This is a genomic window from Serinicoccus marinus DSM 15273, assembly GCF_008386315.1.
Classification (GTDB): Bacteria; Actinomycetota; Actinomycetes; order Actinomycetales; family Dermatophilaceae; genus Ornithinicoccus; species Ornithinicoccus marinus.
Window position 1 is genome coordinate 1,077,063 of record NZ_CP043808.1, and the last position, 461,373, is coordinate 1,538,435.

Below are 461,373 nucleotides of genomic sequence, written 5' to 3' on the forward strand. Positions count from 1 at the left end.
GTCGTCATCGGACGGCACGGCTCCTACCACGGCAACACCCGCGGGGCACTCAGCGTCTCGGGACGGCAGGGGCTGCGGCAGCCCTACCTGCCCTGGTTGACCGGGGTCGCGCACACCAGCACCCCCTACGAGTACCGCTGCCCCTTCCCCGAGGCCCATCCCGACGGCTGCGCGCGGCGGCACGCCGAGGCGCTGGAGGCGGAGATCCAGGGGCTCGGGCCGGCGCGCGTGGCCGCCTTCGTCGCCGAGCCGATCTCCGGGGCCGGGCTCGGGGCCTGCGTGCCGCCGGACGACTACTGGCCGGCGATCGCCGAGGTGTGCGCGCGCCACGGCGTCCTCGTCGTCGCCGACGAGGTGATGACCGGTTTCGGTCGCACCGGCGCCTGGTTCGGCGGCGACCACTTCGGGTTGCGCCCGGACCTGCTCGTCGCGGGCAAGGGCACCGCCTCCGGCTACTGGCCCCTGGGTCTGGCGGTCGCCAGCGGTGCGGTGCACGACACGTTGCGCGAGGGCGGCTTCGTCCACGGCTTCACCTACTCCCACCACGTCGTCGGCGCCGCCACCGGGCTGGCGGTGCTGCGGGTCCTGCAGCGTGAGGGCCTGGTCGAGGCCTCCGCCCGGCAGGGGGAGCGGCTGCACGCGGCGCTGCGCCGGGAGCTCGCCGACGTGCGCGTGGTCGGGGACGTGCGGGGCCGCGGCCTGCTGCAGGCGGTGGAGCTGGTCGCCGACCCGGCGACCCGGGAGCCCTTCGAGCGCAGCGAGCGCGTCACCGAACGCGTGCTGGAGGCCTGCCGGGAGCAGGGGGTGCTCGTCTACCCGGGCACCGGCTGTGCCGACGGACGGCGTGGTGACCTGCTGCTGCTCGGCCCGCCGTTGGTGGTCACCGACGACGAGGTGGACCGGATCGCCGCCGGGGTGGCGCAGGGCCTACGCGACGTGCTCGGCGGTGTCGGTGCCGGCGGCTAGCGTTCGGTCCATGTCCTGCCTGTTCTGCCGCATCATCGCCGGCGAGGAGCCCGCGCACGTGGTCCTGGACCGCGAGCACGTGGTGGGCTTCCTCGACGTCCGTCCGCTCTTCAAGGGCCACGTGCTCCTCGTCCCGCGCGAGCACGTCGACACCCTGACCGAGCTGCCGGACGCCCTGGTCGAGCCGTTCTTCGCCACCGTGCGCGAGGTCGCCGCGGTCGTGCGCGACGAGCTCGGGGCGCAGGGCACCTTCGTCGCGATGAACAACACCGTCAGTCAGTCGGTGCCGCACCTGCACGCGCACGTGGTGCCGCGGACGAAGGGGGATGGTCTCCGGGGCTTCTTCTGGCCTCGGGTGAGGTATGCCGACGGTGAGGCCGCGCGGTATGCCAAGGAGCTGCGGGCGGCTCTGAGCTGAGGCGGCGCGGTCAGGGTCCCTCCTCCCCGCGCAGCGCTGCGACCTCGGCCCGCAGCTCGCGCACCTGCTCGGTGAGCGCCGTGACGTCGGCGGCGGTGGCCGGCTGCCTGGCCGGGTCGGGCTCGGCGATCCGCTCGATCAACCAGGAGGCCAGGCTGGCGGTGACGATGCCGAGCAGGGCGATGCCGCAGAGCATGAGCCCGACGGCGAAGAGCCGACCCTCGACCGTGACCGGCGAGTAGTCGCCGTAGCCGACGGTCGTCACCGTGACGAAGGACCACCACAGGGCGTCCTGCCAGGTCTCGATGCTGGCCCCCGGCTCGCCGCGCTCGACGTTGAGGACGGCGAGGGAGGAGATGGTGACGACGAGGATCGTCGCGACACCGACATACATCGCGACGTGGCCCCGCAGCTTCTCCCCGGCCACCTGGTGCACGAAGGACAGCGCGGCGACGAGACGCAGCGGGCGCAGGGCGGGGAGTGCGACGGCCGCGAGGTCGATCGGGTGCCTGCGGACGAACTCCCACTTCTTCGGTGCCACGACGAGGCGGTAGACGTAGTCCACCAGGAAGATCACCCAGACGACGTCCTGGACCGTCATGAGGGTGCCTCGCAGCCCCGTCGGCAGGCCGGGGTCGACGATCGGCACCGCGAAGGCGACCAGGAAGACGAGGGCGGCGATCATGAGGGGGATCTGGGTGCGGGACTCCCAGCGCTCCAGGCGGTTCATGCGGCCATGATCCCAGGGGCGTGGAGCGTGGCCGGGGCGTCGCCTCCTGCGCCCGGCCCGCGGCCGCGGCAGGCCCGACCCGGCCGCGGGTCCGTCGGTGCCATCGGGGAGGGTAGGGCCATGTTCGCGCTCGACGGTCATCGGCTGGTGTGGAGCCCGTCCGACCTCGGGGCAGCGCTGGACTGCGAGTTCTCCTTCCTCCGCGGTCTCGACGCGCAGCTCGGGTGGGCCGAGCCGCCCGCCACCGCACCCGATCCCATGGGGGAGCACCTGGCCGCGCTCGGGCAGCGGCACGAGGACGAGCTGCTCGCGGCCTACCGGCAACAGGGCGAGGTGCTCGAGCTGGCGCGACCGCAGTGGCCCCCGACGCTCGTCGGGCTGCGGGAGTCGGCACAGGCCACCGTCCGGGCGCTGCAGGGCCCGGCCCGGACGCTGTCCCAGGCCTGCGTCTTCGACGGGGAGATGCTCGGCTTCGCCGACGTCGTGGAGCGGGTCGAGGACGGCTGGCGGGTGTGCGACGCCAAGCTGGCCCGCTCGGCATCGGCCCGGGCGCTGGTCCAGCTGGGTGCCTACGCCGAGCAGCTGCGCGGGCTGGGTGTGCCGACCTCGGCCACGGTCAGCCTGCTGCTGGGTTCGGGGGAGCGGCTCGACGTCGCGACCGCCGACGTCGCCGGGGTCTTCCGGGAGGTGCGCGCCCGCTTCCGCCGCCTGGTGCGCGGGCACGTCGCCGCGGGCGAACCCACGAGCTGGGAGCAGGGGAGGTATGCCGCGTGCGGGCGCTGCGAGGAGTGCCGGCGGGCGGTCGAGGAGCACCAGGACCTCCTCCTCGTCGCCGGGGTGCACGGCGTGCAGCGGGAGCAGCTGCGCGCCACCGGGCTGCGCACCGTCGCCGACCTCGCCCGGGCGACCGAGCGGCCGCCGGACATGCCTGCGGAGACCTTCGAGCGGCTGCGGGCCCAGGCGGCGCTGCAGGCGGGCACCCCACCCGGGGAGGCGGCATACGCCCTGCTCGGGACGGCCGCGACGACCCTGGCCCTGCTGCCGGCACCCAGCGAGGGCGACCTCTTCTTCGACTTCGAGGGCGACCCGCACCACCACGAGGGGGACCGCTCCCGGACCGGGTTGCAGTACCTCTGGGGGACGACCGACACGGCGGGCAGCTACACCGCGGTGTGGGCGCACTCGTTCGCCGAGGAGCGTGCGGCCTTCGTGGCGTTCGTGGACGACCTGGGTGCACGCCGTCTACGGTGGCCGGACCTGCACGTCTACCACTACGCGCCGTACGAGACGTCCGCGCTCAAGGCGATGGCCATGCGCTACCAGGTGCGTGAGGAGGAGCTCGACGTCCTGCTGCGCGCGGAGGTCTTCGTCGACCTGTATGCCGTCGTCCGCGGCTCGGTGATGACCTCGGCGCCGTCCTACAGCATCAAGGCGCTGGAGCCGCTCTACATGGGTGCCGAGCTGCGGTCCGAGGACGGCGTGGTCAGCGGCGACGCGTCCATCCTGGCCTACCACGAGTTCCGGCTCTGGGCGCAGGAGGACCCGGAGCGGGCCATGGAGCGGCTGGACGCGCTCGCCGACTACAACGCCTACGACTGCCGGTCGACCCTGGGGCTGCGCGACTGGCTGCTGGAGCGGGCGCAGGAGGCAGGTGTCCGTCACCTCGTCGTGCCGCGCGCCCTCGACGACGAGCCACGGGAGGCGGCGCAGGAGCAGGACGCCCTCATGGCGGCGCTGACCGCGCGCTCCGGGCCCGACACCCGGTCGCGCCGCTCCACGGCCGAGCAGGCCTACGCCATGCTGGCCACGGCGCTCGGCTACCACGCCCGGGAGGCCAAGCAGTTCTGGTGGGGGCACTACGACCGGTTGGGTCATCCGTTGGGGTCGTGGGCCCGTTCCCGCGACGTCTTCGCGGTCGAGTCCGCCGAGGTGGTGGCGGACTGGGAGCACCCGGGAGGCCGGGCCCGCTCGCTGCAGCGCACCGTCCGGCTGACCGGCGACTGGGGCCGGGGCAGCACGGTCCGTGACCGGGGCCAGCTGGTCTACCCCACGCCCGCACCGACCGGGTCCCGAGGCCCGGAGGGTGCGCCGTTCGCCGCGGCTGATCCGTCTGCGGTCGCGCCCGACCCGCACGACGCGCGCGTGCTGGTCGTGTCCGAGCGGCGCAAGGAGGCCGAGACGTTCGCCGACCTGCCGGTGGCGCTGGTGCCCGCGGCACCACCGGACGCGAGGCAGCTCGCCGAGGCCATCGCCCGGGTGGCGCAGGAGTCGGCACGAGCGCCCGACCTCCCGGCCGCACCCGCCCTCGATCTGCTGGCCCGTCGGCCCCCGCGGCTGCTCGGTCGGGAGGCGCTGCCGCACTCGGGTGACGTGGTCGAGGACGTCGTGTCGGCGCTGCTCGCGCTGGACCGCAGCTACCTCGCCATCCAGGGTCCGCCCGGCACCGGCAAGACCTACACCGGCTCGCTGGTGATCCGACGGCTCGTCGAGGAGCACGGCTGGCGGGTCGGGGTCGTGGCGCAGTCGCACGCGGTGGTGGAGAACGTCCTCGGCGGCGTCGTGGACGCCGGCCTGGACCCCGAGCTGGTCGGCAAGTCGAAGAACGAGACGCCCCACCGTCCCTGGGTCGACGTGACGGACAACGTCGGTGGCCGGGCGGCCTTCCTGGAGGACCACCGCGAGACCGGGTGCGTGCTCGGCGGGACGGCCTGGACGTTCTCCCACCCCGACCTGGTCCAGCCGGGTGGGCTGGACCTGCTCGTCGTGGACGAGGCCGGGCAGTTCGCCCTCGCGCCGACCATCGCGGTGGGCGCTGCGGCAGCCCGTCTGCTGCTGCTCGGCGACCCGCAGCAGCTGCCGCAGGTCAGCCAGGGCACGCACGCGGAGCCGGTGGACGAGTCGGCGCTGGGATGGCTGATGCATGGCGAGCCCACGCTGGACCCGGCGCACGGGTACTTCCTCGAGCAGACCTACCGCATGCACCCGGCGGTCACCGCGACCGTGTCGGAGCTGGCGTATGCCGGTCAGCTCGGGTCGGCGGCGCCGGCCGCTGCCCGGTCGCTCGACGGGGTCGAGCCCGGGCTGGAGGTCGTGCGGGTGGCTCACGCAGGCAACCGCACCGAGTCGCCGGAGGAGGCCGCCGAGGTCGTCCGCCAGGTGCGGGCCTACCTCGGCGCGACCTGGGAGGACCCGGCAGACCCTGCCACGCCCCGGCCGCTCGGTCCCGCTGACGTGCTGGTCGTGGCGCCCTACAACGCCCAGGTGGTGCTCATCCGCGGCGCGCTCGAGGAGGCCGGGCTCGACGGGGTCCGGGTCGGCACGGTCGACAAGTTCCAGGGCCAGGAGGCGGTGGTCGCGATCCTGTCCATGACCGCGTCCTCGGCGGCCGACGTGCCGCGCGGCATGGGCTTCCTCCTCAGCCGCAACCGGCTCAACGTGGCGATCTCCCGCGCGCGGTGGAGGGCGGTGCTCATCCGCTCCGAGGCCCTCACCGCCCACCTGCCCTCGAGCGCCGACGCGCTGCTGCAGCTCGGTGCCTTCGTCGCCCTGTGCGACGCCGGTGCCTCGCGCGCTGACGGCGACGGCGGGCGGGCCGGGTGAGCGTGGGGCGCTACGGACCCCTGACCGCACGCGCCTATGACCTGCTGTCCGGTGAGCCGGTCTATGTCGTGGGCCGACGCCTCGCGATCCCCGCGCTGGGGCTGCGGCCGGGTGAGCGCGTGCTGGACGTCGGCTGCGGGACCGGGCTCAACCTGTCTGCCCTCATGCACGACGTGGGTCCGACCGGGCTCGTGGTGGGGCTGGACCGCAGCGCCGCGATGCTCGGGCGGGCCGGCCGGCGTCGGACCAGGAGCCACGATGGTCGCCTGCGCCTCGTGGAGGGCGATATGACAGACCCGAGGGCGCTGGTGGAGGCGGCCGCAGGGCGCGCGTTCGACGCCGTGCTCTTCACCTACTCGCTGTCGCTCGCCCCCGACCCCGGCCCGGCGTGGCGCGCCGTCCGCGACGTGCTGCGGTCGGGGGCACGCGTCGGCGTGGTCGACATGGCCCGTCCCACCGGGAACGCGGCCTGGGCCTCGCCGCTCGCCCAGGCCGCGTGCTGGCTCGGCGGCGCCGACATCGACGCCCACCCGTGGACCGTCGTCGAGCCCGACTTGAGTGGCACGAGGTCCTGGAGCCGCTGGGGCGGGCACGTCCGGGTCTGCGTCGGGACCTGGGGTGGGTGAGGGGCGACGCCGTCGGCCGTGGGGCGGGCGGGGTGCCGCCGCGTTCCGGCTGAGCCGACCGGACCAGGTGCTGCTCGTCCTCGTGGTCGCGGCGGTCGGCTGGCTGGCCGGATCGAGGGGTGCGTCGACCGAGCAGGGATCGACGCTGGCCGGGGCCGGCGGTGCGCCCTGTGGTGCCGGGTTGGCGCCTCTCGGCGTCCTGACGGCGGCTGCCGGTGTGCTCGCCGTGGCGGTGAGCGTGCATGCCGTCAACGAGTTCGCGGACGCTGCCACCGACGCCCGCACCGTGCGGACACGCTTCTCCGGGGGCAGCGGCGCGCTCGCGGACCACGGGCTGCCCGCGGTCTTCGCCCTGCGGGTCGCTCTGGCTGCGGGCGGTGCCGCGGTGGTCGTGGTCGGGGTGGGGCTGGTGACCGGGTGGGTGAGCGGGCTCGTCGCGGTGCTCCTTCTCGTCGGGCTCGTCGGGGGATGGACCTACTCGGTGGGGCCCTGGCCCTGGTCGCGGCACGGCTGGGGCGAGGTGGTCAACGCGGTGCTCGGCGGCCTGCTGCTTCCGGCGACCGGGGCCGTGGTCGCCGGGGCGCCGCTCGGCTGGTCCGTGCGGGTCTTCGTGCCCTTCGCGCTGCTGACCTTCGTCAACCTGCTCGAGACCCAGTGGCCGGACCGCGAGGCCGACTGGTCCGTCGGCAAGCACACTCTCGCCTCCAGGCCGTCCGCGCCGGTGCTGCGACGCGCCGGCGCAGTGGCGATCCTCGCGGCATACCTGGTGAGCGTGGTCGTGCACCCCTGGCCGGTGGCAGCCGCCGGCCTGCTCGTCGCGCCGCTGTCGGTGTATGCCGTCGCCCGCCTCGGGCACGGCCCGCCCGGCCCGTCGGTCGCGGCCATGGTGCTCTTCCTGCTGCTGCACGGTGCCGCCTGGGTGCTCGCCTGAGCTCCCCCGACGGCTCCGTGATCGCACCCTGACCGCCTGACCCCACAACGAAGGATCACCTCGTACACCACTCTGCAGAACTCGACAGAGCCCGGACAGCTCAATCGGATGACGTGAGGCCCGGGATGTTCGCACCGGGCGGTTGCCTTGCAGTCCGCTCACGCAACCACCTAGTGGTGCCAGCAGCCATGCCCCGCGACTTGGGCGTCTGGTGCACGGGGACCACGATCAGCGAAGCCTCACCCTCCAGGGACCACTTGATGGCGTGATAGACCGCTGACAGCGACTCGGTGCTGTCCACGGCGACCAGCCCGGGCGCCACAAGCCGAGCCTCGTGCCACGGCCCCTCCAGGTCAGGCAGGTCCTCCGAGGTCCACGCGAGATACACAGTCATGCCTTCATCTTTCATGACATGTCAGGATTCTTCTTGGCGTGATGCCTCCGCGCCCGCGTGGCAGCCTGACGGCACACCGGCCGCCCGCACCCGGCTCATGTCCGCTCGAGCCGCCGCGAGAGGTAGGGTGCGGTCGCGCTGCCCTCGGCCCTCGCGATGTCGGCCGGCGCGCCGGTCGCGACAACCCGACCGCCGACGTCTCCTCCGCCCGGACCGAGATCGATGACCCAGTCCGCGGTGGCGATCGCGTCGAGGTCGTGCTCGACGAGGACCACCGTGTTGCCGGCGTCGACGAGCCGGTGCAGCTGGCGCAGCAGCAGAGCGATGTCTGCGGGGTGGAGTCCGGAGGTCGGCTCGTCGAGCAGGTAGAGGGCATGGCCGCGGTGAGCGCGCTGGAGCTCGGTGGCGAGCTTGATGCGCTGTGCCTCCCCGCCGCTGAGCTCGGTCGCCGGCTGTCCAAGTCGCAGATAGCCCAGACCCACCTCGCGAAGCGTCTGGAGGCTGCGTGCGGCGGCCGGTACGTCGGCCAGGAACGTGGCGGCGTCGTCGACGGACAGGTCGAGGACCTCCGCGATGCTCTTGCCGCGGTAGGTGATCTGGAGCGTCTCGGGGTTGTAGCGATCGCCGTGGCACGAAGAGGGCGTGGGCTTCGGTGTAGAGGCGGCCATCGTGCGTGCGGTCTGCCGTGTCGAGCGGCCTCACGTTGCGGTCCTCCAGGCCATGACGCGAGACGAGAAAGGCTTGCTGACGTATGAGCGGCTGTCTGCGGCGCTGCCCACATACTCGCTGGTGGCCCCCTCGCTCTTCGGTGAGCTGTAGGGCTGGGGGTTGGCGCAAGCTCCTGAGACGCTGCTCGTAGAGGATCCTGCCCACAACGGACTTATGGTGAGCGCGCTGGGTCGTGAGGTGCTAGACCGCTTCGTTGACGCGGGAGCGCGCGGGAGGAGTGGGCTTAGATTTGATCGCTCTACCGACGGTCCCGCGGACAGTCTTTCTCCAACGTCATCCGCAACGCGTGACGGCCTCGGTGTCCAGCTCGTCGCGCTTGACTTCGTGCGGCTGGACGGGCAGCCCGCCGACGTCCAGATGCTCGGTCAGGTCGACCAGCACGGGGTAGTCGCGGGTGGTCCAGGTGTCTCGGCTCTCGGTCATGGCCTCGACGGTATGCCCGCTCGTCACGAGTAGTCGTCTCGATCGAGGCTCGCCTCGAAGCAAGCAGGGCCGAGGTTGGTGTTCCATATGCGTCGCGGGCCAGTCGGGCGGAGACTGCCGAAACTACGACCCCCGGGGTTGTGCCAGGCCACCGTCTCGACGCGTGCAGAGCTAGGGTCGTCCGCACGCATGGCACAGAGCTCATCGAGGACTGGGACGAGGTCGGTGTCACGGGAGGCCAGGACCACTACGTCGACGTCTTCGCGCTGTGCCTCTCGGACGCATGCCAGGGCGACCATGACGTCGATGCCCTTCTCTTTGCCGGTGCCGATCGGAACCTTCTTGCCGTGGATGTCAAGAATGGCTTACCGCCCGCGCCTCGCTGGTGCTTGTACTTCAGGTCTCGAAGGGTCACCAGGGCGCCAGCATCGACCCAGCTGTCGCGTTGTGCCTGGCACCGGCGGTGCTGATCCGTGTCGTGGTCTACGTGAGGTAGCCCTCGGAATACAGCACGCGGCTCGCTGCGGCGTGAGGGTGCCCCTCTCGCTGCCGCCGGTTTCGCTCCTGCATGGCTCGCTTGGCGAACAGGACGGGGTGTATGAGGTGCGAGGTGTGGGTCCTGGCCAGGCCGGAAGACGTCACGGGCAGTGAGGTGGACGTTCTGATAGTCCAGCACGACCGAGGCTCGCAGCTGCTCCATTGCGACTCCTGGGGATAGAAAAAGCCCCGCGAATCCCGAAGGACGGCGGGGAGCAATACACATGAGGTTACAGCCGGAGGGTCGGATGTCCAACAGGGGACAGGGTCACGAATGCGTAACGTTCGTCACAGTACATGTGTTCGCTTCCTGCTCGACGATCTGCTTCTCGTGCTTTCGTAGTGCCCACCATCGGGCGACGCGGCGGGCCTCGGCTTCCTGGCGCTACTGGACCAACTCGGCCAGCCTGTCGGCCCCTGGCAGGTCGAGCGCGCCGTGCTCGCGGCTCGCGAGCAGGTGGACGGACTGCCGGAGGGGTTCAGATTCCACGACCTGCGGCACTACTTCGCGTCCATGCTCATCGCGTCCGGGCTCGACGTGAAGGTGGTGCAGACGCGGCTGCGGCACGCTTCGGCCAGGACCACCGCTCGACGTCTACGGCCACCTCATGCCCGACTCGGACGACACCTCACGGGCAGCCGTCTCGGCCGTGCTCGGGCAGCGTGCGGCTTCCGGCTAGCACGGACACTTTCATGGAAACATCGAGGCCCTGACCAGCGTTTGTGCTGGTCAGGGCCTCTCTCCGATCAGATGTCGAAGTACAGCTCGAACTCGTGCGGGTGCGGACGCAGGCGCATCGGCGTGATCTCGTTGGCCCGCTTGTAGTCGACCCAGGCGCCGAGCAGGTCCTCGGTGAAGACCTCGCCCTCGGTGAGGAAGGCGTGGTCGTCCTCGAGCGCGTCGAGCACCTCCGGCAGCGACGTCGGCAGCTGCGCGATGTCGGCCAAGTCCTCCGGCGGCAGCTCGTAGAGGTCCTTGTCGACCGGCTCCGGCGGCTCGATGCGGTTCTTGATCCCGTCCAGGCCGGCCATCAGCTGGGCGGAGAAGGCCAGGTAGGGGTTCGCCGACGGGTCCGGCACGCGGTACTCCACGCGCTTGGCCTTGGCCGAGGACCCGGTGATCGGGATGCGGACGCAGGCCGACCGGTTCCGGGCCGAGTAGACCAGGTTGATCGGCGCCTCGAAGCCGGGCACCAGGCGGTGGTAGGAGTTCAGCGACGGGTTGGTGAAGGCCAGCAGTGCCGGGCCGTGCTGCAGCAGACCACCGATGTACCACCGGGCGATGTCGGACAGGCCGCCGTAGCCGTTCTCGTCGTAGAACAGCGGCTCGCCGTCCTTCCACAGGCTCTGGTGGGTGTGCATCCCCGAGCCGTTGTCACCGAAGAGCGGCTTGGGCATGAAGGTCGCGGTCTTGCCGGCGGCCCAGGCGCTGTTCTTGATGACGTACTTGAACTTCATCATGTCGTCGCCGGAGTGGAGCAGGGTGTTGAACTTGTAGTTGATCTCCTGCTGCCCGGCAGTGCCGACCTCGTGGTGCGCGCGCTCGACGTCGAGCCCCACGGTCGCCAGGTCTAGCACCATCCGGTCGCGGATGTCGGCGAAGTGGTCCACCGGCGGCACCGGGAAGTAGCCCCCCTTGAAGCGGGGCTTGTAACCGCGGTTGCCGCCGTCCTCCGAGCGACCGGTGTTCCACGCCGCCTCGATCGAGTCGATGTGGTAGTAACCTCCGCTCGGCCCGGTCGCGAAGCGCACGTCGTCGAAGACGTAGAACTCCGCCTCGGCGCCGAAGAAGGCGGTGTCCGCGATGCCGGTCGAGGCCAGGTGCTCCTCCGCCTTGCGCGCGATCTGCCGCGGGTCGCGCTCGTAGGGCTCGTCGGTGAAAGGGTCGACGATCGAGAAGTTCATGATGAGCGTCTTCTCGGCGCGGAACTGGTCCACGTATGCCGTCTGCGGGTCCGGGATGAGCTTCATGTCCGACTCGTGGATCGACTTGAAGCCGCGGATCGAGGACCCGTCGAACATCTGGCCGGTGTCGAACGCGTCCTGGTCGAAGCTCCCCGCCGGGACGTTGAAGTGCTGCATCACACCGGGCAGGTCGCAGAACCTGACGTCGATGAACTTGACGTCCTCGTCCTTGATGTAGGCGAGCACCTCATCGGCATTGCTGAACATTCCAGTTCCTCCTGTCGCGGACCAGGCGATGGCTCGGGGTTCGGGTCCGGTAGGAACAACCTACGTGCAGGCGGTTTCCGCGGGGTCACTCGGGTGTTACGCCCGTGTTACACCCCGGTATGCCTGTGCGTGCGCTCGTGCGTCAGCGCCCGTTCCTTTCTGGCCGCTTCCTGCTCGCGCCCGGTGCGGGCGGGCACGACGTGCCGGTGGGACCGTGCGCTCGTGCGTCAGCGCCCCGTTCCTTTCTGGCCGCTTCCTGCTCGCGCCCGGTGCGGGCGGCACTGCGTGCCGGTGGGACCGTGCGCTCGTGCGTCAGCGCCCGCGAAGCGCGCGGCGGCTCGCACGCGGCGGCCGCGTCGGGTCCATGCCCGCCGGGACCGCCGGCTTGTTGCGGTTGCCCAGCGCCTTCATGCGCTGCTGCACGACGAGCGCCTCGTCGTTGGTGAGCGCCTTGTCGAAGCGCTTGATGGTCTTGACCACCGAGCGCAGCGGGGTCTGCCCCTCGCCGTTGCCCACCGTGATGGTGTGCACCGGCACCTCGCCCCCGACCACCCGGGCCACCTTGCGCTCCTCGGCCTTGACCAGCCGCTGTGCGGAGCCCCGTGGCCCCTCGGAGATGAGGACGACGCCGGGGCGGCCGACCGCGCGGAAGACCATCGCCGCGTTGTTGAGGTCGCGCATACCGCGCACCTGGCCGCCCGCCTCGGCGGCCACCGGCTCCTGGTCGTAGTACCACCCGCGGCGCAGCTGCTGCAGCACCGCCGCGGACGCGCCGGGCTGACCCTCGATCTGGGTGAAGGCGGCGCGCTCAGCGCGACGGCCGAGGATGACGACAGCCGCGAGCAGCGCCAGCGGCACACCGATGATCATGAGGTAGACCACCTGGTCCAGCCACAGCCCGACGAGCAGTGCCACGACGAGCACCGCGAGCGCGGCGAGCACCATCCACCACACGGCCGACGGGTCGGCCTTGCGGGTCATCGAGAAGACCTGGCGCACCTGCGCCAAGCGACCGGGCTTGTTCGGGTCCTTCGGCTTGCGGTTGCGGCCGAAGCGGCGCTTCTTCGGCTCGGGCTCGGTGGTGGCGCTCGACATGGGGATCAGGATACGCGGGCGGTGGCCAGCTTCTGCTCCGCCGCGGCGACGAGCGAGGCCGCCTCCTGCCGGGCCGGGACGTCGGCCTCGGCCTGCTGCCGCAGGTGCGACAGGTGCTCGGGCACCTCCCTGCCCCAGCGGCGCATGGCCTGCGCGTAGAGCTTGCCGGCGCGGTAGGAGCTGCGCACCAGCGGCCCGGCCATGACGCCCTTGAAGCCGATTTCCTCGGCGCGCTCGGACCAGTGCACGAACTCCTGCGGCTTGACCCAACGGTCGATGGGGTGGTGCAGCTTGGAGGGGCGGAGATACTGCGTGATCGTGAGGATGTCGCAGCCCGCGTCGTGCAGGTCCTGCATCGCCTGGTCGATCTCCTCCTCGGTCTCGCCCATGCCGAGGATGAGGTTGGACTTGGTCACCAGCTCGTTGTCGCGCGCCATCGACAACACCCGCAGCGACTTGTCGTAGGTGAAGGCCGGGCGGATCTTCCTGAAGATGCGCGGCACCGTCTCCAGGTTGTGCGCGAAGACCTCCGGCCGGGCGTCGAAGACCTGCTGCACCAGCTCGGGCACGGCACCGAAGTCCGGGGGGAGGATCTCCACGCCGGTGGTCGGGTTGAGCTCGTGCACCTTCCGGATGACCTCGGCATACAACCAGGCCGCGCCGTCCTTCTGGTCGTCCCGGGCGACGCCGGTGATGGTGGCGTAGCGCAGCTCCATCGTCCGGATCGACTCGGCGACCTTGCGCGGCTCGTCCAGGTCCAGCGGCAGCGGGCGGCCGGTCGAGATGTCGCAGAAGTCGCACCGCCGGGTGCAGATGTCGCCCCCGATGAGGAAGGTGGCCTCGCGGTCCTCCCAGCACTCGAAGATGTTGGGACAGCCCGCCTCCTGGCAGACCGTGTGCAGCCCACCCTTCTTCACCATGGAGTGCAGCTCCTGGTACTCCGGCCCCATCTTGGCGGTGGTGCGGATCCACTCCGGCTTGCGCTCGATCGGGGTCTCCGCGTTGCGCGCCTCCACGCGCAGCAGGGCGACGGCCCTCCGGTGCGACGGTCACAGGTGCTCCCTCGTTGTCGATGCGTGTGGCCTGGTCTCGGTCCAACGCTGCACCACTCCAGGGTATGCCCGGTCCCACCCGTCGCGGACGCCGCCCCGGGGGAGGCCGGTTCAGGTCGTCAGTCGATGTCGGAGCGCAGGAAGCGCAGCAGACCCAGCCCCAGGACGACCACGAGGACGACCGAGAGAGTGAGGACGCCCTGCCCCAGGCTGAGCTGCTGCGTCACCTCGCGGCATCCCTCGACCTCCCGGCAGTTGGTGTAGGTGATCCACTCGACCCCGTCGCGCACGACCGCCTCGACGTTGCGCCCGACGGAGAAGCGGCTGATGCCGGGCAGCAGGCTGCTCAGCAACCCCTCGACCACCATGAGGTAGCCCACCAGGAGCCCGATGACCAGGGCGCTGTGCCGCAGGACGAAGGCGGCGGCCGCGCCGAGGGCCCCGGCGGCCAGACCGAGACCCAGGATGCGCACCGACATCCAGAACGAGGGCAGGACGCCGTCGGCCAGGATGCTCGGGTCGTTGCCGGTGAGGCGGTAGACCGCCGGGACGCCCAGGACCAGCGCGACCAGGCATACCGCGACGACCGGCACCGACAGCAGGGCACCGGCGAGGACCTTGGCGCCGAAGACCGGGGCCCGGCGGGGGACGAAGGTGAGGAAGGACCCCATGGTGCGGTGACCGAACTCGGCGGCCACGCCGGTCGACCCGACGGCCAGAGCGAGCAGCAGCAGCGGGTAGACGGCGATGGCGAGCAGCTCGGTGTATTGCTCCCCGACGGGCGGGAGCTCGCCGTACCACTGCTCCGCCGAAGGCGCCTCCATCTGGTCGCAGCCCCAGTCCACGCTCGCGTCCCCGGCGGCACGACGCTCGTCCTCCTGCCCCTGCAGGCACTCCTGCAGGTACTGCTCACCGTTCTCCTCCCAGTCCGCGATGGCCTGCTCCAGCGCCACGTCGGCGCCCGCCCGGGCCTGCGCGATCTGCCGCGCCTGGCCGTGCACGCCGATGAGGGCGATCACGGAGATGATCACCGCGGCCAGGACCGCCAGCGCGGGGATACGACGCCACAGCAGGCGCCGCACCTCGACGACCGTGAGCCGCATCACGCCGCTCCTCCCCGCTCGTCCCTGGTGCTGGCGAGCGCATCGTCCCCGGTCAGCTCGAGGAAGATCTGCTCCAACCCGCGACGGCTCGGCACGAGCCGCTCGACCCACAGCCCCTGGCCGGCCAGCAGCCGGGTGATCTCGGCCGGCTGGGCGCCGGTGACGGTGAGCAGACCGGACTCCTGCGAGCCGTCGGCCCGGGCCAGCGCCTCGGCGGCGTCCTCGCCCTGCGGGAGCGCCCGCCAGTCCACGGTGAAGCCGGCGTCACGCAGGAGGCGGGCGGCGGCGCCGGGGTGTCTCACCCCGACCTCGACGCTCTCCCCGCCCCCGCCGATCAGTCCGGCCACCGAGCCCTGCGCCAGCACCCGGCCACGCCCGATGATGGTGACCGTGTCGGCGATCTGCTCGACCTCGGACAGGATGTGGCTGCTCACGAGCACGGTGCGGCCCTCGTCGGCGAGGCGGCGCATGGTCCGGCGGATCTCGTGGATGCCCGCCGGGTCCAGCCCGTTGGTGGGCTCGTCGAAGATGAGCAGGTCCGGCGACTTGAGCAGGGTGGCCGCGATGGCCAGCCGCTGCTTCATGCCCAGCGAGTAGGACGTGAAGGTGTCGCGCCCGCGGGAGCCCAGCCCGACCTCGTCGAGGACCTCACCGACCCGGCTCTGCGGGGTGCCGATGGCCTGGGCGAGCAGCGCCAGGTTGCGCGCCCCGGTGAACGTGGGGAAGAACTTCGGCGACTCGACGATGGCCCCCACCCGGTCGACCACCTGTGGCAGCTGCCGCGGCACCGGTGTGCCGAAGATCTGCACGTCGCCGCGGTCGGGCCGCACCAGCCCCAGCAGCATCCGGATGGTCGTGGTCTTGCCCGAGCCGTTCGGCCCGAGGAAGCCGTGCACCCCGCCCGCGGGCACGTCCATGTCCAGCCCGTGCACCGCCACCCGGCGTCCTCGCACGGTCCGGTAGGTCTTGCGCAGCCCACGGGTGGTCACCGCGGGGCCCTCGTCGGTGAGGGCGACGTGCGGCACGCTCAACAGCTGTCCTCCTGGCGTCGGTGGGCAGCCTCACGGCCGAACCCCTGCAGGCTCAGTCAACCCTGCTTGTGTCCGAAGGGAGGCGTGTGTTGCAGCGTGTCCGGAATCCCGTCCGGATCACGGGTATGCGGTCGTGGCGAGAGTACGCCGGGGCCGTGGTCAGCGGGTCGGCACGGTCGGCTGCCCCGGGGTCACGGGGTCGAGCACGCGGGCGAGGTGGTCCTCGACCAGCGGCAGCACCTCGGCGACGGGGACGTGACGACCGAGCTCCGCGGTCAACGAGGTCACCCCGGCGTCGGCGATCCCGCAGGGGATGATGGCGTCCGCCCAGCCCAGGTCGCAGTCGCAGTTGAGCGCGAAGCCGTGCATGGTGACGTCCTGGCTGACCCGGATCCCGATGGCGCCGATCTTGCGCTCCGGGCGCGTGCCGTCGGCCGGGAGCCAGACCCCTGACCTCCCCTCGACCCGGGTGGTCTCGACGCCCAGCTCACGGCATACCCCGATCATCACGTCCTCCAGCCGGCGCACGTGCGCGACCACGTCGACGGGGGAGGGGAGCCGCACGATCGGGTAGCCCACGAGCTGCCCCGGGCCGTGCCAGGTGATCTTGCCCCCGCGGTCGACGTCGACGACCGGCGTGCCGTCGAGCGGCCGCTCATGGGCCTCGGTGCGCTTCCCGGCGGTGTAGACCGCCGCGTGCTCCAGCAGGAGCACGGTGCCCGGGAGGCTGCCCGCGACGACCGCGGCGTGCACCTCGCGCTGATGCTCCCACGCCTGGTCGTAGTCCACGAGGTTGGGGGCCAGACCGAGGTGCTCGACGCGCATAGGCCCACTGTAGTCCGTACGCGTCCGCACCCTGGGGCTGTGGACAACTCCTGCGGCGCTCGCGCCGCTCACGGCAGGCTGGGCTCATGAACCTGCCGACCGTCCCCGGATACGACGTGCTCGGCCGGCTCGGTCGAGGGGCGAGCGCCGAGGTGTGGCGGGGCCGTCGGCGCGCGGACGGTCTGCCGGTCGCGCTCAAGCTCGTGCGCCCGAAGGGTGGGGCGGCCGACGTGCCGGCCGTGCTCGCCGAGGCGGGCCTCATGGCGGGGCTGCGGCACGAGCACGTCCTGCGGCTCTACGACGTGCTGCCGCTCGGGTCCCCGGAGGACCCCACCGTGGCCCTGGTCACCCAGCTCGCGGCCGGAGGCTCGCTGGCCCAGGTCCTGCAGAGCCGGAGGCTGCTGTCGCCGGGGGAGCTGGTGACCGTCCTGCACCCGGTCTCCTCGGCGCTGGCCGAGCTGCACCGGCTCGGCGTCGTGCACGGTGACGTGTCGCCGGGCAACGTGGTCTTCCGCAGCGACGGTATGCCCCTGCTCGGCGACCTCGGCACTGCCCGTGTGACCGGGGAGGACGGCCTGCGCGGCTGGGGGACCCGTGGGCCCGACGGCATGGTGGCGCCCGAGGTCGTCGAGGGTTTCGCTGCAACCTCTGAGTCCGACGTCTACCAGGTGGGTGCGCTGGCCTGGCTCGCGCTGGTCGGCGACGTGCCCGGCCCGGGCTTCGACCGTCCGCCGCTGGCCGAGGTTGCGCCACTGCTGGCCCCGGACCTGGTGGACCTGGTGCGGCGGTGCATGGCTCCGCAGCCGGAGGACCGTCCCGGTGCCGAGGAGCTGCCGGCGCTGCTGCTCGCGGTGGCCGACCCGGAGCCGGTGGAGGTGGCGCCGGACGTGGACGCCGCCGTCGGGGTCACCGAGCGGCTGCGGCAGGTGGCGCTGACCGACGCCGCGCAGGCGCAGCCGCCGCGGGGCGGGAGGTGGAGGAGACTGCTGGCACGGGGGGTCGGGCGGCCCCGGCCCGAGCCCGCGCGGGTGCCGGACCCGACATCGCCCAGGGTGGCGGCGTCGCGCCGTCGTGGGGCGCACCGGGAGAGCGGCGCCCCCGCCGGTGCGCGGCGGCGCCGCCCGGGCCTCGTCCTCGCTGCTGTCCTGGTGCTGCTGGTGGGGGTGCTCGGCGTCGTGGTCGTCCTCCGCCCCACGGCGTCGGTGTCGCACGGGGATGGGCCCCCGTCCGTCGGTCCTGCTGCGGCGGACGTGCCGGCGGTCACTGCCCCGGCCCCGCCGGTGCGGGCCGTGCCACCCGCGGGAGGGAAACCCGACACGGCCACCCCGTCGGCGGGACCGGATCGACGGGACGGGATCTGGGACGAGGCCCGGGCCTCGGAGGTCGTCCAGGGGCTCCTCGACGGGCGTGCCGCAGCGTGGGAGGAGGTCGACCCCGGACGGCTCGAGGAGGTCGTCGCCCCGGGCTCCCCGGCGGCGAGGGCAGAACTCTCCCAGTTGTCCGAGGCCGACCGGGCCGGGGTGTCGTATCCGCAGGTCGACTTCACCGTCTCCCGGGCCCGCACCGCATCGGTCCAGGACGGGCGCGTGGAGGTCGACCTCACGGTCCGCCGTGCCCAGCTGACGGTGCGGCGCGACGGGGAGGTCGTGCACACCGCCGGTGCGCGGGAGGACGAGGTCCGGGTCGTGCTGAGCCGCCACGGGGGACGGTGGCTGCTGCAGGAGTGGGGGCCGCCGGCGCGCTGAGGTCAGGCGGCCTGGTCCTGCTGCACCACCCAGGCTGCTGCGGCCTGAAGATCGGCGTGGTCGAAGGTGAAGCCCGCGCCGGTCAGCACCTCGGGCAGGACCCGGGTGGAGGAGAGGATCTCCTGCGACATCTCGCCCAGGACCAGGCGCAGCGCGAAGCCGGGCACGGGCAGGACCGCCGGCCGGTGCAGCTGGGAGGCGAGGGCCTGGGTGACCTGCTGCTGGGTGGCCGGCTCCGGGCCGCCGAGGTTGACCGGGCCCGTGATCTCCGGGCGGTCGAGCAGGAAGAGCAGCGCCCGCACGTGGTCGTGCAGGGTGATCCACGGCCACCACGAGTCGCCGCCGGCCAGCGGTCCGCCCAGTCCCAGCCGCACGAGCGGCAACAGCCGCCCCAGCGCGCCGCCTCCCGGGGCGAGGACGATGCCGGTGCGCACGTGCGCGACCGGCACCCCGGCCTGCTCGGCGGGGGCCGTGGCGGCCTCCCAGTCCTGGCAGAGCTGGGAGAGGAAGCCCTCGCCCGGCCGGCTCTCCTCGGTGAGCACCTCGTCACCGCGGTCCCCGTAGTAGCCCACGGCCGAGCCGGACACGAGCCGGGGCGTGCCCGAGGCGCCGCCCTCACGATTGGCGAGCGCAGCGAGCGCGTCGGCGATCGTGCTGGTGCCGTCCAGCCGCGAGGAGACCAGCACCTTCTTGCGCTCGTCCGTCCACCGCTTGTCGGCGATGCCGGCACCCGCCAGGTGGACGACCCCGTGCACGCCGGCCAGGACCTCGGGGTCGAGCCGCGAGCCGGGGTCCCAGGTGGCCTCCCGGACGCCCTCGGGGAGCTGGTCGGAGGGGCGCGTGTCGCGGCGCACGAGGTGCACGACCTCGTCGCCGCGCTCGCGCACCGCCTCGCTGAGCGCCGACCCGATGAGCCCGCTGGCTCCGGTGATCGCGACGACGCGCGTGCTGCTGGATGCGGGATCGGTCATCGCCGGCTCCTCAGACCTCGAACTTCCCGTCCTCCAGGCGCTCCTTCATCGTCGCCAGGAAGCGCGCGGCGTCCGCGCCGTCCACGACCCGGTGGTCGTAGCTGATCGCGAGGTAGACCATGTCGCGGATCGCGATCGTCTCCATGCCGTCCTCGTCGACGATGACCACCGGACGCTTGACCACCGCGCCGGTGCCCAGGATGCCGACGTTGGGCTGGTTGATGATCGGGGTGTCGAAGAGCGCGCCGCGCGACCCGGTGTTGGTCAGCGTGAACGTGCCTCCGGACAGCTCGTCCGGCGTGACCTTGTTGTCGCGGGTGCGCTCGGCCAGGTCGGCGATCTTGCGTGCCAGGCCCGCGATGTTGAGGTCACCGGCGTCCTTGATGACCGGCACGAGCAGGCCGCGCGGGGTGTCGACCGCGACGCCGAGGTGCTCCGCCGCGTGGTAGACGATGGAGTCGTCCTCGACGCTGGCGTTGACGATCGGGTGCTCCTTGAGCGCCTCGATGGCGGCCATCGCGAAGAACGGCATGAACGAGAGCTTGGTGCCCTCCCGCTTGAGGAACTCGTCCTTGGCGCGCTTGCGCAGCCGGGAGATCTTCGTGACGTCGACCTCGATGACCGTGGTCAGCTGGGCGCTCGTCTGCAGCGACTCCACCATGCGGGTCGCGATGACCTTGCGCAGGCGCGACATCTTCTCGGTCGTGCCCCGCTTGGCCTCGCTCTCCGGGCTCGGGGACCCGCCCCCGGACGGGGCGGAGGTCTCCGGCGTGGCGGCCTTCTCCTCCTGTGCCGCCGGTGCCTCGGCAGGCTGCTCCTTCTTGGCCTGGGCGGCGTCGAGCACGTCCTGCTTGCGGATGCGGCCTCCCACACCGGTTCCGGTGAGCGAGCCCAGGTCGACGTCGTGCTGGGCGGCGAGCTTGCGCACCAGCGGCGTGACGTAGGCACTGACGTCCTGCCCCTGCGGCGTCGAGGCCGTGGACTGCTGACGCTGCTCCACGTCCCGCGTGCCGTCGCCGTCGGCGTCCTTGTGCGAGGTGGAACCGGCCTCGGCGGAGGTGGTGCCGACACCGACCGCCTGGCCGCTGTCGTCGGCGTCGGAGGTGCCGCTGGACTCGGAGGCCTCCTGGGCCGCCTTCTCCTGCTTCTCCTGCTCGCCGCCCAGGTCCTCGGAGGAGTCCTCCTCGGCCTTCTCTTCCTTCTTCTCGTCCTCGGCCGGCTTCTCCTCGGACTCGCCCTCGGCCTTCTCCTCCTTGTCGACCTCAGCGGGCTCCTCCGACTTCTCCTCGTCCTGCGAGGAGCCCTCGTCGGAACCTCCGCCGGAGGACTCACCCCCGATGACGGCGAGCTCCCCGCCGACCTCGACGGTCTCGTCCTCCCCGGCGAGGATCGAGGTCAGTACCCCCGCGACGGGGGAGGGGATCTCGGTGTCGACCTTGTCGGTGGAGACCTCGAGCAGCGGCTCGTCGACCTCGACGGAGTCGCCCTCGGACTTGAGCCAGCGGGTGACGGTGCCCTCGGTCACCGACTCGCCCAGCGCGGGCATGGTCACGGTCTCGCCCTCCGAGCCGCCGCCGCCCCCGGAGGAGCCACCCGAGTCCCCGGACCCGGTGTCCTCGCTGCTCTCATCCTTCGAGTCGCTCGCGTCCTGGCTCTCACCGGAGTCCCCGGACTCCTGCTCCTGCTCGTCGGACTCATCAGCGTCACCGGAGTCCTCCTGCTGGGACTCCTCCTCGTCGGCCTGCGCGTCCGAGCCGCCGGAGTCGCTGCTGTCGCCCCCGTCGCCGTCCCCGACGACGCACAGGTCGGCGCCGACCTCGACGGTCTCGTCCTCCTCGGCGAGGATCTCCTGCAGCGTGCCCGCGACGGGGGAGGGGATCTCGGTGTCGACCTTGTCGGTGGACACCTCAAGCAGCGGCTCGTCGACCTCGACGGAGTCGCCGACGCTCTTGAGCCAGCGGGTCACGGTCCCCTCGGTGACGGACTCACCGAGGGCGGGCATCGATACACGTTCCGACATGTCTGTTGACTCTCTCCTCGTCCGGGGTCTGCAGTCTACGGGTGATGCTGCCGTTGGGTCAGGCGTGGTGCCACCCTGGAAGGCCGTCCGCGGACCATCCTGCCACCTGCCCGGAATTCGGTGGCGGACGCACGTGCCGCGTGCCAGGGTGGTCCGGTCATGTCCGGCGAGAGTGAGGAGGTGGCCCGATGAGCGACGATCCGGTCACGGACGACGTCAAGGCCAAGTTCCGCGAGGCACTGGCCAAGAAGCAGGCCCACGGCGGGACGGATGTCTCGGACCACTCCGAGCACGGCAAGGTCGCGCAGGAGCGCGACGCCAAGACCTCGGGTGCCCAGCAGATGTTCCGCCGCAAGAGCGGCTGACGTCGCCCGGCAGACGGACGCGAGGGGCACCACCGCGACGTGCGGTGGTGCCCCTCGTGCGTGCGGTGGCACTCAGCCGGCGAAGGAGCGGGCGAGCGCGACCAGCGAGCGCACGCCGGCCCCGGTGCCTCCCTTGGGGTAGTAGCCCCAGGCCGACTTCTCGTTGTAGGCCGGACCGGCGATGTCGAGGTGGGCCCAGGGGATCGGGGAGGCCTGCGCGCCCTCCCCGCGGGTGCCGACGAACTCCTGGAGGAAGGTCGCGGCGACCATCGCCCCTGCGGACCGCTCACCGGTGTGCTTGAGGTCGGCCACGGGGGTGTCGAGGGTGGGGCGGATCTCCTCCGGCATCGGCAGCGCCCACGCGGTGTCCCCGGCATCCGTGCCGAGGCGCACCAGCGAGTCGCGCAGCTCGTCGTCGTTGCCCATGACCCCGATGGTCCGCTCGCCCAGCGCGACGATGCAGGCACCGGTCAGCGTGGCCACGTCGACGATGGCGTCCGGCTGCTGCTCGGTGGCCAGCGCCAGGCCGTCGGCCATGACCAGGCGCCCCTCGGCGTCGGTGTTGATGATCTCGACCGTGCGTCCGCCGCGCATCGTCACGACGTCGCCCGGGCGCTGAGCCAGGTCGCCGGTCATGTTCTCCGCGAGGCAGAGGTATGCCGTCACCTGGACCGGCAGGCCCAGCTCGGCGATGGCGAGGGTGGCGGCGGCGCAGGCCGCGGCGCCGCCCATGTCCATCTTCATCGTCACCATCGAGGCGCCCGGCTTGAGGCAGAGCCCGCCGGAGTCGAAGGTGATGCCCTTGCCGACGAGGGCCAGGTGCCGGTCGGCGCCCTCGGGCGTGTAGCGCAGGGTCACGAGACGAGGTCCGCGGGCCGAGCCCTGGCCGACACCGATGATGCCGCCGCAGCCCTCCGCGGCGAGCTGCTCGGGGTCCCAGACCTCCACCTCGACGCCGGCCTCCTGCGCCCGGCTCACGACGTCCGCGGCGAAGGTCTCGGGGTAGAGCAGGTTCGGGGGAGTGTTGACCAGGTCACGGGCATACGAGACGGCGTCCACCATCGCGGAGACTTCGGCCTGCGCCGCCTGCGCCTCCTCGCCGTCCAGGCCGCGGACCGACGCGGAGGCCAGCGGTGCCTTCGCCGAGCCGGCCTTGCCGACCCCGTGCTGCTCGACGTAGCTGTAGGCGCCGAGCGCCGCCCCCTCGGCGACGGCGAGGGCCTGGTCGCGGCCCTCCTGGCCCAGTGCGAAGACGGCCGACCCTCGACCGGTGAGCGAGCGCGCCGCGACGCCCGCGGCACGGCGGAGCTGCTCGGTCCGCGGTGCCGGTCCGCTCCCGCCGACGCCCACGACGAGGACCAGGCCTGCCTCGACCCCGTCGACCCCCGCCAGCAGCGAGACCTCGTCGGTCGAGCCCTCGGCGCCGAGCGCGGACAGGGCGTCGGAGACCGACCGCACCACGTCCTCGTCCAGCCCGTGCCCTTCGAGCAGGGCGAGGGCTCCGTCGCGCTTGGTCGCCCCCAGGACGAGGGCGTCGACCTGGGCGGTGGCGAGGTCGTCGGTGGTGAAGGTCACGGGCATGCAGCCGCTCATGGATGGTTCCTTGTCTCCGCGCCGTGGGGACAGCTCTCCTGCGGCGTCGGTCGCTCGGGTGGTCGCCCGACGGTCGCGTCGGGGCGTGGTGACCGACACTAGGCCACGACGCCAGCCACTAGGGTGAGCGTCATGAGCGATTCCGCGACGATGACGTCCCCGCTGCACGACCGGCACCTCGCGCTCGGGGCCAAGATGGCCGACTTTGGCGGCTGGTCCATGCCGATCGAGTACCCCGGTGGCGGCGTCGTCGCCGAGCACACCGCCGTGCGCGAGCGGGTGGGTCTCTTCGACGTCTCCCACCTCGGCAACGCCCTCGTCACGGGGCCGGGCGCCAAGGACTTCCTCAACAGCTGCCTGACGAACGACCTGGACCGCATCGAGCCGGGCAGGGCGCAGTACACGATGTGCTGCTCCTCCGACGGGGGCGTCGTCGACGACATGATCGCCTACCTGCGCTCCGAGGACGAGGTCTTCCTCATCCCCAACGCCGCCAACACCGCCCGGGTGGTCGAGCTGCTCCAGGAGGCGGAGCAGCGCCCCGAGGACGTCAGCGTGGAGAACCAGCACCACGACTACGCCATCCTCGCGCTCCAGGGGCCGCGCGTCGACGAGGTCATGGACGAGCTCGGGCTGCCGACCGGCCACGACTACATGAGCTTCGTGGAGGCGCAGTGGCAGGGCGTGCCGGTCACGGTGTGCCGCACCGGCTACACCGGGGAGCGCGGCTACGAGCTGGTCTGCGCCAGCGCCGACGCGCCCGCGCTCTGGGACGCCCTCACCGCCGCGATGGAGCCGCTGGGCGGCCTGCCCTGCGGGCTGGGCGCGCGCGACACGCTGCGCACCGAGATGGGGTATGCCCTGCACGGCCACGAGCTCTCCGACCAGATCACCCCGGTCATGGGCCGCACCGGCTGGGCGGTCGGGTGGGGCAAGGAGGCCTTCTGGGGCCGGGAGGTCCTCACCGCGCAGCGGGAGGCCAAGGAGTGCCGGCTGGGCGGCGGGCTGGTCGTGACCGGCCGGGGCATCCCGCGAGCCGGGTGCCGGGTGCTCGACTCCTCCGGCCGGGAGGTGGGCGAGGTGACCTCCGGCACCTTCAGCCCGACCCGCAAGCAGGGGATCGCGCTCGCGCTCCTGGACCGGGGCACCGAGCAGGGCACCGAGCTCGTGGTCGAGGTCCGCGGTCGGGAGGTCCCGGTGGAGGTCAGCAAGCCGCCGTTCGTCGAGGGTGGCGCCGCGGGCTGAGTTCTCACCGCCCGTTGCTGGCACCGACCACCGGTTGCTCATGGCCCTGGGGCCGGCGTGCCAGCTCGTTGTCGGCGATGGTGGCGTCGTCCGCAACCCCAGATCAGTGCGGCAACGGCTCCTGCGGGTCGTCCGAGCCGAGCGGTGGCTCGGCCCGACACAGCTCGTCCCAGTCGGCAGTGATCAGGTCTCGGGGGCCATCGACGATCAGGACGGCCCCGGCGTCTCGCAACTCCTGCACCCCGAAGCCACCGGAGCGCACCACGACGCAGGGCGCACCCATCCGTGCTGCGGAGGCCACGTCATACGGTGTGTCACCGACGAGGACGGCGCGCTCACCTCCTGCCCGTCGCAGGGCGACCCCGAGGATGTCCGGCGCCGGCTTGGACTGTTCGGCGTCCTCAGAGGTGGTGACGGTGCTGAGCACCCCCTCGGGCAGGTCCAGCAGCTCGATGATGTGATCGGTGAACCGCTTCTTGCCCGAAGAAGCCAGGGCCACCCTCAGCCCGCGCTCGTGCAGCGACAGCACCAGCTCACTGGCCCCCTCCAGCAGCACGACCTCGCCGAGGATGCGGGAGTACTCCTGTTCCCAGGCGTTCCGCAGGTCGTCACCGATACGGGCTTCCACCTCGTCATCGGTCACCACAGCGACCAGCTTGTCCCCACCCATGCCTATCGCTCGGTGCGCCCGCCAGAGCGCAGGGGTGAGGCCGAAGCGGGCGAACGCCCGGGCCCAGGCCAGGGCGTGGTGGTAGGTGGAGTCGGCAAGGGTGCCGTCGACATCCAGCAGCACGGTGTCGCGTGTCGAAGTCATTCGTCCTGCCCCGGTGTGGTCGTCATGGGCGCGACACTATCTGTCGGACGACCCTCGGCAGGCGTCGGAGGACGCGTGATGACCAGGGCGAGCGAGCGCAGTGACGCGCAGCCGTCGACCCTGGAGCACGAGCTGGAGCCTCAGGTGCGGTCGTTGGTGGCTGCTGGAGAGCCGGTGCGGCTTCGCCTCAGCCGGCCGGGACCGGCCGCGCGCCCGACAGGTCGAGCACCCGGCCGGCGGTGACGACGTGCACCTGGGCGCAGGCCGCCGACAGGCGGGTGTTCGCGACCCCGAGCAGCTCGGCCAGGAGCAGCGTGTCCCGGTCGTCCGACGCGGTCGGCGCAGCGGGCTCGTTGCTCACCAGCACCACGTCGAAGGGCACGGCGCGCAGGGCGACCGCAGCCTCCTCCAGCATGGGCTCCATGTGCCGGGCGGCGGCACGAGGGTCGGCCCACAGGCCCTCGGCCTCGACGACCGACCAGAGCCAGTCAGGGACGCTGCTCAGCAGGACCGGCCGCCGGGAGGCGAGCAGGGCCATGGCCAGGCTGGTCACCGGCACCTCGGTCCAGCCCTCCGGCCGCTCGCCGGGCACCTGGCCCAGCCGCTCACGGAAGTCGGCGATCCCGGCGGGGACCGGCGGGCTGGCAGTGACCAGGCAGGTCACCGCGTCGTGACCGCGCAGGAGGGAGGTGGCATGGCGGGCGACGCCGCTACCGTCGCTGCCGAGGACCAGGGTGGACGTCATCGTGGCCGGCGCTCCTCGGGCTCGGGGCTGGGGAACTGTCGCCGGTCAGCATACAAAGCGTCGCGACGGGTGCCCGCGCCCTCAGCGGCGACCCAGGATGCCGCCCAGCACGTCGCCGAGGATGCCGCCGGAGGACCCCGAGGAGCCGGTGCCGGTCGCGCTGCCCAGTGCGGAGCCGAGGACGTCCTGCAGCACGGAGGTCAGGTCGGTGGACCGCTGCTCCGTCGGGTCCTCGGTGGTGGCGCGTCCCTGCCCGAGCGGGCCGTCCGGCTGCCCGGGCGCCGTCTGCCCCGGGGTCGCCGCGGATCCGCCGCCTCCGCCGGTGACCTGCTTGGCCAGCCAGGAGAGCACGATGGGCGCCAGGATCGGGAGCAGCTTGCGGACGAGGGACGAGGTCTGCGACCCCGACATCCCCCGAGCCGGTTGACGACGTCGTCGGTGTTGCCGCCGAAGACGTGACCGACGATCTTCTCCCCGTCCTGCACGTCGATCTGGTCCAGCGCTGCCCCGTCGGCGAGGCCGTTCTGGTGCTGACCGAGGGCCGACAGCAACGACCGGGCGCCGTCGGTTCGCTCGGCAGAGCCGGTGCGGGTCCGACCCTAGGGCACCGGTGGCCGGTCCGCCCTGGTGAAGCACGGAAGCCACGGCGCCACGGTGCGTCCCAGGTGCGCGGGTCAGCGCCGGCGCAGCTCCTCGCCACGTGCCACGGCGGGGCGCGGGATCCGGCTGCGGCGCATCTGGAAGGCCCGGAGCACGACATACCACGCCGAGCCGCGGCCCGGCTCCTGCCCGAAGGTCGCGGTGAAGCGCTTCTTGGTGCGGCGCCACAGCAGCCACACGTCGATGACGCCGCCCAGCATGAGGGTGTAGGCCACGAGGAAGGTGCCGCCGCGGGCCCACTCGAAGGGCAGCAGCGAGACCGCCAGCACGAGGATCATCGCGGGCAGCAGGATCTCGCCGACGTTCCACCGCACGTCCACGGCGTCGCGCAGGAAGCGGCGCTCGGGTCCCTTGTCCCGGGCGGGGAGGTACTTCTCCTCACCGCTGAGCATGGCCTCGCGCATCCGGGCCCGCTCGGTGCGGACCTTCGCCTTCTGCTCGGCGCTCATGGCCTTCTTGTCCACCACCAGCGGCCGGCGGTTGGCGCGCTCGGCGTCCCGACGCTTCGGGGTGGGCCGGCCCTTGCCCGCGGGACGCGCGCGGTCAACCGGCTCCGGCGCCTGCTGCTGGGCCGCCTGGAGCTTGGTCTCGGTCAGCTCACCCGACCTCTTCCCGAACATCACCCCCCGAGTGTAGGTGAGGGCCGGAGGTGCCGACCCGGTCCCGCGTAGTGGCGGATAACCTCTGCCGGCATGGAGCACCTCGCCGCCGACGCCGACGCCGACCGCACCGCCGATCTCACCGCCCGGGTCCGGGACCTCATGCCGGGGGTGCGCTCGGACCTCGAGGCCCTGACCCGCATACCGTCGGTGTCCCTGGACTCCTTCGACCAGCGGCACGTGGACGACAGCGCCCAGGCCACCGCGGACCTGCTCCGTGCCGAGGGCCTGGACGCCCGGATCGTGCGCGAGGGCGGACGGCCGGCGGTCATCGGTCACCGTGACGGCCCGCCCGGGTCGCCCACGGTCCTGCTCTACGCCCACCACGACGTCCAGCCGCCCGGTGCGCAGGAGGACTGGGACACCCCGGTCTTCGAGCCGACCCAGGTGGGCGAGCGCCTGTATGCCCGTGGCGTCGCGGACGACAAGGCCGGGATCATGGCGCACGTCGCGGCGCTGCGCGCCCACGGCGGTCGGCCGCCGGTGGGGGTGACGGTCTTCGTCGAGGGTGAGGAGGAGGTGGGCTCGGACTCGCTGCCGACGATCCTGCAGCAGCACGGCGAGTCGCTGCGGTGCGACGCCATCGTGCTCGCCGACTCGCACAACTGGAAGATCGGGGTCCCCGCCCTGACGACCACGCTGCGGGGGATGGTCCGTGTCGTCGTGGAGGTGCGGGCGCTGGAGCACGGGCTGCACAGCGGCCTCTACGGCGGCGTCGTGCCCGACGGGCTGACCGCGCTCTGCCGCCTGCTCGCGACGCTGCACGACGAGGCGGGCGACGTGGCCGTCCCCGGTCTGCGCACCTCCGAGGCGGCCGACCTCGACTTCACCGAGGAGGACCTGCGCGCCGACGCCGGCCTGCCCGAGGGCGTCCGGCCGATCGGCACCGGCTCGCTGCTCTCCCGGATGTGGACCCGGCCCTCCCTCACCGTCATCGGGATCGACGCCCCCTCGGTGGACACCGCGGCGAACCTGCTCACCCCGGTCGGCCGGGCCAAGCTGTCCATGCGGCTGCACCCGGAGGAGGACCCGGCGACCGCCGCCGAGGCCCTGCGGACCCACCTGCTGGAGCACGCGCCCTGGGGCTGCCGGGTCGACGTCGAGGTCGTCGACGACGGGGCCGGCTTCGCCGCGGACGCGCGCGGACCGGTCTACGACGTGGCGCGGTCGGCCTTCCGGGACGCCTGGGACGGGGTGGACGCGGTCGACATCGGCGTCGGCGGGTCGATCCCGTTCGTCGCGGCCTTCGCCGAGCGCTTCCCGGACGCGGCGATCCTCGTCACCGGGGTGGAGGACCCGGACACCCGGGCGCACGCCGCCAACGAGAGCCTGCACCTCGGTGAGTTCGAGCGGGTCTGCGTGGCCGAGGCGCTCCTGCTGGAACGTCTGGCCGCGACGGGGCATGATGGGGACCATGATGAGTGACGGTTCAACTAACAGCGGCGCCGAGTCCGGTGGCGGCAGCTACGTCAACCCGGACGGTGGGTTCGAGCGCAAGACCCGCTACATCCCGGACCGGATCACCCGGGACGGGCGCGACGGCTTCCCGGTGGAGCCGGGACGCTACCGGCTGATCACCTCGCGGGCCTGCCCCTGGGCGCACCGGATGATCCTCACCAGGCACCTGCTGGGGCTGCAGGACGTGATCGGTATGGGCGTGGCCGGCCCGGTGCACGACGCCGACTCGTGGACCTTCGACCTGGACCCGGGCGGGGTGGACCCGGTCCTGGGCATACCTCGGCTGAAGGACGCCTACGACGCGCGGCCCGAGGGCTACCCGGAGTCCGGCATCACCGTCCCGGCCTTCGTCGACACGACCTCGGGCAGGGTCGTGACCAACGACTTCCACCAGATGGTCAAGGACCTCGTCACCGAGTGGGGCGACCACCACCGGCCGGGCGCCCCCGACCTGTGGCCCGAGCACCTGCGGGACCAGATCGAGGAGGTCTCCGACCTCGTCTACGCCGACGTCAACAACGGCGTCTACCAGTGTGGTTTCGCCGGCAGCCAGGAGGCCTACGAGGAGGCATACCAGCGGCTCTTCTCCCGCCTCGACTGGCTCTCGGACCGGCTGGAGCACCAGCGCTACCTCGTGGGTGACCAGCTCACCCTGGCCGACGTCCGGCTCTGGCCGACGCTCGTGCGCTTCGACGCGGCGTACCACGGCCACTTCAAGTGCAACCGGCACAAGCTCACCGAGATGCCGGTGCTGTGGGCCTACGCCCGCGACCTCTGGCAGACGTGGGACTTCGGCGCCACGACCGACTTCGAGCAGGTCAAGGCGCACTACTACGCCACGCACCGCGACATCAACCCCACCGGGGTCGTGCCGCTGGGCCCGGACACCAGCGGGTGGACCACGCCGCACGGTCGCGAGGAGCTCGGCTGAACCACCCCGCTACGATCGGCGCTCGTGACTGATCAGACCCAGCAGCCCGACGACCCCTCAGGCAGCACGGGCACCGACCTCGCCGACTCGACCTCCGACGCCTCGCTGCAGCGCAGCGTGGTGCGCTCCGCGCAGATCGCCGAGGACCTCGACGTCCACCCCGGCCGCTACCGGATGCTCACCGGTGACCGTCCGACCGGGCACCTGCACCTAGGGCACTACTTCGGCAGCCTGCGCAACCGGGTGGCGCTGCAGGACAAGGGCGTCGACACCTGGGTCCTCATCGCCGACTACCAGGTCATCACCGACCGCGACACCGTCGACTCGATCCAGGAGCGGGTCTACTCGCTGCTCACCGACTACCTCTCGGTGGGCATCGACCCGGCCCGCACGACGATCTTCGCGCACTCCCAGGTGCCGGCGCTGAACCAGCTGATGCTGCCCTTCCTGTCGCTGGTCACCGATGCCGAGCTGCGACGCAATCCCACGGTCAAGGCGGAGCAGGAGGCCACTGGCGGTCGGCCGATGACCGGGCTCATGCTGACCTACCCGGTCCACCAGGCCGCCGACATCCTCTTCTGCAAGGCCAACGTCGTCCCGGTCGGCAAGGACCAGCTGCCGCACCTGGAGCAGACCCGGGTCGTGGCGCGCCGCTTCGACGAGCGCTACGGCCGGGCGGGCGACGGCAGCGCGCCGGTCTTCCCGGCACCGGACGCCCTGCTCTCGGAGGTGCCGAACCTGCTCGGCACCGACGGGCAGAAGATGAGCAAGTCGCGCGGCAACGTCATCGAGCTGCGGATGACCGCCGACCAGACGGCCCGGGCGATCAAGAAGGCGGTCACCGACGCCGACCGTCGCATCACCTACGACCCCGACGGTCGCCCCGAGGTCTCCAATCTGCTGCTGCTGGCCTCGCTCACCACGGGCCGCGACCCGCGTGCGGTGGCCGAGGAGATCGGCGACGGCGGTTCGGGGACGCTCAAGAAGCTCGTGACCGAGGCGGTCAACGAGCACCTCGCGCCGGTCCGCGCCCGTCGCGCGGAGCTGGAGGCCGACCCGGCCGAGCTGCGGCGCGTCCTCGCGCGGGGCAACGCGCACGCCCACGAGGTCGCCGAGGCGACCCTCGCCGAGGTGCGCGAGGCCATGCAGATGGTCTACGCCTGACGTCGCCCGCCGGTATGCCCGCACCTCGCGTCCTCGTCGTCGCCGACCGGTCCGCCGGCCGGCTGGCCCCGGGCGACGCCGAGCAGGTCGCCCAGGGGTGGGCCCGGTCGGCCCCGCACGCCGACGTCGAGGCGCACGCCTCGCACGACGGCGGCGCCGGCTTCGCCACGCTCGTCGCCGAGCGGTCCGCGGCGCTCGGCCTTGCCGTCACCGGCCACCCCGTGCTCGTCGCCGACCCCACCGGCGCCGAGGTGCCCGCGGACATCGCCGTGGTCGAGCGTCCGGACGGGGCGACGGCATACCTCGACACCGCGCAGGTGGCCGGGCGCCACCTGGTCGCCGCGGACGACCTGGCCGACCCGGCCGGGCTGGGCAGCGAGGGTCTCGGGGCGCTCCTGACCTGCGCGCGCGACCTCGGGGTGTCGCGGGTCGTCGTCGGTGTCGGAGACCTGGCCTGCCACGACGGCGGTGCCGGGCTGCTGCGCCGGCTCGGCGCGGGGGAGCGGCTCGAGGACCTCCCTGCGCTGCGCGACACCTGGTCGCGGACCCGGCTGGTGCTCGCCACGACGACGGAGGCCTCGCTCCTGGGCTTCCACGGCGCCAGCGCCTCCCTCGGGGAGCACGGGGTGCGCCCGGAGGTGACGCAGCGGCTGGAGACCGAGCTCGGCGGGCTGAGCGACCGGGTCAACGCGGTGCTCCCGCCGCAGCGCGACCTGCTCACCGGGCTGCCGCGCCGACCCTAGCGGGCCGCCGGGCCGGGGCCGGTGGGGGCGTGGGCTACGCGCTGCAACTGCTCGGCGCGCGGACCGACACCGGGGCCCGGCTGCTCCTGGACGAGCTGGACGTGCGCGACCGCCTCGCTGGTGCGCTGGTCGTCCTCGTCACCGACGCCTACGACTACACGACGGTCCACGACGGCGTGGTCGCCGACACCGCACGGGCGGCGCTCGAGGTCGCCGCCCCGACGGTCGTCCTGGCGCGGGAGGTCTCCGTCGGGCGCCGTGAGGGGATGTCGCTGGGGGTCAGCGGCTCCTACGCCCCGCGCGGCGACGAGGGCGCAGATCTCGCGGCGCTCGCGACGCGGGTCGCCCGCACCTGGACCCCGCCCGCCCGGGCGTGACGTACGCTGGTCGGGACGGGAACAGGACCGGCAACCACCGGCGTTCCCCCTGCACCACTTCCCCTCACGAGAGGACCCGCGGCCCATGACCGACACCCAGACCACGCAGACGCACGGCGTCACCCTGACCGACCTCGCCGCCGGCAAGGTCAAGAGCCTGCTGGAGCAGGAGGGCCGCGACGACCTGCGGCTACGCATCGGCGTCCAGCCGGGTGGCTGCTCGGGCCTGATCTACCAGCTGTACTTCGACGAGCGCACCCTTGACGGCGACCTCGTCGCCGCGTTCGACGGGGTCGAGGTCGTGGTGGACCGGATGAGCGCCCCCTACCTCGACGGCGCGTCCATCGACTTCGCCGACACCATCGAGAAGCAGGGCTTCACGATCGACAACCCCAACGCGGGCAGCTCCTGCGCGTGCGGGGACAGCTTCAGCTGAGCCCGAGAAACGCGAGCGTAGCGAGCCTGTTTCTCGGAACAGAAGAGTGGGCGAGCGAAGCGAGCACCGCGCAGTTGCCGACGGCGCCGCCGCGGGCGGCGCCGTCGGCAACTGCGGCGGCGGCGCGGACGCCGTAGGCGGTGACGCCGGAGGCGCGAGCGGACCGGTGGAGCCCGAGCCGACCGTCTGGGACCTTTCGACGGCGGGGGCGGTGCCGGGTGAAGACCTCGTCGGCATCGGTGCCGACCTCGAGCCGGGGACCATCCTCGCCGCCTACCGGGCCGGGCTCTTCCCGATGGGCCTGGGGGAGGGGGGCGCCGACCCGGTCGGGTGGTGGTCGCCGGACCCGCGCGGGGTGCTGCTCCCCGGCGACCTCCACCTCAGCCGCTCCGCCCGGCGCTCCCGCCGGTCCTGGGCCGTGACCGTCGACCAGGCCTTCGAGGACGTCGTCGCCGGCTGCGCGGACCCCTCGAGGGACGGGGGCTGGATCACCGGACAGATCGCGCGGGCCTACGGCCGGCTGCACGACCTCGGGTGGGCCCACTCCGTCGAGGTGTGGGACGAGGGACGGCTCGTGGGCGGGGTCTACGGGCTGGCGATCGGGCGGCTGTTCGCGGGGGAGTCGATGTTCCACCGGGCGCCCGACGCCTCCAAGGCAGCGCTGGCCGGCCTGGTCGACGTGCTCGCCGAGGACGGTGAGCCCTGGGTGCTGGACACGCAGTGGCAGACGCCGCACCTGGCTTCCCTGGGGGTCGTCACCGTCCACCGACCCGACTACCTCCGCCTCGTGCGGGATGCCTCAGCCCGGGAGCTGCCGCGGCGGTGGCGCGGCACACCCCCCTGCGGCGAGGACGGCGGGCAGGCGTGAGGGTAGAGTGGGGTCTGTGATGCTCGACGGTCCCAGCAGCAAGAGGTGGCTCAGTGCGACGGCGTGAGGACGGGGGCGGGAGCGCCCGATCCCGGACCCGCAGGCTCGGCCTCGCGCTCGCCGTCACGACGGCGGCGCTGATGCTGTCCGGGTGCGGCGAGGCGGTGACCCGGGGTTACCTGCCCGAGCCCGCCACCGAGGTCGGTGCCGACGTGGTCGGGTTCTGGAACGCCACGTGGATCGCGGCCCTGGCGGTGGGTGTCCTGGTGTGGCTGCTCATCCTGTGGGCGGTCTTCGCCTACCGCCGCCGTTCCGAGGACGAGGTCCCGGTGCAGTTCCGCTATCACGTCCCTTTCGAGATCCTCTACACCGTCGTGCCGATCCTCATGGTCGCGACGATGTTCGGGCAGACCGTCACCCTCCAGAACGCCATGCTCGACACCGAGCCCGAGCCCGACGTGGTCGTCAACGTGGTCGGCAAGAAGTGGAGCTGGGACTTCAACTACGTCGAGGAGCAGGTGTTCGTCACCGGCCAGCAGGCGCGCGAGATCAGCGAGGGCGAGGAGGGCGTGCCGGACACCCTGCCGACCCTCGTGCTCCCGGTCGACAGCCGGGTCGAGTTCGTGCTCACCTCGCGCGACGTCATCCACTCCTTCTGGGTGGTCAACTTCCTCCAGAAGATGGACATGGTCCCCGGCCGGGTCAACATCTTCCAGGTGACCACCACCGAGGAGGGCACCTTCGCCGGCAAGTGCGCCGAGCTGTGCGGCGCCTACCACTCGGAGATGCTGTTCCAGGTCGAGGTCGTGTCACAGGAGGACTACGACGCCTTCATCGCCGACCTGGAGGAGTCCGGCAACACCGGTCAGCTCGGCCCTGACCTCGACATGTACGAGCTGCAGCAGGACCAGCAGGGCAAGCTGCCCGAGGGAGTGGAGAACTGATGGCCATCACGACCGAGCGGCCAGGGACCGCCGCCACTGCTGCCACCGCCGCGAAGCCGCCGGTCGCCGAGCGCAGCTCCTTCGTCCGCAACGCCGTCCGGGTCCTCACGACCACCGATCACAAGGTCATCGGCAACCTCTACTTCGTCGCGACCATGGTGTGGTTCATCCTTGGCGGGCTCATGGCCCTGGTCATCCGCGCCGAGCTCTTCGTTCCCGGGCTGCAGGTCGTGGACAACCCCGAGATCTACAACCAGATGTTCACCATGCACGGCACGGTGATGCTGCTGATGTTCGCCACCCCACTGTTCGCGGGCTTCGCCAACGCGCTGGTGCCGCTGCAGATCGGCTCCCCGGACGTGGCCTTCCCGCGACTCAACATGCTGGCCTTCTGGATGTTCCTCTTCGGCAGCCTCATCGCCGTCGGGGGGTTCCTCACCCCCAGCGGTGCGGCGAGCTTCGGCTGGTTCGCCTACCAGCCGCTGGCCGGGCCCACGCACAGCCCGGGCCTGGGGGGCGATCTGTGGGTCGTGGGCCTGGCGGTCAGCGGCTTCGCCACGATCTTCGGCGCCGTCAACTTCATCACGACGATCGTCTGCATGCGGGCACCCGGCATGACGATGTTCCGGGTGCCGTTCTTCACCTGGACGGTTCTGGTGACCTCGATCCTGGTGCTCGTGGTCTTCCCCGTGCTCGCCGCCGCCTTCTTCGGGATGGCGACGGACCGCATCTTCGGTTGGCACATCTACGACCCCGAGCACGGGGGCGCCATGCTCTGGCAGCACCTCTTCTGGTTCTTCGGTCACCCCGAGGTCTACATCATCGCGCTGCCGTTCTTCGGGATCATCTCCGAGGTCATCCCGGTCTTCTCCCGCAAGCCGCTGTTCGGTTACAAGACGCTCGTCATGGCCACCATGGCGATCGCCGCACTGTCGGTCTCGGTGTGGGCCCACCACATGTATGCGACCGGCGCGGTCCTGCTCGAGTTCTTCGCCATCATGACGATGCTCATCGCCGTCCCGACCGGGGTGAAGTTCTTCAACTGGATCGGCACCATGTGGCGTGGCTCCATCAAGCTGGACACCCCGATGCTGTGGGCGGTCGGCTTCCTCGTGACCTTCCTCTTCGGTGGTCTGACGGGCGTCATCCTGGCCAGCCCCGCGCTGGACTTCCACGTCTCGGACACCTACTTCGTCGTGGCGCACTTCCACTACGTGGTCTTCGGCACCGTCGTCTTCGCGATGTTCGCCGGCTACTACTTCTGGTGGCCTAAGTTCACCGGCCACATGCTGGACGAGCGGCTGGGCAAGATCCACTTCTGGATGCTCTTCCTCGGCTTCCACGGCACCTTCCTCATCCAGCACTGGCTGGGTGTCAAGGTCATGCCTCGCCGGTATGCCGACTACCTCCCCGAGGATGGCATCACCTGGATGAACCAGCTGTCGACGATCTCCTCCTTCCTCCTCGCCGCCTCGATGCTCCCCTTCTTCTACGCGGTGTGGAAGAGCTTCAAGACTCCCAAGGTCACGAGCGACGACCCGTGGGGCTGGGGCATGTCGCTGGAGTGGGCCACCTCGTGCCCGCCGCCCCGCCACAACTTCGACTCGCTGCCGCGGATCCGCTCCGAGCGTGCCGCCTTCGACCTGCACCACCCGCAGATCGGGACGCTGGAGTCGCCGGAGCCCGACAAGGGCGTCGCCGAGAAGTTGCTGGGTGGCCCGGACACCGACCCCGACGGGCAGGTCGGCACTGATTCTGGCGGCTACACCGGGAAGGAACAGCACTGATGCGCGCCGAGGTCAAGATCTTCGCCTACCTCGTCCCGTTCTTCGCCCTCATGACCGGGCTGTACGCCTGGTTCACCGAGCCGAACGAGTGGGTGGGCATCGTCGCCCTGCTGCTGACGACCTTGTTCTCCGCCTTCATCGCGTTCTACCTCTGGGTGACCGGCCGCAAGACCGACCTGCGCCCGGAGGACGACCTCGAGGGCGAGATCGGGGACCTGTCCGGCGACTACGGCCACTTCGCCCCCTACTCCTGGTGGCCGTTGTGGCTGGGCCTGTCGATCTCGGCGGTGGCGCTCGGCCTGGCGGTGGGCTGGTGGCTGCTCATCTGTGCGGTGCCGTTCCTGTTCATCTCGATCCTCGGGTGGACGTTCGAGTTCTTCCGCGGCGAGAAGGCGATCTGACCGGCCGGACGCCGCTCAGGGCACGAGGATGAGCTTGCCGGTCGTGCCGCCGCCCTCCAGGTCCTCGTGCGCGCGACGGGCGTCTGCCAACGGGTAGCGGCCCGAGATCCGCACGTCCAGCTCGCCGTTGGCGATGAGGTGCAGGATGTCGTCGGCGCGAGCGGTGAGCTCGGCGCGGTCGGCGACGTAGTGCGCGAGGCTGGGGCGGGTCAAGAAGAGCGACCCCTTGTGGTTGAGCACCTGCGGGTCGATCGGGGGGACCGGACCGCTGGCTGCGCCGAAGAGCACCATCATGCCGCGCGGCCGGAGCAGCTCCAGCCCGGTCTCGAAGGTGTCCTGGCCCACGCCGTCGTAGACGACGTGGACGCCGTCGTCCCCGGTCACCTGGCGCACCGCGTCCAGCAGGTCGGTCTCGCGGTAGAGGATCACCTCGTCCGCCCCGGCCTGCGTGGCCAGTTCGGCCTTGTCCGGTGAGCCGACCGTGCCGATCACGCGCACCCCCGCACGGTGCAGGAGCTGGGTCAGGAGCAGCCCCACCCCGCCGGCGGCAGCCGTGACCAGCGCGGTATGCCCGGGGCCGGCGGGGAAGGTCGTCCGGGCGAGGTAGTGGGCGGTCAGGCCCTGCAGCATCACGGCCGCGGCGGTCTCCAGCTCCACCTCGACGGGGACGACGACCAACCGGTCGGCGGCGACCACCGTCTGCTCGGTGTAGCCGGTGCCGGGCGCCATCGCCCAGGCGACGCGGTCGCCGACGGACAGCCCCGAGGTGCCCGGGCCCAGGGCGTGGACCGTGCCGGCCCCCTCGCTCCCGAGGACGAAGGGCGTCGGGAGCGGGTAGGCGCCGGACCGCTGGTAGATGTCGATGAAGTTGACGCCCGCCGCGGCGACGTCCACCAGCGCCTGGCCCGGTCCGGGCCCGGGGGTGGGGCAGTCCACCAGGGTCAGGGCCTGCGGCCCACCGGTCTCCTCGACGACGATCGCGCGCATGGGTCGGACGCTACCGGAGCCGGGTCAGCGCGTCGCGCGCACCCAGCGCTCCACGACCCGGGCCGCGCCGCCGTCGTCCAGGGCGGCGACCGCGCGGCTCATGCCGTCGACCACTGCTGACCGCAGCTCCGCCTCGGAGCCGGGGTGGGTGCCGGCCTCACCAGCGGCGACCACGGCCAGGGCGGTGCCGGCGTTGAGCAGGACCGCGTCGCGCACCGGGCCCTGCTCCCCGTCGAAGAGCCGTCGGGCCACCTGCGCGTTGTGCGTGGCGTCGCCGCCGCGCAGGGCCTCCAGCGGGTGCGCCGCGAGCCCGAGCTCCCGGGGGTCGAGCGACCAGCGCCGGACCGATCCGTCGTCGCCGGCCCACCAGAGGGTGCTCGTCGTGGCGGTGGTGATCTCGTCCAGCCCGTCGTCGCCGCGGAAGACGACCGCGCGGGTGCCCCGTCCGGCGAAGACCTCGGCCATGAGCGGCGCCATGCGCGGGTCCGCGCAGCCGACCGCGGCATAGCGTGGCTGGGCCGGGTTCGTCAGCGGGCCGAGGAAGTTGAAGGCGGTGCCGATGCCCAGCTCGCGCCGGACGGCGCCGGCATACCGCATCGCCGGGTGGAAGGTGAGGGCGAAGCAGAAGGTGATGCCGGCCTCCGCGACGACGTCGCGCACCTGGTCGGGGGTGAGGTCCAGGTCGATCCCGAGCGCCTCGAGCATGTCCGCGGAGCCGGAGCGCGGCTGGAGGCGGCCCGGTTGCCGTGCTTGACCACGGTCGTCCCGGCGGCCGCCATGACGACGGCGGACATCGTCGAGATGTTGACCGTCATCGCACGGTCGCCACCGGTCCCGACGATGTCGACGGTGGGGCCGGGGACCTCGAAGCGGTGGGCGTGCCGCAGCATCATGGCCGCCAGTCCGGTCATCTCCTGCGCGGTCTCACCCTTGGCGCGCAGCGCGGTGAGGAAGCCCCCGAGCTGGGCGTCGGTGGCAGACCCGGACATCACCTGGTCCATGGCCCAGGCCGCCACGTCGGCGGACAGGTCCTGCCTCTGGGTGAGCGCGGTGAGGACGTCCGGCCAGCTCGGGTGCGCCGCGCCGTCCGCCCCGGCGCCGGAGGTCACCGGCGGGCCAGGTCGGCGATCGCCGCGGTCAGCCGGGCCTCGTCGAGCGGTCGCGACAGCACGGCGTCCGCCTGCGACCACGTGGCGAGCCAGCCGTCGCCCGGCCGTCCGGTGAGCACCAGGACGGGCGGGCAGTCGAAGAGCTCGTTCTTGAGCTGGCGGCACACGCCCATCCCGCCGTAGGGCTGCGACTCGCCGTCGAGCACCAGCAGGTCGTAGTCCCCGGTCTGCGCCTCCAGGAGGGTGACCTCGGGCGTGGCGCACTCCATCCACCGCTCCACGACCACGTCGTCCGCGGGCCGCTCGCCCACGCCGACGCGGACCGCGTCGCGCACGCTGCGGTCGTTGCTGTAGAGCAGGATCGAGACCGAGGTGGTGCCCGTGGGGTGGAGGGGACCGCAGGAGAACTCATGCGGCTGATCCTACCGAGGCCCGCGGACCGGAGGAAGACTGCCCGACGGGGCGGCGGGGTGGTCGCGCGACGGCGCCCGAAGTCGCCTACCATGGGTATGTGGCGACAACTCCTGCGGCAACCCTGAGCGATGTTGACCGGTTCCATGCGACGGCGCACGGACCGGCCACCCGGCCCAACATGGTCGCGGTCGGCACCATGGTGTGGCTGGGCAGCGAGATCATGTTCTTCGCCGGCCTCTTCGCGATGTACTTCACCATCCGCTCGGTCTCGCCCGACCTGTGGGCCGAGCGCACCGAGTACCTCGACGTGACCTTCGCCTCGATCAACACCATGATCCTGGTCATCTCCTCGGTCTGGTGCCAGTTCGGCGTCTGGAAGGCCGAGCGCGGCATCCCCCACCGCACCGGCAGCATCTTCAAGCTCGGCAACCCGCTGGGGGACACCGGCTGGGGCATGCGCGAGTGGTACGTCCTCACCTACCTCTTCGGCGCCACCTTCATCGCGGGCCAGGTCTGGGAGTACGCCACGCTCACCAGCGAGGGGCTCACCCCGACCGCCGACCCCTACGGCTCGGTCTTCTTCATCACCACCGGCTTCCACGGCCTGCACGTCACCGGCGGTCTCCTCGCCTTCCTGCTCATCATCGGGCGCAGCTTCACCGCCAAGCGCTACACCCACGCCCAGGCCACCGGCGCCGTCGTGACCTCCTACTACTGGCACTTCGTCGACGTCGTCTGGATCGCCCTGTTCGCCGTCATCTACATCCTGCGGTGAGTGGTATGCCTGACCGCCCCCACCCTGCCCCCTCACCCCGGAAGGACCGCCGCGTGAGATCTCTCGCCGCCCGCCGCCGCAGCCCGCTGGCGCTGCTGGTGCTCATCGTCCTGGCGCTGTCCTTCACCGGCACGGCCTACGCGGCGATGCAGGCGAACGTCCCGCCCGGCACGTCCTCCGAGGAGGCCACCGAGGAGCAGCTGGAGGAGGGGCGCCAGCTCTTCCTCGGCAACTGCGCCTCCTGCCACGGTGCCAACGCCCAGGGCAACGGCGAGGCCGGCCCGTCGCTGCACGGCGTGGGTGCGGCCTCCGTCGACTTCCAGGTCGCGACCGGACGCATGCCGCTCCCGGCCCCGGACGTGCAGGCCGAGCGCAACATCTCCCAGGTGCAGTTCAGCGACGAGGAGATCACCGCGCTCGCGGTCTACATCGACTCCCTCGCCCCCGGGCCGGACGTGCCCGAGGAGCAGTGGCTCGACGCCTCCGAGGGTGACCCCTCCAACGGCGGCGCGGTCTATCGCACCAACTGCGCCATGTGCCACAACTCCTCCGGGACCGGTGGCGCGCTGACCCGCGGCAAGTACGCCCCGACCCTCATGGGCGTGGACGAGCAGCACATCTACGAGGCGATGGTCACCGGCCCGCAGTCGATGCCCGTCTTCAACGACCAGAACATCACCCCCGAGGAGAAGCGCGACGTCATCGCCTTCCTCAAGAGCGTCGAGGAGGGCGCCAACGACCAGGGCGGGCACACGCTCGGCAGCCTCGGCCCGGCCGGCGACGCGCTCTTCGCGTGGACGATCGGCATCCTGGCCTTCATCGGCGCCGCCGTGTGGCTCGGACGAAAGGCGGCCTGACCAGTGACCGACTCGACGAACTCCCAGCACGGCCGGCCCGAAGGCAGCACCGCCCCGGCCACCCGCGAGCAGGCCGGCGCCCCGGCGCTGACCGACCGCTTCGAGAACCCCGGGCTGCCGCCGCACGTGCCGCGGCGTGCCGACGAGGACCCGCGCGCCGCGAAGCGCGCGGAGATCCAGGTCGTCGGGCTGTTCACGATCTCCGCGCTCGCCTCGATCGCCTTCGTGGTCGCCTACTACGCGATCGACCCCGAGCTCAAGGGCTACCTGCTCGGCATCGGTGAGGTCAACCTCTTCCACGTCGCCCTCGGCGTCACCATGGGACTGTCCCTGCTGTGCATCGGCCTGGGGGCCATCCACTGGGCCAAGACACTCATGCCGGACCAGGAGGTCGTCGAGGAGCGTCACCCGCAGTCCTCCGACGAGGACGACCGGCTGGCGGTGGGGCGGCAGCTCTCGCACGGCTGGCGCAGCTCGCAGCTCAACCGCCGCGCAGCGATCCTCGGCTCGGCCGGTGGTGCGCTCGGGCTCTTCGCGCTCCCGCTGGTCCTGCCGGTCGCCGCAGGGCTGGGGCCACGTCCCCGGGACGAGCTCTACACCACCCACTGGGACGAGGGCACCCGGCTGATGATCGACCCCTCGGGGGCGGCCATCCGGGCGGCGGACGTCACCCAGGGCTCGGTCTTCCACGTCATGCCGGAGGGCTGGGTCGGTCACGAGGCCATCGAGGAGCACGGTGCCGAGGAGGCGATGATCTCCAAGGCCAAGGACCAGGTCATCCTGGTCCGGCTCGACCCCTCGACGATCAAGAGTCAGAAGCAGCGCGAGTGGGGCTACGAGGGCATCGTCGCCTACTCCAAGGTCTGCACCCACGTGGGCTGCCCCGTCGCGCTCTACGAGCAGCAGACCCACCACCTGCTCTGCCCCTGCCACCAGTCGACCTTCGACATGACCGACGACTGCAAGGTGATCTTCGGCCCGGCCAAGCGCGCGCTGCCGCAGCTGCCGATCACCGTGGACGGGGAGGGCTACATCGTGGCCGCGGGCACGTTCCGCGAGCCGGTCGGACCGAGCTTCTGGGAACGCGAGCGTCCCGGGCTGTTGGGAGTTGACGAGTCATGACGACGCACGTGCCACAGGGAGCAGCCGGCCTGCGCTCCGACGAGACCCGGACGGAGCGGCCGTTCGACCAGACCGACCAGGCCAGCCAGGACGCCAAGTTCCCCGGCGCCCTGGTCTGGGCCGACGAACGCGTCGGCGCGGCCAAGGGCCTGCGCTTCGCGCTCAAGAAGGTCTTCCCGGACCACTGGAGCTTCCTGCTGGGCGAGATCGCGATGTACTCCATGATCATCGCGCTGGTCACCGGGACCTTCCTCACCCTGTGGTTCGTCCCGAGCATGGGCCACGTCACCTACGACGGCGCCTACGTCCCGCTCAAGGGTGTCGGCATGTCCGAGGCGTATGCCTCGACCCTCGACATCAGCTTCGAGGTCAAGGGCGGTCTGCTCATCCGGCAGCTGCACCACTGGTCGGCGCTGTTCTTCATCGTCGGGATCGCGCTGCACGCGGCCCGGGTCTTCTTCACCGGCGCCTTCCGCAAGCCGCGGGAGATCAACTGGCTCATCGGCGTGGTCCTGTCGCTGCTGGCCATCATCGAGGGCTTCGCCGGCTACTCCCTCCCCGACGACCTACTGTCGGGCACCGGCATCCGGGCCATGAACGGCTTCATGATGTCGGCCCCGGTCATCGGCACCTGGCTGACCTTCTTCGTCTTCGGCGGAGAGTTCCCGGGCGAGTCGATCATCCCGCGCCTCTACATCGCGCACGTGCTGCTGCTGCCGGCCATCATCGTCGGCCTCTTCGTCGCGCACCTGGCCCTGGTCGTCATCCACAAGCACACGCAGTACCCCGGCCCCGGCCGCACCAACGACAACGTGGTGGGCTTCCCCATCATGCCGGTCTACGCAGCCAAGGCGGGCGGCTTCTTCTTCGTCGTCTTCGGCATCACCGCGCTCGTGTCGGCCCTGGTGCAGATCAACGGCGTGTGGGTCTACGGGCCCTACGACCCGACCCAGGTGACCGCGGGCAGCCAGCCCGACTTCTACATGTGGTTCTCCGACGGCGCGCTGCGGCTGCTCCCGGGCTGGCTGGAGTTCACGCTCTTCGGCACCGTCTGGAGCTTCAACATCTTCCTCGGGTCGTTGGTCCTGCTGCCCCTGGTGTGGGTCGTGCTCGCCGTCTACCCCTTCCTCGAGGCGTGGGTCACCGGCGACAAGCGCGAGCACCACATCCTGCAGCGGCCGCGCAACGCCCCGACCCGCACCGCCATCGGGGCCGCGGCCATCTCGATGTACCTCGTGCTGGCGCTGGCGTGCGTCAACGACATCCTGGCCATCAAGCTCGGGCTGTCGATCAACGACCTCACGATCCTGTTCCGGACGATGTTCTTCGTGCTCCCGGTGCTGGTCTTCGTCGTCGTCAAGCGGTTGTGCCTGTCGCTGCAGCGCCACGACCGCGAGCGGGTGCTGCACGGCAACGAGACCGGGCGCATCGTCCGCACCCCCGAGGGCCGCTTCTTCGAGGCGCACGAGCCGCTGGACGAGTACGAGCGCTGGGCCCTCGTGGACTACGACACCCCGACCCCCCTCGGGCTCACCCAGGGCCCGGAGGTGGACGAGCGTGGCGTGGCCCGCCGCCGCAGCCCGTTGGCCGGGGCCCGCGACGCGCTGTCGTCCTTCTTCTACAAGGACACCGTCTCGGCGGTCACGCCGGCCGAGCTGGCCGCGGCGCACCACCACGGCGAGCACGACGCGCTGGAGGAGTCCGCCACGCCGCAGCTGGGTGCGCCCGTCAACGACAGCGTCGGCGACGACGACTTCACCGACGCGCACGGCTCGGCCGTGCACGCGCCCCGCCATCACTGAAGTTCCGCCCGACGGTCAGCGCCCCGCCCCCGAGCCGGAGGACGGGGCGCTGACCATGTCGGCGCAGGAGTTCGAGGAGGCGGTCGGTGACTCGCTCGACCTCGTGCCGGTCGCCCTCATGAACCGGCTCGACAACGTCGTCTTCCTCGTCGAGGACGAGCCCCCGCCGGAGGACCCCGACCTGCTCGGTGTCTACGACGGCATACCCCTGACCGAGCGAGACCACGGGGTGCAGCTGCCGGACCGGATCGTCATCTACCGCGGGCCGCTGCTGCGGATGTGCGAGGACCGGGAGGACCTGCTCGACGAGATCGCGGTGACGGTCGTGCACGAGATCGCCCACCACTTCGGGATCGACGACGCCCGGCTGCACGACCTCGGGTGGGGCTGAGACGGGACGCTAGAGTGGTGGCGTGATTTCCGCCATCGTCGTCATCAGGGCCGAGGTCGGCCGCATCCCCGAGGTCGCCCAGGAGATCGCCGAGATCGAGGGCATCCGGGAGGTCTACTCGGTCACCGGTGACGTCGACCTCATCGCTATCGCCCGGGTGAACCGGCACGAGGACTTCGCCGACGTCATCGCCGACCGCCTCAACAAGGTGCAGGGTGTCCTGGAGACGACGACGCACATCTCCTTCCGCACCTACTCCTCCTCCGACCTCGAGGCCGGCTTCTCCCTCGGGCTCGACCACTGACCTGACGCGCCCCGACGCGGCTCAGGCCGGCAACGTGCCGGTGGGCCGGTCCAGGGGCCGCATCCCGGTCTGGGCGACGCGGCCGTCTGCGGGATCGTGCTCGGACCAGGTGCCGGCCTGCGGCTCCAGCTGCGCCCTGCTGGCTCCGGCGCCCCCGACCGGGCAGGTCCACTCCCCGTCGAGGTCGACCAGGCGGACCCCCGGCGACTCCAGCCAGCGCAGGACGAGCTCGGTCTCCTCCGGCAGGACCGCCGGGTGGGCCCGGCCGTCCCGGTGGCCGGCGTCCTCCAGCACGACCTCCGCCGTCTCCCGCAACGCCGCGACGTAGGGCATCGGGTCGGCACCGCGGGGGCTGACGCACGCGCCGGCCAGCCGACCGTGGCGCACGCACACGAGCTCCCACCCGCCGTCCTCGCCGGGGCGGGCCGCGATGAGCTGCGGGGCGGCGGTGAGCGGCCGGAGCCGCTGGCTGCGCGCGGTCGCCCGGACCAGCGCCATCATGCGGTCGCGCAGCGTGCGCGCCTCCTCGAAGCGTTCCTGGGACGCCAGCTCCTCCAGCCGCCGGCGCAGCGCGTCCACCGTGTGGCTCGTGCTGCCGGTGAGCGCCTGCCCCGCCCGCCGCGTGACCTCGGCGTAGTCCTCACGGGTCTGGGCACCGACGCACGGGCCGCCGCACCGCCCGATCTCGAGCAGCACGCACGCCGCGTCCCCCGGGCTCCTCGCCGAGAGCCGACGGGTGCACTGACGCAGCGGGACCACCTCGTGCAGAGCCGTGATCGCCGCCTCGGCACCGCGCCGGGAGCCGAACGGCCCGGCATACTGCGCGCCGTCGCGGTCGGTGACCGATCGCACGACGGACAGGCGAGGGAAGGCCTCGTCGGTCAGGCGGACCCAGACCGCCTTCTCCGGGCGCCGTGAACGGCGGTTGTAGCGCGGCCGGTGCTCGGCGATCAGCCGCAGCTCGCGCACCGAGGCCTCCAGGGCGGTGGCGCAGACGATGGGGGTGAGCGACTCGGCCAGACCCACCATCTCCGACATCCGCCGCCGCGTCTCCGAGGCGGTGAAGTAGGTCAGCGTGCGACGGCGCAGGTCGGTGGCGGTGCCGACGTAGAGCGGGGTGCCGGAGGCGTCGCGGAAGACGTAGACCCCGGGGGCCGACGGCATCGCCTCGGCGAGGAACCGCTTGCGCCGCTGCGCCGTGCTGACCCGGGAGCTGTAGGACTGCAGCTCCTCCAGCGTGTGCACCCCGAGGTTGCCGACCCGCTCGACGAGGCCGTGCAGGACGTCCACGGTCGCGCGGGCGTCGTGCAGCGCCCGGTGGTCGGGGGTCGTGGTCGCCCCGAAGAGCCGCGCCAGGCTCCCGAGCTTGTGGTTGGGTGCCTCGTCCTTGTGCACCAGCTGCCGCGCCAGCCGCACGGTGTCCAGCACGGGGAACCCGGGCCACGGATGACCGGTCTCCTGCGCCGCGGCCTTGAGGAAGGAGACGTCGAAGCCGGCGTTGTGCGCCACGAGCACGCTGCCGCGGGCGAACTCCAGGAACTGCGGGAGCACGGTCGCGATCCGTGGCGCCTCGATCACCATCGCGTTGGTGATGCCGGTCAGGACGGTGATGAAGGCCGGGATCGGGGTCGCCGGTCGGACCAGGGTCTGGAACTCGGCGAGCACCTCGCCCCCGCGCACCTTGACCGCGCCCACCTCGGTGATCTGGGACCCGGAGGGCGAGCCGCCGGTGGTCTCCAGGTCGACCACCACGAAGGTGACGTCGGACAGCGCGGTGCCCAGGTCCTCGAAGGTCTCCTGGGTGAACCCGGGGTGCACCATCTGCATGCCCCCGACGCTAGGTCCCGCCACCGACAGACCGGGGCAGGCGGCTCGGCAGGGCGCCAGGCCCACCGGTCGGACCGAGGGGCGGGAGGGGTATGTCGGTGGGCGCCCCTAGCGTCGTCGGCGAAGGAGGTGGACCGATGAACCCGACCACACCACCCCACCCAGAGGGCGCGTCCACGGCGCTCATCGACTGCGAGACCTGCCCGGTGCGTGGGCGTCACTGCGGTGACTGCTTCGTGCCGGTCCTGGGGCGGATCTGGCTGCAGACCCCCGAGGTGGTGCCCGAGCAGGCACCCGCGCCGCGTCGGTCGTCGCGGCCCTCGCCCGACGTCGCTCCCGGGACGGAGGTGTGGGAGGGCCGTGCCGGTCTCGACAGCGACGAGCTGGCCGCGGTCGGTGCCTTCGTGCGTGCCGGCCTGGTGACGCCGCAGGAGGCGGACGCCGCGCGGGCGGTCGTGGACCGGCCCCGTCGTGCCACCGGGTGAGTCTCAGCGCCGGGAGTAGATCGCCTCGATCTGCTCCGCGAGCGCCTCGGCCACCCGGGCGCGCCGCACCTTCAGCGAGGGCGTGAGCAGCCCGGAGGCGATCGTCAGGTCCTCGGGCAGCACGGTGAAGGCGCGTATCGACTCGGCACGGCTCACGGTGGCGTTGGCCGCGTCGACCGCCTGCTGGATCTCCTCGTGCACGCGGGGGTGAGCAGCCACCTGCGCGGCGTCCAGCCTGGCGAGCCCGTGGGTATCCAGCCACTCGGGCAGCACCTGCTCGTCCAGGGTGACCAGCGCCGCGACGAACGGTCGGCCCTCGCCGACGACGACGCACTGGGAGACCAGCGGCGCAGCCCGCACCCGGTCCTCCAGCGGGCCGGGGGAGACGTTCTTGCCGCCGGCGGTGACGATGAGGTCCTTGAGCCGCCCGGTGATGCGCAGGAAGCCGTCCTCGTCGAGCTCGCCGAGGTCGCCGGTCCGCAGCCACCCGTCCTCCAGGGCGGCCCGCGTCGCCTCGGCGTCCCCGCGGTAGCCGCGGAAGACTCCGACCCCGCGCACCAGGATCTCGCCGGTGTCGTCGACCCGGACCGCGGTGCCGGGCACCGGCCGCCCGACCGTGCCGATGCGGATCATGTCCGGCGTGTTGACCGTGGCCGGAGCCGTGGTCTCGGTCAGCCCGTAGCCCTCGAGCACGACCAGGCCCATCCCGCGGTAGAAGTGCCCGAGACGCTCCCCGAGCGCCGCCCCGCCGGAGATGGCGTAGCGCACCTCACCGCCGAGCGCGGCGCGCAGCCGCCGCAGCACGAGACGGTCCGCGAGCGCGTGCCGCGCCCGCAGCGTCACCCCGACCGTGCCGGAGTCCAGGCCGCGGCTGTAGGCCTCGGCGACCCCGGCCGCCCACCGGAAGAGCCGCAGCCGGGCCGCACCGCCACGGGCGGCGCTCTGCTCGGCGGAGGTGTGGATCTTCTCGAAGACGCGCGGGACGGACAGCAGGAAGGTCGGGCGGAAGCCCGCGAGGTCGTCGAGCACGGTGCTCGGGTCCGGCGTGTGCCCCATCCGGACCCCGGAGTGCAGGCAGACCACCTGGATGAAGCGGGCGAAGACGTGCGCCAGGGGGAGGAAGATCAGGTTGGCCGCACCGGGTGCGTCGACGATCTCGGCCAGCCGTTCGGTGGCGTTCTCGACCAGCGACATGAGGTTGTCGTGCGTGATCTCGCAGCCCTTGGCGCGCCCCGTGGTGCCCGAGGTGTAGATGATCGTGGCCAGGTCGCCGCGGTCCAGGGCGCTGCGCCGCTGCTCCAGGGCCTCGTCGGCGACCTCCGCACCGGCCGCGGCGAGCTCCGCCAACGACCCGGTCTCGATCTGCCAGACGTCCCGGAGCCCGTCGAGGCCGTCGCGGGCGTGGGAGACCGTCGCCATCATGGCGGCGTCCTCGACGACGACGGCCACCGCGCCGGAATCCTGGCAGATCCAGCGCACCTGCTCGGTAGAGCTGGTCTCGTAGATCGGGACCGGCACGGCGCCGACCGTCCACAGCGCCAGGTCCGTCAGGGTCCACTCCAGCCGGGTGCGGCTCATCAGCCCGACACGGTCACCGACGTCGATGCCGGCGGCCACGAAACCCTTGGCGAGCGCGTCTACCCGCCGCTGCAGCTCGCTCGCGGTGAGGTCCTGCCAGGCGCCGTCGTGCCGTACCGAGACCATCACCCGGTCCGGCTGGGTGCGGGCCCAGCGCCGCGGGTAGTCGGCGACGGTGCCCGGTCGGGCGTCGGGGACGAGTGAGGGCACGGTCACCTCGGGCACGCGGGTCTCCAGTTCGGGCGTGGGCAGGTCGTGGCGCAATCAGCCTGGTCACCCTACCCGTGCCCGCTAGGGTGACCGGGTGAGCATCTGCGTGGGCGTGGACATCGGTGGGACCAAGATCGCGGCCAGCGCGGTGGCCGAGGGAGCGATCCTGGAGCAGGCGCTGCGGGAGACCCCGGCCCAGGCGCCCGACGACATCGTCGCGGCCGTCGGTGACGTGGTCCGAGAGCTGCAGGAGCGGCTGGGGGCCGACGCCCCGGTGGAGGCGGTGGGCGTGGCCTGCGCCGGGTTCATCGACCGCGGCGGCGACGTCGTGGTCTTCGCCCCCAACCTCGCCTGGCGCGACGAGCCGCTCCGCTCCCGCCTCGAGGAGGCGACCGGCCTCCCGGTGGTGCTCGAGAACGACGCCAACGCGGCCGCCTGGGGCGAGTTCCGTTTCGGGGCGGCCCGCGACGTCGAGGAGATGGTGCTCATCACCCTCGGCACCGGGGTCGGTGGCGGCATCGTCGTCGACGGCGAGCTGGTGCGCGGCAGCCACGGGATGGGGGCCGAGGTCGGGCACATGCGGATGGTCCCCGACGGGCACCGCTGCGGCTGCGGCAACAAGGGGTGCTGGGAGGTGTATGCCTCCGGCAGCGCCCTGGTGCGCGAGGCCCGCGAGCTGGTGGCCGGGGGCAGCCCGCACGCCGGCGCCCTCGCCGACGCCTGCGCGGGCGACCCCCAGGCCATCAACGGCGTCATGGTCACCACCGTGGCGCAGCAGGGTGACCCCGCGGCCCGGGAGCTGCTCGAGGACGTCGGACGGTGGGCCGGCGAGGGGCTGGCCAGCCTCGCCGCGATCCTGGACCCCGGGCTCCTGGTCATCGGCGGTGGCGTCTCCGCCGCCGGCGACCTCGTGCTGACCCCGGCCCGGGCGGCCTTCGCCCGCAACCTCACCGGGCGGGGACACCGCGACGTCACCCCCGTGGTGCTCGCCGAGCTCGGCAACGACGCCGGGATGATCGGCGCCGCGGACCTGGCCTCGCGACGCGTGTGAGCGAGCCCTCCGGCAGCGACCACCCGGCCCTGGCGGTCGGGATCGACGTCGGTGGGACCCGCATCAAGGGCGGGCTGGTCGACGACGACGGTGCTCTCCTCGACGTGCGGGTGCGGTCCACACCGGGACGGTCCGCACCTGCCGCCGAGGTCGAGGACGTCATCACCGCCCTGGTCGGCGACCTGACCGGGCTCGCGGCGGCGCGTCGCCGGGACGTGGCGGCGGTCGGGGTCGGCGCCGCAGGCTTCGTGGACGCCCGGCGCGGGACGGTCGTCTTCGCACCACAACCTGTCCTGGCGGGACGAGCCGCTGCAGGAGCGCCTCGGGCGGCGGCTCGACCGGCCGGTGCTGGTCGACAACGACGCCCACGCCGCGGCCTGGGCCGAGCACCGGTTCGGGGCGGGCCGGGGCGAGAGCCACCTCGTCATGCTCACCCTCGGCACCGGCATCGGTGGTGCGATCCTCACCGACGGCCGGCTGCAGCGGGGCAGGCACGGCCTGGCCGGCGAGTTCGGGCACCAGCAGCTCGTCCCGGACGGGCGTCGCTGCGAGTGCGGCAACCGGGGCTGCTGGGAGCAGTACGCCTCGGCCGGCGTGCTGGCCCGGACCGCGCGCGAGGTCGTCCAGGCCGGTGGCGAGCACGCGACCGGCTGGCCCGGCCTGCGGGGGCGACGCCGGGCTGCTGCGTGGCGAGCACGTGACGCAGGCGGCGCAGGAGGGCGACCCGGCGGCGCGGGAGATCCTCGCCGACGTCGGCCGGTGGCTCGGGACCGGTCTGGCCGGGGTGGTCGCGGCCCTCGACCCGGGGACCGTCGTGATCGGGGCGGGGCCGGGCTCGCCGGCGAGCTGCTGCTCGGCCCGGCCAGAGAGAGCCTGGCCCGCCGTCTGGTGGGCCGCGGACACCGCCCGCTGCCGGTGGTGGTGGCCGCCTCGCTGGGCGCCTCGGCGGGGCTGGTCGGCGCTGCGGACCTCGCCCGCGCCGAGGTCTCCCGCCGCGGCGGCGACGGTCGCGGGTGAGGCGGCGCCCGGCATACCCGCATCGCGGACCAGCGCGAGGCCTGGGGGAGGATGGACCCATGACCTCGCTGCGCGTCGCCTCCTACAACATCCGAGGACTCAAGGACGACGCCGCGGCCGCCGCGCAGGTGGTCCGCGCCCTGGCCCCGGACGTGCTCCTGCTGCAGGAGGTCCCGCGGTACCCGGCGTCGGAGTACGCCATCAGCGCCTTCGCCCGCTCCTGCGACCTGCTGTGGTCGGGGCGGACGAGGCTGGTGAGCGGCACCGGCCTCATGACCGCGCTCCGGGTGACCGCCGAGGACTCGCAGGACCGCCGGCTCGGCGTCGGGCTGCGGGAGAACCCGCGCAGCTACACCGTCACCCGGGTGCGGCTGCCCGACGGTCCCCGAGCCAGCGTGGTCTCGATCCACCTCTCGCTGCGACCCGACCAGCGCGCGCAGCACGCACGCACGGTGCTGACCGAGCTGGCGGCCGACCCGCCTTCCCCGACGACGAGCCGCTGGTCGTGGGGGGCGATCTCAACGAGGAGCGCGACGGGGCCGCGTGGGGAGCCATCGGCGAGGCGCTGGTCGAGGTGTCCGCGGACCGACCGACCTTCCCCGCCCACCAGCCGCACCGTCTCATCGACGCGATCTTCGCCCGCGGCCACGCGTCCGCGACCCCCGGGGACCCGGCGCTGCTCGACGGGATGCCCGTCACGAGGGCGAGCGACCACCTGCCGGTCTGGGTCGACCTCGAGCTCTGATCAGACCCGGGCCCCGTCGTCCCCGTCGAAGGGTTGTCGGCGTCGGGGCTGACGCAGGACGAGGAGCACGAAGCCCGCGACGGCGAGCAGCATGCCGAGCGCGGCGAACCACCGGTCCAGCAGCGGCACGATCGCCGAGAAGACCACGAGCAACGGACCGACGACCAGACCGACCACGATGCCCCAGAAGTGGAGATCGCCGGCGGGCAGCGGCGGCGGCGGGGAGGGACGAAGTGGTCCTCCTCCTCCGGCGGCTCGTAGGAGCGGTGGTCGGTCGCCATCCCCTCCGGTGTCCGGGTCCCGTGGTGGGAGGCCGGTGGCTCGGCGGGCCACGGCGGGTTCACCGTATGCCCCTGCGCCCCGGCACCGTCCTCGCGCAGCCCGGCGACGATGTCCCGGAACGCGCGGTCGACGTCGGGGTCGCCGGGGCCGTTCTCGGGGCTGGACGAGGTCACACCCCGTCAGTCTCGCACGGCCCTGTGGCGCCAGCATGGTCGATCCGGGTGGTCGGGGGTAGAGTCGGCGCGCACCCCAGCCCGATCCACGGCGACGACGCCACCAGGAGGACCACGTTGATCTACTGGATCCTCAAGCACTTCGTCGTCGGGCCGCCGATCAGGGCGATCTTCCGTCCCTGGATCGAGGGTCGCCAGCACGTCCCGGAGCAGGGCGCGGCCATCCTGGCCAGCAACCACCTGTCCTTCTCCGACTCGATCTTCCTGCCGCTCATGGTCCACCGGCGCATCACCTTCCCCGCCAAGATGGAGTACTTCACCGGCACCGGGGTCAAGGGGTGGCTGACCAAGCTGTTCTTCACGTCCACCGGGCAGATCCCCATCGACCGCTCCGGCGGGTCGGCGTCCATGGCCGCCCTCGAGCAGGGCCTCGAGGTGCTGCGGCGCGGCGAGCTCTTCGGCATCTACCCCGAGGGCACCCGCAGCCCGGACGGCAAGCTCTACCGCGGCAAGACCGGGATGGCGCGGATGGCGCTGGAGGCCGACGTGCCGATCATCCCCTGCGCCATGATCGACACCGACAAGGCGCAGCCCACGGGGCAGCGCATCCCCAACGTCGTGCAGGTCGGGGTGCGCATCGGCCGGCCCATGCACTTCCCGGAGCACGCCGGCCGCAGCGAGGACCACGCCATCCTGCGGCAGATCACCGACGAGGTGATGGCCGAGCTGCAGCGGCTCTCCGGCCAGGAGTACGTCGACGAGTACGCCGCCACCGTCAAGGAGCGGCTGACCGCGCGCGCCCGCGCCGGGGTCGAGCAGGCCCGGGTCGGCATCGAGCACGCCGCGGAGCGGGCCCGCGAGGGACTGGAGCACGCGGGGGAGCGCGCCAAGGAAGGCCTGGGGCAGGCCAAGGGCGACCTCGCCGACGCCACCGGGCGGGCCCGGGAGAACCTCGCCGAGCGGCGGGCACGCCGGCATCCCGACACCGAGCTGGCGCCGCCGCAGGACTGACGCCGCGTCAGACGACCCCAAGCCGTCTCCTACGATGGTGCGGTGAGCATCGACCTCAGCGGACTGGCCACCTCGGGCGGCCATGACATCGACTGGCCCGACCTGCCGGCCCGGCAGCAGCCGACGTGGGACGACACGGCGGCCCTGGCCCAGACCCTGTCGGTGCTCTCCACCTATCCGCCGCTGGTCTTCGCCGGTGAGTGCGACCAGCTGCGCCAGCGGATGGCCGCGGTCGCGGCCGGGGACGCCTTCACGCTCCAGGGCGGCGACTGCGCCGAGACGCTCGCGGACGTCACCGGTCCCAACATCCGGGACCGGATCAAGACGATCCTGCAGATGGCGGTGGTGCTCACCTACGGCGCCGGGCTGCCGATCGTCAAGGTCGGGCGGATGGCGGGCCAGTTCGCCAAGCCGCGCAGCGCCGACACCGAGACCCGCGACGGCGTCACCCTGCCCGCCTACCGCGGCGACATGGTCAACGGCTTCGAGTTCACCCCCGAGGCCCGCCGACCCGACCCCGAGCGGTTGCTGCGCTGCTACCACGCGAGCTCGGCCACCTTGAACCTCGTGCGCGGCTTCACCAGCGGCGGTTTCGCGGACCTGCGCAGCGTGCACGCCTGGAACAAGGGCTTCCTGACCGGGCCTGCGCAGGCGCGCTACGAGCAGATGGCGGGGCACATCGACCGGGCGGTGCGCTTCCTGGAGGCCTCGGGGGTCGCCGACGCCGAGGAGATGCGGCGCGTCGAGTTCTACTCCGCGCACGAGGCGCTGGTGCTGGACTACGAGCGCCCCATGGTCCGTCGCGACCACCGCACCGGGCTGCTCTACGACACCTCCAGCCACCTGGTCTGGGTGGGGGAGCGGACCCGCGACCTGGACGGTGCGCACATCGACTTCGTCTCCCGGATCCAGAACCCCGTCGCGGTGAAGCTCGGCCCGACCGCCGACCGGGAGACCGTCCTCGCACTCATGGACCGGATCGACCCCGACCGCACCCCGGGACGGCTCACCTTCATCACCCGGATGGGTGCCGGGAAGATCCGGGACGTCCTGCCCTCCCTGCTCGGCTCGCTCGGCGAGGACGCGCGCAGGGTCGCGTGGGTGTGCGACCCCATGCACGGCAACACCTTCACCTCGCCCAGCGGCTTCAAGACCCGCCGCTTCGAGGACGTCGTGGATGAGGTGCGCGGCTTCTTCGAGGCGCACGCGGAGGCGGGGACGCACCCCGGCGGCATCCACGTGGAGCTGACCGGCAACGACGTCACCGAGTGCGTCGGCGGCACCACCCCGGTCGACCTGGACGACCTGGGCCTGCGCTACGAGACGCTGTGCGACCCGCGGCTCAACCACCAGCAGAGCCTGGAGCTGGCCTTCGTCGTGGCCGAGATGCTGGAGCGGGGCGGGCGCTGAGGTGGGCGACCGACAGGGGATGGTCGCCGACCTGCGCTCGGACACCCTGACCCGTCCGACGCCCGGCATGCGGGCCGCCATGCTCGAGGCCGAGGTGGGCGACGACGTCTACGGCGAGGACCCCACCGTCGCCGAGCTCGAGGAGCAGGTCGCGCGGCTGCTCGGCCACGAGGCCGCGCTGTTCATGCCCACCGGCTCCATGGCCAACCAGGTCGGGCTGCGGCTGCACGCGGGACCGGGGCAGGAGGTCATCAGCGACCACCTCGCGCACGTGCTGCGCGCCGAGCTGGGCGCGGCGGCGGCATACTCCGGCATCACGACGCGCAGCTGGGTGGCCGAGCGTGGGCGCCTGGACGTCGAGACGGCACTGCGCGTGATGGTGCCCGACGGCGGCGCCTACCAGGTCAGCACGGCCTGCGTCGTGGTCGAGAACACCCACAACTTCGGGGGCGGCACGGTCCAGCCGCTGCCCGAGCTGCGGCGGCTGCGGCAGCGGACGCAGGAGGCCGGGGTCGGGGTCCACCTGGACGGCGCCCGGCTGTGGAACGCGCACGTCGCCACCGGGGTGGCGCTCGCCGACTACGGCGCCTGCGCCGACACCGTCTCGGTCTGCCTCTCCAAGGGTCTCGGTGCCCCGGTCGGGTCGGTGCTGGCCGCCTCGGCGGAGCGGATCGGGCAGGCCCGGATCCTGCGCAAGCGGATGGGCGGCGGGATGCGCCAGGTCGGGATGCTCGCCGCCGCCGGACGGTATGCCCTCGAGCACCAGCTGGAGCGCCTCGCCGAGGACCACCGGCGCGCGGCCGAGGTCGCCGCCGCGGTCGGTGAGCAGCTTCCCGAGGTGGTCGACCCCGCCACGGTGGAGACCAACATCCTCGTGCTCGACGTCGGCGCGGCCGGCTGGTCGGCCGCCGACTTCGTGACGCGGGTCGGCGACCGCGGGGTGCACGGCTACCCGACCGACGCCCGGCACGCCCGCTTCGTGTGGCACCTCGACGTCGACGACGCCATGACCGGGCATACCGCCGACGTCCTGGTCGCGGTGCTCGGGGAGCGGCGGACCGGCGCGGGGTCGTGATGACGCCGGGGGGTCGTTCCGGTCGTGACCCGGTTCGCGGGCTGCCGCCCGGACAGCGCGCGACCCGGACGTGGCGCGCGTCCCACTACGGTCGGGTGCCGACCCTCGAGGCCGAGGGGTGGACGCTGCGCGTGGGTGGGGAGACGCTGGACGGCGGGGTGCGGGTGCTGACCTGGGAGGACCTGGCGGACCTGCCCGACGTGGAGGTCGAGGCCGACCTGCACTGCGTGGACCGGCACAGCGTGACCGGGCTGCGGTGGGGCGGCGTCCGGATGCGCGACGTCCTGGCCTTGGCCCCGCCGGCACCAGGGTCGGAGCACGTGCTCCTGGCCGCGGTGCGCGGCTACGCCGCCGCGGTGCACCTGGAGGAGCTGCGCCACCCCGACGCGCTGCTGGCGCACAGCGTCGACGGCGAGCCGCTCAGCCCGGAGCACGGGTGGCCGGCCCGGGTCGTGCTGCCGCACCTCTACGGCTTCAAGGGACCCAAGTGGGTGGTCGAGGCGACCTACCACCGTGAGCCGCAGCAGGGATGGTGGGAGTCGCACGGCTACCACCCGCGTGGCCGGGTGGCCCGGGAGGAACGCTTCGCGCACCAGGACTGAACGGGGGCTGGGATGTGGCTGACGACCCCGGGCGGCGCCGACCGAGCGGACTACACGACGACGAGCACGATCTCGGTGCCGGTCGGCACCTCCTCGCCGGGCTCGACCGACTGCTCCCGCACGGTGCCGAAGAACCCTCCGCGCACGTCCTCCCGTCGCACGACCAGGCCGAGCTCGGCGAGCTCCTCCTCGGCGGCGGAGAACTGACGCCCGACGACCTGCGGGACGGTGACCAGCTCGGGTCCCTGGGAGAGGGTGATCGTCACCGTGCTCCCGCGCTCCACCTGCCCGGCCGAGGGTGACTGGCTGACCACGGATCCCTCCGGGACCTCGTCGTCGAAGGCCTGCTCCGGTGACACGGTCACGCTGAGGCCCGCCTCGCGCAGGGCGGACACCGCCTCCTCCTCGGTCCGGCCGGTCACCTCGGGCACCTCGACCGGCGCCGGACCGTCGCTGATCACCACGTCCACGGCAGCACCGGGGGGCAGGGGGTCGCCGGCCGCGGGCGAGGTGCGCAGGACCCGACCCTCCGGCTCGGACTCGTGGTGCTCCCGGCTCTGCTCGCCGAGCTCGAGGTTCGCGGCGACGAGCGCCTCCGTGGCGGACTCCAGGGTGAGGCCGGCCAGCGGTGGCACGTCGTAGCGCTCCGGGCCCTGCGAGACCACGAGCGGCACGTCCGTGCCGTGCCGCACCTGGGTGCCGGGCTCCTGCTCGGCGGAGATCACCGTCCCGGACGGCACGTCCTCGGAGTAGGCGTAGCTGATGACCGGGTCCAGCTGCTCGGCGTCGAGCAGCGAGCGTGCCTCGTCCTCCGGGAGGTCGACCACCTGCGGCATGGCCGAGTGGACGCCGGGGCCCTCCAGCAGCCACCAGGCGGCATACCCGCCGCCGCCGAGGAGCAGCAGGAACAGCAGCGCCAGGACGACCCCGCCCCGACGCCGGGGTCGCGCGCGCTCCTCGCGCGGCGTCCTGGCATCCGCCCGCCTCGGCGTCGGCGTGCGGTTGCCGGTCGTGCGGGCGTAGTGCCCCTCGCCCTGGGCGGCGGCCAACGGCAGCTTCGTGGTCGAGCCGGCGCCACCACCGACCACCTGGGTCAGGTCCCCGGCGCCCGACCCGGCGGCCGGTGCCTGCGGCGCTGCGGGGACCCGGTCCAGCTCGGTGTCGGAGAGCTCGCGGACGACGGCCCGCAGCTGCACCAGGAGCGCCGACGCATCCTGGGGGCGGTCCGCCGGGTCGGTGGCGGCGACCCGCAGGATCAGCTCCTCCACCGGCTCGGGCAGGCCGGGCACGACGTCGCCGGCCCGCGGCACCGCGCCGTGCACGTGCTCGTAGGCGACCCGCAGCGGATCGCCGCCGGGGAAGGCCTTGCGCCCGGTGACCAGCTCGAAGAGCAGCAAGCCGACGGCATACACGTCGGCCCGGGCGTCGACGGCCCCGTGCTCCACCTGCTCCGGCGCGAGATAGGCGGCGGTGCCCCACAGCATCTCGGTGGTCGCCCGCTGGCCGGCCGCCGAGACCGCCCGGGCGAGACCGAAGTCCGCGACCTTGACCCCGCTCTCGCGGCCACCGGCCAGCAGGACGTTCTCGGGCTTGATGTCGCGGTGGACGAGCCCGTGCCGGTGGGCCTCCGCGAGCGCCTCGGCCACCGGGAGCAGGAGCGCCATGGCCCGTCGCGTCGACAGCGGTGCGTGGTCGCTGACGACGTCGCGCAGCGTCGGCCCCTCGACGAGCTCCATGGCGAGGAAGACGAGGTCCCCGTCCTCACCCTGGTCGTAGACCCCGACCACGTGCGGGTGGGAGAGCCGGGCGGCGGCGCGTGCCTCGGCGACGAAGCGCCGGACGAAGGAGTCGTCATCGGCCAGGTCCGGGCGCATCACCTTGAGCGCCACCGGCCGGTCCAGCCGCAGGTCCCGGGCCCGGTAGACCGTCGCCATCCCCCCGCGGGCGAGCTCGGCCTCCACCTGGTAACGACCGTCGATGACGCGGTCGTGGAGGGTGGGGGTCGGGGCACTCACGTGCCGAGTCTACGGAGCGGGGCGGCCGGACCGTGGGACGTGACCGGCCCGGGTATGCCGCCCTCGGGGGCGTTCAGAGGGTCGTCTGGAAGTACGTGATGTTGCGGACGTACTGCCGGGTGTCGGCGAACAGACCGTGCTGGCGCACGCTCGCCAGGCCCTGGTAGTAGCCGCCGATCGCCTCGTCGGTGGTGTCGGCGGACCGCAGGAGGGTGCGCATGATGACGACACCGGCGGTCACGTTGTCCTCCGGGTCGAGCAGGTTGAGCTCGCGCCCCACCAGGCCGGAGGCCCACTGCCCGGAGCTGGGGATCACCTGCATCGCACCGATCGCGTTGGCCGGCGAGACGGCCCGGTGGTTCCAGCCCGACTCCTGGTAGGACAGGGCCAGCATGAGGGTCGGGTCGACCCCGTGGCGCTCGCTCGTCCGCACGATGAGCTCGCGCACGGCCGCGCGGCTCGGGACCTCCGTGCCCGCCAGGTAGTCGCGGTTGGCGGCGGCCGACCGGGCGATCCCGTCGCCGTAGCGGTAGTGCAGGAAGGTGTCCGGCACCGCCTCGCCGGCGCGGTGGTCACCGATGGTCGTCTCGTCGTAGGGCCGGTCGAGGGGCTCGGGGCGGCTGCGGTCCGCCTCCGGTGCCGCGCCGCCCAGCCTGAGCTCCTGACCGGGGTAGATGAGGCGGGTGTCCTGCAGGTCGTTGGCGCGGGCGATGTCGGCCACGCTCACCCCGTGCCGGGCGGCGATGTCGGTGAGGGTGTCACCGCCGCGGACCGTGACCGTGCCGCCGGAGGAGGCGCCGCCGGAGGAGGCGCTGCCGCCCTTCTCGCTCCCGGACGAGGGTGCCGGGGCCGACGCGGCGGGTGCGACGTCGGTGTCTCCGCCGACCGGTATGCGCAGCCGGGCGCCGGGCATGATCCAGCGGCCGCCGTCGGGCAGGGAGTTGGCACGGACGAGCGCGCGCGGGCTCACGTCGTAGCGGGCCGCGATGTCGTAGACCGTGTCGCCTGCAGTCACGGTATGGGTGGTCTCCCGCGTCGCCTGGAGGACGGCGAGGGGAGCGGTGGCGTGCACGCCGGTGGGCGCGACGTAGGCGTGGGTGGGCAGGTCTCCGGGCGGCAGTGCGGCGAAGAGAGGGCTCACGTCGTGCTCCTCCGAGAGTGGCGGGTGAGGGGGCAGGGACTCCTGTGGCCGTCGTGGTCGACGGGGACATGGTGACCAGTGGGGCACGAGGGACAGTACCCGGCCGCGGCCGATCACGCCACTGTCCCGGCGTGTCGCTGCATATGGTTGACTGGCCCTGTGCTAAGTGACACCGATGTAGTTCCAGAGTGGCTGACTGTCCCGGACGTGATGGAGCGCACCGGCGCGACGCTGCAGGCGGTGCGGCGGTGGCTGCAGGAGCGGGACGTGGTGGGGGTGCGTCGCGGCCCGGACCGGGTGGTGATGATCCCCGCCACCTTCTTCGTCGACGACGGTCCGCTGCCGACGTTGCGCGGCACCATCACGGTGCTCGGCGACGGCGGGCACAGCGACGAGGAGATCGTCGCCTGGCTCCACGCCCCGGACGACACGCTGCCGGGCGGCAGCGCGATCGCCTCCCTGCACGCCGGGGCGAAGACCGAGGTGCGACGCCGCGCCCAGGAGGAGGCCTTCTAGGTCCGTCGGGGAGAGCCGGTCAGACGGCGCGGTCGGTGCACACGCCGACGAGGTCGCGCAGCGCCTGCGTGCCCTCGTCGGTGAGGCCGGGGGTCTGGTCGAGGGCCTGCAGCGCCCGGTCGGCGCCGTCGCTGATGAGCTCCTCGGTGCGCTGCAGGGCGGTGGACCGGACGAGCACCTCGCGCAGGGACTGCACCGCTTCTTCGTCGAGGTCCGGGTCGCCGAGGGAAGCCTCGACCAGGGCGACCCCGTCGGGATCGGCGTGGGCGAGGGCATACGCGACGAGCACGGTGTGCTTGCCCTCGCGGAGGTCGTCACCGGCGGGCTTGCCGGTCTGCCCGGGGTCGCCGAAGACGCCGAGGACGTCGTCGCGGAGCTGGAAGGCCTCGCCGAGCGCAGCCCCGTAGCGGGCCAGGCCCGCGCGGGTCACCGCGGAGGCGCCGGCGGCGTCCGCGCCGATGAGAAGGGGCTGCGACGGAGTAGCGGGCGCTCTTGTGCCGGATGACGGTGCGGCACCGCTCCAGCCGTGCGGCGAGATCGAGGTCGCGCCACCCGCGTGCCCCCTCGAGGATGTCGAGGAACTGGCCGCCCATGAGCTGGGTGCGCATCCGGTCGAACTCGGGCCGGGCGCGCTGCAGGGCGGCGGCCGGCAGCCCGCTCGTCGCGAAGGCCTCGTCGGTCCAGTTGAGACAGAGGTCGCCGGCCAGGATCGCCGCCGCGTGACCGAAGCGCTGCGCGTCCCCGGACCACTCCTGCTGCTGGTGCCACGTGCCGAAGGTGCGGTGCGCCGCGGGCCGGCCACGGCGCAGGTCGCTGTTGTCCATGACGTCGTCGTGCAGGAGCGCTGCCGCCTGGAAGATCTCCATCGCGCTGGCGGCGCGGACCACCCCGGGGCCGTCCGGCTGCCCCAGGGCGCGCCATCCCCAGTAGAGGAACGCCGCCCGGAGCCGTTTCCCGCCGGAGAGGAGGTCGGCGACGGCGTCCACCAGGGGGGTCATCGGGGGGCCGAGCCCGGCGAGCACCTCGCGCTGCCGCACGAGGTGCTCGTCCAGGGCCTGCTGCACGCGGGGGCGGAGGTCCACGCCGTCCAGGACGTGCATCGCGAGTCCTCCTGTGCCTGACCGGGTGGCCGATGGGTGGGCCGGAAGGGCGGTAGGCCCGGCGGGTCGCCCTGCCCCCGAGCCTAGCCGCTGCGCCGGGCAGGTCCGGGTCGCCCCCTCCTACGACCCGGACCTGCCGACGGATCCATGGTGCTGCGGGTGCCCGGGTGGGCGCAGAAGTTGTCCACAAGCGCCACGGGGAGGGGTTGAGTCTGTCGGGGGCGAGTCGTACATTTGTCTCCGTGGATCGAACACAAGTTCGATCCACGGGTCGTCCCGTGACCGATCGGTCGCCCCGTCGTCCGCGAGGAGGAGCAGCATGAGCAGGAGCTATCAGGAGCTGGTCGAGGTGAGGACCGGCGCCGCGGGCGAGCACGGGATCCGGCTGGAGGGGGCCGTGGCGCCGGACCCCGACGGCGGGTGCCCGCAGGTCCCCACCGTCTTCCTCTGGCGGGGACGGGTGCACCTCGTGCGTGCGGTGCTGAGCCGATGGACCCAGCGGGTGCCGTGGTGGCGTGGCGAGGACGGGCGGGAGGACGCCCGGGCCTCGGCGGACCCGGCGGGTGGGAGCACCGGCGCGACAGAGCTGGAGCGGGTGGTCTGGCGGGTGGAGGCCGGTGCCGGGAAGGCGTCCGGGACGGGGGTCTACGACCTGGTGCAGGGCGGCCGGTGGTGGCTGGAACGGGTCGCCGACTGACGAGGCCGGCGGAGCCAGGAGCGCGCGACGAGGGCACGAGCACGACGAAGCACGAACGACGCAGCCAGACGACGAAGCCAGACGACGAAGGACGACGGAGAGGACGACGAGATGACGGTCATCGAGACGGGGGTCACGGCCGGGGCCGTGCTGGACCTGCTGGAGCGCTCGCGGGGGGTGCTCCTGGAGGCGTGCCACAGCGGCACCGCCGCCGAGCGCTACACCTGTGCCCACCTGGCCGCGCTGCGGGCCGGGGCGGCGTTGCTGGCCGCCCGCACGACACCGGTGCCGCGCAGCCGCCCGCGCAGCGTCTGGGAGGTGCTGCCCTCGGTCGCGCCGGAGCTGACCGAGTGGGCCGCGTTCTTCGCCGCGTCCGGTCGGCGACGGGTCGCCCTGGAGCGTGGTGCCGGCAGCGTCACCGCCCGGGACGCCGACGACCTGGTCCGGGCGGGGGAGCGCTTCCTGGAGCTGGTGCGGGCCTCGCTGCACCTGCCGTGCGAGGCGCCGGTGCACGCCGAGCTGGTCCCGCTGGGTCACGGGTGAGCCCGGTGGCCGGAGCCGGTGACGACTTCGTCCATCTCCACGTCGCCTCCAGCGCCTCGATGCGCTACGGCGCGTCCCACCCGGCCGAGCTGGTGGCCCGGGCCGCCGAGCTGGGGCAGTCGGCGTTGGCGCTGACCGACCGTGACGGCCTCTACGGCGCGGTGCGCTTCGTCCGGGCCTGCGGCGAGGCCGGGATCGCGCCGGTGCTGGGGGTGGACCTCGCCCTGGCGGGTTCGCCACCCGGGCCGGGAGGACAGACCCGCCACCCCGGCGTCGACCGCAGCCCGTTCGTCACCGGGCTCCGGGAGCAGGAGCAGCATGAACGGCGGGTGGCACCCGGCCGCGGCTGGGGCGAGGGACCAGATGCCCGGCCGGAGCGCCGGGGCCCCCGCAGTCCGGTCAAGGGCGGGACGCTGGTCGACGACCAGCAGCCGAGGGTGGTGCTCCTCGCACGCGGCCAGCGCGGTGGCGCCGAGGCAGGGGCGGGGTGGGCCAGGCTGTGCCGTCTGGTCACCCAGACGCATCTGTCGGGCGAACGCTCCGTGCCCCGGGTCACGCCCGAGCTGATCGCCCGGGCGGCGGCCGCCACGGCCGGGGTGGCCCCCGTCGTGCTGCTGCTCGGCCCGGACTCCGACGTGGGCAGGGCGCTGCTGGCGCGCCGCCGGGACCTGGCCAGGCAGCTGCTCACGGGGTGGGCCCGGCTGCTCCCACCGGGGGCGGTGCGGGTCGAGGTGGTCTGCCACGGCGGCCCCGACGGCACGCCGGGCAGCCTGGCGCACGCCACGGCCACCTGGGCGCTGGCCCGCGAGGCGGGCATTCCCGCGGTGCTCACGGCCGCGGTGCGGCACGCCCGTCCCGACCAGGCCAGGGTGGTGGACGTGCTCGACGCCGCCCGGCGGCGGGTGGCGCTCGACGAGCGCCACCTGGACCGGGTCAGCAGCGCCGGTCACCTGGCGACGACCGCCACCATGCACGGGCTGGCCCGCCAGCTCGAGCACGCCGCCGGGCCGGGGGCCCGCGCCGAGGAGCTGCTGCGGGAGACGCTGGAGCTGGCCGCGGCCTGCCACCAGGACGCCCGGTCCGACCTCGGCATCGGAGCGGTCCATCTGCCCGAGCCCGAGGTGCTGGGGGTGCAGGGCGTCGGGCAGGCCCACCAGGTCCTCACCGAGCGCTGCACGCAGGCCGTCACCACGCGCTATCCCGGTGCGGGGGCCTCGTCCCGGCGCAGGATCCACGAGCGGCTCGAGGACGAGCTGGGTGTCATCGCCGGCCTGGGCTACCCGACCTACTTCCTCACGGTCGCCCAGGTGTGCGACCTGATCCGGGACAACGGCGTGCGGGTGGCCGCCCGCGGGTCGGGGGCCGGGAGCCTGGTCACCTACCTGCTGGGCGTCAGCGGTGTCGACCCGCTGGAGCACGACCTGCTCATGGAGCGTTTCTGCTCGCCGCTGCGCGCCCAGCTGCCGGACATCGACATCGACGTCGAGTCCGCCCGCCGCACCGAGCTCTACGAACGCATCCTGGAACGCTTCGGCTCCGAGCGGGTGACCTGCGTGTCGATGACCGAGACCTACCGGGTGCGGCACGCCGTGCGGGACGTCGCCGCCACGCTGGGGATGCCGCCGGGCGAGATCGACGTCATCGCCAAGGCCTTCCCGCACATCCGCGCCCGGGACGCGCGCTCAGCGGTCCGGGACCTGCCCGAGCTGCGCCGTCAGGGGCTGGACGCCCCACGGATGCAGCTGCTCATGGAGCTGGTGGAGTCGCTGGACGGTCTGCCCCGACACCTCGCGATGCACCCGTGCGGTGTGGTCCTGTCCGACACCGGGCTGCTCGACCGGACCCCGGTCGAGTCCAGCTGGCTGGGTTTCCCGATGAGCCAGTTCGACAAGGACGACGTCGAGGAGCTCGGCCTGCTCAAGCTCGACGTGCTGGGCATCCGGATGCAGTCGGCGATGACGCACGCCCTGGACGAGGTCGCGCGGGTCGACGGCGTGCAGATCGACCTGGACGACCGGACCCAGGTGCCGCTCGACGACCCGGACACCTTCGCCCTGATCCAGTCCACCCGGACCCTCGGCTGCTTCCAGATCGAGTCGCCCGGGCAGCGGGAGCTGGTCGGCAAGTTCGCCCCGGAGACCTTCGCCGACATCATCATCGACATCTCGCTCTTCCGTCCCGGGCCGGTGAAGTCCGACATGATCCGACCCTTCCTGCACGCGCGTCAGGGGTGGGGCGAGCCGGAGTACCTCCACCCCAGCCTGGTGCCCTACCTGGAGGAGACGTGCGGGGTGGTGGTCTTCCACGAGCAGGTGCTGCAGATCGTCGCCCGGACCACCGGGGTGTCCCTGGCCCAGGCCGACGAGGTGCGCCGGGCCATGGGCAGCCCGGCGGGGCAGGACGAGGTGGAGGTGTGGTGGCGCGCGGCGGCCGCGGCACGGGGCTACCGCCCGGGGGAGGTGGACCGGATCTGGGAGGTGCTGGCGGCCTTCGCCTCCTTCGGCTTCTGCAAGGCCCACGCGGCGGCCTTCGCGCTCCCGACCTACCAGTCGGCCTGGCTCAAGACGCACCACACGGCGGCCTTCCTCGCCGGCGTCCTCACGCACGACCCGGGGATGTATCCCAAGCGCCTCATCCTGGACGAGGCCAGGACGATGGGGGTCCACGTGCTCGGGCTCGACGTCAACGCCTCGGGCGCGGCCTACCGGGTCGAACGCGTGGACCCCTCCTGCTCGGGCGAGGACGACCCGCCCGACCAGGAGGCGGGTGGCCGGGGCGGCTTCGGTCCTCTCGACGCCACCGTGCAGCCGGCCACGGCGCAGGGCACGCTGCGGCGGGCGCCCGACCGGGTCGACGTGACGATGCGGCTGATCGAGCGCCGGGCGGGTGGCTACGGCATCCGGCTGTCCCTGTCCGACGTCAAGGGGATCAGCGAGGACGAGGTCTCGCGGATCGTCGCCGGCCAGCCCTACGACTCCCTGGCAGACCTGTGGCACCGGGCCCGCCCCAGCCGCCCGACGGCGGAGCGGCTGGTGCTCGCCGGGGGGCTGGACGAGCTGCACCGGGTCGGACGGCGTGCCCCTCGCCCCGCACGTCCCGGTGCCCGGGCGGGGACGGCGACCGGGCGGGTGGGTCTCACCCGGCGCGACCTGATGCTGCACGTGCGTGACCTGGAGCGCTGGTCCCGCCACGCCGCCAGCGGTCGTGGCCGCGCCGGTGCTGCGCGGCACCGTCCGGCTCCCGCCCTCGGCGCCGGGGAGGTGGCGGCGCGGGCGGAGGGCCAGGCGGTCGGGCGCCGGTCCTGGCACCAGACCTCCGCCTCCGCGACCACGCAGCTGACGCTGCAGTTCGGCGACGACCCCGCACCGCTCGTCGGCAGCGGCCTGCCGGAGATGAGCGGGTCCGAGCAGCTGCGGGCCGAGCTGGAGGTGCTCGGCATGGACGTCAGCCAGCACGTGGTGGCCGGCTTCGGTCCGATGCTGGCCGACCTCGGGGTGACCCGGTCCCGGGACCTGCTCTCCTACCGTGGCGGTGCCGAGGTGCTCGTGGCCGGTGCCAAGGTGGCGACCCAGACCCCGCCGGTGCGGTCCGGCAGGCGGGTGGTCTTCCTCACCGTGGACGACGGCAGCGGACCGGCGGACGCCACCTTCTTCGAGGACGTCCAGGGTCCCTACGCCGCGACCGTGTTCCACTCCTGGCTGCTCATGGTGCGTGGTGTGGTGCGCCGCACCGGTCCGCGCGGGGTGTCGATCAGGGCGACCGCGGCCTGGGAGCTGGGGGAGGTCGCCCAGGCCTGGGAGCTCGGTGGTCGCGCCGCGGCGCTCGAGGTGATGGAGCAGGCCGAGCGCACCGCCCGGCTCCTGGCGCAGGAGGCGGAGGACGCCTCGCGGCGGGCCTCGGAGAAGGCCGGTGCCCCGGCGGGCCGCCGGGTGCTGCTGCACGCCTCCGGCTTCGCCCAGTCGCCGTATGCCGACGTCGCGCCCGCGGGCGAGGCGACCCGGCAGCCGGGCACCAAGCTGTGGCACTCCAGCCCGGGGAGCCCGGGGTGGTGAGTCGCGGGTGGGTGATGCACGTCGACATGGACGCCTTCTACGCCGCGGTCTCGCTGCTGGAGAGGCCGGACCTGCGCGGCCTGCCGGTGGTGGTCGGCGGAGGCTGGCGCAGCGTGGTGCTCGCGGCGACCTACGAGGCCCGGGCCTACGGCGTGCGGTCCGGCATCCCCATGGCCACCGCGCGCCGGCTGTGCCCGCCGCTGGTCGTGGTCCGGCCCGACCCGGACAGCTATGCCCGGGTCTCCGAGGCGGTGATGGCGATCTTCGCCGAGGTCACCCCCCAGGTCGAGCCGGTCTCGATGGAGGAGGCCTTCCTCGACCTCTCCGCGACCGGACGACGCTGGGGAGGCCCGGAGCGGATCGGCGGCTGGATCCGCGACACCGTGGCCGACGAGCAGGGGATCACCTGCTCGGTCGGCGCCGCCCCCTCCAAGGCCGTCGCCAAGATGGCCTCCCGGGTCGCCAAGCCGGACGGTATGCGGGTGGTCGCCCGCGAAGAGGTCGTCCCCTTCCTGCATCCGATGCCGGTGGGTGCGCTGTGGGGGGTGGGAGAGTCCACCGAGGCCGAGCTGCACCGGCTGGGCCTGCACACGGTGGCCCAGCTGGCCCACGTGCCCGTGACGACGCTGCGCCGCGCCTTCGGCGAGCAGTCCGCCGCGCGGCTGCACACCCTGGCCTGGGGGATCGACGAGGACCCGGTCGTGCCGCAGCGCCGGGAGCGCAGCGTGGGGTCCTCGGAGACCTTCAGCCACGACGTGGACGACCCGGACCTCGTCCGCCGGCAGCTGCTGCACCTCGCCGAGCGGACGGCCAGCCGCATGCGCCATGCCGGGGTGCTGGGCCGCACCGTGGTGCTCACGGTGCGCTTCTCCGACTTCACCACCATCACCCGCTCCCGCACCGTCGCCGTCCCCACCGACGTCACCCGTGAGGTGCACGGCACCGCCTGCGCGCTGTATGCCGCGCTGGGGCTGCAGCGTGCCCGGATCCGCATGCTCGGGGTGCGGGTCGAGGGCATCACGGAAGCCGGGCAGACGCCGGTCCAGGGCAGGCTCGACGAACCGGAGCGGGGCTGGCGCGAGGCCGAGCGCGCCGCCGACCGGGCGGTTGCCCGGTTCGGGCAGCAGGCGGTGCGCCCGGCCAGCCTGCTGTGCCGGTGAGCGGCCGCCCGGGCCGGCGCCGGACGGGCGACGCGGACCGTGCACCAGACCAGCCTGCTGCGCTGCCGGAGGACCACGCGGAGCGTGCGTCGGACCAGCCTGCTCCGCTGCCGGACGGCCACGCATACCCTCTGCCAGGAGGACCTCCGGCCCCGCCGACCCGGTCCGGGGAACTCCGGGTAGTGCTCGACTCGTTCACGTCTTATCCTGGAGATCAGGACCATGGCGTCGGTCTCCGTGTCACCGACCGAACGACCGATGACTCGCACCACCGGAGGTGAACGTGCCGCTCTCAGACCACGAGCAGCGTGTGCTCGAACAGATGGAGCAGGCCCTCTATGCCGAGGACCCCCGCCTCGCGAGCCAGCTCAAGCGCCCCGCGTCCGGCGGAGCAGCTGGCGGGCTGGACCGGCGGCGGCTCGTCCTGGGAGTCATCGGCGCTCTCGCCGGGCTGGCCCTGGTGGTCATCGGCGTGATGTCCTCCATGATCTGGGTCGGCGCCCTGGGCTTCCTCGCGATGGTGCTGGGTGGTGCCTGGGCCGCCTCCCCGGCCCGCACCGGCTCCACCAAGGGTGCGGGGTCAGGCCGGCTGGGCGTCGTCGGCAAGGACGGGACGGTCCGCAAGCCCGGCACCACGGGTCCCGCCTCCGGATCCGGCCGGAAGAAGAACCCCCGGTCCGGCTCCTTCATGGAGCGGATGGAGCAGCAGTGGGACCGGCGACGGGAGCAGGGTCTCTGACCTCCGGCACCTCAGACCACGACCCGGGCCCTGCCCGGGTCGTCGACGTTTCCGGGGGCGAGCGCCCGGACCTGGCCGTCCTGGTGGGTCGGGTCGCCGACGGTGACCAGACCGCACTGGCGCAGGTCTACGACCTCATCGCGCCGCGCATGTTCGGTCTGGCCCTGCGCGTCCTGCGCGACCGGAACCTGGCCGAGGAGGTCGTCCAGGACGTCTTCCTGCAGCTCTGGCGCCAGGCGGGCGAGGTCGACCCGGCCCGTGGCTCGCCCCTGGGGTGGATCCTGACGCTGACCCACCGTCGGGCGGTGGACCGGGTGCGTTCGGAGCAGGCGCAATCCGATCGGCTGGACCGCTACGAATCCCAGCAGACGACACCGCCCTACGACGCGACCGCCGAGGAGGCGGTCGAGCGGATGGAGGCGACCAGGGTGCGCACGGCACTGGACCGGATCGGTGAGCCGCACCGGACCACCGTGGCCCTGGCCTACTTCTCCGGACTCACGCACCGTGAGGTGGCTGAGCGCATGGACATCCCCCTGGGGACGGCCAAGACGCGGATCCGGGACGGGTTGAGGAAGGTGCGCAGGGAGCTGGGCGGAGGTGAGCAGGGATGACCGAGGGTGAGATGCACGACCTGGCTGCGGCCTACGCCGTCGACGCCGTCGACCCCCAGGAGCGAGCTGCGTTCGAGGCCCATCTGGAGGGGTGCGAGCAGTGCCGTCGTGAGGTCCAGGACCTCCGGGAGGCGACGGTCCTGCTGACCGAGGACCTCGAGGTGGAGCCGCCCTCACAGCTGCGTGCGACCGTGCTCGACATGGTCGCCGCGGAGGCGCAGGGCCGGCCGCAGGACAGCACCCAGCCCGGGACGCAGGGAGATCCTGTCAAGGGCGGCACGGGGCAGGATGCCGGTGCCGAGGTCACGTCGCTGGCCGGCCGTCGTGAGGCCGCCCGGGAGCGTCGCGGCCCCAGACCGGGTCGATGGCTGGCGGCTGCTGCCGCCGCGGTGGTGCTGGCCGGCGGTGTCTGGGGTCTGACGCAGGCGCTGGACCGGGATCCGGCGACGCAGGTCCTGCAGGCGCAGGACGCTGCCGAGCGCACCGCCGACACCGCCGACGGTCCGGTGGCCGTCGTCGTGTCCGCCGCCGAGGGTCAGGCCGTGGTGCGCTTCCCGAGCGGGTTCGCCGCGCCCCAGGCGGGCAGCGTCTACCAGGCCTGGTTCGTGGGCGCCGACGGCACGGCACGTTCCGCGGGGGTGCTCGAGCCCGAGATGCTCGAGGAGGGCCAGGCCCTGCTCGAGGGTTCCCCCGACGGCGCCGTGGCGGTCGGGCTCACCGTCGAGCCCGAGGGCGGTTCGGCGCAGCCCACGACCGATCCCTTCGTCGTCGTCCCGCTCACCTGAGCCGAGCGACGCCGCAGTGCCAATGTCGAGCAGGGCGGCGTCGCGGGCTCCGATGTGATGTGCCTCACATCGGCAATCCGGCTGTCGAGGTGCTCCGAATCCTGTGCGTACCCCTCGTCGCGGCACACGGTCGCGGCGGTACGCGATCGAAGGAGTGACCCTCGATGAAGAAGATCACCACAGCCATGGCCGCCCTGGCCGCCCCCGCCCTCGTCGCGATGAGCGCCGCTCCCGCCCTGGCGGACCACGAGAACCAGACGGTCGAGCTCATGACCACGCTGGGTGAGCTCAACGACTCCGGCGCCTCGGGCGAGGCCTGGGCCAAGGTGACCGGCAACGAGGTGTGGATCAAGGTCGAGGCCCAGGGTCTGCTGGACGGGTCCCCGCACGCCCAGCACATCCACATCGGCGGGGCGGGCGAGTGCCCGGACCCGAACATGGAGGGCAGCGGCTACGAGGGTGCGATCCGCACCACGGATGCCATCGACAGCTACGGCGCCGTCCGGGTGTCGCTGACCGGGAACGACGCCGACACCTCCGAGGCCGCCGCGCTGGACGTGGCCAACTTCCCGGCGGAGGGCAGCTACACCTACGAGCGGACCTTCGAGGTGCCCAACGAGGTCGGCCAGGCGCTGCACCGTGGTGAGGGCGTCGTCGTGATCCACGGCGTCGACCACAACGGCTCCGGCGAGTACGACGGGGAGCAGATGTCCGACCTGGACGACAGCCTTCCCTCGGAGGCCACCGACCCGGCCGCCTGCGGCGCCTTCGAGATGGGCCAGATGAGCGCCCCCGGTGGCGGCGTGGAGACCGGTGGTGGCAGCACGACCGGGATGGAGAACGCCGGCATGATCGCGGGCGGCGCGCTGCTCGCCGCGGCCGGTGCGGGTGCCTTCGCGCTCAACCAGCGCCGCCGGACCGACAGCTGACATGTCGCCCGAGCGCACCGACCAGGGCCGTGGGGGCCTCGCCCTCACGGCCTTGGCCGTGCTCGCCGTCCTCGTCGGCGTGATCGTCGTCGGCGTCGGGTTCGCCACGCAGCGGCCCGACCCGCCCGCGCCCACGCCGGCCACCGCGCAGCAGACCGCTTCGGAGCAGGACGGCGCCGCGGCCACGCAGGACCCCGACAGCGGGTCCGACAGCGACGCCGCGCCGACCACGGCGGAGCCTGAGGCCTCGGACGAGGCCGCGGGTGCGGTGCCGGGTCCCGAGGAGTCGGACGAGCAGGACGGGTCCGACGCCGAGCGGACCGTCGAGGGCCTGGAGCCCTCGGAGCCGGTGGAGGTGCGCATACCCTCCATCTCGGTCACCAGCCCGTTGCACGCCCTCGGTCTCGCCGACGACGGCACCCTGGAGGTGCCCAGTGGCGATCGCTACCACGAGGCCGCGTGGTACGACGGGTCACCCACGCCCGGAGAGGTCGGGCCGACCGTCATCGAGGGGCACGTGACCGGTGCCGGAGGCATCGAGTCAATCTTCTTCGAGCTCGGCGCCCTGGAGCCCGGCGACACCGCCGAGGTGGACCGCGAGGACGGCCAGACGGTGATCTACGAGGTCTACCGCGTCGACCAGTTCCCCAAGGACGAGTTCCCGACGGTCGACGTCTACGGGCCGACGGACGAGCCGGAGCTGCGGCTCATCACCTGTGGCGGTGAGTTCGACGAGTCCACGGGACACCACGAGGACAACACCGTCGCGTATGCCCGGATGGTCGAGGGCTGACCGGCGCAACGACCCGATCACAGGCAGGACCCACGAACCACGTCCTCCGGTGCCGTCCGCAGGGAGACAGGCACCGGAGGACGTTTCTCGTGCTCACGAGGGGGTGAGCACCAACGCGCTCACGACGAACATCGCGATGAGCGCGAAGGCGGTCGCCAGCTCGATGAGGATGTTGAGGCCGACCGCCCGCAGCGCCAGCCGGGTGTGGCGCAGCGCCTCACGGCGGTCCTTCGTCCGGACCAGGGAGACGAGGAAGATCCCGAGGGGGAAGCCCAGGAAGAGGCCCACGACCGGGATGACGAACCCCAGGACGAGGGCGCAGAGCACGCCGATGACGAGGGTCGAGGTGCGGACCCCGGCGCGGCGCATGTGCTGGCCGGGGACGGCCCACTGCAGCGCGACGCCGAGCGCGTAGACCAGCGCTGAGAGCGCGAAGACCACCCACCCCAGTGTGCTCTGCTGCGTCAGGGCCCACATGAGGGACCCCACGAGCACGACGAGCAGCCCGGGCAGGATCGGCAGGACGATCCCCACGACGCCGATCGCCATGAACACCAGGATGAGGATCTCGGCCGGCTCCATGGTGCAGATTGTGCCCGACACAGACCGACGCCCGCCCGGCACGGGTGCCGGGCGGGCGTCGGTGCGGCTCAGGACCGCGTCGGGGGAACCTCAGACCGCAGGGGTCTCCTGCTCCTGGAGCCGGTGGGTCTCGTCGGTGATGTGCACGTCGTCCACCGCGCGCAGCTTGTCGAGGTGCTCCCGCCCGTGGTGGGCGCAGAAGTGCAGCTCGAGGCCGTCTCCCAGACGGGCCCGGACGTAGGCCTGGGCCCCGCAGCGGTCGCAGCGGTCGGCAGCGTTGAGTTCAGGGGTCAGAGTGGCGTTCACGGCGGTCTCCTCTCCAGTGGCCAACCAACGGTTGGTCGTCACAGTCAAACATGCCAACGCCCCCGGACCGCGTCTTTGTGCCCGGGAGGAGCACGTTTCGCTCTGCGCGTAAGCCGGTCCTGACCAGCAGCAGCGCGCCGCGCCTCCCGGGGCCTGTCGGCGCCCCGCGCTAGCCTGCCGGTCGTGACCACTCAGGACTACTCCGCCCGCCACCTGCAGGTCCTCGAAGGCCTGGAGGCGGTGCGCAAGCGCCCGGGGATGTATGTCGGGTCCACCGACGCCAGGGGCCTCATGCACTGCCTCTGGGAGATCATCGACAACGCGGTCGACGAGGCGCTGGGCGGCCACGGGGACCGGATCGAGGTGATCCTGCACTCCGACGGGTCGGTCGAGGTGAAGGACCGGGCGCGGGGCATACCCGTCGACATCGAGCCGCGCACCGGCCTGTCCGGGGTCGAGGTCGTCTTCACCAAGCTGCACGCCGGCGGGAAGTTCGGCGGTGGCTCCTACGCCGCCTCCGGAGGGCTGCACGGCGTGGGGGCCTCGGTGGTCAACGCGCTGTCCGCCCGGCTGGACGTCGAGGTCGACCGCGCCGGCAAGACCTACGGCATGAGCTTCCGGCGCGGCGAGCCCGGGACCTTCGACGACGCCGGGGGCAGCCCGGACCCGAACGCTGCGTTCACACCGTTCGAGCGCAGCAGCGACCTCGCCGTCGTGGGCAAGGCCAGACGCGGGGTCACCGGCACCCGGGTGCGCTACTGGGCCGACCCGCAGATCTTCCTGGCCCAGGCGCAGTTCGCCTACGACGAGCTCGTCGCCCGGGCCCGCCAGACCGCCTTCCTCGTCCCCGGGCTCACCATGGTCATCCGCGACGAGCGCCGCCTCGCGGGGACGCCGGGCGCGGACGGGCCCGCGGAGGAGACGTTCGCCTACTCCGGCGGCATCGCGGAGTATGCCGAGTACCTCGCGGCCGACGCCGCGGTCACCGACGTCTGGCGGCTGCAGGGGTCGGGCAGCTTCACCGAGACCGTGCCGATGCTCGACGAGCTCGGCCACATGGTGTCGAGGGAGATCGAGCGCGAGTGCGAGGTGGACGTCGCGCTGCGCTGGGGGACCGGTTACGACACCACGGTGCGCAGCTTCGTCAACATCATCACCACGCCCAAGGGCGGCACCCACCTGGCCGGCTTCGAGCAGGCGCTGATGAAGGTCTTCCGCAAGCAGCTCGAGACCAACGCCCGCAAGCTCAAGGTCGGCAACGACAAGGTGGAGAAGGACGACATCCTCGCCGGCCTGACCGCCGTCGTGACCGTCCGTCTCCCGGAGCCGCAGTTCGAGGGCCAGACCAAGGAGGTGCTGGGCACCAGCGCGGTGCGCACGATCGTGTCCCGCACCGTGGAGAAGGCCCTGACCGAGCGGCTCACGAGTACGCACCGCGGCGACAAGGCCCAGGCCTCGCTGCTGTTGGAGAAGGTCGTCGCCGAGATGAAGTCGCGCATCTCGGCGCGGCTGCACAAGGAGACGCAGCGCCGCAAGAACGCCCTGGAGTCCAGCTCGCTGCCCGCCAAGCTGGCGGACTGCCGCAGCAACGACACCGAGCGCTCCGAGCTCTTCCTCGTCGAGGGGGACAGCGCCCTGGGCACCGCCAAGCTCGCCCGGAGCAGCGACCACCAGGCGTTGCTGCCGCTGCGCGGCAAGATCCTCAACGTGCAGAAGGCCTCGGTCCAGGACATGCTGTCCAACGCCGAGTGCGCGGCGATCATCCAGGTCATCGGGGCCGGCTCGGGACGGTCCTTCGACCTCGACCTGGTGCGCTACGGCAAGGTCATCATCATGACCGACGCGGACGTCGACGGCGCCCACATCCGGACGCTCCTGCTCACCCTGTTCTTCCGCTACATGCGACCGCTGGTCGAGGCGGGGCGGGTGTATGCCGCGATGCCGCCGCTGCACCGGATCGAGGTCGCCGGTGGCCGGGGGAAGGGCCGGGAGCGGGAGTTCGTCTACACCTACACCGAGGCGGAGATGCGCCGCACGGTCGCGGGGCTGGAGAAGAAGGGCCGCACGGTCAAGCAGCCCATGCAGCGCTACAAGGGCCTGGGGGAGATGGACGCCGACCAGCTGGCCGAGACCACCATGGACCCGAGGCACCGGACGCTGCGGCGGATCACGCTGGCCGACGCCGCTCGGGCGGACGAGGTCTTCGACCTGCTCATGGGGTCCTCGGTCGCGCCCCGCAAGGACTTCATCGTCGACTCGGCTCACGACCTGGACCGGGAGCGGATCGACGCCTGACCCCGACCTTCTCGCCGGACGCCCGCCGTCACCCGCTGCCGCTGGATCCGGGGCGCGGGTTGGTCCGGGATGCCGGCGCCGCACGGTAGACTGATTCTTCCCCGGTTGCCGTGTGCGACGCGGCCGGGTGCACCCCTCAGGACGATCCGATCCTGGGGGAGATCGGGCGCCGCGACGAGCGCCTGGAGGTAGGTCCGGTCACGCCGAGGGCGTCGAGGCGAGCACCCACCTCGACCCACTCGAAGAGGTGAGCTTCACATGGCCAAACCAGCACGCGCCGGTGCGTCCGGCAAGAAGAAGCCCCGCCACACCGCCGCCCAGAAGAAGGCAGCCCGCCAGGCGCGGGAGAAGCAGGCCCGCGCCCAGCTCAAGGGCGGCCGCGGCGACCGGCGCGGTTCGAGCCGGGGCGCCCAGGACGAGCGTCCGGTCGGCAAGCAGCGCTGGCGCGACCGCGACGAGCGGGACCCGCGCGGGCAGGGCGAGCGGGGGCAGCGTCGCCGCGACGACCGTGATGACCGCGGTGGTTACCGTCGCGATGACCGCGGTGACCGGGGTGGCTACCGCCGGGACGACCAGGGAGACCGGGGTGGCTACCGCCGGGACGACCGGGGAGACCGGGGCGGCTACCGCCGAGACGACCGGGGAGACCGGGGCGGCTACCGCCGAGACGACCGGGGAGACCGCGGTGGCTACCGCCGCGAGGACCGGGGAGACCGGGGCGGCTACCGCCGGGACGACCGCGGTGGCTACCGCCGGGACGACCGCGGTGGCTACCGCCGAGACGACCGTGACGACCGGGATGGCTACCGCCGAGACGACCGGGGTGGCTCGCGCGAGGGTCAAGGACGGCAGCAGGGCTCGGGCTACCAGGAGCGGACCTGGCGCTCGCACCGCGAGGAGCGCGAGGGTCGCCCGGGCCGCGGGCGGCACGAGGGACGCAGCTGGGAGGAGGGACGCCGGCGCGAGGACCGTGGACCGCGCGGCGACCGCTGGGAGGACCGGCGCGACAACCGTGGGAGGCCGTCCCGTTCGTGGGAGCGTGGCAGCACCGACGACTCCTTCGCCGAGGCCGAGGCCGAGGCCGAGCGCGACGCGGCGGACGAGGCCTACCAGCAGCGGGTCTCCGCCGACCGTTCCGAGGACGCGTCGGCGTCCGTCGAGCAGGACAACGGCTTCGTGCCGCTCGGGCTCCGCGAGGAGCTGGTCCAGGCGCTGGCGAGGATCGGCATCACCACCCCGTTCCCGATCCAGGCGGCGACCATCCCCGACGCCATGGCAGGCCGCGACCTGCTGGGCCGCGGCCAGACCGGCTCGGGCAAGACCATGGCCTTCGGCCTGCCGCTGCTCGACCGCCTCGCCGGGCGACCGCGTGCGGTGCCGCACCGGCCGCGTGCGGTGATCCTGACCCCGACGCGCGAGCTGGCCATGCAGATCGTCGACGCGCTGGCCCCGCTGATGCGCGCGGTCGACCGCCGTTTCGTGCTCGTGGCCGGGGGGATGTCCTACACCCCGCAGCTGCGCGCGCTGGAGAAGGGCGTGGACGTCCTCGTCGCCACCCCGGGTCGTCTCATCGACCTCGTCGACCGGAGCGCCGCGGACCTCTCCGAGGTCGAGGTGACCGTCCTCGACGAGGCCGACCACATGGCCGAGATGGGATTCGTGGAGGCGATCCGCCAGGTCCTCGACCTCACCCCCTCCGACGGCCAGCGGCTGCTCTTCTCCGCCACGCTGGACCACGGGGTCGACCAGGTCGCGAAGACCTACCTCAAGGACCCGGTCACCCACTCCACCGACGACGCACGCGCCAGCGTGACGACGATGGCGCACCACGTCTTCCTCGTGCACCCGCACCACAAGAAGCCGATCACGGCGGCCATCGCCAACCGCCCGGGCCGCACGGTGGTCTTCTGCCGCACCAAGCTCGGTGCGGACAGGGTGGCGCTCCAGCTGCGCGAGTCCGGTGTCTTCGCCGCCGCCCTGCACGGCGGTCTCAACCAGGCCCAGCGGACCCGCGTCCTGGACGCCTTCAAGTCCGGCACCCTGCCCGTGCTCGTCGCGACCGACGTGGCCGCGCGCGGCATCCACGTCGACGACGTCTCGCTGGTGCTCCAGGTGGACCCCCCGGCCGACCACAAGGACTACCTGCACCGCTCCGGACGCACCGCGCGGGCCGGGGAGGACGGCGTCGTGGTGACGCTGGCCCTGCCGCACCAGAAGCGGCAGGTGGCCCGGATGCTGGACGCCGCGGGGGTCGAGACCGAGCCCCGGCCGGTCGCCCCCGAGGACCACGCGGTGATCGAGACGGCGGGCGGGTCGGTGCCAGAGGGTGAGCCGGTGCCGCAGAGCCGGCTGGACGACGTCATGCGCCCCAAGCGCGGTCCGGGCCGCGGATCGCGGGCACCGCGCGGTCCTCGCGGCCAGCGCCAGGGAGACCGGGGGCAGGACCGGCGCCAGCAGGACCGGGGTCGCGACCGTCAGGGCCGGGGCGGCCCCGGCGGCTCCCGCGGCCAGCGCCAGGGAGACCGGCGGCCGGACCGGCGCTCCCGCGACTGACCTGCAGCGCCTACCATCGGCCCCATGACTTCGAGCCACGACGTCGTGGTGGTCGGCGGCGGGCACAACGGGCTGGCCGCCGCGGCCTACCTCGCCCGCGCCGGTCGCTCGGTCCTGCTGCTGGAGCGGTCGCCGGAGCTGGGAGGTGCGACCGTGTCGGCGGAGGCCTTCCCCGGCACCGGTGCCCGGCTGTCGCGCTACTCCTACCTCGTCAGCCTGCTGCCGCGCCGGGTCGTCGACGACCTGGGTCTCTCGCTGCACCTGCGCCGACGCCGCTACTCCTCATACACGCCGGTGCCCGGCGGCGACACCGGCCTGCTCATCGACCACGGCGACCCGCCGGCCACGGCCGCCTCCTTCGCCGCCGTCGGTGCCGGCGCCGACGCCGCCCGCTGGGACCGCTTCTACGAGCGGGTGAGCGAGCTCGCCCGGGCGGTGTGGCCGACGATGACCGAGCCGCTGCTGCGGCGGCGCGAGATGGCGCACCGCGTCGGGGACCCGGGACTGGTGCGCGACCTGCTGGAGCGTCCCCTCGGAGAGGTGATCGAGTCCACGGTCGCCGACGACCTGGTGCGGGGGGTCATCCTCACCGACGGCCTCATCAGCACCTTCGCCGACGCGCACGCCGCACACCTGCGGCACAACATCTGCTTCCTCTACCACGTCGTCGGCGGCGGCACCGGGGACTGGGACGTGCCGATCGGGGGCATGGGCCAGGTCTCGGGCGAGCTGGAGCGCGCCGCCCGCGACGCCGGCGCGGAGCTGGTCACGCGGGCCACGGTGACCGCGGTCGAGGAGGGCGCCGTCACCTGGCAGGACGCGGAGGGTATGCCCCAGCGCGCCACCGCGGGCCGGATCCTCTGGGCGGCAGCCCCGGCGGTGCTCGACGAGGTCGCGGGAGGCCCGCCGGGGGAGCGGGTGGAGGGAGCCCAGGTGAAGGTGAACCTGCTGCTCTCCCGGCTGCCCCGGCTGCGGGAGACCGGGGTCGCCCCAGAGGCGGCCTTCGGCGGGACGTTCCACATCAACGAGACCTACACCCAGCTGCAGCAGGCCGCCGCCGACGCCGGGCGGGGGCAGGTGCCGAGCCCGATGCCGGCCGAGATCTACTGCCACTCGCTCACCGATCCGACCATCCTGAGCCCGCGGCTGCGCGAGCGGCACCCCGAGGCCCAGACGATGACCGTCTTCACGCTGCAGACACCCGACCGGCTGCTCGACGGGCGCGGCGAGGAGGCCCGGGACGAGCTGCAGCGCGCGGTGCTCGACTCGATGTCCTCGGTGCTGGCCGAGCCGATCGACGACGTCGTGCTCACCGACGGCGACGGTCGCCCGTGCGTCGAGACGCGCACCACGCGGGACCTGCAGGCGAGCCTGGCCATGCCGGGCGGCAACATCTTCCACGCCCCGCTGGAGTGGCCGTTCGTGGAGGACGACGCACCGCTCGACACGCCGGCGCAGCGATGGGGCGTGGCCACGGCCTACCCCGGGGTGCTGCTCGCGGGGGCCGGGTCCCGGCGCGGTGGAGGCGTCAGCGCCCTCGGCGGCTACCACGCCGCCCGGGCGCTGCTCGAGGGCGCCTGACCCGACGGATCAGCCGACCGCGTCGTCGCGGTCCGGGTCCGGGAGCACCTCGTCGTCCACGGCGGGCCGCCGTCGCAGGAAGAGCACGCTGGCGACCAGGCCGCCCCACACGACGAGGACGGCGACGATCATCATGAGCACGGCGGGGGTGGTCATCGGCGCTCCTCCTCGAACTCGGGCCATGGCCGGAAGTCCTCGTCCTCGCCCCGCCGCCAGGGCAGCAGCGTGAGCACCAGCGCCCCGACGACGACGAGGGCGATGGCTCCCCAGCCGAAGACGGTGAGGTACCAGCCCGGGTAGCTCTCGTAGCCCTCGGTCAGGAGCGTGCGCACCCGCTCGTAGAGCATGTAGCCGAGCAGCACCGGCGCGAGGACGCCGATGAGGGCATACCAGTAGCGACCCACCTGGAAGGTCGAGACACGGTTGAGGTGCGCCCGCAGCACCGGCGCGGTGCGGAAGACCCACACCACCAGCACCGTCATGACGATGGCCGAGACGACGATGCCCACGTTGTTGGCCCACTGGTCGACCGTGTCCAGGGCGATCAGACCGGAGGTGGTCGAGAACAGCGCCAGCGAGATCACCGCGCAGACCAGGCCGACCACGATCGCCGATGTCCGCTGCGCCAGGCCGAACTTCTCCTGCACCGAGGCGGCGACCCCCAGCAGGATGGAGATGATCGAGGTGAAGCCCGCCAGGACCAGCGCGCCGAAGAAGACGGCGCCGAAGAGCGCACCCCCGGGCATCTCGCTGATCACCGCCGGGAAGGTGACGAAGGACAGGATGGGCCCGCTCAGGCCCTCGAGCTGGTCGATGCCCGTCGCCTGCTGGTGCGCGAGGAAGCCGAGGGTGGCGAAGACCCCGATCCCGGCGAGGATCTCGAAGCTGGAGTTGGCGAAGGCGACCACCAGCCCCGCGCTGGTCATGTTGGCCTTGCGCCGCTGGTAGGACGCGTACGTCACCATGATGCCGAAGGCGATCGAGAGGCTGAAGAAGATCTGGCTGTAGGCCGCGATCCACACCGCGGGATCGGCCAGTGCGCCCCAGTCGGGGGTGAAGAGGGCGTTCAGCCCGTCGGCCGCCCCCGGCAGCGTCACGGCCCGCGCCACGAGCGCCACGAAGGCGAGCACCAGCAACGGGATGAAGAGCACGTTGACCCGCTGCACGCCCCGGTTCACACCGAGCGCGATGATCGCCATGACGACCACCCAGACCAGCACGAGCGGGATCGCCACGGCAGGCACGATCGTCGTCGACACCTCGGGCGCGCCGACCCGGAGGTACTCCCCGGTGAAGAAGCCTGCCGGGTCATCACCCCAGCGCAGGTCGAAGGCGAAGACGAAGTAGCTGAGCGACCACGCGATGACCGCGGCGTAGTAGACCGCGATGACGAAGCTCAGCACGATCTGGAACCACCCGAGCGCCTCGGCCGGCCGGGCCATGCGCCGGTAAGCCAGGGGCGCGGCGCCGCGGTAGCGGTGCCCGATGGCGTAGTCGAGGAAAAGGATCGGGATACCGGCGGTGAGCAGCGCCACGAGGTAAGGCACGAGGAAGGCGCCGCCGCCGCTCTCGTAGGCCACCCCCGGGAAGCGCCAGATGTTGCCCAGTCCGACCGCGGACCCGACGGCCGCCAGGATGAAGCCGGTCGAGCTCGACCACGTCTCGCGGCGTGCCTGCCTCGGCGGTGCCGCCCCGCTCATGCCCGGGTGCCCCGCGCGTCCGAGGACCGGGGGTCGGGCGCGGTGGCCAGGTGGTCGACCGCCCAGCCGTAGCCCCGCACCCCCGCACCGGCCACGACCATCTCGGCGACGGGGGAGAGGTAGGAGGTGTGCCGGAACGGCTCGCGCGCGTGCGGGTTGGACACGTGCACCTCCACGACGCGCACCGCGGTGCCCTTGATCGCGTCGTGCAGCGCCACGGAGGTATGCGTGCAGGCACCGGCGTTGAGTACGACGCCGACGCAGTCAGGGTCGCGACCCGCCTCCTGCAGCGCGTCGACCAGCTCACCCTCGTGGTTGCTCTGCCGGCACCCCACCTCCAGGCCGTGCTCGGCCGCGCGGTCGGCGCAGAGCTGCTCGACGTCGGCGAGGGTGGCCGTGCCGTAGATCTCCGGCTCGCGGGTGCCGAGCAGGTTGAGGTTCGGCCCGTTGAGGACCACGATGTGCCGCGCCATGGGGCCACGCTCTCACATGTCGGCGCCGCGTCGGGCCCTCGCGTCGGGCGTCGCCCGGAGCCCGGCTCGCGTCGTCGCAGCGCTGCTGTTGACGGCGCGGCCCAGGGGTGCGCAGAGTGGGTGAGTTCTGACCTGCACGGCAACAGCCGGTCCGCCCGAAGGAGTCTGTCCGCCATGACCGCCCCTCTCGCCTTTCCCGACGGTTTCCTCCTCGGGGCCGCCACCGCGGCCTACCAGATCGAAGGGGCGGTCCACGAGGACGGCCGGGCCGACTGCATCTGGGAACCCTTCTCCGCGACCCCGGGCAAGGTGGTGGAGGGGCATACCGGGGCGGTGGCCTGCGACCACTACCACCGGATGCCGCAGGACGTGTCGCTCATGCGTGCGCTCGGTCTCGGGGCCTACCGGTTCTCGGTGTCCTGGGCGCGGGTCTGCCCGGACGGGCGCACGGTCAACCCCCGAGGACTGGACTTCTACTCCCGGTTGGTCGACGAGCTGCTGGGCGCCGACATCCTGCCCTGGGTGACGCTCTACCACTGGGACATACCGCAGGCGCTGGAGGAGGAGGGCGGCTGGGCCGACCGCGGGGTGGTCGACCGGTTCGTCGACTACGCGCTGGCGGTCCACGACCGGATCGGGGACCGGGTGCGGCAGCTCACGACGCTCAACGAACCGTGGTGCTCGGCCTTCCTCGGGTATGCCGCCGGCGTGCACGCCCCCGGGCGCACCGACCCGCAGGACGGGTTGCGGGCCGCCCACCATCTCCTGCTCTCCCACGGCCGCGCCGTGAGTGCACTGCGCGAGCGGGACCCCGGGCTGGAGCTGGGCCTGACCCTCAACTTCACCGAGATGCAGCCGCAGGATCCCGCGTCGGCGGACGACCAGGACGCGGCGCGACGGCTCGACGGACTGGCGAACCGCTTCTTCATCGAGCCGATCACGCGGGGTGCCTACCCGCCGGACGTCCTGGACGACCTGGGCGAGCTGTGGCCGCGCGACCTGGTGCAGGCGGGCGACCTGGAGACGATCTCGACGCCGATCGACGTGCTCGGGGTCAACTTCTACGCCAGCAGCATGGTCACCGGCCCCGCCCCGGAGGCCGCACGAGAGGCCGCCCGCCAGGCCCGCGCTCACGACGGCCCCTCACCCAACGTCGGGTCCGAGCACGTGGTGACGGTCCGCCGTGGCATACCCGTCAGCGACATGGGCTGGGAGATCCGGCCCCCGGCGCTGCACGAACTCCTGGTGCGGTTGCAGCGGGACTACACCGGCCCCGCCGGCACCCGGCTCTACGTGACCGAGAACGGCGCGGCCATGCCGGACGTCCCCGACGAGGAGGGCTTCGTCGACGACCAGGACCGGATCGCCTACCTGGAGGGCCATCTGCGGGCGGTCCACGGCGCGATCACGGAGGGCGCCGACGTCCGCGGCTACTTCGTGTGGTCGCTGCTGGACAACTACGAGTGGGCCTTCGGCTACACCAAGCGCTTCGGCATCGTCCGGGTCGACTACGACACGCAGCGCCGCATCCCCAAGGCGAGCGCCCACTGGTATGCAGACGTCGCTCGCTCTGGCTCGATCGGCTAGCGCGGGCTGGGCGGATCGTCTCGTGGCGCTCCGTGGGTCCCCGTCGCGGGCACCGAGGTGAGCAGGTCGGCGGCCTCCAGCATGGCGGGGCCGTACCACGTGAGCACCCTGCCGCTGACGAGCCGCGTCGGGGTGCGGGAGAAGGCCTCCGGCCCGTCCTGCCCGGTGAAGACGTAGGGCTCGTCCGGAAGCAGCACGACGTCGGCACCGGCGCGGTCGAGGTCGTCCACCTCGACCCTCGGGTAGCGGTCCTCGTCGCCGGCGTAGACGTTGGCCAGCCCCGCGCGGTCGAGCAGGTCGGTGGTGTAGGTCCGGGCACCGACGACCATCCACGGGTCGCGCCAGATCGGCACGGCGACGCGCGCCCGGGGCGGGGTGCCCGGCCCGGGGGCCCAGCGACGCTCCACCTCGGTCAGCCACGCCGGCTCGCCCCACCCCAGGACGTCGACGAGCAGCGTGCGCAGCACGCGCAGCGCGTCGTCGACCGACTCCACCACCCCGACCCAGACCGGTATGCCCGCCTCGCGCAGCCGTCGCACGTCCAGCTCGCGGTTCTCCTCCTGGACGCAGACGACCAGCTCGGGAGCGAGCGCCGCCACCGCGGCCCGGTCCGGGTTCTTGGTGCCCCGGACCCGCGGGACGTCGAGGTCGGCGGGGTGGGTGCACCAGTCGGTGGCGCCCACGAGGGCCTCGCGCCGGGTCGCCGCCAGCGCCTCGGTGAGCGAGGGCACGAGGGACACCACCCTGGTCACCGCGCCCTGGGGCAGCGGCACCGTCGCACCGAGGTCGTCCTGGACCGTCCTCACGACGCGCCCAGCGTGGTCCCGTCCTCGACGGTGCCGCCCTCCGGTCCGAGCACGGCCCCCCCGACGACGCGGACGTCGCGGCCGAAGCGCCAGTCGCCCTGCACCTCGAGCCGCTCGGCCTCGACCAGCGAGGGCACCCCGGCGGGGAAGCGCTCGTCGAAGTCGCCGATCATCCCGTAATGCTCCTTGCTCAGGTCGACCACCGGCGCCGGGTCCACGGTCCTGCGCAGCCGGTAGGAGGTGTCGTCGACGGCATACACGTCCGAGCGCAGCAGCGCCAGCTCGTTGGTGGTCTTGACCGGCACGAAGCGGTCCCGGGTCACGGCGACCGACGCGGCGTCGTCGAAGAGCTCGACGGCGCTGCCCATCGCCGACTCGATCTGGACGACCGGGGTCGAAGCCTTGTCCTTGGGGTCGACCGTCTTGGCGTTGCGGATGAGCGGGAGCTCCATGACCCCGTCCCGCTCGGCGAGCATCGCGCGCAGCCGCTCGAGGTCGAACCACAGGTTGTTGGTGTTGACGTAGGGGTGCTTCTCGCCGTCCATGAAGTGGACCATCTCCTCCTCCGCCGTCTGCGCGGTGTCGCGCAGCACCAGCCGGCCGTCCGCGCGGCGGCGGACGAGGTGGCCGCCCTTCTTGTCCATCTCGGTGCGGCGGCAGACCTCGGCGGCGAAACCGGCGCGCTGGCCGCGAACCACGCCGCCACCCGCCCGTCGGGGACCGCGCCGAGATTGTCGACGTTGGAGACGAAGGCATACCGGAAACCACCCTCGAGCAGCCGGTCGAGGAGCCCGCTCGCCAGCAGCGAGGGGTAGAGGTCGCCGTGGCCGGGCGGGCACCACTCCAGCCCGGGGTCGGCCTCCCAGGTGACGGGGGTGAGGTCGTCGGCGCGCAGCTTGGGCTCCTGGCTCTGCAGGAAGTCCAGCGGTAGGCCCGGCACCTCCAGGTCGGGGTAGCGCGCCAGCACCTCCAGCGTGGCCTCCCGGGTGGAGAAGCTGTCCATGAAGGTCAGCGGCAGCCGCACGCCGTAGCGTTCCCGCAGCGCGAGCACCTGGCGCACCGTGATGTCGAGGAAGGTGAGGTCGCCTCGGACCGGGAGCAGCGACTTCGGGCCGGCCAGCCCCATCGAGGTGCCGAGCCCGCCGTTGAGGGTGATGACGGCGGTCGCGCCGAGCGCCTCGGCGGCCTCCTCCTCGGTGACCTGCACCTGGTCGAGATGGGCGGCGGGCAGGGCCGGCTCCACGTCGGCCTCCGCGATGAGCCCCGTCGCCCCGGCCGCGAGGTTCTCGTAGTGGCGGGCGAAGGTGTCCCGTGCCGGCCGGCTGACGCCGGCCTGCTCCATGCGGTCCAGGGCCTGGGCGAGTCCGGGTGTGCTCGTGCTCGTGCTCATGGGCACCAACCTACTGAACGGGGCGCCAGCGGCGTCAGCGTGACCCGAGGGGGAAGAGCACGGGAGTCCGCGCCGTGTAGGCCTCGTAGTTGTCCTGGCCGCCCCATCGCTCGTCGGCCCGGCGCTCCAGCGCCGGGACCCCGCTGCCGAAGCGCAGCAGCAGGTAGATGAGCACCGGGGAGACCAGCGTGACGTGCTGCCAGCCGGAGAGCGCCGGGAGCGCCACCAGGGCGACGCCGGTCCAGAGCAGGATCTCGCCGACGTAGTTGGGGTGCCGGGAGATCGACCACAGACCGGACCGGATGAAGTCACCCTCGTTCGCCGGGTCGGCCTCGAAGGCCGACTTCTGCGCGTCGGCGACCGCCTCGAACCCGAAGCCGAGGAGCCAGACCACGATCCCGGCATACCCGAGGACGCCCAGCGGCTCCCGGGTGCCGGAGGTGATCGCGGCCAGCGCCGCGCCGGCGGTGAAGGTGACCCACAGGCCCTGCACCGTCCACACGAGCAGGAACCTCCGCCAGTCCTGCTTGAGCTCGTCGAAGCGGCCGTCCTTGCCCGCCTTCGTGACCCGCCGGAAGAGGAAGACCCCGAGCCGCAGCGCCCAGAGGAGCACCATCAGCGCGAGGACCCAGGTGCGGGCGTCGCGGTCCCCGACGAGGACCAGGGCCAGGATCGCCAGGAGCTGGAAGGTGAGGGACCCGGTGAGGTCGAAGAATCGCTCGGTCTGCGCCAGGAACGAGGGGACGTAGACGACCCAGTTCAGGACGAAGGCGAGGGCGACCAGCAGCAGCATGAGCGGCAGGCCGTCGGCGACACGGTGCCCTCCGTCCGAGGCGGCGACCGCGAGGAGCAGCCCGCCGAGGGTGGCAGCGCCAGCGAGGACGAGGCTCGTCACGCAGGTCAGCCTACGGTCGTGGGGGCCTCCCCTGCCCGGCAGTGCGCACATCGACCCCGGGAGGATTCCCCGGGGTCGATGTGCGTGATGGCCGCTCAGCCCTTCACACCGCCGGCCAGCAGACCGCGGACGAAGTAGCGCTGCAGCAACAGGAAGACGGTCACCGGGACGACCATGGCGACGAAGGCGCCGGCCGACAGCAGGTGCCAGGCGGTCCCGCGCGTCCCGGTCAGGTCCGCCAGGCGGACCGTCAGCGGCGCCACCTCCTGCGCCGAGCCGAAGACCAGTCCGACGAGCAGGTCGTTCCAGACCCAGAGGAACTGGAAGATCCCGAAGGCCGCGATCGCCGGCACGAGCAGGGGCAGCAGCACTTGGAAGAAGATCTTCACGTGGCCCGCCCCGTCGACGCGTGCCGCCTCCACGAGGGACCGGGGGATGTCCATCATGAAGTTGTGCAGGAGGAAGATCGCCAGCGGCAGCGCGAAGATGGTGTGTGAGAGCCAGATCGGCCAGAACGACCCGACGATGCCCCAGTTGTTGTACTGCGTCAGGAGCGGGATCATCGTGATCTGGATCGGGACGATCTGCAGCGCGAAGACCGCGACGAACAAGATGTTGCGACCCCGGAACTCCAGCCACGCGAAGGCGTAGGCCGCCAGCAGTGCCAGCGTGATGGGGATGATGACGGCGGGCAACGTGATGACGATGGTGTTGATGAAGACATCGATGAAGTTCGTCGAGCCTCCGTAGAGCACCGCGTCGTAGTTGGCCCAGGTCACCTGCGGGTCGCTGAAGAAGGTCCACCATCCCGAGGTGCGGATGTCGATCTCCGGGCGGAAGGAGGTGACGAACAGCCCGAGCGTCGGGATGCTCCACAGGATAGCGATGACGATCGCGATCACGCTGGCCCACGGCGAGGACAGCTTGGTCTTCGCGTCGACCGCCCGCTGCTCGGCCTTGGTGAGCTTGCGCGGCGGGGTGCTCTTGGCCGGGGTGGTGCCGGCCGTGTCGGCGGTGTCGGTGCTGGTGCTCATCGCTGCTCCTCCGCCAGCTTCATCTGGCGCACGTTGTAGACCACGACCGGGACGACCATGACGAAGAGCAGCACCGCGAGGCTGGCACCGATGCCACCCTCACCGCGCACGAAGCTCCGGGTGTAGAACTCGTTGGCCACGATCGAGGTGTCGAAGTTGCCGCCGGTCATCGTGAAGACGATGTCGAAGACCTTGAGGGTCGCCATCGCGATCGTGGTGATGACGACGACGACGGCGGGACGGATGGACGGGACGGTCACCGAGCGGAACATCTGCCAGTTGCTGACGCCGTCGAGCTTGGCGGCCTCGATGATGTCGTCCGGGATCGCCTTGATCGAGGCCGACAGGATCGTCATCGCGAAGCCGGACTGGATCCAGATCATCACGGCGATCAGGAAGAAGGTGTTCCAGGGCCAGCTGAGCAGGAACTGCTGGCTGTCGAAGCCGAGCCAGACCAGCAGCTGGTTGGCCAGGCCCGTCTGAGGCCGGTCGGTGGGCTTGAAGTCGTAGACGAACTTCCAGATGATGCTCGCCCCGACCATCGAGATCGCCATCGGGAGGAAGACCAGGGTCTTGGCGAGCTTCTCGAAGCGGGTCCGGTCCACGAGCACGGCATACACCAGCCCGATCGCCGCCGACAGCAGTGGCACCAAGATCACCCACAGGAAGGTGTTGAGCAGCACGATCCGCAGCGCCGAGTTGCCGAAGACGTCGGCGTAGTTCTGCACACCGACCCAGTCCTGGCCGTTGTCGCTGCGGAACGAGTTCATGATCGTCACGATGGCGGGGTAGACCAGCCCGAAGACGACCAGCAGGGCTGCCGGGCCCAAGAACGCCAGCACCGTGATCCACAGGGGCATCCGAGGGCGGTCGGCGAGGAAGAGCACGAGTGCCATCACTGCCACGAACAGCAGGATCGCGATCCCCATGACGAGGAACTTCTCCACCGGTGTCCCGGTGTTGAGCAAAAACTCCATGGATGAGTCCTTTCCGGCGGGCTGCGGCGCCACGGACGGCGGGGGGGCGGGCGGTGAGACACCGCCCGCCCCGCGCCGTCAGCGGGTCAGTCCCAGCTGTTCTCGATGGAGTCGAGCACCGACTGGGTGTCCTCGCCGGTGATCCAGTTGGTCATGCCGGTCCAGAAGGACCCGGTGCCGACCGCGGCCGGCATGAGGTCGGAGCCGTCGAACCGGAACTCCGTCGCCTCGTCGGTCAGCAGCTCGTAGGCCAGCTGGTCGATGGGGGACTTCAGGTTGGCCGGGTCGAGGCCGGAGTTGGCCGAGACCCATCCGGGGGAGGAGACCTTCGCCTTGGCGTTGGACCACTCGGGGCTCGCGAGGTAGGCCTGCAGGGCCTGGACCTCAGGACGGTCGGCGAACATCAGCGTGAACTCGCCACCACCCAGCAGTGGCTGCTCGTCGGGGTCGTTGCCCGGCAGGTAGAACGCGAAGACGTCGCCGTCTTCGGCGACGTTGGTACCCTCCGGCCAGTTGGCCTGGTAGAAGGACGCCTGCCGGTGCAGGAAGCACGACCCGTCGAGAATGGGCAGCCCGGCCTCGCCGAAGGGCACGGTGGCGATCGACTCCACGCCACCGAGGCCTCCGTTGACCATCTGCTCGTCCTTGAGCACCTGGCCGGCCTGGTCCAGCGCCTCGACGACCTGGTCGTCGTTGAAGGGGATCTCGTGCTCGACCCACTGGTCGTAGGCCTCCGGCCCGGCGGTCCGCAGCATCATGTCTTCCAACCAGTCTGTGGCCGGCCAGCCGGTGGCGTTGCCGGACTCGATGCCAGCGCACCAGGGCTTGGCGTCCGGGTGGTCCGAGGCGATCTGCTCAGAGAGCGCCATGAGGTCGTCCCAGGTCTCGGGGATCTGGTAGCCGTTCTCCTCGAAGGCTCCCGGGGAGTACCACACGAAGGACTTGGCGTTGGCGCCGAGCGGAGCGGCGTAGTACGTGCCGTCGTCCGTGCCGTAGCCCTTCCAGGACTCGTTGTAGTACTCGTCGACGTTGGCCTCGGCCTGCTCGCCGACCGGGAAGACCGAGTCCGGGAAGTCGGTGACGAGGCGCTCGACGAGACCGGGCTGGGGGATGTAGGCCATGTCGGGGGCGTTGCCGGACTCGAGCCGCACGGGGAGCTGAGTCTCGAACTGGCGGGAGCCCTCGTACTCCACCGTCACGCCGGTGCAGTCCTCGAAGGGGATGAAGGCGTCGATGTGGGACTGGTCCTCGGGGGAGACGATCGAGGTGTAGACGCTCACACTCGTCCCCTCGAGGTCGCCGTACTCCTGGTACGGCTCGCAGGCGACGTCGACCGACGACAGGGCCTCGTCGACGTTGTCGCCGCCGGCCCCCTCGCCGCCGCCGCAGGCGGCCAACGTGACTCCCGCCAGGCCGAGGGTCGCTGTCATCGCCAGCCGGCGAGTAGTGCTTCTGCGCATCGTCGCGCGTCCTTTCTGAAGAACTTCCCCGCATCCCGGATCGTGGGGACGTGGGCACGGGGTCCTATCGCAGCACCCCGACCTGTCGGGCACAAGCATTCGCGGTTACGTAACGGTAACGATCTCTTCCGGCTCCGGGGAGAGGCGTGCGACCAGCGGACCGGAGGCGCCCGGTTGACGAGCACGTCAAGGAGGCCGCGCCGGTCCATTACCATCGAGGGGTCAGCCCGCACTCGAGGAGGAGAGCACCGGTGAAGAACGACCAGAGCGCGACCGGGACGGGATCGCAGGCCGCCGGCGGCAGGCCCGCCCTGCGCACCCCGGAGCACCCGGTCCGGATCGTCACGGCCGCGAGCCTCTTCGACGGGCACGACGCGTCGATCAACATCATGCGGCGCATCATGCAGAGCCAGGGCGCCGAGGTGATCCACCTGGGGCACAACCGCTCGGTGGCCGAGGTCGTCGAGGCGGTGCTCGACGAGGACGCCAACGCCGTCGCGGTGTCCTCCTACCAGGGCGGTCACGTGGAGTACTTCGAGTACCTCGTGGACCAGCTCCGCGAGGCGGGGGCGGGGCACGTCACCGTCGTCGGCGGGGGTGGCGGCGTCATCGTCGCCGAGGAGATCGAGCGGCTGCGCGAGGCCGGCGTCACCATCTTCTCCCCGGAGGACGGGCAGCGCCTGGGTCTGCCGGGGATGATCAACCAGGTCATCACCGAGGCCGACACCGACCTCTGGGAGGTCGGCGCCGCCGACGTCGAGGCCGTGCTGGCGGGGGAGCGGACCGCGGTCGCCCGGGCGATCACCGGCGCCGAGCTCGGCTCGCTGCCGTCCGCCGACCGGGAGCGGTATGCCGCGGCGGCGAAGGAGAGCAGCACCCCCGTGCTCGGGATCACCGGCACCGGCGGGTCCGGCAAGAGCTCGCTCACCGACGAGCTGGTCCGCCGCTTCCGGATCGACCAGGGCGACCGGCTGCGGATCGGGATCATCGCCATCGACCCGACCCGGCGCAAGGGGGGCGGCGCGCTGCTCGGCGACCGGATCCGGATGGGCGCCATCGGCGGGGAGCAGGCGATGTTCCGGTCCATGGCCACCCGCGGCGAGTCGGAGGTGCCCGAGGCGCTGCCGGTCGCCATCGACGTCCTCAAGGCCGCCGGCTTCGACCTCGTCGTCGTCGAGACCCCGGGCATCGGCCAGGGCGACGCGGGCATCGTGCCCTACGTCGACACCTCGCTCTACGTCATGACCCCGGAGTTCGGGGCGGCCAGCCAGCTGGAGAAGATCGACATGCTCGACTTCGCCGACGTCGTCGCGATCAACAAGTTCGAGCGGCGCGGCGCCATGGACGCGCTGCGCGACGTCGGCCGTCAGCTCGTGCGCAACCGGGAGGCCTTCGGCAAGAAGCCCGAGGACATGCCGGTCTTCGGCACCTCCGCCGCGACCTTCAACGACGACGGGGTCACCGCCCTCTACCAGGCGCTGCGCGACCTTCTCGGCGACCAGGGTCTGGACGTCGCCGAGGGCGTGCTGCCCCGGGTCGAGGTGCAGCACTCCTCGATGATCCGGCAGGTCGTGCCGCCCAAGCGGGTGCGCTACCTCGCCGAGATCGCCGACACGGTGCGCAGCTACCACGACGACACCGAGCGGTATGCCCTCGCCGCCCGCCGGGTCGAGCGCCTCGCCGCCGTCGACGACGAGCTCGCTGCGGCAGGAAGGACCGACCACGGCGTCGACGACCTCCTCGCCGACGCCCGCCGCGAGCTGCCGACCGAGGTCGAGGAGATGATCGAGGGCTGGCCCGCGCGCGTGGAGGCATACTCCGGTGACGAGCAGGTGGTGAAGGTGCGCGACCGCGAGATCCGGACCCGGCTGACCAAGGAGTCGCTCTCCGGCAACCGCATCCCGCGCGTCGCGCTGCCGACCTACGACGAGGCCGGCGCGCTGGTGCGCTTCTGGCGCCGGGAGAACCTGCCGGGCTCCTTCCCCTACACGGCCGGCGTCTTCGCCTTCAAGCGGGACAACGAGGACCCGGCGCGGATGTTCGCCGGGGAGGGTGACCCGTTCCGCACCAACCGGCGCTTCAAGCTGCTCTCCGAGGGGCAGCCGGCGACCCGGCTGTCCACCGCCTTCGACTCGGTCACCCTCTACGGCCACGACCCGGCGCAGCGCCCGGACATCTACGGCAAGGTCGGCACCTCCGGGGTCTCCATCGCGACGCTGGACGACATGGTGGCGCTCTACGACGGCTTCGACCTGGTCGACCCGACCACCTCGGTGTCGATGACGATCAACGGCCCGGCGCCGACCGTGCTCGCCTTCTTCCTCAACACCGCGATCGACCAGCAGGTCGAGGCCTTCCGGGAGCGGGAGGGCCGCGAGCCCTCCGGGGCCGAGGCGCAGGAGCTGCGCGAGTATGCCCTGCAGCACGTCCGCGGCACGGTGCAGGCGGACATCCTCAAGGAGGATCAGGGGCAGAACACCTGCCTGTTCACCACCGAGTTCTCGCTGCGGATGATGGGCGACGTCCAGGAGTGGTTCATCGAGCAGGGGGTGCGCAACTTCTACTCGGTGTCGATCTCCGGCTACCACATCGCCGAGGCCGGGGCGAACCCCATCAGCCAGCTCGCCTTCACCCTCGCCAACGGCTTCACCTACGTCGAGTCCTACCTCGCCCGCGGGATGGACATCAACGCCTTCGCGCCCAACCTGTCGTTCTTCTTCTCCAACGGGATGGACGTGGAGTACTCCGTCATCGGGCGGGTGGCGCGGCGCATCTGGGCGGTCGCGATGCGCGAGCGCTACGGCGCCAACGAGCGCAGCCAGAAGCTGAAGTACCACGTCCAGACGTCGGGGCGCTCGCTGCACGCGCAGGAGATGGACTTCAACGACATCCGCACGACGCTGCAGGCGCTCATCGCGATCTACGACAACGCCAACTCGCTGCACACCAATGCCTACGACGAGGCGGTGACCACCCCCAGCGGGGAGTCGGTGCGGCGCGCGCTGGCGATCCAGCTCATCATCAACAAGGAGTGGGGCCTGGCGATGAACGAGAACCCCAACCAGGGGTCGTTCATCATCGAGGCGCTCACCGACCTCGTCGAGGAGGCGGTGCTCGCGGAGTTCGACCGGATCAGCGAGCGCGGCGGCGTCCTCGGCGCCATGGAGACCGGCTACCAGCGCGGCAAGATCCAGGACGAGTCTCTGCTCTACGAGCACCGCAAGCACGACGGCACGCTGCCGATCATCGGGGTCAACACCTTCCGGCGGCCGGAGTCCGAGCGGGAGGAGGTCGAGGTCGAGCTGGCCCGGGCCACCGAGGCGGAGAAGCAGTCGCAGCTGGACCGGGTCCAGGCATACCAGGAGGAGCACCGCGAGGAGGCGCAGGAGGCCCTGGCCCGGCTCAAAGAGGCCGCGATGGCCGGCGACAACGTCTTCGCCGTGCTCATGGACGCCGCCCGGTGTGCACCCTGGGCCAGATCACCGAGGCCTTCTTCGAGGTCGGTGGGCAGTACCGCCGCAACGTCTGAGGCGCGGGGTGGGGCGGCTCAGCGCTCGCCCGGGCTCCAGGCCTCCTCCTCCTGCCGCTGACCGCGGCGTCGCGCAGGCTCTCCGCACCGCCGGTGAGGAGCAGCGAGGTCCAGAAGACCGCACCCAGCCGTGGGGTGCCCGTGGTGTCCTGCGCCGTCGCCCGGCTCATGCCCGACCACCCTAGCGACCCCCGCCACGCAGCCGGTCCCGCTCGCTAAAGTGGGGCGACGGTCCCCGACGAAGGAGAGACGATGCCCACGCTCTACATCGAGGGACGGTGGCGGTCCTCCGCCTCGGGCCGGACCCGCGAGATCACCTGCCCGGCCGACCGACAGGTGGTCGCCACGGTCGACGAGGCAGACGCCACCGACGCCGAGGCGGCGGTCGCGGCTGCCCGGACCGCCTTCGACCGCGGTGGCTGGCCGCAGACCCCGACGCCGGAGCGGGCCGCCGTGGTGCGCCGGGTCGCCGACCTGCTGGAGGCCGAGCTGGAGGACGTGGCCCGGCTGGAGTCGCTCGACACCGGCAAGCGGATGGCTGAGTCGCGCATCGACATGCAGGACATCATCGGGGTCTTCCGGCACTTCGCCGATCTCGCGCAGTACGAGGCGGGCCGGGTCGTGGACACGGGTATGCCGGGGGTCTCCTCCCGGGTCGTGCACGAGCCGGTGGGCGTCTGCTCGCTCATCACCCCGTGGAACTTCCCGCTGCTGCAGACCTCGTGGAAGGTCGCCCCGGCCCTCGCGGCGGGCAACACCTTCGTCCTCAAGCCGAGCGAGCTGACCCCGCAGACGGCGATCTGGCTCCTGGGGGCCCTGGAGCGGGCCGGCCTACCCGCCGGGGTCGGCAACCTGGTCACCGGGGCCGGCGCCGACGTCGGCCCGACGCTGACCTCGCACCCCGACGTCGACCTCGCCTCCTTCACCGGCGGCGTGGTCACGGGGCGGACCATCATGGCGGCCGCCGCGCCCACCGTGAAGCGGGTGGCGCTGGAGCTCGGCGGCAAGAACCCCAACGTCGTCTTCGCCGACGCCGACCTCGAGGCGGCGGTCGACAACGCGCTGACCGCGATCTTCCTGGACTCGGGTCAGGTCTGCTCCGCCGGTGCGCGACTGATCGTCGAGGAGAGCGTGCACGACGAGGTCGTTCACGAGCTCGTCCGGCGCGCCGGTCGCATCCGGATGGGTGGGCCCTTCGACGAGCGCGCCGAGACCGGGCCGCTCATCAGCGACGCCCACCGGGACAAGGTCGCCGCCTACGTCGACGCGGCCCGTGCCGAGGGGGCGGTCGTGCGCTGCGGCGGCGAGATCCCCGGAGGTGAGCTCGAGGGGGGCTGCTACTACCCGCCGACGATCCTCGACGGGTGCCGCACCGAGATGGCCTGCGTGCAGGAGGAGTCCTTCGGCCCGGTGCTCACGGTCGAGACCTTCTCCGGGGCCGACCGGGACGGCGCCGAGGACGCCGCGGTGGCGCTGGCCAACGACACGATCTACGGCCTGGCCGGCGCGGTCTGGACCCAGGACGCGGGCCGCGCCGAGCGGGTCGCCGGCCGGCTGCGGCACGGCACCATCTGGATCAACGACTACCACCCCTACGTCCCGCAGGCCGAGTGGGGCGGATGAAGCAGTCCCATCGGGCGCGAGCTCGGCGTGGCGGGGCTGCACGAATACCTCGAGACCAAGCACATCTGGCACAACACCCGGCCCGCCGTGGCCGACTGGTTCGACCGCGGCGCGCCGCAGGACGCGGCGCCCGCCGCCCACGACACCCCGGAGGAGCAGGTATGAGGACGCGCTACGACTACGTCATCGTCGGCGGGGGCTCGGCCGGGTCGGCCCTGGCCAACCGGCTGTCGGCCGACGCGTCCTCCACGGTGCTCGTGCTGGAGGCGGGACGCGCGGACTTCCTGCTCGACCCGCTCATCCACATGCCCGCCGCGCTGATGTTCCCCTCCGGCAACCCGCTCTACGACTGGGCCTACGAGACCGACCCGGAGCCGCACATGGGCGGGCGCCGGGTGCCGCACGCCCGCGGCAAGGTGCTCGGCGGGTCCTCCTCGATCAACGGCATGATCTTCCAGCGCGGCAACGCCGGCGACTACGACACGTGGGCCACCTTCCCCGGGATGGCGGACTGGGACTACGCCCACTGCCTGCCCTACTTCAAGCGGATGGAGACCTGCCTGGCCGGGGCGGACGCCTGGCGCGGTGGCGCCGGACCGCTGAAGATGGAGCGGGGGCCGGCCTCCAGCCCGCTCTTCCAGGCCTTCTTCGAGGCGACCGGACAGGCGGGCTACTCCCGCACCGACGACGTCAACGGCTACCGCCAGGAGGGCTTCGCGCCCTTCGACCGCAACGTCTACCGGGGCAGCCGGCTCTCGGCCTCCCGGGCCTACCTGCGTCCGGTCCGTGACCGTGCCAACCTCGACGTCGCCACCCTCGCCATGGCGACCGGGCTGCGCTGGTCCGGGACCCGCGTCACCGGGGTGGACTTCGTCCGCCCGGGCCGTCGCCACGGGTCGGTGGAGGCCGGCGAGGTCATCCTGTGCGGGGGCGCCTTCAACTCCCCGCAGCTGCTCCAGCTCTCCGGCGTGGGCGACCCCGAGGTGCTGCGCGCCGCGGGCGTCGAGCCGCGCGTCGACCTGCCCGGGGTGGGGGAGAACCTGCAGGACCACCTCGAGGTCTACCTCCAGCACACCAGCCTGCAGCCGGTGTCCATCGCGCCGTGGCTCAAGAAGTGGAAGGCGCCGTGGATCGGGGCGCAGTGGCTCTTCCTCGACAGCGGGGTCGGGGCCAGCAACCACTTCGAGGGCGGTGGCTTCATCCGCACCAACGACGAGGTGGCCTACCCCAACCTCATGTTCCACTTCCTGCCGATCGCGGTGCGCTACGACGGCACCGCGCCGGAGGGCAAGCACGGCTACCAGGTGCACATCGGGCCGATGAACTCCGACGTCCGGGGCCGGGTGCGGATCACCGACGCCGACCCGACGCACCACCCCTCCATCCTGTTCAACTACCTCTCCACCGAGCGCGACCGGCGGGAGTGGGTCGAGGTCATCCGGGCGGCCCGGCACATCCTGTCCCAGCCGGCCTTCGCCCCCTTCGACGGCGGCGAGATCTCGCCCGGCCCGACGGTCGAGACCGACAAGGAGATCATCGACTGGGTCGCGCAGGACGCGGAGACGGCGCTGCACCCGTCGTGCTCGGCGAGGATGGGCAGCTCGGACGACGAGATGGCGGTCGTGGACCCTGCGTCGATGCGGGTGCACGGCACCGAGGGGCTGCGCGTCGTGGACGCCTCGGTCTTCCCGACGATCACCAACGGCAACATCTACGCCCCCGTGATGATGGTGGCCGAGAAGGCCGCCGACCTCATCGCGGGCAACACCCCGCTGGCGCCGGAGCACCCGCCGGTGTTCCGCGCCGGGCAGGGTAGGCCGCTCTACCCGCCGGGCGATCCCCGCAACGAGGCGTGGGACACCCGGGAGGAGGTGCCGAGCGCGCTACGCGCGATGGCCACCGACAGGGAGGACGACCGATGAGCACGACGCCCGACACCGCCCCGGAGGAGCTCGACCCGCCCACGGCACCGCGGACGAAGTGGACCGTGCTCGCGGTGGCCGGCGCGATCACCGTCGCCGTCGCGCTGTGGGCGCTCGTCGCGCCGACCCAGTCCTCGGAGGTGCTGGGCGTCGTCGTCGGCTGGACCTCGGAGTGGTTCGGCTGGTTCTACATCGCGCTGGCGACCGTCATCCTCGTCTTCGTCCTCTACCTCGGGGTGCGCCACTCCCGCGTCCGGCTGGGCCAGGACGACGACCGCCCGGAGTTCTCCACCTTCGCCTGGGCCTCGATGCTCTTCGCCGCCGGCATCGGCACCGACGTCATGTTCTACGCCGTGGCCGAGCCGGCCTCGCAGTACCTCTACCCGCCGCAGGGGGAGGGCGGGACGCTGGAGGCCGCCCGCGAGTCCACCGTCTGGACGCTGTTCCACTACGGCATCACCGGGTGGGGGATGTATGCCCTCATGGGCATCGCGCTCGGCTACTTCGCCCACCGGGTCGGGCTGCCGCTCGCCGTCCGGTCCACGCTCTACCCGCTCATCGGGCGGCGGGTGAAGGGCCCCATCGGTGACGCGGTCGACATCGCCACCGTCATCGGCACCATCTTCGGCGTCGCGACCTCGCTGGGGATCGGCGTCGTCATGCTCAACGTCGGCCTCGACGTGCTCTTCGGGGTGCCCCAGGGCATACCCGCGCAGATCGGGCTGGTCGTCCTGGCCATCGTCGTCGCCACCATCTCCGCGACCACCGGGGTGGACCGCGGCATCCGCATCCTCAGCCAGCTCAACGTGCTGCTCGCCATCGCCCTCGCCGGCTGGGTGCTCATCACCGGCGAGACCGCCTTCCTGCTGCGCGGCATGATGATGAACGTCGGCGACTTCGTCTCGATGTTCCCCGGGATGACCCTGGACACGATGGCCTTCGACTACCCGGCCGAGTGGATGGGCTTCTGGACCCTCTTCTTCTGGGCCTGGTGGATCGCCTGGGCTTCCTTCGTCGGGATGTTCCTGGCCCGCATCTCCAAGGGACGGACCATCGGCCAGTTCGTCCTCGGCACGATGACCATCCCGTTCAGCTACATCGTCATGTGGGTCACGATCTTCGGCAACAGCGCGGTCCGGCAGATCCGGGAGGGTGACGCGGAGTTCGGCGAGGCCGCCGTGAACACCCCCGAGCTGGGCTTCTTCACCCTGCTCCAGCAGTATCCGTTGGCGCTCGTGGTCGTCGCGCTCGCGACCTTCGTCGGGCTGCTGTTCTACGTCACCTCCGCCGACTCCGGTGCCCTGGTGATGGCGAACCTCTCCTCCGAGCTGCCGCACGGCGACGACGACGCCCGGGCGTGGCTGCGGATCCTGTGGTCGGTCGCCACCGGCGTGCTGACGATCGCCATGCTGCTCGTCGGGGGCATACCGGCGCTGCAGAGCGCCACCATCATCATGGGGCTGCCCTTCGCCTTCGTCATCATCGCGGTGATGGTCGGGCTGCACCGGGCGCTGGAGACGGAGAAGACCCGCGAGGGGGCGTTGCAGAGCTCGCTGACCTCCTCGCTCGTCGGGCGCGAGGCGTCCGCGGTGCCGTGGCGGCTGCGGCTCGCCCGGACCTTCGGGACGGTCTCGGTGCCGCAGGCGCAGGAGCGGATGTCTGGTGTCGTGGTGCCCGCGCTGGAGTCGGTGCGCGGCGCCCTGCTCGAGCAGGGGGTGCAGGCCGAGGTGCTCGTCACCGAGGTTGACCCCGACGCGCGGGTGGTGCAGACCGCGACGTTGCAGGTGTCCGGGGAGAGCGAGGCCTCCGGGTTCAGCTACCCGGTGCAGATCCGGCGCACCCCGGCCCCCACCTTCGGCACGCGCTCGCTGGACGCGCGGGACCGCACCACCCGGCTGCAGGTGGCGCAGCCCATCGCTGGGGGCTACGACCTCATGGGCTACGACGCTGAGGACGTCTGCCACGACGTGCTCGACCAGTACGAGCGCTGGGCGGCCAGCTCGGCGATGGTCGCCGAGGGCCGCGAGCACTAGCCCACCGGCGTCCCGGTGGCGGCGTCGGCGGTGGCAGCGCCTCCGCCGACGGCTGCGGGTCAGCGGCGGCGACCGCTCCCGCTGGAGGTGGAGAAGGCGACGATCGAGCCGCCCGAGGTCTGCTGCCGGCCCTGCCGGCGGCGGGTCTGGCCCTGCCCCTGACCGGTGCGACCGGATCCCTGGCCGCCGCGGCCCGACCCCTGGTCCTGGCCGCCGCGCCGGGGGCCGCCCTGGGTGCGGTCGCCGCGACCTGTGCCCGGACCGCCACGCCGGGACGACCCGTCCTGGGTTCGGCGTGACGCGCGCCCCTGCTGGCTACCGCCCTGGCCGGTGCGTCGGGACCCCTGACCCTTCGGGCCGCCCGCGCGTCCGGAGCCCTGGCGGCCGCCGCCCTGGGCGGGCGCCTGGATCGTGAGACCACCCGGGACCAGCGTGCGCTCACCCGGGGCCAGCTCGGCGAGGATGGGGTGCCCCGCGTCGGCGCGGGTCGTCGTGGGCTTGATGCCCGCCGCCCGGGTCAGCGAGCGGACGTCGCGCACCTGCTCGTCGGTCATCAGGGTCACGACGGTGCCACCGGCACCGGCGCGCGCGGTGCGACCCGAGCGGTGCAGGTAGGCCTTGTGCTCCACCGGCGGGTCGGCGTGCACCACGAGCGAGACGTCGTCGACGTGGATGCCGCGGGCGGCGATGTCGGTCGCGACGAGCGTGGAGGCCTGGCCGGAGTGGAAGGCGTCGAGGTTGCGGGTCCGGGCGTTCTGCGCCAGGTTGCCGTGCAGCTCGACCGTCGGCACGCCCGCGCCGTTGAGCTGCTTGGCCAGCTTCTTGGCGCCGTGCTTGGTCCGGGTGAAGACGACCGTGCGGCCCGGGGCCGAGCCGAGGTCGGTGAGCACGGCGAGCCGCTGCCCGGCGTCGATGTGCAGCACGTGGTGGTCCATCGCCGCCACGGGCGACTGCTCCGAGTCGGCGTGGTGGGTCACCGGGTCGTGCAGGTAGCGCCGGGCGATGACGTCGACCCCCGAGTCGAGGGTCGCGGAGAAGAGCATCTTCTGGCCTCGCCGAGGGGTGCGGTCCAGCAGCCGCTTGACGACCGGCAGGAAGCCGAGGTCGGCCATGTGGTCGGCCTCGTCGAGGACGGTCACCTCGATGCCGGACAGGTCGGCGTGGCCCTGGCCGAGGAGATCCTCGAGGCGGCCCGGGCAGGCGACGACGACGTCCACCCCGGCTTGCAGCGCGCGGACCTGCGGGTTCTGGCCGACCCCGCCGAAGATCGTCACGTGCGCGAGCCCCGCCTGCGCGGCGAGCGGCTCCAGCGAGGAGGCGATCTGTCCGGCCAGCTCACGGGTGGGCGCCAGGATCAGCGCGCGCGGCAGGCGCCCGCGGCGGCGGCTGGCCGAGGGATCGGCCAGCAGCCGGGCCACGACCGGCAGCAGGAAGGCGAAGGTCTTGCCCGACCCGGTGCGGCCGCGGCCGAGAACGTCGCGGCCGGCCAGCGAGTCCGGCAGCGTGGCGGCCTGGATGGGGGTCGGGACGGTGATGCCGCGGGCGGCGAGCACGTCGGTGAGGGAGGAGGGCACGCCGAGGTCGGCGAAGGAAGAGGTCACGGGGATCTTTCGGGACGGATGCGGTGTCCCACCCGGCGCGTCGCGCGTCCGTGGCGGCCGGTGGCCGCGAGATCGGCACCCCGAGGTGAGACGGTGCGGGATGCGACACCAGTCTATCGCAACGCGGGGCTTCCACCGGCCATGATGGGGTCGTGGACAGCGACGGTGACCGGGTCGAGCAGCTCAGCCACGCCGGGCTGCGGCACCAGGCGCTCGTCGGCGGCCCCTGCGGCGGCGAGCCGGTGGTGCTGCTGCACGGCTTCCCCCAGGACGCGACCGCCTGGCGGGCGCTCGCGCCGCTGCTGCACGATGCCGGGCTGCGGACCCTCGCCCCGCACCAGCGTGGCTACGGGCCCGGGTCGGCGCCGACCTGCGTCTCCGCCTACCGGCTGGACTCCCTCGTCGGGACGTCCTGGCCTGGCTGGACGCGCAGGGCTGGGCCCGCGCCCACGTCGTCGGCCACGACTGGGGTGGCGCGGTGGCCTGGGCCCTCGGGGCGTGGCACCCCGCGCGGGTGAGCACGCTCACCGTGCTCTCCACGCCGCACCCGGCCGCGCTGCGCTGGGCGGTGCGGCACGGCGACCAGGCCCGGCGCAGCTGGTACGTCGCGGGCTTCCAGGTCCCTCGCGTGCCCGAGCTCGTCATGGCCCGGGCGCTGCGTCGGGGGGAGCTGCGGCGCACCGGGCTGCCCGCGGACGACGCCGTCCGGTATGCCGCGCGCCTGGGCTCCGCCGCACGCCTGCGCGGACCGGTCAACTGGTACCGCGCCGCGGCCCGCGGCGGGTCCCGGTCCGTCGGCACCGTCGCCGTGCCGACGGCATACCTCTGGGGTGCCCGCGACCCCTTCCTCGGACGCGCGGCGGCGGAGCGCACGGCGCACCACGTGGTCGGCGACTACCGGTTCACCGAGCTGGGTGCCGGGCACTGGCTGCCGGAGACCCGGGCGCGGGAGGTGGCCGCCACGATCCTCGGGCGGGTGGGTACGCCAGGGCACTGACCGCGCCGAGGGTCGGGCTCGGTGCACGATCGGTGGCGCAGCCTGTGGACGATCCGCCCGGTCTGTCACCCCCGAGCCCTAGGCTCGGTGCCATGTCCACGGATCTCGCCGCCGCCGACTGGGTGCTGCGGGTCCAGGACCAGGACCTGCGCTCCGAGGTCGGCGAGCTGACCTTCGCCCGGGCGCAGGGGTATGCCGACTCCGGTCAGGTCCGCACCCTGGTCACGGGGCCGGACGGCGCCGCCCTGGTCGGCACGGTGACCGGCGGTCGCGGACACGTCTACCAGACGGTGGTCCGGATCCACGACCGCGAGGTGCTGGTCTGGAGCGGCCAGTGCAGCTGCCCGGTCGGTCAGGACTGCAAGCACGCCGTGGCCGTTCTCATGACGGCGCGGGCCCGGCTGCGCGCCCGCAGCTCGACCCGGTCCGGCTGGGAGGCCGCGCTGGCGCCGCTGCTGCAGGGTGGGGCCGCCAGGGGCGGCACCGCGGCAGGGCACCGGCTGGGGCTGCAGGTCTCGCTCACCCAGGGCCCCGGGGGTCGGGACGAGCGCACCCGGGTCGGGCTGCAGCCCGTGCGGCCGGGCCGGAGCAAGCCGTGGGTCGGGCAGGGTGTCGGGTGGGACGAGCTGACCAACCGCTGGTCGCGGGTGGAGGTGGACCCGCGGCACCGCGCCCTGCTGGCCCAGCTCGCGGCGCTGGGCAAGAGTTCGGGCTTCGGCTACTTCTACTCCTCGGCCAAGGAGCTGCCGCTCGGGGAGATCGGTGCCGTGGCCTGGCCGGTGCTGCGCCAGGTGGTCGAGGCCGGGGTCCCCCTGGTGGGTGGTCGCGGGGTGGCCGACGTGGTGCTGGGGGCAGGCACGGCACGGGCCGGGCTCGACGTCACGCGACGCGAGGACGGTGGCCTGCTCGTCCGCGCCCGTGTGGAGGACCTCGACGGACCCGGGGACGCCGACACCGGTCCTGACGTCCACGCCGACCCCCACGCCGACAACGACCAGGAACCCCAGGCCGACCGCGACCCTGACTCCGACGTCAGCCCCGGGCACGAGGTCTTCCTCGTCGGCAGGCCGGCCCACGGACTGGGTCGGCTCGACGCGTCCGGGAGGCTCACCCTGCTGCCGCTGACCGAGCCGGTGCCCGACGTCGTCGTCGCGCTGCTCGAGTCCGGCCGCACGATGGAGGTCCCGGCCGACGACGTCCCCCGCTTCCTCACGACCTACTACCCGGCCCTGGCCCGTCAGGTGCGCCTCACCTCGAGCGACGGCAGCGTCGTGACCCCGGCCGACCGCCCGCCACGCCTCCGGCTCGAGATCACGCCGGAGGCCGGGCACGTGCTGCACCTGCGGTGGACCTTCGCCTACGCCGTGCCCGCCGTGACCGGGAGCGAGGAGGTGGCCGTCGTCGGCCTGGGGCCGGGGCAGGACGATCCGGTGCGCGACGACCGCGCCGAGGAGCAGGCCCTCGCCGCGGTCCTGCCGTTGCTCGAGGACACCCCGGGCCTGGTGGACCACGGGCGGGCGGGTGCGCACACCCTGCGTCCCCGCGCGCTGCTCACCGGCATCGGCACGGCCCGCTTCGCGACCGAGGTTCTGCCCAGGCTCGAGGAGTCCGACCAGCTCGACGTCCTGGTGCACGGCGACCTCGCGACCTACGAGGAGGCCGACGAGGCCCCGGTCGTGCACCTGCGCACCACCGAGGCGGAGGAGGGCGACTGGTTCGACCTGCGCGTGCAGGTCCTGGTGGGGGAGACCGAGATCCCCTTCGACCAGCTCTTCGCGGCGCTCTCCCTCGGCCAGGACGAGCTGCTCCTGGAGTCCGGGCTCTGGCTGCGTCTGGACCAGCCCGAGCTGCGCGACCTGCGCCGGCTCATCGAGGAGGCCCGCGAGCTCGCCGACGACGACGGCGAGGAGGACCCTGCGCGCGTGCGGCTCTCGCCCTACCAGGCGGGGCTCTGGGAGGAGCTGGTCGAGCTCGGGGTGGTGCACGACCAGGAGGGACGCTGGCGCGAGCGGGTGGACTCGTTGCTGGCGCTGGGCGACGGGGACCGTGGCCTGGTGCAGGCCCCGGCCGCGCTGGAGGCGACCCTACGGCCCTACCAGCTGGCGGGATACCGCTGGCTGGCCGGCCTCTGGGACGCCGGCCTGGGCGGCATCCTCGCCGACGACATGGGGTTGGGCAAGACGCTGCAGGCGCTCGCGACGGTGGTCCGGGCCGAGGATCGCGGTGACCTCGCCGGCGGCCCGGTCCTCGTCGTGGCCCCGACCAGCGTCGTCGGCGCCTGGGCCGAGCAGGCGGCGCGCTTCGCCCCGCACCTGCGCACGACGACGATCACCGCGACCCGGCGGCGCCGAGGAGCCGACCTGGCGTCCGCCGTCGGGGGCGCCGACCTCGTCATCACCTCCTACACCCTGCTGCGGCTGGAGGCGGAGGCCTACCGCGCGCTGCCGTGGAGCGCGGCGATCCTGGACGAGGCGCAGGTGGTGAAGAACCGCAGGTCGGCCACCTACCAGGCGGTCCGTCGGCTGGGTGCCGACCGGACCGTCGCGATGACGGGCACCCCGATGGAGAACACCCTCATGGACCTGTGGTCCATGACCTCGCTCGCCTCGCCCGGCCTGTTCTCGCGGCCCGAGACGTTCACCGAGCGCTACCGCAAGCCCATCGAGTCCGGCGAGGCGCCGCTGGCGCTGGACCGGCTGCGGCAGCGGATCCGACCGTTCATGCTGCGGCGGACCAAGGCGGAGGTCGCCGCCGACCTGCCGGACAAGATCGAGCAGACGCTGGGCATCGAGCTGCACCCGGCGCACCGCCGGGTCTACGACCAGCACCTCCAGCGGGAGCGGCAACGGGTGCTCGGACTGCTCGCGGACCTCGACAAGAACCGCATCGCGATCTTTCGCTCGCTGACCCTGCTGCGCCAGCTCGCGCTCGACCCGGCGCTGGTGGACGAGGAGCACGCCGGGCTCGCGCGCTCGGCCAAGATCACCGCCCTGCTGGAGCAACTCACCGAGGTCGCTGCGGAAGGTCACCGGGCGCTGGTCTTCTCCAGCTTCACCGGCTACCTCTCGCGGGTGCGGATCGCCCTGGAGGAGGCCGGGATCGGGTATGCCTACCTCGACGGCCGGACCCGTGACCGGGCAGCCCGGATCGCGGCCTTCCGCGAGGGCGACGTGCCGGTCTTCCTCATCAGCCTCAAGGCCGGCGGCGTGGGGCTGACCCTGACCGAGGCCGACTACGTCTACGTCCTCGACCCCTGGTGGAACCCGGCCGCCGAGGCCCAGGCCGTGGACCGCACCCACCGGATCGGGCAGCACCGCACCGTCCACGTCTACCGGATGGTGTCCAGCGGCACCATCGAGGAGAAGGTCGTGGCCCTGCAGGAGCGCAAGCGCCGGCTCTTCAGCACCGTGGTCGACTCCGGCGAGTTCGCCACCGGCACGGTGACCGCGGCGGACATCCGGGGGCTCGTCGAGGGGTGAGAGGCTGAGCGCATGACCATCATCGGGGGCACCGCGACCTGGGATCTCGTGCACGCCGAGCGACGTGCCCTGGTCGAGGACCTCGCCGCGCTCGAGGAGCCGCGGTGGGCGCACGCGTCCCTGTGCCCCGGGTGGACGGTCCACGACGTGGCGGCGCACCTGGTCGACAACGCCCGCACCACGACCCCGCGCCTGCTGCTGGCGATGGCGCGCGCCCGCTTCGACTTCGACGCCCAGAACGCCGCCGGCGTGGCCCGGGAGCGTGGTGCCACCCCGCAGGAGACCCTCGCCCGGCTCCGGGCCGTCGTCACCCGGACCTCCGGGCCGCCCGCCCCCCGGGCCAGCAGGCTGGTCGAGGAGGTGGTCCACGGCGAGGACATCCGGAGACCGCTGGACCTCGAGCACGGCTACGCCCAGCAGGCGGTCGAGCGTGCCCTGACCTACCAGCTCGCCACCGCCGTGGGCCTCGGTGGGGCGCGGGAGCGGGTGGCGGGGCTCACGGTACGCGCCACGGATGCCGGGATCGCCTCCGGCTCGGGACCGGTGGTGGAGGGGCCTGCCCTGGATCTGCTCCTCGTCGTCTCCGGCCGCGCCGCTCCCGGCGCGCTCCGCGGACCGGGGCTCACCGAGCTGGAGGCGCGCTGTGCGCCGGGCTGAGCGGGCGCAGGAGGCGCCCCTGGACCACCTGGTGCTCGCCGTGCCGGACCTGGAGCAGGCGGTCGAGGGGCTGCGCGAGCAGACGGGGGTGAGCGCCGCGGCCGGCGGGTCCCACCCCGGGATGGGCACCCGCAACGCCCTGGTCGCGCTGCGCGGCACGGGCGGGCCCGCCTACCTCGAGCTGCTCGCCCCCGACCCCGCCCAGGAGCCGGTGGCCCCGGAGGCCACGATGCTCGGCCTGGGACACCTGGTGGAGGACGGCACCTTCTCGCCCCGCCTGCACGCCTGGGCGGTCCGCCCCGGCGACCTCGACCGAACCCTTGCCCTGGCCCGGGACGCCGGGCTGGAGGTCGGCACGGCGACCCCTGCCTCGCGCCGGACACGGGGTGGGACCGAGCTGTCCTGGCGGCTGGCGGTCCCGCACCCGCTCGGCCTGGGCGGGGTGCAGCCCTTCCTCATCGACTGGGGCAGCAGCCACCCGACGGACGACGACCTGCCCGAGCTCGACCTCGTCGAGCTCACGCTCGGCCACCCGGACCCCGCCCGAACCCAGCAGGTGCTGGACGTCCTCGGGGCAGGAGGTGCGGTCGTGGGCGCCCCGCGGCCCACGCTCCGGGCCGTGGTGGCCGGGCCGGGCGGCCAGACCGTGCTGTGAGACGCGCCTCAGTCGCTGATGCCGGTCCGCTCGACACCCTGGACGATCCACCGCTGGAGCAGCAGGAACATCAGCAGCAGCGGCAGGATCGCGACGAGCGCGGCCATGAAGAGCGTGCTGATCTGCGAGGTCTGGGCGGTGAGGTAGGTCGACAGCGCGATCTGCACGGTCCACGAGTCGGGGGTGCGGCCGATGACCAGGGGCCAGAGGAAGGCGTTCCAGCTGCCGATGAAGGTGATGGTGCCGATCGCGGCGGCGAAGCCGCCGGAGTTGGGCACGACGACCCGCCAGAAGGTGCCCCACCAGGACAACCCGTCCAGCGCGGCGGCCTCCTCGATCTCTTTCGGGAAGGAGAGGAAGAACTGTCGGAAGAGGAAGGTCGCCAGTGCCTGGAAGAGCCCGGGGATGATGAGGCCGCGCAACGTCGAGATCCAGCCCAGGGAGGAGACGAGCACGAAGCTGGGGACGAAGGTGACGGCCGCCGGGATGAGCAGCGTCACGGTGATGAGCCAGAAGACGACCCCGGACCAGCGGTAGGGGATCCGGGCCAGGCCGTAGCCCGCCATCCCGGAGAGCACGAGGACGCCCACCGTCTGGCTCACGGCGATGACCGTGCTGTTGAGCAGCGCCCTCCCCATGGGCACCGTGCGGTTGTCGAAGACCGCGGCCAGGTTGTCCCACTCCCAGGTCGGCGGCAGCCAGTGCCACTGCGCGGAGGCCAGGTCGGCCTCGGTGCTGAAGGCGCCGCGCAGCAGGAGATAGAAGGGCAGCAGGAACAGCGCTGTCCCCAGGAGCAGCAGCACCCAGCGCAGGAGGGCATACCGGCGTCGTTCGTGCAGCACGTCAGTCCCTCCCGCCGAGCCGGAGCAGCCTGGTCTGCAGCAGCGCCACCACCGCGATCATGAGCGTGAGGATCACCGCACCGGCGCTGCCGTCGCCGAAGTTCTGGCCCGACCCGAGCGCGGTGTAGTAGAGGTAGACCAGCGGCGGCCGGGCGTAGGGCGGGTAGCTGCCGAAGCTGGACAGGATGTTGTAGAACTCGTCGAAGGCCTGGAAGGCGTTGATGAGCAGCAGGAGCAGGACCGCGGTGGACGCGGGGAGCAGCTGCGGCCAGGTGATGTGCCGGAAGACCTGCCAGCCCTCGGCGCCGTCGATGGCCGCCGCCTCGTAGAGCACCGTCGGGATCCGCTGCAGCGCCGCGAGGAAGAGGATCATGTAGAAGCCGACCTGCAGCCAGAGCCGGGCGGAGACGATGACCAGCCAGTACCACGGCGGGTCGGTGAGCGAGAGCCACGGGACGGGGTCCACGCCGATCAGCCCGAGTGCCGCGTTGGCGACGCCCGAGCGCATCCCGGAGAAGATCGACATCTTCCAGATCAGCGCGGCGACGACGTAGGAGCAGGCCACCGGGAGGAAGAAGACCGAGCGGAAGAAGGCCTGCATGACGCGGGTGCGGGCGACCAGGACAGCGGTGAGCAGGGACAGCGCGAAGGTCGTCGGGACGATGAAGGCGGCGAAGACGACGAAGGTCAGCAGCGAGTCCCGGAACGCCCTGTCGCCGAGCATGTCGCGGTAGTTGGCCAGCCCGACGAACTCGGTCGGCGTCACCGTGTTGTAGGCCTCGAAGAAGGAGAGGTAGACGCTCCACCCGATCGGGACGTAGATGAAGAGCACCAGCCCCGCGAAGAACGGGCCGACGAAGACCCAGAACCACAGGTTGACGTCATGGCGACCGCGAAGCCGCGCGAGCATCAGGCGGTGACCCGCTCCAGCTCGTCCTCCACGATCGGGACCAGCGCGTCCAGCTCCTCCTGCGGGTCCGCGCCGTCCCGGACGATGCGGCTCATCATGTCGCTCCAGGCGGTCGCGCTGCGCGGGGTCCACAGCAGCGGGGTCTGGGCGTGGCCGTACTCGGTGACGTAGCCGGCGGCGTCGGCCGCCGGACCGGACGCGAGCACGTCGGCCTCCGGGATCAGGCTGGTGCGCGAGGGCACGTGGAAGCCGTAGGCGGTGGCGAAGTCGAGCTGCTTGTCGGTCTGGTCGATCCACAGCCAGCGGACGAAGGCCCGGGCCGCCTCGACGTCGGTGGCCCGGGTGGACACGCAGGAGCCGTAGGCCCCCACCGGGACCGACGGTGACCCGCCCTCGAGAGCCGGCCAGGGGATGGCGCCGAAGTCGTCACCCAGCGCCTCGCTGATGGCGGGGAAGGTCCACAGCCCGGTCCACTGCATCGCGGCGCGCCCGGAGGTGAAGGCCCCGGCGTCGAACCAGTCCTGGGCCTCGCCCAGCAGCAGCGACTCGTCGGTCCACAGCGTGCGGAGCACCGACAGCGCCTCGGCGGCCCCCGCATCCTGGAAGCCCACCTCCTCGCCGTCGAGGTAGTCCAGCCCGGCGGCCCAGAGCATGGGGCCGCCGAGCAGGCCGGCGCCGCCGTCGTTGCCGAGGAAGAGTCCCTTGACGTCGCCGCGGCTGAGCTCGCGGGCGGCGGCCACGAGGTCGGGGATCTGCTGCGGCGGCTCGATCCCGGCCTCCTCCAGCAGGCTGCGGCGGTAGACGAGGACCTGCATGTCGAGGACCTGGGGGACCGCCCAGATCTTCCCGTCGTAGGTCATCCGCTCGATGAGCGAGGGGGTGAAGTCGTCCAGGGTGTCGCCGAAGAGGTCGGTGAGGTCGGCCACCTGCTCGCCCTTGATCATGTCGATCGTCGGTCCGTTGCCGTACTCGAAGACGTCCGGACCGGCGTCGGTGAGGAGCGAGGCCGCGGTCGACTGGTCGTAGTCGCCCGGCTTCCAGGAGACGGTGACGTCGGCGTCCGGGTAGTCCGCGGCATACCGCTCCACCGCCTCCTGGGTGCCGGCCTCGCCGTACTGGTGGTACCACTGCGCGATCGTGGGGCGGCCGCCCCCGCCGCCGGACTGGGCGGCATCCTCGCCGCTGCCGGTGCCGCGCCCGGTGTTGTCGCCGCAGGCGGCGAGAGAGGCGCCCAGCGCCCCGGCCCCGGTAAGGGCCAGCATCCGGCGGCGGGAGAGGCTCGGGGTCGAGCGTGCGGAACGGGCCATCGTGGTCCTCCTGGGGCGGCGTGTCCGGGGCGGCGTAGATGAGCAGCATATTCTGCCCGTCGCCGGTGTGACGGCAGTGGCGCGTGAGGTCACGATTGCGCAACGGCCGGTGTGTGCTGGCAACGTGGGGGGCGGGCCATCACGTCTACTGGGCGACGGACGACGACGAAGGGGATCTGGTATGCGGACGCGACGACTCGTGCTGCGCCCGCTGCGGCAGCGCCTGCTCACCGAGCCGCTCCCGCGGCGCGCGCTGGTCAAGGGCGGCGCCGGCCTCATGGCGGGGGCCGTGGTGGGCGGGCTGCAGGACGACGGGGGCATCTTCGCGCTGCCGCAGCCCGAACCAGAACCCGAGCCCGAACCGGAGCCGGTCGAGCCCGAGCCCGAGCAGGCGGAAACGGAGCCCGAGCCGGAGCCGGTGGAGCCCGAGCCTCCGGCCGTGCTGGCGCGCGGCAGCGGCGGCGAGGCCGTCTGGGCGCTGCAGGAGCAGCTCAACGCCACGGGGTACTGGTGCGGCGCGCCCGACGGCGGCTTCGGCCACCTCACCCAGCAGGCGGTGTGGGCCGCCCAGAAGGCGCACGGCCTGGTCCGGGACGCCGTGGTGGGACCCGGCACCCGTGCCGCCCTGGAGACCGGCTACCGGCCGGCGCCGGCCTACGGCGGGGACCACGTCGAGGTGCACCTGGCCAGCCAGCTGCTGCTCGTGGTCCGCGGCGGCGCGACCACCATGACCCTCAACACCTCCACCGGCAACGGCGAGCCCTACGAGTTCGAGGACGGCACCTACGACGCCCACACGCCACCGGGGGACTTCGCCGTCTGGCTGACGCACAGCAACGGCTGGCGGGACGGCGAGCTGGGCGAGATGTACCGGCCGATGTTCTACTCCGGCAACTACGCCGTCCACGGGTCGGAGTCGATCCCGCCCTACCCCGCCTCGCACGGCTGCGCGCGGGTCTCCGTCGCCGCCATGGAGATGATCTGGTCGCAGGGCCTCATGAGCATGGGCAGCCGGGTCGTCGTGGTCTGACCCCGCCCACGTGGAGGACTTCCTCGATCCGCACCCGCCGTGGATCGCCATCGGCGGTGCCGAGCACCTGCTCTACGTCCTCGGGCTGGTCGTCGTGGCGGGCACGCTACTCCTGGCCCGGCACCGGGTGCGCGAGCACGAGGCCGCGGTGCGCGCCGTCCTGGCCGTCGTGGTGGTGGTCCAGCAGGTCACGCTCTACGGCTTCTACCTGGTGACCGGCTGGGACCCGGCCGAGACGCTCCCGCTGCACATCTCGCGGGTGTCCGCGCTGCTGGGGCTGGCCTACCTGGTCACCGGCAGCCGGCGGGTGATGGACGTGCTCTTCTTCTTCGGGCTGTGGGCCTGGGCCAGCTTCGCCTATCCGCAGAACATCCAGCCCCCGACCAACATCCTCGGCTGGAGCTTCTTCGTCAACCACGTCGTGACGCTGCTCCTGCCGGTCCTCGCGTGGGTCACCACCGACTGGCGTCCGAGCCTGCGCGGGATGCGCCTGGCCCTCGGCTGGTTCACCGTCTACCTCGTCGTGGCGGTCGCGGCCAACGCCGCCTTCGACGGCAACTACTTCTACCAGCGGGAGCGCCCGCTGCTGCCCTGGCTCGGGCAGCCGTGGTACCTCCTCGCCTCGGTCGCCGCGACGGTCGCGCTGTTCTCGCTGGGGTATGCCGTGAGCCGCCTCGTCGCCCACCGTACCGACCGCCCGGCGCGCGTAGAATCGGTCCAATGAGCAGTCCGGGGGTCGTCATCTGCCCTCCCGATACCGACCCGACATCGAGGGGATGCGGGCGATCGCCGTCCTGCTCGTGCTGCTCTACCACGCGGGCGTGCCCTGGCTGCCCGGCGGCTACACCGGGGTGGACGTCTTCTTCGTCGTCTCCGGCTACGTCATCACCGGTCTGCTCCTGCGCGAGGCGACAGGGACCGGTCGCGTGGACCTGCCGCGGTTCTGGGCCCGCCGAGCGCGCCGGTTGCTGCCGGCCTCGATGCTCGTGCTGCTCACCACGGCCGCGCTGACGCTGCTCTGGGTGCCGCAGGTGCGCTGGCGCGAGATCGGCTGGGACGTCGTGACCTCCGGCCTCTACGTCGTCAACTGGCGGATGGCCGACCGGTCGGTCGACTACCTGGCCGAGGACTCGGTCGCCTCGCCGGTCCAGCACTACTGGTCGCTGGCGGTCGAGGAGCAGTTCTACGTCCTCTGGCCGCTGCTGGTGTTGCTGGCCCTCTGGCTCGCCCGCCGCCGGGGGCTCCCGGTGGTGCCCACGGTGGCGGCGCTCCTGGCGGTGCTCGTCGTGCTGCCCTCCTTCGCCTGGGCGGTGCACCTGAGCTCGGCCAGCCCGCCGGAGGCCTACTTCGTCACGACCACGCGGCTGTGGCAGCTGGGGCTGGGGGCGCTGGTGGCGCTCGGCGCGTCCTGGTGGCGGCGCGTCCCGGTCCCGGTGGCCACGGCGCTGGCCTGGCTGGGACCGGTCGCCGTCCTCGCTGGAGGCCTCCTGCTCGACGCCGGTTCCGCCTGGCCCGGCTGGCCGGCGCTCGTGCCGACCCTGGGGGCCGCGGCGATGCTCGTCGGGGGCGTGCGTGCGTCCGTGACCTTTGGCCCGGCCCGGATCTACGGCTGGTCGGGGTTGCAGTGGACGGGGGCGCTGTCCTACTCGCTCTACCTCTGGCACTGGCCGCTGCTGGTGCTGGCGCAGGCCCGGTTCGGTCCGCTGGACGTCTGGGCCGGGCTGGGGGTGGTCGTGCTCAGCGTCGTGCCCGCCCTGCTCGGTCACCTGTTCCTCGAGCAGCCGATCCGGTATGCCCGTGGCGCCCTGGCGGGTCCTCGCGGGGGCCTCGTCGTGGGACTCGCCTGCACCCTGCTCGCGGCCGGAGCCGGGGGCTACCTGGTCCGCGAGGTCGACCGTCAGGTGCGCGCCAACGAGGTCGCGGGCGCGTCGGCGCAGGGCGCCGGAGCGCTGCGGGAGCCCGGGACGCTGGCCCCCCGACCACCCCGCGCCGCGGGTGCCGCCGGGGGCAGCGAGTCCGGGGCGAGGATCGGCTCGAGCGGCGACGACAGCAGCGACGACGGCGGTGACCCCGCCACGTCGACCGCCGGCGCACCGGAGGCCTCGCCACGGCATACCGTCCCTGCCGGCACCGAGGGTGCCCCGTCACCGTCGTTGGACGACCTCGACCTGGGGGCGCAGGACGGGTCGATCACCCCGGACCCGCTGGAGGCGACGCGGGACGTGCCTGCGCTCTACGACGAGGGGTGCGACGCCGATACCGAGGAGGTCCTGCGCTGCACCTACGGCGACGCCGAGGGGGACCTGCACGTGGCCGTCGTCGGCGACTCGAAGATCGCCCAGTGGATGGGCGCCCTGGACCAGCTCGGTGAGGAGCGGGGGTGGCGCGTCGACGTCTTCTACCGCTCGGCCTGCCCCTGGAGCGCGACCCTCGTGCAGTTCGACGAGGAGGGTCGGGCCCGGGCCTGCCGTGACTGGGGCGACGAGGTCATGCAGGAGCTGCTGGCCCAGCCGCCGGACGTCGTGCTCACCTCCTCGGTGAAGTCGCAGGGCCTCGCTCCGGACGGCGAGCTGTCCGGGGAGGCGCTCGCCGACGGCATGGCGCAGCGGTGGAGCCGGCTCGGCGACGAGGGCGTGCCGGTGGTCGCGCTCGCCGACACCCCCCAGCCGGGTGGTTCCCAGGTCTACGCGTGCGTCGCGGAGCACCGGGAGGACCTCGAGCGGTGCCGGATCGACTACAACCGCGGCAGCGGCACCGGGCCGCTGCTGCGCGCCGTCGCCGAGGTCCCCACCTCCACCTTCGTCACGATGAACGACTGGGTCTGCCCCGGCCAGGACCGGTGCCCGCCGGTCGTCGGCGGGGTGCTGATCTACCGCCAGGGCAGCCACATCACCGACACGTATGCCCGGTCCCTCGCGCCGGTCCTGCAGGACCGGCTGCTCGTGGCCTTCGACCGGGTCGGTGTCGGCCGGTCGCGGGAGGTCGACCCTCAGCGGTAGGCCTGCTGCCCGGTGAGCGCCTGCCCGACGACCAGGGTGTGCATCTCCTCCGTGCCCTCGTAGGTGAGCACCGACTCCAGGTTGTTGGCGTGCCGCATGACCGGGTAGTCGCCGGAGATGCCGTTGGCGCCGAGGACCGTGCGGGCGGTGCGGCAGATCTCGAGGGCGGCCGTCACGTTGTTGAGCTTGCCGACGCTGACCTGCTCGGGCCGGAGGCCGACCGCGTCCTTGCGGCGGCCCAGGTGCAGCGCGAGCAGGGTGCCGGTGGCCCAGGACTGGTGCATCCGGGCGAGCTTGGCCTGGGTGAGCTGGAAGGCGCTGATCGGCCGCCCGAACTGCTCCCGCTCGCCGGCATACGTCAGCGCGGTCTCCAGCGCCGTCCGCGCGGCGCCCATGGCGCCCCAGACGATGCCGTAGCGCGCCTCGGAGAGGCAGGCCAGCGGCCCCTTGAGGCCGCGGACACCTGGCAGCAGCGCGCTGCCCGGGAGACGGACGTCCTCCAGGACGACCTGCCCGGTCACCGAGGCCCGCAGCGACATCTTGTGGCCGATCGTCGGGGTGCTCACCCCGGGGGTGTCGGTGGGCACCACGAAGCCCCGGACCCCCTCGTCCTCGGTCCGCGCCCAGACCACGGCGACGTCGGCGAGGGGGGCGTTGGTGATCCACGACTTCGCGCCGTGGAGCACCCAGTCGTCGCCGTCGCGGGTCGCCCGGGTGGTCATCGACCCCGGGTCCGAGCCGTGGTCGGGCTCGGTGAGGCCGAAGCAGCCGATGGTCTCCCCGCCGGCCATGGACGGCAGCCAGGCCTGCTTCTGCTCCTCGCTGCCGAAGGAGTGGATCGCCTGCATGGCCAGCGAGCCCTGCACCGACACCAGCGACCGGACGCCGGAGTCGGCCGCCTCCAGCTCGGTGCAGGCCAGGCCGTAGTCGACCGCGCTCATGCCGGCGCAGCCGTAGCCCTCGAGGTGCATGCCCAGCAGGCCGAGCCGGCCGAACTCCCGCGCCAGCCCGCGCACCTGGTCGTGCGCCAGGTCGCCGTGCTCGTACCACCCCGCGACGTGCGGGAGCACGTGCTCCTCGCAGGCCCGGCGGACGGAGTCGCGGACGGCGCGCTCGTCGTCGGTGAGCAGCGCGTCCAGGTCGAGCAGGTCGAGGGTGGCGGGAGGCATACCCCCATCATGCCGGTCGCCGACCCCTGGCCGGCGAGGCAGGATGGGCCCATGACGACACCCACGCGCGGGACCTCCATCCTCGGCACCGAGGTGCGCCGGGTCGAGGACCCCGAGCTGCTGCGCGGGCGAGGAACCTTCGTCGGCGACACCGACCTCGACGACCCCGAGGTGCTGCACGCGGTCTTCGTGCGCAGCCCGGTGGCGCACGCGCTGGTCCGCGGCGTCGACACCGCGGCCGCGGCGCAGGCACCGGGTGTGGTCGGGGTGTTCACCGCGGCCGAGCTCGGCGAGGAGCCGGTGCCGCCCTTCGCCCAGATCCACGACCGGGTGCCGCGCACCGCCCTGGCGACCGACCGGGTGCGCTTCGTCGGCGACCCGGTCGCGCTGGTCGTCGCGACCGGGCGCGCTGCCGCGGTCGACGCCGGCGACCTCGTGGACGTGGACTACGAGGACCTGCCCGTGGTGGTCGACATGGAGGCCGCGCTGGAGCCGGACGCACCCACGCAGTTCCCCGAGCTGGGGAGCAATGTCGTCCTCGCGGTCAAGGACCCCGAGGGTGAGCCGGACGTGCTCGCGGGCGCGCACCGGGTCGCGCGGCTGCGCCTGGAGAACAACCGCATGGCGACCAGCCCGATCGAGGGGCACGGCATCCTCGCGCGCCCGACCCTGAGCGACGGTGAGGTCACCGGACTCGACGTCACCCTCGCCACCCAGCACCCGCACCTCGCGAAGAAGCTCCTGGTCCGCTGGACCGGGCTGCCCGCCGACGCGGTGCGAGTGCGGGCCCCGCACGTGGGCGGTGCCTTCGGCGGCAAGGCCGGGATCGCGCCGGAGCACGCGGCCGTGGTGCGGGCGGCGTGCTTGCTCGGCCGCCCGGTCCGGTGGGTGGAGACGCGCAGCGAGACGATGCTGTCGATGACGAGCCGGGGGCAGGTGCAGTACGTCGAGGTCGGGCTCGACGACGAGGGTCGCATCACCGGGATGCGGGCGCGGCTGGTGGGTGACTGCGGGGCGTACGCCGGTTTCGGCGGGTCCTTCGCCAGCGGCTCGACCCGGACCATGTCCGAGGGCTCCTACCAGATCCCGCGGCTGCGCTACGACGCGCTGTCGGTCATGACCAACACCGCACCCACCGGCGCCTTCCGTGGGGCGGGCCGGCCCGAGGCGGCGGCGATGCTGGAGCGGGCGATGGACCACGCGGCCCGGACGGTCGGCCTGCTCCCCGAGGAGTTCCGGCGCCGCAACGTCCTCGCCCCGGAGGACCTCCCGCACCGGACGAAGTTCGGCGCGCACTACGACACCGGCGACTACGCCACGACGCTGCAGGCGGCGCTGGACGCGGCCGGGGTGGACGAGCTGCGCGCCGAGCAGGAGCGGCGGCGGGAGCGGGGCGACGCGTGGCAGCTCGGCATCGGCATCGCGAGCTACGTCGAGATCACCGGCTTCGGCGGCTCGGAGTACGCTGGGATCCGGGTCGGTGCGGACGGCTCGGTCGTCGTCATGGCCGGGACGTCGGCCCACGGGCAGGGGCACGCGACCGCCTTCTCGATGCTCGTCGCCGACGCCCTCGACCTCCCGCTGGAGCGGGTGTCCTACGTGCAGTCCGACACCGCGCAGGTCCGCAGCGGTGGCGGCACCGGCGGGGCGCGGTCGGTGCAGCTCGGCGGCAGCGCGGTGCTGGAGGCCGCGCAGGAGCTGCGTGAGCAGGCGATCGCCACGGCGGCCGACCTGCTGGAGACGACGGCGGCGGACGTCGAGCTGGTGGACGGCCGGTTCGCGGTCCGGGGCGTCCCCGGTGCGGGAGTGACCTGGGAGGAGGTCGCCCGCCGGGCGCACGAGGAGGGGGACGAGCTGCAGGTGGATCACGACTTCTCGCAGGACGGGTCGACCTTCCCGTTCGGCACCCACGTGAGCGTGGTCGAGGTCGATGTCGAGACGGGGGCGGTGCGGCTGCTCCGGCACGTGGCCGTCGACGACTGCGGGACCGTGGTCAACCCGCTGCTCGTGCGCGGGCAGCAGCACGGCGGGTGCGTGCAGGGCATCTCGCAGGCGCTCTGGGAGGAGTTCCGCTACGACGAGCACGGCAACCCGGTGACCGCCACCTTCGCCGACTACACGCTGCCCACCGCGGGCGACCTGGTCCAGCTGGAGACCAGCCTCACGACGACCCCGACGGACCGGAACCCGTTGGGCGCGAAGGGGATCGGGGAGGCGGCGACGGTCGGCTCGACACCGGCGGTGCAGAACGCCGTCGTCGACGCCGTCGCGCACCTCGGGGTGCGGCACGTCGACCTACCCTGCACGCCGGAACGGGTGCTGGGGGCCGTCCGCGAGGCGGGGCGGGGCGAGCACGACCCGTGGCGCGAGCCGGCGGCGATCTTCGAGGACCTGCCCGACCTGGAGTCCGTGGACGACGTCGAGGTGTGAGGGTTCAGACCCCGCTGGGGTCGTGCGTCCGGCCGCCGTCCGCGCCCTCGACCGGTGGCTGCTCGAACCCGCGGGTGGGCGGTTCCGGCGAGACCACCGGTGGCTCGACGGGGCCGACCGAGGGCGGGTCCTCCGGGATGACGCCCACGCGCGGGTCCAGAGCGCCGGTGAGCGGGGTGTCCCACAGCGGTGCGCCGTCGGCCGGGCCGGCCCAGGCGGCGGCGAGGGAGTCGGCGTCCGCGGCGGTGACCTCCAGGGCGCGGCTGCGCTCGGCGATCTCGAGCCGTGCCTGCTCGACGATCTCCTGGGCGCGTCCGTGCTCCCGCTCGATCTGCTCCACGTCGTCCTCGTCGAGCACCTCGAGCTCCACCTGCCCGTCGAGCCGGCGCACCGAGGCGGCCACCGTGCTCACCCGGGAGAAGGACGCGTCGAGGTCGCGCTGGGTCGAGGCGGTGAGGTCGTGCAGGGCGTGCAGCTGCGTCAGGACGGCCTGCGCCATGCCCTGCACGAGCTCCAGGCCCTGGGTGACCCGCGGCGCGTAGGCGAGGTAGGAGTCGGCACGGTTGCCCTCCCAGGCGGACGCCACGCGGGTGGTGACGTCGGAGCTGTCGGCCCCGGCGTTGCCCCCGGCGTCCCGCATCGCGGCCCACGCGTCGATGGCCTCCTGCAGGCAGGACACCTGGGCCCGCAGGTGCCAGACGTCGGCCTTGGTGAGCGTGATCATGCGGAGGCTCCGGGGCTGTCGCCGTCCAGGCTGGGGCCGCGCTGGTGAGGTTCGGCCTGCGGCAGGTCGGGGCTGTCGGTGTCGAGGGCCGGTCCGCGCTCGTGCGGAGCGGCCTGGGGCAGCTCGCCCCGGTCGACGTCCAGGGCCGGGCCCTGCTCGTGCGGAGCGGCCTGGGGCAGCTCGCCCCGGTCGACGTCCAGGGCCGGGCCCTGCTCGTGCGGAGCCGCCTGGGGCAGCTCGCCCCGGTCGACGTCCAGCCGTTGTCCCGGGCCGTGCGGCTCGGCGCGACCCAGCACGGGCCGGCCGTCCTCGCCCACCCCACGCGGGGGGAGCCCACGCGGCGACGGCGAGGTCTCCAGGTCGGTCGCCGCCTGCTCCAGGTGGCCACCGTCGTGCATCACGGTGCGCTGCAGGTGACCGGCTGCGGCGTCGACCGCCTGCATCACCCGGTCGTAGGCAGCGGCGACCTGGGTGTCCTGCGAGGGGAGGCCGAGCCCGGAGGTCGGCAGCCCACCCCCGCGGACCAGGGAGCTGCGTCCCGTCTGCAGCGTCTGCGAGATGGTCACGAGGTCGCGCCCGCACCGCCTCAGCTCGGCTGGCTCTCCGCCGACCATCCTGATCTCCCCTTCGCCGTGTCCCGCCCCGGTCCCCGCCAGCATAACGACCAGCGACAGCGGGGGCCAGGATCCCCGGGACGCCGCGACGACGAGGCAGCGGCGTCCCGCGCCAGCACCCCGATCAGAAGCTCGACGAAGCCTCGTCGAGCTGGCGCACGTCCGCCTCGGTCAGCTGGAGCGAGGTCGCTGCCAGCAGCGGCTCCAGCTGCTCGGGGCGGGAGGCGGAGGCGATCGGGGCGGTGACGCCCTTCGCCAGCACCCACCCGAGGGCGACGGTCGCGGGCTGCACGTCGTGCCGCTGCGCCACCTCGACGAGCACGTCCACCACCGCCAGGCCGCCGGCGTCGGCATACCGCCGGGCGGCGCCGCCACGGGCGTTGCCGTCGAAGTCCTCCTCGGTGCGGTACTTCCCGGTGAGGAAGCCCGAGGCGAGCGCGGGGTAGCTGAAGACGGCCAGCCCGAACTCCGCGACCAGCGGGGCGAGGTCGCGCTCGTAGTCGGCGCGGGAGACCAGGCTGTAGCGCGGCTGGATCGCGGTCGGGACGCTCGCCCCCTGCTCGGCGGCGGTCTCGAGGAAGGCGCGCAGCCGGTCGGGGGCGTAGTTGGACAGGCCGATCGTGCGGGCCCGGCCGCTGCGCACCACCTCGTCGAAGGTGGCGACCTGCTCGGCGATGTCGACCGAGTCGTCGTCGGTGTGCGCGTAGTAGAGGTCCACGTGGTCGGTCTCCAGCCGGTCCAACGACTCGTCCAGGGCGGTCATCACGGTGTCGCGAGCCAGTCCCTGGCGGCCGGGCTTCTTGCCCACCTTGGTCGCGACGAGCACCTCGTCGCGGTTGCCGCGCTCGGCCATCCAGCGGCCGATGATGCGCTCGGACTCGCCGCCCTCGTGGCCCTCGGCCCACGCGGAGTACATGTCGGCGGTGTCGACGAAGGACCCGCCTGCGGCGAGGAAGGCGTCGAGCACGGCGAAGCTGGCCTCGGCGTCGGCGGTCCAGCCGAACGGGTTGCCCCCCAGGTTGACGGGGAGGAACGTGCGGTCGGTGCCGGGAAAGGTGGGGTGAGACATGCGCCGACCGTACCTGCCGCTCCCGGTCGCCGCCGGTCTGGCGTGGCGGCACCGGTCCCCGCGTGCGACAGTAGGGACTGTCGACGCTTTGTCCAGCGTCTGTCCCAGGCATACACGAGGAGCACGATGACTCTCGCTCGGCTGCAGACTGCGCTCGGGAGCGCGCTGCGCGCCCGTGTCGCCGGGGACGACGCGAGCGAGCGCGCCGCGCGCATCTGGGACACGCCGGGGGATCGCTGGTTCACCGAGCAGGACCCGGTCTGGCGGGTGCACGCGGACGCCGCGATGTTTCCCGGCGGCGTGGCGGCGCTGCTCCTGCAGATGCTCCACCCCATGGCCATGGCAGGGGTCGCGGGCCACTCCGGCTACAAGGGTGACCCCTGGGGAAGGCTGCAGCGGACGAGTACCTACCTCGCGGCCACCACCTTCGGCACCGTCGAGCACGCGATGGACACGATCGGTCACGTCCGCGCGATCCACGAGCGGGTGCGGGGCAAGGACGCCTTCGGGCGTCCCTACCGCGCCTCGGACCCGCACCTGCTGCGGTGGGTGCACGTCGCGGAGGCATGGTCCTTCCTGCACGCCTACCAGGCCTTCGCGCGCACCCCGCTCAGCACGTCCGAGGCAGACACCTACGTCGCGCAGGCCGGGGTCTCCGCCGGGCACCTCGGCGTGGTCGACCCGCCGCGGACGGTGCGGGAGCTGGAGGGTGAGTTGACGGCATACCGCGCCGAGCTCGAGGCCACCGAGCAGGCCCGGGAGGCGGCCCGCTTCCTGCTCGTGGAGCCGCCGCTGCCGCTGGCGTCGAGGCCCGGCTACTGGGCGATCGCCGCCGGGGGAGTCGCGTTGCTGCCGAGGTATGCGCGGGCCGAGCTCGGGCTGCCCGCGTCGCCGACGCTCTCGCGCGGGGTGCTGCGTCCGCTCGGCCGGGCCAGCACCTCGACGGTGCGGTGGGCGATGGCCGGGGTGGGCCGCGACCGGGCGCAGGAGCGGGCTGCGTGAGCCGGCAGCACGCCCTGGAGCTGGTGCTCTCACCGGAGGACGACGCGCGGGTCCGCGGACGCTGGCAGGCCCTCGAGGAGGGCGGGATCGCGTCGCTCGCGCGGCACCAAGGACGCACCCACCGCCCGCACCTCACCGTCGCCACGTCGCAGGTCGCGCCGGACGCGGACGTGCTGCGCGTCGCGCAGGACCTCTGGGCGCCGCTGCTGCCGCTGCCGTTGCGGGTCGACGGCCTCGTCCTGCTCGGCGGACGACGGGTGAGCGTCGCCGACCTCGTGGCCGCCCCGTTCGAGGCCCGCGTCGCCCAGGCCCGGGTGACCCACGCGTGGTCGGGTGCGGACGAGCGGCCGTGGATCCCGCACGTCACCCTGGCCACCCGGTTGAGCCTGGCCCGGGCGGGCGAGGCGCTGGAGCTGCTCGCGACGGCGGCCGGCCCGGAATCCCGGACCGAGACGCACGACGGCGCCGTCGCGCGCACGACGCTCACGGTGCAGGGCCTGCGCTGGTGGGACCCGGACCACGAGGTGGTCGCGCCGGTGGCGGGGGTCGCGGCGTGAGCGGCTCGACGCAGGTCCGGCTCGTCTACCCGCACCAGCTGCACGCGGAGCAGCTGCGGGTGCCGGAGGGGACGGTGCTCGTGGTGGTGGAGGACGACCTGCTCTACCGGCAGTACCCCTTCCATGCGCACAAGCTCGTGCTGCACCGCGCGGCCACCCGCCGTTTCGTCGACCGTGCCCGGGAGCAGTGGCTGGATGTCGAGGTCGTGGAGTCCTCCCCGGACCGGACCAGCGGCGAGGCCCTGGTGGAGCTCGTTGAACGGCTCTCGCCCGGGAGGGTGAGCGTGCTGGACGTCGCCGACGACTGGCTCGCGCGGCACTGCCGGGACCAGCTGCGCGAGGGTGGCTACGAGCTGCGCGCCGAGGACGTGCTCGACACCCCCGCCTTCCTCACCACCCGCGAGCAGATCCGTGAGCACTTCTCCACCGGCGGCGCGCGGATGCAGCACTTCTACGCCTGGCAGCGACGCCGGCTGGACGTGCTCATGGATGGTGACCAGCCGGTCGGGGGCCGGTGGTCCTACGACACCGAGAACCGCAAGAAGCTGCCCGCCGGACACCCCGTCCCGGACCCCGCGCTCGGGCCGGCGCGACGGCATACCCGCGTCACCGAGGCGATCGACTGGGTGAGCGAGCACTTCCCGGACGCCCCCGGGGACCCGGGGACCTTCTCCTGGGCGACGTCACCGGGCGAGGGGGACGCGGCGCTGCGCCGGTTCCTCGACGAGCGGTTCATGCAGTTCGGGCCCTACGAGGACGCGATCAGCGCCGAGCACCCGGTGATCTTCCACGCCGCGCTCACGCCAGCGCTGAACTGCGGGCTCATCGACCCCGACCAGGTGCTGGAGCGGGCGCTGGCCGCGGCGGACGAGCACGACGTGGAGCTGCCCAGCCTCGAGGGCTTCGTGCGTCAGATCATCGGCTGGCGGGAGTACATGCGGGCCACGTACCGGCTCTGGGGCCGCCGGATGCGCACGAGCAACGTCCTCGAGCACGGGCGGTCGTTGGACGAGTCGTGGTGGACCGGTGAGACGGGTCTCGAGCCGGTCGACCTCGTCATCCGACGGGTGCTGGAGCGGGGGTATGCCCACCACATCGAGCGGCTCATGGTGCTCGGCAACGCGCTGTGTCTGCTCAGGGTGCACCCGGACGAGGTCTTCCGGTGGTTCATGGCGCTCTTCGTCGACGCCTACGACTGGGTCATGGTCCCGAACGTGTATGCGATGAGCCAGTTCGCCGCGGGTGACGCCATCACCACCAAGCCCTACGTCTCGGGCAGCAACTACCTGCGGAAGATGTCGGACCTGCCGGCGGGGGACTGGCGGGAGGCGTGGGACGGGCTTTACTGGACGTTCGTCGAGGACCACCGCGAGGTCTTCGAGGCCAACAGCCGGGCGAACTTCGCGGTGCGCACCTGGGAGGGCATGGCCGAGGACAAGCAGCAGTCGCACCGCGACGCGGCGGCACCCTGGCTGGGTCGGTAGCTGGAGCCACCCGCACTTTTTGTCGGGCCAGCCGTGCGGCACGGAGGGGACTCGGCGGCGACCGCTCGACTCAGCTGTCGTCGTCGGCCAGGTGCGGTGGGAAGCCACCGGTCGCGATCGGTGACCACCGGGTGGGGGTGACCCTTAGCAGGGACTTGCCCTGGTCGCGCCTCGCCTGGCGGTACTCCTCCCAGCCGGTGTGCTCGCCGGAGATGCTGCGGAAGTAGTCGACCAGCGGCTCGAGGGCCTCCTCGCCGTCCAGCACCTCGCAGGTCGACGCCGGTCGTGGTGGCGATGGTGCGAGGCATGGTCACCACGGTGGCTCCGGGCGGGCTCAGAAGGGTGGTGGGGCGTCGGGCTGCCCATCCCGGGGCTGCCGCGGTCCCTTCTCATCGGTCTCGGTCGCGTGTTCGGGGGTTGGGCTGAAGCCGAGGAGGGAGGGGAGGGTGTCGAGGTCCTCGGGTGGTCCGCCGCGTCGTTGTCCGTCCTGGCCGCGGTGGGTGAGGGTGATCCAGCCGGTGAGCCGGGGGTCGTGGTCGGTGGCGCCGTCGGCGTCGTCGGTGTCGGCGAGCAGGGCGGCGGTGCCGCGGTGGGCCAGGGCGGTGTAGAGCGCGCGGCGGGCCAGGTCGAGGTCGTCCTCGAACGTGGGGATCGAGCCGCCGGTTCGGGTCGGGGCGCCGGTTCGGGTCGGGGTGCGGTTGTCGTCGGGGGGGGGTGGGGGGTTCGTGTCTGGTCGCGGGCTTCGTCGGTGTTGGTGTGGTCGTGGCTGTCGTCGGTCCGGTGGTGGGATTCGTCGGCCGGGGTGCGGTGGGTGGGGAGGTATTGGCGGTAGTCGTGGCCGCGGGTGCGTTCGACCTGGCCCAGGAGTGTCTGCCAGGTGAGGTCTCGTCGGGGGCTCAGGGTGCTGGTCCACCACTGGTCGGTCTTGAACTGGTGGCTGCGGACGTCCTTCAGGGTCAGGTTGGTCTCGCTGGTCGCTCCGCCGGTGCCCCAGGGGGTCTCGTGGTCGAGCTCGCATGACGTCGCGGGGGTGCGGCTTCCCGGTGCCCGGGAGTAGACGTCGGCGGCGATCACCTGGCGCCGCACCGCCGCATCCGGGCGGTAGGCGCTCGATCAGTCGCCCGTCGGCCGGGTCGACCAGCAACCTCGACAGGGTCGTACCCGGGGCGAGAGCGAGCTCGCGGGCGTGCCCGGGGGTGATGAAGGCAGGGTGGCGCCCCAGGGCCTCACCGACAGCATCACCGGAACGCTGATGCACCATGGCCCTGGCCCGGTCTGAGGCCGGCCGGATCGTCATCACCGGGTGGACCGTGCCCGCGGGCGGTAGCGGTATCGGGCACGGCTGGCCGGCAGGTGGAGCAGGCGGGCCGACCGGTCAGGGTGTCCCAGGGGATGACGACCTGCAGGCAGATGTCGGGTTGGGCGGTGATGATCTGCGCGATGGCCTCGAGGCCCCCAGGAGTGATGAGGGGATCATGTGCCTCGTCGTGCCGCAGGAGTGCGTCCGGCGCCCCACTCCCGAGGGCGGACCGGGCCCAGATGATGCGGGAGGGCTTCGCGGACCGGTTCGGGATCCAGGACCCGGACCAGCTGACGGTGCGTGACCTGATCCAGACGGCAGAGTCCAGCGCCGAGGCCCAGGCACGGGCGGCCTCACCGCTGGCTCAGGCGGAGTGGGAGGTCGCCCAGTTCGGTTCCTACGCCGACGAGCTCGGCCGGGAGGCCGAGCGTCTCCAGGGGGTCGTCGAGGACGCTGCCGTCCCTGGCCCTGACGGTGAGCCGAAGAGCGCGCCGGATCACGAGTGGGCCACGTCCCGGCTCGCGGCGGTGCAGGACCTGCAGGGCCGGGCCGTCGACGAGCGGGAGGCGCGAACGACCGGGCCGAGCGGTTGCGCGCCACCGGCGCGAACAGTGCCGACCGCGGCCGGGAGTCCACGTGGGCCAAGCAGTGGGATACCCCCGAACGGCGCGACGCGCTGCGGTCCCGGCTCCAGAACACGAACAGCCTGCCGCCTGACGCCGTGGACGCCCGCCTGCTCACCGACCGCGCCCAGGGGGTGCCCCCGGACGCGGCGACCTGGCACCGCGGCTCTCGCGGCCACCAGGGCGCCCCCGCGCGAGCCAGGCAGGCCCAGCGGCAACCCCAGCGTCGCCGCTAGGAACGTCTCTCTACGGGTTACCGATGAGGGACCGGCAAGGTGGGTTCGAAAGACGCGCGTCCAGCCAATCCGCCATGAGACAACTTCGCTAGTCGTGTTCGTTCTACTAGTAACGGCAATACCCAACGGCTCCCTCACCTACACGCTGACCGCATCCCCACGCCAATGGCCTGGCCCTGCTCATCCTTCGCCGCATAGTCCTCACGCAACGGTTGACGGGCCTCGAAACCGGGAGTAACTTCAGCACTCATGGTGGGATCAAGGGTGACAAAGCGAGTATCGATAACCACTCGTACGACTGCTGTCTGTCTGTTGGTGCTCGGAGCTGCAGTGCCGGCTCACGCTCATCACGGGGTCGACAACGCTTATCAGAATCCGGGACTAGACGACTGTAGGCAAGGAAGCCCTCGTCAGGATGTCTGCCGAGCGGACAATGCGACTCACACATGGTTTTTTCCAATGGGTATAGTTCAAGTTTTCTGAACGCGGCTGTCTCGTCAATGAACGACTGGGGTACAACAGACCTCAATACGGCTAGGGACACTTCACTTTCCTACTTGGAGACTGACGTTCATTTCTGGCCGGATAATACGCTAACGGATACAAATACACTGGCTAATACTGATTGCCTGACGGCGGTGAATTGGCTTAGGTGCGGGGCGTACCAAGTCAGAGTAAGACCAGACGTTTATCAAGGCGGTTATAACTTAGCGAAGGCGGTGGTATGTCATGAGACAGGGCATACTATCGGTCTTCTGCATGGGAATCAGTCAAACCCTCAGGTAGCCAACCAAAACCTCGATCTGGGTTGCATGCGAACGCAGCCACTCGATGGCCAGATGCGTTTCATTGGGGAACACAACCTGTGGGAAGCGGATCGGATGTACTAGACCACAAGGAGATGAGCCAAGTGGAGAGAATGCTGACCCAGGCCAAAACTGGCGCACTTGCCGTGGCCCTATTCGCCTTGGCGGCTTGTGGAGGTGCGTCGGTTTCAGAAACTGGAGGTGAGGCTAGTTCTGACGCTCCAGCGGCTGTCAGTTCAGGTGAGAACGCAGCTGAAACGACAGCGGTCCGGGAAGCCGGAACACCGATTGTGCCGGCGGCGTCGCTGGGGGACATAGCCCGCTGGGGGTCTTCCGTCTTGGCGGTTTCCGTGGTCGGAGAAGAGGCGCGCACACGAGTTCAGCGGGTCCTGGTGAGGTGGAGCTCGGTCGTGACCTTACCGTGCGCGTCGAGCAGGTTGTCTGGCAGCACCCGCAGGCCGTCACACGGGTATCCGCTGGTGACCAGCTGTCTATCTACACTTTTCCTGGGTTCGTTGAGGTTGACGGCCAGAGATCACCGGCAGCGCCAGAGGGTGCGATTCGCATGAACGTCGGTGAGGAGTACGTGGTCGCCATGGCCGACGACGTCACGGACGGTGCGCAAGTCCTCATCCTTCTCAACACTTTCAGTTGGGAGTCGGGCTCGATGAAATTTCCGAACTCCGCGCCTGTTCCTGAAGAGCAGGTGGCTGCTGATCTTGAGCGCCTGTCGACCGAAGAGGCAGGCAGCGGTCCCAGGGTTGGGGAGTCGCTGATCCAGCGTGTAGAACGTGTGGGACAGCGGGAGTAAGCCTTCTTCGGGTGATGCTGATACGTCCGCAAGACGCGGGCGCTCATGCGCCATGTTGTAGGCGTCGATGAATGTCCTGGCGCCCTGGCCGCGCCACTCTTGCTAAAACATCGTGAGAATGCTGGACTAGGTGGAATTGGAACTAGTGTTAAATACACGGATCCAGCACTGGCGTGTCTTTACCGTCGAGAAGGACTGGCCAGGTTCAGGGGTCCTGCCTCCGAATCTCGCCCCGGATCTGGCACTCGCCCCGGGCCCGGGTGTGGTCCTGGGTCTGGCTCTGGTCGTGGTGGGGGAGGGTGAGGGTGCCGTGCAGCAGAGGGTCTGGGCGACGTCGGAGCGTAGCTGGGCCAGGGTGCGTTCGTCGCCGGCCTTGCGCAGGCTCTTGGCGCAGGAGTCCAGGCGTTGGGATATCGCGCACAGGCTGGTCAGTGGGCCGGTGACCGCGAGCGTGGCGGTGGAGTCGTCGTCGACCCGCAGCCAGACCCGCCGCTCGGCCCGGGCCCGGGTGCGGCGTTCGCGCTCGGCCTGCACATCCTGGCCCTCGACGCGGACGGCTTCCCGCTCCAGCGCGGCCCGGAACTGCGCCGCGTGCCAGGGCCGCTCCAACAGCTCCCCGTCCGGGCCGAGACGCTCGGGCACCACGCCCGCAGGGTCGGACCCGAACAGCGACTCGGCGACCAGCGCGGCGGACTCGGCGGGCAGGTTGGCGCACCGGTCCCAGAATCCGCGCACGTGACCCCACGACGCCAGCCCGGAGCGCAGGCGTGGTGCACCGCGGCCCGGACCGGTGCCGGCGCACACGCCGTGCCCACGAGCTGGCGGGCTTCCTTGACCCCGACGCCGAGCGCGACCTGCAGCTCGGGCGCACGCCAGACGCTTGGTCTCGGCCCGCCACCGGCGCCGCTGGCCCGCAGAGTGAGCTCCTCGACGTCGCTGAAACCCTTGTCCGCCAACAGCTCCCGACCCACCTGCGCGGCCAGGTCCCAGGCCGCGTCCAGCAGCTCGGCCTCCATCGCCGCACGACGCGCCGCGACCTCACGCACCCTCGCGACGCACCCGACGCCTCAGCGACGCCGGACGTCTCGCCGACCACCTGCTCGGTGCCGAGACCGGACCCCGGTAGACGGTCTTCTTCCCCCCTGCCGCCCGCGAGGCCGTGTGTCCGAGGTCCTGCCCGCGTCCAGGATCAGACGCAGTGGGGACGGACTGCTCCCCACCTCCCGGGCGCGCGTCGTCCGCGACGCGAGCCACACCGCTGCCAGGGGATGCGTGGCCGTCCGATCGCGAATCCGTCGGGGCACCGGACACACCTGCCACCTCGACCAGCACGCGGCACCCCGGTCGGGGAAAGAACCGCACCGGGGGAACGGACGGGATCAGACGGCGCAGCTGCAGCTCGAGCACGCTCGCGCGCTCCGGCAGCCCACCACCTGCCACGTCACAGCCCCGACGTCGTGTCATCGTCCCTCCCTCCACCTGACGCGAGATTAGCACACATGTTCGAACAAGCGCAACGCAGATCTGGCGGCACTTTCGCCACGTGCCAGGACTTCAGTGACACATCTGCATCACGACTTCGGTGACAGTCCTGCATCAGGACGTGTGTTGCGGGTGAGGGGCCGGGACATCGTCTCCGTATGAGCGAAGAGCCGTGTGTGCCACGACGTCGGTGACAGTCGTGTCGAGGGGCGGGCGCGACGGGCGCCGTCGACAGCCATGTCCCAGGACTCCGGTCGGCTCCCACCGGGGGGCCACAGAGCTCAGGTGAGCATCAGCGGCAGCGCCCTCGCGGCCGAGATCTGACCTCTCACACGACAGCGTCCAGCGCGATTCCAGGCCACGTGACGAGCCGTAGTAACCCTCCGTGCACACGGCCGGGCATACCCTGGCGGGCTCGTCGAGAGCACGCCGCGCGTGGGTCGCGACGCGCCGACCCTCACTACCCGCCAACTGCTCGATGATCCCCGCCAGCAGCGCCGTCTGCCGCGGCACACCGCTCACCAGCACGTGCTCGTGCCGGGCGTGCGGTCCGGCGCCGATCCCGCCGAGCCCGTCGAGGACCGGCAGCCCGAGCGCGGCGATGAAGTTGGCGTCGCTGGCACCGCCGACCGCCACCTCACCGACCTCGACACCCAGGTCAGCACCCGCGACCCGGGCGCGAGACCGACGAGCCGCGCCGTGTGCTCCCCCGGGTTCATCGGCGGCCGGTTGCGGTCGATCGCGACCTCGAGGCGGCACCGCGGGTCGTGCGGGCGCAGCGCCTCCAGGGCCGCCACGACGCGGTCCTCCTCGGCCGGCTCCTGGATCCGCACGTCGACCGCGCAGGTGGCGTGCCCGGCGACGACGTTGCGGCCGGTGCCGCCGGTGAAGGTGCCCACGTTGACGGTGGTCCCGCGCCCCGACTCCGCGAGCGCGACCACCTCGGGCACGAGGGTCGCGAGCTCGTGCACCGCGCTGGCTCCGGTGTCCGGGTCCAGCCCCGCGTGCGCCTCCACGCCGTTGACGACGAGGTCCGCGAAGACCATCCCCTTGCGACGCGTCTTCACCGCCCCGTCGGCGCTGGGCTCGGTCACGAGCGTGACCAGCGCCTCGCGGGCCGCCGCCTCGAGGTGCGGTCGCCCGGCGCGCGAGCCGATCTCCTCGTCCGCCGTGAGCATCAACCGGAGGTCCGGGTGCGGCACGCCCAGCTCGAGCAGCGCCAGCAGCGCCCAGACCGTCTGCACGATCCCGAGCTTCATGTCCAGCACGCCGGGCCCGGTCAGCACGTCGCCGTCGCGGCGCAGCGGCCACCCGGCGAGCGTCCCCTCGGGCCACACCGTGTCGTAGTGCGCGAGCGACAGCACCTCGCCCGCCGCCCCGGACCCCGTCCAGGTGAGGTCGAGCACGTCGCCGAACTCACCGCCGTCGTGCTGCACCCTCCGCGCCGGCTCGCCCAACCGCCCGACGAGGTATGCCTCGATCTGCGGCAGCGCCGCCCGCAGCAGGTCCCGGCGCTGGCTCGGGGTCTCCAGCGAGACCAGCAGGTCGAGGTCCGCCAGCACGTCGTCCAGCCGGGCGGCGACAAGGTTCCGGACAGCGGCCGCGTGGGTGGTCGGCATACCCTCACCGTATGCCTGAGCCGACGACGATCCTGGACGACCACCCCGACCTGCGCGCGTCGCTGCACGACCTCTACCGCCACCTGCACGCCCACCCCGAGCTGTCCATGCAGGAGGAGGCGACCGCGACCCTGGTCGAGGAGCGGATGGGTGAGCTGGGCTACGAGGTCTTCCGGTGCGGCGGCACCGGCGTGGTCGCGACGCTGCGCAACGGCGACGGTCCCGTCGTGGCCTTCCGTGCCGACACCGACGCGCTGCCGGTCGAGGAGGACACCGGGCTGGACTACGCCTCCACCGCTCGCGGCACCCTGCCCGACGGCAGCGCCGTCCCGGTGATGCACGCTTGCGGCCACGACATGCATGTCACCGCGGCGGTGGGGGCCGCGACGCTGCTGGCGCAGGACCGCGACGGGTGGTCGGGCACGGTCGTCTTCCTCTTCCAGCCGGGGGAGGAGACCGCCCAGGGCGCGGCGGCGATGCTGGCCGACGGGCTCTGGGACCGCGCCGACCGGCCCGAGGTGGTCTACGGCCAGCACGTGTGGCCCGGCGTCACCGGCACCGTCGACCTCACCCCCGGACCGGCGATGACCTACTCCGACTCCTGGAAGGTCGTGGTCAAGGGCCGCGGCGGCCACGGCTCGCAGCCGGAGTCGACGATCGACCCGGTCGTCCTCGCCGCGCACATGATCGTGCGCATCCAGAGCCTCACGAGCCGCGAGGTCCCGGCGCAGAAGGCCGCGGTCATCACCATCGCGACCATCCACGCGGGGATGAAGGAGAACATCATCCCCGCCACCGCCGAGTTCACCATCAACATGCGCAACCTCGACGCCGACGTCCGCGACCACCTGCTCGGCGCCCTGCGCCGGGTCATCATGGCCGAGGCCATGGCCTCGGAGGCACCCGAGCCGGAGATCACCGAGATCTGCACCTTCCCGCTCCTGCACAACGACGTGGACGAGGCCGGGCGCGTGCTAGAGGTGCTGCGCGGCACGCTCGGCGAGGGGCACGTCAGCGAGATCCCGGCGGTGATGGGCAGCGAGGACTTCGGGGCGCTGCCGGACGCGATCGACGTGCCCGGCGTCTACTGGTTCTTCGGCGGCCTCACCCGGGAGGCGGTCGAGGGGGAGGAGCCCACCGTGACCAACCACTCGCCCTTCTTCGCGCCGGAGCTGGAGCCGACGCTGAGCACCGGGGTGAGCGCGGCGCACGCGGTGCTCACCGCCCGGCTGGGGGCGCGGGCATGACCGGCGAGGGGGCCTTCGGGGGCGGGGAGGGCGTCGGGCGCGAGGTGTCGCAGGACCGGCGGGTGCTCCGGCTGTCGAACTCCGCCGCGGGCAGCTCCGAGGACGACGTCGTCGTCATGGGCGGGGACGTCACCCTCGTCTCCGGCCGGGAGGTCGTGGTCGAGGCGGACGCGCCCCAGGACGCCTTCCGTGTCACCACCGACGGCGAGATCGAGCAGGACCGGGTGACGCGGCGCTCCTGGCGGCTGCTCGACCAGGGCTGGACGCTGCGGGTGCCGCAGGAGCCCGCCGGAGGCTGACGGCCGCTCAGCCCTGGCCCGCGACCGGCCGGGGCGCGGCATACCCGAAGAGCTCGCCGTCGCCGAGGGCGTTGCGGTCGTTGCCGTAGGTCGGCAGCCCGCCCGCCTGCCGCAGCAGGTGCGCGGTGTGCATGAGGTTCCAGCTCATGATCGTGGCGTTGCGGCGGGTGAAGTCGTTGTCGAAACCGACCGGGTCCGCGTCCTCGCGCGGGTCGGCGTAGGACGGCCCCGGCCCGATCTCGCCCAGCCACCCGCAGTCCGCCTGCGGCGGGATGACCATCCCCAGGTGCTGCAGCGAGAACAGCAGCGACATCGACGTGTGCTTGACGCCGTCCTCGTTGCCGGTGATGACCGCGCCGCCGACCTTGCCGTAGTAGATCGACTGCCCGGCGTCGTTGAGCAGCCCCGACATGGCGTAGAGCCGCTCGATGACGCGCCGGCACACCGACGACTCCTCGCCGAGCCACAGCGGGGTGCCGAGCACGACGATGTCGGCCGCCTCGACCCGCGGCCACAGGGAGGGCCAGTCGTCGGTGGCGATCCCGTGCTCGCGCATGTCCGGCTGCACCCCCGGGGCGATGTCGTGGCTCACCGCGTGGAGGCGGTCCACGCTCACCCCGGCGCCCGACATGAGGTGGTCCACCACGTCGAGCAGCCGGCCGGTGTGTGACTGCTCCTCCTGCGGGCTGAGTGAGCAGTTGACGAGCAGGGCGGTGAGCGAGTCGTAGCGCGGTGCGTCCACGGGGAGCCTCCTGGGCGGGTCGGGGACTCCCAGCGTGGCACGGCGGGCGGTAGCGTGCGGGCGCACCCCTTCCCGACGAGCGAGGTTTGCCCGTGGCCCTGCACCGACCCGAGCTGGTCGTCCTGGACGTCAACGAGACGCTGTCGGACCTGTCGCCGCTGCGCGACCGCTTCGCCGATCTCGGCGTGCCTCCCGAGGAGGCGGCGACCTGGTTCGCCTCGCTGCTGCGGGACGGCTTCGCGCTCACCGTCACCGGCGACAACCCGGACTTCGCCGGGATCGGGCGCGAGCTCCTCGGCAGTCTGCTGGCGGGCTCGGTGGACGACGTGCCGGCCGGGGTGGAGCACGTCATGACCGGCTTCGCCGACCTCGGGCTCCACCCGGACGTCGTTCCCGGCCTGCGGGCGCTGCGCGAGGGCGGGCTCCGGGTGGTCACCCTGAGCAACGGCTCGACCGCCGTGGCCGAGGGTCTGCTCGGGCGGGCCGGCGCGCTCGACCTCGTCGAGCGGCTGCTCAGCGTCGAGGACGCCGGGCGCTGGAAGCCGGCGCCCGAGGCATACCGGCACGCGCTGGACGTCTGCGGCGTGCCCGCCGACCGCGCCGTCCTCGTCGCCGTGCACCCGTGGGACCTCCACGGGGCGCACCGGGCGGGGCTCGGCACGACGTGGGTTTCACGGTCCGGCGGACGCTACCCCGGCCACCTCGCCGCGCCGGACCTCACGGTGGAGGATCTGCCCGCCCTGGCCGAGGCCCTCCAGCAGGCCTGAGCCCGCCGGGTGCCGGGTGCGGTGGTGGCCCGGTGCGTGGCGGTGACAGACTCGTGGCATGGACGAGCCAGAGGACGAGGGTGTGGAGTATGCCGAGGTCGTCCGCCTGCCCGTGGGACGGCGGCCGGAGACCCGCAGGATGCAGCTGGAGGGGGACCAGGTCACGGTGATCTACCTGCCGTGGCCGCACGAGGTGGACGGGCAGACGCGCCCGGCCGGCCTCTACGTCTGCGGCGACGCCGAGGCTGCCGGGGCAGGTGCGGTCGAGGACGCCTTCCTCCCGGACCACGACGAGCGCGGGCTCGAGGAGACGTGGCGCGACGCCGAGCAGGCGTTGCGACGGCACCGGCGCGCCGAGCCGGACGTCAGCGTGGCGGACGACCCCGACGACGACGCCGTGTCCCAGGACGACCGGTGAGCCGCGACCTCGACATCACGGTCTACGGCGCGACGGGCTTCGTCGGCGAGCTGGTGGTCGAGCACCTGGCGCAGGCCGCTCCCGAGGGCACGGCGATCGCCCTGGCGGGCCGGTCCGAGCCCAGGCTGCGGGCGGTGCGCGACCGGCTCGGCGAGCGGGCGGCGGAGTGGCCGCTCGTCGTCGCGGACTCCTCGGACGGCGACAGCCTCCGCGCCATGGCGCAGCGGTCCAGGGTCGTCGTGAGCACGGTCGGGCCCTACCAGCGGCACGGGCTGCCGCTGGTGCTCGCGTGCGCCGAGGCGGGCACCGACTACGCCGATCTCACCGGTGAGGTCCTCTTCGTCCGCGAGGCGATCGAGCAGGCGCACGAGGTCGCCCGGCGCAGCGGTGCCCGGATCGTCGTCTCCTGCGGCTTCGACTCGGTGCCCTCCGACCTCGGCGTCCACCTGCTCCACCGCGCCGCCCAGGAGGCCGGTGCCGGTGGCCTCACCGACACCACCATGTGGGTGCGGGAGGCCAAGGGCGGCTTCAGCGGCGGCACCGTCGACTCGATGCGCGGCCAGCTGCGGCAGATGGCCGACGAGCCCGGCCTGCGCCGCGTCGTGGCCGACCCCTTCGCGCTGAGCGGCGGCCGCAGCGGGGCTCCGGGGCAGCGTGACGTCATGCGGCCGTTCGTCGAGCAGGACAGCGGCAGGTGGACGGCTCCCTTCGTCATGGCGTCCTACAACACCCGCGTGGTGCGCCGCTCGGACGCGCTCCGGGACGGCGCCTACGGGCCCGCCTTCCGCTACCGCGAGGTCATCGGCACCGGCCGCGGCTGGCGTGGCGCGGTGCGTGCCCGGCTGGTCGCCGGCGGCCTCGGCGCGCTCGCCGGCTCGATGATGGTGCCCGGTCTGCGGCCCCTGGTCGACCGCGCGCTGCCCTCGCCGGGCGAGGGACCGAGCCGGGAGACCCGCGAGGCCGGCTCCTTCCGCACCGAGACGATCACCACGACGCAGGACGGTCGCCGGTGGGCGGCCACGGTCGCCGCGCAGGGCGACCCGGGGTATGCCGCGACCTCCGTCGAGCTCGGGCAGGCCGCCCTCGTGCTGCTCGCCACCCGCGGCGAGCAGGGGCGGTCCGGCGGCGTTCTCACCCCGGCGGTCGCGCTCGGGGACGACCTCGTGGCGGCGCTGCGCGCGCAGGGGTTCACGCTCGAGGTCCGCGAGCTGGGGGACGAGGACCTGCGGGCCGCGTGAGCGACGAGACGACGCCCGGCCACGGCGGGACAGATCCTGTCGACGACGAGCGCTGGTTGGTCGTCGACGGCCGCCGCTGGCGGCGGCAGGACCCTCACCTGCCGGAAGAGGTCGCAGCCGAGCTGCTGTCGCACCTGGGGCGGGGCCGCTCGGCGGTGCGCGCATACCGGCGCCGCGGTGAGGACCCCGCGCCGGCCCGTCGCCGCGTCGACCTGGCCAAGCACGGGCTGGGGGAGCGCGGCACACCGTGGTGGGAGCAGGACGACGAAGCGCGGCGCGCGCGGTGGCAGGAGGCGCTGGATGAGCTGTCCGCGCTGGACCGGGACGAGGCCTCCGGCGAGGACGACGACCGGGCCTGACCGTTCGCGGGACGCACGCGACGGCACCCGGCACGCCCGTGGGGACGGGCGCACCGGGTGCCGGCGGTGAGGCGGGTCAGACGGCCTGTCGCAGCTGCTCCATCTCCCAGATCTGCGCCTCCTGGGTGACCAGGAGGTCGGAGGCGAACTGCTGGACGAAGAAGTCCGTGCCCTCGAGGCTCACGTCGACCGCCATGTCCACCGCGCCCTCGTGGTGCGGGATCATCAGGTCGAGGAACATCGCGTCGAACTCGGCCCCGTCGGCGTTGCGCAGCGCGCGCATCTCCTGCCGGGTCGCCATGCCCATCTGCTCGACCATCTCCGGGTCGCCCAGCATCTGGCGGTAGGCCCTCTTCTCGTTGGTGACCGGCAGGTCGTTGCGGGCCTGCCAGCCCTGCATCGCGTCGATCTCCAGACCCTGCTCGACCAGGATCCTCGCCGCCAGCGCCTTGACCTGCGGGTTCTCGGCCCGGCTCGGGGCCATGCGGCTCATGAGGACGGCCTGGTGGTGGTGCGGGGCCATCATGTGCATGAACATCTGGTCCGCGTCGTTGGCCTCGTTGGTCTCGGCGAGGCCGAGCGAGCGGTCCGTGCTGGCGAGGCGCTCGGCACCGGCGGCCGACATCGACGTGGCCGACTCACCCGGCATACCGGGCACGACGACCGGGGCCTCCTCGGTGTCGCCAGCGGCGGCCATCGACGGCAGGCGCCCGCGCTGACGACCCTCGGCGTACTGGTACTGCGTCTGCGCGTTGAGCACGTCGAAGGTGACCCGGCGGTCGCCACGCGTGCCGCGGATCCGCAGCACGTCCAGGCCCTGCTCGATGTCGCTGGAGTAGATGTGGCCGTTGTAGTAGTACGCCGACCAGGAGCCACCGACGGTGAGGAACTCGTCGGACAGCGCGCCCCGGTCGAAGTAGCCGATCTCCTCCGGCCCCGAGGAGTTGGTGAAGTCGAAGACCGAGACACCACCCTGGTACCACGCCTGCACCATCATGTCGCCGCCGTTGATCGGGACGAGCGAGCCGTTGTGGGCCACGCAGTTCTCGTTGTCGGTCTGGTTCCGCGGGATCTTGTAGTAGCTGCGGAAGACCAGCTCGCGCGAGCTGCCGGCCCCGGCGATGTCGAAGATCGCGTTGGCGCCGCGGTTGGGCCCGACCTCCTCGTTGCAGGTGGCCGCGCCACCGCCACCGAGCTCGTCGGTGAAGACGACCTTGGTGCCGTAGTTGTTGAAGGTGGCCGAGTGCCAGAACGCGAAGTTGGCGTCGCGCACCCGCTCGATCACCCGCGGCTGCACCGGGTCGGAGATGTCCATGAGGATGCCGTTGCCCATGCAGGCGCCGGCGGCGAGCCCACGCTCCGGGGCGACCGTGATGTCGTGGCACCCGCTGGTGCCCGGTGCGCCGCCGCCCGGGAAGAGCACGGGCTCGGCGACCACCGAGGCCGAGCCCGGGTCGTCCAGCGGCACGTCGACGATGGAGATGCTGTCGTGCGGCGGCTGGCAGTTGGGGAAGGCGTCGTTGGGGCCGTAGGAGGAGACGTAGAGGTAGGCGCTTTCGCCCTCCGGGTCGGGGACATAGGTATGGGTGTGCGAGCCGCACTCGGTCGCGACCGCGCCGACGTAGTCCGGGTTGCGCAGGTTGCTGATGTCGAAGATGCGCACGCCCTCCCAGCCCTCGGGGTCGCCGCTGTTGGTGGGCTCGCTGGTGCACGAGGTGCTGGTGCGGGCGTAGTCCACCGAGAAGAACAGCAGCGAGCCGTCGTTGGTGACCGAGATGTCGCCCTGGCCACCGGGGCAGAGCACCTGGCTGACGATCTGCGGGTTCCGCGGGCGCGAGATGTCCCAGATCGTGAAGCCGTCGTAGTTGCCCTGGAAGGCGTAGTCGCCCCAGAAGGCGATGTCGGAGTTGAAGGCGTTGTCCAGCGGCGAGCGCTTGGGCGTGTTGTCGAGCAGCGACATGTTGTCGCTGATGTCGACGTCGTCGGGGTCGGCCTGGACCGTCCCCGGCAGCAGCGTGACCGTCATGACCAGCGCGATCAGGGCAGCGGCCCAGCCTCGCAGCAGTCGACGTGTGGAGACCGCGTGACTTCGCATGTGAGAAACCCCCGTTGGTACGACGATGAACGTGGATGCTGTGCTCTCGACGGTAGACCCGGCCTCAGGCGATCACCAGGAACTTGACGGGATCTTGGACAGACCTTGACGGGGCCTTTACCTCCGGGAGTCGAGGGGGAGGGTCGCCCCTAGGCTGGTGCCATGAGTCCGATCGTCGAGGAGTCCGCACAGCAGGTCAGGGTCGCCGTCATCCCCGGCGACGGGATCGGCACGGAGGTGATGGAGCCGACGCTGGAGATCCTGGAGACCGTCGGCGAGCGGCACGGGCTGGCCTTCACCTGGCAGCACCACGACTGGAGCTGCGAGCACTACACCCGGACGGGGCGGATGATGCCCGAGGACGGCCTGGACCAGCTGGCCGAGGTCGACCAGATCCTGCTCGGGGCGGTCGGCTTCCCCGGGGTGCCGGACCACGTGTCGCTCTGGGGCCTGCTCATCCCGATCAGGCGCGCCTTCAAGCAGTACGTCAACCTGCGGCCGGTGCGGCTCATGCCCGGGATCGAGTGCCCGTTGCGGCTGCCGGAGGGCGCCGACATCGACTTCCTCGTCGTCCGAGAGAACAACGAGGGGGAGTACTCCGAGGTCGGCGGGCGCATGTATCGCGGCACCCCTGACGAGGTGGCCGTCCAGGAGTCGGTCTTCACCCGGCGCGGCGTCGAGCGGGCCGCCCGGTATGCCCTGCAGCTCGCCGCGGACCGGTCCGGCTCGCTGGCCTCGGCGACCAAGTCCAACGGGATCGTGCACACGATGCCGTTCTGGGACGAGGTGGTCCACGCCTGCGCCGAGGACTTCCCGGGCGTGCAGGTGCGGGACTACCACATCGACGCGCTCTCGGCGCTCTTCGTGCTCGACCCCGGCCGCTTCGACGTCGTCGTCGCCTCCAACCTCTTCGGCGACATCCTCACCGACCTCGGCGCCGCGATCATCGGCAGCATCGGGATCGCCCCGTCGGCCAACCTCAACCCGGAGCGGGAGCACCCCTCCATGTTCGAGCCGGTGCACGGGTCGGCCCCGGACATCGCCGGTCAGGGGATCGCCAACCCGCTCGGGCAGATCTGGGCCGCGTCGATGATGCTCGACCACCTGGGCCACCCGCAGGCGGCGGCCGAGGTCGTGGCCGCGGTGGAGGCCAGCCTGGCCGTGGGCATACGCACGCCCGACCTCGGAGGTTCGGCGACCACGACCCAGGTGGCGGACGCCGTGCGCGAGCAGCTGCGTGGCGGGACGGGCGCGTGAGGATCCTCGAGGTGCGCGAGCGCACCTTCCCGATCAGCAGCCCGATCCGCAAGCGGTCGTCGACTTCTCGCAGATGACGCTGAGCCTGGCCGGTGGTCACCGACCAGGTGCGCGACGGTCGGCCGGTCGTGGGCTTCGGCTTCAACAGCAACGGCCGCTACGGCCAGGGCTCCCTCATGCGGGAGCGCCTCGTGCCGCTGGCCACCGGGGAGAACCTCGTCTCCCACCTCGACGCGCTGAACCTCGCCCGCTACGGCGGCCTCGACCCGCAGCGGGACTACCTGCAGTTCGACTGCGCGCTCAGCTACGGGCTCGTGGAGTACCTCCGGACCCTGGAGGCCCTGGCGCCGCTGGGCTGGGAGCCGCGGCGCTTCATCCCCCACGGCGGGCACCAGATGTCCCTCAACATCGCGGCGGGCCTCGGGCTCGGGGGCGACGAGTCCTACCCCGACCTGTTCCAGCCCTTCGGTGGCTTCCCCGACGGCGTCACCGTGGACGAGGGCTACATCACCATGCCCGAGCTGCCCGGCATCGGCTGCGAGGGCAAGGCCGACCTGGCGCAGGTGTGCGCGGAGCTGGCCGGCTAACAGGGCGGTTCTTGCTTCGTATCTAAGTACGTGCTGTACTTAGATACATGAACGACGAGCCCAGGTGGCCGGCCCCGTGGGTCCGGGCTGCGCTGGAGCTGGCGATCCTGGGCAGTCTGGCCCCCGGCCCCGTCCATGGATATGCCGTGGCCCAAGCCCTGCAGGAGCGGGGCTTCGGGCGGTTGCGCGGGGGCTCTCTCTACCCGGCGCTCGCCCGGCTCCAGGAGTCCGGGGCGATCGAGGCGACGTGGGTAGAGGGTGCGGCCGGGCCGGGCCGGAAGGACTACCGCCTGACCGTCGAGGGCCGGGTGCGGCTCGACGAGGGGCTCGCCGCCTGGCGTGAGCTCACGGACACCCTGGACACGGACGACGAGAGGTGAGGGTGATGGAGGAGCGAGACGGGTCGGCGACGGCCTCGACCTCGGACGTCCTGCAGGCATACCGGGATGCCCGGGCGCAGGCGGAGGACGAGACGTGGGCCTCGAGGGTCCTGGCGCTGTCGGTCACCCAGGGGGTGCGCCTGGACGTGCTGGAGCGCGAGCTCTGGGGCGCGCTGGAGCTGGTCCGCGAGAGCGGTGAGCCGGCCGAGGACCTCTACGGCCCGGCGCAGGAGTGGGCCCAGGACCGCATCGAGGAACGGGTGGCACGAGGTCAGCGGGTGTTGGACTCCGTCGCGGACACGGAATGGCGGGACGTGCCTGTCGTGGGATCGGTCGTGGCCGGGATCCTCAGCCTGCTCATCCTCGCCGTCTGGTGGGCGCGAGACGGGCTGACCACGGACTACACGGCCGGTCTGCTCCTCCTGCCGGTGGCGAGCGGGTTCGGGATCATCCTGGCCCTCGCCACCTGGGAGCGGGTGCTGCGACGGCACTCCTGGACGATCGCGGTCACGATCGGGCTGGTGCTCGCCACCGTCGGCGTGGGGCTGCTCACCTGGCTCGTCTGGGGCACCAGGGGTGAGGTGGTCGCCACCGGGAGCGTCTTCTGGCTCGCGGCCCTGTCGGCTGCACACTTCGGCGTCGCAGCGCTCCTCGAGCGGGTCTTGCAGAGCCAGGATCGACGCCCCCGCCCCAGGCCCGCCCGCGTGAGGGATGACAAGGAGTGGGAGCGGGACCTTGCCGGGGCACTCCGGTTCCGGCTGGACCTGCGCGAGACCCAGGTCCGCGACATCGTCCGGGAGGCCAGGGCGCACACGGTGGAGTCCGGTCGCTCGCCGGAGGAGGACTTCGGTGCTGCGGACGGCTACGCTGCGAGCTTCCCGAGGGACCGGAGGGCGGCGGCTCGTCGGATCGCCTGGGCGCGATCCGCCATGGTCCTCGTGGCCGCCTTCCTCGCCTTCGGCGGTCTGCTCGACCGGCTCGCCTGGGCCGAGGTGTCCTGGGTAGGGTTCACCGTGCTCGTCCTCGCCGGGGGCCTGGCGACGTCCGCCTGGCGTCGCTACCTCGCCGAGGGTTGAGTGCCCGGCGGCCCGCTGCTGGACTCGCGCACCGTCAGTCGCCACGGGACCTCGGGGTGGCGCCGGCGGTGCGGCGGAGCCGTGGATGCGGTCGATGAGCAGGTCGAGCACGGAGCCGGTCAGGGCCTCCAGGTCGTGGGAGACCGTGGCGAGGGACGGGTTGTGGAAGCGGCCCTCGGCGATGTACTGGGCGACGAAGGGGACCGACCGGACCCGGCCCGTCATCGACGCCTCGGGCTACAGCCACCGGGTGCCGACGACGGACGTCTGGGACAGCCACGACTACACACAGGACCCCGAGCAGTTCGCCACCAACATGGCCGGGCTCGCGGAGGGCAGGCCGCACGACAACACCGGGGCCTGCGCCGAGGGGGCACCCGGTTACTCGCTGCCGTATGCCGGGCAGCCGTACTTCTGCAGCGAGTACGGCGGGATCTGGTGGGTGCCCGAGGCGGCGCGCTCCGACGCGGACGCGACCCAGGACGCGGGCGAGTCGTGGGGCTACGGCGACCGGGTCCGCGACGAGGAGGAGTTCTACGCCCGGGTCGAGGGACTGACCCGGGTGCTGGACCAGGACCCGCTGATGTTCGGCTACTGCTACACCCAGCTCACCGACGTCTTCCAGGAGAAGAACGGCATCTACGGCTTCGACCGGTCGGTGAAGTTCGACCTCACCCGCATCCGCGCGGTCTTCGGAGCCGTGGCGGCCTATGAGCAGGAGGGCTGACTAGGCTGACCGCCGTGGGAGAGCAGCTGGCAGTTGCGGTCACCGGGGCACCCGGCGCAGGGAAGACCTCGACCGGTCAGGAGCTGGCCCGGGTGCTCGGCGCGGCGCTGCTGGACCTCGACACGGTCACGAACCCGCTCGTCGACCTGCTCGTGGCCTCGCTCGGGGGCCAGGGGTATGACGACCCGCAGGTCGCGCCGCAGGTGCGCCGGGCGAGGTACGCCTGCCTGGTGGGCGCGGCCCAGGACTGCCTGCGCGCCGGCACGCCGGTGGTGCTCGTGGCGCCGTTCACGGCCGAGCGGGCGGACCCGCAGGCGTGGGCCGGGCTGGCCCGGACGCTGACCGCGGCCGGGGGTGAGCCGTGGCTGGCCTGGCTGGAGATCTCCGCCGGTCGGCTCGGGGAACGGCTACGGGAGCGGGGGGCACCGCGGGACCACGCCAAGCTGGCGGACCTCGACGGCTACCTCGCCGGGGTGGACCTCGCCCCGCCGAGCGCGCCGCACCTCGCGGTGGACGCCACGCTATCCCCGCGGGAGCAGGCGCGGGCCTTGCACCGTCGGCTGGTGCCGGCGCCGCGCTGAGAGAGCGGGGAAGGCGTCCTCGCACCCCCTGCGGGTCGCGTGCTCACGCGCGTCCGAAATTCGTCGGACCGACCCGTTGACAACGGTGTCATCTGCGAGGCAGACTCCTCCTGTCAGCAGATGACAACGATGGACAACGACGACCGGAGGACTCCATGGTGGAGCGAGCGCACACGCTGCGGCGTGCTGGTGCACCCGGTCCTCGGGGAGGCCGTCGATGACCTCCCTCACCCCCCGTCGGCGGGTCCCCGGCCCCACCCTCCGTGACGTCGCCGCGCTGGCCGGCGTCAGCCTCAAGACCGCCTCGCGGGTGCTCAACGACGGGCCGAACGTGTCCAGCGCCACCCGGCAGGCGGTCCAGGAGGCGATGGAGTCGCTCGCCTACGAGCCGGACCCGGCGGCCCGCTCGCTGCGCGCGGGGCACGACCGCACCGTCGGCGTCGTGGTCGACAGCGTCGGCGACATCTTCTTCTCCGAGCTGGCCGCGACCCTGGAGTCGGTGCTGGACGCCGCCGGCTACAGCTGCCTGCTCGCCTCCAGCAACCGCCAGGAGGGCCGGGAGCGCGACATCGTCCGCAGCCTCGTGCGCCGACGCTGCGCCGGCGTCATCGTCGCGCCGACCACCCCCGTCTCGATCTCGGCCGCGGACCTGGCCGGCACCCCGGTCGTCTTCGTGGACCGCGTCGGCCACGTCGAGGGGGCCGCCTCGGTGGTCTCCGACGACCCCGGCATGGCCTTCGAGGCCACCCGACACCTGCTGGCGCACGGCCACCGCCGGGTGGCCCTGCTCAGCGACTCGCTCGACCTGCCCACCACCCGGGGGCGGCAGGAGGGATACCGCCGGGCGCTGACCGAGGCCGGCGTCGAGGTGGCCCCCGAGCTGATGCGCATGGAGTGCGACGACGAGAGCTCGGCGATGCGTCAGGTGCGCGAGGTGCTGGACCTCGCCGACCCGGCCACGGCGATCTTCTCCTGCAGCTCGCGGCTCTCCCTCGGGGTGGTGCCCGCCCTGCACCAGTTCGGCCGCACCGACGTGGCCCTCGTGTCCTTCGGGGACTTCACCATGGCGGACAGCGTGCAGCCCGCGGTGACCGTGGTCGACCACTCCGCCCGGCGGATCGCGCAGACGGCGGCGGAGGCCCTGCTGGCCCACCTGCCGCCGCACGACCCCACCCACGGCCCGACCGGGGTCATCGAGGTGCCGGCCCGACTCATCCCCCGTGGGACCGGCGAGATCGCCGCACCTCCCACCCCCCAGCAGATGTCCCGAGCCTGAAGGAGGCACATGTTCACCGCGACGACGGGGTGCGACATCCCCGAGGACCACCCCAGGAAGGAGCAGCCCCGATGAGCACCGACGCGATCTACGAGGCGCGCGGCATCGTCCGCCGGTTCGGCGCCGTGCAGGCGCTGGACGGCGCCGACTTCGACGTCCGTCCCGGTGAGGTCTCCGCGCTCATCGGCGACAACGGCGCCGGCAAGTCCACGCTCGTGCGGATCCTGTCCGGTGCGGACGCCCCGGACGGGGGGACCATCTCCTTCCAGGGCCGCGAGCTCACCCTCACCAGCCCGACGGACGCCCGCGACCTGGGGATCGAGACGGTCTTCCAGGACCTCGCGCTGGCCAACCACCTCGACCCCATCCAGAACATGTACCTCGGCCGCGAGCTCATGCGGCCCGGGCTGCTGGGCCGGCTCGGCTTCATGCAGCGCGCCGAGATGCGCCGGCGCGGCGCCGAGGCCTTCGACAGCCTCGGGGCGACCGTCCGTGACTACGAGGGAGCGGTCAGCGGCATGTCCGGCGGCCAGCGCCAGGCCATCGCGGTCGCCCGCGCGGCCACCTGGGCCGACAAGGTCATCTTCCTCGACGAGCCGACCGCCGCGCTCGGCGTCGTGCAGACCAAGGGGGTGCTCGACCTCATCCGCCGGATCCGCGACCAGGGGCTGGGCGTCGTCTACATCAGCCACTCCATGCCCGAGGTCCTCGAGGTCTCGGACCGGGTGCACGTCATGCGCCAGGGCCGTCGCGTCGCGGTCTACGACGCCAAGTCCTCCAGCGTCGAGGAGCTCGTCGGCGCGATGACCGGAGCACTCGAGACCAGGGAGGCCTCATGAGCAACGCCACGCACACCAAGGACGACGTGGCCGCCGCGCCCGAGACCGAGGACGCCGCCCCCCGCACCTCGGTCGGGGAGCACCTGCGCCGCCGGGTGCAGGCGCAGGCCCTGCAGATCGTGCTCGTCTGGCTGGTCATCTGCGCGATCTTCAGCACCCTGGCCCCGACGGCCTTCCTCGACGTCACCAACTTCCGCAACATCGCGGTCAGCGTCGCCATCCTGGCCGTGCTGGGCGTGGGGACGACGTTCATCATCGTCACCGGCGGCATCGACCTCTCCATGGGGTCGATCCTGGTCTTCAGCGGGGTGGTCTCGTCGCTGACGATGGAGCGCCTCGGGGACGGCCAGGGCTGGGGTGTGGCGCTCGTCGGCATCCTGGTGGCGCTGGGCTGCGGGCTGGCCTGGGGCCTGGTCAACGGCTTCTTCGTCGCCAAGGCCAAGGTCCCGCCCATGATCGTCACGCTCGGCACCTTCGGCGCCGCGCTGGGCCTGGCCCAGGTCTTCACCGGCGGCATCGACCGCCGCGCCGTCCCGGACGTCCTGGTCAACACCGTCGGCTTCGGGCAGGTGGCCGGGGTCCCCATCCTCGTGCTCGTGGCCGCGCTCGTCGTCGTGCTCGGCATCGTGCTGCTGCGCCGCACCAAGTTCGGGCTGCACACGAGCGCCGTCGGGTCCAACCCCGAGGCCTGCCGCCGGGTCGGCATCAACGTCGACCGGCAGCTCATCCGGGTGTATGCCTTCGCCGGGCTGCTGGCCGGGCTCGCCGGGATCCTCAACCTCACGTTCTTCCGGTCGACGACCATCGCCGGGCACAGCCTCACCAACCTGGACGTCATCGCCGGCGTCGTCATCGGCGGGACCAGCCTCTTCGGAGGCATCGGGACCGTCTTCGGCACGGTGGTCGGCCTGCTCATCCCGGCCACGCTGCGCAACGGCTTCGTCATCCTCGGGGTGGCGCCGTACTGGCAGCAGGTCGTGGTCGGGGCCTTCCTCATCGGCGCCGTCTACTTCGACCAGGTCCGCCGCGCGTCCGCGACCCGCGGCCGCCCCCGCAGCTCTCTGTTCTCCCGCATCTTCACCCACCACCGAAAGGACTCCTGATGCGACTCCACCGATCCATGACGATCCTCGCCGCCGCTCTCGCCACCACGGGGCTGGCCGCCTGCGGAGGCGGTGACGCCGACAGCGGCGACGGCGCCGACGGCACCCAGGCCGAGGGTGGCTCCTCCGGCACCCCGCAGGTCGCCTTCATCCAGGGCGTCATCGGCGACAACTTCTACATCTCCATGGAGTGCGGCGTGCGCGCCGCGGCCGAGGAGCTGGGCGCCGAGGTGTCCGTCCAGGGCCCGCAGCGCTGGGACCCGGCGCTGCAGCAGCCGATCGTGACCTCGGTCGCGGCCAGCGACCCGGACGCCATCCTCATCGCCCCGAACGACGTGACCGCGCTGCAGCGGCCCCTCGAGGATGCCGCCGAGAACAGCGAGGTCGTCCTGGTGGACACCACGGTGGAGGACCCCTCCTTCGCGGTCTCCGAGATCGCCTCGGACAACGTCGGCGGCGGCGCCGCGGCCTTCGAGGCCATCCAGGAGCTGGCCCCCGACGGCGGCAAGGTGCTCGTCATCGACAACCAGCCGGGCATCTCGACCTCCGACGACCGGGTTCAGGGCTTCGAGGAGGCCGTGGCGCAGGACGACTCCTTCGAGTACGTCGGTGTGGAGTACGCCCAGAACCAGCCGGCCCGGGCGGCCTCCATCGTCACCTCGGCGCTGCAGCGCGACCCCGACCTGGTGGCGATCTTCGCGACCAACATCTTCAGCGCCGAGGGTGCTGCCACCGGCATCGAGCAGGCGGGTGTCTCCGGTGAGGTGCAGGTGGTCGGCTTCGACGCCGGCCCCGCCCAGGTCGAGGCCCTCGAGGACGGCACCGTGCAGGCCATCATCGCCCAGCAGCCCTACGAGATCGGCTACCAGGGCGTCGAGCAGGCCCTCATGGCGCTCGAGGGCGAGGAGACCGAGGCCCAGATCCAGACGGGCTTCACCATCGTCACCGCCGACACCCTGGACAGCGAGGAGGGCCAGGCGGCCCTCTACGCCTCCGAGTGCTGACCCGGCGCTGACCCCCGGTCGTGGTGCCCCGGCCCTGGAACGGGGCACCACGACCCGGCGCCGGCCGCGACCCGGCGCCGGGCACCGACCACACCGACCATCCCGACCCCCGCGGCAGATCCGCGGGAGCACCACGCAGAGAAGGAGCGACGTGCCGACACTGGTAGCCGGGCTCGACCTGGGCAGCACCCGGATTAAGCTGCTCGTCCTGGACGACCGGGGCGAGGAGGTCGCGCTGAGCCGTACCACCACCCCCTGGGAGGAGGACGAGGTCGGCGCCGTCGTCCTCACCGAGGACGCCCTGGTCGCGGCGGTGCACGAGGTGCTCGACGACGCGGCCCGCCAGCTCGCCACCCTCGGCGGCGGCGACGCCGGGGCCGCCGGGGCCTCCGGGCCGCCGTCCCGGGTCGAGGTCCTGTCGGTCACCGGGATGGGGGAGTCCGGCTTCCTCCTGGGCCCCGACGACCGGGTGGTCGCCCCCGCCTTCGCGTGGTTCGACCGCACCGGCCAGGAGGCCGTCGAGGCGCTGCCGGCCGACCTCCGGACGCAGTTCCCGGGGCGCACCGGGCTCCCGTGGGGCGTGCAGGTCTCGGCTGCCAAGATCGCCCACCTGCGCGACCGTGGCGCACCGGTGGCGGACGCGCGCTGGCTGAGCCTGCCGGAGTTCGTCGTGCACGCCCTCGGCGGGCCGGTCGTCGCCGAGCGCTCGCTGGCGGCGCGTACCGGGCTGCTGGAGGTGGAAACGGGGCAGGTGTGGACCGAGCTGCTCGACCACCTCGGCGTCGGGCCGCACGTCGTCCCGCCGCTGGTTGACGCCGGGACCCCGGTGGGCCGTGCCGACGCCTCCCGGGCCCCGGCGGCCTTCGGCGAGGCCGAGCTCAGCGTCGCCGGGCACGACCACCTCGTCTCCAGCCGCGCGAGCGAGCACGGCCATGCGCACGGAGACGACCTCGAGCACGCAGCCTCCGCCGCGGCCCCGGACGCCACCCCCGCGCCGCCGGGCCGCTACCACGTCTCCCTCGGCACCGCCGAGGTGCTCCTGCGGGTCATCGACACGCCCCTGACCTTCGAGGCCCGCAGCCGGCTGGGGGCATACCTCATCAACTGCGTCCCGCACGTCGTCCCCGGCCGCTGGGTGGTCGTGGCCGGCGTCAAGACCGGCCTGCTCATGCGGCGCACCCTGACGATGCTGGGGATGGTCGACGAGCCGTCGCACCGGGCCCTCGACGAGGCGGTGCTGGCCCTGCCGGCGGACGCCCCGTCCACCGGCATCACCGTCGCCGGTGCCCGCAACGACGACGGCGAGCTCGCGCTGCGGATCGGCACCGACGAGGTGTCGCCGGCCCTGCTCATGCGGGCGGTGCTCGAGCACGGCAACGAGGAGATCGCGCGCCTCGTCGAGGTCCTGGACCGCGAGCTGCCGCCGGCCACCTCGGCCCTGCTCACCGGCGGCTGGACGTCCTGGGCCAGCGTCCGGGAGGCCCGGGGCCGGGTCCTGCCCCGCCTGGAGGTCTCCCACCGGTCCCAGGACACGGCCTACGGCGCCGCGGTCTCGGCCCTGTCCCTGCTCCCCGCACACCGCTGAGCCACGGCACCCCCACCCCTGAACCGCACCGTCCCCACCCCCGAACCGCACCACCCCCGCAACCCACGAGGAGCGATCCACATGAACACCCTGTCCACGCTCGAGCGCCGCGCGTTCTCCCGGCTCACCACCCCCGCCGGGCGGATGCTCGTCGTCGCCGCGGACCAGCGCAACGGGATGAAGGCCGTGATGAACGGTGCCGAGGGCCCGGAGGGCATCTCGGTCGAGGAGCTGGCCGAGGCCAAGTCCGACCTCGTCGCCCATCTGGGCAACCACGCCCCGGCCATCCTGCTCGACCCCGAGGTCGCACTGCCCAAGGTCGTCGACGAGGGCACCCTGGCGGCCGGTACCGCCCTCGTGGTCGGCATGGACGCCTCCGGCTTCGAGACCGTGGACGGGCTGCGCTACACCCGCTACGTGCCCGGCGTCACCGCCGCGACGGTGCGCGAGCTCGGCGGGGACGCCGCTAAGATGCTGTGGTACCTGCGCCCCGACCAGCCGGCGTCGGTCGAGCGGGTGGCCGCCGAGATGGAGGCGCTCGTCGCGACTGCGAGGCGGCCGGCCTCCTGCTCATCGTCGAGATCCTCACCTACCGGCTCGAGGACGAGTCGCCGGAGGAGTATGCCGCGCGCATCGGCCAGCTGGTCGTCGACTCCGCGCGGGTCTCGGTGGAGCACGGCGCCAAGGTGCTCAAGCTGGCCTACCCGGGCTCGGCGCAGGCCTGCGCCGAGGTGAGCGCGGCCGCCGGGGGCGTGCCCTGGGCCGTGCTGTCGGCGGGCGTGGACCACGCGACCTTCGTGGAGCAGGTGCGGACCGCCGTCGAGCACGGTGCCGCCGGCGCGATGGCCGGTCGCTCGCTGTGGAAGGACAGCCTCGCCATGACGGCGGGGGAGCGGGAGGAGCTGCTGAGCACCCGTGCCCAGCCGCGGCTGGCCGAGCTGTCCGCCACCATCGACGGAGCCGTCCGGGACGCCGCCAGCGCCCCGGGTGCCGTCGGGGTCCCCGCGTGAGCGGGGGTCTGGACGGTCGGAGGGTCCTCGTCACGGGGGCCTCCGGCGGCATCGGCGCCGAGATCGTGCGCCACCTGGTGGCCGCCGGGGCGGACGTGGTCGCCGCGGCCCGGACGCAGGAGTCGCTCGCCGACCTCGTCGCCGAGACGGGGGTGCGCACCGTGCTCTTCGACCTCGCGTCCGAGGAGCAGATCGCGTCCGCCCTGGACGGCCTGGACCTGTGGGGCGTCGTCAACTGCGGCGGCTTCGGCGGCGAGATCGCGACGCCCACCGAGACCGACATCGAGGTCTTCGACCGGGCGATGGCGGTCAACGCGCGCGGCGCGCTGCTGGTCATCAAGCACGCCGCCCGCACCATGATCCGGCTGGGCGCCGGCGGCTCGATCGTCAACGTGTCCAGCCAGGCCTCGCTCGTGGCGCTGCCCAACCACGTGTCCTACGGCTCGTCCAAGGCCGCGCTGGACAACATCACCCGGGTCAGCGCCCTGGAGCTCGGCCCGCACGGGATCCGGGTCAACAGCGTGCACCCGACGGTCGTCATGACCGAGATGTCCGAGTTCTACTGGGGCCGCGAGGACGTCGGCCCGCCGTTCCTCGCGCAGATGCCGCTCGGGCGCTGGGCCACCCAGGCCGAGGTGGCGGCGCCCGTCGTGTTCCTCCTGGGTGAGGGTGCGTCGATGATCACCGGCGCCCACCTGCCCGTCGACGGGGGGTACACGTGCCGGTGAGCCCCGGAAGCGCCGGTCGTCCCGTCCCGGGCGGACGGGACTACCGGCGCGCCCGGCGCGCCGAGCTGCTGCGGTTCGCGCGGGGCTCCCGGGTGCCCGCGGGCTTCGGCTACCTCGACGACGAGGGAGCGGTGGACCCGGATCGTCCGGTCGAGCTCTACGTCACCTGCCGGATGACCCACGTCTTCGCGCTCGGTCTCCTGGCCGGTGAGCCCCCGGCGCCCGGGGGTCCGGGCCGGGAGGAGCTGGCCGACCTGGCGGCGCACGGCCTGGCGGCGCTGCTGGACGGCCCGCTGCGGGACACCGAGCACGACGGCTGGTTCGCCGCGGTGCGCGACGGGTCGGTCGAGACCGCCACGAAGCAGGCCTACGCCCACGCCTTCGTGGTGCTGGCCGCGAGCACCGCGGGCACGGCCGGCATCCCTCGTGCCGAGGAGCTGCTGGAGACGGCGCTCGCCGTCCAGGAGCGACGCTTCTGGGACGAGGAGCAGGGGATGGTGGTGGAGGAGTGGGACGCGTCCTGGTCCGAGCTGGACGCCTACCGCGGCATCAACTCCGCCATGCACACGGTCGAGGCCTACCTGGCCGCCTGGGCCGCCGGCGCCGGACCCCGGTGGCGGGAGCGGGCGCTGCGCATCGCCGGCCGGGTCGTCGGGTGGGCCAGGCAACGCTCCTGGCGCATCCCCGAGCACTTCGACGCCGACTGGACGCCGCTGCCCGAGCACCACGCCGACCGCCCCGCCGACCCGTTCCGCCCCTACGGCGCGACCGTGGGGCACGGGCTGGAGTGGTCGCGGCTCCTCGTGACGCTGGCCACCACCGGCGAGCGGACCGAGGCCGCCCTGCTGGAGGCCGGGGTGCAGCTGGCCGACCGCGCGGTGGCCGACGGCTGGGCCGCCGACGGTCAGGAGGGCTTCGTCTACACCACCGACTGGGAGGGCCGGCCCGTCGTGCAGGAACGGATGCACTGGGTCCTCACCGAGGCCATCGCCACCTCGACCGTGCTCCACTGGGTCACCGGCGAGGTGCGGCACGCCGTCGACCTGGAGCGCTGGTGGCGGTATGCCGACCGCTACCTCGTCGACGCCGACGGCCGGTCGTGGCGGCACGAGCTGGACCGGCACAACCGGCCCAGCGCGCGCACCTGGCCCGGACGTCCCGACGCCTACCACGCCTACCAGGCGTCGCTGGTCGCCGACGTCCCCGGGGCGGCCTCGTTCGCCGCCGGGGTGGCGGCGTGGGCGCGGTGACGGGCCCTTCCGCGGGCCGGCGGGTGCTGACCGAGGAGCGCTTCGCGGCCGTCCTGCTCGACAGCGACAGCACCCTCGTGGACTCGGCGGCGGCCGTGCGGCGCAGCTGGGTGGCCTGGGCGCGCCGCTTCGGCGTCCCCGCCGAGCGGCTCGGCGAGACGCACGGGATGCCGAGCCGGCAGACCATCGCCCGCCTGGACCGGGAACTCGACCTCGGGCTCGACCTCGAGCTCGCCGGTGCGGTCTTCGACGAGATCGAGCTCAACGACCTGCACGACGTGGTGGCGCTGCCGGGCGCCCTCGACGCGCTGGTCGCGCTCGGGGACCGGGCCGCGGTGGTGACCTCGGCCGACCGGGCCCTGGCGTCGGCGCGGCTGCGGGCCGCCGGGCTGCCCGAGCCCGAGGTGCTGGTCTGCTCCGACGACGTGGAGCGCGGCAAGCCCGACCCGGCCCCCTACCGGGAGGCAGCCGCCAGGATGGGCGCGGACCCGGCCGCCTGCCTCGTGGTGGAGGACTCGCCGGCCGGGCTGCGCTCCGGCCGGTCGGCCGGTGCCGCCACCCTGGCGCTGCTCACCACCACCCCGCGGGACCAGCTCGGGGAGGCGGACCTCGTCGTGCCCGACCTCTCCCGGGTGCGCCTCGGCGTCGACGCCGGGGGTTCCTGGCTCGTCCCCCGCGCCTGAGCGGGCGGGCCCTGACTCCGCCCCCGGACGTGAGCCGATCCGCACGCGCCGCCGGTCGTCACGACGCGTCGACGAGGGCGGTGCCCACCGCCTGGCCCACCGAGAGCGCGAGGAACAACCACGCTGTGGCCTGCCCCGCGTCCAGCGGCGCCAGCACCCGTCCCCACAGGATGAGGGTGCCGGTCAGCGCCATGTAGGCGGCGCCGAAGAGGGTGAGGCCCAGCACCGCCGGCCACGGCCCCGTGGCCGTCGACACGACGGTGGTGGCCAGCAGGATCCCGGCCGAGCAGGATCGGCAGCACCCCGATCCAGACCCTGCTGAGGACCCACCACACGAGCCAGAGCGCCGCTGCGATGATGACGGCCCGCAGGCACCAGGCCGTGACGAACCGGAGGCCGTCGCCGACCACCCGCATCCGGTCGATGCCGACGTTCGTGGTCGGGGCCGGTGGCCCCTCCGGCCGGGGCCCGCTGCCGGGCACGGTGGGCGGCCGGTGACCCGGCTCGTCGGCCGGCTGCTCGGCCCGGACGTCGAGCGAGGCGGCGGCGCGGGCCTCGTGGGGCAGGTCCTGGGTCGGCACGCAGCATAAGCGCCCTGCCCGCCCCGGTCTCAGCGACGGGGCGCCAGCATGTTCGCGTCGAAGTAGGCGCCCAGCTCCTGCGTCGCGGTCAGCGGGAGGATCGCCGAGACGTACTGGTCGGGGCGGACCACGACGACGACCCCGTCACGGGACAGCGAGCGCTCCTCGAAGATGTCGACGTCCGTCCACGCGCTCGGCGGGGCCGCGAAGACCTTCTCCCAGTCCATGAGCCCCAGCGACCCGCTGCGCGGCCGGAAGACCTCGGGGACTCGCGTGATGTCGACGTCCTCGTAGGGCTGCTGGTAGACCACCTTGACGTCGAAGACGGCGTCGGCGTCGTCCCCGGCCGGGGTGTACCGGCTCATCGGTGACGCGGGGGAGCAGGCCCACTCCGCCCACTCGGCGAGCGCCGAGGGCTCACCCGCAGCCGGGGCGTCGGCGAAGGCATACACCCGCCAGCGGCCGTCGGCCCGCGCGTGGTGACCGAGGTGGACGGCGTTGCCGTCGCAGACCCGCACGACCTCGACGGATTTGAAGCGCTTGCCCAGCGGGAAGCCCTCGGCAAGGCCCTGGTGCTCGCCGTCCGCGACCAGGTCGGAGGCGGCGTACTGCGTCATGAAGCCGGAGGGGAACTCGGCGGTGCCGAGGTAGAACGTCGCGAGCTCGGAGGGGTCGGTGATGTCCTCCGGCTTGCGGGCCATGAGCGAGGACCACTCGCGGTCGAAGTCGATGAGCTGCTGGGCGACCGGCTGCCGCTCCGCCGAGTAGGTCGTCAGCAGCGACGCGGGGCTGAGCCCGGTGAGCACGTGGCCGAGCTTCCACCCGAGGTTGAAGCCGTCCTGCATCGAGACGTTCATGCCCTGGCCAGCCTTGGCGCTGTGCGTGTGGCAGGCGTCGCCGGTGAGGAAGACCCGCGGGGTCCGGCTGTCCTCCTCGCCCTCCGGCACGTCGTCGAACTTGTCCGTCACGCGGTGGCCGACCTCGTAGACGCTGTGCCAGGCGACCTCCTGCACGTCGAGGGAGTAGGGGTGCAGGATCTCGTTGGCCCGGGCGATGATCTCCTCGACCGGGGTCCTGCGGATGCTGCGGTCGGCGTCCTCAGGCGACTCGCCGAGGTCGATGTACATCCGCGACAGGTAGCCACCCTCGCGCGGGATGTGCAGGATGTTGCCGGCCTCGGCGTTGATCGCGCACTTGGTCCGCCAGTCCGGGAAGTCGGTGTTGACCAGCACGTCCATGACGCCCCACGCGTGCCGCGCCAACTCCCCGACGTGCCGGCGGCCGATCGCCTCGCGCACCCCGCTGCGCGCGCCGTCGCAGCCCACGACATACCTCGCCCGGACCGTGCGCTCCTCACCCTCCCGGTCGCCGGCGACATGGCGGAGCCGTACCTCGACGGGGTGCTCGCCCTCGTCGTGGACGGTGAGCCCGACGAACTCGACACCGTAGTCCGGCACGATCCGGCCGGGGCCACGGGCGGCGGCCTCGGCGAAGTAGTCGAGCACGCGCGCCTGGTTGACGATGAGGTGCGGGAACTCGCTGATCTTGAAGGCGTAGTCCTCGGTCCGGGCGGTGCGGACGATGTTCTCTGGGTGCTCGGGGTCGGGTCCCCAGAAGTTCATGTAGGCGATGTTGTAGGCCTCGGCGGTGATCCGTTCGGCGAAGCCGAAGGCCTGGAAGGTCTCCACGCTGCGCGGCTGGATGCCGTCCGCCTGGCCCAGCGGCAGGCGGCCCTCCCGCCGCTCGATGATCCGAGTCGATACCTGAGGGAACTGCGAGAGCTGCGCCGCCAGCAGCATGCCCGCCGGTCCGGAGCCCACGAGCAGCACGTCGGTCTCGTCCGGCAGGTCCGCGGGGCGGTCCATCCCGGTGCCAGCGGCCTCCTGCACGCGCGGATCGCCCGAGACGTAGCCGTGGTGGTGGAACTGCATAGGTGGTGACTCCTTCGTCGACCGGAGGGGCTGGCGGGACCAGCGGGTGCGGGTGGTCTCAGCATCGCACGCGGTCGCCCGCCGGCCTGGTGCGACCGCGGACCGTGCACCACCGGGCCGGTGCTGTGCACCCGGCGACCAGTGGTGCTCCTGCGCGCACGACCGGGGAAGCGGGCCTCAGGCCTGAGGCGGGGCGTCCGCGGGCCTGCTGCGGTCAGACGTCGGCCGGGCCGGTGAGCTCGGGCAGCACACTCTCCAGCCACTCGACGGCTGCCTCGGCAGCCGCGTCTGGACCGCTCGCGTCGTGCCGCCCGTACTGGCCGAAGCGGGTCGCGCCCGAGGCGGTCAGCGCCTCGTCGAGCAGCTCGCTGCCGCGCGAGTACGTGCGGGTGTAGCTGCGGTCACCCATCCCGAAGACGGCGTAGCGGAGCCCGTGCAGGTCCGTGCTCCCCGACTGCAACGACGCGTGAAAGGGGCGGGCCGAGGTCGGCACCTCACCGTCGCCGTAGGTCGAGCAGATCAGCAGGTGCGCGCGGCCGGGGTCCAGGTCGTCGGGTGTCGTCATCCCCAGGTCCTGCACCTGGACGTCCGCATCCTCCCCAAGAGCGCGGTGGAGGTCCTCGGCGACCAGCTCGGCGCCGCCCGATTCCGTGGCGAACAGGATGGTCAGGGCGGTGCCAGGGGGGAGGTGCACGCCGGCCTCGTCCGGCTCAGGCAGCTCGACCGAGGCGTCCGCGGCGGCCTCCAGCTGGGCCTCGCGAGACGCGAGCTTGGTCCGTCGGCGCCCCGGTGCCGCCGCGAGCCGCTCCCGTGCGTCGATGCGCCGCCACCCGTCGAAGCTCACCTCGCGCGCACGGGGAGGGAGCCCGGCCGCGGACACCGTGACCGCCCCGTCGGCCACGTCCTCGTGCACCGCCCGGGCAAGACTGCGGGCGTCCAGACGCTGGTCGGGTATGGTCCCGCGCGGTCCGCGACGCAGCCAGCCCGCGGTGTAGAGCCCGGGCTCGACCCGGCCCTCGGGCGAGGAGCCCGGCTCCACCGGGGTGTGGGGGCCGCCCGCGAACCCGACCGCCGTCACCACGTCGTCGGTCTCCAGGCCGACCTCGCCCCCGTCCCCCGAGAAGACGACCGCCCGGACCGCGTCGGTGCCCTCGAGACGGACGGGGGACAGACCGAACCACCACTCGACCCGCACGCGCTCGCGGTCCGGGCGGCTCTCGGCCAGGGAGAGGACGGCCTCGACGCGGGCGTCCCTGCTGTCCTCCTCGTCCGGGTCGACGCCGTGGACGACGTGTCGCACACCCCGGAGCGAGCCCAGCTCGCGCACCATGACGGGGTCGAACTTGGCGGCCGACGGCGTGCTGCGCCCCACGAGGTGGACCGTCCTGACCTCGCTGCACAGCCGCTCCCGGGCCTCGTCGTCGACATCGCTGCCGCCCAGGTCGTCGACGTCGCGGACGAGCATGCGCGTCACGTCCATCGCCACGTTGCCGTGGCCCACGACCACGACGGTCGGCCCGAGTCGCGGAGCCTCGTCCTCGTCGGGGTGGGCGTTGAGCAGGCGGGTGACCCGTCCCGCGCCGTGCACCCGCAGGAGGTCCGCCCCGGGGACGGGCAGGCGGGCGTCGGCCTGCAGGCCGGTCGCCAGGACCACCACGTCGTAGGCGCGGCGCAGCTCCTCCAGGGAGACGTCCGACCCGAGCCGCAGGTTGCCCCGGAACTGCACGCCCTCGGACATGAACAGGCGGTCGAACTGGCGGACCACCGTCTTGGTGCCCTGGTGGTCGGCGGCCACCCCGTGCCGCACCAGCCCGTAGGGCGTCGGGAGCTCGTCGATGACGTCGACCGGTGCCGCGGGAAAGGTGCTCCGCAGGGCCAGGGCGCTGAAGGCGCCGGCCGGACCCGACCCCACGACGGCGATCCGCGGCGCGAGGTCGGACGTCTTCTCCCCGGCCGTGGGTTGCCCGTCCGCCGGCGCTGCGGGCTCCCCGGGCGTCCGTGTCCCGGTCCAGGTCACCGGGAGCCGCGTCATACCCCGGAACACCCATCCCCCGATCTCGGCCTCACGAGCCCGGGAGAGGGCCAGCCCGTCGAGGCGACGGAACAGGAGAGGGAGCGCCACGTCGGCGACCTCGGCCCGGGCGACCCAGGCGCCCAGGCAGACGTGGACCCCCTTGCCGAAGGCCAGGTGGGGCTTGACCTCTCGACGGATGTCGAAGCGCGCGGCATCCGGCCACACCCCTTCGTCCCGGTTGGCGGACAGGATGCAGATGCCCAGCTTGGCCCCTTGGGGCAGCCGGACCCCCTCGAGGACGGTGTCCCGGGTGACCTGCCGGGAGTACAGGCCGATGGGGGCGACCCACCGGATGGCCTCGTCGAACACCGACTGCCAGAGGGAGGGGTCGGCTTCCACGGCGGCACGCTGCTCGGGGTGGGTCAGCACGGCCCAGGCGGCGACCCCCAGGGCGTCCCGGGGCTCGTTGAGTCCGCCCCCGATGGTCATTTTGACGTTCGCCCGGATGCGCTCCAGCGGCATCTCGTAGTCCGGGATGCGGAGCAGCTGGGAGAGCAGCGAGGCGTCGGGGTGGTCCTGGTGCCACCGCAGCATCTCGTCGAGGGCGGTGTCGACCTCCTCGTAGGAGGCAAGGCCGGCGGCCCAGACGTCCGGGTCGTCGGCATAGTTGCCGGTGGCGTCGATCATCGTCTGTGACCAGCGCTGCAGGTCCTGCTGCGACGCGTTGTGCAGGCCGATGATCTCGCGCAGGTTCTCCGCCGCGTAGGGAGCGGCGAAGTCCCACACGAGATCCGCCTCCGGCCCCCGGGACAGGAACTCGTCCAGGTAGCGCTCGGCGTTGCGCCGGAACACCTCGGTCCACGTGCGCTTGACCGCACCTGGCCTGAGCGCCGGCTGCCAGGCGGTCCGCTCGCGGTAGTGCTCCGGGTCGTCCCGGCGCAGCATCGAGTGCCCCATGGCGCGGATCTGCAGCGAGCCCTCCTCGTCGGCCGAGTAGACCTCCTGGTCCAGCTCGGTCTCGTGCACGGCCGCATAGCTCGTGACGAGGTAGCGACCGACCTGCGGGACCCAGTGGACGCCTCCCTCGGACCGGAGTCGCTCGTAGAGGGGGAAGGGGTCGCGGTAGAGGTCGGGGATCGTCACCCAGTCCGCAACCGGAGCATCGATGGTCATGGCACGTCCTTGTGATCCGGGGATGAGGCCGAGTATGAAGGTCTGGAAGGGCGAGCAAAAGCGGGGATATCCTCGGTGGTTCATCGGTAATATCGGGGTATGGAGGCGCCCGACTACACGCTCAGACAGCTGTCCTACTTCTTGACCGCGATCGACGAAGGGACGATCTCGGCCGCGTCCGCCCGGCTGCACGTCACACCCAGCGCGGTCTCCGACGCCATCACCGGTCTGGAGCGGGCGCTGGGGGAGCAGCTGTGCGTCCGTCGCAGGGCGCACGGCATACGCCCGACGAGTGCAGGAGCGGGGGTGGCGGCGCGGGCCCACCGCCTGCTGAGCGACGCCGGGGACCTGGCGCTCTCGTTGCGCAGCACCGAGGGCGAGCTCGTCGGCCCCATCACCCTGGGCTGCCACCCGATCCTCGCCCCGACGATCCTGCCGCGCCTGCTGGACGAGTTCGGCTCCGCCCACCCGCGCGTGCAGCTCGACGTCGTGGAGGCGACCCACGACCAGCTCGAGGGACGGCTCGAGTCGGGTGAGGTGGACGTGGCCTTCGTCTACGACACGCTGGTGCCCGGGACCCCGCGCCGTGAGCAGCTCTTCGGCATACCGGCCCACATCCTGGTGGCAGCCGACGATCCCCTGGCCTCCGCGGACGCGATCGAGCTGGAGGAGGTGGTGGGACGCGACCTCATCCTGCTGGACGCGGCGCCCTCCAGCCAGCACACCCTGTCGCTGTTCGCGCGACGGGGGCTGACCCCGCGCATCCGGCTGCGGACCGCGAGCTACGAGGTGGTGCGGACCCTCGTCGGCAGGGGTCTGGGCTACGGCGTCCTGGTCCAACGACCCGCCAACCCGGCCAGCTACGAGGGCTACCCTGTCGTGATGAAGGAGATCCGGCCCGCGGTCCCCCCGGTGGGGATCGAGGTGATCTGGTCGTCGACGGCCACGCCGACCCTGCGGACCAGGGAGCTCATCTCCTTCGCGAGGTCGATCCGCTGGCCCGGCACCGTGGGATGAGCGTGCTGGTCTGGGGCATCAAGGCCTCCCTCCTCGCCTACGTGAACGGTATGCCGGACGGCAGGGTGGAGCTCGCGGAGGTGGAGGAGCAGGGCGGGAGGTTCCACTTCGCGCAGGACCGGGAGGCCGACCGCGCCGATCCCGCGGTCCGGCACTTCGCCGGGGCGGTGACCCTCGTCGGTCACCACGGCCTGATGCGCGTCGTGCTGGCTGACCCGTGGCTGCGGCCTACCGCGCCCGGTGCCGCCCTCAGCGTCGCCGATCCCGACGTCGTCGGCGCACGCCTCGCCTTCGCCCGCATCGAGAGGTGGGCCGGGGGAGCGGCGTCGGGGACGACGCTCACGTCGGAGGGCGCCGACCTCTTCTTCGGGCCGTACGCGGAGGGCACCGAGCTGGACGACCCCCGGGTGGTGGACTGAGTCGTGCGGCGCGCCGCCGCGGTACGGCGGACGGGAACGTGCGTCCCTGGACGCCCGCCGTGCGCGAATCGGCTACTGGGCCCGAGGTGTGCCTCGCCAGGCTGGCACGACAGCCGACCCAGAGGAGCGCGACCATGCCACAGACCGTGACCGACCTGCTCGACCGCGTGAGCGTCGAGGACGGGCGTCCCATCCACGACCCTGCCACCGGTGAGCTGGTCGGCCACACGGCCGAGCACACGGTCGAGGACCTGGACGCGGCCGTCGCGGCGGTGCGTGCGGCTCAGCCGGCGTGGGCCGGTCTCGGCTACGCGGGGCGGCGGGAGTACCTCATGCGCGCGGCCGACCTCGTGGAGGAGAACGCCGAGGCCCTGGCGAGGCTGCTCTCCCGCGAGCAGGGCAAGCCGCTGAACGGACCCAACGCGCGTTTCGAGGTCGGCGCCTGCGTCGCGTGGATGCGCGCCACCGCATCCCTCGAGCTCACCCCGGAGGTGGTCGTCGACGAGCCGGACAACCACTCCGAGCTGCACTACCGCCCGGCCGGCGTCGTCGGGGCCATCGGACCCTGGAACTGGCCGATGATGATCACCATCTGGCAGGTGGCACCGGCGCTCACCGTCGGAGACACGGTCGTGGTGAAGCCCAGCGAGTACACGCCGTTGTCCGTGCAGGCCCTGGTCTGCGTGCTGAACGACGCACTGCCGGCGGATGTCTGCCGGGTGGTGCCCGGAGGCCGGGACATCGGCGCGCGGATGGCCGAGCACCCGGGGATCGACAAGCTCATGTTCACCGGCTCGACCGCCACCGGGAAGGCGATCGCCCGGTCCTCGGCCGACAACCTGACCCGCCTCACGCTCGAGCTCGGCGGCAACGACGCCGGCATCGTGCTGCCGGGGACCGACGTGGCCGCGCACGCGGAGGACCTGTTCTGGGGAGCCTTCCTCAACACCGGGCAGACCTGCGCCGCGCTCAAGCGGCTCTACGTGCACGAGTCCCAGTACGAGGAGGTCGTCGACGCGCTGGCGGGTCTCGCCGCGTCGATGCCGATGGGCAACGGGCTGGACGAGGCCAACGTCCTGGGACCGCTGCAGAACAAGCAGCAGTTCGACATCGTCGCCCGGCTCGTGCAGGACGCCCGCTCGTCCGGTGCCCGGATCGTCACCGGGGGTGAGCCCGCGGCCGAGCTGGGCGACCTCTTCTACCCCGTCACCATCGTGGCCGACGTGCTCGACGGCACCGCCATCGTCGACGAGGAGCAGTTCGGGCCCGCCCTCCCGGTCATCCGGTACTCCGACGTGGACGAGGCGATCGAGGCGGCCAACGGGCTCGACGCCGCCCTCGGCGCCTCGGTGTGGTCCGACGACCCGGAGGCGGCCCGGGCGACCGCCCTGCGCCTCGAGGCCGGTAGCGTCTGGATCAACAAGCACGGCGGCATCCACCCGATGGTGCCGTTCGGAGGCATCAAGGGGTCCGGCTACGGGCTCGAGTTCGGGGTCGAGGGGCTCAAGTCCGTCTGCGTCCCGGTCGTGCTCACCAGCTAGTCCGGTCGGCGCGGCAGCCCTGTCATGGGCGGCGAGGATCATATAGGGTGCGAGTGCAATCGTATACGGTTTGATCCTGTGACCCGTTGGGACGTGACTTCGATGACGATGTCAGCCTCTGTGCAGACCCCCCGAGCGCTCGAGGAGTGCAGCGCCGACAGCCTGCGCGCGTGGCGACGGCTGATGGGCAGCCGGTTCGTCGCGCTACGGCTGAGCGGTCCGGAGCCGTTCGTCGGGGTGCTGCGCACCACCGTCATCGACGGCACCCACATCTCCGACATCCAGGCCAGCGCGCACCGGGTCGAACGGCGTGCCGACGACATCAGCGTGGACGACCCGGAGCACCTCAAGCTCACCCTGCAGCTCACCGGCCGGGGAGTGGTCCGGCAGGACGGCAGGGAGGCCGTCCTGCACCAGGGGGACGTGGCGGTGTACGACACGGGCCGGCCCTACGTCCTCGACTACCCGGTGGGCATGCGCTCGCTGGTCATGGTCTTCCCGCACCGGATGCTCGGGTTGTCCGCAGAGCTGGTGCCCTCGATGACCGCGACCCGGCTGGCCGGCGACAGCGGCATCGGGAAGGTCATCTCCCCCTTCATGACCCACCTGGCCGAGAACCTCACCCAGCTCTCGGGAGCCCCGGGCGTCCGCATCGTCCGCAGCGCCCTGGACCTCGTGACGGCGATGCTGTCCGACGAGCTCCTGCGCCACCACAGCGGCGGTGAGTCCTGGCGTCAGCTGCTGGGGGCCGCGCAGCGGTACATCGAGGCCAACCTCGACGACCCCGAGCTGTCGGCCAGCCGGGTCGCGGCCGTCCACTACGTCTCGTTGCGGCACCTGCAGTACCTCTTCAGCCATGAGAACCAGACCGTCTCCGGCTACATCCGCCAGCAGCGTCTGGAGCGGAGCCGGATGGACCTGCAGGACCCCTCGCTCGTCGACCTCTCCATCCTGCACATCGCGCACCGGTGGGGCTTCTCGGACGCCAGTCACTTCAGCCGGATCTTCCGCGCGGCCTACGGCGCCAGCCCGAGCGCGTACCGGCGCGGCCTCGTCGCGGGGGAGACCGGCCGCCCGGTGGGTCCGGTCCTGGGACGGTCCGACCGCCGGAGTGCGTGACTCCTGGTCGGGGTCGTCTGCGGCGTGCACCTGGCGCCGGGCGCCGTGCACCTGTGGCCCAGCAGGGCAGGTCGTGACCGCAGCAGACTGACAGGACGGTCACCGCAGATCAGGTGAGATCAGGTGGCCGTGGTGCCGGATCGAGCCGGCACCCCCACCTTGCGGAAGGACACCCCATGATCCGAGACGACCTGCTCTACGCGACGGGGCTCGAGCAGCGCCGGGCGATGTTCGGCTCGGCCGGTGCCGAGGACCAGGTCGAGCACACGGACGATCTGAACGACAAGCTGCAGGAGTTCGTCACCCGGGTCTGCTTCGGGGACATCTGGCAGCGTGAGGGGCTCGACCTCACGGAGCGCAGCAAGATCACCCTCGCCATGCTCATCGCCACGGGCAAGTCGCACGAGATCCGCATCCACCTCCGAGGTGCCCTGGCCAACGGGGTGACCCCGCTGCAGCTGCGCGAGATCGTCGTGCACTCCATCCTCTACTGCGGCATCCCGGCCGCGGTCGAGGGCATGCGTGCGTTGACGGAGGTCCTGGACGAGCAGGGGATCAGCACCGATCTCGACGGCGAATCCGCTCGCTGACCCATCGACCGATGACTCGCGAAGGAGCGGGACCAACCATGACTGATCACACTGCGCACCCGGTGGGCTTCATCGGACTGGGGGTGATGGGCGCCCCGATGGCGGCCAACATCGTCCGGTCGGGCCGACGCGTCCTGGTCCATGACGTCGACGCCGAGGTGACGGCGCGCGTCGCCGCCGACATCGGTGCCGTCCCGGCCGTCGAGCTGTCCGAGCTGACGGAGTGCTCGGTCGTCGTGCTGATGCTGCCGACGAGCGCGGTCGTGCGTTCGGCGCTGCTGGACGAGGGTGGGAGGCCCAGGGTGGCGTTCGAAGGGGGGACCGTCTTCGTCGACATGAGCAGCTCCGACCCGACCGAGACGGTCGAGACGGGTGGGCTGCTCCGCGAGGCCGGTCTGCGCATGGTCGACGCCCCGGTGTCCGGTGCGCGCGAGAGGGCGATCGCCGGGACCTTGTCCATCATGCTGGGCACCGACGACGAGAGCGCGGCGGACCTCGCGGTGCCGGTCATCGAGGCGATGAGCTCGGCGATCTTCCGGACCGGCAAGCTCGGCACCGGACACGCGATGAAGGCCCTCAACAACTTCGTGGCTGCTGCCGCCTTCACCGCCGCCGCCGAGGCCCTGGTCGCGGGCGGCAGGTTCGGGCTGGACCCGGCCGTCATGGTCGACGTCCTCAACGCGTCCACCGGACAGAGCTTCGTCACCCAGCACGTCATGGGTCCGCACATCGTGGAGGGCGCGTACGCCAGCGGCTTCGCCCTTCCCCTGTTCACCAAGGATGTCCGTATCGCGGAGCGGCTGCAGCGGGCCATGGGTCACACGTCTCCGGTCTGCGACGCCGTGGCCGCCACCATGGGTGACGCCCTGGAGGCGCTGGGACCCGTCGACCACACCCGCGCCCACGAGTTCTGGAGCACCCGGTGAGCGTGGCCGGCGTCGGTCGCACCCTCCCCGGGGAGCGTGCAGTACTGACGCTGGCGCGGGTCTGCGCCGTCATCTCCGCCCTGGCCGTGGTCACGATCATGGTGGCGATCGCGCTCCAGGTCGCGGTGCGCGCGCTCTGGGGATTCACCCTCCCCGGCATGCTCGAGGTCGCGCAGTCCTGCCTGGTCATCGCGGTGGCCTTCGGGCTGGCCTGGGCTGCCGTCACGGGTGACCACGTCTCGGTGACCCTGCTCACCGACCGCCTGAGCCCACGGGTCAACCGTGTGCTGGACGTGGTGGTGTGGTCGGTGTCCTCGGTCCTCGTCGCCTGGTTGGCCGTCTCCAGCACCCTCCGGGCCGTCGAGGCGACGGAGCGGGGGGAGCAGGGGTTCGGGATCATCGTCTGGTATGAGTGGCCGTGGCGGTGGTTCATCGCCGTCGGCTTCGTCGTGCTGTTCCTCGTCTGCGTCATGAACGTCGCCCGCTCTCTCACGGGGGCGCGGCCCTACGACCAGCTGGACGGGGCCGAGCAGCACCTCCTCGGCCCGGTCACCCGGCGTCCGCAGGAGTAGGTCTCATGACCGTCTCGATGATCATCGCCGTCACCATCGGCCTGCTCCTGCTGCTCCTCGCGAGCCGGTTCCCCATCGCCCTCGCCCTGGGGCTGTCGGGAGCCTGCGGACTGATCCTGCTCAAGGGAACGGGCTACACCGGGAGCGTCCTGGGGTCCGTGTCCTTCAGCCAGACCTACAGCTTCGGGCTGACCATCATCCCGATGTTCATCCTCATGGGCCTCTTCGCCGTCCGGGCCAACGTCGCCGAGTACGTCTACACCATCGCGGCCCGTGCGGTGCGGCGCGCGCCCGGTGGGCTGGGTGTCGCGACGGTCATGGCCTGTGCCGGGTTCGCCGCGGTCTCCGGGTCGAGCATCGGGACCGCAGCCACGATGTCCAAGCTGTCGATCGCCCAGATGCGCCGCCACGGGTACCCGGCCAGCCTGGCCTCCGCGCTGGTCGCCGTCGCGGGAACCCTCGGGGTGATGATCCCGCCCAGCACGTTCCTGGTCCTCTACGCCATCATGACGAGCACCTCGGTCGCGCAGATGCTCGCCGGGGGCGTGGTGCCGGGGCTGCTGTCGGCTGCCGCCTACATCACCTACATCATGACGCTCGGGGCGCGCCGGATCGGCCGCTCCACGGACCCCGAGGACCTGCAGGGCGCGGTCGGCGACGCCCGGGCCGAGGTGGCGGCCGGGAGCGGCCCCACCCCCTCGGACGACGTCGACAGCCCCCGGCCCTGGCGCAGCCTGCCCTGGCAGGGGCTGGTCTACATCGCCATCCTCTTCAGCATCGTCCTCGGTGGGATGTACTCGGGCATCTTCACGTCGACCGAGTCGGCGGCCATCGGCGCCCTGGCTGCAGTGGTCATCCTGGTCTTCGAGAACCGGCGACGAGGCCTGCGCGGCATCGCCACCGAGGTGCGGCACGCGCTGCAGGACACCGCGGCGACCACCTCGATGGTCTTCTTCATCATCATCGGCTCGGCCATCCTGTCGGCCTTCTTCATCGCTGCCCGGGTGCCCCAGTCCATCACCCAGGCCGTGACCGCCGTCGACCTGCCGCCCACCCTCACCATGGCCCTCCTGCTGGCCTGCCTCATCCCGCTGGGCATGGCCCTGGAGTCCCTGTCCATCCTGGTCATCACCGTGCCGATCCTCTACCCCATCGCCATGGAGTACGGCTTCGACGGCGTGTGGCTGGGCATCCTCATCGTCAAGCTGATCGAGATCGGCATGGTGACCCCGCCCGTCGGCATCAACGCCTTCGTCGTGGCCGGGAGCGCCGGCCTGCGCACCGACACGGTCTTCCGGGGTCTGCTGCCGCTGTTCCTCGTCGAGCTCGTGGTGGTGGTCATCCTCTTCGTCTTCCCCCAGCTGTCCCTGTTCCTGCCCTCCCTCGTCAACCCGGCAGCGGGCTAGACCTGCCCCTGCCAGCGCACCTGCACCCCCACAAAGGAGAACGATGATGTTTGCTCGTCTGACCACCGGCCGCCGCCCGCTCGTGCTGGGGGCCGTGACCGCCGCTGCCCTCGTGTCGGCCGGTTGTTCCGGTGTCGCCACCGACGACACCGCTGCCGATGAGGGGGAGACCTTCACCTTCACCCTGTCCACCGGAGCCCAGGAGGGCACACCCAATGCCGCGGTGCAGGACTGGTACCTCGACGCCGTCGAGGAGGCCACCGAGGGCCGGGTGAGCTTCGAGCGCACCACGAACGAGTCGCTGTGCGCCGCTCCGGAGGTCGTCGAGTGCGTCCGGGACGGCCGCGCCCAGATCGGCGTCACGGTGCCCGACTACACGCCGCAGTACTTCCCGTCCACCAGCATGGTGAGCATCCCGTTCCTCACCACCAACTCGCAGGCGTCGATGGAGACGCTCTACCAGCTGCACCTCGAGGACGGCCCGGCCAAGGCCGTGATGGACCAGAACGGACTGCACCACGTGGGCACGTGGCCGGTGGGGCGCATCCTCATCGGGACCGAGGAGCAGGTGTCCTCCCCCGAGGACCTCGACGGCCTGTCGATGCGGGCCTCCGGTCCGATCGTCCAGCAGCTGCTGACCGACTCCGGCGCCAGCATCCAGGCCGTGACCGCCTCGGAGAGCTACGAGGCGGTGCAGCGCGGGGTGCTGGAGGCGGTCGGGGGCACCATCGACTTCCCGGTCAACTACGGCCTCATGGAGCTGCTGCCCTACTGGAGCGACCCGGGCATCGGTCAGTACTCGACGTTCGGGATGTGGTTCTCCCAGGACGCCTATGACAGCCTGCCCGAAGACCTGCGGGAGACCGTCGACGGCGTCACCGAGGAGCTCAACACCGGAGCGGGCATCGAGGCGTTCAACGACCAGGCTGCGGACCAGTGCCAGCAGATGTTGGACGCCCCGACCGTCGAGGACCTGACCATGTGGGACGAGTCCGTGACCCAGGCCTGGGAGGAGGAGTCCCTGGAGTCCTCGAAGCAGGCCTGGGTGGAGCTCGCGTCCAGCCAGGGTCTGGAGGACGCCCAGGCCGTGCTCGACGAGTACGTGGCGGGCTACACGGACCTGGAGGACGTGGCCTACGACGACGCGATCCTCGCCTGCGTGGACGAGTTCGCCTCCCAGTGACGCGGGACCGGCCCCGCCCGGTCCGGGCGGGGCCGGTCGCGGCGCCGCAGGGGAGTTGTGCAGCCCGACGTGAATCGTATACGATCTGTCCCATGACGACGAGCGAGGAAGCTCCCATGATCTCCGACCAGACCAGGAGTGGTCAGACGACGGGCACCCCGGAGCCCCAGGACCCCCGCTTCGCCGCCCTCCCGTGTCGCCCGGGCAAGGTCATCGCCGTCCACCTGAGCTACGCCTCCCGTGCCGACCAGCGCGGGCGTCGCCCTGCGGCACCGTCGTACTTCCTCAAGCCGTCCAGCTCCGTGGCGCCCTCGCAGGGCACCGTGGAGCGCCCGGCCGGGACCGAGCTGCTGGCCTTCGAGGGGGAGGTGGCCCTCGTCATCGGTCGGCCCGCCCGGCACGTCACCGAGAAGGAGGCGTGGTCGTACGTGGGCTGGGTCACCGCCGCCAACGACCTCGGGCTCTACGACCTGCGCGCCAACGACAAGGGGTCCAACACCCGTTCCAAGGGCCGCGACGGGTATACCCCGGTCGGGCCAGAGCTCGTCGACGCGCGCCTCGTCGACCCCGCTGCGCTCAGGGTGCGTACCTGGGTCAACGACGAGCTGGTGCAGGACGACACCACCGCGGGGTTGATCTTCTCGCTGCCGCAGATCGTCGCCGACCTCGCCCAGCACCTCACCCTGGAGACCGGGGACGTCATCCTCACGGGCACCCCGTCCGGCTCCTCGGTCCTCGCCCCCGGTGACGTCGTCGAGGTCGAGGTGGACGCCCCCGCCGCCGAGGGCGCACCCACCAGCGGGCGGCTCGTCACCACGGTGGTCCAGGGGGAGGGCGGGTTCGACCCCGAGCTGGGCTCCCTGCCCGCGGTCGACGACACCCAGCGCGCAGAGGCGTGGGGCTCCCGGGAGGCGGCCGGCCTGCCGGCCGAGGACACCTCCTCCGCCCGCGAGCACGAGGTCGCGACGCGCCCGGCCCTGGACCCGGACCTGCACGAGCGGCTCCTGCAGGTGCCCGTGGCCGGGCTGTCGCAGCAGCTGCGGCAGCGCGGCCTCGACAACGTCACCATCGACGGCGTCCGGCCGCTGCACCCCGGCGCCAAGCTCGTCGGGCTGGCCCGCACCCTGCGCTTCGTGCCCAACCGCGAGGACCTCTTCCGCAGCCACGGCGGGGGCTACAACGCCCAGAAGCGCGCCTTCGACGCCGTGGGCGAGGGCGAGGTCATCGTCATCGAGGCCCGCGGGGAGACCGGCTCCGGGACCCTCGGGGACATCCTCGCCATCCGGGCCCACGCCAACGGCGCCGCCGGCATCGTCACCGACGGCGGGGTGCGCGATTACGACGCCGTCGCTGCGGTCGGCATCCCCGTCTACAGCGCCGGGGCCCACCCCGCCGTCCTCGGCCGCCGCCACGTGCCGTGGGACCACGACCTCACGATCGCCTGCGGCGGCACCACTGTGCAGCCCGGTGACATCCTCGTCGGCGACGCCGACGGCGTGGTCGTCATCCCGCCCAGCCTCGCCGAGGAGGTCGTCGACGCCGCGCTCGCCAAGGAGGCCGAGGACGCGTGGGTCGCCGACCGGGTCGCCGAGGGGCACCCGGTGGACGGCCTCTTCCCGATGAACGCCGAGTGGAGAGCGAGGTACGACGCGTGGCGCGAGCAGAGCTGAGCAGCACGGACGCCTCGTCCCTCAGCAAGTCCCAGCGGGCCTACCACTGGATCAAGGAGCGCATCGCCAGCCAGGACTTCACCCCCGGCTACCGGCTCGTGCTCGGCTCCCTCGCCGGGGAGCTCGACATGAGCGTGGTGCCGGTCCGCGAGGCGATCCGCCAGCTCGAGGCGGAGGGGCTGGTGACCTTCGAGCGCAACGTCGGGGCCCGGGTGTCGATGGTCGACGACTCGCAGTACCGGCACAGTATGCAGGCGCTGTCGATCCTGGAGGGGACGGCGACCGCGCTCGCCGCACGTCGGCTGACGGACGACGACCTGCGCGCTGCCCGCAGCCTCAACGAGCTGATGATCGAGATGCTGGACCACTTCGAGCCACGCGCGTTCACCCGCCTCAACCAGGAGTTCCACTCCACCCTCTACGGTCGCTGCCCGAACCCGCGGCTGCTGGACCTGGTGGAGGCCGAGTGGGCCCGGCTGGGCCACCTGCGCGACTCGACCTTCAGCTTCGTGCCCGGACGCGCGCAGGAGTCGGTGCACGAGCACGAAGGCATCCTGCGGCTCATCGAGCACGGTGCACCTCTGGGCGAGATCGAGAAGGCGGCCCGGCGCCACCGCTCGGCGACCCTCGACGCCTACCTCATCCACGAGCACCCCGACGAGACGCTGGGTCTCCCGGCGTTCTGACCACCCCAGGAGGAGCATGATGACCGACCCCACCAGCACGGGGCACCGCCCCGCCGACCTGCCCGAGCGCATCCAGCATTACATCGACGGCGAGCTCGTCGACTCCGTGGACGGCGCGACCTTCGAGGTGCTCGACCCGGTCTCCAACGAGACCTACCTGCACGCCGCCGCCGGCACCGCCGCCGACGTCGACCGAGCCGTCGCCGCCGCCCGCCGGGCGTTCACCGACGGCCCCTGGCCGGGGATGCTGCCGCGCGAGCGCAGCCGCATCCTGCACCGGGTCGCCGACATCGTCGAGTCCCGGGACGCCCGGCTCGCGGAGCTGGAGTCCTTCGACTCCGGGCTGCCGATCACCCAGGCGCTCGGCCAGGCCCGCCGGGCCGCGGAGAACTTCCGGTTCTTCGCCGACCTGGTGGTGGCCCAGGCCGACGACACCTACAAGGTGCCCGGGCGCCAGGTGAACTACGTCAACCGCAAGCCCATCGGGGTCGCCGGCCTCATCACCCCCTGGAACACGCCGTTCATGCTGGAGTCCTGGAAGCTGGGCCCGGCGCTGGCGACGGGCAACACGGTGGTGCTCAAGCCGGCCGAGTTCACCCCGCTGTCGGCCTCGCTGTGGGCAGGGATCTTCGAGGAGGCGGGGGTGCCGCCGGGGGTCTTCAACCTGGTCAACGGTCTCGGGGAGGAGGCCGGGGACGCCCTGGTCAAGCACCCGGACGTGCCGCTCATCTCCTTCACCGGCGAGAGCCGCACCGGGCAGCTCATCTTCGCCAACGCCTCTCCCCACCTCAAGGGTCTGTCGATGGAGCTGGGCGGCAAGTCGCCGGCCGTCGTCTTCGCCGACGCCGACCTCGACGCCGCGATCGACGCGACCATCTTCGGCGTCTTCTCCCTCAACGGGGAGCGGTGCACCGCCGGCAGCCGGATCCTCGTGCAGCGCGAGGTCTACGACGAGTTCGTCGAGCGGTATGCCGCGCAGGCCCGGCGCGTCGTCGTGGGGCACCCCCACGACGAGCGCACCGAGGTCGGCGCGCTGGTCCACCCCGAGCACTTCGACAAGGTCATGAGCTACATCGAGATCGGCCGGGGCGAGGGTCGTCTGGTCGCCGGCGGTGGCCGGCCGGAGGGCTTCGAGAGCGGCAACTTCGTCGCCCCGACGGTCTTCGTCGACGTCCCCCGCGACGCCCGGATCTTCCAGGAGGAGATCTTCGGGCCGGTGGTGGCGATCACCCCCTTCGACACCGAGGAGGAGGCGCTCGAGCTGGCCAACGGGGTGAGGTACGGCCTGGCCGCCTACATCTGGACCAACGACCTGCGCCGCGCGCACACCTTCGCCCAGAGCGTGGAGGCGGGGATGGTGTGGCTCAACTCCAACAACGTGCGCGACCTGCGCACCCCCTTCGGCGGCGTCAAGGCCTCCGGCCTGGGGCACGAGGGCGGCTACCGGTCCATCGACTTCTACACCGACCAGCAGGCCGTGCACATCACCCTCGGTGGGGCCCACCACCCGACCTTCGGCAAGCGCGACGCGGCTGACCGCTGACCGCCCACCCCGAGCAGCCCCGACCACCCCGACCTCGCAAGGACGCGACATGAGCGACAGGCACACCGACAAGACCCTCACCTCCTCGGGCTACTACGTCTCCCAGGAGGCACACCCATCCACACCGACGACCCGGTGCCGACCCCGTCGGTTCCGGCTCCGGACATCCTGCGCTGCGCCTACATGGAGATCGTCGTCACCGACCTGGCTGCGTCCCGCGACTTCTACGTGGACGTGCTCGGCCTGACCGTCACCGAGGAGGACGACTCCACCGTCTACCTCCGCTCGATCGAGGAGTTCATCCACCACAACCTCGTCCTGCGCCAGGGGCCGGTGGCCGCGGTGGCGGCGTTCTCCTACCGCGTGCGCTCCCCGGAGGACCTGGACAAGGCGGTGGCGTTCTACACCGAGCTGGGGTGCCGGGTCGAGCGGCGGGCCGAGGGCTTCACCAAGGGGGTCGGCGACTCCGTGCGCGTCACCGACCCGCTCGGCTTCCCCTACGAGTTCTTCTACGACGTCGAGCACGTGGAGCGCCTGGCCTGGCGCTACGACCTCTACACCCCCGGTGCACTGGTGCGCCTGGACCACTTCAACCAGGTGACGCCGGACGTGCCCCGGGCCACGAAGTTCATGCAGGACCTGGGCTTCCGCGTCACCGAGGACATCCAGGACGACGCGGGCACGGTGTATGCCGCGTGGATGCGGCGCAAGCCGACCGTCCACGACACCGCGATGACCGGCGGCGACGGGCCGCGGATGCACCACGTCGCCTTCTCCACGCACGAGAAGCACAACATCCTGGCGATCTGCGACAAGCTCGGGGCGCTGCGCCGCTCGGACGCCATCGAGCGCGGCCCGGGCCGGCACGGGGTGTCCAACGCCTTCTACCTCTACCTGCGCGACCCCGACGGGCACCGGGTCGAGATCTACACCCAGGACTACTACACCGGTGACCCGGACAACCCCGTCATCACCTGGGACGTCCACGACAACCAGCGCCGGGACTGGTGGGGCAACCCGGTGGTGCCGTCGTGGTACACCGAGGCCTCCCTCGTGCTCGACCTCGACGGCAACCCGCAGCCGGTGGTCGAGCGCACCGACGACTCCGAGATGGGCGTCACCATCGGTGCCGACGGCTTCTCCTACACCCGCCGGGACGAGGACGAGGAGATGCCCGAGTGGAAGAAGGGTGAGTACAAGCTGGGGCACCAGCTGTGACGAGGGAGGACCACGGATGCTGACACCCGAGCAGATCGCCACGATCGCCGAGGAGCTGGCCGAGGCGGACCGCACGCACTCGGTCGTCCCGCGCATCACGGCGCGCTACCCCGAGGCGACCATCGAGGACTCCTACGCCATCCAGGGCGTGTGGCGTGACCAGAACCTCGCCGCCGGTCGCCGGCTGGTGGGCCGCAAGATCGGGTTGACCTCCAAGGCGATGCAGCAGGCCACAGGGATCACCGAGCCGGACTACGGCGTGATGTTCGACGACACCGTCCACGCCTCGGGCGCCGAGATCCCGGTCGACCACTTCTCCAATGTCCGCATCGAGGTCGAGCTCGCCTTCGTGCTGGCTCGGCCGCTGTCCGGGCCGGACTGCACCCTCGAGCAGGCCCTGGACGCCATCGACTACGCCGTCCCGGCGCTGGAGGTCCTCAACTCGCACATCGAGCTCGAGGGCCGCACCATCGTCGACACCATCAGCGACAACGCCGCCTACGGCGCGATGGTGCTCGGTGACGAGCGCCGGCGCCCGGACGAGATCGACCTGCGCTGGGTCCCCGGGGTGTTGTCCCGCAACGGGGAGGTCGAGGAGACCGGCGTGGCCGCGGGTGTCCTCGGGCACCCCGCGACCGGGGTGGCCTGGCTGGCCAACAAGTTCCACCAGCACGGCGCCCGGCTGGAAGCCGGCGAGATCATCCTGGCCGGGTCGTTCACCCGGCCGATGTGGGTGTCCCGCGGGGACGACGTGCACTGCGACTACCGCGAGATGGGGACCGTCACGTGCCGCTTCGTCTGACGCCGACCTTCCGCGACGTGCTCGCCTCCCAGGACCGGCCGATGGTCGGCATGTGGGTCAGCTCGGGCTCACCGCTGGTCGCCGAGATCGCCGCCGGCTCCGGTCTGGACTGGCTGCTCATCGACATGGAGCACGCCCCCAACGGCCTGGAATCGGTGCTCGCGCAGCTGCAGGCGGTGGCGGCATACCCCGTCGTGCCGGTCGTCCGCGTCCCCTCCGCCGACCCGGTCCTCCTCAAGCAGGTGCTCGACCTCGGCGCGCAGACCATCCTCGTGCCCATGGTCGACAGCGCGCAGGAGGCCGCCGACGCCGTCGCGGCGGTCCGCTACCCGCCCCGCGGCAGGCGGGGCGTGGGCTCGGCCCTCGGCCGCTCGGCGCGGTGGAACCGCGTCGAGGGCTACCTCCAGCAGGCCGAGGAGCACGTCTCGCTGCTCGTGCAGATCGAGTCCGAGGCCGCCGTCGAGGCGGCGGCCGAGATCGGGGCGGTCGACGGCGTCGACGGGGTCTTCGTCGGGCCCAGCGACCTGGCGGCGTCCATGGGCGTGCTGGGACAGCAGACGCACCCGGACGTGCGGGCCGCCGTGCTCCGGACCTTCGACGCGGTGCGGGCGGCGGGGACCCCCGTGGGCGTCAACGCCTTCGACCCCGCCGTGGCGGACGCCTACCTCGAGCAGGGTGCCTCCTTCGTCCTGGTCGGTGCCGACGTGGCGCTGCTCGCCCGCGGGTCGGAGGCGCTGGCGGCGCGCTTCATCAGCTCCGGCGGGGAGGACACCGACCGGTCCTGACGGCCCGCCCCCCGCCAGCACCTATAGTCGAGGGGTCCGGTGCCGCTGCGCGCCGGTGCTCGAAAAAGGAGCACGGAGCCGCGCCCGGCGCGGGAGACACATACGGCCTCGATCCCGTCATGTCTCCAGCAGAGGAAACTCGTATGCCCAGCGTCTCCGCCCACGTCGCCCACACCCTGGCCCGCCACGTCGACCACGTCTTCGGGGTCATGGGCAACGGCAACGCGCACGTCCTCGACGCCCTCGAGCGCTCGAGCGACGGTGCAGTTCACCGCGGTCCGCCACGAGGCCGGGGGAGTCGTGGCGGCGGACGCCCACCAGCGTGCCAGCGGGCGGATCGCCGCGGCGACCTCGACCTACGGCGCCGGCTTCACCACACGCTCACGGCGCTGGCCGAGGCGGTGCAGGCCAAGGTGCCGCTCGTCCTCGTCGTCGGCGACGGCCCGACCTCCGGCCCCGCCCCTGGGACGTCGACCAGATCGCGCTGGCCTCCGCGGTGGGGGCGCGGACGTATACCGTCGGTCGCACCGACGCGGCGGCGACCACGGTCATCGCGATCGAGCACGCGCTGACCTACCGGGTGCCCACCGTGCTGGCGGTGCCCTACGACGTCGCCCGCCTCGAGGCCGGGCCGGTGCCCGAGGTGCCCGCCCCGCTGACCCCGGCGCCCCGTGAGCCCGTCGGCGACTTCGCCGCCGGCTCCATCACGGAGATCGCCACCGCCCTGGCCGGGGCGCAGCGGCCGCTGCTGCTCGCCGGGCGTGGGGCGTGGCTGGCCGGCGCGGGGGAGGCGTTGGGGGACCTCGCCGACGCCACCGGCGCGGTGACCGCCACCACCTCGCTGGGGCGCAACATCTTCCCCCGGGCGGAGTACGACCTGGGGGTGGCCGGCGGTTGGGGTGCCGAGGGGGCGATGGACCTCGTCCGCGAGGCCGACGTCGCGGTCGTCTTCGGCGCCTCGCTCAACCAGTTCACGATGCGCTTCGGGGCGCTGCTGGCGCCCGGCACCCGCATCTTCCAGGTCGACGTCGCGCCGGCGGCCACCCACCCTCACGTCGGGGGTTACGTTCAGGGTGATGCGGCCATCGTGGCCAGGGCGGTCACCGCGCAGCTCGGCGAGCTCGGCCACGCGCCCGGCGCCTGGCGCGAGTCCGTCCCCGTCGCCGAGCTGCGCGCCTACCACCCCGGGGAGGACCTCGCGCCCGACGGCCGGCTGGACCCGCGGTCGGTCGCCGTCCGGATCGGCGAGCTGCTGCCGCAGGACCGGGTCGTCGTCTCCGACGGTGGGCACTTCATCGGGTGGGCGAACATGTACTGGCCGGTGGCGGCGCCCGACCGGATGATCATGGTGGGCACCGCCTTCCAGTCGATCGGCCTGGGCTGGCCCTCGGTGCTCGGCGCCGCGCTGGCACGCCCGGACGCGACGGTCGTGCTCACCACCGGGGACGGCGGCGGGCTCATGGCCCTGGCCGACCTGGAGTCGGCGGTGCGCGTCGCCGGCGGGTCCGGGATGGCGGTGGTGTGGAACGACGGGGCCTACGGCGCCGAGGTCAACCTCTACGGGCTGCAGGGGCTGGCGCTCGCGCCGATGCTCATCCCAGAGGTCGACTTCGCCGCGCTGGCCTCCGGTGTGGGCGCCCGAGGGGTCGTCGTGCGGAGCCTGGACGACCTCGACCAGCTCGCCGACTGGGCGGCGCAGCCGGCCGACGATCGCTCGTTCCTCGTCCTCGACTGCCGGGTGTCCCGCGACGTCGTCGCGCCCTACCAGGAGGAGATCATCCGGGTGAACAGCTGACCTCGGGTCAGGAGGCGGCGCCCTGGCCATCGCCGGCCACGATCCGCTCGCGCAGGGCCTTCGGGCTCAGGGTTGAGGATGCTGCCGGACGTGCTGGAGCAGGTGTCGTCGGAGCGGGGGGAGTCGACCGACATGAAGAGCAGCGAGCCGTCCTCGGAGACGGACACGTCACCCTGCCCGCCGGGGCACAGCACCTGGGTGACGAGCTCGAGGTCCTTGGGCTTGGAGATGTCCCAGATGCGGAGGCCGTCGTAGTTGCCCTGGAAGGCGTAGTCGCCCCAGAAGGCGATGTCGGTGTTGAAGCCCTCGAGCGACGCCTGCTTCGGGGTGTTGCTGAGCAGCGTCATGTTGTCGCTGGTCTGGATGTCGTCCGGGTCGGCCTGGACCGCTCCCGGTAGGTACGCGACGCAGGTCGTCGCGAAGACCGCCGTCGCCGCGGTGCGCAGCAGACGTCTGGTCCGGTTCGTGTTGTCCCCCATGACAGCCAACCCCCAGTGGTTTCGGGGATCCTCCGACCCTAGGGGGGTGACGTCGGGAATCCGAGGGTGACGGGCCAGACTTGGGACAACTTTAGGGACCTGATGGAAGCGCTGCCGACCGAGGCGGGTCGGGTCTGTCGGCGTTGCCGGGCCGGTGGGCCTCAGACCTGGACGTCGTCACCGCACAGGTGCACGGACAGACCGAGGCGGTCGAAGAACGCGGCCTTGGCGACCAGCGCGCGGTCGGCGCTCTCGGAGTCGTCGGCATACGCGATCTGGACGTGGTTCGCCTTGTGCCGCGCCATGAACTGGTCCCGGCCCACGCCGTGGTGGACGACGTGCGCGATCGGCCACTCCGGGTTCGTCGCCTCCTTGCGTCGCCGCGTCTCCTCCTCAGGCAGCTCGACGACCGAGGCCCGTCCGAGGTCGACGTGCAGCTCGCCGGCGACCAGGTAGACCCGCGACCAGACCAGCTGGCCGGGGGGGGGCTTGCTCACCCCGTTGATGGTCGCACCGCCCGCAGGGAAGAAGACGTTGCCCTGCCGCCAGCCCTCGGCACCGGCATACCCGTCCGCGAAGTGCGAGGGCGGCACCGACCCGGATATCTCGTAGACCCAGACGAACCGGCCGTCGTACTCCTCTCCCCAGCGCACGTCGTGCAGGGTGGTCGCCGGGTCCAGCCCCATCGCGGTCCAGACCCGGTTGGTGACCAGCGCGTCCACCGCGGCGCCCTCGTCGACCTCGTTGAAGTGTGGCAGCGGGGTGCCCTCGTAGAGCACCCGCGACCCGTCCCGGCTGGTGACCGGGGGCCGGGCCACGTTGTTGAGGATGCCCTCGGCGAGGTCGGAGGCGGGGGAGAGGTCCTTGAGCCCCTGCTGGTACTGGATGCCGACGGCGTCCAGCCCGAAGTCGTCACTGATCCGCAGCGCCGCGACGTACATCTTGTACTGCCAGGTCAGCTGCTCCTCGGTGAGCTCGGTGTCCGGGTCGGTGCCGGTGCGGAACGTCATCCCCGCCTCGGTCAACCAGCGCCCCACGGCCTCGGCCTCCTGCTCGGGGACCCGCTGCATCTCCGCCCACAGGGCGCTCTGGCTGAGCCGCTCCTTGTAGATGCCGATCTGGTTGAGCACCTCGTCGTCGATGATGCCGTTGTACATCCCCATGCAGCCCTCGTCGAAGACGCCGATGATGGCCTTCTCCCGCAGGAGCTGCTCGGCCAGCGCGACCCCCAGGTCGCGCTCGTCCGAGGACGGCAGTGCGGGCAGGTCGCGGACGTGGCTGGCGTCGTGCTCCAGGGTGCCGGTCCGCAGCCAGGTCGCCACGCCGTCCCGGAACCAGGCGTCGGTGCCGTCGACCGTCCAGATCGTCGAATAGGCCTTGCCCATCTTCGTGAGCCCGGCGTTCAGCCCGAGCAGACCGACAAGCCCGGGCCACTCCCCGGCGAAGTTGGCGACCGTGAGGATGGGCCCCTGGTGGGTGCGCAGCCCGGCCAGCACGTGGTGGCTGTACTGCCAGATGGCCTCCGCCACGATCAAGGGCGCGGTGGGAGGGATGGAGGCGAACACGTCCAGGCCCATGCGCTGGCTGGAGATGAAGCCGTGGCCGGCGCCGGGGTCGACCGGGTGCGCGCGCTGCACCGTCCACCCCTGCTCGGCGAGTGCGTGCGCGACGTACTGCTCCAGCTGCACCTGGGTCTGCCAGCCCGCGAGGTTGGCCGACTCCCTCAGGTCGCCGCTGGCCACGAGGTATGCCGTGCGCTCCGGTGCGGCGGGCACGGTCGTGGGGGTCGGCATGAGGTAGGTGCTCATCGAGGTCTCCTGTCGGTGGTGCTGGGTGAGGCGGGGGCGGTGCGGTGGTCGGTGCTGCGCTGCAGGTCGGCGAGGGCGTGTGCGATGTCACGGGTCGCCGGGTACAGGTCTCGGTAGGCGGCGTAGAGCCGGTCGTAGGTGTCCCGGGTGGTCGGGTCGGGCCTCACGACGAGCTCAATGGGGTTCCAGGCGTCGATGTCCGGGCCGGCCCCGTCGTCCGTCAGCGCCGTCGCCGCCAGCCAGGCGGCGCCGTAGCTCGCGCCGATGCTGGTGCGCCGTACGACCTGCTCGAGGCCGGTGACGTCGCTGACGACCTGGGTCCAGAGGCCGCCTCGGGTGCCGCCGCCGACCGCGACGACCCGGTCGATCGGCACCCCGGCCTCGCGCAGGCCCTCGACGTTGTGCCGCACCCCGAAGGCGGTGGCCTCCAGCATCGCCCGGTAGAGGTCGCCGCGGGTGTGGGACAGGGTGAGCCCGGCCACCACCCCGCGGGCGTCCGGGTCCTGCACGGGGGTGCGCTCGCCGGCGAAGTAGGGCAGTGCCAGCAGGCCGTCCGCGCCGGCGGGGGAGAGCGGCCTCCTCCAGCAGGGTCTCGTAGGGCACGTCGCCGACGAGGCGGCGGACCCAGGCGGTCAGGGCGCCGGAGGTGGCCATCCCGCCGGCCAGGTTGAAGGTGCCGGGAAGGGCGCCCGTCGTGCCCCACATGACCGGGGACGTCACCGGCTCGGTGCCGGTCGCGACGAGGAAGAGCGTGGTGCCGTACATCAGCATGAGGTCGCCGGGGCCCTGCGCGCCGACGCTGAGCGCTTCGGTCCAGGCGTCGATGGTGCCGGCCACCACGGGGGTCCCCGCGGGAATGCCGCAGACCTCGGACCGGGTGGTGCCGACCGGCTCGGCCGGCCAGCGCAGCCGTGGCAGCTCGAGGTGCTCCGCGACCAGGGGCGCCCACCGCGCGTGCCAGTCCTGGGTGTGCCGGTCCAGCATCGGCGTGCACTGGCTCGCGGAGTGGCGGTCCAGCACGTACTCACCGGTGAGGCGGTAGGCCAGCCAGGACGCCGGCATGAAGAGCCGGCGGGCCCGGGCCCAGGCCTGCTGCTCGTGCTCGGCGACCCAGCGCAGCTTGGGACCCACCGCCTGGCTGGTGAGGACGCTGCCCGACCCCTCCATCACGGCTCCCGGACCGCCCAGCTCCTCGTGCAGGGCGTCGATCTGGGAACCGGCGCGGGTGTCGACGCCGTAGAGCACGGCGGGCCGGACGGGCACGTCGTCCTCGTCGGTGAGCAGCACGCACGGGCCCATGCCGCTGACCCCGATCGCGAGCACGCGGACGTCGGCTGCCGGGCCGGCCTCCGCGCCGACGAGCTCGGCCGCGAGCTGCTGGAACTCCTGCCACCACAGCTCGCCGTCCATCTCCACGTGCCCGGGCGCTGGCCGGGACACCTCGTGCTCGCGCACGGCGCTGCGCAGCACCTCCCCGTCCGGGCTGACGAGGACCCCCTTGCTGCTCGACGTGCCGATGTCCACGCCGAGGTAGCAGGGGACGGTGCCGGGCCCGGGCCTCATCGTGTCTCCGGACCGGTCAGCAGCCTGGTCAGCGGCTCGGGCGTCGTGGGGTCCAGGACGACCCGGCGGGGCGGGCCGGTCTCGCCCTGCAGCCGCTCGACGAACATCTGCGCCGCCCGCGTGCCCATCTCCCGTGGGTGCAGCGGCATCGTCACGGCACCGGCGACGTCGGAGGTGATGAACGGCAGGTCGCCGATGACCGAGACCTGAGGGGCGGCGTGGTGGGTCGTCGTGGACAGTGCCCGCAGCAGGCCGACGCCGACCATGTTGTTCGTGGCCACCACGGCCTCGGGCGGCTCCGGCAGATCGAGCAGCTCGTGCATGGCGCTCTGCCCGCCCTCGACCCGGTAGGTGGCGTGGAGCAGCAGCTGGGGGTCGGGTGTGGCGCCGGCCGCGGTCAGTGCCTGCGCCCACCCCTCGGCGCGCTCGCGGGCGGTGCTGGTCTCCTGCGGCCCGGTGATGCAGGCGATGCGCCGGTGGCCGAGCGCGAGCAGGTGCTCGGTCGCGATCCGGCCCAGGGCCTGGTTGTCGAGGACGACGTGGTCCAGCGGCGCGTCGACCAGCCGGTCGATGACCACGACGGTGCGGCCCTTGCGCAGCAGGGGGTCCAGCCGTGGATCGGGTCCGGCCGGAGCCAGGATCAGCCCGGCCATCTGCTCCTCGGAGGCGACCTCGACGTACCGCGCCTCCTGCTCGGGGTCGTCGTCGCTATTGCACAGCACCAGCGACAGCCCCGCCTCCCGGGCGACGTCCTCGACACCCCGGGCCACGGCGGTGAAGAAGGGGTTCTCCACGTCGGGGACGACGAGGGCGACGACGTCGCTGTAGCGACGCCGCAGTGATCGAGCCGTCCGGTCGATGGAGTAGTCGAGCTCGGCGGCGGCGCGCCGGACCGCCTCGGCCACCTCGTCCGAGACCGGCTTGCCGCTGAGGGCCGGGAGACGGTGGCGGTCGAGACCCCGGCCCGGGCCGCCACCTCGGCCATGGTGGCCATCAGCTGAGCCGTCGGACGGTGTCCACGATGAGCTGGCGGGTCGCGGCGTCCGGTGCCTCGATCGCCATACGGGTGGTGTGCGGTGACCCCGAGCACCCGGTATGCCTCTTCATCCGGGCGATGTCGCCGGCGATGACGTCGCACGCCTCGTCGACGTCGGCCTGGGCGGCGGCGCGGGCGTCGTCGTCCTGGTCCGCCGCGGCGGCCGCCGTCCGGAACGGCCGGGGCAGCACCGAGGAGACACCGGAGACGACGCCCTGGGCACCGACCGCCCCGACCGCGAGGATGTCCCGGTCCGCGCCGGTGTAGAGCTGGAAGCCGTCGGGCACGACGGACCGGTAGGCCTGCAGCTGCTCCAGCGGCTCCTCGCTGACCTTGGCTCCGACCACGTGCGGCAGCTCGGCCAGGCGGGCCATCAGCTCGGTGGACACGCTGTTGCCGGTGCGGCGGGCATAGGCGTAGACGAAGAGGTCGAGACCGTCGCAGGCGGCGTCCGCGGTGGTGAAGAAGTCGAGCATCGCGGCATCGGTGGCCGGCAGGTAGTAGGGGGTGATGAGGGCGATCTCGCGGGCCCCGGCGGCCCGGGCCTGTTCCACCAGCTGCAGGACCTCGTACACGCTGGCGGCGCCCACGTGCACGACCACCCGCATGTGGTGCCCGAGGATGTTCATGGCCGCCTCGACGACCTGGCCGCGTTCGGCCACGGTGAGGGCCGCGAACTCTCCGGTGGTGCCGAGCACGAAGGCGCCCTCGTTGCCCGACCGGCTGATGTGCTCGAGGATGGCGCGCGACCCCTCGAGGTCCAGGGACCCGTCCGGGTGGAAGGCGGTCGGGGTGGCGGTGAAGATCGTGGGGCTGGTCATCTCAGTCCTTCCGGGACGTCGAGTCGGGGGAGTGGGTGTCGTCGGTGTGGGCGGTGCCGGGGGTCGGGTCGTTCGCGGCGGCCGAGGACGGCCGCCCGCGGCGTCGGGCCAGCACCGGGCGTAGGACCGGCCAGAGGAGGGATAGCACCGCCATGAGCAGCAGCGCCAGGGCGATGGGGCTCCACACCTCGAAGAAGGAGCGGTTGCCCGAGAGCACGAGCGTGCGCGCGAGGTTCTCCTCGGCGATCGGGCCTAGGATGAGGCCGAGCACCACGGGCCGGCCGGGATCCCGACGCGCTTGAAGACGAGGCCGAGAGCCCGAACAGCAGCATGGTGCCGACAGTGAAGATGTTGTTGCTGGTCGCGAAGGTGCCGACCACGCAGAAGATGAGGATGGTCGGCCACAGCAAGTGGTTCGGGGTGTCGAGCAGCTTGACCATGCCGCGCAGCCGGGCCAGGCTCGCGGCCAGCGCGACGAGGGTGGCCAGCACCATGATGCCGGCGATGCTCACCAGCAGGTCCGGCTGGTCGGTGAACAGCCGTGGACCGGGTTGCAGGCCCCAGATGAGCATCGAGCCGATCATGACCGCCATGACCGAGTCGCCCGGGATGCCGAGCGCCATGGTGGTGGTGAGCGATCCGCCGAGGGTGGCGCTGGAGGCGGTGTCGGAGGCGACGACGCCCTCCAGGTTGCCCTTGCCGTAGGTGTCGCCGGTCGCGGACGCGCGTCGGGCACGGTCCCAGCCGATGAGGCCGGCGATGTCCCCGCCCGCGGCCGGCACCAGACCCACGGCGGTGCCGATACCGGCGCTGATGCCGAAGGGCTTGGCCGAACGTCGGAGCTCGGCCCGGTTCGGCCACCAGCGGCCGAGCGCCGAGATGGGCCTGACCTTCTGCTCGTGCGAGGTGAGCATCTGGTCGAACAGCTCGGCGACACCGAAGAGGCCGATGATGACCGCGATGAAGCTGAAGCCGTCCTGGGCGAGGTTGATGTTGCCGAAGGTGAAGCGGCTGTCACCGGTGGCGCTGTAGAGACCCACGGTGCCCAGCAGCAGGCCGAAGGCGCCGGCGAGGACGCCCTTGAGCATGGACCGGCTGGACACCCCGATCATCACCGTCAGTCCGAAGACCACCAGGGCGAAGAGCTCGGGGGAGCGGAAGTAGTTGCGGGCCACTGTCGCCACGGGGATGGCGGCGACGACGAAGAGCACCATGCTGACGAGGATCGCCAGCGCGGAGACCAACGCTGACATCGTGAGCGCCAACCCTGCCTCACCCTTCTTGGCCATCGGGTAGCCGTCGAAGGTGGTGGCGATCGAGGCGGGTGTCCCTGGCGTGTTGATGAGGATCGCCGGTATGCGGTCGCCGAAGTGTGCGGCGACGTAGATGGTGAGCAGCACGGCCAGGCCCGGCACCGGGTCCATGGTGAGCGTGAAGCCTGCCGCCAGGGCGACCGCCATGGTGGCGGTCACCCCGGGGAAGGCTCCGACGAGCAGACCCAGGAAGAGCCCGATGAGCATCGACGTGGCGACCTCGAGGCTGAGCAGCGCGGTGAGCCCCTCGGCGACGGCGCTCACAGCGGGATCCTCAGCAGGACACCGAAGAGGGCGTAGGTGAGGGCCGCGGCGAGCACCGGGAAGAGCACCAGCGACCGCCAGGACCGGGCGCCGTAGAGCCAGGCCAGGGCAGCCAGCAACAGGGCGCAGGCATACGGGAAGACGCGCAGCTCGTAGCCGAGCAGCACCACGTCACGCAGCTCCCAGACCGCGACGAAGGCGACCGTCAGCACGAGGGTGAGGGCCAGGCGCAGCGGCCCGCCGGGTCGGACGACCTCGAGGTCGTCCCGCGGGTCGGCGGGGCGGAGCAGGACGACCACGAGACGGCCGAGGGCCGCCGCGAGGCCGGCGCCCGCGAGGAGGGTGGGCCAGAACCGCGCGTCGATCTGCCCTGGCCCCGCCTCTCGCCGCAGCTCGATCTGCTGGGCGAGCACGAGGGCCGTGCCCATGACGAGCGCCCCGGCGACCGCCACGGTGATCTCCATGGCCCGGGAGGGCGGGGGCGGCGCGTCGGCCACCACGCCCTCGTCGTCGGCACCGTCGCTCCATCCTCCGACGGTGTCGACGGCGACGTGCTCGCTGCCCACGCTCACTCGCCCAGGAGTGACTGGAAGGCGTCGAACTGGTCGTTGACGAAGCCGGTGAACTCCTCGGAGTCGCGATAGACGACGAGGTTGCCGGCGTTTCCTGGAAGTCTTGGTAGGACTCCGACTCGACGGCCTCGGCGACCGCCTCCTCCAGGGTCTCGGCGACCTCCTCGTCGACCCCGGCCTGGGTGTAGATGCCACCCCAGCCGCCGAACTCGACCTCGGTGCCGACCGCCTCCTCGACCGTCGGCACGTCGGGCAGGTCGCGATGGCGCTCGTCGTGCATGACCCCGAGCACCCGGACCGCGTCGCCCTGGGCGAGCGCCTCGCCGGCCCCGGAGACCGCGGCCTCCACCTCGCCGGACGCGGCGGCGGACACGGCGGTGGCGCCGCCGTCGTAGGCGACGGGTGAGAACTGGGTGTCGAAGGCGTCGTTGAGGCCGAGGGTGGCCGCCTCCCAGATGGACCCGGCGCCTGAGTTGGCCACGCTCACCTCGCCCTCGGAAGCGGCGTCGACGAGGTCCTGCAGCGACTCATACTCGGAGTCCGCGGCCACGCTGATGACGCCGGGGGCCAGCATGATCTGGCCCAGGAAGGTGTAGTTCTCCGGGAGGACGTCGGCGCCCTGGGTGGTGTTGAGCATGGCGATCTCGACCGGGCCGAAGCCGATGACGGTGCCGTCTGGCTCCTGGTCGGCGACGTACTCCATCGCGATGGCGCCCGAGGCGCCCGGCATGTTCTCCGGGATGACGCTGACTTCGAGGATCTCCTCGAGCTCGGTGGCGAGGGCCCGGCTGGAGAGGTCCGACCCGCCCCCCGGGTCGGCCTGGATGATGAGCCGTATGTCCTCGCTGGGGTAGCCCTCTGCGGACTCCCCACCGTCGTCGGCGGGGCTGCAACCGGCGGCCACGAGGGCGAGGAGGGCGGTGCCGGCGCCGAGGGCGCGGGGCGTGCGGGAAAGCGACATGGTCAGACTCCTTTGTGAGACCGGGCGGGATGTCCGGGTGGGTGCAATCGATTACATTCATGCCCACCAGCATTCGCGGCCCGATGTAATCGATTTCACGATACGCTAAACCGTGCGCACCCGATCTGTCAACGCACGCCGGTCAACGCACCCAGCCACGCCCCCGACCGGGCGTCGTGAATGGTTGGCCTCAGACTGACCGAGCGTCGTGAATGGTTGATTATGATGGATGGCAGCAACCAGTCACGACGCTGGGTGGGCCCTACCGCAACCACAAGCGACGCTCGGTCGGGGTGGCGGGGGAAGGCAGGCCGGCTCAGGGGCTGGTCCCGTCAGGAGAGGGTGGCGTCAGGGCCCGGGTAGGACGGTTGGGCCCGGCGTGCTGCACGGCGTAGGCGCCCACCCGTACCGCGTGGTCCGTGGCAGTCGCGAGGTCATCGCCCCGCAGCAGCCGTGCGGCCAGCGCACCCGTGAAGGCGTCGCCCGCCCCGGTGGTGTCGGCGACCGACACCCGGGGGCTGGGGTGCGACGTCACCGCGTCCGGGTGGGCGACCACGGCACCCGCGCCGCCGAGGGTGATGACCACCGAGCGCATCCCGGCGGTGAGCAGGGCGCGCGCCAAGTCAACGGGCTGGCCGGCGGTCACCTCGGACCCCAGCCTGAGCTCCCGGGCGGCAAGGGCGGCCTCGTGCTCGTTGACCACGAGCGGGTCGGCCAGGGTGAGCACGTCACCGTCCACGCCGGACCAGGGAGCGACGTTGAAGACGGTCCGGATGCGCCTCGCGGCCGCGGCCCGCAGGGCTGCCTCGGTGGTGTCCCGCCGCAGCTCGCCCTGGAGGAGCAGCAGGTCGGCGGCGGTGAGATCGTCGACCGCTGCCTGGACCTGCTCCGGACCCACCTCGGCATTGGCACCGGGGATGACCACGATGGTGTTCTCCCCGTCGGCGCCGACGGTGATGACGGCCAGCCCCGTCCGTGCCGTCGGCAGGGCCACGACCTGCGCCAGGTCGACGCCGGCCAAGCGGAGGCAGGTCAGCGCGACGTCGGCGTCGGCGTCCGCACCGACCGCGCCGACCAGACTGACGGGGGCGCCCTGCAGCGCGGCGGCCACTGCCTGGTTGGCCCCCTTGCCGCCCGGTGAGCGCTCTCCACCGGTCCCGAGCAGCGTCTCGCCCGGTGCGGGGTGGCGCTCGACGTGGGTGAAGAGGTCGACGTTGACGGAGCCGACGACCAGCAGCCGGCCGCTCATGCCCGGCTCGCCTCGGCGAGCAGCTCGAGCACGTGCCGGTACGGGTGGCCGGTGGCCCGGGTCATCCCGATCTCGCAGGTGCGGTTCGAGGAGACGAAGCCGGGCTCGGCGGCCGGGCTCGGGGTCACCCGCGCGACGATACCCGCGACCTCGGCGGCCTCCGCCGCGGTGGCCGAGGCGGTGAGCTCGGGGTGCAGCAGACCGCGGTCCCCGGCGAAGGCACAGCAGCCCCAGGACACCGGCACCACCACGTCGGTCGAGACCGCACGAGCCAGGGCCACCAGGGCCTCGGTGCTGCCGGACCGCTCGGAGGAGCAGGTGGGGTGCACGACGACGGTGCGGTCGGTGCGACGTACGGCGAGCCGGGGGAGCACGGTGTCCCGGACGAAGTCGACGGCGTCCACCACCCTCAGCTCCGGCGCGCGCTCGGCGAGCATCACGACGAGGCCCTCGGCGCAGGAGGACGCCTCGACCACCACCGGCAGCCGGCCACCCTCGGTGGCCTCCCGCAGGGCCGGGACGACCCGGTCGACCATGACGGCATACCCGTCGTCCAGCCCCTTGGACTTCCATGGGGTGCCGCAGCACAGGTCGCGGATACCGGCCGGCGTGCGCAGCGGGACGTCGGCGCGCACGCACAGGTCGACGAGTGCACCGGTCGCCCCGGAGCCCAGGTCGCCGCGGTGGCCGCCCGGCTCGGTCCCGAACATCTCGCCGATGCAGGTGCTGAAGAGCACGGCGGCGGGGGAGGCGGGGTCGAGCTCACGGCGACGCCGGCCGCCGCGCGGCAGGCGCGGGTCGTAGAGCGGTACGGCGTCGGCGCCGGCCACCGCGCGCACCACCCGCGTGGCAGCCACCGGGACGCCGGAGGGCACCAGGCGGGCCGCACTCAGCGCCAGCCCGCCCAGCGGCGCGACCGTGCCCCAGGCCCGCGCCGCCCCTGCCCAGGCCGTCTGCGCCGTGCGGGTGGCGGACTCCCTGCGCAGCCTCCGGGTGAGAGCACCCGTGTCGATGCGGACCGGGCACGCGCTCTGGCACATCCCGTCGACGGCGCAGGTCTGGTTGCCGTCGTAGTCGTAGTCGCGCTCGAGGGAGTCGGCGAGCGCGTGGTCACCGGCGGCGCGCGCGGTCTGGATGTCGCGGCGCACCACGATGCGCTGGCGCGGGGTGAGCGTGAGGTCCTTGGACGGGCAGACCGGCTCGCAGTAGCCGCACTCGACGCACCGGTCGACCTCCTCCTCGACCGGCGGCGCGGTCTTGAGGTCCTGCAGGTATGACGTGGGCTCGTCGGAGAGGACGGCCGCCGGGTTGAGCAGTCCACGTGGGTCGACGAGCCGCTTGAGCTGCCACATGACGTCGTAGAGCTCGTCGCCGTACTGCCGCCGGACGAAGGGGGCCATGATGCGGCCGGTCCCGTGCTCGGCCTTGAGCGAGCCGCCCTGGCCCAGCACCAGGTCGACCATGTCCTCGGTGAAGGCGGCGTAGCGGCGCATCGCATCGGGGTCGTCGAAGCGCTCGTTGAGCAGGAAGTGGACGTTGCCGTCGCGGGCGTGCCCGAAGATGACCGACTGCTCGTAGCGGTGCGTGTCGAACAGCTCGGTCAGCGCGACGCAGGTCTCCCCGAGCACGTCGACGCCGACGACGACATCCTCGAGCAGCGCGTTGGTGCCGGCGGGGCGGGCCTCGGCGACGGCGGAGAACAGCCCCTTGCGGACCCTCCACAGCGCGGCGCGCTCCCGGGCGTTCCGGGTGAGCCGGGCAGGCTCGGTCAGCGCCAGCCCGTCGAGGGTGGCGGCCGCCGACGCCAACGTGGCGTCCAGCTCGGCGGGGGTGTCGCCCTGCCACTCGACCAGCAGCGCGGCGTGCTCCTCGATGGCGAGGGAGGCGATCTGGGGCGGACAGGCCGGGTCCTGCTGGGCCACCCGCAGCGACGCGGCGTCGAGCAGCTCGGCGGTGGCGACGTCGGTCCCGGCCAGCGCGGGGACTGCGCCGGTGGCCTCGGCGATGGTGTCGAGGACGAGGAGACCGGTGGCTACCTCGGGGTGGACGGGCACGGTCGCCAGGACGGCGGAGGCGACGAAGCCGAGCGTGCCCTCGCTGCCCACCATGAGGTGCACGAGCATGTCGAGCGGCCGCTCGTAGTCGAGCAGCGCGTTGATGCCGTAGCCCATGGTGTTCTTCATCGAGAACAGCCGCCGGATCGTCGCGACCGAGTCCGGGTCGGCGAGCACCTGCCGGCGCAGGGCCAGCAGCCCGGCCACCAGCTCGGGCTCCCTGGCCGCCAGCTCCGCCTCGGCGTCCGGGGCGCCCGAGTCGATGACGGTGCCCGAGGGCAGCACGAAGGTCAGCGACTCGAGCGTGGCGTAGGTGTTGAGCTCGGTGCCGCAGTGCATGCCGCTCGAGTTGTTGGCGATGACGCCGCCGAGCGTGCAGGCGCCCTCGCTGGCCGGATCCGGCCCGAGCTTGCGGTGGTAGGGCGCGAGCCGGGCGTTCACCGCACGCACCGTCACCCCCGGCTGGACCCGGACACGGGCCCCGCCGTCGAGCACCTCGACATCGGTGAAGTGCCGGCGGGTGTCGACCAGCACCGCGTCGGTGACGGACTGCCCGGAGAGGCTGGTGCCGCCGGAACGGAAGGTGATGGGCGCGCCCACGCGGTCGCAGGCGGCCATCACCGCGGCCACCTGGCTCGCGGAAGTGGGGCGGACGAGCAGCTCGGGCGTCAACAGGTAGTGCGACGCGTCGTGCGCGAGCGCGTGCAGGTCCATCGGCCGCCGGCTGACCGCGCCGTCTCCCAACTGCTCGCCGAGCGCGCTCTCGAGCCGGCTCCAGGGGATCTCCAGGGTCGTCCGCGGCACGCCCGTCATCCTAGCCCTGCACCGCCCCGGCGCCTCACACGGTGCGCAGTAAGTCCAGGTGCGCCTCGTAGGCGTCGAGACAGTCGTGGATGACCTGCGCGCGGGTGAACCCCATGACGTCGTCGTCCTGCCCGCCGTCGGCGAGGTGCACCTCGAGCCGTGCATACCGGTCGCGGTTGCCGATCATCCGCCCGCCGTTCGTCGGGACGGGGTGCTGGGAGGTCTGGACCCGGTAGACGAAGGGGTGCTCGTCCTCCCCGGTCCGCAGCTCGACGAACCGGCCGCCCTCGTTGTCTCGATGCGCGGCGGCAGGGTGTGTCGGTGGCCACTCGCACTGTTTGTTCGTATGAAGTCAGGGTGGGGTGGCTGGGCCATGGGTGGCCGGGACGGTGGTGCCGGGGGGTGAGGCGGTCGCGGCCGCCGCGGCCTGGCCGTGGTCTGGAACGACGCGGCCTACGGCGCCGAGGTCAACCTCTACGGGCTGCAGGGCTTGGCGCGCGGACCGATGCTGATCCCCGAGGCCGACTTCGCCGCCATGGCCGGCGGCGTCGGGGCCGAGGGAGTCGTCGTGCGGACGCTGGCGGACCTGGACCGGCTCGAGGCCTGGGCCGCCGAGCCGGAGGAGTCGCGCCGGTTCCTCGTGCTCGACTGCCGCATCTCCGGTGACGTCATCGCGCCCTACCAGGAGGAGATCATCCGGGTGAACAGCTGAGACGCCCTGGGTGGACCAGTCGTCTCAGTGGTTTCGCGGTGACCGTCGTTGTCCCGCCCGGGCAGCACTTCCCTGGTCGCGCCTCGTCGACACGGCGGTGGTGACCGTCGAATTCGCGCCGGGGCATGCTTTCGACGGTCGGCGGCGGCCCTTTGACGTCGCGTCTTGATCAACTCTTGACCGACGGCATACCCGGGCTTGACCATCACCGCCCTAGCGTGTGGACCACCCTGACGACCCCCTGGAGGTTCACATGTCCCCTGCCCAGATCTCGCGACGTTCGCTGCTCGGATGGGGGAGCCTGGCCGCGATCGGCGGCTCGGTCGCCGGGCCGGGAGTCGCCTCGGCCGCGCCGAACTTCCCCGACCCCGGCAAGGACACGCCGCTGGCGGCGATCCGCAGCTACGGCGACATGGTGGACCAGCTGCGCAAGCTGGAGCGGAGCAGCCGCTACCCGGTGACGGTGCGGACGCTGTCCGAGATCGGGACCGCCGAGAGCCTCACCGAGCAGGGGCGCGAGCTGTACGTCGCGACCGTCGGCACCGGGGACACGCCGGTGTGGGTGCAGGGCCGGATCCACGGCAACGAGCCCTACGGCCTCGACTCCTCGCTGACCGTGCTCAAGCGCCTGGCCACGAGCGGGGCGAAGGAGTGGCGGGCGATCCGTGAGGAGTTCACCGTCCACGTCATCCCCTGCTACAACCCGGACGGCTCCGAGGGCAACATCCGGCAGACGATCCTGTGGGACCGGGGGGCTGACGCGCCGCGGCTGGACGCCGACGGCAACGAGCAGCTGGTCGACCTCAACCGGGACTGGGCGCCGGACGCCTTCGTCGCGCGCGAGTCGCTGGCGTGGTACGAGTACTGGACGATGGTCAAGCCGGCGTATGCCCTCGACATCCACCACCAGGGCCTGAAGACCGACCGGGAGACGGGCGAGGCCATCACGTTCTCCCTCGGCATCTCGCTGGCCCCCGGTGGGCCGACGCTGCCGGGCATCGAGGGCGGGGAGTACGACGTCGTCACCCGGCAGATGCAGGGCCACGTGTGGCTGGAGACGCTCAACCGCGGCTTCATCAGCACGGACAAGTACGACGTGGGCTACGGCACGGTCATCGACATCCGCGGCGGCGTGGTGTCGGCGATGATGCTCGGGCTCGACTACAACGGCCTCAACCCGACCGGGCACAGCAACCCGGCGGTGTTCTTCGAGACCTCGGGCAACACCCGCGACGGCAACATCGGCCACAAGGCCCGCGGCAAGATGGTCAAGCAGAACGTGCTCGGCCTCACGGCGTGGCTGGACGGGCTGGCGACCGGCGAGGTCTTCGACGTGGACCCGCAGATCTGGGACGACGAGATCCCCGGCACACCGGTGCTGCAGTACTTCACCGACTGGGGCGGGATCATCCCCGTCTGAGGGTGGCTCAGCCGGTCGCGCGTCGCAGCACGCTGATCGAGCCGCCGGACTCGAGCACCGCGAGGTGCACCTCCTCGACCCGGTTGAGGCCGGAGGCGCGCAGGTGCTGGTCGAGGATGGCGCGGGAGACACGCGCACGACGCATCGGGCCCGCCAGGACCTGGCCGTCCTGCACGAGCACCACCGGGTCGTTGTCCGCCACGTCCCGCGCCGCGCGGGAGCGTGCGGCCGCGCTGGACACGGCATACTGCAGCACCACGAGGACGACGAGACCGACGGTCGCCTCGACCATCCGGTCGCTGAGGATCGCGCTGGCGACCAGCGAGCCGGCGGCGACGTTGGTGAGGAAGTCGTAGGTGGTGAAGGAGGCGAAGGTTCGCGTGCCGAACAGGCGCGCCAGCAGCACGATCGCCAGGAACATCACCACGGTCGTCAGCACGGTGCGCAGCAACAGCTCGGCGCTCCAACCGGTCTCGGGGGTCACCATGTCGCGTGCGGCGTCGAGGAGCGTCTCCATCGCACCAGCGTGACAGCCGATCCGCCGCGTCGCCATGCCGGTCGGTCCCCGTCGCAGGACGGGACCGCCGAGGCGGGGTCAGTGCCGGCCGAAGAGCCAGGAGAGCAGGCCCGGACGGGCGGGCTGCGCAGGTGCCGTGTCGTCGCGCGAGCCGGCGCGCTCGGACCGCTCGACCTCGCCGAGGTATTGCGTCCGCGCCCCGGCGACGCGCCCCTCCGGCGTCGCGAAGGCGACGTGCTCGACGTCGATGTCACCGCTGCGCAGGTCGACCTGCTCGCTGAGGTAGCGCAGCAGCACCACGAAGGTGGCGGCGAAGGGGACGGCCAGGAAGGCGCCGATGACTCCGAAGAGGGTGCTGCCGCCGGCGACCGCGAGCAGGATGATGCCGGGGTGCATCTGCATGCTGCGGCCCTGGAGGGCCGGTTGCAGGACGTTGCCCTCGATCTGCTGCACCGCGATGACGATCGCCAGCACGATCAGCGCCTGGGTCGGCCCCTGCGTCACCAGCGCCACCAGCACGGCGATGCCGCCCGCGACGACCGCGCCCACGATGGGGATGAAGCCGCCGAAGAAGGTGAGCACGGCCAGGGTGAGGGCGAGCGGCACCTGAAGGATGAGCAGGCCGATGCCGATGAGCACGGCGTCCACGGCACTGACGATCGCCTGGGTGCGGATGAAGCCGCCGAGGGTCGTCCACATGCGGGTGAGCACCTCGGTGAGGTGGCGGCCGGTGCTGCGGCCGGTGGTGCGTCGCAGCCAGGGCAGGAAGCTCGGCCCGTCCTTGAGGAAGAAGAACAGCAGCACGACCATGAGACCGAGGGTCACCAGGGCGGAGCCGACGACGCCCAGACCGGAGGCGACTGCACCGGCGGCCACGCTGCTGCGCTCCTGCAGCCAGGTGATGGCGGTGCCCAGGTATTCGTCGATCTGCGCGTTGTTGAGGTTGAGCGGCGGCCCGCTGATCCAGGCTCGCACCTCGTCGACCCCGCCTCTGGCCTGCTCGAAGATCTCGCGGGACTGCGAGGTGATCGACGGGGCGAGGGCGGCGAAGACGCCCACCAACAGACCCACGGACAGCAGCAGCGTGAGGACCGTCGCGAGCGTGGGGTGCAGCCCGATCCGTCGGCCGAGGGCGACCACGGGGGAGAGCAGGGTCGCGACGATGAGCGCGAGCAGGATCGGGAGGACGCCGAACCAGACACGGTCCAGGATCCACCAGGCGAGCCAGAGCGCGCCCGCGACGATGATGCCGCGGAGTGCCCACGCGGTGACGAAGGTGAAGCCGTCGCCGATGACCCGCATCCGGTCGGTGCCGACGTTGGTGGTCGGCTCGGGCGTGCCCGAGGGGCGGGTGGAGGCGCCGGGAACGGTCGGAGGTCGGTGCCCGGGCTGGTCCGCGGGCGCTTCGGGGGTGACCCGGAGCGCGGCGACCGCGCGCGCCTCGTCGGGCAGGTCGTGGTTGGGCATGGTGCTCCTGTCGTGTCGAGATGCCGTCGTGGCCGGTCTGTGCTCGCGTCTCCGGCCCCTGGTGCAGCCGCCTCCGCAGCATAGGCGCCGCGGCACCGGGGACGGGCGTGCCGTCCTACCGCCCTGCCTCGAATGCCTCGCGGATCTCGCGTGGGATGCGCCCGGGGTCGGACACGGCATACCCGTGCTCGCGTGCCCACTGGCGCACCTCGCCGGGGCTGGCGGCGCGCGCGGAGGTGAGCGGTGTGGCCTCGGTCTCGACGTGGGTCTCCTCGTCGGCGTGGGCGAGGGCGGCGGAGAGGAAGCGGTAGGTCCACTCCTGGGCGAGGGCCCGGGTCTCGCAGAAGATGATCGGGACGGTGGGGAAGCGGGCCTGGCACTCGCCGAGCGCGTCGGCGAGACGGCGGGGCGGACGCGGTCGAGCTTGAAGACGGCGGAGTATCGGTCCTCGACGACGACGGCCGCGGTGGGCAGGGAGGAGAGGTCGGCGAGCAGGTAGCGCATCTTGCCGGTGGTCAGGGTGGAGACGAGGTCGACCAGGCTCTTGCGCTCGACCGACGCGGCGACCCGGCCGGCGACCTCGATCGCGTAGTCGCCCGCCGGCAGCCCGTCGCGGCGGGTGGTGACCTGCTGGTGGTCGAAGGTCCAGGCATACCGCTCGTGGCTGTCGACGACGATCTCGAGGGTGGGAATCCCCGAGCCGCGCGCCGTGGGGAGACTGACCGCCGGTCGCGCCTGCTTGGCGGTGCGCGCGGTCTGCCAGAAGACCGCCTCGCGGCCGCGGGCTCGGGTGAGGACGAACTGCGAGCGGAACTCCTTTCCCCGGTCGAGGACGAGGTCGATGCTGGCGCCGCGCCGGATGCAGGATCGGGTGGGCACGACCTCGACCAGGTCGGGCTCGGCGGGCCATCCGGTGGCGCGGTGGCAGTAGACGTAGACCGTGCGCGGCCACGTCTCTTTCGCCTTGAGCACGATGCCGTCCGGCCCGAGGGGGATGCGCAGCAGGTAGGGCAGTCGCGAGCCGTCCTCGGGGTTGTGGGCGATGAGGAAGTCGTCCGGCACGGATTCAGGGTATGCCGTCGGCCCGGTGATCGGCGCTCAGCTGAGAGTCTCGACGGGCCTCGTCCCGTGCGGCGAGGGTGTCCTCGCTATGGATGCCGAGGGGTGGGTTGGCCCTGATCTCGGCGAAGAGACGCTCGCGCCGAGCCGTGGTGTCTTTTTTGCGGAGGTCCTTCTCGACGAGTTCCTTGAGGTAGTCCGACAGGCTCAGGTGCCGCCGCGCGGCCTCGGCTTTTGCCGCCGCGGCCAGAGCGTTGTCCACGGAACTGATCTTCAGGTTCGTGCTCACGGTCATCAGCGTACTGCCGGTGCATCCAGGTGCATGCTGATCGCACAATTGTCAGGCAGGCCCTAGGGACTAGGGAAGAGCCGGTACAGAAAATGCGAAGAGTTACTCGATGACCGTTGAGAGCGTCGTTCCTTCGCTGGAGATATCCATCATGTCTTCCACCGTGAGATCGAAGGGCTCGCCGGCAGTGACGCCATATCCGATGGCGTACTCCAATTCACGACCCGGTTGGATCACCGCGCTCGGAGTCTCCAGGCCGCTCTCGTAGTCGTACACCTCCTCGGCAGCTTGACTACCGGTCGTGGCGCGCGTGTAGACGTTGAAGGACTCGAGGGGCTCGTCGCCCGTGTTCTCGACGAGGACATCCATGCGGACGAACGTCTCCCACTCGCCGGACAGGAAGTCCGTACTGGATGGCGTGAACTCCTCCGGGGCGCTGATGGTCACGGTCATGTTGTCGCTGACCTGCACCGGAGAGCCGAACTCGGGCCCTGAAGCATCAGCACTTTCCTCCTCATCGCTCGGGTCCTCTGCCTCGTCGCTGGTCGACTCCTCGGCAGCCGAAGTCTCGTCCTCCGCGTTACTTTCCGTGTCTGACGCCTCGGCCTCCGCGGACGACTCGTCCGCCGCATCCTCGCTCTCCTCGGCCGACGACTCCTCAGCTGCCGAAATCGTGGCGTCATCAGAGGCGTCCTCGCCCTCGCCACACGCGGACAGAAGCGCGGCGGTCGTGAGCATGGAGACGGAAAGGGCAGAGATTCGTCGCATGGGTAAGTCCTCTGGTGTCGTTCAAGGTGTGTGTTCCGCGAAAATACGTGACGACATCCGCCACGTCGTCGGTCATGTGCCAATCGTTATCGAACCGCAATGTGTACTCTGCTTCTCCGTTGCGCCTCTTCGCCGCGCCTGTTTGGATGAAGCCATGACGACGATTCGCTTCGGAATCCCTTCGAGGTGTTGCGCTGCCGCGTCCGTTCAACGCGATCGCGACTCGAGTCCGGCGTCGAGTGAGGCCGTGGCCGCTCTTCCTGGCCTCGTCGTCCTTGAGAGGCACCAGCGATGACCATCCCGGACTACCAGTCGCTGATGCGCCCTGTCCTGGAGCTGCTCGATGAGCAAGACACCTGGCTCTTCCGGGACGTCAGGTCGACCATGGCCGACCGGCTCGAGCTCACGGTCGCCGAGCGTGAGAAGCGGCTACCCAGCGGACGGCAGACAGCGTTCAGCAACAGGGTGGGCTGGGCGCTGACCTACCTGGTGCAGGCTGGTCTGGCCGAGCGACCGCGTCGTGGGAGTGCTCAGATAACCACGACGGGCCGGTCGGCTCTGCAGGAGTTGCCGGACCGCATCGACACCTCCACCCTGGAGCGGTACCCAGCCTTCAGGGCCTTTCGGGAACGATCCAGGACTACGACGACCGGCGATGCGCCAGCTGCCGATCCGGCGAACAGCCGTGAAGCTGCAGAGGCAACGCCGCACGAACTCATCGAGGGCGCGGTGCGGCAAAGTCGGGCCGCGCTGGAGGCCGAGGTTCTGGCTCGAGCGCTCGAGCTGTCACCCACAGGCTTCGAGGATCTCGTCATGGCGCTCTTGGAGAGCATGGGCTATGGGCCCCTCGGCACCGTGCAGCGCACCAGTACCACCGGTGATGCAGGGGTAGACGGCATCATCAGCCAGGACCCACTCGGTCTTGATCGAATCTATGTACAGGCGAAGCGGTACGCCGTCGACCAGCCGGTGGCCAGGCCTCGCATCCATGAGTTTGCGGGCGCGCTGCTCGGCAAGCAGGGTGATCGTGGGGTCTTCATCACGACATCGAGGTTCACCTCGGGTGCAGAGCAGGAAGCCGAGCGGATCAACGCGCGGATCGAGTTGATCGACGGGGTGCGGCTCGCCAGCCTGCTCGTTCACTACGGGGTAGGCGTACAGGTTCAGAGCACCTTCGAGCTGTATCGGCTGGACGAAGACTTCTTGGACTCGATCGGGTGACAGTAGCTCGCGCAGCGCGAGCCGCAGACTCGCGGTCCGCTCGGGTTCACGGCCCTGTGATTCGGGCCCGAGGCGTCGCCGGGTGGCTCGGCGGCGGGGGGGCGACGATGTAGCCGGAGCGGACATCCCCGTAGACCTCCAGCGCACCGGGGGAGCGCCGCCACAACCAGGCGAGGTGGGCGCAGAAGATCGCGTCGATCTCGTCCTCGACGTGCTCCAGGTGCATGGGGCGGGTGGCGTGCTCGACGGCATACCGGATCTCCCGCCAGCGCTCGCTGTCGCTCACGTCGAGACCGGACAGGCCTTCCATCCGGTCGAGCAGCTCGACCATGGCGGCGACGCGGTCCGTGACGGTGCGGCCGCGCTTGCCCTTGTAGGGCAGGATGCGCCCGAGGCCGAACAGTCCCACTATCGCCGGGTGCGGGTAGACCTCCAGGCAGACGCCGCGGCCGATGGTGGAGGGGTCGGTGGTCCATCCATGGCGCTGCGCGAGCCGGGCCGCCCGCGGCGGATCCATGTAGGCCTTGCTCGTGTTGCTCGCGTGGCAGCCTGCGTCGAAGCGCCCGAACGCCGAGGTGATCATGCGCTCGCAGGGTCGCTGCCCGGTCGGGTTGTGCACGATCAGCGGTGCGTCGATCGCGACCACCTCAGGGTTCGGGTATGCCCGCAGCCAGTCGTCGATCTCCTCGTCCGAGCGGCAGGTCGCCGAGCCGACGAGCCGTCCCTCGTCGTCGACCGCGGCGAGGCCGGTGCGAGCCCGGTCGTTCCAGGCGAGATCGATGCCGAGACACGACGCTGTCCTCACCCCGGTCACTTCTCGGTCCCCGGTCCTACGTCTCACGAGCTCGGCGCGCTGCGCGCTTCCCGAGTCGCCACTGGCTCCACCATGCCCACACCACGACCACCCCTGTCACGAACGCGAGGGCCCACCAGGTGTCGGTCAGCAGCACCGGGCCGGTGAATCCTTCCGGCAGGTCGGAGCTGACCCCGACATAGCTATCGCCTTCCCCCGGCGGCGTGAGGTCTGCCCCAGTCGCGACTGCGGCGAGGGTGATGGCCGTCGCCAGCCCGACCACCACGGCGGTGGCGCGGCCCAGGGTCCAGGCGAGCGTCGGCATACCCCGTCCCGTCCGTGCCTGCCGACGCGCGGCGACGGTCGCGACGACGGCCACCACCAGGAACGGTGCGAAGGCGAGCAGCCCCACCACCCACGGGCTGCCCTGCCCCTCGGCCGTGCGCGCGACCAGAGACTCCGGCAGGATCTCCGCCACCCCACGCATCGGCCCCAAACCCATCTGCAGCCAGGTGGAGGTGATCATCACGGCGAGGAACAGGCCTCCGACGATCACCACCAGGACGGCCGCCGCGGCCATGTTGCGCAGGCCGATGGCCCACAGCCGGCCGTCCGTGGCGATGTCCAGCGGGTTGATCTCACCGGACTGCTGCTTGTCGGGGTCCCACTTCACCGTGCCCCGCCCGCCGCAGAGCAGGCACCAGTCCTCATGGGTGGGGCCGACGGGTCTGCCCGTCCCCCCGCAGCGGGGGCAGTACCACTCTCCGATGGACGCTTGCCGGGCCATGATGAGCCTTCCTGGTCCCGGTTTCACGGTCCGGGATCGAGTCACACGGTTCCCAGGAGACTACACCGCGGGTCACATGACGGCCGGGCTTGCAGGCGACGGCGTCAAAGGCGGGAGGCGAGGGAGTCACCTACATTGGGTGCATGACCCACGACACCGACCAGGGCGGCACCGTCTCCGAGGGTGGCTCGGGCGCGCTGAACCGCGAGACCACCGACGGTGGTGCCGACGCCGTGCCCGAGACGCCCGACACCAACGACACGGGCACCGACGACGCCACGGACGAGGACGACCCGGACGGCGACACCGCCCGCTGACGACGATCGCGCCATGAGCCGCATCTTCACCACCAGCGTCGCGTCGGTCTACCCGCACTACGTCACCAAGGCCGAGCGCAAGGGACGCACCGAGGCAGAGGTGCGCGAGGTCATCGAGTGGCTGACCGGCTTCGACGACGCCACCCTGACCCAGCACCTCGAGGACGGGACGACGTTTGAGGACTTCTTCGCCGCCGCGGAGATCAACCCCAACGTCGACCAGATCACCGGGTCGGTCTGCGGGGTGAAGGTGCAGGAGGTCGAGGACCCGCTCATGCAAAAGATCCGCTTCCTGGCAAGCTCGTCGACGAGCTCGCCAAGGGTCGGCCGATGGAGAAGGTCCTCCGCTCCTGATGGGTCGCCCCGAGGGTCACGCGCGGCGAGGGGAGCGAGGGTGAGCGAGCACCTGCCGCTGCCGGGCGAGGGCACGGCATACCGCGACAAGAAGGTCAGCAAGCGCACCCTGCGCGCGGCGCGCCGCTCCCTCGCGCTCGCGCTGCAGCCGGGCGAGCAGGTGCAGGGACTCTTCGTGAGCTGGCGGATCCGCCGCAGCATCAGCCTGCTCGTCGTCACCGACCGGCGGCTGCTGACCCTGGGTGACCCGAGCGCCGGGCTCCCGGTCGTCGACGACGTGCCGCGCAGCGTCGTCACCGAGCTGCAGGTCGAGCGGGTCAAGACCTTCAGCATGGGTCGCGTCACCGCGGTGACGGAGGAGGGGCCGGTCGGTCTCGGCACCCTCGACTATGGCCCGGAGACGTTCAACGGTCTCGACGAGGCGTGGGCGCGGGCATCAGGGCGGCTGCCGGTCATCCCCACGCTGGGTCGGCCAGGGGCTGAGCCGCCGCGCGAGGACGAACCCGTGCCGCCCGAGGGTGGCTGGCACCCGCTGGTCGCCGAGCTCGAGTCGCTGGCGCGCCTGCACCGCAGCGGAGCACTCACGGACGGCGAGTTCGCCGCGGCGAAGGCACGGTTGCTGGGGCGCTGACCTGGGTCGATGCGTGGCGGCAGGGTATGTCGGTGCCGGCTCGTACTGTTGTTCGTATGAAGTCAGGGTGGGGGAGCGAGGCGGCCGGTGGTCGTGCCGGGGGAGTGTCGGCGGTGCTGGCTGGTCTGGCTGATTCGCTCGAGCGGTCGGTGGCGGCGCTCGGGTCGCCGGCTCTGCTGCAGGAGAGTGAGCTGGGGGATGTGTTGGGCGTGCTCGACGGGGTGGCGGTCCGGACCCACGCGTTGCTGGTGGCGGTGGCGCGCGAGGGGTTGGCGCGAGGGTTGCACCAGGAGGCCGGTTTCTCCGAGGTGGACTGGGTCCGGTTGGTATGCCCGGGGCTCGCCTCGCGGACCGCGATCGAGATCGCGATGGTCGCCCGTGCCGCGCAGCAGCGGGTGCATGTCCCGTTGGTGGACGCGGTCCAGGACGGGGGTGTGCCGGTGCACCGCGCCGCCCAGGTCCTGCGGGCACTCACGAGGATCCGGCCCGCGCTCGGGGAGGGCGAGTATGCGGAGGCGACCGAGCTGTTGACCGTGGCCGCGGCGCGTGAGGAGTTCGACGAGCGGGACCTGGGCAGGATCACCGCCAAGCTCGTGGCGACCTGCCTGTCCGAGAAGGAGCAGGTGGCGCGCGCCCAGGCGCGCCACGAGATGCGTGACGTGTACGAGTCGTCCCTCGCGGACGGCTCGTTGCGGCGTTTCGTGCTGACTGTGGGCAGCGATGCCGACTACGAGGCGATCCGGGCGGTGCTGATGTCGCCGCTGGCTGCACCGGCGCCTCGCCCCGATGCGACCACGGACGCGATCACAGAGTCGAGCACGGATGCTGGGGAAGCTGGTCGTCTGATCCCTGACGGTGGGGCTGCCGAGGCCGTCCACGCCACCACTGGCGGCGGACCCACGGTGGCCGGGCTGGACCTGCGCACCGCGGGTCAACGGCGCTACGACGCGTTCATGACGGTCTTCCGCCGTGGCGTGGCGGGCACGCAGGGTCAGCCCACCACCCCGAAGGCGCAGGTCATGGTGACCATCGGGCTGCAGGAGCTGCGCGGTGCCCTGGGTGGGACCGGGCGCACGGTGCACGAGGGCACGGTGCCGGCCCACGAGGTGCGTCAGCTGGCGTGCGAGGCCGACCTCATTCCCGCCGTGCTGGGCGAGGCGGGGCAGATCCTCGACCTCGGTCGCGCCAAGAGGCTGGTCACCCCTGGTCAGCGACGGGCGCTGGCGCACCGGGACGGCGGCTGCACCTTCCCCGGGTGTCACGTGCCCGCGACCTGGTGCGATGCGCACCATGTCGTGCACTGGGCCCGCGGTGGCCGCTCGGACCTGGGCAATTACGCGTTGCTCTGTCCGCGGCACCACACGTGGGTGCACCAGCACGACGCGGGTGCCGACGTCGACGAGACCGGTGTGCGGTGGCGGCTGCGATGATCTCGCCCCGCACCCGGCCCCACCGTCGGCCGGGCTACTGGCCTGCGCGCCGCTCGGGTTGGTGTGCGAGGCAGGGGTTGGGAGAGGCAAGCTGGCTGGGCGAGGAAGCGAGCGGGTTGTCTGCCGGCCGGCGTGACTGGATCATCTCCTCGCGACGGGCCACCACCGCGGGGCTCTCACGAATGAGGGGTTCATGGTGGCGAAGACGCGGTTGCCGGACAGCTGACCCGCGCCGTTCATCTGGGCCCGACCTGCGCCTACCTGGGGCATGACAACGTCACGGACTGTCGTCGCGCACAGCCTGCAGCAGGGTGTCGAGGACGGCTTCCTCGTGTACGCCGCGCCCATGACTCCGCATCGCCGCGCCCAGGTCGGGGTCCCAGCCTGGCTCTACCTCACCTCCGCTCAGAGCCGGACCCGAGATGGACCGCGACACTCCGGCAAGGTAGTCCTGCGCTGACATCAACCATGGGCGTGCGCCATATCTCATCATCGCCCGGTTGGCGATGGCCACGCCCGGCCAGTCGAGGTCGCCGTGATACCGCAGCTCCACCCCGGCCGCCGCCAGGTCCACGAGCAGCCGGTCGACCACGAGATTGGGCTCACCGGAGGTGCACACGACCGCCCACCCGGGTATGCCGTCCTGCGCGACCGCCTCCAGGACGCGCGGGTTCTCGCACACCAGCACGAGGATGCCCGGCTCCGGGACCAGCGTGCCCGTTCTGCGCAGCTCCCACTCGGTCAGGTGCACGGGGTCACCGGCCCTGGCGCTGGCCGCCAACCTGGCGCCCAGCGGGCCACCATCCACCAGCCGCAGTCCCCAGACCAGGCAGGTCCGCGACAGCAGATCGGGCGCGACGCCCGCCCGGCCCACAGCTCCTCCACCTCCCGCGCCGCAGTGGGCACGGCGGTGTCCCTGGCTGCGGCCAGGGCTCGGACCACGACGTGGTGGAGCACGGTGCCCCGGTCCAGCGCGTGCGCGTCCCCCAGCAGCCGGGCGGCGAGCTCGACCCGGGAGAGGGCATACCGATGCTGACCCGGGGGGTCCGTCGTGTCCTGGGCGAGCTCGGCCATGACAGCGGCGGCCGCCCGCACGATGTCCTCGGCGTCGTCCCGGCCGGTCAGCACGCCGGTGCTGCGCAGACCGGCTACCCACCGGTCGGCCCAGGGCTGGGTCACGAGCTCACCTGCCAGCGCCAGCGGCGCCTCGCGGGCCGCGAGCTGCTGCGCCCGCGCGGCCGGCCGGTCCAGGAGGGGCTGACCCGTCACCGCAGGCAGGACCTCAGCCAGCCCGCCGATCCCGGACCGCTCCCGCAACCGGGCGTCCAGGCCCGCCAGGTCCACCCGGACCCGGGCCCGCACCGCCGGCCGGCCCAGCAGCGCCGCCACGGCCTGCCGCTCCCCCCGTGTCGCGGGCGACAGCACGACATACCCCTGCGCTTGGAGACCCGCACGCTCGAAGCGCGCCCGGACCCGCTCCCAGGTGCGGCCCAGCTCGGGATCCGCGACCCATGCGGGGGTCACCCCCATCCTCAGCCGACCGACTCGAGCACGGTGCCGTTCCAGCGGTACTCGTACTGCGCGATGCCGCGCTGCCCGGGATCGCGCAGCGCCTCGTAGATCGCCAGCGACGGCACCGTCGCATGGTCGCCCCAGAGCCGCTCGCTGGTCACCACGAAATCCAGGTCGAGCTGGACCAGCAGCCCGAAGAGCAGCGGGTGGGTGCGCACGTCGATCTTGGGGAAGGCGTCGTCGAGCAGGACCAGGCGCGGTGCGTGCGGGGCCGCCCCGGCCAGGGTGGTGAAGTGGGCGGCCGCGGCGGCGAAGAGAGGCAGGTAGCACAGCACCTTCTGCTCGCCCTGGGAGAGCGGTGAGCGGCGGTGCAGCCGCTCCCACTGCCCTGCCCTCCGGCCGGGCATAGCGGATCGCGAAGACGAACCAGGTCCGGTAGTCCAGCGCCGCGGCGAGATGCTCGGCGTAGGACAGGTCGGGCCGCTGGGCACGGGAGGCCTCGATCAGCCGGTGCAGCGCGTCGCGCAGCGAGGCACGCTCCTCCGGGAGCATCGCGCCCAGGGGCTGGGTCAGCAGGTCGACCGCCGACCTGGCCTCGGGGGCGACGTCGTCGCGCAGCCGCCAGTCGAGCCGCACCCGGATGCCCTGCGAGGTCGAGACCTGGGCCAGCTGCGTGTTCATGGCGTCCACCAGCTCGGTCGCCTCGCTGCGGCACCGGCGCAGCGCCTCACCGAGCTCCCCGAGCACGTGCCGCTCGAACTGCTCCTTCTCCCGCTGGGTGAGCAGCGCACGGTCCCGCTCGACGGCGGCGGTGACCCGCTGCGCCAGCGTGGTGATGACCGCCTCTCCCGCTTCGTCCCGGCCGGAGACGGTATGCAGCTCTCCGTGGGTGAACAGGGCCGGCTGGTGCTCGGCCGCGGGGCCGCTCGTGGCGGCGGCGTGCCGCTCGTAGAGGCGGTTGGTCAGGGGCGCCAGCTCGCGGGAGCTCAGCGCGGCGAGCGAGCGGACCGCCGCCAACGCGGGTCGGCCGACGGGCTGGGTGTCCGGTAGGTCCGCGAGGCCGAGCACCAGGTCACCGGTCGCAGCGTCCACGCGCGCTGCCTCCGGGAGACCGGGCACCTCTAGCGCGGTGATCATGCGGTCGATCGCCGCGGTCCGGGTCTGGCGGTGCGTCTGCACCCGCTCCTGCGCGGTGGTGGCCGCGGTGCGGGCCTCCCCGACGTCGACGAGCAGACCGTCGAGCGTCGCGCGGGTCGACCGGACCGCGCTCTGGTGGCCCTCGAGCGAGGCTCGGGTGCGCCCGATGCGTTCCCGCAGCTCGGTGATGGTGTCGCCGATGCTGGCGTGCAGCTCATCCCTCGCGGTGGCAGACACGGTCGCGTCGTTCCTGATCTGCTGAGCGGTCCTCTCGTCCTCGGCCACGGTCTGGGCCGCTGCGGCCCGGGCCTCGACGGAGCGGGACCACACGGACAGCAGCCGGTGCACCTGGCGTTCGTCCCGCGCGAGTCCTGCCAGGTCGTGGCCGATCGTGCGCAGCGACTCCTCCAGCGCCGTCAGGGCGTGCTGCTCGGTGGGCAGCGTGAGCTCGGTCGCCAGCTGGCGCAGCTCCTGGCTGAGCCGCACCGTCTCGGCCCGCGCCGCCTGGGCGGCCTCCTGCGCGCGGGCGTTGAGACCGGCCTCCCGCTCTTCGGCCGCGACGAGGAGCTCGACCCGCTGCCATGCGGTGCTGAGCGGCTGGACCGAGGGCGCGTCGGCGGCCCACGCCTCGAGCGCCTCCTGCTCTGTGTGGGCCGCGTCCCGTGCTGTGAGCGCCTCGGTCAGGAGCTGTCGCTGTCGGGTCAGGCTGTCGTCGAGGACCGCGATCCGCCTGGCTCGCTCGGCGCCCCGGGCGGTCGCCCCGATGAACTGGGCCCGGTCCTTGGCGGCGCGGCCGTGGGCCGGTCCGAGCTGCCACCGGCCGTCCGGGCATACCCACGACGGGCCGCTGTCCGGGCCGAGCCCGACCGCGGCGAGCACCGCCGCCACCTCGGCCTGCTCGAGGTCTGAGCCGTGCGGGAGGTCGATGGTGAGCGCGTCGGCCAGGGTGCGGTGGGGTGCTGCCGACCCGTCCCCGGCGGCTGGCGCTGTGCTTCTCGCGAGCACGATGTCACGGTCGTCGTGGTCCAGCAGGCGTCCCCCGGGCCGGACCCAGGCATCCAGCAGCCCTGAGGACTGCAGGGCTGCCTCGAGCCCGGACCTCTGGTCCTCGGCGAGCCCGTCGGTGAAGTCGACGACCTGCCACAGGCTGTGACCGTCGGTGCGTGCGGACCGGCCCAGGGCAGGCGCCGGAGGGGCAGGGTCGCGCTCCTGCTCCACCGCCACCCGCTCCTGCTCGAGCTGGGCGATCTCCTGCTGCGCCTGCCCGGCGGCAGCCCCGGCCCGGGCCGACTCCTCGGACAGCGTCCGGAGCCTCGGCCCGGTGCTGTCCGCACCGATCCGGACGAGCGTGCCGAGCTGCTCGGGCGTCAGGTCGCCCGGCAGGGTGACCTGCGGCGCGCCGGGACGATCAGCCCAGGTGGCCAGCGCATCGAGGAGGGCTGCCGCCTCCAGGTCTGCGTCGTGCTCCCCGCCGATCCGGTCCTGACGGGAGGTCTCCCACCGTTGCTCGGCACGCTCGGCGTCCCGCTCGGCCACCGTCTGCCGGACGGTGGCGGCGTCCACCGCGGCCAGGCGTTCGCGCACCATTCCCAGCTCGGCACGGCGGGTGGACACCCCGGCCGTCGCCTCCTGCAGCGAGGCGCGCAGGCGCTCCAGGGCAGCGAGCGTCTCGACCTCGCCCTGATCGGGAGCGGTGTCCAGCAGGGCGCGGGACACGGCGGTGGCGAGGTGTGCCCCCGGGGCAGACCGGCGCAGCGCGTCGGCGGTGCTCCCCACCTCGCGCCCCAGCTCCTCGATGGTCTCGGCGAGCTCGTCCCGGGCGCGGGCCAGCGCGGCCTCGGCCTCGGTCAGCCGCTGTCCGGACCGCTCGAGGCGGAGCGTGGCGCCGTCGGCCAGCGCGGCGTCGCGGCCGGCCTGCTGCGTCAGCTCGTCGAGGCGGCGCTGGTCCCGGAACTCCGGGCTGTCCATGAGGGTGGCCAACCGGGCCTGGTCCTGCTCTGCTCCGGCCCGGGCCTCCTCGAGAGCGGTCTGCGCCTCGTCCCGGCGCCTCTCGACCTCCGCCAGGGTGCTGCGCGCCTGCTCAGCCCCCCGGTGCAGGCGCCGGTCCTCCTGGACGGTCGTATCGACAGCGGTGGCCCGGTGGGCCAGCACCGCAGCGGCATAGTCGTGGTATGCCTCCGCGAGCCCGGTCAGGGCGGTCGCGGCCGCGGCGCGCCGGTCGATCTGCTCCCCGAACGCCGTGAGCTCGTCGAAGGTGTCCGCGGCACCCCGGACCGCCTGCTCGTCCAGCTGGGGAAGGGACTGACCGAGCTGGCCGGTGAGTCGGGCCGGCTCGATGTCCTCCCCGACCTGCGGCTGGCGCAGCCAGTAGAGCAGCCGCAACACCTCGTCGTAGGCGCGCGGGTCCAGCCCGAACAGCTCCCGGCCGACGCACGCCTTGTAGTCCGCCGCCCGGTCGAAGACCTGCTCCGCGCCGAGGACCTCGCGCAGCCGCGGCGCGGACAGCGGGCCACCGGCGTCCTCCAGGGCGAGATCGACGCCCACCCGCCGGGAGGTGACGAAGTGCCACGCGGTCGCCTGCCGGGCGCTGGACGAGGCGCGGATGCCGACTCCGCAGGTGAAGAACTCCTCCGTGCCGTCTGCAGCGGTGCGCGCGAACTCGACCCACACATACCCGATCCGGTTGCCACCGTCGACCCCGTCGGTCATCAGCCACAGCAGGCTGGTGTGGTGCTTGGCCGACGCGGTCATGCGGGCCTTGTCGCCGTCCAGGGCGAAGGGCAGCAGCATCTCCAAGGTCTTGGACTTTCCGGCTCCGTTGGCCCCGCGCAGCAGCATCCTGCCTCCGGCGAAGGAGAAGACCTGCTCGTCGTACTGCCAGACGTTGAGGATCCCGGCCCGGTGCAGCCGGAAGCGGGTCGCCCCCGCTCCTGCGCCCCGCGCCTGCCCGTTCAGCGTCGCGGTCCCCGACTCCTGGCCGACGTCGCTCGGCTCAGCCTCCATCCTCATCCTCCTCGAAAAGGGAACGCTCGCCCTTCGGGCCGCTTGCGGTGACGAGCTCGGCCCGGGGCGCATACCGGGCGGCGGCCGCATGCACGTGGACGACGCCCGGGCCCTCTCGGACCAGACCGAGGGAGACCAGGATCTGCATCGCCTCGGCGAACAGCAGGTCGGGGTCCTCACGGTGCGCCTTGCGCAGACCGCGGCGCCAGGATCGCAGCAAGCGGTCACTGGCCGCGCGGGCGGTGGAGGCCGCCACCGGCCGCCAGGTCCGGGAGCCGTCCTGCGACACCCCGGTCTGGAGGTCGCTCGGTTCTGCCCCTGTGCGGGCCGCCTCGGTCAGCTCGGCGAGCAGGAGCAGCGCGGCGTGCCGGGCCGACCCCGCACCGGGGAAGGTGACATCGCTCAGCTCCTCGTCCGGGTCCAGGGCCAACGCTCCTTCCGCGCGGATCTCCAGGTCCAGACCCAGCCAGCGGCTGAACCACTCCCGCTCCCGCTCCCGGTTGCGGCGCCACCAGCCCGACTGATCCTCGGTGAGGTCCTCGGTGGACACGACCGGGCTCTCGGTCAGCGCTCGCCGGACGGCGATGCGGGCGCCACCGGCAGCCGAGGGCACCTCCTGCACGGCGAGCACGTCCTCCGGGGTCTGGCACGAGGCCAGCGGGGCGGCGACGAGAACGGCGAGCCGGTCGCGGTGCACATCGAGCAGGGACTCGGTGTGGCGCTCGACCCAGTGCTCCAGATCGCCGTCGCGCTCGGTGAGGATCCCCAGGTCGACCAGCGCGGTGAGGGCCGAGTGCAGCGCCCTCCGGTCGTGGATGCTGTCGAGGTCGACATCGACGCCGGCATCGGTGGCTGCCGACCTCACACCGGCGACCACCTCGTCCACCATCACCTGGCGGCGGGTGCGGGTCAGCGCGGCGAGCGTGAGCGCGAGGAAGGCGTAGCGGCGCGGGGTGAAGGGCGAGCCGTTGCGCCGCAGCAGCGGCCGGGTGCCGTCCGGCCCCAACCCGACCTTCATCAGCCGGGCCAGACCGGGCTCGACGACCAGGCGGTAGCCGAGACCTTCGGCGAACATGGCGATGAGCTCGCGCTGATGGCGCCGGACCAGGGCGAGGTCGTCGGCGCCCCGGTCGAGGTGCAGCAGCGGGGTGCGGAGCAGGGCGCGCGCCGCCCGCCGGCGCTCGGCGTCGGCATACGGGTCGACCGTGGAGACCTCGGGGGAGGGCGATGTCACCGGTCCTCGCCCCCGGCGCTGCGCATCGCGAGGGGGTCCGGGCTGCGCTCGTCCGCCTGGTCGAGGACTGATGCCCGGGGCGGGGTGTGCGGGTCGCGGGGGTCCCGGACCTCGCCCGTTGCGACAAGCTTGCAGCGCAGGTCGTGCAGCACCAGCACTCCGGACGGGCTGGTCAGGCGGAGCTGACTGCCGGGCTCGCGGTCCACGAGCAGCGCGACGGCGACGCCTGAGGTGGTGAGCTCGGCCCGGGCCTGGTCAGCAGCGCCGAGAGGGCGGCCGACCCGCGCGAGGGCAGCGGCATACAGATCCAGCAGGGCGCCACGCGCCTCGTCGCTGATCCGCAGGTCGGTGACCGGGCCGGCGTGCGCGGCGAGCTCGGTGGCGGCGCGGCGGAGCCGCTGCTCGGCCTCCCGGCGCTCCCGGAGGCGGGCCTGCTTGGCCGTGGAGTAGTCGACCCGCTGGCTGGCGCGGCCGCCGGCCTGACGCTCACCCCGCACGCGCAGGCCGATCGGGACCTCGGCCGCGGGGGCGTCCCACCAGCTCTTGGTCGACGGGACCGGGTCGCCGTCGGTCTCGGCGGCGAAGGAGACGTGCCGGGCGGGGAAGAGGCCGAAGGCGTTCGCCCACAGCGCGTGGGAGACCTCGTCGTCCGCGTCGTCGAACCACGACGCGAGGCGTACGAGATCGCCGTACCGGCTCTGGTGCCGGTCTGCGCCGGCGGCGAGGCGGCGCAGGTTGGTCAGGAGCGCACGCAGCGCGTCGGTGGCCAGCCTCCGGACGTTGTCGGCGTCCGCGCGCCGGTCGGCGCTGCCGATGAACCAGGTGTGCAGGCTCGACCAGTCCTCGGCTGACAGGCCTGTCGACCGCCGGGCGGAGGAGCCGTCGAGGCCCTTCAACCCGCCGGACTCAGCCGCGCGCTCGCAGAGGGCGGGGATCGTCGGCTCAAGGCGCAGCAGCTGGTCACCGACCTGCGGCATGTGCTGGGAGATCTCATCGACGAAGCGTTGGAGGTAGTCGATGAGCGCGCTCTTGAAGGAGACGAACTCGTCCCGGCCCAGGTCGAAGCGGGTGAGCACCTGCGCGAGATAGGCATAGAACTGGCGGGTCGAGGTCACCAGCACCTCGAACTGCGCGAAGACGGTCGCGATGCGGGTGGCGAGCTGCGCCGGGTCGGCGCCGTCCAGGTCCCGCTCGCACACGGCCACGAGCCCGGTCAGGCCGCTGAGGATGCCGGGGAGCATCTCGCTGGACACCTCCCGGGCACCCTCGGACCGCGTCAGCAGCTCCTCGACCTGGCGTTGCACGAGCTCGCCGCGGGCGGTGAGCTGGTAGCGGGCCCGGTTGGAGAGGTATTCGCGCACGCTGCGCGCCTCGGTCTCCCGAGGGCTGCGCGCCAGGTTGCCGTGCTCGACGAGATAGGAGAGGCGTTGGTCGACCGTGTCCCGGTCCAGGTCGATGCCGTGCTCGTGCAGCCGCTCGGTGACCTCGTCGGCGGACTGGTCGGAGAGGAAGCCGCTGATGCCGTCGGTGAACAAGCGCATGATGGCCAGGTAACTGCCCGCTTCGTCGTTCACGGCATACCGCAGCGCCCCGAGGGTGAGCCGCTCCTGCGGGCTCAGGGTGCCGTCCGACATGGCCCACAGCCTATGAGGGAGCGAGTGGTGCGACGCCGCCGGCGCCGACCGCTCGCCGAAGGGGCCCCGCACCAGGTCGGCAGCGGGAGTTCCGGGCACCTGCGACAGCGCTCGGTCAGCTCCGGGCGCGCATCGCCGCGTGCAGCACGACCGAGCCGGCGACCGCGGCGTTGAGCGAGCTCGCCGAGCCCACCATCGGGATGCCGACCATCCCGTCGCACGCCTCGCGCCAGCCCTGCGCGAGGCCCCGGGTCTCGTTGCCGATGACCAGCACGACCGGTTGGTCCCACGGCACGGCGGCGAGGTCGGTCCGCCCGTCCTCGTCGGTGCCCCAGACCTGCAGCGGCACCCCGCGCTGGCGCTGGTCCGCGACCCAGTCGAGCACCGGCCCCGGGCCTGAGGCCCGGACCGTCGGCACGGTGAAGCACGAGCCGGTCGAGGCACGCACGGCCTTGGGGTCGTAGGGGTCGGCGGCGTGCCCGGTGACGACCAGCCCGGTGCCGCCGAAGGCGTCGATCGAGCGCTGCAGGGTGCCGATGTTGCCGGGCTGCCCGGGCCGGTCGAAGACCGTGACCAGCGGTTCCCGCCCGGTGTCGGCACCGTCGCCGAGCACCCGGTCGAGGTCGTCCGGCGGTATGCCCACCACGGCGACGAGCTCCGGTGCCCCGTCGTCGCGCTGGGCGAGCTCGACGAGCAGCTCCGGCGCCAGCTCGTGCCGCTCGCCGCCGGACTCGGCCCACACTTGCTCGGCCCAGGACGACGGGCGGCCCCCGACGGGACGCAGCAGCGCCCGCACCGACCAGCCGTGGGCGACCGCCTGGCTGATGGGGCGCACGCCGTGCACGAGGAACTCTCCGCTGCGGTGCCGCTTGGTCCGGTTCGTCAGCAGCGCCGACCACTGCTGGAAGGCCGCGTTGCGCGTCGTGACCCGCCGCGCCCTCCGGGGCTCAGGCATCGGGTGACGAAGCAGCGTGCATGCCCGCCGTGCCGGCCGCCGGCACCAGCGCCGGGAGCAGACCGGTCAGCCCACGCCATACCTGCGTCGGCGTCGTGGGGACCAGGCTCAGGGCCTCCCGGCTCGCCTCGACCACCCAGACCCCGCTGGTCCGACCGTCGAGCGCCGCCAGCATGGTCGGGGCCTGCGTGGACCCGACGGCAGCGGCCACCAGCCGCCACGCCCGGTCCGCCCCGAGCTCGGTGGCCGCACGCTCCGCATCCGGCGCCTGGGGGTCGAACCACGCCTCCAGCGCCTCGGCGGTCACCCCGCGCGGCTCTCGGTCCGCGGCGGCGTGCGCCCGGGGCGCGAGGCCGACGACCCTGGCGAGGGCGGCACCGAGGTGGTCCGGGGGCAGCGCGACGACCCGCCGGCGGTCGGTGCCGTCGAGGTCGACGAGCACGGCCACGGCCTCCGGCCCGACCCACGCCTCGTGGGTGTAGACGCCGCCCGGGGTCGCGGTCTGGAGCTGCACGACGACCAGCGGGTCCCGCGCCGCGGCCACGGCATGCTCGGCGCCTGGCACCTGCTGGATGAGCTCACGCTCCTGCTCCGGGATCTCCTGGCCGTCGGCCCAGCCCGCCCACGCGGCGACATCCACGACCAGCGCACCGTCACGCACCTCGACGCTCACCGGGCCACCTCCTCGGGCAGGTGCAGGCTCGCGCAGCAGGCGGCCATGTCGTCGGCGACGAGGGGGTAGCGCAGGCTGTCCACGGTGGCGGTGAGGGTATACCCGGTCCCCTCCGCCTCGGCGAAGCGCTGCTCCATCACCAGGGCGCGGCCACGCTCGTCCAGGTGGTGCGCCAGCCGGGTGCCTCCCGGACGCCCGTCGACCTCCACCGTGTGCAGGTCGAGCACCAGGTAGTCACGCAGCTCCTGGGGGAGCAGTCCCTCGGTGCCGTTCTGCCACTCCCGGAAGGACCGGCCGCCGGTGTCGAGCACGGTGAGCACGAGGCTGGCACGCACGTCGTCCTCTCCGCGCGCAGGCTCGACCACGGTGAGCACCGCGTCGTGCCCGGTCTCCTCGACCTGCCAACCGTCGGGTGCCTCGAAGCTGGTGCCCGAGGGCTCGTGCGTCACCTTCACCGTCGCCACCTTGTCTTGTCGAAGCGTGCGCCGATCGTCTCGCGAGCCCATCCGGGCACCGACCAGCGGGGGTAGGGCAGGGCGAGCGCGCCCCAGCCGAAGACCAGCCACAGGCCCAGGGGCGCCAGCACGAGGGCCGCCAGGCCGAGCAGCGGCGACCCCTCCAGCCACGGTGCCAGCCCCACGAGCAGGCTCAGTATGCCGATCCCGGGCAGCACGAACATCGCGCCGCGGACGCCGCTCTCCCGGGGCGCGCGCAGCCACGCCCGCGCCTGCGGCCCGCGCCCGAGCCGCTCCCAGATGGCGAGCGCGAGCAGCAGGACCCCGAGCACCAGGGCGGAGATCGTGAGCGCCGAGGCGTTCATCGGCTCACCACGGCGTGATGTCGTCGACGAGGTCCCCCGCGGCGTCCAGCGCGTCCCCGACCCCGTCGGCGATGTCGCCGCCGACGTCCTTCAGCCTGTCGCCCACCCAGGCTCCGGCCTGCGATCCGACGAAACCGCCGATCAGCGCCCCGACACCCGCGCCGATGACCGTCCCCACGCCCGGGCAGATGGCCGTGCCGATCGCCCCGCCGGCCCAGGCGCCACCCTTGGCGCCCAGCAGCGCACCTCCGGTCGTGGTGGCGGACACCGTCACAGTGCGGCCGACGCGCTCGTCGGTGGGGTAGTTGGCGCTCTCGTTCCACTCGTCCCACCCCGAGGTCGCCGCGGTGAGCACGGTGCCGCCGCGACCCAACCACTTGCCGGCGGTGCTCCAGTGAGAGGCCTGACCACCGTGCCAGGGACGGGCGCTGAAGTGCCCGCGCGGGTCGAAACCGCGCGCCCGCTGCCAGGGGGACAGTCCGCGAGCCGTGGGGAAGCGCCCGGCGCCGTGCCGCAGTCGTTGCCAGAAGTCCATGTCGGTCGAGATGGTGCGCCCGGCCGCGTCGATCGGTCGGAAGTGGGAGTAGCGGTGGTCCGCCATCCAGCTCGCCACCGTGGACGTGCCGAACTGCACCTGTCCGAGCGCGAAGAGCGTCATCGACACCGGGGCGTCGCCGACGGGTGGGCGGAAGCCCAGCCACGACTCCAGTGCCTGGTCGCCCAGCGAGGCCGCCGGCTCGGAGACACCGGACAGCGCCTCCCAGGCGTCCTCGGTGGAGAGCTTGCCGGCCGCCAGCGGCGTGCTGGTGCCCGAGACGCCGGTCGAGCCGTGGACCCGGCGGGCGACCTGGTCGGGGCTCAGCGTGCCGGCTCCGGGGACGAGGATCTCGGTGCCCGCGTCGAGGGCGCCCGCGGTCGAGGTGGCGTCGCGCTCCACCTCGTCGCGGATCTCCTGCGCCTGCCGGCGCAGCCGCGCCACCTCGGTGTCCACGCTGCTCCGGGTGTAGTCGTAGTCGTCGTCCTCGGAGTCGAGGCCGTCCATCCGGTCCAGCTGGCGCTGCGCCTGCCGCTCGAGCTCGTCGATGTCCTCGCGGGCGGTGCGCAGCCGGCGCGCGAAGCCGCTGACCTGCTCCTGGGCCGCGTCGACCACCCCTGCGGCTCCGGCGAGCGTGCCCGTGATGCCGCGCCCGGCGTCCTCGAAGTCGCCGGAGCGGGTGGCCTGCCAGGTGCGCAGCGTCGTCGCGACGCCGGAGCTGACGTTGCCTTTCTCCGTGGTCAGGTCGCCGGAGAGGGTGCCCAAGCTGCGGGCGACCCCGTCCAGGCCGCCCGGGTCACCGTCGGGATAGCTGAAGCCGGCGACCATCAGCTGCCTGCCACCGCATGGATGTCCTGGGCCGCGGCGTCGGCCAGCGCCGCGGCGATCTTGGTCTGGGTCCCGGTGTCCTCGACCGCGGTCCCGACGGCGGCACCGAGGCGGCGGATCGCCGTGGACAGGACCTCGTGGCCCGCGCTGGAGCCGCTGATGTCGCGCAGCGCGCCACCGGCGTCCTCGATCCGCCCGCCCGTGCGGTGCAGGGCGCGCGAACCCTCCGTCATCTCCTGCGGATCTCCCCCGACGAAGCCAGACATCCCTCTCCTCGTGCTCTCGCTCTCGGTCGGCCTCACAGGATAGGCGGACCGCGGGCGGCTCCCAAGTCGTGCCACGCTGAGGCCATGGACGACGCCGCCTGGACCCGCACGCGCGAGGAGCTGACCGCCGAGATCGGAGCGCTCGGCGACCACGAGAGCCTGCTGCTGGCCGAGCCCGACCCGCCGGGTGCCATCGGGCGCTACGTCCAGGTCTCCCGGCTCGGTGACGACCTGCTCTGCGAGTGCGTCTCCGCCGCGTATGCCGACCTCTCACCGGAGCAGACCGCTGCCCTGCAGCGCGCCGGGTGGTCCGACCCCGACCGGCAGCCGCGCGGCGCGACCAGCGAGAACCACGTCTTCTGGGGTCGTGTGGAGGACGCCGCGGCGAGCGCCCACATGCTGGTCGCGGCGCTGCAGGCCCTGGGCACGGGCATACCGGACGAGCGGTGGACCCGGCAGCGGGTCAGCTGACCGCCGCCCACGCCGGCCTTCGGATCGGCTGCAGGAGGCGGTCGAGGTCCTGGCGCCGGCCACGGTCGCCGTCCAGGACGCGGCTGTGCACCCCCGGGTCGGCTCACCGCGCGAGCGCCTCGGCGCGCTCTTAACGTGGAGGGATGCGAGCACTCACATGGCAAGGACTCCAGGACGTCTCCGTCCGGTCAGTCCCCGACCCCGTCCTGCAGGACCCGACCGACGCGATCGTGCGCGTCACCTCGACCGCGATCTGCGGCTCCGACCTGCACCTCTACAACGTGCTGGCGGCCTACCTCCACCCCGGTGACATCCTCGGGCACGAGTTCATGGGCGTCGTCGAGCAGGTGGGTAGCGCCGTCGACACGCTGGAGGTCGGCGACAAGGTCATCGTCCCGTTCAACGTCAGCTGCGGGAAGTGCTGGATGTGCGAGCGCGGCCTCTTCGCCCAGTGCGAGACCACGCAGAACGTCGACCAGGGCACGGGTGCGAGCCTCTTCGGCTTTTCCGACCTCTACGGCGCGGTGCCCGGCGGGCAGGCCGAGATGGTCCGCGTCCCGCACGCCGACTTCGGCCCGGTCCGGGTCGACCCCCAGCTCGCCGACGAGCGCGTGCTCTACCTCACCGACATCCTCCCGACCGCGTGGCAGGGCATCGAGTATGCCGACGTCGAGGAGGGCGGCACCCTCGCCGTCATGGGTCTGGGCCCGGTCGGGCAGCTGGCCGTCCGCGCGGCCCGGCACCGTGGCCTGCGGGTCATCGGCGTCGACCGGATCCCGGAGCGCAACGCGCTGGCGGCCGAGTGGGGCGCCGAGGTCGTGGACCTGGACTCGACGAAGAACGTCGGCGACGCGATCCGTGACCTGACCGACGGCCGCGGGGCCGACGGGGTGCTCGATGCGGTCGGCATGGAGGCGCACGGCAGCCCGGTGCTCGGTGCCGCGGTGTCGGCGGCCAAGCGCCTGCCCAAGCCGCTCGCCCGGGCCGCCATCGAGACGGCCGGTGTGGACCGGCTGGCGGCGCTGCACAGCTCCATCGATGCGGTGCGCCGCGGCGGCACGGTGTCGATCAGCGGCGTCTACGGCGGCATGGCCGACCCGATGCCGATGATGGAGCTCTTCGACAAGGGCGTGCAGATGCGCATGGGGCAGTGCCACGTGCGCCGGTGGACCGACGAGCTCTACGAGCTGGTCAGCGGCCCCGACGACGTCCTCGGGCTGGAGGACCTGGCCACGCACCGGGTGCCACTGGAGCAGGCGCCGGAGATGTACAAGACGTTCAACGACAAGCAGGACAACTGCCTGAAGGTCGTGCTCACGCCGTAGGGGCCGAGCCCGGGCCGCGCTGGTTGAAACGCTCCGCGGCCCGGCGGCCCAGGGTGGTGAGCCGGCTCACCACGTCGGACCCCAGCTGCTGCGCCGCGGTCCGCCCGGTCACCGGGCGGGCCGCGTCGCGGCCTGCGGGGGCGCTGGGCAGCAGCCGCGAGGTCAGGCCCATGACGCGGACGGTGGTGGCGGGCATGAGGCCGTGCACCCGCATACCGATTGTGGCCAGCGGGGTGAGGACGACCATGGGGCGGCCGGCGAGGACCCCGTCGACCATCCGGTGCGCCGCGCGCTCGGCGTCCATCGACAGCAGGGGGAGCGAGGCGGCCGGGGCGAACCAGGCATACTCCGCCGCGCGGTCGCCGGTGAACTGCGCGTTCTCGTGCGAGCCGGTGCGCATGAGGCCGGGCACGATCGTCGTGGCGGTGACCCCGGTGCCGGCCAACTCGCTGGCCAGGCCCTGGGTGAGGCCGGTGGCGCCGAACTTGGCAGTGGAATAGGGCAGCAGGTGCGGCGGGGCGACGACGCCGCCGATGCTGGAGACCACTCCCAGCCGGCCGTGGCCGCGCTCGCGCATGCCGGGCAGCACCGACCAGAGCGTGTTGAGCGGGCCCATGAGCATGGTGCCGAGGGCCTGGTCGAAGTGGTGGAAGGTCATCGTCTCGGCCGGGCCGACCTGGATGATGCCGGCGACGTGGATGGCGACCTCGACCGGCCCCAGGTCGCTCTCGACCTGCGCCACCCAGGCCTGGACGGCCTCCCGGTCGGCGACGTCGCACTCGAAGGCGACGACCCGGCCAGCGTCGTCCCCGGCCTCCTCTCGGGCGCGCGACTCGGCGATCTCGGCGCCGCGCCGGTCTCCTCGAGGTGGCGGGCGCAGACCGCGACGTCGTAGCCGCGCTGGGCGAGCTCCTGGCGACCAGGAGCCGAGGCCGCGGGAGCCTCCCGCGACGAGGGAGACGGGGCGGGGGTGTGGGGGGTGCCATCTCCTCAGGCTAGGAGGAGGGGAGGTAGCCGCTGGCTGAGACGGCGGGGGCCGGGTCCGACTCGGCGCCCTCCGCCCAGCGTGGTGACGGTTCCCTCAGCTGATGATGCCGTGTCGCGTGTTCCAGGAGCGCGCGGTGGCATAGCCGTCGTAGATGGAGAACGCCCACGCAGCCAGCCATACAGGGAACAGCAGCCATCCGATGAAGGGGATCAACATGGCGATGCCGAAGAAGGCGACCGTGCACAGGATGAGGATCCCCCGGCCGACGCGCCCACCCAGCATGGTGCCGAGGCCCGCGATGAGGGCGGACGCCAAGGCGTACAAGACGGGTTACGCGATTGCACCTGCATGGGGTAGTGCATTCCGGGCGGCGGCCCCGAGGCATGCTGCTGCACGGCGGGCGGCTGTGCTGCCGGTGACTGCGGTTGGTGTGGATTGGCCCACTGGCCCTGCGGTCCGCTTGTTTCGTCCGGTACATGTGGTATGACATTCCCCTGGTCCTCTCCAAGAATGTCCCGTCGGCGTCATGGATTCCGACGTCGGACAAGGGAAGAGTAGCGAGGAATGTCTACGCTGGGAAGGCCTCGGCGCTGCTCTACCGCCGTGCCTCGAATGCCTCGCGGATCTCGCGTGGGATGCGCCCGGGGTCGGACACGGCGTACCCGTGCTTGCGTGCCCACTGGCGCACCTCGCCGGGCTGGCGGCGCGCGCGGAGTGAGCGGTGTGGCCTCGGTCTCGACGTGGGTCTCCTCGTCGGCGTGGGCGAGGGCGGCGGAGAGGAAGCGGTAGGTCCACTCCTGGGCGAGGGCCGGGTCTCGCAGAAGATGATCGGGACGGTGGGGAAGCGGGCCTGGCACTCGCCGAGCGCGTCGGCGAGACGGCGGGGCGGACGCGGTCGAGCTTGAAGACGGCGGAGTATCGGTCCTCGACGACGACGGCCGCGTGGGCAGGGAGGAGAGGTCGGCGAGCAGGTAGCGCATCTTGCCGGTGGTCAGGGTGGAGACGAGGTCGACCAGGCTCTTGCGCTCGACCGACGCGAGCACCCCGGCCGGCGACCTCGATCGCGTAGTCCCCCCCGGCAGCCCGTCGCGGCGGGTGGTGACCTGCTGGTGGTCGAAGGTCCAGGCATACCGCTCGTGGCTGTCGACGACGATCTCCAGGGTGGGTATCCCCGAACCCCGCGCGTGGGGAGGCTCACCGCGGGGCGGGCCTGCTTGGCGGTGCGCGCGGTCTGCCAGAAGACCGCCTCGCGGCCGCGGACGCGGGTCAGGACGAACTGCGAGCGGAACTCCTTTCCCCGGTCGAGGACGAGGTCGATGCTGGCGCCGCGCCGGATGCAGGATCGGGTGGGCACGACCTCGACAGGTCGGGCTCGGCGGGCCATCCGGTGGCGCGGTGGCAGTAGACCTTGCCGGTGCGCGGCCACGTCTCTTTCGCCTTGAGCACGATGCCGTCCGGCCCGAGGGGGATGCGCAGCAGGTAGGGCAGTCGCGAGCCGTCCTCGGGGTTGTGGGCGATGAGGAAGTCGTCCGGCACGAGGTCAGGGTATGCGGTCGCGGACCACAAGGCGCGGCATCTGGACCGGCCCTTCGCCGGTTCACGCCGCGGCTCCGGACCTGAGCCGGGCTCTCACCGCGGCTCACGCCGTGTCCTTGGCCGGGCTCCCACAGCGGCTCACGCCGCCGCTCGTCGGCGTCCCGCGTCATCGACCGGGCGCAGGCCGGTGGCCCGGCCCTTGGGGGGCCGGGTGTGGGGCGGGGTCATCGCAGTCTCCACCGGACACCGGTCGCGTCGACGTCGGCGGTGGTGTCGTGCTGGTGGACCCAGGTGTGGTGGCGGGGGCAGAGCAGCGCGTAGTTGGACGGTCTGATCGGCCACCTTGGGCCCAGTGGACGACGTGGTGGGCGTCGCACCAGGTCGCGGGTACGTGGCACCCGGGAAGGTGCACCCGCCGTCGCGGTGGGCCAGGGCACGCCGCTGGCCCGGGGTGACCAACCGTTTGGCGCGTCCGAGGTCCAGGATCTGTCCCTTCTCGCCGAGCACGGCGGGGATGATGTCGGCCTCGCACGCCAGCTGCCGCACCTCACCGGCCGAAAGGGTGCCGGCGTGCACGGTGTGCCGACCCCGGCCAGGGAGCCCGCAGCTCCGCCAGCCCGATGGTCACCATGACCTGCGCCTTGGGTGTCGTGGGCTGCCCCCGCGTACCGGCCACCCCGCGCCGCAGGACAGTCATGAGAGCGTCGTACCGCCGCTGACCCGCGGTCCGCAGGTCCAGCTCCGCCACCGTGGCACCACCACCCTCGGCCATCCCGCGATGCCAAGCTGAGGCGCGACGGTGCCACCGCCCTGGGCCGCCCCAGGCCCACCACCCTGGCCTGGATCCTTGGCCGGTGCCGGTGCGGCCAGCGGTGACATCAGCACCGCCTTGATGGCCTCGTAGTCGGCGTCGCTGCCCACGGTCACCACGAACCGGCGCAGCGACCCGTCGCCAACGACGACTCGTGCACCTCCCGCAGCTCGTGCTTCGCCTGGGCCCGGGCGATCTGTTCCTTCTCGGACAGGCAGGTCGCGACGAGCTTGGACGTGATCCTGGCCAGGTCCTTCTCGTCGAACTCAGCCCGGCCTGCCGCTGTGGTCAGCAGGTCGGTGGCATCGGCGTACTCGGCCTCTCCCAGGGCCGGGCGGATCCTCATCAACGCGCGCAGGACCTGCGCCGCGCGGTGCACCGGCACCGACCCGTCCTGGACGGCGTCCGCCAACGGCGCGTGCACCCGCTGCTGGGCAGCGCGGGCGACCAGCGCGATCTCGACCGCGGTCCGCGACGCCAGCCCGGGGCATACCAGTCTCACCCAGTCCACGTCGGAGAACCCGGCCTCCTGGTGCAGCCCCCGCCCCAGTCCCTCCCGGGCCACCGCCACCAGCAACGCGTGCGTCCGCGCCGCCACCCGATCGAGGGCTCCCAGCACCTCACCCAGCTCACGCTCCTGCAACAGCGCAGGCGACGCCAACGCCGACGCAGACCGCTCGACCGCGTCCCCCAGACCACCCATGACGGCTACCGCGCCGTCGGCCTGACCGCCGGTCGCCTCACTACCCCAGCTACCCCTCATGCGAACAAGTGTACGAGTCAGGTCTGACAGACCCTTCCCCCGGCGCCAGGGCACTTCGCTGAGAACCGGGAGCGGCCCGACCGCGTCATCCCCGCGCCGTCGAGTCGGTGGCGAGGACGCCGGACCGACCCCCCGAGGCCACGCTCGTCAGCTTCTACGCCGCGTCCCGACCCTGCCACGCGATGCCTTCCGACCCCGCAACGCGCCGGGCCGGCAGCCTGGTCAGGACGTGAGCCCGGCCGGGACGTCCAGCAGCCCACGGATGTCCTCGGCGCTCAGGGGCGCGCCCAGGGCGCCACCGGTGTCGACGACCTTGTCGAAGAGCTCCCGCTTGTGCTCCTGCAGCGCGACGACCTTCTCCTCGATGGTGCCCTCCGCGACCAGCCGGTAGACCATCACCGTCTTGTCCTGACCGATGCGGTGGGTGCGGTCGACGGCCTGCGCCTCGACGGCAGGGTTCCACCACGGGTCGAGCACGAAGACGTAGTCGGCCTCGGTGAGCGTGAGCCCGGAGCCGCCGGCCTTGAGGCTGATGAGGAAGACCGGCGCGTCCCCGTCGGTGAACTGCGCGATGCGGCGCGGCCGGTCCCGGGTGCGTCCGTCGAGGTAGACGTGCTCGATGCCCTCGGCCTGCAGGCGGTCCCGGACCACCCGCAGGAAGCGGGTGAACTGGCTGAAGACTAGGCACCGGTGCCCCTCGGCGGCGAGCTCGACCACCTGCTCCAGCAGGGCGTCGACCTTGCTGGGTCGGGCGGAGGCCGGGGCGTCGGGCACCACGAGGTGGACGTCGAGGCTGAGCTGGCGCAGCTTCGTGAGCGCGGCGAGGATCGCGATCCGGTGCCGGTCGACGTCGTCCAGCAGGCCGAGTATGCGCTGCCGCTCGCGCTGCAGGTGGGTGTCGTAGATGCGCCGGTGGGCGGGTTCAGCGGCACCGAGACGACCTGCTCGATCTTCGGTGGCAGGTCGGCCGCCACCGACTCCTTGGTCCGGCGCAGCACGAGGGGGCGGATGCGGCGGCGCAGCGTGTCCAGCAGCTCGGGAGCGGTCCCCGACTCGATGGGTCGGCGGAAGACGGTGCTGAAGCGCTCCGGGGAGCTGAACAGCCCGGGCGCGACGATGGACAGCAGCGCCCACAGGTCCATGAGCGAGTTCTCGAGCGGCGTCCCGGTGACCGCGATCTTCACCGGCGCCCCCAGCCGCCGGGCGACCTGGTAGGTCCGCGACCGGTGGTTCTTGACCGCCTGAGCCTCGTCGAGGACCACCCCGCCCCAGGCACGCTCCACCAGGTGCTCCTCCTCGATCCGCAGCAGGGTGTACGACGTGACCACCACGTGGGCGCCCGCCACCAGATCGTCCAGGGGTCGGCCCGTGCGGCGCGTGGTCTGGGTAAGCGCGGCCACCTCCAGGCGCGGGGTGAACCTCGCCGCCTCGCGCTGCCACGTGGCGACGACGCTCGCCGGTGCGACGACGAGCAGCGGCTCCCGCGGGCTCAGCCGGCCCTCGGCCCGCAGCCGCTCGGCGGCGGTGAGGACCTGCAGGGTCTTGCCGAGCCCCTGTCGTCGGCGAGGATCCCGCCGAGGTCGTGGTCGAGCAGGAAGGACAACCACCGGTAGCCGTCGAGCTGGTAGTTGCGCAGGGTCGCCTCGACGGTGCCAGGCGGGTCCGGGTGCGGCAGCTCCTCGAGGGCCAGCAGGGCTCCCACGGTGCGCTGCCAGCGCTCGCTCTGCTCGGTGACCACGCCGAGGGCGACGAGCTCCTCCCAGAGCCCGGCCTGGTAGCGGTTGATCCGCAGGTCGTCACCGTCGCCGTCGCCGTCGTCCAGGGCCAGGGCCTCCTGGACCAGCCGGTGCAGGGCGCGCAGCTCGTCGGTGTCCAGCCGGAACCACGACCCGTCCGGGAGCAGCAGCACCTCCTCGTCGCGGGTCAGAGCGGTGAGCAGGTCGCGCAGCGGTACCTCCTGGTCACCTGCCCGGACGCTGAGGCCCAGGCCGAACCAGTCGCGGTCGGCGACGTCGCCGGCCTCTCCCGTCCCGGCGGCATCCGGGCCGTCTTCCGGCCCGAGGTCCCGGGTGGACACCTGCACGACCGGGCCGTCCTCGACCTCGGCGTAGGACAGGTGCTCGCCGACGAGGGTGACGTCGATGTCGTCCCGTTCCTGCAGCGCCGGGAGGACGTCGCGGGCGAACTGCACGGTGGCCCAGCCGGCGAGCTCGGGCTCGAGGACCACCCCGAGGCGCGCCTTGCCGGGCAGGGGGATGCGCAGCCCGGGCGCCCCGTCCAGCACGTCGAGGCTGGAGAGCAGCGCCTCCTCGCGGTCGGGGTCGCGGACCACGGGCTGGGGGAAGCCGGCGTGGTGGTCCTGGGAATTGCGCGGCGGGAGCAGGGGGACGTCGTGGGTGACCTGGCCGACGGCATACCTGAACGTCCAGCGCAGCCGGGTGAGGTGCCCGGGCTCGAAGGTGACCGTCAGCCCGAGGTGCGGCGGGCGGACCTCGGGGATGAGGACGCTGCCGTCGCTGGAGGTGAGGGTGGTGTGGCGGCGCAGGGCGGGGGAGTATGCCGTGAGGAAGCGTTCGGTGTCCGCCTGCGGCACCCGTAGCCGCCCGGCTTGGCCGAGCAGGGTGGTGACCGCCTTGCTGAGCGGCCGGGTCAGCGGGGCGAGCACCATCCCGTGCTCGTCCCCGGCAGCCAGCCCGTGGCCGGGGTCACCGACCAGCTGCGGCGGCGCGGTGGTGCCGGGCAGGTCCACGACCGGGGCCAGGGTGATGGCCGCGTCGGAGTCCCTCGTGAGGTCGAGCGAGAGCTCGACGGGGTCGGCCAGCCGGACGGACCGTCGACCACGCCCGGTCACGAGGGCGACGCCGGCGTGGGCCGCGTCGCGCAGCAGCGGCCAGACGGCCGGCCCCAGAGCGGTGGCCTCGACCCACTCCCCGGGTGGCACCAGTGCGGCGAGCGGGCCGCCTGTGCCTGCACGACGGCGGCCAGCGCGGCCCGGTGCCGGTCGTCGGTGCGGGCAGAGGGGTAGCCCCGGTGCAGGTCGGCCCAGGAGATCCCGGTCTGGATCCAGGCGCCCGAGGCTCCCCGGACCAACGGCTTCAGGCGTAGCCGGGTGGGGTGCGCGGTGGTGGCCTGGGCCAGCTCGACCTGCAGGGCGAGCGGTGTGCCGCTGCGGTCCCCGGAGGCGGAGTGGAGCTCGGCCAGGACGGGCGCGAGCAGGTTCTCCCAGGCCGCGGTGGCTGGGGTATGCGGTGTGCCCGAGGCGGGGGTCGCGACCCCTGCGGTGCGCTGCGCGTGCAGGATCACCGCCGCCGCGTGCTTGCACAGCGTGCCGACGGGGCAGGAGCAGGAGGTGGCCAGACCCGCGGGCCGGCGGGGGGTCCGGCGGGCTCCGGCCTGCGACCAGACGGTGGTGGAGTATCGGCGGTTGCCGTAGACGGTGGCCCTCAGCACCCCGTCCAGGTCCTCCCGCAGGCCGTGGACCGCACCCCGCCGCTGATAGGTGACGGCCCGTCGCAGCGTGGTCGTGCCGAAGACCCTGCCGAGGTCGTCACGGTCCAGCTCCCGGATCCAGTCCGGTGCGACGAAGGCGGGCGGCGGGCCGGCCATGTCTGACTCCTCGATGGCGTGCGGGTGGGGCGCCGGGCACGAGGATACGGGGCCTGCCCAGGGCGCCGAAGCCGCCCGCATTCCGCCAAGTCGTCCGCGGCTGCCGCCGAGCCCGCGCCAGAGCCGTCGTGCTGGCGGCATGTCCGACGCTGTCAGGGGAGTGGGCCACCCCACCAGGTGGGCGCCTCGTAGGCGTCCAGGGTCCGGTCGGCGGTGACGAGCGTGCAGGCCTCGACCAGGGACTGGGCGAGGAGGATCCGGTCGAAGGGGTCCCGGTGGTGCCAGGGGAGGTCTTGCACACCGTGGGCGTGCTCGGCGGAGACGGGAAGATGCTCGAGATCGAGGCCCATCAGTGCGCGGTACCAGTCGCCGTCGATGCGCAGCTTGCCCAGCGAGCGCTTGATGGCGATCTCCCACACGGACGCGGCGCTCACGATCACCGAGGACGAGGGTGAAGCCAGGGTGTCCGCGACGTCCTGGGGCACGGACCGCCGTTCGCCGAGCAAGAGCCAGATGACGACGTTGGTGTCGAGGAGCAGCCTCATGGCGTGTATGGCGCGAGGTCGTCCAGGGGCTCGTCGAACATCGGCGTCAGCTCACCGGGCAGGTCGCCCCAGATCCTCCGCTGCTCCGTCGTCATCGGCGCGGGGCTGAGCACGGCGACGCGAGTGCGGCCACGACGGATCACGACGGTCTCACCGGCCTCCACCTTGCGGAGCAGCCGAGAGAGGTGGGTCTTCGCTTCCTGGACCGTGACCTCCATCCGCCCATGATAGGTCGACCAACCTGACCTGGTCAACATCCCATTCCAAGGTGCAAGGCGGGACTCAGTCAGCGGAACGAGCCCACTCGTCAGCCTGACGTTGCCGCCTGGCCCGGTCTCGCGCCAGCGCCCCGGATGCCTGGGCGAGCAGGAGACTCTCCTCGAGCCAGGCCAGCCGCTGCGCCGGGGTCGTCGTCGCACGCGCCTGGATGGCGGACCTCGCGTCCGAGGTGCCGCGCCAGAGATCCTCAGCCTGGGTCGCGCTCATCACTCACCACCCTAGGTGGGCTCATCAGCTGCGACAACGCCTCGATGTCAGCCAGATCCTGGGCGCGCCCGGAGATGCGTTTCATGGTGACCAGGTGCTCGACCGACGCCACGCGCACGGGGACGCCGTCGACGTCGACGATGTCCGAGGACGTGAGGGCGGCGAACGGCAGAGGGGTGTCCGCCAGCAGGTCCACCTCGCGCAGCGCGTCGGAGGGGTCGTGCAGCGTGAAAGCCACCAGGTTGCGCTCCTCCACCCAGGTGCGTCGGGTCTCCGGGTCGGCGAACTGCTCGGGTGCGACCGGGAGCCTGGGCACGAGCCCCTGCGCCTCGAGGACGCCAAGGGCGGCGGTGAGGTCGGGTCGTAAGGTTCTCGTGCGAGCGCGAGGTCCAGGTGGACCGTCATACGGGCATGACCGCGCAGGACCACCGCGACGCCGCCGTTGACGTAGTCGACGCCCGCGTCGTTGAGAGCGTCCAGAGATAAGGGATCCGGCGCACGTCAGCGCCCTATCGGTGACCGGGCGGGGCTCCAGGTCGTGGATCGGTCGACGGAGATGCTTCAGGCCAAGAGGAAGGCGGAGGCCAGTCGCCAGAGGATGGCCACGATCTGCTGCTCGGTCAGCCGGCCCAGATGCACTTCCGCGGCAGGGTCTCAGCCGGCCCAGGTGGGCAACGTCTCGGCCAGCGGCTGGTCGGTCTCCCAGTAGCGGACGACCGTCCAGCCCTCAGCGGCGGGCCGCAACAGCACCGCGGTGTCCCGGACCGGGTCCACCGGGTCGATCGGGGCATCCGCGACCGGTGCCTGCAGGGCCGTGACGAGCACCTCGCCCCCGAGCTCCACCGGCCCGTCGACGCAGGACTCACCGGGCAGCATCGCTTCGCACGGCGGGTAGCCGGAGACCTGCCAGAGCAGGAAAGCGGCGTCCTCCGGGTCGGCGGCAGGCAGCACGCTGCCGACCAGGGGGTGGTCGGTGCCGTCGCCCGGATCCGCAGCAGCGGAGCCGTCGCTCGGGTCGGTGCCCGGTTCCTCGTCCCCGAGCCAGACGGAGCCGTCGTCGGGGAACGGGCCGGTGCCGTCGCCGTCGAGCCAGACGGAGCCGTCGTCCGGGAACGGACCGGTGCCCTCGCCCTGGAGGCTGTCGTCTTGCAACGTCTCTGGCGCGGCCACGACCCCGCCCTCCGGGCCCGGCTCCACGGCGCCGGCGTCGTCGGGCTGCACCTGCACGTCGGTTTCCTCGGTGAAGGCATCCTGCTCGGGCTCGGACGGCGCGGGCTCGGCGGACTCCGCAGCCTGCGCGTCCCGCCAACCGTCCGGCTCCTCCCCGGCTCGGGTGTGGATGAGCAGGTCTACCACCCAGGCGGCGCGCAGCCCGGTGGTCTCGTGCGAGAGCGAGGGTCGGTAGACGACGCCGTCCTCGTAGATCGTCCAGGTCACCCAGTAGCGCTCGTCGTCCAGCGCGACCTGAGCGCCACGCTCCACGTTGACGAAGTACGGCACACCGTCGACCTCTCGCACCTCGGTGTAGTCTTCGTCGTCCTGCGCGTACTCGGCCAGGGTCGCCTCGTGGTCCTCCCGGGTGGAGAATTCGTCCCATCCCGTGGCGATCGTCACCCGCGCGGAATCGCCCTCCTCTGGTGGGCTCCCGGCGGTGGTGACGGTGTAGACGCAGAGCGCGGGCAGCTCCTCGTCGGGAGTGATGGTCACCACCTGTTCCTCGACGTGCAACGTCGTGAGATAGGCACTCATGGTGTCCTCGCTGAGCGGACAGCCGCCGGCCTCGGCCGAGCCGCCGCAGCCCGTGAGGGTGAGGCCCGCCAGCAGCGTGACAGGGAGCACCGCCTGCGGCCGGCGCCAGTGCGGCGGGGCCGGAGAGGTGTCGGTGCGGGGGTAGTAGACAGCAGTAGCGGCCATCACGGGCTCCTCGCCAGGCGGCGCCCACGGTGACGCCGGTTCACAGGGTTCGCCCAGGCTACACCCGGGAGAGTGAGGCTCGCAGGACCCTGACGGGGTTCTCTCTTGCTGACCCGGCCGTCGTCTCCGCAATGTCGAGCTGGCGACGCGCCTGGGCACGAAGTGGCAGGTGGTGGGCAGCACTGGGGGAGTCTGCCCCTGCGACCGATGCTCCATCCGTTGTCCTAGATGAGCTCGGTCACGAAGGGGGAGGGGTTGTGCTCGGGGCTGATGAGCAGCACCCCGCGGCGTGCCCGGGTGAGCGCCACGTAGAAGAGCCGGCGCTCCTCCGCGTGCGGGTAGGTGTCACCACCGGCCATGGCGAGCGCCAGGACCGGGTCGTCCGCGATCCGGCTCGGGAAGGCGTAGGAGCCCGCCGACAGGTTGGGGACGACGACGTAGTCGGCTTCGAGCCCCTTGGCGGAGTGGATGGTGTGGAACGCCAGCCGAATCTCCGGAGGGGCTGCGTGCGGCATGAGGCCGCGGTCCTGGTGGTAGCGCCCGAGGACGTCCACGCTCACCGAGTCCGCGACGATGGCGCCCTCGTGTATGGCGTCACGCAGCTGGGTGAGGAAGTCGCCGATCGCGCGGAAGACCTCGGTGGCGCTCGCCACCGTGCGCAGCCGCACCCCCTCGTGCGCAGCCTGGTCGGTCGGCCGGTCGTGGACCGACACGACGGTCTTGCGCACCTGGGCGGGGTTCTTCATGACGAAGCGGGCGGCAGTGTCGCTGATGGACTGGTGGCAGCGGAAGGTCGTCGTCAGGTGCACCGTGGGGCCCGGGCCGAACTGGTCGTGAAATCCCGTCACCACGCTCAGGTCGGCCCCGGCGAAGCGGTTGATGGACTGCCAGTCGTCCCCGACGGCGAGCAGGTCGCGGCCGGGCTGCGACACGAGGGCCCGGGTCAGGCGCGCCCGCGCCTGGCTGGCGTCCTGCAGCTCGTCGACCATGACCAGTCGGTAGGGGCTGACGTACCTGCCCGACTCGAGGTGGTCGGCGGCCTGCACGAGCATGTCCTCGAAGTCCACGTAGCCGCCGTCGGCGAGCCGGGCCTGCCAGGCGTCGTGGATCGGCCAGTAGAGGTCCAGGAAGATGCTGGTGCGTCTCCGGTTGCGCACGAGGCCGTCCCCAGGCGTCGTCTCACCTCCTGCCGGTCCAGCGAGTTCGCCTTGACGTGCAGCATGAAGGTCCGCACGAGGCGGAGCAGGTCGGCGTCCGTGACGACCTTGACGCCTCTGACAGGTGCTCGGTCGGGGTCCCAGTGGAGGCGTATGCCGTGCCCGACCAGCTCTTTCTCGAGGCGGGACAGGCCGTCACCGTGCATGACCTCGGCCCACGTGGTCTCCACCAGGGTCGTGCCGTGCTGCCGATGCAGCTGGCGCTTCCGCTCCATACCGTCGAGGTAGTCGGTCCACCCCGGGCGCGGGTTGCCGTCCGCGTCCAGCCCCCAGTGCTCGTGCCAGACGTCGATGTCGGGGTAGTAGAAGTCGGGGTGGTACTGCCGGTGCTCGGCGTCCGCGGTGTCGTAGGTGTAGGGGCGTTCGTACTCGTAGCTGACGCCGTGGAGGTAGAGGAAGTTCGCGACCCAGCGCTCTCCCTCGCTCTTGACCGTGGTGCCGTCCATCGCGCGGTAGCCCGCCGCGCGTGGGGCCGAGTCCCAGGTGTCTGGTGCAGATGGCTCGGTGAAGTCCTCGTCCGGACGCGTGCAGAGCAGCAGCCGGAACCAGTCCCGGGCATACCTGAACCGGGGATCGCTGTCCTTTAGCTTCGCCACGATCTCCGACAGGACGCCGAGCTCGTCGCTTTTGTTGGTCAGCCACGGCGCCACCGTCGGCTTGCGACCGGTGGCATGGCCGATGACCTTGAGCCCGAAGGCGTGGAAGGTGGTGGCCTCGACCCCTCGGCGGGCAAGCCGGCTGCCGCGAACCGGCGTCGTATGCGCGTCTGCAGCTCGGCGGCGGCGTCCCGGTTGCAGGCGAGGAGCACGATCTCCTCTGGCTTCGCCAGGCCGCGGGACACGGCATACGCCGCCCGGGCCACCATGACCGACGTCTTGCCTGACCCGGCTGCGGCGATGACGTTGACCCGGTTGTCGTAGGTGACGACCGCGCGCGCCTGCTCGTCGGTCAGCGGGCTGCTCTCGACCGTGTCGAAGAACTGGCGCTGCTGCTGGGCGATCGCAGTCGCGATCTCGTCGTTGACGGTCCGCAGCCAGCTGCGGGTGCCCTCCTCGGTCAGCCAGAGCGGTCCGGCTCCCCGCGTGTGGCCGGCGACGGCTGGCTCTTGGTCGGCTGTGGCGGGACGGGTGGAGAGCAGCGCTGCGACCTCCTCCTCGGTGATCCACCGGAGGTCTCGCCCAGCCGCCTCGATCGTGGTCGAGAGCCTCGCGGTCCAGGCGGTGAGAGAGCTAGACAGTGACTCCTGCACGGCCTGCTCGAGGCGCCGGCCCTCCTCGCCGGACAGACCGTTGAGGACACGGGCTCGCTCCGGCACCCCGGCCACGGTCACGGTCGTCCGCCACCATCGGCGGGTCACCGAGATGCGGTCGGCCCCGGAGGCGGGGATGTGGATCTCTTCGGTGCCGTGACGGAGAGTGAACCCGTTGTCGCGACGGACGAGGACCCAGTCCTCGCCGTGCGGCGTAGTGCCGCGCCAGATGACGGGAACCGCCATGGTCACACCCCTTCGTCGTTCAGGGTGGTGCCCACGGCCCCTTACCCCCTCGGACCGGGCCAACCCGCCGTTCGCGCATCCCTACGGCTCTTGCTGGCACGGCCCGGAGAGCGGGACATTAGCAGAATTCTTCGCCAGGGATTCCTGGATGTGCAGCCGCTCAAAGACAGAGTGATGACGAGCGCAATTCTGCGCGGAGCAGCTAGTGTCAGGCGACACCGGCAGGGGAGGACAGTGGAATGCCCCACACATCAGCGCTCTTCATCGACTTCGACAACTTCTTCAGCGGGCTGCTCGCTGCAGATCCGGCCGCGGCTCTTGACGTCGTGACCAAACCGTCGATGTGGCTCAACCGCCTGACAAGGGACGACGGCGGAGAGCCTGCACGCCGCTGGCTGGTGCTGCGCTGCTACGTGAACCCGGCCGGCAGCGTCAGCCACCCGGCGAAGGCCAACGAGCGGCTCTACTTCTCGACCTTCCGTCCCTATTTCACGCAGGCCGGCATCGAGGTGGTGGACTGCCCGCCGCTGACCAAGAGGGCCAAGAACGGCGCTGACATCCGCATCGCTGTCGATGTCATGACCGCGCTTCGCGGGGAGACTCGCTACGACGAGTTCGTGATCGCCTCGAGCGACGCGGACTTCACGCCGTTGCTTCAGGTCTTGCGCGCCCACGACCGACGGGTCACCGTCATCTCGACCGGCAACTCCACGGCCGCATACGAAGCGCTGGCCGACCACCTGCTGGACGAGCAGGACGTGATCGAGCTGACGCAGCCCGGCGGCGAGCAATTGAGTTCGGAGCGAGTGATTGAGACCGTCCCAGATCCCTCTCCCGCGGCCGGGGACGAGGTGTGGGAGGAGTCGGAGTACGAGAAGTTCGCATCGATCGTCAGGTCGCACTATGTCGAAGCGGACGCTCCGATCAACCTTGCCACGCTGTCTATGCGGCTCAGAGCAGAGCTCGGGGACGTGACGACACGCACCGGCTGGTTCGGGGCGGGGGGGGGGGGTTCGGGAAGGCTCTCCGCAGCCTCGAGTTGCCAAATGTCGAGTTCTCTCAGCACGTGTTGTTTGATCCCGACCGTCATGAGGCACCACCCTCGTCCACCCCGACACCAGCTGTGGCCCGCCCCGCGATGGATCTGCCGCCGGTCATCGCGAAGTTTCGCCAGATCACGAAACTGCCGGCGCTGGCGACCACCGACTGGGTGCAGGTCCATCAGAGCCTGGCAGCCTATGCCTGCCTGCACGAGTTCAACTTCACCGAGGCGACGCGGTGGGCACGGGATCACGCCGCGGAGGCTGGCCACGAGATCTCCCGGGCCGCCTTCACCTACGTCACCCGGGCGTGCAACGCCGTGGGACCACCGCTGTATGCGGACCCGCCGCCGACCGAGGACCAGATCGCCGCGGCGCTGCTGGAGAACGTGCTGAACCTCGCCCGACAGTCGGGCGTGGACGTCACCGACGCCGATGTTCGAGCTCTGGCTGAATGGGTGGGGGCTGAACCTGGACCGGTCTCGGATCTTCAGCCCTGAAGTCAGGTGAGCGGCTCGTCCCGCTCGGGGTCGAACTCGCGAGCGCCGTCCGGCCACGGCTCGTAGAGGGCCTCGTCGTCCTCGTCGAAGTAGTAGTAGTTGGCGATACCGGAGCTGTCCAGGATCAATCCAACGGGCTGAAAGTCTGCATCGACGGCCAGGAAGATCGGGTACCCGCCGGAGGCGCTCCAGAACCATGCCGAGGCTCCAAAGCGCTCGTCCTCGACGATCGGCAGCCGGCCCGGGGCGGCACCGTGGTAGATGCGGTGCCCCTCCTCGTGAATGAGGTGGCTGGCTCCTGCGGGGCCGATGCCCACCCATCGGTTGGGGCCGCGCACCACACCCGCTTCGACCGCCCCGACGATCGTCGACGGGTCCCCCCATACGAACCGGAGAGTCAGCGCCCCGTTGCCCGGACCCTCAGAGTCAGCATTGACGACATCAATTCGGTAGTCGCCGTGCAACGTCATTCCGAGGTCGATCTCGCCGTGGCCGAGCAGGTAAATGGGGCCATCGAGGTGTAGGTGCTTGGTCACGACGTGCAGCGGCTTATTCGGCAGGCCGGCCGCGTCATGGACCAGGTCCTCCGTGAAAAGTCTCGTGACGGTGGTGTGCAGCCGGACGGACCTTGGGTCTGCAGGCGGGGTGAACTCGCCGCCGTCGACCAGCGCCTGGGGCTCGCGCATTCTTCGTCGCTCACCAGCTTCAGCGTCCAGCGTCGTCAGAATGCCGGCGGGGTCGTAAACGCCGGCCGAGTCCATCTCTGACGCATCCTGCCGCGCTTGTTGGATGCCTTCTACGGCAGAGCAGGGAAAACGGGAGTCGAAATGGTCGAGGTCTGGGTAGGGAGCCGTGTTCAGGTCGCCATCCTCGGCTCCGTGACGAGCAAGGAGTCGCCATTGCTCGCTGAAACCGCTTCTGAAGGTAGACATTTGAGCTGTCCACTTCTCTTCCGGAGGGTAGGACTCGGGATCGTAGGGGTCCTGCAGCCAGTCAATTGCCATACTTGTCGTCTCTTCTCTTCTCGTGCTGGCGCTGGGGATACATGTCCTTGAGGAGCGGCGCGCGCCTAGTACCGTGGCCGATCGTTGAGACCGGTTGTCCTCATCCTCGACGCTTCCCGCCCTTCCACCTCGACCCTTGCCGGAGCCTCCGAGACTTCTAGTAACCGCTGCACCTGTGTCAGCAGCGCCCGGACCTCGCTCGCGTTGGGTGCCAGCTCGAAAGCGTGCTGGTGGCAGGCTCCGGACAGCCGGTTCCAGGCAAACTCTGCGTCGGCGGCGCATTCGTCACCCAGGACGGACAGACATGTCAGACGGCTGCGCATGGACGCCCGCCGGTTGTCGTGTCCGAGCCGCTCGAGGCGCAGGACGACCCCGTCCTCGAGCGCCGATCGCGCCAACCACGCCGCCATCCGGCTCGAGCCCGTGAGCCCGCTTGCCAGCATTCGTTGGGCTCGCTCCAGGTCGGGGTGTGGATGGCTCACGACCGGTTCCCCTGCTCGACGTCGCTGACGAACCTCTTCGCGTCGTACACAGCATCCTCAAGGTTTGCTCGTGCTCCCAGACCGTCGTGCATTCCCGACGTGGAGATCCCCATGGTCTTCTTCCGGTAGGGCGCGCTGAGCCAGGACCCCAGATCGGTGCGGACCTCGTCGAAGACGGCGAGCGAGACCCTCTCGCGGGTGAGCCGGTGGGCTGTCCAGAGCGCCTCGACGTCGTGCAGCGCCCCGCCCTCGCTCAGGCGGGAGGCGAAGAATCGGTCCCGTGCCGCCGCCTCGACGGCGAACCTGAGCACACCAGGAAGCACCTTGCGCAGGGTGTCATCCGGGAGCTCTTTGTCCCGCACGAGCGCTTCTGCGTCCCGGAGGTAGCGGCGGGCCGGGGCCTCGGACTCACGGACGCTGACCTGCGAGCACTCACCGCGCGTGACCTCGAGGATCCGCACCGGCACCTGTGCACGGCGGGCGGCAGCGGGCAGGCGGTCGTCGTGCGAGAGCACGATGACCTGGCGCGTCTCGGCCAGCTCTGACAGCAGCGTCACCAGACCGTCGACCTTGGCCGGGTCCATCGCCTGCACCGGGTCGTCGAGGACGATAAAGCGGAAGGGCGACTCGGGCAGCGCCGCTCGCGGCAGAAAGAGGGAGAGCGCCAGGGCGTGCAGCTCGCCCTGGCTCATCACGGTGAGCGCTCCAGCCTCCTCACCGTCAACGCTCGCCTCGATGCTCACCCGTCGACGGGTGGCGGTTCCCTCGAGGGTGACGCTGCCGAGGTCGACGTTGCTCTCCTGCCGCAGCATGGCCCAGGCGTGGCGGGCATGATGGTCGATGGGGGCGATCCGCTCGTTCTTGAGCGCCACGTCGTTCGTCTTCAGCCACTTAAGGGCAGCTCCGACCTCGTCGACGAGTGGCTTCTGGGTCAGCCACTGGTCGCAGTCGTCGGCAAAGGTGGCGAGCCGTGTCGCCAGTGGTGTCCAAAGGTCCTGTCGGGCCTTGAGCTCCGCGGCAGCTGCGGTATGCAGCGCGACCAGGGCCTCCTCGAGCTCACCTCGACGCTCGCGCAGGTGGGTGACCAGTTCCGCATCGCCTGATGGGGAGGCAGACCAGGCGTCCCAGGCGTCGCGGGCGCGTCGGGTCAGGTCCGCCAGTCCATCAAGAGGAGAGCCGTTCAGAGCGACCGGGCGGGGTGTGACCAGGCTGTGGGCGGATCGGCGCGCGAGGTCCAGGTCCTGCCCCGCTCGGTCTAGCTCAGCGAACTTGATGCGCTCGTGGGCTATGTGCTGCCGGCTGCTCTCCGCCCAGCGATCGTCGAGCTCACCTGCATTGCACACGGGACATGTCATGTCTCCGAGCTGCGCGTGCAGGTGGAGCGCCTGCTCCCGCAGCTCGACTCTCCGACGCTCGCGCTCGAGCCTGTCGACGCCGGCGTCCACCATGCCCTGGATCGCTGCGGCGAGCTTGGTCGCTGCGGTGTCGACCTCCTCCCCCCGCGGACCTGTCAGATCAATGACCGAGCGCAGCCAGGCCAGCGGACCGGAGTCCTGCGGTTGCGAACCGGTAGCGAGGGTGCGCAGGGCGGCGGGGTCTGGAGCCGACGCACGGAGGAGGGAGCCTGCCCTTTTGGCCCTCTCGTCGTCCATCTCCTTGAACTCGGCCTGCAGCGACTTGCGCTTATTCGTGAGCTCCTTCTCCGGTGCCTTGAGCGCCTTGGCCCGGGTGTCGAGCAGCTTGATGGCGGCCGCCAGCTCCTCGACCCCGAGCGCTGCGGACAACGCGTCGTACAGTCCGCTCGGTCCGCCCTCGAGCAGCCCGCCGAGCTCGTCGTAGGACATCATCGGACGGTAGGTCTGCAACGCCTTATCCCATCCGAGCGGCGTGAGGCCGGGCTGACGCTTCTCGGCCGGGCGCTGCACCCAGGTGGCGAAGGAGCTGGCCTCTGTCGCGGTGTCCTCCCACGACAGCCCGATCGTCGTCTGCCCCCGCCCCTCCTCGGCGACGCGGACCTCAACGCTGGCGGGGGCAGGCTCGTGCAGGTTGCGCCACTGCTCCTTCCACTGCACCGATCCCTTGCGACCCCACCGGTATGTCGATCCGGTCAGGGCTACCTCGAGCGCCTCAGCGAGGCTGGACTTTCCTGAGCCGTTGCGGCCCGCGACGATCGTCAGGCCTGGCTGCGGCTGCAGGTCGACCTCGACCTTCGGGCCGATCCCGCGGAATCCCTGCACGCCCAGGCCGGACAGGAAGGCGCCCGCAGGCTCCTCTTCCTGTGCGCCAGCAGGGTCGCCTGCCTGCTTCGCGGCCTTCGCGGGCTCATTTCCACCCGCAAGGTACTCGTCCAGCGACTCGTGGCCCTCAAGTGCCGCCAGCACCAGCAGCCCGGCCTCGTCTGTGATCGACACATCGGCATCGAGGCGCTCCTCGACCCAGCGCGACAGCTCACTCCCCATGCCCATTCGCTCCTTTGCGACGACGATGGGAATACTCTGCACCAGAGCACCGACATTGCTTGGAACCGGGTATGTGGAGCCCACGCGTCATCTTGCGAGGACCAAGCATTGACATTGCAAAGACTCCACGCATCTGCGCAACGAAGAGATGGACGGGCGCCTCCCAACGAAGCAGCATGGGCGGTAGCGCTGCCGGAAGCCACCACTACCACTCGTTGGGACTTCGTCAGGGGTGCCGCCTATGCTCACCGCATTGTCCCAACGTCCTAGGAATCTCCGTTGTCCCACGCTGTTGTCCTGACAGACAAAGCCGTCCGTCTCTTCACGTTCCTGGCCAAGGCGCAGCAGCTGCGACAACGACCCGTGCGGGACGTCGATCAGTACACCCGTGACGGTGTCGTCCGGTGGTTCGCCGACCTTCCTAAGCACGACGCGGTGCGGTGGGGCGCAGACGGCGACTGGGACGAGCACCCCTTCCTGAGCGTGGATCGGCTGGTCGCTCCCGAGACCCCCGAGGTCCCCGACGAGCTCCGCTTCTGGCTGCGTGGCGACGCCGCGGGGCCCGACGGTGACCCGCAGCTGCGGAATGAGCTGGCCTCACCCGATGCCCCCGCGGAGAAGCTCGAGGAGCGCCCCGACGTCCAGGCGGCCTACGACCGTTGGCGTCCACGGTGGGACGCCTGGGCGCACGAGATGCTCCGTGACGAACCGGTGCGCAGTGCCTACGCAGACCTGTTCAAGGTGTACGTGCAGGCGACGCAGAAGACGGAGGAGCTTGAGCTCCTCCTCGGCGTCGGACTGCTCTCCTGGGCCCCCGATGGGCAGGACCGTGTGCGGCGACACCTCTTCACGGTCGCCGTCACACCCCGCCTCGACGACAGCACGGGCCGCCTCGACTTCCACCTCGACGAGGCGGCAACCGGCTTGCACGCGGAGTTCGACATGCTCGACCCGCAGGTCATCCCCGACCAGTCCCTCGTGCACACCGTCGAGCAGCAGGCGCAGGGCTTCGACGGCGACCCGCTCGATCCCGAGGCTCTCGCCACCCTGGCCCGGTCCGTCGCCGTGCGGCTGCACGCCCAGGGGAGATGGGACGACGCGGCTCGTATGCCGCACCCGACGGACCATCCCGTGGTCGCCTGGGCTCCCGCCATCGTGCTCCGGCCACGCAACCGCACCGGTCTCGTGCAGGCATTCCAGGACATCGCTGCCCAGATCGAGGAGCGCGGAGAGGTTCCTGACGGTCTGCTCCCGCTGCTCGACCCGGACCGGCTGCCGCCCGTCACCGACAATGCGGCCCCAGGGGCCCTCCTCACCGTGGACGACGACGTCGTCGCACCGCTGCCTCTTAACGACGTGCAGCGCAACATCCTCGAGCGTGTCGACACCCATGCCCAGACCCTCGTGCAGGGTCCGCCGGGGACAGGCAAGACGCACACGGCTGCTGCCTTGCTGTCACACCTGCTTGCCCAGGGGCAGCGCGTGCTCGTCACCGCACACACCGACCGGGCGCTCCACGAGGTCCGCACCAAGCTGCCCGACCAGATCCGCCCCCTGGCTGTGTCGGTCATCGGCGCCAGTCGCGACGACCTGGCCGACCTGCGCACCGCGGTCGACACCATCGCCCGCCGCTCCACCGAGCACGACCCGCAGCAGGCGGAGCGGAAGGTGCACCAGGAACTGGCTGAGGTCGACCGGCTCAAGCAGGAGCGGCAGCTGCTCAACCGCCAGCTCGTCGACGCCCGCCAGGCGGATGTCTCCACGCACAGTGTGCACGGCTACGAGGGGACTCTCGCCTCGATCGCCAGGCAGTACCAGGACGACGCTCAGGTGCGGGCCTGGGTCGCCGGACTGGTCACCTTCCGCCCGGACTCCCGCGCACCTCTCACCGACGAGGAGGCCCTCGAGTGGCTCAGCCTGCTGCGTGACGGCTCCCTCGAGGAGGACGCAGAGGACAGCCACCGCCCCCGGGTGGCGGTCGCCGACCTCTCGGCACCAGAGCAGTTCGCTGCCCTTGTCGTCGATGAGACGACGGCACGCACCGGCACCGAGGGGTACCACGACCTGGCTGAGGGTGCGGCAGCAGTCGCCCTGCGGGCGCTCACCTCGTCAGCCCGGCGGGAGCTGCAGGAGCGCTGCGGGCGCATCATCGCGGGCTTCCGTGACGCCGAGCGACTTGCGGCCTCGTGGGTCCCTCAGGCACTGGCCGACGTGGCGGCCGGGGAGACTGCCCCGTGGCGCGGCAGGGCCGCTGACCTGCGTCAAGGGGTCGAGCAGGTCGACCAGATCCTGGCGCGAATGCCGATCAACACCCGCGTCGACCTTGACGGGGACCCTGACCACTTGCGTCGGCTCGCGATCTCCCTGCGCGAGCACCTGGGGCCCGACGGCTCGCTCAAGACGGACCCCGGTGGCCAGGTCAAAATTGGCTTCTTCGCCCCGCCAATCGTCAAGCAGTGCCGACCCCTCCTGGAGCAGGCGCGCGTCGACGGGCTACCACCGGCGACGGCTGCCGCGCTGGACACGATCGTCGGCCACCGCGACGCGTGGACGGCGCTGGACCAGATGGACCGGCTCTGGCCCGCTTCGGTCACGATCCCCGAGGAGGACACACCGCGCGAGAGGTTGGAGTGGCACCGCAGCCAGCTCGCCCTTCTCGACCGGGTCCTTGCGCTGGGTGACCTCATCACAGCTGAGGAGCAGGCCCTCCGCGAGGCCCGCGTGCCGGCGCCCGACTGGCGGGAGCTCTCGGACGTCGAGCGGGTCGCCAGGACCGTCGACGCCGTCGAGGCCGAGGTCGGCCTGGCCACCGCCCGCGAACCGCTAAGTGATCTGCACGCCCATGTGGAGCCCACGTCTCGGTGGCAGAGCGCCGCGCCGGCGGTCCGCAGCCTGCGGACCGCGATCGAGCAGCGCGACCACGAGGCCTACGCCACGGCATACGCGCGCCTGCAGCGGCTCGAGCAGGTGACCGCCCACATCCAGCGACGAGACGACCTGACCGCGAGGGTGCGACGGGACGCGCCCGCGCTCGCCGAGTCGGTGGGGGCATCGGCCGACGAGCCTGAGTGGGACAAGCGCCTGGCCGGGTTCGAGGCTGCATACCGCTGGGGCACCGTCGGCGCCTGGGTCCTCGCGCAGGAGCAGGTCGACGTCAACGCGCTGCAGGCCAAGATCACCGTCGTCGACCAGCAGCTGCGGGACAGCGCGGAGCGGATCGCCGCGCAGCGCGCCTGGAGCCACGCGGTCGGACCGGACAGGCTCACTCCCGGACGACGCGCAGACCTGCGCAACTACTCCCAGCAGGTCACTCGGCTGGGCAAGGGGACGGGCAAGTATGCCGCGCAGCAGCGGCTCGCGATCCGCCGGGCGATGGACCGCTGCCGTCCCGCCGTGCCGGTGTGGATTATGCCGATCTACCGGGTCGCGGAGCAGCTGGACATCGACGAGAACATGTTCGACGTCGTCGTCGTGGACGAGGCGTCGCAGGCGGGTCTGGAGGCCACCTTCCTGCAGTACCTGGCGCCCAAGATCGTCGTCATCGGGGACGACAAGCAGGTCTCCCCGGCCGCCGTCGGTGTCGACCAGCAGCAGCTGCGAGACCTGGCGAACCAGTACCTCTACGACGACCGCTACAAGGACACCTGGCAGGACCCGCAGCGCTCCCTCTTCGATGAGGCCCAGATGCGGTATGGCGGTCAGCTCACCTTGGTCGAGCACCGTAGGTGCGTGCCGGAGATCATCGGCTTCTCCAACCGGATCGCATACGAGCCCAACGGCATCCGGCTGGTGCCGGTGCGGCAGTTCGGCGCCCAGCGGCTCGAGCCCTTCGTCGTTCGGCACGTCCCCGAAGGTTTCGAGGAGGGCACCGGCGGCAAGATCAACCGTGCTGAGGCGCGAGCCCTCGTGGATGACCTGAAGCGGTGTCTCGACGACCCGGCCTTCGACGGTCGCTCGATGGCGGTGATCTCATTGGTGGGGGATCGGCAGGCCAAGCACATCGAAGGCGTGCTTCTGGCCGAGGTGCCGGCCGAGGAGTGGGCTCGCAGGGATTTGCGCGTGGGCACCCCACCGGACTTCCAGGGGTCGGAGCGCGACGTCGTCTTCCTCTCGATGGTGTCCGCGCCCGATCCCGGGAGGCGTCTGGGAGCGCTGACGCGGGAGATGTACGTCCAGCGGTTCAACGTCGCGGTCAGCCGCGCTAAGGACCAGGTGCGGCTCTTCCACAGCGTGAGCCTGGCCGAGCTGACCAACACTCAGGACCTGCGCCACCAGCTGCTCGACTACGCCTACGGAGTGGTGAGGCGTGGTCGCGAGTTGGAGCCGGGAGAGTCGCCGGTGGTGCCGGAGGACCAGCGGGTCGCCGGCTTCGACTCACTGTTTGAGCAGCGGGTGCACAACCGGATCGTCGACCGCGGCTTCACGGTGCTCAACCAGGTCGAGTCCCAGGGCTATCTGATCGACCTCGTCGTGGTCGGGGCTCGGGGTCGGCTGGGGGTGGAGTGCGACGGCGACGAGTGGCACGGGCGGGACGCCTACGAGCGCGACCTGGCACGGCAGCGAGAGCTCGAGCGCTGCGGCTGGACCTTCTTCCGGGTGCGTGAGTCGGCGTTCTACGTCGACCAGGCAGCCGCGCTGGCGCCGTTGTGGGACCTGCTCGAGGAGATGGACATCCGCCCCTCGGACTGGATCGACGAGGACGAGGAGGAGGACCTCCTGCCCGAACCGCACGCGGAGCCCGAGCAGAGCGCCGACCTCCTACAGCAGGAGCATGTTGCCGGCTCAACGGACGAGTCTCCGGAGAGCGAGATGCAGTTCGGGAACGGAGCGGTTGATGACGATCTTCGCGCCATAGAGGGCGCCGCTCAGGAGCAGGATGAGCCAGAGGGGTATGACGACCCGCTGTCCCCGCACTGGCGGGGCCCTTCGCCCTACGCGCCGGTGGAGGCACCCTCGGTCGGTGTGTTGCTCCACCAGGAGCAGCCCAGCCATCGCGATATGGGGCGGACCGCTGGGGAGGACCTCGATGCCAGTGACCCGGGGGGGCTGCCTCCTTATCGGGCGTACTCCGGAAGCACGGTGCCTGTGCATGAGGCCACCGACGCCCAGATCATCGACGGCCTGGCCGAGATCGTCACCATGGAGGGCCCCGTGCGAGGCAACAGGCTGAGGACTGCCTACGTGCAGGCCTCGGGAGGCCGCCGGGTGGGAAAGGCCATCGGGCAGCGGTTGAACGCCCTCATTTCTCGCGCCCAGCGCTCGGGCACGCTGATCGGCGACGACCCGCTGGGCCACGGCGGCGTGAAGCTGCGGACATATCGGCTGCCCGACCAGGCTGAGACGATTCCGCGCGCGCTCGGACCGCGGACCTTGGACGAGATGCCGCCGACGGAGCTGAGCGCGGCAATGGCCCGCGTGTTGGAGGAGCAGCCCGACGCCGGGCACGAGCAACTGATGCGGCAGACGCTGCGTCTGCTCGGACGCACCTCCTTGACCCAGACTGCCCGCGAGGCCCTCGAGCCGACGCACGAGCTATTGCTGTCTCAGCATGATCGTCAGCGGTGGGACTCCGAAGGTGAGGATCGGTGACCATCCCGGGGGACAGGGGAGACCGTTGGGTCCGCACCGAGGCGCGACCTCTCGGCGACCGCTTCCCTGTCCTGCGCGAGCTGATCGACCAACCGGTCGAAATCATTGCCGCGGTCATCGGCACGGAGTTCTCCACTCGGGTGAGGACCATGCTGGTCAAGGGCAGGATTCAGACGTGTCAGGACTTGGCTGAGGTCTCGGAGGAAGAGCTCGGCGATCTTCGGCACGTCGGGAAGGTCGCCGTTGACGAGGCCCTCAGTCTGCTGAGGACGTTCGAGGAAGCGCTGCCCTCCCTTGGCCATGCCACAAGGACGGCACAGACCGTACGGGACGATGCCGCAGACGACACCGAACTGCAGACGGCGCTGCAGCGTCTCAGGGATCAAGGCAATCCGGTCAAGCCGATCGAGCCGCACCTCCACTTGCTTGCGCAGTGGTCCCTGTTCAGCGGCCGCGGCGCTACGCTGGGCGACCTGGTTGACGCAGTCTCGACAACTGAGTCTTCGCCGGCCGACGTCCGGGCAGGGTGGGACGCCGTGCGGGCCTTCGATATGGAGGTCGCGCCTGTGCGTCACCACGATGTGCTGACCACCTGGCTTGAGTCGTTGACCCAGCGTGAGCGCGACATCGTGACGCACCGCATCGTGTGGGCGGACCGGACGCTCGATGACGTCGGCCAGCAGCACGGCGTCACGCGGGAGGCGCATCCGGCAGCTTGAGCGGCGGCTGCGAGCCTCTCTCGAAGAGCGTGTCGCGCACGACGACTGGCGCCCCGTGCGATGGGCTGCCCATCGACTCGCGGTGGCGGTCGGTGCGTGGGCTCCACTGGCGGACACCGCTGACCTCGACCCTTGGCTGGAAACTGACCGACTCGTCCTTCTTCTGGCTGGTCTGGAAGCTGACGATGAAGAGGAGTGCGTTCATCAGCGCGGTTTCGTCCTTCCGCTGATGGACGAACTTGTCTACCGTCAGCCAGAAGGCGAGGTGCTCGATGACGACGACGCTCGGCGCCGGCTGGCGAAGCTTGGTGTGCTCGACAATCACGTCGGCCATGCCCTGCGTGCCATCGGCCTGAAGCAGATTGACGATACCTGGGTGCGGTGGTCGCGCAGCTATGTCGACCAGTCGGTGGCCATCCTGGCCGTCGTCGGCGAACCAATGACGGCTGACGAGCTGACCGAGCGCACGGGATCGGGCAGCGTGCGTTCCTTGCGGCAGCGATTGTATGAAGACCGACGGGTCCAACGCGTCAACCGCACGGATATGGGACTGCGCAGCTGGGGTCTCCCTGAGTACACGAGTGTCGCCGAGCTCATGCTCAAGGTCATTGCTGACCGAGGCGGGTCGGTGCCTGTGACTGACCTCGCGGCCCATCTGGAGAAGGTCTACGAGGTCCGGCCGGGAACGCTCAACGCGTATACGGCAGCACCCGCATTCGTTGTGCAGGACGGGAACATCCGCGCACGCGCACGCAGTGAGCAGTACGAGGTGGATGCGCACCCGATCGGTGTTGTGGGGCTTGAGTTGCTCGAAGAGGACAGGTTCTCTTACGACGTCAAAGTCGACCATGATGTGCTCCGAGGCAGCGGGCGATCCGTGCCTGAGGCGATTGCGGGGCTCTTGGGCCTCCAGCCTGGTCGTTCGCTGCACTTCATTGCTCGAGACGTTGGGCGCAGCACGACGGGGTCGGTCGTGGTCGGCTGGTCGCGGACGAGCCACATGGGTCCCTACTTCGGGAGCGTCCGCGCTCAGGCGCTCCACGACGGCGCAGAAGACGGGGACCTGCTGCGGCTGACGTTCGACCCCGTGTCAATGATGGTGCATCACGAGCGGGTTGAAAATGGAATGTGACTCAGGTCAGTCGGAGCGGGGGCCATTGGGAAACCGCACGGCATTCCGGCCGATCTTGGCTGGGACAACTTCTTCTAGACCCATGCCGAGAACGTCCGCGAGACGCAAGAGGTATGTCCTCACGTCGGCCGCCTCATCCCGCACCACGTCGGCATCCTGGCCCCTGCAAGACTCGACGGGACTCCTCAGCTCACGCCCCGTACCACCCACACGCGCTGTTGTGGACCGCAAGAAGCTGTTGAGCAGGCTGGTGGCTCTTCCGCTTGGGTACGTGGCGCAGCGGTTTACCCTCCCACTGCCAATAGTCCGTAGTCCGCAGTGTCGGGCTGACGCGCACGATGAAGCTGTCCCTGGCGCTGACGGTAAGCATGTGCGCGTCGAAGAGTTTGTGCAGGTCGCGCCGCAATAGCATCCCGTTGCGCACGTCGTGAGTCGCCGGACCGCGGTATGGGTGAATGTGGGCGGCCTCCAGTGCCAGTGCCACGCTGGTGCCGCTGATGGCGCAGCCGGGATAGGCCTTTTGCAGACGCTTCCGGAATTCGTCCTGCCCGTCCCGAACGGCGCGCAGCTGCTCCACGACCCGCCTCTCATCCCTCGTGAAAGCGTCGAGATCAACTTCTGGCAGAGGAAAATCCTCCTCCAGCAGCGCGAGCATCGCTCTCTCCACTCCCGTGAGGGGTGCGAAGTATCCGGCTAGCGCTGCTTCTTCGACCGGAGCTGTGAGCCGCGGGGCCCAATCTGGCCGCACGAAGCCGCTGACTTGGGCGGCGAATTCGCCCCACTTCGGAGAGGCGAGGGCTCTCGAGTCGAGGACAGTGAGCTGGAAGCGCGCCTCGTAGGTGCCGGGCCAGTCGTCCCAGGGGCCCGCAGGTTGTACCGAGCCGTCGATGGGGTAGACGTCGCTGGTCGCACGGACACGGCCGACGAATGAGCCCTTGGTCTGCCAGAAGTAGACGAGGTCCCCTGCCTGAATGTTGCGGGAGGTTCGCAGGTCCCAGAAGCCGACGTCACGGGCGTAGTCCCAGTGCTGCGGATGGTCTTCGTCGATGGACAGGACCCAACTCGTCATGATCGTGCCTCGCGGGGCTCATCACGGGGGAGGCGTCTCCATCAGCGGAAGCCTGTCGATCCGTCGGTATGTGGTTGTGGTCAAGGGCGGTCCAGCCGCCCGTTACCCCCGGACGAGTCTCCGGAGGAAGTCCCTCGTCTGCGGGTCAGTCGAGTAGACCCAGGCGCTCTGCATGCCGCGCGTCAGGAGCACCTTGTAGACGTTGCGCACGAGCCGGTCGAAGTCGCGGTTCGACACCTTCGTGCGGTTGCGCAGCGCCGGGTCGCGGTTGCCCTCGCGCACCGAGCGCCACCGGCCGTCGCGCCATACGAGGTCGGGCCCGATGATGATCCCCGCGTGGTCGTACTCGAAGCCCTGCGCGGTGTAGATGCACCCCACCTGCCCGAAGCCCGCAGGGTCCGTCGCCCACAGCGCCGCCGCCGGCGCCCCGCCGACCGAGCGGTCGCCCTTGAGGTTCCACGGCCGCGACCAGTCGCCGATGCGCACGTCCTGCACGAGCGTCCCGTCCGGCTCGGGGTCCGACCACGGCCAGCAGTAGCCCGCCGCCATGCGCGCGGTGTAGCCGTCATCCTGCCGCAGCGCCAGCACGTGCTCTAGCTCGTCGGGCGAGTCCACGACGCCCATCTCGAAGGCAGGGTCACCGCCCCACCTGATCGGCCCCCCGGGCGCCAGCCCGAGCAGCCGTTCGACCCACTCGACATACAGCGCTGACCCGCCGCAGCGGAACTGGTCGTCGAGGTCGATCTCGTGCACGTCCATGCCCAGCGACTCGGCATACTCGGTGATCGCCTGGACCGTCCCCATCTCCCCGGGCCGCACGACCTGGTTCTGGTCCAGCAGGAAGACCGGCACCCGCGCGGCGCTGAGCAGCTCGTCGAGCTGCGGCCGGCCGGTCCGGTGCTCCTTGCGGGTGTAGCGCGACTCCGACGTCTCCCGGATGCGATGCGCCTCGTCGAGGATGAGGCACTCCAGCTCGTTGGGCTCGGCCGCAATGAAGCTGTTGAAGTAGCTGAACATCTTGCGCACCCGCGGCGCCCGAGCCGCGGCAACCTTGCGCAGGGTCTTGGTGAACGACTGGGAGCCGGTCGCGTGCATGACGGCACGCCCCTGCCGGGACAGCTCGCCCATGATCGACAGAGCGATGACGCTCTTGCCGCTCCCCGGCCCGCCGCTGACGACGATCGCCGTCTTCGTGGTGCCCCGCCGCGCCTTCTCGACCGCGTGCAGCACCAGCTCGTAGGCGTCGCGCTGCTCGTCGAGCAGGACGAACTGCTCGCGCCGCTGCACCTCGTCGGCCGCCAGGGCCAACAGCTGCTTAGAGGGGGCGATACGGCTGTTCAGCAGCCGGTCCGCGTACCGCGCGCCCGGCACCCCGGGCGCAAAGCGGCTCCTGAGGAAGTCGAAGAACTCACCCCGGTCCTGCCCGCTGAACATCCTCGCCGGCCTCGCCGGGTCACGGACCGCCATGTCCCTCAGGTCCGCGACGCCCAGGTTGGTCGCGTTGTGAAGGTATGCCGTGCCGGCCAGCACGTGCTCGTCCTCGGCCAGCGTGACGACGAAGCCGGTGAGGTAGTCGCAGTAGCCCCGCACCTGCTCCAGCGGGTGCAGCACCGGGTGGTTGCCGTAGCCGTCGATGCGCACGAGGACGTCGCTGTCCTCGAAGCGCTCCGCCTCGCTCCACTGCTTCAGCTCCACCACGAGGTATGAGGCGCGCCCGGTCTGCGGGTGCTGCCCGGCAAGGACGACGTCGGCGCGCTTGCTGGTGAGCGGCAGCTGATACTCGACAAGCATCTCGACGTCGCCGAGCCCGGCGTCGATGAGGTCAGCGCGCAGCCGGGGAAGGCTGCGCTCCCACGAGCGGCGCTCGGAGGGGGAGGCCGACCGGCCGGTGGTGATCGCCATCTGCTCCGCGATGTGCTGGGCGAGCTGCGCCTCGCCGACGGTCAGTCCCTGCGCGGACGATCGAAGCAGGAACACCGGCAGGACTCCCCAGGCAGCACGAAACTCGTGCGGGTGGGGGCGTGTCCGGAGAGGAAGCCCGTCGGGCCGCGTATGACGTAGTCACTTTAGGACGCCTGCGGCACCCGTCGTGCACATCGACTCGCGCGTCGCCGGATGTCTGTCTCTTGGGCGACCCACAGTGGGGCTCCACCAAACTGACAGCCGGGCCTTCCGCCGGGCGAAGACAGTGCTCTAACGCAGATCCAGCTTGGCACCGATGGCACGAAGCATCTGGAACGTGTTCGCGGTGCGGACGCCCATCGCCTGGCACGCGTCTGGAATGTACACACGCTTCTGGGCGTCCGGATGGGACTGCTCGTGCGTGACGACGACGTGCTGATGCTCCCGGGCGAACGCGATGAGGAGGAAGTCGGCCTGGTCGCTTGCGAACTCAGCCAGCGCCGCCTGGGTGTAGTTGCGGGAGTAGGCCCAGGCCGTGAGAGCCCTGAAGTGCCGCTGGCTGCCTTGGTCGATCGACCTGAAGAATCCAGCGTTCGTCCGGGCCCAATCTGCGAGCGCGTCGTCACCTTCCATCAGTTCCTCGCGGACGGCGTCGATGCTGCACGCCTCGCCGCGGTGGTGTGCCCGATCGAGCCAGTCCCAGAAGCCGGGCGCGATGTCGAAAGCGTAGTACCGGTTCTTGGCCTCGATAAGCACGTTGGCATCGACCAGGTGCATCACGACATACCCAGCTCGGTGGCCAGGCCCTCGAATGTCGCATGCTTCTTGGTCCCGAGCAGTCGGTACGCGTCCCGGTAGGACGTCGAACCTTCGAACGTGCTGGAGACCACGGCCTGCGCAAACCGTCTGCTCAGGCGGAGAGGCTGTGTGTAGTAGTAGTTGCCACCGCCTGCGTCTCGCCGCTTGGCCTCGAGGATGGCCATGACGCGCTCGCGTTCCTGCTCGAATGTGTCTCGGTAGTCCTCCCAGGTTATGAGGCTCGCGTCGTGGATCCGGCTCAGGACCACCAAGGTGCTGACGCGATATCGACTTGCCAGGCGCTCTAGTTCTTCGACCGTAACCGTTCCCTGAAAGTCTGTGCGAAGTGCGGCCAGTGGCACGAGTACCTCGGCGGCCACCTCGTTGCACCAGAGCTCGGCGGTCTCGCCTTCGCGGGCTGTCATGGTCGCGTCCGACAGGGCGCTTCCGCCCAACCAGATGTGGGCGAACTCGTGGACCATCGAGAAGATCTGCGCCGCCTTGGTGTCAGCGCCGTTGACGAAGATGAGCGGCGCCTGGGGGTCGGAAAGCGCGAATCCACGAAACTCGTCCGGGTTGAGCTTGCGATGCGTGTTCCCGCCGACGATGCCGCTGACCATCACCAGCACCCCGAGGTTTTCGATACGGTCGATTAGGCGGCGTAAGGCCTGCTGCCAGCTGGAGAACGTGCTGCGGTCGGGCAGTTCGAATTTGAGCAGGTGGCGCATCTCAGCGGCCACGAGGTTGGCCGAGGTGTCCGTCGTTGCGGATCCGACAAACTCCGGCGCGGGAAGGCCATTGTCCTCCGCATACGCCCGATACCAAGCCTGGCGGTTCTGGCAGAGGTAGATGGTCTCGAGCAGATCGACGGACGGTCGAGGCACAGCAAGGTTGCCAATCGTCCGCATGTCCGGAATGGGCACGTCCTCGACCGGCGGTTCGGGCAGGAACAACGCACCGAACGGAGTGTGCGTGTCGCTGGCGAACTTCTCGATCTGCTTCAAGGTGGGTTTTTGCGTCCCGATGATCCACTCGTCTAACCGGGGCGCCCGTCGCGCGACCGTTTCCTCGTCCCACCCCGCACGCTCGACCGCCCACTGCAGGACGTCGCCGGCGACATCCACCCGGACGACCATCTCGCTCACCTCCCGTCAGTGCGAGTCGTGCCTACCTGTGGCTGACACTCTACGGAGCCGGGGCGACACGCCCATCCTTCCGTCCCCGACTCAGCGGCTCGGGCCGACAACACGGCGACGAGAGCCCGGACACAGACGGGCTCTGGGATGGGCCACCTAGTTAATCTGACGGAGCCGTCCCTGACCCGTGGACTTCGCGTGCTCATGATCGGCCGCCCGCTCCGCCAACGTCGCGACGGCCATCTCCGGAGGCAGCATCTCGGAGAACTTCAGCTGCTTGATGGCCCGCTCGTCAACCAGCGGCAGCGCGCCCACAAGGTCCGGGCCGAGCTCAGTCCGAGCGACCTCCAGCGCCGTGCGCAGCCACTCGACGCTGGCATCGTTCCGCAACCCGATCTGCCAGTTGTCGTAGATGATCGAGTCGCCCAGGATGTCCGGGGCGACCCGGTCGAGCGCGCCCACGAGCACGGCGTTGGCCCGGGCGCCCGCCCAGGTCCACCACCGCATCCGGGCCCCGTCCTCGGTCAGCACGGTGCCGTCGGCCCAGACGAGGTCAGCCATCTCGTCTCGCAGCTGGGCGATCCGGTCGTCGGCGCGTCGGGTTAGACGGACCCCGGCGGGGTCGGCACCGAGCAGCACCCGCCGGATCGCGTCGGCCAGGGCCCATGACTGTGCCTGCGGCATGCTGAACCACCGGGGCGCCTCACCCTTCTTCGTCGGCTCCACGTACGCCTTGCGACGCTTCCAGTCGATGTAGGTGACCTCCCACGGCCGGCCGGCCAGGGTCAGCAGCCGCGGTCCGGTCACTTTGCGCAGCAGAAGCATCGGGTCCACCGAACCCACCTGCTCACGTCCCTGGAAGACCTGCACCTCGGGGTCGGCAGTGAAGACGGCCATGAGGTCCCGGTAGTGCACCACCCCGTACCGCCGCTCCGCCTCCGGCCCCACGAAGAGCATGTCGCCGTCACGATCGAGATGGCCGCTCTCCAGCAGCCAAGCCTCGATGGCCTCCGCGTCCTCTGGGGAGCCCAGGCCGAGCCCGCCCAGTTCACTCGCCCAGGTGCCGGAGCCGACCTGTCGGTGCTGCAGCGTGATCCCGAGCAGTTGCTGGGCCAGGATGTGCCGGGGCGCTGGGGGAGCGGTGACGGGTTCGACATACCCCTCCGACCAGAGCAGGAGCAGACCCGCTGCCCGGAGCAGGTCGCTGTCGTCGGCCTCGAGGAAGAGCATGTTGCGTGACGTCCCGGAGCGACGTCCGGTCCGCCCCAGCCTCTGCAGCAGCGACGCCACGGTCATCGGTGCTCCGACCTGCAGCACGCGGTCGAGGTCGCCGACGTCGATGCCGAGCTCGAGCGTCGAGGTGGAGACGATGACGCAGTCCCGGGCTTCGGCGAAGGCCTGCTCCGCGCGCCGTCGCTCGTCCACCGACAGCGACGAGTGGGAGACGAAGGTCTCGGTATGCCGTTCGCGCAGCCCCTCCGCGAGCGTCTCCACCGTGCGTCGCGAGTCGGCGAAGACCAGCCGTTTCTCGCCGTGGTGCAGGGCGTCGATCACGGTGGCGGCGTTGTCGAGCGTGCCGACGTAGTCCAGCTGGATCTCCGGCGTGACACCCGCGCCTGCGTCCGGTGCCACGACGGTGGCGGGGACCTCGACCGCCCGGCTGCTGCCCTGCAGCCAGGACAGCAACTGCCCGGCGTTGCCGACGGTGGCGGACAACCCGATCCGCTGCAGCGGTCGCCCCGTCAGCGCGGTGAGCCGCTCCAGCACCGCCAGCAGGTGCCAGCCCCGGTCGTCGCCTGCGAAGGCGTGGACCTCGTCGATCACCACCGTCCGGACGTCGGCGAAGACCTGCCTGGGGTCCACGAGCCGCGAGACGAGCATCGACTCCAGCGACTCGGGGGTGGTCAGGAGGATGTCCGGTCGCTCGCGCACCTGACGCTTTCGCACCGACTGCGGAGTGTCACCGTGCCGTACCTGGGCGTGCCTGCCCAGCCACCCGGCATAACTCGAGACCCGCGGCTCCAGGTTGTTCAGCAGCGCCTTGAGGGGGCAGACGTAGAGGACGGACAGCCCCTGCCACTGCTCGGCCCGCATGCGGCTGAGCACCGGGAAGAGAGCGGCCTCGGTCTTGCCGCCGGCGGTGGGCGCCAGCAGCAGGGCGTCGTCACCGGCGAGGACGGGGGAGACCGCCTGCTCCTGCAGCGGTCGCAGGGAGGACCACCCCAGCGTGTTGACCACGTGGTGCTGGACCACGGGGTCCAGCTGTCCGAAACCGTCCTGCGTTGGTGTGCTCACAGATCCAGCTCGACCTCGTCCGCCGATGAGGCGGGAGCCGCCCGTCGGGGACCGGAGCCCCCTGAGGCTGCCTGCCGTTCGACGTCGCTGAGCTCTTCCTGCCGCAGTGTGAGGGCGTAGTCCTGCCGCGGGTCGAAGTCGGGGAACTGGTCCACCCGGTCGAGGACCTCGCCGACGAGCTTCTTGAGGAAGACCCGTGGTGCGATGCCCACCTTGCCGCCGAGGTTGCCGGTGACCGCGCGGGAGAGCTCGGCGACGTAGGCGTCGTCCACCTCGCGCAGGATGCGGTCGGACTGCTCGGTCCCTCCGGCGTAGAGGTCTCGCACCTTCGACCCGACCTCGACGAGAGAGTGCTCGTCGAAGCCGCCGAGGCGCACCTGGACGGCCCGCGGGTTGTCGAAGCGGGCGTCGGTGGCGAAGTCGGTCGTCAACCGTTGGGCGAGCGGGGGAAGCCGGGGAACCCCTGAGGGACCCTCGAAGAACGCGGGCGTGCCGGTGATCACGAGGTAGAGGCCGGGGAAGCGGCCGGAGTCGATCTCGTCGACGAGCTGGCGTATGGCGTTGAGCGCCTTGTCGCGCACGTCGCTGCGCATCCGCTGCAGGGTCTCGACCTCGTCGAGCACCACGAGGAGGCCCGGGTGGCCGGCGTCGCGGAGGACAAGCAGCAGTCCTTGAAGGAAGGCCATCGCGCCGAAGTGGTCCAGGTCACCGCGGACTCCTGCGGCACGCTTGGCCGCCGCAGCAACATGCGGCTGGCCGCCGAGCCAGGCGGCCAGAGCATCAGCCGTCGCTGCGTCGCTGTCGCTGACTGCCTGGCGGTAGGCACGCAGGGCCATCGCGAAGGTGGGTGTCCGCGCCGAGACCGCAGCGAGCCGCTGGTCCAGCAGGGCGTCGACCGCCTCCGCCACCCGGCTGGGGGGAGCGTCGCCGAGCGCCGGGTCGGCGTCCAGGACGTCGCCCTCCAGGGTGAACAGCCACGAGTCCAGCACCGAGCGGAACGCGCTCGGCGGGGTGGAGGCCGTGCGGAGCGACTCGGTCACGCGGCGGTAGACGGTCTCCAGCCGGTGCAGGGGTGTCTCCGTCTCGGAGATCTGCACCTCGGCCGTGGCCAACCCTCGCTTCAGCGCTCGCTCCGCCAGGTGCCGCGTGAAGAACGTCTTGCCGGTACCGTACTCGCCCCGGACCGCCTTGAAGACCGAACCACCTCCGGCGACGGTGGCCAGTTCCTTGTCCAGGGCATCGCTGAAGCGGTCCAGTCCGACGGCGAGCAGGTCGAGCCCTTGCGACGGGACCGTGCCGCGGCGCAGGGCGTCGACCACCTCTGACCGGCGGCGGGGGCTGACGGAGTCGTTCACCGGATCATCCTCCGATCCCGAACTGCTCCTGCAGCAGCGGCAGGTCGAGCACGACCAACGGGCCGTCCGTACGGACGACCGCGTAGCCCTCCACGTTCAGCAACCGCTGCAGCTGGGCCACCGCGCCCTGGGCCCGGGTCGTCGGCAGAGACATCACCGAGGCCAACGTCGCCAGCGGCAGGCGGGTCGATGGCGCCGCGGCCAGGGCCTCGACAGCGGCGACGACCTGGTCGTCCTCCAGCGCGACCCGGCCTGCGACCGCGCGCTGCTGCGTCCACACGTCGGAGCGCACGATGGCGTCCCCGAGCCGGACCTCGTGTGTCGGCCGTGGCGCCGCTGGCTCTTCCACCACACCCGGATCGAAGAGCGCGTCCGGCTGCGGCTGGGGCTTGCTGGGCCGGTTCGTGCGACGTGAACGCACCTCGACCTGGACGGTGGCGGCCTCACCAAGGGCGATGTCCCACCAGCGGGGGGTCTGCGGAGGCGCCAGTCGTAGGTCGGTGCCCTCGGGCACGTCCTGGCCCGGAACCAGGATGACGACCGGCACGACGACCTCGGCCGGTGAGGCGCCGCCGTGGTAGCCCGCCTTGAGCGGGCCGTACCGCAGCCGCTCGTCGAACGGCAGCACCGCCGCACCACCGTGCTTGAGCACTCGTGGACCACGCACCAGCACCTCACCCTCGCCCGGGGGAGTCGCATCGCTCCGGGACCGGCCGCTGGAGGCGTCCTGCGCGGACTTCTGCCGACCCCGCCTCCGTTCCACGACGTGTCCGTGGTCAGCCGTCACCACGACCCTCCGGCCGGCTGCCAGCGCCCGGTCCAGCAGCGGGCGCAGGTGCTTGACCGCGTCGGCGGTCCAGGCGGTCCCCGCCGGGTCGCTGCGGTCGAGCGCGTCGTCGATCGTGTTCAGGACGCACGTGACGAGATCCTGGGAGGTGTCGGCGATCGCCAGCGCGACGTCGTCGGCCACTGCGAAGCCTGGCCTCGAGGTGTCCAACGGCTTCTTGTGGAACACCTGCGGGCTGCGCAGACCGAAGGCCGACACGAGCGCGGCATACCTGGTCTGCTCCTGCCCCTGCTGCCCGGTCGTCAGGCTCCCGGACAGCAGCGACGCCCGGCTGACCTCGGTCAGCGAGGGGAGCACCGCCAGGCCGGTGCCGCGCACGTGAGCCTGGGGCAGCAGGGCCTCCTCCCACCCCTCGCGGCGGCCCAGCACGTCGGCGACGACCTCGGTGGCCACACCCGTGCTCATCCCGTCGAGCACGAGCAGCAGGGTCGGCGTCTGCCGGGCGATCGGCACCACGGTGCCCTTGACCAGGTGCTCCAGGAGCCAGACCCGGTCAGTGCCTCCAGGTGGGGTGAGGTAGCCATCCCTGCTGCCCGTGTCGTGCTCGGTCGCGGTCGCAAGTGCACGGGCGAACTGCTCGTCGTGCTCGTCACGCACCGTCTCGACGGTGGACAGCACGGCGGTGAGGGCCTCGGCCAGCGCGGGGTCGGCCACGCCCTCGTAGGTATCGTTGACCGCCGCGTCCACCCAGCTGTCGGTGGTGCCCTGGCGCAGAGCCAGGGCCGCGAGCCCCTCGGCCCCCGGCTCAGGATCGAGCGCGAGCCACCGGGTCAGGCGGACCGCGCCCAGCACCGGCCCGAGCCGCGGGTCCGTGGATCCGAGACCATCGTTGTCGCCGAGCACGTGCCGACCGACCGCGGCCCACGCGGCTTCCATGTCATTGGTCGCCCCAGACACCCGGTCGGCGATCGCGGCGGCCCCGTCCAGCAGCTCGGTGCCGGTCGTCGCCGTGCGCAGGTGCTCCGCGACGGTGTGCAGGCGTGCGGTGAGACCGCTGGGCAGGACGTCGGAGGCCGCGGCCAGCTCCGGAGTGCCCACCTCCGTGAGGAGCGCGTCGGCCCGGACCAACAGCTCACGGGCCTCGTCCCTGGTCGCGCGGTCGCGCAGCAGGTCCCCGGCGACCTGGGACGCGGCGCTGCCGAGGGCGCGCAACGACTCCCTCGAGGGCGCGGACCCGTGCCACCGGTGGGCCAGCCGGGCCAGCCCGAGCTCACGGGTATTCCGCGTCGCCACCATGTCTCCGTCCGTGAAGTCGGTGGACCCCTCGTGGGAGGGCACGAGCAGGGCGAGTACAAGGCCCAGGGGGAGCGCGTCGCGGATCTCGCCGCGACGCAGCAGGTGCTGCAACGGCTCGCCGGCGGTGCCGGCAGCAGTGCAGATCCACGCCAGCGTGGTGTCAGTGAGCTCGCTGCCGACGCGGGCCCGGAGGTCGGCCACGAGAGAGGTCAGTCCCGGTCGGGCCGTCCAGCGGAGCACCCCCAGGGAGTCCAGGCTGCGGCGGGGCACGTCGAGCCAGGCGCGGGCGACCGAGCCCAGCGCGTGGTCCCTCGTCAGGGCCCCGGCCGGGGCCGGCGGCCACCCGTCGTCCGGGCGGGCCAGCAGCAGCCCGTGGGCAAGCGACCTGCTGGAGGGGTCGGCGTAGAGCGCGGCCTCCAGTCCGGTGGCGGCGAACTGCTGCCGGACCGACTCCCACGGGTCCGGTGTGCGCAGCTTGTGTCCGGCCAGGTGGGCCAGGATGCCCACCCCGAGATCCTCCTCGGGGCGGTCGGTGACGACGACGAGCCACCCATCTGGCGAGTGCTCCAGCAAGGCCTCGCGGACGGCGAGGGCCGAGATGCACGGTTCGACCTGCACCGGCACGCCACCCTGCTCGAATCGGAACTGTTCGGTGCTGGCCGGATCGCCATAGATGCCAAGGACGGTGGGTGCGTCCCGGTGCCCTGGCCCGTAGTCGTGCCGCGCAGCGTCGTCGAGCATCGCCCGCACGACGGCGAGCGAGACCGACCCGGCGTGCTGCCGAGTCTCGCGGTGCGTCGCCGTCACTCGACCACCCGCCAGGTGACCTCAACCTGCTCGTCGGCATGCTGTGTCATGAACTGCTGGAGCCTCCGCGCGACGCCAGCAGCATCTCTGCCTGGGCGCCTGACCGAGTGGATCGTGCCCAGTTGCGGATCCACCCTCGTGGCAACCTCGATCGGCACGTCGTCGGGATCGACGACCGGCTCGGGATCGGGCTTGGGCTTCGGGTCCGGAACTGGACGCATGCGGAGGGCCCACTCAAAGATCTCCTCCTCGGCCACGCGCATCGAGTCCGTCGCACGGGTGACGATTTCGTCGGAGCTCAGCCCGTCCTGTAGGCGGCTGATGATCTTCTTCGCTTGTGCATCTTCGCTGCTGCGTAGCGGCTCCAACCGGCTCCACTGGAATCGCGACAGCGCAGTGGACACCTCGTCGGCCCGGGCCAGGCTGGTGCCCAGAGCTGTCCCGCGCTGACCCTCGACGGACGCACCGAGCCGGCGCACCATCTCCACCCCGTCGAGGTGCTGCAGCGACGACGCGAGGGTGGCTGCCGCACGTGCCGTCGCGAGGCGGTCGCTCGCACGTCCGGTCGCGTCCGGAGAGAGTCCGAGCCTGCCGTAGGCCCGCTCGAGCTCGCCAACGAGCTTCTGCGCCGGGCCGTGGAGCGACTTCGCCCTCTCCCTGGCCTGCTCGGTCAGGGAGGCGACCGCCGGCGGGGTCAGGTAGGGCGAGGCGGTGAGCCCAAACAGCTCCGCCGCCGCCTGCACCGCGGCGGTCCACTCGGGCTGCGAGGGCATCGGCTGCAGCCGCAGCTCCATCTCCGGCAGCAGCTTGCCCGGCTGGGGAGCCTCGACCGGCGTGCCGTGGTGATACCAGGAGCGCTGCCGCAGCAAAGCCCAGGCGATGATGATCAGGTCGGACACCTCGGGCCGCAGACCTCGCGGGGGGGTGATGGCGTCGATCCACCGACGGAGGTCCGCCACCTTCACCGGACCGTCGCCGACGCCCGCGGCGCCGGCGGCCTTGGCCAGCTCGCTGCCCCAGGGGGAGAAGCGGTCGTCGCCGAAGATGAAGTGCGTCTCGGCGGCAAAACCCACGCCCAGCGGGTTGGCGACCCGGCGGACGGCGGACGCGTCCCCCTGGAGCGCGACCCGCTTCTGCGGGTCTCCCATGGCCCGCACGAGGTGGGCGTGCACGGCCTTCAGCTCGGCGGTCCGCACCTCGACGTCGCCGGGCTCGAACTCCGGGTGGGCCGGGAACGTCGCGCTGAACGCACGGTCGACGAGGTCCCGGTATGCCGCACCGAAGCTGGTCCCGCGCGGGTCGCCCGGGTCGAAGGACCGGTCCAGGCTGGTCAGCACGCGCTCGTGGCTGGCCTCGTCGACCAGCACCCCCGGAGCGGGCGCAAGGACGCCGTAGGCCTGCTCCAGTGCTCGCCGCATGCCTTCCCACAGCGACTTGTGCTGGGCCTCGAGGATCGCCTTGGCAGTGGCCCGGTCCACCTCGCTGAGGTGGTCGGCGTGACTGGCCCAGCGCTCGCCGGTGCCCTCCAGCAGCCAGTCGAGGATGACGAGCCGCCGCAGGTCGCGCATCCGGTCGCCGGAGAGGAAGCGGGGCACCCACACGACCGTGCGCTGCGGCTGTCCACCGCTGATGAGCCGGTCGAGCCGTGCGATGTCCTCGGCGCTGCTGTGGCCCTCGTCGTCGAAGGGGTGGTCGACGACCAGGCGCCAGGTCCCGGGGCGACTCGCGAAGTGGTCGTCGGTCAGCCACGAGCTGTCGCGCACGTTGCCGAACACGAGGTCGACGTCCCGACGGGAGCCACGCCAGACGACACGGTCGGTGTGGGCACCCAGGATGTCGGCGTCGCCCAGCTCAACCCCCAGCATCTCGGCGACGAGCCGCTTGACCAGCTCACGGCGTCGGCCGGAGTTGTCCTCGCCCTTGGCCCGGTCGACGACGGACTCGTAGTCGACGTCCTCGAGCTGCACCCGGATGACCGGGTCCCGCTGGTCGGTGTCGACGTGGATCTCCGGGATGCTGCGCGACCATTCGCGCACCTTGCCCAGCACCACGGTGCGCTCGTTGCCGGGCAGGGGGGAGACGATGGACCCGTGGTTGAGCGAGGCCAGCCGCGAGGGGGTCAGACCCTTGAGCGTCGGCACCTTGGGCGCGACCGCCGACAGCAGGAGCGTCTTGGCCAGCCGGTCGTCGGCCAGATATCCGGTCGGCAGGGTGGCCTTCCCGTCCTCGGCCCGCTCGAGGTCGTCACGGGTCAGGGCGTGGTTGGAGAGCAGAAGCGGTTGCAGCTTCTCGGCATACAGGCTCCGCGCGGCCCGGAAGAGGGCGGCGGCCGTGGGATCCAGCGGCGACTGGCCCTCGACGATGTAGCTGAAGGCGTCCCCGACAGGCACGACGTCGTCGACGGTGAGGTCGTCACGACCGTCCACGAGCATCTGCTGCATGACCTTGAGCGCGGTCCGTTCGCGCTGCATGACGCTGGCCAGGCTGCGCAGCGTCGAGACGAGGGCGGGGGAGAAGGGGTAGGTCCGGCGGAACGCGGTGGCGTCCGCGCCCCGGTGGGCCTCGTCGGTGTTGACCCCGTCCAGGAGCACGTCCCACACCTCGGGCCTGCGCTCCAGGTGGTCGAACGCCTCGTTCATCACCTGCTCGGCCCGCTCGTCCTTCCGGCGCAGCAGGCGCTGGCGCGCGACGTGGGGCAGGTTGTCGTCCCCGAGCACGACGGTGGCGAAGCGGCCCTCCTGGTGCCTGAAGGCCCGGTCGAGCGCCTCCTGCTCCGCACCGCTGGCGCCGGAGTCGGCGAACCACCTGCGCAGGTCCATCTGCCGGGCGATGAAGGAGATCAGGGGTATGGCGCGCGGCCCGGTGGCGGATTCGACGAGCTTGGTGATCTTCTGGCTCTCCCGGCGGAAGAAGGACGGGTCCTGCACCGAGAAGGCGAGCCACAGCACGAGCTCGTCGAGGAAGAGCACGACCGCGTCGTAGCCAAGGCTCTGTGCGTGGGCGGAGATGGCGGCCAGCCCGGTGTCCAGGTCGAGGTAGGTCGCCTGCTGGGTGTAGGAGCGGAAGTAGTTCTGCACCAGGGCGGTGACGAGCTGCTGGCGCTCCTTGGTGTCTGGTGTCGCGGCGCGCGCCCGGTCGTAGGAGTCACGGTCCCACGACCCGGATCCCAGCACGGCGCCCCACTCGTCGTCCCCGGTGCCGCCGGCTGCCGCGCCCCCGTTGAGGCCAGAGAAGAAGGCGTCGTCGCCGAGGCGGGCGCGCATCTGCTCGGCGTCGGCCAGGAGTGCGTCCGACTCGTGCACCGCTGGGAGAGGGGCGTCGGGGTGCAGCTCGCGCAGCTGGCGGATGTAACCGTCGAAGAGCGCCTGCTCGAGAGACTCTGCGCCCAGCAGGTGGAAGGCGAGGGGAAGCACCTTGCGGTCCTGCAGGGTGGGGTCGTAGCGGGCCACCACGCCCTGCAGCTCGGTCTTCGAGCGCGCCACCGGGTCCTGGCGCAGCAGCGCGTGCAGCACGGCCATGAAGTGGCTCTTACCCGAGCCGAACGACCCGGTGAGGAACGCTCCACGGCTGACGTGCGAGCCAATGGCCTCCGACACCAGTCCGAGCGCCTGGTCGAAGGCGTCGGCGAGGTCGTCCGTGACGACGTACTGGTCCAGCGCCGAACGCGCCCCTGCCCCGATGCTGTCCGTGAGGCGGAGGACAAAGTCCTCTTCCCCCGCCCGCGTCGGAATCTCGATGACGTCCTTGAGCAAGGTGCTCACACTGTCCACCTCTCCCGGGATGCGTCTTGCCAGCCGAGGCCCGCCGCCAAGAGCGTCCTCATGTCGTCTCCGTGGCTCAGGATGTCATCCACATCCCAGCCGCTCGCCTTCGTGTGGGCAGCCATCAGCTGAAACTTCAGACTCTGCTGCTCGGACCGGTATTGGTTGATCTTCGCCCCAGGGGCCAGGTTCGACCGCCTCGTGTTCTCCGAGCGCGACATGAGGCACAGGTTTCCGAAGCGGTCCACGGTGTCCGAAGGGAGGCGCGTGATGTTGCCAGACGGGTCGGGGTGCTGCGGATAGAAGTGCTCCACCGACGACCGGTAGCGAAACCTGTACTGCTTGTACGTGATGTCGTGTGTCCGAGGAGCATCTGTCAGGGTGCCGTCTTTTAGCCTTCTCCACAGCAGGTAGTCCAGGTAGTTGAAGGCAAAGTGGCTGGTCGATGTGCCTTGGTCCAGGTCGTGCAGGCCCACCGTCTGGAACCGCGACTCGGCCAGCCGCTGCAAGAAAGTCACGAGTCTTGCCGCGTCCGGTGTCTCTTCACTGGCGTACAGGTGCTCGAGCAGGGCGTAAAGGAAGTTCTTGTAGGAGCGGCGGGAGTCGGTCACCTGGAACATCGACTGAAGCAGCACGACGTGCTCGTGTTCCTCGGAGGTCGCCGACTCGTCCTCACCGTCGCTGCCGAACGTCGAGATCGGCGACAGCTTCTTGTTGAGCCTGCGCGCACGGAGCAGCACCCAGTTGGAGTCGTCCTCGCTCTCGCGCGACCGGTCTGTCTTGATGACGTACTGATCGAAGAGAAAACGCGCGCGCAGCAGCGCGTACGCGAAGTCCCTGACCTGCTCCGCGGTCGAGATCGTCTGCTCGAAGAGTGTGACGAGCTGCTTGTCGTCCAGCGGGACGGCGGAAGGGCCAGACCAGCTGAAGGCCGAGCGGGCCGGTTGGGCGAGGGCAAGAACATGGAGGAGGAAGTTCGAGAAATCGATGATGGACCCGTACCGATCGAGTTCTTCGTCGTTCGACCCGTCTCGCCCGTTTCGTGCACCGCTGCCCTCTGCTATCAGACTGATGAGGGTGCGATCATCTTGTGCGATGTCCGGCGCCGTGACTCTGAGCGCGTCTGCGACGTCGTCGAACGACGATACCCTGAGCCGGCCCCATCCCTTGCCGAAAAGCTCGTCGCGCACATCGGGCGCGAACTTTGCCTGCAGGTGGCGGCTCATGTCACTGCAGGCGTCCCAGATCAGGGCCAGGGTCCGGGAGGCGACACCGTCGTCCACATCTGCCAGCTTCGACATGAGAGATGCCTTGACGATCTCATGCTTCTCGAGCTGCTCACCACGGCTGTTCATGACCTCGAAGTAGTGGTTGAGGTCGGTTGTCGCAGGCAAGGTCGTGCGTACGAGTCGGACGCTCTCCAACAGGTACGAAAGGTCGTCCTCGTCGAAGTCTCCAGTCTCATGGGCTGACCGGACCGTCTCGACAGCAACCTTGATCCCGAACTCCTGGAGATCGTCCGGCGAGCAGTCTCTACCGCGTCGGGCCAGGAGGTCGAGATCGGCGGAGGAACGTGCACGTCCCTCAAACACCAGCGTGCGCCGGAGTTCGTTGCCTTGGTCCGTCAGCGTGGTCAGAATGATGTAGAGCGTGGTGAGCCGCTGCTGGCCGTCGACCACCTCGTACAGCACCCCGTCGCCAGAAGGATGAGCGCGTGCGTGCGTGACGAGCGATCCGATGTAGTAGCTGGCGGCGCCGCGCTGGCGGTAGTCACGTACGTCCTGCATCAGGGTGACGATTTGGTCGTATCCCCAGGCATAGGCACGTTGGTAGATCGGGATGACGTACTGGTCGGACCCGAAGAGGCCCGCGATGTTGACGATCTCAGGCTGCCTACGGCTCATCGTCGCGCCCCTTCCTCGGTCGTGAACAAGCAGTGCAGCTCCGGGTATCCGTTGAGCTCAGGGGAGGCGAGAACCCTGCGCAGAATCTCCTGTGGTCGCGTGGCGAGACGAAGTTCCTGGAAGAGGTTGGTGGACGGCGGTCGCGCGGAGCTTCTACCCAGGGCGTAGTTGTTGACCATGGCCCGCCGGACCTGCTTGCTCTGTACTCGGGGCGCCATCGCGTACCGCGCCATCATGAGCGCCGCCCGGTCGAGGCTCTGCTCACCGAACCGATCCACGTAGTAGAGACCAGACAGTCGAAGAGGTTCCGTACCAGCTGGTGCGTGGGCATTCGTCGGTGGGCGTCGAGGAGGTCAAGAACCGGCTTGAGCTCTGGCAGCACGTCGAATATTGCCCCGGCGTCGTCCTGGAAGAGGCCACATCGAAGCCCCAAGTCGTAGTAGTGCCTGACCATCAAGAAGAACGTCTCGCCGTTGAGCACCGGATGGTCGATCTGAAAGGGGTATTCCACGCCGGAGAGAGCGCCGTATCTGATGAGAGTCGAGTTCTCCTGCGTGTAGTCGTCTGTGTAGTTCTTGGCGTAGAGGAACGGCCTGGCCCAGCGGTTCTTCTCGTTGCTGGGGTCTGCCTCCTTGATGCCCTTGAACAGTTCGACATGCTCGCTGGAGAAACCCTGCTGGGGGACGTCCTGCCCGTTGGCCCAGCGCTTGATCTTATAAAGGTAGTCGCTGAAGAGCTGGTGGATCGACTCCGGTGGGATCTCTTCCCATAGTCGGACCATGGCGAGTCGCAGCTGCGGGGACGCGTGCTCCAGGCTCATCTCTCGGATGTGGAACGCTTTTAGTAGGTCGGTGGGATAGAGCGCCCGACCCCGGGTGTTCTGCGAGTCGAACATCTGGAACGCCTCGTCGATGTGGTTCACCGTCAGCACCACAACCTCGCAGCTGTCGAGGAAGAACTCCGCCCAGTGACTCAGGTCACCACGCCGAGAACCGAAGGACTCGGACACATAGGTGTAGTTGTCCTGGACGTTGGCCTTGCTGATCTCCAGACCCACGTCGGGGAGGGCAGCAGCCGACGTGTCGGGCACGTCCGCGCTTGTGTGTTTCGCCAGATAGAGCGCGATCAGGCAGAAGGTGGTGAACCGCTGCTGACCGTCGACGATGTTAAGGTTTCCTCTGGCGTCTCTGTGCAGGATGAGCGTTCCCAGCCGGTACTGGCCGTAGGTGCGGAAGGTGTCGACGTCGTCTATCAGCTGTGCCACGTTGCGGACAGTCCATTTGTAAGGCCGCTGGTAGTCAGGGATATGCAGGTCTCGGCGAAGCAGCTCCCCGACGGTGACGATCTCAGGTGCGACGAATGGGGCCTGCGTTGAGTCCTCGACGCTAGACATAGTCATGTGTAGCTCCTGGGTCGTCGTCCGCGTCGGGTGGGTTGGGGTCGCCAGGCGCGTAGTTCGTCGATTGTCTTGCCGACTTGGAGATTGCGGTCGTGGAGTTGTTGGCGGGTGAACTCGGCCAGGGACATGCCGTAGGTGGGGTCGATGTCGGAGTGCCATTGGTCGACCCAGGGTTGGAGCTCGGCCAGGCCGGCGACCAGGGGGATGAGCTGGTTGTCGTCGAAGCCTTCGGACTCGCGTTGGTCGATGATGATGGCCAGGGCCAGGGATTGTTGGGCGTGGTCCCATCCGGCCCAGCCGAGCAACGGCGTGGGGTCGGTGGCGCGGCCGGCGTCGGGGTAGAGGATGAAGCGCTCCTTGGGTACGTCGAGCTTGCCGCGGGCCTGCCACCACGAGGCCTTGCGGAAGTCGGCGGAGGTGTACTTCGGCGGGACCGGGATTGGCCCGACGTCCTCGCCGGCGTCCTCGCGCCGTTGCAGGTCCCAGGTCTCCTCCCACGCGGCCCGTTTGCGCAGCCCGGTCTCCTTGAGCCGGTAGGCGGCCAGGTAGGGCACCGCCTCGTCAACCAGCAGCCGGGTCAGGGAGGTGGTCAGGGGCACGTCACGTCGGCCTTCCCACAGGGCGATCACGTCGGTGATCTCGGTGTCGCGGGCGACGAGGTCGGCCAGCTGGGCGAGGCTGCGCGGTGCCGGGCGACCCTGGGCGTCGAACCAGTAGTCCCTGTCCTCCAGCCGGTCCAGCAGCCAGTCTCGCAGGGCGTGCTCCTGCTGCCTGTCCCACGGCACCGACGCCCACCGGCGCTTGTGCTCCGGCTTTTCCAACAGGCCGATCGCCCGGTCGGACTCGATCAGGTCGATCCGGCGCTGGACCAGGTCGCGGTACGCCGCCGGCCACCGGTCCGGGATCTCGGTGACCGGTGTTGACCCGTGACGCGCAAACCATTCCGTATCCACCGCGCCCGTGGCGGTTTGGCGAGCCAACACGATCTCGAACGCCCGCTCACCGAGTTCTACTTGCGGCAGGTCCAAGCCATATGTCAGGTCGTGGTGGACGAGCCCATAGGCCTTGTAGACCTCCCAATCGAGTTCTTCCTGCTCAGCGATCATGCGGGCCTGAAGGTGCTTGGTGGCAGATCTTGCGTTCTCCAAGCGGGCCAAGGTGGGTGTGTCCTCCTGGGTGATGGCGCGTGGAAGTTGCGAACTCAATTTACGAGCGGCGCGTTGCAAGTTAGTCGCGCGGTGTGTAGGCAAGCTTTCTGGGAGTGGCAGGTCGCCGATCCCAGCTCCGTTAAACTGGTAAGTCCTTGCCCAAGAAATGCCAGCCGCGCCACCTTTAGCTTTACATCTCTGCTTCAGCCAAAAGCAAGCTGTGGATGAATTCAGAACAGAAAGCAGGCCCAGGTATCCGTCTTCGGTCTGGGGTGTGGGCAATTTTAGGGCCACTACGGTCTCTTTGAAGACCCCGGGTTGTTCGTGAAGTACCGCATGAACATGGGTGGCGACGTTGGCGACTAAAACGGAAAGGGGCGTTTCGTAGGCCGAGCTGGTGTGTTGCTGGTATTCTGTCCAGTGACGTCCCGCGGCTTCCATGTCGCCCTGGAAGGTCGACCGAGCAGACATCACACTCCGTAGTGGCCAGAGGCCACGAACCAATCGGGGGTCTGATGGATCTCCTGTAGCGTACGGGTATACTACGTTCTCGGAGTGGTTCCAAGTCCAATCTCGTATTTCGCCGCCCACGACGAACGGGCGGACGAACGGGTTCAAAAGGACACGATTGAAGGGGCCGGGCGGATCGAATGCGTCATCACTGCCTGCGCGGATGCTCCGGCCGATGGGTGGCTCTGCGTAGTCTGCGACATTCTGATGAGTGGCGCCGTCGATCCTCTCTAGTAGGTCCGACACCCCTCCGCCTGCAAGACTCCAAGGGTGTTTCCGGAGAGCATCTCGAGACAAGTTTGTAACTTCGATCCAATCATTCTTGAAACCGGTCTCATTCAAATGGTCGACAATGGATCGCCAGTAGGGACCCTTGCCTCGGTCGCCGTGTCGCCGGGACTCGCGTTTCCCCTTGCTTAGAATGGCTCTGACGTCGATATTTTCGGGCGGTCCCGGGCGGCCGGTGATGATGACTGTGGGGGTGCCGTCGCTGTTATGCCCAGGGATCCAAGCGCCCTCCGAGTCGATAACAAGGCGTAGGTCCTTGCGGGACAGAAAGTCTTCGATGAGCTTGGAGCCGAACTCGCGTTTCATAAACGAGTTGGAGGTGATCTGCCCGGTCCACCCCGCCGGAAGACCCTCGGAACCGGGGGTGGCGAGCTCGAAGAACCGTTCCATGAAGGGCACGCTCAGTGCATATGTGCCCTTGCAGGTGTCGTACAGGTCGCGGTAGCGCTGGTTGAGGGTCTTGTCCTTGACGGTGATGTACGGGGGGTTGCCCACGACCACGTCGTACCGGCCCGGGGTGAGCGTCTCGCGCAACGCTTCTAGGTCTTCGACGGTGTAGGTGAACCCGCCTGCCTGAGCGTCGGGGTCGAAGGGTCCGAGGTTGATCTCCTGCTGGGTGCGTCCGTGCAGCAGGGAGTCCCCGGTGTGCACGTGCACCGGCCAGGAGGGCGCGTCCTCCAGGGAGGTGCGCCTGGTGCGGTGCAGGGCGGCGACGGTGAGGCGGAACCGGGCGATCGCGACGGCGAAGGGGTTGATGTCCACCCCATACACGGCGTCCAGGGCACGGGTGACGGTCTCGTCGTCGGACAGCGACGGGTCGTGCTGCTGCCAGCGGGTGACGAGCCGGTCGAACGCGCCGAGGAGGAAGTGGCCGGACCCGCAGGTGGGGTCGATCAGCTTGAACCCCTCCAGGGGCCGCTCGGCCAGGGCAGGCTCGAGGGTCTGGTCGAGGATGAACTCCTCGACGAAGACCGGGGTCTGCAGCAGGGCGTAGGTCTTCTTCGCGTGCTCGGACAGGTCTTGGTAGAGGTCGCCTAGGAACCGGGTCGACAGGTCCTGGTCGGTCAGGTCGTGCACGGGGTTGCCGTGGTCGTCCCGGGCCCGCCAGAAGTCCAGCAGCTTGGTGACCGCCTGCCCGGAGGGGGAGACCTGCCACAGCGGGGAGTGGTCGTCCACCAGCGCGGCGGTGGCGGGCAGGTCCTTCAGGTGGTGCACGGCCTGCAGGAACCACTCGCGGTCAGTGTGCTCGGGGTGCTGACGGAAGTACGCCAGCTGCGCATCCAGCGCCTCCTGCCGGCGAGCCCCGGGACCGGAGACCCATACCGGGGCGACCAGGCGGTTGTCCTCGCAGAACCGGACGAACACGCTCGTCAGCACCCACGCGACCGCGGCCTGGGTCACCCGGTCGTCGCGGAACGCCACCCACGAGGCCGACGTCCGCTCCGCCGCCAAGGCCTCCCGGTGCTCCTCCTGCCACCGCACCCGACGCTCCACATCAGCGGCCAACCGCTCCCGCAGATCGTCCTCCAGCACCAGCACCAGGGCCTTCAGATCCGACGTCAGACCATCACTCGCGCTCAATTGCAGCTCCTGGGTCAGGGGTGGGGGTAGCGCCGACGGACGCCGCCCGGTCGCGGGCGTCGATCCACTCGGTGTCCAGGGCCAGGAACTGGCCGGGGGAGTTCAGGGTGACGGGCTTCCCGTCGAGCACCGGTCCGTGCACGTGCCGGAGTTGTGGCACGACGAGCCAGACGGCCTGCCGGCGGGACCGGGTCAGGTCGGTCCACTGCGTCAGCTCACGGAGATGGCCGTAGCGGGCGAGGGGGGCGGCCTCGGTGAGCAGGACCGGCCGGTCGGTGCCATCGTCGGTCATTGCGTCCTCGATTGCCGACGTGACCGCAGGGAGCGCCCGCTCGACCAGGGTTGCTAGGCCCTGTGCGGGGCGGGTGCCGGGCTCGGCGGCGTCGGCGGCCTGGACGGTCGACCACTTCATACCGATCTGCTCCGCCTGAGAGCGAACGGCGGCGAGCAGGGTGGAGGTGAGGTCGATCTTGACTGCGCCGAACTCGTGGGTGAGCACCCGAACCACCCGATCCAGCCGGTGGCCCGGCACGCCGAGGGCGAGGAAGGACCGGCGGGAGCGGCTGTCGCGCAGGCGCTGACCGGCGACCCCAGCGGAAGACACCGGTGCCACGTCGGTGACGATGCGGGTCGGCTGCCGCGTGTCGAGTCCCGTCGTGTCGGAGGAGGCGGTCGCACTGCGGTAGGCGCGCAGCCCGGCGTCGTAGACCAGGGGCAGGCCCGATGCGGCCACGACGGCGTCCAGCTCGGGCCGGTCGGGCAGAGTGGGCACCGCGGGGAACCGGGCGCGCACGCGGTCCTGCACAGAGCGGGGGCTGAGCTGCTGCTGGGCGGGGATGCCCCTAAGCGTGTGGGCCAGTGCGTGGCCGGCCGGCAGGTCGCGGTGGTGCAGCTCCCCGGCGCCGGAGGCCGCCGCCCGGGTCGAGACCGCTGCGGCGAGGCGGGCGCGGCGACCAGGGTCCTGCAGCGGGGACGGCACGTCTTCCCGGGTCGCAACGAGCGGGCTGAGGCGGTCCTCCACCAGGTCGGCCGGCACGAGCCCGTCGTGGTCGGCCCCGCCGTCGGTGTCGACCAGACGGTCGGCCTCGCGGCCCAGGGCCTCGGCCAGCTCCAGCAGGTCTGGCGCCACGGCCAGGAGGACCACGCGCCCGTCGCGCCGGCGGGTGTGCCAGGCCTCGGCCTCGGCCTCGGCGCGCACGAGTGCCCTCTGGCGGTCGACGACCACCCGCAGCATGCCCTGGACGAGGCGACGTTCGTCGCCCTCGGTGCGGCTGTACGGCATACCCCTGGGGGTCATCGTCGTGAGCACGGTGTGGGTGAGCTCGTCCACGGTGGCCACCCCGCCGAGCTCGTCCAGTCGCTCCCGGACGAGGTGGTCCAGTCGCTGGAGCAGGTCACGGGTGCGCGGGTGGTCGGCCCACCCGTCCTGCAGGGCGGTCAGCAGCTGGGTGGCCCGGGCGGGGGTGACCGGGGTCGGCAGGTGGGCGGCCAGCTGCGCCTGGGTGGCGAACGCGTCCAGGTCGCTTCCGGCCCCCAGGAGCAGACGCGCCATGGCCTGCCGTGGGGCCGAACGGCCCTTGCCCGTGTGCGCCATAAGCAGCTCGGCCGCGTCGATGGGCGAGGGCAGGGACGTGGCGCCCGTGATGGGTGCCAGCCCGCGGACGGCGTCGGCGAACCGGGTGCGCCACTCCTTGGCGCGGCTCTTGACCTCACGCCGGGTCGCCTCGGCGGACCCGGAGAAGTTGAGGCGCACCGCGTCCAGCGCGACCAGGTCGCCGACGGTGACCACGCCGAGCGGCTCGATCGCGGACAGTGCGCGGGCGGACAGGCCGGCCTTGGCGAGCGGTGTGTCCAGGGTGGCGGCGGCGGCCAGCTCGTCGGCGTCGTCGGGGATCGTGGTGGCCGAGGGGGAGAACGCAGCCTCCCACTCCCGCAGCATGTCGGCGACGGTGTGGTGGCGACGGTCGGTGTCGCGGGCCAGCGCCATGGTGAAGAAGTCGACCATGGCGGCGGCGATCGTCGGGTCGAAGGCGGACGAGTCGATCCGCGCCTCGTCGGGCACGGTGGCCGGGTGGGCGGTGCCGTCGCCGTAGGCCGGGGTGGAGCCGGTGGCCATCTCAAAGAGGACGACCGCGGCCGCGTAACGCTCGGCGTGGGAGTCGTAGCGAGGACGGTCCTCCCCGGCGAGGAAGGGGTCGAGGTATGGCGGGGTGCCGGCGTCGGTGGCGGAGGCGGCAGCGCGGGTGAGGGAGAAGTCGAAGAGGACCAGGTGTTTGGTGCGGTCACCCTTGCTCACGCGGACCCCGAGGTTGGCGGGTTTGATGTCGCGGTGGTCCACGCCGGCCCGGTCGAGCGCGGCGAGGGCGTCGAGCAGGTCGCTGCCGTAGCGTTGCAGCAGGTCCAGGGAGAGCCTGGTGCGCTCGCGCATGACCTCGGCCAGCGTCTGCGGGCCGGCGGACTCCAGCAGGAGCGACTGACGTCCGCCGATGGCGATTGGTCCGTCGACGAGGCGGACGAGGCGGGGATCGTCGAGACGGGAGAGGACCTCGGCCTCGTCCTGGAGGCGGCGTGCCGCGTCGTCGTCGAGGGCGACCTTCAGCACCCGTTCTGGCTCCCCGTCGGTCAGGGTGTCCCTGACCAGGAGCCCCACGGCGGTCGAGCCCTGGCCCAGCCGACGCACGAGGGAGTAGCGGCCGGCGAGCACGTCGCCGGGACGGGCCTCGAGCGGGTCGACGTCGGGCGCACCGGACTGCTCGAGCCCGGCCTCGGCCTGGGAGAGCTGCTCGAGGAAGACGGCCAGGTCTGGCGTCCGCTCGCTGGGCGAGGGGCGCGTGGCCGACAGCACGACGTGGCGCAGCGCCTCGGACGCCTCCGGAAGCTCGGGGCTGATGTCCAGACCACCCTGCTGGCGCAGGCGGTCGCGCAGGGCGGCAGCCCCGGGCGCCGGGTGCTCGCCGGTGAGCACGTAGTAGGCCAGGGCGCCGAGGCCGAAGACGTCGAGGCGGAAGCGGTCGTTGGCGCTGGCCTGCCAGGTGCCCTCGGGTGCGTGGTAGACGACGTGGCCGTCCTCGTCGGTCGCGACACCCGGTGCCCCGGCGCGGTGAAGCGCGGTAACGCCCTCCTGCGGCAGCCCCGTCGGGGCCGTGGGTGCGGCGACACCGGCGCCGTGCCAGTCGCCCACGAGGACCTTGACCGACCCGTCGCCGTGGGAGCGCACCCAGATGGCGTCCGGGCTCAGGTCGCGGTGGGCGACGGCGTTGCCGTGGGCGTAGTGCACGGCTTCCGCGATCTGGCGGATGACGTCGAGCTGGGTCTCCAGCGGCAGTCCGTGCGGCTGCTCCGCGAGCCAGAGGTCCAACCGCTGCAGCGAGTCGTCGAGGGGGTAGACCAGACCGGTGCCGAGCTCGGACTCGACCATGTCGAGCGGCCGCAGGAGCCCGTCGTGCACAATCGGTTCATCGTGGCGAACTGTGGGTGGCCAGGCGACGCAGCTCGCGGGCGGCGGACTCCGGCGCACCGGGCGGGGGGATGCGGAAGCGGATGCGGGCGTGCTGCGTCTGGTCGACCTGGTGGTAGGCGCGCCAGTCCTGCCACCCGTCGCCCTGCGCGACGAGCGCCTCCTCGATCACCCAGGAGCCGGCCGTGCGCTCGCGACGGGGGACGAGGCCGAGCCGCTCCATGAGCGAGCACAGGATCTGCTCCTGGTTCGTCCCGATCGCGCGGCCCTCGCGCGGCTGCTCCAGGAGACGTTCGCTGATGCCGGGGAGACCGGACGTGTCCTCGAGACCGTCGACGCCGAACAGGCCCTTCGCGGCGACGTCCGGCATGTCGACGTGCAGACGCGGGTGGTGGAGGAAGACCGACTCCTGGACGAAGGGCACGATGGCCCGGGTGTCCGGAACGGGCTCACCCGTCGTGCGGGCGGCGGCGAGCAGCTCGTCGGTCAACCGGGTGGCGAGGTACTGCGCCTTGCGCCGGGCCAGCTTCAAGGGAGAGGGCTCAGCACGCTTGCCGTCGCGCAGCCACCGGTGCTCGTCGCCGCGGAGGATGCCCGAGTAGTACTTGAGCTCGACCAGGTGGAGGCGCCCACGGCCCAGCACGAGCAGGTCGACCTCGTGCCAGCGACCGTGGTTGTCCCGGAACTCGAAGTTGGACCAGGCCCGGTAGGGAGAGAGATCGGGGAGCAGCTGACGGACGATCTGCAGGCCCTCGGCCTCGTGGTCGAACTGCGACGGGGTCACCTCTACCCATCGTTCGTCCGAGAGCGCCACGCTGCCTCTTCCCCGTCCTGCTTTGCCTCGAGATCTTCTGGGCCACCATAACCAGCCCCTCGCGTCTGCGCGCCCCCGGGATGCGCGTTTCCCCTGCTCTCTGGGGGTTACGAAGCGAAGGCTCTTGCCGCGCGTCGACTGGGCTCGACGGTCTCCACTCGGAACGGGCATTCCTTGCCAGCGATCTCGGCGTAGGCATCGCGGGCATTCTCTGCAGCCGCTCGTGTCCGCTCGAGGGGGTCCAGACCCTTACCCTTGCGTTGCAGAAGCCCGCCGTAGAAGTTCGCGGCGAAGAGCGTGCACTCCGGTTCAGTGACCATGCGGCGCGCCCCGATGTAGGTGACTGGAGCCTCGAGACAGTCGCGCATGGTGAACTTCTGAGTCCCGCCGTTGCAGCCGTCCACGTAGAGGCACGCGGCATAGATGCCCCGGCCTTGGGTCTCGAGCCAGCCGGCGACCGTGCTGACCTCGACGTCGCTGTCGCGCCCGACGAGCGACGGAGCGTCGCTCCCTCTGCCATTCATGTGACTGGCGAGGTGCAGGACGAGCGCCTCGGCGTGGAGAGCTGCCGTGAGCACGGCCGTATCCGCCGAGCTCACCTTCTCCACGTGGGCCAGAGGTTCGGCAGGCGCGTAGATCCCGTCCTCGGACTCCTCCCACAGCGCCGCTGTCGACAGGATGAGGTTGCGGGTGGCCTCGAGCGAGTGGTGGAAGTCGGTGCCGCCCGAGAAGTCGACGATGCGGATCGTAGGAGTCCTCATCGTTCCACCCTGGCACGCAACCTGCGGTCACGTCAGGCAGACTCCCAGGCATGGACAACGGTGCCCAGCGATCGTCCCTTCGGCTCCCGCAGCCCTCAGCCCAGCCCCTCTACCGGGCGGCCGAACGATGGCGTGACGAGGCGCTGCTCGCTGACGCGAGCCTCTTCGGTGGCCACCAGCTCGACGGCCTGGCGGCAGGTCGCGAACTCGTCGAGCACTTCGTGGAGAACCTCGACGTCAGCCCAGGCACCTTCGTCGAGAAGCTCAGGAGTCAGCTGTCCACCGTCAGCACCGATGCCGTGCAAGTGGCTGCCGAGCTGCTCTACGTGCACTTCCTCATCGTCTCGACCGACGCCGTCAAGAGCAGGACCAAGCTCCAGACGATCCAGGCCGTGCTCGACTTCCGGGAGGGACAGACGTCCGGCGTGCCAGATGATCTCGCCGAGGCCTTGCGTGGCGGAGCGGCTCACCCGGGCCAGGCGTTCAACAACTATCGATGGAAGATGTTCGCCTTCCTCATCAACTTCTTCGTCAGGATGAAGTCGCTTCCGATCGACCAGCGAAGGGCGGCCCTGACCGACCGGGCCCGGTTGCAGGGGATCTTCGATGAGCTCGACCAGCAGACCGTGTGGTCGCAGATGTGGGCCGTCGAGCACCTGCTCTTCCCGGATCTGACCCCGCCGATGCTCAACCGCGACGACCGTGCGGCGGTGGTGAGCACCTGGCCAGACCTGGGCGGTGACGTCGCCGAGGTGTTGAGCCGCCTTGAGCCCAATGCCGAGTATGGAGAGCGCAGAGCCGTGCTGCCGTACCGGACGCCCTATCGCGAGAAGTGGAAGGGCATCGACCTCACCGTCACCCGCTATGCGGAGTGGGGCGTGAGGCTCCTTCGCGTTGCTGAGGAGCAGTTTCAGGAGGAGATCGACTTCAAGGAGTCCATCGCAGTCAACCTCCGGGCCGTACTTCGCGCCAGGGAGGATCCGGACCTGCTGAACGAAGAGCTTCGCAAGGCGATGACCGGCGGTGACTTCAACCTCGTGCACTTCTACGTCGTGGACGACTTCCGGAAGTGGGTCAAGGCCGAGCCCCAGGCCGCGGCGCAGGCACTAGCGGCCTTTGGCACCTACCGGGGCGCGGAGGCGATGGATCGCTTCCTCGAGTTGGTGCCTCGGACGGGGCAACTGTCCGGTCTAGGTGGTCGGATCAGTCTCGGCGCGGTCTTTCTGATGGCCGTGGATCCACGTACCTGGCCTCCGTACCGCGACCGCCCGGCTAAGACCACCGCCCGCCTGACGAAGGGGTATCGAGCCCAGGAGAGCGCAACCGCGGGAGAGCACTACGGACTCTTTCTGGAGAGGCTCGATCTGATCATGGGAGCGATGAGCGATGCGGGCCGCCCGATCGCCGACAGACTGGAGGCCCAAGCGCTGGCATGGCTCGTGGCCGAGTATGACGACATCCCAGGCTGGGACAACGACACCTATCAGGCATTCGACGCCTGGCGCTCAGGGAAAGACGTCGCGGCGCCTGTCGAAACCTCATCGTCGGAGGGTCAGCGTGATTCGCCTCCTCCAGCGACAAGTACCGCGAGCACTCTCGAGGACCTCGCCGAGGAGCTCTCGTTCGCAGAAGCCGATCATCCCTGGCTCGAGGAGACGGTGGCACTGCTTCGCGAGAAGCGTCAGCTCATCTTCCAAGGGCCGCCGGGGACCGGCAAGACCTACATCGCGCGGGCACTGGCCGAGTTCATCACCGGCGCGACCGAACGGATTGGCGTTGTCCAGTTCCACCCGTCCTACGCCTACGAGGACTTCGTCGCCGGGTTGCGACCCGATCCCCTGCAGGCCGGTCGCTTCTCGCTCGTGGCCGGTCCGTTGCTCCGCATGGCTCAGCAGGCCAGGGGCAACCCTGACGAGATCTTCGTCCTCATCATCGACGAGATCAATCGCGCCAACGTGCCGGCCGTGTTCGGCGAACTCTACTACCTGCTCGAGTACCGCGACGCCGAAATCACGATGACCTACGACACGGCCCCCTTTAGCCTGCCGAAGAACCTGCTGATTATCGGCACGATGAACACAGCTGACCGGTCCATCACGATGCTGGACTCCGCGATGCGCAGGCGCTTCTACGTGCGAGACCTCAGACCCGGCGAGGTCCCGTTAGACGGCATCCTCCGCACTCACCTGCAGCGACTGGCGCCGGAGCTCACCTGGCTGGCGGACCTGCTGGAGCAGGTGAACGGGGCCATCGGTGACCGCGAGCTGGCGATCGGCCCCAACTTCTTCATGGGGGATCCACCGACCGAGGTGCGGGCACGTCGGGCGTGGGAGAACAGCGTGATGCCCACCCTGCGCGAGACCTTCTACAACCGGCCGGAAGTGCTGGAGGGCCTGGACTTCACGACCCTCAAGGACCGGGTCAAGGGGACCGTCACCGACGATGCTGCTGACTGAGTGGGCCTGGTCGCCCTCGTTGCAGGTTGAGCCTTCCGTGCGTCGTGTGCTGGAGGACCGTTTCGACGCGACCATCCGGATGGGGTCGGGCCCCGACGAGTTCATCGTCCGACCTGGCGGGGTCGTGGGGTCGGTCACGGTGGGCCAGACGGGGGTGACCGTCCGACCCAAGATCGATATCGACCGCGTGCTGTTCATGGTGGCCTACGCGCACGACCCGTACGACTGGCAGAACCAGATGTCGACGATCGGGTCGGTCGACTCCCTCGTGGACGGCATGGCGGGCCTGTTCGTGCGGGCCTGCGCGCCCTTGACGGCTCGGGGGCTCCTTCGGGACTACCGAACCGTCAACGTGGACGACAGGGTTGTGCGTGGCAAGGTCGCCTGGCCCACGCAGGCCAGGCGCATCCGTCCCGTCCCCATCGCCCTACGGCACCATGTCCACGACGACGACATCACGGAGAACCGCATACTTAGAGCCGCCTGCCAGGTGCTCCGGCGACATCACGTCTCGTCGAGGGTGGCTAGCGAGCTGGCACGGCTGTGGAACATCCTCCGCGACCTGGGCACGCTGCCCATGCCCGCAGACGCTGCGGACCGGGTCCGTTGGACCCGCCGGAATGCGCACTACAGACCAGCGGTAGAGCTGGCGGGGGTCATCCTCCGCGGCCAGATGGCCGATCTTGTCGCCGGAGACGTCGCGGTCCAGGGCTTCACCCTGGTGATGCACGACGTCTTCGAGCAGTTCGTGCGGACCGCACTCCGGAACGCATGGGGCGCCTCCGAGGTCGACATGCCCGACTCCTGGAAAGGTGGACAGCTAACCCTGGACCAGGCGAACCGAGTCAGGCTCAACCCTGACCTGGGATGGTCTCCGCACGGCGTCTGGAAGTTCGTGGGCGACGCCAAGTACAAGAAGGACGACTCAGGAACTGGACGATCCTCAGACATCTACCAGGCGCTTGCCTATGCAGTCGCGACTCGACTGCCCGAGGCGACTCTCTTCTACGGCGAGGGAGGCGACGACCGTGATCACGTCATCCACCAGGTCGGCAAAGTCGTGCGCGTCAGGCACCTGGACCTGGCGCAGCCCCCTCAACAGTTGCTGGAGCAGCTCCGACGTATCGCGGGGAATCTGTGTTCGCTCCGACGTACCGGCACGCCTCACTGCAACCGACTCAGGGCTGAACGATGCGACGTGCTCGTCCCATCGTGACCGTCGCTGTGCTGCCCACGAGGACGGTGTCGACCTGAGTCCCGGCGGCGGCCTCGACCACGCTGGCATAGGCACGCAGCTGTGGCGCGTAGAACGATGCGCGGGCAGGCCACGCCTCGGCGGGAACGTTGTCCGTCTTGTAGTCGACCACCATGAGCCGCCCGTCGTCCTCGCGGTAGAGCAGGTCGACGAAGCCCTCCAGCACCGTGCCGTCCTCCTGCACCGTGCCGACGTAGGACTCCCGCCAGTGCTCCCGCACCGCTGCCCGTCGGACGACGTCGGACTGGAGCAGCGACCGAGCCAGGTCACGGACCACGTCGGCGTGGTCGGTGACGCCCTCGGCCCAGCACTGCGCGGCCACCGCGCCCTCCAGGCCGGCTCCGGTGGCCAGATCCACGGTCTGCATGACACCGTGCACCGCGCGACCGATGGCCGAGCCGTAGCGGCCCTTCACCCAGGCCGGTCGCTCCACGTCCCGCGCACCCTTGGCCTTCGACCGGGTCAGCTGATCGGCCTCGTCGTGCGGCACGTCCGATGTGCCCTTGACCCCGTCGTCCGGTCCGGCCCCGACGACGGCACCGCTCAGCTCGACCTCAGGGTCCGTCCCCTCCAGGCCGGAGGCGCTCTGCGCGCTGCGGCGGCGCGAGGACGCGACGGCCTCGTCGAGCTCGCTCCGCCACCGGGACCACTCCGGCGGCGGAGGGACGGTCTCGCGGGGACGGGTCGTCGCGCCGGCTGCGGCAGCCGCGATCGGCTGCAGGGACTCGGCGCCCGCGGCGCTTCCCGCTCCTGCACCGGCGAGCAGGTGCGCCAGGGTGTCCTTGCCACTGTGGCCGTTCGCCGACCGGTGCATCGACACCACCAGGTGGTCCTTCGCCCGCGTCGTCGCGACGTAGAGCAGGCGCCGCTTCTCCAGGTCGCTCATCTGCTCGTCCACCGGCTGGGCGTCGGCGAAGTCACCGGTGGTCATGTCCTTACCGAGCGAGATCGCGAAGCCGTCGTCGGTCCACAGCAGCTGGACGCCGCGGCGGTTGTTCGGCTTCGACGACAGGCCGGAGACCACGACCATGGGGAACTGTAGGCCCTTGGCCGCGTGCACGGTCATGATCCGCACGGAGTCGACGTCCGACTCCGGCAGCACCGCCTCGCCGGCGCGGGACGTTTCCGACGCCTGCACCTGCGCCCACGCCAGGTAGGCGCGCAGGCCGCCGTGCTCGGTCTCCGACCACGCCCGGGCCTGGTCCACGACATACCGCAGGCGCCGCCAGGTGTCCCGTGCGCGAGATCCGTCCGCCGCCACCTCCTGCATGCGGCGGTCGACAACGAGCCGGGTCAGCACCTCGCTCGGGGTGAGCCAGCGCGCCTCGTCGTGCAGGCTGCGCAGGTATGCCGTCGCCCGCCCCACGGGGTGGTCGCTCAGGTGCTCGGGCACCGGCGCCAGCAGGTGGAAGGCGCCACCGTCCTGGTGGAAGGTGAACAGGTCGTCGTCGCCGCAGCCGAACAGGCTGGAGCGCAGGGCCGTGACGAGGGAGAAGCCGTCGGAGGTGTCGGCGATGCTGCGCAGCGCGGCGAAGAGGTCGCGCACCTCTTGGGCCTGGTAAACGATCGAGCTCGACTCGGTGCGGTAGTCGACGCCGGCCGCGTCCAGCGCCTCCTCCAGGAACGGCACCGACGTCCGGGCCGGCACGAGGATCGCGATGTCGTCCTCGCGCAGCGGTCGCCAGACGCGGCGGCGCCGGCCGTGCTCGTCCCGCTCGTCCGTCTCGGCCTCGGTGGTCCACCCCTCGTCGAGGGCGCGCCGGATCGCGGCCGCGACGTCGGTCGCCTCGCGGCGGCGCACCTCGTCGGCGGACGGCTTGTCCGTGTGCTCCTGCGAGCCGAGGCCGGCCACCGCCGGGCCCACCGTCGGGGCGGACCGGTGCGGTGCCAGCGCCCCGTAGGCCGGCTGTCTGTCGGGCTGCTCGGTGATCAGCTGGGCGAAGACGGCGTTGACCCACTCCAGCACGGGCGCGCCGCTGCGGAAGTTGGTGGTGAGGGACACCTGGTCGCCCAGCGTGTCGCGCGCCTGCAGGTACATGCGGATGTCGGCCCGGCGGAAACGGTAGATCGACTGCTTGGGGTCGCCCACGACGAAGAGGGAGCCGGCCGGCACCTCCACGTCGCGCCAGTTGGGCTGGTGGGCCGCCTCGCCGCCGGCGATGCGGACCGCGATCTCGACCTGGATCGGGTCGGTGTCCTGGAACTCGTCGAGCAGCAGCCGCCGGTAGCGCTGCTGCAGCGTCTGCCGCACCTCGGCGTTGCGCAGGAGCAGGTCGCGGGCGAGCACGAGGAGGTCGTGGAACTCCAGCCGACCCTCCCGCCGGCGCGCATGGGCGGCCTCGAGCACCCGCTCGCCGCACCAGCGCACGATGACCCGCAGGCAGCGGTCCTTCAGCTCGGCCAGCACCTGGGCGACCTCGCCCTGCCAGGTCTGGCAGTCGGTCTTGAGCTGGTTGTGCCGGCCAGCCCACCCCTTATTGGCCCCGTAGCGGAACTTGAGGTCCTTGACGGCGGTCAGCGAGGCGACCACCTCCGTCGGGTCCGCTCCGATCTGGCGGTGCCGCTGGGCCCACGAGGCCAGCTCGGCGAGGTCGGGGAGCAGCTTGTCGTTCGGGTCGGTGCACGTGTCGGCGTTCGCAGCGAGCTCCACCGCGCGCTCCACGAGGTGGTCGACGTGTGGAAGGGTCGCAGGCTCCGGTGCTGGCGCCCCGACGACGTGCGACTCCACGAGGTCCCAGTCCGCGTTGAGCTTGGCCACGATCGCGCGCACCTGGTCGACCTTCACCCCGGCCGCCAGGGCCAGCTCGAGCGTCGGCGCGAGCTCCTCGTCGTCCAGCAGCAGCCCCCGCAGCTCCGCCCAGCGGGCCTCGAACGCGACGGACGAGCCGACCTCGTCGAGCACCTGGACCAGCGGCGGCACACCGGCCTCGATCGGGTGCTCGGAGAGGATCCGCTGCGCGAAGGAGTGCAGGGTGCCGATCGCGGCCAGGTCGAGCCCCTCGAGCGCCGCCTCGGCCCGGGGGCGCTGCTCGCCGTCGCCCGCGCGTGCGACGTGCTCGAACCAGGCACGCAACCGGTCGCGCAACTCGGCCGCGGCGCGCTCGGTGAAGGTCACCGCCGCCACCGCCTCGATCGGTATGCCGTCGCGCAGCACGAGCGTGGACACCCGCTCCACGAGGGAGCGCGTCTTGCCCGACCCGGCGCCCGCCTCGACGAAGAGGGTCTCGTCGGTCCGCTCCCGGATGCGCCGGCGCGCCGTCTCGTCGGTGAGCTGCGTCATACCCCGTCCTCCTCCTCGCCCTCGGCCGGCGCGGCCAGGGCGTCGGGCTCGACCAGCCCGGTGTAGCCCTGCAGCTCGGGCGTCGCGCGGAGCAGCTCCCAGCGCTCGCGGATGTCGGCGTGCCCGAGACCGTCCGGGTTGCACGCCGAGCACTGCGTGAAGCTGAAGTCGGCCGTCTTCGGCGCCCGTTGGGGGAAGGCGCCCCGGGCGATGCCGTCGACGAGCAGGGCGAGCGTCTCGGCATACCGCTGCATGACCGCCCCGGTGAGCGGCAGCTGGACCCGGCCGGTGTCCTTGCCGGCGAACCAGTAGAGCGCCTCGACCGGGGTCTGCGCGTCCCCGTGCGCCGCCCGGGCGGCGAGCGCGTAGGCCGGGAGCTGCAGCTTGCTGCCCCCGAGCACCGGGTCGTCTTCGCTGATGTCCTTGAACGAGATCTTGCGGCCGGTCTTGATGTCCGTCACGAGCAGACTCCCGTCACGGCGCCGGTCCACCTTGCGGCGGACCCGCGCAGCAGGACCTCCCGGCCGTCCGGCAGCGCGACGTGCACGGGATCCGCGCCGTGCAGGCCGAACCTCAGCTCGCTGGTGACGACCGCGGCGTCGTGCTCCGCGCGCCAGGCGTCGTCCTCGGTCAGCATCCGGTCGAGGACGGTGCGGAGCCACTGGCGCTGCCGGGCCCACAGGCGGTGATGCCCGGTGCGCCCCTCCGCCTCGTAGCGCTCGCCGAGCTCCTCCCCGAGCTCGAGCAGCCGCGCCCGCTGGGCCGGGGTCCACGGCTGCCCGTGACTGGGCAGCTGCCCCTGCGCCGCGGTCTCGGCGACCAGGCCGTCCATGGCCTCGTGGACGAGGGAGCCGAGGTCGGCCGCGCTGATGGTGATGATCTCCTCCGGGGCCTCCACCGGCTCGACCCGCAGCAGCCGCTGCAGGAAGTAGGCGTGCGGGCAGGTGGCGTAGCTCTCCAGGGCGGTGGGGGAGACGGCGGACGTGCCCGCCCCGTGGTCGGGGAGCCCGGCGACGCCCGTGAGGTTGCCGTCGAAGCGGCTGAACGTCTCCCCGCGACGAGCACGGACCAGCTCTTGCGTCGCGGCCACGACCGGGTCGTGCGGGGCGACGCCTGCCAGGTGCGCCCGGACCCGCCACTCCTGCTCGGTGGCGGGGTGGGGAGTCGTGCGCAGGCTGCCGGCGAACGAGGGGGAGCCCTCGATCGTGTCGCGGGCGCTGCTGGCGCCGCGCTCCCACTCGGTGGCGGGGAGGTCGGGGTCGCCGCTGAGTGCGCGCAGCGAGGGAAGCAGCCAGCGCGAGGGGAGCCGGTGGGAGTGCCGGCGCAGGTCCCCGCGGGGGAAGCTGGCGGTCACGTGCGGGGCGGAGTCGAACGCGGCGAGCAGGCTCCGGTGCGTCCGCTCGGCGCGGCGTCGGCTGCTGCGGAGGGCCCAGCCGGTGGCCTCCCGGGCGCGCTCGGGCAGGAGGGAGTCCTCGCGCAGCGTGCCGGGGCACAGGTCCTCGGCCAGGCCGACGACGTAGAGGGCGTCGAGGTCGAGCCCGACCACCTGCTCGACGGGGGCGACGAGGACGCCCTGGCCGAAGGTGCCGACGCGGGGGAGCGCGCCGTCCAGCTCTAGGCCCAGGATCTCCTCCACGCCGGCGAGGGAGGGGCTGGTCGGCGTGCTGTCGAGCGCGCGCAGCTGTCCGAGTGCGCTGCGCACCGTCACGAGGGCGTGCTGCTCGGCGGGCGGCAGGTGCCGGTGGGTGGAGGGCGGCAGGAGGTCATCGAGTATGCCGTGCAGCACCTCGGCGGCCGCGGTCCAGGTGGGTGCCCGGTCCAGGTCGGTAAGGCGCCGGCGCAGGGTGGCCATGAAGTGCTGCATGGACGCGGTGGCGTCGCGGTGCCGGGTGAGCCGGTCGCGGGTGCTGTCGTAGAGGTCCTCGTCCTCGAGCTGCTGCTCGAGGGAGTGACGGTGGAAGTCCAGGCGCTCGTGCCAGTCGTTACCGGAGACGACGCCGGCCTCCCGGGTGATGCGCTCCCATAGCGGGAGGGGAAGCGTCGTGGTCGCACGGTCCGGGTCCTCGAAGGTCGTGACTGGGAGCTCGCCGACGGCCCTGAGCACGTCGGCGCGGCGGTAGCCGGTGCGTGCGGTCTCCAGCAGGCCCAGGACGAGCCGAGCCACCGCTCGCTCAGCGACGGGGCGCACCCCGGGGCCGTTGATGTCGATCCCGGCGGCAGCCAGGTGCTCGTGGAGCAGGCGCGCGTAGGGGTCGCGAGCGGCATACAGGACCGCGACGCGGTGCGCGGGAGTGGTCCGCAGGGTCTGCACGACGTCCCGGACGACGCAGCGGACCTCGTCGTCGGAGTCGGACGCGTGCAGGACGCGCTGCACCGTGGGTGGGGTGCGGGGCGGCGGGGGCGGGACGTCGGGCGCGATGGCTGCGACCGACTCGGTCACGGCGGCGTCGGCGCGGGAGTCGCCGGTGTGCCCGGCGACGACGTGGGTGTCGGTGAGCCCGGCGAGCGCCGCTGCCAGGGCGGTCTCGGCGTGGGTGAGGTCCTGTGGCAGGTAGATCACGATGCTGCCGAGCTCGGCCGCACGATCGGCCGTGAGGGTCGCCGCCGCCGTGTGGAGCAGGTCGGTCTCGTCGTAGTGGCCGTCGGCGATCCGCTCTCGCGCTGCGCGGTGGACGCGCACGACCTCGGCGCACAGGCTGCTGGTCCCGGAGACCAGGTCGCACGCGGAGTCGTCCACGTCGCGCAGGTCGTGGTGGGCGCGGGCGAGGGCGCGCGCCGTCGACGGGTGGTCGGCGACCTCCCCGAAGACGCCCGGGTCGTCCAGCAGCACCCCACGGACCGTGGCGCCGACGAACGCGCGGGTGGCCGGTCGGCGGCCGGTGCCGGTGAGCCGTGGTGCGGCGAGCTGCTCGGCCAGCCGGGGGAGGGTGGTGATCCACAGGCCAGCGATGGCCGGCCGGTCGGGATGGAAGCCGCGGGCGAGGTGACGGCGGGCGACGATGCCGGCGATATTGCTCGGGACGACGAGGGTGACGGGATGGAGAGGGTCGTCCTGCTTGAGGTGGGCCACCACCTGGGCGAGGGCGTCCAGCGCAGGTCGGCCGTAGGACGTCCACGTCACGTCTACCGGCACCGGCCCTCCTTCAGTGTCCTGATGACACCGTACACAGACCGCCGAGGGGCGGGCCGACGGGCTGGCGGGTCACGGTGTCGATGCGCTGAGGGCGACCAGCCGGCCTCCTGTCCCCTCGTCGAGCCGCTCCTGGGCCCACTCCAGCACCCCGGACTCCTGCGAGAACAGGATGACCTGCCGCTCGCGTGCGACGTCGGCCAGCAGGTCCAGCAGCGCCACCGTCCGGTGGCGGTCGCACTGCACGGTGACGTCGTCGAGGACGAGCGGCATCGTCTCGCGCGTGTCCAGGTGCTCAACGAGCGCCAGCCGCAGGAGCATGTAGGTCTGCTCGGTCGTGCCCTGCGAGAGGTAGGTGGCGTTGCGCCACGAACCGCTCCGTTCCTGCAGCTCGACGGTCAGCTCCTCGGGGTCGACGCGGACGTCGCGGTAGCGACCACCGGTGACCGAAGGGATCCGTGGCCGCATGGCGGACTCCAACACCGGGGCCAGGCTGCGGTGCGCCTCGCCCTGCGCGGCGTCGAGGTGCTCGACGGCCAGCTCGAGGGTGGCCTTCAGCTCCTCGACCGAGGCGAGCTCGCGCCGCCGGCGCGCCTCCTCCTCGAGCGCGGACGCCAGGTCCTGCTCCTCGCTGCGGAGCGTCCGCAGCCGGCCCTCGGTGCTGGCCCGGCGGGTCGCGGCGTGCTCCACCCGTCGGCCGGCCTCCGCCAGCGCCTGCTCCAGGTCGGGCGGGGCGGGGCGTACCGGCCGTCGCCCCAGCCGGGCACGCAGTTCGTCGGCCCGGGCGGTCAGCTCGTCCAGGGTCACCCCGTCGAGCAGCTGGTCCCGGAGGGACTGCAGCCGGTCCCGGCGCGCGCGTCCCCGGTCGGCGGTCTGCTGCTGCTCCAGCCAGCCACCCAGGAGGGTGGCGGCCCCGTCGGGGTCGTCCCCGTGGTCCTGCCGGAGGTCCCTTGCCAGCGTCAGGAGGGCGGATCGGGTGGTCTCGCGGCGGGCGACCGCCGCCTGGTGCGCCGCCTCCTCGGACCGTCGCGCGGCGAGGGCACTCTCGAGGTCCTCCCGACGTCCTGCCTCGCGGGCGAGTGCGGCACGCTCCTGGCAGCCCTGCTCGTACCGTCGGTACGCCTGGTCCGCGGCCTCGGGTCCTGCCAGCCCGGAGACCTCCTCACCGCGCCCGCCCAGGGCGGCGAGCAGCCGCCCGGCCGTCTCCTCCACCCGCTGCCGGAGCTTCGCGGCCGCGCGACGGCGCTCCCCGGCGGCCCGTCGTGCCCCTTCTCGCTCGTCGACCGCCCGGGCGAGGCTCTGCAGCTCCTCCGGGTCGACGGGCAGCCCGCGCGTCCGCAGCTCGGCGAGGAGCTCCTCACGAGCGGTGTCGAAGGCCGCGGCCTGCTCGGTCCAGCGCGCCCGCCGGGTCACGATGTCCTCCACCCGCGGCGACAGCAGCGGCTCCCCCGGACGGGGGCCGGGGTGGCTCATCTCCGGCGGGCTCGGCGGGTCGGGCGGGGTCGGCGGGGCCGGCCGCTGCGTCTCGGGCTCCGGCTGCTCGGTCGTGGGGGACCGGCGCCCCTTCCCACGCGCTGCGAGTCCCCAGGCGACCAGGGCCAGGCCCAGCACGAGCAGCACGACACCCGTGACGGGCTCCACGACGAGCATGACGAGGCCGACCAGCGCCAGCAGTGCTCCGACGACCAGCTGCCAGGTGCCCCCGCCGGCGCCGGACCGTTCCTGGGCCCGCCGCTCGGCCCGGGTCCGCTGCGCGCTCTCCCAGGCGGTCGACTCCTCCCGGCGCGTCTCGAGCCGGGCCTGGTAGTCCCTCAGCTGCTCCTCGTAGTCCGCCCGGGCCTGCCGGTAGTCCGCCGCCGCCCGCTCGTAGTCCTCCGAGGCCTGGGTCCAGGTGTCCAGCTCCGCGGCATACCTGCTCCGGGCCTCCTCGTGCTCGCCCCGCAGCCGCGCCTCCTGCTCGTCCTCGGCCGGGTCCCACGCGGGGCGGGGGAGCCGCAGACGGTCGGCATACCGCCGCAGCTCGTCGCTGCCGGCGTCGGGCAGCGCAGCCTCGTCCCCCTCCGTCCCGGCGTCCGCCTGGGAGTCCAGGGCGGACACCCCCTGCCGCAGGCTCTCCCACAGCTGCCGCACCTGCGGGTCCGGCGTGGCGTCGCCCGTGGGGGCCTGCGGCAGCTGGGCCAGCTGCTGCTCGAGCTCGACCGTGCCTGGCCCCTCGGGCGCCGGGGGCAGCTCGCCCAGGGTCAGGTATGCCGTGCGCGCCGCGTGCACCCGCTCGCGCAGCTCCGCGGGCGCGGCCTCGGGCACCGTGCCCAGCTCGGCCAGCTCGTTCTCGAACGCGCCGACGCGCGCCGCCCTGTTCTCCAGGGCCTCCAGCTCGGCCCAGCCCTCGAGGGTCTCCAACGCGGTCAGCTCGGCCCGTTCGCGAGTCTCCTCCTCAAGTTGCCGGGTCACCTCGGCCGCCACCCGCCGCAGCTCGTCGCGGGCGGCCCGCAGCCGGTAGGCCTCCTCCGAGGCGGCCTGAAGCTGGGACGTGGCCGCGCGCAGCGGGCGTTGGCCGATGCTCGGACTGCCGACCCTCGTGGACAGCTCGTCCCGGAGGCGTTCGATCACCTGGTGTGCGGTGACGTCGACCGTCTGGCTGGACGCGGCGCGCTGGAGGAACTGCTGCAGCTCGTCGGCCTGCTCGAGGACGCGCAGGACCTCCGCCTGGGGCACGAACGTCGTGGCGCGCAGCGTGCCCCGGGACAGGCCGAAGAGCTGGCCGACGTCGATGTCGTCGCCCGTGGACGGGGGGATGTCGAAGCGCTCCTGCAGCTCACGGGGCGTGAGCGTCCGGGAGGTCTCCAGGTCGATGACACGGGTGCTGCCCTGCTGCAGGTTCTGGGCCACGGCCAGGCGTGCCCCGTCGTCGGTGGTGATCTTCGCCGTCACCTGCCAGCGCGTGCCGCTCCACGGCTTGTGACGGCGACGAAACTCGGTGTCCTCTTTCGTGCCGCGGCCCCGGGACCGGCGCCGTCCGGCCAGGCTGGCGTAGAGCGCGGCCGCCCAGGAGGACTTGCCGCTCTCGTTGAGCCCGTGCACGACGGTCAGCCCCGGGCCCACCTCGAGCTCCGCCCCCTTGAACGGGCCGAAGGCGTCGGCGGTGATGCTGTCGAACCTCATGCCGTCGCCTCCTCGGAGTCCAGGGAGGCAAGACCCAGCGCCAGCGCCTGGTGACGGCGGGCCAGGTCGGGCCCGGGCCCGGCGAGGCGCCGGATGAGCTCGGCCCGGACGGTGCGCTCGGTCGGTACCTCGGGGAAGACGTGCTCCAGGTCGCGCCAGACGATGGTGACGTCCGTGCGGGACGGCTCCCAGCTCAGGGCCGGGGGGACGAGCACACGGGGGCCCACGCGGCCCGTGACCACGACGCGGTCGAGCGGGGCGCAGGCGGCGACCCGGTCGTCGAGGGCAGAGGTCAGTGACGTGACGTCGGCGTGCTCGCCGAGGTCCAGGGTGCGGACGGTGCCCAGGTCGGGGGAGAGCTCGACCTGCTCCACGTGGGGGTCCGCACCGGCGTCGAGGGTGACGACGCAGGCGACGGGCCGGCCGGTGCCGGAGCCCGCCACGAGGGGCGGCACCTCCACGACCCCTGCGGGACGGTCGGGCTGTTCGCCGGGGTGGGGCTCGTCGGAGCGGCCGGCCGAGGGACGGACCGTGGGGCAGGAGGCCGATGCTCCGTCGGCCCGGGTGGTGAGCAGGGCGAGGACGTCGTCAAGGGGCGGCACGGCATACCCCAGGGGTCCTTGGGTCACGACGCGGCCGGTGCCGACCTCGACCTCCACGGTCGCGCCCCCGCCGACCCAGTGCACGGTCCCGGGCCAGGTGGTGAGGGTGTGCGGACGGAAGCCCGTCTCGGCCTCGCTGGCGTCCGGGAGCACGACGACGGGGACCGGCACCGCCTCGAGCACCGCGCGCACGTCGTCGACGGTGGAGCTCCGCACGGTGCCCGGGTCCCAGAGACCGCCCAGCACGGCGAGCGCGTCGACCTGCAGGTCGAGGGTGCGTTGGACGAGTTCGAGCAGCAGACCGGCGCTCGCGTCGCGGAGGGCCTTCCCCACGTCGGGAGCCTCCTCGGGCCACGCCCGGTCGAGGTTCAGCCCGGAGACGGCGAGCAGGCGCACGGTCATGGAGTCCCCCTGTCCGGATAGGGTCGCCCTGTCGTACCGGACCGTACAGGATGAGACGTGGCTGACCAGCAAGGACTCGTGCCAGGGGCGCTCGTGGCCGGGGTCGTCGACGGCGAGACCGTCCGCGTGGTGGCGGTGCGGCACGCCGGGGAGTCGGCCCTGGTCTCCTACGAGCGTGTGACGGGGGAGCGGGGCAGCGCCTTCCTCACCCGGGAGCAGGCCGCCGCGGTCGCGCCGGCCCGGCGGTCGGCGACCTGGGGCGCGTCGTGGTCGGACGTCCGGCTGGGGCTGCTGGCGCTGGCGCTGACCGCCGCGCCGCACGGAGGGTCGCCTGCTCGCGGTCAGCTCCTCCAACATCGCCCCGCTGCCCCACCAGGTGCAGGCCGTCTACCAGGAGATGCTCCCGCACGAGCAGCTGCGCTTCCTGCTGGCGGACGATCCCGGGGCCGGCAAGACGATCATGACCGGGCTCTACCTGAAGGAGACGCTCGCCCTGCAGCGGGCCGGACGGGTGCTGATCGTCGCGCCGGGGAGCCTGACCGAGCAGTGGGTCGAGGAGATGTGGACCAAGTTCGGCCTCGCCTTCGTCGAGCTGGGGACGGAGCACCTCGACCGGAGCGACCCCGCCCGGCCGACAGTCGCCCCGGCGGGGCCGCTGGTCGTGGCCCGGGTGGACCAGCTGGCGCGCAACGTCGACCTGCGGGACGCGGTGCTGAGGACGGGGTTCGACGTCGTGGTCGTCGACGAGGCGCACAAGATGAGCGCGCGCGACTGGGGGTCCAAGACGTTCTTCAGCAAGCGCTACCAGCTGGGGCAGGACCTGGCCTCGGTGGCCGAGCACCTGCTGCTGCTCACCGCGACGCCGCACAACGGCAAGTCCTCGGACTTCCAGCACTTCATGCGCCTGCTGGAGGTCGAGCTGGACCCCGACCGCCCGGTGCTCGAGCAGGCCCCGGTCCGCCGGCTGGTGAAGGAGCAGCTCGTCCACGCCGATGGGAGCCCGCTGTTCCCGCCCCGGGTGGCCTCCACGCTCACCTACGCCATGGCCGGTCCCGAGCGGGTGCTCTACGACGCGGTGACCGAGTACGTCGCCGACGAGATGAACAAGGTCATGGACGACACGGTCCGCCGGCACGTGGGCTTCGCGATGATGGTGCTGCAGCGGCGGCTGGCCTCCTCGCCCGAGGCGATCCTGCGCTCGCTGGAGCGGCGGCTCGACCTGCTCCGCACCCAGCTGGAGCTGGCACGGGAGGCGGAGCAGGACCTGGGTCGGCTGCTGGCGGCGTCGTTGGCGGGTGGTGCCGCGGGGCAGAGGGACGAGGACGAGGAGGTCGACGACGACGCGCAGTCCGACGCGACGTCGGCCCGGACGCCGGCCGAGCTGCAGGGGGAGATCCTCGTCCTCGAACGGCTCGTGGCCAGGGCACGGCAGGTGCGGCAAGAGGGCGTGGACCGCAAGTGGGACGCCCTCGCGGGTCTGCTGACGAGCCCGGACATGACCGACGAACGGGGCTTCCGGCGCAAGATCATCGTCTTCACCGAGCACCGCGACACGTTGGACTACCTGGAGGAGCGGCTGGCGGAGATCGTCCGGCCGGGGGAGCGGGTGGCGGTCATCAGCGGGCTGACGGCCCGGCACGAGCGCCGGCAGGCGCAGCACGACTTCACCCACGACCCGGCCTGCTCGGTGCTGCTGGCGACCGACGCGGCGGGCGAGGGGGTGAACCTGCAGGTGGCCAACCTGATGGTGAACTACGACATCCCCTGGAACCCCAACCGGCTCGAGCAGCGGTTCGGTCGCATCCACCGGATCGGCCAGGAACGCACCTGCCACCTGTGGAACCTCGTCGCGGCCGACACCCGTGAGGGTGCCGTCTTCGAGACCCTGCTGGGCAAGCTGCAGGTGCAGCGGGACGCCCTGGGGGACCGGGTCTTCGACGTGCTGGGCGACGTGCTGTCCGGTGCGGACCTGAGCCGGATCCTCACCCAGGCGGTGCGGGGCACCTCGGCCGGTGACGGGCTGGACGTGCTGTCGGACCGGCTGGACCGTGGTCTGGCGGAGGAGGTGCAGCGGCGGGCGGCCAGCACGACCGAGTTCACCCAGGAGGACCTCGAGCTGATTCAGCGGCAGCTGGCCTGGGCGCGCAGGCTCGACCCGCAGGTGTCGACGGTGCCGGAGTTCGCCCGGCGGGCGCTGCGCCGCTACGGGGCGGAGGTCCACGAGGTGGGCCGGGGCGTGTGGTCCGTGCCTTACGTGCCGGCGGTGCTGGCCGAGGTCCCGGGGGTGGAGCGGCACTACCGGCGGCTCCACCTGGACCGTGCCGGGCTGGACGACGAGGTGGGGGCCAGCCAGTTCCTGGCGCCGGGCCATCCATTGCTGACGGCGCTCACGCGCCAGGTGCTGGACGACCTCGCCGAGGCGATGGTGGACGGGGTGATGCTGGTGGACCTGACGGCCGCGGCCGACTACCTCCTGGTGACCACGACGGAGGACGGTTACCCCAGGACTTGGCGGGTCGAACGAGACGGTGGCCGAGACGAGGTGGCGGTGGGGGCTGCCCTGGAGCTGACGCCTCATGCGTCGGTGGACCGTGCCTGGGCCATCGAGCTGGCGGAGACGACCGGGGCGGTCGGTCCGGAGACTGTCGCCGTCGTGGCCGTCCGTGGGACGGGCAGCGAGGCGGAGGTGGGGGACCGGGAGAGACGGTTGGCGGAGCTGACTGCAAAGTCGGCGGCGGAGGGGGCCGTCGTCAGGGGTCGACAGGGGGAGGGGTTCGACCTGGCGGTGGAGAGAGGGCCGTGCGTGGAGTTCGTGCGGCTGGGCGGTGATGTGGCCACAACCCGCTGAGGGCGGTCGGACGCCTAGTCGATGGCTCCGCGAACGTCGGTCGCGAGTGCGTCTCATACGCGTCCGCCACCGTGGTGCAGAAGGCCCACAGCGGCTCGATCCTCTCTGGAGTCAGCCATCCAGGCTCGGTACGCGCCTGTCGTTCCGTGCCGCCGAAGCCGAACAGGGCGTCCGCACGGGCGCGGAACTCGTCCGTCGTGAGGGCGGGCACGGACACGCCACTGTTCTGCCCCGCGTAGGAGCTGAACGGCACCATGACACGACCGTCGGTGTAGAGCGCGACGACCGTGCGAGTGCCACTCACCGCCGGTCCGCGGGCCTCCAGGACCACGTGAGTCGGTCCTAGCCGGCGCCGGTGGCCCGCGGCCTCCCACCGGTCGAGGATCGCGCGAACTGTTGTAGCGGTCTCATCCGAGTCGAACTGCTCCCAGAACTGTGTCAGCGAGGCGGGCCGTTCCTCCTGCTTGGCTCGTTCGACGGTGGCGGTGAACTGGTTCGGCTGCACGACAGCCGTGAAGAGCGGTGCCCAGGGGCCGTCGTCCACCCGCACTGCTCGCGCCTCCACCAGCCACACGGCGATCCCTCGCTCAGGGTCCAGTTCCCGTATGTCGTTGAGGTACTGCGCGACGGCACGGAACTCGTCGCGATGTTCCTCGGCCACGAGAACCAGCCCACGGGCGTCTCGTGCGACGGCGTAGGCCAGCCCACGCGTGAGGTGGTCGTGGTCCGCACGGCCGTACTGGTTCTCGATGACGAGCTCGCTGCCGTCCGACCCTTGGGCCACGATGTCGATCCGGCGACCACCCGTCGTCGTCACCTCCGATCGCCCGGCGGCGACGAGCTCGAGGTCCAGCGCCTCACCGAGCTGGTCGAGCCGATCCACGAGGAGAGGCGTGAAGTCGGACGCCTCGCCCGCCCACGCCTGGGTCAGACGGCCGAAGGATAGCCTGCCCATGTACGCCATGGTCTCTGTCTAGCAGCACGGACCCCGCTGTCGCAGTGACGCCCGGTACGGACACTCACCGAGGGGGTGTCGTGGGCGGGGACTACGATCACGGCATGGCAGAGGCAGGGGAGACGGTCGCGGTCTACGAGGCCGAGGACGGTGTGCTCGTCTTCGGTAGCGAGGCGGCGCTGGAAGTATTCGACGACGATGCGGGCCTGGCGTCTAGGCCGCTGTCGGCCAAACACCTGGCGAGGGTGATCGGCTACGCGGGAACAGCTGGCGGGCAACTCGTCGCAGAGAGCGGACGGTGGGTCAAGCTCACGAGTGAGTCGGCCGCAACTGCCAAGGCTGCAGTTGGTGGCGTCGACAAGCTGACGTCTGGCGTGATCCGGGGCAAGGGTGGCGAGATCGCCAAGCACGTCCGGTTCGAGAACGTCTCCAAGGTCGGGGCTCTCACGCCTGCAGCACCCGCGGTCCTTGGCGCCATGGCGACCCAGTACGCCATCGAGTCGGCGCTGGACGACATCACCGCCTACCTCGAGGAGATCGACCGCAAGCTGGACCAGCTGCTCAAGCAGCGCAAGACCGAGACCCTCGGCCAGATCGGTGGTGTCTCGCTCGCGATCGACGAGGCGGCCTCCATCTACGCTTCGACCGGGACCGTCTCGGGCACCACGTGGTCCAAGGTGCAGGGCACGTCCCTTGCCCTGCAGACCATTCAGGCCGAGTCGATAGAACAGCTACACGCCCTCAGCGAGGACGTTAAGGCCGCGGCCGGAGACGCGGACAAGGCCGCGAAGGTGCTCACCCAGGCCAGGGACGACGTCCAGTTTTGGCTGAGTGTGCTGGCCCGGACGATCGCCCTGCAGGACAGGCAGTACGTCCTCGAGCTGGCCCGGGTCGCTGACGAGGACGAGCAGCAGCTGGACGCCCACCGTGAAGGAATCACGGTGGCCAGGTCAGATCGGGTCCGTCGCATCGTGGCCGGCCTGGAAGCCATCGTGGACTCGGTCACCGCGTCGTCCACGCTGTCCAACGCCGCGAAGGTCGCCAACCCGATCTCCGCGCCGAAGGTCGCTCGACAGGCCAACTCCATCGCCGACAGCATCTCCGCCTTCGCGCAGCACGCCGGCCTGGAGCTCGGCGGCTCGGGGTCGGTCGACCTGACCCCGTGGGCCAGGGCGGCCCGCGGTCTTCTGGTCGAAGCCTCCACGGTCGTGACCACCGCCGGCACAGGTGTGGCGGGCCGTGCCCGGTTGTTCGGTCGGGCGGTCGAGGAGCGTCGAGACGAGCGGGTCCTGCGAAGGGCGAAGCGGATCGAGGAGAAGCGCTCGGGCGATGCGTAGCAGCACGTGATGCCCTCCTGGGTGCATCGGATCTCGCTTAACTGAGAGACATCTTCCATCTATGCGAAGTTCCGGAACACCCGGCGAGCCGACCGCTGGCTGGGTTCCTCGACCTGAGCTTCGGTCGCGGCAGACCGGGCCCCACTGGGGCGAAATGTGCGTCCGCCCCGAGGAGAATGGCTGAACCCAGGACAGGTCCGGGTGACACGACGACGGAGGCGCGATGCGGCATACCCCGCACTATCTGATGACCGACCCCGACGAGGTCCGCCGACTGATCCGGAACCATCCGTGGGCCACGATCGTGTCGCCCAGCAGCACCGGGCTGGTCGCGTCGCACTACCCGGTCATCCTCGACGAGAGCGCCGACGGCCCGGACATCACCATCCTCAGCCACGTCGGTCGTCCCGACGACCGGCTGCACGAGCTGGGGCGGCACGAGATCCTGGTCATCGTCCAGGGGCCGCACGACTACATCTCGCCCAGCTGGTACGCCCCCGGCGAGCTCGTGCCGACGTGGAACCACGTGACGGCACATCTCTACGGGACGCCCGAGATCCTCGACGAGGAGGAGAACTACGCGGCGCTCTCTCTCCTGACCGACCACTTCGAGCGGGACCGGCCCGGCGCTCGCTCGCTCGCCGAGGACGAGGCGGCCACCCGCCGGGAGGCCAGGGGCGCGGTGAGCTTCCGGATGCGGGTCGACCGGTTCGACGCCCACGCCAAGCTCAGCCAGAACAAGGCGCCGGAGGTCGTCGACAACGTGATCGACCATGTGGGGGAGCACAACCCCGGGCTCGCGGACGAGATGAAGCGGGTCCGGGAGAGACGCCCGGCCGGCTGAACGGTCGGTGCTCAGGCAGCCCAGGGGTCGACGAGCTGGATGCCGGTCAGCTCGAAGTCCTTGGTGTTGCGCGTCGCGCAGGTCGCGGCGTGCGCTCGGCAGATCGCCGCGATCTGTGCGTCAGCCGTGCTGATGGGCAGGCCCGCCTGCTCACGAGCGACGAGGACGGCGGCGTAGTGATCTGCCGCCGTGTCGTCGAACGCCAGGACGGCGCTGGTCCCACGGTAGGGCCGGAGCGCAGTCTCGAGCTGGTTGCTCAGCACCATCTTGCGCCGCCCGTCCGGCAGGCGGCGTACGCCTGCGAGCAGCTCTGCCAGGGTGATCGACGTGATGGCGACGTCGCCGGTGATCGTCTGCAACCATGCCAGCACGTTCGCGTCAGGCTGCGGTCGGAGCGCCTCGGAGAGGACGTTGGTGTCGAGGACGATCAACCGAGATCTGCCGCCCGTGCGATGTCGGTGCGCCCTGGGACGGGGAGGTCCTCGATGCCGCCGACCTCCTGCGCTGCCCGGAAGAGCGCAAGACCGACGTTGGGGTGTTGCGTGCCCTTCGTGAGGATGTGACGGGCTTCGGCCTCCATGGACCGGCCGTGCTCCCTCGCCTGGGCCGCCAGCCGCTCCTTCACGGACTGGTCGAGGCCCCGGATGACGATCGATGCCACGGTGCTCCTCTCGCAGAGATATCATCAACGATATCACTGGGTCGGGTCGGACGGCAGCACTCCACGGGCACCTGTAGGCTCGCGACCACCGTGACCGCACTCGACGAGGAGTCCGCCATGCCGATCGACAACCCCTTCTACACGCCCGAGGTGCAGGGCGCATACGACCTGCACTCACTCGGCTCCTTCGAGCTCGAGGAGGGAGGTGTCATCCCGGACCTGCAGCTCGCGGTCGCCACCTTCGGCGAGCTCAACGAGGCCAAGGACAACGCGATCCTCATCCCGACCTGGTTCTCCGGCACCCACCAGACCTGGGAGCTGGCCTACATCGGCGAGGGCCGCGCGCTGGACCCGTCGAGGTATTTCATCGTCGTCGTCAACCAGATCGGCAATGGCCTCTCGACCTCCCCGCACACCGCCGACGGCGAGATCGCCATGGCCAACTTCCCGCAGGTGCGCATCGGCGACGACGTCCGTGCCCAGGAGCAGCTGATGCGCGAGGTCTTCGGCATCGACCGGCTCGCCCTCGTCGTGGGCGGGTCGATGGGTGCCCAGCAGACGTGGGAGTGGGCGGTCCGCTACCCGGACAAGGTGCAGCGGGCGGCGATGATCGCCGGCACCGCGCAGAACACCCCGCACGACTTCCTCTTCACCCAGACGCTCATGGACGCGATCACGTCCGACCCGGGCTGGAACGGCGGCGACTACTCCTCACCGGCCGACGTCGCTGACGGGCTGCGCCGGCACGCCGACATCTGGGCGGTGGTGGGTCTGTCCACGGAGTTCTGGCGCTCCGAGTTCTGGCGCAACATCGAGCTGCCGGACGTCACCTGGGACACCTTCGAGGAGTTCCGCGACCGCTTCCTGCGGCCGACCTTCGGGGCCATGGACCCCAATGCGCTGCTGAGCATGGCGTGGAAGTGGCAGCGCGGCGACGTCGCGCGGCATACCGGCGGTGACCTCGCGGCCGCGCTCGGCCGCATCACCGCGAAGACCTTCGTGATGCCGATCGATGAGGACATGTTCTTCCCGCCGCGCGACTGCGCGCGCGAGCAGGAGCTCGTCCCCGGCAGCGAACTGCGCACCCTGCACTCGATCGCCGGCCACTTCGGGCTCTTCGGGTTCGAGGAGTCCTACCTCGCCGAGATCGACCAGCACCTCGGCGAGCTGCTCGCGGCTGACGTCTGAGGTCACGCGCAGAACGGTCACAGGTGAGTTGACACCTCCGCCACGGAGGGGGTGTGTCAGAGCCGACTCGTACACTTGTCCGTATGAAGTCAGGGTGGGGGAGCGAGGCGGGTGGCGGTCGTGCCGGGGGAGTGTCCGTGCTGCTGGCTGGTCTGGCTGACTCCCTCGACCGCTCCACGACGGCGCTCGCGTCGCCGGCTCTGCTCCAGGAGAGCGAGCTGGGCGACGTGCTGGGCGCGCTGGACGGGGTGGCGGCTCGGACGCACGCGTTGCTCGTCGCGGTGGCGCGCGAAGGGCTGGCGCGAGGGTTGCACCAGGAGGCCGGGTTCTCCGACGTCGACTGGGTCCGGCTGGTATGCCCGGGGCTCGCCTCGCGCACCGCGATCGAGATCGCGATGGTCGCCCGTGCCGCGCAGCAGCGGGTCCACGCCCTCTGGGGGACGCCGTCCAGGACTCGACCGTGCCGGTGCACCGCGCCGCCCAGATCCTGCGGGCACTCACGAGGATCCGGCCCGCGCTCGGGAGAGCGAGTATGCCGAGGCGACTGAGCTCCTGACCGCGGCCGCGGCGCGTGAGGAGTTCGACGAGCGGGACCTGGGCAGGATCACGTCCAAGCTCGTGGCGACGTGCCTGTCCGAGAAGGAGCAGGTGGCGCGCGCCCAGGCGCGCCACGAGCTGCGTGACGTGCACGAGTCGTCGCTGGCCGACGGGTCGCTGCGCCGGTTCGTGCTGACTGTGGGCAGCGACGCCGACTACGAGGCCATCAAGGCTGTGCTGATGTCGCCGCTGGCTGCACCGGCGCCTCGCCCCGATGCGACCACGGACGCGATCACCGAGTTGAGCACGGATGCCGGGGGCGAGGCCGGCCCTGCCACCACCGGCGGTGGGGCTGCTGAGGCCGTCCACGCCACCACTGGCGGCGGACCCACGGTGGCCGGGCTGGACCTGCGCACCGCGGGTCAACGGCGCTACGACGCGTTCATGACGGTCTTCCGCCGTGGCGTGGCGGGCACGCAGGGTCAGCCCACCACCCCGAAGGCGCAGGTCATGGTGACCATCGGGCTGCAGGAGCTGCGCGGTGCCCTGGGTGGGACCGGGCGCACGGTGCACGAGGGCACGGTGCCGGCCCACGAGGTGCGTCAGCTGGCGTGCGAGGCCGACGTCATCCCGGCCGTGCTGGGCGAGGCGGGGCAGATCCTCGACCTCGGGCGGGCCAAGAGGCTGGTCACCCCGGGTCAGCGACGGGCGCTGGCGCACCGGGACGGCGGATGCACCTTCCCCGGGTGTCACGTGCCCGCGACCTGGTGCGATGCGCACCACGTCGTGCACTGGGCCCGCGGTGGCCGCTCGGACCTGGGCAACTACGCGTTGCTCTGTCCTCGGCACCACACCTGGCTGCACCAGCACGACGCGACCGCCGACGTCGACGAGACCGGTGTGCGGTGGCGGCTGCGATGACCCCGCCCCCGCACCCGGCCCGGGCGGGCCGGGCTGTCGGGCTGTGCGTCGGGACTCCGGGGCGCACGAGGAAGTGTCGTCGCCGGCCACAGCAAGGATCCCCGGGCTGACGAGGGCTCAGCCGATGGGGTCGGTCGTGGCAGCCGCAGGACCGGTGATCTCTGGAAGGTCCGGCAGGGACTCCCGCGTCGTCCCTCGAAGCATGACTGGTCCATCCCAGATGTCTGGGATGGCGGTGCCCGCCTCAGCACTGCCAGGGTCGTCGTCACGCCCGACGATGCCGGGCGGCAGGCGGCAGGGACCTACCGACACCCAGGAGATCGATCGTGAACCCAGGAACGAGGCGACGAGAGGGCCGAAGCGACCTTCGACCCTGCCGAGGAACCCGCCGGACAGGTCGTTCGTCGGTCGCCTGGGTGGCAATGGTCGCGGGTGTTGCGGTGCTGTCGGCCTGCTCCGGCAGCGGCGCTGACTCGGCGACGGACGACGGAACCAGTCAGGCGACCGAACAAGAGGACGCCGCAGCGCAGGAGGCCGACGAAGCGGGCGCAGGTAGTGAGGAGGAGGGCACCCAGGAGCGGGACAGCCAGGAGGAGGGCACCCAGGAGCAGGACAGCCAGGAGGGGGACGCCCAGGAGTCGTCGGAGGACACCGAGGCAGACCCGTCCGGCGGGATGGAGCCTGCGGGGGCAGACCCGGGTGAGGAGTCCCTCGAGGTGCTGCTGGCCGACGCGCAGGCTCTCTGTGACGCCTTGGACGAGCAGGAGCTACGCCCGGTGGTGGACGACTTCGTCGAGCTGCGCGCCGACGAGGTGACCGAGGTCGACAGCCTGTGCTCTCTGCGCGACGAGCGTTTCGAGGTGGCACGCGTCTGGGTCCAGGCGGACTGGAGCGAGCGGGAGTTCCTTCAGAGCATGGCCGCGGACCCCTACGAGCCCTGCGAGATCTCCGGACGCCCAGCCGTCTGCCAGAGCCACGAGGGGGACCCGGAGCTGGCCAACGGCTGGCCACGCGTCGCCATCCAGGTCGGGAGCATGGGTGTCGAGACCCAGGCGGCCGACCCGGCGGTGGCCCGAGAGCTCGCCGCGACGGTGCTCGACGACGTGCTGGCGCAGCCGGAGTAGCCCCACTAGCCTGGAGCGATGGCGCGCAGACGGCGAGCGACGCTGGAGCGGTCCCGGCGACAGGTGGCTGGCCTCGCCGAAGACGGTCTGCGGTGGGGGGACTTCGCCGCCGCCGCGCAGGAGGTCATCGACGGCATCGTCCCGCACGACGCCGCCGTGCTCGCGTTGGTCGACCCGGTGTCCGGCATCCTCACCGACACCTTTCGCACGGGGCTGGACGACTCGCTGGACGAGCTCTTCATCAGGCTCGAGCTCACCCACCCCGACCCCATCACCATGACGACCCTGACCGGTCGCCCGGACGGCGTGGGCATCCTCGCCGACCACATCCCTGCGGGTCTGCACAGCACCCCCGGTGCGGGAGCTGCTGGCCCCCCACTTCGACCTCGAGCACGAGATGCGTTCGGTGGTGCGGTCCGGCGGCAGCATGGTGGCCGCGTGCGGGCTCTACCGCGCACCTCACCGACCCGGGTTCACCGCCGATGAGGCAGCCACGCTGAGTGCGCTCGAGGACCTGCTGGCGCCGGAGTGCGTGCGTCGGCTGCCGCCGCTGCTGGTGTCGCGGGTGTTGCGCGCGCGGCACCGGGCGTCGAGGAGGCCCAGGCCTCGGTGCTCGTGGTGGAAGCGGAGGGTCGGGCGAGCGGGACCACCGCGACGGCACAGGCATACCTCGACCAGCTGGGAGGGGGACCCGGCGGAACGCTGCCCGCACCCGTGCGGATGGTCGCCGAGGCCTCTCGCCTGCGTCAGGCCGGTCACATGGTCTCGCCCTTCGTCCGCGCCCGCACCCGTACCGGCCGGTGGCTGATGCTCCGAGCGGCGCCGCTGAGCGGTGACCCGGGCTCGGACCGGACGGTGGTCACGGTCGAGCCCGCGAGCGCCGAGCACACCATGGAGCTGGACCTCGACCTGTATGACGTGACTCCCCGGGAGCGGATGGTGGTGCGCGAGGTGGTCGCGGGGGCTGGGACGACGGCCATCGCCCATCGCCTGGCCATCAGCGCCTACACCGTCCAGGATCACCTCAAGTCGGTTTTCAGAAAGGTAGGGGTCCGCAGCCGGCGTGAGCTCGTCCACGTGCTCACCCACCCTGGTGCGCAGGGTCCGGTAATCGGCCTCGGCCTCGGTGCCACTGTCCGGAAGGAGATGCTGCGAGCCAGGACGTAGATTGAGGTTCATGACCCATGATTCCGACCAGGGCGGCACCGTCTCCGAGGGTGGCTCCGGCTCCCTCAACGAGGAGACTATCCGCGGGGGCGCCGACGCCGTCCCCGAGACCCCGGACACCAACGACACCGGCCCCGACGACGCCACGGCTGAGGACAAGCACGGCGACGAGGCGGAGGGCGATGCGACGGCCGCTCACGGTCGACAGAGCACCGTCGAGGACCGCGGGCGCTGACCCGGACCTGACGGCCAGGACGACCCACGCCTCACCACCCGCACCTGAGGACCAGGACCTGGCATGAGCCGCATCTTCAGCGTCAGGGTCGCCTCGGTCTACCCGCACTACGTGACCAAGGCCGAGCGCAAGGGGCGGACCGAGGCCGAGGTGCGCGAGGTATTCGGGTGGTTGACCGGGTTCGATGACGCCGAGCTGAGCCGGCACCTGGCCGATGGGACGACCTTCGAGGACTTCTTCGCCGCCGCGGACCTCAACCCGCGCGTGGACCAGATCACCGGCTCGGTGTGCGGTGTCAAGGTCCACGAGGTCGAGGACCCGGTTGATGGGGCAGATCAGCTACCTGGACAAGTTCGTCGACGAGCTGGCCAAGGGACGCCCGATGATCAAGGTGCTGAGGTCCTGACGTCGACGCCCCGTCCTGCTCCGGGCGAGCCAGGGACGGGATCCGAGCGCCAGGTGGTCCTGAGATGGTCGCCTGGCGCCCGGGACGGCATACCTGTGTCTGTCAGGCGACGGTGAGGGTGACCTCGATGTTGCCGCGGGTGGCGTTGGAGTAGGGGCACACCTGGTGCGCCTGCTCGACGAGCTTCTCGGCATCGGCGCGCTCGACGTGGGGGAGCGTCACCTCCAGACCGACGGCAAGGCCGAAGCCGCCCTCCCCGTTGGGGCCGATCGCGACATCGGCGACCACCTCGGAGTCGGTCACGTCGGCGCCGGAGCGCTTCGCGACGCCGCGCAGCGCGGAGTGGAAGCACGCGGCATACCCGGCGGCGAAGAGCTGCTCGGGGTTGGTCGCGCCGCCCGGGCCGCCCATCTCCTTCGGGCCGCGGACGTCGGCGGCGAGGATGCCGTCGCTGGACTCGATGCGGCCGTTGCGGCCGTCTCCGGTGGCGAGGGCGGTGGCGGTGTAGAGAGTGTCCATGTGCGCAACTCTATTTTGCGCAATCGAATGGCGCAAACGGGTATGCTGGGCGTATGGACGGCTACCCCCAACTCGCGCTCGACCAGCAGCTCTGCCTGCCGCTCTACGCCGCCTCCCGCGCCGTCACCCGGAGATATGCCGAGCTGCTCGCCGAGGTCGGTCTGACCTACCCGCAGTACCTCACGCTCCTGGCCCTCTGGGACGCGCAGGAGCCGCCGAGCGTGCGCGAGCTCGGCAGCCGGCTGCACCTGGACTCCGGCACGCTCACCCCGCTGCTCAAGCGGATGGAGACCGCGGGCCTCGTCCGGCGGGTGCGCGACGAGCGCGACGAGCGGCGGGTCCTGGTCTCGGTGACCGACCGCGGCTGGTCGCTGCGCGACGACGTCGCCGACGTGCCGGAGCGGCTCGCCGGGGGCATGGGCATGAGCGAGGCGCAGCGCCGTGACCTGCGGTCGTTGCTGGACCAGGTGATCGAGTCGCTGGAGGGTGGGCGGCCGGAGGCCAGCTGAGCCGCGAGCGGGGACGGGTGGAGGAGCGGTAGCTGGCAAGACTAACCCGGGTCGGCCGGGTCAGGCGACGATCTCTGTCGTGTCCTCGAGAGCCGTGTCGTCGAAGGCCGGGTGCCGGCTGCCGACGTCCCGGGCCACGGCCAGGTGACCGCCGAGGTATGCCGCCACGCCGGACGCCCCGGCACCACCGAGTGCGAGCAGGGCGCCGAGCCGGTGGTGACCGCTGCGCCGCGCGAGCCAGGACGCGGCATACGCGCTGGCGGCGAGGCCGTTGCCGGTTGCGTGCACCAGGCCGACCCGCTTGTCGCGGGGACCGGTCTCCGACCACTCCGCCCAGCCGGACCACGCCGTCGGTCCGGCGGTGAGGAGCCCCAGGCCCACCAGCCGCTGCGCCGCCGGTGCGGAGCCGGGCCCGCCGACGACGTCCAGGACGGTCGCCGAGGTCCACGACCCCATGGTGATGTCGGTGAGCAGCGGGTGCAGGGCGTGGCGCCGAGCCACTCGCCGCGCAGCACCCAGCCGGTGGTGCCGGACCCGAAGAGGGAGGTGATGGTCGGCTCGACGGCGCTCACCGCGCCGTCCAGCGCCTCGGTCTGTTCCAGGCGCCGGGTCCAGCGGACGACGGCGGGGACGGGCTGGGACTGGGTCTGCTCCATCGCTCCATGGTGCGCCCGCACGTGCGGGCCCGCACCTCGAGGCGGAGGGTGTGCCGCCGCGGGCACCGGCCCGGAAGCGAGGCTCAGGGGACGAGGCGCCCCCGGAGCAGCGCGCGGAAGTAGAGGAGGGGCTCGACGTAGCGGTCGAAGAGCCACAGCGCGCGGCGCGGGACGCTCAGGTCGACCAGACGTGTCGTCGGTGCCTGCGTGCCGGTCCGGTCGAACTCGGCGAGCAGCAGCCGGCGCCGGTCGAGCGTGACGGGGACGATGGTGTAGCCGTCGTAGCGACGCAGCGGCTGTCCCAGCCGGCTGCGGGCGATGTTGTCGGCCAGCACCTCCACCTGTCGGCGCAGCGCGCCCCCGGACGGCCGGGTGTCGAGCGCCGCGGCGTCGCCCAGGCTCCAGACGCGTGGTGCCGAGCGGTGGGCCATGGTCTCGGGGTCGACGTCGATCTGCCCGGACGCTTCCTCTCGGGCAAGCGGCGCGAGCCACCCCTGGCCCCGGTAGGGCGGCACCACGAAGGCGCGGTCGACCTCGTCGAGCACCGTGGGGGTCGGCCCGTCCACCGTCACCGTCCCTTGCCCGTGGTCGACCGAGGTCACCGTGCTCTCGCGGTGCACGCTGACCTCCAGCTCGCCGAGCTGTGCGTCCAACCGGTCGTCCGCGAACGGCAACCCCAGGACCCCGGTGAACGGCGTCACGAGGTGCACGTCGAGGTCGTTCAGCACGCCGCGCCGGCGCCACTCGTCGCACGCCAGGAAGAACGGCTTGAGCGCCGTTCCGCCGCAGGGGGAGGGCTCGGGCGGGAGGGTGAAGACGACCCGGCCCCTCGACATACCCTCGACGGCCTCCCACACGGCCGGCGCCTGCGACTCCAGGTGGGCGGTCAGCGACCAGCCGGCCGTCATCGCCTCCGCCAGCCCGGGTACGGCGTCGAGGTTCTCCTCCATGCCAGGGGCCAGCACCAAGTCGCCGTAACCCACCCGAGCACCGCCGGACAGCTCGACCTCACGCTCGTCGGTGTGCACGGCCACCGCGCTGTCGCGGATCCAGACGCAACCCGCCGGGATGACCGAGGCGGTGCTGCGCGTCAGCTCGCTCATCGTGGCCTGCCCGCCGGCGACGTAGTTGAGCAGCGGGCGAAACAGGTGCGGCCGGTCCGGCGAGACGATGGCGACGTCCTTCGCGCCGACCCGCAGCAGCCGCGCCGCCAGGGAGACGCCGGCGTTGCCGGCTCCGACGACGACGACATCGTGGCGTGCCATGGTGCTCCCCTCGGTCGGTGCTTCGTCTCGTCAGACTATCCGCGGCGCGGGTGGCCCGAGACCGCGACGAGCCTGCGCAGCGCCCACCGCGCGACCGGGCGGTAGAGCAGGACGACCGGCAACGGCCCCTGCAGCACGAGCCCGGCGTGGGTGTCCTCCGGGGATGCGTCGAGGGTGTGGAGCAGCTGCAGGGTGACGCCCAGCGCGCGGACCTCCCAGGACCAACGCCGGGCCGCCTCGTCGACGGCCTTGACCACGAAGTGCGCCCGCACCCCCACGGGTCCGAGCACCACCCCGGTCAGCCCGGGGTGCAGCCGCCTGTCCACACCGCTCGCCTCGATCTCGACGGCGCGCAGGTGCGGCGCCCAGGAGGACCACCGGTCGGGGTCGGCATACCGCTCCCACGCCTCGTCGACCGGCAGCGGCCCGCTGGCGTGGATCCAGCGCTGTGCGTCAGGCACCCGACGACGGGGGCAGGGCGCAGGCGGCGGTGCCACCGGGCAGCCGACCACGGTTCGCGGCGACCAGCCGGTATACCGCTGCCCCCGGGACCTCCATGACGCGCGAGTCGAGCGCGGCGCCGATCAGCCGCCACGGCTGCGGCGAGCGCAGCAGGACCTGCGCCCACGCGTGGTGGCCGTAGGCGATCGTGCCGTCCTCGAGCACCACCGGCATCTCCAGGCCGGCACGGTCCTCGTCGACCCCGAGAGCCGCCAGGTCGTGGGACTGCAACGAGGACACCTCGACCTGCGCCCCGAGCCGCGGGATCCACCCGGCGGCGCGGGTGCAGAAGCCGCAGTCGGCGTCGTAGAGGACGAGGGCGACGGCTCGGGTGGCGCTGGCGGCGGTCATGGATGCAGTCTCTCGCAGGGCACCTGCAGGTGCGAGCGCGAGCGGAGGTGGGCTCTGGTGATCCTGCGTCTCCGGTCGTTGATCGTCATCGCGCTGGTGCTCGCGATCTGGCTCCTGGGCACCGGTCGACGCGGCCAGCGGCAGACGGTCACCTACGGCCCTCCCCCGACCACCACCCGGCACGACGAGGCGACGGCAGCGGCCCGCGAGCAGCTCCCGGACGACACCGACCTGCCCGTGGACCTGCTGACGTCGCTGAGGCGAGCGCGACCGAAGGACGTCGGCGGCGGGGGAGGGTGAGGGACCTGGCGTCGGCCCCCTGCATGAGGAGCCCCAGGAGCAGCACGACGAGACCGGCCGCGCCGGTGAACCCCAGGTGCTCGTCGAGCACCGCGATCCCGAGGGCCGTGGCGACCAGTGGCTCGGCCAGCATGAGGGTCGCGACCGAGGCGGTGGGCAGGGTGGCCAGCCCGCGGGCGAAGAGCACATACCCCGTGGTCGTCGTCACCAGCCCGAGGTAGAGCGCCAGGCCCATCCCCCGGGCGCTGGCCAGCCAGTCGGTCGGCAGGGCCAGCAGGACGGGCACCAGCAGCGCACCCCCGAGCCCGAAGGCTCCCGCCATCACCGTGACGGGGGCGTGCCCCTCGCGAAGCTGCTGCTTGGCGAGCACCGTGTAGCCGGCGTAGGCGGCCGCGGCGGTCAGGGCGGCGGCGACGCCGGTCACGGAGAAGGCGGCGGACGACTCGCCCCCACCCACGAGCAGCACGAGCCCCGACACGCAGACGCCGGTCGCGACCAGCCACGCCCTCGTGGGACGCTCGCCCAGCAGCACCAGCGCCAGCACGCCCGCGAGCACAGGTCCGGTCCCGATCGTCACCAGCGTGCCGACAGCCACGCCGGTCTGCCCCACCGCGACGAAGAAGCACAGCTGGTATGCCGCGGTGCACACCCCGGCGACCAGCCCGGCACGGGTGCGCCACAGCGCCAGCACGTCGCCGAACCTCGCCCCCATGAGGGGTAGCAGGGCGAGCAGGCCGAGGCCGCCCACGACCAGCCGAGCGGCCCCGACCGCGAGCGGCGTCGTGCCCGCGGGTCCGAGGGCCTGTGCCGTCCCCGTGGTGCCGAACAGGGCTGCGGCCAGGAGGACCGCCAGCGGCCCGGCCGTCCTCATGCGCCGACCAGCTGGGCCGCGATCTCCCGGGCCTCGCCCAACGGGCCGAGGTCACCCTCCAGCCCCGCACGGGCCATCGAGCCCTCGAGGAGGAAGCTGAGGTGGACCGCCAGCGCGTGCGCCTGTGCCGGGTCCAGGACCGTGACGAGCTGCTCCTCGACCAGGTCCTGCACCTGACGCTTGTGCTCGCGCACGACGGCGCGCCCGGGGTCGCCGTCGGCGAGCTCGGCCGCCGCGTTGAGCAGACCGCATCCGCGAAAGCCGGTGGTCCGCGACGTCGCGGCGTGGTCGGCATACGCGTCGAAGACCGCCAGCACCCGCTCCTGTGGCGTCCTGGTCGGCGCGAGCCGGACGGCATACAGGTCCAGCCACTCCTCGTGCCGCCGCTGCAGGTATGCCTCGACCAGGTCCGCCTTGGACGCGAAGTTGTTGTAGAGGCTCATCTTGGCCACGCCGGCGTCCGCGGTGATCGCGTCGATGCCGGTCGCGGCGACGCCGGCGCTGTAGAAGCGTGCGGCGGCAGCCTCGAGCAGGCGCTCCCTCGCGCTGGGGCGGGTGGGGGACTGGGGGGACATGGGTAGCCTCCTGGGAGTAGGTAGATCAGTCTACCTAATCACTGACGTGGGAGGTCGGCTACCGCGGCTCCTCCCGCTTCGTCGACGAGATCAGCGACGCGCTGCAGCTCATGGCGTCCGGCGTCGACGTCGGGCCCGCTCGTGACGCACAGCTTCCCCCTTCGCCGACGCCGTCGAGGCCTTCGCCGTCGCCGCCGACCGGGGCACCGCTCGAGGCAAGGTCATGCTCGAGCCGTCGACCCCCGCTCGGACCGACGGGCGTCCTCCACCTGGCCGTCCGCGCTGACCGGGTGCTCGTCGATCGCCTCGGCCGTGGCGGTCGGGTGGGCGCCCCGGTCGGGCGCGGGTCGAGGTGCACGCCGGCGATCATGCAGCGCACCGACCCGCCGGCCAGCTCGATGGTGGGGATGTCGACCGAGACGATCTCGCAGGAGCGCTCGATGACGGTCAGCTGCTCGCCGGTGAGTCGCGCCGGGCGCGGCCCGACATCGCCATGATGTGGCGCTTGCGCCCCTCGGGCGTCCGCCCGCACAGCTCGACGGCGTTGCCCGCGAACTCGCGCACCTGCTCCTCGCTCAGCTCGACGATCTCCCGCCCGGTGACCTCCAGCCGCTCGCGCACCTCGCCCCCGCCACCACCCCCCCCCGCCGCGCTGCTCGTCGGCGATGAGGTCCAGCGCCACGAGCGCGACCTCGGTGCCGATGCAGGCGATGACGTTGGTGTGGTAGACCGGCACCCCGCCGGAGTCGATGGCGTCGAAGGGCATCGGCTCGTAGTTGAAGTCGCTGCAGAAGCGCTCCAGCACGTGCGTGTCCGCACGGTGGCTGACCGCGGTGTAGGCGACCCGCGAGACGTGGTCGAGCACCATCGCCCCGGTGCCCTCGAGGAAGATCCCGTCCGGCTCCAGCCCGGAGTAGTCGACGATCGTCTGCAGCCGGTAGTCCGCCTTGAGCATCTCCAGGATGTCCCCGCGCCGCTCGTGCCGGCGGTTCGAGGCATACATCGGGTAGACCGCGACGTAGCCGCCCGGATGGGTCGAGAGCCAGTTGTTGGGGAAGACGCTGTCGGGGCGGGTGTGGTCGGAGTCGCCGAAGACGTGCACCCGCACGCCGGCGTCGCGCAGCGCCTGCGCCACCGCGTCCATCTCCGCCAGCGCCGCCGCCGAGGTGGCCTCCGTCGACTGCCCGACGGGCACGTCGTGCTGGAAGGCGTTGTCCGCCGCCGTGGCCGGGTTGGGCACGAACTTCTCGGCGCGGATGAGGATGACGGACGACGGGGCCTGGGCACTCACGCCAGGCAATGTAAGGCATCCCGGTGAAGGTCCCGAAAAACTTCGCGGCAGCTGTCGAGCGGCCCGAGATCGAAGGAGACCACGATGAAGTACCTGGTGCTGCTCATGGCCGACGGCGAGCTCCCGTCCTGGTCCGGCATGTCGCAGGAGGAGCAGGGGGTGATGATCGAGCAGTTCGAGGAGTTCGGCCGCGCCTGCGAGGCCCGCGAGGGCGTCGAGATCCTGTGCGTTGAGGCGCTCGGTGCCGGCGACACGGCGACCACGGTCCGCACCCGCGGCGGCGGCCCGGCGCTGGCCGGGGGAGGGCGTGCCCGACAACCCGGCCGGGTGGCTGCAGACCGTCGCCCGACGCCGGGTGGTAGACCGGCTGCGCTCCGAGGCGATGGCGCACCGCCGCCACGCCCTGGTCGCCACCGACCTGGACCGCCGGCCGCCCAGCGCCAGGGCCGACCCGGGCGGCCTCGTCGAGGACGACCTGCTCCGGCTGGTGCTCATGTGCACCCACCCGGCGCTGGCTCCCGAGGCCGCGAGCGCCCTCGCGCTGCGGCTCGTGCTCGGCGTCAGCACCCACGACATCGCGCGTCTCTTCCTCGTCCCCGAGCCCACGATGACAGCCCGCCTCACCCGCGCGAAGAAGACGATCGTCGCCTGGCACCGGGAGGAGATCGACGAGGCCCTGGGGCTGCTCACCTCGCCCGCGCTCGTGGACGCCGAGCTGCCCGACGGGGCGGCGACCTACCTGCTCCGGGCGCTCGTCGGCGCCGAGCACGCGACCGCCCCCTCGGCCGCGGCGACCCGGTGGGACCGCGTGACGCGGCACTACGACCAGCTGGTCCGGCTCGACCCGGGCTCGGCGGCGCGAGCTCGCGCGGTGAGACCCCGGAGCGGGATCAGGAGTCGTGCAGGATCTCCCCGCCGCGGACGACCAACCGGGTCTCGAGGTCGGCGTCGAGCCCGACGAGGTCGGCGCGGCCGCCCACGGTGATCTTCCCGGCGTCGAGCCCGAGGGTGCGTGCCGGGTCGCTGGTGGCGGCCACGAGAGCGTCCTCGGGGGCGAGCCCGGCGCCGACGGCCCGCCGCACGGCCCGGCCCAGGGTGAGCGTGCTCCCGGCGATGCTCCCGGTGTCGACCGAGCGCGCGACGCCGTCCACGACGTCGACCTCCATCGAGCCCAGCGCGTAGCGGCCGTCCTCGGCGGCCGCCGCGGCCATCGCGTCGCTGATGAGCACCATCCGCGCCCGGGAGCTGCGGTGGAGCAGGTCGACGACGTCGTCGTGCAGGTGCACCCCGTCGACGATGAGCTCCAGGGTGAGCCGCGCGTCGGCCAGCGCGGCGATGACCGGCCCGGGGTCGCGATGGTGGATCGGGCGCATGGCGTTGCACAGGTGCGTGACGACCTCCGCGCCGGCGTCGACCGCCGCCCGGAGCTGGTCGGCATCGGCGTCGGTGTGCCCGACCGCGACGACGACGCCGGCGCCCACGAGCCGGCGGATCGCGTCCAGGCTCCCCGGCAGTTCGGGAGCGATCGTCACCATGCAGATGCTCCCGGCGCCGGCCTCCAGCACGGCGTCGATCTCGGCCGGGTCGGGGTGGCGCAGCACCGCCGGGTCGTGCGCGCCGCGACGCGCCTCGTTGAGCCAGGGCCCCTCGAGGTGGATCCCGGCGATCATCCGCCCCCGCACCAGCGGTGCCAGGGCCCGCACCTGGGCGAGCAGCGTGTCCGGCGCCGCGGAGACCAGCGAGGCCATGACGGTGCTCGTCCCGGCGAGGTGGTGGGCCATGGCGGCGCTGCTCACCTCGTCCGGGTCGACGGTGGCGAAGCTGTGGCCGCCGCCGCCGTGGCAGTGGATGTCGACGAAGCCAGGGGAGAGGAGCGCCGTATGCCGGTCCGCCGGCTCGGTCGGGGCGCCTCGCCCCACGCGGGCGATCTGGCCCCCCTCCACGGCGACCCAGCCGCCGGAGAGGCTGCCGTCCGGCCACAGCACCTGCTCGGCCGAGACGAGCCTCACGGCTCACCGCCGAGGCCGCGCAACGCCGTGGCACCGGCCAGCGCGCTCACCCGGCCGCCGCCGTAGGTCCGCACGACGCGGGGCACGGCCAGGTCGGCGGGGAGATCCCGGATACCGGTGTGCACGAGCGCGTCGGCACGGCCCAGCAGCCCGCGGATCGTGGGGTCGTCCCACTCACTGTGGTCGTCGCTCACGAGCACCAGTGGACCACGGTCGGTGCCCGCGGTCACGTCGTCCACCGCCTCGTCCACGGTCTGGTCCGGCGTGCGGACCCGGCCCGAGAGCTCTTGCGCGAGCACCTCGGACACGACCTCCTGACGGGCGCCGCTGGCGATGTTGCCCCGCCTGCTGAGCGCCACCACGTCCGCCCCGGACAGCGACCCGCCCACCCCCGTGACGCGCACCGCTCGCGAAGCGACCCGCTGCCCCAGGTCGTCGGGCGCCTCCCGTGGCTGCGAGGTGGGGTCCCCGCCGTCGGCCGCCGCCCCGCCGTCACCTCTGCCATGACCGGCACGTCGCGCCGCCTGCCGCGCTCCCAGCGCCCGCACCCGGCCGGCGGCCTCGGCCAGCCGGGCCGCGGAGAGCTCGCCGTCGCGCACCGCGGCCACCACAGCCTCCACCAGCCGCACGGTGTCCTCGGCCGCGTCGTAGTCGCCGGGGAAGACCGGGTTGCCGATGCAGAGCAGGTCGGCCCCGGCGGCCAGGGCGAGCACCGCGCTGTGCTCCCGCCCGTAGCGGTCGGCCACCGCCGCCATGTCGAGCGCGTCGGTGCAGATCACCCCGGTGAGGCCGAGCTCCTCGCGGAGCATCCCGAGCAGCGCCGGGTTGAGCGTCGCCGGCAGGTCGCCGTGCCCCGGCACGACCAGGTGACCGGTCATGATCGCGTCCGTCCCCGCGTCGACCGCGGCGCGGAAGGGCACCAGCTCACGACTCGTGAGGGTCTGTGGGTCGACGTCGAGGACGGGCAGGTCGAGGTGGGAGTCGAGGGTGGTCGACCCGTGACCGGGGAAGTGCTTGGCGCAGGACGCCACGCCCGCCTCCGCGAGTCCCGCAACGGCCGCGCTCACGTGCCGCGCGGCCAGCCCGGCGTCCGCCCCGAACGACCGCACGCCGATGACCGGGTTGTCCGGCTCGGTGTTGACGTCGGCGTCGGGCGCCGCGGTGAGGTCGATCCCGGCCGCGGCGAGCTGCTCGCCCAGCCCCCGGTATACCGTCCGCGTCGCCTCCGCGTCGTCGACGACCCCGAGCGCCCACGCACCCGGCCAGGGCGAGCCCTCGGCGTGGTGCAGCCGGGTGACGGTGCCGCCCTCCTCGTCGGCGCAGACCAGCGCCTCCGCGCGCCGCCCGTGCACCGCGTCGGTGAGCGCCCGCACCTGCGCTTCGTCCTCGACGTTGTGCCCGAAGAGCCACACCCCGCCCAGGCCCTCGTCGAGCAGCTGCTCCAGCCAGGGCGGCAGCGTCGTCCCGACGAAGCCGGGCGCGAGCACGCCGAGCGCGTCCCGCCGCAGGTCGTCCCCGGCGGGGAGGTCGGTCTGGTTCATCCCTTGGTCGCTCCTGCCATGAGGCCGCCGGACAGCCGGGACTGCACGGCGACGAAGAAGATCATGACCGGCACGGTGATGATCGAGCTGGCCGCCATGACCGCGCCCCAGTCGGTGCCGCTGCGGGTGAAGAAGGTCCGCAGCCCGACGGCGGCGGTATACATGTCGTCGTCCGCCATGAAGGTGAGCGCGAAGATGAACTCGTTCCACGCCAGGATGAAGCTGAAGACGCTCACCGCCACGAGCCCGGGGGCGACGAGCGGGAAGAGCACCTTCCAGAACATCTGCCACCAGCTCGCACCGTCGAGGTAGGCCGCCTCCTCCAGCTCGACCGGGACCGCCGCCACGAAGCCGCGCAGCGTCCAGATCGCGAAGGACAGGCTGAAGGCGATGTAGACCACCGACAGCCCGAGCAGGCTGTTGAGCAATCCCAGGGTCTTGGCCTGCAGGAACAGCGGGATGACGAGTGCCTCCATCGGCACCATCTGCACGATGAGGATCATCATGAGGATCTTGGTGCGCCCGGAGAAGCGGAACCGCGCCACGGCGACCGCGGCGAAGAGCGCGAGCAGCCCGCTGGCGACGACGGTGACGACCGCGACGATGAGCGAGTTGAGCAGGTAGTCCGGGAACCGCGTCTCGGAGAAGATCCGGGCGAAGTGCTCGAACGAGATGCCGGCGGGTATGACGCCGCGCCCGCCCGCGTTCGCCGCCGGGTCGACGGCGGTGCCGAGCATGACGAAGACCGGGAAGATGCTGAAGACGACGACCACGAGGCTGGCCAGCACCAGCCCGCTGCGTCCGAGCAGGCGCCTCACAGCTCCTCCTCCTTGAACAGGGTGCGCAGGTAGACCGCGGTGATGACGAGCAGCAGCAGGGTCAGCAGCACCGCGATGGCGGCGCCGAGGCCGAACTTGTTCTGCGACATCGCGGTGATGTAGCTCCAGGTGCCGAGGTTGAGCACCTCACGGTTGGAGCCGTCGCCGCCGGGCATGAGGTAGATCTGGGTGAAGACCTTGAAGTCCCAGATCGTCGACAGGATGGTGACGATCGCGAAGACCGGCTTGAGCATCGGCAGCGTGACGTGCCGGAAGCGTTGCCAGGCGTTGGCGCCGTCGATCATCGCCGCCTCGGGCAGCTCGGTCGGGATCGTCATGAGCCCCGCGAGCACGGTGACCGCGACGAAGGGGAAGCCGTGGTGCACGACGTTGAGGGTGGCGATGGCGTAGAACCAGCCGCGCTCGGTGAAGAGGTTCTGGGTGGCGACGTCGACCAGGCCGAGCTGGCCGAGCAGCCCGGTGAGGAAGCCGGCGCGGGCGTCGAAGAGGTAGACCCAGACATACGTCCCGGTCACGGCGGGGACGGCCCAGGCGGCCATGACCGACATCGTCACCAGCGTCCGCCACCCCGGCGGCAGCCGGTGCAGCAGCAGCGCGACCAGCGTGCCGACGAGCACCGTGAGGACGACGCAGACGAGCGCGAAGAGGACGGTGTTGGGCAGCGCGACCTTCCACAGCCGCTCGTCGGTGAGGACGTCGCGGTAGTTCTCGACCGCCACGAACTCCGCGCCGCCGCGGACGAGCTCGCGCAGCCCGAAGTCCTGGAAGGACAGGATGACCACGCGGAGCATCGGCCACAGCAGCAGGATGCCGATGACGGCCAGGGTCGGCGCGAGCAGCAGCCACGGCCGCCGCGCCGACCCCAGGGCGGGCGAGCTCACGAGCCGAAGATCTCGTTCATCTCGTCCGCGGCGGTCGTGGTGGCCTCCTCGACGCTGGCCTTGCCGCCGAGGATCGACTCCATCATCGCCGGGATCGTCTGCGCGCCCTCGACCTGGCCCCACAGCGGGGTGACCGGGAGCGTGGCGCTGCCGTCCTGCATCTGCTGGGCGAAGGGCGCGACCAGCGGGTCGTCCGCCTCCTCCAGCTGGGTCAGCAGGTCGGTGGTGGCCGGGAAGAAGCCGGTCTGCTCGCCCCACTTCTCGGCGAACTCACCGGTGGTCATCATCTCCACGAAGGTCCACGCCAGCTCCTCGTTCTCCGTCGTCTCGAAGACCGACAGGTGCGAGCCACCCGCGAAGGAGGGGGCCATGCCGCCGTCCTGGCCGGGGATCGGCACCACGCCAAGCTTGCCCTCGAGGTCGCCGTTGGCCTCGATGATCGACTTCGGCGTCCACGAGCCGCTGATGATCATGCCGGCCTCGCCGCGGGCGAAGGCGTCGCGGGTGTCCGCCTCGTTCCACGTGCTCGCGGCCGGGGTCGACAGGTCGTGCTCGCTCGCCAGGCTCTCCAGGAAGGTCAGCCCCTCGACCGCCTCGGCCGAGTCCAGGCCGGAGGTCCAGGTGTCGCCGTCCTGGGTGGCGACCTCGCCGCCCGCGCCCCAGATGAACGGGGTCGTGGTGTGCGTGGAGTTCGGCACCGGGAAGGGGATGAGCTCGGGGTCGGACTCCTTGAGCGCCTCGCCGACCGAGACGATCTCGTCCCACGTGGTCGGCGGCTCCACGCCGGCCTCCTCGAGCAGGTCGGTGCGGTAGACGATCGAGCGGACACCGGCATACCAGGGCGCGCCGTAGACGGCGTCGTCGTAGGTGCCGGCGTCGAGGACGCTGTCGACGTAGGCGTCGCCGAGGCCGGCCTCCTCGATGTGGCCGGAGAGGTCCATGAGCGCGCCCGCGTCGCCGAACTCGGGGGTCCAGGTGGTGCCGACCTCCGCGACGTCCGGGCCGGTGCCGCCGGCGATGGAGTTGGTGAACTTGTCGTGCGCCGAGGCCCACGGGACGAACTGGATGTCGAGGGTGGCTCCGGTCTCGTCCTCGAAGGCGGTGCTCACCTCGTCGAAGAAGGCGGTCGGGTCGGGGTTGGTGCCCTCCATGATCCAGACGGTGAGGGTCTCGCCCGAGGCATCACCACCGCCGCTCTCGCCGGAGCCGTCGCCGGAGCCGCCGTCGTCGCCGCCGCAGGCGGACAGGGTCAGGGAGGTGATGGCCGCCAGCGCGAGGAGGCGGGTGGCACGGGATGCGCTCTTCATGGTGTGTCCTTTCGAGGGGTGTCGCATGGTGCGGGATGGGTCACCGGTGCTCGCCGGTGGAGGTGGGGAAGATGTCGACGAGGATGCGGTAGCGGTCACCGCGGTAGACCGACCGGACGAACTCGGTGACGCGCCCGTCGGCGACGCGCGAGGTCCGCTCGAAGAGGAACGCCAGGGAGCCGGGGTCGGTGGCGAGCTGCTCGGACTCCTCGGCGGTGACGAGGTGCGGCTCGATGGTCTGCGTCGCGGCGCTGATCGTCAGGCCGTAGCGCGACTCGAGCAGCTGGTAGAAGGAGGAGTCCTCGAGGTCGGCGCCGGTGAGCCCGGGCACGAGGTCGGCGGGCACGTGCAGGTCCTCCAGCGCCATGGGTTCGCCGTCGGCGGTCCGGACGCGGCGGACGTGCACGAGCGTGGCGGTGGGCTCGATCCCGAGCACCGAGCCGAGCATCATGCCGGCCGGCTGCTCCCGCGCCCACACGGTATGCGCTCCCGGCGTCATCCCCGGGAGCGCATGTCGGTGGAGAAGGACGTGGCGGACAGCTGCTGGTCCACGCGCGCCGGGGCGACGAAGGTGCCGGCGCCGGGGCGCCGGATGAGCCGGTGGTCGGCGACGAGGGCCTCGACGGCGCGGCGCAGCGTCATCCGGGCGACGCCGAGCTCGGCGGCGAGGTCGCGCTCGGCGGGCAGCGGCTCGCCCGGGCTCATCGGGGCGATGAGGTCCTCGAGCCGCTGGCGGACGACCTCGGCCTTGCCCACCCGGGCGCCGGCCGCCAGCCCCGCGGCCGTCTCGGCCGGGGGCGTGTCGCGCTTGGTGGGCTCGGCGCTCACCGGCCGCGCACCGGGCGGGAGGGACGGGAGGGAGCGTGGTCGGTCGAGAGCACGACGCGGTTGCGGCGTCGGGGGTTCGGCTGGGGCATGTGCTCTCACGTCCTTGTCAGAGGGCATCTTTAGACCAACGGTGCTAGACCAACGGTCCAGACATTGGCATACTGCCTCCCGTGGTGTCAACGAGGACGACGAGATCTGACGGCGAGTCGCCCAGCCTGCTGGCGGTGGACCTGGGCAAGACCGGGGCGCGGGTGCGCGCGTGCGGACCGGAGGGGGTGCGCGAGGGCGAGGGGCCGGGTGTCGTCGGGCTCGCGGCGGCCGACGGGGTGCGGCAGGTGCTGGCCGCCCTGCGCGGTGCGCTCGAGGGTCTGGACGTCGGGCGGGTCGACGTGCTGGCGATGGGGCTGGTCGGCTACCACGCGGCGAGCGCGCGGCGGGAGGCGCTGGCGGAGGCGCTGCTCACGGAGCACGCCGACGTCGTGCTGCTCACCGGTGACGTGACGACGACCTACGTGGGGGCGATCGGTGACCGGCCCGGGGTCGTGGTGGCCGCCGGGACCGGGGCGGTGGCGCTCGGGGCGGACGCGACCGGGCGCACGGTGGTGCGGGACGGCTGGGGCTTCCTCCTCGGGGACGACGGCAGCGGGTATGCCGTGGGCCGTGCCGGTCTGCGCGCGGCGCTGGAGCATCGCGACGGGCGGGGCGGGTCGGCGGCGCTGGAGCACGCTGCGAGGCAGCGCTTCGGTGACCTCGCCGGGCTTCCGGCGGCGGTGCACTCCGCGGAGCACCCGTCGCGGCTGGTCGCGTCCTTCGCGACGGACGTAGCGCGGGAGGCGGAGGCCGGCGACGAGGTGGCCGTGGGGATCTGGGCCGACGCCGGGGCGGGTCTCGCGCGGACCGGGCTGGCCTGTCGCGACGCGCTCGACCCCGCGCTGCCGGTGTGCCTGGCCGGAGGGCTGGCCCAGGTGGGCCCGCTGCTCACCGAGCCGTTCGTGGCAGCGGTGGGCGGAGAGGTGCTGCCGGCCGCCGGGACCTCCCTCGACGGGGCGGAGGCGCTGGCCCGGCAGGTGTGGTCGGGCGAGCTGAGCCCGGTGGTGGCCGAGCAGGTGGGTGTCAGCCGTGCTGCGGACGCTGTCGTGGGCGGTGGCGCGGCGGGGAGCCCCTCGGGGGGCGGCAGAGCAGGGCCCTTGTCCGGGGATGACGATCGGGCGGCCAAGGGCGAGGTCATCGGTGCGCTCGAGACCGAGGGCGTGCGGGAGGACCTGCTCGACCTCGACGAGCGCGACTCCGCGGCCGTGCTGACCGAGCTGTGGGAGGCCGAGGCGACGGTGGCGCCGGCGCTGCTGCGGGTCGTGCCGACGGTGGCCGCTGCGGTGGACGACATCGCTGACCGGCTCCGCGCCGGAGGGCGGATGTTCTACCTCGGGGCGGGCACACCGGGACGGCTCGCCTTCGTCGACGCCTCGGAGCTGCCGCCGACCTACGGCACCACGCCCGACCTCGTGCGGGCGCTGCCCGCCGGAGGGGTGGAGGCGATGGTGCAGGCGCGGGAGGGCGCCGAGGACGACGGCCCGGCCGGGTCCGAGATGGTGCGCGGCGCCGACGTGGGTCCCGACGACGTCGTGGTGGGGATCAGCGCGTCCGGCCGCACGCCCTACGTCCTGCACGGGCTGGCGGAGGCCGCGTCGCGGGTGCTGCGCTGACCGTCGCCGTGTCCGGCAACACCGGGGCGCGGGCGTCGGTCGGGGTGGACCACGCGGTGGAGGTGCCGACCGGCCCCGAGGTCATCAGCGGCTCCACCCGGTTAAAGGCCGGCACGGCGCAGAAGATGCTGCTCGGGGCGCTGTCGACCGCGGTCATGGTGCGGCTGGGCAAGACGCACGGGCCCTTCATGGTCGACATGCAGGCCTCCAACGTGAAGCTGCGCGACCGGGCGGTGCGGATGGTGCAGCGAGTGACCGGCTGCGAGTCGGGGCGGGCGACCGAGGCCCTCGAGGCCGCCGGCTGGAGCACGAAGGTCGCCGTGGTCATGGTGCTCGGCGACCACGACGCCGACCGGGCGCGCGAGCTCCTCACCCGGGGAGGCGACTCGGTGCGCGGAGCCCTGCGGCAGGTGCACGCGTGATCGTCGTCGGGGTCGGCTCGGGCACGAGCGTCGACGGCATCGACGTCGCGGCCCTCGACCTGGAGCTGCGCGGCGAGGTCGTGCAGGCACGGATCCTCGGCTCGGGGACCGTGCCCTTCGACGACGCGCTGCGGGAGGAGGTGCTCGCGGCATACCCGCCCGGACAGGTGGGGATGGAGCAGGTGTGCCGGCTCGACACCCGGCTCGGCCAGGCGTTCGCCGATGCGGTGGCGGGGCTCGGCGCCGAGCTGGCCGGGGGAGCGCCCGACCTCCTCGCCTCGCACGGCCAGACCGTCTTCCACGACGTCGTGGACGGACAGGTCACCGGGACCCTGCAGCTCGGGCAGCCGGCGTGGATCGCCGAGCGGACGGGTAGACCGGTGGTCTCCGACCTGCGGGTCGCCGACGTGGCGGCCGGGGGTCAGGGCGCGCCGCTCGCAAGCCTGTGGGACGCGCTGTGGCTCGGCGGACGGGGGAGGACCTGCGCCGCGCTCAACCTCGGGGGCATCGCCAACGTCACCGTGGTCGGCCCGCAGGAGGTGCTGGCCTTCGACACCGGGCCCGCCAACGCGCTCGTTGACGCGGTGGTCGCACGGCGGACCGCAGGACGGGCGCGCTACGACGCGGACGGGGCGGGCGCCGCCGCGGGGAGCGTGGACGAGGGGCTGCTCGCGGTCCTGCTGGCGGACGACTACTACCGGCGGGAACCGCCGAGGACGACCGGCAAGGAGCGCTTCAACCTCGGACACGTCGACGACGCGCTGGCCGCGCACGGTCGCCCGGTCGCGGACGCCGACCTGCTGGCGACGCTCACCACGCTGACCGCCCGCACGGTGGCCGACGCCCTGGCGCCGTTCGCGCCGCAGGAGGTCGTGACCAGCGGCGGAGGTGCGCACAACCCGACGCTGATGAGGATGCTGGCCGAGGCGATGCCGCAGGTGCGGGTGACGACGAGCGGGAGCCACGGCATACCGGTCGACGCGAAGGAGGCCTGCCTCTTCGCGCTGCTCGGCTTCCTCACCTGGCACGGCGTGCCCGGCACCCTGCCCGGGGTCACCGGGGCCCGCGACGCGCGGCTGGCGGGGCGCATCACCCCTGGTCACGGACCGCTGCGCCTCCCCGAGCCCGCGGAGGTCGCCCCGACCCGGCTGGAGGTGGTGGGCTGATGGAGGTCGTCATCTGCCGCGACGAGGAGGAGATCGGGCGGCTCGGCGCCGACGTCGTGAGCCGGCTCGTGCGGACCCGACCGGAGGCGGTGCTCGGCGTCGCGACCGGCTCCAGCCCGCGCCCGGTGTATGCCGAGCTCGTCGCCCGGGTGCGGGCGGGCGAGCTCGACTTGTCCGGGGTGAGCACGGTCTCGCTGGACGAGTACGTCGGGCTGCCCGAGGGGCACCCGGCCAGCTACCGCACCGAGATCCGGCGCGAGCTGACCGACCCGGCGGGCATCCCCCCGGAGCGGGTGCACAACCCGCAGGGGAGCGCGGGGGACCTGCCCGCGGCGGCGCGGGCCTACGAGCAGCGGATCGCGGCGGCGGGCGGCGTCGACGTGCAGCTGCTCGGGATCGGCAGCGACGGGCACATCGCCTTCAACGAGCCGGGCAGCTCGCTCGCGAGCCGGACCCGGATCAAGACCCTGACCCGGCGGACGCGGGAGGACAACGCCCGCTTCTTCGACGGCGACGCCGATGCGGTGCCGACGCACTGCCTGACCCAGGGGCTGGCGACGATCATGCAGGCCCGGCACGTCGTGCTCGTCGCGACGGGGGAGGGCAAGGCGCGGGCGGTCGCCCAGCTCGTCGAGGGTGCGGTCTCTGCGCGCTGGCCCGCGACCGTGCTCCAGTGGCACCCGCACGTCAGCGTGCTGCTCGACGAGGTGGCCGCGGCGGGGTTGGGGCTGGCGGGCTACTACCGGGAGGCGTGGGCGAACAAGCCCGACTGGCAGGGGCTCTGAGCCGCGGTCCCGGGCGTGCGGCGCTCGCGGACCGCTGCCGTCCTCGGGGCGGACTAGGGTCACAAGTATGCGGCTGGAGAACATCGTCATGCAGGCGCGGGACCCGCAGGCCACGGGCCGGTTCTGGTCGGCGGCGCTCGGGCTCGAGGACCTGGCTCCCGGCAGCCCGGAGGACTACGAGGGCCGGCTGCGGATCGACGACGACGTGTGGCTGGACATCTGCATCGAGCCGGTGACCGAGCCACCGCCATCGGGGTGGCGGCTGCACCTGGACCTGCGCGGCGGTGCTCAGCAGGCGGAGGTGGTGGAGCGGCTCCTCGGACTGGGGGCCAGGCATACCGACATCGGGCAGGTGGACGTGCCGTGGGTCGTGCTCGCCGACCCGGACGGCAACCCGTTCTGCGTCATGCAGGAGCGCGCGGCCTATACCGACACGGGGCCGATCGCGGCGCTGCCGCTCGACAGCGCCGACCCGGCGCGCGACGCCGAGCTGTATGCCGCGATCACCGGCTGGGTCCCGACCGAGGGGGTCGGACTCGTCACGCTGCGGCACCCGAGCCTGCGCGGTCCGCTGCTCGAGCTCTGCCCCGAGCCGGAGCCGAAGGTGCGCCAGAACCGCACGCACCTCGACGTCCGGCCGACCCGCGACGGGCCGGACCAGCGCGGTCTGGTCGAGCTCGCGCTCTCGCTGGGCGCCTCGCTGGCGACGGAGGACTGGACGCAGGGGCACCCGTGGACGGTGATGCGCGACGTGTCGGGCAACGAGTTCTGCGTGCTGGGCGACATTGCGGACTGACCTGCACCGGGTGAGGTCAGGACGACTCTCTCGGTGCCGGCCAAGCCAGCGGCACGACAGCGGCGGTGACGACACCGAGCACCCCGGCGACGAGCACGCCGGCGCCCACCAGCGCGGCGAGTGCTGTCACCCCGGCCGCGAGGAAGAGCTGCACCACCTTGCGCCAGCCCGCCTGCTCGGCTGTCACGCGCCCGCTACCTCGGGTGGGAGGGATCAGCGCGGCGACGAGGATGACGACGACCGCGACGGCGAGCGCCACGGGACGATCGTCCGGCTCCACCAGGCGGCGCAGGGCACGCAGCAGTGCCCACAGTGAGATGACGGCCGCGAGCCACCCCACTCGCGATCGCATCCAGGTCATGCTGCCCACGCTAGTGGCCTAGCCGGGGGTGGCGGGGTCGGGTCAGGCAGCCATGAAGCGATGCTCACAGCGGGTTGTCCAGGACGCTGAGGCGGGGCAAGGACTCCGTGCCTGGCCACGCGACGGGCATACCCGGGACGAGCAGCATACCGTCCGCCGACGGGACTAGAGCAGCTCGACGCGGTCGGCCTGCGGTCCCCGCGCGCTCTGGCGCACCTGGTAGCGCACCCGGTCACCCGGGTCTAGCGTCTCGCCGTCGCGCAGGACGGAGACGTGCACGAAGAGGTCCGCGCCTCCGGCGTCCGGGATGATGAAGCCGAAGCCCCGGTCCGCGTCGTAGCGCGCGACCACACCCTGGCCCCCTCGGGCCGGGCCGTCGGACGACCGCCGCGGCCCGGAGCGGGGGCGGGACGTCGACCGCGCGGGTGCGCCCCGACGTGCCGACCCACCGACGAGCCGCACGTCGCGAGCCTGCGGGCCCTCTCGCTGTCGACGACGAGGAAGGCGACGCCCTGGCCCTCGGAGACCAGACCGCCGGGCACGATGGCCGAGCTGTGCAGGAAGATCTCGTCACCGCCGTCGTCCGGGCTCACGAAGCCATACCCCTTGCTCGGCTCGTACCAGTAGACCGTGCCGAGCAGACCCAGGGGGGCGTCCGTGGGCTGCTCGGCCGTGACCCTGACGCGGCGCGCCTGCGGGCCTCGGTCGCCCTCGCCGATCTCGAACTCCACCACCTGGCCCTCTCGCAAGACCCTCGTCGTGTCGTTGCTGACGATCTCGGACGCGTGCACGTAGAGATCCTCCGCGTCCTCGCCGAGGACGATGAACCGAACCTCGGTCCGCGTCGAACCACCGCACGGTTCCTTCGGTCACGACAGACTCCTCGTTGTCGTGGCGATCGGCATCGTCCTACCGTGGCCGGCGGCGGGGCGAGGAGCGATGCGCCCCCGCGTCAGCGCCTCACGAGTCGTGCGGCACGATGACGGCGCGCGCGTCGAGCTCGCCGTCCCGGAGGCGTCGGTATGCCTCGAGCCCGTCGTCCAGCGAGTAGCGCTCGATCGCGGGCGTGATCTGGCCGGCGCGGTACATCGCCACCACCTCGTGCAGGTCCTCGATGGTGCCCCAGTAGGTCGAGGAGAAGTTGACCTCGTAGGGCACGGTGAAGAAGTTCCACGGGAAGGTGCCGCCGCCGATCCCGACGATCGTGACGGAGCCGCGCTGGGCGACCGTCGCGCCGGCGAGCTGCATCGTCGCGTCGACACCGACGATGTCGAAGACGGCGTCCACGCCGCGCCCGCCGGTCAGCTCGCGGATCCGCTCGACCTGATCCTCGCCGGAGGGGACCGTGACGGCGCCAAGCTCCTCGGCCGCCGCCATGGCCGCGGGCTTGGAGTCCGTGGCGATCACGGTGGCGCCGGTGAGCGCGCGCAGGATTTGGACGGCCACGAGGCCCAGGCCACCCAGGCCGATGACCAGGGCGGTGCGGCCGCCGCCGTCCAGGTGGGGGAGCACCCGCTTGATGGCGTGGTAGGGGGTGAGGCCGGCGTCCGCGAGCGGGGCCGCGGCGACCGGGTCGGCGTCGCCGAGCGGCACGAGGTTGCGCGCCGGGACGGCGAGATACTCCGCCATGCCGCCGTCGCGCCCGAGCCCGGCGGCGGCATACCCGACGGTCTGGGGCTGGGCGCAGTAGGTGTCCTGTCCGCGCGAGCACGCGGGGCAGCGGCCGCAGCCGATCGGGCCGTAGACGAGGTAGGCGTCGCCCGTCTGCAGGCCGGTGACGCCAGGTCCGAGCTCCTCGATCGAGCCGGAGGTCTCGTGACCGAGGACGAAGGGCGGGGTGAGCAGCCCGGTCGGGTCGGACTCGAACTCGGCGAAGAGGCCGACGTCGGAGTGGCAGGCGCCGGCGCCGGCCACCTTGAGCAGCACCTCGCCGGGGCCGGGCGTCGGGCGCTCGACCTCCCTCAGCTCGGGGAACGTCTGGTAGTCGGTGAAGACGATCGCGCGCATGCTTCTCCTTCGTCCGGATCGGCCGTTCTGCTGACCACGGCGGCCAGGCGGGGAGCCCGGGTCGATCTACTACTTATGGTAGTGGATTGCGGCGGGGTGGATGAGCCTGGGTCGGACCGCCTCGGACGGGGGAACCCCGAAGTGGGATTCACTGATGGAGCCTGGCCCGCGGTTGTCTGGGACGATCTTGAGTGGGAGAGCGGAGAGCCATGGATGGTGGCGACGGTATGCCCGTCAACGACGTGGATGATGCAGCCGCGGTCGCCGCGCTCCGCCGAGCCGCGAAGAAGCAGCGCGTGCTGATGCTTCCTGTCGTGCTCGTGGCCGGTGTTCTCTGGTCGGCGTTCATGGCCGTCGTCAACTCGTGGTCTTTCGCAGTGGCCGTGCTGGGGACGGCCATCTTCGCCGTCTTCATAGGGCTGGCCTGGTGGTTCCTCCTGATGCCGACCTGGGTGCGACGGCCTCCCAGCGCCCTGGCGCACGGCATCGTGATCTCGGTGAAGCTCGGCGTCCTGCACATTCGCGCCGGGGACGAGGTGCTCGTCATCGGGCGCGGTGGCGTGACGTCTGAGCTGGACGAAGGGGACTCCGTCCTGGTCACGCAACTCCATCGGCGGAACGCCGCAGTCGTCGTCATGCACGAAGACCGAGGCCCGGTCGTGGTGCCGGCCACACCGCGCCAGCTGTGACACATGGCGGTCTTCGGCTCGGGCTGACTAGGGAAGCCGCTCTTCGAGGATCTCGACAGCCAGGTCGACGATGTCGGCTCGTGGGTGCAGGTCGGGGACGTCACTGAGGGGGAACCACTTCGCGAAGTCTGTCGTGCCGCCCGACTCCGTCGTGCCCAGTTCACCGGCGGTGATGGCGGCGTCGAGCAGGAAGCGCTGTGAGCGCAAGGGTCGGCGGGAGGCGGTGCGGGGGACCGTGAAGTGGTGCTCGGCGACGATCTGTCCGACCGTCACCGTGTAGCCGGTCTCCTCGAACACCTCACGCACGACAGCGTCATGGATGGACTCGTCGAACTCGACCCCGCCACCTGGCAGCGACCATGCGGCATTCTGTGCTCGAGCTCCTCCGTTGAACCACGTGAGCAGGACCTGCTGATCGTCCGTGGTCAGGAGTGCATAGGCGGCCAACCGGGTGTCGTACTCGCTGAAGTGCACGTCGGAACGCTACCGCTGGGCCCCGGGCGTCAGTGAGGCCCCGCGCAATGCCGGGGCCCAAGGCACAGGATTCTTGGTCAGAAGAGGGCCCAGAGCGCCACGAACGTCCCCATGATCATCGTCAGGAAGGCGGCTGCAAGTTTGGTCCTGACATCGGCCCGCTTGTCGTACACGGACCAGAGAAGGAACGCGAGGCACGGCAGCAGGAGCAAGGGGACGGACGAATCGGACATGTCTCTTCCTCGCTCCCGATTCTGGCTGCTCCTGGGGCTTCGTCCGGACAGGGTAGCGCCGCACAGCCCCGCGATCGGTGCGGAGAGACCACGAATGATGGGGAGGCGCTGTGCTCTTCATCACTCAGCAGTGGACCGGTGCCGGTCGAATCCATGGGGCAGCGAGTCTTTCAGCCGCACTTTTCCGCGCCGTGGCCCTAGAGTGACAAGCCCAAAGGCGGGGAGGACGACATGGCGGGTCAGATGAGAGCATCGATGGCCAGGTGGACGGCGATGACCGTGACGCTCTTGGTTCTCGCGGTGATGGGTATATCGCCGACGCAGGCGCTCGATGGGGGTCAGGATGCGGTTCGCGCGGGCCACGATTCCGCCAGCGCCAGGCCAGTCGCTGCCACCGACATCGCAGCAGCTGCCGCATCCACCGGTCGGGTCGGGGGCTCAGACCGTTACGCCACCTCGGCTGCAATCTCGCGCCGTGCCTTCCCGAACGGGTCCGACGTGGTCTATCTCGCCCGGGGAGACGAATTCGCCGACGCGGTAGCAGGTGGGATGCTGACTGACGGCCCCATCCTGCTCGTCCGCTCGTGCGGGGCCGTCCCGAGCGCTGTGAGGACCGAGATCTCGCGACTCGGTGCCCAAGAGGTCATCGCCCTGGGTGGGTCCGGGGCCGTGTGCGGGGAGACGCTGCGCAGCGCTGCCGCTGGTCGGGCCGCCGATCGGATCGCGGGCGAGGGTCGCTACGACACTGCTGCCCTGATCAGTGAGCGCGCCTTCCAGGGGCAGACCGATGGGCCCGTCTACCTCGCCAACGGCACTGCATACGCCGACGCGATCGCGGCCGGATCGCTGACGGACGGACCGGTCCTGCTGGTCCGTCCAGACGGCTCCTACCCTCGGTCGGTCCTGGTGGAGCTCGCCCGGCTGATGTCCCCGCTGGCGGTCGGTCTCGGCGGCTCGAGCGTCGTGTCCGACGCCACCCTGGAAGAATTGCCCTACGCAGGCCAGCGTCCTGATCGGATTCACGGGAAGAACCGGTACGACACCGCCGCCACCATCGCGGGGCGCGCCTTCCCCACGGCGCCCTCGACGGTATACCTCGCGCGTGGCGACACCCTTGCCGATGCGGTTGCCGCTGGCGTCCTGACCGACGGCCCCGTCCTGCTGGTCAACCAGCGCTGCGGCACCCTTCCCCAGAGCGTTTCTGCGTATCTGTCTCTGGTCACTCCAGACCGTGTGCTGGCGCTCGGCGGCTCGACGGCCGTCTGCGATGCCACGCTGGAAGCCGCCTCAGCGGCCGCGCGCCCCGGCCAGCTGCCGGTGAACGCTGGTGTGGCGACAGGTGTGGCCACTTCGTGCGCGGTGACCGCTGCCGGGACGGTCCGCTGTTGGGGCGCCAACGGCAAGGGCGCACTCGGGGACGGCACGACGACCAGCAGCCCCACTCCGGTTTCCGTGACAGGGCTCGGAGCGGGAAGCACGCGGTCAGTGTCGGTGGGCGGCAGCTTCGCGTGTGCCCTGTCTACCGATGGCGCCGTGAAGTGCTGGGGCGCCAACGAGGATGGCGTGCTCGCCGGTCCCTACGGCTCGTATTCGACTGAGCCCGTCGACATCCCACGGCTCGGAGCGGGCACGACTGTGCAGCTCACCACGGGGAAGAAGCACGCGTGTGCGGTCTCCATCACGGGCGCCACGCGTTGCTGGGGCTCGAACTCCTCCAGCCAGCTGGGGATCGGTATGGCGAAGGGCGGCTCAGAGGTGATGCCTACCCTGGTCTCGGGACTGGGGCCGGGGACCACTCGGCAGGTCGACGCGAACTATCTCAGCACCTGCGTCGTGCGTGACGACGGAGCTGCCCTGTGCTGGGGCTCCAACGTGATCGGCACGCTTGGAGACGGCACCCAGACAGAGCGAACTCGGCCCAGCCAGGTGAGTGGTCAGGGGGCTGGCACCACTGCCCAGGTCTCGGTCGGCGTGCATGGTGCTTGTTCGTTGACGACAGCAGGAGCCGTCCGGTGCTGGGGCGACAACGCGGAAGGGGAGCTTGGCTTCCCGCACCCCGGCGGCGGCAACTATTGGTCGCTGGTGCCTGTGGCGGTTGCCACCCTCGGCCCGGGCAGCACGGTCATGGTCGATGCCAGCGGCTCAGGCTTCAACTGCGCCCTGTCCGCCACGTCGGCCACCGTGTGCTGGGGCGCGAATTCCTTCGGCACCCTCGGGACTGGTGAATCCAGCGCGCCTCGCCCCACCCCCGGCCCCGTCGACGGGCTGGGCAGCGGCACGACCGCCCAGATCTCCACGGGCTCCCGACACGCCTGCGCTGGCACCTCCGGTGGTCAGGTTCGGTGCTGGGGCGACAACTCATACGGCCAGATCGGTGACGGCACCTACGAGCAGCGTGACGCCCCGGTGCGCATCAGCATCTAAGGCACCGCCATGGGCCGGCCGCTGTCGTGGCGCAGCACCCGCTGCTGGTCTAGCGTTTGTGGCCACCAGCAGAATGGGGCACGGTGGTAAGTACAGACAGATGGTCACTGTGTCGTGCAGGAGCACCAACAAAGTGGCTGGAGGAGGCGTAACCCATGGGCTCGAAGCGTGAAGTGTTTATGCTCGCCCGGATACCCGTGCTGTTGATTCTGCTGCTGGCGACGGGATCGGTGTCAGAGGCCAAGATGTCGGCGCTGGCCAGGGTTTCGATGGAGGACTATTGGGGAGCGTGGGCCATCTCTCTTGTTGTCAGCCTCGTCTTCGTCGTCGTGGTGTTGATCGGTCGGCGTCTGCCGCATCGGTGGCTCGTGCTGGCGGTCGAGGCAGTGGTCGCTGCCGTCATCGCCATCGTGCCGCCCATAGCCTGGGTCTTGTGGCTGGGTATCGGCGGAACATGGGTCACCGCGATGACCTATGGGGTCGCGCAGCCGCTGGCAATCACGTGGCTGACCATCGTCGGATTCTGTGCCTTCCGGCAACTGCGTGATGACTCGACCTCTCGGGACCGTCGCACGAGCCTGAAGACCGTCCCGTCGGATGCGCGCTGACGGTCCTGCTCCGTGGCGAGTCGTGCTGCAGGGCCCGATACAGTCGTCAGGTGCACCTAGAACCACGGGTTGGAGCCCGGCCGGCCACGTCCTCGGAAGGCCCGCATCGGCAGCTTGATCAGCAAGCGCCGCCGGCGATCTGGGGTGAGCTGGTCGCTCAGGTCTTCACGCTCGAGGGCGTCGTTGAGGGCATCAGCCAGGTTTCTCCCGTTTCTTCCAGAGCGGTCTACCTAGTGGATCTCGATGAGGAGGCTGGTCCTGGAAGGTCACTGGCGCCCGGGGGGCGCCTCGAACCGGTGCATCTGCATGGCGTGCAGGACACGAGCGCGCACTTGGTGCTGCCGATGGCTCGTGGTGAGGAGCTGGTGCGCCTGGGCTGGGCTGAACCGCACCAGTACGCGGACTTCGGCACCGAGTTCTTGGTCTTCGGTCCCCGCGATAGCGATGAACTCGGCACGGTGCTTTCAATCATCGAAGAGAGTCTCGCCTTCGCTCGCTCAGCCGCCTGACATCGCCCGAGTAGCCGACGACCCATTCGTGGGCACTGGCTGGTGATCGTCAACAGATCCGCAATTGTCGGCGGGTTAGACTGACCTATGGCAGCTCCGGACGTAGTAGCAGCCCGAAGGCGGGCCCAGTGGGGCATCGAGGAACTACCGCGACCGGCCTGGGTTCGACACCGGTGGGTGCTTCTCGGGATCGCGGCGATACTCGCGGTCGCGCATGTGTCACTGCCTTTGTGGGCGGAGCTGTTTGCCACGGGCTTTCCCGAGGTTGACTATCTCAGGGTCCCCTTCCTCGTGATCCTGGGTGCTTGCGCCGTCGCTGGCGAGCTCGTCCTGCTGATCGTGTGGGCGCTCGCTCCGGCGCTGGGTTCCACGTCACGCCTGACGCCTGGGCAGCACGTGGCGCTGGCTCTCGCCGTCGTCTTGCTGCTGGCAGTCGCGATGGCTTTTATAGGCGTCAACACCTACTTGAGCTCTATCGAGGCGAACCCGCCCTTGGTCTTCCTGGGGTTGCTGGTCGGCTCACTCGTATGCGTGTCTGTGGCAGTGGCCTTCGCGTACGCCCAGTGGCACCGCCGGTAGGGCCGATGGGCGCACGGCAACTCCTGGCCCGGTGGCGGTATCCCAGGATCGCCACCGGCGGTGCTGAGAAGGAGGTGGGCCGTTGAGGCGTACCGATGACGGGGACTCGTCCAGATGGGGAGGCCCGCGCTGGCTGGGCCGGTTGGGATGGATCTTGCTCGCGGCGACCCTGGTGATCTTTCTGATCTCAGTGGTGTCAGAAGGCGCGCTCACGTGGGGCTCGCTGGGGCGCGCTCTGTCGGGCCTGACGGCTGTCGGCGTGATCGTGCTCTCGCGGCTCGGTACTCGTGCCACGACGAGCGAGCTGGAGACGACGGGACGCGGCGTGCGGGCCCGCCGCATCCCGTGGGAGCAGGTGAGCGACCTGCGGGCCGATCAGCCGAACCGGTGGGCCGAGGTCGTGGAGGCGCACCTGGTGGATGGCTCGACCGTGCCCCTGGCGGGCGTCCCGCCGGCAGACCTTCCCCGACTGCAGGAGCTGCGTCAGCGGGCCACGCCTGGATAGGTGGCGGGCAGGCACCGAGCGCAGGAGCTGAGAGATGTGGGCGTCCGCCCATGGCACAGGAGCGATGCGAGTCGGAGCCCAGGACTAGGGCATGGCAGATCTGGCGGTCGCAACCGAGCGCACATGCCTGAGCGCATACCTGAGTCCGGGTCAGGATCGACCCGTCAGGAGGGCGCTGGTTCGGAGGGCTTGGACGATGCGTTCTGGCTGCCAGCTCAAGAGGTCATCGAGTTCGGTTCCGGCCTGCATGATCTCGGTGACAACCTGATCACCGATCCAGTACCCGGCGCGGCCGGGCCACGGTTGGTCCTCAGTGACTCCGACGAACGCGTAGGTGAGGGTGGCGTCGCAGACCTCCAGATTGCGCAGCAGCGTCGGGGCGATCTGAGGTAGGGCCGCCCGGCACTGCTCGGGCCAGTCGTAGCCGGCCACGAAGAAGTAGTGGTGGGCGGGTCGATCGGGCAGCAGCTGGCGAGTAGCGGCGACGACCAGCCCCTCGAGCCAGATGCGCAGACCGAGGTGGTTCTCCAGTTCGGCTCGCCGGGCCAGGGCGGGCAGGAGGGCTTGCAGTTGGACCACGTGGACGAGCTCGTGCACCACCAGGATGTCGTCATGGCCCTCAGGTGGCAGCAACTCCAGGGCGACGAACAGGACGGGAGTGCCGTCGACGGGTCTGACCCAGGCATTGGAGTGACCGGTCCCGACCATCAGCGTCACGTGAAGGTCGGTGCCACCAGGCAGTAGACCCAGGCCCTCGAAGTCACTGGCGGCATGCTCGAGGGCAAGCAGGGCGCGCGCTTCGCGCTCGCTGATCTCGGGGGCCAGGTCTGGCACGAGCGCCACGGCGGCGGGGTGACCGTCCCGGTGTCCGTAGCCGGCGTAGTACATCTCGAACAAATCGGCATACGCCTGCTCGTACCCTCTGACCCAAGCGCGCTCACGATCGCCCGGTGCCACGTCGAGCAGAGCGAGGTACTGAGGCACGGTCGATGTGACGCGCAACATGTCGGCACTGAACCGTCCCGGGTTTGGTGGAGGGTCTTGATCTCTACGGGAGAGTGGAGTCATGCCTGCACCGAGGAAATACAGCGACGAGCTGCGTGAGCGTGCGATCCGCGCGGTGAACGAGACGATCCGGGAGAGTCCGGGGTTGCCGGTGAAGCGTGCTTGCGCCCAGGTGGGTGAGCAGCTGGGCATCCCGGGTGCCACGTTGCGGAACTGGTTCCGCGGGCCCGCACCGGCGGCCGGGTCGACTGCGACCGCGACCGATCCACAGGAGCGGCTGGTGCAGCTGGAGAAGGAGAACCGGGAGTTGCGCCGGGCGAACGCGATCCTGCGGTCGGCCTCAGCTTTTTTCGCGGCGGAGCTCGACCGCCCCACGAGTCGTTGATCGCCTACATCGACGAGCACAAGGAGTCCTTCGGGGTCGAGCCGATCTGCACGGTCCTGTCCGAGGCCGGCGCGAAGATCGCCCCGAGCACCTACTACGCAGCCACGTCGCGTGCCCCCTCGAACCGGGCACTGGCCGACGCGGCCCTCGATGAGCGGATCCAGTCGACCAACGACGCGAACTACGAGGTGTACGGGGTGAAGAAGATGTGGAAGGTGCTCAACCGGCAACAGGTCCTGGACGAGCACGGGAACCCCACCGGGCGCACCTATCCACCGGTGGCGCGGTGCACCGTGGCCAGGCGGATGAAGGCCCTGGGCCTGGTCGGCGCGGTCGCCGGCGACCACAAGGCGCCCCGGACCACGGTGCCGGCCAAGGACGGCCACCCGGCCGACCAGCTCAACCGGGACTTCACCGCCGCGGCACCGGATGACCGGTGGGTGGCCGACATCACCTACGTGCCGACCTGGGCCGGGTTCGTCTACGTCGCGTTCGTGATGGACCTGTTCTCCCGCCGGATCGTCGGCTGGCGCGTGGCTGCCTCGCTGCACACCGACCTGGCCCTGGACGCCCTGGAGCACGCGATCTGGCAGCGCCACCGCGACGGACGGGACCTGACCGGCCTGGTCCACCACGCCGACCGCGGCGTGCAATACCGAGCCATCCGGTACACCGAGCGCCTCGAAGAACTCGGCATCGTCGCCTCCGTCGGATCCAAGGGCGACAGCTACGACAATGCCGCCGCCGAGGCGCTCAACCGCGTCTTCAAGACCGAACTCATCCGACGGCGCGGCCCCTGGAAAACGCTCGAGCACGTCGAGCTCGAAGTCCTTCGGTGGGTCGACTGGTACAACACGACCCGCCCGCACTCATGGTGCGACTACCTCGCACCCGCAGCGTACGAACACGACCACTACGCTGCCCCCAACCCTTCGACGGCGACCGCCGACGAAGCACACACGACTCTCCACTGAACCCGGGGCGGTTCACACTGTAGATGTGGATGGGTGGCGCACCCGCACCACCGCGTCGGACACGCAGCATGTGCTTCGATACCAAGGTGAGCAAGCGTGAGCCGAGCGGGCGGACTATCCGAGAGGCGGCAGCGCGAAGCGGGCACGGGGAGCGGGTGCGCGCGCTGTCGGCGAGTGGGCGAGAGCGGTATGCAGGTCTGCTCCAGCGTCTCGGACGCTGACCTTGGGAGTACCTGACCAAGCGCCTCAAGACCACGCGTCGGACCCTCTCATCGTCGTCAGAGGCACGGCGTGTCGACGGCGCTTGAAAACTGGACGGTTTCGGCGGTCGAAGAGTGGACGGTCTCAGTCTAGGGATTCTTGTTCGGCCTTGATGCGGGGCAGGGTCTCGACGCCGCGGTCGTGTTCCGGGAGCCTTTTGGTCTGCCGACCCCCATGCCTGGCGAGCAGCACCGCCGCCAGGAGCCACAGCACCCAGCCCAGCGCTTCGACGCGCCAGTCGACACCGCCTGAGTCGGCTACCGACTGCAGCTGGAAGACGCGGACGCTGTTGATCGCCCCGTGGACGAGTACGGGTGGCCACACCGATCCAGAGACGAGTCGCAGGGCCACGAGGAAGGGCGCCCATGAGGCGATCCCCGCCAGATAAGCGGCAGACTCGGCCGAGATTGGGTCGGGCAGGAACGTGAGCGCTGGAAGGTGCCATAGCGTCCAGGCCCCTGCCGAGATGGCTGCAGCTGCCGGGAACCCGAGGTGTCGGGTCCGGCTGAGCAGCCATCCGCGCCAACCGGTCTCCTCGCCGACGGCGAATGTTGCCTGCATCACTAGGAGGGGTAGGACGACGGATGCGGCAGTCAGGATCTCGGCGGTTGGTCGTGGGCGCCACCCGAGGAGCAGCCCCGAGACCAGCTGGACTGCCCCAATCAGCACCAGGATGCCCACTCCCATGGCCGCCCAGCGACCGGAACGGTTCCAACGAAGCGCCAGCAGGTCGCGGGCCCGGCCGGGGCGCAGCACCCGCAAGAAGACGAGCGCGGCGAGTAGGGGTGTGAGCTGGGCAACTGGGACCAGCGCCGGGGCCACGTCGGCGTCGCTGAACCCCAGCATGGCCGGGGCGATCACGAGCCAGCACAGCCCGCTGGCCAGGACGATGTGGCCGGCGATCTCACGCCAGGACGGATGGGGGGCGGCCGGTCGGTCACGCTCACTGTGGGTGTTGAAGGGCTGGTTGCCGTGTGTCTGCATGGTGCATCTCCTCGGTGCAGCGAAAGCGGGAAGGACCTGGGAGCGAACCTCCGATGCCTCGGGATACGACGCACCGCCCGCCCCCAGGAGTAGTGCTGGCCCGAACCCCCGGACGGGGACTCGGGAGGGCTAGGGAGCCAGGAAGAGCATCAGAACGAGAGTGAAGAGGAACAAGCTCTGCCCGCTGTGGGTGATGATCCCGACGAGGGCGCTTTGGTACCGGCGAGACGGTAGTGACAAGAGGAACGTGTCGATGAGGGCGATCGGGATCACCCAGGGGACGTGCAGGTGATAGACGGCGAAGAGGACACCGTTGGCGATCCAGTCCCACGATCCAAAGACGCCCCTCATCCGGGGCAAAAGGTAGCCCCGGAAGAGCAACTCCTCACCCAGGACTGTGTTGAAGACGAAGAAGGCCAGTAGAACCCCGAGCCAGAGCCAAGAGCCGGAGACCGTTGCCTGTCCGTCAGGGGACCCGAGAAAGTCGCCGAAGTCGCGCCCTGTGGCAGGGGCGAGCTCGAACGGAAGAAACTCCATGAGAGCGAACGCGATGACGCAGATTGGGACGACGAGCCATGTTCGTCCCCCGCGTCGGCCCGTGCGAGGGTCACGGGGAGCACGCAGCCAGAGCACGTCCCGGACGACGGACCACCTCAACGTCCGCTGCTCCTTGTATACGAGAAGTAGGACCAGGACGAACTGCCAGACCATGCCCGCAGTGAGCACCACGATGAGGGACTGCGCGAGGGCGAGGGGAGAGTCCCATCCGGATGCGAGCAGTGGCGCGAGCACCCACGCCAACCCGGCCATGGGGATGGCGGCTGCTGCCCAGACTCCTATCACCCCGGGGAGGGTGAGTTGCGGGATCGGGTTCTCGGCTGCGATGTCACGCTCCGCGCTGCCTTCGGCTGACGCGGGCGGAGGAAGGGATGTCATGATCTGCTGCTCTCCGGCGGCAGGACAGCGAGGCGGGTAGTCATGCCTGCTGCGGCGCGGGGCGCCCTTCGGGGACCGAGGTCGAGGGTGATGCGGTGCGGCGTGGCCAGGCCCAGGCGGAGCGAAGGATGAAGGCGAGAACGCCGACTTCCAGTGCGACGCCGAGGACGTAGAAGTACATCCAGGGCTCGCCCAGTTCCCCCACCGCGTTGAACGCCGCGAAGGGGACCTGTAGCGAGGCCACGACCAGGTTCGTGATGCGGTTTGCCCGCGCGGGAAGGCTCATCGAGAGCACGACCATGAGGATGGGTATGGCCAGGAGAGTCAAGGCCGAGATGGCCCAGGTGGGTGTGATGTCGAGCTCCCAGACGACCCCGGCCAGGATGCCGTCGACGACGCCGGGCTTGTAGAGGGCCAGGATGTCCACGTAGACGTAGAGGAACATGAAGCTGGTCCATGCTGCGGCGAGTTTGGCCTGCACGGGGATCGGTGGGGTATCGAGCCAATTCGGGGTGTTCGTTCGGTTGGTCATCGGTTCTTCTTCCGGGGGAACGGGTCCCTCAGCCGCAGTGGGCATCAGGTCCGAGGGGGAAAGGGCATGAGGGGTCCTTCTTGTCTTTAAGTCCTCAGGTGGTGACCACGACCTTCCCCCGGGTGTGGCCGGCCCCGACGTGGCGGAGGGCCTCGGCCGCTTCGTCGAGGGGATAAATGCGGTCGATCACGGGTGTGATCTGCCCAGTCAGGAGGAGGTCGGCCACGGTGAGCAGGTCCCGGGGCTTTTCGACCGACACGAAAGGCTTCAGCTGCTGACGCGTGAATCCGGACAGCACGCGCGCTCTGATGATCCGACCGAGCGGGCCGAACCAGCGGCCGCCGCGTCCACTGTTGGGGATGAGCGTGCCGGTCGGCGTCAGCGCTCTGCGGACAGCTGCCAGAGGCTGGGCTTCCACGTTGTCGAGGATGACGTCGTAGCGTCTGTCGGTGCGCGTGAAGTCGGTCCTGGTGTAGTCCACGACGTGGTCGGCACCGAGCGAGCGGACCAGGTCGACGTTGCGGCTACTGCATACCCCGGTCACCTCGGCACCGAACGCCTTGGCGATCTGTACGGCGAAGGAGCCCACTCCGCCCGACGCTCCCGTAATCAGCACGGTCTGGCCAGGTCGAATCTCCGCGATGTCGCGCAATGCCTGCAATGCCGTCAAGGCCGACGTGGGAACCGCCGCCGCCTCCACGACTGATGTGCTGGCAGGCACGGGCACGATGTGGTCCCTCGGGACACAGGTGTACTCCGCGAGCGTTCCCGCTGTGCTCCAGCCGAACACCTCCTCGCCGGGGCGCACAGCGGTGACATTCTTCCCGACCGTTGCCACCACGCCGGCGAAATCCCGGCCAGGGATCCCGTGGCGCGGTCGGCGAAGCCCGAACACCAGGCGAAGCACGTACGGCTTGCCGGTCGTGACGAAGTAGTCCCCGGGATGTACCGAGGCCGCACCCACCTGGACGAGCACATCGCCTGGACCGGGCAACGGCACGTCGACCTCGATCGTCTTGAGCACCGAGGACGGGCCGTAGCGCTGCTGCGCGACGGCGCGCATCATTGCCGGTCTGTCCAGCGGCGCCTGGCGTGCTGGATCATCCGATGGCTGCGCGGCTTTCACCGACGTCTCCTCACGTCTTAGGAACAAGCTGTGACCGGTTCGTACGGCGTACGAAGCGCCGTACGACGTACTATCAACGTACGCTGTACGATTGTCAAGAGGGTTGAGGAAGGGAGGTCACCCGTGTCTGTGGGGAACGAGCGTCAGTCCGCATCGGAGACCGGTTTGAGCAGGCATCGGGTCGTGGCCGAGGCCGTCCGGCTCGCCGACCGCGACGGGGTCCACGGGCTGAGCATGCGCCGGCTGGCAGGCGCGCTCGACGTGGGCGCCATGTCGCTGTACCACTATGTGGCAAGCAAGGAGGAGTTGCTGGACGCCATGATCGACGTGGTGTTCGAAGAGATCGAGCTCCCGCCCGAGGAGAGCGACTGGCAGTCGGCGATGCGACGGCGGGCGGCATCGGCCCGGCAGGTTCTCGCACGCCACCCGTGGGCGACCGGCCTGATCGAGTCGCGGACAACGCCGGGGCCCGCCAACCTCCGCCACCGCGAAGCGGTCACCGCCTGCCTGCGCAGGTCTGGCTTCACGGTCCTCATGGCGACGCACGCCAACTGGTTGCTCGACAGCTACGTCTACGGACACGCCCTGCAGGAAGCCAGCCTGCCGTTCGACACCCCCCACGAGCTCGCGGACATGGTCGAGGAAGTCTACCTGCCCCAGCTTCCTCCCGACCAGTTTCCCTACCTCCACGAGTCCGCCGTGACGCTGGTCGCCGCCGGCTACGACCCGGCAGAGGAGTTCATCTTCGGCCTCGACCTCATCCTATCCGCGCTCGAGCCCCTGAGAGCCTCCGCATAGTCGGACAGGCCGAGGGGCGGTCCTGCTCGGTAACTCAGGAATGTCTGTGAGACAGGCCACGGCCCGCAACCCCATCAGGACGACGAAGCCTCCCCATACCGTCTCGGGCGGCCCTGCCGCAGGCGCAGCCAGCGCTGCTCACAGCAGCGCTGCTTTGAGCAGCGCCGTGACGTCTGGGCCGAATCCTCACTGAGAGTGGTCACATGAGCACCAAATCAGCACCGGCGGGTCGATCTCTGGACGAGGAGATGTATCGGCGACTGTTTGAGCGTCGAACGCTGCTCCTGGGCGAACCGCTGGAGGACTGGAACGCCAACCGCTTGTGCAATGGCCTGCTCTTGCTGGCCGTCGAGAACCCGGCCGCGGACATCAGGCTACTCATCAACTCACCCGGCGGCTCGGTGCCGGGCATGCTCGCGATCCGCGACTGCATGCGAGCGATCGGGAATGACGTGGTCACAGTCAACGTCGGCATGGCCTACAGTGCCGGTCAGTTCCTGCTGTCCTCCGGCACCCCGGGAAAGCGGTTCGCGATGCCACGCTCCAAGGTGCTGCTGCACCAGGGGTCGGCCGGCATCGGTGGCACGGCAATGGACATCGCCATCCAGGCCGACGACCTGCGGCATACCCGGGACACCGTCCTGAGCCTGATTGCCGAGGACACCGGTCAGGACGTGACCACCGTGGAGCGCGACTCGCGGCGGGACCGATGGTTCGATGCGCACGAGGCGATCGACTATGGGTTCGTGGACCACGTCATCGACAACATCGACCAGGTGATGCCGGTCGCCAGCCGGCCGGTCGGCCTCGGAGGACGTCCATGAGCAGCTACCCCATCCCCTACGTCACCACCCGCACCCACCAGGGAGAGCGCACGGTCGACATCTACTCCAGGCTGCTCGCCGACCGGATCGTCTACCTCGGCACCCCGATAGACGACGGGGTCGCCAACGCGATCATCGCCCAGCTCATTCACCTGGAGTCCGACGATCCAGACCAGCCGGTCCAGCTCTACATCAACTCCCCGGGCGGCTCGATCCCCGCGATGCTGGCGATCTACGACGCGATGCAGTTCGTGCGGGCGGAGGTTCACACCACCTGCGTGGGACAAGCTGCCTCCACGGCGGCTGTGCTGCTCGCCGGTGGCGAGGCCGGGCGTCGGGCGATCCTGCCGCACGGCAGGGTCGTCATCCACGCGCCTGCCGCCGAGGGACGAGGCGCGATCCCCGACCTGATTCTGGAGGCCGACGAGGTCGAACGGGTCCGCACCATGCTCGAGGAGGTGCTTGCCACTCATACCGGCAAGCCACGAGAGCAGATCCGGAGGACACCGAGCGCGACTTGATCCTCACTGCAGAGGGGGCCGTGAACTACGGCGTCGTCGACGCCGTCTACACCAGCCGCGTCAGCAATGGCGAGTGAGCGTCAGGCCGCCAGGCAGACCGGGCCGCGACTCATCTGCGTGGCAGCCCGCCGCGTGACCTCACCAGCACCAAGGTCCAAAGCGCCGGCGACCGCGCTGTGCACTTCGGAGGAAGGGTCCTTGCGGCCACGCTCAATCTCCGAAAGATACTGCGGCGCAATGCCCGCGCGCTCGGCGACGTCAATGATCCGCTCGCCCCGGTCGAGTCGCTCCTGCCGGACGGTGTCACCCACCGCCTCACGCCACAAGGGCTCGGCCAACGTTGTGTGACGGCTCGGGAAGCGGATCACCTCGGACACATTGCCCAGCCTACCCAACGGCAACCTGCCATCCGGTCCCACGAGACTGATGCTCCGTTCTGCCGCTTGGCAGCGCATAGGAACATCATGCTGCGGCCCGGGCCGAGCAGCCTGAGCCTGAGAGATCCTGCCGGCAAGACCGCACGCGTACCCGTCCCAATGCGCGCGACTGGCGGCGGTATGACGCGCTTCCAGAGGGATCGACCGGCGGCATGTGCGTGCGTTTCCCGCCGTGAGCAGGTGCGGCCTAGTTGCCGTTGAGCGCGCGTGCCACGAGTGGTGACACATCGGCAGCGGGATTGCGCCAGTCGACCCGTGATGGATGAGTGACTGAAACCACCTTGAGTCCGTCTCGCCCAAGATGGGTGTGGCTGGTCCAGCCGCGGTTGTTCTGCTCTACGAATTGGTCAATTTGTTCGTGGGCGTCGAGTCGTCTGCGCACGTAGGCACCGGTCTTCTTGCCAAGGCACACGATGACGTCCACGTCGAGGCTGTCGACCACCGTTTGGTGGAATGGCCAGCATAGGTCTGCGAGGCGGTCGAAACTCCCCACGAGGTCCGCTTCCCCTCGTGTCCGACTGAAGATCAGGCAACTGGCAGGGACCTCCGTCGGGTTGAGAGAGAGTCGACGCAGGAGTGGAGCACGCTGTGATCAATGCGTCCGGCCAGCTTCCACGTATGTGTCAGAAAGGCGGAGTACGCGGACGGCCCGTTCCTGATGTTGTGCAACTGCTGACGGACCGTCTCCGGGCCGTCGCTGCCGGGGTTCTCCGCAAGCAAGTAGAGCCGAGACCGACCAGCGAAAGCGGCTTCTCCGGAGTAGAACGCGTGGCCAGGGACGTCCATCAACTCATCCGGGATGAGTGCGGCGAGTCGATCGACGGCAGGAGTGGGCCTCGTTGACACGCTCGTCAGACTAACGAGCGAACCGCGCGATCGCCGTTCAGGACCATTCGGACAGCGGCGCCAGCGCGCCCACCGCGCCCACCGCGCGGCCCGCGGCATGTGCGTGCGCCAGGATCCTGGCGCTAGCCGACGTCTCGGGACCTCGTCCAGTAGGTTCACGACCATGGGCAAGTACTGGGACCGAACGCTCGAGTACCTGGGTTTCCGACGCCCGCAGCGCGACGGCTATCACCAGTCGAGGTATCAGTGGGTGTGCGATCGCTGTGGTGCCACAATTCAGCCTGAGCAGCACGACCGGCACGATGCTTGGCACCGGCAACTAGCTGCCGGCTGAGACGAACGAACCCCCCGCGGCAGTAGCGTGCGGACCACGCTCAGTGCGGCATGAGAGTAAGGCCCGGAGTCTGTGCGTCGCTTAACCATCTGGAGTATGTCGAGACGGGCGTGATCGCGCAGTCGCGTTAAGACGAGGGCACAGTGGCCGGCCATTTGCCCTCCTGACGGGCCGTGATGTGAGGATTGGGGACATGAAGACCGTCATCCTTGTCTTGCTCGCCCTCTGGCTCGTGTTCGCCGTCCTCGGGGCGGTGCTCGAGGGTCTGCTCTGGTTAACGATCATCGGCCTCGTGGCCTTCGCGGCCACCGCCGCCTGGGGCTGGCTGAAGCTGCGCCGCTGACCGCACGACACAACTACATGCAGGCTGCTATTGGACGCGCGGGTCGCGTCATGTCAGGATGTGGCTGTGAACGGTGCAGGTCAGGGAGCGCCGCTGGTTGCGGGTCGGTTGTCCGTGCATCAAGTGATGAAGGCGCTTAGCGAGCTCCGCCCCGTCTTTCACTCAGAAGCCGACCTGCAGCACTCGTTCGCCAGGACTCTTTGGGAGACCGATACCGCCATCCACACGCGGCTTGAGACTAGACAAGGAGACCACGGGAGTACCTTGATCTCCTTGCGACCAGCCCTCATGCGCAGACGGCGATTGAGTTCAAGTATTGGACGCGGAATTGGGTCGGCACCGCGGGACAAGGCGCTGAGAGTTACTCGCTGCGCAACCACTCAGCCACCGACCTGGCACGACGCAACTTCGTGTTCGACATAGAACGGTTGGAACGCTTCGCGGTGGGCGGGGAGCGAACGGACTCGCCGTCCTACTAACGAATGAACCGTCACTATGGACCCCACCGCGGACCCAGCGGTCCACACGTGATGGCGAGTTCCGACTGCACGAGGGGCGGGTTCTGTCTGGGACCCTCCTTTGGGGAAACGGAGACTACCCAGCCAACACTCGTCACCTGGACGGTGAGTACCCGTTGCGCTGGTGCGACTACTCGGAGTTGCCCGGGGCGGGTGGCAAGTTCCGGTACCTCGTGGTGGAGACGAACCCGACCAAGCCTGGGCTGCCGGGGTAGCGCGCTGGGCGCAGGCCACAAATGGTGTCCGACCCGAAGTTGCCGCTCGGCGGCAGAAGAGGATGCTTTTCGCGTGCTCCCGTGAGCTGTCGCGACCCCGACTTCCCGCGATTTGACCGACCACCTATTCCTGGTTTGGGTCTGCAAGGGAGAGGGCCTGGATGACCGCGCTGATGGCGGGGCGGCTTTGGCCGCCGGTGCGGGTGGCGGTGAACACGCGTCGACGCGGCCGTCCCGGCAGTGGAATGATCCGGACGGCTGGCCGTTGGGCGGCCTCGGCCAGTTGCGGGAGCAGTGCGGCTGCGAGCCCGTTCTCGACCATGCGTAGTTGCACCTGCAGGTCGGTCGTGGTGATGAGCACGTCGGGTTCGAACCCGGCCTCTCGGCAGGCCCGGACGGCCCACTCGTGCGCCGGGGTTCCTGGCGGCTCCATGGCCATCGGACGCCCCGCCAGGTCGCTCAGCCGAACTTCACCCCAGCCCCGGGGCACGATGAGGTGCAGTCCGTCGGTGAGCAGGTCCTCGCGGGTAACACCGAGAGTGCGGGGCAGCGGATGTCCGGGGTACTCCTCAGCGAGCACCAGGTCGTAGTCGCCGCCCGCCAGCGTCGGCAACGACACGTCGGGCTCGAGCTCGGTGACCTCCACCCGCAGGTCCGGGTGCCGCCCGCGCAGGTCGATCAGGGTCGGGGGCAGCAGCGCCAGCACCGCGCTCTGGAACGCTGCCACCCGCACTCTCCCCGTCACCTCAGCGCCCAGTGCTGCCAGCCCCGCCTCCGCGCGCTCGAGCTCGGCCAGCAGCCGCACCGCGTGCGTGACGAGCAGCTCGCCCGCCGCCGTCAGCCGCACGCGCCGCCCGACCGGCTCCAGCAGCGCGACCCCGGCCTCCTTCTCGAGCGCGCCGAGCTGGGAGGAGACCGTCGAGGGGCTGTAGGACAGCGCCTGCGCGACCGCGCCGACCGTGCCGCGGCGCGAGAGCTCGACGAGCAGCCGCAGGCGTCGCAGTTCCAGCATGTCCCCACCTCGCAGCCGATGTTCGGGTATGCCGAACGGTTTCGTGCGATTCTAGGCGCTAGACGTGGACGGTTGCTGGCGCCGAGACTGGCCGGTATGACGTCCTGGTACAGCAACCCTGCCGCGCGGCACCGGTCCATGCCCAACGAGGCGTCGGGCGCGGCGCGGGAGTTCCACCGCACACTGCCCGGTTACCAGCCCACCCCGTTGGTCGACCTGCCCGCCATGGCTGCCGAACTCGGTGTAGGCCGTGTCCTGGTCAAGGACGAATCGTCGCGGCTCGGGCTGCCCGCGTTCAAGATCCTGGGTGCCTCGTGGGCCTGTCGGCAGACACTGGAGCACCACCCCGGCGCGCGCCTGGTCACCGCCACAGATGGCAACCACGGTCGGGCGGTCGCCCGGACGGCCCGCGAGCTGGGCACTGCGGCGACGGTCTTCGTCCCCGACGTCATGCTCGAGAGCACCGCCGCGCGCGTCGTGGACGAAGGTGCGCAGGTGGTCCGGGTCGACGGCGACTACGACGTGACCGTGCGTGCCGCGGCCGCGCACGCCGACGCCGACCCGGGCCGCGAGCTGGTGCAGGACACGGCCTGGGACGGCTACGAGCAGGTGCCGCAGTGGATCGTGGAGGGCTACCGGACGCTGCTCGCCGAGGTCGACGAGGCGCCCGGTCGGAAGCCGGACCTCGTCGCGGTGCCGGTCGGCGTCGGGTCCCTGGCGCAGGCCGTGGTCGAGCACTACCGCAGTGGTGAAGCACCGCACGCCGTGACGTCCCCAGCGGGCAGCGACGTCTACCCCACACGTGTGCTGTCCGTCGAGCCCGACACCGCCGCGGGGCTGCTCGCGAGCCTGCGCGCCGGCACACCCGTGCCGGTGCCGACCGCCTCGACCGTCATGGCCGGCCTCAACTGCGGCACCGTCTCCAGCCTCGCCTGGCCGGTGCTGCAGCGCGGCTGCGACGCCGCCGTCGCCGTCACCGATGAGGCGGCGCTGGCCGCATCTCGCGACCTGGAGACACTCGGCGTCTCCTCAGGCCCGTGCGGCGCCGCCACCCTGGCCGGGGTCCGCGCTGCGCTCGCCGACCCCGGCCGGCGTACCGACCTCGACCTCCCCCAGGACGCCGTCGTCGTCCTGCTTTCCACCGAAGGACTGGACTCCGCATGAGCAACGCCAACCCCACGACTGCCACGACCCTGCGCATCGACCGCGACCGGCTCTGGGCCCGCTCATGGAGCTGAAAGCGATCGGCGCCTACCGCGACGAGGCCACCGGCCTGGACGGTGTGCGCCGGCTGGCGCTGACCGACGCCGACGCGCAGGCCCGTCGTCGGGTGGTCGAGTGGATGCTCGAAGCCGGGCTGGAGGTGCGCGTTGACCGGATTGACAACGTCTACGCCACCCGCCCCGGCAACGACCGCTCCCTGCCGTGCGTGCTCATGGGCTCGCACATCGACACGGTCGCCACGGGCGGGGCGTTCGACGGGACGCTCGGCGTGCTCGGCGGCGGCATCGAGGTCATTCGCACGCGCGACGAGGCCGGGGTGCAGACGCTGCGCGACGTCGAGGTCGGCTTCTCCACCGAGGAGGAGGGCGTGCGGTTCGGCACCGACATGCTCGGCTCGGCCGTCACGGCCGGCCGCATCCCGATCGAGCACGCCTGGCAACTCACCGACAACGACGGGAAGAGCGTGAAGGAGGAGCTGGAGCGGATCGGCTTCGACGGGCCCGCGCACGAGCTGCGCCCGGTCCCGCACGCCTACGTCGAGTGCCACATCGAGCAGGGACCGATCCTCGCGGACGCCGGGGTGAGCGTGGGCATCGTCGGCGGCGTGCAGTCCATCTCCTGGCAGCGGCTGACCGTGCACGGCGAGGCCGCGCACGCCGGGACCACGCCCATCGGCTCGCGGCACGACGCCGGGCTGGTCGCCGCGCACGTGGTCGTCGAGGCACGGCGGATGTGCGACAGCGGCGACTACGGGCAGCTGCGCGCGACCGTCGGCACCTTCGACATCGGCGGGGGTCAGACCAACGTCATCCCGCACCACGCGATGCTCACCATCGACCTGCGCAACCCCGACGACGGGCAGATGACCCGCGCAGAGAAGGACCTGGCGGCCTACGTCGACGCCCTCGCCGAGCAGCACGGCGTGCGCGTCAAGTGGGAGCGGATGGCCAAGACCGCGATGGTGCCCTTCGATGCCGGCGTCCAGGACCTGCTCGACGGGACAGCCGACGACCTCGGACTGGCCTACGTGCGGGCGATTAGCGGGGCAGGGCACGACGCCCAGGAGATCGCCGCGACCTGCCCGACCGCCATGGTCTTCGTCCGCGGCGAGCACGGTGGCATCAGCCACACCCCACGCGAGTACTCCACCCCCGAGTCCTGCGGCGACGGCACCGACCTGCTCGCCAACGCCATACTCCGGCTCGCCAACCAGGCTCCCGACCACACCGCCGACCCGCGCTGAGGCGCACCATGGACCTCCTCCTCGACACCGCGCTCGACGCCCGCCCGCGCGCCTGGCGCCACCACCTGCACCGCCACCCCGAAACCGCATTCACCGAGCACACGACCGTCGACTACCTGGCCGGCGTACTCGAAGACCTCGGGTATGACGTCGCGCGCGGCATCGGTGGCACCGGAGCCGTCGCCTCGCTGACCCACGGCACCTCCGGACGGGCGGTGGGCCTGCGCACGGACCTGGACGCCCTGCCGATCCAGGAGGTGGAAGGCCGTGAGCACGGGTCGGTCAACGCCGGGGTCATGCACGCTTGCGGGCACGACGGACACATGGCCATGGTCCTCGGCGCGGCCGCAGTGCTGGCCGAGGAGGGCGGCTTCGACGGCACCGTCCGCCTGGTGCTGCAGCCGGCCGAGGAACCCGGTCGGGGCGCGCAGGCGATGCTGGACGACGGGCTGCTGGAGCGCTTCCCGCTCGACGTGCTCTACGGGCTGCACAACCTGCCCGGCCTGCCGGCCGGTCACCTGCACGTGCGGCCGGGCGGGATCATGGCCAGCGAGGACAACTTCACGATCACCGTCCACGGCCGGGGCGGTCACGCCGCCCGGCCGGAGGCCGTCGTCGACCCGCTGGTCGCCGGGGCCGAGATCGTCCTGGCCCTGCAGACGGTCGTCGCCCGCAACGTCGACCCCGTGCACCCGGCGGTCGTCTCGTGCACCGGCTTCGAGACCGACGGCGCACGCAACGCCATACCCTCCACCGTGCGGATCACCGGTGACACCCGGAGCTTCCATCCACAGGTCCAGGAGCTGCTCGAGCGACGGATCCGCGAGGTCGCCACCGGGGTCGCTACGGCGCACGGGGCGCGGGCAGAGGTGACCTACACGCACGAGTTCGCTCCCACGATCAACGACCCCGAGGTCACGGAGCGTACGATCGCCGCCGCCGTCGCCGCGCTCGGCGCCGACCACGTCGTCGGTCATTGCGACCCGATCATGCCGAGCGAGGACTTCGGCATCCTCGCCCGCCACGTCCCCGCGTGCTTCGCCCTCCTCGGCAACGGCACCGAGCCCGGCCGGGGCGGCACCCCGCTGCACAGCGCCGACTACGACCTCAACGACGACATCCTGCCCTCGGGCGTCGCGTTCTACGTCCACGCCGTCCGAACCGAGATACCAGCAACATAGGCAAACTCGCCTTCCTCTCGAACGCACAGGAACAGGTGACGCGCCCGCCCCGATTCGGTCCAGATGCAGGATTTCGCCACGCGGCATGAGAGTAAGGCCCGGAGTCTGTGCGTCGCTTAACCATCTGGAGTATGTCGAGACGGGCGTGACCGCGCAGTCGCGTTGAGACGAGGGCACAGTGGCCGGCCATTTGCCCTCCTGACGGGCCGTGATGTGAGGATTGGGGACATGAAGACCGTCATCCTTGTCTTGCTCGCCCTCTGGCTCGTGTTCGCCGTCCTCGGGGCGGTGCTCGAAGGTCTGCTCTGGTTAACGATCATCGGCCTCGTGGCCTTCGCGGCCACCGCCGCCTGGGGCTGGCTGAAGCTGCGCCGCTGACCGCACGACACAACTACATGCAGGCTGCTATTGGACGCGCGGGTCGCGGCAGAAGAGTGCGCTCCCGATCATCGCGCAGGTAGGCAGGTGCACCGAAACGCTCCGGGGCTACTGTGGCCCGCATGGACGAGCAGCGCCGCCGGATGGTCTCCGTGGTTGCCGTGCTGAATATCGTGGTGGGCGCCTGCCTCATCGGAGCCGGACTCGTGTCCGGAGCCTCGTTGCGGTGGCTGTGGGTCGCGCTGGGCGTCTTGTTCTTGGTACTGGCGATCGGCAATCTATTACGGGTCAGGCGGAGTGCGCAGGCCGGTTACTGGTGAGTCCTGTACGGCCCACGCTGTTTTCGGCCCGGCCGCCAGAACGGGGGGTCTGGGTAGCGGTCAGCCGAACACGGACCGGGAAGGCGAGTCGCTGCTGCATCGTGTCGACCGCGTGGGGCTGCCATGCCCAGCCCATGCCTCGCGACGCCAAGGGCTCGATCAGTCAATCGCTACATCAACGACAGATAGGTGCCTACGCCGTGGAAGGAGTGCCGGGTGACGGGACGCAGGATGAATCTGCTCGCTCTGCTACTGACATCCATGGTGTCCATCGTTGGGCTGGCGTGGAGTTCCTATCGGCTTTATTTCGCGGTCAGCTGTGTCGTCAGGCTAGGGTTGGCCGCAGCGCTTCTGCGTAAGCATCAGCAATCGCAGCGAAGTCGCGCGGTTGCTGGTTACGATCCTTGTCCGCGGTGCGGCTCCCTAGCGGTCGAGCGCGCGGCAGATGAGATCCACTACGTCCCCTCGCCGGCTGGGGACATCGTGCGTCACTTCGTGCGGTGCTCGGACTGCGGAAACGATTTCGAGAGCAGGGTGGGAGGCGGGTTCTGATTTGGGCCGGCGTTCGGTACGCCCGGACGCCCCACTCGCGGCAGTAGCGTGCGGACCACGCTCAGTGCGGCAGTAGCGTGCGGCCACGCTCAGTGCGGCAGTAGCGTGCGGACCACGCTCAGTGCGGCAGTAGCGTGCGGACCACGCTCAGTGCGGCAGTAGCGTGCGGACCACGCTCAGTGCGGCAGATGAGGGCGTTCGAGCCCAAGGTGACGGGGCCCTGGGCACAGCACAAGCTTCCGATGCGCATCGTCGAGCAAGGCGAGTCAGTTTCACCTGGCCGTGCTGCCGCCTCAGTAGGCTTGTGCGGCCGCCGACTGAAAGGGTCGGTGGGCGTCAGGATGGAGCGTCGGGTTGCGTTTGTACAGTGTGGCTTGGCCGCAGCAGTTGACCCTTGCACGCGTCGAGTTGCGCAGGAGGGTCTGAGGAAAGGGCGAGTGTGAGCTTTCGCGGGATCATCATCGAGCAGGATCTGCAGGCTGGCCGGATCCAGGATCACCGTGCTGAGGTCACTGACCTGTCCGAGAGTCTGCTTGTGGGCTCGGGGGGTGATGAGCCTGTCGACATCGACGTCATGTATTCGGGTCTGAACTACAAGGACGGGCTGGCGATCGCGGGCAGGCCCGGGGTCGCGAGGATTTCGCCGCTGATCCCGGGCATCGACCTGGTGGGTCGGGTGTCGGCATCGAAGGATGCGCGCTTCGCGCCTGGCGAGACCGTGGTCCTGACCGGCGGTGGCATCGGTGAGTCAGCGCACGGCGGGCTCGCGACGAGGGCGCGGGTCTCCGGGAACTACCTGCTCGCCCTGCCCGAAGGCGTCAGCGCCCGGCAGGCGGCGGTCATCGGGACTGCCGGCTTCACCGCGATGCTCTCGGTCCTCGCCCTGGAGCGGGAGGGCGTCGCCCCGGACCAGGGGCCAGTGGTCGTCACGGGTGCCAGCGGTGGCGTGGGATCGGTCGCCGTCGCCGTCCTCGCGCATCTGGGGTTCGAGGTGGTTGCTGCGACGGGACGCGTCGACAGCGAGGGGGACTACCTGCGTGGGCTCGGCGCCTCGCAGGTCCTGGACCGTCGCGAGCTCGCCGACCCTGGCCCGGCGCTGCAGAAGCGACGTTGGGCCGGAGGCGTGGACACCGCAGGTTCGCACACCCTGGTCAACCTGCTAGCCCAGACCAGGGACGAGGGCGTCCTCACGACCTGTGGTCTGGCCCAGGGCCCGGATCTTCCGGGCAGTGTCATGCCCTTCATCCTGCGTGGGGTGAGCTTGGTCGGCATCAACTCCGTGACCGCATCCCGCGACCTGCGGCAGCGGGCGTGGAGGCGTCTGGCCGACGATCTGAGCAGCGACCTGCTCGAGACCATGACCAGTGAGATCTCGCTCGATGAGGTGCCGGCCCGAGCCGAGGACATCCTGCAGGGCCGTGTGCGCGGGCGCACGGTGGTCTCTGTGCAGGGCTGAGGAGGTGTCACGGGGATGGGCACATCACGGCTGAACGAGCATCCGGACCTGAAGTACACGATCAGTGACTTCGACGCCCTCTACCGGTATGGCTCGGCCGGTGGCAGCCGCCCCATCCGCACACACATGCGCCGGGTGCGCGAGACCATCGCCGACGTCCTCGAGGACAACCCGGAGGTCCTCGAGCGAGAGCCCGCTCGCCTGCCGGTGGTGAACCACCTCGGCCGGGCGCTGGACCTGGGCTCACGTGGCGACCTGAACACGCTCAGCGACTCGCTGCGCCGGATCTCGGACCGGCTGACCTGGGAGCAGGGATACGAGAAAGTCCCACGGGGTCTGTCGAGCAAGTACGGCTACTGCGAGGTGGTCGGCCCCCGGGGGCCCGTGCTGACCGACCGCATCGTGCTGGGACTGGTGCTCTTCGCGCCCGAGACCGTCTACCCCCAGCATCACCATGCAGGCATCCAGGAGTCCTACGTCGCGATCGCCGGTGGGTGGTCGGAGAACGACGCCGCCGTGCACGCCCCTGGTTCGCTGATCCTGAACGAGGCAGGACAGGAACACCGCATCACGACCGGGCGCCAGTCACCGTGCCTGCTGGCGTACTCGTGGCTCGGGCCGCCCGAGCGGCTGACCACCCCGGCCATGCGCTTCTCATCCGCACGCCGTCGCACCCCGTAGACCGAAGCGACAGCCACGCGGACAGGTGACGTCGATCATCGACGTAGCGCGCGTAGCCCACTGCGGTGGAGGTCGAGGCACGCGGCTGACGCGGCACCGGGCGGGGAGGTACGTTCAGGGCGTGGAGCAGCGACGGGTGGTCCTGGTGCGCGCGGTCAACGTCGGTGGCACCGCGACGTTGCCGATGGCGCTATGGCGGGACCTGGCGGCCTCGCTCGGCGCGTCCGACATCGTGACCTACATCGCATCCGGCAACATGGTGTGCTCGGTCCCGGGGGATGGCCAGGCCTTCGACCGCGGCCTCGAGCAGGCGGTCGAGCAACGCTGCGGGTTCTTCCGTGGGGTCGTCAGCCGGACACCGCAGGAAGTCGCCGCAGCGCTGGAGCAGCACCCCTTCGAGATCGTCGACCCCGCCTTCTCCTACGTCTGCTTCCTCAATGCCGAACCCACCGAGGAAGCAGTCGCTGCGGCTCGCGAGCTCCCGACGGGCGAGGGCCGGTGGCACATCATCGGTCGCGAGATGCACCTGAGGTATGCCCGTGGCGCCGGCCGACCCCAGATGAGCGACGCGGCCATCGGGAGAGCGCTCGGCGTGTCAGGCACCGCGCGCAACCTCAGGACGGTGCGCAGGCTCATCGACCTGGCGGGCCGCACGCCCTGAGCCGGCCACGTCGGGCGCCCACGCGGGCTGACCGCCGCCCTCTGGGTCGGTGGGGGATCTCTGCGGCACCGGGGCGTCCGGACGGTGCACGGTGAACGTGCCGGACGAGGAACCCGCCTGGGTCACGCTCACGCCCTGGGCGGGGCCCGTCAGGCACCACCCACCGGCTGGCGCTCCGCGGCATTTCCGGGTGTCCTCAGGATGCGTCGCCGAGTTTGCGGATGACGTTCTGGTTGAGGCTGAGGTGCTCTTCGGCTGCCTTCGTGGCGAGTTGCCGGTGGGGGCGTTCACCGACGCGGAGATGGAATCTTCCTGCATAGGTGCAGGACGATCAGGCGCGGACCGCGGCTCTGTCAGGTGCCGGAGGCCATGTAGGCGGCGAGGATGTAGTTGGGATGTCGGTCGAGGTTCGTGCGGGCCCGGTCATACCGCATGGTGGTGCGGGGGTCGGCGTGGCGGGCCGCGATCTGGACGTCTCGCAGGTCCACGCCGGCGTCGAGCATGGTGGTGACGAAGGTGTGCCGGAGCATGTGCGGGTGCATCCGCGGCAGGTTGATGCCTGCGTCGTCGGCCAGGTGATGCAGCCGTCGGGTCGCGGCGTGACGGTCCATCCGACCGCCCTGCCGGTTACGCAGGACCGGACCGTCTACACGGCTGTCGACGGAGCGTTCGATCGCGCGCTGCACCGCTGGCGGCAGGGGCGTCAGGACGACCTTGCCTCCCTTGCCGCGGACCTTCAGCACCCGGTGCCCGTGCTCCTCGCGCAGGTCGTCGATGTTGGCGCCACACGCTTCGAAGATGCGAAGTCCCAGCAGCCCGAGCATGCAGACCAGTGCGAAATCGTTGATGTTGCTGCTGACCCTTGCTGCCTGGAGCATCGCTTCGAACTGCAGATGGGACAGGCCGAGAGTGGGTGATTCGGGTGGCACGTGCGGTCGCCGGACGTGGTCGGCTGGCGAAGAAGGTAGGACACCGTCGATGACTGCGGTGCGGTAGAACCCGATCACCACGGACAGCCGCCGCGAGATGGTCGCCGGCTTGTATCCGCGCGTCTCCTGCATCCACCGCACGTAGAGCTCGACGTGCACCCGGTGGACGCTCAACGGGTCCAGGTGACGTTCGGCGCACCACCTCATGAAGGCGCGCAGGTCCGACTCTGTGTGGGTGCGCGTCTGCCCGGTGTATCGGGCCAGGTGCGCGGCTATCGCCTGGCGCAGCGCAGCACCGCCCGGGTTGTCAGTCGAGACGGGAACGAGCGCGGAGGTGATCTGGAAGGTGTTCATGCGCCATCGTGACCCGCAGATCAGCGCGGCCGCTGTTGACGTCAGCCAGTTTCCTCGACGTCGACAACTCATCGCGCGAGGCGCGGCAAGTCCGACGAGCGTAGCCGTCCTGCGCGCAGACCACGCTTGCCGGGAGGGCGATATGTCAACTACAGTTAACATGTGGTGGAGGTCGTCCGATCGGGAACGTTCGATTGGTGGCTGACCAGGCTGAAGGACAAGCGCGCGGCCGCGCGCGTGCTGGTCAGGATCGACCGGCTGGCGGCAGGCAACCCGGGCGACGTCAAGCCCGTCGGGCAGGGCGTCAGCGAGATGAGGATCAACTACGGTCCCGGGTACCGCGTCTACTACCTGTCGCACGGCGACCAGATCGTGCTGCTACTGACCGGTGGTGACAAGTCCACGCAGGAAGCCGATATCCGCAAGGCCCACGAGGTCGCGGCCGAATGGAGGAAGCACCGATCATGACCAACGAAACCTTTGCGCCCTTCGACAACGCGGACTACCTCAACACGTTCGAGGACGTGGCCGCGTACCTGGAAGCGGTCATGGAGGTCGCCGAGGACGACCCAAAGGTGATCGCCGCAGCGCTGGGGGCCATCGCTCGGTCTCGCAACCTGAGCCAGATCGCACGACAGGCCGGGATGAGTCGCGAAGGCCTATACAAGGCACTCTCCGCAGACGGCAACCCATCATTGGCGACAGTCGTGAAAGTAGCCCATGCCCTTGGCCTCCGACTGCACTTCGAAGCCATCGCGTGAAAGAGCAGAGCACCACTCTGCAAGCGGCAGTAGCGTGCGGACCACGCTCAGTGCGGCAGATGCGTGCGTCTATCTTCGGTGGAGGTGGCGTGGGGCTGCCGAGAGCCGGGCCATGCGAGCGAGGCCCGCCCTCGCACCCGGTCTGCTGGGCGAGTGCCATGCTGTGGCGCATGCTTGTGCTGCTGTTCGGGCCCCCGGCTGTCGGAAAGATGACGGTGGGCCGCGCAGTCGCTGCAAACAGTTCGTTCCGCTTGTTCCACAACCACATGACGATCGAACCGCTCCTCGAGACCTTCGGCTACGGCACCCCACCCTTCAACACTCTCAATACCGAGTTTCGGCGCCGCGTGTTGGAGGAAGCCGCCGCGCATGACATCGATCTCATCTTCTCCATCGTGTGGGCGCTCGACTCCCAGGACGATCTAGCGGAGATCGCCTCCTACGTCGGTATCTTCGAGAGCGTCGCCTTCGTAGAGTTGCGGGCAGATCTGAGCACGCGGTTGGCGCGGAACCGCACGCAGGAGCGGCTCCTGCACAAGGCTTCGAAGAGAGATGTCGACTGGTCGGACGACAACGTGAAACAGATGGAGACCGACTGGCAGATGACCTCTGTCGATAGTCACGGCGTGGCCAGCGAGCTTCTCGCTCGGCACCCACACCTGGTTCTGGACACGGTTGGCGTATCACCGGAAGAGTCCGCCGCGAGGATCATCCAGTGGGTCAACGCCACACGCGAGACCCCCATCAGCTGAACGCCGACGGCCCAACATCGCGAAGGTGCCCGAGCGGCCAGCGGCAGTAGCGTGCGGCCACGCTCAGTGCGGCAGTAGCGTGCGGACCACGCCCAGTGCGGCAGTAGCGTGCGGACCACGCCCAGTGCGGCAGTAGCGTGCGGACCACGCTCAGTGCGGCAGTAGCGTGCGGACCACGCTCAGTGCGGCAGAAGAGCGCGCTGGCGTGACGCGTCGAAGACAGGGTGCCTCAGGTGTCGGCGGTGAGGAGGTTGTGCGTCTCGTACAGTCGCCAGAATGCCTGCGGGGGCAGCGGAGTCGTCTCGAGCGAGGCCTCGAAGTACGTCAGGTGAGTGATCCACCCAGGCAGGTAGGAACTTGTCAGGTCCCCGAGCTCGGAATGGCGCAGGTGCAGTAGGCAGCGCTCCTTTGCGTCCTGCTCGTCCGTCACCGCCTCCACGACCACTGAGAGGCGCGATGGTGCCTCGTCCGGGAACTCCCACGACATGCTCAGGCGGCGGTTGTCATCGACGGCATCCACCACGCTCGTGCACAGGTAGCCGTCTCCGTGGTCGACGACGAGTGTGTCTCCGCTGCAGAACCCGCCCGAGCGTGCCTGGCCGAGCCACTCGGGCAGGCGGCGCGCATTGGTCAAGTGATCCCAGACATTCGGGACGCTGGGCGCCAACTTCCACGTGATGCTGATGGATTTGGAGTCTCGGGTGTAGCCCACCAACGGCATGTCGCCATCCTCCCCCATAAACTACGGGGCGGGGCAACCGACCGGCGGCAGTAGCGTGCGGACCACGCTCTATGCGGCATGAGCGTGACGGACAGCAAACGGGCTGGCGAGGGCCCTTGGTCAGCCTGTGCACCTGCGTCAAATGCATCGACCATCTCCCGGCTGCAAGTTTGGGCTTGTGCGTGGGGCTTCTGATCGGGGCGGGTAGCCATCTCCAACTAGCGACCCTGCCGATCGACCTCATCAGACAGGAAGATTCGCCCGGGCGCATCCGCTGGACCCACCAAGCGTCGTGGTCAATGACGCCTGCGGCAGGGGCCGTCTCTTCAACGCGATGCGGGCGACACGATGGCGGCTTTGCTGGATCCGATCGCAGCCTGAGCCGCGCCTCGTGGGCCAGAATGTCCCTGTGACTGACCTTGAACCAGCGCTAGCCCTTGCTTCGTGTGAGACCGCCCTCCGCGAGTTGATGACATCCTCCTACATGCAAGAATACGGTGCCGGTTGGCTCAACAGAGTGGCCACTAGCGACCGCTTGGCAGCCTGGGAAGCGCGAGAGAACGAGGAGATGCGAGCTCGCGGCCCCAAGGGCGTACTGGCCGTTCCCAACACAGGCTTGAGCTACGCGAACTTCTACGAACTAGTGGCCATCGCCGAAAAGCACTGGGAACCGCTGGCACCCGCGTTCGGTAAGCGAGCCTCGACGCTGCCACTTCTGAAGAGGCTCGATAACCTGCGGAATGCAGTAGCGCACAACCGCCCCCTGCTTCAGTTCGAGCGAGATCTACTAGCAGGTATCGCCGGGCAGATCCGAAATCAGGTGACGATCTATATGAGTACCCACGACGAGGTTGGTGACATCTATCCACGCATCGAGTCGATCATGGATTCATTCGGCCGACGGGTGGAGTCAAGTCAAGTAACCGGAGAGATAGCGGGGTCCGTGTCTACATACGACGTGGTAGTCCACCCTGGTGACGCAGTCACGTTCGAATGTCAAGGTGTGGATCCACGCGACCGTGATATCAGCTGGAGACTCGTTCGATGGAGTCGCGGCCCAGGGGAGACTGTCAGTCGCTCGGGCCAGCCTGCCACTCTTCGATGGGAGTTCAGCGAAGAAGATGTCACGGAGACGTTCACCTTAGGGATATTCATGTCTTGCTACGAATCGAAATATCATCGATTCGGCTCTTTCGATCATCGTGCTCACTTCGCTTATCGCGTCAGGCCGCCACGTCGCAATGATTGAAGGAGTTCATGTCCCTCGGGCACCCCGCCCTTGTTGGAACTTGGGGATGGCAGGGCCATCGGGATGAGCGAGGCGACCGTCGCGAGATGGCGATCCCAGTTTTCGGGTGGCCACGTCTCGTCTGGGTCCCCCATGGACGGTGTAGCCGGCCGCGACCGGCGCCCCGACGCAGGGGCCACGATCGGCTCCAATGCCGACCATGTTCTGGGCGGTTGGGCTGGCCGGGTCGAAGTCGGCTCGCTCCGGTGGTTCGTGCTTGGCGAGCAGCATGTGCAGGCGAGTCACGCACCCCAGGCCTTCGGGTAGTCGTCTTCGCGCTAGCACCTTGCCGCCCTTTTCGACGACCTCGACGTCTTGGTGGTCCTCGGCCCAGTCATTACCCACGAACCGCATCGCACTGTTCCCCTTCACCCTTTTCGCGATCTTGCTCGGCAGCGTGGAGGAAACTTCCGGCATCCTGTTGTCGAGTGCTCAGCCGCACCATCCTGGGAACGTCATCCCAGCATCGATCACGCCTCCTCGCGACCGGCGGGCGCACGGTCTGCCGCGAGATCTCAAGTAGCGGAGGGTGCTGACCGGCCGGCTGCTACCGGGCCCGAGCCTGCCGGATGCGCGGGCAAACCCAATTAGTGGCGGACGGCGGTGAAGTGCGCCCATCAGGCCCAAGCGAGACCCGCCTTAGTGATTGCGCTATTCGTCTGACCCGGTTGACGCCGGACACTGACCCGTTAGGCAGGTAGGCCCCAACCCACCATGGGAATCGGGCTTGACCCCCGTTTGAGCACATGGAGTCTCAAGGCGCCGTAGATCAGTAGGAGTGCCTGCGCTAAGTGAAAACCCTCGCCGAGGCGACTTGACTCAGGAAACAGTGGCTTGCGGCTGTAGCCTTCCGCGGCGCGACTGCTCACCCGAGCCGCTTCGCCCGGGACAACCTTGAAGTTTGTAACAACACCTCGCTGCATGGAAATGATCGAATCTACGCGACTGCCCCAATCGCGGACTTCCTCAGATTGATCGATTGCTTTCACCAAATTATCTAGGGTCGTCGACCTGTAGCCGAAAATGAAGCCTGTGGGCACGTGCGGTGTCGGATCCTTGGCCTGCAGGTCTTTGAGTTTGTGAATCTTGGCGGCGTCGGTCTTTAACTTCTTGGCTGAAAGTGTCGTGGTCACTTCCACCACCATAAGGCAGCCCTCGTACGGGAGTAGAACCGAACCGGGCGATCTGTTCACGACCGGAGTCGTCATGCTGTCCCAGATCAAAATGTCGTGCTGCGCAGAAAAGTTCCCCTCTGCTGTGATGACTTCGCCGGGGGCCACCTCGAACCTTCGAGGGAGAAAGTCTCGCAAGAGAGAGCGCAAGTCCTCCTCGTGCATCTCACCCCGCTCGCCTTGGTGATTTCGAAGCTTGTGCTCCAAACGAGCCGCCATGGCAGAGGCGGCAGCACCTGCCGATCGCGACAGCAGGTTATCGACGGCATCCATGTTCACATCATGCCCCAATGAACCATCGATGCGAACCCACGTCTTTGCGCCTCCATCACGTGGACAGCGCGGCCCGAGGATTGGGGAGTGACTCTCTTAGCCACTCCCCAACGACACCCACAACCCACTTCTGGCTTGCGCGGGGTCAAGCCGTCCAGCCGTGGAAAGCGACCGCTCTTCGTTTGCAAGCGATAGACCTGCCACGATGATCGCTGCTCGGCTAGCATGCACCGTGCGGCCTGGTCTGGGACAGGATGCCGCCTGCCAAGCCACAGCCAATGTTATAGCAGGTCTTAGCGACCCATCCGCTGACTCTCGTCATACGCATCGCTCCCTTCAACTTCCTTCCTGTTCTCTGAATGCGGACCTTGAATCCGCGCACCATGGTGAGGAACAGAGGTGAGATGATGAGAAACAAACAGGCTGCGACTCCACTGGAGTCGAACCAGCAGCCAGACCCAAGCCAGGCTGCACGGTGCCCCTACAATCTAACAGGCACTGGTGGTGATCTATGCGGGCTCGAGTGGGCATGTCCGGGACGCTTCTCGTGACCGCAAATCGACTTCATGGCGGCATCCTTGTGACGCTCACGATTGAGCGACAGGTAGGAGCTAGGGTCGGCGCGGGTGGTCCGAAGCCGGCATGCAGCCTTACCGCTCATCGGCATGAGCGGACGGTCACGACCCCGGCCATCGACGTCAGCCGACAGCAGCGATCGGGGCGGCTGCGGGCATACCTGAGCCGTCGCGCTTGTCGTTGGTCTCGGGCAGCTCGACGGCGACACCGTTGCCGGAGGCGGCGCGCGGGGGAGCGGCGCCGGCCCAGCCGAGGACCAGGGCGTCCTCGCCGCGCAGCAGACGGTGGCAGCGGACGCCGCCGGTCGCGCGCCCCTTCGTGGGGTATGCCCACAGGTCGGTGACCTTCACCGAGCCCGTCTGGGTGCCGGGCAGCGAGCCGGAGGTGCCAGCGACGGTCACGACGACGTTCTCCGCCGAGGTGTCGACGGCGGCGAAGCCCACGACAACGGCGCCCGCACCGAGCTTGATGCCCGCGATGCCACCGCCGGAGCGCCCCTGCGACCGCACCAGCGACGAGGAGAAGCGCAGCAGCTGCGCATCCGAGGTGATGAAGACCAGCTCCTCCTCGCCCGTGGCCAGCTCGACCGCGCCGACGACGCTGTCGCCGTCCTTGAGCGAGATGACCTCGAAGGAGTCGCGGTTGGCGGGGTAGTCCGGGTTGACCCGCTTGACCACGCCGTGCTTCGTCCCGAGCGCCAGACCCGGACCGTCACCGGTCAGCGAGCACAGCCCGAGCACTTGCTCACCCGGGGGCAGGTCGACGAAGGCCGACAGCGGAGCGCCGCCGGACAGGTTGGGCGCCTCCGCCGAGGGCGGCAGCGAGGGCAGCTCCACGACCGACAGGCTCACGACCCGCCCCGCGGTGGTGAGCAGCCCGACGTGCCCGCGGGCGGTCGTCCGCACGCTCGAGGTGATGACGTCGTGCTTCGCCCGCCGGCCGCCGGTGCCGAGCGGATCGTCGTCGGTGCTCGCGGTGCGGGCCAGCAGCCCGGTGGAGGAGAGCAGCACCCAGCACGGGTCGTCCGTGACCTCCAGGTCCATCCCCGACGCCTTGCCACCCGTCGTCGGGCCGGCAGCAGAGGAGGACGCGCCCGTCCCGTCGCTCTCCAGCAGCACGGTCCGCCGCGGGGTACCGTGCTCGGCCGCGACCGCGGCCAGCTCGTCCGAGACCACCTTGAGCAGCAGCTGCGGGTCGGCGAGGATCGCCTCCAGCGCCTCGATCTCGCGCTGCAGCTCGTCCCGCTCGCTCTCCAGCTCGATCCGGGAGAACTTCGTCAGCTGCCGCAGCGGGATCGCGAGGATGTCGTCGGCCTGCCGCTCGGAGAGGTCGAAGACCTGCATCAGCCGGGTCTTCGCCTCGGCGGCGTCGTCGCTGGACCGGATGAGCTGGATGACCTCGTCGATGTCGAGGATCGCGAGCAGCCGGCCCTCTACGATGTGCAGCCGGTCCTTCTTCTTCCCCAGCCGGTGCTCGGTCCGGCGCCGCACCACGTCGGTGCGGAAGTCGACATACACGCCCAGCAGGTCGCGCAGCCCGAGCGTGCGCGGCTGCCCCTCGACCAGCGCGACGTTGTTGATCCCGAAGGACTCCTCCATGGGGGTGAGCTTGTAGAGCTGCTCCAGCACCGCCTCGGGGTTGAAGCCGGTCTTGATCTCGATGACCAGGTGCAGCCCCTTGGTCCGGTCGGTGAGGTCGATGATGTCCGAGATCCCCTGCAGCTTCTTGCTCTGCGCGAGCTGCTTGACCTTCTCGATGACCTTCTCCGGCCCGACGAGGTAGGGCAGGTCGGTGACGACGATGCCCTTCTTGCGCGGCGTGACGTTCTCGATCCGCGCGGTCGCGCGCGTCTTGAACGACCCGCGCCCGGTCTCGTAGGCCTCACGGATGCCGTCCAGCCCCACGATCCGCCCGCCCAGCGGCAGGTCCGGGCCGGGGACGAAGCGCATGAGCGCCTCCAGGTCGGCATCCGGGTTGGCGATGAGGTGCCGCGCCGCACCGATGACCTCGACGAGGTTGTGCGGCGGCATGTTGGTCGCCATCCCGACCGCGATGCCGGTCGCGCCGTTGACCAGCAGGTTCGGGTATGCCGCGGGCAGCACGTCGGGCTGGTAGAGCTGGTCGTCGTAGTTGGGGACGTAGTCGACGGTGCTCTCGTCCAGGCTGCCGGTCATGAGCAGCGCGGCCGGCGCCATCCGCGCCTCGGTGTAGCGGCTGGCCGCCGGGCCGTCGTCCAGCGAGCCGAAGTTGCCGTGCCCGTCCACCAGCGGCAGCCGCATCGTGAACGGCTGCGCCATCCGCACCATCGCGTCGTAGATCGCGGTGTCGCCGTGCGGGTGGTACTTACCCATCACCTCACCGACGACCCGCGAGCACTTGACGTGCGCCTTCTCCGGGCGCAGCCCCAGCTCGTGCATGCCGTAGAGGATGCGCCGCTGCACCGGCTTCAGCCCGTCGCGCGCGTCCGGCAGCGCACGAGAGTAGATGACCGAGTAGGCATACTCCAGGAACGCCCCCTCCATCTCCTCGACAGCGTCGACCTCGAGGATCTTCTCCTCGACGTCGAAGAGGTCCTCGCTCTGCGGGCGCTTGCGACGGGCCATGGGGTGGCGGTGCTCCTGGGTCGGTCAGGTCGGGCGGGCGCGGCCCTGCCCCGGATCACGCGGGGCGGGCGTCTGAGGGCAAGGGTATGCCGCGCCCCCGCCCGGTCGGTGGAGGCGCGGCGGCCCTGTGGACGCCGGTCAGCCGTCGCGCATGTCGGAGATCGTCGTCATTGTGTAACCGTGGCTGCGCATCGTGCGCACGATCTGGGGCAGCGCCTCGGCGGTCCGGTAGCCGCCGATGTGCGCCAGGACGATGCTGCCGCTGGCGGGCAGCGGGTTCGTCGTCCGCGCCACGATCTCGGCGGCGGAGGTGTCCGGGCTCCAGTCGATCGTGTCCCTGGCCCACATCGCGGTGACCGGGAAGCCCTCGCTCGCGGCGATGCCGCGGACCCGTGCGTCCTGCGCGCCGTAGGGCGGCCGCCACATCGGGGTGACCGGCATACCCGTGAGGTCGCGCAGCACCGGGGTGGCGCCGGCGATCTCGGCGCGGACCACCGCGTCGGTCATCCGGCGTCGGCACGGCTCGCCGCTGGGGGAGCCGCCCCCGCCGCGCACGAGGTCGCAGTGGTGGACGGTGTGGTTGCCCACCTCGAAGAGTTCCGGGTGAGCCCTGATCTTCGCCATGACCGCCCGGCCCTCGCTGGTGTTGGCCATCTGGCTCGTGGAGAAGAACGTCGTGCACACCTGGTCCTGGACGAGGTAGTCGACGAGGCCCTGGGCACCGGTGAGCCGTCCGCCCATGTCGAGGGTGAAGGCCATCTTCCGGCTGTCGGTGCCGCCCACGACGGAGAGGACCTTCTGGCTCTCCCGCGCCGAGTAGGTCGGACCGGCCCAGCAGATGCCGCGCTCGCGCTGGACCTGGCGGGCGACGTCGATGGACAGCGCACCGCTCCCGCCCAGCAGGTATGCCGTCCGCGGAGTGAGCCGGTCCAGGTCACCCCCGACGCCGCCGGGGAGGCCGTCGGCGCGGGCGAGCAGGATGGGGCCGCGGGTGGTGGCCGTCGCCGGCACGGCAGCGAGGGCGTCCGGGAAGGCGGACCCGGTGGCGATGACGACGCCCGGGCGGCTGGGGCCGAAGACCCGGCGGGAGACCGCCAGTGCGGTGGAGTAGCGGTTCGCCCCGCTGACCCGCTCGGTCACGGCATATCCCTGGAGCTGGCGGACCACCGCCTCGGAGACCGCCGAGCTGCCGCCGACGACGATGATCCGGTCCGGGTCGAGCCGGGCGATCTCCGCGCCCACCGCGGCGGGCAGGCGGCCGGGCTCGGTGAGCAGCACCGGGGCGTCCTGCACCCCGGCCGCGGCGCCGGCGGAGAGCGCGTCCGGCCAGTCCGCGCCGGTGGAGACGTAGACGACGTCGGCGCCGGGGGAAGGCGCGTCGGCTCACCGCGACCGAGGTGTCGTAGCGCGTGCCGCCGGACACGCGGTGGACCGACCCAGAGGTATAGCCGCGCAGCGCCGCGATCACGTCGTCGCTGACCACGCCGGTGCCGCCGACGACCACGATGCTGCGCGGCTGCAGCCGGCGCAGCTCGGCGGCCGTCGGCCCGGGGACGGTGCCGTGCCGCACGAAGAGCACCGGCCCGCCCTGCCGGTCCGCGGCGGGACCGGCCGACAGGGCGTCGGTGAAGGTGCCGCCGGCGGCGACGTAGGCCACCGGGACGCGCGGGGAGTGGAAGCGCGCGCTGACGCGGGCGGCGGTGGCATACCGGTCGCTGCCGGCGAGACGCTGCACGCGGAAGTCGGGATCGCCGGCGTCCGGTGCGGCCACGGCCGGCTGCTCCACGGCCGGTGCGGCGAGCGGGCTCGCCGCGACCACGGCGGCGGCGAGCAGGGTGCTGAGCAGGCGGGATCGTCGCATGACGCGCTCCTTCACGGGATGGGCACCACGGTGTGCCTCATCCGGTATGTCGCGCGCCGGGCGCAGAAGGTTGCTCCCGTGAGGCGGTCGGTGGGGAGCCACACCGTCGGTGGGCCCGTGGGTGGCACGCAGTAGCGTGACCGGCATGACCAGCACCCTCTTCAGCGGCGGCACCGTGGTCGACGGCACCCTCGGCGAGCCGGCGGTCGCCGACGTCCTGGTGCGGGACGGTCGGATCGTCGACGTCGGCCCCTCGCTCGGTGTTGACGCGGACGTCGTCGTCGACTGCTCCGGGCGGACCGTGACGCCGGGGCTGTTCGACTGCCACGTGCACGTGATGTTCGAGCAGCCGAGCATGGTCCAGGTGCTGCAGACGCCGTTCAGCCTGCCGTTCTTCGAGGCGGCGGACCGGCTGCGCCGGACCCTGGCCACCGGCGTGACCTGGGTGCGGGACGCCGGCGGGGCCGACCTCGGCGTCGCGGAGGCGGTGCGCCGCGGGCTGACGCCGGGGCCGCGCCTGCAGATCGCGGTCAACATGATCAGCCAGACCGGTGGTCACGGCGACGACTGGCAGGCCTGCGGCGCCCACGTCGGGCTCATCCAGGAGCACCCCGGCTGCCCGTCAGCCGTCGTCGACGGCCCGGTGGAGATGCGCAAGAAGGTGCGTGAGCTCATCCGCGCCGGCGCCGACGTGCTCAAGGTCGCGACCAGCGGCGGCGTGCTCTCGCCGCGCAGCAACCCGCTGCACGGCCACCTGCGCGACGACGAGCTGGACGCCCTGGTCACCGAGGCCACCGCGGCGGGCCTGCACGTCATGGCGCACGCGCAGGCCACCGACGGCATCAAGGCCGCGGTCCGCGCCGGCATCCGCTCCATCGAGCACGGCATCTACCTCGACGACGAGGCGATCGAGATGATGCTCGACCGTGGCACCTGGCTGGTGCCGACGCTGCTCGCGCCCCGGGCTGTGCTCGCGCAGGCGGATGCAGGCATACCCCTCCCGGACGCGGTCGTCGCCAAGGCGCGCATGGTGTCCGAGGCGCACGACGACTCGGTCCGGCGCGCGATCGCCGCGGGCGTCAAGGTCGCGATGGGCACCGACTCCGGGGTCGGCGCCCACGGCACCAACCTCGACGAGCTCGCGATCATGCGCGACCTTGGCATGAGCGAGCTCGAGGCCTGGCACGCCACGACACAGGTCGCCGCCGAGCTGCTCGGGGTGGAGCAGGACCACGGCACGCTGGAGCCGGGCAAGGTGGCCGACGTGGTCGTGCTCGACGGGAGCTACGACGACCTGGCCGGGCTCGGCCAGCGCGTGCGCTCGGTGTGGCTGGCGGGGGAGCCGGTGGCGGGGCCGGATGTGCTGGGCGGCTCGACCGGCGCGGGCGCGCTGTCCGGGGCGGAGCAGGGGTGACGCTCGTCCTCGACGCCGCAGCCGTCCGGGAGTCGCTCGATCCGGCGGCGCTGGTGGCGGCGCTGCGTGAGGTCTTCGCTGGCGGAGGCGTCGTCGCGCCGGAGCGCAGCCACGTGCCGCTGGACGACGAGCACGAGGCGACCCTGCTGCTCATGCCGGCCTGGCGCAGCGGCGACCTGCTCGGGGTGAAGGTCGCCACCCACCATTCCCGCAACGGCGAGCGCGGGCTGCCCGCGATCCACGGCACCTATCTGCTGCTCGACCACGCCACCGGGGTGCCGCAGGCGATCCTGGACGGGACCGAGCTGACCCGGTGGCGGACGGCCGCCGCGAGCGCGCTCGCCGCCGACCACCTCGCCCCCGACGAGGTCGGGGAGCACCTGGTCGTGGGCGCCGGCAACGTGGCCGCCGCCGTCCCGGCGTGCTACGCCGCGGTCCGCCGGGTCGGGCACACCAGCGTCTGGGCACGGGACCGTGCACGCGCGGCGCGGCTGGTCGAGGAGCTGCGCGAGCAGGGGTATGCCGCGGACGTCGCCGACGACCTGCGCGCCGCGGTGCGCCGCGCCGACGTCGTGACCACCGCCACCTCGGCTACGAGTCCGGTCGTCCTGGGGGAGGACGTGTCGCCCGGGACGCACGTCGACCTCATCGGGTCGTTCAGCCCGCAGATGGTCGAGGCGGACGAAGCACTCATGACGCGGGCGCGGATCGTCGTCGACGTGCCCGAGGCGCGGCAGACCGCGGGGGAGCTGGTCGGACCGCTGGGCCGCGGTGCCCTCGACGAGGAGGATGTGCGGCTCACCCTGGCCGACCTCGTGAGCGGGCGAGAGACGGGGCGCGAGACCGCCGAGCAGGTGACCGCCTTCGTGTCGGTCGGCACGGCCGCCGAGGATCTCGCCGCTGCGGCGCTGGTGCTGCGCTCGCGGTAGGGCTGGGCGACACCACCTGGACCACTGGGCGCGCGGCGCGCACTCCGAGGGCCTCGCGTGGCGCGGCTCAGCGTGAGGACGCCTGCCGGAAGCGGTTGACCGAGAGCGGGATGAAGATCGCCATGAGCAGGATCGAGCCTGCGAGCACCGTGATGACCGAGTTCTGCATGGGCCAGGTGTCCGGGGTCGGGGCCGACCCGGTGTTGCCGAAGAGCTCGCGCGCGGCCTGGACCAGCGCCGAGATCGGGTTCCAGTTGGCGAAGATCTCCAGCGCCCGCGGCAGATCGTCCGTCTGGACGAAGGCGTTGGAGATGAAAGTCAGCGGGAAGAGGATCATGAACGAGGCGTTGTTGATCACCTCCGGGGTGGGCACGATGATCCCCAGCAACGTCATCACCCAGCTGAAGGCATAGCTGAAGAACAGCAGGATCAGCACCCCGCCGAGGAACGACACCCACCCGTCGGTGAACCGCCAGCCCACGGCGAGGCCGCTGAGCATCATGATGACCATCGAGACGGAGTCAGCGCCAGGTCGGCGTTGGTCCGGCCGAAGAGCACCGCCGAGTCGTGCATCGGCAGCGTCCGGAAGCGGTCGATCATCCCCTCCTTGAGGTCTTGCGCCATCTGGAAGCCGGAGAAGGTCGAGCCGAACAGCACCGTCTGGCCGAAGATCCCGGCCATGAGGTAGTTGGTGTAGTCGCCACCCTCGATCTGGATCGATCCGCCGTAGACCTGGCTGAACAGCAGGACGAACATGATCGGCTGGAGCACCGCGAAGAGCAGCATCTCCGGGTTGCGGCGGAACTTGATGAGGTTGCGCCACGTGACCGTGCGTACGTCGGAGGCCCAGGTCGCCAGGCCGGAGCGGGGAGCCGCGCGGTCGGTCGGGGCGGGTGCGGTCTGGGTGCTCATGCGCTCTCGTCCTCCAGGACATCGGTGTCGTCGGCCTGCTCGCGGCCGGTGAGGGTGAGGAAGACGTCGTCGAGCGTCGGACGGCGCATGCCGGCGTCGTGGAGCTCGACCCCGGCCTCCCCGAGGGAGGAGAGGACGTGCTGCAGCGTCTGCGGTCCGCCGTCGACCGGCACGGACAGGGTGCGCCCGGCCGCGTCGGTCTGCACGTCGTCGGTCCCGTGCCGGTGCAGCACCTCACACGCGGTCGCGGCCTGGGCCGAGTCGACGAGGGTGACGACCACCCGGTGCCCGCCGACCTGCGCCTTGAGCTCGTCGGCGGTGCCCTCGGCGATGACCTTGCCGTGGTCGATGACGCTGATGTCGTCGGCGAGGTAGTCGGCCTCCTCGAGGTACTGCGTGGTCAGCAGCACCGTGGTGCCCTGGCCGACCAGGGTCTTGATGACGTCCCACAGCCCGAGTCGGCTACGCGGGTCCAGCCCCGTCGTCGGCTCGTCGAGGAAGAGGATCTGCGGGTCGTTGACGAGCGCGCAGGCGAGGTCGATCCGGCGGCGCATACCTCCGGAGAAGCCCTTCACCGGGCGGTCGCCGGCGTCGACGAGGTCGAACTGCTCCAGCAGCTCGCTCGCCCGGGCCCTGGCCGTGCCGCCGCCCAGGTGGTAGAGCCGCCCCACCATCTCGAGGTTCTCCCGGCCGGTGAGGTGCTCGTCGACGGCGGCATACTGCCCGCTGGCCCCGATCACCCGGCGCACACCCTCCGGGTCGCGCAGCACGTCGACCCCGGCGACGGTCGCCGACCCCGAGTCGGGCTGCAGCAGCGTGTTGAGCACCTTGACGGTGGTCGTCTTGCCGGCGCCGTTGGGCCCGAGCAGGCCCTTGACGGTGCCCTCCGGCACGCTGAGCGACAGCCCGTCCAGGGCGTGCACGTCGCCAGAGCGCGAGCGGTAGGTCTTGCGCAGGTCCTGCGCCTCGATGATGGTCACGGATGCACCTCGATGGTCGTCACGGAGGACGATCGTAGGCCCACGCACCGACAGCGCCATGATTGTTGTCAGGGGTAGCGCGAGATCCCGTCTGGCCCGGCGACGACGTCGAGCTCGTGTGGGGGGTCCTTCAGAATCACCTCTAGGGCGCGCGCCGTCGGTGGGTTCTGTGGCTTTCCATCAAGCCCGCAGGTGAAGAGTAGGTGGTCGCTGCGGAACTTCTCCTCGCTCTGGCCCAGCAGCCGTGATCTGAAACAGCGGAAGCCGTCCGGGACAGAGGCACTGCCTCCGGATAGGGCTTCCCCTGTCTGAGGGTCGACCACCATCACATCGCCCCGTTGCTGCACTGTCTCCAGCTTCGAGTCAACAGGTCTGCTCAATTCGGAGTTCATAGCGGTCCAGTCGGATCCCGTGATGGCGATGCTCCAGAGCTCTTCACCGGTCGACTCCACGACACCGGAGAGCGTGACTTGGTTCGTCCCATCGAAATTGAGCGTCCCCGTGTCGTAGTCCACCCTCGCCGCACCTGTCCCCTCGCAGACCAGGACGACGTCTGATTCTTCATCTGCGGCGCCACCGCAGAGGCCCGCACCGTTTCTTCGCCACAATTCGGCGCCTGTCTCGAGATCGAGGGCGAGAAGTGGGTGATCCTGCAGGGGCAGTTCACCTACCTCGTCTTCCTGGGAGTAGTACAAGTCTGCGATGTACACCCCAGCGGCCTTGCGTGTGCTCCCGGCAACAACGCGGCCGCGGGGCAGCTCAAGTTCCACCAGTGGGCGCTCCCAGACAACTCCGTCGGCGTCAAGCCCACGCATGGTTTCCACGCCCTCAACATCCATCCTCCGCACGACGATGCCATCGCTTGCCGAGACTGGTGAAGAGGTTGACGTATGCTCGCCGACCCTGAGCTGGCCTTCGTCCAGGGTGACCTGCCAGTCGGTGTAATTCTCGTCATCTCCCACATAGCCGCGGAAGCACACGCGATCATCGAGACAGGCCCAGGGAAGCGCATAAACGGCGACCGGTTCTTCGAGACGCGCTACCTCGCGCCCGGACCCGTTGATCGCCACGAGGTGCACCCATGGCGCTTGATGAGTGCTCGGGACCGTGACGATGACGAGATCGCTGAGAAGGGGAGGCGCCGAAACACGTGTCGCGCCCGAGAGGCTAGTCGTCAGACGCCATTCCTCTGCCCCGGAGTCAGCGTCGATTCCGGCGAGCAGAAGCTCTGAAGAGTCCTGAGAATCCTCAGGCTCGATAAAGCTGATGATGCGACCCTCGGTCATGACGGGATTGGACAAGAGACTTGCCTCCCAGGTCCAAGCCGGATCCGGCTCAGGCTCCGCAGTCGCTCCACGCTCATCACTAGGACCCGGGGCAGAGGTCGCCGAACCGTTTTCGGTGGCGGACGAGGTCGATGAGCTGTCTGCGGCGCTGCAGCCCCCTGTGCACAACGCCAGCCCAGCCGAGATGGCTACGTATCCATGAATTCGCCTCATGGCCTCACGCTATGTCTGGAACTGCTAGGCAGCCGGCCTCACTGCTCCGCCTGTGGAAGACCCGGGCGCCGCGCAGCGCCCGTCCGGACGAGCCCTACCGCCCGATCCAGGCCATCGCCGCGGCGACCATCGCCCGCACCCCGGTGTCCAGCATCGGCTGCAGCACCGGCGCGAAGTGCGGGGAGTGGTTGTCGGGAAAGTCTGTCCGCTCGGTGCCGCGCTCCCGGGCCGCCTCCCAGGCCCCGGCGTCGAAGGCGCCGAAGCCCCAGTAGCAGGACGGGGCGCCCCACGCCGCGGGCAGCTCCCCGAAGTCCTCCGAGCCCATCTCCGGGGTGAACTCGCCGACCCGCTCGGTCCCGAGCTCGGCCTCCAGGGCCGCCCGGACCCGGGCCGTGGCATCGGGCTCGTTGTCGGTCACCGGCAGGTGGTCGAAGGTCTCGAAGCCGGGCTCGGGGGCACCCCAGGCCAGCGCCTCGGCGAGCGCGGTCCGCTCGATGACCTCCAGGCAGTGCGCGGCCACCGCACCGTCGTAGGTGCGCACCGTGCCCTCCAGGACGGCGTGCTCGGGGATGATGTTGGTCTTGGTGCCGGCGCTGATCCGGCCCACCGTCACCACCGCGGTCGCCTGCGGCGACACCTGCCGCGAGACGACTGTCTGCAGCCGCATCACCAGCGAGGCGGCCATCACCACGGGGTCGATCGCCGTGTGCGGCGCGGAGCCGTGGCCACCCTTGCCGTGCAGCGTGATCCGGAAGTCGTCGCAGCTGGCCATGATCGGTCCGGGAGCCACCTCCACCGACCCGGCCGCGCCGGGCAGCACGTGCTGGCCGAGCGCCACGTCGGGCCGGGGCACCAGGTCGACGAGCCCGTCGGCCACCATGGCCTCGGCGCCGTTGAACTGCTCCTCGGCCGGCTGGAAGACCGCCACCACCGTCCCGGCCCAGTGCTCGCGCCCCTGGAGCAGCAGCCGCAGCGCGCCGAGCAGCGTCGCCACGTGGGTGTCGTGCCCGCAGGCGTGCATCACCGGCACCTGCTCGCCCGCGTCGTTGGTGACCCGCACGGTCGAGGCGTAGTCGAGGCCGGTGTCCTCGGCGACCGGCAGGCCGTCCATGTCGGCCCGGAGCAGGACGGTCGGCCCGGAAGCACTGTCGTTGCGCGCGACCACGACCACTCCGGTGCCCCCGATACCGGTGTGCACCTCCAGCTCGCCGACCGTCGGCATACCCGAGACCTCCTGGACCACCCGGGCGGCCGTCGCGTGCTCGGCCATCGACAGCTCGGGGTGGGCGTGCAGGTGGCGGTAGAGGTCCTCCACCCACCCCCGGACGTCGGGCAGGGCGGCCAGCACAGCGGCGGTGGGGGTGCTCATGCGGTGAGGGTATGCGCTCGCCCGCCGTGGCAGGGTACGACCCATGACGCAGACGCCGCGCAGGGTCATCCACACCGGTCAGGCCATGGTCGACCTCGTGCTCGAGGTGGACCACCTGCCCGCGCGCGGCGGCAACGTCATGGCGGACCGGGCGACGAGGTATGCCGGTGGCTCGGTCACCATCGTCGTCGCGGCGGCGCGCTCCGGGGCGGCGGCGGTGCTCGCGGGGGCGGTCGGCACCGGGCCGAACGGGGACCTGGTGCGGGAGGTGCTGGAGCGCGAGGGGGTCGAGGTCAGCGCACCGCCGGTCGAGGAGCTGGACACCGGCGTCTGCGTGGTCCTGGTCGAGCCCAGCGCCGAGCGCACCTTCGTCACCACCCGCGCCGCCGAGCGGCGGATCACCGCGGGATCGCTCGCCACCAGCGCGGCGGCACCGGGCGACCTGGTGTGCCTGTCCGGCTACACCCTCTTCGAGCCCACCCGCGACCCGCTGCTCGCGTGGGTGGAGGGCCTGCCGAAGGGCGTCGAGGTCGTGCTCGACCCCGGTGCTCCCTTCGCCACCTTCGACGCCGGCCTCGTCGAGCGGGTGCTGGCCCGGACCACGGTGTGGACCTCCAACGCCGCGGAGGCGGCCGAGCTCGTCGGGGCGGAGGGCTCGCCCGCCGACCTGTGCGACGCCGTCGCCGCCCGACTGCCCGAGGGGGCGGTGGTCGTCGTCCGGGACGGGCCCCAGGGGTGCGCGGTCCGGGTGGAGGCCGAGACCACGCCGGTGGCCGGCTTCCCGCAGACCCCGGTCGACACCAACGGGGCGGGGGACACGCACACCGGAGTCCTGTGCGCCGAGGTGGCGGGCGGCCGCGGCTGGGTGGAGGCCGCACGGCGAGCCAACGCGGCGGGGGCCATCAAGGTCACCCGGCGCGGTCCGGCAACCGCGCCGACCTCGGCGAAGGTCGACGACTTCCTCGCCTCGCGCTGAGGTGCCCGGGCCCGCCCAGCCCGGGGCGGGTGCGCGTCGTGGTGCTGCCCGGGCTGGTGAGCACCACGAGGTGGCCGCCAGGACCGGCAAGGTCACGATCCGGTCACGTTCTCCCCGTGGACGCAACGGCAGACGCCATGCTGGGCATCTAGAGGTCAGAGGTCGGCGCGCAGGGGGCGTCGTCCTTCACCTCGACGACAAGGATGACGCGATGGACCTCGACAGCTCGCCGCACCAGCCGACCCTCGCCGCGCCAGCCCGCCGCGGTCGCGCGCCTCGCGGCGGGGCCGCCGTCCTCGACCCGACCCGGCACGCGCCGGAGGTCCAGCTCGCGCTGGCCGCCCTGCTCGTCGTCGTGGCCGGACCGGTCGCCAGCGCCCTGGCGCCGACCAGTGCCGTCGTCGCCGGGGCCTCGGTCGTCCTGCTCCTCGTGGGCATCGGGCTGGCGCTCCTGGCGACGATCAGCCTGCTGCGCAACGCCTGACCTCGCTCCCCCCGACCTCCCTCGGCCTCGACCCCCTCGCCCCCGGCCTCACCCGGTCCAGGGCGTCCCGAACCTCCCCTCGTGCGCCACCTCGCCACCGGGCGCCGTCCGCGACGCAGCGAGGGGGAGGGGCGGTCCGGCGCGGCATACCCCATCGCCACGGCACCGACGATCCGCCGGTCCGGCGGTGCCCCGAGCGCGTCGAGCGTCGCCTCCTGCCGGTCGGCCGGCACACCGAAGAACAACCCACCGAGACCCTCGTCCACGGCGGTCAGCAGCATGAGCAGCGCGGCCATGCCGGTGTCGACGTCCCAGTAGGGCACCGGCCAGTGCTCCTCGGACCGATTGGTCAGACCCTTGTCCGGCTCGGCATACCGGTCCAGATAGGCCTGCTTGTCGGACAGGCAGACGACGAGGCAGGGGGCGCTGCTCACCCCGCGCAGCCAGGAGTCCCTGCGCTCGCGCGCCACCTCGCCGGTCGACGCCGACCAGAAGCGGCCGCGCTCCTCCTCGCGCGTGAGGACGACGAAATCCCAGCCCTGGGAGAAGCCGGCGCTCGGCGCCCGGATCGCGTGCCGCAGCGCCCGGTCGACGACCTCCCGCGGCACCGGCCGGTCGGGGTCGTAGGCCCGCACCATCCGGCGGGCGCGCACCACGTCGCGGAACTCCATACCCGCGGATCCTGCCACGGGGGACCGACACCCGCGGCGGTCGCAGGCGACATCCGGGTCCCTCCAGGGGCCTCTCCGATGTCCCCGGCCCTCAGCCCCCCGGCGTCAGCCGCAGCAGCCGGCCGCTGCCCTCGTCCTCCAGCAACCACACCGCGCCGTCCGGCCCCTGCTCCACCGCGCGGATCCGTTGCCCGAGCTCGATGACCTCGCTGCCGCGGGACCGGCCGTCCTCGAGGTCGACCCGCACCAGCGCCTGCCCGGAGAGCGCCCCCAGCAGGGCGTCACCCTGCCACTGGGGGAAGAGGTCGCCGGTGTAGATGAGCAGGCTCCCCGGGGAGATGCTCGGGTTCCACGACTCAACCGGTGCGACGAAGCCGTCGCCCTCGGCGTGGTCCGGGATCTCCCCGCCGCCGTACTGGCTGCCGTCGGAGACCTCGGGCCAGCCGTAGTTGCCGCCCTCCTCGACGACGTTGAGCTCGTCCCCGCCCTCCGGGCCCATCTCCGAGGACCACAGCGTGCCGTCCGGCGCGAACTCCAGGCCGAGCGGGTTGCGGTGCCCCCAGCTCCAGATCTGCGCCGCGGCCCCACCCTGGTCGGCCAGCGGGTTGCCCGGGGCGGCCTGACCGTCCAGGGTGAGCCGGACCACGGTGCCCAGCGTGTTGCCCGTGTCCTGCGCCGGGTCCAGCTGCTGCCGGTCTCCGGAGGAGACGAAGAGGTGCTCGCCGTCGGGGTCGAACGCCAGCCGGTGCGAGAAGTGGCCCGACCCCTCGACCTTCGGCGTCTGCCGCCAGATGACCTCCAGGCCCTCCAGCGCGGCGCCGCCGCCGTCGCTCACGAGCCGCGCCCGGCCCACCGCCGCACCGGTGCCGCCCTCGCCCGCCTCGGCCCAGCTCAGGTAGACGACCTGGTCCTCGTCGAAGGTCGGCCCCGCCAGCACGTCGCCCAGACCGCCCTGGCCGTCGTCGACCACCTCGGGGGTGCCCGCCACCTCGACGCGCTCGCCGCTCTCGGCGTCGCGGAGGTGCAGGGTGCCGCTGCGCTCGGTGACCAGCAGGTCGTCGGTGCCCGGCAGGAAGGCCATCGCCCACGGCTCGGCGAAGGTGTCGACCTCCGCCACCGCGATGTCCGGTGACGCCGCCGCCGACGACTCCTCGGGGGCCCCCGTCCCAACCCCGTCAGCGGACCCCTCCTGCCCGGTCCCGGCGGTCTCGTCCGAGCCTGCCGGAGAGCTCGTCCCCGCGGTCGAGCAGCCGGCCAGCAGCACGCCGGCGAGGCACAGCGCGAGGCGACGGTGGCGGCGTTGGGGGGCGGGGTGCATACCCAGGTCCTTCCGGCGGTGGTCGGCGTCCTCCCTGACCAGCCTACGGTCGCCGCACCATGACCGGGCGGCCCTGCGAGGACCACGGAGGCCTGTCGGCCGACGATGGGATGATGAGGCCATGAGCGAGGCCGACGCGCTGCCCCCCGGCTACCCCCGCGAGTGGGAGGCCGACGTCGTCCTCTCCGACGGCATGGTCGCGCACGTGCGGCCGATCCGGCCCGACGACACCGAGGCCATCCACCTCTTCCACGGCGCCCAGTCGGAGCAGTCGATCTACCTGCGGTTCTTCGCACCGATCAAGCGGCTGTCGGACAAGGACGTGCACCGCTTCACCCACGTCGACTACGTCGACCGCGTCGCGCTGGTGATGTATGTCCGTGACGACCTGGCCGGTATCGGCCGCTACGACCGGCTCCGCGAGGGCGGGAGTGTGGCCGAGGTGGCCTTCAACGTGTCCGACCAGCACCAGGGCCGGGGGATCGGCTCGGTGCTGCTGGAGCACCTGGCCGACATCGCCCGGGAGGCCGGGATCACCCGCTTCGTCGCCGACGTGCTGCCGCAGAACCGCAAGATGATCGGGGTCTTCCGCGACGCCGGCTTCGAGGTCTCGCACGAGTTCGACGACGGGGTCATCGCGGTGTCCTTCGACATCGAGCCGACCGAGGAGTCGCGGGCGGTGCGGATGTCGCGCGAGCACCGCTCGGAGGTGCGCTCGGTGCGTGCCGTGCTGCACCCGGAGTCGGTCGCCGTGGTGGGAGTCAGCCGGCGGCCCGCCACCATCGGCCGGGCCTTCTTCGACCACATCGTCGGCGGAGGCTTCACCGGCCGCGTCCATCCGGTCAACAACGCGGCCGAGCCCGGCACCCTCATCAACGGCCACCCCGCCGTCGCCTCGGTGCGCGACATCGAGGGCGGGATCGACCTCGCCGTCGTCGCGGTGGTCGCCGACGAGGTGCTCGGCATCGTCGACGAGTGCGCCGACGCCGGGGCCAAGGCGCTCGTCGTGGCCTCCGAGGGCTTCGCCGAGGCGGGCACCGAGGGCCGGGCGCTGCAGCGTCAGCTGCTGGTCCGCGCCCGCCACCACGGGATGCGGGTGCTCGGGCCGACGAGCTTCGGGCTCATCAACAACGACCCGGGGATCCGGCTCAACGCCTCCATCGCCTCGGCCGACCAGCTGCCGCCCTTCGGGCACCTGGGGCTGTTCAGCCAGTCCGGCGGGCTGGGCATCGCGCTGCTCGCCTCGGCCCGGCGCCGCGGCCTGGGCCTGTCGACCTTCGCCTCGGCCGGCAACCGGGTCGACCTCTCGGGCAACGACCTCATGCAGTACTGGACCGACGACGACAGCACCACGGTCGTCGGGCTCTACCTCGAGTCGATGGGCAACCCGCGCAAGTTCACCCGCATCGCCCGCAAGCTCGCCATGCGCAAGCCGGTGATCGTGGTCAAGTCGGGCATCGGACAGCACGCCATCCCGCAGGGGCACCGCGTGCGGGTCACGCAGGAGCAGCCGGAGACCTTCGGCCAGATGCTGCGGCAGTCCGGCGTGATCCGGGTCGACAACGCCCACCAGCTTTTCGACGTCGCCCAGCTCGTCCTCAACCAGCCGCTGCCGCAGGGGGAGCGGGTCGCGGTGGTCAGCAACAACGACGCCCTCGGATCGCTGGCGGCCGACTCCGCCTCGGCGCGCGGGCTGCGGGTCACCCACGGTCCGGTCACGGTGCCCGCCGAGGCGCTGACCGAGCAGTTCCGTGAGGTCGTCGACGTCGCACTCGCCGACGACGCCGTGGACGCGCTCATCGCCTGCTTCGTCCCGCCGATCGCCGACATCGACCCCGAGGTGGTCCAGGCCGTGTCCGCCGCGGCCGAGGGCCACGAGAAGCCGTGCGTGGCGACCTTCGTCGGGATGCGCGGCGTCACCCCCGGCACGGGCGTTCCGTCCTACCCCATGCCCGAGGACGCCGTCCGCGCGCTCACGGCCGCAGTCCGGTATGCCCAGTGGCGCCGCCGCGACCACGGCGAGCGGGTGCGCCTGGACGGAGTGACGCGGGCGACGGTCTCGGAGATCGTCGACGCCGCGCTGGCCCGGACCCCGCGCGGCACCGACCTCGAGCCCGAGGAGGTCACCGCCCTGCTCGCCGCCTACGGCATCCGGGTGTGGCCGCGCGTCCTCGTCGGCTCCGCCGACGAGGCGGTCGACGTGGCGCGTGAGCTGGGTGACGCCGTCGTGCTCAAAGCGACCTCGCCCCTGCTGCAGCACCAGCCCGGGCAGGGGTGGGTCCGGACCGCGCTGCGCAGCCCGGAGGCCGTGCGAGAGGCATACCGTGACCTCTCGGCGCTGCTGCAGCCGCTCGGCGTCGACGGCATCGCGGTTCAGCGGATGGCACCCTCGGGGGTGAGCGTGGAGGTCAACTCGGCCGAGGACCCGCTCTTCGGGCCGGTCGTCGGCTTCGGCGTGGCCGGGCTGCCGATCGACCTGCTCGGCGACGAGGCGCTGCGCTTCCCACCGCTGACCGATGTCGACATCAGCGAGATGGTGTCCTCGATCAAGGCGGCCCCGATGCTCGACGGCTACCGCGGGGCGATGCCCGTCGACCACGCGGCCCTGCACGACCTCATCGCGCGGGTCAGCGTGCTCGCCGACGACCACCCCGAGCTGGCGCACGTCCGGCTCAACCCCGTGCTGGCGCACCAGGACGGGGTAGAGGTGCTGGGAGCCACCGTCCGGGTCGCTCCTGCCCCGACCCGCACCGACGCCGAGCGTCGGACGCTGCTCGCCGACGTCTGACACGACGTCTGACACGATGGGCGCATGGTCCGTCGTGTGAGGTCGCCCCTGCCCGAGACGCTGGTCGCCGATATCCAGGCCGCCGGCTACCTCCCCGCGGTGGTCCACGACGTCATCGTCACCGCCGTCGGGCGGGACTCGGTGATCTCCCACCTGGTCCACGACGAGACGACCTTCGACGAGATGGCGGTGCGCAACCACCTCACCGTCCTGGTGCTCACCGACCGGCGGCTGGTCATCGCCCACGCCGACGACCACGAGGGGCCGGAAGGGCAGCGCATGGCGACCGCGACCAGCGAGACCGTGCCGCTGCGGTCGGTCCGCGGGGTCATGCTCACCCACACCGTGCCGGACCCGGAGCAGTACGACGGCGGCCTCGCCGGGCGGGGTGTCACGCTGACCCTGGGCTGGGGCGCGGTCTCCCGGGTCGACCTGCTGCCGGCGGTGTGCGAGGACCCGCAGTGCGAGGGCGACCACGGTTACGAGGGCACCGTCTCCAGCGACGACATCTCGCTGCGGGTAGCGGCGGAGACGCACGGGGAGCAGCGCCTGGAGCAGACGCTGCTCTTCGCCAGCGAGCTGTCGGCCCGACTGGGCCAGTGAGCCCGGCAGGCGCCGCCCGTCCGTCGGTGAGCGGCGGGACCGGCGCGGACTCCCCGGCTCGCCCCGCCACGGGTGACGTGGTCGCGGCCGCGCGGGAGGCATACCAGCCCCCGGCGCCGGGTTCCGGCCTGGCCTCCGTGCTGCCCGGTGCGCTCCGGGCGCTGGGCGTGGAGGACCTGCCCGAGGGGGTGGCTGCTCCCGTGTGGTCGGTGGGCCCGACCCGGCGGGTCGTCGTGGTGCTCGCGGACGGCCTGGGAGCGCAGCAGCTCGCGCGTCACAGCGGCCACGCGCGCACGCTGCGTGACCTCGCGACCCCGGAAGGCGCCGAGGGCTTCGGCTGCGGCTTCCCGTCGACCACGGCGACGAGCCTGACCAGCCTGGGCACCGGGCTGCCGCCGGGCGGTCACGGGATCGTCGGGTGGCAGACGAGCTACCGGGGGCGGCTCTTCAGCCACCTGGCGTGGAAAGACGGCCCTGACCCGCACACCTACCAGCCGGTGCCGACGCTGCTGCAGCACGCGGCACGGCGCGACGTGTCGATGACCACCGTCTCGCAGCAGGCCTTCTCCGGCTCCGGGCTGACCCGGGCCTCGCTGCGCGGCGGCGGCTACGTCGGCGCCGGCACCCACGACGAGCGCACCAGCGGCGTGCTGCAGTCGCTGATGCAGGCCGGACGGCGCGGTCGGGCGCTGGTGTATGCCTACTGGGACGAGATCGACAAGGCCGGCCACGTGTACGGCCCGGACTCGCTGGAGTGGGGGGAGGCGGTCGAGGTCTTCGACACGTGGGTCGCCAGGCTGCTCGCGCGCCTTCCGGCGGAGACGACGCTGCTCGTCACCGCCGACCACGGGATGATCGAGGCGCCGTTCGACCAGCGCCGCGACCTGGCGCTCGAGCCGGTGCTGGACGAGGGCGTCGAGCTGCTCGCGGGCGAGCCACGGGCGCCGCAGGCCTGGTGCCGCCCCGGTGCGGTGGACGACGTCGTCGCCACCTGGCGCGAGGAGCTGGGCGAGGAGGCGATCGTGCTCACCCGCGAGGAGGCGGTCGAGGCGGGGTGGTTCGGTGCGGTCCGCGAGGGCTACGACTCGCGCATCGGCGAGGTCGTCGTCGCCATGCTCGGCCAGGCCACCGTGCTCGACTCGCGCCTGCTGCGACCCGAGGTGCTGCGGCTGCGCGGCCACCACGGCTCGATCACCGAGGCCGAGACGGCCGTCCCGCTGCTGGTCGCCACGACCTGAGTCACGTCCCACCGAGCGTCGCGAATGGTTGGCTACGACCCCACCGGGCGTCGCGAATGGTTGCCACAGCCCCGACCGGGCGTCGTGAATGGTTGGCCGACGGCATACCGGCAACCCGTCCCGGCGCTCGGTGGGTGGTCCGTAGACTGCCGGGGTGGCCGAGCTCGTCTTCTTCACCGGAACGATGGACTGCGGCAAGTCGACCCTCGCGCTGCAGATGGACCACACCCATCACCAGCGCGGCCGTCGCGGGCTGCTCTTCACCCAGCATGACCGCTCCGGGGCCGCGGTCCTCTCCTCCCGGCTGGGGCTGACCAAGGACGCGCTCGAGGTCGGCGACGACCTCGACTTCTGGGAGCTGGTCGTGGAGCAGCGCACCAACGGTCGCGCCATCGACTACGTCATCTGCGACGAGGCGCAGTTCTACCGTCCCGAGCAGGTGGAGCAGCTCGCCCGGCTGGTCGACGAGATGGGCATCGACGTGTATGCCTTCGGCATCACCGCCGACTTCCGCACCGAGCTCTTCCCCGGGTCGCGTCGTCTCATCGAGCTCGCGGACCGCACCGAGCAGCTGCAGGTCCGGGCGCTGTGCTGGTGCGGCAAACCCGCCACGGTCAACGCCCGCGTCGTCGACGGCACCATGGTCATCGAGGGCGAGCAGGTCGTCGTGGGGGACGTCGGCGGAGCGGAGGACGAGGGGGAGGAGGCGGCCGGGAGCAGCGACCATGCGCCGGTGGTGGAGTACGAGGTGCTCTGCCGGCGGCACTACATGCGCCGCATGAACTCGGCTGCCGCCCGTTCGGCCTCGACCTCCCCGGAGCTGCTGCCCTTCGACCTCGACCTCTGCCCGTTGCCCGCAGCTGCCGAACCCCTGCGCTGACCGTGGAAGTCGGGCCGGGGCAAGATTTCGCCGGTCGGTGGGGTGATGGGGGGCCGGAAGTGACCGTGAAAGGCGCGCCGGGGCAAGATTTCGCCGGTCGGTGGTGATGCGGAGCCCGCGGGCGACCGTCGAAAGTCGCGCCGCGGCAGGATTTCGCCGGTCGGTGGGGTGATGGGTACCCCTGGTGACCGTGGAAGTCGCGCCGGGGTAGGACTTCGCCGGTCGGTGGTATGCCCGGGGGGTCAGCCGCGCGGGGGGCGGGAGCCGAACATGATGTCGTCCCAGCTGGGGACGCTGGTGCGGCCCTTGCGTCCGGACGTCGGCTTCGCGGCCGGCTCCTCGGGAGCGTCCTCCTCGACCGCGTCATCGACCTCCACCTGATCTGCGGCCGCCTCCTCGTCGGCGTGCTCCTGGGGTGCGTCGTCGGACGACGACGGCTCAGCGTCAGCCTCCTCGCTGACGGGCTCCTCGCCCACGGACTCCTCGCCCACGGACTCCTCGCCCACGGACTCCTCGCCCACGGACTCCTCGCCCACGGACTCCTCGCCGACGGGCTCCTCGATCCCATGATCCGCGGAGACCTCGTCATCGAGAGGCGCTGCAGCCCTTTGGTCCGCGGCTGCCTCCTCGCGCACGGACTCCTCGGATGCGTCGCCGGACGACGACGACCCGTCGCCGACGTCGTCAGTCGGTTCCTTGACCTGGACGCCCTCCGCCTCCGGACCGGGCTCGCCCTTCTGAACATCTTCGGGCTGGGACTCCGCAGCAGCCGGCTCGTCCGCGAGGTCGGCACCCTCGAAGGCCTCGTCCTCGATGAGCACCTCGTCCTCGAGCAGCTCCCCGTCGCTGTCGCGCTCCTCCGCGGCCGACTCGTCGTGGCCGTCCGGCTCGTGGAGGTCGTCCTCCTGAGGCTGGCCCTCCTCGACCTCCAGGTCCTCGTCCTCCATCCCGAAGAACTCGTCGAAGGTGACCTCCTGCGGGTCGTGGCGGGTCCGGGCGAAGCTGCCCTCCGCCTCGACGCCCTCCTCCTCGTGCGCGGCGGGTGCCACCGACGGCAACCGCAGGCGACGCCGCTTGCGGCCCTTGCCACGGCCGACGGCGCGACGGGCCTCCTCCGGGGTGACCGGCTCGGGCTGCTCCTCCGGCTCCGGCTCGGCGACCACCTCAGGCTCCTCGACGACCTCCGGCTCGGCGACCACTTCAGGACCCGCCGCGACCTCGGGTGCCGGCTCGACGGCGACCGGGTCCTCTACGGGCTCATCCCCCGTCGGCCCCACCGGTGAGGGGGACTCCGGCGCCGAGCCCCGCGGGTGCGCGGCGGGCGGGTCGCCCATGGTGCCGGGGTCGTAGGGCAGGTCCTCCAGCGGGAGCACCTCGCCGGGCATCTCCCGCTGACCCGGCACGTGGCCCGGGTCGTCAGCCCCCTGGCGCGCGGCCGGCTGGGTGCGCCGACCGCGACGCTGGCGCCGCTCGCGCATCGTGGCCATGAGGTCGGCCGCGGCCTCGTCCTCGCCGTGGGACCCGCCGAGCAGCGGGTGGCCCGACAGCCCGCCGGGCAGCGCCTGCTCGTCCTCGCTCAGCCACCGGGCCTCGTCGTCGAGCGCTTCGACGGCACGCGAGCGCACGTCGTAGTGCCATGCCGCCCGGCGCTCACGCCCCCCGGCACCGAAGGCCACGATGACCGTCCACGGCTCCTGCGGCTCCCCGCGGGCGGCGTCCCACGACACCGCGGTGAGGTCGACGCCCCGGCTCTGCAGCCGCTCCCGGACCCGGCGGTCCAGGGTGTGCGACCCGTCGGTCCGCCCGCTCGCCCGCACCGGTGCGCGCTGCGCCAGCCCCACGACGTGCTCCCGCTCGGCGAGGACCGGGCCCTCGAACCGGCGCACCCGCTCCAGCTCCCACCCGGTCGAGGCGGCGACGTCCTCGGCCGGCTGCCCGGCCCGGATCATCGCCTGCACGTCGCGCGGGCTCACCGCCCGACGGCCCGCGCCCCCCGACTCGGCCTGCCGGGACCGCGGCCGCAGCGCGGCGCGCAGCCGGTCGTCGACCCGGACGGCATACTGCGACCCGTCGTCACCGGTGAGGACCAGACGACCACCCTCGTCGAGCTCGACGAACTGGAGCTGCTGCATGGTTGACCACTGTGCCACCCCGCCCGGACCGCCCGCGGGAGGGCACGCCGCGCGGGATACCCTGAACGGGCCATGATCGCCGCTTCCGCCGATGTGCGTCTCGCCCTCGATCTCGCGGGGATCTTCGTCTTCGCGCTGTCGGGTGGGCTGGTCGCGGTGCGGGCCCGGCTCGACCTCTTCGGCGTCGCGGTCCTCGCCTGGGTGAGCGGCCTGGGCGGCGGCATCATCCGCGACGTCTTCCTCGGCGACGTCCCTCCCGACGGCATCAGCAACCCCTGGTACGTCCTCACCGTCCTGCTCGCCGGCCTGGTCGTCTTCGCCTTCCACGGCCTCTTCGTCGACCTCTCCCGTCACCGGCCCAGGCTGCGGCTGCACCGGATCAGCCAGGCCGTGAAGTACCTCGACGCCGTCGGGCTCGCGACCTTCGCCGTGGCGGGTGCTCTCAAGGCCGTGGTCCTGGGCGCGCCACCGCTGGCAGCCGTCTTCGTCGGCGGCATCACCGCCGTCGGCGGTGGGGTCATCCGCGACGTGCTCGTGGGTCAGGTGCCCGAGGTGCTCCGCCGCGAGCTGTATGCCGTGCCCGCCCTGCTCGGCGCTGCGGTCGTGGTCACCGCGGCCGAGCTCGGACAGCTGTCCTTCCTGGTGGTCTGGTCCACCCTGGCCCTCGTGCTGGGGATCCGGGTCGCCGCCATCGTCTTCGACCTGCACGCCCCGACCCCCATCCCCTCTCGAGGAGACGCAGCATGAGCAACCCCATGACCGACCCCAGCGACGCCGCCGACCCGGGAGTCGCCGACCCCGCGGCCACCGGACCCGAGGCCGGCTCGGCGCAGGACGAGGTCGTCGCCGAGCTCGAGGAGACCCTGCAGGAGTCGGAGGAGAACGACCTCTTCCCCTACCAGGCGATCGTCCTCACCTCCTTCGGCGGCCCGGAGGGCCCGGACGAGGTCATGCCGTTCCTGCGCCGGGTCACCGGCGGTCGGGGCATCCCCGACGAGCGGCTCGCGGAGGTCGCCGAGCACTACTACGAGTTCGGCGGCAAGAGCCCGATCAACGACCAGAACCGCGCGCTCATCGAGGCGATCCGGGCCGAGCTCGCCCGTCGCGAGCTGACCATCCCCGTGCTCTTCGGCAACCGCAACTCCGAGCCGTTCCTCGCCGACGCCTTCCGGCAGGCCGCCGCCGAGGGCATGACCCGGCTGCTGTCGGTGACCACCAGCGCCTACTCCTGCTACTCCTCCTGCCGGCAGTACCGCGAGGACATCGCGGCGGCCCAGGAGGAGCTGCGCGCCGACGGGCAGGAGGTGCACGTGGACAAGGTGCGGCAGTACTGGAACCACCCCGGCTTCTCCGGCACCAACGCCCGCATCGTCACCGAGGCGGTCCGGCAGCGGATGGAGTCGAGCGGCTCCGTCGACGCTCCGCACCTGGTCTTCGTCACCCACTCCCTCCCGGTCGCCATGGACGACACGTCCGGGCCCGGGGACGAGGAGGGCAACCTCTACTCCGCGCAGCACACCGAGCTCGCCGCCGCGATCAGCCGCGAGGTCTCGGCCACGCTCGGCGTCGAGGTCGAGCACGACCTGACCTACTGCTCGCGCTCCGGCCCGCCGAGCCAGCCGTGGCTCGAGCCGGACGTCAACGACCACCTGCGCGAGCTCGCAGCCCAAGGGGTGACCGACGTCGTCGTGGCCCCCATCGGCTTCGTCTCCGACCACATGGAGGTCGCCTTCGACCTCGACACCGAGGCCGCCGAGACCGCCGAGGAGCTCGGCATCCACATGCTGCGCGTGCCGACCGTCGGCACCGATACCGAGTTCGTCATGGGCCTGGTCGACCTCGCGCTGGAGCGCGCCGCGCAGGCGCGGGACGAGGACGTCGAGCGACCCACCTGGCCAGGTGGCGAGCCGCGCCCCTCGATCTGCCGCCCCGGTTGCTGCCCCAACCTGCGTCAGGCGAAGCCGGCGGCCTGCGGGAGCGACTGATGGACGGCGCGCCCGACCTTGAGGGCGCCCCTGACCCGCACCAGGTCCCGCCCGACGAACGGGCCGAGCTGGAGCGCCTCGCGGTCGACCTGGCCGCGGAGACCGGGGCGCTCATCCGCGAGGAGCGGCCGGACGGGCTGGGCGTGGCCCACACCAAGAGCAGCGACCTCGACGTCGTCACCGAGATGGACACCCGCGCCGAGGCGCTGCTGCGGGACCGCCTCGCCGCGGCCCGACCCGAGGACGGCGTGCTCGGCGAGGAGGGCGGCCACGGGGCGGGGAGCACCGGACTCACCTGGGTCCTGGACCCCATCGACGGCACCGTCAACTACCTCTACGACCTCCCCTCGTATGCCGTCTCCGTCGCGGTCGTGCTCGGTGACCCCACGACGCCGGGCGCCTGGACGCCGGTCGTCGGCGCGGTGATCAACCCCCGCACCGACGAGGTCTTCCACGCGCGCGCCGGGGGTGGCGCCCGGGTGACGGGACGCGGGACGACCCGGTCGCTGGCCGTCGGGAGCCAGGACCGGCTGGAGTCGGCGCTGCTCGCCACCGGTTTCTCCTACGACCGCGCGGTGAGGCGGGGCCAGGCGGCGGTCGTCTCCGACCTGCTGCCCCGCGTGCGCGACGTCCGACGGATGGGTGCCGCGGCTCTCGACCTGTGCCATGTCGCAGCCGGCAGCGTGGACGGCTACTGGGAGAGCGGGCTGCAGCCGTGGGACCTCGCGGCAGGGTGGCTCGTCGTCACCGAGGCCGGCGGCGTGGTCACCGGACCGGGCGGCTCGGGCCCGCCCTCGGGTGACCTCGTGCTCGCCGCCAACGCGACCCTCCATCCCGTGCTGAGCGACGAGATCGACCGGCTCTCCGGCCGCCCCTGAGCGCCCGTCCGATACCGCCTCGCGCGGCCCGGGGCGGATAGGGCATACTCCCGCGCGGCGGATGTGCACCGGCGGCCGGCGGCGGGCACAAAATCGAGGCTCTCGGCGTTCTGGGACGACGAGACCACGTGGCGATGGCAAGAGAGGCAAGATGGCGACCGACTACGACGCACCACGCAAGAACGACGACGAGCTCAACGAGGACTCGATCGAGGAGCTGAAGGCTCGGCGCAACGACAAGTCGGGCAGTGTCGACGTCGACGAGACCGAGCAGGCCGAGGGCTTCGAGCTCCCGGGGGCGGACCTGTCCGACCAGGAGCTGTCGGTGCACGTGCTGCCCCGGCAGCAGGACGAGTTCACCTGCTCGCGCTGCTTCCTCGTGCACCACCGCAGCCAGCTGGCCAAGGAGGTCGGGGGGATGCCGGTGTGCACGGAGTGCGCAGCCTGAGCATGATGCCGACGCCGTCACGGGCGGGGACGGTCACCGGCCGTCCCCGCCCGGCGGGCGGCTACCCTCGATGACCATGCCCCCCGAGCCGCAGACCGTCCCCGTCGCGCTGCGACGGCTGGACCGCGGCCTGCCCGTGCCCACCCGGGCGCGACCCGGCGACGCCGGGGTCGACCTGCATGCGCGGGAGGACGTCAGCATCGCGCCGGGGGAGCGCGTGCTCGTGGGCACCGGCGTGGCGCTCGCCGTCCCCGAGGGGTATGCCGCTTTCGTCCACCCCCGCTCCGGGCTCGCGGCCCGGCACGGCCTGACGATCGTCAACGCTCCCGGCACGGTCGACTCCGGCTACCGCGGCGAGATCTTCGTCAACCTGCTCAACACCGACCGGCGGACGCCGGTGGACGTGCAGCGCGGCGACCGTGTCGCCCAGCTCGTCGTCCAGCAGGTGGCCCGTCCCGTCTTCACCGAGGTCGAGGACCTGGGCGAGTCGGCGCGCGGCGCCGGCGGCCACGGGCATACCGGCCGCTCCACCCCCTCCCGGCGACCGCCGGACCGACCCAGCGGAAGGACTGAGCCACCCGTGGCACTCTTCGGCCGACGCAAGACCAAGCAGCTCAGCGACGACGAGCTCCTCCTCGACGAGGAGGACACCGTCGCCGTCCGGCCCGAGCCCGCCGAGGGGGAGCCGGGGGTCGACCGGGACTGGGTGCGCGCCGAGGACGGGCCCTACGACATCACCGAGTGGCCGGAGGTGGACGGCGGCATCGACCTCGGTGCCCTGCGGATCCCGTCGGTCAAGGGGATGCAGCTGCGCCTCGACATCGAGCAGAGCTCCGGGCGCGTCATCGGCGCCACCCTCGGGTTCGGCGCCTCGCAGGCGCAGGTGCAGGTCTTCGCGGCGCCCCGCACCGAGGGCATCTGGGAGGAGCTGCGGACTGAGATCGCGCGCGGCCTGGTCGACTCCGGGGGAGCGGCCGAGGTCGTCGACGGACGCATGGGCAAGGAGCTGCGGGCTCGTATGCCCGGCCGCGCCCCGGACGGGCGCGTCGCCTACCAGCCGGCCCGCTTCGTCGGCGTGGACGGACCCCGGTGGTTCCTCCGCGTCGTGATCGGCGGCCCGGCCGCGACCGACGACCACCAGGTCCGCGGCATCCTGTCCTTCGTCCGGCGCATCGTGGTGACCCGTGGCGACGAGCCCCGCCCGCCGCGCGAGGTCCTCACCTTGACCCCGCCCCAGGGCTTCGCGGAGGCCGTCGCCAAGGAGGCGGAGGCGCGGCGCGAGCAGCAGGAGCAGGCCCGGCGCGCCGCGGCGGCCGAGGCCGTCCGCAAGGCACCCTCCGCGAGCGGCTCGAGCGACGCCACGGCGGTCGCGGGTGTCGGGCTGTCAACCGGGGACGCGGCGGACACCTCGGGCGGGGCAGCGGCCTCCGCGCCGGAGCCGGCACCCACCGACGCGCCGAAGGCCCCGCGCAACCCCGACTTCACATGACCGACCACGGGCCGGGGCAGGAGCCCGCGGCAGGGTCCGTCGGGTCCACCGGCTCGGCGCAGGAGACCGTCGAGCAGGTCATCCGCCGGCGGATCAGCGAGGCCCTCGGCGGGTGGTACGGCTCGCTGGAGACGGCGCTGCCGACGGTCGCCTTCGTGACCACCTGGCTCGTCACCGATGCCGTCCGTCCGGCCGTGGTGGCCGCGGCGGCGCTGCTGGTCGTGCTCACGGTGATCCGCGGGTTCGTCGGCGGCTCGTGGCGCTTCCTCGGCTCGGCGATCTTCGCGACCGGCATCGCCGCCTTCTTCGCGCTGCGCTCCGGCGAGGCCCAGGACGCCTTCCTCCCCGGGATCCTGGTGAGCGGGCTCTACGGGGTGGCCGCCCTGGTGTCGATCCTGACGCGCTGGCCCCTGCTGGGCTTCATCGTCGCCCTCGGCGACCCCGACTTCGCCGAGCGACCCACCGCCTGGCGCCGCGACCCCGGCCTGGTCGCGGTCTGCGCCCGTCTCACCTGGGTGCTCGTCGCGCTCTTCGCGCTGCGCGTCGCGATCATGCTGCCGCTCTACCTCGCCGAGCAGGTCGCCTGGCTGGGCGTGACCAAGATCGTGCTGAGCTGGCCGGCCTACCTGCTGGCCGTGGTGGTCATGGGCTGGATGCTCGCGACCGGACGCACCCCCGCCCAGCCCCAGGACGACGCGAGCGGGACGGCCGCGATCGACCCGACGCAGGGTCGCTGAGGTGCCGGGCACCGACGCGGCCGCGGTCCCGGCGGTCGGCGACGAGTTGGACCTCCTCGTCGGCCCGGTGGCGCACGGCGGCCACTGCGTGGCCAGGGTCGGGGACACCGACGACGGCCTCGTCGTCTTCGTCCGGCACGCCCTGCCGGGGGAGCAGGTGCGGGCGCGCGTGACCGGCGTCGGCAGCGGCGGCCGCTTCCTGCGCGCCGACGCCGTCACGGTCCACCGTGCCTCGCCGGACCGGGTCGAGCCCCCGTGCCCCTTCTCCGGCCCGGGACGCTGCGGCGGGTGCGACTGGCAGCACGCCGACCTCGCGGCGCAGCGCGCGCTCAAGGCGGAGGTCGTCACCGAGCAGCTGCTGCGGGTCGGTGGCCTGGGGCCGGAGGAGGTCCGCCGCCTCGGCGGGGGAGCGGAGCTGGTCTGCGACCCGGTCCCCGGTGACGACCACGGCCTGCGGTGGCGCACCCGGGTCGAGGTGGCGCTGCGACAGGTGCCCGGGCTCCCGCCCGTCTCCGGCCTGCGGGCGCACCGCTCGCACGAGGTGGTCGACGTCGACGACTGCCGCATCGCCGCACCCGGCGTGGTCGGCACCGGGGTCTTCGCCGCCGCGCAGGAGCTCGTCCCCGGCACGACCGGGCGGTCCCGGGCCGCGGACGTGGTCACCGCCCTGGACGTCGTCGCCCCGGCGGTGGGCGAGCCGGTCGTCGTCCCCCTCGCGGCGCCCTCCGGCGGCCACCGTTCCCGGGGCCGCCGCCAGGGCACGGGTCGGCGGGCGGCCCGCCGACCCCCGGTGCCGGTGGGTGCGGTCCCCCAGGTGATCGAGCGGGTCGGCGAGCGCGACTTCACCGTCTCCGCCCGCGGGTTCTGGCAGGTGCACCCCGGGGCCGCCGCCACCTTCACCGAGCAGGTCCTGGCCTGGCTCGACCCGCAGCCGGGGGAGAGCGCCCTGGACCTGTATGCCGGCGTCGGGCTCTTCGCCGCGCCCCTCGCCGACGCGGTCGGCCCGGAGGGCCGCGTGCTCGCCGTCGAGGCGGACGAGGAAGCGACGCGGTCCGCGCGCGGCAACCTGTCGGCATACCCCTGGGCGCGGGCGGTCGCCGAGCCGACCGCCGCCGCCCTGGAGCGGCTGGTGGCCGACGGGGAGCGGGTGGACCTCGTCGTCCTCGACCCACCGCGCAGCGGCGCCGGCGGCGACGTCGTCCGTGCCCTCGCCGCGCTGCGTCCCCGCGCGGTCGTCCACGTCGCCTGCGACCCGGCGGCGCTGGCCCGCGACCTCGCGACCGCCCGCGAGGCCGGGCTGGAGCCGGAGGCGCTGCGGGTGCTGGACGCCTTCCCGATGACCCACCACGTGGAGTGCCTGGCGCTGCTGCGCCCCGGCGACCCGCGCTGAACGATGAGAGGCACCATGCCCGACCTGGACCAGCAGCTCGAGTTCGGCATCTTCCCGACGCCGGACGCCCGCCGGATCCCCGACCTGCTCTCGCTGGTCGCCCTCGCCGAGGTCGAGGGCCTCGACGTGGTCTCGGTGCAGGACCACCCCTACCAGGACGGCTTCCTCGACACCTGGACGTTGCTCTCCGTGCTCGGCGCGCGGACCACGACGGTCCGGCTCGCCCCCAACGTCGCGAGCCTGCCGCTGCGGCCCCCGGTCGTGCTGGCCAAGGCCGCCGCCACACTCGACCTGCTCACCGACGGGCGCGTCGAGCTCGGGCTCGGGGCCGGCGCCTTCTGGGACGCCATCGTCGCCGCGGGCGGTCCGCGTCGCACGCCGGGCGAGGCGGTCGACGCGCTGGCGGAGGCGGTCGAGCTCATCAGGGCCTTCTGGGCCGGCGGCACGCTGCGCTTCGAGGGAGAGCACTACACGGCGCGGGGTCTGCACGCCGGCCCGGCCCCGGCCCACGACATCCCGATCTGGCTCGGGGCCTACAAGCCGCGGATGCTGCGGCTCACCGGACGCCTCGCCGACGGGTGGGTCCCGAGCATGGGGTATGCCGACCCGCCCGCCCTCCCGGAGCTCGCCGCGCGCGTCGACGAGGCGGCGCTGGAGGCGGGGCGTCCGCCCGCCGCCGTGCGCCGGATCTACAACGTCTTCGGGTCGTTCGGCACCGGGAGCGGCTTCCTCCGGGGCCGTCCGCAGGACTGGGCCGAGCAGCTCGCCGGGCTGACCCTGGACGTCGGCATGAGCTGCTACGTCCTCGGGACCGACGACCCGGACGTGGTGCGCCGCTACGCCGCCGAGGTCGCCCCGGCGACCCGTGAGCTGGTCGACGCCGAGCGGGCGCGACGGGCGCAGCAGCCGGCGGAGGCAACAGGCGTCCCAGCGACCTCCGCTCCGCGCGACGCGGGACCGGGGACCGCGGACGGCGCCGTCCAGGAGCAGCACGGGCAGGGGCATACCGTCACCGCGACGCCGGACGACGGGACACGCCTCTCGCCCACGATGCCCTGGGATGAGGGCGCACGTCCCTCCGCCCCGGCGGGGGAGCCCGGCCGGCACCCCGAGCAGGCGCAGCACCTCGTCGACATCCACGACGGCCTGCGCTCGGAGCTGGAGCAGGTGCGCGACGTGCTCGACCAGGTGCGGCGCGGGCACGTCACGGTCGGCGCGGCGCGCTCGGTGATCAACACGATGACGATGCGGCAGAACAACTGGACCCTGGGCGCCTACTGCGAGTCCTACTGCCGGATCGTCACCGGGCACCACACGCTGGAGGACCGGAGTGTCTTCCCCCACCTGCGGCACCGCCAGCCCGACCTCGCGCCGGTGCTGGACCGGCTCGAGGACGAGCACGTCGTCATCCACGAGGTGCTGGACGAGTTCGACAAGGCGCTGGTGCGGCTGGTCGCCGAGGACGGGACCGGGCGTGCGGGCGAGGAGGTCCTGGAGGGGGTGCAGCGCTCGCTGGACCTGCTCACCGACACCCTGCTCTCGCACCTGGCCTACGAGGAGCGCGAGCTCATCGGGCCGCTCGGGCGGCACGGCCTGGGCTGACCCGGCCGCACCGGACAGCAGGGCACAGGCAAGCCTCACCTGACGTCGGGGCCAGGGTGCGGCAGGATGGGCGACATCCGGGTATGCCCGCGCGTTGCGGCAGGCACCCTGGGTGAGATATCTTGATGTCAAGATAAATAGCCAGTGAGCGAAGGAGCGACCCACGTTGAGCACCAATCCGAACAGCTTCGATGCCCAGGGCACGCTGGAGGTGGGGGACGCCAGTTACGAGATCTTCCGGATCGGTGGGCTGGAGGGTGCCGACACGCTCCCGTACTCGCTCAAGGTGCTGCTGGAGAACCTGCTGCGCACCGAGGACGGCGCCAACATCACCGCCGACCACATCACCGCGCTCGCCGGCTGGGACGCCGACGCCGAGCCCGACACCGAGATCCAGTTCACCCCGGCCCGCGTCATCATGCAGGACTTCACCGGTGTGCCGTGCATCGTCGACCTCGCCACCATGCGTGAGGCGATGGGCGACCTCGGCGGCGACCCCACCAAGATCAACCCGCTGGCGCCGGCCGAGCTGGTCATCGACCACTCCGTCATCATCGACGTCTTCGGCCGCCCCGACGCCTTCGAGCGCAACGTCGCGATCGAGTACGAGCGCAACGAGGAGCGCTACCAGTTCCTGCGCTGGGGCCAGACCGCCTTCGAGGACTTCAAGGTCGTGCCCCCGGGCACCGGCATCGTCCACCAGGTCAACATCGAGCACCTGGCGCGCACCGTCATGACCCGTGAGTCGGGCGCCGACGGCGCGCTGCAGGCATACCCCGACACCTGCGTGGGCACCGACAGCCACACGACCATGGTCAACGGGCTCGGCGTCCTGGGCTGGGGCGTGGGCGGCATCGAGGCCGAGGCGGCCATGCTCGGCCAGCCCGTCTCCATGCTCATCCCGCGCGTCGTCGGCTTCAAGCTCACCGGCGCCGTCCCGCCCGGCGCGACCGCCACCGACGTCGTCCTCACCATCACCGAGCAGCTGCGTGAGCACGGGGTGGTCGGCAAGTTCGTCGAGTTCTACGGCGACGGCGTGGCCCAGGTCCCGCTGGCCAACCGTGCCACGATCGGCAACATGAGCCCGGAGTTCGGCTCCACCTGTGCGATCTTCCCGATCGATGAGGTGACGCTGAACTACCTGCGACTCACCGGCCGCCCGGACGACCAGGTCGCGCTGGTGGAGGCCTACGCCAAGGAGCAGGGGATGTGGCTCGAGCCGACCGGCAATGCCGAGGCCCGCTACAGCGAGTACCTCGAGCTCGACCTGTCGAACGTCGTGCCCTCCATCGCCGGGCCCAAGCGCCCGCAGGACCGGATCGAGGTGTCCCGGGCCAAGGAGCAGTTCTGCTCCGACCTGGAGAACTACGCCGAGCAGACGCAGCTCACCGGGGTCGACCACGAGCTGGAGGACACCTTCCCCGCCTCGGACGCCCCCTCCCACGACGCCAGCGACGCCGACACCGAGGCGGCCCGGCCGGTCCGCTCCGGCCGCCCCAAGGACGGCGGCACCCGGCGCGCCTCCAAGCCGGTCCAGGTGACGATGGACGGGGAGACCTTCGAGATCGACCACGGCATCGTGGCGATCGCGTCGATCACCTCGTGCACCAACACGTCCAACCCCTCGGTGATGATGGCGGCGGCGATGCTGGCCAAGAACGCCGTCGACAAGGGGCTGACCGTCGCCCCGTGGGTCAAGACGTCGATGGCCCCGGGGTCCAAGGTCGTCACCGGCTACTTCGACAAGGCCGGCATGTGGCCCTACCTCGAGGAGCTCGGCTTCCACCTCGTCGGCTACGGCTGCACCACCTGCATCGGCAACTCCGGCCCGCTCGTCGAGGAGATCAGCCAGGCGATCAACGACAACGACCTCGCGGTCACCTCGGTGCTCTCGGGCAACCGGAACTTCGAGGGCCGGATCAACCCGGATGTCAAGATGAACTACCTGGCGTCCCCGCCGCTGGTCATCGCCTACGCGCTCGCCGGGACCATGGACTTCGACTTCGCGTCCGAACCGCTGGGGCAGGACACGGACGGCAACGACGTCTTCCTCCAGGACATCTGGCCCGCGCCGGAGGACGTCGAGGCGACCATCGCCTCCTCGATCAGCCGCGACATGTTCACCGAGGACTACAGCGACGTCTTCGCCGGCGACGAGCGCTGGCAGAGCCTGGACACCCCGGACGGCAACACCTTCGAGTGGGCCGGCGAGTCGACCTACGTCCGCAAGCCCCCGTACTTCGAGGGTATGGGCGCCGAGCCCGAGGCCGTGGAGGACATCTCCGGCGCTCGCGTCCTGGCGCTGCTGGGCGACTCGGTCACCACCGACCACATCAGCCCCGCGGGCTCGATCAAGGCGGACAGCCCCGCCGGCAAGTACCTCTCCGAGCACGGCATCGAGCGCAAGGACTTCAACTCCTACGGCTCGCGCCGCGGCAACCACGAGGTCATGATCCGCGGCACCTTCGCCAACATCCGGCTGCGCAACCAGCTGCTCGACGGTGTCGAGGGCGGCTTCACCCGCGACTTCACGAACGACGGCGAGCAGACCTCGATCTACGACGCCGCGCAGGCGTATGCCGAGGCCGGCACCCCGCTCGTCGTGCTCGCCGGCAAGGAGTACGGCTCCGGCTCCTCCCGCGACTGGGCGGCGAAGGGCACCCGGCTCCTGGGCGTCAAGGCGGTCATCGCCGAGTCCTACGAGCGGATCCACCGCTCCAACCTCATCGGTATGGGTGTCCTCCCGCTGCAGTACCCGGAGGGGCAGAACGCCGAGAGCCTGGGCCTGGACGGCACCGAGACCTTCGACATCTCCGGGGTGACCGGGCTCAACGAGGGCTCGACGCCGAAGACGGTGAAGGTCACCGCCACCAAGGACGGCGGCGAGCCCGTGGAGTTCGACGCGGTCGTGCGCATCGACACCCCCGGCGAGGCGGACTACTACCGCAACGACGGCATCCTGCAGTACGTCCTGCGGTCCCTGGCGACCGTCTGAGGCCACTGGCGCGGCGGGCACCGGGATCATGGATCTGACGGTGCTCGCCGCCGGGGTGCTGCTCATCCTGGCCGTGCTGTCGGTGCGGCTGTCGGAGCGGCTCCGGATGCCGGTCCTGCTGCTCTTCCTCGGGCTGGGCATGGCGGCCGGGTCGGAGGGGCCGGGCGGCATCGCCTTCGACTCGCCGGGGCTGGCGCAGAGCGTCGGCACGGTCTGCTTGGTCGTCATCCTCTTCGCCGGCGGCCTGGACACCGCGTGGTCCTCGGTGCGCTCGGTCGTCGGACCGGGCCTGCTGCTCGCGACGGGTGGCGTGCTCGTGAGCACGCTCATCCTCGGCACCGCCGCCTGGTGGTTGCTCGGGTCCTACACCGACCTGCGCCTGGGCGGCGACGGCATCAGCTGGACCGAGGGGCTGCTCATCGGCGCGATCGTGTCCTCCACCGACGCGGCGGCCATCTTCGGTCTCTTCCGGTCCGGCAGCCCTGCGCCCCGCCGACGGCTGCGGTCGCTGCTCGAGCTCGAGTCCTGGACCAACGACCCCATGGCGGTCATCCTCACGGTGACCCTGATCGGCATCCTCACCCGTGGCGAGGCCAGCCTCGGCACGGCGCTGGCGGGCGTGCTGCTGGGCATCGTCGTGGGCGCCGTGTTCGGCCTGCTGCTGGGGGCCGTCGCGGCGCTGGGGGCCGACGCGCTGCGACTGTCCATCCCCGGCCTCTACCCGGTGCTGTGCCTCGGGGTGGCGTTGACGACCTACGGCACCGCTCAGGCGATCGAGGGAAACGGCTTCCTGGCCGTCTACCTGTGCGGTCTCGTGCTCGGCAACCGGGTGCGCTCGCACCGCCGCCTCATCATCCAGGTCAGTGACGCCCTGGCGTGGATTGCGCAGATCGCGATGTTCATCACCATGGGGCTGCTGGTCTTCCCCTCCGAGCTGGTCGGGGTCGCTCCGGTGGGCATCGTGCTGGCGCTCATCCTCATGTTCCTCGCGAGACCGGTGAGCGTCTTCCTGTGCCTGCTCCCCAGCGGGTTCTCGGCGGGCGAGAGCGCCTACGTCTCCTGGGCCGGGCTTCGTGGCGCCGTGCCGGTCGTGCTGGCCACCTTCCCGGCGACCGCCGGGCTGGCCCAGGCCGAGGACGTCTTCGGCGTCGTCTTCTTCCTCGTGGTCGTCTCGGTGCTGGTCCAGGGATTCACCCTCGGCCCCGTCGGGCGACGGCTCGGCATCGAGGAACCGGCAGGCCCACCGACCTGAGCCTGGTCTCACGGCCCCTCACAGGTCGCCGGTGCGCAGCAGCTCCCGGATGCGGTCGGCCTGTCGCATGGCGAGGGCGACGATGGTCAGGGTCGGGTTCGCGGCGCCACCGGTGGTCATCACCGATCCGTCCGCGACGAAGAGGTTGGGCACGTCGTGCGCCTGGCCCCACCCGTTGAGCGGTCCATCGGCAGGGTCCGAGGTCATCCGGCAGGTCCCGAGGTTGTGCGTCGCCGGGTAGGGCGGGGTGTGGTGTACCCCGACCGCACCCGCGGCCCGGTAGACGGTGTCCGCGGAACGGTAGGCGTGTCGCCGCATCGCGATGTCGTTCGGGTGGTCCTCGAAGTGGACGTGCGGGGCGGGCAGTCCCCACTGGTCCTTGACGTCGGGGTCGAGGGTGACCCGGTTCGACTCCTGCGGCATGTCCTCGCCGAGCAGCCACATACCGGCGGTGTTGGCGTAGGCGTCCATCAGCCGGGTGAACTCGCGGCCCCAGCTGCCCGGCTCGACGAAGGTGGCCAGGAAGGCCGGACCCAGTGACAGGGTCTCCATGTAGTAGCCGCCGACGAACCCGCGGACGGGTCGTGGACCGCCTCGTCGGCGATGATGCCGGCCATCGTCTCGCCGCGGTACATCCGCACCGGCTGCTCGAAGCGTGCGTAGGCGGACCCGGTCAGGTGCCGCATGTAGTTGCGGCCGACCTGACCGGAGGAGTTGGCCAGCCCGTCCGGGTGCGAGGGCGAGTCGCTCATGAGCAGCAGTCTCGGCGTCTCGATGGAGTTGCCGGCGACGCACACGGCGCGCGCCGCCTGCCGGTGCAGGTTGCCGTCGGCGTCGAGATACTCCACCGCGTCGGCCCGTCCGTCGGAGCCGTGGGTGATCCGCACCGCCTGGCAGAGCGGGCGCAGCTCGGCGTTCCCGGACTCCAGGGCCCGCGGGATCTCCCGGACGAGCGTGGACCACTTGGCGCCGGACTTGTCCCCCTGGAAGTTGAACCCGTCCTGCACGGTGGCGGGGCGGCCGTCGTAGGGCTCGGCGTTGGTGGCGTAGGGACCGGTGGCGTAGTACTTGTAACCGGCGCGCTCGGCACCGTTCGCGAAGACCTTGTAGTTGTTGTTCGCCGGCATCGGCGGCCGCCCGTGCCGGTGCGAGGAGCCCATCGCCTTCTCGGCCCGGTCGTACCACGGCTCCATCTCCTCGAGCGTGACCGGCCAGTCCAGCAGGTTCGCGCCCTCCACCTCGCCGTAGGTGCTGCGGGCGGCGAACTCGTGCGCCATGAACCGCGGCGTCGCCCCGGCCCAGTGCGTGGTGGTCCCGCCGACGGCCTTGACGATCCACGCCGGCAGGTTGGGGAAGTCCCGCGCGACGCGGTAGGAGCCGGAGGTCGTGCGCATGTCCAGCCAGGCCATCTGGTTGAAGGCGGGCCACTCGTCGTTGGTGTAGTCGTCCGCGGTCAGGTAGGGACCGGCCTCGAGGAGGACGACCTTGACCCCCTCGGTCGCCAGGTCGTGGGCGACGGTGCCACCGCCGGCCCCCGAGCCGATGACGACGACGACCGGCTCGTCCAGCGGGATGGGGTTTCCGTGCGTGCTCATCGCTGCTCCTCCACGTCGCGCAGTTCGGTTCGGGGCTCACCGTCGTACTCGGTGATCCGCGGCTCGGGCAGCCAGTCCAGGTCGTCGAAACCCCGGGTCAGGTAGCCGCCCTGGTCGAAGCTCGGCCCCTCGTAGCCGAGCAGCTCCCACACCTCGCGGTCGTCGTACAGCGCGACCACCGCCACCCCGCGGATCTGTCGGAAGTAGGGCTCGTCGGCGTACTCCCGCAGCAGCAGCGTCGCCGTCTCGTCGGAGGCCCCGAGGAAGTCGCCGTCGCTGATCGTGTCGAGCATGTCCAGGTCGGGACCCAGGGTGGCGGCCAGACGCCGGTCGTCGGCGGTCGCCTCGACCACGGCGTCCGCGGTGCGCTCGTACGGGCCGTCGGGGAAGCTGTCGTGCGGGTAGGCCAGCCGGAGCACGCGCACCAGGATCTGGCGTTGACGTGAGGTGAGCGTGGCCGGGCCGCCCCGGAGCGCGGAGCTGGTGTCCCGCTTGATCGTCGCTGAGTCCTTGTCCGCCATGGAGCCTCCTCGTCCCCGTCGCACCGCGTCGTGCGACGTGTCGCCCACGCTAGGCGCGTCCGGCGGAGCCCGCCACGGTTGTTCTCAGTGCGTGAGAACGTCGGGGTCGACGCGGCGGAAGTACGCGGCGACGTCACCGGCCGCCACCCGCAGCCGGTGCTCGATGCGCAGGTCCGGTCCGTCGAAGCGCGCGGCACCCGCGGAGACGGCCACGCAGCCGAGCAGGCCGCCGTCCGGCCGGCGCACCGCCACCGCGGCGCAGCTGCTGCCGGGCAGGAACTCCTCGAACTCCCAGGCGACGCCGCGACGAGTGACCCGCGCCAGGTGGGCCTCGAGCACCCCGGCGTCGGTGATGGTGCGCGGGGTGAGGGCGGGCAGCCCGTGGCGGCGAGCTCCACCTGCCGCTCGGTGTCGTCCAGGTCGGCGAGCAGGATCTTGCCGAAGGCGGTCGCGTGCGGCGCCTGGTGGAAGCCGAAGGTCATCGGTTCCAGCCGAGGGCACTCAGGAGAGTCGGCGACGAAGACCAGCGCCAGCGTGGCGCCCCTGCGGATTGCCAGGTATGCCGCGCAGCCGGTCGCGCGGTGCAGGTCGACGATCCGCTGCCGCACCTGGGCGGACAGCCCGATCTGCCGGTGCAGCGCCAGCCCCAGGCGGTGCGGCTTGAAGCCGAGCTCGAAGCGGCCCTCGTGGCGCAGGTGGAGCAGGTAGTCCCTCGCCACGAGGTCCGCGGCCAGCCGGTAGACCGTGGACAGCGGCAGGCCGAGCTCGTCGGCGAGCTCCCGCGCGGTGGCGCCGCCCCGGTCCGCGACGAGCTCCAGCAGGGCGAAGGTGCGCTCCACGGTGCGCGCACCGGCGGATGTCGTGCTCACGCCCCCATCATGGGGCAACCGCGCTTGACGTCCGGCGCGGGGCACCCCACGATCGGGCCATGTACTTCATCGTGGTCAAGTTCCCCGTCAAGCCCGAGTCCGCCGAGCGCTGGTCCGAGATCGTCGCCGACTACACCGCCGGCTGCCGCAGCGAGGAGGGCAACATCTCCTTCGAGTGGTCCCGGAGCCTGGAGGACCCGCTGCAGTACGTCCTCGTCGAGGCGTTCACCGACGAGGGCGCGGCCAAGCACGTCGAGAGCCCGCACTTCACCGAGGGCATCGAGGCGATGCGCCCGCATCTCACCGGCACTCCGCAGATCATCTCCCGGCAGGTCGAGGGTGAGGGCTGGGAGCCGATGGGCGAGCTGCAGATCGACTGAGAGTGCCGGCTAGCTGAGGTCCTGCTGGGAGCGGCGCTCCACGGGCTTGCCGGCCGCCTCCCCGACGGCGGCGGCGTGGTCGGGGACCGGCAGCTGCAGGCGTCGGTCGGTGCGCTGGTAGCCGGTCGAGTCCGGACGCTCCGGCATGGTCAGCTCGGCCTGCTCGACCTGCTCGTAGGGGATCGTCGAGAGCAGGTGGGCGATCATGTTGATGCGTGCCGAGCGCTTGTCGTCCGACGGCACGACGTTCCACCGGGCCTCGGGGATGTCGGTGTGGACGAACATCTCGTCCTTGGCCCGGCTGTAGTCCTCCCACCGGGTCAGCGACTCCAGGTCGGTGGGGGAGAGCTTCCAGCGCCGCATGGGGTCCTCCATCCGGGACCGGAAGCGGCGCTCCTGCTCGTCGTCGGAGACTGAGAACCAGTACTTGCGCAGCAGGATCCCGTCGTCCATGAGCATCCGCTCGAAGATCGGGGTCTGCTGCAGCCACCGCCGGTGCTCCTCCGGGGTGCAGTAGCCCATGACCCGCTCCACCCCGCCGCGGTTGTACCACGAGCGGTCGAAGAGCCGGATCTCCCCGGCGGCGGGCAGGTGCTCGACGTAGCGCTGGAAATACCATTGCGTCTTCTGCCGCTCGGTCGGGGTCGGCAGGGCCACGATCTGGGCGTCGCGGGGGGAGAGGTACTCGGTGACCCGTTTGATCGCCCCGCCCTTGCCGGCGGCGTCGCGTCCCTCGAAGACGACGACGAGGCGGTGGCCTGTCTCCTTGATCCAGGTCTGCATCTCGACGAGCTGCTCCTGGAGCCGGAGCAGCTCGGCCTCGTAGACCTTCTTGTTCAACCGGGGCACGGTGTCCTTCCCGTGCCCGCCAGAGGAACCACCGGTCTTCTTGGCATCTGTGCGCGGGGACATCTGCTCATCGTGCCAGCACGAGCGCCCGGCGGGAAGGGGTCAGCTCTCCAGCGGCTCGTGGTGGTCGCGACCGGCGACGCCGCGCCGCCAGTAGCCGTCCACCTGCAGCGCGCTGGGCTGCAGTGCCTCGCCGCCGACGCCGAGCTCGGCCGCCGCACGGCGCACCTGGACCATCGCGCCGGCCTCGCCTGCGGCCCAGACGTAGTCCCCCTGGGCCGGGGGCAGGTCGCGCAGGGCCTGCGCGAGGGTGGTGTCCATCTCGTCCATGAGCCAGGTGATGCGGGCGCCGTCGCGCTGCGGCAGCGGGACCAGGCAGCTCACGTCGGGGACCTGGACCACGACCTCGAGCGGTATGCCTGCGGGCGCCTCCTCCAGCCAGCGGCCGATCGCGGGGATGGCCGTCTCGTCGGCGAGGAGCACGTAGCGCCGGGCGTCCGAAGGCTCGGTCATCGACCCCCGGGGGCCGAGCAGCCCGACGACATCGCCCGGCCCGGCGCTGTTGGCCCACGTGCTCGCCGGTCCGGTGCCGTGCACGACGAGGTCGATGCTCACCTGCTGGCTGCCGTCGGGCCGCGCGTCCTCGACGCCGCGCACGGTGTAGTCGCGGGTCACCGGCCGCGAGGCTCCCTCGGGGAGCCGGGGCCGGTCGTCCACCACGGTCGGGAGGATCAGCTCGCCGGTCGACGGGTGCGGGAAGGCGACCTTGACGTGGTCGCCGACGGCGAGCGGCACCCAGGGGATGGGTGGCGCGCCGGCCTCGAGGTCGAGCGTGACCCGTCGCATCCGGCCGTCGAGCGGCTCGACGCGGCTGACGGTGGCGCGGCGGACGTGGAGCGGGTGGAGCTGGCGACCGCGCTGCAGGGCTGGGGTGGCGGCGGTGGTCATGATGGGCCCCGTTCGTCAAATAGAGAAAGAATGCGTGCTCATAATAGGGGACGAGAGGCTCGTGGACGGCACACGACGGGCCGACGTCGGTGGTCGTACACTTGTTCGCATGAACAGCGGACCGCCCGGGTGGCCCGACCGGGTCCCGCCGGCCGGTGTCGCGGGTTGGGAGCAGGCGGCGGTGTCCTGGCTGCTCGACCAGTGCCCGGCCGACTACCGGGCGTATGCCGCCTGGCGCCGGCACCCGGCCGCGCTCGCCTGGATGGCGACCCGGCACCTGGAGGCCCAGCTCGAGGCCATGCGCGGCGCGTGGCGCGACGTCCGCCCCGAGCTCGGGCCGGCGCTGCCGCCGGGCACCATCGGCGACGTGCTGGAGTCGCTGGCCCGGGAGGGGCTGCGGCTGCGCGCCAACCACCGGGCCGCCGGCCTGCTGCTCGAGGCCCTGCGGCTGCGCGCCCCCATCGCCTGAGCCCGGGCGTCCGGGGAGCCGCCCCCTGACAGCCTCGTCGTCCACTGCGAGCCTCCTCGACCAGGCTGCCAGATGACGAACCGGCGCAGAGATGCGCCCACCGACCGGGAAAGTGCTGCCGGGGCCGGCGTTCCACGGTCACCGGCGCGGAGACGGCGGTGCGCTCAGGCCAGGTCGTGCTCGGCGAGGCGCCGGCGGAGGGCCTCCTCGAAGCGCGCGACGTCGCCCCCGAGCTCGTCGAGCTCCGCACGACCGAGCAGCACGGTATGCCCGGCGTCCGCCCCGCGCCCACGCTCGAGCAGCACCACGGGCGCACCGGTCTCGTCCACCGCGGCCTCCAGCGCCGGGGTCAGCTCGTCGAGGTGCCGCAGCTCGATGGTGGCCTCCATCCCGGAGGCCATCTCATCCCACGCCTTCTTGCGCCGGACCGGCGAGTGCGTGATGTCGCACAACGAGCAGTGCGCGGTGCCGCGCAGCTTGCCCCAGGCATACGCCACCTCCCCGAGCACGCTGCCCGGGGCGTCGTAGACGCCGACGACCCTCGGACCCGGCTGCGCGCTCATCCCACCAGCGTAGGCGCGGGTCGGCATCGTCCACCGCACGAGGCCCGGGTGCAGCGTCCTCCCAGGACCGGCCACGTAGACTGGTCCGGCTGACAACGACGCCGTCGAGGCCGGAGGACGACACGTGGCACTGATGCGCACCATCACCGGGCCGTCCGACCTCAAGCGGTTGACGCAAGGTCAGGTGACATCCCTCGCGGAGGAGATCCGCGCCTACCTCATCTCCTCGGTGTCCCAGACCGGCGGCCACCTCGGCCCGAACCTCGGCGTCGTCGAGCTCACCATCGCCCTGCACCGCGTCTTCGACTCCCCGCGCGACACGCTGCTCTTCGACACCGGGCACATCTCCTACGTGCACAAGCTGCTGACCGGCCGGCACGACCTCTCGACGCTGCGCAAGCAGGGCGGGCTGTCCGGCTACCCCAGGGCCGAGTCCGACCACGACGTGGTGGAGAACAGCCACGCCAGCTCCTCGCTGTCCTGGGCCATCGGCATCGCGACCGGCCGCAAGCTGCGCGGCGAGACCGACCGGCACACGGTCGCGGTCATCGGCGACGGCGCGCTCACCGGCGGCATGGTGTGGGAGGCCCTCAACAACATCGCCGACCAGCCGGACCTGCCGCTCATCATCGTCATCAACGACAACGAGCGGTCGTATGCCCCGACGCGCGGCGGCATGGCGGAGTACCTCGCCTCGCTGCGCGCCACCCAGGAGTACGAGCACATGCTCTCCTGGGGCAAGCGGCAGCTCTCCCGCACCCCGGTGGTCGGGCGCCAGGTCTACGAGGCGCTGCACGGGGTGAAGAAGGGGCTCAAGGACATCGTCAGCCCGCAGGGGATGTTCGAGGACCTGGGGCTGAAGTACCTCGGCCCGGTCGACGGTCACGACGTCGAGGCGATGGAGACCGCGCTGCGCCGCGCCCACGACTTCGGCGGGGTGGTGCTCGTGCACGCGATCACCGAGAAGGGTCACGGCTACGACCCGGCGACCGCCGACGAGGCCGACCGCTTCCACGCCGTCGGCAAGATCAACCCGGAGACCGGGCTGCCGCTCGAGCTCTCCGGGCGGTCCTGGACCGACGAGTTCAGCGACGAGCTGGTGCGGCTCGGGCGGGAGCGGGACGACATCGTCGCGCTCACCGCGGCCATGCTCATCCCAGTCGGCCTGCAGCCCTTCGCCGAGCGCTTCCCGGACCGCGTCTTCGACGTGGGCATCGCCGAGCAGCACGCGGTGGCGATGGCCTCCGGCCTGTCGTTCACCGGGATGCACCCGGTGGTGTGCATCTACGCCACCTTCCTCAACCGCGCCTTCGACCAGCTCCTCATGGACTGCGCGCTGCACCGGCAGGGCGTCACCTTCATCCTCGACCGGGCCGGGATCACCGGCTCGGACGGCGCCAGCCACAACGGTATGTGGGACCTCACCCTCGTCGGGATCGTGCCCGGCATCCGGGTCGCGGCCCCGCGCGACGGCCAGCAGGTGGCGCTCGCGCTGCGCGAGTCGGTGGACATCGACGACGGGCCGAGCGTGGTGCGCTTCCCGAAGGGCAGCGTGGGCGCCCCCATCGAGGCCGTCCGTCAGGTGGGGACGCTGGACGTCCTGCGGGACGTCGATGCCCTGGGCGGTGAGCAGGGAGAGCTGGAGCTGCTCCTCGTCGGCGTCGGCTCCATGGCCGCCACCGCGCTGGAGGTGGCCGACAAGCTGGGTGCCGAGGGGCGCCGGGTCATGGTGGTGGACCCGCGCTGGGCGCTGCCGGTGAGCCCGGACCTCGTCGACCTCGCCCGCGGAGCCGGGCGGGTGGCCGTCATCGAGGACAACATCGTCGGCGGCGGGATCGCCGGCGCGGTGTCGCAGGCGTTCGTGGAGGCGGGGGTCGACGTGCCGGTGCACGGTTACGGCATACCTCGGGAGTTCCTCGACCACGGGTCCCGCGACCAGGTGCTCGACCGCATCGGCCTGACTCCGGACGCGGTGGCGACCTCGTTGACGGCCAAGCTGGGCTGAGGGAGCCGGTCGTGCCCACGGTCGGGCTCGTCCTCAACCCGGCCGCACGCGGAGCGGAGCGCGCCCGCGCTGAGGTCGCCATCGCCTGCGCCGAGGCCGCGCTGCCGCCGCCCGTGGTCCGGTCGACGACGGTCGCCGACCCCGGGCCGGGGCAGACCCGCGAGCTGCTGGCGCTGGGGTGTCGCCGCCTCGTCGTCGCGGGCGGGGACGGCACCGTGCGCGAGGTCGTCGGGGCGACGGACCCCGCGGCCACCGTCGGGATCGTGCCCTGTGGCACCGCCGACCTGGCCGCCCGCAGCCTGCGGCTGCCGCTGCGGGCGCGACCGGCCGCCCGGCTGGCCGTGGGCGCGGACGCCTCTCCGGTCGACGTGGGCCGGGTCGAGGTGTGGCAGGAGGACGGCTCCTCGATCCGTCTCCCCTTCCTCGTGGTCGTGGGCGTGGGCCACGACGCGGAGGTCCTCGCGTCCCTGTCGCCGGTGGCGAAGGCGCGCCTGGGGTGGCTGGCCTACGTCACCCCGGGGCTGCGGCGGCTGCACCGTCCCGGACGGACGGTCGAGGTGCGGGTCGACGACGCCGTCGAGCAGCAGGAGCGTGCCTGGAGCGTGCTCGCCGTCAACGGGGGCCGCCTCCCGCTCGGGGCGCGGCTGGTGCCCGGTGCGCGGATGGACGACGGGCTGCTGCACGTCGCGGTCGTCGCGCCGCGGCGGCTGAGGGAGTGGGGGCGCGTCGCGGCGACCGGGGTGGGGGTGCGGCACCGGGAGCACCCGGCGCTGCGCTACCGCAGCGGGCAGGTCGTCGAGATTCGGATGCGGGCGCCGGGGCCGCTCCAGGTCGACGGCGACGTGGTGCCACGCGCGGGGTCCGCGAGGATCACGATCGAGCCGGGTGCGGTGCGGGTGGCGCGGGAGCACTGATCCGAGGACGGGACGTATCTGGCGCGAGGCTCCGTGCTCTGCCCCCCGACGAAGGAGGGATCCATGAGCCCACCGCTCACCACACCGCAGCATCTCGTCGCCGTCCCGACGACGGACGTGGAGGAGATGATCGATCGGGGGAAAGGGCCCGTCGTGGTGCACCGCTTCGGGGACGTCACGATCATCCGCCTCGACGACCCCACGATCCGCCCGGGCAGCGCGGAGGTAGAGGCGCTGCGGACGGTGTCCGACCCGATGGTGCTGCCGCGTGACGAGCTGATCGCGCACCTCGACCTCGCCGCCTTCGCCTACCGTCGCCGGGGTGAGCTGCAGCGTCGGGCCCGTGGCGTGGTCACCCTGATGTCCGCCGTGGTGAGGGAGGCGGCGGTGGACGGGCTCCCCTCGAACGCCGCCAGCACCTGATCCGTCCCGCCCGCGGCCGCTGCGGTCGACCGTGGCTCGACGCCGGTGGCGCCGCCTGGCAGGCTTGCTCCTCCTGGCACTCCGACCAGGGCCGCCCCAGGAGGGACCATGGATTCGTCCACCGTGACGGCCCGCGTGCCGACCGAGCTGCTGGCGCGCCTCATCGGGCCGCTGCACCGGGGCCGGGTGACCCGCGAGGACCAGCAGGCGATCGTGGACACGATGACCGCGGTGACCGGCGCCCCCTTCCACGACCTGAAGTACCGCCTCAACGCCACCGGCGACCACCACGACCTCGAGCACCTCGTCTTCGACCACCTGGACGAGGACCTCCAGGACCGGCTCCTCGAGCACATCGCCGCGCAGGCGCAGGCCGACCCGACCTCCGACCTCCGCGTGCTCTGCGACATCGACGACACGCTCCGGTGCGCGCTGCACGACGACCGCTACCCCCGCGGGACGGTCTACCCCGGGGTCGTCGAGCTGCTGACCCAGCTCGACCGCGGGGCGGCGGCGGACCCGGGCCGGGTGGGCGACCTCACCTTCGTCACCGCCCGGCCGGGCGGGCCGGCCGGGCTCATCGAGGAGTACACCCGGGACGGGCTGGCCGACCTCGGTCTGCCGCCGCACTCCGTGCTCGGCGGGTCGCTGCTCAACCTGCACACGAAGGCGGCGATCGCCGAGCGCAAGCTGCAGAACATGGAGCGTGACCACCTGCTCTTCCCCGAGTGCCGCATGGTCTTCGTCGGCGACAGCGGTCAGGCGGACGGCGACGTCGGCGCCGAGATGGCGGCCCGCCCCCACGACCACGTGGTGGGCACCCTCCTGCACGACGTCACCGGGCTGGACGGGGCGGCGCGCGCCGCGTGGGCAGAGCGCGGCGTGCACGTCTTCGACACGTATGCCGGTGCCGCAGGCCACGCGCTCCGGCTCGGCCTGCTCACCCGGGAGCAGGCGCACGCCGTCGCCGGGGCGACGCGGGAGGGCGTGGCCCGGCTCGACCTCGAGCCGCGGCAGCGGGCGCACCTCGAGGACGTTCTGACCGCCGAGGAGGCGGATCTGCGGATAGGCTGACCCGGCCGCTCCCCGCACGGCGCCTGTCACCGTCCGCGCCCGATCATCGGAGTTCTCATGCGGCTCACCCGACGCTCGTTCCTCGCTGCCATGGGAGCGGAGGCCACCCCGGCAGTCCTGGGTGGCTGCGGCGGTTTCTCCACCGGTTCCGGCTCCGGGGGTGTGGAGGGCACGCTGTCCTTCACCACCTGGGGGACCGACGCCGGGCTGGCCGGCCTCCGGGCCGCCATCGCGGCCTCGAGGAGACCAACGAGGGTGCCAGCGGGCTGCGATGAGCGGGCGGCGCGCCGGCGACGAGGGCGGGGATCACGCCCGGGACGTCGAGAAGTGGTGCGCCTCCTGCGGGCGCCGGATCGAGTGGCGCAAGAAGTGGGAGCGCTTCTGGGACGAGGTGAGGTACTGCTCCACCGCCTGCCGCCGGCGGGGCGTACGGGCCGTCGACCGCGAGCTGGAGGAGGCGCTGGTCGACCTGCTCGCGCGGCGGGCGGCGACCTCCTCGGTCTGCCCGTCGGAGGCGGCGCGCCAGGTCGTCCGCACCCAGGGGCAGGACGGCGAGGGTTCCGACGACCCCGAGGCGTGGCGGGAGCTCATGGAGCCGGCCCGCCGGGCCGCCCGGCGGCTCGTCGTCGCGGGCCGGGTCGAGATCACCCAGGGCGGACGGGTGGTCGACCCCTCGACGGCGAGCGGACCCGTCCGGGTCCGTCGCGGCCCCGACTGGTCGGCCCCTGACCCCTGACCGCGGCCGGCCCGCGAGCCGGTCGTGGACCGCGAGGTCAGTAGTAGACCGCGAGCGGCCCGTCGGGCCCGTCGATGACCTTCACCGGGGTGTGGAAGACGCGGGTGAGGGTCGCGTCGGTGAGGATCTGCGCCGGCGGCCCGAACTCGGTGATCTGCCCGTCGTTCATCGCCATGATCTGGTCGGCGTAGCGCGCCGCGAAGTTGATGTCGTGCAGCACGATGACCACGGTGCGTCCCAGCTCGTCCGCGGCTCGGCGCAGCTGGCGCATCATCTGCACCGAGTGCTGCATGTCCAGGTTGTTCAGCGGCTCGTCGAGGAGCACGTAGTCGGTGTCCTGGGCAAGCACCATCGCGACGTAGGCGCGCTGCCGCTGGCCGCCGGACAGCTCGTCGAGGTAACGGTGCTCCAGGCCGGTGAGGTCGAGGAAGTCGATCGCCTCGCTGATGTGGCGCTCGCACTCGGGCGTGAGCCGGCCCCGGGAGTGGGGGAAGCGGCCGAAGCCGACGAGCTGGCGCACCGTGAGCCGGGTGATGAAGTGGTTCTCCTGGCGCAGGATCGACAGGATCGTGGCGATCGCCCGCGACGGCGTGTGCACGACGTCGTGCCCGGCGACCGTGATCGTCCCCGCGTCCAGCCCGAGGAGCCGGCCGATCATGGTGAGCACGGTGGACTTCCCGGCGCCGTTCGGCCCGATGAGCGCGGTGATCCCTCCGGCGGGGATCTGCGTGGTCACCGGACCGATCGTGGTCTCGGTGCCGTAGGTCTTGGTGACGTCGGTCAGCTCGATCACAGCCGGCCCTTTCGGATGATGTAGACCAGGAAGGTCAGGCCGCCGACCAGCTCGATGATGATCGTGACCATGCCCTGGGCGTAGAAGACGTGGCGCAGCACGAAGTAAGCACCACTGAGCACGACATACCCCAGCAGGAAGGCCATCGGCAGCAGCAGCCGGTGGTCGTAGGTGTCGGCGAACTGGTAGGCGAGCATCGCCACGAGGAACCCGAGGAAAGTCATCGGGCCGACGAGGGAGGTCGTCATCGCCATGAGGACCGAGACGAGCACGAGGACGACGATGACCTCGCGCCGGTGGTTCAGCCCCAGGTTGGTCGTGGCGTCCCGGCCCAGGGCGAGCACGTCCAGCCGCCGCGCCCGCCACCACAGCGCGCCACCGGCGGCCAGCGCGATCGGCACGGCATAGGGCAGGTAGGCCGCGTCGGCGTTGCCGATGTTGCCGAAGAGCCGGGCAGTGAGGATGTCGAACTCGCTGGGCGTGAGGAGGCGTTGCATGAAGGTCGACAACGACCCGAGCCCGCCGCCGAGGATCACCCCGACGAGCAGCATGATGTGGATGCTGCCGAAGCGGCCCGACAGCAGCCAGCCGTAGAGGATCGTCGCGACGACGACCATGAGCCCTGCCTGCAGCAGGAACTGTGCGGTGCCGGTGACCGCGGCCACGCCCGAGGCGCCGAGGAAGAAGACGGCGCCGGTCTGCACGACGACGTAGAGCGCCTCGAAGCCCATGATGGAGGGGGTGATGATCCGGTTGCTCGTGGCGGTCTGGAAGCTCACGGTGGCGAAGGCGTGGCAGAAGGCCACGACGAGGATCACCGCGATGCTCGTGGCCCGGAGCTCGGCGATCCGCCAGAAGCCGTCGGTGCCGACCGGCATCGGGTTGTCGTAGGCGAGGATCCCGGCCGTGAAGCCCAGGGCGAGGAGCACCAGCAGCGCCATGACGAGGGCATACCGGAGCCGGTCCCGGCCGCGCACGAACGGGCCGGTGCGGCGCTCGCCGGGACCAGGGGTATGCCCGGAGACCTGCGGCGCGTCGGTGGCGGCGGTCCTCGTCTCAGGCACGGCGCTGCCGGATCACGAGCAGGGCGATGAAGAAGACCGCGCCGAGGACGCCGAGGATGAGCGAGACCGGCACCTCGAACGGCATGATGATCGTGCGCCCGATGATGTCGCAGACGGTGACCACCCAGACGCCGAGCAGGCAGACCCACGGCAGGTTGCTGCGCAGGTTGTCGCCGCGCAGGAGCGAGACCACGTTGGGCACGATGAGGCCGAGGAAGGGCAACGACCCGATGACCACGGTCACCACGCCCGTCGCGACGGCCACCATGGCGACGCCCAGGAGGATGACGCGGTCGTAGTCGAGCCCCACGTTGGTCGCGACGTCCTTGCCGAGCCCCGCCACGGTGAGCCGGTCGGCCAGGAGGAAGACGAGCAGGGTGACGACCAGGACGATCCACAGCATCTCGTAGCGGCCCCGCACCACCGACGTGAAGCTCCCGGCGAACCAGATGCCCATCTGCTGCAGCATGTCGGTGGCCAGCGCGAGGTAGGTCGAGACCGCCCCCACGACGGCCCCGATCATGATCCCGACGATGGGGACGATGAGCGAGGATTTCAGCGACACCCGCCGCAGGAAGGCGAAGAAGACCATGGTGCCGATGAAGGCCATGACCACCGCACCGGCCATCTTGGTGAGCAGGCTCGCGCCCGGGACGAGGATGAAGACGAGGAGCAGGCCGAGCCCGGCCCACTCGGTGGTCCCGGTGGTCGTGGGCTCGACGAAGCGGTTCTGCGTCAGGAGCTGCATGACCAGGCCGCACATCGACATCGCGGCCCCCGCGAGGACGAGGGAGATGGTGCGCGGGACCCGGGTGATGCCGAACATCGCCCACCCGTCCTCGCCGTCGGTGATGTCGTAGACACCGACCGACAGCGACAGCGCCAGCAGCCCCGCGGTCAGCACGACCGCGAGGGGCAGCGCCCACGCCGAGGACCCCCGGGTCGGGCCGGTGCGGCCTGCCGGGGGTCCCCCGTGGGTGGGCTGGAGGGTGCTCAGCGGGCGGAGCCACCCATGGCGTCGGCGAGGTCGTTGAAGACCTCGGTGTAGGCCTGGATGTCCTCGGTGAGGTAGAAGTCGGCCGGCAGGTAGACGATGTTGCCCTCGGTCACCGCGGTGACGTTGGCCAGCGCCTCCGACTCGGCGATGACCTCCTCGGCGCTGGAGTACTCCTCCTCGTCGGCCGCGACCGCGGCGTCGCGGTCGAGCACGACCAGCCAGTCCGGGTCGGCCTCGGCGATGGCCTCGACCGAGATGTCGTCACCGGTGTGGCCGCTGCCGCCCTCCTGCTCCAGCGCCGGGGTGAGCCCCAGGACGTCGAAGATCGGACCGACCGCGCGGCCCGTGCTCGGGGCGACGTAGCCGATGTCGCCGCCGGAGGTGATGAGGCCCATCACGGTCTCCTCGGCGTCGTAGGCCTCGGTCGCCGCGTCGATGGAGGCCTCGAACTCCTCGACCAGGGCCGCGGCGTCCTCTTCGTGCTGCAGGGCCTGCCCGACCAGCTCGATCTGCCGGATGAGCTCGGCGTCCAGCGGCTCGTTCTCGTAGTCGGTGGTGGTGTCGACGATCGCGGCGTCCGGGGCGAGGTCCTGGATGTCGGCGTAGTAGTCCTGGAAGCGGTAGCCGGTGAGGACCAGGTCGGGGTCGGCGGCGACGACGGCCTCGAGGTCCGGCTCGCCGTGGTTGCCCAGGTTGGTCACCGCCTCGTCGCCGGCGTAGGAGAGGTCCTCGGGGAAGATGTCGAGCGGAGCGGCGACGATCTCGACGCCCCAGGCGTCCAGGGCGCGGACGACGCGGTTGTCGGTCACCATGATCCGCTCGGCCGGGACCGGCACCTCCACGGTGCCCTGGAAGTCCTCGACCTCGACGGTGCCGGACGCGGCCTCCTCCGACGACGTGTCGCCCTCGGCCGAGTCGCCGCTGTCGGCGGACTCGTCGGCGGCGGAGCCCTCGGACGAGCTGTCGGTGCCCTCGTCACTGCCGCAGGCGGCTAGGGTCAGGGCGGCGGCGGTCGCGAGGGCCACGAGGCCGGCGCGAGGGCGACGCAGGTGCATGATGCTTCTCCTTGAGGCTCGGGGTCGGCACCAGCATCCTGACGCCGAAGGTAACCCTAACCTAAGTGATTTTTACCCCCGCTGCACCACCCCAAATTGTGGGATGGCTCACGTCGTCGCGCCTGACCCGAGCTCGCCGGTCGCCCTCACAGGGCCAGCGCGAGGGCCTCGGTGAAGAGCTCCTCGGCGTCGGCGTCGAGCCCGCGCCGCAGGAACCACGCGGTCACCGTGGTGCAGTCCCGGTGCAGCAGGTCAGCGCCCTGCGGGTTGGCGACGACATCCACCACCTGGGGCAGGTCGATGACCACCAGGGTCTCGCCGTGGACGAGCAGGTTGTAGGCGGACAGGTCGCCGTGTGCCCAGCCCTGACCGGCCAGGCCGATGACGACGTCCCGGGTCTGGTCCCACAGGTGGGCCAGGAGCGGGGGATCGCCCGTGACCTGGGCCAGGCGTGGCGCCGCCGTCCCGTCCGGCTCGCCGACGAACTCCATGAGCAGCTCGGTGCCCTGGATCGAGACCGGGTAGGGGACGGGCAGGCCGACCTCCCAGGCGTGGCACATGGCCTCCCACTCGGCATGCGCCCAGCGGCCCGCGGCCACGGCGCGGCCGTAGGTGGTCCCCTTGGCCAGCGCCCGCTGGTCGCGGGACCGACGCACGCCGCGACCCTCGGTATACCTCGCGCTGCGGTGGAACGAGCGATGGTCGGCGTCGCGGTAGCGCTTGGCGGCGAGCAGGCAGGCGGCGTCGGTGCCCGGCGTGCTCGCCGTGCGCTCGAGCAGGAAGACGTCGGCCTCCTTGCCGGTCTTGAGCACGCCGAGCTCGGTGTCGATGGCGCCGGAGTCCTGCACCACCCACGGCGGGACGGGGGCCGGGCCGCGGTGGCCCGCCTCGACATCCCAGTAGGTCGTCAGACGCTGGTCGGTGCTGAGGTCGTCGGCCGCGTGCAGCGGCGCGTAGTCGAAGACGAAGAACGGGTCGATGTCGCCCGTGGGGTGCGGGGTTGTGCACGAGGTGCTCCTGGGAGGAAGAGGGGGGTGGGGCGGGTGCCCCGGGGCGCGGTCGGACATCGCTGGCCCCCTTCCTCTCAGGTGAGCACGCCCGGCGCGTGCTCGTGGTGCTCCGGAGTCTGCCGCGCCCGGGTCGGGCGCGGCAACGGGTTTTCGTCCCCGGTCAGGACAGCGAGCGCTCCGCCTGCTCCTCCTCCGGGATCTCGTCCTCGAGCCGCTGCAGGACGGTCTTGCCTAGGATCGCGACGACGACCAGCCCGACGAGCACGGCGACGAAACCGAGCCAGCCGCTGCCGGTCGCGGCGAAGACGACGTAGCCGAGCAGCGCGATGACGGCGCCGGAGATGGCATACGGCAGCTGGGTCATGACGTGGGTGATGACGTTGCAGCTCGCGCCGGTGCTGGACAGGATCGTCGTGTCGCTGATCGGGGAGCAGTGGTCGCCCCAGACCGCGCCGGCGAGGACCGCGCCGAAGGCCGCGAGGAGCAGCTCGTCGCCCCCGCTGACGTTGACCATGATGTCGCCCGCGATCGGGAGCAGGATCCCGAAGGACCCCCACGAGGTGCCGGTGGAGAAGGCCATCGCGCCGGCGAGGACGAACATCACCGGGATCAGCCACTGCGGCGCCATGTTGGCGCTCTCGACGAGACCACCGAGGTATTCGCCGGTGCCGAGCTGGCCGATGAGGTCACCGAGGATCCACGCGAGCAGCAGGATGTAGACCGCAGGGAGCATGGACTGTATCCCGCTCCAGACGCCGCGTCCCAGGGTGCTGGTGGAGAACTTGGGGTTGGAGGAGGTGTAGCGCACGTAGTAGTAGAAGGCCGACGCGAGCCCGAGCACGGCGCCGTAGATGAGCGCCTGGGTGACGTCGGTCGAGGCCATGATGTCCAGGACGCCGACGCCGCTGCCGGCGACGTAGTCCTCAGCGGTGACCGTGCCGCGGTAGCCGGTCCAGACGATGCCGCCCAGCACCCCGGCGACCAGCAGCAGGAACGGGATGACCAGCGCGCGCTTGTGGCCGGGGGAGTGGACCGGGAGGTCCTCGGCGATCTCGCCGGGGATCTCCTCGCTGTCGTCGTAGGTCTCGCCCTCGGTGATCGCGCGCCGCTCCTGGCCGCGCATCGGGCCGAAGTCGATCCCGAAGACCACGACGATCCACACGAGCAGCACCGCCGCGATCGCGTAGTAGTTCATCCCGGCGGCCCCGAGGAAGGCGCCGACGTCGCTCACGGTGAGCGTCGAGGCGGCGACCAGCGGGGCCATGATGCCGATGATGCTCGCGCCCCAGCTGGAGAAGGGGACGAGCACCGCGACCGGCGCGGAGGTGGAGTCGATGAGGTAGGCCAGCTTGGCGCGGGCGACGTGGTGCCGGTCGGTGACCGGGCGCGCGACCTGTCCGACGGCGAGGGCGTTGAAGTAGTCGTCGATGAAGATCGCGACGCCGAGCCCGGCGCCCAGCGCCTGCGCGCCACGGCGGGTCCGGATGCGCTGGATCGCCCAGTCCGAGAAGGCCTGGCTGCCGCCGGACATGAGGATGAGCGAGGCGATGACGCCCAGCGCCAGGGTGAAGACGAGGATGTAGACGTAGTAGGTGTTGACCGCGCCCTCGGCCCAGAAGATGCCGGCGACGCCGGTCCACACCAGGCGCAGCGTCTCCAGCGGGTTGAAGTTCGCGACGAGCAGCGCGCTGGCGAGCACGCCCGCACCGAGGCTCAGCAGCACCTTCTTGGTCGCGATGACCAGCCCGATCGCGATGATCGGCGGCAGCAGCGTCAGGATCGGCAGGTCCTCGGTCATGGTGCCTCCTCGACGGCGGTGGTGCCCAGGGTAGACCCAACCTAGACGTCGGCGCCGCGTCGACCACGGAGTTTCGCGCGGACGGTGACGATGAGCACGACGGCGAGGATGCCGTAGAGCACCCAGGTGATCCAGCTGCTCACCAGCACCGCGTAGTCCCCGTTGGAGGACAGCAGCGCCTCGCGCAGCGAGCCGCCGTAGAGGTAGGCCGATCCCCGTGCCCCGCGTCCAGGCGGGGGCGGCCTCGCGGAACTCGGCGCGCGAGAGCCACGCCTGCCGCTGGTCTTCATCGCGACGGTCTTGGGGTTGCGCCGGACCCGGGACGCGATGTGGAAGACCTCGCCGAGCGCGAGGACCGCGACCGTGACCGTGACGATGGAGATCCCGTCGAAGAGCTCGGGGATGCTCAACGTCGAGCGCTCGGTGGCCGACGCGCGAAGGTCATCGGCAGCAGCAGGGCGACGGCCATCGAGCTGCCCAGGCCGGGCATGGCGCCTACCTCGGGCTCGCGCACCGACGCCGGTGATGCTCGGCTGACCGCGCGTGCTCACCTACCGGTGAGTCGTGACACAGTGGACCGGTGGCCGCGCTGACGACGGATGCCGTCCTGACCCTGCTCCAGGAGGTGGCGGACGAGGCCATCACGCCGCGCTTCCGTGCGCTCGCGGACGACGAGATCGGCTCCAAGAGCCACCCCGGTGACCTGGTCACGGTCGCCGACCGGGAGGCCGAGGTGCTCATCACCCGGGAGCTGCGCGCCGCCTACCCGAACGCCGTCGTCCTCGGCGAGGAGGCCTTCGCCGACCACCCGGCCAGCATGGACGCCTTCCGTGGCGCCGAGCACGCCTTCACCGTGGACCCGGTCGACGGCACCCGCAACTTCGTCCACGGCTCACCGGACCACGCGGTCATGGTCGCCGAGACCCGGGCCGGCACGACGGTCCGGGCCTGGATCTGGCAGCCGCAGCACCGCCTGGCCTACGTCGCCGAGCGGGGCGCGGGGGCGACCCGCAACGGCGAGCGGCTCCCGCCGCTGCGACCCGGCACCGACCCGGCCCGCTGGCGGGTGCACACCTCCGCCCGGCGGCAGGTCGGCGAGTCGCTCGGCGGCACCGCTCCCATGGCGCTCACCTGGGTGAGCTGCGGCATCGACTACCCGAAGCTCGCGGAGGGGGCCTGCGACGCGCTCGTCTACCACGGGACGCGTCCGTGGGACCACGTGCCCGGCGCGCTGCTCGTCCACGAGGTGGGTGGTCTGGTCGCGACCGACGAGGGCGAGGCATACACCCCGCGCAGCGACCCGCGCGGGATCCTCGCGACCGCCGGCCAGGCGGTGCTGGACCGGCTGCGTCAGGTCTCCTGAGAGCGTGGCGGTTCATGCTGGGCTGTGTCGTGCTCGGTGGTGTCGTGCACGGCTGCCCGCAGCGCGAGCTCCCGCGCCAGCGTCGTCACCTGCTGCTCCAGCTGGCGCATACGCCGGTAGGAGGCCGCGACATACCCCAGGAAGACGACGGTGAGGCCGTAGAGCAGCAGGTCCGCGCCCCGGCCCACCCCGAGCAGCTGGGCCACCTGCGTGAGGACGCGGGGGAAGAGGATCGCCACCGCCGCGAGCACGACGAAGGCCACGAGCAGCAGCCGTCGCACCGCCTGGTGCCGCACCCCGGCGGTCGAGCGGGTGAGCATCGCGGTCACGACGACGACGCTGACCAGCAGCACCAGCTTGATCACGGGTTGGTCGAGCACGTCAGCGCCTCGCTCTCGTCGGTGTCACGGTCGTGGGCGTCACTGCGGTCCATGTCAACGCGGTCGATGTCACTTCAGGATGGTGTCGACGAGGATGTTGACCGAGTTCATCAGCGACTGCCCCTTGGCCCGGCTGTAGTCGGTGTAGAGCACGTGCACCGGGTGCTCGGCCCACGGCAGCCGGGTGCGACCGAGCTGCAGGACGATCTCGGTGGCGTGGGCCATGCGGTTCTGGCGCAGGTCGAGCCGGGTGGCGGCGTCGCGGCGGATGACCCGGAGCCCGTTGTGCGCATCGGTGAGCTTCATCCCGGTCTGCTGGTTGGTCAGCCAGACCGCCGCCTTGAGCACGAGCTTCTTGACCACCCCCGGGCGGGTGCGGTCGTCGAGGAAGCGGGAGCCGAAGACGATCGCGAGGTCCTCGTCCCGGGCACGCTGCACCATCTGCGCCGCGTCGGCCGGCCGGTGCTGCCCGTCGGCGTCGAAGGTGACGAGGTATGCCGCGTCCGTCGCGTCGAGGACGTAGCGCATCCCGGTCTGCAGCGCGGCCCCCTGGCCGAGGTTGAACGGGTGCTGCACGACCACGGCACCGGCCTCCCGGGCGCGCTCGGCGGAGGCGTCGTGGGAGGCGTCGTCGACGCAGACGACGTGGGGGAACAACGCCCGTGCCTCGCGGAGGACCTCCTCGACCACCTGCGCCTCGTCGAACAGGGGGATCACCAGCCAGGCGTCCTCCTGCACGGGCGATAGAGTCATGGCTGCATTGTCCCCCACCGCTACCCCTGGGAGTCCCGTGACGACACGCATCGTCGACAGCGCCGATGTCGCGGACAGCGCGAGCATCGGTGACGACAGCTCGGTCTGGCACCTCGCGCAGGTGCGGGAGGACGCCGTCGTCGGCGCCGGGTGCATCGTGGGGCGGGGGGCCTACGTCGGCACGGGCGTGCACCTCGGGGACCACTGCAAGTTGCAGAACTACGCGCTGGTCTACGAGCCGGCCAGGCTGGGCCACGGGGTCTTCGTCGGGCCCGCGGCCGTGCTGACCAACGACACCTTCCCCCGCGCGGTCAACCCGGACGGCTCGCGCAAGGACGCGAGCGACTGGGACGCCGTGGGCGTCACCGTGGGCGACGGGGCCTCGATCGGGGCCCGCGCCGTCTGCATCGCCCCGGTCGAGATCGGCCCGTGGGCCACCGTCGCCGCGGGGGCGGTCGTCGCCAAGGACGTGCCCGCCCACGCCCTGGTCGTCGGCGTCCCGGCCCGGCAGGTCGGGTGGGTGGGCCACGCCGGCCGCCCGCTCGAGCCGAGCGGCACCCCGGGGCAGTGGCGCTGCCCGCAGACGGGGACGACATACCTCGAGAGCGACGGTGCCCTGCGCCGCGCCGGGACCGATGAGGAGACCGCATGACCGAGCAGCCCATGATCCCCGCGGCCAAGCCGCTGATCGGGGAGGACGAGCGCGCAGCGGTGGACCGGGTGCTGCGCTCGGGAATGGTGGCCCAGGGGCCCGAGGTCGCGGCCTTCGAGGGGGAGTTCGGCGCCCAGCTCGTCGCGGGGCGCACCTGCGTCGCGGTCAACTCCGGCACCTCCGGGCTGCACCTGGGGCTGCTCGCCTGCGGGATCGGCGCCGGCGACGAGGTGATCGTGCCCAGCTTCACCTTCGCGGCGACCGCCAACGCGGTGGCGCTGACGGGGGCGACTCCGGTCTTCGCCGACATCAGCCCGGACACCTTCAACCTCGACCCGGAGTCGGTGCGGGCCGCGCTGACCGACCGGACCGCTGCGGTCATGCCGGTGCACCTCTACGGCCACCCGGCGGACATGGACGCGTTGCGCGCGGTGACCGCCGAGCACGGCGTCCAGCTCTTCGAGGACGCGGCGCAGGCGCACGGGGCGACCTATCACGGCACGCCGGTCGGCCGGTTCGGCTCGTTCGCGATGTTCAGCCTCTACCCGACGAAGAACATGACCTCGGGCGAGGGCGGGATGGTCGCCTGTGCCGACGAGGAGATCGCGCGGGGCGTGCGGCTGCTGCGCAACCAGGGGATGGAGAAGCAGTACGCCAACGAGGTCATCGGGCTCAACAACCGGATGACCGACATCCACGCGGCCATCGGGCGGGTGCAGCTGACCAAGGTCGGGGCGTGGACGGAGGCGCGGCAGGCCAACGCGCGCTGGCTCGACGAGCACCTCGCCGGGGTGGACGGGGTCGTGGTGCCGCCGGTGCGGGAGGGGTGCACACACGTCTACCACCAGTACACCGTCCGGATCGACGGGGCCACGGGCGAGCAGCGGGACGAGGTGGTCGCGGCGCTGCGCGAGGAGCACCACGTGGGTGCGGGGTCTACTACCCGACGCCGAACCACGAGCTGGTGTCCCTGGCACGCTTCGCGCCGGCCGGGGAGCTGCCGGAGACGGCGCGGGCGGCCGCCGAGGTGATCAGCCTGCCGGTGCACCCCCCACCCCTCGCTCACCGAGCAGGACCTGGAGCGGGTCGTCGACGCGGTGTCCGCCGTCGTGGGAGCGGGGGCGTGATGGAGGACGGCACGACGATCCGGATGGGGCTCATCGGGCTGGGCTCGATGGGGCGGCACCATGCGCGGGTGATCCGTGAGGTCGAGGGGATGGACCTGGTCGCGGTGGCCGATCCCTACGGCGACAAGCACGGGGTGGCCGGGCCGCTGCCGGTGCTGCCCGATGTCGAGGCGCTCATCGGCGAGGGCATCGACGCCGCGATGGTGGCGGTGCCGACCTATCTGCACGAGGAGGTCGCGCTGGCGCTGGCCGAGGCCGGTGTCCACACGATGGTGGAGAAGCCGATCGCCGCGACCGCGGAGTCCGGGGAGCGCGTGGCCCGCGCCTTCGAGGAGGCCGGGCTGGTCGGGGCGGTGGGTTATGTCGAGCGGTGCAACCCGGCGCTGCGGGAGATGCGGCGGCGGATCGAGGCCGGTGAGCTGGGCGAGGTCTACCAGATCACGACGTCCAGGCAGGGCCCGTTCCCCGCGCGGATCGCCGACGTCGGCGTGGTCAAGGACCTCGCGACGCACGACATCGACCTCACGGCGTGGATCGCGCAGTCGCCCTACGTCAGCGTCGCCGGCCAGGTGACGCACCGGTCCGGTCGCGAGCACGAGGACATGGTGGTGGCGACCGGTCAGCTCGAGAGCGGCATCATCGTGTCGCACATCGTCAACTGGCTCTCACCCCGCAAGGTGCGCGAGACGGTCGCCACGGGGGAGAACGGGTCCTTCGTCGCCAACACCCTCTCCGGCGACCTGACCTTCGTCGCCAACGGCGACGTGCGCAGCGAGTGGGACGGCGTCTCGGTCTTCCGGGGCGTCTCCGAGGGTGACTCGATCCGGTATGCCATCGCTCGCCGAGAGCCGCTGCGGGTGGAGCAGGAAGGCTTCCGGGACGCCCTCTGGGGTCGCGACTCCGACATCGTGTCGATGGCCGACGGGGTGCACACCCTCAAGGTCGTGGAAGCGGTGCTGGAGTCCGCCGCGACCGACCGCACCATCACTCTGTGACCACCCCACCCCTCATCCCACCGGGCGTCGCGCATGGTTGCTCCAGACCGACCGGGCGTCGCCAATGGTTGCCCGAGGTGCCTTTCTGGACAGAGGTTTCTGGGGCCCGTTCCCCAGAACCCTCTGTCCACTTCCTGTGTCCTCCGGCGACTGTGAGTGGTTGAACCGTGCGTGAGCGCAAGCCCCTCGTCGTCCTGGCGTCGCGGATCTACGCCCCCGAGGCGGCGGCCGCGACCTTCCGGCTGTCGGCGTTGGTGCGTGCCCTCACCGATCGCGCCCGGGTCCGCGTCCTGACCACGACGCCGCCCCCGGCTCTGCGCCCACCACGGTCGACGCTCCGTGGGGTCCAGGGCAACCCGGCGCGACGCTCGGTGGGGGGTGAGGGCCAGCAGGAGGAGGGGCGTGCCAGCGCGGCAGGGGTGGAGGTGTCGCGGTGGCCGGTGCTGCGCGACGCGACCGGGTATGTCCGTGGCTACCTGCCCTACCTGTCCTTCGACCTGCCGCTCGCCCTCCGGCTGTTCACCGGTCCACGCCCCGACGTGGTCGTCGTGGAGCCGCCGCCGACGACGGGCGCGGTGACTCGGGTCGCGCTCGCGCTCCGAGGCGGGATCCACGGGCGAGGGATCCCCTACGTCTACTACGCAGCCGACGTGTGGTCCGACGCGACGGCCTCGATGGGTGCGCCCGCGCCGGTGGTGCAGGTCATGCGGCTGCTGGAGACCTTCGCGCTGCGCGGCGCGCGGGACGTCATCGCGGTCAGCGACGGGGTCGCCGAGCGCGTGCGGGCCCTGGCCGGCCCCGCCGCGCCGGTCACGGTCGTGCCCAACGGGATCGACACCGACGTCTTCACCCCGGACGGCGAGGTCCACGCGGACGCGCCTGAGACGGCATACCTCGTGTATGCCGGGACTGCCTCGGAGTGGCAGGGCGCGGAGGTCTTCGCCGAGGCGATGCGCGCGGTGGTGCGGGAGGTGCCGCACGCCCGGCTGGTGTTCCTCGGTCAAGGATCGTCCTGGCCGGCGTTGCAGCGCATCGCAGGCGAACTGCCCGTGGGGGCGATCGAGCTGCGCCCCCTGGTGCCGCCGGAAGAGGCTGCGCCGTGGCAGCGCGGCGCCGCGGCGGCGTTGGTGGGCGTGCGCCCGGGAGTGGGATACGACTTCGCGTATCCGACGAAGGTGGTCGCGGCGCTGGCGTGCGGGGCGCCCGTGGTCTTCGCCGGGCCGGGACCGGCCGCGGCGGACGTGCGCGACCACGGGCTCGGGGCGGCCGTCGAGCACGAGCCAGGGGCCGTGGCCGCAGCGATGGTGGCTGCCCTGCGCGCCTCGCCGGACGAGCAGGAGCGCGCCCGCCGGGTGGAGTGGGTCCGGGAGCACCGGAGCCTCTCGGCGACCGGTGAGGGCGCGGCCAGGATCGTGCTGGAGGCAGGTCTGTCAGTCCCGGGTGGCAGGCTCCCCCCATGGGACAGGTCGACGACGAGCTGAGTGGTTTCGCCCTCGGGATGCCCGGGGCGTGGCGGGACTCGCCGTGGGACGACGGCGACGTCGCGAAGGTCGGCCCGGGGGAGCGGGGCAAGATCTTCGCCTTCCTCGGTCCGGGCCGGCTGGGGGTGAAGTGCGGGCTGTCGCGGGAGGAGGCCGACGAGTGGCTCGACCGCTTCCCCGACGACGCGACCGTCATGGCCTACATCGGTCGCAGCGGGTGGAACGACCTGCGGACGGACGGGGCCATCCCGGTCGAGGAGTTGAAGGAGGCGATCGAGGACTCCTATGACATGGTGGTCAGCAGGATGCCGAGGAAGGACCGACCATGACCAGGTGGGGCAAGGAAGGCGAGCGGCCCGGTGCGCCGAAGGCCGAGGACCAGCTGGCCGACCAGGGCGTGACGAAGCGGCGTCCGTCGGCGGCGACCACGGCCCGCGCGGTCCAGAGCTGGGTCGACCAGACGATCGACCAGGCGCAGCGGCAGGGCACCTTCGACGATCTGCCGGGAGCCGGCAAGCCGCTGCGCGACGTCGACACGCGCAACGATCCCGACTGGTGGGTCAAGAGCCTGATCCAACGGGAGCAGCTCGACCTCTCCGGCGCGATGCCCGGTGTGATGCAGCTACGTCGGGAGAAGGCGGCCTATCCCGAGGCGCTGTTGCCGCTGCCGGACGAGGCGGCCGTCCGCGCGGCGGTCGAGGACTTCAACGCGCGGGTGCTCGCCGACCGCCGACGCCCGCACGCCGGGCCGACGTCGCCGCCGGTGGTGGGACGGCTCGACGTCGAGGAGATGGTGCAGGCCTGGCGGGAGGCCCGCGCCGCAGGCTGAGGGCGTCCGCGCTTGGCTTGTCCTCTCCGGTGACCCGGGTGCAGACACACCGAGCGCATCGCGGGGCACCCGGTGGCGCTGGGGAGGGGATTGCTAGCCTGAGCGGCACGCCACGCGGGGTGCCCACTGGGCTGAGAGGGAGACGATCCCGACCCGTCGAACCTGATCTCGATCATGCGAGCGGAGGGATCGTGGCCGTGCCGGCGATGGCACCCCTTTGTGTCTCGCGGAGGATGCCATGAGCTTCGCCGCCGAGCAGCGCGAGCGCTGCGACCATCTGTTCCAGGCCTTCTACGACCATCCCTACCTGCGCTCGCTCGCCGACGGCGGCGCCAGCCGGGAGAGTGTGCTGCACTACGTGGCTCAGGACCACGCATACCTCACCGCCTTCATGCGCGGTTATGGGCAGGGCATCGCGCTGAGCCCCGACCGGGAGTGGGTGGCTTGGTTCCGTGACCAGATCACCTTCCTGCTTGAGGATGAGACACATCCCCACCACGTGCTGTGCGCGGCCTTCGACGTCGACTACGCGTCCGTCACCGCCGCCCGGATGGCGCCGACCGCCCAGGCCTACATCAACCACATGATGCTGGCCGGGCGTGACAGCCTGGGGGTGCTCATGGCGGCACTCGCACCCTGCCCGTGGACCTACATCTGGGCAGCCCAGCGGCAGCAGGCGGAGGCTCCCGTGGCGGCGGACAACCCGTTCCGGGGGTGGTGGGAGTTCTACGCCGACGCGGGGGAGATCCTGCAGGACTTCACCGACCGCCTGGACCGGCTCGCCGAAGAGGCCGGCCCGGCTGAGCGGGCGAGGATGGCCCAGGCATTCGAGGACAGCTGCCACCTGGAGATCAGATTCTGGCAGATGGCCTGGACCCAGGAGACCTGGGAGGACTCGCTGAGCCTCGGGCGGGCGGTCGCTCTGACCTGACCGGCGCTCATCGGGGAGGGACGCGCCGACTGGCCGGCGCATACCGTGCGGCCGGTTGGCGCATACCGTGCGGCCGGTCCCTCAGGGGTGGTGGTGCTGTCGCCAGGCGTGGTGCACGGGGCCGGGGCCGTGGCCGATGGCGAGGTCCCGGCCGTGCTCCAGCGCGCCGGTGAGCCAGTCCTTGGCGTCGGTCACGGCCTCGATCCAGGTGTCGCGCACGGGGACCAGCGCGGTGATCGCCGAGGAGAGGGTGCAGCCAGTCCCGTGGGTGTGGGGGGTGTCGACGCGCGGGGTGCGCAGCTCGGTCAGGCCGTCGGCGTCGGCCCAGACGTCCACCGCGTCGCCGCCGAGGTCGGCCGCGTCGCTGTCGAGGTCGGCCGCGCCGTGCGCCTGCTCAGCACCAAGGTGGCCGCCCTTGAGCAGGACCCGCTCGGCACCGAGGCCGCGCAGCGCGAGCGCCTGGTCCCGCATCGTCGCCACGTCACCCGCCTGGGCCTCCGGGTCGAGGCCGAGGAGCACGGCCGCCTCGGGGAGGTTCGGGGTGATCGCGGCCACGTGCGGCAGCATCGAGCGCACCTCCTCGATCGCGTCCTCGTCGAGCAGACGGGAGCCCGCGGTCGAGACCATGACCGGGTCGAGCACCACGCGCGGCAACGAACCCGACCGGCACAGGTCGCCCACGGTGCGCGCCACCTCCGCGGTGCCGAGCATGCCGATCTTGGTCGCAGCGACGTCCAGGTCCGCCACCAGGGTCTCCACCTGCTCCCGCACGAAGGCGGCCGGCACGGGGAGCACCCCGGTCACCCCCTGCGTGCTCTGCGCGGTGAGCGAGGTCAGGACCGCGCAGCCGTAGGCCCCCAGCGCCGCGAAGGTCTTGAGGTCGGCCTGGATGCCCGCGCCACCGGAGGGGTCCGACCCGGCCACGGTCAGCACGATCGTCGTCATCGCGCGGCTCCCACCTGGTCTGCCAGGTCGCGGGCAGCCACCTGCGGGTCGTCGGCCGAGCAGATCCCGCTGACCACCGCCAACCCGTCCACCCCGGTCGCCAGGACCGCCGCGGCCCGGGCGGCGTCGATGCCGCCGATGGCCACGGACGGCAGCGTCGCGGCGGCCACCAGCTCGGCGAGGCCGTCGACCCCGACCGGCGTGGCGTGGTCGACCTTGCTGGGCGTCGCCCACACCGGTCCCAGCCCGAGGTAGTCCACCGTGCCCGCCGGCAGCTCGGCGGCGGCCCGCACCTGCTCCGCGGACGTGCACGACAGCCCGAGGTATGCCGTGTCGCCGAGCATCGCGCGCGCCGCCTCGGAAGCGAGGTCGGACTGGCCGACGTGGGCACCGTCGGCGCCGATGCGCTCCGCGAGGTGGACGCGGTCGTTGACGATGAGGGGGGCGGCAGACCTCGCGCCGTCGAGCGCGCGGCGGGCGAGCAGCCCGAGCGCGACGAACTCCTCGTCCGAGGCGTCCGGGTCGCGCAGCTGGACCACCGTCGCGCCACCCGCCACGGCGGCCCGGATGGTCGTGGAGAGGCCGTGGCGCCGCGTCATACCCGTGTCGGTCACGAGGTAGAGGCTGAGGTCGAGCGGGGCGCGGCTCATGCCAGCCGCACCCGCTCAGCCAGCGTGTCCGCCTCGAGCACGGCGAGTTCGTCCAGCAGCGCCACCGCGAAGCTCCCCGGCCCGGCCGACGCGGCGGCGGCACCGTCCGCGGCCACCGTCAGCGCTGCCGTGGCGGTCGTGGCCGCGAGCAGCGGGTCTGGCTCGACCGCCGCCGCGGCCGCCATGAGGGCGCCGAGCGCGCAGCCGACCCCGGTGACCCGGGTCATGAGTGCGTCACCGTTGTGCACCTCGACCGAGCGGGTGCCGTCGGTGAGCCGGTCCACCGGCCCGCTGACGGCCACCGCGCACCCGTGACTCCGCGCCAGGGACCGGGCCGTCTCGACGCTGTCGTCCGTGCTGTGCGTGGCGTCGACCCCGCGGCCTCCGGCCCCGCCGCCGAGCGCCAGGATCTCCGAGGCGTTGCCCCGGATGATCGCCGGGGCGGCGGCATCGAGCAGCTCGCGGGCGAGGCTCGTGCGCCAGGCCAGCCCGGCGGCGACCGGGTCGAGCACCCACGGGGTGGCGACCTCGCGCGCGCCCCGGACGGCGGCGCGCATCGCCTGCGACGTGTCGTCGTAGGGCGTCCCCAGGTTCACCAGCACCCCGCCGGCCACCCGGGCGAAGTCACCGGCCTCGTGCGGGTTGTCGACCATCGCCGGCGCGGCGCCCGCGGCGAGCAGCACGTTGGCGGTGAACGGCGCGACCACGATGTTGGTGAGGCACTGGGTCAGCGGGCTCTGGGTCCGCACCTCCGCCCAGCAGGCGGCGAGGCGGTCGGGGGAGACGGGCGTCTGGCTCATGACGATCCCTTCGCTAGTACGAGCTAGATCAGGTTCGACGGGTGTGATCTCAGCCGCACGTGCGGCACCCCGCGTCGCCCTCGACCCTAGCGCAGAGGTATGCCGAGACCCGCCCGGGGCGGACCCGTCCCGGGCCATCTCGCCTGTCGCCGCCGTCGCGGCCCCGTTCGCGTCGCGGCACCCGCTCGCGTCGCGGCCCCCGCTCGCGCCGGGTTCGTCAGTGCGTGGGTGCCCCGCCGATGCTGCGCGCCACCAGTCGGGCGACGAGGGGCAGCCGGGTCGCCCGCACCACCAGCCGACGCAGCACAAGGGCGGTCCGGCCCGTGGGGACGAAGCTGGAGGCGCCCTGGCGAGCACGGTCCTGCACGGGCTCGACCTGCGCGCGCCAGCGCGTCTCGTAGCGGTCGAGCGCCTGGGTCAGGGCGACTGCGGTCACGGGCCGGGTCAGGGTCGCCAGCTCCTGCCCGAGCGCGTACGCACCCGCGATGGCCAGCGAGGCCCCCTGACCGGCGATGAGCGACACGGCGTGCGCGGCATCACCCATGAGCAGCACCCGCCCGTGCCGCCACCGCGGAGCGATGGCCTGGGCCACCACGTCGACGAAGACGTCGTCCTCCGGCACACGCGCGATCAGTGCCTCTGCCGCGGGACCGGCCCCGACGAGCTGTTCGCGCAACCAGTCGACGCGGTCCGCGGGCAGCTCGGTGCCCCTGGCCAGCGTGAAGGTGGACACCAGCTCGTCGTCCATGGCGTAGGTGCCCACCTGGCGACCGATCGTGTCGCTCATCTCCACCGTCAGGCCGAGCCGCTCGGAGACCTCGGGTGCCTCGGTGCTGAAGGCGCCGGTGAGGAATCCGAGGTGGCGGACCGCGGCATCGGGGAAGAGCTGCGCCCGGGTGGGTGAGTGCAGTCCCTCGCAGATGAGCACCAGGTCGGCGTCGAGCTCGGTGCCGTCGTCCAACCGGACCCGCGCCACATCCTCCGAAGCATCCTCCTGGTCCCTGAGGTCCGCCATCTCCGCGACGTCCGCGACGGTGCGCCCGAAGTGCACCCGGGCCCCCTCGGGGAGGGTGGAGCGCAGCGCCTCCTCGAGGCCGCCGCGGGTGATCGACAGGAAGCGACCACCCTGCAGCTCGGCGAAGGCCGCCAACGGCAGCTCGCCGCTCGAGCGGCCGGTGGCCTGCACGAAGCGGGCCGCGCGATAGACGCGGCCGCGGGCGCTGATCGCGTCGAGTACGCCGAGCTCCTCGGCGGCGGCATACCCGGGCCCGAACAGATCCAGGGTGTAGCCCTCGGTGCGCGGCCCGGGCGCCACCTCGACGAGGTCGACCTGCCAGCCCAGCGACGTCAGCGCGTGTGCCACGGCGAGCCCGCTGATGCCCGCTCCACTGACCACAGCTCTCATCGGGAGTCCTTCCTGGTGAGCTCGACGAGGTGTGCCATGGCCTCGGCCACGGGGAAGTCCGGGTCCACGCTCCGGTGGAGCACGAGGCCCTCGATCCCGGCGACCAGGGCCGCGGCCCGGCTCCGCGCCGCAGCAGGCGGGTGTCCGACGTCGCGCAGCCGCTCCTCGAGGAGCGCGCGCAGCTCCCGGACGATCTGTCTGACCAATCCGGCGACCTCCGGGTCGCGGACAGCGGCGAGATAGGTCTCGGCGACCAGCATCGACGAGGGGTCACGGGTGAAGTCGGGGGAGTCGACCGTCGCGCCGTAGGCCAGCAGCCCCGGCTCCAGATCGGGGAGGGCGGCGGCGAAGGACGCCAGAGACAGCCGCAGCGAGGCGGTGGCGGCGTGCCGGCGCAGCTCCTCGGCCGAGGAGAAGTGGTAATGCACGACTCCGGGCCGCACCTGGGCCCGCTCCGCGACCGAGCGCACGCTGACCCGGCCCCAGCCCTCCTCGGCGATGAGGGCCGCGGCCGCCTCGAGCAGGGCCTCCCGGGTGCGCTCGCCCCGGGCAGCTCGTCCGTCACCGGTCATGGCGCGAGCGTACCGAAAATTGGACGAACGACCAAATAGATCACCGGGGCGCCACGGGCCATCGGAAGCGGGCTGCGGTGCGGTGCCCCGGCGACAGCCCAGGTCACGGCTACGCTGGACGGCGATGCTCGCTCTGTGGCGCACCGTCCGCCAGCTCCTGACGGTCCTGCCCCCCGGCACCAGCCGCTTCATCATCGGCTTCGCGGTGCTGCAGAGCCTGCTCGCCGTCCTCGACGTCGCCGCCCTGGGCCTGCTCGCGATCGTGCTCACGCCCATGCTCACCCAGCGCAGCGCGACGCTCCCGGTCCTGGGCATCGAGCTGTCCGAGCCGGTCGAGTTCGGGATCGTGCTGCTCGTCGTCGGCGGGCTCATCATCACCAAGTCGGTCTTCGCGATCCTGCTGCAGTGGTGGGCGACGCGGCGGTTCGCGCGCTTCGAGCAGGCGCTGGGGGCGCAGCTGCTCGAGACCACCTTTCGTGCACCGTGGGCCGAGCGGCTGCGCCGCAACTCCACCGACCTGGTCCGCTCCACCGACGTCGGGGTCGGGGCGACGGTGGCCGGGGTCATCATCCCGTTCTGCCAGCTCTCGGGTGAGGTCTTCACCTTCCTCGCCGTGCTCGTGGTGCTCCTCGTGGCCCAGCCGGTGCTCGCGACGGCCACGATCCTCTACTTCGGCCTGGTGGCCTTCGCGCTCTACCGCGTCGTGCTGCGGCGGGCGGTGCAGGCCGGCAAGGACAACCGCAACTACTCCGCCCGCGCGGTGCGCCTCGTGACCGAGATGGTGCACTCGCTCAAGGAGGTCACGCTCCGGGACAAGTCGCAGGAGGTCGCCACCGTCGTGCTCCGGGCCCGGCGCCGCGCCTCGCAGGCGCGAGCCAACCAGACCTTCCTCGGTGCCGTCCCGCGCTACGTCCTCGAGTCAGCGCTCATCGGCGGTCTGGTGCTGGGCGGCGCGATCGGGTGGCTGCAGGACGGGGTGCCCGGCGCGTTCACCGCCATCGCGCTCTTCGGGGTGGCCGGCTTCCGGCTCGTGCCCTCGCTCACCCGCTTCCAGACGATCATGGGGCAGACGGCTGCCAACATCCCGTTCGCGACCCAGGTCCTGGAGGAGATCGACCGTGGCCGCCGGTATGCCGAGGCGGACCGGACGGGAGGCAACGCGCCGCTGCCGGACGACGCGCGCACGTTGCGCCTGGACGGCGTGACCTTCAGCTATCCGGACGCCGCGGAGGCGGCCGTGCGCGACGTCTCCCTCACCCTGCGGTTCGGCGAGACCCTCGCGCTCGTCGGGGCGTCCGGCTCGGGCAAGTCGACCCTCGTCGACCTCGTCCTCGGCCTGCTGCAGCCGGACTCCGGGCAGATCCTCGTCGACGAGCAGCCGCTGCCGGACGTCCTCAAGGCCTGGCGGTCCCGCGTGGGCTACGTGCCGCAGGACGTCGCGCTCTTCGACGCCTCGGTCGCGCGCAACGTCGCGCTCTCCTGGGACGACGACGGCATCGACGAGGACCGCGTCCGCCGCGCCCTGGAGCGGGCGCAGCTGCTGGAGGTCGTCGAGGCCCGGCCCGACGGCATCCACGCGCCCGTGGGGGAGCGCGGGCTGGCCCTGTCCGGGGGGCAGCGCCAACGGCTCGGGGTCGCGCGCGCCCTCTACACCGACCCACTCGTGCTCGTCATGGACGAGGCCACCTCGGCGCTCGACACCTCCACCGAGCGGGCGGTGACCTCGGCCATCCGCGAGCTGCACGGCCAGGTGTCCGTCATCGTCGTGGCGCACCGGCTGGCGACCATCCGGCACAGCGAACAGGTCTGCTTCATGGACCGCGGCGAGCTGGTCGCCACCGGCACTTTCGACGAGGTCGTCGCGCAGGCTCCCGACTTCGCCGTGCAGGCGGCGCTCGCCGGCCTCGCGGACGAGAGGAAGGACTCATGAGCCCCCACGGACCCCGTCTGCCATCGGTCGAGGGCCGGGCTCCGCGCGTCGCGCTGCTCGTCTACAACCACGCCCACGCCGACTCCCGCGTCATCAAGACCGCCGAGAGCCTGCGGGCTGCCGGTGCGCAGGTCCGGATCTTCGCCGTCGCGCGGGCCGGGTATCCCGAGGGCCCGGGGGTCGTGGGCGACGGGATCGAGGTATGCCGTGCCCGCGAGTTCGCGCTCGCGCGCCAGGCCCCCTGGCTGCTCGATCTGGCGCGCCGGGTGACCGGCCGTCAGCCACCCGCGGCGGTGCCTCAGCCACCCGCGGCGGCGCCTCAGCCACCCGAGGCACTGCCGCAGGCGCCAGGGACGCCCGCGCCCACCGACCACGCACCCGCCGCCTCGGCCCCCGCGGCGGGCGAGCGGCATACCCCCGCTGCCCCTGGCGCCGCGCCTTCGGAGCCGCCGCAGCCGCCGCTGCCCGAGCCCCTCTTCGACCTCTGGCTGCGCACCTGGCGGACCGCCAGCCTCGGGCTCTACTGGTGGGACGCCGCCCGCGACGCGGTCGACTTCGACCCCGACGTGGTCCACGCCAACGACGGCAACACCCTCGCGCCCTCCTGGTGGATCGCGCAGCGCACCGGGGCGCGGCTCGTCTACGACGCCCACGAGCTGTGGCGGCACCGCAACGTGCGCCAGGACCGGCCGGTCGCGCCGCACGTCGAGGCCCTGATCGAGTCGACGGTCGTCCGACAGGCGGCCGGTGTCATCACCGTCAGCCCGTCGATCGTCGCCTGGCTGCAGAAGACCTACGACCTGCCGGAGACGCCCACCCTGGTGCGCAACGTGCCGCGCCCGGCCGTGGGCGGGGCACCGGGCCGCGAGCAGGGCCGGCTGCGCGCGCTGGCCGGGCTCGGCCCGGAGCAGCAGGTCATCGCCTACGGTGGCCGGATCACCACCTCCCGCGGCATCGAGGAGACGCTGGAGGCGATGACCCACCTGAGCGACCGGGTGCACCTGGTGCTCCTGGGCTACGGCGAGGCGGGCTATCTCGCCGCGCTGCGCCGCCGGATCACCGACCTCGGGCTCGACGCTCGGGTGCACTTCGTGGGAGCGGTCGCCCCGCCCGAGGTCTCGACGGCGCTGGCCGACGCGGATGTCTCGGTCGTCTACGTCCGCCCCATCTGCCTCAGCTACCGCTACAGCCTGCCCAACAAGCTCTTCGAGTCGATCCACGCGGGCATCCCGGTCGTGGCCGCCGATTTGCCGGACACCGCCGAGCTGGTGCGCGAGCTGGGCGTCGGCGAGATCTTCTCCGCGCAGAGCCCGGCCGACCTGGCGGCCACGATCGAGCAGGTGCTGGCCGACCCGACGCCGTATGCCGCGGCCGCCCGGGCCACGGCGCACGGGCTCACCTGGACCGCCGAGGAGGAACGCCTGCTCGGGCTCTACGCGCGGGTGCTGCGCGGATGAGTCGGGATCCGCGGCCCCGGCTGCTCGTCATGGCATGGAGTCCGCTGCGATCCGACGCGCGGGTCCTGCGCCAGATCCGGCTCTTCGCCGACCGCTACGCCGTGACCACGATCGGCTACGGCGAGGCGCCGGACGGCGTCGTCGAGCACCTGCGCCTGCCCGACCACGTGGTCCACTGGCACAAGGACCGCCGGCTCCTCGCGTTGCGGCGGTTCGAGACGGCATACCGCGGCGCGCCGGTGACCGTCGCGGCGGCCGAGTTGCTCGCCGACCAGGCGAAGTTCGACGTCGTGCTCGCCAACGACGCCGACACCCTGCCGCTCGCGCTCGAGCTGGCGCCCTACGGCGGGGTGCACCTGGATCTGCACGAATACGCGTCCCGCCAGAGCGAGGAGTCGTGGCGCTGGCGGCTCTTCGTCGCGCCGTACTACCGCTGGTTGCTGCGTCGCCACGGGCGCGAGGCCGACTCGGCGAGCACGGTGGGGCGCTGGCTGGCGCGGGAGTACCGTCGCGAGTTCGGCCTCACCTGCGCGGTGGTGCCCAACGCCGCGCCGTATGCCGACCGCACGCCGACGCCGGTCGGCGCACCGCTGCGGCTGGTGCACTCCGGGCTCGCGCGTCGGGGCCGCAGCCTGCACGTTATGGTCGACGCGGTGCGCTTCTGCCAGCGCGACGTCACCCTCGACCTCTACCTCATGCCCAACGACCCGACCTATCTGGAGCAGCTGCGGGCCTCGTGCGCCGACCTGCCGCAGATCCGCTTCCACGACCCGGTGCCGCCGGAGCAGCTGGGCGACGCGCTCGCCGCCGCTGACCTGGGCGTCTTCGTGCTGCCGCCGGTCAACTTCAACTACAGGTTCACCCTGCCCAAAAGTTCTACGACTTCGTCCAGGCACGGTTGGGGATCGTCGTCGGGCCGAGCCCGGAGATGGCCGATCTGGTGCGGCACCACCGGCTGGGGGTGGTGCTCGACGATTTCACCGGCGAGGCGCTGGCTGCTGCGCTCGACGCGCTGAGCGACGCGCAGGTCGCGGACTTCAAGGCGGCCTCAGACGCGGCCGCGCGGGGGCTCTCCGCGCAGGAGCAGGTCCGCGGCTGGGTGCGGGCGGTCGACACGCTCGCGGCGCGCGTCGGGGGGTAGGTAACCACGGCATCACGGTGAGGATGGGTGCGGGTGGACCGATCCTCACCGGGTGGGGGCGGGCATACCGGTGAGGATGGGTGCGGGTGGACCGATCCTCACCGGGTGGGGGCGGGCATACCGGTGAGGATGGGTGCGGGTGGACCGATCCTCACCGGTGACCCCTGTGGGCCCAGCCCACGATCCTGGCCGTCCGGCGGCTCACCCGCCCGTCGTTCTGCCACGCTCCAGGGCGTCCAGCACCGCCGCTGCCGCGTGGCCGTCACCGTAGGGCGCGGCCTCGGTGGGCGCGGGGCCCGGGCGGGAGGCAGCCTCACGCACGGCGGGGCCGGGCTCGGCGAGGACGTTCCAGCCGAGCTGGACCGTCTCGACCCACTCAGTCTCGGTGCGGACGGTCGTGCAGGGGGTGCGCAGGGCGAAGGCCTCCTTCTGCAGGCCGCCGGAGTCGGTGATGACCCCGCGGGCCTGGCTGACCGCGCCGACCAGCTGCGGGTAGGGCAGCGGGTCGCGGGTGGTGAGCGCGCCGCCGTCGAGGTCGAGCCCCTGCTCGGTGGCCCGGACCCGCAGCCGCGGGTGGGCGAGCAGCACCACCGGGTGGTCGACCTGCTGCAGCGCCTCGACGGTCGCGCGGAGGCGAGCCGGGTCGTCGGTGTTCTCCGCCCGGTGGATCGTCGCGACGGAGAAGCCGGCCGGCGGCATACCGAGCATGTCGAGGACGGCACCGGTGTCGGTGAGCTCGTCGCGGACCCGCAGCAGGACGTCCATCATGACGTCGCCCACGACGACGGTGCGCATCGCGAGACCCTCGGCCGCGAGGTGGTCGCGCGCCACCGCGGTGGGGGCGAGCAGCAGGTCGGCGGCATGATCGGTGAGCACCCGGTTGTGCTCCTCCGGCATCCGCCGGTTGAAGGAGCGCAGCCCGGCCTCCAGGTGCGCGATCGGGAGGTGCAGCTTCACCGCCGAGAGCGCCCCGGCGAGCGTGGAGTTGGTGTCTCCGTAGACGAGGACCCAGTCGGGGCGGTGCTCCAGCAGCACCTCGTCCAGCGCGGCGAGGATCGCGCCGGTCTGGGCCCCGTGACCGCCCGAGCCGACGCCGAGGTGGACGTCGGGGTCGGGGATGCCCAGGTCGGAGAAGAAGACGTCGGAGAGCATCGGGTCGTAGTGCTGCCCGGTGTGGACGATGACGTGCTCGACGTCGCGCGCGGCGCACTCGCGGGCGATCGGCGCGAGCTTGACGAACTGCGGCCGGGCGCCGACGACGGAAAGGACCCTCACCTGAGCGACTCCAGCCACCCTGCGATGGCGCGGCGGAGGTCATCCATCACCCGGGGAGCAGCTGCGGCAGCTTCGGCGACGATGGCGATGTCGACGGACTGGCTCAGGATCCGTTCCGTGGCCAGCCGGGCTACCGGATCGGCGGAGAGCGACGGATGACCCATGCCGACGAGGACCCGCATGAGTTCGTCGCGGTGTGCGAGCCGAGCCAGGACCACCTCGGGATCGAGATCACGAGGGGTCACGTGCCGGTCTCCGCCAGGAGGGCGAGTTGGCGACGACGCAGGTAGGCCGTGTCAGCGTAGTCGCGCATCGCCCTCATCTGACGGGTCGCGTAAGCACCTGCTTCGCGCTGCAGGAGCACCTCACCGCGGGTGAGGGCGCGCTGACGGGCGACGGGGCCAGCGCGATCGAGATCCATGACATGCACCGCATCACCGAGCAGGCCCAGCAGGTCGCTGGTCAGGCCGACGAGGTCATTGCGCGTGGTCCCGGTATCCCAGGCGAGATCCACGTCACCGGGGGAGTTGTCGGTGGGCTCCGCGGCGCTGCCGAACAGCACGACCAGGGCGAGCCCGTGCCGCTGAGCAGCGTCGGAGAGGGAGCCGTCAGTGAGCGCGTGACGCAGTCGTGCCAGAGCTGCAGCCCCGTCGCGCGTGTGCGTCATCGACATGGCTGCCAGCCTAGAGCCTGCCCTCGAGGCTCGCGATAGCGTGGCCCGCGTGCGGGTCCTGGTGGTGACGACGTGGTGGCCGACCTCGTCGTCACCGGCGACCGGCGTCTTCGTCGCGCGTGACGTCGCCGCGCTCGCGACGCGGCACGACGTGCGGGTGCTGCACCTCGTCGCGCCCGGGCTGGCGGGAGGACCAAATGCTCGCCCGGACAGCGAGCTCGCGGGGATGGTGCTGACGGAGTCGGTCGTGCCGGTGGAGCAGCTGGTCATGGGCGTCAAGCGGCCGGATCACGTGCTGCGTGCGGCGCGGCGGGTGCGGGAGCTGTCCAGGGGCGCTGACCTGCTGCACACGATGGCCATCTCGTCGCTGCTGCCGCTGGCGGGCTGGCGGCCGTCGGTGCCGTGGGTGCACACCGAGCACTGGTCCGGGCTGCTGGCTCCGGAGACCTTGACCCCGGCCCTGCGCGTGGCCCGCCGCGCCGTGCGACCGCTGCTCGCGCGGCCCGACGTCGTGGCCGTCGTGGGCGAGGAGCTCGCGGCGGGGATGCGCCGCCTGCGCTCCGGCCCCGTCGAGGTGGTCCCCAACATCGTCACCGCGCCGGCCGAGCTGGCTCCCCGGAGGCGACCCGACGCCGACCTCGCCGGGCGCGGGGTGCTCGAGATCGTCGGCGTGGGTGGCCTCATACCTCGCAAGGACCCGGTGCGCGCGGTCGAGACGGTCGCCGCCCTGCGGACCCGGGGGATCGCCGCGCGGCTCACCTGGATCGGCGAGGGCCCGCTGCGCGGGGAGGTCGAGCTGCGGGCGGATGCGCTGTCCGTGCCGGTGCGGCTGCCCGGCGGGGTCCCGCCGGAGGAGGTGCCGGGGCTGCTGGGGGAGAGCGACGTCTTCCTGCTGCCGACTCGCGCGGAGACGTTCTGCCTGGCCGCGGCTGAGGCGCTGGCGGCGGGTCGCCCCGTCGTGGTCGGTGACACCGGCGGGCCGCGGGAGTTCGTCGGTCCGCCCAGTGGGGCGCTGGTCCGGCCCGGTGCGGCCCCGGAGGCGTGGGCCGACGCGGTGGAGCAGGTATGGCGTGACTCCCGAGGCCTCAGTGCCGAGGAGATCTCTGGTCCGGTGGCGCGGCGCTACGGCCCGGAAGGCTATGCCCAGCGGGTGGACGGGATCTATCGGCGGCTCGTGGGGAAGGGCGGAGCGGTGGCCGGTCGTGGGTCAGGCGAGGGCCCTCCCGCGGATGTCACCCGGGAGCAGCCCCTCGTCGACCTGGTGATCGCGCTGCACTCGGCCGATCGGCAGGTCGGCCGCGCGGTGCGCTCGGTGCTCGACGGCTCACCTGGCCTCGACGTGCGGGTGAGCGTGGTGGCCCACAACCTGGCGTTGAAGGACGCCCGCGCCGCCCTCGGAGACCTGGCCGACGACTCCCGGGTGCGGGTGCTCGAGCTGGCTGACGGCATACCGAGCCCGAGCGGACCCTTCACCCTCGGTCTGGACGCCGCCACCGCACCCTGGACGGCGATCATGGGGTCCGACGACACGCTGGCCCCGGGGGCGCTCGCCGGGTGGCTGGCGGCGGCCGATGGACTCGACCCTCAGACGCCGGTCGTCGTCGTGCCGCCGCTGCGTCTGGCGGGGCGACGCGTGCCGACGCCGCCGGTGCGTCCGGTGCGGCGTCTGCGGCCTGGGGGGCTGGATCTCGCGCGCGACCGGCTCAGCTATCGCTCGGCACCGCTCGGGCTGCTCTCGCACGGCGCGCTCGCGTTGCCGGGCGCGCGGCTGCTCCCTGGTGCGTTCGTCGGGGGCGACGTGCCGATGGTGACCGCGCTGTGGTCGCAGGCGGAGGTCAGGTATGCCGCAGCCGCCCCCGCCTACGAGATCCACGAGGACGCCGGTGACCGGGTGACCTACGACCCGCGGCCGATGGTGCAGCAGCTGGCCAGCGTCGACGCGTTGTGGGACCTGCCTGTCGGCCAGCAGTTGACGGCGACGCAGCGGCGTGCCGTGGCGACGAAGGTGCTGCGGATCCACGTCTTCGGAGCGATCCTCACGCGCGCCGACCCCACCTGGTGGACGCCCGCGGAGCGCGAGGAGCTGGCTCGGGTGACCCGGCGGGTGCTCACCGAGGCACCCGGCTGCGCCGACCCGCTCAGTGTGGCCGACCACGACCTGCTGGCCGCGATCCTGGACGTCTCGGTGTCGGCGGATCGGATGCTCGAGCTGGCCCGGGCCCGGCGCCGGCACGGGCATCCGCGGACGCTGCTGCCGTCGTCGTGGCGGCACGCGCTGCACCGTGAGGCCCCGCTGCGTTTCATGGCTGCCTCGCTGATCGCCTCGCATCGGTGAGTCGCGCCCGCGCTTGAGCGTCGCCTCCACCTGAGTCTCGTCACGCTCGTGCGCCTGGTGGTGACACAGGCGTGGGCGGGAGAACGCCTGTGTCACCAGCAGAGGCACGGGTATGCCGCATCGGCCGTCCCGATCGGCGCAGCCCCCCGGCCAGTGAGGGCATATCGCGCGGACGGTCAGGGCATTTCGCGCGGACGGTCACGGCATATCGCGCGGCCGGTCGACGCGGACCGCGCGGCCGGTCCATCAGGGGGCCGAGGTGGTGGAGGTGGGGAAACGGTCGTCGAGCCAGGCCACCAGCTCGGTCTCCACCTCGTCGCGGTTGACCTCGTGCAGCACCTCGTGGCGGGCGTCCGGCCAGATCCGGGTGGTCACGTCCTGCAGGCCGACGTCGCGGAACATCGCGGCGACCTCCTCGGTCCCGGCCGCGCCGCCCACGGGGTCGACCTCGCCCGCGACCAGGTGCACCGGCAGGTCCCGCGGCATCTGCGCGGCCACCGACGGCTGGCTCACCCACCGCAGCCCGGTGAGCAGGTCGCGGTAGAAGCCGGCGCTCGCGGTCGCCCCGGACAGCGGGTCGGCCTCGTAGGCGTCGACCTGCGCGGTGTCGCGCGACAGCCAGTCCGAGCGGGTGCGGTTGGGGCGGAACTGCGCGTTGTAGGGCCCCATCGTCAGCGCCGTCATGAGGTGGCTCGCCGCGCGCGGCCCGCGCAGCCGCGCCTCGAGCGAGGCGACGGTGAGGCCGAGGTTCCCCAGGAGGCCGGGGGCACCGGCGGTGCCGGAGAGGACCAGCGCGGCGAGCCGCTCGCCGTAGCGTGCGGCGTAGGCGCGGGCCAGGAGCGAGCCCATGCTGTGCCCGAGCAGCACGATGGGCACGCCCGGGAGGTCGGCCTCGATGCGGTCGGTCAGCGCGAGCAGGTCGTCGACGACCGCGGCGAAGCCGCCCTCGTCCGCCAGGTGCCCGAGCACCCCGCGCTCACCCCGCCCCGACACGGTATGCCCGTGCCCCCGGTGGTCGGGTGCGTAGACGGCATACCCATGGTCGGTGAGGCGCTGGGCGAGGTGGTCGTAGCGCGCGGCGTGCTCGACCATCCCGTGGGCGATGAGCACGACCGCACGCGGCGCCTCCTCGGGCAGCCAGGTGGTGACGTGGACCGGGGTGCCGTCGGGAACGCGCAGGACGAAGGAGGAGGCGTCGGGCATACCCCCATGATCCCCGATGAGCGGGCGCCGAGCACGGCGGGGAGGCAGCACCCCGGACCCGTATCCTGGGCCGGCAGGGATCGCCGACCAGGACGGGACGCAGGTATGAAGATCGCGGTTGTCGCGATGGGCAAGATCGGGCTGCCGCTCGCGGTGCAGTTCGCCGACGCCGACCCCGCCCACGAGGTGGTGGGGATCGACGTCAACCCCGACACGGTCGCGGCCATCAACGCGGGCCGCGAGCCCTTCCCCGGGGAGGCGCACCTGGCCGACAAGCTCGCCGAGCTGGTGCCTGCCGGGCGCCTGCGCGCCACGACCGACTACGCCGACGGCATCCCCGGCGCGGACGCCGTGGTGGTGGTCGTGCCGCTCTTCGTCGACGACGTCACCGGCGCCCCCGACTTCGGCTGGATGGACTCCGCGACCCAGAGCCTGGCGCAGCACCTGACCCCAGGCACGCTCATCTCCTACGAGACCACGCTCCCGGTCGGCACCACGCGTGGCCGGTGGAAGCCGATGATCGAGCAGATCAGCGGGCTGACCGAGGGCGACGACGGTGGCTTCCATCTCGTCTTCAGCCCCGAGCGCGTCCTCACCGGTCGCGTCTTCGCCGACCTGCGCCGCTACCCCAAGCTCGTCGGCGGGCTCACCGAGGAGGGCACGCGACGAGCCGTCGCGTTCTACGAGGCGGTGCTCGACTTCGACGAGCGCGAGGACCTGGCTCGCCCCAACGGCGTGTGGGACATGGGCAGCGCCGAGGCGGCCGAGATGGCCAAGCTCGCCGAGACGACCTACCGCGACGTCAACATCGGGCTCGCCAACCAGTTCGCCCGGTTCGCGGACAGCGCCGGCATCGACGTGCACCGGGTCATCGAGGCCTGCAACTCCCAGCCCTACAGCCACATCCACCAGCCCGGCATCGCCGTCGGCGGTCACTGCATCCCCGTCTACCCACGGCTCTACCTCTCCACCGATGCCGACGCCACCGTCGTCCGCAGCGCCCGCGAGGCCAACGCCGCGATGCCGGAGTATGCCGTCGCCCGCGCCGAGGCGCTGCTCGGCTCGCTCGAGGGCCTGCGCGTCCTCGTGCTCGGCGCGTCCTACCGCGGCCGCGTCAAGGAGACCGCCTTCTCCGGGGTCTTCGCCACCGTCGAGGCGTTGCGGGGACGCGGCGCGCAGGTGCTCGTCCACGACCCGATGTATGCCGCCGACGAGCTCGCGGCCCTCGGCTGGGAGCCCTACGCCTGGGCCCCGGGCGAGGCCGGCGACCCGGTGGACGTCGCGATCGTGCAGGCCGACCACCCGGAGTACGCCCAGCTGTCTGCCGCCGACCTTCCCGGGCTGCGGGTGCTGCTCGACGGCCGCCGCGTCACCGACCCCGACCCGCCAGGTTCACCGGGTGCCCCGCCTGACCATCGGCGGGGGCGAGCCGGTCGCGGGATGACGCGCCGTCCCGGGGGCCGGTCGTGGGTGCGCCGCCGATGAGCGAGGGTGTCGGCTGGCTGACGGTGCTGCCGGGGACGCTCGCCCTGGCGGTCCTCTGGGTGCTTCCGGGGTATGCCGTGCTGCGGGCCCTCGGTGCCCGCGGCCTGCTCGCGCTGGGCGGCGCCCCGGCGGTGACGACCGGGATCGCCGGGGTGCTCGCGATCGGCTACGACCTGCTTGGCGTGCCCTGGACGCTGTTGACCTCCGCGCTCGGCGCCTTGCTCGCCGCGGTCGTCGCCGGGCTCGTCGGTGCCGCGCTCGGCACGACGCGCGACCCCAGCGGGGTGACGGTCGCGGGCGAACGGGCGCTGCGGCATACCGAACGCGGCTGGCTCGCCCTCACCTGGCTGCTCGGCGGCGGCGTCCTCGCGGCCACGATGACGACCGGGATGGGCCGGGCGGACCAGCCGCCGCAGGCGTGGGACGCGGTCTTTCACCTCAACGCGCTGTGGTTCGTCCGGGAGACCGGCAACGCGAGCTCGCTGGGCGGGCTGGCGCCGATGTACGCCGACCAGGCCGCGCCCTTCTACCCAGCCGTGTGGCACGCGCTGGTGGCGATCGCGCCGGGCTTCGCCGGGGTGACCGAGGCGGCCAACGCCTCCTCGCTCGTCCTCGGGTCGGTGATCTGGATCGCCGGCCTCGTGGCCCTGGCGCGGGTGGTCTGGCCGGCCCGCGCCCTGCCGACCGTCCTGACCCCGGTGCTCGCTGCGACCTTCGTGACTTTCCCGGCGGTCGCCGTCTCCATGCTCGCGGTGTGGCCCTTCGCGCTGTCGACCGCGTGCCTGCCGGGCACGATCGCACTGCTCATCGCGACCCTGCGCGGCGTCCTGACCTGGCGGATGCACCTCTCGCTGGCGCTGGGCCTGGCCTGGGCCGTCGCCGGGGTGGTCCTCGCCCACCCCTCCGGCCTGTTCTCGCTGGCGCTGCTGGCCCTCCCGCTCCTGGCGGTCCTGCTCGTGCGTCAGCTGCGGCGGCAGTTCCGCCTCGGGCGGCGGGCGGTCGCGCTCGGCGTGGGCGTCGGCGGCGCGCTGGGGGTGCTGGGCGTCGCCGCCTTCCTGCTGACCTTCCCGCCGGTGCTCTCGATCATGGACTACCAGCGCGGCGGGCAGGAGTCCTATCTCCCGGGGATGGGGTCGCTGGCGATCGACCACCCGCTGGTCTACGTCTACAAGATCACCTCGGTCAACCTCGTCGTCACGCTGCTCGTCTGGCTGGGGATCGCTCTCACGCTGCGGTGGCGGCACGCGCGGTGGCTCGTCGTCGCCCTCGGCGCGGCGGTGGTGCTCACGCTGCTCGCGGCCGGGCCGCCGGAGCAGCCGCTGCGGGTGCTCGCCGGGTTCTGGTATACCCAGGCCTCCCGGATCAACCAGCTCGTGCTCGTCCCGGCGATCATGCTGGCGGCCGGGGCCGGCGGGTGGCTCTGCGGCCGGCTGACGCGGGTCCTCCGGGTGCGGGTGGAGTGGGTCGCCGCTTGGCTCGTGGTGGCGCTCGTCGTGCTCACCTCGGGGCTGCGCTGGACGAGCCAGGTGCAGGTCATGGCCTCGACCTACACGGCATACCCGATCGCCTGGGGGACGATGCTGGAGCCGGAGGAGATCGCGATGATCGACCGGGCGGGCCAGACCCTGCCGGAGGACGCCGTGGTCCTGGGCGAGCCGGTGGCCGGTTCGCCCTACCTGCTGCACCGCGCCGGCGTCGATGTCGTCTTCCCCCAGCTCAGCCCGATCCCCGACAGCCCGGCCCGGACGGTCCTGGAGGAGCGTTTCGATGAGTGGGCGAGCGACCCGACCGTCTGCGCGGCGGTGCGCGAGCTCGGGGTCACCCACGTGTATGCCGACTCGCTCGACTACTACGACGACCTCAACGCGAAGTACGAGAGCCGCACCCAGGGGCTCTACCTGCTCGACCCCGACGGCGGCAAGGGCAGCGGCGGCACCGACGAGGCGGGCGCCTGGACCCTCGTCGACGAGGGCGGGCACGCCTCCCTCTGGGAGTTCACCGGCTGCTCGTGACCATGGCGAGGACCGCCCGCACCTGCGAGTCCTCGTCCTGCGCCAACCTGTCCCGCGCCTGCGCCGGGGCGGCCGGGTGCACCGCCACCCACCGGCGCACCACGGCGACGGCGTCCCCGGCGAGCCGGTCCAGCAGATCCGGGCCGGCCCAGGCGTTGCGCGCCAGGGCGACCCGGACCCGGGTGTCCTCGTCCTCGGCGAGGGCGTGCAGCAGCTCGGCCGGCGCGTGTCGGTGCGCCGCCGCGCTGGCCCGGATCCCCGGTCGAGGGTCGCGTGCCAGCGCGGCGAGGCGGCGCACCGTCGACCCGGTCACCTCCGGCGAGCGGAAGGTCGACACCGGCGCCCCGTCGAGCGCGGCCACGCGCAACCGCCGGCGCTGCTCGTCGGTGAGGAAGGTGACGCAGGACATTCCCGCTCCTCAGGAGTCGGCGCGGGTGTTGACCTCGTAGGAGGTGTTGATCGACTCGAAGAAGTTGACCAGCTGCAGGGTGTCGTTGGCCGCGGCCATCCACTTGGCCGGGTTGGCGACGCCGTACTCCGGCTCGAAGCCCAGCTCCTCCAGCCGCCGGTCCGCGAGGTAGCGGACGTAGGTGTTGATGTAGTCGGCGTTGAGCCCGAGGATGCCGTGGGGCAGCATGTCCCGGTTGTAGTCTTCCTCCATCTCCACCGCGTCCAGGATCATCCCGCGGATCTCGTCGGCGAACTCCGGCGTCGCGACGTCCGGGTTCTCCTCGAGCACGGTGAGGATGAGGTTGATGCCGAACTTCAGGTGCAGGCTCTCATCGCGGACGATCCAGTCGATGAGGGACCCGAAGTTGCGCAGCAGGTTGCGTTGCCGGAAGCTCAGCGCCACCATGAAGCCCGAGTAGAACCAGATGCCCTCGAGGATGACGTTGTAGGCGACCAGGTTGCGGACGAAGTCCTGCTTGCCCTCGGTCGTGGAGATGTCCAGCGTCTGCTCGGTCATCCGCTTGATGAAGCGGACCTCGAACTCCTCCTTCGCGGCCATCGAAGGCACGTCGACGTGCGAGTTGTATGCCGCCTCCCGGTCGATGGGGAAGGTCTCCAGCACGTACTCGAAGCTCATGCAGTGGTTGGCCTCCTCCCACATCTGCTTGGCGAGGTAGAGGTGGCACTCGGCCGCGTTGACGTAGGGGTAGACGCCGAAGGCCAGCGCCTTGTTGACCAGCAGCTCGTTGGGGTTGAAGTAGCTCATGAGGAAGGTGAGCGCGTGCCGCTCGTCCTCGCTCATCCGCTCGAAGTCGCCGAGGTCCTCGCCCAGCTGCACCTCGTTGGGGAACCAGGTGTTGGCGACGGCCTGGTCGTAGAGCTCCATGGCCCACGGGTAGGTGACGGGCTTGAGCAGCAGGCCCTCGCGGATGCCGGTGCCAAGGATGCCGTTGCCGACCTCGGTGCCGTTGCCGGTGGTGGTCGTGTCGAGGGTGTCGGTCATGGGGTCGTCTCCTCCGGGAGGTCTGGTCGGCGGGTGGTCACTGGCAGGAGTCGCACTGCAGGCGCTCCATCGGGTCGATCGGGCACTGCTGGCCGTCGACCTCGTCGACGACAGGCAGCTGCTCGACCTGCGGCGGCGCCTCGACCACGGGGGCAGGGGTCGGGGTCGCCGAGGGGCGGGCGGCTGCGCCGAAGCCGGAGCGGGCGGGCGCGCCGCTGCCGCCGCTGGCGCCGAAGCCGCGCCGGGCACCGCCACCCCCTCCGCCGGTGGTCGGCTGGGCCGCCTTGTTGACCTTCACCGTCGACTGCTCGGCAGTGTGCCGGGGCATCATGTGCAGGTAGTAGGTCGTCTTGACGCCCATCCGCCACGCGGCGGAGTAGAGCTCGGCCATCGAGCCGACGTCGCGGCTCGCGAGGTAGATGTTGCGGCTGATCGCTTGGTCGATCCATTTCTGGGCGCGGGCGGCCACGTGCAGGAAGGCGTAGGGCGAGAGCTGGAAGCTGGTGCGGTAGATCTCGGTCAGCTCGGCCGGCACGCCCTCGACCTTGGACAGGTCGCCCTGGTGCCGCAGCAGGTCCTCGCGAACCTGCTCCCACAGGCCGAGCTCGCGCAGGTCCTCGACGAGGTTGCGGTTGACCTCGAGGAACTTGCCGGCGCTGGTGGCCCGGCTGAAGATCTGGCTGAACTGCGGGTCCAGCCCCGGCGTGGTGCCCGCGACCAGGCCGATCGAGGCGGTCGGGGCGATGGCCATGAGGGTGGAGTTGCGCATCCCGCCGCGCACCTTCTCGCGCAGCACGTCCCAGTCCATGGTGCTGCTGCGGTCGACCTCGACGGTCAGGCCACGGTCGGCCTCCAGGAGCCCGATGGTGTCGACAGGCACCATGCCCTCGCTCCAGCGCGACCCCTCGAAGGTCGGGTATGCCCCGCGCTCACGGGCGAGGTCGGCGCTGGCGTCGATGGCGTGCCAGGAGACGAACTCCACGAGCCGGTCGATGAGGTCGTAGGCCTCCGTCGAGTCGTAGGACATCCCGAGGCGCTCCACCACGTCGGTGAAGCCCATCACGCCCAGACCGAGCGCCCGGTTGAGCTCGTTGGACCGCTCGGACTCGGGGACCGAGCTGATGGTGATGTCGATGAGGTTGTCCAGCTGGCGGACGGCGAGGCGGGCCGAGTGGGCCAGCCGGTCCCAGTCGATGCTGACCTCGCCCTCGCTGCGCCGCCCGTGGACGTGCCGCGAGAGGTTGATCGAGGCGAGGTTGCAGACCGAGACGTTGTCACGGTCCTGCGGCAGCGTGATCTCGGTGCACAGGTTGGAGGAGTGGATCGTCCCGGTGTTGTTGTTGAGCGCCCGGGTGTTGATCGAGTCCTTCCAGGTCAGCCAGGGGTGGCTGGTGGTCTGCAACGAGACGAGGATGGCCTTCCACTGCTCCCGCGCCCGCAGCTTCTTGTGCCGCAGCGTCCCCGCCTTGGCCTGCGCGACGTAGCCGGCATACCGGGTGGAGAAGTCGGCACCGGTCGCCTCGACCAGGTCCGGGGTCTCCAGCGGGTCGAAGAGGAACCACTCGTCGTCGGCGGCGACCCGCTTCATGAACTCGTCGCTCAGCCACACCGCGGTGTTGGCGGTGCGGGTCCGGCGGTAGGGGTCGCCGGAGTTCTGGCGCAGGTCGAGGAAGGCGGGGAAGTCGAGGTGCCAGTTCTCCAGGTAGAAGCACAGCGCGCCGAACTTCTTGCCCCCGCGGCTCACCGCGCGCAGGGTCGAGTCGATGGTGTGCATGAAGGGGATCGGCCCGGTCGAGGAGGTGTTGTTGGAGCGGATCGGGCTGCCCTCGCAGCGCAGCTTGGAGACCGACATCCCGATGCCGCCGGTGCCCTTGGTGAGCCACATGACGTCGCGCACGCTCTTGGCGATGTGCTCGATGTCGTCCTCCATCTGCATGACGAAGCAGTTGGAGAGCTGGCTGTAGGCGGTGCCGGCGTTGACGAGCGTCGACCCGGCAGCGAGGTACTCCAGCCGGGACATCGCGTCGTAGAACTGCAGCGCGGCGGTCGTGGGGTCGGCCTCGTTGAGGGCTAGGCCCATCGCGACGCGCATCCAGAAGAACTGCGGCGTCTCCAGCACGGTCTTCGCCGGGTCGGAGTCGTTGAGGGCATACCGGGTGCGCAGCGTCTGGGCCCCGATGTAGCGCAGCAGGTCATCGCGCGAGGGGTCGAGCGCGTCGGCCAGCACCTCGAGGTCGAAGAGCTCGGTCAGCCGGGGGTCGAGCAGGCCGGTCCGGACGCCGCGGGCGATGGTCCCGGGGAAGTACTGCCGGTGCTTGGCGGCGATGACCTCGGGGTCGTCCTCACCGAGCAGGTCGCGGGTGTCGCCGAAGACGGCCTTGTACATCGTCTTGACCAGCAGGCGGGAGGCGATGGTGTCGAACGCCGGGTCGTCCTTGACGTTCTGCAGCGCGACCTGGATGACCGCCTCGTCCAGCTGCTCGCTGGTGATGCCGTCGAAGAGGGTGATCTCCAGCTCGGACTGCAGCTGGGTGGCCCGGACGACCGCGTCGTCCAGGCCGCGGGCCGCCGCCTCGATGGAGCGGGCGATCTCGTGCCCGTCGTAGGGAACTCGGGTGCCGTCGCGCTTGACGACGGTGGTGGTGCTGGCCATCGGTTCACCCCTCGTGAACTCGGTCCTGCTGCGAGAGGCGCCCGCGCCGGAGGAGGGGGAGGGGTATGCCGTGGATCCCGCGGTCCTCGCGGGTCGCCACTGCCAGCCCCAGACCGTCCCTCGCGGTCACGAGCCACGCGCGCCATCGGGGCGCCCGTGCACTGGCAGGTCTTCGGACTCACGGGCGCCCGGTCGGCTCTCGCCTCCCGGTCCTACTGGTCGCGGCTTCCCACGCCCTCAGGGGCGCAGTGCCTGGATGCGACGGTCGTTCCTGTTCACCGCTGCGGGGCAGTCCCGGGTTCTCACCGGGTTCCCTCTTGCGACGACCACGACCCACGGGAGCCCCGTGGACCGCAGCCGAACCAGCTGCGTGCGCCACTATATACAGAAGAATGACACGGATGTAACCCCACATCTTGTGAATCCCACCGAGCGGCGCGTGTGGTGGCCCTCTGCCCCACCGAGCGCTGCTGGTGGTGGCCCGCGGCGCTCCTGACACACTGACCTGCGTGGAGTTCTACAGCGCCTACGACCAGGGCTTCGCCCGCATCGCCGCCTGCACCCTGCCGGTGGCGCTCGCCGACCCGGCCACCAACGCCGAGCGCACCGTCGCCCAGCTGCGCGAGTGCGACGCCGAGGGGGTCGCGGTCGCGGTCTTCCCCGAGCTCGGGCTGACCGGGTATGCCATCGACGACCTGCTCCTGCAGGACGCCGTCCTGGACGCCACGGTCGACGCGCTGTGGTCGGTGGTCGAGGCGAGCCGCGACCTGCTGCCGGTCGTGGTGGTCGGGGCGCCGCTGCGGCACCGCAACCGGCTCTACAACTGCGCGGTGGTGATCCACCGTGGTGCCATCCTCGGCGTGGCGCCGAAGTCCTACCTGCCGAACTACCGCGAGTTCTACGAGAAGCGGCACTTCGCTGCGGGAGCCGGGACCGACGGCCAGACCATCCGGCTGCCGCGCGCGAGCCACGCGGACGCGGTGGAGGTGCCCTTCGGCCCGGACCTCCTCTTCCGGGCGGTGGACCTGCCCGGGCTGGTCCTGCACGCCGAGGTCTGCGAGGACCTCTGGGTGCCGGTCGCGCCGTCCTCCGAGGCCGCCCTCGCCGGCGCGACGGTGGTCGCCAACCTCTCGGGCAGCCCGATCACGGTCGGCAGGTCGGCGGAGCGGCACGCGCTCGCGGCGCAGGCCAGCTCCCGCCTGCTCTGCGCCTACGCCTACGCGGCGGCGGGGGAGGGGGAGTCCTCGACCGACCTGTCCTGGGACGGGCAGACGATGGTGCACGAGCTGGGCCGGCTGCTCGTCGAGTCCGAGCGCTTCGCGCAGGGCCCGCACCGCAGCGTCGCCGACGTCGACCTCGTGCGGATCCGGGCCGACCGGGCCCGGCAGGGCAGCTTCGACGACAACGCGCTCGCCCTCGGCGACCGGGTCACCCGCTTCCGCACCGTCGACCTCGTGCTCGACCCACCGCATACCGACATCGGGCTGCGCCGCACCGTCGACCGCTTCCCCTTCGTCCCGGACGACCCCGCCGACCTCGCGCAGGACTGCTACGAGACCTTCAGCATCCAGGTCACCGCGCTGGCGCAACGCCTCGGCGCCATCGGCGACCCGAAGGTCGTCATCGGGGTCTCCGGCGGCCTGGACTCCACCCACGCCCTCATCGTCGCGGCCCGGGCGATGGACCGCGCCGGGCGCCCGCGCAGCGACATCCTGGCCTTCACGATGCCCGGCTTCGCGACGAGCGACCACACCAAGGACAACGCGACCGAGCTCGCGACCTCGCTCGGCGTGACCTTCGAGGAGATCGACATCCGGCCGATGGCGCGCCAGATGCTCGAGGACCTGGGCCACCCCTTCGCCGACGGCGAGCCGGTCTACGACGTCACCTTCGAGAACGTCCAGGCGGGCCTGCGCACCGACTTCCTCTTCCGCGCGGCCAACCAGCGCGGCGGCATCGTGCTCGGCACCGGCGATCTCTCCGAGCTCGCGCTCGGCTGGTGCACCTACGGCGTCGGCGACCAGATGTCGCACTACACCGTCAACTCCGGGCTCGCCAAGACGCTCATCCAGCACGTCATCCGCTGGGTCGTCGAGGAGCAGATGTTCGACGAGGTGACCGGGCGCGTGCTCACCTCGATCCTCGACACCGAGATCACCCCGGAGCTCGTGCCCGCCGGCGAGGACGGTGCGGTCCAGTCCACGCAGGAGAAGATCGGGCCCTACGAGCTGCAGGACTTCACCCTGCACCACGTCATCCGCTTCGGTATGCCGCCCAGCCGGATCGCCTTCCTCGCCTGGCACGCCTGGCGCGACGCGGAGCGCGGCCCGTGGCCGCCCGGCTTCCCGGAGGAGGGTCGCAACGCCTACGACCTGCCCACCATCCGGCGCTGGCTGGTCCTCTTCGTCGAGCGGTTCTTCGCGTTCAGCCAGTTCAAGCGCTCGGCGCTGCCCAACGGGCCCAAGGTGTCCTCGGCGGGCGCGCTCTCGCCCCGGGGCGACTGGCGCGCCCCGTCCGACGCGAACGCCCGGGTCTGGCTGGAGGAGCTCGAGCGGCACGTCCCGCGCGGCTGACGCGCGCCCAGCAGGATCCCTCCGCACGCAGCGTCCGTGCCCGCATACCGTGCGGTCGCCGGTCGGTATGCCCGCAGCCGCGCCGGTCGGGCGTGGCGGTTTGACGCATCATCCATGCCGGGGAATAAGGTTAGGCATAATCCTCGCTTACCGATGAGCAGGCACACCGACCCGGGTGCCTGCTCGCATCGTGACCCGACCGAAAGCCACGCACCCCATGCCGCAGAGCCAGCAGGACGCCCCGCTGATCGTCGAGGGGCCGCTGTCCGACAACGAGCGCCTCAAGCGCGAGAGCGACTACCTCCGCGGCACGATCGCGGAGGACCTGCGCGACCAGATCACCGGTGGCTTCGGGCCGGACAACTTCCAGCTCATCCGGTTCCACGGGATGTACCAGCAGGACGACCGTGACCTGCGGTCCGAGCGCTCGCAGCAGAAGCTCGAGCCGCTGATCAACGTCATGCTCCGGGCCCGGATGCCCGGCGGGGTCATCACCCCCGAACAGTGGCTCGTCGTCGAGGACTGGGCGCAGCAGCACACGATGTACGGCTCGGTGCGGCTGACCACGCGGCAGACGTTCCAGTACCACGGCGTGCTCAAGCCGGACATCAAGGACACCCACCAGGCGATCAACGCCGCGGGCATCGACTCGATCGCCACCGCCGGCGACGTCAACCGCAACGTCCTGTGCTCCAGCAACCCGCTGGAGTCCGCGCTGCACGCGGAGGTCTACGACTGGGCCGCGCGCATCTCCGAGCACCTGCTGCCGCGCACCCGGGCCTACATGGAGATCTTCCTCGACGGGGAGAAGGCGAAGAGCACCGAGGAGCCGATCCTCGGGAGCACCTACCTGCCGCGCAAGTTCAAGACCACCGTCTCGCTGCCCCCCAACAACGAGGTCGACGTCCACGCCAACGACCTCAACTTCGTCGGGATCGTCGAGGACGGCGAGCTCGTCGGGTGGAACGTCCTGGTCGGCGGCGGGCTGGCGATGACCCACGGGGACACCGCGACCTACCCGCGCAAGGCCGACGACCTGGGCTTCGTCCCGCTGGAGCACACCCTCGCGGTCGCCGAGCACGTCGTCACCGTCCAGCGCGACTGGGGCAACCGCACCGACCGCAAGAACGCCAAGACGAAGTACACCCTCGACCGCGTCGGGACCGACGTCTTCAAGGCCGAGGTCGAGCGCCGCGCCGGCGTCACCTTCGAGCCCTCCCGGCCGTACGAGTTCACCTCCCGCGGCGACCGCTTCGGCTGGGTCAAGGGGCACGACGGCAACTGGCACCTGACGGTCTTCATCCTCAACGGCCGCATCAAGGACCGTCCCGAGGCCCCGATCAAGACCGGGCTGCGACGGATCGCCGAGGTCCACCAGGGCCACTTCCGGCTGACCGCCCACCAGAACCTCATCATCGCCGGCGTGCCCCCGCGGCAGAAGCGGGTGATCGACCGCCTCGCCCGCGAGCACGGCCTCGTCGACGACACCACCACGCCGCAGATGCGCAGCTCGATGGCCTGCGTGTCCTTCCCCACCTGCCCGCTGGCGATGGCCGAGTCCGAGCGCTTCCTGCCCGGCTTCGTGCGGCAGGTCGAGGGGCTCCTGGACAAGCACGGCATACCCGAGGACCACATCGTGCTCCGGGTCTCCGGCTGCCCCAACGGCTGCTCCCGCGCCATGCTCGCCGAGGTGGGTCTGGTCGGCAAGGGCCCGGGGAAGTACAACCTGCACCTCGGCGGCAACCGGATCGGGACCCGGGTGCCCAAGCTCTACCGCGAGAACATCAGCGCCGAGGCCATCCTCGACGAGCTCGACCACCTCATCGGGTCCTGGGTCTCCGGGCGCGAGGAGGGCGAGGGCTTCGGCGACTTCCTCATCCGCACGGGCGTCGTGGCCGAGGTCATCGTCTCCCGCACCGACTTCCATGCATGACCAGCCGAGAGGACGAATCATGACGGCTCTGGCCAGGAACGACGACTGCTGCGCCCCGCCCCGCTCATGCCGCACGACCTGGACGCCGCGGCGCTCCGGCTCGGCGGCCGCAGCGCCCAGCAGCGCGTCGACTGGGCGATGGACCACCTCCCCGGCGGGTATGCCGTCACCTCCAGCTTCGGCGTCCAGTCCGCGGTCATGCTCCACCTCGTGACCCGCCGGGTCCCGGACATCCCGGTCCTGCTCTTCGACACCGGCTACCTCTTCCCGGAGACCTACCGCTTCGTCGACGAGCTGACCGACCGTCTGGGCCTCAACCTGCACGTCTACCGCTCCCCGATGTCGCCCGCGTGGCAGGAGGCGAGGTTCGGCCGGCTCTGGGAGCAGGGCGTCGACGGGATCACGGAGTACAACCGGATCAACAAGGTCGAGCCGATGCAGCGCGCCATGAACGAGCTCGGCATCAACACCTGGTTCAGCGGGCTGCGCCGCGAGCAGTCCGACGGCCGGGCCGACCGGCAGACCGTCGAGCTGCAGAACGGCCGGGCCAAGGTGCACCCCATCGTCGACTGGAGCAGCCGCGACGTGCACCGCTACCTCACCGAGCACGACCTGCCCTACCACCCCCTCTTCCACGAGGGCTACCTCAGCATCGGTGACACGCACACCACCCGCCGGGCGCAGGACGAGCTGGATGAGGAGGGCACCCGCTTCTTCGGGCTCGTCCGCGAGTGCGGTCTGCACGTGGAGCAGGGCTGACATGACGATCACCAGCACCGTCCCCCAGGGCGCGAGCCCGCTCTCGCCCGACCAGCACCAGCGGTTCTTCGAGCTCGCGGCCTCGCTGTCGCCCATGCAGAAGGTCTGGCTCAGCGGCTACCTCGCCGGCAGCGCCGAGACCGGGGCGCCCGCCGGGGCCGCCCCGGCCGCCGCCGCCGAGCCGGCCACCCTCACCGTGCTCTACGGCTCGCAGACCGGCAACGCCAAGCACGTCGCGGCAGAGCTGGCCTCGGCGGCCTCGGCCCGCGGCCTCACCGTCGCGCTGACCGACATGGCCGACTTCAAGCCCACCCAGCTCAAGCACGAGAAGTTCCTCACCGTCGTCGTGTCGACCCAGGGCGAGGGGGATCCCCCGGAGACGGCGGAGAAGATGCACGCCTTCCTGGCCTCCAAGAAGGCGCCCGACCTCGCCGGGACCCAGGTCAGCGTGTGTCTCGGGCTCGGCGACTCCAGCTACGAGTTCTACTGCCAGGCCGCGGTGGACTTCGAGGACCGGCTCCGCGCGCTGGGGGCCCAGGTCGTCGCCGACCGGCTGCTGCTGGACGTCGACTACGAGGACCAGGTCCCGGGCTGGATCGAGACGACCCTGGACGTCTTCGAGCCCGAGCTGACGGCGGTGACCCCCGCCGGCGGGACCGTGGTGCAGATGCCCGGGCTCTCGGCGGCCGCGCCGACGGCATACTCCAAGCGGAACCCGTTCACCGCGGAGATCTCCGAGGTGCAGAAGATCACCGGCCGGGACAGCACCAAGGACGTCCGGCACGTGGAGATCTCGCTCGAGGGTTCCGGGCTGACCTACCGGCCGGGCGACTCGCTCGGCGTCTTCTTCCACAACGACACCGAGGCGGTCCAGGCCATGCTGGACGCGCTCGGCCTGGACGGGGGAGCGGAGGTGACCCTCGGGGAGCAGACCAAGACGCTGCGCGCCACCCTGACCGAGGACCTGGAGCTCACCCAGTCCTACCCCGGTTTCGTGGAGAAGTACGTCGGCGCCGCGGCCGAGCCGGTCGAGGCGCTGGCCGCGCTGGTCGAGGACAAGCCGGCGCTGCGGTCCTTCCTCGAGCAGCGGCAGATCTACGACGTCGTGCACGAGCACCCCGCCCGGATCACCGCCCAGCAGCTCGTCGACTCGCTGCGCAAGATGCAGCCGCGGCTCTACTCCATCGCCTCCAGCCAGAGCGAGGTCGAGGACGAGGTGCACCTCACCGTCGGCGTCGTCGAGTGGCACGGCTTCGGGCGGGCCCACCTCGGCGGGTGCTCCGGGCACGTGCGACGGGCCCAGGAGGGCGAGGAGGTGCGGGTCTACGTGGAGCCCGGGGACCACTTCCGGCTCCCGCAGGACCCCTCGGTCCCGACCATCATGATCGGCCCCGGCACCGGCATCGCGCCGTTCCGTGCCTTCCTGCAGGAGCGCGAGGCGCAGGGCGCCGACGGCGACAACTGGTTGATCTTCGGCAACCCGCACTTCACCCAGGACTTTCTCTACCAGGTCGAGATGCAGGCCTACCTCAGGTCCGGGCTGCTGACCCGGATGGACGTCGCCTTCAGCCGGGACCAGGCGGAGAAGGTGTATGTCCAGCACCGGATCTCCCAGCACGGGGCCGAGGTCTTCGACTGGCTGGAGCGCGGGGCGCACCTCTACGTCTGCGGCGACGCCACCCGGATGGCCAAGGACGTGCACGCCGCCCTCGTCGAGGTGGTCGCCGAGCACGGACGGATGGACGCCGAGGCGGCCGAGGACTACCTGGCCGCGCTGCGGGACGGCAAGCGCTACCAGCGGGACGTCTACTGATCAGGTCCGCCGGGCGCCCGGTCAGGCCGGCCGCGGGTCTGTGCGCACCCCTCCAACCCCAGGCGCCCCACTCGTCCCTCGATGCCAGGAAATGCCGATCTGCCCACGCTATGGCCTGCGCGGATCAGGATTTCCCGGCAGGTCGTGACTGGTGGGGTGAAGGGGGCCGGCGAGGGATCGTTGGGCGAAGGCAGCCGCGACGCCGCGCGGCAGGTCCTCAGGCCGGCCGCGGGGGCATACATGATGATCGCGACGCCGGCGAGGCAGACGAGGGCGCCGGTCACGTCCCACCGGTCGGGCACGAAGCCGTCGACGGCCATGCCCCAGGCGAGGGACCCGGCGACGAGACCCCGCCGTAGGCCGCGAGGATGCGGCCGAATTGGGCATCGGGCTGCAGCGTCACAAGAAGCCGTAGAGGCCGAGGGCGATGACCCCGGCACCGATCCAGACCCACCCCTTGTGCTCGCGCACCCCCTGCCACACCAGCCAGGCGCCGCCGATCTCGAAGAGCGCCGCGAGCGCGAAGAGGACGAGGGACCGGAGCACGATCATCGGGTGACCTCCTGGGCCCGCATCAGGCCGCGACCCACTGGCCGCGCTGCGTGAGCACGTCCTTGAGGACGTCGGCCCGGTCGGTCATGATCCCGTCGACACCGAGGTCGAGCAGGCGGTGCATCTCGACCGGGTCGTCGATCGTCCAGACGTGCACGGACTTGCCGATCTCGTGCGCCGCCGCGAGCGCCTTCGGGGTCACGACCTCGATGCCGTGGTGCTGCGGCGGCACCTGCAGCGCGTCGACCGAGCGCAGGGCCCGCGCGGCGACCGAGGCGCGGATGAGGGGCGGCAGCTCGGCGGCGGCCCGGAACGAGGCGGTGCTGCGCTGCCCCGCCGAGGTCGCGACGGGGCGGGTGAGCCGCATGACGGCGGCGTCCCGGCGCTGCTCGGAGAAGCTGGTCACGCAGACCCGCTCGTGCGCGCGCATCCGCTCGATGACCCGGACCAGGGGCACGATCGCGCCCGGGGTCTTGATGTCGATGTTGACGCGCAGCTCGGGGAAGCTCCCGAGCAGGTCCTCGAGCCGGGGGACCGGCTCCTGCCCGGAGATGCGGGCCCGCGCCACCTCGCGCCAGGACAGCTCCGGGATCGCGCCGCGCCGGTCGGTGACCCGGTCGAGCGTCTCGTCGTGGAAGGCGACGACGACGCCGTCCCGCGTCGCGTGGACGTCGGTCTCGACGTAGCGGTAGCCGAGGTCGACCGCCGCCTGGAAGGCGGCCATGGAGTTCTCCAGCCCGGCCGCGGCGGGGTCGAAGCCACGGTGGGCCATCGGGATCGGGCCGGGGTGGTCCAGGTAGGCCGTGCGCACCCTCCGAGGGTATCCGCCGGGCAGCCGGCCCCCGGTCACACGCCGCTGCGCGGCGGCTCGATCTCGGAGGCGACCGGACCCGACGGCACGAGCTCGCCCACGCCGCCCAGCACCTCGTCCGGCCGAAACGGGTAGGAGGCGAGGGTGTCGAGGCTGCTGATGCCGGTCGTGACGAGGACGGTGTGCAGCCCTGCCTCCATGCCCGCCACGATGTCGGTGTCCATGCGGTCGCCGATCATGCCGGTGCTCTCGCTGTGCGCCCCGATGGTGTTGAGCGCCGAGCGGAACATCATCGGGTTGGGCTTGCCCACGACGTAGGGCTCCCGGCCGGTGGCCTTGGTGACCAGCGCGCTGATCGCCCCCGTCGCCGGCAGGATCCCGTCCGCGCTGGGCCCGGTCGCGTCCGGGTTGGTGGCGATGAACCGGGCGCCGGCGGCGACGAGCCGGACCGCGGTGGTGATGGCCTCGAAGGAGTACTGCCGGGTCTCGCCGATGACGACGAAGTCGGGGTCCGTCTCGGTCATCGTGAAGCCGGCCTCGTGCAGAGCGGTGATGATGCCGGCCTGCCCGACGACGTAGGCGGACCCGCCGGGCTTCTGCGTGGCGAGGAAGTCGGCCGTCGCCAGGGCGCTGGTCCAGATGCGCTCCTCGGGCACGGGCAGGCCGGAGTGGTGCAGCCGCGCGGCGAGGTCGCGCGCGGTGAAGATGGAGTTGTTGGTGAGGACGAGGTAGGGGGTGGTGGGTCGTCTCCCAGTGGTCGATGAGGTCGCGCGCGCCGGGCAGCGCGCGGTTCTCGTGCACCAGGACGCCGTCCATGTCGGTCAGCCAGGCCTCGACGTCCTCACGGTTGCGCATGGTCTCAGCGTAGGGCCGCAGGAGCCCGGCGTCCGACGGTGCGCGACTGCAGCGGTGATGTCGCCCGGCAGGGCGATTCCACGACATACCCGGTGCAGTCGCGAACTTCTGGGCTCCCAGCCCAGCATCCTCACCGTCAGCGCAGCCGCAGCGGGCCCGAGTCCGGGGAGGGGGTGAGGGTACGCCGGTCTCGCCGAAGGGCTGGACCCCGCGCTCGGAGCGCGCCACCTCGGCGCTGGGTCGCCAGCGGGTGGGGAAGGTCGCCCGCGCCGCCTCCCGGGTGAGCGTCACGTCGTCCAGCGGTCTCGCCGAGGCGACGAGCACGACGTTGCCGTAGCGCTTGCCGGTGGCGACACCTCGCGCAGACACCAGCTGGCCCACGTGCGGCAGCGACTGGCGCAGCGTGGCGCCCAGGCGGGCGACCCACCTCAGCCCGGGCAGGTCGGCCCCGTTGACGAGGACGAGACCCTCCGGCGCGAGCACGCGTGCCAGCTCCGCGGCGAACGACCCTCCCGCGAGCGCGCCCGGCACCCGGCCCTCGTCGAAGGCGTCGACCACGACCACGTCGGCCGAGCCGTCGCGCAGCCCGCCGATCCCCTCCTGCCCGGTCTGCGGCCGCACCCGGATGCGGTGGCCGCGCGGCAGCGGCAGCTCGCGACGGACCAGCTCGGTGAGCGCGGCGTCCGGCTCCAGCACGATCTGCGGGGACCCCGGGTGGGTGCGGTGCACCCAGCGGGCCAGGGTCATACCGGCGCCGCCGACGTGCGTCACCGCGAGCGGCGCCGGGTCGGGTCGCAGCGCGCGCAGGACGAGGGCCAGGTGCTCGACGTACTCGAAGACGAGGAGCTCGGGGTCGTCGAGGTCGACGTAGGACTGAGGGTGGCCGTCACGGAGGACCGTGGCGCCGCCCCGCTCGTCCCGGACGATCTCCACCTCAGATGTCGCGGAAGGTCTGGATCTGCGCCCCGAGCGCGTTGAGCCGGGTCGCGAGGTCCTCGTAGCCGCGGTTGATGACGTAGACGTTGCGCAGCACCGAGGTGCCCGGCGCCGCGAGCATCGCCAGCAGGATGACCACGCCGGGACGCAGCGCCGGTGGGCACATGATCTCGCCCGCGCGCCACTTGGTCGGCCCCTCGATCATCACCCGGTGCGGGTCCATGAGGTGCACCTTGGCGCCGAGGGTGGTGAGCTCGGTGAGGTAGATCGCACGGTTCTCGTAGACCCAGTCGTGGATGAGCGTGGACCCCTCCGCGCAGGCCGCGATGATCGCGAAGAACGGCAGGTTGTCGATGTTGAGGCCGGGGAAGGGCAGCGGGTGGATCTTGTCCAGCGGTGCCTTGAGCGGACCCGGCTTGGTGGTCAGGTCCACGAGCCGGGTATGCCCGTTCGCGCTGGCGTACTCCTCCGACAGGTGGCACTCGAAGCCCATCGTCCCCAGCACGGCCAGCTCGATCTCCATGAACTCGATCGGCACCCGGCGGACGGTGATCTCGCTGCCGGTGACGACCGCGGCCGCCAGCAGGCTCATCGCCTCGATGGGGTCCTCGGAGGGGGCGTACTCGATGTCGCTGTCGATCTCCTCGACCCCGGTCACGGTCAGCGTCGTGGTGCCCAGGCCCTCGATGCTCACCCCGAGCTGCTGCAGGAAGACGCACAGGTCCTGGACCATGTAGTTGGAGCTGGCGTTGCGGATGACCGTCGTGCCGGTGTGCCGCGCAGCGGCCAGCAGGACGTTCTCGGTGACCGTGTCGCCGCGCTCGGTGAGCACGATCGGCCGGGTCGGGGACACCGCGTCGTCCACGGTGGCGTGGTAGCTGCCGGTGGTGGCGGTGACGTCCAGACCGAAGTGCCGCAGCGCGATCATGTGCGGCTCGACGGTGCGGGTGCCGAGGTCGCAGCCCCCGGCATACGGCAGCTCGAAGGTGTCGAACTCGTGCATGAGCGGGCGAGGAACATGATGATCGTCCGGGTGCGCGCGCCGCGGCCTCGTCCATCGAGTCGAGGTCGATCTTCTCCGGCGGCACGATCTCCAGGTCGGAGGAGTCCGGGAGCCAACGGATCTTGTAGCGATGCTGGTGAGCACCTCGGTGATCCGGTTGACCTCCTCGATCCGTGCGAGGTGCGCAGCGTCGTGCGGCCCTTGTTGAGCAGCGAGGCGCACAGCAGCGCCACCGCGGCGTTCTTGGAGGTGCGGACGTCGATGCCGCCGGAACAGCTTGACGCCGCCCTCGATGCGCAGGTTCTGCGGGATGCCGGAGGAGACCTGGACGATCTCGGAGTCCAGCTTCTCGCCGATGCGGGCGATCATCTCCAGGGAGAGGTTCTGCTTGCCCTGCTCGATGCGCGCGACGGCGCTCTGGCTGGTGCTGAGCAGGTCGGCCAGCTCGGCCTGCGTGAGGTCCTTGTGGCGGCGGGCGTCACGGATGAGCCCGCCGATGCGGGAGAGGTAGCTCTCGGTCATCCGGCCACTGTAGATCACATATATGAGATATGCCTGGACGGGTGGGGTCGGTGCCGGAACCACCGCGGTCGCGGCGTTGCGCTCCTGCCGGGACCGGCCGGCGCGTCCTACCCTGGGGGTGTGGTGAGCCGGATCTCCGACCAGCGTCCGCGGCAGCGTCCCGCGGCCGGCCAGGGTGCGCCCGAGCCGGGCGTCTTCTCCCGGGGCCTGCAGGGCATACGCGCGGCCCAGGTCCGCCCCGAGCTGGTCCTCGAGGAGGTCCCCGCCCCGACCCGGCTCGCGCCGCACGCGGTCGCGCTGTCCGGGGAGGTCGTCCCCTCCCGGGTCGACGACGAGGACCCGATCGCCACGGGACGCTTCGTCGTCCTGCACGACCCCGAGGGCCGGAGCCGTGGGAGGGCACCTGGCGGGCGGTGACCTACGCCAAGGCGCAGATGGAGCCGGAGGTCGGGCACGACCCGCTGGCCGGTCAGGCCGGGTGGTCCTGGCTCACCGACGCGTTGGACGACGCGCAGCTGGGGTGGTCCGCCGCCGCCGGCACGGTCACCTGCGTCACCTCGGAGAGCTTCGGGGCGCTGGCCGACCGGGAGCCGACCGTCGAGCTCGAGATCCGCGCGTCCTGGACCCCGGTCCTCACCGACGGTGACGAGGCCCGGGAGCTGGCCGCCCACCTCGGTGCCTGGGGCGACCTGCTCTGCACGCTCGCCGGGCTGCCGCCGCTGCCCGACGGCGTGGTGGCCCTCACCGGGGTCCGCCGCGACCGATGAGCCCCGACCTCACCGACGAGGACCCCAGCGGCGACTACGACCGCCTGGAGACCCCGCTCGAGGGGATCCCTGCGGTGGTGGACACCGCCGAGGGGCTGCGGCAGCTGATCACCGCCCTGGGGCGGGGGAGGGGTCGGTCGCCGTGGACGCGGAGCGGGCCTCCGGTTACCGCTACGGGCAGAGGGCCTACCTCATCCAGCTGCGCCGGGAGGGGACCGGCACCTGGCTCGTCGACCCCATTGCCTTCGACGACCTCACGGCGGTCGACGGGGCGCTCGCAGGGACGGAGTGGGTGCTGCACGCGGCCACCCAGGACATCCCGTGCCTGGCGGAGGTCGGGATGCGCCCGCGGGCGCTCTTCGACACCGAGCTCGGGGCGCGGCTCGCCGGGCTGCCGCGGGTCGGGCTGTCCGCCGTGCTGGAGTACTACCTCGGCGTGACCCTGGCCAAGGAGCACTCGGCCGTCGACTGGTCCACCCGGCCGTTGCCCGAGCCGTGGTTGCGCTACGCGGCCCTCGACGTCGAGCTGCTGGTCGAGCTCCGTGACCGGATGGAGCGCGACCTGCGCGAGCAGGGCAAGCTGGACTGGGCGGAGCAGGAGTTCGCCGCGCTGTGCGACTTCACCGGGCCGCCCGGGCCGGACGAGCCGGACGCCTGGCGTCGGACCACGGGGGCGCAGCGGCTGCGCCGACCGCGGTCGCTGGCGGCGCTGCGCGAGCTGTGGACGACCCGGGACGCCCTCGCCCGGGAGCGCGACGTGCCCCCGGGGCGGGTGCTGCCCGACGGCACCCTCATCGACCTGGCCCACCGGATGCCGACGCAGGCCGCCGCCCTCGCCTCCGGTCGCAAGGAGTCCTCGCGGACCCGGCAGCGACGTGCGGAGCAGGGCTTGCTGCGTCACCAGCGTGCCTGGCTGGGCGCGCTCGAGGCCGCCGCCGCCCTACCCGACGACGCCCTGCCCGAGCCGCCGCGGCGCGGCGACAGCCCGCCGCCGCCCCGAGCCTGGGCCGAGCGGGAGCCGGCCGCCGCCGAACGCCTCACGCAGGTCCGGGCCGACCTGTCCGACCTGTCCGAGCGGCTCGAGATCCCGGTCGAGAACCTCATGACGCCGGACGTGGTGCGGCGGATCCTCTGGAAGCCTCCCGCGGAGATGGGCGACGAGTCAGGGGACGGAGATGCGGCGGACGCGGTCGACCGTGCGGCGGCGGAGCTGGGAGCCCGCCCCTGGCAGCGCCAGCTGGTGGTGCCGATCCTCCTCGCTGCCCTGGAGGCCCACCCCTCCTGACCACCGAGCGCCGCCCATGGTTGGCCTCGACCCCACCGAGCGCCGCCCATGGTTGCCGGCGTCAGCGGGCAGAGTGCTCGTGCACCAGCTCGACCACCCGGGTGAGCACCGTCGGGTCGGTGTCGGGCAGGACTCCGTGGCCCAGGTTGAAGATGTGTCCCGGCACACCATCCGCTCGCCCCTCGTCGACGATCTCGCGCACGCGGGCGGCGAGCGCCTCCCAGGGGGCGAAGAGGAGGGCCGGGTCGAGGTTGCCCTGGACGGCATACCGTCCACCGGTCCTTGCCGCCCCGTCGGACAGGCTGACCCGGTAGTCGACACCGATGACGTCGGCCCCCGCCTGCGCCATCGCTGGCAGCAGCTCGCCGGTGCCCACGCCGAAGTGGATGCGCGGCACACCGAGGTCGCCGATCCCCTCCAGCACGGACCGGCTGTGCGGCTCGACGTGGCGCAGGTAGTCGGCGCGGGAGAGGTGGCCGGCCCAGGAGTCGAAGAGCTGCACCGCGCTCGCTCCGGCCTCGACCTGGACCCGGAGGAAGGTCCGCGAGATCTGTGCGAGTCGGGCGCACAGGTCGCTCCACAGCTGCGGGTCGCCGTGCATGAGCGCCTTGGTCCGCTCGTGGTTCTTCGACGGTCCGCCCTCGACGAGGTAGGACGCGAGGGTGAAGGGGGCTCCCGCGAAGCCGATCAGAGGCGTATGCCCCAGCTCGCCGACGAGCAGCCGCACCGATTCCGCGATGTCAGGGAGGTGCTCCGCAGTGAGCTCCGGCAGGCGGTCGAGGTCGGCACGGGTCCGGATCGGCTCGGCGATGACCGGGCCGGTCCCCGCGACGATGTCGAGGTCCACCCCGACGGCCATGAGAGGCACGACGATGTCGCTGAAGAAGATCGCCGCATCGACGCCATGGCGACGCACCGGCTGCAGCGTGATCTCGGTGACCAGCTCCGGGGTGCGGCAGGCGGTGAGCATCGGCACGTCGCGCCGCACCTCGCGGTACTCCGGCAGGGACCGCCCGGCCTGACGCATGAACCACACCGGGGTATGCCCGACCGGCTGCCTCCGCGCGGCGCGCACCAGCACGCTGTCGGCGGGGCTCGGGGTGAGATCGGTGGAGGATGAGGCAGGGGAGGTCACCGCACGAGTCTCGCACGGCATACCTGATCCGGACGGGGGCAACCATTCGCGACGCTCGGTGGGGCCAGGGGCAACCATTCGCGACGCTCGGTGGGCTACTCCGCGTGGTGGTGCGACACATGTGGGCTCTCGGTCTCCGGGGCGGTGCTGCGGGCGGACGACGAACCATGGCGCCGGCGCCACCACCAGAGCACCGGCACGAGGATCAGCGCCAGCACGACCAGGAAGGGCAGCAGCGCTCCGAGCAGCGTCAGCAGCACCGTCACGGACGCGGCGAAGGCGTCCCAGCCCTGCTGCAGCCCGGCGACGAACCCGGTGTCCGGCCGTGCCTCGTCGAGGTCCTGCGACGCCTCGGCGAGATGCAGCGTGATCGTGGACCGGGTGACGTCGTCGGCGAGCACCTGCATCCGCGCCTTGAGCGCATCGAGCTCGGCCTCGCGGGTCGACAGCTCGCGCTCCAGGCTGGCGATCGACTCGACGTCGGGGGCCTCCTCGACGAGGTCCCGCAGCCGGGTGGCCCCGGCCTCGAGCGTGGCGATGCGGGCCTCGACGTCGCGGTACTCCGTCGTCACGTCGTCAGCGCTGCTGCTGGAGGACTGCACCTGACCCAGCTCGCCCAGCGTCGCCACCACCGGGTCCAGCTCGGCGGAGGGGACCCGCAGCACGAGCGACCCGTAGCCACCACGGTCCTCGGTGCCCGGCCGCACGTCCTCGGAGGAGACATAGCCCCCGGCGCCCGTCACCGTCGCGCGGGCGCGGGTCACGGCGGCGTCGACCGCCTCGACGACGACCTCGAGCTCGACGCGGCGCACCATGAGCGGCGCCTCGCCGTCCGTCGCGACGGAGCCCTCGCCGATCTCCGCAGCGGCTTCGGCGGCGCGGCTCCCTGCCTCGTCGCCACCCTCCTGCGCGGCGTCACCCTCCGCCCCGTCCTCTGCGTCGGCGGCATAGCCGGAGGCGGCGTCCGCTCCTGCGTTCTGCGCGCCGCTGTCGGCACTGCTGCACCCCGTCAGCAGCGCCAGCAGCACCGCCACCACGGCTGCCACGATCGTCCTGGTGCCCATCGGCTCGCCTTTCCTCGAACGCCCGCACGGCGACCCCCTGCGGATCGACGGTGCGACGGGAGCCACCGGCGGGGTCGTTCCGCCGCGGCGGTCACGAGCGCGTCACGATGACGACGGCGGGGTCACGGGTCGGTCACGCCGGCCCGGGTGAGACGCTGGAGGTATGACGTCCTGGCTGGTCATCGGTGGGGGGGTCAGTGGGCTCACGGCGGCGCTGGCGGTGCTCGAGCGCGAGCCGACCGCCCGGGTCACCGTGCTGGAGGGCAGCGACCGCCCCGGCGGCAAGCTGAGCGGTGCGCGGGTCGCCGGGTGCGAGGTGGACGTCGGCGCCGAGGCCGTGCTGGCCCGGCGCCCCGAGGCCGTCGAGCTCGCAGACCAGGTCGGACTGGGCGACGAGCTCGTCCACCCCACCTCAGCCGGGGCGCAGGTCTGGAGCCGGGGCCGCATCCACCCGCTGCCGCGGCGCACCCTCATGGGGGTGCCGGCGGACCCGGGGGCGCTCACCGGGCTGCTCACCGGCGACGAGGTCCGCCGTGCGGCGGCCGAACCAGCGGGCCGGGTCGAGGCCGACGACGTGAGCGTGGGGGAGCTCGTCAGCGGGCGGATGGGTGGCGCCGTGACGCAGCGACTGGTCGAGCCGTTGCTCGGGGGCGTGTATGCCGGGCACGCCGACCTCATCTCGGCCCGGGCCGCCCTGCCCGCGCTGCTGCGCGCCGCGCAGGACGGACAGCGGCTGCAGGAAGCAGCGTCCCGGATCCTGCCCGCACCCACCGACGGCACCCAGTCAGTGGGCACGGCACCGGTCTTCGCCACGGTGCGGGGCGGGCTGCACCGGCTCGTGGACGCCGCGGCCGGGCACATCACGGCCGCCGGGGGTGATGTCCGCACCGGCACCCTCGCGCGCGAGCTGCGCCGACACCCGGATGGTGGCTTCGAGGTGGTGACCGGCCCGCGACCGGACCCCACGGCATACCGGGCCGACCGGGTCGTGCTCGCGACCCCTCCCGCGGCGACCGCGCGACTGCTGCGCGACGTGTCCCCCGCCGCTGCGGACCGGCTCGTCGGCGTGGAGACAGCCTCGATGGCCGTGCTGACCTTCGCCTTCGCGACCGCATCGCTGGGGCAGCTCGACGGCTCCGGGGTCCTGCTGCCGCCGGTGGAGGGCCGCACCATCAAGGCGGCGACCTTCAGCGCCACGAAGTGGGACTGGGTGCGCGAGCTGGGCCGGGGCGCCGGGCCCGACGGCGAGGACGTCACGTTCCTGCGCACGTCCGTGGGCAGGCACCGCGAAGAGGCGACGCTCCAGCGTCCCGACGAGGAGCTGCTGGCCGCCGCGCTGGGAGACCTTCGGGCCGTCCTGGGTCGAGACCTCCCGCCCCCGGTGGACGCGCACGTGCAGCGCTGGGGCGGTGCGCTGCCGCAGTATGCCGTCGGGCACGTCGAGCTCGTCGCGCAGGTGCGCGCCGCGGTCGCGCAGGCGCCCGGGATCGCGGTGTGCGGGGCGACCTACGACGGGGTCGGGGTGCCCGCCTGCATCGCCTCGGCCCGCCGTGCCGTGGCGGAGCTGCACCCCGCACAATGAGGGGCATGGCCGACTACACCCACCCCACCCCCGACCAGGCCGAGGAGATCAACGCCTCGCTGCGGTATGCCGCCTACTCGGTCTTCCGCTCGGCGGCTCCGCTGCCGCAGGGCAAGGCGCGCGCGAGCCTGGTCGCGCAGCTCGACCGGCTCTTCCAGGAGCTGGAGCAAGAGGGCCTCGTGATCCGCGGGGTCTACGACGTCTCCGCCCTGCGTGCCGACGCTGACCTGATGATCTGGTGGCACGCGGAGCAGGTCGAGACGGTCCAGCGGGCCTACCAGCGGTTCCGGCAGACCGACCTCGGCCAGCACCTGGCACCGGTGTGGAGCAACGTCGCGATCCACCGGCCGGCGGAGTTCAACCGCGGCCACGTGCCGGCCTTCCTCTCCGGGGCCGAGCCCAAGGACTACATCTGCGTCTACCCCTTCGTGCGGTCCTACGACTGGTACGTCATGGACGCCGAGGACCGCTCCCGCATGCTGCGCGAGCACGGGATGGCGGCCCGCGACTACAAGGACGTGCTGGCCAACACCCTCGCGAGCTTCGCGCTCGGCGACTACGAGTTCCTGCTCGCCTTCGAGGCCGACGAGCTGCACCGGATCGTCGACCTCATGCGGGAGCTGCGCAACACCGAGGCGCGCCTGCACGTCCGGGAGGAGATCCCGTTCTTCACCGGCCCGCGCGTGAGCCTGGAGCGGATCGTCGACGCGCTGCCCTGAGCGTCGTCGGGGGCCTCGGCCGCGGATTGAGGGCCTCGGGATCGTCTCGGTCTCTGCGGTGACCTGAGCAAGGTTGCGCACCTGATGCACGGCTCTCGACGGCTCACCGGTGCATACCTTGCCCAGGTCGGCTGGACGCGGCGGCGGAGTCGGCACCGGGTGGGGCGGAGCTGCGTGCGAGGCTGTCGGTATGCCTGAACCCACCGCGGCGACCGACTCACCCACCATCGGCATCCTCGGCACCGGCTCGCTGGCGGCGGCCATCGTCAGAGGGCTCTGCGAGGGCGTCGACGACGCACCGCCGATCCTGCTCTCCCCACGGGGCGAGCGGACGAGCGCGCGGCTCGCCGCGGCATACCCCGGCGTGACGGTGGCGGCGGACAACCAGGCGGTGGTGGACGGCGCCGACACGGTGCTGGTCTGCCTGCGTCAGGACGACGCCGGGCTGCTCGGGGACCTGACGTGGCGACCGGAGCAGACCGTGGTAAGCGCTGTCGCAGGGCTCACCGCACCAGCGCTGGCCAGGCGGTGGCACCCGCGACGGAGGTGGGGCGGGCGGTGCCGGTCGTCGGCGTCGCGACCCGGTCGTGGTCCACGCCGCTGCGCCCGGCACTGCCTGGTGCGGTGGCGGTCTTCGAGCGCACCGGCGGTGTGCTGCCGGTGGAGGACGACGAGCAGTTCGACGCGATCTTCACCGCGCTCGGCACGGTGGCCCCGCTCTTCGACTACCTCGCCGCGATCGAGGGCTTCCTGCGCGACCACGGCCTGCCGGCCGGTGGGGCCCGCACGCTGCTGGGCAGAACGTCGCGCTCGCGCTCGGCCCGCTCGGCGTCGAGCCGGAGCCGGACTTCGCCGAGCTGCGGCGCGAGCACGCCCCGGCCGGGGGCGGCAACGAGCAGATGGCGACGCTCCTGGCGCAGGCCGGGGTGCCGGAGGCGACGCGCGCGGCCCTGGACGAGGTCTTGCGTCGCCAGACCGGCGGCGCCTGGGAGTAGCCGGGCGACGCGGCTGCCTCCTGGCTGGGCCGGTCAGCCGGCCTTGGGCTCCAGTGTCATCGCGATGCTGTTGATGCAGAAGCGCTGGTCGGTGGGGGTGTCGTAGCCCTCGCCCTCGAAGACGTGGCCGAGGTGGGAGCCGCAGGAGGCGCAGCGGACCTCGGTGCGCGTCGCGCCGAGCGAGTCGTCCTGGAGGTACTCCACCCGGTCTTCGGCGAGCGGGGAGTAGAAGCTCGGCCAGCCGCAGTGGCTCTCGAACTTCGTCTCGCTGCGGAACAGCTCGGTGCCGCAGGCGCGGCAGGCGTAGACGCCCTCGGTGGTGGTGTTGGTGTACTCCCCGACGAAGGGGCGCTCGGTGCCAGCCTCACGCAGCACGGCGTACTCCGCGGAGGAGAGCTGCTCGCGCCACTCCTGCTCGCTCTTGGCGGTGTCGTAGGCCTTGCCCTCGGGCTTGGCGGAGTCGGTCGCGGGGGTGCTGTGGTGGCTCATGCCCAGGACAACGAGCGGCGCCGCCGATTGCTTCCTGACCTGCCGTTCCGGACTTCGGTTCCTGGCGCTCGTCCCCCAGGAACCGAGGTCCAGAACCGTCGGTCGGTGCCGGGTCGTGCCGCTACATTGCGGGTATGCCTGCCGACGCCCTGATCCTGACCGCACCCGGCCCGGACGGCGAGGAGCGGGCGGTCCGGCTGTCGAGCCGGACAAGGTGGTCTGGCCGGCCACGGAGGCGGGTGCGGCGATCACGAAGGCCGACCTCGCGGCATACCTCGAGGCGGTGTCGAAGCCGATGCTGCGTGCGCTCGCGGACCGGCCGGTGACCCTCCAGCGGGTCCGCGGTGGCATCGAGGGGGAGGAGTTCTACTCCAAGAACCCGCCCAAGGGGGTCCCCGAGTGGTCGCGGACCACGACGTGCACCTATCCCTCCGGCCGCAGCCACCCGCAGCTGGTGATCGACGATCTCGCCACGCTGTGGTGGACCGCGCAGATGGGCACGGTGACCTGGCACCCGTGGCCGGTGCGCAGCGGCGACAACGACCATCCCGACGAGCTCCGCATCGATCTGGACCCGCAGCCCGGCCGCGGCTTCGCCGACGTCGTCGAGGCGGCCCGGGGGCTGCGTGAGGTGATGACCGAGGCGGGGCTCACGCCTTTCGTGAAGACCACGGGCAACCGGGGGGTCCACGTCTTCGCCGCGATCGAGCCGCGGCTGGAGTTCCTGGAGGTGCGGCACGCCGTCATCGGCCTCGCCCGCGAGCTGGAGCGACGGATGCCCGAGCTGGTCACGACGGCATGGTGGAAGGAGGAGCGCGGTGAGCGCATCTTCGTCGACTTCAACCAGGCGACGCGCGACCGCACCCTGGCCGCTGCCTGGAGCACCCGGATCCTCCCGGGCGCGCCGGTGTCGGTGCCCCTGACCTGGGAGCAGCTGGGGGATGTCGACCCGGCCGGGCTCACGCTGCACACGGTGCCGGACTTCCTCGCCGAGCACGGCGACGCCTGGGCGGGCCTGCATCGGGAGGCGGGCTCGGTCGACGGTGCCTACGCGCTGTGGGAGGCCGACCTGCAGCGTGGCCTGGGTGAGCTCAACTTCCCGCCCGACCACCCCAAGATGCCGGGTGAGCCGCCGCGCGTGCAGCCGTCCAAGAAGGTCGCGGAGCACTGGGACGCCGACGGCAACCGGGTGGAGGGCACCTGAGGGGTGAGGATCGATCGCCGTGGACGTGACACGCAGACAGGTCCGTTCCGCGCTCCTGACGATGTCACCCAGCGGCCCACTTCGGTGCCCTCGAAGGCCGTCATCATGAGCGCAACCGGGCCACTCGGCGCGCCCGGCGCGCGTGACTGCGCTCAGGTCGTCGTGGTCGCGAGGTAGAGGTCTCCGCGCCCTCGATCCGCACCGGCCCCGCCTGGTCGACGAAGCACGCGTCACCGCGGCGCAGCGTCAGGGTCGCCTCGCCCGCGCCCAGCGTGAACTCGCCCGCCAGCACCAGGGCGATCGACGGGCTGCCCGTGGCCACGTCTGCCGACCCGGTCACGCGCAGCAGCTGCCAGGGCACGTCCGCCCCGCTGGCCTGGGTGCTCGGACGGTATGCCCGCACCCCCGGGGCGACCTCGACCGGCGCCAGGCGCGGTGGCGGGCCCGGTGTGAAGTCCAGCACGCGCAGCAGCTCGGGAACGTCCACGTGCTTGCCGGTCAGGCCGCCGCGCAGCACGTTGTCGCTGGGGCCCATGACCTCGACCCCGAGGCCGGACAGGTAGGCGTGCACGTTGCCCGCCGGCAGCCACAGCGCCTCACCGGCGGCGAGTCGCACCCGGTTGAGCATCAGAGCCACGGCGATCCCCGGATCGCCGGGATGATGCGCGGTGAGCAGCCGGACAAGGTCGGCATCGCGCTCCGGCAGGCCGTCGAGATCCTCCCCACCGAGCGCACGCACCAGCCTCCCGACCTCCGGGTCGCCGGAGAGCAGCCACGCCACCGCGGCACGCACCCCCGAGCCCGTGTGACCGGCGACCTCCCCCTGCCCCGGGGCACTCGCGACCCGATCTCGCCACACCCCGACGGCAGGGTCGTCGAGCAACCCCGCCAGGGTGTCCAGCAGCGCGAGGACCTCCTCGACCGGCCGGAAGCCGCACAACGCGTCGAAGCCGTCCTCGACGGCCACGATGATCTCCGGCTTGGCGTGCGGGTCCTGGTAGCTGCGCTCCGGTGCACCGAGCGGCACCCCGGCCGCCTCCTCCCGGGCATACCCGGCCCGCGCCTGCTCCGCGCTGGGGTGCGCCTGCAGCGACAGCGGTGAGGCCGCGGCCAACAGCTTCATGAGGTAGGGGAGAGACCCGCCGGTGCGCTGCTCCCAGACCGCGAGGTCGGTCCAGGCCGCCGTGGCCTCGAGCGCCCGGGAGGGTGCACCCGCGTGCGCCCCCAGCCACAGCTCGGCCTCCGGGCCGGTGCCCGGCGGCTGGCCAAGCGCGGCCCGGATGCCGCCGACCCGGCCCCAGGCGTAGTCCCGGACCTCGCCGGCGAGCGGCACCAGCCCCGCCGGGCTCACGGGTCAACCCCCGTCTCCTCCTCGTGGATCCTCACCGTGCCCGCGTCGCCGTCCACGGTGAGCATCGTCCCCGTGGTGATGCGCTCGGTCGCGGAGCCGGTGCCCATCACGGCAGGTATGCCGTACTCCCGCGCCACGATCGACCCGTGCGCGAGGGCACCGCCGACATCGGTCACCAGCCCGGCCGCCTGCCCGAAGAGCGGTGTCCAGGCCGGGGTGGTCGTCCGGGCGACGAGGATGCTCCCGGGCCGCATGAGGTGGAAGTCCGCGGTCGAGCCGATGACGCAGGCGGGGGCGGTGACCCGTCCCGAGCTCACCGCAAAACCGGTGAGCGTGCTCGCGTCGGCACCGGAACTTCCGCCCGGGGTGGGGTGGAAGGCCGTGAGCTCGAACGGCCCGACCTTGAGGGCGCCGCGCTCGGGCACGATCGGCGGTGGCGTGAGCCGGGAGCGCGCGGCGCGAAGGTCCCGACGCTCCTGGGCGAGACCGGCCAGATGGGCGGGCTCGCCGATGGCTCCCTCAGGACCAGTCACGGCACCGGTGTCCCTCGACCCGGTCTGCTCGCCCGCGATCCCGCCCCTCAGCCCCAGTGCCGACCGGATCTCGGCGTCGGTGAGGAAGTAGACGTCGCCCGCGTCATAGAGCGCCCCGACCTCCACCAGCCGTCGACCCAGCTCGGCGGCCAGGCGCCGGGCCGCCGGCCAGCCCGACCCGAGGTGGAACATCACGTGCTCGCGGTAGGGCGCGTAGTGGGCGGTCCACCGCCAGAGCAGGTCGAAGGCGGCGCGCGCGAGCGGTCCGAGCCGTCGGCGGGTGTGCGCCAGCAGCTCCTCGCGCTCGGCAGCCATCCTCCGCTGGCGGGCGCGCGCGCCCTCGGCCGGCTCGGACTCGACCAGTGCCCGCAATGTCGCGGCCACCAGCGTCGGGTCCTCGCCCATCGGCGGCTCGGCGAAGTCGAGGGAGTAGATCTGGTGGCCGTAGGTCGCCAGGTGCCGGCGCAGCCCGGCCAGGACCGCACCCCCAGCCGGATGCTGCGCCAGCGCGGGCAGGAGCTGCGCGGGCTCGGTGCCGAGCACGAGGTCGCGCAGACCCGCCGACGCCCGTATCTGGTCCGCCAGCCCCTCCACATCGGCCTGCGCGTCGAGGGCGGGGGAGGCGAAGCCGCGCAGGAAGGACGAGCTGCCCAGGCCGGGCTCCGGCAGCGCCGACCGCAGCGGCGGCAGCCGCAGGGCCAGCCCGAAGGTCGGGTCGAGCAGCCGCGACATCCCGAGGTTCAGCGCCGAGCCGAACCAGTAGCGCGCGTCCTCCAGCGCCAGCTCGGCGAGCCCGTCGAGGAGGTCCTCGCCCGTCGCCGTCGCGAGGTCGACGTGGGTCCACCGAGCCCGCACCTGCTGGTAGCGGGGGAGCACGGCCCCGTGCCAGTCGAAGGCCGGGCTCCCGAAGATGCGGGGGAGGCGGGCATACACCCCGGCGATGCCGCGCAGCGTCGCCCACCCCATCCGGAAGCTGGCAGTGGTGTAGCCGAAGCCGTTGATGGAGCGCCCGAACCCCTGCGGCACCATCTCGTCGACGTCGAAGGTGGCGCCGGTCGCCGAGGCCATCTCCTGGCCGAGCTCGCGCATCGCCTGCTGCAGCCCGCGGCGGAGGTAGAGCTCCTCGAAGAGCGGCGACAGCGGGCCGGGCATGTGCTCCACGACCTGCCGACGCATCCACACCGTGCCCGGCACGGGCGGCTCCCACCGCACGTCCTTCAGCGGTGCCGGCGGCAGGGAGGTGATCGGCCGTGCCTGCAGCACCGCCACGGTGCCCTCGCTCACCGCCCACTCGATGTCCATCGGCGTCCCGGTGTGCTCGGCGATGCGGCCACCCAGCCCCGTCAGCTCCAGCGCCGTCGCACGGTCGAGGGCGGGGGCGTCGACGAGCTCGGCCGGGGTGGGCTCCTCCCGGGTGCCGGTCGGCGTCGGCACGGTGCGCACCTCCTTGGCCGCGACGTGCTCCTCGACGACCTCGGGCGCGACCGGGTCGGCGGTGCTCACCACGACGGTGTCTGGCGTGACCAGACCACCCACCACGGCCTCCCCGAGACCCCACGCGGCGTTGATGACGGTCCGCCCGCGCTCGCCGGTCGCCGGGTCGGCGGTGAAGAGCACCCCGGCCACGTCCGCCGGCACCAGCCGCTGCACGACGACCGCCATCGCGACGTCCTCCTCGCGCAGGCCCTGCCTGGCGCGGTAGGCGACCGCGCGCTCGGACCGCAGCCCGGCCCAGCAGTCGCGCACGGCGAGCAGCACCGGGTCGGTCCCGGCGACGTGCAGGAAGGTGTCCTGCTGGCCGGCGAAGCTCGCCTCCGGCAGGTCCTCTGCGGTGGCCGAGGAGCGCACGGCCACCGGCAGATCCTCCCCGGCGCCGGCCCGCACGCCCAGCTCGAGGTATGCCTGCGCCACCTGGTCACGCACCTCCTCGGGCAGTTCGCCACCAGAGCCGGCCGCGGCGTACGCCTCCGTCGTCAGCACGAACCCGTCCGGCACCGGCATCCCGGCGCGCACCAGCTGGCCGAGCCCGGCCGCCTTGCCGCCCACGTCCGCGAGCATCGAGGCGTCCACCTGCTCCAGCCACCGGACGAACCCGTCGGCAGGCATACGCCTCACCCTCCTCGGTCGACCCGGGGCGCCCTCACCCCGCCTGGCCCGCCAGTATGCCCGCACCCACCGACACGCTCGTGCCCGCCTGGCCCCCGGACGGCTGTCGGCGGCATCGGGCACACTGAGCGCGTGGACCTGCCCGTCATGCCCCCGGTCAAGCCGATGCTCGCCAAGCCGGCCGCGAGCCTGCCCCCCGGCTGGCTCTACGACCCGAAGTGGGACGGCTTCCGCTCCATCGTCTTCCGCGACGGCGACGAGGTCGAGCTGGGCTCGCGCAACGAGAAGCCGATGACCCGCTACTTCCCGGAGCTCGTCGAGGCGGCGCGTGCCGAGCTGCCGCCGCGCTGCGTCGTCGACGGCGAGATCGTGGTCTCCTCCCCGGACGGGTCGCGGCTCGACTTCGACGCCCTCGGCCAACGGATCCACCCCGCGGACTCCCGGGTCCGGATGCTCAGCGAGGCGACCCCCGCGGCCTTCGTCGCCTTCGACCTGCTGGCCCTGGGCGACGACGACCTCACCGGTATGCCGTTCCGCGAGCGCCGCGCCCGGCTGGAGTCGGTCCTGCCCAGCACCTCCAGCGGCTCGATCCACCTCTCGCCGCTCACCGACGACCTGGAGCTGGCGATGCGGTGGTTCACCGACTTCGAGGGTGCGGGGCTCGACGGCATGATCGGCAAGGACCCCGAGGCGGTCTACGAGCCCAACAAGCGCATCCTCATCAAGCTCAAGCACACCCGCACCGCCGACTGCGTCGTGGCCGGCTACCGCACCCACAAGTCGGGCGACGACGTCATCGGCTCGCTGCTGCTGGGCCTGTTCACCGACGAGGGACGACTGGCCCACGTCGGGGTGTCCTCCTCCTTCACCATGGCGCGACGGCGCGAGCTCTTCACCGAGCTTCAGCCGCTGGTGACCGACTTCGAGGGCCACCCGTGGGACTGGGCGTCCCAGCTGCAGGCCGACACCCCGCGCAAGAGCGAGGGATCGCGCTGGGCGGCCGGCAAGGACCTGTCGTTCACGCCGCTGCGACCCGAGCGGGTCGTCGAGGTGAAGTACGACTACCTCGAGGGTGGCCGCTTCCGGCACACCGCCCACTTCCAGCGCTGGCGGGAGGACCGCGAGCCGGCCAGCTGCACCTTCGAGCAGCTCGACCAGCCGGTGGACTACCCCCTCGCCGACGTGCTCGGGGCCCCGGTGACGGGTCGCTGAGGCAGGGGGCACGAGGCAGGTGGCACGCATGACGAGCACGGCGGGGCGGGCGGCGGCGGTCGGGTCGGCCGTGGCCGGGGGAGCGGCGGTGGGCGGAGCCGTGTCGATGGGCACGGCGACCTACTTCGCGCACCGGGTCATCACCCCGGACCACGAGAAGAAGGACGACGTCACCGTCGTGTCCGTGGACACCGAGGCGGGCACCGTGACCCTGCGCGCCGACCCGCAGACCACGTCCGTCGGGCGCTACGGCCTGTGGCTGGACCGGGGCGCCGGGCACGCCCGGCTCGGCGAGGTGGTCGAGCCGGCGCACACCGAGCCGGAGGAGCAGGCACGCGGTCATCGGCGGCAGACCGTCGTGACCCGGCAGCTGCTCGGCGTCGACGTCGGCGACCTCGTGCCCGGCCCGGCCCGGTGGAACAAGTACTTCTACTGCGGCGACCCGTCCGGCTCGCTCGGCCTGGAGCACGAGGACGTCGTGGTCACCTCGGACATCGGGGACCTGCCCGCGTGGCGGGTCCCTGGCGACCCGTCGGCCCCGGGACACGGCGAGGACTGGGCGATCCTCGTGCACGGCCGCAGCGCGCAGCGCGGCGAGACGCTGCGCGCCGTCCCGGTGCTGCACCGCCTGGGCTACACCTGCCTGATCCCGATGTACCGCAACGACATCGGGGCACCCCCGTCGTCGGACGGGCGCTACAGCCTCGGCCTGTCCGAGTGGCGCGACATCGACGCCGCGATGCGGTATGCCCTCGCGCACGGCGCCCGGCGGCTCGTCCTGCTCGGGTGGTCCATGGGCGGCGCGATCGTGCTGCAGGCGCTCAACCGCTCCGACGTCGCGCACCGGGTGCAGCGGGTCGTGCTCAACGGGCCGGTCATCGACTGGGGATCGGTGCTGGCGCACCAGGCCGACCTGCACTTCATCCCCCGGCCCATCGAACAGCTGGCCCGCAGCCTGCTGCGCAGCAAGGCCTCCCGTCACCTGCTGCGGGTCGCAGAGCCGGTCGACGTCGCGGCGACCAACTGGGTGGACCGGGCCGACGAGGTCAGCCACCGCATGTTCATCATCCACTCGATGACCGACGAGACGGTGCCCTACGGCCCCTCGCAGGACCTCGCCCGGCGCCGCCCGGGTCTGGTGCAGACCTTCGTCTGGCCCCAGGCGCGGCACTGCCAGGAGTGGAACACCAACCCCTCGCTCTGGGAGGACCTCGTCGCCTCCTTCGTGCGCTGAGCCGGAGAGGGCACCACATGGGAGCACTTCAGCTGGCCCGCGGGCCGCTCACCGAGGACGAGCTGGACGCGTGGTACGCCCTGCCCGAGGACCACCCGGCCGACACGGCCTGGGTGCGGGGCAGCTTCATCGCGACGCTGGACGGCCGGGCCACCGGCCCGGACGGCCGCAGCGGTGGGCTCAACGAGGGCTCGGAGGGTGATCACGCCGCCTTCGAGGCGGGGCGCCGCTGGGCAGAGGCGGTCGTGGTCGGTGCCGGCACCGCGCGGGCGGAGGGCTACGCGCCGCTCGAGGGGTGTCTGCTGGTCGTGGTGACGCGGTCCGGCGACGTGCCGGCGTCGCTGCGCGACCACCCGGACGTCCTGGTGGTCGGCGGCGACGGCGAGGACGTCGGTCCCGAGCGTGTCCTGGCGGCGATACGTGACCGCGGGCTCCACCGGGTCGTGGTCGAGGGTGGCTCGGCCCTCTTCGGCCCGTGGGTCGCGGCCGGAGCGGTCGACGAGCTGTGCGTCACGGTCCGGCCGGTGCTCGCCGGTGGCGAGGCTCCCTCGCTGGTGCCCGCGGACGTGCAGCTCCCCCAGCTGGTCGGCGAGGCCACCCACCTCATCGAGTGGGACGGCGACCTGCTCCTGCGGACCCGGCTGCGCTGACGGCGCCCGGCCGGTCTGCCAGACTGCGGCGATGGGCACGAAGGCGAAGAAGAAGAAGCAGAAGAAGAAGGACGAGGCCAAGGCCGCGCAGCTCAAGGCCACGTCGGGCAAGGCCGCGAAGGGCGCCAAGGGCAAGAAGGCCGCCAAGGGCCAGAAAGGCGCGAAGGCCCGACCGAGCGCAGCTCCGCGCAGCAGGCGACGGCGACGTCATACACCGACGCCCTGCGCGCCGGCGACGGCTTCGTGCTCGCCGACCTCGACCCGCGCTCGACCCCGGCCTTCGGGGGGACAAGCAGGCGGGCAAGGAGGCGCTGGCCGCCGCCGACGACGAGCTCGACACGCTGCAGGAGCAGCTGTATGCCGAGTCCAAGGCGGGTGGCCGCAAGCGGGTCCTGCTCGTGGTGCAGGGGATGGACACCGCGGGCAAGGGCGGCATCATGCGGCACGTCGTCGGCGCCGTGGACCCGCAGGGCGTCGAGCTCACCGCCTTCAAGGCGCCCACCGCGGAGGAGAAGGAGCACCCCTTCCTGTGGCGCATCCGCAAGGCGCTGCCCGGCCCCGGGATGATCGGGGTCTTCGACCGCTCCCACTACGAGGACGTGCTCATCGTCCGGGTGCACGACCTGGTGCCGCCGAGCCAGTGGAAGCGGCGCTACGCCACGATCAACCGCTTCGAGCAGGGCCTGGTCGACGACGACGTCACCGTCATCAAGGTCATGCTGCACATCAGCGCCGACGAGCAGAAGGAGCGGCTTGCCGAGCGGCTGGAGCGCCCGGACAAGCACTGGAAGTTCAACCCCGGCGACCTGGACGAGCGCGCCTACTGGGACGACTACCAGGAGGCCTACCAGGCGCTGCTCGAGCGCTGCAGCACGGACGCGGCGCCGTGGTTCGTCGTCCCCGCCGACCGCAAGTGGTATGCCCGGCTCGCCGTCCAGCAGCTGCTCCTGGAGCACCTGCGCGGGCTCGACCTCGCCTGGCCGGAGGCAGACTTCGACGTCGCGGAGCAGACCGAGCGGCTCGCCGACCTCTGAGACCTGCCGTTCTGGACATCGGTTTCTGGGGGACCAGGCCCCAGAAAGCCATGTCCAGATCGTCAGCCGTCGGCGAGCCCGGGCCGCGGCGTGGCCTGGAGCACGACGACCGCGCGCGCCGGCATCTGCCGCGTGCCGCCGGTCTCCCACGGCACGTCGTCGAGGTCGTCGCCGCTGGTGTCGACGACGACCTGCCAGGTCGGGGTGTTCATCCCGTCCGGCACGGTGAAGTCGACCGGCTCGTGGTGGCCGTTGAAGAGGAGGAGGAAGTGGTCGTCGGTGACCGGCCGGCCCCGCTCGTCCCGCTCGCTGATGGCCTCGCCGTTGAGGAAGACCATGACCGCCTGCTCGCGGCTGTGCCACCGCTCCTCGGTCATGATCTCGCCGCCGGGGGAGTACCACTGGATGTCGCCGAGCTCGCTCTGCCCGCCGTGCTCCGCATCGCCGGCGTAGAACCGGCGGCGTCCGAAGGCGGGGTGCTCGCGGCGCAGCGCGATGAGCCGTGAGGTGAAGTCGAGCAGCTCGGCCTGGCGCGGGTCGAGGTCCCAGTCCATCCAGGCGATCTCGTTGTCCTGCGCGTAGACGTTGTTGTTGCCGTGCTGGGTGCGGCCCATCTCGTCACCGTGCGCCAGCATCGGCACGCCCTGGCTCAGCATGAGGGTGGCGAGGAAGTTCTTCTGCTGCCGCAGCCGCAGCGCGCAGACCTCCGGGTCGTCGGTCGGGCCCTCCACCCCGCTGTTCCAGGAGCGGTTGTGGTCCTCGCCGTCGGCGCCGCCCTCGCCGTTGGCCTCGTTGTGCTTCTCGTTGTAGGACACGAGGTCGGCGAGCGTGAACCCGTCGTGCGCGACGACGAAGTTGATCGAGGCATATGGGCGGCGGCCGCTCTGCTCGTAGAGGTCGCTGGAGCCGGTGATGCGCGAGGCGAACTCGCCCATCGTCGCCGGGGCGCCCCGCCAGTAGTCGCGCACGGTGTCGCGGTACTTGCCGTTCCACTCGGTCCACAGCGGCGGGAAGTTGCCCACCTGGTAGCCGCCGTCACCGAGGTCCCACGGCTCGGCGATGAGCTTGACCTGGGAGATGATCGGGTCCTGCTGGACGATGTCGAAGAAGGCGGAGAGCTTGTCGACCTCGTGGAACTGCCGGGCGAGCGTCGCCGCGAGGTCGAAGCGGAAGCCGTCCACGTGCATCTCGGTGACCCAGTAGCGCAGGCTGTCCATGATGAGCTGCAGCACGTGCGGGGAGCGCATGAGCAGGCTGTTGCCGGTGCCCGTCGTGTCGTAGTAGTGCGCCTTGTCGTAGTCGACGAGCCGGTAGTAGCTGGCGTTGTCGATGCCGCGGAAGGACAGCGTCGGGCCCAGGTGGTTGCCCTCGGCGGTGTGGTTGTAGACGACGTCGAGGATGACCTCGATGCCGGCCTCGTGCAGCGTCTTGACCATCGACTTGAACTCGGTGACCTGCTGGCCGCGGTGACCGTAGGCGGAGTAGCCGTTGTGCGGCGCGAGGAAGCCGATCGTGTTGTAGCCCCAGTAGTTGGACAACCCCTTGTCCTGCAGGTGCGGGTCGTCGACGAACTGGTGCACCGGCAGCAGCTCCACGGCGGTGACCCCGAGGCTGGTCAGGTGCTCGACCACGGCCGGGTGCGCGACCCCCGCATACGTCCCGCGGATCTCCGGGGGCACCTCCGGGTGGTTCATCGTCAGACCCTTGACGTGCGCCTCGTAGATGACGCTGTCGTGGTAGGCGTGACGGGGCGGCCGGTCGTGGCCCCAGTCGAAGAACGGGTTGACCACGACCGAGGTCATCGTGTGCAGGGCGGAGTCGTCGGTGTTGTATGAGGTCGGGTCGCCGAAGTCGTAGGCGAACAGTCCCTGGTGGCCGCGGATCTGGCCGGCGATCGCCTTGGCGTAGGGGTCCAGCAGCAGCTTGTGCGGGTTGAAACGGTGGCCCTCTGAGGGCTCGTAGGGACCGTGCACCCGGAAGCCGTAGCGCTGGCCCGGCTGGCAGTTGGGGATGTAGCCGTGCCACACGTGCGCGTCGACCTCGGTGAGGGGGACCGTGGTCTCGATCGCGCGGTCGTTGATGAGGCAGAGGTCGACAGCGGTCGCGTGCTCGGAGAAGAGCGCGAAGTTCGTGCCGGTGCCGTCGAAGGTCGCGCCGAGCGGGTAGGCCGATCCGGGCCAGAGTTCCATCGGGTGGTCGGGCCTTTCAGTGGGGTTCAGGGGAAGGCTGACCGCGGTGTCACCAACATCTCAGTGTATGCCGTGGGCCGGCCGCCGAGGGCCTCGGCACCTCCCCGGCACGTCGCGCCGGTGCAGCGCCCGGCCGGGGCTACCGTCGACGGTGTGACCGCGGCCCCCACCTTCCGGCGCGGCCTGCGCCGGGTGCTGGCACCGGTCCCGGGGGCGGTGCCGCTGGTCCGGCTGACGGCCGAGACCGCGGTGGTCGCCTTCCGCTACCGGGCGACCGGGCTCGCCGCCGAGGCGGCCTTCTTCACTCTGCTCTCGCTGCCGCCGCTGCTGGTCGCGCTCGTCGCCGAGGCGGGCTCGGAGTGGGTTCACGCTGCCGCTGCTGCTCATCGGATCGGGCTATCTCCTGCGCCGGGTGCCCGAGCGCGTGGACGTGCTCGTCGAGCTCTACTGGCCGCTGGTGGGGGTGCTCGGGATCATGAGCCTCACCGGCCTCTTCCACGTGGCCACCCCGGCCCGCGGGCCGTTCTGGCGCGACCTGCCCGGGGCGCTGCTGACCGTCGTGCTCTGGGTGGTGAGCTCGATCCTCATCCGCCGCTGGGCCGAGCTCGCGGCGGGCGGCTTCTCGGTCTTCGGCCCGCTGACCGCGCCGATCATCCTCATGGTCTACCTCTACTTCCTTTCCTTCGCCGTCCTCGTCGGCGCCTCGCTCAACGCGGGGATCCGCCGCCTGTGGCCGCCGCCGGAGTACCGCGGTCCCATGGCGCGGGTCAACGAGTGGTGGGAGGAGCGCCGTGCGCACCGCGAGCTG

401 protein-coding genes, 34 pseudogenes, 3 riboswitches and 1 other annotated feature (2 of these 439 running past the window's edge) are annotated in these 461,373 nt (G+C 71.7%); of the genes and pseudogenes, 217 read left to right on the top strand and 218 right to left on the bottom strand.

Annotated features, from left to right (window positions below; translation table 11 throughout):
- Together FU792_RS05100 and FU792_RS05105 are read left to right on the top strand one after the other, a co-directional pair.
- Positions 1-966, top strand: partial view of an aminotransferase family protein gene (locus FU792_RS05100; RefSeq protein WP_022924815.1) — the 3' portion only. 369 nt of this gene lie to the left of the window's left edge; only the last 966 of its 1,335 coding nucleotides appear in the window; its start codon lies off the left edge, out of view; the stop codon is at positions 964-966.
- Between the two features lie 10 nt (positions 967-976).
- On the top strand, positions 977-1,384 hold the full coding sequence (locus FU792_RS05105) for an HIT family protein (protein WP_022924814.1): 408 nt from the start codon (positions 977-979) through the stop codon (positions 1,382-1,384).
- Positions 1,385-1,394: 10 nt separating this feature from the next.
- Here the strand turns inward: FU792_RS05105 and FU792_RS05110 are convergent, their stop codons facing one another.
- The gene (locus FU792_RS05110) at positions 1,395-2,114 is read right to left on the bottom strand and encodes a potassium channel family protein (protein WP_022924813.1); all 720 of its coding nucleotides are present in this window, start codon (positions 2,112-2,114) and stop codon (positions 1,395-1,397) included.
- Between the two features lie 120 nt (positions 2,115-2,234).
- Between FU792_RS05110 and FU792_RS05115 the strand changes: the two genes are divergently transcribed.
- From FU792_RS05115 to FU792_RS05125, 3 genes are read left to right on the top strand one after another with little or no spacing between them, the layout of a single operon-like run.
- Positions 2,235-5,714, top strand: a complete 3,480-nt coding sequence (locus tag FU792_RS05115; RefSeq protein ID WP_022924812.1) for a TM0106 family RecB-like putative nuclease — start codon at positions 2,235-2,237, stop codon at positions 5,712-5,714.
- On the top strand, positions 5,711-6,340 hold the full coding sequence (locus FU792_RS05120) for a class I SAM-dependent methyltransferase (RefSeq protein ID WP_022924811.1): 630 nt from the start codon (positions 5,711-5,713) through the stop codon (positions 6,338-6,340). Before FU792_RS05115 ends, FU792_RS05120 begins: the two co-directional genes overlap by 4 nt.
- Positions 6,333-7,271, top strand: a complete 939-nt coding sequence (locus FU792_RS05125) for a prenyltransferase (protein ID WP_022924810.1) — start codon at positions 6,333-6,335, stop codon at positions 7,269-7,271. Before FU792_RS05120 ends, FU792_RS05125 begins: the two co-directional genes overlap by 8 nt.
- A 489-nt stretch (positions 7,272-7,760) precedes the next feature.
- Here the strand turns inward: FU792_RS05125 and FU792_RS05135 are convergent.
- Both FU792_RS05135 and FU792_RS16660 read right to left on the bottom strand, forming a co-directional pair.
- Positions 7,761-8,312: pseudogene (locus FU792_RS05135) on the bottom strand (AAA family ATPase); the annotation flags it as partial.
- 355 nt (positions 8,313-8,667) lie between these two features.
- Complete coding sequence (locus tag FU792_RS16660; RefSeq protein ID WP_157609199.1) at positions 8,668-8,817, bottom strand: hypothetical protein; 150 nt, start codon at positions 8,815-8,817, stop codon at positions 8,668-8,670.
- A gap of 994 nt (positions 8,818-9,811) precedes the next feature.
- On the opposite strand from FU792_RS16660, the gene FU792_RS17725 reads away from it, so the two are divergent.
- A complete protein-coding gene (locus FU792_RS17725) occupies positions 9,812-10,180 on the top strand; it encodes a tyrosine-type recombinase/integrase (protein WP_237740019.1) in 369 nt (122 codons plus the stop codon).
- Here FU792_RS17725 and glnA read toward each other — a convergent pair.
- From glnA to lipB, 6 genes and pseudogenes are all read right to left on the bottom strand, one after another.
- Positions 10,102-11,526 (bottom strand): type I glutamate--ammonia ligase, encoded by a 1,425-nt coding sequence (gene glnA / locus FU792_RS05150; protein WP_149814588.1) that lies wholly within the window; start codon positions 11,524-11,526, stop codon positions 10,102-10,104. The two genes, FU792_RS17725 and glnA, sit on opposite strands and share 79 nt — an antisense overlap.
- A 312-nt stretch (positions 11,527-11,838) precedes the next feature.
- Entirely contained in the window at positions 11,839-12,621 is a 783-nt protein-coding gene (locus FU792_RS05155; protein WP_022924802.1) for a DUF4191 domain-containing protein, read from the bottom strand.
- Between the two features lie 5 nt (positions 12,622-12,626).
- Positions 12,627-13,674: pseudogene (gene lipA / locus FU792_RS05160) on the bottom strand (lipoyl synthase).
- A 118-nt stretch (positions 13,675-13,792) separates the two neighbouring features.
- Entirely contained in the window at positions 13,793-14,776 is a 984-nt protein-coding gene (locus FU792_RS05165) for an ABC transporter permease subunit (protein WP_022924800.1), read from the bottom strand.
- Positions 14,776-15,807, bottom strand: coding sequence for an ABC transporter ATP-binding protein (locus FU792_RS05170; protein WP_052327805.1), 1,032 nt, complete (start codon positions 15,805-15,807; stop codon positions 14,776-14,778). Before FU792_RS05170 ends, FU792_RS05165 begins: the two co-directional genes overlap by 1 nt.
- A gap of 159 nt (positions 15,808-15,966) precedes the next feature.
- Positions 15,967-16,632, bottom strand: coding sequence for a lipoyl(octanoyl) transferase LipB (gene lipB / locus FU792_RS05175; RefSeq protein ID WP_022924798.1), 666 nt, complete (start codon positions 16,630-16,632; stop codon positions 15,967-15,969).
- An 86-nt stretch (positions 16,633-16,718) separates the two neighbouring features.
- Between lipB and FU792_RS05180 the strand changes: the two genes are divergently transcribed.
- Entirely contained in the window at positions 16,719-18,377 is a 1,659-nt protein-coding gene (locus FU792_RS05180; RefSeq protein ID WP_022924797.1) for a serine/threonine-protein kinase, read from the top strand.
- Between the two features lie 2 nt (positions 18,378-18,379).
- Here FU792_RS05180 and FU792_RS05185 read toward each other — a convergent pair whose 3' ends face one another.
- Both FU792_RS05185 and sucB read right to left on the bottom strand, forming a co-directional pair.
- Positions 18,380-19,348: a TIGR01777 family oxidoreductase gene (locus tag FU792_RS05185; protein ID WP_022924796.1), complete on the bottom strand. Its 969-nt coding sequence runs from the start codon at positions 19,346-19,348 to the stop codon at positions 18,380-18,382.
- A gap of 10 nt (positions 19,349-19,358) precedes the next feature.
- Complete coding sequence (gene sucB / locus FU792_RS05190) at positions 19,359-21,368, bottom strand: 2-oxoglutarate dehydrogenase, E2 component, dihydrolipoamide succinyltransferase (protein WP_022924795.1); 2,010 nt, start codon at positions 21,366-21,368, stop codon at positions 19,359-19,361.
- Between the two features lie 188 nt (positions 21,369-21,556).
- Between sucB and FU792_RS16665 the strand changes: the two genes are divergently transcribed.
- Positions 21,557-21,733 carry a DUF5302 domain-containing protein gene (locus tag FU792_RS16665; RefSeq protein WP_022924794.1) on the top strand — a complete coding sequence of 59 codons (177 nt, stop codon included), beginning with the start codon at positions 21,557-21,559 and terminating at the stop codon, positions 21,731-21,733.
- Between the two features lie 72 nt (positions 21,734-21,805).
- On the opposite strand, the gene FU792_RS05195 is transcribed toward FU792_RS16665, so the two are convergent.
- On the bottom strand, positions 21,806-23,326 hold the full coding sequence (locus FU792_RS05195) for a leucyl aminopeptidase (RefSeq protein ID WP_028130986.1): 1,521 nt from the start codon (positions 23,324-23,326) through the stop codon (positions 21,806-21,808).
- Between the two features lie 132 nt (positions 23,327-23,458).
- On the opposite strand from FU792_RS05195, the gene gcvT reads away from it, so the two are divergent.
- Positions 23,459-24,571, top strand: a complete 1,113-nt coding sequence (gcvT, locus tag FU792_RS05200) for a glycine cleavage system aminomethyltransferase GcvT (protein WP_028130985.1) — start codon at positions 23,459-23,461, stop codon at positions 24,569-24,571.
- A gap of 103 nt (positions 24,572-24,674) precedes the next feature.
- Here gcvT and FU792_RS05205 read toward each other — a convergent pair whose 3' ends face one another.
- The 5 genes and pseudogenes from FU792_RS05205 to FU792_RS05220 form a co-directional block, all read right to left on the bottom strand.
- Positions 24,675-25,385 carry an HAD family hydrolase gene (locus FU792_RS05205; protein WP_022924791.1) on the bottom strand — a complete coding sequence of 237 codons (711 nt, stop codon included), beginning with the start codon at positions 25,383-25,385 and terminating at the stop codon, positions 24,675-24,677.
- A gap of 187 nt (positions 25,386-25,572) precedes the next feature.
- Positions 25,573-26,130 carry a bifunctional adenosylcobinamide kinase/adenosylcobinamide-phosphate guanylyltransferase gene (locus tag FU792_RS05210; RefSeq protein ID WP_022924790.1) on the bottom strand — a complete coding sequence of 186 codons (558 nt, stop codon included), beginning with the start codon at positions 26,128-26,130 and terminating at the stop codon, positions 25,573-25,575.
- Between the two features lie 81 nt (positions 26,131-26,211).
- Positions 26,212-26,541, bottom strand: coding sequence for a DUF937 domain-containing protein (locus FU792_RS05215; protein ID WP_149814589.1), 330 nt, complete (start codon positions 26,539-26,541; stop codon positions 26,212-26,214).
- 50 nt (positions 26,542-26,591) lie between these two features.
- Positions 26,592-26,681 (bottom strand): annotated as a pseudogene (locus tag FU792_RS19125) (DUF937 domain-containing protein); the annotation flags it as partial.
- 123 nt (positions 26,682-26,804) lie between these two features.
- Positions 26,805-27,410: a DUF3043 domain-containing protein gene (locus FU792_RS05220; RefSeq protein ID WP_033418741.1), complete on the bottom strand. Its 606-nt coding sequence runs from the start codon at positions 27,408-27,410 to the stop codon at positions 26,805-26,807.
- A 72-nt stretch (positions 27,411-27,482) separates the two neighbouring features.
- Between FU792_RS05220 and FU792_RS05225 the strand changes: the two genes are divergently transcribed.
- The 10 genes and pseudogenes from FU792_RS05225 (at position 27,483) to FU792_RS05270 (ending at position 36,558) form a co-directional block, all read left to right on the top strand.
- A complete protein-coding gene (locus FU792_RS05225; RefSeq protein ID WP_022924787.1) occupies positions 27,483-28,874 on the top strand; it encodes a dipeptidase in 1,392 nt (463 codons plus the stop codon).
- Positions 28,867-29,838 carry a glutathione S-transferase family protein gene (locus FU792_RS05230; protein ID WP_052327818.1) on the top strand — a complete coding sequence of 324 codons (972 nt, stop codon included), beginning with the start codon at positions 28,867-28,869 and terminating at the stop codon, positions 29,836-29,838. The genes FU792_RS05225 and FU792_RS05230 overlap by 8 nt, the downstream gene beginning before the upstream one ends.
- A gap of 24 nt (positions 29,839-29,862) precedes the next feature.
- Positions 29,863-31,002: a tryptophan--tRNA ligase gene (trpS, locus tag FU792_RS05235; protein ID WP_022924785.1), complete on the top strand. Its 1,140-nt coding sequence runs from the start codon at positions 29,863-29,865 to the stop codon at positions 31,000-31,002.
- Between the two features lie 14 nt (positions 31,003-31,016).
- Positions 31,017-31,745, top strand: a complete 729-nt coding sequence (locus FU792_RS05240) for a glycerate kinase (RefSeq protein WP_149814590.1) — start codon at positions 31,017-31,019, stop codon at positions 31,743-31,745.
- Positions 31,746-31,762: 17 nt separating this feature from the next.
- Positions 31,763-32,122 (top strand): annotated as a pseudogene (locus FU792_RS18395) (glycerate kinase); the annotation flags it as partial.
- A gap of 85 nt (positions 32,123-32,207) precedes the next feature.
- Complete coding sequence (erpA, locus tag FU792_RS05250) at positions 32,208-32,558, top strand: iron-sulfur cluster insertion protein ErpA (protein ID WP_022924783.1); 351 nt, start codon at positions 32,208-32,210, stop codon at positions 32,556-32,558.
- Positions 32,559-32,604: 46 nt separating this feature from the next.
- Entirely contained in the window at positions 32,605-33,426 is an 822-nt protein-coding gene (aat, locus tag FU792_RS05255) for a leucyl/phenylalanyl-tRNA--protein transferase (RefSeq protein WP_022924782.1), read from the top strand.
- A gap of 53 nt (positions 33,427-33,479) precedes the next feature.
- On the top strand, positions 33,480-34,370 hold the full coding sequence (gene ctaC, locus FU792_RS05260; protein WP_022924781.1) for an aa3-type cytochrome oxidase subunit II: 891 nt from the start codon (positions 33,480-33,482) through the stop codon (positions 34,368-34,370).
- Entirely contained in the window at positions 34,370-36,157 is a 1,788-nt protein-coding gene (gene ctaD, locus FU792_RS05265; RefSeq protein ID WP_022924780.1) for an aa3-type cytochrome oxidase subunit I, read from the top strand. The genes ctaC and ctaD overlap by 1 nt, the downstream gene beginning before the upstream one ends.
- Positions 36,157-36,558 (top strand): cytochrome c oxidase subunit 4, encoded by a 402-nt coding sequence (locus FU792_RS05270; RefSeq protein WP_022924779.1) that lies wholly within the window; start codon positions 36,157-36,159, stop codon positions 36,556-36,558. The genes ctaD and FU792_RS05270 overlap by 1 nt, the downstream gene beginning before the upstream one ends.
- 15 nt (positions 36,559-36,573) lie before the next feature.
- Here FU792_RS05270 and FU792_RS05275 read toward each other — a convergent pair whose 3' ends face one another.
- From FU792_RS05275 to FU792_RS05285, 3 genes and pseudogenes are all read right to left on the bottom strand, one after another.
- On the bottom strand, positions 36,574-37,545 hold the full coding sequence (locus FU792_RS05275; protein ID WP_022924778.1) for a quinone oxidoreductase family protein: 972 nt from the start codon (positions 37,543-37,545) through the stop codon (positions 36,574-36,576).
- A gap of 24 nt (positions 37,546-37,569) precedes the next feature.
- Positions 37,570-38,654: pseudogene (gene trpD / locus FU792_RS05280) on the bottom strand (anthranilate phosphoribosyltransferase).
- A complete protein-coding gene (locus FU792_RS05285; protein WP_238706048.1) occupies positions 38,651-38,989 on the bottom strand; it encodes a response regulator transcription factor in 339 nt (112 codons plus the stop codon). Before FU792_RS05285 ends, trpD begins: the two are co-directional and overlap by 4 nt.
- A 257-nt stretch (positions 38,990-39,246) precedes the next feature.
- Here FU792_RS05285 and ctaE point away from each other — a divergent pair, with 257 nt between their 5' ends.
- The 6 genes from ctaE to FU792_RS05315 are packed head-to-tail and all read left to right on the top strand — an operon-like array spanning position 39,247 to position 44,319.
- On the top strand, positions 39,247-39,843 hold the full coding sequence (gene ctaE / locus FU792_RS05290) for an aa3-type cytochrome oxidase subunit III (RefSeq protein WP_022924775.1): 597 nt from the start codon (positions 39,247-39,249) through the stop codon (positions 39,841-39,843).
- Between the two features lie 53 nt (positions 39,844-39,896).
- Positions 39,897-40,700, top strand: coding sequence for a cytochrome bc1 complex diheme cytochrome c subunit (qcrC, locus tag FU792_RS05295; RefSeq protein ID WP_022924774.1), 804 nt, complete (start codon positions 39,897-39,899; stop codon positions 40,698-40,700).
- Between the two features lie 3 nt (positions 40,701-40,703).
- Positions 40,704-41,822 carry a cytochrome bc1 complex Rieske iron-sulfur subunit gene (gene qcrA / locus FU792_RS05300; RefSeq protein ID WP_022924773.1) on the top strand — a complete coding sequence of 373 codons (1,119 nt, stop codon included), beginning with the start codon at positions 40,704-40,706 and terminating at the stop codon, positions 41,820-41,822.
- Entirely contained in the window at positions 41,819-43,624 is a 1,806-nt protein-coding gene (qcrB, locus tag FU792_RS05305) for a cytochrome bc1 complex cytochrome b subunit (protein WP_022924772.1), read from the top strand. The genes qcrA and qcrB overlap by 4 nt, the downstream gene beginning before the upstream one ends.
- A gap of 55 nt (positions 43,625-43,679) precedes the next feature.
- Positions 43,680-44,015 carry a metallopeptidase family protein gene (locus FU792_RS05310; protein ID WP_022924771.1) on the top strand — a complete coding sequence of 112 codons (336 nt, stop codon included), beginning with the start codon at positions 43,680-43,682 and terminating at the stop codon, positions 44,013-44,015.
- A gap of 22 nt (positions 44,016-44,037) precedes the next feature.
- Positions 44,038-44,319 carry an Lrp/AsnC family transcriptional regulator gene (locus tag FU792_RS05315; RefSeq protein WP_022924770.1) on the top strand — a complete coding sequence of 94 codons (282 nt, stop codon included), beginning with the start codon at positions 44,038-44,040 and terminating at the stop codon, positions 44,317-44,319.
- 21 nt (positions 44,320-44,340) lie between these two features.
- Here FU792_RS05315 and FU792_RS05320 read toward each other — a convergent pair whose 3' ends face one another.
- Positions 44,341-46,146, bottom strand: coding sequence for a DEDD exonuclease domain-containing protein (locus tag FU792_RS05320; RefSeq protein ID WP_022924769.1), 1,806 nt, complete (start codon positions 46,144-46,146; stop codon positions 44,341-44,343).
- A 137-nt stretch (positions 46,147-46,283) separates the two neighbouring features.
- On the opposite strand from FU792_RS05320, the gene FU792_RS05325 reads away from it, so the two are divergent.
- Positions 46,284-46,631, top strand: a complete 348-nt coding sequence (locus tag FU792_RS05325) for a hypothetical protein (RefSeq protein WP_022924768.1) — start codon at positions 46,284-46,286, stop codon at positions 46,629-46,631.
- A 3-nt stretch (positions 46,632-46,634) separates the two neighbouring features.
- Here the strand turns inward: FU792_RS05325 and FU792_RS05330 are convergent, their stop codons facing one another.
- Positions 46,635-48,434 (bottom strand): AMP-dependent synthetase/ligase, encoded by a 1,800-nt coding sequence (locus FU792_RS05330; RefSeq protein ID WP_022924767.1) that lies wholly within the window; start codon positions 48,432-48,434, stop codon positions 46,635-46,637.
- A 79-nt stretch (positions 48,435-48,513) separates the two neighbouring features.
- Between FU792_RS05330 and FU792_RS05335 the strand changes: the two genes are divergently transcribed.
- The 5 genes and pseudogenes from FU792_RS05335 (at position 48,514) to FU792_RS05345 (ending at position 51,232) form a co-directional block, all read left to right on the top strand.
- Entirely contained in the window at positions 48,514-49,470 is a 957-nt protein-coding gene (locus tag FU792_RS05335; RefSeq protein ID WP_022924766.1) for an ROK family glucokinase, read from the top strand.
- Positions 49,467-49,685 (top strand): annotated as a pseudogene (locus FU792_RS18765) (hypothetical protein); the annotation flags it as partial. The gene FU792_RS05335 and the pseudogene FU792_RS18765, both read left to right, overlap by 4 nt.
- Positions 49,686-49,779: 94 nt before the next feature.
- Positions 49,780-50,487 (top strand): ROK family protein, encoded by a 708-nt coding sequence (locus FU792_RS05340; protein WP_338101180.1) that lies wholly within the window; start codon positions 49,780-49,782, stop codon positions 50,485-50,487.
- Positions 50,488-50,546: 59 nt separating this feature from the next.
- Positions 50,547-50,870 (top strand): annotated as a pseudogene (locus FU792_RS19130) (endonuclease/exonuclease/phosphatase family protein); the annotation flags it as partial.
- A gap of 122 nt (positions 50,871-50,992) precedes the next feature.
- Positions 50,993-51,232, top strand: coding sequence for an endonuclease/exonuclease/phosphatase family protein (locus tag FU792_RS05345; RefSeq protein WP_149814593.1), 240 nt, complete (start codon positions 50,993-50,995; stop codon positions 51,230-51,232).
- Here FU792_RS05345 and FU792_RS16670 read toward each other — a convergent pair whose 3' ends face one another.
- Positions 51,233-51,409, bottom strand: coding sequence for a hypothetical protein (locus FU792_RS16670; protein WP_161600200.1), 177 nt, complete (start codon positions 51,407-51,409; stop codon positions 51,233-51,235).
- Between the two features lie 170 nt (positions 51,410-51,579).
- On the opposite strand from FU792_RS16670, the gene FU792_RS05350 reads away from it, so the two are divergent.
- The 4 genes from FU792_RS05350 (at position 51,580) to FU792_RS05365 (ending at position 55,785) form a co-directional block, all read left to right on the top strand.
- The gene (locus tag FU792_RS05350) at positions 51,580-52,698 is read left to right on the top strand and encodes a 1-acyl-sn-glycerol-3-phosphate acyltransferase (protein ID WP_238706049.1); all 1,119 of its coding nucleotides are present in this window, start codon (positions 51,580-51,582) and stop codon (positions 52,696-52,698) included.
- A gap of 42 nt (positions 52,699-52,740) precedes the next feature.
- On the top strand, positions 52,741-54,108 hold the full coding sequence (locus tag FU792_RS05355; RefSeq protein ID WP_022924761.1) for a class II 3-deoxy-7-phosphoheptulonate synthase: 1,368 nt from the start codon (positions 52,741-52,743) through the stop codon (positions 54,106-54,108).
- Between the two features lies 1 nt (position 54,109).
- Positions 54,110-55,183, top strand: coding sequence for a GntG family PLP-dependent aldolase (locus tag FU792_RS05360; RefSeq protein ID WP_022924760.1), 1,074 nt, complete (start codon positions 54,110-54,112; stop codon positions 55,181-55,183).
- 95 nt (positions 55,184-55,278) lie between these two features.
- Positions 55,279-55,785, top strand: a complete 507-nt coding sequence (locus FU792_RS05365) for a molybdopterin-dependent oxidoreductase (protein ID WP_237740013.1) — start codon at positions 55,279-55,281, stop codon at positions 55,783-55,785.
- A 50-nt stretch (positions 55,786-55,835) separates the two neighbouring features.
- Here FU792_RS05365 and pknB read toward each other — a convergent pair whose 3' ends face one another.
- Positions 55,836-57,800: a Stk1 family PASTA domain-containing Ser/Thr kinase gene (gene pknB / locus FU792_RS05370; protein ID WP_022924758.1), complete on the bottom strand. Its 1,965-nt coding sequence runs from the start codon at positions 57,798-57,800 to the stop codon at positions 55,836-55,838.
- 73 nt (positions 57,801-57,873) lie between these two features.
- Positions 57,874-58,941, bottom strand: a complete 1,068-nt coding sequence (locus FU792_RS05375; protein WP_022924757.1) for a lytic transglycosylase — start codon at positions 58,939-58,941, stop codon at positions 57,874-57,876.
- Between the two features lie 159 nt (positions 58,942-59,100).
- On the opposite strand from FU792_RS05375, the gene FU792_RS05380 reads away from it, so the two are divergent.
- Positions 59,101-59,457: an Rv2175c family DNA-binding protein gene (locus tag FU792_RS05380; RefSeq protein WP_022924756.1), complete on the top strand. Its 357-nt coding sequence runs from the start codon at positions 59,101-59,103 to the stop codon at positions 59,455-59,457.
- Positions 59,458-59,476: 19 nt separating this feature from the next.
- Here the strand turns inward: FU792_RS05380 and FU792_RS19135 are convergent, their stop codons facing one another.
- Positions 59,477-59,887 carry a polyprenyl synthetase family protein gene (locus FU792_RS19135; protein WP_275100742.1) on the bottom strand — a complete coding sequence of 137 codons (411 nt, stop codon included), beginning with the start codon at positions 59,885-59,887 and terminating at the stop codon, positions 59,477-59,479.
- The gene (locus FU792_RS05385; protein ID WP_275100743.1) at positions 59,772-60,557 is read right to left on the bottom strand and encodes a polyprenyl synthetase family protein; all 786 of its coding nucleotides are present in this window, start codon (positions 60,555-60,557) and stop codon (positions 59,772-59,774) included. Before FU792_RS05385 ends, FU792_RS19135 begins: the two co-directional genes overlap by 116 nt.
- Before the next feature lie 319 nt (positions 60,558-60,876).
- Here FU792_RS05385 and FU792_RS05390 point away from each other — a divergent pair, with 319 nt between their 5' ends.
- The 9 genes from FU792_RS05390 to FU792_RS05430 all read left to right on the top strand — a co-directional run bounded on the left by FU792_RS05390 (position 60,877) and on the right by FU792_RS05430 (position 70,869).
- Positions 60,877-61,254, top strand: coding sequence for a DUF6504 family protein (locus FU792_RS05390; RefSeq protein WP_022924754.1), 378 nt, complete (start codon positions 60,877-60,879; stop codon positions 61,252-61,254).
- Positions 61,255-61,365: 111 nt separating this feature from the next.
- A complete protein-coding gene (locus FU792_RS05395) occupies positions 61,366-61,797 on the top strand; it encodes an SAV_6107 family HEPN domain-containing protein (protein ID WP_022924753.1) in 432 nt (143 codons plus the stop codon).
- Between the two features lie 5 nt (positions 61,798-61,802).
- A complete protein-coding gene (locus FU792_RS05400) occupies positions 61,803-65,849 on the top strand; it encodes a DNA polymerase III subunit alpha (protein WP_028130978.1) in 4,047 nt (1,348 codons plus the stop codon).
- On the top strand, positions 65,843-67,009 hold the full coding sequence (gene dinB / locus FU792_RS05405; RefSeq protein WP_478013397.1) for a DNA polymerase IV: 1,167 nt from the start codon (positions 65,843-65,845) through the stop codon (positions 67,007-67,009). The genes FU792_RS05400 and dinB overlap by 7 nt, the downstream gene beginning before the upstream one ends.
- Before the next feature lie 283 nt (positions 67,010-67,292).
- Positions 67,293-67,748, top strand: a complete 456-nt coding sequence (locus tag FU792_RS17290) for a DUF3040 domain-containing protein (RefSeq protein ID WP_028130976.1) — start codon at positions 67,293-67,295, stop codon at positions 67,746-67,748.
- Positions 67,718-68,362, top strand: coding sequence for an ECF RNA polymerase sigma factor SigK (gene sigK, locus FU792_RS17295; protein ID WP_022924749.1), 645 nt, complete (start codon positions 67,718-67,720; stop codon positions 68,360-68,362). The genes FU792_RS17290 and sigK overlap by 31 nt, the downstream gene beginning before the upstream one ends.
- The gene (locus FU792_RS05420) at positions 68,359-69,147 is read left to right on the top strand and encodes an anti-sigma factor (protein WP_022924748.1); all 789 of its coding nucleotides are present in this window, start codon (positions 68,359-68,361) and stop codon (positions 69,145-69,147) included. The genes sigK and FU792_RS05420 overlap by 4 nt, the downstream gene beginning before the upstream one ends.
- Before the next feature lie 164 nt (positions 69,148-69,311).
- Complete coding sequence (locus tag FU792_RS05425) at positions 69,312-70,076, top strand: CHRD domain-containing protein (RefSeq protein ID WP_022924747.1); 765 nt, start codon at positions 69,312-69,314, stop codon at positions 70,074-70,076.
- A gap of 1 nt (position 70,077) precedes the next feature.
- Entirely contained in the window at positions 70,078-70,869 is a 792-nt protein-coding gene (locus FU792_RS05430; RefSeq protein WP_033418739.1) for a class F sortase, read from the top strand.
- Positions 70,870-70,962: 93 nt separating this feature from the next.
- Here FU792_RS05430 and FU792_RS05435 read toward each other — a convergent pair whose 3' ends face one another.
- Together FU792_RS05435 and FU792_RS05440 are read right to left on the bottom strand one after the other, a co-directional pair.
- Complete coding sequence (locus tag FU792_RS05435) at positions 70,963-71,451, bottom strand: DUF456 domain-containing protein (RefSeq protein ID WP_022924746.1); 489 nt, start codon at positions 71,449-71,451, stop codon at positions 70,963-70,965.
- A 90-nt stretch (positions 71,452-71,541) separates the two neighbouring features.
- Complete coding sequence (locus FU792_RS05440) at positions 71,542-71,757, bottom strand: DUF7455 domain-containing protein (protein WP_022924745.1); 216 nt, start codon at positions 71,755-71,757, stop codon at positions 71,542-71,544.
- 183 nt (positions 71,758-71,940) lie between these two features.
- Here FU792_RS05440 and FU792_RS05445 point away from each other — a divergent pair, with 183 nt between their 5' ends.
- From FU792_RS05445 to FU792_RS05455, 3 genes are all read left to right on the top strand, one after another.
- Entirely contained in the window at positions 71,941-74,052 is a 2,112-nt protein-coding gene (locus FU792_RS05445) for a DNA gyrase/topoisomerase IV subunit B (protein ID WP_022924744.1), read from the top strand.
- Between the two features lie 258 nt (positions 74,053-74,310).
- Entirely contained in the window at positions 74,311-76,605 is a 2,295-nt protein-coding gene (locus FU792_RS05450) for a DEAD/DEAH box helicase (protein WP_033418789.1), read from the top strand.
- Between the two features lie 24 nt (positions 76,606-76,629).
- Positions 76,630-78,186 (top strand): phytoene desaturase family protein, encoded by a 1,557-nt coding sequence (locus FU792_RS05455; RefSeq protein WP_022924742.1) that lies wholly within the window; start codon positions 76,630-76,632, stop codon positions 78,184-78,186.
- Between the two features lie 9 nt (positions 78,187-78,195).
- Here the strand turns inward: FU792_RS05455 and FU792_RS05460 are convergent, their stop codons facing one another.
- Genes FU792_RS05460 through FU792_RS05470 form a run of 3 tightly spaced genes read right to left on the bottom strand, consistent with a single transcriptional unit; the run spans position 78,196 to position 80,359 of the window.
- Positions 78,196-78,342 carry a methionine/alanine import family NSS transporter small subunit gene (locus FU792_RS05460; RefSeq protein WP_022924741.1) on the bottom strand — a complete coding sequence of 49 codons (147 nt, stop codon included), beginning with the start codon at positions 78,340-78,342 and terminating at the stop codon, positions 78,196-78,198.
- Positions 78,339-79,886, bottom strand: coding sequence for a sodium-dependent transporter (locus FU792_RS05465; RefSeq protein WP_022924740.1), 1,548 nt, complete (start codon positions 79,884-79,886; stop codon positions 78,339-78,341). The genes FU792_RS05460 and FU792_RS05465 overlap by 4 nt, the downstream gene beginning before the upstream one ends.
- Complete coding sequence (locus FU792_RS05470; protein WP_022924739.1) at positions 79,883-80,359, bottom strand: type II 3-dehydroquinate dehydratase; 477 nt, start codon at positions 80,357-80,359, stop codon at positions 79,883-79,885. The genes FU792_RS05465 and FU792_RS05470 overlap by 4 nt, the downstream gene beginning before the upstream one ends.
- Positions 80,360-80,533: 174 nt before the next feature.
- Between FU792_RS05470 and FU792_RS05475 the strand changes: the two genes are divergently transcribed.
- Positions 80,534-81,946, top strand: a complete 1,413-nt coding sequence (locus tag FU792_RS05475) for a GH1 family beta-glucosidase (RefSeq protein WP_022924738.1) — start codon at positions 80,534-80,536, stop codon at positions 81,944-81,946.
- Here FU792_RS05475 and FU792_RS05480 read toward each other — a convergent pair.
- From FU792_RS05480 to FU792_RS05505, 6 genes and pseudogenes are all read right to left on the bottom strand, one after another.
- Positions 81,943-82,752, bottom strand: a complete 810-nt coding sequence (locus FU792_RS05480; protein ID WP_022924737.1) for a helical backbone metal receptor — start codon at positions 82,750-82,752, stop codon at positions 81,943-81,945. The two genes, FU792_RS05475 and FU792_RS05480, sit on opposite strands and share 4 nt — an antisense overlap.
- A pseudogene (locus FU792_RS05485) lies at positions 82,749-84,094 on the bottom strand (UTP--glucose-1-phosphate uridylyltransferase). The gene FU792_RS05480 and the pseudogene FU792_RS05485 overlap by 4 nt, the downstream one beginning before the upstream one ends.
- An 82-nt stretch (positions 84,095-84,176) precedes the next feature.
- Positions 84,177-85,037, bottom strand: a complete 861-nt coding sequence (locus FU792_RS05490) for a DUF1295 domain-containing protein (RefSeq protein ID WP_022924735.1) — start codon at positions 85,035-85,037, stop codon at positions 84,177-84,179.
- A gap of 95 nt (positions 85,038-85,132) precedes the next feature.
- Positions 85,133-86,071, bottom strand: coding sequence for a carbohydrate ABC transporter permease (locus FU792_RS05495; RefSeq protein ID WP_022924734.1), 939 nt, complete (start codon positions 86,069-86,071; stop codon positions 85,133-85,135).
- Positions 86,068-87,048, bottom strand: a complete 981-nt coding sequence (locus FU792_RS05500; protein WP_022924733.1) for a carbohydrate ABC transporter permease — start codon at positions 87,046-87,048, stop codon at positions 86,068-86,070. The genes FU792_RS05495 and FU792_RS05500 overlap by 4 nt, the downstream gene beginning before the upstream one ends.
- 86 nt (positions 87,049-87,134) lie before the next feature.
- Complete coding sequence (locus FU792_RS05505) at positions 87,135-88,478, bottom strand: ABC transporter substrate-binding protein (protein ID WP_238706050.1); 1,344 nt, start codon at positions 88,476-88,478, stop codon at positions 87,135-87,137.
- 341 nt (positions 88,479-88,819) lie between these two features.
- Here FU792_RS05505 and icmF point away from each other — a divergent pair.
- The 5 genes and pseudogenes from icmF (at position 88,820) to betT (ending at position 97,615) form a co-directional block, all read left to right on the top strand.
- A pseudogene (gene icmF, locus FU792_RS05510) lies at positions 88,820-92,037 on the top strand (fused isobutyryl-CoA mutase/GTPase IcmF).
- Positions 92,038-92,289: 252 nt separating this feature from the next.
- Positions 92,290-93,660: an aldehyde dehydrogenase family protein gene (locus FU792_RS05515; protein WP_420876862.1), complete on the top strand. Its 1,371-nt coding sequence runs from the start codon at positions 92,290-92,292 to the stop codon at positions 93,658-93,660.
- A 27-nt stretch (positions 93,661-93,687) separates the two neighbouring features.
- Positions 93,688-93,825: a hypothetical protein gene (locus tag FU792_RS19140; protein ID WP_420876863.1), complete on the top strand. Its 138-nt coding sequence runs from the start codon at positions 93,688-93,690 to the stop codon at positions 93,823-93,825.
- A complete protein-coding gene (gene betA / locus FU792_RS05520; protein WP_022924729.1) occupies positions 93,822-95,582 on the top strand; it encodes a choline dehydrogenase in 1,761 nt (586 codons plus the stop codon). The genes FU792_RS19140 and betA overlap by 4 nt, the downstream gene beginning before the upstream one ends.
- Positions 95,579-97,615 (top strand): choline BCCT transporter BetT, encoded by a 2,037-nt coding sequence (betT, locus tag FU792_RS05525; RefSeq protein ID WP_022924728.1) that lies wholly within the window; start codon positions 95,579-95,581, stop codon positions 97,613-97,615. The genes betA and betT overlap by 4 nt, the downstream gene beginning before the upstream one ends.
- 59 nt (positions 97,616-97,674) lie before the next feature.
- Here the strand turns inward: betT and FU792_RS05530 are convergent, their stop codons facing one another.
- On the bottom strand, positions 97,675-99,216 hold the full coding sequence (locus FU792_RS05530) for a DEAD/DEAH box helicase (protein ID WP_022924727.1): 1,542 nt from the start codon (positions 99,214-99,216) through the stop codon (positions 97,675-97,677).
- A 152-nt stretch (positions 99,217-99,368) separates the two neighbouring features.
- Between FU792_RS05530 and FU792_RS18405 the strand changes: the two genes are divergently transcribed.
- The 5 genes from FU792_RS18405 (at position 99,369) to FU792_RS05550 (ending at position 105,004) form a co-directional block, all read left to right on the top strand.
- Positions 99,369-99,734, top strand: a complete 366-nt coding sequence (locus tag FU792_RS18405) for an alpha/beta fold hydrolase (RefSeq protein ID WP_275100747.1) — start codon at positions 99,369-99,371, stop codon at positions 99,732-99,734.
- Entirely contained in the window at positions 99,638-100,213 is a 576-nt protein-coding gene (locus tag FU792_RS05535; RefSeq protein WP_275100768.1) for an alpha/beta fold hydrolase, read from the top strand. Before FU792_RS18405 ends, FU792_RS05535 begins: the two co-directional genes overlap by 97 nt.
- A gap of 92 nt (positions 100,214-100,305) precedes the next feature.
- On the top strand, positions 100,306-103,692 hold the full coding sequence (locus FU792_RS18410) for a DEAD/DEAH box helicase (RefSeq protein WP_022924725.1): 3,387 nt from the start codon (positions 100,306-100,308) through the stop codon (positions 103,690-103,692).
- A gap of 12 nt (positions 103,693-103,704) precedes the next feature.
- Entirely contained in the window at positions 103,705-104,349 is a 645-nt protein-coding gene (locus tag FU792_RS05545) for a maleylpyruvate isomerase family mycothiol-dependent enzyme (protein WP_022924724.1), read from the top strand.
- Positions 104,336-105,004, top strand: coding sequence for a VOC family protein (locus tag FU792_RS05550; protein WP_022924723.1), 669 nt, complete (start codon positions 104,336-104,338; stop codon positions 105,002-105,004). The genes FU792_RS05545 and FU792_RS05550 overlap by 14 nt, the downstream gene beginning before the upstream one ends.
- Before the next feature lie 8 nt (positions 105,005-105,012).
- Here the strand turns inward: FU792_RS05550 and FU792_RS05555 are convergent, their stop codons facing one another.
- The 3 genes from FU792_RS05555 to FU792_RS05565 are packed head-to-tail and all read right to left on the bottom strand — an operon-like array spanning position 105,013 to position 108,063.
- The gene (locus FU792_RS05555) at positions 105,013-105,846 is read right to left on the bottom strand and encodes a carbohydrate ABC transporter permease (protein ID WP_022924722.1); all 834 of its coding nucleotides are present in this window, start codon (positions 105,844-105,846) and stop codon (positions 105,013-105,015) included.
- Position 105,847: 1 nt separating this feature from the next.
- Positions 105,848-106,756 (bottom strand): carbohydrate ABC transporter permease, encoded by a 909-nt coding sequence (locus tag FU792_RS05560; protein ID WP_022924721.1) that lies wholly within the window; start codon positions 106,754-106,756, stop codon positions 105,848-105,850.
- Entirely contained in the window at positions 106,756-108,063 is a 1,308-nt protein-coding gene (locus tag FU792_RS05565) for an ABC transporter substrate-binding protein (RefSeq protein ID WP_022924720.1), read from the bottom strand. The genes FU792_RS05560 and FU792_RS05565 overlap by 1 nt, the downstream gene beginning before the upstream one ends.
- A gap of 181 nt (positions 108,064-108,244) precedes the next feature.
- Here FU792_RS05565 and FU792_RS05570 point away from each other — a divergent pair, with 181 nt between their 5' ends.
- The 3 genes from FU792_RS05570 to FU792_RS05580 are packed head-to-tail and all read left to right on the top strand — an operon-like array spanning position 108,245 to position 112,092.
- Positions 108,245-109,093, top strand: coding sequence for a L,D-transpeptidase family protein (locus tag FU792_RS05570; protein ID WP_084485131.1), 849 nt, complete (start codon positions 108,245-108,247; stop codon positions 109,091-109,093).
- Between the two features lie 10 nt (positions 109,094-109,103).
- Positions 109,104-109,817 carry a TMEM164-related integral membrane acyltransferase gene (locus FU792_RS05575; protein ID WP_022924718.1) on the top strand — a complete coding sequence of 238 codons (714 nt, stop codon included), beginning with the start codon at positions 109,104-109,106 and terminating at the stop codon, positions 109,815-109,817.
- Between the two features lie 52 nt (positions 109,818-109,869).
- The gene (locus FU792_RS05580; protein WP_052327803.1) at positions 109,870-112,092 is read left to right on the top strand and encodes an acyltransferase family protein; all 2,223 of its coding nucleotides are present in this window, start codon (positions 109,870-109,872) and stop codon (positions 112,090-112,092) included.
- On the opposite strand, the gene FU792_RS05585 is transcribed toward FU792_RS05580, so the two are convergent.
- Positions 112,083-113,261 carry an acyl-CoA dehydrogenase family protein gene (locus tag FU792_RS05585; protein ID WP_028130966.1) on the bottom strand — a complete coding sequence of 393 codons (1,179 nt, stop codon included), beginning with the start codon at positions 113,259-113,261 and terminating at the stop codon, positions 112,083-112,085. The two genes, FU792_RS05580 and FU792_RS05585, sit on opposite strands and share 10 nt — an antisense overlap.
- A gap of 51 nt (positions 113,262-113,312) precedes the next feature.
- On the opposite strand from FU792_RS05585, the gene FU792_RS05590 reads away from it, so the two are divergent.
- A complete protein-coding gene (locus tag FU792_RS05590; RefSeq protein ID WP_028130965.1) occupies positions 113,313-115,691 on the top strand; it encodes a xanthine dehydrogenase family protein molybdopterin-binding subunit in 2,379 nt (792 codons plus the stop codon).
- Between the two features lie 4 nt (positions 115,692-115,695).
- On the opposite strand, the gene FU792_RS16675 is transcribed toward FU792_RS05590, so the two are convergent.
- From FU792_RS16675 to FU792_RS05600, 3 genes are all read right to left on the bottom strand, one after another.
- On the bottom strand, positions 115,696-116,415 hold the full coding sequence (locus FU792_RS16675) for a hypothetical protein (RefSeq protein WP_022924714.1): 720 nt from the start codon (positions 116,413-116,415) through the stop codon (positions 115,696-115,698).
- Positions 116,412-116,981 carry a hypothetical protein gene (locus tag FU792_RS16680; RefSeq protein WP_157609198.1) on the bottom strand — a complete coding sequence of 190 codons (570 nt, stop codon included), beginning with the start codon at positions 116,979-116,981 and terminating at the stop codon, positions 116,412-116,414. The genes FU792_RS16675 and FU792_RS16680 overlap by 4 nt, the downstream gene beginning before the upstream one ends.
- Before the next feature lie 172 nt (positions 116,982-117,153).
- Positions 117,154-118,098, bottom strand: a complete 945-nt coding sequence (locus FU792_RS05600; protein WP_022924712.1) for an aldo/keto reductase — start codon at positions 118,096-118,098, stop codon at positions 117,154-117,156.
- 126 nt (positions 118,099-118,224) lie between these two features.
- Between FU792_RS05600 and FU792_RS05605 the strand changes: the two genes are divergently transcribed.
- The 3 genes from FU792_RS05605 to FU792_RS05615 are packed head-to-tail and all read left to right on the top strand — an operon-like array spanning position 118,225 to position 121,141.
- Complete coding sequence (locus FU792_RS05605) at positions 118,225-119,100, top strand: oxygenase MpaB family protein (RefSeq protein WP_022924711.1); 876 nt, start codon at positions 118,225-118,227, stop codon at positions 119,098-119,100.
- Positions 119,097-119,657 carry a 2'-5' RNA ligase family protein gene (locus FU792_RS05610; RefSeq protein WP_052327802.1) on the top strand — a complete coding sequence of 187 codons (561 nt, stop codon included), beginning with the start codon at positions 119,097-119,099 and terminating at the stop codon, positions 119,655-119,657. The genes FU792_RS05605 and FU792_RS05610 overlap by 4 nt, the downstream gene beginning before the upstream one ends.
- Positions 119,654-121,141 (top strand): cryptochrome/photolyase family protein, encoded by a 1,488-nt coding sequence (locus FU792_RS05615; protein ID WP_022924709.1) that lies wholly within the window; start codon positions 119,654-119,656, stop codon positions 121,139-121,141. The genes FU792_RS05610 and FU792_RS05615 overlap by 4 nt, the downstream gene beginning before the upstream one ends.
- A 70-nt stretch (positions 121,142-121,211) precedes the next feature.
- On the opposite strand, the gene FU792_RS05620 is transcribed toward FU792_RS05615, so the two are convergent.
- Positions 121,212-121,406, bottom strand: a complete 195-nt coding sequence (locus FU792_RS05620) for a hypothetical protein (protein ID WP_022924708.1) — start codon at positions 121,404-121,406, stop codon at positions 121,212-121,214.
- Positions 121,407-124,671: 3,265 nt separating this feature from the next.
- Between FU792_RS05620 and FU792_RS05630 the strand changes: the two genes are divergently transcribed.
- Positions 124,672-124,917 (top strand): hypothetical protein, encoded by a 246-nt coding sequence (locus tag FU792_RS05630; protein ID WP_149814599.1) that lies wholly within the window; start codon positions 124,672-124,674, stop codon positions 124,915-124,917.
- A 126-nt stretch (positions 124,918-125,043) separates the two neighbouring features.
- Here FU792_RS05630 and FU792_RS05635 read toward each other — a convergent pair whose 3' ends face one another.
- Both FU792_RS05635 and FU792_RS05640 read right to left on the bottom strand, forming a co-directional pair.
- A complete protein-coding gene (locus FU792_RS05635; protein WP_149814600.1) occupies positions 125,044-125,652 on the bottom strand; it encodes a hypothetical protein in 609 nt (202 codons plus the stop codon).
- Positions 125,653-126,917: 1,265 nt separating this feature from the next.
- The gene (locus FU792_RS05640; protein ID WP_238706052.1) at positions 126,918-128,018 is read right to left on the bottom strand and encodes a M20/M25/M40 family metallo-hydrolase; all 1,101 of its coding nucleotides are present in this window, start codon (positions 128,016-128,018) and stop codon (positions 126,918-126,920) included.
- Between the two features lie 11 nt (positions 128,019-128,029).
- Here FU792_RS05640 and FU792_RS05645 point away from each other — a divergent pair, with 11 nt between their 5' ends.
- The gene (locus FU792_RS05645) at positions 128,030-129,265 is read left to right on the top strand and encodes an amidohydrolase (RefSeq protein ID WP_022924700.1); all 1,236 of its coding nucleotides are present in this window, start codon (positions 128,030-128,032) and stop codon (positions 129,263-129,265) included.
- Positions 129,262-129,564, top strand: coding sequence for a hypothetical protein (locus FU792_RS16685; RefSeq protein WP_022924699.1), 303 nt, complete (start codon positions 129,262-129,264; stop codon positions 129,562-129,564). Before FU792_RS05645 ends, FU792_RS16685 begins: the two co-directional genes overlap by 4 nt.
- 7 nt (positions 129,565-129,571) lie before the next feature.
- On the opposite strand, the gene FU792_RS05650 is transcribed toward FU792_RS16685, so the two are convergent.
- Positions 129,572-130,306 (bottom strand): flavodoxin family protein, encoded by a 735-nt coding sequence (locus FU792_RS05650; RefSeq protein WP_022924698.1) that lies wholly within the window; start codon positions 130,304-130,306, stop codon positions 129,572-129,574.
- Between the two features lie 92 nt (positions 130,307-130,398).
- Here FU792_RS05650 and FU792_RS05655 point away from each other — a divergent pair, with 92 nt between their 5' ends.
- The 4 genes from FU792_RS05655 to FU792_RS05670 are packed head-to-tail and all read left to right on the top strand — an operon-like array spanning position 130,399 to position 133,088.
- Complete coding sequence (locus tag FU792_RS05655) at positions 130,399-131,073, top strand: haloacid dehalogenase type II (RefSeq protein WP_022924697.1); 675 nt, start codon at positions 130,399-130,401, stop codon at positions 131,071-131,073.
- Between the two features lie 58 nt (positions 131,074-131,131).
- Positions 131,132-131,491 carry a hypothetical protein gene (locus FU792_RS05660; protein ID WP_022924696.1) on the top strand — a complete coding sequence of 120 codons (360 nt, stop codon included), beginning with the start codon at positions 131,132-131,134 and terminating at the stop codon, positions 131,489-131,491.
- Entirely contained in the window at positions 131,488-132,729 is a 1,242-nt protein-coding gene (locus FU792_RS05665) for a saccharopine dehydrogenase family protein (protein WP_022924695.1), read from the top strand. The genes FU792_RS05660 and FU792_RS05665 overlap by 4 nt, the downstream gene beginning before the upstream one ends.
- Positions 132,726-133,088, top strand: coding sequence for a hypothetical protein (locus FU792_RS05670; protein ID WP_022924694.1), 363 nt, complete (start codon positions 132,726-132,728; stop codon positions 133,086-133,088). Before FU792_RS05665 ends, FU792_RS05670 begins: the two co-directional genes overlap by 4 nt.
- A gap of 76 nt (positions 133,089-133,164) precedes the next feature.
- On the opposite strand, the gene FU792_RS05675 is transcribed toward FU792_RS05670, so the two are convergent.
- Positions 133,165-135,114, bottom strand: a complete 1,950-nt coding sequence (locus FU792_RS05675) for a DUF305 domain-containing protein (protein ID WP_193559856.1) — start codon at positions 135,112-135,114, stop codon at positions 133,165-133,167.
- A gap of 231 nt (positions 135,115-135,345) precedes the next feature.
- Between FU792_RS05675 and FU792_RS05680 the strand changes: the two genes are divergently transcribed.
- The 15 genes from FU792_RS05680 to FU792_RS05750 all read left to right on the top strand — a co-directional run bounded on the left by FU792_RS05680 (position 135,346) and on the right by FU792_RS05750 (position 149,269).
- Positions 135,346-136,440, top strand: coding sequence for a tartrate dehydrogenase (locus tag FU792_RS05680; protein WP_022924692.1), 1,095 nt, complete (start codon positions 135,346-135,348; stop codon positions 136,438-136,440).
- A 92-nt stretch (positions 136,441-136,532) separates the two neighbouring features.
- Positions 136,533-137,027: an enolase-like domain-containing protein gene (locus FU792_RS05685; RefSeq protein ID WP_022924691.1), complete on the top strand. Its 495-nt coding sequence runs from the start codon at positions 136,533-136,535 to the stop codon at positions 137,025-137,027.
- 47 nt (positions 137,028-137,074) lie between these two features.
- Positions 137,075-137,407 carry a PadR family transcriptional regulator gene (locus FU792_RS05690; RefSeq protein WP_022924690.1) on the top strand — a complete coding sequence of 111 codons (333 nt, stop codon included), beginning with the start codon at positions 137,075-137,077 and terminating at the stop codon, positions 137,405-137,407.
- Between the two features lie 5 nt (positions 137,408-137,412).
- On the top strand, positions 137,413-138,483 hold the full coding sequence (locus FU792_RS05695; RefSeq protein ID WP_022924689.1) for a hypothetical protein: 1,071 nt from the start codon (positions 137,413-137,415) through the stop codon (positions 138,481-138,483).
- Positions 138,484-138,577: 94 nt separating this feature from the next.
- Positions 138,578-139,210 (top strand): hypothetical protein, encoded by a 633-nt coding sequence (locus FU792_RS05700; RefSeq protein WP_149814601.1) that lies wholly within the window; start codon positions 138,578-138,580, stop codon positions 139,208-139,210.
- A 14-nt stretch (positions 139,211-139,224) separates the two neighbouring features.
- Positions 139,225-139,791 (top strand): P-loop nucleotide/nucleoside kinase family protein, encoded by a 567-nt coding sequence (locus FU792_RS05705; protein ID WP_022924687.1) that lies wholly within the window; start codon positions 139,225-139,227, stop codon positions 139,789-139,791.
- A gap of 217 nt (positions 139,792-140,008) precedes the next feature.
- Entirely contained in the window at positions 140,009-141,067 is a 1,059-nt protein-coding gene (locus FU792_RS05710; protein WP_022924686.1) for a LacI family DNA-binding transcriptional regulator, read from the top strand.
- A gap of 71 nt (positions 141,068-141,138) precedes the next feature.
- Positions 141,139-141,906 carry an ATP-binding cassette domain-containing protein gene (locus FU792_RS05715; protein ID WP_022924685.1) on the top strand — a complete coding sequence of 256 codons (768 nt, stop codon included), beginning with the start codon at positions 141,139-141,141 and terminating at the stop codon, positions 141,904-141,906.
- A complete protein-coding gene (locus FU792_RS05720; protein WP_022924684.1) occupies positions 141,903-143,009 on the top strand; it encodes an ABC transporter permease in 1,107 nt (368 codons plus the stop codon). The genes FU792_RS05715 and FU792_RS05720 overlap by 4 nt, the downstream gene beginning before the upstream one ends.
- The gene (locus tag FU792_RS05725; protein ID WP_033418737.1) at positions 143,009-144,013 is read left to right on the top strand and encodes an ABC transporter substrate-binding protein; all 1,005 of its coding nucleotides are present in this window, start codon (positions 143,009-143,011) and stop codon (positions 144,011-144,013) included. The genes FU792_RS05720 and FU792_RS05725 overlap by 1 nt, the downstream gene beginning before the upstream one ends.
- 151 nt (positions 144,014-144,164) lie before the next feature.
- Entirely contained in the window at positions 144,165-145,598 is a 1,434-nt protein-coding gene (locus tag FU792_RS05730) for an FGGY family carbohydrate kinase (RefSeq protein WP_149814602.1), read from the top strand.
- Positions 145,599-146,074: 476 nt separating this feature from the next.
- Positions 146,075-146,608: a hypothetical protein gene (locus tag FU792_RS17740; RefSeq protein ID WP_238706053.1), complete on the top strand. Its 534-nt coding sequence runs from the start codon at positions 146,075-146,077 to the stop codon at positions 146,606-146,608.
- Positions 146,605-147,336 carry an SDR family oxidoreductase gene (locus tag FU792_RS05740; protein ID WP_022924680.1) on the top strand — a complete coding sequence of 244 codons (732 nt, stop codon included), beginning with the start codon at positions 146,605-146,607 and terminating at the stop codon, positions 147,334-147,336. Before FU792_RS17740 ends, FU792_RS05740 begins: the two co-directional genes overlap by 4 nt.
- Entirely contained in the window at positions 147,333-148,586 is a 1,254-nt protein-coding gene (locus tag FU792_RS05745) for an AGE family epimerase/isomerase (RefSeq protein ID WP_028130956.1), read from the top strand. Before FU792_RS05740 ends, FU792_RS05745 begins: the two co-directional genes overlap by 4 nt.
- Positions 148,583-149,269, top strand: coding sequence for an HAD-IA family hydrolase (locus FU792_RS05750; protein WP_052327811.1), 687 nt, complete (start codon positions 148,583-148,585; stop codon positions 149,267-149,269). The genes FU792_RS05745 and FU792_RS05750 overlap by 4 nt, the downstream gene beginning before the upstream one ends.
- 58 nt (positions 149,270-149,327) lie before the next feature.
- Here FU792_RS05750 and FU792_RS16690 read toward each other — a convergent pair whose 3' ends face one another.
- The 3 genes from FU792_RS16690 to FU792_RS05765 form a co-directional block, all read right to left on the bottom strand.
- Positions 149,328-149,525 (bottom strand): hypothetical protein, encoded by a 198-nt coding sequence (locus FU792_RS16690; protein ID WP_022924677.1) that lies wholly within the window; start codon positions 149,523-149,525, stop codon positions 149,328-149,330.
- A 354-nt stretch (positions 149,526-149,879) separates the two neighbouring features.
- Positions 149,880-151,781, bottom strand: a complete 1,902-nt coding sequence (locus tag FU792_RS05760; RefSeq protein WP_149814603.1) for an FAD-binding monooxygenase — start codon at positions 151,779-151,781, stop codon at positions 149,880-149,882.
- 214 nt (positions 151,782-151,995) lie between these two features.
- On the bottom strand, positions 151,996-154,968 hold the full coding sequence (locus FU792_RS05765) for a cytochrome P450 (RefSeq protein ID WP_022924673.1): 2,973 nt from the start codon (positions 154,966-154,968) through the stop codon (positions 151,996-151,998).
- 99 nt (positions 154,969-155,067) lie between these two features.
- Here FU792_RS05765 and FU792_RS05770 point away from each other — a divergent pair, with 99 nt between their 5' ends.
- The 16 genes and pseudogenes from FU792_RS05770 (at position 155,068) to FU792_RS05845 (ending at position 172,240) form a co-directional block, all read left to right on the top strand.
- On the top strand, positions 155,068-155,985 hold the full coding sequence (locus FU792_RS05770; protein WP_022924672.1) for a LysR family transcriptional regulator: 918 nt from the start codon (positions 155,068-155,070) through the stop codon (positions 155,983-155,985).
- Positions 155,982-156,404, top strand: coding sequence for an HtaA domain-containing protein (locus tag FU792_RS05775; protein ID WP_022924671.1), 423 nt, complete (start codon positions 155,982-155,984; stop codon positions 156,402-156,404). Before FU792_RS05770 ends, FU792_RS05775 begins: the two co-directional genes overlap by 4 nt.
- Positions 156,405-156,538: 134 nt before the next feature.
- Positions 156,539-157,945, top strand: coding sequence for an aldehyde dehydrogenase family protein (locus FU792_RS05780; RefSeq protein WP_022924670.1), 1,407 nt, complete (start codon positions 156,539-156,541; stop codon positions 157,943-157,945).
- 120 nt (positions 157,946-158,065) lie between these two features.
- Positions 158,066-159,064, top strand: coding sequence for an AraC-like ligand-binding domain-containing protein (locus FU792_RS05785; protein WP_052327799.1), 999 nt, complete (start codon positions 158,066-158,068; stop codon positions 159,062-159,064).
- Between the two features lie 176 nt (positions 159,065-159,240).
- Positions 159,241-159,654, top strand: a complete 414-nt coding sequence (locus tag FU792_RS05790) for a carboxymuconolactone decarboxylase family protein (RefSeq protein WP_022924668.1) — start codon at positions 159,241-159,243, stop codon at positions 159,652-159,654.
- A gap of 38 nt (positions 159,655-159,692) precedes the next feature.
- The gene (locus FU792_RS05795) at positions 159,693-160,580 is read left to right on the top strand and encodes an NAD(P)-dependent oxidoreductase (protein ID WP_022924667.1); all 888 of its coding nucleotides are present in this window, start codon (positions 159,693-159,695) and stop codon (positions 160,578-160,580) included.
- Positions 160,577-161,152, top strand: a complete 576-nt coding sequence (locus tag FU792_RS05800; RefSeq protein WP_022924666.1) for a TRAP transporter small permease — start codon at positions 160,577-160,579, stop codon at positions 161,150-161,152. The genes FU792_RS05795 and FU792_RS05800 overlap by 4 nt, the downstream gene beginning before the upstream one ends.
- Positions 161,153-161,157: 5 nt before the next feature.
- Positions 161,158-162,558: a TRAP transporter large permease gene (locus FU792_RS05805; RefSeq protein ID WP_022924665.1), complete on the top strand. Its 1,401-nt coding sequence runs from the start codon at positions 161,158-161,160 to the stop codon at positions 162,556-162,558.
- 43 nt (positions 162,559-162,601) lie between these two features.
- Positions 162,602-163,741: a TRAP transporter substrate-binding protein gene (locus tag FU792_RS05810; protein WP_022924664.1), complete on the top strand. Its 1,140-nt coding sequence runs from the start codon at positions 162,602-162,604 to the stop codon at positions 163,739-163,741.
- A gap of 116 nt (positions 163,742-163,857) precedes the next feature.
- Positions 163,858-165,411, top strand: coding sequence for a fumarylacetoacetate hydrolase family protein (locus tag FU792_RS05815; RefSeq protein ID WP_022924663.1), 1,554 nt, complete (start codon positions 163,858-163,860; stop codon positions 165,409-165,411).
- Positions 165,393-166,097, top strand: a complete 705-nt coding sequence (locus FU792_RS05820; protein WP_022924662.1) for a GntR family transcriptional regulator — start codon at positions 165,393-165,395, stop codon at positions 166,095-166,097. Before FU792_RS05815 ends, FU792_RS05820 begins: the two co-directional genes overlap by 19 nt.
- A 19-nt stretch (positions 166,098-166,116) precedes the next feature.
- The gene (gene hpaE / locus FU792_RS05825) at positions 166,117-167,640 is read left to right on the top strand and encodes a 5-carboxymethyl-2-hydroxymuconate semialdehyde dehydrogenase (RefSeq protein WP_028130950.1); all 1,524 of its coding nucleotides are present in this window, start codon (positions 166,117-166,119) and stop codon (positions 167,638-167,640) included.
- Positions 167,641-167,689: 49 nt separating this feature from the next.
- Positions 167,690-168,858 (top strand): annotated as a pseudogene (gene hpaD, locus FU792_RS05830) (3,4-dihydroxyphenylacetate 2,3-dioxygenase).
- A 16-nt stretch (positions 168,859-168,874) separates the two neighbouring features.
- Positions 168,875-169,660, top strand: a complete 786-nt coding sequence (locus FU792_RS05835) for a 2-keto-4-pentenoate hydratase (RefSeq protein ID WP_022924659.1) — start codon at positions 168,875-168,877, stop codon at positions 169,658-169,660.
- A complete protein-coding gene (locus tag FU792_RS05840; protein WP_022924658.1) occupies positions 169,645-170,445 on the top strand; it encodes an aldolase/citrate lyase family protein in 801 nt (266 codons plus the stop codon). Before FU792_RS05835 ends, FU792_RS05840 begins: the two co-directional genes overlap by 16 nt.
- A 143-nt stretch (positions 170,446-170,588) precedes the next feature.
- Positions 170,589-172,240, top strand: a pseudogene (locus FU792_RS05845) (thiamine pyrophosphate-binding protein).
- On the opposite strand, the gene FU792_RS05850 reads toward FU792_RS05845, so the two are convergent.
- From FU792_RS05850 to FU792_RS17750, 10 genes and pseudogenes are all read right to left on the bottom strand, one after another.
- Positions 172,207-172,719: an LVIVD repeat-containing protein gene (locus FU792_RS05850; RefSeq protein WP_022924656.1), complete on the bottom strand. Its 513-nt coding sequence runs from the start codon at positions 172,717-172,719 to the stop codon at positions 172,207-172,209. The pseudogene FU792_RS05845 and the gene FU792_RS05850 overlap by 34 nt on opposite strands.
- A 161-nt stretch (positions 172,720-172,880) precedes the next feature.
- Entirely contained in the window at positions 172,881-174,527 is a 1,647-nt protein-coding gene (locus FU792_RS05855) for a fucose isomerase (RefSeq protein WP_149814604.1), read from the bottom strand.
- The gene (locus FU792_RS18770) at positions 174,524-174,694 is read right to left on the bottom strand and encodes a hypothetical protein (protein WP_338101203.1); all 171 of its coding nucleotides are present in this window, start codon (positions 174,692-174,694) and stop codon (positions 174,524-174,526) included. The genes FU792_RS05855 and FU792_RS18770 overlap by 4 nt, the downstream gene beginning before the upstream one ends.
- 117 nt (positions 174,695-174,811) lie before the next feature.
- A pseudogene (locus tag FU792_RS18775) lies at positions 174,812-175,036 on the bottom strand (FGGY-family carbohydrate kinase); the annotation flags it as partial.
- Positions 175,037-175,400: 364 nt separating this feature from the next.
- Positions 175,401-176,090: pseudogene (locus FU792_RS18780) on the bottom strand (FGGY family carbohydrate kinase); the annotation flags it as partial.
- Positions 176,087-176,995: a LacI family DNA-binding transcriptional regulator gene (locus tag FU792_RS05865; protein WP_238706054.1), complete on the bottom strand. Its 909-nt coding sequence runs from the start codon at positions 176,993-176,995 to the stop codon at positions 176,087-176,089. The pseudogene FU792_RS18780 and the gene FU792_RS05865, both read right to left, overlap by 4 nt.
- An 88-nt stretch (positions 176,996-177,083) precedes the next feature.
- The gene (locus FU792_RS05870) at positions 177,084-177,947 is read right to left on the bottom strand and encodes a dihydrodipicolinate synthase family protein (RefSeq protein WP_149814605.1); all 864 of its coding nucleotides are present in this window, start codon (positions 177,945-177,947) and stop codon (positions 177,084-177,086) included.
- A complete protein-coding gene (locus FU792_RS05875) occupies positions 177,944-179,524 on the bottom strand; it encodes a tripartite tricarboxylate transporter permease (RefSeq protein ID WP_238706055.1) in 1,581 nt (526 codons plus the stop codon). Before FU792_RS05875 ends, FU792_RS05870 begins: the two co-directional genes overlap by 4 nt.
- On the bottom strand, positions 179,521-180,090 hold the full coding sequence (locus FU792_RS05880; RefSeq protein WP_149814606.1) for a tripartite tricarboxylate transporter TctB family protein: 570 nt from the start codon (positions 180,088-180,090) through the stop codon (positions 179,521-179,523). Before FU792_RS05880 ends, FU792_RS05875 begins: the two co-directional genes overlap by 4 nt.
- A gap of 163 nt (positions 180,091-180,253) precedes the next feature.
- A pseudogene (locus FU792_RS17750) lies at positions 180,254-180,826 on the bottom strand (tripartite tricarboxylate transporter substrate-binding protein); the annotation flags it as partial.
- On the opposite strand from FU792_RS17750, the gene FU792_RS17755 reads away from it, so the two are divergent.
- On the top strand, positions 180,732-180,950 hold the full coding sequence (locus tag FU792_RS17755) for a hypothetical protein (protein ID WP_238706056.1): 219 nt from the start codon (positions 180,732-180,734) through the stop codon (positions 180,948-180,950). The pseudogene FU792_RS17750 and the gene FU792_RS17755 overlap by 95 nt on opposite strands.
- Positions 180,951-181,373: 423 nt before the next feature.
- Here FU792_RS17755 and FU792_RS05890 read toward each other — a convergent pair whose 3' ends face one another.
- The 3 genes from FU792_RS05890 to FU792_RS17130 are packed head-to-tail and all read right to left on the bottom strand — an operon-like array spanning position 181,374 to position 185,351.
- Positions 181,374-182,306 (bottom strand): ribokinase, encoded by a 933-nt coding sequence (locus FU792_RS05890; protein ID WP_149814607.1) that lies wholly within the window; start codon positions 182,304-182,306, stop codon positions 181,374-181,376.
- Positions 182,303-185,173 carry an FAD-binding and (Fe-S)-binding domain-containing protein gene (locus FU792_RS05895; protein WP_028130949.1) on the bottom strand — a complete coding sequence of 957 codons (2,871 nt, stop codon included), beginning with the start codon at positions 185,171-185,173 and terminating at the stop codon, positions 182,303-182,305. The genes FU792_RS05890 and FU792_RS05895 overlap by 4 nt, the downstream gene beginning before the upstream one ends.
- Before the next feature lie 25 nt (positions 185,174-185,198).
- Positions 185,199-185,351: a hypothetical protein gene (locus tag FU792_RS17130; RefSeq protein ID WP_022924646.1), complete on the bottom strand. Its 153-nt coding sequence runs from the start codon at positions 185,349-185,351 to the stop codon at positions 185,199-185,201.
- A gap of 234 nt (positions 185,352-185,585) precedes the next feature.
- Here FU792_RS17130 and FU792_RS05905 point away from each other — a divergent pair.
- Both FU792_RS05905 and FU792_RS05910 read left to right on the top strand, forming a co-directional pair.
- Positions 185,586-185,876 (top strand): annotated as a pseudogene (locus FU792_RS05905) (thiamine pyrophosphate-binding protein); the annotation flags it as partial.
- 253 nt (positions 185,877-186,129) lie between these two features.
- Positions 186,130-187,296 carry a M14 family zinc carboxypeptidase gene (locus tag FU792_RS05910; RefSeq protein ID WP_022924644.1) on the top strand — a complete coding sequence of 389 codons (1,167 nt, stop codon included), beginning with the start codon at positions 186,130-186,132 and terminating at the stop codon, positions 187,294-187,296.
- A 7-nt stretch (positions 187,297-187,303) separates the two neighbouring features.
- On the opposite strand, the gene FU792_RS05915 is transcribed toward FU792_RS05910, so the two are convergent.
- The 6 genes and pseudogenes from FU792_RS05915 to FU792_RS05935 form a co-directional block, all read right to left on the bottom strand.
- Positions 187,304-187,813 (bottom strand): DUF421 domain-containing protein, encoded by a 510-nt coding sequence (locus FU792_RS05915; RefSeq protein ID WP_022924643.1) that lies wholly within the window; start codon positions 187,811-187,813, stop codon positions 187,304-187,306.
- 78 nt (positions 187,814-187,891) lie between these two features.
- Positions 187,892-189,280, bottom strand: coding sequence for an AI-2E family transporter (locus tag FU792_RS05920; protein WP_022924642.1), 1,389 nt, complete (start codon positions 189,278-189,280; stop codon positions 187,892-187,894).
- Positions 189,281-189,395: 115 nt separating this feature from the next.
- The gene (locus FU792_RS18785) at positions 189,396-189,488 is read right to left on the bottom strand and encodes an Lsr2 family DNA-binding protein (protein ID WP_338101181.1); all 93 of its coding nucleotides are present in this window, start codon (positions 189,486-189,488) and stop codon (positions 189,396-189,398) included.
- A gap of 284 nt (positions 189,489-189,772) precedes the next feature.
- A pseudogene (locus tag FU792_RS18790) lies at positions 189,773-190,342 on the bottom strand (ERCC4 domain-containing protein); the annotation flags it as partial.
- A gap of 4 nt (positions 190,343-190,346) precedes the next feature.
- Positions 190,347-190,628 (bottom strand): hypothetical protein, encoded by a 282-nt coding sequence (locus FU792_RS05930; RefSeq protein ID WP_149814608.1) that lies wholly within the window; start codon positions 190,626-190,628, stop codon positions 190,347-190,349.
- A gap of 102 nt (positions 190,629-190,730) precedes the next feature.
- Complete coding sequence (locus tag FU792_RS05935) at positions 190,731-191,366, bottom strand: hypothetical protein (protein ID WP_149814609.1); 636 nt, start codon at positions 191,364-191,366, stop codon at positions 190,731-190,733.
- A 321-nt stretch (positions 191,367-191,687) separates the two neighbouring features.
- Here FU792_RS05935 and FU792_RS05940 point away from each other — a divergent pair, with 321 nt between their 5' ends.
- Positions 191,688-192,617 carry a restriction endonuclease gene (locus tag FU792_RS05940; protein ID WP_022924638.1) on the top strand — a complete coding sequence of 310 codons (930 nt, stop codon included), beginning with the start codon at positions 191,688-191,690 and terminating at the stop codon, positions 192,615-192,617.
- A gap of 46 nt (positions 192,618-192,663) precedes the next feature.
- On the opposite strand, the gene FU792_RS05945 is transcribed toward FU792_RS05940, so the two are convergent.
- Complete coding sequence (locus FU792_RS05945; RefSeq protein WP_033418766.1) at positions 192,664-193,422, bottom strand: DUF429 domain-containing protein; 759 nt, start codon at positions 193,420-193,422, stop codon at positions 192,664-192,666.
- A 25-nt stretch (positions 193,423-193,447) separates the two neighbouring features.
- Positions 193,448-194,083, bottom strand: a complete 636-nt coding sequence (locus tag FU792_RS05950) for a hypothetical protein (protein WP_022924636.1) — start codon at positions 194,081-194,083, stop codon at positions 193,448-193,450.
- 257 nt (positions 194,084-194,340) lie between these two features.
- On the opposite strand from FU792_RS05950, the gene FU792_RS16695 reads away from it, so the two are divergent.
- From FU792_RS16695 to FU792_RS05965, 4 genes and pseudogenes are all read left to right on the top strand, one after another.
- Positions 194,341-194,514, top strand: a complete 174-nt coding sequence (locus FU792_RS16695) for a hypothetical protein (protein ID WP_022924635.1) — start codon at positions 194,341-194,343, stop codon at positions 194,512-194,514.
- A 13-nt stretch (positions 194,515-194,527) separates the two neighbouring features.
- Positions 194,528-194,868 (top strand): annotated as a pseudogene (locus FU792_RS05955) (DUF2200 domain-containing protein).
- A gap of 40 nt (positions 194,869-194,908) precedes the next feature.
- Complete coding sequence (locus FU792_RS17135; RefSeq protein WP_022924634.1) at positions 194,909-195,499, top strand: SHOCT domain-containing protein; 591 nt, start codon at positions 194,909-194,911, stop codon at positions 195,497-195,499.
- A gap of 56 nt (positions 195,500-195,555) precedes the next feature.
- A complete protein-coding gene (locus FU792_RS05965) occupies positions 195,556-196,929 on the top strand; it encodes a DUF222 domain-containing protein (RefSeq protein WP_084485127.1) in 1,374 nt (457 codons plus the stop codon).
- 277 nt (positions 196,930-197,206) lie between these two features.
- Here FU792_RS05965 and FU792_RS05970 read toward each other — a convergent pair whose 3' ends face one another.
- From FU792_RS05970 to FU792_RS06015, 12 genes and pseudogenes are all read right to left on the bottom strand, one after another.
- On the bottom strand, positions 197,207-197,680 hold the full coding sequence (locus FU792_RS05970) for a DUF2399 domain-containing protein (protein WP_161600201.1): 474 nt from the start codon (positions 197,678-197,680) through the stop codon (positions 197,207-197,209).
- On the bottom strand, positions 197,671-198,459 hold the full coding sequence (locus FU792_RS19150) for a TIGR02679 domain-containing protein (protein WP_420876871.1): 789 nt from the start codon (positions 198,457-198,459) through the stop codon (positions 197,671-197,673). Before FU792_RS19150 ends, FU792_RS05970 begins: the two co-directional genes overlap by 10 nt.
- A gap of 2 nt (positions 198,460-198,461) precedes the next feature.
- A complete protein-coding gene (locus tag FU792_RS19155) occupies positions 198,462-198,848 on the bottom strand; it encodes an SbcC/MukB-like Walker B domain-containing protein (RefSeq protein WP_420876872.1) in 387 nt (128 codons plus the stop codon).
- Between the two features lies 1 nt (position 198,849).
- Positions 198,850-202,671: pseudogene (locus FU792_RS05975) on the bottom strand (TIGR02680 family protein); the annotation flags it as partial.
- Positions 202,571-203,815: a TIGR02678 family protein gene (locus FU792_RS05980; protein WP_022924630.1), complete on the bottom strand. Its 1,245-nt coding sequence runs from the start codon at positions 203,813-203,815 to the stop codon at positions 202,571-202,573. The gene FU792_RS05980 and the pseudogene FU792_RS05975, both read right to left, overlap by 101 nt.
- Positions 203,812-205,449 carry a TIGR02677 family protein gene (locus FU792_RS05985; RefSeq protein WP_022924629.1) on the bottom strand — a complete coding sequence of 546 codons (1,638 nt, stop codon included), beginning with the start codon at positions 205,447-205,449 and terminating at the stop codon, positions 203,812-203,814. The genes FU792_RS05980 and FU792_RS05985 overlap by 4 nt, the downstream gene beginning before the upstream one ends.
- 115 nt (positions 205,450-205,564) lie before the next feature.
- The gene (locus FU792_RS05990; protein WP_022924628.1) at positions 205,565-206,404 is read right to left on the bottom strand and encodes a TrmH family RNA methyltransferase; all 840 of its coding nucleotides are present in this window, start codon (positions 206,402-206,404) and stop codon (positions 205,565-205,567) included.
- Entirely contained in the window at positions 206,397-207,077 is a 681-nt protein-coding gene (locus FU792_RS05995) for a hypothetical protein (protein WP_022924627.1), read from the bottom strand. Before FU792_RS05995 ends, FU792_RS05990 begins: the two co-directional genes overlap by 8 nt.
- A complete protein-coding gene (locus tag FU792_RS06000) occupies positions 207,074-207,532 on the bottom strand; it encodes a hypothetical protein (RefSeq protein WP_022924626.1) in 459 nt (152 codons plus the stop codon). The genes FU792_RS05995 and FU792_RS06000 overlap by 4 nt, the downstream gene beginning before the upstream one ends.
- The gene (locus tag FU792_RS06005; RefSeq protein WP_022924625.1) at positions 207,529-207,897 is read right to left on the bottom strand and encodes a hypothetical protein; all 369 of its coding nucleotides are present in this window, start codon (positions 207,895-207,897) and stop codon (positions 207,529-207,531) included. The genes FU792_RS06000 and FU792_RS06005 overlap by 4 nt, the downstream gene beginning before the upstream one ends.
- Before the next feature lie 4 nt (positions 207,898-207,901).
- Positions 207,902-209,260, bottom strand: coding sequence for a hypothetical protein (locus FU792_RS06010; RefSeq protein ID WP_022924624.1), 1,359 nt, complete (start codon positions 209,258-209,260; stop codon positions 207,902-207,904).
- Positions 209,260-209,526: a hypothetical protein gene (locus tag FU792_RS06015; protein WP_022924623.1), complete on the bottom strand. Its 267-nt coding sequence runs from the start codon at positions 209,524-209,526 to the stop codon at positions 209,260-209,262. Before FU792_RS06015 ends, FU792_RS06010 begins: the two co-directional genes overlap by 1 nt.
- Before the next feature lie 84 nt (positions 209,527-209,610).
- Here FU792_RS06015 and FU792_RS06020 point away from each other — a divergent pair, with 84 nt between their 5' ends.
- The gene (locus FU792_RS06020) at positions 209,611-209,997 is read left to right on the top strand and encodes a TY-Chap domain-containing protein (RefSeq protein WP_022924622.1); all 387 of its coding nucleotides are present in this window, start codon (positions 209,611-209,613) and stop codon (positions 209,995-209,997) included.
- Positions 209,998-210,140: 143 nt separating this feature from the next.
- Positions 210,141-211,322 (top strand): zinc-dependent alcohol dehydrogenase, encoded by a 1,182-nt coding sequence (locus FU792_RS06025; protein WP_022924621.1) that lies wholly within the window; start codon positions 210,141-210,143, stop codon positions 211,320-211,322.
- Here the strand turns inward: FU792_RS06025 and FU792_RS06030 are convergent.
- The 19 genes from FU792_RS06030 to FU792_RS06100 form a co-directional block, all read right to left on the bottom strand.
- Positions 211,312-212,316 (bottom strand): SDR family NAD(P)-dependent oxidoreductase, encoded by a 1,005-nt coding sequence (locus FU792_RS06030; protein ID WP_149814613.1) that lies wholly within the window; start codon positions 212,314-212,316, stop codon positions 211,312-211,314. The genes FU792_RS06025 and FU792_RS06030 overlap by 11 nt on opposite strands.
- Positions 212,317-212,403: 87 nt before the next feature.
- Positions 212,404-212,625: a hypothetical protein gene (locus FU792_RS06035; RefSeq protein ID WP_149814614.1), complete on the bottom strand. Its 222-nt coding sequence runs from the start codon at positions 212,623-212,625 to the stop codon at positions 212,404-212,406.
- Positions 212,626-212,905: 280 nt separating this feature from the next.
- The gene (locus FU792_RS17760; RefSeq protein ID WP_238706057.1) at positions 212,906-212,998 is read right to left on the bottom strand and encodes an Lsr2 family DNA-binding protein; all 93 of its coding nucleotides are present in this window, start codon (positions 212,996-212,998) and stop codon (positions 212,906-212,908) included.
- Positions 212,999-213,576: 578 nt separating this feature from the next.
- Positions 213,577-213,846 (bottom strand): hypothetical protein, encoded by a 270-nt coding sequence (locus FU792_RS17765; RefSeq protein WP_238706058.1) that lies wholly within the window; start codon positions 213,844-213,846, stop codon positions 213,577-213,579.
- A gap of 138 nt (positions 213,847-213,984) precedes the next feature.
- Positions 213,985-214,422, bottom strand: coding sequence for a DUF222 domain-containing protein (locus FU792_RS06045; protein WP_338101166.1), 438 nt, complete (start codon positions 214,420-214,422; stop codon positions 213,985-213,987).
- The gene (locus tag FU792_RS16700) at positions 214,394-214,618 is read right to left on the bottom strand and encodes a DUF222 domain-containing protein (RefSeq protein ID WP_161600203.1); all 225 of its coding nucleotides are present in this window, start codon (positions 214,616-214,618) and stop codon (positions 214,394-214,396) included. The genes FU792_RS06045 and FU792_RS16700 overlap by 29 nt, the downstream gene beginning before the upstream one ends.
- Positions 214,619-214,769: 151 nt before the next feature.
- Positions 214,770-215,420: a hypothetical protein gene (locus FU792_RS06050; RefSeq protein ID WP_149814615.1), complete on the bottom strand. Its 651-nt coding sequence runs from the start codon at positions 215,418-215,420 to the stop codon at positions 214,770-214,772.
- 222 nt (positions 215,421-215,642) lie between these two features.
- On the bottom strand, positions 215,643-216,137 hold the full coding sequence (locus FU792_RS16705; protein WP_161600204.1) for a DEAD/DEAH box helicase: 495 nt from the start codon (positions 216,135-216,137) through the stop codon (positions 215,643-215,645).
- Complete coding sequence (locus FU792_RS06060) at positions 216,101-217,027, bottom strand: DEAD/DEAH box helicase (protein WP_161600205.1); 927 nt, start codon at positions 217,025-217,027, stop codon at positions 216,101-216,103. Before FU792_RS06060 ends, FU792_RS16705 begins: the two co-directional genes overlap by 37 nt.
- The gene (locus tag FU792_RS16710) at positions 216,910-218,361 is read right to left on the bottom strand and encodes a DEAD/DEAH box helicase (RefSeq protein WP_161600206.1); all 1,452 of its coding nucleotides are present in this window, start codon (positions 218,359-218,361) and stop codon (positions 216,910-216,912) included. The genes FU792_RS06060 and FU792_RS16710 overlap by 118 nt, the downstream gene beginning before the upstream one ends.
- On the bottom strand, positions 218,268-219,026 hold the full coding sequence (locus FU792_RS06065; protein WP_161600207.1) for an SWIM zinc finger family protein: 759 nt from the start codon (positions 219,024-219,026) through the stop codon (positions 218,268-218,270). Before FU792_RS06065 ends, FU792_RS16710 begins: the two co-directional genes overlap by 94 nt.
- A gap of 152 nt (positions 219,027-219,178) precedes the next feature.
- The gene (locus FU792_RS06070) at positions 219,179-219,571 is read right to left on the bottom strand and encodes a type II toxin-antitoxin system VapC family toxin (protein ID WP_028130948.1); all 393 of its coding nucleotides are present in this window, start codon (positions 219,569-219,571) and stop codon (positions 219,179-219,181) included.
- Positions 219,568-219,789: a type II toxin-antitoxin system Phd/YefM family antitoxin gene (locus FU792_RS06075; protein ID WP_028130947.1), complete on the bottom strand. Its 222-nt coding sequence runs from the start codon at positions 219,787-219,789 to the stop codon at positions 219,568-219,570. Before FU792_RS06075 ends, FU792_RS06070 begins: the two co-directional genes overlap by 4 nt.
- Before the next feature lie 64 nt (positions 219,790-219,853).
- Positions 219,854-220,057: a hypothetical protein gene (locus FU792_RS06080; RefSeq protein WP_022924612.1), complete on the bottom strand. Its 204-nt coding sequence runs from the start codon at positions 220,055-220,057 to the stop codon at positions 219,854-219,856.
- Entirely contained in the window at positions 220,038-220,373 is a 336-nt protein-coding gene (locus FU792_RS06085; protein ID WP_022924611.1) for a hypothetical protein, read from the bottom strand. Before FU792_RS06085 ends, FU792_RS06080 begins: the two co-directional genes overlap by 20 nt.
- Positions 220,374-220,711: 338 nt before the next feature.
- Positions 220,712-221,971, bottom strand: coding sequence for a hypothetical protein (locus FU792_RS16715; protein ID WP_022924609.1), 1,260 nt, complete (start codon positions 221,969-221,971; stop codon positions 220,712-220,714).
- Positions 221,972-222,195: 224 nt separating this feature from the next.
- Positions 222,196-223,023, bottom strand: coding sequence for a 3'-5' exonuclease (locus FU792_RS06095; protein WP_238706082.1), 828 nt, complete (start codon positions 223,021-223,023; stop codon positions 222,196-222,198).
- Positions 222,915-223,838: a PDDEXK family nuclease gene (locus tag FU792_RS17770; RefSeq protein ID WP_238706060.1), complete on the bottom strand. Its 924-nt coding sequence runs from the start codon at positions 223,836-223,838 to the stop codon at positions 222,915-222,917. Before FU792_RS17770 ends, FU792_RS06095 begins: the two co-directional genes overlap by 109 nt.
- Positions 223,823-224,683 carry a UvrD-helicase domain-containing protein gene (locus FU792_RS06100; protein ID WP_084485140.1) on the bottom strand — a complete coding sequence of 287 codons (861 nt, stop codon included), beginning with the start codon at positions 224,681-224,683 and terminating at the stop codon, positions 223,823-223,825. Before FU792_RS06100 ends, FU792_RS17770 begins: the two co-directional genes overlap by 16 nt.
- 239 nt (positions 224,684-224,922) lie before the next feature.
- Here FU792_RS06100 and FU792_RS19160 point away from each other — a divergent pair.
- Both FU792_RS19160 and FU792_RS17775 read left to right on the top strand, forming a co-directional pair.
- A pseudogene (locus FU792_RS19160) lies at positions 224,923-225,411 on the top strand (NYN domain-containing protein); the annotation flags it as partial.
- Positions 225,412-225,821: 410 nt separating this feature from the next.
- Positions 225,822-226,223, top strand: a complete 402-nt coding sequence (locus FU792_RS17775) for a hypothetical protein (RefSeq protein ID WP_238706061.1) — start codon at positions 225,822-225,824, stop codon at positions 226,221-226,223.
- 2 nt (positions 226,224-226,225) lie between these two features.
- Here the strand turns inward: FU792_RS17775 and FU792_RS06110 are convergent, their stop codons facing one another.
- Positions 226,226-227,227, bottom strand: a complete 1,002-nt coding sequence (locus FU792_RS06110; RefSeq protein ID WP_149814620.1) for a hypothetical protein — start codon at positions 227,225-227,227, stop codon at positions 226,226-226,228.
- A 478-nt stretch (positions 227,228-227,705) separates the two neighbouring features.
- On the bottom strand, positions 227,706-230,252 hold the full coding sequence (locus FU792_RS06120; RefSeq protein WP_149814621.1) for an AAA family ATPase: 2,547 nt from the start codon (positions 230,250-230,252) through the stop codon (positions 227,706-227,708).
- A 279-nt stretch (positions 230,253-230,531) separates the two neighbouring features.
- Between FU792_RS06120 and FU792_RS06125 the strand changes: the two genes are divergently transcribed.
- Together FU792_RS06125 and FU792_RS06130 are read left to right on the top strand one after the other, a co-directional pair.
- The gene (locus FU792_RS06125) at positions 230,532-235,757 is read left to right on the top strand and encodes an AAA domain-containing protein (protein WP_149814622.1); all 5,226 of its coding nucleotides are present in this window, start codon (positions 230,532-230,534) and stop codon (positions 235,755-235,757) included.
- A complete protein-coding gene (locus tag FU792_RS06130; protein WP_022924604.1) occupies positions 235,754-236,476 on the top strand; it encodes a sigma factor-like helix-turn-helix DNA-binding protein in 723 nt (240 codons plus the stop codon). The genes FU792_RS06125 and FU792_RS06130 overlap by 4 nt, the downstream gene beginning before the upstream one ends.
- Here FU792_RS06130 and FU792_RS06135 read toward each other — a convergent pair.
- The gene (locus FU792_RS06135) at positions 236,448-236,810 is read right to left on the bottom strand and encodes a hypothetical protein (protein ID WP_022924603.1); all 363 of its coding nucleotides are present in this window, start codon (positions 236,808-236,810) and stop codon (positions 236,448-236,450) included. The genes FU792_RS06130 and FU792_RS06135 overlap by 29 nt on opposite strands.
- Between FU792_RS06135 and FU792_RS06140 the strand changes: the two genes are divergently transcribed.
- Positions 236,787-237,608, top strand: coding sequence for a hypothetical protein (locus tag FU792_RS06140; protein ID WP_022924602.1), 822 nt, complete (start codon positions 236,787-236,789; stop codon positions 237,606-237,608). The genes FU792_RS06135 and FU792_RS06140 overlap by 24 nt on opposite strands.
- A gap of 190 nt (positions 237,609-237,798) precedes the next feature.
- On the opposite strand, the gene FU792_RS06145 is transcribed toward FU792_RS06140, so the two are convergent.
- The 14 genes and pseudogenes from FU792_RS06145 to FU792_RS06215 form a co-directional block, all read right to left on the bottom strand.
- Positions 237,799-238,677 carry an HNH endonuclease gene (locus FU792_RS06145; protein WP_022924601.1) on the bottom strand — a complete coding sequence of 293 codons (879 nt, stop codon included), beginning with the start codon at positions 238,675-238,677 and terminating at the stop codon, positions 237,799-237,801.
- A gap of 102 nt (positions 238,678-238,779) precedes the next feature.
- Positions 238,780-240,654, bottom strand: a complete 1,875-nt coding sequence (locus FU792_RS06150; RefSeq protein WP_022924600.1) for a DUF2075 domain-containing protein — start codon at positions 240,652-240,654, stop codon at positions 238,780-238,782.
- Between the two features lie 216 nt (positions 240,655-240,870).
- Positions 240,871-241,356: a DUF4411 family protein gene (locus FU792_RS06155; protein ID WP_028130945.1), complete on the bottom strand. Its 486-nt coding sequence runs from the start codon at positions 241,354-241,356 to the stop codon at positions 240,871-240,873.
- Positions 241,356-242,513 carry an ImmA/IrrE family metallo-endopeptidase gene (locus FU792_RS06160; protein ID WP_028130944.1) on the bottom strand — a complete coding sequence of 386 codons (1,158 nt, stop codon included), beginning with the start codon at positions 242,511-242,513 and terminating at the stop codon, positions 241,356-241,358. The genes FU792_RS06155 and FU792_RS06160 overlap by 1 nt, the downstream gene beginning before the upstream one ends.
- A gap of 156 nt (positions 242,514-242,669) precedes the next feature.
- Positions 242,670-244,808, bottom strand: a complete 2,139-nt coding sequence (locus tag FU792_RS06165; RefSeq protein ID WP_033418732.1) for a DEAD/DEAH box helicase — start codon at positions 244,806-244,808, stop codon at positions 242,670-242,672.
- On the bottom strand, positions 244,805-246,163 hold the full coding sequence (gene brxD, locus FU792_RS06170; RefSeq protein ID WP_022924596.1) for a BREX system ATP-binding protein BrxD: 1,359 nt from the start codon (positions 246,161-246,163) through the stop codon (positions 244,805-244,807). The genes FU792_RS06165 and brxD overlap by 4 nt, the downstream gene beginning before the upstream one ends.
- A 4-nt stretch (positions 246,164-246,167) precedes the next feature.
- Positions 246,168-249,053, bottom strand: a complete 2,886-nt coding sequence (gene pglZ / locus FU792_RS06175) for a BREX-2 system phosphatase PglZ (protein ID WP_022924595.1) — start codon at positions 249,051-249,053, stop codon at positions 246,168-246,170.
- Positions 249,050-252,814, bottom strand: a complete 3,765-nt coding sequence (locus FU792_RS06180; protein ID WP_022924594.1) for a BREX-2 system ATPase PglY family protein — start codon at positions 252,812-252,814, stop codon at positions 249,050-249,052. Before FU792_RS06180 ends, pglZ begins: the two co-directional genes overlap by 4 nt.
- Positions 252,811-254,718, bottom strand: a complete 1,908-nt coding sequence (locus FU792_RS06185) for a DUF262 domain-containing protein (protein WP_022924593.1) — start codon at positions 254,716-254,718, stop codon at positions 252,811-252,813. The genes FU792_RS06180 and FU792_RS06185 overlap by 4 nt, the downstream gene beginning before the upstream one ends.
- Positions 254,715-256,117 (bottom strand): annotated as a pseudogene (locus FU792_RS06195) (DUF262 domain-containing protein). The gene FU792_RS06185 and the pseudogene FU792_RS06195 overlap by 4 nt, the downstream one beginning before the upstream one ends.
- Complete coding sequence (gene pglX, locus FU792_RS06200) at positions 256,114-259,644, bottom strand: BREX-2 system adenine-specific DNA-methyltransferase PglX (protein ID WP_022924591.1); 3,531 nt, start codon at positions 259,642-259,644, stop codon at positions 256,114-256,116. The pseudogene FU792_RS06195 and the gene pglX overlap by 4 nt, the downstream one beginning before the upstream one ends.
- Positions 259,631-263,092 carry a BREX system serine/threonine kinase PglW gene (pglW, locus tag FU792_RS06205; protein ID WP_149814625.1) on the bottom strand — a complete coding sequence of 1,154 codons (3,462 nt, stop codon included), beginning with the start codon at positions 263,090-263,092 and terminating at the stop codon, positions 259,631-259,633. The genes pglX and pglW overlap by 14 nt, the downstream gene beginning before the upstream one ends.
- A 7-nt stretch (positions 263,093-263,099) precedes the next feature.
- Positions 263,100-263,885, bottom strand: a complete 786-nt coding sequence (locus FU792_RS06210) for an NERD domain-containing protein (RefSeq protein ID WP_161600209.1) — start codon at positions 263,883-263,885, stop codon at positions 263,100-263,102.
- A 137-nt stretch (positions 263,886-264,022) separates the two neighbouring features.
- Entirely contained in the window at positions 264,023-264,676 is a 654-nt protein-coding gene (locus FU792_RS06215) for a hypothetical protein (protein ID WP_022924589.1), read from the bottom strand.
- A gap of 50 nt (positions 264,677-264,726) precedes the next feature.
- On the opposite strand from FU792_RS06215, the gene FU792_RS06220 reads away from it, so the two are divergent.
- Positions 264,727-267,132 (top strand): McrB family protein, encoded by a 2,406-nt coding sequence (locus FU792_RS06220; protein WP_022924588.1) that lies wholly within the window; start codon positions 264,727-264,729, stop codon positions 267,130-267,132.
- Positions 267,119-268,348 (top strand): McrC family protein, encoded by a 1,230-nt coding sequence (locus tag FU792_RS06225; RefSeq protein WP_149814627.1) that lies wholly within the window; start codon positions 267,119-267,121, stop codon positions 268,346-268,348. Before FU792_RS06220 ends, FU792_RS06225 begins: the two co-directional genes overlap by 14 nt.
- Here the strand turns inward: FU792_RS06225 and FU792_RS06230 are convergent.
- From FU792_RS06230 to FU792_RS06245, 5 genes are all read right to left on the bottom strand, one after another.
- Positions 268,311-271,667 (bottom strand): UvrD-helicase domain-containing protein, encoded by a 3,357-nt coding sequence (locus FU792_RS06230; protein ID WP_022924586.1) that lies wholly within the window; start codon positions 271,665-271,667, stop codon positions 268,311-268,313. The two genes, FU792_RS06225 and FU792_RS06230, sit on opposite strands and share 38 nt — an antisense overlap.
- Positions 271,664-272,128, bottom strand: a complete 465-nt coding sequence (locus FU792_RS16720; protein ID WP_420876865.1) for a PD-(D/E)XK nuclease family protein — start codon at positions 272,126-272,128, stop codon at positions 271,664-271,666. The genes FU792_RS06230 and FU792_RS16720 overlap by 4 nt, the downstream gene beginning before the upstream one ends.
- A complete protein-coding gene (locus FU792_RS19165) occupies positions 272,125-274,800 on the bottom strand; it encodes a PD-(D/E)XK nuclease family protein (RefSeq protein WP_420876866.1) in 2,676 nt (891 codons plus the stop codon). The genes FU792_RS16720 and FU792_RS19165 overlap by 4 nt, the downstream gene beginning before the upstream one ends.
- Before the next feature lie 69 nt (positions 274,801-274,869).
- Positions 274,870-277,959: an ATP-binding protein gene (locus FU792_RS06240; protein ID WP_022924584.1), complete on the bottom strand. Its 3,090-nt coding sequence runs from the start codon at positions 277,957-277,959 to the stop codon at positions 274,870-274,872.
- The gene (locus FU792_RS06245; protein ID WP_022924583.1) at positions 277,956-278,963 is read right to left on the bottom strand and encodes a hypothetical protein; all 1,008 of its coding nucleotides are present in this window, start codon (positions 278,961-278,963) and stop codon (positions 277,956-277,958) included. The genes FU792_RS06240 and FU792_RS06245 overlap by 4 nt, the downstream gene beginning before the upstream one ends.
- A 364-nt stretch (positions 278,964-279,327) precedes the next feature.
- Here FU792_RS06245 and FU792_RS06250 point away from each other — a divergent pair, with 364 nt between their 5' ends.
- A complete protein-coding gene (locus tag FU792_RS06250; protein WP_275100771.1) occupies positions 279,328-281,811 on the top strand; it encodes a helicase-related protein in 2,484 nt (827 codons plus the stop codon).
- Here the strand turns inward: FU792_RS06250 and FU792_RS06255 are convergent.
- Positions 281,714-282,766, bottom strand: a complete 1,053-nt coding sequence (locus tag FU792_RS06255; protein WP_149814629.1) for a PDDEXK family nuclease — start codon at positions 282,764-282,766, stop codon at positions 281,714-281,716. The genes FU792_RS06250 and FU792_RS06255 overlap by 98 nt on opposite strands.
- A 104-nt stretch (positions 282,767-282,870) precedes the next feature.
- Between FU792_RS06255 and FU792_RS06260 the strand changes: the two genes are divergently transcribed.
- Together FU792_RS06260 and FU792_RS06265 are read left to right on the top strand one after the other, a co-directional pair.
- The gene (locus FU792_RS06260) at positions 282,871-284,103 is read left to right on the top strand and encodes a hypothetical protein (RefSeq protein ID WP_149814630.1); all 1,233 of its coding nucleotides are present in this window, start codon (positions 282,871-282,873) and stop codon (positions 284,101-284,103) included.
- 223 nt (positions 284,104-284,326) lie between these two features.
- Positions 284,327-284,947 (top strand): FMN-binding negative transcriptional regulator, encoded by a 621-nt coding sequence (locus tag FU792_RS06265; protein ID WP_022924579.1) that lies wholly within the window; start codon positions 284,327-284,329, stop codon positions 284,945-284,947.
- A gap of 11 nt (positions 284,948-284,958) precedes the next feature.
- Here the strand turns inward: FU792_RS06265 and FU792_RS06270 are convergent, their stop codons facing one another.
- Both FU792_RS06270 and FU792_RS06275 read right to left on the bottom strand, forming a co-directional pair.
- A complete protein-coding gene (locus FU792_RS06270) occupies positions 284,959-285,378 on the bottom strand; it encodes a type II toxin-antitoxin system VapC family toxin (RefSeq protein WP_022924578.1) in 420 nt (139 codons plus the stop codon).
- Positions 285,375-285,608: a FitA-like ribbon-helix-helix domain-containing protein gene (locus FU792_RS06275; RefSeq protein WP_022924577.1), complete on the bottom strand. Its 234-nt coding sequence runs from the start codon at positions 285,606-285,608 to the stop codon at positions 285,375-285,377. The genes FU792_RS06270 and FU792_RS06275 overlap by 4 nt, the downstream gene beginning before the upstream one ends.
- Before the next feature lie 90 nt (positions 285,609-285,698).
- On the opposite strand from FU792_RS06275, the gene FU792_RS06280 reads away from it, so the two are divergent.
- From FU792_RS06280 to FU792_RS06310, 8 genes and pseudogenes are all read left to right on the top strand, one after another.
- The gene (locus tag FU792_RS06280; protein ID WP_022924576.1) at positions 285,699-286,796 is read left to right on the top strand and encodes an alpha/beta fold hydrolase; all 1,098 of its coding nucleotides are present in this window, start codon (positions 285,699-285,701) and stop codon (positions 286,794-286,796) included.
- Between the two features lie 83 nt (positions 286,797-286,879).
- A complete protein-coding gene (locus tag FU792_RS17785) occupies positions 286,880-287,344 on the top strand; it encodes a hypothetical protein (RefSeq protein ID WP_238706062.1) in 465 nt (154 codons plus the stop codon).
- Positions 287,345-287,414: 70 nt separating this feature from the next.
- On the top strand, positions 287,415-288,254 hold the full coding sequence (locus FU792_RS17790) for an HNH endonuclease signature motif containing protein (RefSeq protein WP_238706063.1): 840 nt from the start codon (positions 287,415-287,417) through the stop codon (positions 288,252-288,254).
- A 422-nt stretch (positions 288,255-288,676) separates the two neighbouring features.
- Positions 288,677-289,378, top strand: a complete 702-nt coding sequence (locus FU792_RS06290; RefSeq protein ID WP_022924574.1) for a hypothetical protein — start codon at positions 288,677-288,679, stop codon at positions 289,376-289,378.
- A gap of 18 nt (positions 289,379-289,396) precedes the next feature.
- Entirely contained in the window at positions 289,397-289,864 is a 468-nt protein-coding gene (locus tag FU792_RS06295) for a hypothetical protein (protein WP_149814631.1), read from the top strand.
- Positions 289,865-290,098: 234 nt separating this feature from the next.
- On the top strand, positions 290,099-290,545 hold the full coding sequence (locus tag FU792_RS06300) for a helix-turn-helix transcriptional regulator (RefSeq protein ID WP_149814632.1): 447 nt from the start codon (positions 290,099-290,101) through the stop codon (positions 290,543-290,545).
- A gap of 10 nt (positions 290,546-290,555) precedes the next feature.
- Positions 290,556-290,780 (top strand): hypothetical protein, encoded by a 225-nt coding sequence (locus FU792_RS06305; RefSeq protein ID WP_022924572.1) that lies wholly within the window; start codon positions 290,556-290,558, stop codon positions 290,778-290,780.
- 63 nt (positions 290,781-290,843) lie between these two features.
- A pseudogene (locus FU792_RS06310) lies at positions 290,844-291,186 on the top strand (DUF2200 domain-containing protein).
- Between the two features lie 102 nt (positions 291,187-291,288).
- Here the strand turns inward: FU792_RS06310 and FU792_RS06315 are convergent.
- Positions 291,289-291,705 (bottom strand): organic hydroperoxide resistance protein, encoded by a 417-nt coding sequence (locus tag FU792_RS06315; protein WP_028130940.1) that lies wholly within the window; start codon positions 291,703-291,705, stop codon positions 291,289-291,291.
- Positions 291,706-291,758: 53 nt separating this feature from the next.
- On the opposite strand from FU792_RS06315, the gene FU792_RS06320 reads away from it, so the two are divergent.
- Complete coding sequence (locus tag FU792_RS06320) at positions 291,759-292,214, top strand: MarR family winged helix-turn-helix transcriptional regulator (RefSeq protein WP_022924570.1); 456 nt, start codon at positions 291,759-291,761, stop codon at positions 292,212-292,214.
- A 60-nt stretch (positions 292,215-292,274) separates the two neighbouring features.
- Here the strand turns inward: FU792_RS06320 and FU792_RS06325 are convergent, their stop codons facing one another.
- The 9 genes and pseudogenes from FU792_RS06325 to FU792_RS18425 all read right to left on the bottom strand — a co-directional run.
- Positions 292,275-292,715 carry a (2Fe-2S)-binding protein gene (locus FU792_RS06325; protein WP_238706064.1) on the bottom strand — a complete coding sequence of 147 codons (441 nt, stop codon included), beginning with the start codon at positions 292,713-292,715 and terminating at the stop codon, positions 292,275-292,277.
- A 238-nt stretch (positions 292,716-292,953) separates the two neighbouring features.
- The gene (locus FU792_RS06330; RefSeq protein ID WP_022924568.1) at positions 292,954-294,135 is read right to left on the bottom strand and encodes an NAD(P)/FAD-dependent oxidoreductase; all 1,182 of its coding nucleotides are present in this window, start codon (positions 294,133-294,135) and stop codon (positions 292,954-292,956) included.
- 35 nt (positions 294,136-294,170) lie between these two features.
- On the bottom strand, positions 294,171-294,596 hold the full coding sequence (locus FU792_RS06335) for an SRPBCC family protein (RefSeq protein ID WP_022924567.1): 426 nt from the start codon (positions 294,594-294,596) through the stop codon (positions 294,171-294,173).
- Entirely contained in the window at positions 294,589-294,987 is a 399-nt protein-coding gene (locus tag FU792_RS06340; RefSeq protein WP_022924566.1) for a thiol-disulfide oxidoreductase DCC family protein, read from the bottom strand. The genes FU792_RS06335 and FU792_RS06340 overlap by 8 nt, the downstream gene beginning before the upstream one ends.
- 148 nt (positions 294,988-295,135) lie before the next feature.
- Positions 295,136-296,158, bottom strand: a complete 1,023-nt coding sequence (locus tag FU792_RS06345) for a DMT family transporter (RefSeq protein ID WP_022924565.1) — start codon at positions 296,156-296,158, stop codon at positions 295,136-295,138.
- Positions 296,155-296,733, bottom strand: a complete 579-nt coding sequence (locus FU792_RS06350; protein WP_022924564.1) for a TetR/AcrR family transcriptional regulator — start codon at positions 296,731-296,733, stop codon at positions 296,155-296,157. Before FU792_RS06350 ends, FU792_RS06345 begins: the two co-directional genes overlap by 4 nt.
- 58 nt (positions 296,734-296,791) lie before the next feature.
- On the bottom strand, positions 296,792-297,265 hold the full coding sequence (locus FU792_RS18415) for an arginine deiminase-related protein (protein ID WP_275100772.1): 474 nt from the start codon (positions 297,263-297,265) through the stop codon (positions 296,792-296,794).
- Positions 297,181-297,552 carry an arginine deiminase-related protein gene (locus tag FU792_RS18420; RefSeq protein WP_275100773.1) on the bottom strand — a complete coding sequence of 124 codons (372 nt, stop codon included), beginning with the start codon at positions 297,550-297,552 and terminating at the stop codon, positions 297,181-297,183. The genes FU792_RS18415 and FU792_RS18420 overlap by 85 nt, the downstream gene beginning before the upstream one ends.
- A pseudogene (locus FU792_RS18425) lies at positions 297,446-298,024 on the bottom strand (arginine deiminase-related protein); the annotation flags it as partial. The pseudogene FU792_RS18425 and the gene FU792_RS18420, both read right to left, overlap by 107 nt.
- 241 nt (positions 298,025-298,265) lie before the next feature.
- Here FU792_RS18425 and FU792_RS06360 point away from each other — a divergent pair.
- Positions 298,266-299,009: a sigma factor-like helix-turn-helix DNA-binding protein gene (locus tag FU792_RS06360; RefSeq protein ID WP_022924561.1), complete on the top strand. Its 744-nt coding sequence runs from the start codon at positions 298,266-298,268 to the stop codon at positions 299,007-299,009.
- Here FU792_RS06360 and FU792_RS06365 read toward each other — a convergent pair.
- The 7 genes from FU792_RS06365 to FU792_RS17795 are packed head-to-tail and all read right to left on the bottom strand — an operon-like array spanning position 298,915 to position 305,429.
- Positions 298,915-300,033 (bottom strand): N-acetylglucosamine-6-phosphate deacetylase, encoded by a 1,119-nt coding sequence (locus FU792_RS06365; protein WP_022924560.1) that lies wholly within the window; start codon positions 300,031-300,033, stop codon positions 298,915-298,917. The genes FU792_RS06360 and FU792_RS06365 overlap by 95 nt on opposite strands.
- Positions 300,030-301,574 carry a glycoside hydrolase family 3 N-terminal domain-containing protein gene (locus tag FU792_RS06370; RefSeq protein ID WP_022924559.1) on the bottom strand — a complete coding sequence of 515 codons (1,545 nt, stop codon included), beginning with the start codon at positions 301,572-301,574 and terminating at the stop codon, positions 300,030-300,032. The genes FU792_RS06365 and FU792_RS06370 overlap by 4 nt, the downstream gene beginning before the upstream one ends.
- On the bottom strand, positions 301,571-302,392 hold the full coding sequence (locus FU792_RS06375; RefSeq protein WP_022924558.1) for a carbohydrate ABC transporter permease: 822 nt from the start codon (positions 302,390-302,392) through the stop codon (positions 301,571-301,573). The genes FU792_RS06370 and FU792_RS06375 overlap by 4 nt, the downstream gene beginning before the upstream one ends.
- Positions 302,389-303,294 carry a carbohydrate ABC transporter permease gene (locus FU792_RS06380; protein ID WP_022924557.1) on the bottom strand — a complete coding sequence of 302 codons (906 nt, stop codon included), beginning with the start codon at positions 303,292-303,294 and terminating at the stop codon, positions 302,389-302,391. Before FU792_RS06380 ends, FU792_RS06375 begins: the two co-directional genes overlap by 4 nt.
- Entirely contained in the window at positions 303,291-304,601 is a 1,311-nt protein-coding gene (locus FU792_RS06385) for a sugar ABC transporter substrate-binding protein (protein WP_022924556.1), read from the bottom strand. Before FU792_RS06385 ends, FU792_RS06380 begins: the two co-directional genes overlap by 4 nt.
- Before the next feature lie 40 nt (positions 304,602-304,641).
- Positions 304,642-305,100: a GntR family transcriptional regulator gene (locus FU792_RS06390; RefSeq protein WP_238706065.1), complete on the bottom strand. Its 459-nt coding sequence runs from the start codon at positions 305,098-305,100 to the stop codon at positions 304,642-304,644.
- Positions 305,097-305,429: a GntR family transcriptional regulator gene (locus tag FU792_RS17795; RefSeq protein ID WP_238706066.1), complete on the bottom strand. Its 333-nt coding sequence runs from the start codon at positions 305,427-305,429 to the stop codon at positions 305,097-305,099. Before FU792_RS17795 ends, FU792_RS06390 begins: the two co-directional genes overlap by 4 nt.
- A gap of 170 nt (positions 305,430-305,599) precedes the next feature.
- Between FU792_RS17795 and FU792_RS17305 the strand changes: the two genes are divergently transcribed.
- The 5 genes from FU792_RS17305 (at position 305,600) to FU792_RS06415 (ending at position 310,301) form a co-directional block, all read left to right on the top strand.
- Positions 305,600-307,132, top strand: coding sequence for a BadF/BadG/BcrA/BcrD ATPase family protein (locus FU792_RS17305; RefSeq protein ID WP_202980405.1), 1,533 nt, complete (start codon positions 305,600-305,602; stop codon positions 307,130-307,132).
- 8 nt (positions 307,133-307,140) lie between these two features.
- Positions 307,141-307,554, top strand: a complete 414-nt coding sequence (locus tag FU792_RS17310) for an N-acetylmuramic acid 6-phosphate etherase family protein (RefSeq protein WP_202980406.1) — start codon at positions 307,141-307,143, stop codon at positions 307,552-307,554.
- Positions 307,551-308,720, top strand: a complete 1,170-nt coding sequence (locus FU792_RS06405; RefSeq protein ID WP_022924553.1) for an anhydro-N-acetylmuramic acid kinase — start codon at positions 307,551-307,553, stop codon at positions 308,718-308,720. The genes FU792_RS17310 and FU792_RS06405 overlap by 4 nt, the downstream gene beginning before the upstream one ends.
- Positions 308,720-309,505 (top strand): glucosamine-6-phosphate deaminase, encoded by a 786-nt coding sequence (gene nagB, locus FU792_RS06410; RefSeq protein ID WP_022924552.1) that lies wholly within the window; start codon positions 308,720-308,722, stop codon positions 309,503-309,505. The genes FU792_RS06405 and nagB overlap by 1 nt, the downstream gene beginning before the upstream one ends.
- Positions 309,506-309,572: 67 nt before the next feature.
- The gene (locus tag FU792_RS06415; protein WP_022924551.1) at positions 309,573-310,301 is read left to right on the top strand and encodes a VOC family protein; all 729 of its coding nucleotides are present in this window, start codon (positions 309,573-309,575) and stop codon (positions 310,299-310,301) included.
- Between the two features lie 16 nt (positions 310,302-310,317).
- Here the strand turns inward: FU792_RS06415 and FU792_RS06420 are convergent, their stop codons facing one another.
- The 4 genes from FU792_RS06420 to FU792_RS06430 form a co-directional block, all read right to left on the bottom strand.
- A complete protein-coding gene (locus FU792_RS06420; protein WP_149814633.1) occupies positions 310,318-310,662 on the bottom strand; it encodes a hypothetical protein in 345 nt (114 codons plus the stop codon).
- Positions 310,663-310,827: 165 nt separating this feature from the next.
- Positions 310,828-310,974 carry a cold-shock protein gene (locus tag FU792_RS17800; protein ID WP_275100774.1) on the bottom strand — a complete coding sequence of 49 codons (147 nt, stop codon included), beginning with the start codon at positions 310,972-310,974 and terminating at the stop codon, positions 310,828-310,830.
- A complete protein-coding gene (locus FU792_RS18430; RefSeq protein WP_275100754.1) occupies positions 310,905-311,453 on the bottom strand; it encodes a cold-shock protein in 549 nt (182 codons plus the stop codon). The genes FU792_RS17800 and FU792_RS18430 overlap by 70 nt, the downstream gene beginning before the upstream one ends.
- 169 nt (positions 311,454-311,622) lie before the next feature.
- A complete protein-coding gene (locus tag FU792_RS06430; protein WP_022924548.1) occupies positions 311,623-312,669 on the bottom strand; it encodes an NAD(P)-dependent alcohol dehydrogenase in 1,047 nt (348 codons plus the stop codon).
- 227 nt (positions 312,670-312,896) lie between these two features.
- Between FU792_RS06430 and FU792_RS06435 the strand changes: the two genes are divergently transcribed.
- Positions 312,897-313,358 (top strand): hypothetical protein, encoded by a 462-nt coding sequence (locus FU792_RS06435; protein WP_149814634.1) that lies wholly within the window; start codon positions 312,897-312,899, stop codon positions 313,356-313,358.
- A gap of 27 nt (positions 313,359-313,385) precedes the next feature.
- Here FU792_RS06435 and FU792_RS06440 read toward each other — a convergent pair whose 3' ends face one another.
- Entirely contained in the window at positions 313,386-313,832 is a 447-nt protein-coding gene (locus FU792_RS06440) for an NUDIX hydrolase (protein ID WP_022924546.1), read from the bottom strand.
- Positions 313,833-313,909: 77 nt separating this feature from the next.
- Positions 313,910-314,065, bottom strand: coding sequence for a hypothetical protein (locus FU792_RS16725; protein ID WP_022924545.1), 156 nt, complete (start codon positions 314,063-314,065; stop codon positions 313,910-313,912).
- Between the two features lie 273 nt (positions 314,066-314,338).
- Here FU792_RS16725 and FU792_RS06445 point away from each other — a divergent pair, with 273 nt between their 5' ends.
- The 5 genes from FU792_RS06445 (at position 314,339) to FU792_RS06465 (ending at position 318,690) form a co-directional block, all read left to right on the top strand.
- Positions 314,339-316,489, top strand: a complete 2,151-nt coding sequence (locus FU792_RS06445) for an RCC1 domain-containing protein (RefSeq protein ID WP_161600211.1) — start codon at positions 314,339-314,341, stop codon at positions 316,487-316,489.
- Positions 316,490-316,644: 155 nt separating this feature from the next.
- A complete protein-coding gene (locus FU792_RS06450) occupies positions 316,645-317,097 on the top strand; it encodes a hypothetical protein (protein ID WP_022924543.1) in 453 nt (150 codons plus the stop codon).
- A gap of 50 nt (positions 317,098-317,147) precedes the next feature.
- Positions 317,148-317,606 carry a luciferase domain-containing protein gene (locus FU792_RS06455; protein ID WP_022924542.1) on the top strand — a complete coding sequence of 153 codons (459 nt, stop codon included), beginning with the start codon at positions 317,148-317,150 and terminating at the stop codon, positions 317,604-317,606.
- A gap of 177 nt (positions 317,607-317,783) precedes the next feature.
- Positions 317,784-318,185 carry a hypothetical protein gene (locus FU792_RS06460; protein ID WP_022924541.1) on the top strand — a complete coding sequence of 134 codons (402 nt, stop codon included), beginning with the start codon at positions 317,784-317,786 and terminating at the stop codon, positions 318,183-318,185.
- Between the two features lie 172 nt (positions 318,186-318,357).
- Positions 318,358-318,690: a PH domain-containing protein gene (locus FU792_RS06465; RefSeq protein ID WP_161600212.1), complete on the top strand. Its 333-nt coding sequence runs from the start codon at positions 318,358-318,360 to the stop codon at positions 318,688-318,690.
- Between the two features lie 150 nt (positions 318,691-318,840).
- Here the strand turns inward: FU792_RS06465 and FU792_RS06470 are convergent, their stop codons facing one another.
- The gene (locus FU792_RS06470; protein WP_022924539.1) at positions 318,841-319,695 is read right to left on the bottom strand and encodes a DUF2268 domain-containing putative Zn-dependent protease; all 855 of its coding nucleotides are present in this window, start codon (positions 319,693-319,695) and stop codon (positions 318,841-318,843) included.
- Between the two features lie 61 nt (positions 319,696-319,756).
- Here FU792_RS06470 and FU792_RS06475 point away from each other — a divergent pair.
- A protein-coding gene (locus FU792_RS06475; protein ID WP_420329326.1) for an IS3 family transposase occupies positions 319,757-321,054 on the top strand; the annotation gives its coding sequence in 2 pieces (ribosomal slippage) (positions 319,757-320,045 and positions 320,045-321,054; 1,299 coding nt in all).
- Positions 320,038-320,166 (top strand) — a sequence feature (AL1L pseudoknot). Its footprint overlaps the gene before it by 129 nt.
- A gap of 345 nt (positions 321,055-321,399) precedes the next feature.
- Here FU792_RS06475 and FU792_RS06480 read toward each other — a convergent pair.
- From FU792_RS06480 to FU792_RS06495, 4 genes are all read right to left on the bottom strand, one after another.
- Positions 321,400-322,299 (bottom strand): CPBP family intramembrane glutamic endopeptidase, encoded by a 900-nt coding sequence (locus FU792_RS06480; RefSeq protein WP_022923699.1) that lies wholly within the window; start codon positions 322,297-322,299, stop codon positions 321,400-321,402.
- A 129-nt stretch (positions 322,300-322,428) separates the two neighbouring features.
- Complete coding sequence (locus tag FU792_RS06485) at positions 322,429-323,235, bottom strand: CPBP family intramembrane glutamic endopeptidase (protein WP_022923700.1); 807 nt, start codon at positions 323,233-323,235, stop codon at positions 322,429-322,431.
- Positions 323,236-323,275: 40 nt separating this feature from the next.
- A complete protein-coding gene (locus FU792_RS06490) occupies positions 323,276-323,767 on the bottom strand; it encodes a DUF6326 family protein (protein ID WP_028130773.1) in 492 nt (163 codons plus the stop codon).
- Between the two features lie 94 nt (positions 323,768-323,861).
- The gene (locus tag FU792_RS06495; RefSeq protein WP_237739977.1) at positions 323,862-324,893 is read right to left on the bottom strand and encodes an NAD(P)-dependent alcohol dehydrogenase; all 1,032 of its coding nucleotides are present in this window, start codon (positions 324,891-324,893) and stop codon (positions 323,862-323,864) included.
- Between the two features lie 183 nt (positions 324,894-325,076).
- Here FU792_RS06495 and FU792_RS06500 point away from each other — a divergent pair, with 183 nt between their 5' ends.
- The 3 genes from FU792_RS06500 (at position 325,077) to FU792_RS06510 (ending at position 327,036) form a co-directional block, all read left to right on the top strand.
- A complete protein-coding gene (locus tag FU792_RS06500; protein ID WP_237739978.1) occupies positions 325,077-325,691 on the top strand; it encodes a TetR/AcrR family transcriptional regulator in 615 nt (204 codons plus the stop codon).
- Positions 325,692-325,894: 203 nt separating this feature from the next.
- A complete protein-coding gene (locus FU792_RS06505; protein WP_022923704.1) occupies positions 325,895-326,515 on the top strand; it encodes a ClpP family protease in 621 nt (206 codons plus the stop codon).
- Entirely contained in the window at positions 326,512-327,036 is a 525-nt protein-coding gene (locus FU792_RS06510; protein ID WP_338101169.1) for a ClpP family protease, read from the top strand. Before FU792_RS06505 ends, FU792_RS06510 begins: the two co-directional genes overlap by 4 nt.
- Before the next feature lie 80 nt (positions 327,037-327,116).
- Here FU792_RS06510 and FU792_RS06515 read toward each other — a convergent pair whose 3' ends face one another.
- Positions 327,117-327,413: a helix-turn-helix domain-containing protein gene (locus FU792_RS06515; RefSeq protein ID WP_238706067.1), complete on the bottom strand. Its 297-nt coding sequence runs from the start codon at positions 327,411-327,413 to the stop codon at positions 327,117-327,119.
- A gap of 247 nt (positions 327,414-327,660) precedes the next feature.
- Positions 327,661-327,897 carry a hypothetical protein gene (locus FU792_RS06520; protein WP_157609171.1) on the bottom strand — a complete coding sequence of 79 codons (237 nt, stop codon included), beginning with the start codon at positions 327,895-327,897 and terminating at the stop codon, positions 327,661-327,663.
- Positions 327,898-328,846: 949 nt separating this feature from the next.
- Between FU792_RS06520 and FU792_RS06525 the strand changes: the two genes are divergently transcribed.
- Entirely contained in the window at positions 328,847-328,996 is a 150-nt protein-coding gene (locus tag FU792_RS06525; RefSeq protein ID WP_022923707.1) for a hypothetical protein, read from the top strand.
- Between the two features lie 857 nt (positions 328,997-329,853).
- Here the strand turns inward: FU792_RS06525 and FU792_RS06535 are convergent.
- A complete protein-coding gene (locus FU792_RS06535) occupies positions 329,854-330,741 on the bottom strand; it encodes a LysR family transcriptional regulator (RefSeq protein ID WP_022923708.1) in 888 nt (295 codons plus the stop codon).
- Between the two features lie 96 nt (positions 330,742-330,837).
- Here FU792_RS06535 and FU792_RS06540 point away from each other — a divergent pair, with 96 nt between their 5' ends.
- From FU792_RS06540 to FU792_RS06575, 8 genes are all read left to right on the top strand, one after another.
- Positions 330,838-331,905: a pyridoxal-phosphate dependent enzyme gene (locus FU792_RS06540; protein WP_022923709.1), complete on the top strand. Its 1,068-nt coding sequence runs from the start codon at positions 330,838-330,840 to the stop codon at positions 331,903-331,905.
- A gap of 64 nt (positions 331,906-331,969) precedes the next feature.
- The gene (locus FU792_RS06545) at positions 331,970-333,208 is read left to right on the top strand and encodes a M20 family metallo-hydrolase (protein ID WP_202804706.1); all 1,239 of its coding nucleotides are present in this window, start codon (positions 331,970-331,972) and stop codon (positions 333,206-333,208) included.
- A gap of 8 nt (positions 333,209-333,216) precedes the next feature.
- Positions 333,217-334,389, top strand: a complete 1,173-nt coding sequence (locus tag FU792_RS06550) for an amidohydrolase (RefSeq protein ID WP_022923710.1) — start codon at positions 333,217-333,219, stop codon at positions 334,387-334,389.
- Positions 334,390-334,617: 228 nt separating this feature from the next.
- Complete coding sequence (locus tag FU792_RS06555) at positions 334,618-334,767, top strand: hypothetical protein (protein WP_022923707.1); 150 nt, start codon at positions 334,618-334,620, stop codon at positions 334,765-334,767.
- A 122-nt stretch (positions 334,768-334,889) separates the two neighbouring features.
- Complete coding sequence (locus FU792_RS06560; RefSeq protein ID WP_022923711.1) at positions 334,890-335,087, top strand: hypothetical protein; 198 nt, start codon at positions 334,890-334,892, stop codon at positions 335,085-335,087.
- A 991-nt stretch (positions 335,088-336,078) separates the two neighbouring features.
- Positions 336,079-337,095 carry an MDR family oxidoreductase gene (locus FU792_RS06565; RefSeq protein ID WP_022923712.1) on the top strand — a complete coding sequence of 339 codons (1,017 nt, stop codon included), beginning with the start codon at positions 336,079-336,081 and terminating at the stop codon, positions 337,093-337,095.
- A gap of 15 nt (positions 337,096-337,110) precedes the next feature.
- The gene (locus tag FU792_RS06570; RefSeq protein WP_022923713.1) at positions 337,111-337,776 is read left to right on the top strand and encodes a dimethylsulfonioproprionate lyase family protein; all 666 of its coding nucleotides are present in this window, start codon (positions 337,111-337,113) and stop codon (positions 337,774-337,776) included.
- Positions 337,777-337,897: 121 nt separating this feature from the next.
- Positions 337,898-338,437: a DUF1697 domain-containing protein gene (locus tag FU792_RS06575; protein WP_022923714.1), complete on the top strand. Its 540-nt coding sequence runs from the start codon at positions 337,898-337,900 to the stop codon at positions 338,435-338,437.
- Between the two features lie 196 nt (positions 338,438-338,633).
- Here FU792_RS06575 and FU792_RS18435 read toward each other — a convergent pair.
- Positions 338,634-338,744, bottom strand: a pseudogene (locus FU792_RS18435) (toxin-antitoxin system HicB family antitoxin); the annotation flags it as partial.
- Between the two features lie 46 nt (positions 338,745-338,790).
- Positions 338,791-339,720, bottom strand: coding sequence for a tyrosine-type recombinase/integrase (locus FU792_RS06585; protein ID WP_022923715.1), 930 nt, complete (start codon positions 339,718-339,720; stop codon positions 338,791-338,793).
- Between the two features lie 162 nt (positions 339,721-339,882).
- On the opposite strand from FU792_RS06585, the gene FU792_RS06590 reads away from it, so the two are divergent.
- From FU792_RS06590 to FU792_RS06600, 3 genes are all read left to right on the top strand, one after another.
- Positions 339,883-340,188 carry a type II toxin-antitoxin system RelE/ParE family toxin gene (locus FU792_RS06590; RefSeq protein WP_022923716.1) on the top strand — a complete coding sequence of 102 codons (306 nt, stop codon included), beginning with the start codon at positions 339,883-339,885 and terminating at the stop codon, positions 340,186-340,188.
- Complete coding sequence (locus FU792_RS06595) at positions 340,185-340,481, top strand: addiction module antidote protein (protein ID WP_022923717.1); 297 nt, start codon at positions 340,185-340,187, stop codon at positions 340,479-340,481. Before FU792_RS06590 ends, FU792_RS06595 begins: the two co-directional genes overlap by 4 nt.
- A 170-nt stretch (positions 340,482-340,651) precedes the next feature.
- Positions 340,652-341,233, top strand: coding sequence for an AAA family ATPase (locus FU792_RS06600; protein ID WP_028130777.1), 582 nt, complete (start codon positions 340,652-340,654; stop codon positions 341,231-341,233).
- A gap of 229 nt (positions 341,234-341,462) precedes the next feature.
- On the opposite strand, the gene FU792_RS06605 is transcribed toward FU792_RS06600, so the two are convergent.
- Positions 341,463-341,954 (bottom strand): SRPBCC domain-containing protein, encoded by a 492-nt coding sequence (locus FU792_RS06605; protein WP_161600213.1) that lies wholly within the window; start codon positions 341,952-341,954, stop codon positions 341,463-341,465.
- Positions 341,955-342,363: 409 nt separating this feature from the next.
- On the opposite strand from FU792_RS06605, the gene FU792_RS06610 reads away from it, so the two are divergent.
- Positions 342,364-343,203 (top strand): hypothetical protein, encoded by an 840-nt coding sequence (locus tag FU792_RS06610; protein ID WP_149814637.1) that lies wholly within the window; start codon positions 342,364-342,366, stop codon positions 343,201-343,203.
- Positions 343,204-343,931: 728 nt separating this feature from the next.
- On the opposite strand, the gene FU792_RS06615 is transcribed toward FU792_RS06610, so the two are convergent.
- The 5 genes and pseudogenes from FU792_RS06615 to FU792_RS19170 form a co-directional block, all read right to left on the bottom strand.
- Complete coding sequence (locus FU792_RS06615; RefSeq protein WP_149814638.1) at positions 343,932-344,687, bottom strand: DUF6602 domain-containing protein; 756 nt, start codon at positions 344,685-344,687, stop codon at positions 343,932-343,934.
- 698 nt (positions 344,688-345,385) lie between these two features.
- Positions 345,386-347,866, bottom strand: coding sequence for a DNA gyrase/topoisomerase IV subunit A (locus FU792_RS06620; RefSeq protein WP_022923721.1), 2,481 nt, complete (start codon positions 347,864-347,866; stop codon positions 345,386-345,388).
- A gap of 138 nt (positions 347,867-348,004) precedes the next feature.
- Positions 348,005-349,033, bottom strand: a complete 1,029-nt coding sequence (locus FU792_RS18795) for a cell wall-binding repeat-containing protein (RefSeq protein WP_338101182.1) — start codon at positions 349,031-349,033, stop codon at positions 348,005-348,007.
- A gap of 9 nt (positions 349,034-349,042) precedes the next feature.
- Positions 349,043-349,201, bottom strand: a pseudogene (locus FU792_RS18800) (cell wall-binding repeat-containing protein); the annotation flags it as partial.
- 190 nt (positions 349,202-349,391) lie between these two features.
- Positions 349,392-349,874: pseudogene (locus tag FU792_RS19170) on the bottom strand (cell wall-binding repeat-containing protein); the annotation flags it as partial.
- Between FU792_RS19170 and FU792_RS06635 the strand changes: the two are divergent.
- Positions 349,873-351,141 carry a metal-dependent hydrolase family protein gene (locus FU792_RS06635; protein WP_022923723.1) on the top strand — a complete coding sequence of 423 codons (1,269 nt, stop codon included), beginning with the start codon at positions 349,873-349,875 and terminating at the stop codon, positions 351,139-351,141. The pseudogene FU792_RS19170 and the gene FU792_RS06635 overlap by 2 nt on opposite strands.
- Positions 351,138-352,070 carry a bifunctional Delta(1)-pyrroline-2-carboxylate/Delta(1)-piperideine-2-carboxylate reductase gene (gene lhpI / locus FU792_RS06640; protein WP_022923724.1) on the top strand — a complete coding sequence of 311 codons (933 nt, stop codon included), beginning with the start codon at positions 351,138-351,140 and terminating at the stop codon, positions 352,068-352,070. The genes FU792_RS06635 and lhpI overlap by 4 nt, the downstream gene beginning before the upstream one ends.
- A 67-nt stretch (positions 352,071-352,137) precedes the next feature.
- Here lhpI and FU792_RS18450 read toward each other — a convergent pair whose 3' ends face one another.
- From FU792_RS18450 to FU792_RS06660, 5 genes are all read right to left on the bottom strand, one after another.
- Entirely contained in the window at positions 352,138-352,572 is a 435-nt protein-coding gene (locus FU792_RS18450) for an ABC transporter permease (protein WP_275100755.1), read from the bottom strand.
- Positions 352,569-352,982 (bottom strand): ABC transporter permease, encoded by a 414-nt coding sequence (locus tag FU792_RS18455; RefSeq protein WP_275100756.1) that lies wholly within the window; start codon positions 352,980-352,982, stop codon positions 352,569-352,571. The genes FU792_RS18450 and FU792_RS18455 overlap by 4 nt, the downstream gene beginning before the upstream one ends.
- Positions 352,979-353,962 carry a daunorubicin resistance protein DrrA family ABC transporter ATP-binding protein gene (locus tag FU792_RS06650; protein ID WP_022923726.1) on the bottom strand — a complete coding sequence of 328 codons (984 nt, stop codon included), beginning with the start codon at positions 353,960-353,962 and terminating at the stop codon, positions 352,979-352,981. Before FU792_RS06650 ends, FU792_RS18455 begins: the two co-directional genes overlap by 4 nt.
- A 68-nt stretch (positions 353,963-354,030) precedes the next feature.
- On the bottom strand, positions 354,031-355,248 hold the full coding sequence (locus tag FU792_RS06655; RefSeq protein ID WP_022923727.1) for a hypothetical protein: 1,218 nt from the start codon (positions 355,246-355,248) through the stop codon (positions 354,031-354,033).
- Positions 355,249-355,555: 307 nt separating this feature from the next.
- Positions 355,556-356,830 carry an amidohydrolase gene (locus FU792_RS06660; RefSeq protein WP_033418499.1) on the bottom strand — a complete coding sequence of 425 codons (1,275 nt, stop codon included), beginning with the start codon at positions 356,828-356,830 and terminating at the stop codon, positions 355,556-355,558.
- Positions 356,831-356,873: 43 nt separating this feature from the next.
- Here FU792_RS06660 and FU792_RS06665 point away from each other — a divergent pair, with 43 nt between their 5' ends.
- Positions 356,874-357,806, top strand: a complete 933-nt coding sequence (locus FU792_RS06665; protein ID WP_022923729.1) for a PfkB family carbohydrate kinase — start codon at positions 356,874-356,876, stop codon at positions 357,804-357,806.
- A 186-nt stretch (positions 357,807-357,992) separates the two neighbouring features.
- Here FU792_RS06665 and FU792_RS18805 read toward each other — a convergent pair whose 3' ends face one another.
- Positions 357,993-358,961: a nitroreductase family protein gene (locus FU792_RS18805; RefSeq protein WP_202980407.1), complete on the bottom strand. Its 969-nt coding sequence runs from the start codon at positions 358,959-358,961 to the stop codon at positions 357,993-357,995.
- Between the two features lie 91 nt (positions 358,962-359,052).
- Entirely contained in the window at positions 359,053-360,279 is a 1,227-nt protein-coding gene (locus FU792_RS06675; protein WP_022923732.1) for a PQQ-dependent sugar dehydrogenase, read from the bottom strand.
- 121 nt (positions 360,280-360,400) lie between these two features.
- Between FU792_RS06675 and FU792_RS06680 the strand changes: the two genes are divergently transcribed.
- The 4 genes from FU792_RS06680 (at position 360,401) to FU792_RS06695 (ending at position 365,788) form a co-directional block, all read left to right on the top strand.
- Complete coding sequence (locus FU792_RS06680) at positions 360,401-363,067, top strand: bifunctional acetate--CoA ligase family protein/GNAT family N-acetyltransferase (protein ID WP_022923733.1); 2,667 nt, start codon at positions 360,401-360,403, stop codon at positions 363,065-363,067.
- Positions 363,068-363,091: 24 nt separating this feature from the next.
- Positions 363,092-363,670 (top strand): DUF5998 family protein, encoded by a 579-nt coding sequence (locus tag FU792_RS06685; protein WP_022923734.1) that lies wholly within the window; start codon positions 363,092-363,094, stop codon positions 363,668-363,670.
- 26 nt (positions 363,671-363,696) lie between these two features.
- On the top strand, positions 363,697-364,908 hold the full coding sequence (locus FU792_RS06690; RefSeq protein WP_238706069.1) for an alkaline phosphatase family protein: 1,212 nt from the start codon (positions 363,697-363,699) through the stop codon (positions 364,906-364,908).
- Positions 364,909-365,062: 154 nt separating this feature from the next.
- On the top strand, positions 365,063-365,788 hold the full coding sequence (locus FU792_RS06695) for a thymidine kinase (RefSeq protein ID WP_022923736.1): 726 nt from the start codon (positions 365,063-365,065) through the stop codon (positions 365,786-365,788).
- 242 nt (positions 365,789-366,030) lie between these two features.
- Here the strand turns inward: FU792_RS06695 and sepH are convergent, their stop codons facing one another.
- On the bottom strand, positions 366,031-367,920 hold the full coding sequence (gene sepH / locus FU792_RS06700) for a septation protein SepH (RefSeq protein ID WP_022923737.1): 1,890 nt from the start codon (positions 367,918-367,920) through the stop codon (positions 366,031-366,033).
- 72 nt (positions 367,921-367,992) lie between these two features.
- Between sepH and FU792_RS06705 the strand changes: the two genes are divergently transcribed.
- The 10 genes from FU792_RS06705 to FU792_RS06750 all read left to right on the top strand — a co-directional run bounded on the left by FU792_RS06705 (position 367,993) and on the right by FU792_RS06750 (position 380,696).
- Positions 367,993-368,667: a trimeric intracellular cation channel family protein gene (locus FU792_RS06705; protein WP_022923738.1), complete on the top strand. Its 675-nt coding sequence runs from the start codon at positions 367,993-367,995 to the stop codon at positions 368,665-368,667.
- Positions 368,664-369,905, top strand: coding sequence for a ferrochelatase (locus FU792_RS06710; RefSeq protein ID WP_022923739.1), 1,242 nt, complete (start codon positions 368,664-368,666; stop codon positions 369,903-369,905). The genes FU792_RS06705 and FU792_RS06710 overlap by 4 nt, the downstream gene beginning before the upstream one ends.
- Positions 369,905-370,783, top strand: coding sequence for an inositol monophosphatase family protein (locus FU792_RS06715; RefSeq protein ID WP_022923740.1), 879 nt, complete (start codon positions 369,905-369,907; stop codon positions 370,781-370,783). Before FU792_RS06710 ends, FU792_RS06715 begins: the two co-directional genes overlap by 1 nt.
- A 151-nt stretch (positions 370,784-370,934) precedes the next feature.
- Complete coding sequence (locus FU792_RS06720) at positions 370,935-371,231, top strand: DUF4193 domain-containing protein (protein ID WP_149814641.1); 297 nt, start codon at positions 370,935-370,937, stop codon at positions 371,229-371,231.
- 76 nt (positions 371,232-371,307) lie between these two features.
- Positions 371,308-372,720 (top strand): dUTP diphosphatase, encoded by a 1,413-nt coding sequence (gene dut, locus FU792_RS18810; protein WP_161600216.1) that lies wholly within the window; start codon positions 371,308-371,310, stop codon positions 372,718-372,720.
- Positions 372,717-373,457 carry a DUF3159 domain-containing protein gene (locus FU792_RS06730; RefSeq protein ID WP_022923744.1) on the top strand — a complete coding sequence of 247 codons (741 nt, stop codon included), beginning with the start codon at positions 372,717-372,719 and terminating at the stop codon, positions 373,455-373,457. Before dut ends, FU792_RS06730 begins: the two co-directional genes overlap by 4 nt.
- Position 373,458: 1 nt before the next feature.
- A complete protein-coding gene (locus tag FU792_RS06735) occupies positions 373,459-374,847 on the top strand; it encodes a class I SAM-dependent RNA methyltransferase (RefSeq protein WP_022923745.1) in 1,389 nt (462 codons plus the stop codon).
- Between the two features lie 15 nt (positions 374,848-374,862).
- Positions 374,863-376,449, top strand: a complete 1,587-nt coding sequence (locus FU792_RS06740) for an LLM class flavin-dependent oxidoreductase (RefSeq protein ID WP_022923746.1) — start codon at positions 374,863-374,865, stop codon at positions 376,447-376,449.
- Between the two features lie 166 nt (positions 376,450-376,615).
- The gene (acnA, locus tag FU792_RS06745; protein ID WP_022923747.1) at positions 376,616-379,444 is read left to right on the top strand and encodes an aconitate hydratase AcnA; all 2,829 of its coding nucleotides are present in this window, start codon (positions 376,616-376,618) and stop codon (positions 379,442-379,444) included.
- A gap of 28 nt (positions 379,445-379,472) precedes the next feature.
- The gene (locus FU792_RS06750; protein ID WP_149814642.1) at positions 379,473-380,696 is read left to right on the top strand and encodes a potassium/proton antiporter; all 1,224 of its coding nucleotides are present in this window, start codon (positions 379,473-379,475) and stop codon (positions 380,694-380,696) included.
- 18 nt (positions 380,697-380,714) lie between these two features.
- Here FU792_RS06750 and FU792_RS19485 read toward each other — a convergent pair whose 3' ends face one another.
- From FU792_RS19485 to FU792_RS19175, 5 genes and pseudogenes are all read right to left on the bottom strand, one after another.
- Complete coding sequence (locus tag FU792_RS19485; RefSeq protein ID WP_478013399.1) at positions 380,715-381,248, bottom strand: GMC oxidoreductase; 534 nt, start codon at positions 381,246-381,248, stop codon at positions 380,715-380,717.
- Positions 381,167-382,291 (bottom strand): GMC family oxidoreductase, encoded by a 1,125-nt coding sequence (locus FU792_RS06755; RefSeq protein WP_478013400.1) that lies wholly within the window; start codon positions 382,289-382,291, stop codon positions 381,167-381,169. Before FU792_RS06755 ends, FU792_RS19485 begins: the two co-directional genes overlap by 82 nt.
- Complete coding sequence (locus tag FU792_RS06760) at positions 382,288-382,812, bottom strand: hypothetical protein (protein WP_022923750.1); 525 nt, start codon at positions 382,810-382,812, stop codon at positions 382,288-382,290. The genes FU792_RS06755 and FU792_RS06760 overlap by 4 nt, the downstream gene beginning before the upstream one ends.
- An 84-nt stretch (positions 382,813-382,896) precedes the next feature.
- Complete coding sequence (locus tag FU792_RS18460) at positions 382,897-383,313, bottom strand: IclR family transcriptional regulator domain-containing protein (protein WP_149814643.1); 417 nt, start codon at positions 383,311-383,313, stop codon at positions 382,897-382,899.
- A gap of 212 nt (positions 383,314-383,525) precedes the next feature.
- Positions 383,526-383,726 (bottom strand): annotated as a pseudogene (locus FU792_RS19175) (helix-turn-helix domain-containing protein); the annotation flags it as partial.
- A 14-nt stretch (positions 383,727-383,740) separates the two neighbouring features.
- On the opposite strand from FU792_RS19175, the gene FU792_RS06775 reads away from it, so the two are divergent.
- The gene (locus FU792_RS06775) at positions 383,741-384,061 is read left to right on the top strand and encodes a putative quinol monooxygenase (RefSeq protein ID WP_022923752.1); all 321 of its coding nucleotides are present in this window, start codon (positions 383,741-383,743) and stop codon (positions 384,059-384,061) included.
- 9 nt (positions 384,062-384,070) lie between these two features.
- Here the strand turns inward: FU792_RS06775 and ppk2 are convergent, their stop codons facing one another.
- Both ppk2 and FU792_RS06785 read right to left on the bottom strand, forming a co-directional pair.
- Positions 384,071-384,973 carry a polyphosphate kinase 2 gene (gene ppk2 / locus FU792_RS06780; protein WP_022923753.1) on the bottom strand — a complete coding sequence of 301 codons (903 nt, stop codon included), beginning with the start codon at positions 384,971-384,973 and terminating at the stop codon, positions 384,071-384,073.
- 39 nt (positions 384,974-385,012) lie between these two features.
- Positions 385,013-385,858 (bottom strand): siderophore-interacting protein, encoded by an 846-nt coding sequence (locus FU792_RS06785; RefSeq protein WP_022923754.1) that lies wholly within the window; start codon positions 385,856-385,858, stop codon positions 385,013-385,015.
- A gap of 109 nt (positions 385,859-385,967) precedes the next feature.
- Between FU792_RS06785 and FU792_RS06790 the strand changes: the two genes are divergently transcribed.
- Positions 385,968-386,327, top strand: a complete 360-nt coding sequence (locus FU792_RS06790; protein ID WP_022923755.1) for a hypothetical protein — start codon at positions 385,968-385,970, stop codon at positions 386,325-386,327.
- Between the two features lie 164 nt (positions 386,328-386,491).
- On the opposite strand, the gene FU792_RS06795 is transcribed toward FU792_RS06790, so the two are convergent.
- Positions 386,492-386,890, bottom strand: a complete 399-nt coding sequence (locus FU792_RS06795; RefSeq protein WP_149814644.1) for a hypothetical protein — start codon at positions 386,888-386,890, stop codon at positions 386,492-386,494.
- 124 nt (positions 386,891-387,014) lie between these two features.
- Between FU792_RS06795 and dxs the strand changes: the two genes are divergently transcribed.
- The 5 genes from dxs (at position 387,015) to FU792_RS06825 (ending at position 392,042) form a co-directional block, all read left to right on the top strand.
- Positions 387,015-388,895, top strand: coding sequence for a 1-deoxy-D-xylulose-5-phosphate synthase (gene dxs, locus FU792_RS06800; RefSeq protein ID WP_149814645.1), 1,881 nt, complete (start codon positions 387,015-387,017; stop codon positions 388,893-388,895).
- 11 nt (positions 388,896-388,906) lie between these two features.
- A complete protein-coding gene (locus tag FU792_RS06805) occupies positions 388,907-389,809 on the top strand; it encodes a diacylglycerol/lipid kinase family protein (RefSeq protein ID WP_022923758.1) in 903 nt (300 codons plus the stop codon).
- Positions 389,810-389,872: 63 nt separating this feature from the next.
- Positions 389,873-390,232 carry a hypothetical protein gene (locus FU792_RS06810; RefSeq protein WP_022923759.1) on the top strand — a complete coding sequence of 120 codons (360 nt, stop codon included), beginning with the start codon at positions 389,873-389,875 and terminating at the stop codon, positions 390,230-390,232.
- Positions 390,233-390,340: 108 nt separating this feature from the next.
- Positions 390,341-391,306 carry a phosphatase domain-containing protein gene (locus FU792_RS06815; RefSeq protein ID WP_022923760.1) on the top strand — a complete coding sequence of 322 codons (966 nt, stop codon included), beginning with the start codon at positions 390,341-390,343 and terminating at the stop codon, positions 391,304-391,306.
- Between the two features lie 271 nt (positions 391,307-391,577).
- A complete protein-coding gene (locus tag FU792_RS06825) occupies positions 391,578-392,042 on the top strand; it encodes a DUF2256 and DUF3253 domain-containing protein (RefSeq protein ID WP_022923762.1) in 465 nt (154 codons plus the stop codon).
- 37 nt (positions 392,043-392,079) lie between these two features.
- Here the strand turns inward: FU792_RS06825 and FU792_RS06830 are convergent, their stop codons facing one another.
- The 7 genes from FU792_RS06830 to FU792_RS19180 form a co-directional block, all read right to left on the bottom strand.
- Positions 392,080-392,835: an iron ABC transporter ATP-binding protein gene (locus FU792_RS06830; protein ID WP_022923763.1), complete on the bottom strand. Its 756-nt coding sequence runs from the start codon at positions 392,833-392,835 to the stop codon at positions 392,080-392,082.
- The gene (locus tag FU792_RS06835) at positions 392,832-393,899 is read right to left on the bottom strand and encodes an iron chelate uptake ABC transporter family permease subunit (RefSeq protein WP_022923764.1); all 1,068 of its coding nucleotides are present in this window, start codon (positions 393,897-393,899) and stop codon (positions 392,832-392,834) included. The genes FU792_RS06830 and FU792_RS06835 overlap by 4 nt, the downstream gene beginning before the upstream one ends.
- Complete coding sequence (locus FU792_RS06840) at positions 393,892-394,818, bottom strand: ABC transporter permease (protein ID WP_052327722.1); 927 nt, start codon at positions 394,816-394,818, stop codon at positions 393,892-393,894. Before FU792_RS06840 ends, FU792_RS06835 begins: the two co-directional genes overlap by 8 nt.
- A 74-nt stretch (positions 394,819-394,892) precedes the next feature.
- Positions 394,893-395,951 (bottom strand): siderophore ABC transporter substrate-binding protein, encoded by a 1,059-nt coding sequence (locus tag FU792_RS06845; RefSeq protein ID WP_022923766.1) that lies wholly within the window; start codon positions 395,949-395,951, stop codon positions 394,893-394,895.
- Between the two features lie 146 nt (positions 395,952-396,097).
- Positions 396,098-397,018, bottom strand: a complete 921-nt coding sequence (locus FU792_RS06850) for a serine protein kinase RIO (RefSeq protein WP_022923767.1) — start codon at positions 397,016-397,018, stop codon at positions 396,098-396,100.
- 103 nt (positions 397,019-397,121) lie between these two features.
- Positions 397,122-398,759 (bottom strand): Na+/H+ antiporter NhaC family protein, encoded by a 1,638-nt coding sequence (locus tag FU792_RS06855; protein ID WP_022923768.1) that lies wholly within the window; start codon positions 398,757-398,759, stop codon positions 397,122-397,124.
- Positions 398,760-398,800: 41 nt separating this feature from the next.
- The gene (locus FU792_RS19180; protein WP_022923769.1) at positions 398,801-399,169 is read right to left on the bottom strand and encodes a hypothetical protein; all 369 of its coding nucleotides are present in this window, start codon (positions 399,167-399,169) and stop codon (positions 398,801-398,803) included.
- 170 nt (positions 399,170-399,339) lie between these two features.
- Here FU792_RS19180 and FU792_RS06865 point away from each other — a divergent pair, with 170 nt between their 5' ends.
- A complete protein-coding gene (locus tag FU792_RS06865; protein ID WP_022923770.1) occupies positions 399,340-400,122 on the top strand; it encodes an inositol monophosphatase family protein in 783 nt (260 codons plus the stop codon).
- Here the strand turns inward: FU792_RS06865 and FU792_RS06870 are convergent.
- Together FU792_RS06870 and FU792_RS06875 are read right to left on the bottom strand one after the other, a co-directional pair.
- A complete protein-coding gene (locus tag FU792_RS06870) occupies positions 400,110-400,502 on the bottom strand; it encodes a DUF2304 domain-containing protein (protein WP_022923771.1) in 393 nt (130 codons plus the stop codon). The two genes, FU792_RS06865 and FU792_RS06870, sit on opposite strands and share 13 nt — an antisense overlap.
- A 69-nt stretch (positions 400,503-400,571) precedes the next feature.
- Positions 400,572-401,255, bottom strand: coding sequence for a glycosyltransferase family 2 protein (locus FU792_RS06875; protein WP_028130786.1), 684 nt, complete (start codon positions 401,253-401,255; stop codon positions 400,572-400,574).
- On the opposite strand from FU792_RS06875, the gene FU792_RS06880 reads away from it, so the two are divergent.
- The 7 genes and pseudogenes from FU792_RS06880 (at position 401,254) to FU792_RS06910 (ending at position 407,270) form a co-directional block, all read left to right on the top strand.
- Positions 401,254-401,907, top strand: a complete 654-nt coding sequence (locus FU792_RS06880; RefSeq protein WP_202804710.1) for an acyltransferase — start codon at positions 401,254-401,256, stop codon at positions 401,905-401,907. The genes FU792_RS06875 and FU792_RS06880 overlap by 2 nt on opposite strands.
- Positions 401,904-403,034: pseudogene (locus FU792_RS06885) on the top strand (DegT/DnrJ/EryC1/StrS family aminotransferase). Before FU792_RS06880 ends, FU792_RS06885 begins: the two are co-directional and overlap by 4 nt.
- A complete protein-coding gene (locus FU792_RS06890) occupies positions 403,034-404,029 on the top strand; it encodes a Gfo/Idh/MocA family protein (protein WP_022923775.1) in 996 nt (331 codons plus the stop codon). Before FU792_RS06885 ends, FU792_RS06890 begins: the two are co-directional and overlap by 1 nt.
- Positions 404,030-404,196: 167 nt before the next feature.
- Positions 404,197-405,510 (top strand): glycosyltransferase, encoded by a 1,314-nt coding sequence (locus tag FU792_RS06895; RefSeq protein ID WP_149814646.1) that lies wholly within the window; start codon positions 404,197-404,199, stop codon positions 405,508-405,510.
- Positions 405,486-405,839: an MmcQ/YjbR family DNA-binding protein gene (locus FU792_RS06900; protein ID WP_022923777.1), complete on the top strand. Its 354-nt coding sequence runs from the start codon at positions 405,486-405,488 to the stop codon at positions 405,837-405,839. The genes FU792_RS06895 and FU792_RS06900 overlap by 25 nt, the downstream gene beginning before the upstream one ends.
- Positions 405,836-406,339, top strand: a complete 504-nt coding sequence (locus FU792_RS06905; protein ID WP_028130788.1) for a DnaJ family domain-containing protein — start codon at positions 405,836-405,838, stop codon at positions 406,337-406,339. The genes FU792_RS06900 and FU792_RS06905 overlap by 4 nt, the downstream gene beginning before the upstream one ends.
- Before the next feature lie 105 nt (positions 406,340-406,444).
- A riboswitch (TPP riboswitch) is annotated at positions 406,445-406,546 on the top strand.
- Between the two features lie 31 nt (positions 406,547-406,577).
- Positions 406,578-407,270: a TenA family protein gene (locus tag FU792_RS06910; protein ID WP_022923778.1), complete on the top strand. Its 693-nt coding sequence runs from the start codon at positions 406,578-406,580 to the stop codon at positions 407,268-407,270.
- Between the two features lie 81 nt (positions 407,271-407,351).
- Here the strand turns inward: FU792_RS06910 and thiD are convergent, their stop codons facing one another.
- From thiD to FU792_RS06935, 5 genes are all read right to left on the bottom strand, one after another.
- Entirely contained in the window at positions 407,352-408,215 is an 864-nt protein-coding gene (gene thiD, locus FU792_RS06915) for a bifunctional hydroxymethylpyrimidine kinase/phosphomethylpyrimidine kinase (protein ID WP_022923779.1), read from the bottom strand.
- Positions 408,212-408,865 carry a thiamine phosphate synthase gene (gene thiE, locus FU792_RS06920; RefSeq protein WP_022923780.1) on the bottom strand — a complete coding sequence of 218 codons (654 nt, stop codon included), beginning with the start codon at positions 408,863-408,865 and terminating at the stop codon, positions 408,212-408,214. The genes thiD and thiE overlap by 4 nt, the downstream gene beginning before the upstream one ends.
- Complete coding sequence (thiM, locus tag FU792_RS06925; RefSeq protein ID WP_022923781.1) at positions 408,862-409,665, bottom strand: hydroxyethylthiazole kinase; 804 nt, start codon at positions 409,663-409,665, stop codon at positions 408,862-408,864. The genes thiE and thiM overlap by 4 nt, the downstream gene beginning before the upstream one ends.
- Positions 409,653-409,747: riboswitch (TPP riboswitch) on the bottom strand. Its footprint overlaps the gene before it by 13 nt.
- Positions 409,748-409,882: 135 nt before the next feature.
- Entirely contained in the window at positions 409,883-411,070 is a 1,188-nt protein-coding gene (locus FU792_RS06930) for an FAD-dependent monooxygenase (RefSeq protein WP_033418482.1), read from the bottom strand.
- On the bottom strand, positions 411,067-411,642 hold the full coding sequence (locus tag FU792_RS06935; RefSeq protein ID WP_022923783.1) for a TetR/AcrR family transcriptional regulator: 576 nt from the start codon (positions 411,640-411,642) through the stop codon (positions 411,067-411,069). Before FU792_RS06935 ends, FU792_RS06930 begins: the two co-directional genes overlap by 4 nt.
- Positions 411,643-411,766: 124 nt before the next feature.
- Between FU792_RS06935 and FU792_RS06940 the strand changes: the two genes are divergently transcribed.
- From FU792_RS06940 to FU792_RS16735, 4 genes are read left to right on the top strand one after another with little or no spacing between them, the layout of a single operon-like run.
- Entirely contained in the window at positions 411,767-413,572 is a 1,806-nt protein-coding gene (locus FU792_RS06940) for an ABC transporter ATP-binding protein (RefSeq protein WP_022923784.1), read from the top strand.
- Entirely contained in the window at positions 413,569-415,029 is a 1,461-nt protein-coding gene (locus FU792_RS06945) for a glycosyltransferase (RefSeq protein WP_022923785.1), read from the top strand. The genes FU792_RS06940 and FU792_RS06945 overlap by 4 nt, the downstream gene beginning before the upstream one ends.
- Positions 415,030-415,058: 29 nt before the next feature.
- Positions 415,059-416,045, top strand: coding sequence for a glycosyltransferase family 4 protein (locus tag FU792_RS06950; RefSeq protein WP_149814648.1), 987 nt, complete (start codon positions 415,059-415,061; stop codon positions 416,043-416,045).
- Positions 415,991-416,170 (top strand): hypothetical protein, encoded by a 180-nt coding sequence (locus tag FU792_RS16735; RefSeq protein WP_161600217.1) that lies wholly within the window; start codon positions 415,991-415,993, stop codon positions 416,168-416,170. Before FU792_RS06950 ends, FU792_RS16735 begins: the two co-directional genes overlap by 55 nt.
- 201 nt (positions 416,171-416,371) lie before the next feature.
- On the opposite strand, the gene wecB is transcribed toward FU792_RS16735, so the two are convergent.
- Genes wecB through FU792_RS06965 form a run of 3 tightly spaced genes read right to left on the bottom strand, consistent with a single transcriptional unit; the run spans position 416,372 to position 418,118 of the window.
- Entirely contained in the window at positions 416,372-417,445 is a 1,074-nt protein-coding gene (gene wecB, locus FU792_RS06955; RefSeq protein ID WP_022923787.1) for a non-hydrolyzing UDP-N-acetylglucosamine 2-epimerase, read from the bottom strand.
- A complete protein-coding gene (locus FU792_RS06960; RefSeq protein WP_022923788.1) occupies positions 417,442-417,690 on the bottom strand; it encodes a hypothetical protein in 249 nt (82 codons plus the stop codon). The genes wecB and FU792_RS06960 overlap by 4 nt, the downstream gene beginning before the upstream one ends.
- A complete protein-coding gene (locus tag FU792_RS06965; protein WP_022923789.1) occupies positions 417,687-418,118 on the bottom strand; it encodes a nucleotidyltransferase family protein in 432 nt (143 codons plus the stop codon). Before FU792_RS06965 ends, FU792_RS06960 begins: the two co-directional genes overlap by 4 nt.
- Positions 418,119-418,167: 49 nt before the next feature.
- Here FU792_RS06965 and FU792_RS06970 point away from each other — a divergent pair, with 49 nt between their 5' ends.
- Positions 418,168-420,453 (top strand): glycosyltransferase family 4 protein, encoded by a 2,286-nt coding sequence (locus FU792_RS06970; protein ID WP_157609174.1) that lies wholly within the window; start codon positions 418,168-418,170, stop codon positions 420,451-420,453.
- Positions 420,454-420,699: 246 nt separating this feature from the next.
- Here FU792_RS06970 and FU792_RS06975 read toward each other — a convergent pair whose 3' ends face one another.
- Positions 420,700-421,707, bottom strand: coding sequence for an alpha/beta hydrolase (locus tag FU792_RS06975; RefSeq protein WP_338101170.1), 1,008 nt, complete (start codon positions 421,705-421,707; stop codon positions 420,700-420,702).
- Between the two features lie 54 nt (positions 421,708-421,761).
- On the opposite strand from FU792_RS06975, the gene FU792_RS06980 reads away from it, so the two are divergent.
- Both FU792_RS06980 and FU792_RS06985 read left to right on the top strand, forming a co-directional pair.
- A complete protein-coding gene (locus FU792_RS06980) occupies positions 421,762-423,141 on the top strand; it encodes a nucleotide sugar dehydrogenase (RefSeq protein ID WP_149814650.1) in 1,380 nt (459 codons plus the stop codon).
- Positions 423,138-425,153, top strand: coding sequence for a DUF6541 family protein (locus tag FU792_RS06985; protein ID WP_149814651.1), 2,016 nt, complete (start codon positions 423,138-423,140; stop codon positions 425,151-425,153). Before FU792_RS06980 ends, FU792_RS06985 begins: the two co-directional genes overlap by 4 nt.
- Here the strand turns inward: FU792_RS06985 and FU792_RS06990 are convergent.
- The 3 genes from FU792_RS06990 to FU792_RS07000 are packed head-to-tail and all read right to left on the bottom strand — an operon-like array spanning position 425,137 to position 429,259.
- Positions 425,137-425,562 carry a hypothetical protein gene (locus FU792_RS06990; RefSeq protein WP_052327724.1) on the bottom strand — a complete coding sequence of 142 codons (426 nt, stop codon included), beginning with the start codon at positions 425,560-425,562 and terminating at the stop codon, positions 425,137-425,139. The two genes, FU792_RS06985 and FU792_RS06990, sit on opposite strands and share 17 nt — an antisense overlap.
- Positions 425,563-425,571: 9 nt before the next feature.
- Positions 425,572-426,606 carry a ribonucleotide-diphosphate reductase subunit beta gene (locus tag FU792_RS06995; RefSeq protein WP_022924138.1) on the bottom strand — a complete coding sequence of 345 codons (1,035 nt, stop codon included), beginning with the start codon at positions 426,604-426,606 and terminating at the stop codon, positions 425,572-425,574.
- 37 nt (positions 426,607-426,643) lie between these two features.
- Positions 426,644-429,259, bottom strand: coding sequence for a ribonucleoside-diphosphate reductase subunit alpha (locus FU792_RS07000; RefSeq protein ID WP_022923793.1), 2,616 nt, complete (start codon positions 429,257-429,259; stop codon positions 426,644-426,646).
- 162 nt (positions 429,260-429,421) lie between these two features.
- A riboswitch (cobalamin riboswitch) is annotated at positions 429,422-429,588 on the bottom strand.
- A gap of 180 nt (positions 429,589-429,768) precedes the next feature.
- Between FU792_RS07000 and FU792_RS07005 the strand changes: the two genes are divergently transcribed.
- From FU792_RS07005 to FU792_RS07020, 4 genes are all read left to right on the top strand, one after another.
- The gene (locus FU792_RS07005) at positions 429,769-431,832 is read left to right on the top strand and encodes an NAD(+) synthase (protein ID WP_022923794.1); all 2,064 of its coding nucleotides are present in this window, start codon (positions 429,769-429,771) and stop codon (positions 431,830-431,832) included.
- A gap of 190 nt (positions 431,833-432,022) precedes the next feature.
- Positions 432,023-433,765, top strand: coding sequence for an assimilatory sulfite reductase (NADPH) hemoprotein subunit (gene cysI / locus FU792_RS07010; RefSeq protein WP_237739981.1), 1,743 nt, complete (start codon positions 432,023-432,025; stop codon positions 433,763-433,765).
- A 66-nt stretch (positions 433,766-433,831) separates the two neighbouring features.
- Positions 433,832-434,524: a phosphoadenylyl-sulfate reductase gene (locus tag FU792_RS07015; protein WP_022923796.1), complete on the top strand. Its 693-nt coding sequence runs from the start codon at positions 433,832-433,834 to the stop codon at positions 434,522-434,524.
- A 1-nt stretch (position 434,525) separates the two neighbouring features.
- A complete protein-coding gene (locus FU792_RS07020) occupies positions 434,526-436,337 on the top strand; it encodes an assimilatory sulfite reductase (NADPH) flavoprotein subunit (protein WP_149814652.1) in 1,812 nt (603 codons plus the stop codon).
- 230 nt (positions 436,338-436,567) lie between these two features.
- Here FU792_RS07020 and FU792_RS07025 read toward each other — a convergent pair.
- The 5 genes and pseudogenes from FU792_RS07025 to FU792_RS07045 form a co-directional block, all read right to left on the bottom strand.
- Positions 436,568-436,889: pseudogene (locus FU792_RS07025) on the bottom strand (YnfA family protein); the annotation flags it as partial.
- 22 nt (positions 436,890-436,911) lie between these two features.
- The gene (locus FU792_RS07030; protein ID WP_022923798.1) at positions 436,912-437,700 is read right to left on the bottom strand and encodes a glycerophosphodiester phosphodiesterase family protein; all 789 of its coding nucleotides are present in this window, start codon (positions 437,698-437,700) and stop codon (positions 436,912-436,914) included.
- A gap of 35 nt (positions 437,701-437,735) precedes the next feature.
- Positions 437,736-438,555 (bottom strand): annotated as a pseudogene (locus FU792_RS07035) (HAD-IIA family hydrolase).
- Positions 438,556-438,873: 318 nt separating this feature from the next.
- Positions 438,874-439,488: pseudogene (locus FU792_RS17015) on the bottom strand (spermidine synthase); the annotation flags it as partial.
- Position 439,489: 1 nt separating this feature from the next.
- Positions 439,490-441,016, bottom strand: a pseudogene (locus FU792_RS07045) (helix-turn-helix domain-containing protein).
- A gap of 120 nt (positions 441,017-441,136) precedes the next feature.
- On the opposite strand from FU792_RS07045, the pseudogene FU792_RS07050 reads away from it, so the two are divergent.
- Together FU792_RS07050 and FU792_RS07055 are read left to right on the top strand one after the other, a co-directional pair.
- Positions 441,137-441,783 (top strand): annotated as a pseudogene (locus tag FU792_RS07050) (DUF3000 domain-containing protein).
- A 142-nt stretch (positions 441,784-441,925) separates the two neighbouring features.
- The gene (locus tag FU792_RS07055) at positions 441,926-443,068 is read left to right on the top strand and encodes an HRDC domain-containing protein (protein ID WP_238706071.1); all 1,143 of its coding nucleotides are present in this window, start codon (positions 441,926-441,928) and stop codon (positions 443,066-443,068) included.
- Between the two features lie 61 nt (positions 443,069-443,129).
- Here FU792_RS07055 and hemE read toward each other — a convergent pair whose 3' ends face one another.
- Both hemE and FU792_RS07065 read right to left on the bottom strand, forming a co-directional pair.
- Positions 443,130-444,224 (bottom strand): uroporphyrinogen decarboxylase, encoded by a 1,095-nt coding sequence (hemE, locus tag FU792_RS07060; RefSeq protein WP_149814653.1) that lies wholly within the window; start codon positions 444,222-444,224, stop codon positions 443,130-443,132.
- 74 nt (positions 444,225-444,298) lie between these two features.
- A complete protein-coding gene (locus FU792_RS07065; protein WP_022923805.1) occupies positions 444,299-445,267 on the bottom strand; it encodes a DUF4349 domain-containing protein in 969 nt (322 codons plus the stop codon).
- 163 nt (positions 445,268-445,430) lie between these two features.
- On the opposite strand from FU792_RS07065, the gene hemG reads away from it, so the two are divergent.
- The 4 genes and pseudogenes from hemG to FU792_RS17850 all read left to right on the top strand — a co-directional run bounded on the left by hemG (position 445,431) and on the right by FU792_RS17850 (position 448,669).
- Positions 445,431-446,849, top strand: a complete 1,419-nt coding sequence (gene hemG / locus FU792_RS07070) for a protoporphyrinogen oxidase (RefSeq protein WP_022923806.1) — start codon at positions 445,431-445,433, stop codon at positions 446,847-446,849.
- A gap of 5 nt (positions 446,850-446,854) precedes the next feature.
- The gene (gene hemQ, locus FU792_RS07075; protein ID WP_022923807.1) at positions 446,855-447,568 is read left to right on the top strand and encodes a hydrogen peroxide-dependent heme synthase; all 714 of its coding nucleotides are present in this window, start codon (positions 446,855-446,857) and stop codon (positions 447,566-447,568) included.
- Between the two features lie 190 nt (positions 447,569-447,758).
- Positions 447,759-448,058, top strand: a pseudogene (locus tag FU792_RS19185) (NAD(P)-binding domain-containing protein); the annotation flags it as partial.
- A gap of 38 nt (positions 448,059-448,096) precedes the next feature.
- Positions 448,097-448,669 (top strand): hypothetical protein, encoded by a 573-nt coding sequence (locus FU792_RS17850; protein ID WP_238706072.1) that lies wholly within the window; start codon positions 448,097-448,099, stop codon positions 448,667-448,669.
- Here the strand turns inward: FU792_RS17850 and msrB are convergent.
- Positions 448,597-449,052 carry a peptide-methionine (R)-S-oxide reductase MsrB gene (msrB, locus tag FU792_RS07085; protein WP_022923809.1) on the bottom strand — a complete coding sequence of 152 codons (456 nt, stop codon included), beginning with the start codon at positions 449,050-449,052 and terminating at the stop codon, positions 448,597-448,599. The genes FU792_RS17850 and msrB overlap by 73 nt on opposite strands.
- 214 nt (positions 449,053-449,266) lie before the next feature.
- Between msrB and ligD the strand changes: the two genes are divergently transcribed.
- The gene (gene ligD / locus FU792_RS07090; RefSeq protein WP_149814655.1) at positions 449,267-450,256 is read left to right on the top strand and encodes a non-homologous end-joining DNA ligase; all 990 of its coding nucleotides are present in this window, start codon (positions 449,267-449,269) and stop codon (positions 450,254-450,256) included.
- Between the two features lie 103 nt (positions 450,257-450,359).
- Here ligD and manA read toward each other — a convergent pair whose 3' ends face one another.
- Together manA and FU792_RS07100 are read right to left on the bottom strand one after the other, a co-directional pair.
- Complete coding sequence (manA, locus tag FU792_RS07095) at positions 450,360-451,607, bottom strand: mannose-6-phosphate isomerase, class I (RefSeq protein ID WP_238706073.1); 1,248 nt, start codon at positions 451,605-451,607, stop codon at positions 450,360-450,362.
- Positions 451,604-454,246, bottom strand: coding sequence for a PEP/pyruvate-binding domain-containing protein (locus FU792_RS07100; protein ID WP_022923812.1), 2,643 nt, complete (start codon positions 454,244-454,246; stop codon positions 451,604-451,606). The genes manA and FU792_RS07100 overlap by 4 nt, the downstream gene beginning before the upstream one ends.
- Positions 454,247-454,378: 132 nt before the next feature.
- On the opposite strand from FU792_RS07100, the gene FU792_RS07105 reads away from it, so the two are divergent.
- The 4 genes and pseudogenes from FU792_RS07105 to FU792_RS07120 all read left to right on the top strand — a co-directional run bounded on the left by FU792_RS07105 (position 454,379) and on the right by FU792_RS07120 (position 458,376).
- Complete coding sequence (locus FU792_RS07105) at positions 454,379-455,458, top strand: ATP-dependent DNA ligase (protein WP_022923813.1); 1,080 nt, start codon at positions 454,379-454,381, stop codon at positions 455,456-455,458.
- 28 nt (positions 455,459-455,486) lie between these two features.
- The gene (locus FU792_RS07110) at positions 455,487-456,692 is read left to right on the top strand and encodes an alpha/beta hydrolase (RefSeq protein WP_022923814.1); all 1,206 of its coding nucleotides are present in this window, start codon (positions 455,487-455,489) and stop codon (positions 456,690-456,692) included.
- Positions 456,693-456,709: 17 nt separating this feature from the next.
- A complete protein-coding gene (locus FU792_RS07115; RefSeq protein WP_149814656.1) occupies positions 456,710-457,342 on the top strand; it encodes a dihydrofolate reductase family protein in 633 nt (210 codons plus the stop codon).
- Between the two features lie 31 nt (positions 457,343-457,373).
- Positions 457,374-458,376, top strand: a pseudogene (locus FU792_RS07120) (polyphosphate kinase 2 family protein).
- A 62-nt stretch (positions 458,377-458,438) separates the two neighbouring features.
- Here the strand turns inward: FU792_RS07120 and glgX are convergent.
- Positions 458,439-460,565 carry a glycogen debranching protein GlgX gene (gene glgX, locus FU792_RS07125; RefSeq protein WP_022923817.1) on the bottom strand — a complete coding sequence of 709 codons (2,127 nt, stop codon included), beginning with the start codon at positions 460,563-460,565 and terminating at the stop codon, positions 458,439-458,441.
- Between the two features lie 412 nt (positions 460,566-460,977).
- On the opposite strand from glgX, the gene FU792_RS07130 reads away from it, so the two are divergent.
- Positions 460,978-461,373, top strand: the 5' portion of a protein-coding gene (locus FU792_RS07130) for a YihY/virulence factor BrkB family protein (protein WP_052327725.1). The gene runs 102 nt beyond the window's last position; the window shows 396 of its 498 coding nt (coding positions 1-396); the start codon lies at positions 460,978-460,980; the stop codon falls past the right edge of the window.

Bases quoted from the DNA above. Each gene is read 5' to 3' on its own strand.
- FU792_RS05105 (WP_022924814.1), top strand. From the start codon at position 977: ATGTCCTGCCTGTTCTGCCGCATCATCGCCGGCGAGGAGCCCGCGCAC.
- FU792_RS05110 (WP_022924813.1), bottom strand. From the start codon at position 2,114: ATGAACCGCCTGGAGCGCTGGGAGTCCCGCACCCAGATCCCCCTCATG.
- FU792_RS05115 (WP_022924812.1), top strand. From the start codon at position 2,235: ATGTTCGCGCTCGACGGTCATCGGCTGGTGTGGAGCCCGTCCGACCTC.
- FU792_RS16660 (WP_157609199.1), bottom strand. From the start codon at position 8,817: ATGACCGAGAGCCGAGACACCTGGACCACCCGCGACTACCCCGTGCTG.
- glnA (WP_149814588.1), bottom strand. From the start codon at position 11,526: ATGTTCAGCAATGCCGATGAGGTGCTCGCCTACATCAAGGACGAGGAC.
- FU792_RS05155 (WP_022924802.1), bottom strand. From the start codon at position 12,621: ATGTCGAGCGCCACCACCGAGCCCGAGCCGAAGAAGCGCCGCTTCGGC.
- FU792_RS05165 (WP_022924800.1), bottom strand. From the start codon at position 14,776: ATGCGGCTCACGGTCGTCGAGGTGCGGCGCCTGCTGTGGCGTCGTATC.
- lipB (WP_022924798.1), bottom strand. From the start codon at position 16,632: ATGCGCGTCGAGCACCTCGGTCTGGCCCCCAACCTCGTGGACTACGAC.
- FU792_RS05180 (WP_022924797.1), top strand. From the start codon at position 16,719: ATGAACCTGCCGACCGTCCCCGGATACGACGTGCTCGGCCGGCTCGGT.
- FU792_RS05185 (WP_022924796.1), bottom strand. From the start codon at position 19,348: ATGACCGATCCCGCATCCAGCAGCACGCGCGTCGTCGCGATCACCGGA.
- sucB (WP_022924795.1), bottom strand. From the start codon at position 21,368: ATGTCGGAACGTGTATCGATGCCCGCCCTCGGTGAGTCCGTCACCGAG.
- FU792_RS16665 (WP_022924794.1), top strand. From the start codon at position 21,557: ATGAGCGACGATCCGGTCACGGACGACGTCAAGGCCAAGTTCCGCGAG.
- FU792_RS05195 (WP_028130986.1), bottom strand. From the start codon at position 23,326: ATGAGCGGCTGCATGCCCGTGACCTTCACCACCGACGACCTCGCCACC.
- gcvT (WP_028130985.1), top strand. From the start codon at position 23,459: ATGAGCGATTCCGCGACGATGACGTCCCCGCTGCACGACCGGCACCTC.
- FU792_RS05205 (WP_022924791.1), bottom strand. From the start codon at position 25,385: ATGACTTCGACACGCGACACCGTGCTGCTGGATGTCGACGGCACCCTT.
- FU792_RS05210 (WP_022924790.1), bottom strand. From the start codon at position 26,130: ATGACGTCCACCCTGGTCCTCGGCAGCGACGGTAGCGGCGTCGCCCGC.
- FU792_RS05215 (WP_149814589.1), bottom strand. From the start codon at position 26,541: ATGTCGGGGTCGCAGACCTCGTCCCTCGTCCGCAAGCTGCTCCCGATC.
- FU792_RS05220 (WP_033418741.1), bottom strand. From the start codon at position 27,410: ATGTTCGGGAAGAGGTCGGGTGAGCTGACCGAGACCAAGCTCCAGGCG.
- FU792_RS05225 (WP_022924787.1), top strand. From the start codon at position 27,483: ATGGAGCACCTCGCCGCCGACGCCGACGCCGACCGCACCGCCGATCTC.
- FU792_RS05230 (WP_052327818.1), top strand. From the start codon at position 28,867: ATGAGTGACGGTTCAACTAACAGCGGCGCCGAGTCCGGTGGCGGCAGC.
- FU792_RS05240 (WP_149814590.1), top strand. From the start codon at position 31,017: ATGCCCGCACCTCGCGTCCTCGTCGTCGCCGACCGGTCCGCCGGCCGG.
- erpA (WP_022924783.1), top strand. From the start codon at position 32,208: ATGACCGACACCCAGACCACGCAGACGCACGGCGTCACCCTGACCGAC.
- ctaD (WP_022924780.1), top strand. From the start codon at position 34,370: ATGGCCATCACGACCGAGCGGCCAGGGACCGCCGCCACTGCTGCCACC.
- FU792_RS05270 (WP_022924779.1), top strand. From the start codon at position 36,157: ATGCGCGCCGAGGTCAAGATCTTCGCCTACCTCGTCCCGTTCTTCGCC.
- FU792_RS05275 (WP_022924778.1), bottom strand. From the start codon at position 37,545: ATGCGCGCGATCGTCGTCGAGGAGACCGGTGGGCCGCAGGCCCTGACC.
- ctaE (WP_022924775.1), top strand. From the start codon at position 39,247: ATGGTCGCGGTCGGCACCATGGTGTGGCTGGGCAGCGAGATCATGTTC.
- qcrB (WP_022924772.1), top strand. From the start codon at position 41,819: ATGACGACGCACGTGCCACAGGGAGCAGCCGGCCTGCGCTCCGACGAG.
- FU792_RS05310 (WP_022924771.1), top strand. From the start codon at position 43,680: ATGTCGGCGCAGGAGTTCGAGGAGGCGGTCGGTGACTCGCTCGACCTC.
- FU792_RS05320 (WP_022924769.1), bottom strand. From the start codon at position 46,146: ATGCAGATGGTGCACCCCGGGTTCACCCAGGAGACCTTCGAGGACCTG.
- FU792_RS05325 (WP_022924768.1), top strand. From the start codon at position 46,284: ATGAACCCGACCACACCACCCCACCCAGAGGGCGCGTCCACGGCGCTC.
- FU792_RS05350 (WP_238706049.1), top strand. From the start codon at position 51,580: ATGCCCCTGCGCCCCGGCACCGTCCTCGCGCAGCCCGGCGACGATGTC.
- FU792_RS05385 (WP_275100743.1), bottom strand. From the start codon at position 60,557: ATGCACGTCCTGGACGGCGTGGACCTCCGCCCCCGCGTGCAGCAGGCC.
- FU792_RS05390 (WP_022924754.1), top strand. From the start codon at position 60,877: ATGAGCAGGAGCTATCAGGAGCTGGTCGAGGTGAGGACCGGCGCCGCG.
- FU792_RS05395 (WP_022924753.1), top strand. From the start codon at position 61,366: ATGACGGTCATCGAGACGGGGGTCACGGCCGGGGCCGTGCTGGACCTG.
- FU792_RS05420 (WP_022924748.1), top strand. From the start codon at position 68,359: ATGACCGAGGGTGAGATGCACGACCTGGCTGCGGCCTACGCCGTCGAC.
- FU792_RS05425 (WP_022924747.1), top strand. From the start codon at position 69,312: ATGAAGAAGATCACCACAGCCATGGCCGCCCTGGCCGCCCCCGCCCTC.
- FU792_RS05430 (WP_033418739.1), top strand. From the start codon at position 70,078: ATGTCGCCCGAGCGCACCGACCAGGGCCGTGGGGGCCTCGCCCTCACG.
- FU792_RS05435 (WP_022924746.1), bottom strand. From the start codon at position 71,451: ATGGAGCCGGCCGAGATCCTCATCCTGGTGTTCATGGCGATCGGCGTC.
- FU792_RS05450 (WP_033418789.1), top strand. From the start codon at position 74,311: ATGGCCAAACCAGCACGCGCCGGTGCGTCCGGCAAGAAGAAGCCCCGC.
- FU792_RS05455 (WP_022924742.1), top strand. From the start codon at position 76,630: ATGACTTCGAGCCACGACGTCGTGGTGGTCGGCGGCGGGCACAACGGG.
- FU792_RS05460 (WP_022924741.1), bottom strand. From the start codon at position 78,342: ATGACCACCCCCGCCGTGCTCATGATGATCGTCGCCGTCCTCGTCGTG.
- FU792_RS05465 (WP_022924740.1), bottom strand. From the start codon at position 79,886: ATGAGCGGGGCGGCACCGCCGAGGCAGGCACGCCGCGAGACGTGGTCG.
- FU792_RS05470 (WP_022924739.1), bottom strand. From the start codon at position 80,359: ATGGCGCGGCACATCGTGGTCCTCAACGGGCCGAACCTCAACCTGCTC.
- FU792_RS05475 (WP_022924738.1), top strand. From the start codon at position 80,534: ATGACCGCCCCTCTCGCCTTTCCCGACGGTTTCCTCCTCGGGGCCGCC.
- FU792_RS05495 (WP_022924734.1), bottom strand. From the start codon at position 86,071: ATGAGCACCAGCACCGACACCGCCGACACGGCCGGCACCACCCCGGCC.
- FU792_RS05500 (WP_022924733.1), bottom strand. From the start codon at position 87,048: ATGGAGTTTTTGCTCAACACCGGGACACCGGTGGAGAAGTTCCTCGTC.
- FU792_RS05505 (WP_238706050.1), bottom strand. From the start codon at position 88,478: ATGACAGCGACCCTCGGCCTGGCGGGAGTCACGTTGGCCGCCTGCGGC.
- FU792_RS05515 (WP_420876862.1), top strand. From the start codon at position 92,290: ATGCCCACGCTCTACATCGAGGGACGGTGGCGGTCCTCCGCCTCGGGC.
- betA (WP_022924729.1), top strand. From the start codon at position 93,822: ATGAGGACGCGCTACGACTACGTCATCGTCGGCGGGGGCTCGGCCGGG.
- betT (WP_022924728.1), top strand. From the start codon at position 95,579: ATGAGCACGACGCCCGACACCGCCCCGGAGGAGCTCGACCCGCCCACG.
- FU792_RS18410 (WP_022924725.1), top strand. From the start codon at position 100,306: ATGTCCACGGATCTCGCCGCCGCCGACTGGGTGCTGCGGGTCCAGGAC.
- FU792_RS05545 (WP_022924724.1), top strand. From the start codon at position 103,705: ATGACCATCATCGGGGGCACCGCGACCTGGGATCTCGTGCACGCCGAG.
- FU792_RS05560 (WP_022924721.1), bottom strand. From the start codon at position 106,756: ATGCTCGCGCGGCTTCGCGGTCGCCATGACGTCAACCTGTGGTTCTGG.
- FU792_RS05565 (WP_022924720.1), bottom strand. From the start codon at position 108,063: ATGGCCCGTTCCGCACGCTCGACCCCGAGCCTCTCCCGCCGCCGGATG.
- FU792_RS05570 (WP_084485131.1), top strand. From the start codon at position 108,245: ATGCGGACGCGACGACTCGTGCTGCGCCCGCTGCGGCAGCGCCTGCTC.
- FU792_RS05580 (WP_052327803.1), top strand. From the start codon at position 109,870: ATGCGGGCGATCGCCGTCCTGCTCGTGCTGCTCTACCACGCGGGCGTG.
- FU792_RS05585 (WP_028130966.1), bottom strand. From the start codon at position 113,261: ATGCCTCCCGCCACCCTCGACCTGCTCGACCTGGACGCGCTGCTCACC.
- FU792_RS05590 (WP_028130965.1), top strand. From the start codon at position 113,313: ATGACGACACCCACGCGCGGGACCTCCATCCTCGGCACCGAGGTGCGC.
- FU792_RS16675 (WP_022924714.1), bottom strand. From the start codon at position 116,415: ATGATCACGCTCACCAAGGCCGACGTCTGGCACCTGCGGGCCCAGGTG.
- FU792_RS05600 (WP_022924712.1), bottom strand. From the start codon at position 118,098: ATGTCTCACCCCACCTTTCCCGGCACCGACCGCACGTTCCTCCCCGTC.
- FU792_RS05605 (WP_022924711.1), top strand. From the start codon at position 118,225: ATGACTCTCGCTCGGCTGCAGACTGCGCTCGGGAGCGCGCTGCGCGCC.
- FU792_RS05630 (WP_149814599.1), top strand. From the start codon at position 124,672: ATGAACGTCGGTGAGGAGTACGTGGTCGCCATGGCCGACGACGTCACG.
- FU792_RS05640 (WP_238706052.1), bottom strand. From the start codon at position 128,018: ATGCCGACCACCCACGCGGCCGCTGTCCGGAACCTTGTCGCCGCCCGG.
- FU792_RS05645 (WP_022924700.1), top strand. From the start codon at position 128,030: ATGCCTGAGCCGACGACGATCCTGGACGACCACCCCGACCTGCGCGCG.
- FU792_RS16685 (WP_022924699.1), top strand. From the start codon at position 129,262: ATGACCGGCGAGGGGGCCTTCGGGGGCGGGGAGGGCGTCGGGCGCGAG.
- FU792_RS05660 (WP_022924696.1), top strand. From the start codon at position 131,132: ATGGACGAGCCAGAGGACGAGGGTGTGGAGTATGCCGAGGTCGTCCGC.
- FU792_RS05675 (WP_193559856.1), bottom strand. From the start codon at position 135,114: ATGACGGTCACGCTGCTGCCGGGGACGGTCCAGGCCGACCCCGACGAC.
- FU792_RS05680 (WP_022924692.1), top strand. From the start codon at position 135,346: ATGAGTCCGATCGTCGAGGAGTCCGCACAGCAGGTCAGGGTCGCCGTC.
- FU792_RS05690 (WP_022924690.1), top strand. From the start codon at position 137,075: ATGAACGACGAGCCCAGGTGGCCGGCCCCGTGGGTCCGGGCTGCGCTG.
- FU792_RS05695 (WP_022924689.1), top strand. From the start codon at position 137,413: ATGGAGGAGCGAGACGGGTCGGCGACGGCCTCGACCTCGGACGTCCTG.
- FU792_RS05700 (WP_149814601.1), top strand. From the start codon at position 138,578: ATGAGCAGGTCGAGCACGGAGCCGGTCAGGGCCTCCAGGTCGTGGGAG.
- FU792_RS05710 (WP_022924686.1), top strand. From the start codon at position 140,009: ATGACCTCCCTCACCCCCCGTCGGCGGGTCCCCGGCCCCACCCTCCGT.
- FU792_RS05715 (WP_022924685.1), top strand. From the start codon at position 141,139: ATGAGCACCGACGCGATCTACGAGGCGCGCGGCATCGTCCGCCGGTTC.
- FU792_RS05720 (WP_022924684.1), top strand. From the start codon at position 141,903: ATGAGCAACGCCACGCACACCAAGGACGACGTGGCCGCCGCGCCCGAG.
- FU792_RS05725 (WP_033418737.1), top strand. From the start codon at position 143,009: ATGCGACTCCACCGATCCATGACGATCCTCGCCGCCGCTCTCGCCACC.
- FU792_RS05760 (WP_149814603.1), bottom strand. From the start codon at position 151,781: ATGCAGTTCCACCACCACGGCTACGTCTCGGGCGATCCGCGCGTGCAG.
- FU792_RS05765 (WP_022924673.1), bottom strand. From the start codon at position 154,968: ATGACCATCGATGCTCCGGTTGCGGACTGGGTGACGATCCCCGACCTC.
- FU792_RS05770 (WP_022924672.1), top strand. From the start codon at position 155,068: ATGGAGGCGCCCGACTACACGCTCAGACAGCTGTCCTACTTCTTGACC.
- FU792_RS05775 (WP_022924671.1), top strand. From the start codon at position 155,982: ATGAGCGTGCTGGTCTGGGGCATCAAGGCCTCCCTCCTCGCCTACGTG.
- FU792_RS05780 (WP_022924670.1), top strand. From the start codon at position 156,539: ATGCCACAGACCGTGACCGACCTGCTCGACCGCGTGAGCGTCGAGGAC.
- FU792_RS05790 (WP_022924668.1), top strand. From the start codon at position 159,241: ATGATCCGAGACGACCTGCTCTACGCGACGGGGCTCGAGCAGCGCCGG.
- FU792_RS05795 (WP_022924667.1), top strand. From the start codon at position 159,693: ATGACTGATCACACTGCGCACCCGGTGGGCTTCATCGGACTGGGGGTG.
- FU792_RS05805 (WP_022924665.1), top strand. From the start codon at position 161,158: ATGACCGTCTCGATGATCATCGCCGTCACCATCGGCCTGCTCCTGCTG.
- FU792_RS05810 (WP_022924664.1), top strand. From the start codon at position 162,602: ATGATGTTTGCTCGTCTGACCACCGGCCGCCGCCCGCTCGTGCTGGGG.
- FU792_RS05815 (WP_022924663.1), top strand. From the start codon at position 163,858: ATGATCTCCGACCAGACCAGGAGTGGTCAGACGACGGGCACCCCGGAG.
- hpaE (WP_028130950.1), top strand. From the start codon at position 166,117: ATGACCGACCCCACCAGCACGGGGCACCGCCCCGCCGACCTGCCCGAG.
- FU792_RS05835 (WP_022924659.1), top strand. From the start codon at position 168,875: ATGCTGACACCCGAGCAGATCGCCACGATCGCCGAGGAGCTGGCCGAG.
- FU792_RS05850 (WP_022924656.1), bottom strand. From the start codon at position 172,719: ATGGGGGACAACACGAACCGGACCAGACGTCTGCTGCGCACCGCGGCG.
- FU792_RS05855 (WP_149814604.1), bottom strand. From the start codon at position 174,527: ATGAGCACCTACCTCATGCCGACCCCCACGACCGTGCCCGCCGCACCG.
- FU792_RS05870 (WP_149814605.1), bottom strand. From the start codon at position 177,947: ATGACCAGCCCCACGATCTTCACCGCCACCCCGACCGCCTTCCACCCG.
- FU792_RS17755 (WP_238706056.1), top strand. From the start codon at position 180,732: ATGGCGATCTCGACCGGGCCGAAGCCGATGACGGTGCCGTCTGGCTCC.
- FU792_RS05890 (WP_149814607.1), bottom strand. From the start codon at position 182,306: ATGAGCGGCCGGCTGCTGGTCGTCGGCTCCGTCAACGTCGACCTCTTC.
- FU792_RS05895 (WP_028130949.1), bottom strand. From the start codon at position 185,173: ATGACGGGCGTGCCGCGGACGACCCTGGAGATCCCCTGGAGCCGGCTC.
- FU792_RS17130 (WP_022924646.1), bottom strand. From the start codon at position 185,351: ATGATCGGCAACCGCGACCGGTATGCACGGCTCGAGGTGCACCTCGCC.
- FU792_RS05910 (WP_022924644.1), top strand. From the start codon at position 186,130: ATGTCCCCTGCCCAGATCTCGCGACGTTCGCTGCTCGGATGGGGGAGC.
- FU792_RS05915 (WP_022924643.1), bottom strand. From the start codon at position 187,813: ATGGAGACGCTCCTCGACGCCGCACGCGACATGGTGACCCCCGAGACC.
- FU792_RS05920 (WP_022924642.1), bottom strand. From the start codon at position 189,280: ATGCCCAACCACGACCTGCCCGACGAGGCGCGCGCGGTCGCCGCGCTC.
- FU792_RS05935 (WP_149814609.1), bottom strand. From the start codon at position 191,366: ATGCTCACGACCGCCGCGCTTCTGTCCGCGTGTGGCGAGGGCGAGGAC.
- FU792_RS05940 (WP_022924638.1), top strand. From the start codon at position 191,688: ATGACCATCCCGGACTACCAGTCGCTGATGCGCCCTGTCCTGGAGCTG.
- FU792_RS16695 (WP_022924635.1), top strand. From the start codon at position 194,341: ATGACCCACGACACCGACCAGGGCGGCACCGTCTCCGAGGGTGGCTCG.
- FU792_RS05965 (WP_084485127.1), top strand. From the start codon at position 195,556: ATGAAGTCAGGGTGGGGGAGCGAGGCGGCCGGTGGTCGTGCCGGGGGA.
- FU792_RS19150 (WP_420876871.1), bottom strand. From the start codon at position 198,459: ATGGGGGTGACCCCCGCATGGGTCGCGGATCCCGAGCTGGGCCGCACC.
- FU792_RS19155 (WP_420876872.1), bottom strand. From the start codon at position 198,848: ATGCCCGGCCGGAGGGCAGGGCAGTGGGAGCGGCTGCACCGCCGCTCA.
- FU792_RS05985 (WP_022924629.1), bottom strand. From the start codon at position 205,449: ATGTCGGACGGCACCCTGAGCCCGCAGGAGCGGCTCACCCTCGGGGCG.
- FU792_RS05990 (WP_022924628.1), bottom strand. From the start codon at position 206,404: ATGCCTGAGCCCCGGAGGGCGCGGCGGGTCACGACGCGCAACGCGGCC.
- FU792_RS06005 (WP_022924625.1), bottom strand. From the start codon at position 207,897: ATGAACGCCTCGGCGCTCACGATCTCCGCCCTGGTGCTCGGGGTCCTG.
- FU792_RS06010 (WP_022924624.1), bottom strand. From the start codon at position 209,260: ATGGTCGCCGGCTTCAGCTATCCCGACGGTGACCCGGGCGGCCTGGAC.
- FU792_RS06015 (WP_022924623.1), bottom strand. From the start codon at position 209,526: ATGTCTGGCTTCGTCGGGGGAGATCCGCAGGAGATGACGGAGGGTTCG.
- FU792_RS06020 (WP_022924622.1), top strand. From the start codon at position 209,611: ATGGACGACGCCGCCTGGACCCGCACGCGCGAGGAGCTGACCGCCGAG.
- FU792_RS06025 (WP_022924621.1), top strand. From the start codon at position 210,141: ATGCGAGCACTCACATGGCAAGGACTCCAGGACGTCTCCGTCCGGTCA.
- FU792_RS16700 (WP_161600203.1), bottom strand. From the start codon at position 214,618: ATGGCCGAGGGTGGTGGTGCCACGGTGGCGGAGCTGGACCTGCGGACC.
- FU792_RS06050 (WP_149814615.1), bottom strand. From the start codon at position 215,420: ATGAGGGGTAGCTGGGGTAGTGAGGCGACCGGCGGTCAGGCCGACGGC.
- FU792_RS06065 (WP_161600207.1), bottom strand. From the start codon at position 219,026: ATGGCCGGCCCGCCGCCCGCCTTCGTCGCACCGGACTGGATCCGGGAG.
- FU792_RS06070 (WP_028130948.1), bottom strand. From the start codon at position 219,571: ATGAGGCTGCTCCTCGACACCAACGTCGTCATCTGGCTCTTGCTCGGC.
- FU792_RS06075 (WP_028130947.1), bottom strand. From the start codon at position 219,789: ATGGAGGTCACGGTCCAGGAAGCGAAGACCCACCTCTCTCGGCTGCTC.
- FU792_RS06080 (WP_022924612.1), bottom strand. From the start codon at position 220,057: ATGAGCGCGACCCAGGCTGAGGATCTCTGGCGCGGCACCTCGGACGCG.
- FU792_RS16715 (WP_022924609.1), bottom strand. From the start codon at position 221,971: ATGGCCGCTACTGCTGTCTACTACCCCCGCACCGACACCTCTCCGGCC.
- FU792_RS06095 (WP_238706082.1), bottom strand. From the start codon at position 223,023: ATGCTCGTGCAGGCCGCCGACCACCTCGAGTCGGGCAGGTACGTCAGC.
- FU792_RS06100 (WP_084485140.1), bottom strand. From the start codon at position 224,683: ATGGCGGTTCCCGTCATCTGGCGCGGCACTACGCCGCACGGCGAGGAC.
- FU792_RS17775 (WP_238706061.1), top strand. From the start codon at position 225,822: ATGGATCTGCCGCCGGTCATCGCGAAGTTTCGCCAGATCACGAAACTG.
- FU792_RS06110 (WP_149814620.1), bottom strand. From the start codon at position 227,227: ATGGCAATTGACTGGCTGCAGGACCCCTACGATCCCGAGTCCTACCCT.
- FU792_RS06135 (WP_022924603.1), bottom strand. From the start codon at position 236,810: ATGGCCGACGTGATTGTCGAGCACACCAAGCTTCGCCAGCCGGCGCCG.
- FU792_RS06145 (WP_022924601.1), bottom strand. From the start codon at position 238,677: ATGACGAGTTGGGTCCTGTCCATCGACGAAGACCATCCGCAGCACTGG.
- FU792_RS06155 (WP_028130945.1), bottom strand. From the start codon at position 241,356: ATGCACCTGGTCGATGCCAACGTGCTTATCGAGGCCAAGAACCGGTAC.
- FU792_RS06160 (WP_028130944.1), bottom strand. From the start codon at position 242,513: ATGGTCGTCCGGGTGGATGTCGCCGGCGACGTCCTGCAGTGGGCGGTC.
- FU792_RS06185 (WP_022924593.1), bottom strand. From the start codon at position 254,718: ATGAGCCGTAGGCAGCCTGAGATCGTCAACATCGCGGGCCTCTTCGGG.
- FU792_RS06215 (WP_022924589.1), bottom strand. From the start codon at position 264,676: ATGAGGACTCCTACGATCCGCATCGTCGACTTCTCGGGCGGCACCGAC.
- FU792_RS06220 (WP_022924588.1), top strand. From the start codon at position 264,727: ATGGACAACGGTGCCCAGCGATCGTCCCTTCGGCTCCCGCAGCCCTCA.
- FU792_RS06225 (WP_149814627.1), top strand. From the start codon at position 267,119: ATGCTGCTGACTGAGTGGGCCTGGTCGCCCTCGTTGCAGGTTGAGCCT.
- FU792_RS06230 (WP_022924586.1), bottom strand. From the start codon at position 271,667: ATGACGCAGCTCACCGACGAGACGGCGCGCCGGCGCATCCGGGAGCGG.
- FU792_RS06240 (WP_022924584.1), bottom strand. From the start codon at position 277,959: ATGAGGTTCGACAGCATCACCGCCGACGCCTTCGGCCCGTTCAAGGGG.
- FU792_RS06245 (WP_022924583.1), bottom strand. From the start codon at position 278,963: ATGACCGTGCGCCTGCTCGCCGTCTCCGGGCTGAACCTCGACCGGGCG.
- FU792_RS06255 (WP_149814629.1), bottom strand. From the start codon at position 282,766: ATGGGCAGGCTATCCTTCGGCCGTCTGACCCAGGCGTGGGCGGGCGAG.
- FU792_RS06260 (WP_149814630.1), top strand. From the start codon at position 282,871: ATGGCAGAGGCAGGGGAGACGGTCGCGGTCTACGAGGCCGAGGACGGT.
- FU792_RS06265 (WP_022924579.1), top strand. From the start codon at position 284,327: ATGCGGCATACCCCGCACTATCTGATGACCGACCCCGACGAGGTCCGC.
- FU792_RS17785 (WP_238706062.1), top strand. From the start codon at position 286,880: ATGAAGTCAGGGTGGGGGAGCGAGGCGGGTGGCGGTCGTGCCGGGGGA.
- FU792_RS06290 (WP_022924574.1), top strand. From the start codon at position 288,677: ATGGTCGCGGGTGTTGCGGTGCTGTCGGCCTGCTCCGGCAGCGGCGCT.
- FU792_RS06295 (WP_149814631.1), top strand. From the start codon at position 289,397: ATGGCGCGCAGACGGCGAGCGACGCTGGAGCGGTCCCGGCGACAGGTG.
- FU792_RS06300 (WP_149814632.1), top strand. From the start codon at position 290,099: ATGGTCGCCGAGGCCTCTCGCCTGCGTCAGGCCGGTCACATGGTCTCG.
- FU792_RS06305 (WP_022924572.1), top strand. From the start codon at position 290,556: ATGACCCATGATTCCGACCAGGGCGGCACCGTCTCCGAGGGTGGCTCC.
- FU792_RS06315 (WP_028130940.1), bottom strand. From the start codon at position 291,705: ATGGACACTCTCTACACCGCCACCGCCCTCGCCACCGGAGACGGCCGC.
- FU792_RS06320 (WP_022924570.1), top strand. From the start codon at position 291,759: ATGGACGGCTACCCCCAACTCGCGCTCGACCAGCAGCTCTGCCTGCCG.
- FU792_RS06330 (WP_022924568.1), bottom strand. From the start codon at position 294,135: ATGGCACGCCACGATGTCGTCGTCGTCGGAGCCGGCAACGCCGGCGTC.
- FU792_RS06340 (WP_022924566.1), bottom strand. From the start codon at position 294,987: ATGACCGCCGCCAGCGCCACCCGAGCCGTCGCCCTCGTCCTCTACGAC.
- FU792_RS06345 (WP_022924565.1), bottom strand. From the start codon at position 296,158: ATGAGGACGGCCGGGCCGCTGGCGGTCCTCCTGGCCGCAGCCCTGTTC.
- FU792_RS06350 (WP_022924564.1), bottom strand. From the start codon at position 296,733: ATGTCCCCCCAGTCCCCCACCCGCCCCAGCGCGAGGGAGCGCCTGCTC.
- FU792_RS06370 (WP_022924559.1), bottom strand. From the start codon at position 301,574: ATGAACCAGACCGACCTCCCCGCCGGGGACGACCTGCGGCGGGACGCG.
- FU792_RS06385 (WP_022924556.1), bottom strand. From the start codon at position 304,601: ATGAAGAGCGCATCCCGTGCCACCCGCCTCCTCGCGCTGGCGGCCATC.
- FU792_RS06390 (WP_238706065.1), bottom strand. From the start codon at position 305,100: ATGACGCCGGGAGCGCATACCGTGTGGGCGCGGGAGCAGCCGGCCGGC.
- nagB (WP_022924552.1), top strand. From the start codon at position 308,720: ATGGAGGTCGTCATCTGCCGCGACGAGGAGGAGATCGGGCGGCTCGGC.
- FU792_RS06415 (WP_022924551.1), top strand. From the start codon at position 309,573: ATGCGGCTGGAGAACATCGTCATGCAGGCGCGGGACCCGCAGGCCACG.
- FU792_RS06420 (WP_149814633.1), bottom strand. From the start codon at position 310,662: ATGACCTGGATGCGATCGCGAGTGGGGTGGCTCGCGGCCGTCATCTCA.
- FU792_RS06430 (WP_022924548.1), bottom strand. From the start codon at position 312,669: ATGCGCGCGATCGTCTTCACCGACTACCAGACGTTCCCCGAGCTGAGG.
- FU792_RS06435 (WP_149814634.1), top strand. From the start codon at position 312,897: ATGCCCGTCAACGACGTGGATGATGCAGCCGCGGTCGCCGCGCTCCGC.
- FU792_RS16725 (WP_022924545.1), bottom strand. From the start codon at position 314,065: ATGTCCGATTCGTCCGTCCCCTTGCTCCTGCTGCCGTGCCTCGCGTTC.
- FU792_RS06445 (WP_161600211.1), top strand. From the start codon at position 314,339: ATGACCGTGACGCTCTTGGTTCTCGCGGTGATGGGTATATCGCCGACG.
- FU792_RS06450 (WP_022924543.1), top strand. From the start codon at position 316,645: ATGGGCTCGAAGCGTGAAGTGTTTATGCTCGCCCGGATACCCGTGCTG.
- FU792_RS06470 (WP_022924539.1), bottom strand. From the start codon at position 319,695: ATGTTGCGCGTCACATCGACCGTGCCTCAGTACCTCGCTCTGCTCGAC.
- FU792_RS06480 (WP_022923699.1), bottom strand. From the start codon at position 322,299: ATGCAGACACACGGCAACCAGCCCTTCAACACCCACAGTGAGCGTGAC.
- FU792_RS06485 (WP_022923700.1), bottom strand. From the start codon at position 323,235: ATGACATCCCTTCCTCCGCCCGCGTCAGCCGAAGGCAGCGCGGAGCGT.
- FU792_RS06490 (WP_028130773.1), bottom strand. From the start codon at position 323,767: ATGACCAACCGAACGAACACCCCGAATTGGCTCGATACCCCACCGATC.
- FU792_RS06505 (WP_022923704.1), top strand. From the start codon at position 325,895: ATGAGCACCAAATCAGCACCGGCGGGTCGATCTCTGGACGAGGAGATG.
- FU792_RS06510 (WP_338101169.1), top strand. From the start codon at position 326,512: ATGAGCAGCTACCCCATCCCCTACGTCACCACCCGCACCCACCAGGGA.
- FU792_RS06525 (WP_022923707.1), top strand. From the start codon at position 328,847: ATGAAGACCGTCATCCTTGTCTTGCTCGCCCTCTGGCTCGTGTTCGCC.
- FU792_RS06535 (WP_022923708.1), bottom strand. From the start codon at position 330,741: ATGCTGGAACTGCGACGCCTGCGGCTGCTCGTCGAGCTCTCGCGCCGC.
- FU792_RS06540 (WP_022923709.1), top strand. From the start codon at position 330,838: ATGACGTCCTGGTACAGCAACCCTGCCGCGCGGCACCGGTCCATGCCC.
- FU792_RS06545 (WP_202804706.1), top strand. From the start codon at position 331,970: ATGGAGCTGAAAGCGATCGGCGCCTACCGCGACGAGGCCACCGGCCTG.
- FU792_RS06550 (WP_022923710.1), top strand. From the start codon at position 333,217: ATGGACCTCCTCCTCGACACCGCGCTCGACGCCCGCCCGCGCGCCTGG.
- FU792_RS06555 (WP_022923707.1), top strand. From the start codon at position 334,618: ATGAAGACCGTCATCCTTGTCTTGCTCGCCCTCTGGCTCGTGTTCGCC.
- FU792_RS06560 (WP_022923711.1), top strand. From the start codon at position 334,890: ATGGACGAGCAGCGCCGCCGGATGGTCTCCGTGGTTGCCGTGCTGAAT.
- FU792_RS06570 (WP_022923713.1), top strand. From the start codon at position 337,111: ATGGGCACATCACGGCTGAACGAGCATCCGGACCTGAAGTACACGATC.
- FU792_RS06585 (WP_022923715.1), bottom strand. From the start codon at position 339,720: ATGAACACCTTCCAGATCACCTCCGCGCTCGTTCCCGTCTCGACTGAC.
- FU792_RS06595 (WP_022923717.1), top strand. From the start codon at position 340,185: ATGACCAACGAAACCTTTGCGCCCTTCGACAACGCGGACTACCTCAAC.
- FU792_RS06600 (WP_028130777.1), top strand. From the start codon at position 340,652: ATGCTTGTGCTGCTGTTCGGGCCCCCGGCTGTCGGAAAGATGACGGTG.
- FU792_RS06605 (WP_161600213.1), bottom strand. From the start codon at position 341,954: ATGCCGTTGGTGGGCTACACCCGAGACTCCAAATCCATCAGCATCACG.
- FU792_RS06615 (WP_149814638.1), bottom strand. From the start codon at position 344,687: ATGGATGCCGTCGATAACCTGCTGTCGCGATCGGCAGGTGCTGCCGCC.
- FU792_RS06620 (WP_022923721.1), bottom strand. From the start codon at position 347,866: ATGGCCCGTCGCAAGCGCCCGCAGAGCGAGGACCTCTTCGACGTCGAG.
- FU792_RS06635 (WP_022923723.1), top strand. From the start codon at position 349,873: ATGACCAGCACCCTCTTCAGCGGCGGCACCGTGGTCGACGGCACCCTC.
- FU792_RS18450 (WP_275100755.1), bottom strand. From the start codon at position 352,572: ATGATGCTCAGCGGCCTCGCCGTGGGCTGGCGGTTCACCGACGGGTGG.
- FU792_RS18455 (WP_275100756.1), bottom strand. From the start codon at position 352,982: ATGAGCACCCAGACCGCACCCGCCCCGACCGACCGCGCGGCTCCCCGC.
- FU792_RS06655 (WP_022923727.1), bottom strand. From the start codon at position 355,248: ATGACCGAGGGTCGCATCATCAGCTTTATCGAGCCTGAGGATTCTCAG.
- FU792_RS06660 (WP_033418499.1), bottom strand. From the start codon at position 356,830: ATGAGCACCCCCACCGCCGCTGTGCTGGCCGCCCTGCCCGACGTCCGG.
- FU792_RS06665 (WP_022923729.1), top strand. From the start codon at position 356,874: ATGACGCAGACGCCGCGCAGGGTCATCCACACCGGTCAGGCCATGGTC.
- FU792_RS18805 (WP_202980407.1), bottom strand. From the start codon at position 358,961: ATGGAGTTCCGCGACGTGGTGCGCGCCCGCCGGATGGTGCGGGCCTAC.
- FU792_RS06675 (WP_022923732.1), bottom strand. From the start codon at position 360,279: ATGCACCCCGCCCCCCAACGCCGCCACCGTCGCCTCGCGCTGTGCCTC.
- FU792_RS06680 (WP_022923733.1), top strand. From the start codon at position 360,401: ATGAGCGAGGCCGACGCGCTGCCCCCCGGCTACCCCCGCGAGTGGGAG.
- FU792_RS06685 (WP_022923734.1), top strand. From the start codon at position 363,092: ATGGTCCGTCGTGTGAGGTCGCCCCTGCCCGAGACGCTGGTCGCCGAT.
- sepH (WP_022923737.1), bottom strand. From the start codon at position 367,920: ATGCAGCAGCTCCAGTTCGTCGAGCTCGACGAGGGTGGTCGTCTGGTC.
- FU792_RS06705 (WP_022923738.1), top strand. From the start codon at position 367,993: ATGATCGCCGCTTCCGCCGATGTGCGTCTCGCCCTCGATCTCGCGGGG.
- FU792_RS06710 (WP_022923739.1), top strand. From the start codon at position 368,664: ATGAGCAACCCCATGACCGACCCCAGCGACGCCGCCGACCCGGGAGTC.
- FU792_RS06715 (WP_022923740.1), top strand. From the start codon at position 369,905: ATGGACGGCGCGCCCGACCTTGAGGGCGCCCCTGACCCGCACCAGGTC.
- FU792_RS06720 (WP_149814641.1), top strand. From the start codon at position 370,935: ATGGCGACCGACTACGACGCACCACGCAAGAACGACGACGAGCTCAAC.
- dut (WP_161600216.1), top strand. From the start codon at position 371,308: ATGCCCCCCGAGCCGCAGACCGTCCCCGTCGCGCTGCGACGGCTGGAC.
- FU792_RS06730 (WP_022923744.1), top strand. From the start codon at position 372,717: ATGACCGACCACGGGCCGGGGCAGGAGCCCGCGGCAGGGTCCGTCGGG.
- FU792_RS06740 (WP_022923746.1), top strand. From the start codon at position 374,863: ATGCCCGACCTGGACCAGCAGCTCGAGTTCGGCATCTTCCCGACGCCG.
- FU792_RS06750 (WP_149814642.1), top strand. From the start codon at position 379,473: ATGGATCTGACGGTGCTCGCCGCCGGGGTGCTGCTCATCCTGGCCGTG.
- FU792_RS19485 (WP_478013399.1), bottom strand. From the start codon at position 381,248: ATGGAGACCCTGTCACTGGGTCCGGCCTTCCTGGCCACCTTCGTCGAG.
- FU792_RS06755 (WP_478013400.1), bottom strand. From the start codon at position 382,291: ATGAGCACGCACGGAAACCCCATCCCGCTGGACGAGCCGGTCGTCGTC.
- FU792_RS06760 (WP_022923750.1), bottom strand. From the start codon at position 382,812: ATGGCGGACAAGGACTCAGCGACGATCAAGCGGGACACCAGCTCCGCG.
- FU792_RS06775 (WP_022923752.1), top strand. From the start codon at position 383,741: ATGTACTTCATCGTGGTCAAGTTCCCCGTCAAGCCCGAGTCCGCCGAG.
- ppk2 (WP_022923753.1), bottom strand. From the start codon at position 384,973: ATGTCCCCGCGCACAGATGCCAAGAAGACCGGTGGTTCCTCTGGCGGG.
- FU792_RS06785 (WP_022923754.1), bottom strand. From the start codon at position 385,858: ATGACCACCGCCGCCACCCCAGCCCTGCAGCGCGGTCGCCAGCTCCAC.
- FU792_RS06790 (WP_022923755.1), top strand. From the start codon at position 385,968: ATGAACAGCGGACCGCCCGGGTGGCCCGACCGGGTCCCGCCGGCCGGT.
- FU792_RS06795 (WP_149814644.1), bottom strand. From the start codon at position 386,890: ATGAGCGCGCAGCCGGGTCCGAGGGTCGTCGGCGTCTACGACGCCCCG.
- FU792_RS06810 (WP_022923759.1), top strand. From the start codon at position 389,873: ATGAGCCCACCGCTCACCACACCGCAGCATCTCGTCGCCGTCCCGACG.
- FU792_RS06815 (WP_022923760.1), top strand. From the start codon at position 390,341: ATGGATTCGTCCACCGTGACGGCCCGCGTGCCGACCGAGCTGCTGGCG.
- FU792_RS06825 (WP_022923762.1), top strand. From the start codon at position 391,578: ATGAGCGGGCGGCGCGCCGGCGACGAGGGCGGGGATCACGCCCGGGAC.
- FU792_RS06845 (WP_022923766.1), bottom strand. From the start codon at position 395,951: ATGCACCTGCGTCGCCCTCGCGCCGGCCTCGTGGCCCTCGCGACCGCC.
- FU792_RS06850 (WP_022923767.1), bottom strand. From the start codon at position 397,018: ATGTCCGACCGCGCCCCGGGGCACCCGCCCCACCCCCCTCTTCCTCCC.
- FU792_RS06855 (WP_022923768.1), bottom strand. From the start codon at position 398,759: ATGACCGAGGACCTGCCGATCCTGACGCTGCTGCCGCCGATCATCGCG.
- FU792_RS06880 (WP_202804710.1), top strand. From the start codon at position 401,254: ATGGCTGCATTGTCCCCCACCGCTACCCCTGGGAGTCCCGTGACGACA.
- FU792_RS06875 (WP_028130786.1), bottom strand. From the start codon at position 401,255: ATGACTCTATCGCCCGTGCAGGAGGACGCCTGGCTGGTGATCCCCCTG.
- FU792_RS06890 (WP_022923775.1), top strand. From the start codon at position 403,034: ATGGAGGACGGCACGACGATCCGGATGGGGCTCATCGGGCTGGGCTCG.
- FU792_RS06900 (WP_022923777.1), top strand. From the start codon at position 405,486: ATGGGACAGGTCGACGACGAGCTGAGTGGTTTCGCCCTCGGGATGCCC.
- FU792_RS06905 (WP_028130788.1), top strand. From the start codon at position 405,836: ATGACCAGGTGGGGCAAGGAAGGCGAGCGGCCCGGTGCGCCGAAGGCC.
- FU792_RS06910 (WP_022923778.1), top strand. From the start codon at position 406,578: ATGAGCTTCGCCGCCGAGCAGCGCGAGCGCTGCGACCATCTGTTCCAG.
- thiD (WP_022923779.1), bottom strand. From the start codon at position 408,215: ATGACGACGATCGTGCTGACCGTGGCCGGGTCGGACCCCTCCGGTGGC.
- thiE (WP_022923780.1), bottom strand. From the start codon at position 408,865: ATGAGCCGCGCCCCGCTCGACCTCAGCCTCTACCTCGTGACCGACACG.
- thiM (WP_022923781.1), bottom strand. From the start codon at position 409,665: ATGAGCCAGACGCCCGTCTCCCCCGACCGCCTCGCCGCCTGCTGGGCG.
- FU792_RS06930 (WP_033418482.1), bottom strand. From the start codon at position 411,070: ATGAGAGCTGTGGTCAGTGGAGCGGGCATCAGCGGGCTCGCCGTGGCA.
- FU792_RS06935 (WP_022923783.1), bottom strand. From the start codon at position 411,642: ATGACCGGTGACGGACGAGCTGCCCGGGGCGAGCGCACCCGGGAGGCC.
- FU792_RS06940 (WP_022923784.1), top strand. From the start codon at position 411,767: ATGCTCGCTCTGTGGCGCACCGTCCGCCAGCTCCTGACGGTCCTGCCC.
- FU792_RS06945 (WP_022923785.1), top strand. From the start codon at position 413,569: ATGAGCCCCCACGGACCCCGTCTGCCATCGGTCGAGGGCCGGGCTCCG.
- FU792_RS06950 (WP_149814648.1), top strand. From the start codon at position 415,059: ATGGCATGGAGTCCGCTGCGATCCGACGCGCGGGTCCTGCGCCAGATC.
- FU792_RS06965 (WP_022923789.1), bottom strand. From the start codon at position 418,118: ATGTCGATGACGCACACGCGCGACGGGGCTGCAGCTCTGGCACGACTG.
- FU792_RS06980 (WP_149814650.1), top strand. From the start codon at position 421,762: ATGAAGATCGCGGTTGTCGCGATGGGCAAGATCGGGCTGCCGCTCGCG.
- FU792_RS06985 (WP_149814651.1), top strand. From the start codon at position 423,138: ATGAGCGAGGGTGTCGGCTGGCTGACGGTGCTGCCGGGGACGCTCGCC.
- FU792_RS06990 (WP_052327724.1), bottom strand. From the start codon at position 425,562: ATGTCCTGCGTCACCTTCCTCACCGACGAGCAGCGCCGGCGGTTGCGC.
- FU792_RS06995 (WP_022924138.1), bottom strand. From the start codon at position 426,606: ATGACCGACACCCTCGACACGACCACCACCGGCAACGGCACCGAGGTC.
- FU792_RS07000 (WP_022923793.1), bottom strand. From the start codon at position 429,259: ATGGCCAGCACCACCACCGTCGTCAAGCGCGACGGCACCCGAGTTCCC.
- FU792_RS07015 (WP_022923796.1), top strand. From the start codon at position 433,832: ATGCCGCACGACCTGGACGCCGCGGCGCTCCGGCTCGGCGGCCGCAGC.
- FU792_RS07020 (WP_149814652.1), top strand. From the start codon at position 434,526: ATGACGATCACCAGCACCGTCCCCCAGGGCGCGAGCCCGCTCTCGCCC.
- hemE (WP_149814653.1), bottom strand. From the start codon at position 444,224: ATGCCGTGCGAGACTCGTGCGGTGACCTCCCCTGCCTCATCCTCCACC.
- FU792_RS07065 (WP_022923805.1), bottom strand. From the start codon at position 445,267: ATGGGCACCAGGACGATCGTGGCAGCCGTGGTGGCGGTGCTGCTGGCG.
- hemG (WP_022923806.1), top strand. From the start codon at position 445,431: ATGACGTCCTGGCTGGTCATCGGTGGGGGGGTCAGTGGGCTCACGGCG.
- hemQ (WP_022923807.1), top strand. From the start codon at position 446,855: ATGGCCGACTACACCCACCCCACCCCCGACCAGGCCGAGGAGATCAAC.
- msrB (WP_022923809.1), bottom strand. From the start codon at position 449,052: ATGAGCCACCACAGCACCCCCGCGACCGACTCCGCCAAGCCCGAGGGC.
- FU792_RS07100 (WP_022923812.1), bottom strand. From the start codon at position 454,246: ATGCCTGCCGACGGGTTCGTCCGGTGGCTGGAGCAGGTGGACGCCTCG.
- FU792_RS07110 (WP_022923814.1), top strand. From the start codon at position 455,487: ATGACGAGCACGGCGGGGCGGGCGGCGGCGGTCGGGTCGGCCGTGGCC.
- FU792_RS07115 (WP_149814656.1), top strand. From the start codon at position 456,710: ATGGGAGCACTTCAGCTGGCCCGCGGGCCGCTCACCGAGGACGAGCTG.
- glgX (WP_022923817.1), bottom strand. From the start codon at position 460,565: ATGGAACTCTGGCCCGGATCGGCCTACCCGCTCGGCGCGACCTTCGAC.